This is a genomic window from Citricoccus sp. NR2 (assembly GCF_027594385.1).
Classification (GTDB): domain Bacteria; phylum Actinomycetota; class Actinomycetes; order Actinomycetales; family Micrococcaceae; genus CmP2.
In genome coordinates this window covers 227707-684132 of sequence record NZ_CP115154.1, presented here as the reverse complement: position 1 = coordinate 684132, position 456426 = coordinate 227707, and the positions used below count along the sequence as shown (strand labels likewise).

Genomic DNA, 456426 nt, shown 5'->3' with positions numbered 1-456426 from the left:
TCCGGGCGCTTCGGCACCGCCGTGATGAACCCGGTCCGCGCCCACGGCGCCATCCCGCTCGCCCTGCACCCGGCCATGACTTTTACCGGGCTCAGCCTCGACCTCGCCCGGCTGCAGGACTGCGCTTTCGGGGTCACCGCCGACCCGGTGGTGCTACCCATCGCCCAGGCGCTCGTCGTCGAAATGGGCGGGGAACCCGTGCCGATCGCCGAGGCCGACCGACCCACCTACCATGCGGCCCTGGCGCACGCCTCGAACCACCTGGTCACCCTCACCGCCCAGTCCCGCCAGTTGCTCGAGCACATCGGCGTCACCGCCCCCGACCGCATGCTGTCGAACCTGATGCACGCCGCCCTGGAGAATTCGCTTATCGACGGCGACGCCGCCCTCACCGGCCCCGTGGCCCGCGGCGACGTCGGCACCGTCACCCGCCACCTGGCGGTGCTCGCCACCCTCGTCGCCGACGACCCGGACGCTGCCGACCTGCTGGACACCTACCGCGCGCTCAGCCTCGCCACCGCAGAACGCGCCCACGCCCGCGGCGCCCTGCCCGCGCCCGCCTACCGGAGCCTGCGCGAACTGCTGAGCTGACCGCCCGTTAACCCATCCGCTGACCCATCCGCTCCGAACCAGGAGTATGGGACAGCACCAGCAACGCAGATTCACCGTCGGATTCGGGCCCCGCACCCGCGGAGTGCTCCTCGGTATGGCCGCCGTGCTCCTGCTCTTCGGCGCCGCCGACGCTCTCACCCGGGTGCTGGGCGGCACGACATCGCCGCTGACCGCGGTGGGCCTGCTCCTGATCCGCTTGTTGCCCTCCGACCTGGTCAAGCTCGCGATCGACCTCTTCGGCGAGGCAGACAAGATCGTGCTGATTCTTTCGGTGGGCGCGGGCGGGCTGGTGTTGGGCGGGGTGCTTGGTGGGCTGCTGCATCGACGACGGCGCACCGCCGTGACCGTCTTCGCCCTCATCGGGGCCGGGCTGGTGGCACTCGTCGCACTGCGCCCGGAATCCGGCCCCCGCGACCTCATCGCCGCGGTACTCGGCGTGTTCCTCGGCGCCGTTGTGCTCGCGCTCGGGATCCCCCGAAAGCCCCGGAAGTCCCGCGACGCCGGCCTCGAACCCGCTGAGCCCGCACCCGCAGATCCCACAGAACCACCCGAGCCCGGACTCCGGCGCCGCACCGTACTGATCCTCGCCGGCGCCTCCGCCCTGATCGGCACCGCCGGCCTCGCCGTTGGCCAGACCGTGGCCACCGTCGGCCGGGGCGCGGTGGATGCCGCCCGCCGCTTCGTGCTCCCCACCCCGGTGGTCACCGCAGCTGCCGTGCCCGCCGCCGCCGAGGTCGGCGTCGATGGCGTCGCGCCCTTCACCACCGCCCAGGCCGATCTGTACCGCATCGACACCGCCCTGGTCCCGCCCGCCGTCGACTCCGAGACCTGGGAACTGCGCGTGGACGGACTGGTCGAAGAGCCCTTCACGCTGAGCTTCGCCGAACTGCTCGAGGAGCCGCTGGAGGAACACCGCATCACCCTGACCTGCGTGTCCAACCCGGTGGGCGGGGACCTGCTGGGCACCGGCGTCTGGACCGGGCTACCGGTGCGCACCCTGCTGGCCCGCGCCCGCCCCCACCCGGAGGCCGACATGGTGCTCTCGCACTCCGTCGACGGGTTCACCGCGTCCACCCCGCTCGAGGCGATGACCGATGACCGTGCCTCCCTGGTCGCCATCGGCATGAACGGTGAGCCACTGACCGCCGAGCACGGCTACCCGGTGCGCCTCATCGTCCCCGGGCTCTACGGTTTCGTCTCCGCCACCAAATGGGTCACCCGCATCGAGGTCACCCGCTTTGACCGGGCCGAGGCGTACTGGACCCGCCGCGGCTGGGACGCCCGGGCGCCGATCCTGGTGTCCTCGCGGATCGATGTGCCGGGCGGACTCGACGTCGTCGACGCCGGAGACATCATCGTCGCCGGCTCCGCCTGGTCCCAGGGCGTGGGCATCGCCTCCGTGCAGGTGCGTCTCGACGACGGCGACTGGACCGATGCCGAACTGGGCGCCGAGGTCAACGTGGACACGTGGCGGCAGTGGCGCCTCGCCGTGCCCGTGGAAGCGGGTCGACACGCGCTCACGGTCCGCGCCATCGGACGCGACGGCACCGTCCAGACCGCCGAGCGTCGGGATCCTATTCCCAACTCCGCCACCGGTCACCATCGCGTCGAATTCCGGGCCGAGTAAAAAATCCGAAAAAGTGTCATCCAGCTCACCCCCGGCTCCGAACCATCAGTACACAGCGGGATATCGCAGAGCGCGAAACGGCCCTCACCACACGGTGCATTGCCGACCCGCCGAACAAGGAGAACGATCATGAACGCACGTTTCGGAATGAAAGCCTCCGCAGCACTCGGCATCGCCACGATCGGCCTGCTCGGCCTGAGCGCCTGCAGCGACTCCCCGGAGGAGACGGAGTCGCCGGAGACCACCATGGAAGCCACCATGGACCCGTCGGCCGAGGAAACCGAGGGCTCGATGGAGGAATCCGAGGAGTCCGCCGACGCCGGCGCCAACCTCGTGGGCTCCGGCTGTTCGGCCTACGCGGAGCAGGTGCCCGATGGTGACGGCTCCGTGGAGGGCATGGCCCAGGATCCGGTGGCCGTGGCCGCCTCGAACAACCCGATGCTAACCACCCTGACCGCCGCCGTTTCCGGTGAGCTCAACCCCGACGTCGACCTGGTTGACACCCTCAACGGCGACGAGTTCACGGTGATCGCCCCGATCGATGACGCCTTCGAGGCCATCCCCGAAGCGGACCTCAACGCCGTGGTCGAGGACGCCGACATGCTCACCGAAGTGCTGACCTACCACGTGATCCCCGGTCAGCTAAGCCCGGACGAGATCGTCGGCGAGCACGAGACCGTCCAGGGCGAGACCGTCACCATCACCGGCGAGGGCGAGGAGATGATGTTCGACGACGCCGGCCTGGTGTGCGGCGGCGTGACCACCGCCAACGCCACCGTCTACATGGTCGACGGCGTGCTCATGCCCGGAATGTGACCGGGCCCGAGCTCGAAGCGGGGACGCCCCGACCGTCACCATCACGGTCGGGGCGTCCCCGTTTTAGACTGTCTGGCATGATCCTGACTCGTACCGTGGCCGAGGCCCGCGCCGCCATCACCGCCGCCACCGCTGACCTCACCCACTTGGCACCCCGCGTCGGCCTGGTGCCCACCATGGGCGCACTGCATGCCGGCCACGGCGCCCTGCTGGCCCAGGCGCGCGAGGAGAACGACGTCGTCGTCGTGTCCGTGTTCGTCAACCCGTTGCAGTTCGAGGATCCGGACGATTTCGCCCACTATCCGCGCACCCTCAACGAAGACGTGGCGCTCATCGCCGAGCACGTGCCCGACCGCCCGGTCATCGTGTTCGCTCCCGACACCGCCGAAATGTACCCCGGCTACCGCGCGTTCGGCGACGTCCCGCAGATCACCGTCTCCTCCGGCTCCATGGGCACCGTATTCGAGGGCGCCTCCCGGCCCGGCCACTTCGATGGCGTCTGCACCGTGGTCACCAAACTCTGGAACACCTTGATGCCGCCGGCCCCGGCCACGCTCCGTAGCTATTTCGGCCGCAAGGACGCCCAGCAGCTGGCCATCCTCACCCGCACGGCCGCCGACCTGAACATCCCGGTCGAGATCCGCCCCGTCGACCTCGTTCGCGCCCCCTCCGGCCTCGCCCTGTCTTCGCGCAACCGCCGCCTCGACGACCACGGCATGGACAAGGCGCTGATCCTCTCCGCCGCGCTGTCCACCCTGCGCGAGCAGGCGGTGTCCGGGGAGCCGATCGATGTGCACACGGCGCGCAAAATGATTGACGACGACGCCACCGTCACGCTGGACTATCTGGAGGTGGTGGACCCGGCCACGCTCGTGCCGCTGTCGGCCGCCGAACTTCGCGCACCCCTGAGTCGCGACGCGCTCGCCCTGGTGGCCGCCGTCGTGCCGCCGGTCCGCCTCATCGACAACATGGTCCTCCCCGCCGGTTGACCCCGCTGCCCCGCCGCGCACTTCTCCGGGCATCACCCCTTGCGTCGACCCCCGGGGTTGCCCCTAGCGTGTGAACCATGAGCACAAATCAAACCGCACAAGGCGACACCAAAATCACCGTAACCCGCATCATCGACGCTCCGGCGAAGGACATCTTCGAGGTCCTGACTCTGCCGGACAACCACGCGAAAATCGACGGTTCCGGCACCGTTGTCTCCGAAGATCACACCGATCGTATCCAGAAGGTCGGAGACGTGTTCCGGATGAACATGAACGGCGACCACATGGGTGGCGACTACCAGACCGACAATCACGTGGTGGCCTACGACGAGAACAAATTGGTGGGCTGGAAGACCGCTCCCGCCGGCACCCAGCCTCCGGGTTGGCAGTGGGTCTACACGCTGGAGCCGCTCGACCAGAACTCCACTCGCGTCAGCCTCACCTACGACTGGAGTGACGTCACCGACCCGGACCTGTTGGCTAAGAATCTGTTCCCGCTCTTCGACGAGGAGCAACTGGAAGGCTCGCTCGCTCGCCTCGCCGCGTTGCTGGGCTAAGGCGCCCCCACCCACGACGCAGATTCATCGCTGTTCAGACAGAATGGCCGGAAAAACGCCGGTTCTTGTCTGAAAGCGATGAATCTGTGGTTTTAGGTCCGGGACCCGAGCCCGTTGCCACACCAACACCCTCCTGCCGGCGGGCCGGAACTTCGGGTAGGTTGGAGAGCACACCTTACGCAACGGGCCCGCCCTCTGTGCGACCGCGCCCACCCCGACGCCCCAGGAGTCCGTGTGTCCGCATCCACTCAGCCCTCGCCCCGCGACGACCTCTACCGTCACATCAACGGGGAGTGGCTCGATTCACACGAGATCCCGGCCGACCAGGGCGCCTACGGTGCGTTCATGGAGTTGCGCGACGCCGCTGAAGAAGCGGTCCACTCCATTGCCGCCGACGCCGCGGGCGCCCTCAGCGAGGGAACCGTCAGCGGCCAGTTCGCCGAGAATGGTTCCGCGTTCACGGCAGGGCACGACGACGACGGCGCCACCGCCCGCATCGGCGCCCTCTACACCGCGTTCATGGACACCGAGCGCATCGAGCGCCAGGGCCTGGAACCCATCATCGCCGAGCTCTCCCAGATCGAGGGCGTATCCAGCGTGGAGGAGCTACTCGAACTCTCCGGCACCCTGCAGCGCTCCGGCGTCTCCGGGCTCATCGCCACCGGTGCGCTCAACGACGCTGGCAACCCCGAGCGCATGCTGCTCCACCTGCTCCAGGACGGCCTCGGCCTGCCCGACGAGTCCTACTACCGCGAAGAATCCTTCGCCGAGATCCTCGCCGACTACCGCCAGCACGTGGCCAATCTGTTTGGTCTGGCCGGCATCGGCGGCGACCCCCAGCAGACCCGCCGCGACGCGGACGACGTCGTCGACTTGGAAACCCAGATCGCCGGCGTGCACTGGGACGTGGTGACCTGCCGCGACGCCGTCAAACGGTACAACCTGCTCACCCGGGACGAGCTGGTGGAGCTGTTCCCCCTGGTCGCCTCGTGGTTGTCGGGAATTATTGGCGACGCCGAGAACCGTTCCGCCGAGGTGGTCGTCTGGCAACCCGACTTCCTCTCCGGCATCCAGCGCCTGCTCACCGAGGCCCCGCTGGCCACCTGGAAGCGGTGGCTGCAGCTGCAGCTGCTCCGCTCCGCAGCCCCGTACCTCACCGAGGCGTTCGTCACCGAGAACTTCGAGTTCTACGGGCGGAAAATCGCCGGCACCGAGGAAGTGCGTCCGCGCTGGAAGCGTGCGGTCAGCTTCGTCAACGGTGCGGTGGGCGAAGACGTCGGCCGGCTCTACGTGGCTCGTCACTTCCCGGAGGAACACAAGGCATCCATGGACGAGCTGGTCTCCACGCTGCTCGAGGCGTATCGACGGTCCATCTCCGCGCTGGAGTGGATGGGGGAGGAGACCCGGCAGCGCGCCCTGGAGAAGCTCTCCCTGTTCAACCCGATGGTCGGCTACCCGGTGAAGTGGATCGACTACTCCAGCCTCGAGGTGGACCCGAAAGACCTGATGGGTTCGGTGTTTGCCGCCTCCGAGTTCGCCTTCGAGCGCGACCTGTCCAAGATCGAAACCGGGCCCGACCCGGAAGAATGGCACATGTCCCCGCAGACGGTGAACGCCTACTACTCACCGCTGGAGAACGCCATCGTGTTCCCCGCTGCGATCCTGCAGCCCCCGTTCTTTGACCCGGACGCCTCGCCTGCCCAGAACTTTGGCGGCATCGGTGCGGTCATCGGTCACGAGATCGGCCACGGTTTTGACGACCAGGGCTCCCAGTACGCCGGCGACGGTTCCCTGCGCGACTGGTGGACCGCCGAAGACCGCGAAGCCTTTTCTACCCGGACCGCCAAGCTGGTCGAACAGTACTCTGCGCTGGCTCCCGACGTCGCGCCCGAGCACCCGGTCAACGGCGAGCTCACCCTGGGTGAAAACATTGGCGACCTGGGCGGCCTCGGCATCGCCCACCAGGCACTGGCCATCTACCTGGAGGAACACCAGCAGCAGGATTCCGACGTCGACCGCGAGTTCTTCGCCTCCTGGGCCACCGTCTGGCGCCAGCTCACCCGGCGAGAAACCATGATCACCCGCATCGCCTCCGACCCACACTCACCCAACGAGTTCCGCTGCAACCAAGTGGTCAAGAACCTCGATGCGTTCCACGAGGCGTTCGGCACCGAACCGGGCGACGCCATGTGGCTCGACGCCGAGGACCGCGTCACCATCTGGTAGGCCCCGACGCGCGGGGGCGGCCGACGGTAAGAATCGGTAGACTGGTGCGCTGTGAGCACCCAGACTTCTGAACCGAACTCCCGCGACCAGCGACTCGTCCGCCAGGCCAAGCGCGCCGAACTGATCGACGGCGGCGAAGCCTACCCCGCGCAGGTGGCTCGCACCCACTCTCTGCAGCAGGTCCGCGACGCCTACCCGGACCTCGAACCGGGTGCGGAAACTGGTGACACCGTCTCCGTCACCGGGCGCGTGGTGTTCCAGCGCAACACCGGCAAACTCTGCTTCGCCACCCTGCAAGAGGGTGGTCACGATGGAGCAGGGGTGCGCCTGCAGATCATGCTCTCTCTGGCGAACGTGGGCGAGGAATCCCTGGCCTCCTTCAAGCACCTGGTTGATCTGGGCGATCACATCGCCGTCACCGGTGAGGTCATCTCCTCGCGCCGCGGCGAGCTGTCCATCATGGCCCACTCCTGGCAGATGGCTTCCAAAGCGCTGCGCCCGCTGCCCGTGCTGCACGCCGACCTCAACGAGGAGACCCGGGTTCGCCAGCGCTACGCCGATCTGATCGTGCGCCCCGAGGCCCGGCAGATGGTGCACACCCGGGCTGCGATCATCCGCTCCATCCGCGCCACCCTGGACTCGCACGACTACGTCGAGGTCGAGACCCCGATGCTGCAGCTCATCCACGGCGGCGCTCAGGCCCGGCCCTTCGAAACCCACCTGAACGCCTTCGACCAGCCGATGACCCTGCGTATCGCCACCGAGCTGTATCTGAAGCGCTGTGTGGTGGGCGGGATCGACCGGGTCTTCGAGATCGGCCGCGTCTTCCGCAATGAGGGCGTGGACTCCACCCACTCCCCGGAGTTCACCACCCTGGAGTCCTATGAGGCGTGGGCGGACATGTACGTGATGGCGGAGCGCATGCAGGAGATGATCCTCAACGCCGCCGACGCTATCGGCGCCCCGCACCAGATCGAGACCGAGGCTGGCACCATCGATCTGGACGGCGAATGGGCCTGGGTGGAGGTCTACCCCGGTCTCTCCGAGGCCGTGGGGCGGCAGATCACCCCGGATACCGACGTCGAGACCTTGCGCGCGGTCGCCGCCGAGCACGGCGTCTCCGTGGACGAGAACTGGGGTGCCGAGAAGCTGGTGATCGAGCTGTTCGGCGAGATCGTCGAGCCCACCCTGCTGAACCCCACCTTCGTCTACAACTATCCGCCCGCTGCTCAGCCGCTGGCCCGTCCGCACCGCGACCGTCCCGGCGTCATCGAGGCCTGGGATCTCATCATCGGCGGCATGGAACGCGGCACCGCATTCACCGAGCTGATCGACCCTGTCATCCAGCGCGAGCGGCTCACCGAGCAGTCCCGCCACGCTGCGGCCGGCGACGACGAAGCCATGCAGCTGGACGAAGATTTCCTGCGAGCTCTGGAATACGGCGCCCCGCCGATGGGCGGCATCGGCCTGGGTATCGACCGGCTGGTCATGCTCTTCACCGGGGCCGGAATTCGTGAAACTATTCTTTTCCCGCTGCTGAAGCCGGAAGCCTGAAAGGAGACTCCATGGATCTTTTCTGGGAGTACTTTTCCGTGTTAGCCCCCTCCATCGGGGTGGGGCTGATCTTCTGGTTCGCCATGCGGTCACTGTTTCGTGGTGACGCCGGAGAGCGTTCCGCCCGCGCCCGCGCCGAAGAGCAGGAAGCGCAGCTGTGGGCGGCGTCTCGCCGTCGCGAAGATATTGAAGACAGCTGAATACGCGACGAAATTCAGGCTCAACAGAATAGTCTTTGGCTATGATGGTCGTCATGCGATTAGAATGGGTTTAAAGCCCGTTTCTATTCCCTGGAGGGAAAACCATGGCACGTAGAACCGAGATTATCCTCGTTGATGATCTGGATGGATCGACCGCCGACGAGACGATTGCCTTCTCCTTTGACGGTCGGCATTACCAGATCGATTTGTCCTCGGACAATGCTCGTGAGCTGCGTGCTCTGCTGAAGCCCTACATCAAGAAGGCCGAATCCGTGCCGGCCCCGGCGCCCGCCAATGAGGCTGCGAAGATCCGCGAGTGGGCCGTCAAGAATGGTTACACCGTCTCGCGCCGGGGTCGCCTGCATCGCGACATCGAAGAAGCGTATCGCAACGCCCACAAGAAGTAGGCGTTCTCCCGCTGGCGAACAGTCCTCGATAGCACGCGATTTCTCGTTACGATCGAAGTCGACGTTCATCAAGGAGTGTGCCCATGTTTGAGAGATTCACCGACCGTGCCCGGCGGGTGGTCGTGCTCGCCCAAGAAGAGGCGCGCATGCTCAATCACAGCTACATCGGGACCGAGCACATCCTGCTCGGCCTGATTCACGAAGGCGACGGCGTGGCCGCCAAGGCGCTGGAGTCCCTGGGGATCTCCCTGGGAACCGTGCGCGAGCAGGTCCAGGAGATTATCGGCCAGGGGCAGCAGACCCCCTCCGGTCACATCCCCTTCACCCCGCGCGCCAAGAAAGTGCTGGAGCTGTCCCTGCGCGAGGCGTTGCAGCTCGGCCACAACTACATTGGCACCGAGCACATCCTGCTTGGCCTCATCCGTGAGGGCGAGGGCGTGGCCGCACAGGTGCTAGTCAAGCTCGACGCCGACCTGAACCGCGTGCGGCAGACCGTCATCCAGCTGCTCTCCGGCTACCAGGGCGGATCCGGCTCCGGCAAGGAAACCGCCGGCGCCGGGGTGGCCTCCGGTGGCCAGACCGAGGGTGCGCCCTCGGGTTCGGTCGTGCTGGACCAGTTCGGTCGCAACCTGACCGCCGCTGCCCGCGAATCCAAGCTCGACCCGGTGATCGGGCGCGAGCACGAGATGGAGCGCGTGATGCAGGTGCTCTCGCGGCGCACCAAGAACAACCCGGTGCTCATCGGTGAGCCCGGCGTCGGTAAAACCGCCGTCGTCGAGGGTCTCGCCCAGTCCATCGTGCGCGGGGACGTGCCGGAAACGCTGAAGGACAAGCAGCTCTATACCTTGGACCTTGGTTCCCTGGTGGCCGGTTCCCGCTACCGCGGTGACTTCGAGGAACGCCTGAAGAAGGTGCTCAAGGAGATCCGCACCCGCGGTGACATCATCCTGTTCATCGACGAGATCCACACCCTGGTGGGGGCCGGTGCCGCTGAGGGTGCGATCGATGCCGCCTCGATCTTGAAGCCCATGCTGGCCCGGGGAGAGCTGCAGACCATCGGCGCGACCACGCTGGATGAGTACCGCAAGCACATCGAGAAGGACGCCGCCCTGGAGCGCCGCTTCCAGCCGATCCAGGTGAACGAGCCCTCCGTGGAAGACACCACCGAGATCCTGCGCGGACTGCGCGACCGCTACGAAGCGCATCACCGGGTGTCCATCACCGATGAGGCGCTCAAGGCCGCCGCCACGCTGGCCGATCGTTACGTCTCCGACCGGTTCCTGCCGGATAAGGCGGTGGACCTCATCGACGAGGCCGGCGCCCGGCTGCGCATCCAGCGAATGTCCACGCCGCCGGAAATCAAGGAGTACGAGTCCAAGATCGCCGAGGTGCGCTCCCAGAAGGAAGCCGCCATCGACAATCAGGACTTCGAAGGTGCCGCCACGCTGCGCGACCAGGAGCAGAAGCTCACCGAGGAGCGTAACGAGCGCGAGGCATCCTGGCGCAAGGAGGCCACCGAGGGCATTGCCGAGGTGACCGAGGACCTGATCGCCGAGGTGCTCTCCAAGTCCACCGGCATCCCGGTGTTCAAGCTCACCGAGGAGGAGACCGACCGCCTGCGCAACATGGAGGCCGAGCTCCACCGCCGCGTGATCGGCCAGGACGAGGCCATCAAGTCGCTGTCGCGGGCCATCCGCCGGACCCGCGCCGGGCTGAAGGATCCGAACCGTCCCTCGGGCTCGTTCATCTTCGCCGGCCCCACCGGTGTGGGCAAGACCGAGCTGGCCAAGGCGCTGGCCGAGTTCCTGTTCGGCGATGAAGACTCGCTGATCACCCTCGATATGTCCGAGTTCCAGGAGAAGCACACCGTCTCCCGGCTCTTCGGTGCCCCTCCCGGCTACGTCGGCTACGAAGAGGGCGGCCAGCTGACCGAGAAGGTCCGTCGCAAGCCGTTCTCCGTCGTGCTCTTCGACGAGGTCGAGAAGGCGCACGCCGACCTGTTCAACTCGCTGCTGCAGATCCTGGAAGACGGGCGCCTGACCGACTCGCAGGGCCGCGTGGTGGACTTCAAGAACACCGTGATCATCATGACGACGAACCTCGGCACCTCCGAGATCTCCAAGTCCGTGATGACCGGCTTCCAGTCCGCTTCCGACACCGAGACCGGCTACGACCGGATGAAGGGCAAGGTCCAGCAGGAACTGCGCCAGCACTTCCGGCCCGAGTTCCTCAACCGTGTGGACGACGTCATCGTCTTCCCGCAGCTGTCGAAGGACGAGATCATCTCGATCGTCGACCTGTTCATCGACCGGTTGCAGGTGCGCCTGACCGAGCAAGACCTGAAGATCGACCTCGACCAGGCTGCCAAGAACCTGCTGGCCGACCGCGGCTACGACCCGGCCATGGGCGCCCGCCCGCTGCGCCGGACCGTGCAGCAGCTGGTGGAGGATCAGCTCTCGGAGAAGATCCTGTTCGGAGAGATTCCGGCCGGTTCCCACATCGCCGTCTCCACGGAGGGCGAGGGTGCGGACGCGAAGCTGACGTTCACCGTGACGCAGTCGCGCGACCTACTCGAAGCCGCCCCGGAACGCGAAGCGATCGAAGCCGCCACCGACAGTGAGACCGCTGCCGACTCCAACGCCAGCTGAACGGAATCTGACGGTTTTCTTCGAACCCGCGGCGACCGACGATCAGCGGTGGACAGCCTCGCCCCGTCCCGTTTTACGATGACGGAGGAAGCTGTAACCGACCGAAAGGAGGCCGCTATGGGCCTGGGAGATAAGCTGAACGATCTGAAGAACGAGCACGGCGACAAGATCAACGACGCTGTCGACAACGCGCAGGAGCAGCACTCCGATAAGCTGGGCGGCAACGCCGACAAGGTCAACAACGCCGTGGACGGCGCTCAGGAGAAGTTCCTGGGCGGCGACAACGACAACAAGTGATCACCCTCCGAGCCTGACTCGGAGCTGACACACCGAAGCCCGCCGGGGGAGACTCCGGCGGGCTTCTCGTTAACGACAAGAAAGAAGCCACCGTGCCCGTTCAGTTGCGCCCCGCACGCACCCAAGATGTTGCCGACATACGCGACGTCGTCGCCCCCCTGGCGCAAGAGCGCGTACTGCTCCAGAAGGAAGCGGTGGCCTACTACGAGTCGATCCAGGAATTTCTGATCGCCGAAGACACCGACACCGGGGAAACCGCCGGGTTCGGTGCCCTGCACGTGATGTGGGAAGACATCGCCGAGGTGCGCACCCTGGCCACAGCGGACTCGCACCGCGGGCGCGGGGTGGGCTCGCTGCTGCTCGAGGAACTGCTGGACCGGGCCGAGCGCCTCGGAGTGACCCGGGTGTTCTGCCTGACGTTCGAAACCGCATTCTTCACCCGTCACGGGTTCTCGGTGATGGCCAACCAAGATGCCGTCGACCCCGAGGTGTACTCCGAACTGCTGCGCTCCTCTGATGAGGGTGTGGCCGAATTCCTCGACCTGGCCCGGGTGAAACCCAATACGCTGGGCAACACTCGGATGATCATTGACCTGGCCGCCCGGCGTGCGGCGAAAGGTCAAGAGTCCGCCGCGTCTCAACTCTAGGGTGCGTCTCGGGGCGACCGCTAGCGTGAGAGACACCCACTAACCGTGATACCGAGAGGACTGCACATGAGCACCGGAGACCGTTTCTCCAACTCTGCCGAAGAAGCCAAAGGCAAGGCCAAGCAGGCCTTCGGCGAAGCCACCGACAACGACAGCCTGAAGAACGAGGGCAAGGCCGACGAGGCCAAGGGCAGCCTGAAGAACACGTTCGAGGACCTCAAAGACAACGTTCAGGACAAGGCGAACGAGGCACTGGGCAAGGTCAACGACGCCTTCAAGAAGGACTAGTTTCTACGGGATTCTCTCCCTTGCACGCTGCCCCGGACGTTGGCCGGGGCAGCGTGGTCGTTAACTGTGCGGCAGCGAGAGCTCGTCGCCGGTGCGCTCGGCGAGCCCGTCAGCCACCAGTGAGCTGACGCAGCGGTCGAACTGCGCGTCGTCTGGACTCAACGATTCCTCGACGCGCTGACGGATCGCCGTGAGTGCGGTGCCGCCGTCGTGGGAGCGCAGCAGCGCCATGATCGCCCCGCGCAGCTGACGGTCGGTGCCCGCCCACGACTGGCCCTTCGGCTGATAGTGCGCTTCCGGAGACCCCGCAGCGAGCCAGGCGCAGGCGGCAGACACCGGGCAGAGGCGACACTGCGGAGACCGCGCGGTGCAGACGAGGGCGCCGAGCTCCATGGTGGCCGCATTCCACTGGCACGCCTGCTCCGGATCGGCCGGCATCAGCTCGGTAGCCAGAGACATTTCGGCGCGAGTGAGCGATTTTTCCGGCAGCGCCCGACCAGAAAACGCGCGGGCATGCACCCGCCGAATATTCGTATCGACGACGACCTCGGGCTGCTCGAACGCAAAGCAAGCGATAGCAGCGGAGGTGTACTCACCCACCCCCGGCAGCGCCTTCAGCTCGGCGGCAGTGTTCGGCACCTCGCCGTCGTGTTCGGCCACGATGGTCTGGGCGGCGGCATGCAGGCGCAGGGCCCGGCGCGGATAGCCCAACCGGCCCCAGGCGCGCAGAATCTCCGAGGACGGTTCCGCGGCGAGGTCAGCCGGGGTGGGCCAGCGCCGCATCCACTCGGTCCACACCGGCAACACCCGGGCCACCGGAGTCTGCTGCAGCATGAACTCGGAGACCATCACGCCCCAGGGCGTGCACTCATCGCGGCGCCACGGCAGGTCTCGGGCGTGCGCGTCGAACCAGCCGATGATGCGGGTGTGGGCATCCGCCACGGCGGTGGGGGTGGGGGTCTGCGGCATGGACTCCACTGTAGTTAAGCTAGAGGCATGAGCACACACAGACCGCTTCCGCCCGAGGTGTACCGCCGCCGTCGACTGGTGGTGGGTGTGGCCGCGCTGGTGCTGCTCGCTCTCGTGGTGGCCCTGGTGTTCTGGGTGGTGGCGCTGGTGCGTGGAGCCGGTAACGCCAGCGAGGAACCGGAGCCCACCGCCTCACCAAGTGCCAGCGCCGAGAGCGCCGCACCCTCGGAGACAGGTGACGCTGGTAGCGCCTCCGCCGCGCCCTCGGACTCCGGCAGCGCGGAGGCGGAGGACCTGGAGGGCACCTGCATCGAAGACCAGCTCACGGTGGTGGCCTCAGCCGACGCTCAAGAGTACGGTCCCGACGAAAACCCCATCTTCGAGCTGAGTATCACCAACGACGGCGACGAGGCGTGCGATACGAACGTCGGCACCAACCAGCAGGTGTTCACGGTGACCTCCGGCTCGGACCGGATTTTCGCCACCACCGACTGCCAGGTGGACGGCAGCGACCAGATGATGACCCTGGAACCGGGGCAGACCGAGACCTCCCGCTTTGAATGGGACAAGGTCCGCACCCAGCCCGGCTGCGAACGCTCCGAGAACGAGCTGGGCGCGGGAACCTATCGGATCACGGTGGCTATGGGGGCGATCAGCTCCGAGCCGGTCTCCTTCTCCCTGACGGATTAACCCCCAGGTCGGCCGGGATCTGTATAATCCCAGGAGATCTGATCGAGGGGAGCGCCGATGGCAGGCAGACCCGGCGGTGCCCGGTTCCGTGATGCCGCGCGCGCTGTGGGCCGTGGAACCCAACGCTTCGCCGGAGGGCTCGGCCGACTAATCCGCCGTCGCGCTGGCGTTGCCGCCACCCTCGTGGTGGCCCTGATCGTGGGCACCCTGGCCGTGTTGCACCCCGGTGTACCCGAAACCCGTATGGACCTCAACGAGGGCGGGGTCTGGGTGACCAACACCGAGCAGGGGCTCGTGGGGCACCTGAACTATCCGGCCCAGATGCTCGATTCGGCCCTGAGCGTCTCCTCCTCCAACTTTGACATTCAGCAGCACGAGCGCGACATCCTCTACACCGACTCCGCCTCCGGGGCGATGGCCACCGTGGATGTGGCGATGGCCGCGCTGACCTCCGCCACCACCGCCGACACCGATCTGCAGATCGTCCAGGGCGGGGACCAGGCGCTGATGGTCGACGCCGAGGCGGGCCGGGTGTGGGCCTCCGACGTCGCCACCGCCACCCGCACCTCGCTGACCGAAGACACCGCGCTGGAGCCCACGCTGCCCGACGCCCAGGCTGTGGTGAGCACCGAGGGGCTGGGCTATGCCGTCTCCCCGCGCACGAAAGAAGTCGCCGCCATTCAGCGCGAGGGCACCGGCTACACCGTCGACGTTCAGGAGGTGGGTGAGCTCTCCTCTCAGATCAGCCTCACCACGGTGGGGGACAACCTGGTGATCGCCGATCACGGACGCGGCATGCTGATCCTGCCGAACGGCGACGAGGTGCTGCTGCCCGCCGACGACGTGGTGCTACAGCAGCCCGGTCCCGAGGCGGACTCGGTGGTGCTGGCCGACGCCTGGCGGTTGTACCAAGTGGACCTGCGCTCGGGAGACATTCAGGAACGCGGCGGCGAGGGGCAGTCCTCCGGCACCCCTGCCGCGCCCGCGGTGCTGGGCGGCTGCGCCTATGGGGCCTGGTCCGGGTCCGGGGCGTTCTCCCGCTGGTGCGTGGACGAGGACCGTTCCACCGAGACCACCGTGGACACCCTGGCCGACGCCGAGACCCCGGTGTTCCGGGTCAACCGCGACGTCATCGTGCTCAACGACACCGGCAACGGTTCCGTGTGGCTGCCCGACGAGGACATGGTGCTGGTGGCCGAATGGGACGAGATCGAATCCGAGCTCGACGTCGAGACGGAAGAGGAGGACTCCCCCCAGCTGTCCCAGGAGATCGCGGAACCCGACCGGGAGGGCGACAACCAGCCGCCGATCGCCGAACCTGACCAGTTCGGGGTACGTCCGGGGCAGTCCACGCAGCTGCCGGTGCTGATGAACGACTCCGACCCGGACGGGGACCTGCTTACCGCCTCCGTGATTGACGGGCCGGCCGCGATCAGCCCGGTGCGCGGCGGGGCGGCCCTGCAGTACGACGTCCCCGACGGTGCCTCCGGTTCCTCCAGTTTCACCTATCAGGCCGCGGACGGGCGCGGCGGCACAGACACCGCCGAGGTACAGATCGACGTACATGGCTGGGATGTCAACGGTGCCCCGGAGCAACGCCGGGTGCCCACCGTGGTGGTGGAAACCGGGGCCAGCACCGAGTACAACGTGTTCCCCGACTGGGTAGACCCCGATGGGGACCTGTTCTTTCTGGAGGACGTGCAAGCGCCCGAGGGGGTGCAGGTGCAGTTCCGGCAGGAGGGCACCCTGCAGATCAACGACCTCGGCTCTGACCCCGGCGTCAAGCGGATCACCGTGGTGGTCTCCGACGGCGAGAAATCCGCCGAAGGTGTGGTCAACCTGGATGTGCGTCCGGTGGGCAACATCGCCCCGGTGGCCAACGGCGACCACGTGGTGGCCCGGCAGGGCGAATCCGTGACGATTTCCCCGCTGGACAACGACACCGACGCCAATGGTGATCCGCTGCGCCTGGCCGCCGTCGAGCCCGCCCCGCCGGGCACCGACGTCACCACGAACCTGGACACCGGCACCGTCGAGTTCACCGCATCCTCCACCGGCCCCTATTACCTGGGGTACACGGTCTCGGACGGCCCCGACACCGCCACCGGGGTGATCCGGGTGGACGTGATCGGCCGCAATGAGGACTCCGAACCGGTGGCCCAAGACGATCTGGCGCTGCTGCCCGAGGGCGGGCAGACCCTGGCCGCGGTGCTGAACAACGACTCCGACCCTGGTGGCGGGGTGCTGGTGGTGCAGAGCGTCCAGGTGCCCGACGGCTCACCGTTGCAGGTCACCCTGGAAGACCACCACCTGTTGCGGATCCGGGCACCCCAAGGACTGAGCGAGCCCACCCGGCTCAGTTACACGGTGTCGAACGGAAGCAATGAAGCGACCGCTGATGTGCTGGTGGTGCCGGTGCCCCAGGAGGATGCCTCGGCGCCCCCGCAGCCCGAAGAGGACCGACTGAAGGTGCGCGCCGGCGACGTCGGCTCCGTGGCCGTGCTGGAGAATGACCGCTCCGTGAACGGGTTGCCCCTGCAGGTCGATGAGCACCTCGAACACGACATCCCGGAGTCAGCCGGGTTCGCCTTCGTCTCAGGGGAGACGGTGCGCTTCCGGGCGGGGCAGGAGCCCGGGCTCTACCGTCTCACCTACACGGTGCGCGATGAGGCCAGAAACTTTGCCTCCTCCACGGTGACCATTGAGGTGACCGAGCCCGACGACGGCACCAACACGGCGCCGAGCCCGCAGGACGTGGTGGCCTGGTCGGTGGCCGGGCAGCAGACTCGCATCCCGGTGGCCCTGGACGGTTCCGATCCCGACGGCGACTCCGTGACCCTGGTGGGCATTCAGGAGCCGCCGTCCATGGGGCTGGTGGAGATCGGCAACCAGTCGCTGAACTACACCCCGGCGGCCAGCGCCTCCGGCACCGACACCTTCACCTTCATTGTGGAAGACCGGCTGGGCAAGCAATCCTTGGGCCGTGCCCGGGTGGGAGTGGCCCAGCCCTCGGAATCCAACCAGGCGCCCAACACCGTCAACGACACCGTGATGATCCGCCCTGGCCGCACCGTCTCCGTGGACGTGCTCGCCAACGACTCCGACCCCGACGGAGACGCCCTGGCCCTGGTGGAGGACGGGCTGACCGTCTCCGAGCGCCACGCCGAGCGGGTGAGCTTGCGCAACGACCTCGTCGTCGTCTCTGCCCCCGAACAGAACGATTCGATCACCGCCGGGTACCGGGTCACCGACAACCGCGGCGGCACCTCCCAGGGCACGCTCACCGTGAACGTGGATGAGGACGCCCCGTTGCGAGCCCCGCGCGCTCAGGACGACATGGTCACCCAGGAAGACATTGCCGAGGTGGAAGCGGTCTCGGTGCCCGTGGTGGACAACGACGTCGACCCCGACGGCGACCGCGATGACCTCGAGGTGTTCACCGTGGACGACGGCGGCGTCGATGACGCTGATGATGTCACCGTGGAGGGCCAGCAGCTGATCATCCCGGTGACCGAGCAACGCCGGCTGGTGGTGTACGGGGTGCGCGATCAGGACGGGCTCGAGGGCTACGCGGTGGTCACCGTGCCCGGCTCCGAGGTGGAGCGGCCGCAGCTGGTGCCCGGCGGGGTGCAGATCCGCGCCGGCGAACAACGCACCCTGGAGCTGGCCGACCACGTCTCCGTGCGCGACGGCCGCACCGCACGGCTGATCGACTCCCACAACATCCGCACTTCCCCGGGGCTGAGCGTGGCCGAAGCCGACGACGGCGACACCGAGCTGGTGGTCACCGCCGACGAAGACTTCCAGGGGGCCTCCGGCATCACCTTCGACGTCATCGACGGCGAGGCCAGTACCGGCGAGGGCTCTGCTGATCGGGGCAGCCTGCGCGCCCGGCTCTCCCTGCCGGTTCAGGTGCTGGACGAGCAGAACTCGCCCCCGGAGTTCCGGGCCTCGCCCGTCACCGTGGCCGCTGCCGAAGACCCCGTGCAGGTCAACGTGTGCCAGATGGTCACCGACCCCGATGGCACCGACCCGGAGACTTTCGACTACCGGCTCGGCACCGTGCCCGACAACATCACCGCCTCCCTGTCCGGCTGCGTGATGTCGGTGGGACTGGACTCCCCGCAGGCCAACGGCCCGGCCGGGTCGATCGAGGTCAGCGTCGACGACGGCCACGGAGCGGTCGACGGCGCCATCCCGGTACACGTAGCCTCCTCGAACCGTCCGCTCATCCAGGTCTCCGATGCGCTGATCCCGCGCGGCATGCCGGGTGAGACCGAGACGATCGACGTCTCCGACTACACCATCAACCCGTTCCCCGGAGAAGAGCTGCGCGTGGTGGGATCCCCGCAGGTCACCGCCGGTTCCGGCACCGTGGACGTGCAGGGCGGGAGCATCTCGGTGACGCCGTCGCCGTCGTTCTTGGGCACCATGACCGTGACCTACGTGCTCGAAGACGCCACCGCCGATCCGGACCGGCAGGTCATCGGCACCATCCGCCTCACCGTGCGCGACAAGCCCGAACCGCCCACCTCCGTGTCCGCCGAGGCGATCGGCCCGGGCACCGCGCTCGTGCGCTTCGAAGCCGGGGCGAACAACGGGGCACCGATCACCGGGTTCCAGGTGCGCACTCGCGATGGGGCGGTCACCGAATGCGCCCAAACCGAATGCACCGTGGACGGGCTGACCAACGGGGAGCGGCACAGCTTCCAGGTCACCGCCGAGAACGAGATGGGCGCCTCCGAACCCTCCGGCTGGTCCTCCGAGATCCTCGTGGACGTGCAACCCGAGCAGCCCCCGGCACCGCGCCTGGAACCGGATGATCGCGCGGTGGACGTGACCCTGAGCCCCGGGGTATCTCAAGGGTCCCCCATCACCCACTACGAGGTGACCCTGCAGCCCGGCGGTGCCAAGCAGACCGTGCAAGCCGGCTCCGAGGCGATGACCACCCGGTTCACCGGGCTCACCAACGGGCAGAGCTACCAGGCCACCGTGCAGGCGTTCAACAATGCGGAGCGGCCGTCCGTGTCCTCCGAAACCAGCGCCGAGGCCATCCCCTTCGGTCGCCCCTCACCCGTACGCTCGGTCTCGTTGTCGCAGGGCAGCGCGGCACGGGATTCGGCCACCGTGAACGTGGGCTGGGAGTACGCCGATGGCAATGGCCGGCCGGTGCAGGGCGCCCAGATCCGGCTCTCCGACGGGCAGACCCGCACCGTCGAGCACCCGCAGAAATCCGTGGAGTTCACCGTGGAGCTCGGCACGCCCGTCTCCGCCGAGGTGATGCAGACCACCGAGTATGGGCCCTCCCAAACCCGCACCTCGAACACGGTGAGACCGCTGGGATCCCCGGCCGCGCCGTCGTCGCCCACCGTGGAGACCACCGACGTCGATGAGGTCACCGTCACCGGGGTCGAGTCCCGGGGCGGGGGTGGTTTCCGCTCGTCCGAGATCCGGCTGCAGGTGCGCAACGCCTCCGGCAACTGGGTGAAGTACTCCCCGGGCATGACCCTGAAGGGCTTCACCGTGGGCGAGCGGGCCACCGTGCGGGCGCGCGCCGTCGGCGTGGCCGAGGGCACCCAAGCGGTGTCCGAGACCTCCCAAGGCACGTCCGCCGAGCGCGTGTATTCCACCCCGGGCACCCTGGCCGTGAACTCCTCCGCGCGCTCCAATGATCAGATTGTGCTGCGCGCTGATCGATCCGGATCCGAGCGTGGCCGGACCATCACCCGGATCGAGTCCGATGTGCGCCACGGCGTGGTCGAACAAGACGGCGGGGCGGACAGTCAGAAATTCATCGCCCGGGCCCGGCCGGGTGAGCGCATCGACGTTCGGCTGCGCGCCTGCGATGCGGACGACAACTGCTCGAACTGGACCACCTACGAGGAGCAGGTGCCCCCGGAACTGCTGCTGGGGCTGGACACCTGCCGCCGCAGCGATGACGGCTACGACGACGACCATTGCCGCCGGATCACCATCAGCTACCAGAACGTCGAGCGCGCAGGCGACCGGGTGACCTGCACCTACCGTCCCGACTGGATGCCCTGGGAGCTTCCTGACGAAGACAACGGTGACGGCGACAGCGGAGATGATGCTGAACCGGAGGACGGCCCCACCGGTGACCCGGAATCGCAGTCCACGCGCCTGCGGCTGGACCGCGACGGCGTCGGCGAGGACACCCCGGGCTGGCTCACCGATGAGACCGACCGCGACCGGTTCCGTAACTGGGCCCTGAACGGTTCCTCCCCGAGGATTTACTGTGACTAGACAGCACCAACAGAACGGAACGAACAGATGGCACTGAGCGAAGCAGAAGCACGGGAGTTCGCCGCACTCTACGCGGGCCTGGTGGACAATGTTTCCACCGCGCTGCTCGGCAAGACCTCGGTGATCCGGTTGTCGCTGACCTGCCTATTCGCCGGCGGGCACCTGCTGCTGGAGGATGCACCCGGCACCGGCAAAACAGCGCTGGCCCGCGCCATCGCCGCCACCGTGGCCGCCCCGGGATCCCGCATTCAGTTCACCCCCGACATGCTGCCCTCCGACATTACCGGGGTGACCATCTTCGACCAGGAGACCCGGGGCTGGGACTTCCACCACGGGCCCATCTTCGCCTCCATTGTGCTGGCCGACGAGATCAACCGGGCCTCACCGAAAACCCAGTCGGCACTGTTGGAAGTGATGGAGGAATCGCAGGTCACCGTGGACGGGCGCACCTACGCCACCCCGCAACCCTTCATGGTGGTCGCCACCCAGAACCCGGTGGAGCAGGCCGGCACGTACCGGTTGCCCGAGGCCCAGCTGGACCGGTTCCTGATGAAAACCTCGGTGGGCTTCCCCGACCGTGAGCACGTGGTCGAGGCGCTGCAGGGGGCGGCCGCCCCGGACCGCTCCAAGAACCTGGCCCCGGTGACCGACGGCCCCACGGTGCTGGAATGGTCGCAGCGCGTGGCCGAAACCTACGCCGACCGCGCCGTCGTCGACTATGTGGCCGCGCTCGCCGAAGCCACCCGCGACTCCGCCCACACCCAGCTCGGGGTGTCCATGCGCGGGGCGATCGGGATGATGCGCTGCGCCCGGGTGTGGGCTGCCGCTCAGGGGCGCGCCTATGTGCTGCCCGACGACGTCAAAGCGCTGGCCAAGCCGGTGTGGGGGCACCGCATCACCCTCGAACCCGATGCTGCGTTCAGTGGGGTCACCACCTCCCAGGTCATCAGCGAGGCGCTCGATACGGTGGTGCCCCCGAGCCGAGGCGAGGAATGACCGGCCGCTCCGCCCGGTTCCTCCCCACCGCCGCCGGGGCGCTCAGCCTGGCCGGCCTCGTCGTCGGGCTCCTGCTCGCGCTGCTCTGGCACTGGGAGGGCGGCGCGTTGATGGCGCTGATTCTGGCTGGGTGCTGGCTGTGCGGGATCGTCATGGTGTTCCGCACGGTGTCCTACCGCGTGGAGATCGCACCCGACGCCGCCCGCGTGGTGGTGGGGCGCGACTGCGACGCCGTGGTGACCGTGCACGCCGGCCGGCAAGCGAACCCGCCCACGGTGCTACAGATCCCGGTGGGGGAGTCCACCGCCGCGGTGCCCGTGCCGCGCCTGCGCCCCGGGCAGATCTGGCGGCACTCTATCGCTCTGCCCACCCACCGCCGCCAGGTGCTGACCCTGGGCCCGGCCACCGCTGTGCGCGCCGACCCGCTGCAGCTGATGACCCGCACCACCGTGGTGTCGGACGCCGTGCAGATCTACGTGCACCCCACCACCGTGCTGCCCGGCTACGACGCCACCGGGTTGCTGCGCGATATCGAGGGGGTGCAGGCGCCCCGGCTCTCGCCCTCGGATGTCTCCTTCCACGCCCTGCGCGACTACGTTCCCGGCGATGACCGCCGCTACATCCACTGGCCCACCACCGCGCGCACCGGGCGGATGATGGTGCGCCAATTCGAGGAGACCCGCCGCTTCCAGCACGCCGTGCTGCTCGACACCCGCTGGGAGTCTTATCGTGGGTCCTCGTCGCGGCGCGGGGCGCGGGAAGCCGCTGAATTGGCGGTGTCCATGGCGATCTCGGTGGGGCTCGACGCCGTGCACCAAGACCGCGAGGTGGGCGTGTGGTTGACCCGCGGGGCCCCGCTGCCGGTGGCCAGTGCCCGGACCCTGCTCGACGCCGCCGCCGAGGTGGAATTCGTGGAGGACGACGACGGTGCCCGCACCCGATCGGCGAGCACCCCGCCCGAGAGCCTGGCCGAGAGCGTGCACCGGATCCTGCGCGAACAGCCCCAGGTCTCCGCCGTCACCGTGTTCACCGGGGCCGGGGTGGACACCGAGCAGCTGCGCCGTGCCGCCCAGCGCATGCCGGTCACCGCCACCGGACTGCTCGTGCAGACCCTGGCGCCCGCCGAGGCCGACCGGCTGAGCCGGTTCCAGCTCGAGCACGCCCACGGGGTGCGCACCGGGCAGCTGCGCGACCTGCTGCGCATCGCCGAGGTCGTGCGATGACGCCGCGGTTCGGGCTGCGGGAAGCGGTGGGCACCCTGGTGCTGCTGGTGCTGATGGTGCCCGGCATCGTTGCCCACGAGCCCGTGTTCAGCGACGGCTCCGGGCTGCGCGCCGCCGGCTGGGGCGTCGGACTGGGCCTGGCGGTGGCCGTGGCCGCCCGCACCTTCGCCTGGCGCTGGTGGTCCACCCTGGCCGTCACCGTGCTCGTCTACCTCGGCTTCGGCGCGGTCGCCGCCCTGCCCGACACCGCGGTGGCCGGGGTGCTGCCCTCCGTGGAAACCGTGCAGCTGCTGGTGCTGCAGGTGGTGCACTCCTGGAAGGACCTACTCACCCTGGTACCCCCGGCCGGTGCCTTCCTCGGGCCGGCCGTGCTGCCCTACGTCACGGGCCTGGCCACCGGGGTGCTCGGCGGACTCGCCGTGGTCTCCGGGCGCTGGCTGCTGGCCAGCCTGGCCCCCGTCGCGCTCTACCTGGTGGGTGCGGCCTGGTCGGTGCCGCTCACCGGCGCCGAACCCTGGTGGGCGCTCGCCGGCACCGTGGCCATGCTCATCTGGTGGGCGCTCAGCTCTGCCTGGGACCGCGCGGAGTCCGACCCCCACCCGCAGCACCGCGCCCGCGGCGAAGCCGAACAGCGAATCCGGCGTCGAGCCCGCACCCGCACGCTTACCTCGGCCGCGCTCGTGCTCACCCTCAGCGCGCTGCTCGCCGTGCCCCTGGCCTCGGTGCTGGTGAACTCCGGGGAGCGCACCGTGCTGCGCAGCTACCTGGCCCCACCGCTGAGCGTCCAGGAACGGGCCACCCCGCTGCAACAGTACCGTCACCTCAACGCCCAGCTCGCCGACGAGCCGCTGCTACGCGTCACCGGCCTGCCCGAGGACGCCCGGGTACGCATCGCCACCATGGACCACTACGACGGCGTTCAGTGGGGCATCGCCGAACCCGCCGACGGCGAAGGGTTCTTCCAGGTGGGCGAAACCCTGCCTGAGGCCCCCTCCGATGTGCCCGCCGGGGCCCGCCAACCCGTCGACGTCGAGGTGGAACAGCTGCGTCGCGTGGACGGCTGGCTACCCAGTGTGGGCCACCCCGAGCAGATCACGCTCGACGACGAAGCCACCGCCGCCGCCCTGTTCTACGACCCCACCCTGCAGTCGCTGCTCACCACCGCCGCGACCGATACCGAGCCGCACTATCACCTGCAGGGCTGGACCGAACCGCAGTGGAGTGAAGGTCAGCTCTCCGGGCGCTCCTTGGGCTCGGCCCAGCCGCCTGAACCGGAGCAGGTGCCCTCCTCGCTGCCCGCCCTGGCCGCGGAGATCACCTCCGCCGTCTCCACACCGTTGGAGCAGGCCCGTGCCCTGGAACAGTACTTCCATTCCACCGGCTACTATGCCAACTCCACCGAGAACCCGTCCCGCCCTGGTCACGCCGCCGAACGGATTGCTCGACTCATCGACGCCGAGCAGATGATCGGCGATGATGAACAGTACGCCACCGCCATGGCCCTGGCCGCCCGCTCCCTGGGGATGCCGGCCCGCGTGGTGATGGGCGCCTACCCGGACCCCGACGCCGAGAGCACTGCGGACACCATCACCCTGCACGGTCGTGACCTGTACGTGTGGGTGGAGATCCCGTTCGACGGCGCCGGCTGGGTGGCTTTCGACCCGACTCCGCCCCGGGACCAGACTCCGCAGACCGAGATCCCCGAGCCTCGGCAGGTGCCCCGCCCCCAGGTGCTGCAACCCCCGGAACCGCCCCAGGAGCCCCCGGAACTGCCGGCCGATCTGCGCGACGAGGAGAACCCGGACCCGCTGCCACCCGAGCAACCGCTGCCCTGGGGGCTGATCGCCGGGATCTCCGGGTTCCTGCTGTTGTTGTTGCTGCCGCTGCTTGGCGTGCCCCTGTACAAGGTGTGGCGTCGGCGTCGTCGTCGGCACGCTACCGGCCGGCTCGGGGTGCGCCACGCCTGGACCGAGGTCACCGACTATGCTGTCGACGTCGGGATCGCCGTGCCGCGCCAGGCCACCGTGCTCGAATCGGCGGGAGTCATTGACGACGCCGCCACCGGCACCGAGGGTGCGGTCACCGAACTGGCCCGCACCGTGGGCCGGGCCGAGTTCTCCGGCACCGATGCCGACACTGATTCAGGGACAGACGCAGAGGACCCCAGTCGCCAGGCATGGGAACTGGCCGAGCGCAGCCACCGTGGCCTGCAACCGGCCGGGTGGCTGGCCCGGCACCGCAGCCGGATGTCCTGGCGCTCGCTGGTGCGACGCCGGAAGGAGAGACGATGAGCCGCACGAGTCGGACCAGCCCGCCCGCAGGCGCCCAGCCGGGGCCGCAGATTCCCGGGTACACCTGGACTCAGCCGCTGGGTCGGGGCGGCAGCGCTGAAGTGCACCGGTATCGGCAGCACCATCCGGAGCGCGACGTCGCGGTGAAAACCCTGCGCCCCGACGCCGGGGGCGGGGCCGAAGCGATGTTGCGCCGCGAAGCCAACGTGCTCGCCCAGGTGTCGAGTCACCCGGGAGTGGTGTCCCTGTTCGCCTCCGGTGAGACCGCTCAGGGGCTACCCTGGCTGGCCCTGGAATACTGCGCCGGGCCGCTGTGGCACCGCGACCAGCCCCCGCTGGCGCTGTCCGAGGCGCTGCGCACCGGGGTGATCCTCGCCGGGGCGCTGGCCACCGTGCACGCGGTCGGCATCGTTCACCGCGATGTGAAGCCCGCCAATGTGCTGCGCACCGCTTTCGGTCAGCCCGTGCTCTCCGATTTCGGGATCTCCGGGATGGCCGGGATGCCCGTGCGCTACGGCGACGGCGGGTTCTCCGTTCCCTGGGCCGCCCCCGAAGTCCACCGCGCGGCCCACGATACCCGCGCCGAGCAGCGGCTCTCCGCCGCCCAGGATGTGTACTCCGCCGGCGCCACCCTGTGGACCTGGCTCGTCGGGCGCTCGCCGTTTGAGCGCCCCGGGGCCGACAACTCTTCTGAGGCGCTGACCGAGCGGATTCTGCGCGACCCGGTGCCCTCCACCGGGCGCCGCGAGGTGCCGCGCAGCCTCGAAACCCTGCTGGCCCAGGCCATCTCCGCTGACCCGCTGCAGCGCCCCTCCGCGGCGGATCTCGGCCGCCGACTGCAGCAGATCCAGCGTGAGCTCGACCTGCCGGTCACCACCCTGGACCTGCACGCTGACCCCGCTGACTCACCCACCGCGTCCCAGGCGCCGCTGGCCGAGCCCGACGAGGACCGCACCCTCACGCCGGCCGACCTGGCGCGGATAGCCCCACCAGTAGTACCCGATGACGACGACGATCGCACCGTGGTCCCCTCGGCCGCGCCGGACGATTCGTTCGGGTTCTCTCAGCACGACTCGCTGCAACACTCCGGACCTCCCCGCGCCCACGCAGCACCGGAGTCCTCGGCTGCCTCCACCGGGACCACGGGGGCGCCGCCCCGCTCGCGGGCCGGCTGGTGGGGCATTGGTCTCGTCATCGTGGCCGCCCTGGTACTGGGCGGCGCGCTGGTCACCACCATGCTGCGCGGCGGCGGCTGGACCCAGGCCCCCGAAGTCGAAGAACCGGAACCCTCCGCGCAGGGACCCATGGTGGAGTCCGTGCCCGGGGTGAGTCAGCTGGTGCTGGAGGCCTCCGACGGCTCCATCGTGGCCACCTGGACCGCGCCGGAGCAGCTGCCCGACATCACGGGCGCGACCTACGGCTACCAGGTGCAGCGCAGCGGTCTGGAGACCATTGATCAGACGACGTCGCAGACTACCGTGCGGTTCCCGGCGGCCGAGGGGTCCAACTGCATTGAGGTGTGGGTCCGTGGTGCCGACGGTCGCACCTCGCCGTCGGTCTCGGAGTGCATCACACCGTAGTCGCGGCCCGCCGACCGGCCGCCCGCATCGTGAGCAGGGTCAGCAGCACGGCCGTGATGATCCCCGTGATCATCAGTGAGATGTTACCCCGCGCGACCGGGGCTTCGCGCACCTGCAGGCAGGCGTGGGCGATTTCTTCGGTGGCGGTATCCTGGGCTCCTTGCCGAGTGAGGCGTTCTTCTAGGTCAGAATCGAAAATCAGGTCCGACATTTCTGGAGAATAGGCGCCAGGGTGTGACGAGGAGAATTGACTGAGCTCGCCCATTTTTCGGGTCGAGGTGCTCAAAGGCTGGCATTCGACGGAGACCTCTTGGGCCGATCCGCTGAGGGTGACGGTGAGGTTCGGGCCCTTGGCTCAGTGGACCAGGGCGGTCACCGACCCTGCGATCAGCGTGACCAACAGTAGCCCGGTCACAACGCGTGCGCCGGTGCGATTCCCCGTGCTGGGCTTGGAGAGCTTGTCTGCGGCGGGGGTCCTCAGGATGAGCGCGAAGAGCAGGAGCAGAGTACCGATCACAGTCACGGAGAGGGCGAGATTGAGTTGAGACTGCACGCTGCCGATGGCGGTGACGCAGCCGAGGCTGATCTGGTCGCGGACGCTGCCGGTGAGGTGCACAGCATCGAGGACCAGAACGCGATCGGGGGAGCGGAGGAGCGTATCACAGGCTCGGATGGTGTCGTATCCGAAGGAACGTGAGTGCGTCGTCTGGGGTCCGATCGGCCAGATCACCACCGCCATCACGGCCCAGAAGATCACCAATGTCCCCCAGATGACGGCGGGGGGTTCGTCGCGCGGTCCGGTCCTGTCCGCTCATGCACGCACCTGGGGCCGCCTGGTGAGAACCAGCCCGGCGCCGAGCGCGGCCCCGAGGGTCACCATGATGCCGGTCTGACGGTCCTGCAGGACTCCGGCGCATCCCTCACTGATGGCGGCGCGGGCGTTCTGCTCGATCAGCACGGTTTCCTCGCTGCCCGGTGTCGAGCCGATGGTGGCGACATAGTGGTCGACGGCATCATCGAGCTCGGCGCTGCCGATCCGGTAGTCGTCCACGGACCCGCCCGTGCCTAGGGGCGCACCCAGTGCCGGGCAGGTGATCTCATGATCGTCCGCCTGATTCATCGACGTCAGCGTCGGAGTCGACCACCACAGATATCCGATGAGAATCACACAGGCGACGATGACGGCACTCATGGCCCACGGCAGGATCGACGCCCGGGAACGGACGGCAGACGACTCGGCGCTGTTGACTGGCCGCTCGGCTGAGGGCGCGGTCTCGGGGTGTGGCATGGGGCGGTTCTCTCCGTTGAAGATCAGGGAACGGTGTCGACGTTGTGGTGTGGACTATTCCACGGCGAACGGGTGAGGACGGACACCGGGACCGTAGCCGGCCTCTTCTGCCTCTTTGTAGTCGTAGGAGCTTCCGTCGTCAACCCGGCTGGCGGCCGCCTCGAGATCGGCTCGGCTATCGTCATCAGATTCGATGAGCCAGCGGATGGCTTGCTCCAACTGGATCGCGCCGTTGTCCACGTCCCAGGAAGCATCTTTGAGCAATAGATTCAGCGTCGTGGAGATGACGTAGTAGCGCTCGGCCGCTCCAGAAGGACCATTGCCGATGGTGGCAGGTCGGGTCACATGCGCGTAGATGTTGATGCCCAGAGCTTCGGTTGCCAGGTGGTCGAGATTTTCGCACAGGGTGGTGAGATGCCCGCCCCAGATGGTCCTCATGTTCTCGGTGTCAATGTCGAGCTCCTGGTACCCCGTGATGTCGACGGAATCGATGTTGATAGTCTCCACGCTGGGGTTGATGCTCTCCTCGCCGGTCATGTCACCGCTGGCGGTATTGGGAGCAACAGGATTGTTGATGACGTCGAGCAGCTTGTCGACCTCCTCGATCGCCGATTGTTCCTCGGACGAGATGCTGCTGGAAAGGCTGCCGAGCGCGGTGCTGAACGCGGCGAGGACGCTGTCATAATCGTCGCCGTTGATCGTCTCTTCCTCTTCAGGCGGAGGGCTGGTGATCGTGGCGAGTGCGCCGGCCGCCGTCGAAACGGTGGCCAGGGCGATGGCTGACGTGCCACCCGTGAAGGGTGCCGCCGCTGCAGCGGCCCAACCCAGGACCTGCAGCGCCATCGAGAAATCGCCACCAGACGAACTTGCCGCCGCGCGGAAGGCCTGACTCGCCGTCTCGATGGTCCGGATCAGCCCACGTCGCGCATGCTTCCACAGTTCCTGTTGGGCGACGGTGAGATTGACCTGAGCCATGGCGAGGACCGCGTAGCGACCGAGTGCGGCTTTTTGGAAGTTCATGAAACTCTGGAAACCATCGACCGTCTCGCCCTTCATCTCGGCGAGCAGCTCATTGACTTCCGTGAAGCAATCCGGCAGCTCTCCGACGGAGAGCCCGGACGAACCACCGTCGAAATCGAAGGAGGGCAGCATTCCGGACGCATTCGCGATGCCCTGCTCGATCGTCTCGTCGAGATCCGCCGGATTGGGCAGCTCTTTCCAGCTGGTGAGGGCCTGATCTATGCTCTGTCGCACCTGGTCGAAGTATCCGGCGAAGTCGGTCTCCAGTGCCGTCTCGGCGTCGGCTGGCGTGCTGCCGTAGGTGAACCCGACAGACGTCTGTCCGCCATAGTCGCCCGTCGACCCCGGACGAGACACGTTAACGGAAGCTATATTCCTGTCGCCTTCGGTGAATGACCTTTGGTAGTGGTCATCATGGATGACCCAGAGGCCCGGCTGTGAGCGCATGTAGGCGTCGATGGCTGCCTGTTTGAGGTTGCCGACTGACTCCCCGTAGTTGAAAAAGAACGTCGGATCATCCATGCATTTCTCCGCTCGAGCGTCTCGATGTAGGTGACTGTTGTCACCCTAGCAAAGCGGTTCGCGGCGCCGGGTCACCAGGGATCCGCCGATCACCGCAGCGGTGAGCACGATGCTGAGTTGTGCCAGCTGCTGTTCGCGCGCGTGCAGGCAGGTGTAGGTGATGTCTTGGGCCAGCGCGCCGCTGGCCTGAGGTCGGGTGGTGTCGTCGGGGAGCTCCATCCGCTCCAGCAGGGCGTCGAGGTCTCCCCAAAGAGATCCCGGCGTCGTGGGGGAGAAGAGACTGTGGGCTCCGGCGAGACTGGTCGAGGTGTTCAGCGCGAGGCACCCCACGGCAACGCCCGCTGAAGGGTCGTTCCTATGGCGTACTTCCTGAACGGTAACCGTCGCGGGTCATGCGTCTGAGAGGTCGACGAGGGTCTCCGATTCGGCCAGCTGGACCATCTGATGCCCGAGCTCGCGGGTGATGAACTGGGCGCGTCCTGCGGGTCCGCGCTGGGAGCGGATCTTGCCCACCAGGGGGCCTTCTTCCGGATCTCCCGGCAGCAGCAGCGCCGGGGTGCCGATGTCGATCATCCCGCGCAGCAGCGGATCGTACTGGGCGCGGGAGGCGCCGCCGGTGCGGCGTGTCACGATGACGTGCATGCCGATGTCGCGGGCCTGGGCCAGCAGCGGCACCAGCGGCTCGAGGGGGTTGCCCCGCGAGGTGGCCACCAGGTCGTAGTCGTCGATGATGATGAACAGGTCGGGCCCCTCCCACCAGGAGCGGTCGCGCAGCTGCTGCGGGGTGACATCGGGGCCGGGCAGGCGCCCGGCGAGGATCCCGTGGATCTCCTTCATCGCCCCGGTGACGACGTCGTGGGTGGTGTAGTACCCGGCCTGGTAGCGCGGGGGGATCTCCTGGAGCAGCGAGCGTCGGTAGTCGACCACCAGGAACTGCGCCTTCTTGGCGTCGTGGGTGCGGGCGACCTCCTGGATCACCGTGCGCAGCAGGGTCGACTTGCCGGTGCCGGAGTCGCCGAAGGCGTAGAGGTGGCTGATCTTGCTGAAGTTCAGCGCGACCGGGGAGAGCCGTGCCTCGTTGATGCCCAGCAGCGCGTTTGGCGCTTCGGGGGCGAGCTCGCGCACCTCGTCCAGGGTGATCCGCTGCGGCAGCAACCGCAGTTTCGGTCCGGCCGGGCCCGACCAGGCCTGCTCGATCGCGGTGAAGGCGTGCTTGATCCCGTCGGGCAGCGACGTCGCGTCGGAGGCTCCGTCCACCCGGGGCAGGGCGACCAGGGACTGGTGCTTGGACGCCGCCAGCCCGTGCCCGGGCCGGCCCTCCGGCACGCTGGCCGCTTTCTTGCGGTCGATCTCGGACTCGCGGGGCTCGCCCAGGCGCAGCTCGAACAGGGTGCCGAATGTGGACTGCATGGCGATGCGGAACTCGCCCAGGCGGGTGGCGGCGGCCAGCAGGTGCACCCCGAGGGCCAGCCCGCGGCCCATCAGGTCCTGGATGGTCCGGTCCAGATCGGGCACGTCGGACTTCAGGGTGCCCCAGCCGTCGACCACCAGGTAGACATCACCATAGCCGTCGTCGTAGCGGCCTGCGGCCCGGCCGCGACGGTACGTGGCGATGGAGTCGATGTCGTGCTCGCGGAAGTAAGCTTCGCGGTCCTCCATGATCCCGGCGATCTCCTGGATCATCCGGGTGATGATGTCGAGGCGGTCGCGGGAGCCCACCCCGGCCACATGCGGGGCGTGGCGGAACGGGGCGAATGTGCCGCCGCCGAAATCGAGGATGTAGAACTGTGCCTCCGCGGGGGTGTTCACCAGCGACAGCGACATCACCAGGGTGCGCAGGGCGGTGGACTTGCCGGACTGGGCGCTGCCGATGATGGCGACGTTGCCGGCCCCGCCGGTGAGATCCATGCTGAGCACCTCGCGGCGCTGCTCGCGGGGGATGTCCTTCATACCCATCGGCACGGTCAGCCCGCCCTTGCCCTTCCAGGAGGGCGAGTGCAGCCCGTCGGCCTCGGTGACGGTCAGGTCCCCGAACAGCTCGTCCAGGGTGGCCGGCACCTCCAGCGGGTCCAGCCACACCTGGTGGGCGCGAGGCTGCAACGGTTCTAGCTTCCGCACCGCAATATCCAGGGTGGACATGTCGGCCCACTGGTCGTCGCCGTCCTTCACCACGGGCTCGGTGTTCGAGGCGTCCTCGGACTCGGTTTCCTCGCTGTCGCGCTGGTCCTCCAGGGAGAGCACGGGGGACGCGGTGAAGGGTAGCAGTCGGGAGGCCGAGCGCACGGGGCCGCCGGTGGCGGACATCGCTTCGGCGCGGCGGGCCGGCGGCGGGGCGGCCACGTAGGAGGCGCGGAACTGGGTCATCTCGTCGCCGGAGGTCTTCAGGAAGCCGACGCCGGGCACCGCCGGCAGCGAGTAGGCGTCCGTCTTGCCGAGCACGGCGCGGGAGTCGGCCTGGGAGAAGGTGCGCAGCCCGATCCGGTAGGACAGGTGCGAGTCCAGCCCGCGTAGTCGGGACTCCTCGAGCTTCTGGGTGGCCAGCAGCAGGTGGATCTCCAGGGAGCGGCCCAGGCGGCCGATGGCGACGAAGGTGTCGATGAACTCGGGTTTGGCCGTGAGCAGCTCGGAGAACTCGTCGAGGATGATGAACAGCGCTGGCAGCGCCGGATGCTGGTGCTGCCCGGCCAGGCGAGCTTTCTCGTAGTCGCCGACGTTGGCGTAGTTCCCGGCGGCGCGCAGCAGCTCCTGACGGCGCACCATCTCACCGTGCAGCGCCTCTTCCATGCGGTCGACCAGATAGAGCTCGGACTCGAGGTTGGTGATCGTGGCCGAGACGTGGGGCAACTCGGACATGCCCGCGAAGGTGGCGCCGCCCTTGAAATCGACCAGCACCAAATTCAGCTGTTCGGGGGAGTGGGTGAGCACCATGCCCAGCACCATGGTGCGCAGCACCTCGGACTTGCCCGAGCCGGTGGCGCCGATGAGCAGCCCGTGCGGGCCCATGCCCTGCTGCGCGTTCTCCTTGATGTCCAGGTGCACCGGCACCCCCTCGGGGGTGACGGCGAAGGGGATGTTCAGCCGGGCCCCGCCCTGCCGGCGCACGATCTGCATGTCCGGGTCGTAGTCGCGGATGTCGCCCAGGCCCAGCAGCTCCATCAGGTCTTCCTGGCGGGTCGGGTCCGAGCTGGCGCCGGAGGCGTTCGGGGTGACCGCGGAGCGCCGGGTGCCCTCCTCGTAGGGGGTGAGACGGCGGGCGGTGGCCAGTGCCAGCTCGGCCGACATGGAATCGGCCACGATCCCGGTGTTCTCCCCGACCAGGGTCACCAGCGTGGTGTTCATCCGGCCATCGGAGCGGGGCTGCAGAGCGATCCGCAATGACTCGTAGTCCTCCAGGCGGCTCCATTCCTCCACCACGGAGAGCACACAGACCCCCTCCTTGGCCAGGCGCTCGCGGTCGGAGGCGCGCAGCTCAACACCGTCGAGAATCAGCAGCAGCTGCGGCATCGCGGTCTCGGAGGTGCGCTGCCGGAAGCGGGCCCGCGAGGAGACGTCGAAGGGCAGCAGATCCAGGACCTCGGCCACGGATCCGCCCATCAAGCGCATGGTGCCCACGGCGTCCGATTCAGCCGAGCGGGCGTGCGGCAACCATTTCACCCAGTCCCAATCGGCCAGGCCTTCGGCGTCGGCGACCACGGCCACGCGCAGCAGCTTCGGTGAGATGAAGGTGGACAGCGACAGGGCCATGGAGCGGGCCAGGGCGCGGGTGTGCTCGGGGGCGCCGGCGACCTCAATGCGGGCGTAGTCGGCGATGCTGATCCCGGCCGGCAGGTCGTGGACGGTGTCGAAGGTGGAGACGAAGCGGCTCACCGCCGACAAGCACACCGGGTCCGCGTTGGACAGCGGTGCCAGTTCCGGTTCGCGCAGCTCCAAACACAGGGGCTCGTCGGCGGTGCCCACCCGGGTCATGTAGGTCAGCGCGGAGGGATCCGTGCGCTCCCAGAGGCGCTCGTTCTGCTGGATGATCGCGCTCAGGCTCGGCGGATCGGGCATGTTCCAGGTGGTGAACCGGCGTTGATCGCGGGCCGCATGGCGCACGTCGTCGCGCAGCTCATCCAGGTACACCAGGTATTCACGACGCTGGGTGGTGACCTTCTGCCGGTGCTGGGAGATCTGGCGGTAGGAGGTGAACCCGACCATGGCGACCATGGCGATGATCATGGCCCCGGCCATCAGCATCATGCGTGGGTTGGCGTTGTTGGAGAACGCCATGAACACCAGCACACCCATCGAGCCGATCATCGGCACGGCCATGGCGATGGTGCCGCCCAGGCCCTCTGATTCGACGACGTCCGGCGGGGACTGGATGTCCAGGGTGCCCTGGGGCAGGCGCGGTGCCTCGACGTGGCCAGATCGGGGTGTGGGCACAATGACTCCGGAATCGACGGGAACGCTCAGTTCGGTGGCGTCCCGGAACACCGACAGCGGCGGATCCGGGAGCGCCTGCCCTACACTATATCGAGGGCGCGCCCTTGCCTCGAGAGTCGAGGATCCACATCAGCGCAGCCGTCGCAGAGACGACCAGGGGAGCCGGTGAGCACAGAGCAGACGACCGCCACGATCGTGGACGGGACGCAGCGACTGGACGTCTCCGTGCCCGTGGGCACCACCGTCTCCGGAGTGCTCGCCCAATTGGAACGGCCTCTGTGGAACATCGAGCTGGTGGATGAGCTGGGCCGCACGGTTCCGGCCACCGAGAGCTTCGGCACCCAGATTCCGCCCGGCACCGTATTGCATCTGCGCGACACCACAGCCACGACGGCACAGCGAGACGACGCCCGCAACAGCGAACGCACCGGCACCGGGGCGATGCCGGGCTGGGCTGCCGCCGTGGCGGTGGTGGTGTTGGCCGGACTCACCACCGTGCTCTCCACCGTATTAAGCGAGCACCGCAGCATCGCCGTCATGGTGGCGCTCTTCCTGGTGTTGACGCTGGTGTCCGCCCAGCTGGTGCGACGTGAGCGGGTGACCCGGTCGATCTGGTGGGCCATTGCCGTGCCCCTGCCTGTCGCCATCGGTGTGACCGGACTGATCAGTCTTCCGACCCTGGCCACCGGGTGGGCGTTCGCGCTCGCGGTCTGCTGGGCTGCGGCCGTCGCGGCGTTCGGGGTGCGCGCGTGGAAGCGCCACGAATACACCGACGCCGCTACCCGGGTGTGGCTGTTTCCGGCCATCGGGCTCTCGGTGATTTCCCTGGCCCAGATGCCCGACGGAATCGCCGGGCCGGTGCTGCTCGCCGTCGGTGTGATGGGTCTGGCCTTCGCCCCGATGCTGTCGCTGAAGGTCCCCGAGAACCAGCTGCTGCACCTCAATACCGTGATGCTGACGACTGACTCGGTGCACGCCCCCGATGCGCCGGAGCCAGCGCGAGTCACCATGCCCCGTGCCTGGCGCACGGTACGACTGGGCAATGGCCTGCGGATCACCGCCGTGCTGCTCGCCTGTGTCGCGATGCTGGTCGGCAGCGCCCTGACCGCCGGACGCATCCGCCTGGACTCGGTAGAGGGGTGGTCCAGCCTCGTTGCTTTCGTGTTGGGGCTGGTGGTGTTCGTGTTGAACCCGCGCACCGCACGGGACCAGTTCACCCGCTGGGCGCCCCGTCTCACGGCGATGGCGGTGCTGCTGGCCGGTGCCCTGCTCAGCTCGGAGGCTGCCGCCGTGTGGTGGTGGCTGTCGGTGGCCGCGATCGGCGTGGCAGCGATCGGCACCGGAGTCGCGCTGGCACGCAATGTTTATGCCCCGGCGATGACCCGCCTGGGCGATATCATCGGGCAGATCAGCCTGGCGCTGGCGGTACCCGCTGCGGCGGTGGCAGCCGGTGCTTTCACCTTGACCCGGACCATGGGCTAGAGCAGAGGAGTGACCTTGATGAGCTCGCAGACGACGACTCTGGCCGACAACCGTCCCGCGCCTCGGGCCGGTTCTGCACGTGGCCGAACGGTCGGGCTGATGGTAGACGCGGTGGCCCTACTGGTGGTCGTGGTGGTGGCCTGGATGCTCTACCCCTCGGTGCCGCTGGTCGTGCTGCTCGCGGTGCAGTATCTCGTGCTGGCGTGGATGTGCTGGCGCATCGGTGGCCGCACGCCCGGGATGTACGTGATCGCCCAGCTGTTCTGGCGCCGCCCCGGTGGGCCCACGGCCGACTCGGCGGACGACACCTCGACCCCGACGCAGAACGACCGTACCGAGCGGGTGGCTGAGGCCGGTTTCGCCGCGGCCGCGCCGTCGCGGTTCCGCCAGGATCACGCCGAGGCGCCCGCGCCACGTCCTGCACCGACCGCCCCAGCGCCTGTACCCGAGGTGCTGCCGTCGCCGGTCGTCGCCGATGCGCCGTCACCGCGGCAGCCCATCCCCTTCGCCGCGGAGGAGCCGCAGGAGCAGACGGTCGTTCCGGCACTGGCCGTCCCGGCGGAGGAGACGGTGATCCCCGAGCCTCGCGCGCAGCGGGTGCTGGAGCTGTCGGACGGTGAGCGCATTGACCTCGGCGGCCCGCCCGTGGTGCTGGGCAGGAAGCCGTTCCAGCCCGACGGTATTGCTCCGGCGCGGTTGGTCACGGTGCCCGACGACACCCGGATGGTCTCGCGAGCGCACTGCGTGATCGAGGCGTCCTCAGAACCCACCGCGGGTCCGAGGATCACTGATCTGGGGTCGGCCAACGGCACCACCGTGGAGCGGGCCGGTGAGCGTCATGTCCTGGGCGCAGGGGAGCCCTTGGAACTGCAGGCGGGCGACGCGCTGCTGCTGGGCCAGCACCGTCTGGTGGTGCGCTGACCGAACGTCAGCGGCGCCGCTGACGCAGCAGCACCACGGTGACGATGACGATCAGCAGCACGATGACAGCACCGCCGCCGACCAATGCGGCCAGGATCCCGCCGGGGAGTCCATCACGGTCCTGATCCACGTCGTCGGAACTGTTCTCGTCCGAGGTGCTCTCTCCCCCAAGAAGGTCCTGGGCAGAGACCCCCACCATGTCTTCGACTTCCTTGGGAATCCAGACAATGGAGTCAGGGTCTACGCCGATATTCATGGTGAAATCTTGAGCGTTCATCATTTGTTGGTCGGTCGGTGCACCGATGAGGACGTCTTCCATGGCCAGCCACGGATCCTCGTCCTCCATATAGGTGGTCTTACCGTCGACGAACGGGTTGTCCCGGGGGTAATCACTGGGGTCCGTCGCGACGACGGCGCGCGGGTCAATCAGACCGAAGCCGAGTACGTCGCCCTTGAAATCCAGCTCGCCGTTGCCGTCGCGCACATTGCGTGCCAAGGACTGCAGGAGTTGCTCGGGGGTGGCATCGGGCCAGGCCTGGCGTGCCAAAGCGTAGGTGCCTGCTGCGATAGGCCCGGCGTAGCTGGTTCCCGCGCTGGTCCGTAATTCCCCGGTGCGAACGTCGCGTACGGGAATGTCTTCTCCGGGAGCCAGCAGCGACAGTCCGTCACCCGGATTGGAGAAGTCAGACGCGGCGCCCGAAGAGTCGGCCGACCCGATCGCGGCGGAACCGGCGTAGTTGGCCGTATCCGAAACTTGATCCGCGCCGCCTCTAGCGGAGTTTCCTGATCCTTGGAAGTAGGGGAGGCCCTTGAGCTGCATGTACGCCAATTGAATGTTGTTTGGGCTCACGGTTCCGCCCACCACACTCATCGACACGACGTCGACATCGCCGCTGTCGGTCGCCTGGATGGCACGAGCCTGGCCCGAGTACTCTTCTTGCGGGCACTCTTCGCTCCAGCCGTTGATGGGCACTGAGATGTCAACTTCGCCTGCAGGGAGCTCATAGGCGATGATGCGAGCGTCCGGAACGACGCCTTGAACGATCCCGTCGGTCCCGTCTCCTTGGCCGACGAGAGAGGCCAGTACTGACGTGCCGTGCTGGGGGTCAAGGTTCTCAGGAGCGGCTCCCTCGGTGCAGGCCTCGGGGACGGGGACGAACTCGATATCGGCGCCTTGGAATTCCGGGGCGTCCCGATCAAAGGTGTACTCCATGATGGCGATGGTCACGCCTTCACCGGTGTACCCCTGATCGTGCAGCTCGGAGAAACCGTAGTCGTCCATGTACCAGCCGACCCCGGAGGAGTCGGCTGATGCAGGCACGGCGCTCCCGAGGGCGAACAGTGCCGTGGCGGTCGCCGCTACGGCGACGCGCCATCCACCGCGTGGCCTGGCACGCGTATTGTGCTGAGTCACCAGCGGTCGTCCTCATCCTGAACGCGGATCACGGTGTTCTCGGGGCGACCAGCTTTGAGCACTTCTTGGTCGACGCCGGACTCATCATGGTCGAAGAAGACGATCCCGGACTTGCCGTATTCAGTGCGCTCGCGAGCAGATTTTTTCTTCTCAGCGCGAGTGGCATTGGCCAGCGGGGCCCCGACCATGCCGCGGCCGCTTCCGGCGCGCCCGGAGGTCGCGGATTTTCCGCCGTTTTTGTTCGGAGCGTTGGTGCCGTTCTTGGTCTGGGAGCCCGAGGCCGGCGCCGCCGATCCGGGCATGCCAGCCATGCCGGGACGACCGCCGAAGCCGGTGGCTCCAGGAGTGCGTCCAGCCGCGGCACGTCCGGTACCGTTACCGTTTTTCGCGCCGTTCTTGGTTTGTGCGGAATTCGCCGGTGCTGCTGTGGCCCCGGGCATGCCCGCCATACCGGGACGCGCGGCCACGCCACCAGCCCCAGGTCGTGCACCGGTGGTACCGGTACCACGTGCTGCACCGCCGGTAGCAGAGCGGCCGTTGGCCGGTGCTGCTGTGGCCCCGGGCATGCCCGCCATGCCAGGGCGTCCGCCGATACCGCGAGCACCGAGCTGAGACAATCCCGGCCGTGTAGCGAGTGCCCCGCCGATGCCGCCAGCTATAGCGGCACCGGAGAGCAGCCCCAGGCCTCCCATGCCAGCCCGCTGCTGCTCTTGCAGCCAGGAATGTACGGCAGGGTCGCGCGGCGGGACGGCGTCGTTGGGATTCACCGGGAGCTGGTAGCCGCCACGGGTGATCCCGTCTTGGGAGACTCCGGGGCGGTCCACCGTCAACGGCCAGTCCTTCGTGGGAGGCAAATCGTTGTTGTCCGAGGGGACCTCATAGTCCGGATCGTCGAGCTCCGGGAAATCGGGTTCAACCGGCGGTTCGAAGGTCGGCGGGTCCGGTGTGACCGGAGGATCGAAGGTCGGAGGTTCCGGCGGTTCGAAGCTGGGTGGGTCCGGGGTGACCGGGGGATCGACCACCGGCGGGTCGTAGGTTGGCGGTTCGGGATTGGTCGGGTCATTCACCCCGGGAGGCGGGGGATTGACTCCCGGAGGTGTGCCGGTCCCCGGAGGTGAAGTGGTACCTGTAGTTGTGGGGTTTGGCTCGAACTCGTGGTGGTAATCCGGCAAGTCTTCTAGTTCGGGGATGTCGAAGCTGCCACTGCGCTCAGCGGAGGCATCCACCGAGCTCTGCAGTGCACGCAAAGCTTCGAGGGCCTGTTGTTCGCGTTCCTGCTCGCGGCGTGCCAGCAGGGCTTCGCCGAATTTCGGGCCGGGCATCAGAACTCCACCGACGATCACCTCCCCTGCCGTGGTGTAGAAGCGCTCCCAGGGAGTGAGCTCCACCGCTGGAAGGCCAGCATGGGCTTGTTGTGCGGTGACCACGGCGTTGCGAGCGTCATCATTGGCGCCGCTTGATTGCTCGACAGCGGTGGAGAGGCTGTCGATGTAGCGTGTGTATTCGCCGATTTTGGCCCGGATCGCCGGGTCCAGCTGCCCACCGAAGAGATCCATCTCGCGGATCTCTGCGAGTTGCTCGCGCGCCTGCTCCAGCTCTGAGGCCACATTGCGTGACAGAGTGCTGTCCATGTCGAACAGGTTCACTTGCGACTGCGCGATCATGGCCAGTCGGTCAGCGAATCGACCCATCGGGAGTGCCTTCCTGGTGTGTGTAGAAAGTGTGTGATGCGAAAATCGCCCGGACTGTTGGGGCTCGAATCAGTCGCCGTCGGTTCCGGCGGTTCCAGAGGTCGGGACCCCTACGAAGGGGGAAACTGGTCCAGGTATCCCTGGGATCGCCTTGAAGATCGGGGAGCTGAACATCTCTCCTAGGATTCTGTTGACTTCTCTGGCTTGCCAGCCTTCGTGCTGAAACAGTTGCTGCAGGCTGGCCTGCCCGTCTTCATCGACCGCCTGGAAGTCTCGGTGGGCTGCCGTGAGCCGCTCCCGGAACGTGGCGATGTGTTCGGTCAGCGACGTCGTCCGGTCAATTAAGATGTCGTAGGTTCGCGTGTAGGCGTTCATGCCCCGATTGGTTTCGGGCATCGATGTCCATTTTGAGACGTTCTGGTTTCCGCGCACGTCGGACAGGCGAGTGGAGCACCGGGAGAAGGTCTCGCCGCACTCATCGACTGAGGTCTCGGTCTGCGCGATCAGCTCTGGATCGACTTCGGTGGGGTTCGGCACAGCAGCGCGTACTTTCTGCTCTGGAGCCGACGAGAACGTCGGCAAACGTCGTGGGGTGTGACGGACGTCGAGTGGGTGACGGATCGTGAACCCGCCACCCACTCGCGCTGATGATTCGTCAGGGAATCAACGTTGGTGTGGGTCAGCCGCCCAGTCGCTTGCGACCCCGGATGTCGGAGCCACTGAGCTCCGTCACGGACTCGGCCAGCGTCTGGCGAAGGCGGTGCAGAATGCTGTTCATGTTGTTCATGCCGTCAGTCCACTCGGCTTTGGACTGCTGGTACATGCCCGACGCCTCACCGGTCCACTGATCCACCAGGGGAAGCAGATCCTGGTCCATGTTCTCCAGGTTGGTGTTGATGTCGCGGTAGCCGTTGGCAAGGTTCGTCAGGGCGGTCTCGATGACCGCGTAGTCGACGCGAATGGTGTTCACTGGGATCTCCTCGTGTGCTGGGTTCTCGACGGGCCAGGCCGTCGATCAGGCGCCGTAGCTGACGTAGCCGGCGGTGGGCTCGACGCTGCCGACGCGAGCGGAGCCGCTATCGTCGGTGTCGTCGTAATCGGCCACCGTGGAGCGCAGGTCGGTGCTGAACTGGTTCAGGACGCTGACGACTCGGCTGGACTCGGCCTTCCACTCCTGCATCAAGGTGCGGAACCGCAGCGCGGTGCGACCCTCGAACTGGGCGGTGGAGATTGCTTCGACGTCGCCCTGGATGCGACGCAGGATGGTCTCGAGGCTTTCCTCGTGCTCATCGACGTGCTGTGCACCTTGGAGGATTGCACCTTCTTCTGACGTTAAAGCCATGGTCACCTTCTCTGGTTGGGGACCCCTCTTCGGGCAGGGTCGTTTACGGAGACGAGTCACAGACTACGCCGGACATCTCCGGCTTTCCAGGGGCGAATTGCGCCAAGTGAGCAATGGTTACTCACTGGTAATGCCTGTCGATGCGCATGCTGGCGGGGGAGGGGTGTGTTCAATGGGGTGAAAAAGTAGGGAAAGAACAGCGAATATTTTCACCGAAAATTTACCCTGGATCGAATCCTGCGCCATCGATTGATGCTATTTAAGATTTGAATTGAAGCTGGGGCTGGCGGGAGATCGGGACACAGGAGCCATCTTCGTAGAACGTCCCTTAGAATCGGGATGCTACGTCAGTAGACGATATCCAGCAGCGCGAAGGTGGAGAATCCATGCCCTCAGCACCGTCGAGTTCGACTCGGGCGACCGTGCCGGTCACGTTCCGCTATGACTCGGTGACCTACGACGTATCGCTGCCGCAGAGTACTAGCCTGGCCGAGGCGCTGCCGATGATCGCTGACGAGATGGGTATTCTTACCCCGCAGCGCGCTTCACGCGGCTTCAGCGTGCGCAACGACCTTGGTGAAGAACTGCAGTTGGAAGCCCGTATCGGTGAAATCGGGATTCGGGCCGGCGAGATTCTCACCATCCAAACGCGCGGTGATAGTACTCAGGAACAGATCTACGACGATCTCGTCGAGGCGCTGGGTGACGCAGTGGATGCCCAGGAAGACGCATGGACACCGCGAGATTCGATGCGGCTGTGCGTGATCGTCTCTTCATCGTTGCTCATGGTTGTGGCAATCATCCTGTGGTTTTCTCCCGGGTTGATGTCCATGTTGGTGGGTTTGGGTACAGCGATCGCCGGGATCCTGGCGACCACCGTCATCGTGCGCCATCAGGACCCGTTCGGTGCGGTGCTGGTGCATTGGGCCTCGACTTCACTAGCGGCCGCGGGGGCTTCAGCACTCTTTGAATCGTTGGGGTTGAAGCTGCTGGTGACGGGTGTGGCGCTCATGGTCGTGGGCGGGCTGGGTGCGATCACGCTGCGCGATGCGCGGGGGAGCCACCAACTCGGGCCCGTCTCCGGGCTGATTTTCGCCGGCATCATGACCGTCTGGGCCGGGACCTCCATGGAGTTCCTGTTGCAGCCGCTCGAATTCACGGTGGGCACTACCGCCACTATCACCGCGCTGGTGCTGATTATGACCCCGTGGCTGGCGTTGGCCTTCACCCCGATCCGCAGCTACATTCCGCGCACCGAGGCTGAGCGCCAGCGAGATCGTCAGGTGTACGAGCATTCCATCGTGGCTCGCTATGAGCGCTTCGGCCGCAGCTTCGCCATCAGTGTGAAGATCGGCGGCACGGCGGTGCTGGGGCTGACCGTTCCCTTCATCTTCCAGGGCGGGATCGCTGAAATCGTGCTGCTTGCCGCCCTGGGGTCATCGCTGCTGCTCAATACGCGTCGCGTCTACGCCCGCTACGAGGTGATGATCGGGGTGGCCGCCGGCGCTCTGGTGCTCTTCGAAGCCGCGGTGAGTGTGGCGCTGCGCCAGCCCGAACTACTCGATGCGGTGCTCTGGCTGCTCATTGGAGTGGCCGCCGTCGTGTTGGTGCTGGGCACGCTCAACCGCAGCTATTCAGCGTCGGCGTCACGCATTGCTGACACGATCTCGGTGATCGCGTTGCTGGTCATCGTTCCCGCCGCCGCGCTGACCACCGGGCTGGTGTGATCGCCGGTGGCTAGTAATAAAGACATTCTCGACGCCCAGCGCTTCAACAAGCGCCGGCTGATCTCCGCGTTCACCTCCGGGATCCCCTCGGGACGCGAAGTGGAGCTCAAATCGCCGTGGGGTCCGCTGATTCTGGGCCTCGTGCTCACCGGGCTGATCATGCTCGGCGGCTGGCTGTTCGGCCGTTTCGCTCCCAGCCTCCCACAAAACTGGGAATCCGGGACGTACGTGGTCGACAGTGACTCCGGCGCCCGGTACTACAGCGTGGACGGGGTGCTGCATCCGATGCTCAACACCGCCAGTGCACGTCTCTTGCAGGGCTCGGCGGTCTCCTCAACGGTGGTGGGCTCTGACGCGCTGGACGGAATCGAACGCGGTACGCCCATCGGGATTCCCGGAGCACCCGACTCGATGCCGGGTGAGGGCCAGCTCAGCGCTGCTGGCTGGATGACCTGCCCCGTGGGTGAGGACCTCTCTGTGAACACCGCCTCCAATCTGCCGAGTTCGGAGGGCGAAGGAGCGCTGGTGAGCTACCAGGACCAGCTCTACCTCATCGCCGAGGGGACCCGTCATGCGATTCCGGATGACCAAGAAGGCACGGTACGGATTGCCTTCAATTGGGAGTCCACCGAGCCGATTCCTGTCAGCGCAGCCTGGCTCGACCTGTTCGATCAGGGCAGTGAGCTGGCCCCGCTGACCGTCGATCACGTGGGAGATGAGCTGCACGGCCTGCCCGAGGCCATGGCTGGCGCTACCGTAGGCACGGTACTCGAGGTTCCTGACGCCGACGGTTCTCGGCATTATGTGTTGACCAGCGAGGACACCGTGCAGCCGCTGAACCCAGTGCAGTTGCAGATGTACCTCACCGGCGGCGCCGTGGAGGCTTCCTCTACCGTGCGAGTCTCGGTGGCCGATATTGCGCGATTCGACGTGGGCGAAACCGGCCCCGGGCCCGAGGACTGGCCCACGGCGGTACCAACATTGCCCGAGGCATCCGAGACCGCGTGCGCGGTGCTGTCGACAAGTGGCGACGGCGACGAGGGGTCGACTACCCCACACACCGAGGTCGTGGCTGCCCCGGCACCGGCTGAGGCGGGCATCGAGGTGCCCGGCGGCACTGGCGCCCTGGTCCGCGCTACGTCCGGAGGCGAGGTGGGCAGCCTGCACTTGATCACCGACACCGGTCAGGCCTTCGGCCTCGAGGGTGACCCGGGCGAGACGATCTCCGCGCTGGGATATACGGAAGAGGATCTGAACACCGTACCGGCGGCGTGGGTGCGTCTTTTCGATACCGGTCCGTCGCTGTCGCTCGAGGCAGCTTGGGCGACCGTGCCAGAGGCGGAGGCCACTGAGTGAGGCTGCGCGCAGTCTGCGGCGCCGGTCTGCTGACGGGCGCCCTGCTCTGGGGGCTTCCGGTCGCGGACGCCCCAACTGCCCACGCTGATACCACCGGCACCGCTTCCGGCGATGAATGCATGGTGGGCGCAGAACGCTGGGTGGCAGACCGCCCCCTGGCTTACGCCCAGCTCGGGATCGACCGTGCCCACCAGATCAGCACCGGTGAGGGGGTGCTCGTCGCCGTCGTCGACTCGGGCGTGGACTCCGGCAACGCCCATCTCGGCGATGCCACGCGGGCTGGTGAGAACATCACCGGGTCGGGGTCTGCCACGGATGACACTGATGGCCACGGCACGGCGATCGCCGGTCAGATCGCCGCCCGCGCGGTGGAGGGGTCCGGGGTGCTGGGGATCGCTCCCGACGCCGAGATTCTGCCGGTGAAGGTCTACGACACCACCGAGCCCCGCGGTAATGATGACGACGCCGTGGCGCCGAATCTGCCGATGATCGCAGAAGGTATCGACTGGGCCGCCGATCGGGGAGCGCAGGTGATTGTCGTGGCACTGTCGAGCACGGAGAATAATCCTGCAGTGGAAGCCGCCGTGCAGCGCGCCACGCAGCAGGGTTCGCTGGTGGTGGCCAGCTCCGGCAACCGCGCCACCGCTGCCGAGAACGAACAGGGTGATGGGCTGCGCTACCCGGCCGGCTACCAGCAGGCGCTGGGGGTAGCCGCCGCCACCGATGATGGTGCGTCATCTGATCAGGCGATTCATGGCACACAGGTCGACCTGGTGTCGCCCGCACAGAACGTGGCTACCACGTATTTTGGCGACGGCGATTGCGTGATGTCTCAGGACGCTCCCTCCACCTCATTCGCCACCGGCTATGTTGCTGGTGTAGCCGCGCTGGTGGCGGCTGCGCATCCCGATGAAGGTCCCGAGATGTGGAAGTGGCGACTGGAAGCGACGGGGCTGCGGGCAAACCCGTCGCAGCGCACCGATCAGCTGGGCTGGGGAATCGTTTCTGCGTACGACGCGCTCACCGTGACGCCGTCGACCGAACTGCTGGGTCCGGCGCTGCCCGGCCAGGCGCCGGCCGAGTCCGGTGCACAGGTGGGCCGGGTTCCGCCGAGCCCGGAAGAAGATCCACTGGCAGTCCGGGCGCAGTTCGGTCTCTGGGCGACCGGGCTGGGCGTGTTCGGGGTGTCCGTGCTGTGGTTGGTGCGCCGCCGCATCGACGCAGGATCCTAGTGGCGCCTACGACGCGCTGGTATTGTCCCGACGTCGTGTCAACAACACGAGGGCGGCGAGAAAACCTCCGGTGACCAGGATGATCTGGGTTTGCCGGGTGTCACGATCGGCGGCGCAGAGATCGCGGAAGCGTTGTTCGGCTGCGGTCCAGAGTGCCTGTTCGGCGTTGCCTTCGTGCTGGATCGTATCGCCGGATGCCGTGCTGAGCGGTGCACACTCGACGGTCGATTCGGCGTCCTGAGCCAATGAAGCGGCATGTTCGCCGGGCGAGGTAAAGTACAGTCCGCCGAGGCTGATGAGGGCGACCAGGATCAATCCCAGGATTCCCCACGAGACGAGGGGGGCGGTGTTCTGAGTCTCCTTGGACGACATCGTCTTATCCGTTCTATTCACCACGATCAGTTCGCTTCTTCTCTTTCACGGCGCTCTCGTTGCTCATCTTCGGCATCCGTCCAATCCCACACATCAGCATCGGGAGAGTAGGGGTTCCCCGCGTCGTTCTGGCTGATGACATTCTCCAGTTGCTGTGAATTAGCGCCATCCGTCTGCTCGATCTCCGCGATGGCCAATTCCATTTGGCGTGCCCCGAGGTCGATGTCCCAGGCAGCATCGCGTAGGAGGCGGTATTGGGCGTTGTTGACATCGGCGAAGGCTCCGCTGGGCCCGCTGGGTCCATTACCTATGTTTGCGTCACGAGATACAGCGCTGTAGGTAGACAGTCCAAGATACTCGTCCGCAGTCTGATTGAGATACAACGAAAGCTCGGGAAGTCTGTTGCTCCACAGATCGGACAACCGCTCTGGATTGACATAGACACCCTGACCGGAAATATCGAGATGGTCCGGGTCGACGGAAGGCAAGGTGGGGTTCACATCGTCTTCTGGCTCCTCGGTGTTGGAACCGACGTCAGAGCCATTCGGGTTGACGAGCAGCGCGAGCTTGGTGTTGAGGTGGCTCTGGATGTTGTCCTCCTCGTCAGCGATCTCCTCGTTCAGTGTGGAGAGTGACCCTTCGAAACTGCCCATGGCACCCTCATAGGTGCCCGGTCCGGGCTGATTCGCTGGAGATGCGCTGGGATGGCTCGTGATGATGTCGGTTGCGACGCCTGCGAGGCCCGCGACTTTGGCGAGCCCGCCGGTCGCCAGCGTTGAAACGGCCGCAGCGATCCATCCGACCACCGTGAAAGAAACTGCCCACTGAGAAGGAGCTTCATACTCGGCGATGGCATTGCACACTCGGATGGCTTCTTCGAGTGTGGCGACGAATCCCTCACGGCTGCTTTCCCAGAGGCCCTGCTGGGCGATGACTGCTTCGACTTGTCCCATGGACACGTCGCAGTACACGCCGAAACTACGCCACATCGGTCGGAGGAAGCTATAGCGAAACGCATCGATGGTTTCACCGCTCATCTGGCCGAGAATTTGCTCAGTGTCGGTCTCGAAATCATCGATGTATCCCGCGGATGCACTGGTGCCATTGGAATAGTTGGAGACATTCGTTGCGAGTTTGCTGACAATGGTGGTGCAATCGCCCAGTACGGACCCGAGGTCACTGGGATCGGGCAGATCCAACCAGGGAGCCACGGCTTGATCGATTCGTTGCCGGATGGCATCGAATGAGGCGCGGTAAGAATCAGACTTCGATCCAGACTGAATCCAATCTGAGATGAAGAAGTTGCTACTCCATTCACCACCGCCCGAACCATCCGTTCCGGGCCTGGTCACGAAGGTTTGATGACCATCGTTCACATCACTCGCGTACTGGTCACCTTCAATGTGCCACTCAGGGACGAGGTCTGATGATGCGGCCTGGATAGAGCGATCGCGCATCCAGGCATCAATAGCCGCCCGCTTTAGTTCGCCGACCAGCGCAGTTCTCTGGGCGTATGTTCCCATAATGAGTGACTTTCTCCGTTGAAGTGCATCTGAATCTGCTGTTGACGAATTCTACGGCACGAGCTCTGGATCAAGGGTGCGCCGCGTCATTCGATGATCGACAAGGGCGGATAGCCGCGCGCGTCGTCGTGGTGCGAGGGCCCGGCGATCTCTTCGACCACGCGGGCTTCACGGCGCTGGGCCTGGCGTGGATCGCGGAACAGGGTGCGCACCGCGTCCTTCACGTTTGTTTTCTGCACCAGGGTGAACCCGTCGGGAGCGGTGAGCCCCTCCGTCGTCGCCGGCACCACCGCCCGGTCGAATCCGAGTCGTGCAGCCTCGGTGATGCGGCGCTGGATGCCGGGCACCGGGCGCAGCTCCCCGGCCAGGCCGATCTCCCCGAAGGCGATGGCGCCGGAAGGGATCGGGGTTTCGGTTTTCGAGGAGGCGATCGCGGCGGCCACGGAGAGATCCGCAGCGGGTTCGGCCATCTTCATCCCGCCCACGGTGGAGACGTAGACGTCGTCACGGGTGAGATTCAGCCCCATCCGGCGGACCAGCACCGCGATGAGCATGTTGACCCGCGGGGTCTCCAGCCCGGAGACGGTGCGGCGCGGGGTGCCGCCCTCGCTCTGAGACACCAGGGCCTGGACCTCGGCCAGCAGTGGGCGCCGACCCTCCAAGGTGACGGTGATGGCGGTGCCCTCCACCGGGTCTGCGCCCGAGGTGAGGAAGAGTCCGGAAGGGTCCTCTACCGAATGGATGCCGGCATCGGAGAGGTCGAAGCAGCCCACCTCGTCGGTGGAGCCGTAGCGGTTCTTCACCGCGCGGACCATGCGCAGCCGGGAGTGGCGGTCGCCGTCGAACTGGCACACCACATCCACCAGGTGCTCGAGCAGGCGCGGCCCGGCGATGGAGCCGTCCTTGGTGACGTGGCCGATGAGCAGGGTGGTGATGCCCCGGGTTTTCGCGGCCTTGATCAGCGCGGCCGAGACTTCCCGGATCTGGTTCACCCCGCCGGCGGTGCCCTCCACCTCGGTGGATTGTAGGGTCTGCACGGAGTCCACGACGACGACGTCGGGGTCGATCACCTCGATCTGGCCCAGCGCCCGGCCCAGATCGGTTTCCGCGGTGAGGAACAGGGTGTCGGCCACCGCGCCGATGCGGTCGGCGCGCAGCCGGACCTGGGCGGCGGATTCCTCGCCGGTGATGTACAGGACCTTCCGGCGTGTGCCGTCCTCCCCGGTTTGCGAGGCCACCTGGCCGGCGACATCGAGCACCAGGGTGGATTTGCCGATGCCCGGTTCGCCCGCCATGAGGATCACCGCGCCGGGGATGAGCCCGCCGCCCAGCACCCGGTCGAGTTCGGACACCCCGGTGGGGTGGAAGCGGGCAGCCGAGGCGTCGACGTCAGAAATCGGTACGGCGCGCTGCGCTTCCGTCACGGCGGTGGCGGTGGTGCGCCCGGCCGTGGGGTCGGTGCCGATCTCGGTGACGGTGCCCCATTCCCCGCATTCCCCGCAGCGGCCCACCCATTTGATGGTGGTCCAGCCGCATTCGGTGCAGCGGTAGTTCGGGGTGCGTCGCGAAGAGCTCGAAGAAGCCATGGGTCTCAGCGTAGTCGCCCGGACGGACACGTTAGGCCTGTCATCCACATCAGGACAGGTGCGGAAGGTAACTGACGGCCTCGTCGTGGGTGATGCCGGTGGCCTCAAGGAAGTCCACCATCATCGGGCGCAACAACATCACCAGTGCTTCGGAATGCAGCGTGTTCGCTCCCAGCTGCGCCGGGTCGAGCTGCGCGGTGGCGGAGCCCAAGGCGTCACGGGCCACCGAGAGGGAACGGTGGCGGCCGGGAACCCCGGGCTCGGAGAGCGACCGACCGAGGATAGCGACCGCATCCGCCGCCTCGTCGAACCAATCGGCGAGCCGCTCCATACCGTCCTCGTCGAGCATCGCCTGGTCCACCACCGTGATGACCCTGCGGGCCACGATGCGCAGAGAACGCACGGCCAGATCGGTCATTTCCACGGTGTCTTGTGTTTCGTCGAGAATCTGACGGGAGGCCCGCTTGGTGGGGGAGTAGGTGGCCAGCTCGACGGCGGACTTGAGGTCCTTGCGCAGGTCATCGAGGATGCTCTGCGTACCACGACACGAGACCAACCCCATCCACGCGTGCCGGGATTCGTGCGTACGCAGTGCCATCGAGCAGTCGCGCAGTACCTCGGTGATGGTGGAATAGAGTCTGCGCAACCCCTCGGCGGGTTCGCGCTGCAGGTTCTTCGGGAATAGCAACGTGATGACCAAGGCGATCACCCCGCCCACAGTGGCGTCGATACTGCGATCGAAGGGGCCATTGGCGGGCAGCGGGAGCAACACCACCAGCACCGACTGCAGGGACATCTGGGTGGTGAAGATGACCCCGGAATCCAGGAATTGCGCCACAATAGTGGACACGAAGACCACGAGCAGCGCGGTGGCCCAGTTCGCCCCGAGCAGGGTGAGCATGAGATCGCCGATCAGAATGCCCAAGGTGCAGCCGACGGCGATCTCCACCACCTTGCGCACCCGCGGATCACGACCGAAGCCCAGGGCGATCAGGGCTGCCGTGGCGGCGAAAATGGGCTGGTGATGGCCCAGCACCTGCTCAGCAAACACATAGGCGCCCACCGCCGCGATGGCGGAGGTGGCGGCTGGAACCAGCGCGGACCGGGCGCGGGAGGCGCCTGAACGCACCCGGCGGCGGCCGAAGCGAGTCAGCTGTGCCCAGCGAGAACGGGCACGATCGTCGTGCTCATGTGGGTCGCCGGAGGCGCCGAGTGGGCCGGAGGTGGTCATGGTTCTAGCCTAGGACGAAAACCGCTTGTGAGCCGCGAGTGATAGAGATAACAGCGAAAACGCCGGATGATGCGAAGTGTTCACCTTCTGTTTACCTCGAACTGCCCATCAGGTTACGTCGGCTCCTTAACGTGAAACCTGGTTCGCGCGACAGGACGTGTCCGGAACCGACAACTACCGGGTTTGAATCCGTGAACTCGTCACCTATCTCGAAAGAGGCACTGAAGTGAAGCTTCGTCGCTTTGGCCGCTCCGCAGCGGTCCTGTCCATCGCAGCCCTCGCCCTGACCGCCTGCGGCGGCAACGGCGACGAGGAGACCACCGACACCGCCAGCAACGGCGCCGAGGAGAACGGCGGCGCCGCCGCTGCCTCGGGCAACCTCATCGGCGGTGGCGCCTCCTCGCAGGAAGCCGCCATGACCGCCTGGACCCAGGGCGCCAACGAGGCCAACCCCGAGCTAACCGTCTCCTACGACCCGGTGGGCTCCGGCTCCGGCCGTGAGGGCTTCATCAACGGCGCCTACTCCTTCGCTGGCTCCGACGCCGCCATGGACGCCGATGAGCAGTCCCAGGCCGAGGCCATCTGCGGCCCCGACGGCGTGTTCCACGTTCCTTCCTACATCTCCCCGGTTGCCGTGGCTTACAACCTGCCCGACTTCGAGGGCGAGAACGTGAACATGGACGCCGACACCATCGCCGCTGTGTTCGCCGGTGAGATCACCGAGTGGAACGACCCGCAGATCCAAGATCAGAACGACGCCGAGCTGCCCGACACCGCCATCACCGTGGTGCACCGCTCGGATGACTCGGGAACCACCGAGAACTTCACCGCTTACCTGAACGAGGCTGCTTCCGAGTCCTGGACTTACGGCGAGGTTGAGGCATGGCCGTCCGACATCACCGCTGAGTCCGCACAGCAGACCTCCGGTGTGGTGGGCCTGGCTTCCTCCACCGAGGGGGCTATCACCTACGCCGACGCCTCGCAGATCGGCGACCTGGGCACCGTGGCCGTGGGTGTGGGCGAGGCCTACGTTCCGTACTCCGCTGACGCCGCTGCTGAGGCCGTGGCTTCCGCTGAGGAAGACGCCGAGGCCGAGGGGGCTGTGGTGCTGGACCGCGCGACCGACGCTGCCGGCGTCTACCCGATCGTGCTGGTTTCGTACCACATCTTCTGCCACTCCTACCAGGACCAGGCCACCACTGACCAGGTCCGCGAGTTCGGCAACTACATCGTCTCTGAAGAGGGACAGACCGCTGCTGAGGAGTCGGCCGGAAACGCCCCGATCTCCGACGGCATCCGCGACGCAGCGATCGAGCGCCTGGACGCCATCTCCGTCCAGGGCTGATCTGATACGACGCCAGACAGAGCACCGTAGGCAGTCGTCGATCGAGGGGCGACTCTCGATCGACGACTGCCGCGTGCTGTCTGCGGGTATCGTGGTTGTAGCCATCCCACCCCTGACCATGATCGAACTCCGAGGGGAGTCACTGTGAGTTCCACCGCCACCGACGCGGCTCCGTCCACCGGTTTGAAAGCCGGACGCTCGGCCGCAGCCGGCGATAAGGTCTTCTCCGGCCTGGCGCTGGCAGCCGGCGCCGTCATCCTGCTGGTGCTGGCCTTCGTCGCCATCTTCTTGGTGGTTGAATCGCTGCCGGCCCTGGCGCCGAGCGTCTTCTCCACGCAGGATTCGATCAACTCCGCCGACACTATCTGGCAGTATGTGCTGCCGCTGATGGGTGGCACCATCATCGCGGCCATCATCGCGCTGCTGCTGGCCACTCCGGTCGCCGTCGGTATCGCGCTGTACATCTCCCACTACGCCCCGCGGAAGATCGCCACCCCGGTGGGCTACGTGATCGACCTGCTCGCCGCCATCCCCTCCGTCGTCTACGGTGCCTGGGGCATGACGGTGCTGGCCTCGCTGATGGTTCCCATCTACGGCTGGCTGGACCAGTACCTCGGTTTCATCCCGTTCTTCGCCGGTGACCCCTCGGTGACCACCACCGGACGGACCATCATGACCTCCGGCGTGGTGCTGGCCGTGATGATTCTGCCGATCATCACCTCGCTCTGTCGCGAAATCTTCATCCAGACGCCGAAGCTGCACGAAGAAGCCGCACTGGCCCTGGGCGCTACCCGCTGGGAAATGGTCAAGATGACCGTCTTCCCCTTCGCCCGCGCCGGTATCGTCTCATCCGTCATGTTGGCCCTGGGCCGCGCCCTCGGTGAGACGATGGCCGTGACCATGGTGCTCTCCCCGGGCATCTTCACCTGGTCGCTGGTCACCTCCGGCCGTCACGCCACCATCCCGTCCGAGATTGCGCTGAACTTCCCAGAGGCCTTCGGGATGCGCCAGTCTGAGCTGATCGCTGCCGGCCTGATGCTGTTCATCATCACTTTGGCCGTGAACATGACCGCTCGCTGGATCGTCAGCCGCCACAAAGAATTCTCAGGAGCGAACTGATGAGTGCTATCGCAGAGACCCCTCAGCGGAAGAAAGCGAAGAACTCGCTCAAAGCCGGCATGATGCCCGGCTGGGTGTGGATGGCTGTCGCCGCGGCGTCGCTCATCCTCGGTGCCGGTCTGACCGCCATCCTTGGTGGTGCCGCAGACTTCAACGTGGCCGGATGGCTCGTGCTCTCCGCCATCATCTACCTGGTGGGCATGTACGTGACCACCCGGATCCTCGAGACCAAGCGTCGCGCTACCGACCAGCTGTGGCGCAATCTGGTGTGGACCGCATTCATCATCGCCCTGATCCCGCTGATCTCGGTGATCTGGACGGTGCTCGCCAACGGTCTGCCCACGCTGATCAACACCCCCGGGATCTTCACCACCGACATGTCGGGCGTGACCGGTGCCGCGGATATCGCCACACAGAATGAGGGTGCCCCGCTGGCCGGCGGCATTCTGCACGGCCTGGTCGGCACCTTGATGATCACCTTGATGGCGACCCTGATCTCGGTGCCCATCGGTCTGATGGCCTCGATCTACTTGGTGGAATACGGTAACGACAACCTGTTCTCCCGCTCCATCCGGTTCTTCGTGGACGTGATGACTGGTATCCCCTCGATCGTGGCCGGTCTGTTCGCCTTCGCGGGCATGACGCTGTTCATGACCACGTTCATCGGCTCCGCGCCGGCCCAGCTGCAGGCCGTGAAGACCGGCTTCACCGCGGCGGTCGCGTTGTCGGTGCTGATGATCCCCGTCGTCGTGCGCTCCACCGAAGAAATGCTGCGCGTGGTGCCCAACGAGCTGCGTGAAGCCTCCTACGCCCTGGGCGTGCGCAAGTGGCGGACCATTATGAAGGTGGTCATCCCCACCGCGATCTCCGGTATCGCCTCCGGTGTCACCTTGGCCATCGCCCGCGTGACCGGTGAGACCGCACCGATCCTGGTGACCGCAGGCTTCGCCGTCTCGGTGAACTGGAACGTCTTCAGCGGCTGGATGACCGCACTGCCCGTGTACATCTACCGCCAGCTCATCAACCCGACCGCCCCGGCGGCTGGTGTACCCTCGGCACAGCGCGCCTGGGCTGCGGCACTGGTGCTCATCGTGATCGTGATGGTGCTCAACCTGATCGCCCGCGTGATCGCCCAAGCATTTGCCCCCAAGAAGACCGGCCGCTAAAGCCACCGTCAAGAATAGGACTGACCATGTCGAAGCGTATTGACGCCATTGACCTCAACGTCTACTACGGCAGCTTCCTGGCCGTGGAGGGCGTCAACATCAACATCGAGCCCCGCTCCGTGACGGCTTTCATCGGCCCCTCGGGTTGCGGCAAGACCACCTTCCTGCGCACCATCAACCGCATGCACGAAGTGCTGCCCGGTGCCCGCGCCGAAGGCCAGCTGCTGCTTGACGGTGAGGACATCTACGAGTCCGGTGTGGACCCGGTGACGGTGCGCACCATGATCGGGATGGTGTTCCAGCGCCCGAACCCGTTTCCCACCATGTCGATCCGCGACAACATCCTGGCCGGCTACCGGCTCAACGGCACTCGGATGTCCAAGTCGAAGGCCGACGAGATCGTGGAGCGCTCCCTGAAGGGCGCCAACCTCTGGAAAGAGGTCAAGGACCGACTCGACAAGCCCGGCTCCGGGCTATCCGGTGGTCAGCAGCAGCGTCTGTGCATCGCCCGCACCATCGCGGTGGAGCCCGACGTGATCCTGATGGATGAGCCCTGCTCTGCCCTGGACCCGATCTCTACCCTGGCGATCGAGGATCTGATCAACGAGCTGAAGGACGACTACACCGTCGTCATCGTCACGCACAACATGCAACAGGCTGCACGCGTGGCCGACAAGACCGCGTTCTTCAACATTGCGGGCACCGGCAAGCCCGGCAAGCTCATCGAGTACGACGAGACCAACGTCATCTTCAACAACCCGGCCAACAAGCAGACCGAAGACTACGTCTCCGGCCGCTTCGGCTGATCCGGCTCGGTCCGCAGAACGACGCCCCGACCAGGCCGGTCGGGGCGTCGTTGGGTTCTGAGGGTGCCGGGTCGGGACGCCTCACGGCGCGTGGCCGCTCTAGGCGGCAAATTGTTTGGAGCCCGGGGGTACCGCGACCCGACACCTGCTTCCAGTGTGACGCGTTCACGCCGGGTTTGTCCAGTGCGACGACGGCGCTGCCGGACATCTTCCGGGGGCCGGTCAGGAGCCGGCGCGCAGCCCGGGAACCAGGGGTGTCATTGCGGCGGTCAGCACCAGGCCCACTCCCGCACAGACCACGAGCGTGAGAACGAAGTAAACGCCGAGGCGCGCCACCTGCGGCCAGTTCACGGAATGGTGCGATTGGTTCTGCCCGGCACCGATGATGGCCGCGGCGGCCGCATGTGAAGAGGAGATGGGCAGGTGAAATACGAGGGATCCCACGAACATCAGTAGGGCCGAGGAGAACGAGGCGATGGCCGAGCGCAATGGATCCAGCAACACGAGTCGATCCGTGAGTGTATGCGCGATGCGCCAACCACCCAAAAGGGTGCCCCCGCCGAGCATCGCCGCGGTCAGCGCGGTGATCCACCATTCCGATCCCAGCTCGATTCCGGCCGCGGAAACCGCGATGGCCAGCACCAGGTACATGCGTTGGCCGAATTGGAGCCCGTGGCCAAAAGCGTTGCCGGCTGCCGTCACGGACAGCGCCATCCGCGCCGGGGTGTTGACCACGCCGGGGGACGCGTCTCGCGTCCACCACAGTGCAGGGAATACCAGCAACCAAGCCATGCTGAGTGCGATGAGTGGCGAGAGCACCAACGCAATCAGCAGGAACAGGGTGGCCGTGGTGATCTCCTGGGCGGCGATCTCAACGACGTCGGTGCTCAACAGCGCTACCCCGCCGCCGATCACTCCCGCAGCCAGCGCATGGGAGGACGAGGTGGGCACGCCGCGCCACCAGGTGAGCGCGTCCCAACTGAAGGCGGTGATCAGCGCGGCCAGCAACACCATCAGCCCAGCGGGGCCGTGGGGAACAATGGCCAGAAATTCGCGGCCCACATGAGCCATCATCAGGGATCCGACCACCACGCCGAGCACGTTGAGCAGTGCGGCCAGAAGCAGCGCGGTGCGGGGAGTCAGCGCGCGAGCACGCACGGGTAGGGCGATGGCGTTGGGGGCATCGTGGCCGCCAGCGATCATGGTGAAGGCACTGGAGGCCATCAGGACCGCAATAAAGAGAATGAGAGTTCCCGGCTCCACCGCCTATGACTCCCGCACCAGCACCCCACCGAGGTGAACGATCATCTGCCGCCAGGCGTTCAGCGTCTTCTCGAGGGAATGGGCGATCTCGCGGCGGCCGCGATAAGCGCGCGGCATGGATTCTTCGACGTCTTGCAACACCCAGGCCGTGACCAGCCGCTCGCAGCGTCGAGATAGGCGGGTCATCTCCAGCCAGGTCTCCTCCAGATCATTGAACTCTTGAAGCTGCGAGCAGGCGCGCTGGGTCAGCCGCGCTTGCTGGCCGAGCACTTCGAGCAGATCCATGGCGTCGCCAGTGAGCTTGACCTGCTGGGTGCTGCGGATCACGAACCCGGTGGTGGCCACGTGCCCGACCACCAGGGACATCCAGCTGGAGAGGGTGTAGAGGTCTTCTCGTGGCAGCGGAGTGATAAAAGCTGATCGCAGCGAGGTCATCAACGCCATATGCGTGGTGGAGGCAGTGGTTTCCAAGGTGCCGAGCCGGGTTTCGATCTGTTCGGCTGATGTTTGGTCAGCACCCATGAGCTGACCGAGGTGATCAACGGACTCGCTGATGAGGTCAGCAAGCGTCCCGAGATGGTCCAAACCGGTGGTCTCGGGAGTCAACAAGCGCGAAAACGAGAAGTTCATCGAGTGCAGGATACCGCCGCAAAGTAAACAGCCGGACCGTGCGAATTTTTCGTACCGGTGAGGTGCCGGTTTAGTCGAGGGTGCCGTTGCGCCAGGCGCTCGCGGATGCTTCCAATTCTTCGGCGGTTCCCAGCAGACGGCGGGCGCGATTCAACAGATCTCGTGATCGGTCAGGACTGGATTGTTCCAGCGACTCTGCATGATGGGCCTGGCCCAACGAGGTGACACGACAATATGCTCCGGCTCGTTCCAGGGCGGTGGCGAAATCGCCGTCGTAGACGCCGGTGAGAATCTGCTCGGTCAACTGCTCCAGCTCGAGCGCCCCCGGGGGTTCGACGACGCCAGCAATAGCGCGGGCCACCTGGGCGTCGAATCCGGCACGATACCAGCGCGCCCAGAGTTCACCGTTGCGCTGCGTGGCCGTGCGCAGAGCGTACAGTCGCCAGAGTGCTCCGCCCAGTGAGACGGCAGGAGCATCGGACCAGAGCTGAGCGATGGTGTCGAGTCCGATTTCCTCCACCAAATCCACTAAGGTGCCGACGTGGTCGGGTGTCTCGGTGGTCGGGGTGTCTTGTCCAGGGCGTTGTTGTGCGGCATGGCGCCGATCTCGCTCGTTATGTGCGGTACTCACCAAGGCGTGCGCCAGGCGCGCGGCAGCCGCCGAGACTATCTCGGGGTCCGGTCCTGAAGGGATGGGTTCGAAGCTCTGCGGCGGGTACAGCCGGGGGCGGTGGAAGCGGGTGTGACTCAAGCACGGTCCTTTCGATGGGCACCACAGACCCTACCTGCAACGCCGACACCGTGCATTTCGTTCCCGAGCAACGTGACAGTGCGCTACCATGGTGGTCGGCCGTTTTTGGCCACCGGGCCTTTAGCTCAGTTGGTAGAGCATCGGACTTTTAATCCGCTGGTCGCGGGTTCGAGTCCCGCAGGGCCCACCCTGTGCACAAGGCTCGAACCCTTGCCAATGGAATCGTTGGCTGGGGTTCGGGCCTTGTCGCCGTTCTGGGTCCAGTTGAGGGCGTTGGCGTTGACCTCGGGGTCGAGGAGCCTCTCGAAGGGCCGGTTGTTCTCGACGCGGAGTTCGTTGTCTTCGTCGATGTAGACCTTGGTGAAGAAGGCTTGGTTGCACAGGCGCCGGTTGGCGTCGTCGCACCGTTGGTAGATGTCGGCGTAGTTGGCCAGGAGTCCGAGGGCGTCGTCGAGGTGGGCGCGGGCGTCGGCGTAGTCGCCGTGGTGGGCGTCGATACGCCGGTTGAGGCGATCGAGTTCGCCGAGGATGCGGTCTTGTTCTCGTTTGAGGACGGGCAGCGGGATGGCGTCGGCGTAGTGGGCTTGCATGAGCCAGTCTTGTTCGTGTTCGAGCCGGTCTCGGTGAGTGGTGAGGCGTTCGAGTTCGTCGGTCTCGGCGGCCATGAGTCGGTCGAACTCGGGGTGGAGCATCCCGGAGAGGGCGTCGCGCTGGGCGGGGCTGATCTGTACGCGGGTGTAGTAGTCCTCGATCAGCTTCTCGACGTCTTCGATCAGGATCGCTCCGCGGGTGCAGTCGGTGCGTTTGGAGTGCCGGCCGGAGCACACGAAGTAGCAGTAGACGTTGCCGTGTCGGTTCTTGGCGTTGGAGACGATCAGCCGGGACCCGCATTGTCCGCAGTGGATGGTGCCTTTGAGGTAGTGGTCGTGGACCTGGGTGGCTTCGGCGGCGGTCTTGTGAGCGGTGAGCACGGACTGGACCTGGTACCAGACCTCGGGTGGGACGAGGGCGGGGTGGGTGCCCTTGTAGCGGGTGCCGCGGTAGACGACATCGCCCTTGTAGTAGGGGTTGGTCAGCAGGCGATGTACCGAGGAGACCGCCAGCGGCTTCGATGGCCGCTTCGGGGTGGGCAGGCTGACCAGTCCGCGGGAGGTGAGTTCGTCGTGGAGCTGGCTGACGGTCCAGTTCCCCGAGGTGTAGGCCTTGAACGCCCACTCGATCAGGGGCGCTCGCTCGGGGTCGAGTTCGACGGTGCGGACCTCGCGGCTTTGGTCGTCGCGGGTGCGGACGTTGAGGTAGCCGATTGGGGCCTTGCCGAGGGTGCCACCGCTGATGGCCTTCTGGGTCATGCCCTTGGTGACCTCGGTGGCGAGGTTGCGGGAGTAGAACTCGGCGATGGTGGACATGATGCCGTGTAGCAGCATCCCCGAGGGGGTCTCGTCGATGTTCTCCGTCGCGGAGACGAGCATGACTCCGGCCTGTTGGAGGGCGAGGTGGATGGTCACGTCGTCGGCGCGGTTGCGGGCGAGGCGGTCGACCTTGTGGACGATGCAGTAGGCGACCTTGTTGGTCTTGACGTATTGGACCATCCGCATCAGGTCGGGCCGGTCGGCGGACTTGGCCGAGGCTCCGGCGTCGACGAACTCCTCCACGATCGCCGCGCCGAGCTGGTCTGCTTTGCGGCGCACCGCGTCGCGTTGGGCAGGGATGGAGAAGCCTTCGTCGGTACCACCCTTGGATGCCTGTTCACGGGTGGAGACCCGCAGGTAGGAGATCGCGACCGCGGTGCTGATGGGCGGGTCGATCAGGCTGCCGGCTGGATCGGTAGCAGTCGTTGTGGTGGTCATCGGGTCCTTGCCTCTCACGCGATTCGACCCTCGCGCTCCCAGACGCCTGGGAGGAGTGTTGATCGTGAGAGCAGCCATCGGTGTGGCTGTAGGACAAGACCCGGCCGGGTCACGGTGCGTGTTGCCCACCCGTGCGGGTGAGGTTTGGGACCACAACACCCCGCGTACGCGAGGCTTGCTGGTGTCATTCTACCAACGGGCCTGCGACACTCGCCGCTGAGCGGAGGGCTGCGGCTGGGTCGCGGTAGGTCTCAGGTGGTTCGGCGGCGCGGCGGTCGGCGCGGCTGCGGCCGGTCTCCTGCAAGGTCAACCGGATCAGCACCTCGGCGAGCTTGTGCAGATCGGCCGGGTCCCGGTGCACGGCCCGGACGGAGAAGGAGCGGTCTTCGTAGCGGCGCCGGTCGGTCTTCTTCACGTAGCCGCCCATCACTCCCGCACCTCCCCGGTGACCGGGTCAACATCGAGGTCGTCGTCGAGGCTTGCGTAGAACTCGTCCTCGGCCTCCTGACGTCTGCGGACCTGGGCGTGGACGAATTCCACGAACTCGGCGTCGCGGTCGGCGATCACCACATCCTCCACCGGCGGTCCGGGTTCTTCGCCGGGCCAGGTGGTCTGCCGGGTGGGCCGGTCACGATCGATCCGGGTGCCCGAGGCGGCCACCCAGTCCCGGAGGCGGGCGCGGGCGTCAGCGAAGTCGCGGTGCCAGCCGATCGCCGCGGAAGCGTTCTGCTCGGGGTCGTAGGCACCCAGCCAGTGCAGGTGCAGCGCGGAGAGTTCCCAGACCAGTTCGGGGTGGTGGTGCCAGAACGGCGGCAGCACGCTGGCGGGGAGCCCGTAGGTGCGGCGCAGCCAGTCCACCCACCGGTTCAGCGCGAGCCATTCGGTTTCCAGGTCATGCGCGGACAGCAGGTTCCAGTTCACCGGGTGCGGCGTCTCGGGCACATCGGCGTCGCTGACGCGCGGCGGACCGTCGAACACATCCGGCTCATCCAGCTCCGGCACCTCACCGTTGGTCGGGTCGGTGCCGGGTGGATCGGTCTCAGGCGTGTGATCGGTCATGATGCTCGGCTCCCGGCGTTCACAGGCTGATGGCCGTGGACTGCGGTGCCTGGGCGGGCCGGGACGGTGGCTCGAACGCGGCCGCGTCCCGCTCCGCTGCTGCGCGGCGTGGGGTGCGGTCGACCTCATAACGGGTGCGGGCGGTGTCGTGACCGATCTTCTTGGCCACGAACTCCTCGCTCTCGACCGCCTGGCCGTCGCGTTCGTAGTTGACCTCGCGGGTGTAGCCCTCGGCGATGAAGTTGTCACCCTTGGTGAACCGGTCATGCGCGTGCTCGGCCGACCGGCCGAACATCACCAGATGGTGATAGGTCGTCTCGGTCTGGGCGAACGACCCATCGTCCTCACGGCGGAAGTGCTCCTTGCCGACCCGGGCATAGAATCGAGGATCACCCTTCGAGGTCTGGCTGAGCTGGGGGTCCGAGGCGATGAACCCCGAGAACGATTCCTGGGTGCGGATAGCCATCTGACTCTCCTCCTGACACTCACGCGACCCCGCCGATCGGAGCCGCTGATGTCAGGCAGGTGCACAGGCCACCCCACGCCCCGGCTACGAGCCGGGTTCGCGCAGCAGCGCCTCGACCTCCGCCCGGTCCGTCTTCAACGCGGTCGCGTCAGATCGAGAGGGCCAAGGGCGCAGGTCGGTGACGATCGGGGGTGCTGAGCGCAGCAGGGTCACCCCGGTGCCGAACGGCAGCGCTCTGATCCGGTCTGGCGGCAGGATCGGCACCCGGCGCACCGACCGCTGATTGGAGCGGGTGCCGTGATCGCCCAGGGTCACCGAGTCGGTGTACTCGTCACGCTCGCCGATGAGGGTGGAGAGGTCTTGGAGGTCGCGGGAGTTGGAGGCGCCACCGAGGATGACCTTGACGATGGAGGCGTCCCAGATGGCTCCTGCGGCGTTGTCGGACCACTTCTCCCGCGCCTGCGCCAGGGACTGCAACACCGGCAGGGTCGTGATGCCGGTGCCGCCGCCCTCGGCCATCAGGGTCGGCAGCGAGGGTAGGGGTGCGAGGTTGCCGATTTCATCGAGTGCGAGCAGCAGGGGTGGGTCGAGGCGGGCGCCCGGTGAGCGGGCGGCGATCCGGCGTGCGGTCTCGATCAGGTCTTCGACGAACGCCGCCACCAGCGCTGCGGAGGCACCGGCTCCGGCCCCGGTGGCGAGCAGGTAGAGCGTGCCGCGCTGTCGGATGAAGGCTTCGGGGTCGAAGTCCTCACCAGCCCGCGGGGAGACCGCATCGAGCACGCGAGGGTCGGCAAGCGCTCCGAGGGCGAGGGCGACGCCTTGCCAGATGGAGTCGCGGGTCTTGGGGTCAGAGTCGATCATCGCCCCGAGGGAGTCGGCCCACCCGGTGGCGGCCTGGGTGGTGTTGGTGAGGATGGCGACGGCCTCGGCCGCGGCGGTGGGGTCGAGGGTCCAGCGGAACAGCTCAGCCGGCGGGCGTCCGTCGAGGGCGGCGGCGTGCAGGAGGGCTTGGAGGGCGGTGCGGGTTTTGCCTTCCCAGAACCCGCCGGACTCCACCCCGCCAGCGGAGAGCCCGGTGGCAGCGGCCAGTCCGGTGGCGCGGATCATCGCGGTCAGGGGGTCGTGGCAGCCGCGGATGGGTGACCAGCGCATCCCGGCGGGGATGCCTTCTGCGAGGTGCTGGGGGTCGAACACCGCCACCGGCCTGCCGTCGCGTTGGCGAGCTTTGAGGGTGGCGGTGAGGTTGTCCGGCCGCGTGGATGTGGTGACGACGGCGCCGGGGGCGTCGAGGATGGCGTTGATGACCACGTGGAGGCCTTTGCCGGAGCGGGGCGGGCCGATGAGCAGGATCGAGTCCTCCACGCTCGCCCACACCTGCCGCCCACGTGAGCGGCCCAGTAGATATCCGACCTCGGTTGGAGCCGGGTCCTTCAGCGAGGGGCGCAGCGTCGAAGCGCGCTTCAAAAGCGCCTTGGCCGAGGCGGTCTGGGTCACCTCGTGAGCGGTGGCGGTACCGACCAGGCGTCGCGGATCGGTCTCGACTTTCCTGGAATGGCGCCGGAGCCGCACCCATATCCATGCCCCGGCAGCGGTGAGGGTCGCAAGCATGAGCCCAGTGACGATCCAGTAGGCGACCGCGTTCAGCCCGTCGGCATCGAGCGCAGTGGCCGGGTCGGTGGGGTTGAACAGCACACCGAGCCCGGAAGCTGGTCCGGCGGTGGGTTGGGGCGTGCCGGTCAGGAACGCCGCCACCGATCCTGCGGCACGCAGGACGAGCGCGAAGCCGAACGCACCGATCAGGGCAGCGATGGCGGCGTTGGTCAGCTCATCGCCCATGCTCCCGGTCTGCCGCTGCCCGTTCATCATGACAGCCGCCGGACGTGCAAGGTTCCGGAGACCCGGCCCAGGAGCACGACCTCACCGGTGCCGTTGTCGAGCAGATCAGCGAGGCGAGTGGTGTCGATCAGGACCCGAGCGCGGCCGGTGCCGGTGGCATCGGTGTGAGCGACGATCAGCGCGACCGCGACATCCTCACCGGGCACGAACCCCTCGTAGGCAATCTCCACCTGCCCAGGCCGCCCGGTGTGGTTACGGCGGGTTCTCGGCGGCCCGGGGGCTGGCGGTTCTGACTGTTTGGGCGCGTGGGCCTGAATGAGGTCGGTGAACACGGAGCCGTCGGTTTCGCGGACCTCGATCCGTACTGTGACGGTGCGGTGATTCGTGATGGCGTCGAGCAGGCGCCCGAGAGTGCTGCGTGTCCATTGAGGAGCGTCTGGCGGTGGCGGGAACGGGGCCCCATCGACGGTGACGTCCAGGCTGCCGTCCCCGGTCACCGTGATGATCACGTGCGGCACGACGACTGGCGCCTCATCGGCGATGCGTTCTGGCATGCGGCGGCGACCCTTCATCAGGCGTGCCGTATCCGTGAAGTCTCGGTCGTCTCAAACGGCTCCATGTCGCTGAGGTGCACACGGTCACCCAGGTCGCGACCTGGGGTTGCCGCAAGACGGCATACCGGACCACTTCAGTAGTGTTAGTATCTGCGTATGGATGCGGATACTAAGCCATGTGGGATGGACCCCTCGTCGGAGTTCGTGGACCTGGCGGCCGAGGTGCTGGGCATCCTGTCTGATCCGACCAGGATCAGGATCGTGCTCGCTTTGCGGCAGACCGATGAGCTGCCGGTGAACGCGCTGGCCGAGATCGTCGGCAAGAAGCCCTCCGGGGTCTCTCAGCACCTTGCCCGGTTGCGAATGGCGCGGATGGTCACCACCCGGCAGGAAGGCACCCGTGTGCTGTACCGCCTCGCCGATGAGCACGCCCTTGCCGTGGTCACCGAAGCGATCAAGCAGGCCGAACACGCTGTCGCGGGCGGACAGATACCCCCGCACCACCACGGGCCGAGCTCGTGACGACGCTGTTCTTCGCGGGCGAGTCGTGAGGCACCGATGATCGGCGTCCTTCGGCACCCGACCTACGCCAAGCTGTTCAGTGCGCAGGTCATCGCCCTGCTCGGCACCGGACTGCTCACCGTCGCGCTCGGCCTGCTCGCCTTCGATATTGCCGGCGGTGACGCCGGGATCGTGTTGGGGGTGGCGATGAGCATCAAGATGATCGCCTACGTCGCCGTCGCCCCGCTCACCACCGCTGTCTTGGCACGCCTTCCTCGCAAGCCGGTGCTCGTCGGCGCCGATCTGATCAGGGCCGGTGTCGCGATGTCTCTGCCGTTCGTGACCGAGGCGTGGCACATCTACGTTCTGATTTTTCTGCTGCAGTCCGCCTCTGCGACATTCACGCCCACGTTCCAGGCGGTCATCCCCTCGGTGCTGCCCGATGAGGGTGAGTACACCCGGGCGTTGTCGCTGTCGCGTCTGGCCTATGACCTGGAGTCGTTGCTCAGCCCGATGCTCGCCGCCGCGCTGCTGACCGTGGTCGGCTACCACCAGCTCTTCGTCGGAACCGTGGCCGGGTTCTGCGTCTCGGCAGTCCTGGTGATCGCCTGCCGGTTCCCGCACATCGAGACCCCGCCGCCGGCGAGATTCCTCGACAGGCTCACCCGCGGGGCACGCGCGTTCTGGGCCAGCACCGAGCTGCGCGGACTGATGGGCCTGAACCTCGTCGTGGCCACCACTACGGCCATGGTGATCGTCAACACCGTCGTCCTGGTCCAGGGAGACCTCGGTCGGCCCCAGCCCGACGTCGCCCTCATGCTCGGCGCCTATGGCGCCGGTTCCATGCTCGTCGCGCTCGTCGTGCCCAAGCTCCTCGACGCCGTGGCCGACCGGGGCGTGATGCTCGCCGGCGGCATCGCCCTGCCCATCCTGCTGCTGGCCGCGGCCGCAGTCATGGCCTGGATGGACGACACCGGGCAATGGGCTGCCCTGCTGATCGTGTGGTTCCTGCTCGGAACGGCGACCTCCACGGTGCTGACCCCCTCGGCCAGACTCCTGCGCCGCAACAGCTCCGAGCACGACCGGCCGGCGGTGTTCGCCGCCCAGTTCTCCCTCTCCCACGCCTGCTTCCTCATCACCTACCCCCTGGCCGGGATCCTCGGCGCAGCGATCGGGCTTCCTCCCATCGCGCTCGTACTCGTCAGTCTTGGCATCCTCGGCGCGCTCTTCACCGCTCTCACCTGGCGCACGAGCGCGGACTCCTCAAGGCCGCCGAGCAGCGAGGTTCATGACTGAGACTCACCAAGACCGCACGACGAGGGATGACGTTCCCGGAACATCCACCCCGAGTTAGCCTGGACAGGCCATGGACCTTGAAGTTCCCGCGAAAACCGTCAATATCCATGCGAACTTCTAGACGTTCCCGAGGTAGCGGGCGTCGGTCCGGAAGAGTTCGAGCTCAGCCGGATGTAACTGGTGCTGCGTGACGAAGCTCCTGGACTTGATCTTCCACAGCCCCTGACCGACCCCCTGGGTCGGGAGGAGTTTCTGTTCGGTGCCGGTGAGTCCCAGCGCGGTGGCGGTGGGGCCGAGCTGGTCTGATTCTTGCCGGTAGACGATCCGTGTCTCCGCGTTCGCCAGGAGGGAGTTGGCGAGGGAGCGCATGGCTGATCCGGCGTCGCCGACGTTGTCGAGGTCGGACAGCTTGTGGAAGATCAGCATGTTCGCGATCCCGTAATGCCGGGCCAGCCGCCAATGCGCATCCATGCGCTTCAACAGGGCGGGGTGGGACATCAGTCGCCAGGCCTCGTCGTAGATGACCCACCGCTGACCGCCGTTCGGATCGAGCAGCGCGGACTCCATCCACGCCGACGAGCAGGTCATCAGCACCGAGATGAGCGTGGAGTTCTCAGTGACCCGGGAGAGGTCGAGGCTGATCATCGGCAGTGACGGGTCGAAGGCGACGGTCGAAGGTCCGTCGAAGAGGCCTTGGAGGTCACCGGCGACCAGGCGGCGCAGGGCGTGGCCGACGAGTCGGCCATCTTCAGCCAGACGCCCCCTGTCATCGTCGTGGGTGGGGGTGAGGATGTGGTCGACGACGGTGGGCAGGATTGGCACGTCGTTCTCCCGCACGGTGGCGGTCAACGCGAGGTCGATGGCGGTGTGCTCCAACGGCGTGAGCCCGCGTGCGAGGACGGTCTCGGCGAGGGCGCCGATGAGGTCACGGCGACGGGAGGCCACGGTCGACCTCCACTGCTCATCGGTGAGCCCGCCGGGGCGGTGGCCCTCATCGAGGGGGTTGAGGCGAGTATTCAGTCCGTGGCCAAGGGCGATCGCGCGCCCACCGACGGCTTCGGCGACCGCGGTGTGTTCGCCTTTGGGGTCGCCGGGGACGTAGACGCGGCGCCCGAACGGCAACGACCGCGTATAGAGGCTCTTGGCGAGTGAGGATTTGCCGGAGCCGACGATCCCGGCTAAGACGATGTTCGGTGCGGTGATGATGCCGCGGGCGTAGAGCACCCAGGGGTCGTAGACGAAGCTGACGCCGGAGTAGAGGTCCTGGCCGACGAACACCCCATCGGAGCCCAGGCCGCCTTCGGCGACGAACGGATACGCACCCGCCAACGTCGCGCTGGTGTCCTGATGGCGTGGGAACCGGAACCGGCCCGGCGACCTGAGCGCGGCGGGGTCGGGTTCACCGGCGGCGGGTAGGTATCGGGTGGCGCGGCGTTCGGCCCGCTTGGCCTCGGCCTTCGCGCGGGCGGCGGCCTTCTCGGCGGCGTGCTGTTCGGCTTGGAGCCTTGCGGCGGCCTCTTGGCGCTGCTGGCGCAGCCGGCGGCGTTCCTTGGCGGGGGCGACGAGGACCGAGGTGTGTAGCCGCTCCCGCTCGCCTCCCTCGCCGCTCACAGTGACAGTCCTCGCCCGGACTGGCCGGCGGTGCCAGCGGGGTGGGCGTACCAGTCGTGGTCCGCGCCGAGGGCAGAGCGCCGGGCAGCCGACGCTTCCCGAGCCGGTGCGGGGTCCCGGTGTGGCTGCTCGTTGACGACCGCCGCGTGCCCCTGACCCACATCGTGCAGTGCGGGGTCTGGTGGGGTGTCGAACTCGCGGTACAGGCCCACATGTCCAAGGCCGTGGTTGTAGGTCAGCGCATACCGGCCGTCCTGGACGGTCTGGTCGGTGCTGCCGGTAGGCGGCTGGTCGTCGTAGACGTACCCGTTCTCCAAGGCCGCCTGAGTGGTCTCCTCGCCATAGTCGTACCCGCTCAGGTGCGCGATGGCCGCTTCGGCGCCGTTGCGGTCGATCAGATCGAGCACCGCATCGGCCTCCTCGCCCTGGAGGAAAGCCACGTTCAGCCTCCGCCGCCCCACCGCCTGTTCGGGCTCGGAGGGGCTGTGCTCGCTCAGCTCGGCCAGGGCGTCAGTGTTGGGGCGGGCGGCCTCGCCCACCCACGCCGGAAACAGGCCCTCGTGCTCCGGGCTGCTCCCGGGCTGGTCGAGGCCATGCTGGCGGGCCTGACCAGCGGCGCTCAGGAAGGTCACGAGGTCGCGGAGGGCGTGGTGGGGGTCGACGGGTTGGCCGGCGCCGGTGAACAGGTCCCGGCCCTCCAGCTCTTGGCCGGTGGTGGTGTCGGTGATCCGGTAGGCGTAGCGCTGATGCTCACCCACCGGAGCATCGGCCCACACCGTCAACGTGAGCGAACCGGCCTGCACGGTCGTGGTCGCAGGGTTGCCGCCGAGGCGTGCCGCGAGCCGTTCACGCGCGGCGTCTCGGCCCACGGCCGGTTCGGGGTGCCAGGCGATCCTTCCGGAGTGGGAGAACGCCGCGTCGAGCCGATCGTACGCCTGATCGAGCAGCGTGCCGGCCTGGTGCAGCTCATCGGCTGCGGCCAGCGCGGACGCCGCGCCGGCCGCGGCGTTGCCGTTGTCATCGAACGCCCGATCGCGCGCGTTCAGGTGGGTATCGGCGAGCTGGTCGAGGACTTGGCGCAGCGATCGAACTCCCGCCACGAGGTCACCGAACACGGTGTAGGTGTCGGCCGGGTCATCGAAGACGCGGGAGGCGTGGGCCAGGCCGCTCAGCGCCTCGGAGGCTTCGGCCGCATCGGCGAGCGGGTCGTGGAAGGTGGGCATCACAGGCTCCAGACGGTGGGCGAACAGCTAGGGGCGAGCCCGTGGTTCGGGCTCGCCCCTCAGGTGCACAGTGGCGCCCAACCCCGTCTGGTCGGCTCAGACGCGGCGGCACAGTGGGAGTGCGGCGGCGGTAAAAGCCGCGGCCTGCTGGCCCACCAACAATCTGGTTTCGCAGGAGGCTTGGATGGCGGCCTGCTCGATCGCTGCCACCCCCGTTTCCAGCTCCTCCACTGTCGGGGCGGAGACGCTGATGAGGCCGGTGTAGCGCAGGATGCCGTGGCCGGTGGTGAGGTCGGCCTCCTGCTGGAGCACGTCCTGGTACTCCGCGGTCTGGGCGGCGTCCTCGATCTGCCCGATCTTCGCCCGCTGGGCGGCATCGGAGATGTGTTCGACCTTCTTCTTACGGATGTCCCGTGCGGCTTGGTCGGAGCGCATCGGCGTGCAGATCAGCGAGAACGACCGCTGAATCCCTGTCGAGAGGAGTACCGGGGACAGGAAGCCGGGATAGACCAGCGAGCGTGGCCATTCGGAGACCCAGAGCACGGCGTGGTGGGCAGAGTCGGTGCGCAGACGGGTCCAGGACTCGTTGACCGCGACCGGCCCGGCGGTGGCGAGGGATTGTCCGAGTTCGCCGTGGCGTTCCAGGGTGGCGGCGATCGCCGGGTCGTACGCGCTGCGGAGGATGACGGCGATCTCGCCCGGTGACAGCCACCCCGTGGTGCTGAGGTCGGCCGACCGCAATGCGGCGACGAGGGTGGACATCTCTTGCCGCAGGACTGCGGCGGCGCCTCGGATGCCGCCGCCAGCGGTTCTGATCTGCCGTGCGGCGTTCTTCATGTCCAGAGACAGGCTCACGGTGGTGGCGTGGCGTTCGCCAGCGGGTCCTGCGCGCTCGATTAACTCGGCATAGGTGGTCGCCGCCCAGGTGTCGTCGGCGGTGCCGTGAGCGGCCCACCATTCGGCCAGCCCCGTGCCGGAGTCCGGCAACGTCCGTTCCAGCACCTGCAAGGTGGCGATGCGTCCGGAGCGGCAGACGGTGGCCAGGACACGACCCCAAGAGGTGACCCGCCGTTCCTGCTCGCTGGGGTCGAGGAGCACGAACGCCGGATGGGTCACCACGCAGACCACGGTGAGGGTCTGGGCGTGGGGGTCGTGGATCATCCCCGCGCCGGTGTCGGGGTCGGTGTATTCGCGCAGCCGCGCCTGGTCGCCGGGCAGGGCGAGAGTGCCCACAGGGCGGGGCGTGACGACGCGGCGGCGATACAGCAGCTGTCCGCCGGTCGAACGCCAGAGCCACCAGAACGCGACCGGCAGCCACTCGACCGCGGGCCGCCCGGCGATGGGTATCCACGTCAGCGCCGCGGTGATCACCCAGATGGGTGCGGTGTAGGCGAGCAGGATGCCGCCCCCGGCGTAGAGCGCCCCCACGATGAACAGGATGCCGGTGGCGAGGGTGATGAGCTGCGACAACGACAGCCCTAGCAACACTCCGCGACGGGTGAGGCGGGAGAACTTCACCGGCACCAGCTCCGCCGAGACGACAGCACTCTCGTTCTGCTTCGTGGGCACGAGGGTTCACTCCTTCCCGGTTGGCTTGGGGGCTGGTGGCGGGGGCTGTTTCGGCGGACGAGACTCCGGCCCCGATGGCCGGGGGGTGTTTTCGGTGCTGGCGTTGACGGCGGTGGTGTCTGCGCGGACGGTGGTGGTGTGCTGCTGGTCTGCCCGGCCGCATCTGCCGCGGACTCGCCCTGCCCGCCGAGGGCCGCGCCGGCTTTGGGGCCTGCGGTCGCGGAGTCTTTCGCGACCTTCGCTGCGACCACGGCCGCAGCTGCGGGACCAGCCGCCGCAGCACCAGCCCCCGCACCGGCGCCTGCTCCACCGCTTGCCCCGGCGCCGCTGCTCGCGGCCGCCTTCCCGCCACCACCGCCGTTGTCCCCGCCGCCGTTGTTGTCGTCGAGAACCTTCTTCGGCTCATTGCCTCCCGGCGGCTTCGAGGGGGTCGGGACGGGTCGGTTGAGGGCGTTCTTGGCGTCCTGCTCCGACCCGATGGCGTGGTACATGTCGAAGCCGACGAAGTTCAGGAACTTGTAGGTGAGATAGGGGGCGAAAGCGGCCATCGCCATCAGCACGATTCCGGCGATCGGGTCCGCGACCGAGGCCAGGTCGCCGTCGATGGGTGCGCTGACTTGGGTGATGGCGACGAGGAACATCACGACCAGGACGAGTTTGGAGACGATGAGGGCGATGACGAACATCGCCCACTTGCTGATCCACCCCTTGGCGGCATCCCAGGAGGCGCCGGAGAACGCGAGCGGGGCGAGGACGATCGCGACCAGCAGTAGGGCCTTCCTCACGAGGAGTGAGAGCCAGACGATGGCGGCGGCGCTGATGGCGAGTCCGGCGAGGAAGATGGTGATGATCGCCCCGGCGCCGGGGGCGGCGATGTTGATCCCGACCAGCCCGGCTGCGAGGAGGGTGATCTTGTCGCCCATGCTCTCGGTGGTCTCGCCGGCGGCTTGGATGATCCCGATGCTGAGCTGGTCGACGATCTCCAACAGCAGCGCGGTCAGTGTGATGACCACAAAGCTGCCGAGCACCGACTTCGCGAGGCCGAGGGCGGCACGGGACAGGGCGGTGCGGTCGCGTCTGATGAGTCCGGTGATGAGTTGGAGGCAGAAGAAGATCAGCATCACGAAGATCGCGATGCCGAACAGGATGTTGTAGACCGCCACGTACTCCGACGATGTGACGTCTACCAGGGTGGTGGTGTCGAACACCGACCAGACGGCCTCGAACAACCAGCCGGCGGCGGCGCCCATCGCGCCGGCGAGCCAGTCGAACGGCGCTGAGACCAGCGAGGCGGCGGCTTCGCCGGCGGTGTCGCAGACGGTCGAGACGAGGGGGATATCGCACACACCCACCGCAGATCACTCCCTAACGCAGAGTCGAAGGTTGGTGGGTGGACTCAGACCTGCTGGCCGACGTCCCAGAAGAAGTTGATGAGCGTCACGGACGCCCCGCAGATCACGGCGGCGCCGCAGCTCACGAGGACGCCGATCTTCCCCCTGCCAGCCAGGTGCGGGTTGCTGCTGTTGGCACCGAAGCCCCACACGATCGCGGAGATGACCAGCGCCAAGACGCTGAGGATGAGGCCGATCGTCATCACGGCGCCGACGATGGTGCGGAGCTGGGTGATGCCGGGTAGGCCGGAATCATTCGGGTTGATGTCGATGTTGGCCGGCAGCACCATCGGCAAGGCGGTGGCGGTGGTTTCGGTCAGCAGGCTCAGGACGGTCATGATGGGGTGCTCCTTTGGGGCGTCGGCGAGATAGGGGTTCTCGTCGATCAGGTGCACCGTCCGTCCCAAGCCATGAGGGCATCGAGAGGTCTGCCGGGGGCGTGGTTCAGAGTTGCTGGCCGAGGTCGATCAGCCAGTTCAGCCAAGCCACGCCGCCGCCGGCCAGGACTGCGGCCCCCAGTGCGGTCCACGCACCGATCCTTGCTTTGGTGGCGGCGGCGTGGTGGCTGTTCGCGGTCGACAGTGCCCACACGATCGCGCAGATGATCAGCATCAGCACCGCGATGATGAGCACGAACGTCAGCAGCGTGCCGACCACCTCACGCAGATCACCGATGCCTTCCAGGCCCTCGAAGTCGGGGAACACATCCATGCCGATCAGCTCCCGGCCCGCACGGTGACGTGCAGGTGATCGAAGTGTCCACCGGTCACGTCGTCGGGGTCGTGCATGCCGCCGCCGGTGTAAGGGCGCCAGCCCTCGTCGTCGCGGGCGGCCGACCAGATGAGGCCGTCCCAGATCAGGTACTCCACGCCCAGGGCTTCGGCGTGGTCCTGCATCCAGTTCGTGACCTCCCAGCCGAGTTCGCGCTGCTCCGGGGTCGGGTGCTCGCCGATGGCGTTGCCGAACGTCCCGTCACAGGCACGCCCGAGGGGGTGTTCGGAAACGGTGCCGGGCCGAGGCGAGTAGCAGGCCCACGAGGTGTCGGGGAACGCGGCGATGATCTGGGTATAGAGGTGCAGCATTCGTGCGGTGATCTGCCCATCCGAGGTCGGGTCATCCACCATGCGGTCGGGGTCGCCGTCGATAGGGTCCGGATCACCGCCGGGTGTCTCGGTGTCGCAGTCGCCGCCCGGTGCGCCGGTCTCGGGTTCGGGGAGGTCGGCGGCGTCGTGGGTATTCAGCCAGGCCGCGGGGTCGGTGTGCTCACCGTTCGTGCCGCCGAGGCGGACCTCGAAATGCAGATGCGGCCCCGTGGAGTTGCCGGAGCTGCCGGTGTCGCCGATGTGTTGCCCGGCCGCCACGGTCTCGCCTGTTTGGACGTGGATACCGTGCTCCCACATGTGCGCATACGCCGTCGCGACCGTGGCGCCGTCGATCTGATGCTCGATGACGATGAGGCCGCCGTAGCCACCGGAGAACTCCGCGACCGTCACGGTCCCGTCCGCGGCTGCGAGGAGGGGTGTGCCGTCGGGTGCGGCGAAGTCGGTGCCGGTGTGGAAGGAGTCCTCACCGGTGATGGGGTGGATGCGTGGCCCGTACTCGCTGGTGAGCACCGAGGTGCCTTCGGGCATCGGGAACACCACCCGCGACGACCCCGCCGCCGACGGTTGTGCAGCCGGGACCACGGCATCGCCGGTGGCCGCGCCCGTGTCGGCCGTTGTGGTGGTCAGCGTCGTGAGGATGGTGTCGGCGACGGGCTCATAGTTGCGGTACCGGTCCGGATACGCGCTGACTTCGACGGCTTGGGCGGCCTCGCCCTTGTCCATCTCCTCCCACCCGGGGATGTCCAAGAGTCCCCGCGGGCTTGGATGGTTGGGTCCGGTGGGTCCGCCGAAGAACGCCTCGGCTTGGTAGACGGGGTCCATCAGCTCGACGACCGTGCCCCAGCCAGACTGGGGGCGCATCTGAAACAGGCCCAGGCTGTCGTGGTCGGAGCCGTCCCCGTCGTTGAGGTAGTCCGCGGACTCGGGGTAGGCGCTGGTGTTGGAGAGCATCCGCAGAGTGCTCTCGGTCAGCGCCGCCATCAACGCGATCTGAAGGCCGTCGCGGGTGACCCCGTCGATCTGGCTGCCGGTCTCGATGATCGTGGCCGCATGGGTGAGCTGGGCCCGGTTCAGCGTGAACGTCTCGCCGTTCGCCGTGGTGACCTCCAACTCGTCAGGAACGTCGCCGACGGTGACGTTCGAGCCGCCGGGGGACAGTGCAGGAGCCGGTGGCGCTCAGGGCGGGGTTCATCACCACCCCGATCCCGATGAGCACCAGCGAGGGTGCGAGGAAGACCACGGCCAGGGCGGCGATGGCGAGCTTTCTCAACACAACATGTCACCGCCCTACTGGAGGGGTTTGTCGAGCTGGGACAGCCGCAGCAGGTGACAGGTCTCGTAGGTCGGGCCGCAGACCACGAACACCGTGAACGCCACCGCGTGCTCGGAGGTCGCCTGCTCGTCGTTCCACAGCCCGGTGCGGTGGCGGGTGCCCTCGATCGTGACCGCGACCGTGCCCTCGGCGAGCTGGCCGGGCTGGGCCTGCTCGACCGCGGTCTCCCACGCGTCTGGGACGAACGTGTTCTGGATGGTGAGGTGCTGGGTGGTGGCGTACTGACGCAGCTCCAGCCAGGCATCCCGGGACGGGAGGTAGGCGGCGATGTCGGAGGCCAGGCCCGCCTGCTCTTGACCGGTGGGGTCGCCGATATCGAGGACCACGCTGGTGTAGTCCAGGGGCATGAACCCGCTGGCGGTGTCCCACTCGAACAGTACGGTGGCGACGTTGCGGGCCCGGCAGGGTCGTGGTCGTGGCTCGGTGGGCCGACGAGGAGGCCGTAGACGCCCACACCGGCCAGCACGAGGACGACGACCGCCGCGGAGAAGACGGTGATGAGCCTGCGGCGGGTGCGGGGATCGGAGAGGTCGGGAGTCTTCATGCCCCCCAGGTGCACGCCCGCACCCAAGCGCTGTAGGGGAAGACTGCGGTCAGAGGGCGCGTAGATGGGCGCGGGCAGGCACCGGTTCGTCGTCGGCGGTGTCGCGGTAGCGCAGGCCGCCGAGCTCCTCGGCGAACCGGCTGGTGCCCTCGGCGGTAGCCAGGAACGACTCGATCTGTTCATCGGTCAGCTCGGCTGCGAGGTGCGCGGCGTCGTAGTGGATCCACCATTGGTCCAGCTCGCCCCAGGTCAGAACGAACGCCCGCACCGGGTACTGCGCGGGCTCGCCCTCGTCGTCGGTGACTGGCCGGGGCCGGGGCGTGCGGGTCTTCTTGGTGCCCTTGGCGCGGGCGAGGGCGTCGGCGGCGAGCTGATGCAGGTCGGTCTCACGTTCGGCCTGCGCGCTCTGGGCGGCGGCGCGGATCGCCTCGAAGATCGGATGCACCGGGGCGCCGGCGTCGATGTGCTCCAGCTCAGCGCTCACCTGTGCCCGGAGTTCAGCGGGTTGGGCGGGGTCTTCGGCGATCTTCTGGAGGTAGCCGATCTTCTCCAGCGTCGTGTGCGAGGCGCCGCCGAGGATCATCGCTGCTGCCTGTTGACGTGCCTCGCCCAAGGCTCCTGACGGTCCCGCAAAATTTGCGGGACCGTCAGCGCCGGGTTGGTTCTGGGAACTGAACTGGGTTGCTGCCTTCCTGCGCTCGGCGTCCTCGGCCATCAACACCCGAAGCTCGCGGTAGAGGGCGGCGGCCTCGGTCTGAGTCAGAGGCTTGTGGAGCACGTTGTCGTCCTGCTCGGCCAGCAGGTGCCCGAGGCGGTCGGAGATACCGGAACGGACCCAGACGTTGACCTTGCGCCAACCGAGCTTCTTGATCGCCGCCAACCGTCTGGCCCCGCACACCAGCACCCCGTCGGGGGTGATGGTGATCGGCTGCAACAGCCCGTCCCGCTCGATCGAGGCAGCGAGCTCGTCGATGTCGCCGAACGCGGTCCGGTGCCGACGCCCGACCCGGATCGAGTCGACGGTGCGCTCCAGCTCGATGTACCCCGACGGCGCGCTCACGACCGATCACCACTCGGGGCGTCGTGGTGGCCCGGGGCGGCCAGGGAGATGGTCAGGATGAGGTCGTCATCGCGCAGCAGCACCGGCAGGGTCTCACCGATCAGCAGCCGCAGCAGCAGACCCCGCCCCGCGGTCGTGGCGGCATACGCGGGATGCGGGTGGCCCAACAAGGCGCGCAGCAGCGCGGTCCACGAGGAACGCGGGATGTCCAGCAGGGCGCGGGCGTGCTTGTCCCGCCGCAACGCCTCGTACGCAGCCTGGCGGGTGCCGGTCTTGGTCAGCGCCCCGCAGACATGCTCCACCCCAGCCCTGGCGGTGGCCGGGTCCCAGCCCAACAGCGTGAACAGCGCGATGGCGTCCTCGGCCGCCGACCCCGCGGACATGCACGCCCGATCCGACCCGCGCCCACCACCATCAGAGCCCGACCCGGCAGCGTCCGTCTCCACTCCCGTGTCGTCTTCGTGGTTGTGGGGGTCGGTGATGTGGAAGGCCGGGTGATAGTCGGTCAGCGGGTTCTCGCGGTCGGAGAACCGCTCCGGGTCATGGAACGCCGAGACGTGCGGGCGCCTCGCTTGGTGCACCGAGCAGAGCAGCCCTTGGGCGCGTTCCTCGAAGATGCAGGTGATCCGCACCGCGTGCGTGATCACCGCCCACGGGTCGCGTGCCTCGCGGGCGGCGCGGGTGATCATCACCTTGAACGCCGCCGACGCGGCCTCCCACGGGTCCAGGCCGTGCTTGCGGGCGAGGGGTTCGTACTTGGTCGCGGTGTGGGCCATCAGCTCCGCGGCCACCGGATCATGGCTCCACGAGCCTGACCCCGCGGCGTGGAGCCGGTGCAGCAGGGCGCGCAGCCCTTCGCTGGTGGTGAAGTCCTCACCGCCCTGGCCATCGGGAGTCTGTCGGTCGTGCAGGTTGGTGGTCGTCGTCATGGTCTGGCACCTCCTGGCCGGTAGGTGCACACGCATCCCCACACCACCGGCAGCGACGGCGACAGCGACGTGATGGCGGGGGTGCGCATGTCAGGTCACCCCAGCCCGATCCCCGAACGAGACACCCACGACTGGTGCCGGCTGCCACGGCCGAACTCCGAGACATCCGGCAGCCGCCGCGCCCGCTCACTGATCGCCTGCGCGGCCTTGCCGAGACCGCGGCCGCTGGCCTGCGTGATGTGGCCGGTGAGCTGGCGGGTGCGGCGGGCGAGTTCGACCTCGAAGTCGATACCCCGCCCCGCGACTGTCGCGGACTGGCGGGCGAGCAGATCGGTGGGCCGCACCCACTCCACACCCCGCGCCCGCCGCGCGTCATCCGCGATCGTGGTCTTGTCGGGACGGTTGCGGTGGGCGGTCTTTGCGGCCTGCACCGCTTCCGGCGTCCCCGCCTTCTCCGGGCCCTCTTGGACAGCGTGGTCCGTGATCGGCTCGGGTGCGCTCTGCCGGCGCTCGTGCTGATGGCGGGCACGAATGGTGGTGTTCATGGTGTCTTTGCCTCCTGGACGGTCTGCTTGTCGGGAAGGTGCGCGGGCGTGGACCAGCGGCCGACCGTGGACGGGTGCACGCCAAGTTCGCGGGCGATGCGCTTGTTCGACCACCCCTGCTCACGCAGCGTCGCGGCGCGCTCACGCCGATCCAGGCGCATGCCATCGGCTCGCGAGCGTGAGGCGGCCCTCCGCGGTGGCTCATCCGACGCGCTGTCCCCCTCAGTGGCGGGCTCCGCCGACGCCGGCGGCGCGGGGAGCAGACTCGGTTCCGGCGCGTCGACAGGCACGGACGGCTGCATCTGATACTCCACCGGCGCGACCCGGTCACGGGCGACTACGCCCGTGTCGGAGTCAGCGGTGGTCGGGAGTGGACGGGTGAGGATGACGGTCAGGTGGGTGATCGCCAGCAGGACCACCGGTGGCACCGCCGCCACACTCGCGGCGAGCACGCCGGGTACATCGGCATCGGCGGCGACCACGGCGTGGATCGCGTTGGCGGTCACCGAGACCGCCCGCCGCCGATCAGCAATGCCCACGGATACCAGGCCGACTTGTGGCCGGCGAGGGCGACGACGGCGACCGTTGCCACAACGATGATGCCGTCGACGATCAGCGGCCACGCCCACGCCTGCCCGGCCCCGATCCCGCTTCGGGCGGCGAGGTCTGCCAGCGCGGTGAAGGACAGCCAGAAGGCGCCGGCGGCGATGAACACCGTCCCCGACACCGCCGTCACCACCGCCCACCGGCGCCCTGCCGTCCTGCTCACGACCGTGCTGCTCGTGATCGGTGTGGTCATCACAGACCCCGCACTGTCGACGACCCCGCCGACGGGCGGGTGTTGGTGTCGCGGTCAAACCAGCCGTCCGCGGCCACCGGCGGCTCACGCCGCCCCAGCGACGAGGTTCCGCGCCGGGCAGGCGCGGGGCGGACGGTCCGGTAAGCGGAGCGGACCGTGGTGGCGACTTCGCGGTTTCCGAGTCCGGCGTGCCCGGCGGCCGCGGTGAGCACATCGAGCGCATCCGATGCCGGGAGCCCGTTCTCTGCGAGCCGGCACGCCGCCCAGAACAGGCCACGGTTGCGCTCGCCCTCGCCACGGGCCGCGACCCACGTCGCCAGGCGCGACACATCGACACCCCGACCCAGACCCGCGGGCGTGGATTGCGGTGTGGGGCGGGGGTCGAGGAAGTCCCGCAGCCGCTGAGCGTCCAGTGTGGTGGCGGGTCCGGTGTTGACCTGCTCGACCTGGTAGGCGACCGTGGTGCCCTGGATGGAGCGGGCCGAGGGCGGGACGATGATGTAGCCGCCATCGCCGCGGAAGTCGATCCCCGCACGCGCCGCCTGCCAGGACCGCTGCTCTGTGCAGGGTGTCGCCGGGTAGTAGGCGTGCATCCCGCCGGTGGGTGTGCGCACCAGCAGCTCCCACCCCTCCGCCAGCCCGGCGCGGATGGCGCGGTCGAAACTGGTCCGGCCGTCGACCGGGCCGTGCACGTCGACCGGGCCGTGCACGTCGACGTCCACCACGACCGCGCCCGAGGCGGCGCCGGTCGGGACGCCGATGTTCGCGCCGGGCGACTGCCGCCACCACTCCTCGACCTGATCCAGGTCCGTGGTGGCGTCATGGAAGCCGTGTCCGGTGGCCGGCCGCTTCCCAAACGCCACACAGGGGAAGACCGGCACCCCCGCGGACGCGAGCTCCCGCGCGGCCGCCGACAACGGCCATGCCGCGTTCATTCGCAGCAGGATCGAGGAGACGGCGCCGTGCTTGGTCATCACAGCCCCCGGCCCTGAACCGTCGACACCGGCACGGGCCGTGCGACCGGCTCAAGCGTTGGAGCGGACCGCCGCGGTGAAGCCGGCACCGGAGCCGTCTGTGCGGATACCTCGCGCTGGGCCGTCTCCCGGTTCAAACCCGGTGGGGTGCCATCGGCGACCTGGGGCGTGTCGAGCTGGTCCAGGATCGTCAGTGCTGTCTTGCGGACCCGCTCCCCGGTGGCCTTGACCACTTCCACCGGCTCTTTCCCGTCGACGCGGGCGGCCCAGGTGGAGACGTACGGGATCGTGTAACCGCTCGTGTCCATCCCGTGAGCGGCACCGACCATCAGCGCCACGGACTCGGCTTCGACTTCTCCGATGCCGCGATGCTGACGGGCCTCCTCGGCGTCGGGACCGTGCAGGAGCACGTGGCCGAGTTCGTGCGCGAGGGTCTTGACCTGCGCGGCCGGGTCCATGTTCTCCCGCACCGCCACGGTGTTCGCGGTGTAGTCGGTCATCCCGTTGGCGCCGTGGATCATCCCCTCGTGCGGCACGCGCAGCACCGAGAACCCGGCCGCCTCGATCTGCGCGGCCAGCCCGTCCCACAACCCTGTCGGGGCCTGGCCTTCCAGCAGCTTCGGTGCCGGTGGTTCGGGGATCGGATCACCCTGCGTCTGGGAGGCGTCCCACACGTAGGCGGGGCGGACGCCGACCATCCGCGTGCGCACGACCTCACCGGCACGGGGCTTCTCGCCCTTGCTCAGGCGCCGCCAGGACTCCGCATCAGCCGGGGTGGCGGTGGCGAAGCGTCCGGTGACCGGGGCGAGTATCTGATACCCCGGTTGGCCCTTCTGCACCTGCCTACCGAGGCCCTGCCACTGCCGATACCCGGCCACATACGACGGGAACGGGTCGGGCACCAGGCCGGCCTCGAAGGCGCCCTGGTGCTGTTCCCAGATGAGCAGTGTGTTGGAGAACGATCTGGTCCTGAACCGTGCCGCGAACGCGAGCGCGCGCGCCCAGTCCTCACCGGAGACGAGCTGTTCGACCGCGCCGGCCAGGCGCTTGTGCAGCTCATCGAGCTTCGCCTCCCGTGCGGCTTTGGCTTGCTCCCATGTCGTGGCCATCGTGGTGTCCTCCCGCTACCCTGAGCACCGGACCGAACTGGGCCTCGGTGACCATCAGGTGCGCCGGGATCACCAGCAATGACGAGACGGACAACGGACGATGTGACCGTCAGGCACGGCGGTGAACCCAACGAGTCCCCACCGGACTACCAGCCCACGGCCCGAGGCAGGTTCCGGAGCGGTCGATGATGCGGATGTACGTATCGCGAATGCGGCCATCTGTATCGTCAGCCGATTAGGCCGCAGCCCGTTCTCGGACCAGTTCGCGGTAGCGAGCCGGGGTGACTCCGACCGCTTGGCGGAACAGTCGGGCGGCGTGGCCGCGGCTATGCCAACCGACATTGCGCATCGCGGTCTCGACCGGCAGTTCAGTCTCCCGCAACAATCGGGCGAGGTGTTCGGCACGCACGGTCATCAGGTACGCCATCGGCGACTTTCCGTAGGCATCGACGAACACGCGCCCCAGCTGAGATGGAGACAGGTGCACCGCCTCCGCAAGCGCACCGAGCGTCCACCGTTCCGCCGGCGGCCCCGCGCAGAAGCTCAACCACTGCGCGCGCCTCAGCCCGCAGCGGCATGAGCCGACGCAGATGTGGCGGACCAGGGTGGGTGGCCCTGCGTTGGGTCAGTGACCGTCGCACCGGTGTGGTCTTCACGTAGGGCGCGATCACATCCAGGACCGCGAACAGCAGCGCTTGCATCCGGTAGAACCGTTCCGGTGACGGGCCGTCGAGGCTGAGCGCCACCAGCTCGTCGAGCCACGGCATTAACATCCCCGCGCGGTCCTCGCCAAGGCGGAGCACCTGCGCCGGTTCGGAGTACAGCTCCTCGGCAAAGTCCTGCGCATCGAGCCGATCAGCCAACAGGGCCGCGTGTTGCCAGAAGACCTGATCGACAACGTAATCCCGGTCGAGGTAGAGCGTGGTAACCGTGATCGAGCCTTCAGGCTCACTCCCGCATAGTGTGTTCGCGCCGAGTGCCACGACGTCACCGACTGCAACGGTTCTCTCGCCGAACTCGCTGAGCAGGATTGCCGATCCGTGGCGGACGAAGACCAACTTCACACAGTCGTAGGCCAGCGGTGGGATCGGTGCGTAGATGCTCTGACCACGAGCAAGGATTGGCCCACGCATCGTCTTCGTGTCGCGCCGCACTCGCTTCCGCGACGGTCAGCGGCGCGCGACCGCGCAGCGTCCTTCCTCGCATTGTGCTCTCCAGTGTTCCGCGTGGCTCGTGCGAAGGTCGCTCATCGATCATCCGTCTCGCGAGCGAACCGGACGGTGACGAGCCAGCGCATCGCCTGGCAGCACCGATGGGCCGACAACTCGATGTCACGAACGGCGAGAGAGGGTGTGAGGGTGCGTAGGAGGTCGAGCATCGCGAGCCCTAGGACTTCACGAGGCGCGCGATGGCGTCAGAGGCTTCCTTGATCTTGGCCTCGGCGCGTCCGTCGCCGTCGCGGATCGCTGCGGTGACGCAGTGCTTGAGATGGTCGTCGAGGAGCCCCAGGGCTACGTTCTCCAAGGCCGCGGTGACCGCGCTGATCTGGGTGAGTATGTCGATGCAGTAGGCGTCCTCGTCGACCATGCGGTGGATGCCGCGGGCCTGTCCCTCGATGCGCTTGAGGCGAGCGAGGTAGCGGTCCTTGTCGCTGATGTAGCCGTGCCCGGTCGGGGACGGTGGCGTCGGGGTGGTGGTCGTCATCGTGGTGCTCCTTTCCATGTCTACTTGGGGCGATGCTCGGTCACCTTTGACCGGCTGGTCATGGCGCCGGTGTGCGGTCGAGGATCTTGGCGGTGCTGGCGGCCGGGGTGAGATCGAGACGTCGCAACAGCTGGGCGTTGAGGGCGACGACGACGGTGGACGCGGACATGAGGATCGCGCCGATGCTCATCGGCAGCACGAACCCGATGGGCGCCAGGACGCCTGCGGCCAGCGGCACGGAGATGAGGTTGTAGCCGGCGGCCCACCACAGGTTCTGCTTCATCTTGCGGTAGCTCGCTCGGGAGAGATCGATGACGGAGAGCACAGAGCGGGGGTCGGAGGAGGCGAGGATGACGCCCGCCGAGCCGATCGCGACATCAGTGCCGGCGCCGATCGCGATGCCGACATCGGCCTGGGCGAGGGCGGGGGCATCGTTGACGCCGTCGCCGACCATCGCGACCTTCCTGCCCTCATCCTGCAGCTCTTTGACCTTGGCGGCCTTGTCCTCGGGTCGGACTCCGGCGAAGACCCGGTCGATGCCGAGCTCGGCAGCGACGGTGTCGGCGACGGCCTGGGCGTCGCCGGTGATCATCACGACCTGCGCCCCGGCAGCGTGGAGGGCATCGACGGCGTCCTTGGACTCGGGCCGGATCTCATCAGCCAATCGCAGGGCGCCGATGACCTCACCGTCGGCGAGGACGTGCAGGATGATTGCCCCCTCCGCCCGCCAGGTGTCGGCGACGGGCAATTCATCGAGTCCGTGCTGTTCGAGTAGGTAGGGGCCCCCGACCTCGATCACCGTGGCCTTGACGGTCGCCTTGACTCCGACGGCCGGCGAGGAGGAGAAGTCACGAGCTTGAGGGACGTCGAGGTCGCGTTCCTTCGCGGTGCCGGTGATGGCGTGTGCCAGGGGGTGTTCGCTGTCGGCCTCTGCGGCGGCGGCCAATGCCAGGATCTCGTCACCCTCGCGGCCGCTGGCGGGCTCGATGGCGGTGACGGTGGGCTCGCCCTTGGTGAGGGTGCCGGTCTTGTCGAAGAGAACCGCGTCGACGGTGCGCATGGACTCCAGGGCGAGGCGGTCCTTGACGAGAACGCCGCCGCGGGCGGCTCGTTCGGTGGCGATGGAGACCACCAGCGGGATCGCCAAGCCCAGGGCGTGGGGGCAGGCGATCACCAACACGGTGATGGTGCGCACCACCGCGTCGTCGGGCAGGCCGACCAGCGCCCACACGACGGCGGTGATCGCGGCCGCGCCGAGGGCGAACCAGAACAGCCAGGCCGCGGCAGTGTCGGCGATCCGCTGCGCGCGGGACGAGGACTCCTGAGCGTCGGTAACGAGCTTCTGGATGCCGGCCAGGGCAGTGTCGTCACCGGTGGCGGTGACCTCGACCCGGAGGCTGGAGTCGGTCGCGACAGTCCCGGCGACGACGTTCTGGCCCACCTGCCGGCGGACGGTCTTGGACTCCCCGGTGACCATCGACTCATCCATCGACGCTGAACCGTCGACGATGCTCCCGTCTGCGGGGACCGCGGAGCCGGGGCGGACGATGACCACGTCACCGACGGCCAGGTCGGCGGGGGCGACCTTCACCACCTGGTCGCCGGCGATCTTCTCGGCCTCGTCGGGCAGGAGCGCGGCCAGGGAGTCCAGGGCCGAGGTGGTCTGGGCCAGGGAGCGCATCTCGATCCAGTGGCCGAGCAGCATGATGACCACCAGCAGAGCGAGTTCCCACCAGAAGTTCAGCTCATGATCCAGGATGTGCAGGGTCGCGCCCCAGGAGGCGATGAACGCGACCGTGATCGCCAGTCCGATCAGCAGCATCATGCCGGGCTTGCGGGAGCGGACCTCGCTCAGTGCACCGGTGAGGAACGGCCAGCCGCCCCAGGCGTAGACGATGGTGCCGAGGACGGGCGAGACCCACCACACCCACTCGGCATCGGGGAGGTGGTAGCCGACCAGGTGGGCGAACATCTCGTTGAACCCGACCACCGGGACTGCGAGGACGAGCATGATCCAGAACAAGCGCCGGAACTGCCCCACGTGATCACCGTGACCTGCGTGGCCTGCGTGATCGTGACCAGAATGAGCGTCGTGGTCCTCGTGCTCGTTGTGTCGGGCCTCGTCATGGTGGTGGCCATGGTGGCCGGCGTGCTCATCGGTCTCGGCTGCGCCGTGGTGGGCGTGTTTGTCGTTCATTCTCGGTCCATTCCTCCTCGTTCGGCCCGGTACTCCTCGCTGGTCAGGAGTCTGGTTGTGTCTCGTGTGCCACCGGCGGTTACTGGTGCGTCATCTCCAGGCCCCGTGGTACGGGGTCCCGCGCCTCCCGTATTGAAGAGGCGCGAGACCGTAGCCGTTGTGGTCGCGTCAGGCGGCGTTCGCATACCGGTCTGGGTCGGCGTCGAACAGCGGGCCGCAGGAAGCGCAGCACAGCCAGTACCGCTGACCGTTGTGCTCGCGGTAGAGGCCGGCCGCCTCAGCTTCGGCCTTCACGACCGGGGTTCCGGCCATGACCGGGCACTCGGCCATATCCGATGCCGGGGTCTCGGCTACGGTTTCGGCGCTGGGGGTGTGGCCGCAGCAGTTGCCACCGGAGGAGGCGTCGGTCAGGTTCAGGTTCTCGTGTGCAGTCATCGTGGATGGTGTCCTTTCTGATGGGTGGATGACGGTCGGTCAGACCTGTGCCGGCTCGTGTGCCGGTGCAGGAGTGCTGCCCGTAGGGGCTGTCTGGTCGTTAGCCTTGGCTTTGAACCTGCGTAGGCGCAGGCTGTTGGCCACCACGGAGACGCTGGAGAATGCCATGGCCGCTCCCGCGAGCATTGGGTTGAGCAGCCCGAAGGCTGCAATTGGGATGGCGGTGGTGTTGTAGCCGAAGGCCCAGAACAGGTTCTGCTTGATCGTGCGGAGCGTCTTTCGCGCCAACCGGATGGCGTCCGCGGCTGCCCGCAGGTCGCCGCGCACGAGGGTGATGTCGGCGGCTTCGATCGCCACGTCGGTGCCGGTGCCCATCGCGAGTCCGAGGTCGGCCTGGGCCAGGGCGGGGGCGTCGTTGACACCATCGCCGACCATGGCCACCACCTTGCCCTCATTCTGGAGGCGGGCGACGACATCGACCTTGTCCTTCGGTAGCACTTCGGCAATGACCTCGGTGATGCCGACTTCGGCGGCGACCTGCTCTGCCACGGTCTGGTTATCACCGGTCAGCAGCACCGGGGTCAACCCGAGTTCCTTGAACTGATCGATCGCCTCGGCGGAGGTGGGCTTGATCTGGTCGGAGACCACCAGCACGCCGCGGGCCTGCCCGTCCCAGCCGACCGCGATTGCCGTTTTGCCTTCGGACTCGGCAGCCTGCTTGGCGGTACGCAGTTCCTCATCGAGGTACATGGACCAGTCGTTGAGCAAGGCTTCGCGTCCGGCGACCACTGCGTGGCCGGCGACGACTCCCTGGACACCTTTGCCTTCGATGTTCTCGAAAGATTCCGGTGTGGGTAGCTCGCCGACCTCGCTGGTCGCACCTGTCGCGATGGCTTGGGCGATGGGGTGCTCGGAGTAGTCCTCGAGCCCGCCGGCGATGCGCAGCAGTTCGTCACGGTCGACACCGTCGGCGGTGATCGCGTCGGTCAGAGTCATCTTGCCGGTCGTGACGGTACCGGTCTTATCCAGCACGATGGTGTCAACCTTGCGGGTGGATTCCAGTACCTCGGGGCCCTTGATGAGTACTCCCATCTGCGCGCCTCGGCCGGTGCCGACCAGCAGTGCTGTCGGTGTGGCGAGCCCGAGGGCACAGGGGCAGGCGATGATCAGCACGGCGACCGTAGCGGTGAACGCCGCGCTGGCCGGGAACCCGGCACCGAGCCACGCGCCGAGTGCTGCGACAGCCACGGCGATCGCCACCGGCACGAACACCGATGACACACGGTCGGCCAGGCGTTGAATCTCGGCCTTGCCCGACTGGGCATCTTCGACGAGCTTGGCCATCTGCGCCAACTGGGTATCGGAGCCGATACGGGTCGCACGGACCACCAGCCGACCGCCGGAATTGACCGTGGCTCCGGTGACGTTGTCGCCTACGGTGACCTCGACCGGCACGGATTCTCCGGTTAGCATCGAGGCGTCGATCGCGGAGTTTCCGGAGGTGATGGTGCCATCGGTGGCGATCTTCTCGCCCGGGCGAACCACGAACTCGTCACCGACCGATAGCTCGTCGATAGAGACGCGTTCTTCCTTCCCATCGCGGAGGATCGAGACTTCTTTGGCCCCGAGCTCCAGCAGCGCACGTAGCGCCGCTCCCGCCTGGCGTTTGGAGCGCTTCTCGAAGTAGCGGCCGAGCAGGATGAACGTGATCACCCCGGCACCGACCTCCAAATAGATGTGCCCGAGCCCGTCGGAGCGGGAGATCGTCAGCTCGAAGGGATGCACCACTCCGGGTTGTCCAGCAGTGCCGAGGAACAGTGCGATGATCGACCAGATCAACGCCGAGGTCGTGCCCACCGAGATCAGGGTGTCCATCGTGGCCGCACCATGTTTCAGATTCGCCCACGCCGCCTTATGGAAAGGCCACCCGGCCCACACGACCACCGGCGCGGCAAGCACGAGGGACGCGAAGCCCCAGTAGTCGAACTGCAAGGCCGGAATCATCGCCATCGCGATGACTGGAACCGACAGGATCGCCGATCCGATGAGGCGCTGCTTGAGCACCCGGATCTCTGCATCCTCGCTCGACTCACCCTCATCGGCCGAACCGCTGGCAGTGTCCATACCCGTCACGGGGAGCTCAGCGGTGTAGCCGGTCTTCTCCACCTCGGCGATCAACAGTTCCGGGTCGTAGCCTTCAGGAGCGGTAACGCGGGCTTTCTCAGTCGCGTAGTTCACGCTGGCCTCGACCCCATCGAGCTTGTTGAGTTTCTTCTCGATCCGGTTCGCGCACGAGGCACACGTCATGCCGCCGATCTTCAGCTCTACACCGGCCAGATTCACCTCGGTACTAGCGCGCTCAGTGGTCATGGCCGTCTCCCTCTCCCTCATGCCCGTCACCGCTGTCCGTCTCGGAACTGCTCGTGCCGGTCGTAGTGTCGATGACCAGCGGCGCGGTATGCACCTGCCCATCGACCTGGAAGTCCAGGAACAGCAGGTAACGGCCCTCCGTCGGGGCTGTGGCCTCGAATACGATCTCCGGCCCCGACATGTCGCCGGCCTCAGGTGCGTCCCCGTGAGGGTGGACGTGCAGGTAGGCCAGATCCCCGTCGCGGAGGGCGACGAGGTGTCCGAACGCGCCCAGGTACGGCTCCAGTGCGGTGACCGGCTCACCGTTACGGGTAACGGTGAGCGTCAGCTCCGATGCGGAGCCGGCGACAAGGTCACCTTCGACGCTGACGTCGAAGCCGTCCACCGTGGTCGTCGCGGCCGGTTCAACCGGTACAGGAACGAGATCCCCGGCCACCTGGACGGAGGTCGAGAGCGTGATGCCCTCGCCGGTGTCGGCCGGGACGAAGTCCGCGAATACCCTGTACGAGCCCGCGGCTCCCCACTGCCAGGGAATCGTCCACGTGCCGCCGTCGTCCATCTCGGGGTGGACGTGCCGGAAGTGCTGCCCGTCAGCCCGGACGGCGATCAGGTGCAGCTCCTTCTCGTGCTCCAGGTCGAAGTCAGTGACCGGGTTGCCATCTGGGCCGGTGACAGTCAGCGCCAGCTCGCCCTCAGTCCCGGTGGCGGTCGGTGCGGTCACCGCGGTGAGCTGGTAGCCGTCCTGCGCGATGCCCAGGCCCAGCGACGATGCGCCGGCATTGTGTCCTTCATGCTCGTCGCCGTTCATGGCGTCTCCTTCCTCGTGATGCGTGGTGTCTGCGGTGTCTTGTGTCCATGCCTGCACGGTCTCCTCAGGGACGACCGCGTTCGCCGTGAATCCAGCCACGGCGAACACGGCCACGAGGACCAGCCCGTACAGACCCAGTCGCGCTGGAGCCTTCATCTCAGCTCCTGACGGCGACGTAGCCGGCCTCATCGACCGCCGCGATGACCGCGGAGTCGTCGAGAGGCTGCTCGCTGGTCACGGCCAGGCGCCCGGTCTGGGCACTGACCTCGATGCCGGTCACCCCGGCGATTTCGGAGACCTCGGACCGGATGGCGGTCTCGCAGTGTCCGCAGCTCATCCCGGTCACCTGGTACTCGGTGGTGGTTGCGCTCATCTCAGAACTCCTTCATCTGTGTACGAGTTATTCGAGACTATACCCATAGGGGGTATAGGTCAATGAGTGGATGCTTCCTCCGGACTGTCCTGCGACTGCCCGGTGGGGCGGATGTGACGCAGTCGCGTAGCGGCGATGATCGCCGCCACACCCGCGATGACCGCCGAGACGATGGCCGCAGTGTTGAGTCCGCCCGTGAATGCGGCTTGCGCGGCAGCGATGACCTGCTCGCCGAGCGCTCCCGGCAGTTCCGCAGCCGAGGCGAGCGCCCCGTCGATGCTGTCCGAGGCGGCGGCTGCCGCCTCGGGTGGCAGCCCCTCGGGGAGTCTGGACTCGATGTTGCCGCGGTAAGCGGCGATTCCGACACTGCCGATCACTGCGACACCGAGGGAGATCCCCAGGTCGTTAGCTGTGGTCGCGAGTCCTGAAGCGCCGCCGGTCTTCTCCGGCGGGACGGAGCTGACGACGAGATCGGTGGTCAGAGCCATCGATGGGGCCACGCCGGGGTAGGTGATGACGAAGCTCGCGATCACCAGCGCCAGTCCCGTGCCGGCATCCAGTTGAGTGAACAAGATGTAGCCGACCACCTGAGTGAGTAGGCCGATCGCGATCACGTTGCCGGGCCGGAACTTCCTCGCGAACACCGGCGAGAGCGTCGAGACGACGATCAGCACCGCCGCGGCCGGCAAGATCGACAGGCCCGCCTGCAACGGCGAGAGCTCCTGCACGTGCTGGAGGTACTGCGTGAACAGCGAGTACACGCCACCGAGCGCTGCAGCCGAGAGCAGGAACACCGCCAGCGCTCCTGAGACAGTGCGGTTGGCGAACAGGCGCACGTCCAGCAGCGGCCGCTCGGCACGCAGCTGGCGAAGCACGAACCACAGTCCGATCAGCAGGCCTGCGACGAGCAATCCGATCGAGGGTCCCGCCGGCTCCTGCGCGGCGAACCGCTTGATGCCATAGATGATCGCCAACAGGCCACCAACCAGCAGCAGAGCACTGAACAAGTCGATCCTCGCCGAAGGATCGCGGTGCTCTGGCACCAGCAGCGGGGCGGCGATAGCGACCAGTGCCATGATGGGCACGGCCACCAGGAAGGTTGCCTGCCAGCCAAAGCCCTCCAGTAGGACACCCGAGAGCAATGGGCCGAGGGCGACGCCCGCGGAGATTCCGCCGGCCCACACCCCGATAGCGACGCCGCGCTGCTTCGCGTCGGCGAAGAGCACGAAGATCAGCCCGATCGTCGCCGGCACCATCATTGCCGCGGCCAGCCCGAGGATGGCCCGCCAGGCGATCATCAGTTCCGGGATCGTCGTCAGCGCCGCGGCGATCGAGACGGCGGCGAACAGGATCGCGCCGATCACCATGAGCAGGCGCTTGCCGATCCGATCGCCGAGCACGCCCATCGCGACGAGGAACCCGGCCATCACGAAGCCGTAGATGTCGAGGATCCACAGCAGCTGGGTGCTCGACGGGTTTAGGTCCGCGGCCAGGTTCGGGGCGGCGAGGAACAGGATCGTGAGCATCATGAACAGCAGCGTCGAGGGGATCACCAGCACGGCGAGCCCCCACCACTGCTTGGCGCCGGCACGCGGCGCGGCGGTGTCGCTCATTGCGCACCCCCGGGGATGTGTGTCGTGGACATGGTCGTCATCTCCTCTCTGCCGGTCCCGCCTCGCCCTCCGAGCCGGAACTCGATCATCGGTGTACGAGTTGTAACGGCTACACTATCTCATACATTCCAGTACGACTTGTGAGGTGGAGCATGCCGACGAAGAAGGCTCAGGCGTCCGGCGGTGGTCGGCGCCGCCCGGCGACAACGAACCGGGCGGCCAACCAGCGCGCCGACGCCCAACGCAACCGGGCGAAGATCCTGGCCGCGACGGTGACGGCGATCCGGAAGAACCCGGACGCCTCAGTCGCTGAAATCGCAGCCGAGGCCGGGGTGGGTCGCGTCACCTTGTACGGACACTTCCAGACCCGCGCCGAGCTCATCGAGGCCGCCCTAGTGGACAGCCTGGAACGTGCGGAGGACGTGCTCAGTCAGATTCCGCTTGATGGCGACCCGAGTGCAGCTTTCCAGCGACTGGTTGCCTCCAGCTGGATGTTCGTCGATCAATCCCGCGCCCTGCTGGCCACAGCGCAGAAAGAGCTCTCCGCCGCCCGCATTCGCGAGCTGCACGAGAAGGCCGAGGCGCGCATGCGCGGGCTGCTGCTGCGTGGCCAGCGCGAGGGCGCCTTTCGCGCCGACCTGCCGGTGTCCTGGCTGCTGACCACCACGCACGTCGTTCTCAACGGTGCGGCCGAGGAGGTGCGCACCGGCCGAATCGGCCCCGACGACGCGCCGTGGTTCATCGAGGCGATCCTGCTGCCTGCCTTCACCGCCACCACCACCGAGGAGGGAGGTCGATGAGTTCGCCCAGCATCGCGGTCATCGGGGCTGGCGCTGCGGGAACCGCGGCCGCGAGAACCTTGCAGGCCGCAGGCGTCGAGGTCGATCTCTACGCGCGAAGCGGCGAGACGCCGTACAACCGGACGTTGGTCAATAAGGGCATCGCGATCGGGCTGCTCGAACCGGCCCAGGCAGCATTGCCCGACACCGGGGCCACGACCCGATTGGAGACGGTGCGCGGGCTCGACCCCAGGTCTCGGCAGCTGCGCCTCGACTCCGGTGACACCGGCGCTTACGACGCGCTCGTCATCGCCACCGGCAGCCGACCCCGTGCCCTCGACGAGGAGGTGATCGGGCGCGATCAGGCCATCAGTGCCGGCAGATTGACCACTCTGCATTCGGCAGCCGACGCGGTCCGCGTCCGTGATCTGCTCGCGACCACTCAGCCGGCTCGGGTGCTCATGATCGGCGGCGGGCTCGTCGCTTCCGAGACGGCCTCGCTGCTCATCGACGCCAGCCACGATGTCGCCCTGATCACCCGCGCCGCGATCCCGGGAGCGAGCGCCATCGGCGAACATGTCGCCCGTCGGCTGCGTGACCTGCACCGCCCACAGCACGCGGCGTACCTGGAACGGACCGTGCGCTCGATCCGCACTCACACGGACCGGATCAGCATCACCCTGAACGACGGAAGCAAGGTGGAAGGCGACCTTGCGGTCGTCGCGCACGGCACCGTGCCCGCGGCCCCCTCGCCCTGGACCGGGCCCGACGGCATCCCCGTCGACTCTCGCCTCCGCTCACTGCACGCGCCGCGGCAGCGGATCTACGCGGCCGGCGGGGTCGCTGTGCATCATTATCCCGGCCACGGCTCCTACCGGATCGATCACTGGGACGACTCGGTCGCCCAGGGCATCCATGCCGCGAAGGCGCTGTTGCATGACCTCGGCATGGCGGGCGACCCGGGCCAGTACCTGCCGAGTTCGCTGTTCTCCGCAAGTATCCACGGTCATACCCTCACCGGAGCCGGCCACCCAGCATTGGGCACCCGTAGCCGCATCATCTGCGAGGAACCACTTATCACGGCCCACTACCTCGGAGATGCGCTGGTCGCGCTGACCGGGGTCGACTCCGCCGGCCCCCTGCGCGACCTCATGCCTCGTCTGCACCACCCTGATCCCGCCGCTGATCCGGTGACGCGACAGGGCGCATGAGGCTCGGTCGCGTCACCCGGCGTTCAGACGGTGCGCACGCAGGCGCACTGGCCGGCCGCTAGGGTGCCTTCGGCGGCTTCCGTTTCGTCGCGTACTGCCTGGTCGCTGAGGGTCGTCTCTGCGGCGGCGCGATCGACTCGGGCGGTTTCGCCGGCCTTCTGCTCACGCGGCCACAACAGCTGCGCCGCAATCGCCCCCGCGATAGCCAGGGTAGCAAGGACGGACCAAGCGAGCGTGAATCCGGAAGCGGTACCGATCCATCCCGCGATCGGGTAGGTGACGAGCCAGGCCAGGTGCGAGAGGGAGAACTGTGCCGCGAACCCCGCGGGGAGTTCCTGCTTCGCCACCGAGCCGCGGATGACGCGCCCGGTCGGGGTGACGATCAGTGCCATACCGCCGCCGATGATGACCCAGATCGGTGCAGTGACCATCCAGGATGCGACTTGGGTGGCGGCCATCGCGACGGCGGCGAGCACTCCGGCCAAAAGCACCAGGGCGCCGGTCATCATCACAATCCGCTCGGCGATCCGGTCGAGCACGCGTGGCAGGAACAGCGCGACCAGCAGCGTGCCGCCGCCCGAGGCGGCCAGCATCCATGCGACGTCGGCCTGCGAGCCGCCCAAGTGATCACGGACGTAATTGACCGTGTTGACGACGACGATCGATCCCGCCGCCGCGACGACCATGTTCAAGGCCACCACGCCGCGGAGGCGGGGCGTGGCGAAGAAGACCCTCATGCCCGACGTGACCCGCGCCCACGCACCGGCCTGCCCGTTCGGGGCCGCGTTGGGAATGCGGGTGGAGAGCACCAGCACTGCGGAAAGCACGAAGCCGACGGAGGTGCCGACGAACAACCAGTTGAACGTCATGAACGTCAACGCGACCGCTGCCAGAACCGGGCTGAGCAGGCTCTCCATCGTGTACGCGACCTGCGACGCGGACAGCGCTCGGGTGTAGTCGGACTCCTCGGTGACGATGTCGGGGATCACAGCCTGGAACGTCGGCGTGAAAGCCGCCGACGCCGCTTGCAGGACGCCGATGAGCACGTAGATGTGCCAGACCTCCGTGACGAACGGGAGCACCAGCACCACCGCGGCGCGCACCACATCGAGCAGGGTCAGGAACATCCGCCTCGGAAGCCGGTCGGCATACGCCGCTGCCAGCGGAGCGATCAGGACGTACATGACCATCTTGATCGTCAGAGCGGTGGCAAGCACCGACCCCGCGCTCGGGCCGGCCAGGTCGTAGGCGAGGAGGCCCAGCGCCACTGTCGCCAGCCCAGTGCCGAACAGCGCGATGATCTGCGCACCGAACAGGTGGCGGAAGTCGCGAATCGCGAACAGGCGCATCAGTCTTCTCCTTAGCCTTCTCAAGAACAGGTAGCCACTTTAACCATATACCCCCCTGGGGTATTCCCGACGGTGCTCCACGAGGAACGGAGTGCGCCCACGGTGCACGCCGTACGGGGCGATCCGGCGCCCGCGCTCAGGTAGCCGTCGGCAGGATCCGTAAACTGGGGTGCATGGCGTCCGCCGCAGCAACGCGTACTCGGAGAGGTCGTCCCGGCCTGCTGCGATTTGTGCTGCTCGGCGGGCTGCTGGTGGCCGCGGTCATCGCGGGGCTGCTCGCAATGCACACTCTGAACCTGCACGGCACGCCCGCCGCCCACGCGCCCGCCGCCGCAGTCTCCGTCGCCGAGGTGCACCAGGGTGTGGCGGATCACAGCACAGCCGGCTCGCACGGTTCCAGCGGCACAGCTCACGACCCGGGCGGGTCCTGCACCGACTGCGGGAGCGATGGGCATCTGAGCATGGCGATGGCGTGCGTGCTCGCACTGCTGCTCGTCCTGATCGTCCTCGTGCCGCCGCGGATGCTCCCTGGATGGATGCACCTGCGGCATCGACCCGTCTTGGCCGCCCGCTACATCGACAGGATCTTGCCGCGGGCGCCCTCGTTGCACGTTCTCTGCATCAGTCGCACGTGATAGGTCGGTGAACCCGGCGCGCCAGCGCCGACGGTTCCCTGCACTCACGCGGCACCCCTGAGGGTGCTGCACCTACTGACACGACTGTTGATACTGGAGAACACTGATGAAGTTTCGTACCGCGGCGACCGCCGCACTGGCACTGACGGCTGCGCTGAGCCTGACTGGCTGCTCGACCGGAAGCGACGATGAATCAATGCCGGGCATGGATCACGGCTCGTCCGAGCAGGCGCCCGACGCCACCACTGCGGAGGTCAACGATGCGGACGTGATGTTCGCATCGATGATGATCGTCCACCACGAGCAGGCCATCGAGATGAGCGACATCGTCCTCGCCAAGGATGGCGTCGACCCGCAGGTGGTCGAGCTAGCCGAGGCGATCAAGGCCGCACAGGGGCCCGAGATCGAACAGCTCCAAGGCTGGCTGGAGGACTGGGGCGCGGATCCCGACGATCACCAGATGGGTGGGATGGATCACGGCGACGGGATGATGAGCGAGGACGACCTGGCCGCGCTCGAAGCCGCCGACGGCGCCGAGGCGTCGCGACTGTTCCTGGAACAGATGATCATCCACCACGAGGGAGCGGTCGATATGGCCCAGACGCAGGTCGACGACGGCAGCACCCCCGATGCCGTAGACCTCGCGCAGACCATCATCGACGCGCAGACCATCGAGATCCAGCAGATGCGCGACCTTCTGGCCGCCTACTAACCGATCATCCGGGTGGGTGCCGGACAGCTCCGGCACCCACCCGCCACACTCTCGAAGGAACGCTCCATGAACCATCCCGCTATGCCCAGACGACAGAAATTCATCGCTCTCGCCGTGACGACCGCCATCTCCGCGCTCATGCTCTCCGGATGCTCGGCCTCGCCCGAGCCCGTGCCACCGGCCGCAAGCAGTCCGACCGTAGACAGCAACCTCCTGGAGGCCCATGAACTCGTAGGCCTCGACGCTCCGCAAATCATCGAGCGCCTCGACACGATGCCCGTCACCGAGCGTTCGACCGACCTCATCGCCTCCGTGCAATCCGATGCGCTGATACTCACCGATGGTGAGCAACACGAAACACGGCTGCTGATGCCCGACGACGAGGCTTACATCTCGATCGCCCCCTACCGGGAGCAGACCCACGACTGCCACTTCCACAGCCTGACGACCTGTCTCGGGGAACTCCCCAACACGGAGGTTCAGCTGACGCTCACTGGCGAGGACGGCAAGGTGCTCCTCGACGAAACACGGCAGACCTACGACAACGGCTTCGTCGGCATCTGGGTGCCCCGCGGCATCGAGGCGACGCTCACGATCGAACACGAAGGCCAGTCCGGCACCGCGACGGTCTCCACGACCGACGAGGACGACCCGAGCTGCATCACCACCCTGCAACTGACTTGAACGCAGGACGGGAGGGCAGCCGGAGCGTACCGAGCGGCATCGGCCCCTCCCGCTCTGTGACATGGCTCCATCTCCTAACGAGATGGATCTATGTAGCCAAGTGCATCAATGGCCAGGAGCGCTTGAAGTGGCAGGACCCCGTTGCCCAGCGCTGTGTTCTGCTGGTTCGCCGTGAGACCGTGAGCGGACTCGGTAACCCAGCCTTCTGGTAGACCCATCAGCCACTGGACGAACTCCGGCGCGGGGCGTGGGCCGCGCTCCTCGTTCAGGATCGCGGGAGCGGGGGCGGCTCGTCCTGTGATGTGTTCCCATCGGGCGATGGCGTCGGCGTATCGCCCCCAGCGACGAAGATGTTCTCCACGAGCGCGAACAGGGTCTCCGATTCGCTCCACCTGCCGGTCGAGCCAGCTGGCCCGTTCAGGGCGAGATCGATGACCCGGTGACTCAGTGCGATCGTGCCGCGTCGAACTCGGACCTGGTCCAGGGTCTCGCCACCGCGTGAGGAGTCCGAGGCCAGTGGTGTCCGAAACAGTGCCCTGGCGGTGAGCGGCGATGAAGATGCGGTGGCGCGGGTGTGGAGCGCCGACGAGGGAGGCCGGTAGGCCGATCCATTGCGCGTCGTACCGGAGGTCGGCCAGATCGACGAGTACGGCTCCGAGTGCCCGAAGAGGTCGAGCTGGCTCGTCTCCCAGCACCCCGCTTCCGGGTTCCAGGTCGTGAAGGGTTGCGGCGACGGGGGTTGCACGGTCGGGGTTGCGGTCATTGCCTGCTCCTTGCGTTTGGTGGCGGGTTGCGGGTGCGGACAGGAGGCCCCGGACGTTCTCAATCGCCACGAGGCGGGGTTGCAGCGCCTCGTTCGCGGTTGCCATGTACGACCAGAGTCCGGAGCGGTGCCTGGTGCGAGGCCGGCTCCCTTGCCGACGGTCGAGACGTCCTGGCAGGGAAACCACCACACAGCACGTCAACCGGTTGAACGTCGCTCCAGCTGACGGCGGTGATGTCGCCGCGGTTCGGGGTATCGGCCAGTGGTGGGAGAAGACGCGTGCGACGGGCTCGTTGAGCTCGGAGAACCAGACCGTGCGGCCGCCGGTGGCGTGTTCGACGGCGAGGTCGAGGCCTCCGTATCCAGAGAAGAGCGAACCGATCTTGATCGGGCGGTCGTCGGTCGAGGGGATGTCGTACATGAGGGCTCCGGCAGGTCGGCGAACCCGATCCCCGGACTCCTCGCGGCGTCCTTCATCGGGTCGATCACCTGCCAGGTGCACGACCACAGCACCCACCACGATCCGACACTCCGCAGCACCAACAGCGGCTCTCTAAGCCCGAATCCACCGATGTGTCTGCGGCTCAGCTCGTCTCTCGTGCGAGGCAGCATTGCTGAGTTCGGGGCACACCAGGACCTCAGGCCCCTCGTGTCCTGCCTGTTCCACTGGTGAGAGTTCGTTGCGCCCGGTGGGGCTGGGTGGTCATGAAAGTCTGATGCGCGGCGGTGACGTGGAATGCGTCAGTAGCACCGACCACTCGCTTGACCAGGGCCAACGCTCGGGCAGATGCAGGCGCAGCTTCCGTGCTGACCGGGCGATGCGTGCAGGCACACCAATAAGGGTGCGCCGGATCGTTGCGGTGACCGCGAGACGTAGTTTCCCGGCCGGGTCAGCGATCACGGCAGCAGCCCGGGTGAGATTGTGCGCGATGACCGCAAGCACCAGCCAGGCCGCGTTCGCCGCGTACTTCCCTGAAGGCAAATGTGCGAGCGCGCTTGCTTTCAAGTCCGCGTTGACTTGCTCGATGATCGCGTGCTGCCGATGCGTCTGGTCAACGGCGACGGTATCGAGCTCGTCAGGGTCGACAGTGGTGAAGAATGCGTGGAACCGCCACGTATCAAACAGTGCCGGCTGTTCCCGTAACGCTTTGGGCCCGAGCTCGGGGATGCGCCTCACGATCAGCCGTCCGGTGACCTGCTGACCCTTTTTCGAGATGAACGCGGTGTACGGAATCTCGGCGATCTCAGCGCGGGAGATCAAGCGACCGGTCTCTGCATCACGAGTAGCTCCGGGGTAGACGATCGGTGTCCATGCGTCATCAGCGATCGAGGCGATTGCCTGCCTGATCGAGGGGTTCATGCGCACGGTGACCGACACGTCAGCCCCAGCCTTCTTGGCGGCCGACACGACGGCGTGGGAGTAGTAGGCGGCATCGGCGCGCACCAACACGCGGTGCGCACCTGGTATGCGGCGAAGTTGCGCGAGCGCGTCCGCCACGATTCGTTTCGCGCCCCGAGCGGAACTCGTTGATCCTTTCCGGAGTCGCTGCGTGAGAATCACCGGCGCGCTCTTCCTCGTGGAAGCGGTCGCGAGGACCGCGTTCAGCCCACGCACCCCGGAATACCCAAACGATGCGCCCTGCTTCAGATGCCCTTCGACCTCGATGATCGTGTCGTCGATATCCACAAAGGTGTACTCATCGCCCACGGGCAGCAAGTTGGGGCTCTCGCTAGCGAGGCCCGTGAGGAACCGGGAAGCGACCGCGTCGAGCTGGCGTACATGCCCGAACTCGAACGAGCGGAGGAACGAGCCCAGCGTAGAGGGCGCGTACACGCGATCAAAGAGGCGACGTATGCCACCGTGTCGAAGGAGACGCATGTCCTCGATCGAGTCTGCTCCCGCAACCATGCCCGCGACCAAGGAGGAGACCTTCGCTCCCGCGTTCGCGCCTTTGTCGGTTGGGACGGTGAGATGTTTCCCAGCGAGATGCGTGAGGCCTGCCCGTTCGGCGAGGCGCATCACGGGCACCAAGCCCGCACTCGACACGAGGTTCGCGTCGTCGAATGCTGCTGACAGCGCCGCGGGGGTGTGGTTGAATTGCATCTGAGAGATGCCTCCTGGTTGGGGTGGAATAGCAGTTGTGGTAACCACTATTCTCCCAGGTCAGAGAGGCATTTCCCTTATCTCAACGGCTCGTTTCCGGCACGACCATCGGTGAATCCGGGTTTAGTTCTCCTTACCCAAGGAGGTCACTGACGAGTGCGTCGATGAGAGCCTTGATCTCGTCACGGATGGGCCGCACGGCGTCGAGGCCCTGATCTGCGGGGTCAGCGAGTTTCCAGTCCTCGTAGCGTTTACCGGGGAAGAATGGGCAGGCATCACCGCAGCCCATCGTGATCACCACATCCGAGGCTTGTACGGCTTCGGTGGTCAGGATCTTCGGCCGTTCCCCGGTGATGTCGATGCCGACTTCGCGCATGGCGTCGACCGCGACGGGGTTAATGTGCTCAGCAGGGACCGAGCCTGCTGAGCGGACGTCAATGCGGTCGCCTGCGAGGTCTCTGAGGAATCCTGCGGCGATCTGCGAGCGGCCCGCACGCCACCGCCACAGCGTCCCGCTTGAACTCAACCAAACCTTCAGCAGACCCCTCCTCTGTCGCCGAGCAGAGAGCACGAAAAGGCCCGAACCCGCGAGATTTCACGGATTTGGGCCTCTGACTAGACTTTTCGGCCGGAGTGCCGGAGAACTCAGGTTTCGCCTCGCTCGCCTGCGGCGGGCTCGCTCAACCTTGATACGCCCGGGACTCAACGCCACTGCGCGGCATTGAGTCCCGTCGTATCAAAAGTCCCAATATTAGTCACCACCCGCGTGATTCCGCGGATTATCGGTAGTTATGGAGTTGTCGTGCCCCCAGCGTGCCACTGTGAAATGGGCTTCGTGTCCACGTCGCAATTGCGGTCGCTGGCACACTTTCAAGGGTAGTCGCGCGTCGTCCCCCGGGCAACGAAAACTCACTCAGGCGACGCGGGAACTCTGAAAGCCATCGTCGTGTCCGACTTCTCGATGGCAAGGTCAAAATCTGCTTCAGTCATTGTTGCCAGCAGGCCTGTGGGGGCTCGCATCGACCCATCAGAAGCAGTTGGCAGATCGGTATTTGGTGTCTGCCACCAGTCCAGGAGTGCCTCTGCCGTCTCCGTAGAATCTCGTTTGGCAAGCCTGGGTGTCTCGCACTGAGGTAGAAAAAGAACAAGCTCGCGTCTCATCTAGAGAAGCGAGCCTGCCGTGTTACTTCAACAATACGTGGTGCATCCGGCAACATCAAGTAACGGAAACTACGCGGCAGCGGTGGGTTTTGGCCAGGCCGCAACGCCGCTGCAGCTGGTCAGCCGACATCGACGATGGCCATCATGCCAGCATCTTCATGATCAAGGATGTGGCAGTGGTATACGGTGCGCCCCGGGTGACGAGCGAAGTCGATGAGCACCCGCACTCGACCTTGGGCAGGAACATTGACGACGTCACGCCAAACCTGTTCGCTGACCGGTTGCCCGTCCGTCTCGATCACCTGCATCGGCCATACGTGTAAATGGAAGGGGTGATCCATGGGTGTGGGGTTCGTGATGAGCCACTCTTCCACGGCTCCCGCAGCAACGCGTTGGTCAACTCGGTCGATGTCGAAAGTACGACCGTCGAATCCGAGATCCATCATGCTCCCGCCACCGCGCATCATCGACCCCATTCCCATGGTGAAGGCAATCTCCCGCCGCCGCGCAACAGGCTGCTCGCGTAGATCCCGAAGAACCGGCGAGCGAACTGGCACCGTATCTGGCGTAGAAGTCTCTTGCCCGGAGACAGTGAGCGTGGCAATGGCCTCAGCTCCGGAGAGGTTTCGACCTCCCATCATTCCCATTCCCATTCCACCACGGTCGTAGCCCAGTGTCTGAAACTCACCACTACCGGCGCTCATGCTCACGAGAAGGTCGGCGCGATTACCGGGAGCCAGGAGCACGTCCCGCACTTCCCGGGGAGCCTGTTCTTGACCCCCGTCGATCCCCAGCAATTCCAGGCGCTGCCCAGGCAAGGCCAAACGTAGGTAACGGGAAGTGCACGCATTGATCACTCGCCAGCGTTCCCGCTCCCCAGGTCGTGCCGACATGTGTGGGCGGTGCTGCCCGTTGACCAATAGGAGGTCACCTTCACGGCCCATCATCACGTCCATGCCCGAGGCGGTCGCGATCTGTCCTCCAGCGGTGAGTGAAATGTCGGAGACGACGAGCACCCGCTCTCGACTGACCGGCATTTTTTCATCCTCGACAATAAGTGCACCGTACAAGCCACCGAATAGCTGGTCAGCGACTGAGCCATGCCGATGAGGGTGATACCAGCACACACCAGACGGGTGATCCTCTGGCAAGGTAAACCGGTAACCAAAACTCTGCCCAGGGTCTATAGAGAGGAAGGGGTTGTCACTATTCCCCGAGGGAGAAACCTGTAGCCCGTGGGTATGCAGGTTGGTTGGGGTGTCCAGTTCGTTACGCAACTGCACCTCGATGGTGTCTCCCGGTCGCACCCACCAGGTTCTCCCCGGCAATGTGCCCCCGTAGGTCAGGGCCTGTACCTGTCGTCCGGCGATGGTCACCTCTCGACGAGCGGCGACAAGATCCACCTGCAGCAAGCCACCGCTGCTGCGTAACACCTCTGGCTCAACCAGCAGATCACCATCAGCCACGCGCCCACCCCAGGGAAGACCAGTCCGAGAGAGACCGATCCCTCCAATAGCGACACCGAGCCCTCCCACAGCCCCGAGCTGGAGCGCCTGTCGACGGGTGATCGGTTTCATGCGTCAGGTGCTCCGTCGAGTCGTTGACGTCGCTCGTCGTACTCACTGGTGTCAATTTCTCCACGGGCATAGCGCTCATCAAGCAACTCGCGAGCCCCATTGGTCCCGATGCGATGAGGTGTCTGTCGAGGCCCACGTGCCGCGAAGGCTCGAACAAGAACCACGATCAGTATGACAATTCCCACCACGAGCAGGACGAGGAAGACCCAGCTCCAGCCCATACCCCACCAGCCCATGTGGTCCCCATTCGGCCCCATTTCCCTCACCTCCGGTGTGCTGTCTCCAAGACGGCGCGGCAACTGTTGAGATGATCTCGGCGAAACAGTAATTGTTCCAACAGTCATCGAGTCATTGGACTCAATTCTAGTCGAGACCCGGTTCACCGACCATGTGTAACTGCTGCGGGTGAATCAAGTACTGTGAAACTGACCGTGCGTCAGCCTCTGTTCGAGTTCTCGTATCGACACAGTGGCGCCCCCACGTCGAACGAATTCTCAGGTGGTACCCCAGGGAAGTATCGCCTCGACATGATTGAATAGCACGTAGGAGTCGAGTTGCGAAGTACCTGTCGGAGAGGTGATGGAATGCCAGTTCTACGTGACCTCCCCTCGGCTCTGTTCGATCTGAAGCCTCGCCGGTTCATCGTCGCCACCTTCGCGATCGGCGCTTTGCTTCTGTGCGCTTTCCTCATGCACTCTTTCGGGCTTGGTCAGAACCATGAGAGCTTGCCGACCGCGGCATCCACGGTGCACGTCGAGGCTGACGCTGGAAGCCATTCAACACTGGTCGCCGCCAGTCACGGCACCCAAGCGTCAATAGCCCAATCTGACGGCGCCTCGGGTCTTAGCGGCGCGTGCGGTGCGGGCTGCGGCGGATCTGACGCGATACAGATTGCCTGCATACTCGCGTTTCTGAGCACCGTTGTATTCTTCATTTTCTTCCTCCCCCGCCTTTTGTCAACGAATCAAAGGCTTCGTGAGCGTGCGATAGACATGGTCGTGAGCGTGCGGGCTGGTCCTCGCCCGATGACGCCGTCGCCACAGGAACTTTCCATTAGCCGGACTTGATCGGCCTTCTGAGGTTGCGCCACGTGCGCGCCGCCTCAATTCGCTGACCCCAAAATTCTCCGACCCTTTGGAAAGACTCATGAAACTCCGAACACTTTTCGTTATCCCTGGCATCCTCGCAGCTGGTCTGGTCCTGGCCGGGTGCTCGACTGGCCCTGTCGAGTCAACATCGCCGCAGTCCACAACTGCACCATCCGTGACTGAAGACTCCAACTCCGCTGACGTGATGTTCGCGCAGATGATGGTGCCTCACCACGTACAGGCCGTGGAGATGTCCGACGTGATCCTCGCGAAGGATGGGATCGACCCTCGCGTCATCACCCTCGCCGAAGAGATCAAGGCGGCTCAACAGCCTGAAATCGACGCACTCAATGGCATGCTCAAATCGTGGGGCATGCCCCAGGCCTCGACGGACGGCATGGCCATGGATCACGGCGGCAGCATGGACGGCATGATGACCGAAGAAGACATGGCCGCACTCGACGCTGCGACAGGGACAGAAGCAAGCCGACTGTTCCTTGAGCAGATGATCGTTCACCACGAGGGCGCGGTCGAGATGGCGCAAATCGAGGTTGACTCGGGGACGAACCCGGATGCGGTGGCGATGGCACAGGCCATTATCGACGCTCAGAATATCGAGATCGAGACAATGCGCGAGATCCTCCAGAGCCTTTAGCTCACCGTTCGGTGTGGGCGATGTTGCTTTCAGCAATGCCCGCACCGAACCCATACCCCTACTTTGACTTCCGCTGTGCTCCTCGTGGTGAACCCGCGAGGAGCACAGCGGACCGCCACTGAAAGACTATGAAATGAAACGACCAACCGTCCTCGCCACAGCTGCCGCCGCAATCCTTGCCCTCGTGCTGGTCGGCTGTTCTGCGCCTGACACGAACCAGGACTCGGCTGGGGCAGATCTGCTCGCCGAGTACGGCCTCGCCGACATGTCGGCGCCGGAGATCATCAACAGCCTCGACCGAATGAACGTGAGTGATCGCCCATCAGACTTGATCGCATCCGTCCGCCCCGATGCACTCGTTCTCACAGACAATGTCCAAGAAGTGGTCCTGGACATGCCGGATGACGTCACGTATTTGTCGATAGCGCCATACATTGAGCAGACCCATGAGTGCTTCTTCCACAGCCTCACGACCTGCCGCGGCGAGCTGTCGGGGCAGGACATCGAAGTACGCATCGTTGACGACGCAACCGGCGATGTGATCGTCACAGAGTCCACGGCGACGTTCGATAACGGGTTCGCTGGATTCTGGGTTCCTCGTGACCTACAGGGAACGATCGAAGTGACATACAACGGCCGATCTGGCACCACCCCGTTTTCCACCGCTGACGAGAAAGCAACCTGCATCACAACGCTCCAGCTCATGTGAAACGACGTGCCGCCGAATCCTTAGTGACGACGCCCATCTCGCCCCCATCGGGCCGACGTCTCCATCGCGACGTAGCCAGCAATAGACGGGATCTTAAATGAACCAACAGCCAAACCACGACCATCACGGCCACCACCCGTCTGATGGCCACGACCACGGTTGGCCGGACACGCGATCAAAGAGGCGACGTATGCCACCGTGTCGAAGGAGACGCATGTCCTCGATCGAGTCTGCTCCCGCAACCATGCCCGCGACCAAGGAGGAGACCTTCGCTCCCGCGTTCGCGCCTTTGTCGGTTGGGACGGTGAGATGTTTCCCAGCGAGATGCGTGAGGCCTGCCCGTTCGGCGAGGCGCATCACGGGCACCAAGCCCGCACTCGACACGAGGTTCGCGTCGTCGAATGCTGCTGACAGCGCCGCGGGGGTGTGGTTGAATTGCATCTGAGAGATGCCTCCTGGTTGGGGTGGAATAGCAGTTGTGGTAACCACTATTCTCCCAGGTCAGAGAGGCATTTCCCTTATCTCAACGGCTCGTTTCCGGCACGACCATCGGTGAATCCGGGCTAAGCCGGCTCCGAACCACGAACCCCGACCCGCCGAGCCTGTCTCCGCGCGTCTTCCTCAGCCACCCCTCCAGAGCTGTCACGCGTCTTGCAGGTCGAGGTTGAGCGGGCTCTATCGTATCGGATGCAACAGGCGGCGGCTGCTCACCTGACTGTCGCGAAAGGAGGCAGCGGTGACGGTTTCGATGCGGGTCATGTCGGCCGGGGACGGCTACAAGTACCTGCTGCGCACGGTCGCCGCCGCGGACGGCGATCGATCACTGTCCACGCCTCTGACCCGCTACTACGCGGAGGCAGGAACACCTCCTGGTCAATGGCTCGGGTCGGGCGTTACCTCACTCGGCAAGGGCAAGGGCAAGGTCGCGGTGGGTGATCGGGTGTCGGAGGCTCAGCTCCAGCTCTTGATGGGGATGGGTCGTGACCCGATCACGGGCGACCCACTCGGTCTGGCGTTCCCCGCCTACAAGTCCGTCTCGGAACGGATCGAGGCGAGGATCGCCGATCTGTGCTCCTCCATGTCACCGGGTGCGAAGGGGGAGGCGGTCGCCCAGATCGAGGCCGAGGATACCAAGCGTGGGACGCGGCGGGCGGTGGCGGGGTTCGACTTCACTTTCAGCGTTCCGAAGTCCGCTTCCGCGCTCTGGGCGGTCGCCGATGCCGGAACCCAGGCGTTGATCGGCGAGGCGCATCATGCCGCGGTTGCGGAGGTGGTTGCGTTCATGGAGCGCGAGGTTGCAGCCACCCGTACCGGCGCAACCGCCGGCGACGGGGCCGTTGCGCAGGTCGATGTGACCGGGTTGGTGGCGACGGCGTTTGATCACTTCGATTCACGCGCTGGCGACCCCCACCTGCACACCCACGTCGTCATCTCCAACAAGGTCCAGACCGCGTTCGACGGCAAGTGGCGGAGCTTGGATGGGCGTCCGATGCACGCCGCCGTGGTCTCGCTGTCGGAGCTGCATGAGGCGGTGTTCGCCGACCACATGACCCGTACCTTCGGCGTCGAATGGGAGGCCCGTGACATGGGCCGTGACCGCAACCCGGCATGGGCGATCAGCACCGTGCCGGAGGACTTGGTGCAGGAGTTCTCGACCCGTGCCCGGCACATCGACACCGAGAAGGACCGGTTGATCGCCGAGTACGTCGCCAAACACGGACGTCAGCCCTCCACCGCCACGATCATCAAGCTCCGTGCCCAAGCGACCCTCAGCACCCGGCCGGACAAAGAGGTCCATTCGCTGGCCGACCTCACCAACCAGTGGCGCACCCGAGCCACTGGCGTGCTCGGTCAGGACGCCACCGCCTGGGCGCGCACCGTCACCGATAACGACAAGCCGCTGCTGCTGCGAGCCGACGACGTACCGCTAGACGCGATTGCTGATCTCGCGCAGACGGTGGTCGAGGTGGTGGGTGAGAAGCGGTCCACCTGGCGCAGGTGGAACCTGATGGCCGAGGCATCACGGCAGACGATGGGCTGGCGATTCGCCACCACGCGGGACCGGGAAGCGGTCGTGGGGATGATCGCTGACGCCGCCGAAAGCGCGTCGCTGCGCCTCACCCCGCCCGACCTCGCCACCTCACCAGTCGCATTCCGGCGGGTGGACGGCACGACCGTGTTCCGGCCCAAGCACTCCACCGTGTTCTCCTCCGAAGAACTCCTCGCTGCTGAGGACCGGCTGCTGGACCGCTCCCGCACCATGACCGCACCCACCGTCCCGGTCGCGACGATGGAGAAGATCACGAGCCGTCCCGACGTCGAAGGGCGGATGCTCGGTCCGGACCAGGCCGACGCGCTGATGAAGATCGCGGTCTCCGGCCGGCTGCTCGATGTGCTCGTGGGACCGGCCGGCGCAGGGAAGACCACGGCGATGTCCGCGCTTCGCCGCGCGTGGGAGAAGGAACACGGCGAGGGGTCCGTGGTCGGGCTGGCACCGTCCGCGGTGGCCGCCCAGGTACTCGCCGACGACCTCGGCATCGCAACGGAGAACACGGCGAAATGGTGGCAGAACCACCTCATCCACGGAACCGACTTCGAGGCCGGTCAGCTCGTCATCATCGACGAAGCCTCCCTGGCCGGCACCCTCTCGTTGGATCGCATCACGCACCTGGCCGAACAAGCGGGTGCGAAGGTGCTGTTGGTCGGCGATTACGCCCAGCTCCAGTCCGTGGACGCAGGCGGCGCGTTCGGGCTCCTTGTCGGTGACCGGGACGATGCGCCCGAGCTGGTCGACGTGCACCGGTTCACCAACGAGTGGGAGAAGACCGCCTCCCTCGCCCTGCGCCACGGCCGCACGCAGGTGATCGACACCTACCTCGACCACGACCGCATCCGCGACGGTGAGGCCGAGGCGATGACCGACGCGGCCTACACCGCCTGGCGCGCCGACCTCACCGCCGGGTTGGTGTCGGTGCTGGTCGCTGAGACCCGCGACCACGTGAGTGCCCTCAACCAGCGTGCTCGTGCCGATCTGATTCTCGACGGCACGTTGAAGCCCGGCCGGGAGGTCGAGCTGAACGACGGCACCACCGCTGGGGTCGGGGACACGATCATCACCCGCCGCAACGACCGTCGCCTACGTAACGGGAAGACGTGGGTGCGCAACGGTGACACCTGGACCATCACCGGCGTCCGCGACGACGGGTCGGTCACGATCCGCAAGACCGGCCGCCGGTTCGGCGGCTCCCTCGTCCTCCCCGCCGCCTACGTGTCCGATCATGTCGATCTGGGTTAGCCGAGGTGCCCCAAACACACTCACCTGTGTTCGTGCGCGTGTGCGCGCTTCCAGCCTACTCCGCCGTCGCTCGACGGCGCGGTCTATCTCGTCAGCCCTGTTGCTGTCGATATCCTTGAGACATGCACGAGGGGTCAGCGTTTACCAGCCAGCAGTTGCTCAGTGGGCTGCTGCCCGAGGTGAATTCCGCCCGGAGCGTACTCGCGTCCGCCGATCGCCTCCTGCGGCAAGACGGAGCCCTCGAACGTGACCTCGATGCTGTCCTAGCGACTTACTCGATCGGTGTCGAACGACTCATGAAGCTCGCGCTTGGCACCGCAGCCGTCTCCAGAGGAGAAGGCTGGCCAACGAAAATGGGCTTCACCCGTGAGGGCTGGGGCCATGCCTTGGATGAGATGGACGAGCGGTTACGCTCCGAACTCCGCGAGGCAGTCGAGTCTGGCGACTGGGAGCGGAAACAGATGCTGCGCAGCTGGATTTGCACCCTAGACAACGACCCCGTCTGGGCGGCGGTGGTGCGCACCCTGAGAAACTACGCAGACGCGGGCCGCTACCACCATCTCGACCAGGTGGCTGGCAAAGAGGTTAGCTCGCGATCATCGAGCGAGATGTGGGACGAGGCAGAGCGGGCGGCCATCGCCAGCTCATCTTCTCTCGCCGCCCATCACCAGCGAACGACGGAGGGCGCGGGCTTCGCGCCATTCGAACGCGAACTGCGCGCGGAAGTTGCCGACTCCATCAAACGCTGGGTTTCCATCGTCTGTTTGTGTGGCTTCCACGGCGTACTCGGTGAAGATTGGCGAGTTATCGGGGCTTCTGCGCTCCCCGATGATGCGTTGCCTGTCCGAGCGCTGCCGAACTGCGAGGCTCAGGCGTGACGATCCGCACGAGAGACTTCAGATGACGACTCTGCTGCCAGGTGAGTTTGAGGATGAAGAGCCCGACATCATCGAAGGGCAACTGTTCCGGGTCCTAACCAATGTCGATGGCTCAGTCTTGCTTGAGTTGCGGAACGGCAACACGGCCCGCGCCAACGGCTCGGGCCTGGCTGGTTTGCAGCCCGGAGACGTCTTCCTGCTTGCGGACGGTCGGGTCGAGCAACTCCCCGCTGAGTCATGGCCGGCTGGTGATCGCACTGGAACGGTCGTGTGGGCTGGGAACACCGATATCGTCGTGAAGTCAGCTGGCTCTACCTATAGCTTCCGGCAGCGAGCCGACGATCCCTTCAAGAAGGGGCAAACAGTTCGGCTCGGACCAGATGGCCAACCGATCGCCGTGATTGCAGACGAACCCATTGACGACCTCAGCATCCTCCGCGACGATGACTTCGACCCGGAGTCCCTCGTTGTCCGAAAAGAAGATAACACCACGTCCCTCGAGGATTTCGGCGGCAACACGACGCTCGTCCGCCGCACTCTCGACCTCGCGACCGTGGCGCTTTCGCCCGACGATCCATTGCGGACGATGGGAGTAAACCCGATCAAAGGCATGCTCTTCAGCGGCCCCTCTGGCACGGGAAAAACATTCCTTGCTCGGGCTCTCGCTGCCAAGCTCGATGCTTCTTTCTACAACGTCGGCGGGCCTATGATTGTCGACAAATTCGTCGGCCAGACTGAGCGTCGGCTCCGCGAAATCTTCGAGCATGCGCAAGTCAACGGTCCCGCGATTCTTTTCTTCGACGAGATCGATAGCTTGTGGGCTGACCCCGTTTTCTAGGTCCATTCGTTATGTGAGTCCTGACCCCCGCGCTCGCGGGGAGAATGGATCACACGATGAGCAAACAAAGAAGGCGTCACACCCCGGAGCAGATCGTCCGGAAACTCGGGCAAGCCGACCGGCTCCTGGGCGAGGGCAATACGATCGCCGATGCCTGCCGCGAGCTCGGGGTTACCGAGCAGACCTATTATCGGTGGCGAAACCAGTACGGCGGCATGAAAGCCGACGACGCGAAACGGCTCAAGGAGCTCGAGAAGCAGAACGCGACCCTGAAGCGGTTGCTTGCCGAAGCAGAGCTCGAGAAGGCTGCTTTGAAGGAGTTGGCTGAGGGAAACTTCTAGGCCCGGGTAGGCGTCGCGCCGCTATCACGCACCTGATTCGCACCTTGCAGATCAGTGAGCGCATGGCGTGCCGCCTGGCCGGGCTTTCCCGCTCCGCATGGCGGCGGCCGCTCCGAGGCGACACCCCGGCAGACCCTGACCAGGCGCTGCGCGACTGGCTCCGGAAGTTTGCGAAGAACCACCCACGTTGGGGGTACCGACGTGCGTACCATGACGCGCGTGCTGAGGGCTGGAATGTGAACCACAAGAAGGTACAACGCTTGTGGCGTGAAGAAGGGCTCCGGGTGCCGCAGAAACGTCGGCGGAAGCGGGTGGGGTCATCAACTGCTGACGCCCCCAAGGCGGCTGCGCCGGGCGTGGTGTGGGCGGTTGATTTCCAATTTGATGTCGATGAGCGCGGCAAAGCGATCAAGATCTGCTCCATCGTGGATGAGCACACCCGCGTGTGTTTGGGTGGTCTTGTGGAGCGGTCGATCACCGCAGAGCGATTCATCGAGCATCTCGAGGAACTCGTCGCTGAGCATGGGGCACCGATGATGCTGCGAAGTGACAACGGGCCGGAGTTCATCTCGGATGCCGTTGCAGACTGGGCTGGCACGAGAACCGGGTTGTCGTACATCCCGCCCGGTCAGCCCTGGCGAAACGGATACGTTGAGTCGTTCAACTCGAGGCTCCGCGACGAGTGTCTGAACATCAACAGCTTCTACTCGCTGCTCCATGCACGGGTCGTGATCAGCGACTGGAAGCACGAGTACAACCACGAGCGCCGACATTCCTCGCTGGGGTACCTGGCCCCGGTCGAGTACGCTCGATCCTGCACCCACACGTTCGAAGAAACCGACTCGCATACTGAGCGGACCTAACTACGGGGGCGGCCCACTTGTACACGCAACGGGGCGAGCACAACCACGAGGCAACCAACCGGCTCGTTGGACAGTTCCTATCGCTCCTTGACGGCTTCGTGGCGTACGACCGAGTGCTCATCATTGCGACGACAAACCTTCCCGGAGCGCTTGATGACGCGCTCCTGCGCCCTGGACGACTGGGGCACAAGCTCGTCTTCTCCTTGCCGTCCGAGGATGACAGAGTTCAGATTCTCACGGCATCGAGTCGCAAGGTGACATTCCGAGAGGCGCCAGACCTGTCAGCGCTGGCCCAACTCACGGACGGCTGGACAGCGGCCGACCTCGCTGCGATCTGGACCGAGGCCGGTCTTGCCGCGACCCTCGACCATAGGAAATCCATCGCTTGGGAAGACATCCTCATCGGTGTTGAGGCGGTTGACCGCGACCGAAGAACCCAAGTGAAGGCAGAGTGATGGCTATCTGGAACCGCAAGCGCAATGAAATCCGTGACCGCCACCGCGAGTTCATCTATCTGGACGAAGTGAGTGTTGTCAGCCTTCTCGCCGGCCTTCAAGGCGAGATTAAGGACGCCGTCACCGATACCCTCTCGCGTACAGAAGACCACAGTTTAGGAGGGACCCTCGGCGCGGCGAAGACCGGTGCCAGCGTGGAGTCACGCCTTGGCACATCGCGGAGCTCGACCAACGAAGTTGTCCGACGTGCGGTCATCCAAAGCACGTTCCGGGACCTCTGGCGACGCGACGTCGGGGTTCTCCTTCACGACATCTCGGGGATCAAGCGTAGGCTTCGCAAGCCGATCCACTCGTACCGCGATCTTGAAAATGCACTTCCACGCTTAAAGAAGGCGAAACTGGCCGTCCCCCTGGGCAACATCCACCGCGGCGACATCGTGGAGATGGACGTTAAGGTAGAAGCCGATCAGTTCTTCAAGATGATCACGGTGGGTACCACATTCCTCGATCTCATGAACGGTCGAGAGGACCTGTTTGGCGTCTCGGCTGCGGACGTTCGTGAGGTCGCACCAATGATCGAGGTACTTAAGGAGCTTCTCGTTGGACTCGTTCCCATGCGGGGGGTAGCCACGAGCCACAGCGTCATCGAGGTGGCCGGTGAGCAGGTCGCAATCGCAACAGAGCTTCTCGGCAACGAAGTGCAGGGAGGCGCAAGACCTCTCGAACTGGTCGGCTTCGCTGAAGCCAACTCCTTCTGGCGCGACCTCCGTCGGACACTGTTCTCAGCTTCCACCTTCACCGTCTACGCCCGGGCCGAAGGACCTACGCTCACTTCACCATGGTCCCCGATCAAAATCGCGGACCTCCTCGAATCCCTGTCACCTGATCTCCGTGATGAGGTAGTGCTCCCACTACAACAGCTTGACCTCGGCAACACCCAGCTGATCGAGACTCCCGAGGCAGGGGCCACCGCTCAGTTTCAACTAAACAACTTCGCCGCTGCGCTCCAAGCGGCCTCGGGCGCAAGCCCTGATGCCGCTTCGGTCAATAGGGCCGTCGAAACTGCCATTCCGGCACTCGCTTCTGCAACGACCATTGAGGAGCGGCGTCGCGCCTTTGAACCTGTCGCCCAGGCTGTAGCAGGCGAGAACGTCAACCGAGACCTACTGCTGACAATCAGAAATGACTGGATCAATCGACTCCCCACGTCCGCGCCGAACACCTCTACGGCTCCTCTTCAACAGCCCGAACCTTACGCGCCACCAGTTCAGCTCGAAGTCGGGTTCGTCGCACTGTACTGGTGAGCAACCAACCAGGCGGACACGCCATCTTCATCTTCCACGCGCGCTGTAATCCCTTACGCTCAGCGCGTGTCCACTTAGGACTTGACTGACGAGTGGGGCGAGATCAGATATGGATACCTGACATCTGATGACCGTCGACACAGATTGCCTTGCGCGCCAGCAGGTGAGTGCCCCGAGAACCGCTACAGGCCGCGTGTTGGCCCGTCCCGGCGTGCCCCGCTGCGGTGACGGTCGTGCTCGATAGGGTCACTGATCTGCCGCTGTCGCTCCAGCACCTGCTGTCGCTGGTTCTCCCGCTCGGCGCGTTTCGTCTCAATCTGTCGGGCGGCGGCGTTCACGGGCAGCATGCGCAGTTCGTTGGCCTCAGCCCGGGCCAGGGCGGCTCTCGCGCGGGCGTCTTGAACGTTGCGTTGCGGGCTGATCGTGCTCATCCCGGATTTTAGTTTGGAGTGCAACACCCGGTGAGTTAGGTCAATGATAGCTCGTCAAAGATCTCTGCCGGGGTTGCCCAGTCGAGGATTTTCCGGGGCCGATTATTGATCTCCCACACGTATTCGTCGAGTTCTTCTTGGGTGAGATCTGTGAAGCTGGTGCCTTTCGGAAGATACCGGCGGATACGCCGGTTGAAGTGCTCGTTGCTGCCCCGCTGGAACGCGCTGTACGGGTCACAGAAATAGGTGGGTACCCCGATGGTGTCCGCGAGCTGGTGGTGGTGGGCGAACTCGCTGCCGTTATCGACCGTGATCGATTTGACCGCGTGCGCGGGTAGCCCCTGGTAATAGTCGAGTTGCGCATGCAGGGTGGGTGCGGCTGCGACCTGGGGGATCTTGATCGCGACGTAGTAGCGGCTGGTTCGCTCAACGCTGGTGTGGAGTGCTCCAGTACCCCGGGCCCCGAGGACGCTATCGGATTCCCAATGTCCGAACTCTTCCCGGGACTCGATCTCGACAGGCCGGTCATGGATCGAGACCCGGTGCTTGATGCGTTCGGTCTGCACGTTACGCCCCTTGATCCTGCGGCGTTTCTTCTGCCCTCGTTCCAGGTACTGCCAGAGCTCGCGATGTGCCTGGTTGGGCGAGTAGATCCACGCGTATAGGGTCTCAGGTGAGGCCCGCATGCGGGGATCGTCAGGGAACTGGGCCCCGAGGCGTCCCGCGATCTCTTCCGGTGTCCAGCCACGACGCAGGTGGCTGATCACCCAGTGAACGAGTGGGTCGTGTTCCATGCGATAGGGCTGGTGAGAACGCGCAGCCCTGGCCTGGGATTGGAGGTGCGCTTGCCCAGCGAGGTAGAGACGCTGGTGCGGGGTACGAGTATCGAGTTTGTTGCGGAGGTAGGGGCGGAGGTTCGCGTGATCGTGTTCGGGCTGCCAGGAGCCCCGGCTCAATTCCCGCGTGATGGTCGAGCGATGCACACCGATCCTGCGGGCGATCTCGGCGCGGGAGACGCCCCGCTCGGAGAGAATCTCAATCTGGATTCGGTCATCGAGGGAGAGGTGGCGATAGTGTGTGGACAAGGAAGCGCAATACCTTTCGGTGGTGATCTGAACACTCACACTCTAGGTGTTGCGCTTCCGTTCAGAACCCGCGAGCCCGAGGGAATGTCGGTGCGGCGGCGTACAATAGTTACATGGGTGTAGTTCCCGCAAGTTCGACCGTTCCCGGAGGCGAGATGCCGACCGGACAGGCCGACGCGCCCGGACGGCAGGACCATCCATCCACGACGATCGAGCCAAGCACCCCATCCGTCGATCGCTTCCAGATCCTCGCCCTCGATGGCGGGGGAGCCAAGGCACTGTTCACCGCCCACGTGCTCGCGCGCCTTGAACAGGACCTCGACGTCAGCATCAAGGACTCCTTCGACATGATCGCAGGCACATCGGCGGGCGGGATCGTCGCACTCGCGCTGGGTGCCGGTCTCACCCCGAGCGAGATCGTCGAGCACTACGAAGAACTGGTCGAGGCAGTCTTCCCGGCCACACGCCGGCGACTCTGGCGGCGGCCACGTCAACTCACTGCACCCATCTACGACGGCGATGCGCTGCGCACCGCCTTGACGAAGGTGCTCGGCGACCGGCTGCTCGGAGACAGCGCGAAACGGCTGGTCATCCCCGCGTGGGACGTTCAACGAGGCGCCGTGCACATCTTCAAGACGCCGCACCACCCGCGACTGCGTCGCGACGGCCGCATTCCGATGGTCGACGTCGCGATGGCGACGAGTGCTGCACCGACCTTCTTCAGGGCTGCGCGTGTCGACGGGCAACGAATAATTGACGGCGGCGTCTGGGCCAACAACCCTTCCGTCGTTGCGATCAGCGAGGCGGTGAGCATGCTAGACGTCCCGTTGGAAGCCATTCGGTTACTCAACGTCGGCGCTGTTGATCAGCGGACCACTCACCCTGAACGACTCGACATCGGTGGCTGGCTCAATTGGGCCAAGCCCGCCGTCGACCTCGTGATCACCGCGACGAGCCGGGGTGTGCAAGGCACCGCCATGCACCTGGTTGGCAAGGGCGACTTCGTCCGCTTCGACGCTTCGGTGCCCGGCAAGGTCTTCACGCTCGACCGAGCCAGCACCGGAACGCTCGCGGGTCTGGCCGCTGGCGAAAGTCGAGCACTGAGCCCACTCTTCACCGAGCGCTTCGCGGACCACGTCGCGGGGCGCTACACGCCTATCTCTTCGCCGGGTAGCGACCCCACGGTCGAATCCGGTACTTCGACGACGCCTGGAGGCACAGCATGAAGCACACCGACTACTTCAAGAACTTTCTGGAAAACACTGTCAACTTGCCCGAGTCCAAGGTCGACCTGCTCAGCGCGAGGGTTGACGCGATCTACAACTGCCTGAAGAACGATCCCGACCTGAAGCCTCGGATCAAGAAGAAGGTGCCTCAGGGCTCCTGGCCTCAGCGCACAATTATCAAGCCGGTCAATGGTAAGGCCTTTGACGGCGACTTCATGATCCAGATGGTCGAGGAACCCGACTGGGCATACGACCTGAAAAAGTACGGCGACGCCATCTACAACGTGCTGCACGCTACCTCGCCCTACAAGAACATGCCGCACGGTCGTAAGTGCCGTTGCGTCTACGTCAATTACGCCGAGAATGCGATGCATGTCGATGTTGTCCCCTTCGTGCGGCGGGACGACGGCACGCAGTGGATCATCAACCGCGACGACAACAAGTGGGAACGCACCGACACTGACGGCTTCACCGACTGGATGAAGAAGAAGGACGGGATCGCGAACAAGCGCTTGCGAGAGGTCATCCGGATCATGAAGTTTCTGCGCGACCACAAGAACTCCTGGACTGGTACCAAGTCGATCCTGTTGACGACGCTGCTGGGCGAGCGGGTCGAAGAGTGGCGCAAGGTGCTCGACAGCGGCTATTACAGCGATCTCCCGACAGCTCTACTGCACATCGTCTCCGACCTGGACGACTACCTACAAGCCAACCCGTACAAGCCGGTCATCATGGACCCATCTGGTTCGGGCACTTCGTTCGACCACCGCTGGAGCCAGGAGACATACTCCCACTTCCGCAAGAGGATCAACGTGCATGCCGCTGAAATCAAGGATGCCTATGACGAGACTGACTTCGACGAGAGTGTGAAGAAGTGGCAGGCGTTGTTCGGTGATGGCTTCAAGGCGCCAGCAAGTTCGGAGTCTTCCGGTTCCTCCGGAGCAGGCAAGTTCAGCGTTGTGTCTAGCGCCTCTGCTGCCGCCTCAGTGTCAACCGTCAAGCATTCGGGTCGCGCTGGGTGAGCACGAGACGCACCAGCGAGTGGCAGGCTAGGGTTCTCACGGACCTGGCCGCCTTCGCTGCCGCGTTTCCGGGGGAAGTCGAATTGATCGGCAAGCCGCGGCACAGCGATGGCGAGATGCGCCTTCGGCTAAGGGTCCTTGCCCGGGGACTTGAGTATGTGGACGGCGGGCTCCGGCTACACGACCACGAAGAGTTCCACGTCATCGTAGGACCGTCCGACCTCTCACCTCCGAGAGCCGAGGTCGATCACCTCCGGTTCCTCGACCATGCTCATGTGCTTCAAGGCACCCGGCTGTGTCTGTACCTCGACTCCTCCCGGGAATGGGACCCGATTGGAGGATTCGGGGGTTTCATCGACAGACTCATCGAGTGGCTTGGCGACGCTGCCGCTGGACGTTTTGATCCTCAAACCGCCCTCTACCACGCGGTAGGTGGTGTGTTGCACGAGACACCTGGCGCGCCGAGCGTAGTCGTGCGCGACTCACTCTCCTCGGGTCGGCTCGTCCGCCACGGCTGGTTCATCGAGCGGTCGCCTCTGCGCTACGACCTGGTGCTCGACCGTGACTATGCGCAGAGCGAGCCTGTACGTGACTCGGCTCAGCACGTACCGATCCTCCGCCTCGATGCCGCGTTGCCTCTGGGAGCCGGGACCACCTTGCTCTCTCTGCTCAGTCTTGTCGAAGACCCGTACGCAGGACACATTGCGCCTGGTGATGCCTTTACTATCGAGCGCTACCTGACCGGGCATGCCGTCCCACTGCTGACTGCCCTTGCTGCAAGCGCAATTCGCAAACCCGCTGGCACGCCTCAACGGCTCATCATCGCAGTCCCTCACCCTGCTGGTGGCCCACCGCACCTACTGGCTGCCAGCGTGCCGGGGGCGGGCGCCGACCGAATCCGGGCGCTGGCCCGCGCCAGCACGAAGAGGAATTCCGTGATCACCATCGATCCCGCCAGAATTGACCCCGACGTAGAGATGGACTGGTTACCAATCTCCGACCAGCGTCCCGAGGTAACGACGCGACGCGACTCGACGCGACCGGTCTCCTCGTTCGCAGGCAAGACCGTGCATGTCTGGGGCTGCGGCGGTCTGGGCTCATGGGTTGCGGAGTTTGTCGTCCGAGCCGGGGCCACGAAGGTTGTGCTGTGTGATCCAGGCCGTATCGCAGGCGGGCTCTTGGTTCGTCAGAACTTCATCGAGACCGATGTGGGCGAGTCAAAGGTGCAAGCTCTCGCCACGCGCTTGCGCGCAATCAGCGACGCTGTCGAGGTGGCGCCTCGTGAAGCGCATGTCCCCGAAGCCTCGGACCTAGACGATGCTGACGTCATAATCGACGCGACCATCAGCGTCGCGGTTGGCCGCATCCTCGACGCTGTGGCCGCCGCCGCCACGCGCCCGGTTCTGGCGCAGATGGCATGCGACGTCCGAACCGGGACGCTTGGGATTCTCAACGTCTCAATGCCACCGGAGACCGCAGGCTGTTGGACGATCGACCAGCGCGCCGGGAACGCGGTGAGGACTGACGGTGCACTAGAGCCGTTTTACGAGCTGTGGGGAGCAGAGGCCGACACTGACGAGATCATCCCTACACGAGGATGTTCTACGCCGACTTTTCACGGTTCGGCTGCCGACTTGAGTGGTCTTGCAGCGAGTCTGACCAGCCTGCTCGGCTTGCACCTTGGTTCGAGCGAACCTCTGTCCGGAACACACTTAATCTCGCTGCCGCATGGCGAGGCCGGGCCACTGCGGGCATTCGTAGCTGCGGGCGGCGATGGTTCGTCGGCCGCAGTACCGAAAGCATCAGATGACGGATCTAAAGGGTCGAACAAGGACGAGATCGCAGGAGAGACAGATGGCCCCCTCTGACGCACGGGACACTGCCGTCAAGCGCGGGCACATCAAGGAGTCAGTGCGCAACGCGTTGTGGGCGCGTACTGCTGGCCGTTGCACGATCTGTAACCGTCGCCTGCTTGGGGATCAGCGAACATATATGCATTCTGTTCTATTGGCGGAACTGGCGCACAATATCGGAGCCACCGGCGGAGACGGATCGCCTCGGAGTAAAGATACGGAGAATGTCGATGACACTGAGGCCGAGGAGAACTTGTTGCTTTTGTGCCATGACTGCCACAAGATCATTGACAACCCCGACCACATCGACTTCTTTCCACCCGAGAAACTGCGCCAAATCAAGGAGTCCTTCGAGAGGCGCGTCGAGATGGTCACAGAGAACGGCGGCCTCACCCGTACCGCTGCGCTCCGAGTTGGTTGCTTGATTCGCGGTTCACTCGCGATGGCCTCCCAACGGGAGATCGCCGAAACCCTCCTGGCAGTCAACTATCTCGGTCTCGTCGAGACACAGCGCAGTGGCGACTTCACCTGCCGGATCAACGGGTCTGCTGGTGGCCTCGGCTTCTGGGATGCTGCCCAGCAATCGATCAACGACACAATCGCCCAGGTCCGCCAAGCGGTCGACAGTGGCGACGTTGAGCACATCTCGGTCTTCGCCATCGCACCGGTGCCTCTTCTCATCTATCTGGGATGGCATCTCGACGACAAGACGCCGACTCGGCTCTTCCAAAAGCACCGCGATCAGTTCATCGGTTGGTCCTGGAGCGACCAAGGCGATCCGGTCGAGTTCGACATCGTTGCCTCCGAACAGGACGCCTCTGCCGAGGACGTCGCGCTTGTTTGCGCGCTGACGAGCGAGGTAGATCGCGCGGCTTTTCCGCCCACCGTCGATGGCACACCGATCATTGAAGTAAGGCCGGCCGGAGTCTCGCCTGGGCCGAATCTGCTTTCGCATGAGCAGTCCCTAGCGAACTTTGCCGAACAGTGGCGAGCCGCACTAGCGATGGCTGAAGCAAGTTTCCCTAGCGCGAAGCGATGGCACCTCATCGCCTCGGCGCCGGTCACCGCCTCGATAGAGGCCGGGCGTGCCCTCGTACGGGACATTCATCCGCCCGTCATGCTCTACGAGCGCACCGATGCTGCCTACGAAGCGGTGCTCATCGCCAACAAGTAGGAGCTTGAGGTCTTCCTGCCCTGCGCGCCGCCGCGGGGTTCCGCATGTCCGGGCTCGGGCGTAAGGTGGAGGCTGAGGCAGGTTCTCCTCGATTGCGGGTCCTTCGGGACGGCCCAGCTTGGGCGCTCATACACGTACTGCCTCCTCGACGGAGAGACACGTGTGACGAGAGGCCCGCCATGATCAGCCTGATCTGGACGCTCAGCGCCCACACCCGCTACTGCCTGCGCCGCTACATGCCGACCAACCGGCTGCTCGACGCGATCCGACGCCGACCCAACCTGAGATGGGGCATCCCTGCGATGCTCCTCGCCGTTCCCTACCTGCTGATCGCGAGCATCTGCACCAACGCCCTCGCTGACGGCGCCCCAGGCTGGCTGCATCTGGTCGTGCTGTGGGCTGTATGGAACGCGATGAAGTTCACCATCATGGGACCAGTAAGCCTCATCCTGCTGGTGCGTGCGCGCATCGCCGAGGCTGTCGCGCGACCCGGCGTGCGGCGAGACCGCGATGCGGGCGAGTCGCTGAACCACGCCGCCGCCGAGCCGTTGCTTCACAGGTGAGTGGTGGTCCGTCCACTACAGTGTTGTGGGTGTCCGAACTGTTGCCCAACTTGGAGCCGCTGGCCGCGCTGCTTGGGCATGCCACGCCCGCGAAGGCAGACGCTCACGCGCTCCTCGATGCGGTCGCGACGGCCGCGTCGGTAGATGAGTTGGATGAGGCTATCGGCACGATTGTCGAGAGCTGGCGAACCCCATGAGCAAAACCAGCATCGTCTCGATCGACGTACGCGGTTTCAGAGCTTTCGGCACGGTGCCTGCCCACTTCGAACTGGACGCGCCTCTGACGGTGGCTCACGGCGGCAACAGCCAAGGTAAGACCAGCCTGGCGGAGGCTGTGGAGTTCCTGCTGTCGGGTCGGAGTAGTCGCCGGGAGCTTCTTGGCGGTGCGAAGGCTGAGTACAACGACAGCCTCCGAAATGCCCATCTCCCTGACGGCGACGATGAGGTCTTCGTAGAAGCTGTAGTGCGTACCGCTTACGGTTCGCTCCACCGTGTTCGGCGGAACCTGACCGGGGACTTTGGCCGAGGGTCGGAGTGCGAGAGTCGGCTCCTCGTCGACGGGAACGAGGTCAGCGACCTGTCGGGCGTCGGGCTCGTACTGGCCGACCCACCGGTACGCGCTCCCGTCCTGTTGCAGCACATCCTTCGCCACGCCCTTTCGACGGAACCCAAGCAACGAGTCGCCTACTTCAAGTCGCTTCTGTCCCTCAGCGATCTCGACCTGCTGCGTGCACGAGTCGCCGAAGCACGCAAGCAACTGGAGCAAGAGCCCGATGGGCCATGGCTCCAGAGGGTGGCGACGCTACCTACGGACCTCTCTGACGCACGGAATCGTCTCCAAGCCGTCGTCAGAACCGCCTCTTCCGATGAGGAGGCAGTCACGGACGCGTTGTCCGGAGAGCTACGCGAGGTGGCCGGAGCCGCTACAGGAGAGCACTACTCGACTCTCGCCGACGCCAAGACCGGACTTGAGACCCGCGCCAAGGCCAACGCGGAGGCGCTCTTTCCGACCGCCCGATTTGTCGCAACGCCGATTCCCTCGGTCGAACTCGAGGTGCCGGACACGACCGCCTACAGGGAGGCGCTTGTCTCCATCGAGGGAGAGGTAGCCCGCCTGCTACCCGTCTTCGCGGCAGTTCTGCGAGTGGATGAGTTTGCGGAGCTGACTGCCTCGGTGGACTGTCCGGTGTGCGCAACGCCGGAGGCGCTGACACCTGCGCGCCTCGACGCGCTGAGAGCCGAGCTGGCCCGCGCTTCGAATCTTGATCAGACCGCCGCCACGACACTCGCATCCATTGGCCGAGCAGGTGAGACGCTCACTGCCCTCGCAGAGTTTGTGCGTGCAGGAATGCCGACTGCTGGCAGCCTGTCGGAGACCGAGCTCACCGGACTGGCCGCGAAGCTTCAGGACTGGGACCTTCCACCCACCCTCGTCCGAGACGCTCATGCCGCTGCGACAGCTCTGACCGACTCGACGAAGGCGCTCGTCGCTGCGGGCCGCGAAGTCCGCGAAGCGCTCGCCGCTCTGCGACTCGCGGTCGAGCGACGAGAGTTTCCGCCTGACCCTGAAGCTGCCTTCGGCAGCCTGCGTACAGCTCTCGATGCCGTACGCAGGAAGCGCGAGTTGCACGCGGAGGCCGTATCCGAACTTGAGACTGCCATCGCGCCGGTCATCGAGGAACGTGCCGGGATCGCTGATCATCGGCAGTTGCTGACCCTGCTCGACGGAGTAGCGGGGCTAGCAGGCGATGTGATCAGATCGTCCGAGCGACAACGCGCATTGACCCGGCTGAAGGCGGCAGAGAAGGGCCTTCAGGATGCTTCGGTTGAGCTGCTCGACGCGCGCTTCGCTGAGATGAGCGACACCATCAAGTCTTGGTGGCTGACGATCCGCCCTGACGAGCTGGTCGACTTCATGGGTGTGCGAACACGTGCTGGCGGCACTCGCTTCGTCAACTTGATAGCCGCGCTTTACACCGAGGCGGGAACATCGCCAGTGGTGCGCGACGCCCTCGGCGTTTACAGCGACTCACAGTTGAACGCACTCGGCCTGTCGATCTTCCTGGCACGCACCGAACTCCTTGACTCATCGGTGGTGGTCCTCGATGACCCCATCCCTGGAAGCGACCCTGACCACCGACTGACGTTTGTTCAGAACACCATCACCAAGCTCCTCGATGCTGGCGTGCAAGTCGTCTTGACCACTTACGACAGCAGACTGGCTGACTGGACCATGAGCAATCACGACCATCGTGGACTGATTGCGTATGAACTCAATCTTGTCGATCCCCGGGCCGGTACTGTGCCGACACAGACCTCCGACATGTTTAGCCGACTGATGTTGGATGCTGAGGACAACCTCAACGCACCAACTGCCCGCGGCCGCAGGGCCGCGTGCGGAAGCTTTCGTTCGGCAGCAGAGCGGCTTGCGAAGCAGGTCATCGCCACCGGGCGTACTGAAGCGGGTCCACCCTGTTCGGTTGCGGACGTCGATGCCGAGGCGTCAATGTTGGGGCAGCTCGTCCCGCTCGTCCGCGGTTTCGCTCTCGATAACGGGGAGAAGGGACAGTGGAACACCTTCGCAACGGTCCTGAACCCCGGGAACCATGACGACGACGTGCCGTCCACGACAGAACTGAAGGTCGTCCGAGGCAACCTGCGCAAGATCGCGAAGACACACCGTGAGCACTGGCCAAACGGCCTGGTCTCGTGATCCTGACCAGCGACTACCGGCTGAATGGGGGAGACGGATCGATTCCTGGCCATCGCCCCTCCGCTACCCAACCCGCTACGCAGTGGCCTGAGACCTGCGCCCGCTCGGCCGGAGAGCGACTCCTGCGGCAACGAGCGCGCGTCCGACCGTCTGCTGGCTAACCCCGAACCGCAACCCCACCTCCATGAGCGTCAAGCCGTCGGAGTACAACTCAACAGCTTCTGCTAGGTGGCGCTTATCGAGACCGCGCCTGCGGACCGGGACCGAGCGGCGGACAAGATGCGCGGCAGCCGTACGGCGATGGATGCCGAACCGCTCACCCAGGTCCACCAGCGTCGCGCCCGCCTCATACAAGGCGACAAGCTCATCCACCTGAACCGGACTCAGAAAGGTTTGAGCCATCCCAACTGCCCGCACCATCCGACCCCGCGAGTCCACTACGGACGGCTCCGCCGGCCTGCGGTCCCGCCGGTAGACCCCTCGCGACCTGCGGGAAGCCATCGTTTTCAAGGCCGGGCAGGGGTTCTCGAACTCTCTACGGAGGTCCACCGTAGTACCGATGCCTCAGCTCTCAGTCTCCTGCCAGGACGTTGAGAGTTGAGGCATCGGTGTTCCACGGGTCTTGGTGGACTCCGAGACGGGCGGACTATATCGAGGCGGGCAAGCTGCTCGATCCTGACGAGCGTGAGATTGCCGCGGGCGCTGATGCTGCTGCGGCGCCAACATCCGGCGGCACGCCTCCGTACCATCTCATCTTTTGCGTGAAAGACGGTGAGCTTGTGGTCATCGCCTACGCGCATGAACGTCGCCGCGCTGGCTGCTGGCGTGATCGTCTGGAACACGTTCGACCTGGCAGACGATACACCGAGGTGTAGGGACGCTCCTTGTCACTCAATGTTCACTTGCTGACTGTATGACTGAGTGAAATCTGGCTGATCAGGATGGTGCCGATGAACGAATCAACAGGGCCCGAAGGTCGCGGCGGTCAACATGCGGGCTCGGTCGCAGAAGTGTTCTGGGTGTTCCTGCGGCTTGGGCTGACCTCCTTCGGTGGGCCGGTCGCGCATCTGGGGTACTTTCGTGAGGCATTCGTACAACGGCGCAAGTGGCTCAGTGATGCGGTCTACGCCGATCTGGTGGCGCTGTGCCAATTCCTGCCCGGGCCGGCATCGAGCCAGGTGGGAATGGCCATCGGTCTCCAACGCGCCGGGATGGGCGGGCTGTTCGCGGCCTGGTTCGCGTTCACGATGCCCTCGGCCATCGTGCTGGTGGCTTTCGCCTTCGGGGTGGCCTCTTTCGGCGACGCTGCGAGGACAGGATGGCTGGATGGGCTGAAAGCGGCCGCCGTCGCCGTGGTCGCCCAGGCCGTGCTCGGCATGGCCAAATCTCTGACTCCCGATGCGAAAAGGGCAAGTATCGCCGCCGCGGCGATGATTGCGATCCTGCTCGGAGGCCACCCCCTAGCCCAGATTGGCGCGATCGTCATGGGGGGTCTTCTCGGATTGACCTGGTTGCGAGCCGAGACGACCGAGGGCGGGCGTCGCGAGCATCTCGAGATCGGGGTCTCCCGCACGATCGGCGCCCTCTGCTTGGGGCTGTTCGCGTTGTTGCTGGTGGCGTTGCCGGTCCTCGCCGCGCTGACAGCCCATCCTGGTCTCGAGTTGGCCGATCTGTTTTACCGGGCCGGTGCTCTGGTCTTTGGCGGTGGCCACGTGGTGCTTCCGCTGTTGGAAGCCGAGACAGTGCACACCGGTCTGGTCGACGGCGGGACCTTCCTCGCCGGCTACGGAGCCGCCCAGGCCGTGCCGGGCCCGTTGTTTACCTTCGCTGCCTTCCTCGGTGCTTCAAGCTCCGCCGAGGTCACCGGATGGGCTGGGGCCGCCATCGCCCTGGTCGCGGTATTCTTGCCCGCCACTCTGCTCGTCGTGGGTGCGTTGCCGTTCTGGGAGCGGCTGCGCCATTCGCGGATCGCGCGGCGGGCACTGCTGGGGATCAACGCCTCGGTGGTCGGTGTCCTGGCCGCGGCCCTCTATGATCCGGTCTTCACCCAGGGCATTACCTCACCGGCGACCCTTGCACTGGCCGTCGCGGTGTTCATCGCCCAGGTCCACTGGAAGCTGCCTGCCTGGGCTGCGGTCATCGGTGCCGGGATCATCGGATTCGTCCTCTTGTAAGGGCGGACGGCATGGTCGGCCGCACCTCGTCGGCTTCTGCCGCACAGAAAGTGATTTTCCTGTGGATACTCACGTTTCTCGTCGTGGCGTCGTCTACCGTGTGATGAGGATGAATGAGCCGTTTGAAAGAGCCGTCGAGCAGCACGGAGCCACCGTGCTGCGGGTCTGCCGCGCGATGCTCGGGCCCACCGCCGATGCCGACGACGCCTGGCAGGAGACCTTCCTGGGCGCACTGCGGGCCTGGCCGGATCTCGACAGCACCGCCAACGTCGAGGCCTGGCTGGTGCGCATCGCCCAGCGCAAGTGCATTGACGCGCACCGCGCTCGAGGCCGGAGTCCGATCCCGGTTGAGGAGCTGTCCCAGCCTCGACGCTCTCACCAAGCTCAGCACGCCACTGAATTTCCTCACTACGACGACGAACTCTGGGGCGCCGTCGCCGCCCTGCCGCTGCGCCAACGGGAAGCTCTGGCGTACCACTACCTCGGCGGGCTGAAGCACACCGAAACCGCGGAACTCACCGGCAGCACCCCCGCCGCGGTCCGCCGCGCCGCCGCCGACGGACTGGCCCGATTACGGGCGGACTACGTCCCGCAGCACGACACGACCCAGGAGGACCCGAAGTGACCGACGAAACAGCAACATTGTTCCCGGTCAGCGACGCTGACCTGACCAGCCTGCGGAACCGCTTGACGACCACGGCGGAGCAGTCTGGCGACCTCGACGTCAGCTACGACCTCACCACCACCCCCATCGGCACCCTGCTCGTCGCCGCCACCGCGCACGGCGTGGTCCGGGTCGCTTTTGAATCTGAGGATTTCGACACCGTGCTGGATAGTTTGGCCGCTCGTATCGGCCCGAACATCCTGCGCGCCCCGGAACCCCTAGCCACCGCCACCACCCAGCTACGCGAATATTTCGCCGGACAGCGCCGCACCTTCGACGTGCCCCTGGACTACCGGCTCTCCAGCGGATTCCGCCAGTCCGTGCAACAGCACCTGCTCGAGATCGGCTACGGTCACACCGCCACCTACAAAGCCGTGGCCGAGCTGGTCGGCCGCCCCACCGCAGTGCGCGCCGTCGGCACCGCCTGTGCCACCAACCCGCTCCCCATCCTGCTGCCCTGCCATCGGGTGCTGCGCAGCGACGGCGGCCTCGGCGGCTACCTCGGTGGCCTCGACGCCAAAACCGCTCTGCTCGACCTGGAATCCGCCGCATGAATTCCCTCTTCGACGACGCCGACATCCCGCCACCGGTTCCCGAGCTCCCTGAGGGCGCCCACTACCTGCCGGGCTGGCTCACCGCCGAACAGCAACGCTGGTTGGTGCACCGATTCTTCGAGTGGGCCCAGGGCCCGGTGCCCCCGCGCGGAGCAATCGTTCGCGGCCACGAGATGAGCGTGAAAACCGTCTGTCTCGGCTGGCACTGGCGCCCCTACCAATACACGCGCGACGCCGTCGACGTGAACGGCAACCGGGTGCTGGACTTCCCCGACTGGCTGATCCGCCTCGGCCAAAAAGCGCTCGCCGACGCCACCGGGGACGCCGCCGCGGCCGCGCAGTACCAACCAGATGCCGCCCTGGCGAACTACTACGACGAACACGCCCACATGGGGATGCACCAAGACCGTGACGAAAAGTCGCGAGCCCCCGTGGTCTCCCTGTCCCTCGGCGACACGTGCCGCTTCCGCTTCGGCAACACCGAGAACCGCAACAAGCCGTATCAAGACCTCGAGCTGCGCTCCGGCGACCTCTTCGTCTTCGGCGGTCCCTCCCGGCTGGCCTATCACGGCGTCACCCAGGTGTACCCGGGTACCGCCCCCGCACACTGCGGCCTCGACACCGGCCGGATCAACATCACCCTGCGCGAGACCGGACTGACCCCAGAAGGAGCCTGACACCATGGCAGAGACCGGCATCATCATCGGCGACGACGGACTGGCCCGCCCCGCCTGGGCAACATCTTCTGAGCTGATGCAGACCTACTATGACACCGAATGGGGCATGCCCGTCCGTGACGAGCACGGCGTCTTCGAACGCATCAGCCTCGAAGCATTCCAATCGGGACTGTCCTGGGCCACCATCCTGCGCAAGCGTGAAAATTTCCGCGCCGCCTTCGCCGGGTTCGACCCGGATGCGGTGGCGAAATTTGGTGACGACGACGTCGGACGGCTCCTTGAAGACGCCGGCATCGTGAGGAACCGGGCGAAAATCTTGGCCACCATCAACAACGCCCAGGCCACCCTCGCCCTGCGCGAGGACGGCGGGCTCGCCGACTTCGTCTGGTCCTTCCAACCCGAGACCACCCCGCCGCCGCGCACCATCGAAGACATCCCCACCCAGTCGGCGGAATCCGTGGCGCTGTCCAAAGCCCTGCGGAAGAAGGGGTTCCGCTTTGTCGGTCCCACCACCATGTTCGCGCTGATGGAAGCCATCGGCATCGTGGACACCCACCTGCTGGGCTCCCATCGCCGCGGCGCCTCCGGAGTGTGGAAGTGAGGCAATGGCGGCCCGGAGCGAAAGCGAGCGCCCCGCACATAACTTAGACCCGGCCGGCCACCTGCTCCGGTGTCGAGGGCTTCGCGTCCGAATTAGCGGCACGGGCAGGCCCCAGCCGCGCGATCTTCGCGGGCCACCATATCCGGTCGCCCATCGCAATGGTCAGTGCGGGGACCAGGAACGACCGGACAATGAGCGCGTCGATGAGCACACCCAGCGCGACGATGATGGCCAGCTGGAGAAGGAACTGAATCGGAATAACGACCAGCGCCGCGAACGTGGCAGCCAGCACGACACCGGCCGAGGTGATGACCCCACCTGTGACCGAGAGCCCGCGCAGAGTCCCTTCCCGAGTTCCATGGACCAGGGATTCCTCGCGAATACGCGTCATCAGGAAGATGTTGTAGTCGATCCCCAGCGCCACCAGGAAGACGAAGGCGTACAGCGGCACCGAGGGATCCGAGTTGGGTTGGCCGATGAGCTGGAAGATCAGGGCGCTCAGGCCCAGTGCGGTGCCGAAGCTCAGCACTGTCGTGGCAAGCAATACCAGTGGTGCAACCAGCGAGCGCAACAGCAGGGCCAGCATGATGGTGATCGCGATGAGCACGATGGGGATGATCAGGGTACGGTCCTCGATCGAGGTTTGGTTTGTGTCGAGATCGACTGCAGTAGACCCGCCGACGAGGGCATCCAGATCGCCCAACGACTCCCTCAATTCCTGCACTACGCGCTCTGCCTCCGCGGAGTCGGCCGGAGCGTCCAAGGTGACGGAGAAAAGCAGGGATGAATCGACGACCGAGGGTTCGATCCCGGCGAACGGTCCTTGAGCCATCTCCGGTGGCACTTTACCCTCGGAATCCACCGGAAGTGTTCCCGAGGGTGAATCTTGGGCGATCAGTTCGATGGAGTCAACGCCCTCCGTCTCTGTGATGATCCGAGCCACGTCGGCGCGCCCAGACTCCGGTGCCAGAACGTACGTGGGTGTGCCCGAGCCGCCGGGAAAGTGGCGGTCGATGGCCTCTTGGCCATCTCGGGCTTGGCTCTCTCCGAGCACGAACTCGTTTTGGGGCACGCCATTTGCCTGTAACGTCAGCAACCCGGCACATCCGACCACCAGGAAGGTGAGGACGACGGCTGCCACCCTCCGGGGCGCTGCCGCGACGAGGCGCCCGACCTTCGCCCACAGGCCGCGTGCTTCCGGTCCGGTGAGTGCGGGATGGGGGCTATCGGCACGGGGGATGCGAGGCCAGAATGCGGCGCGTCCCACCATGGCCAGCATGGCGGGCAAAAAGGTCAGCGACGTCAGCATGGCACAGACGATGCCTACGGATGCGACTGGACCGAGTGCGGCGTTGGAGGCCAGGTCTGACAGGAGAAGGCAGAGGAGGCCGACGATCACGGTTCCCCCTGACGCGCTGATCGGCTCCACGACGCCGCGGGCCGCCGCAAAGGCTGCTCGCGCCGCCGACTCGTTGTCGCGGAGCTCTTCACGGAATCGCGCGATGTAGAGAAGTGAGTAGTCGGTGGCCGCACCGATGACCAGAATGAAGAGAATCCCCTGGACTTGTCCGTTGATCGATACCAGGTCTGCACGCGCTAGCAGAACATTAACGAAGACCGCGGCGGCCAGCGCGGTCATCGAACTCAGCAGGACGAGCACGGGCAACAACGGAGAGCGGTAGACCGCGACAAGGATCACGAAGACGACTGCCAGTGCGACGATGAGCAGGAGGCCGTCGATGCCGGCGAAGGCTGACTGCAGGTCTGCAGTGAAGCCCGCGGGGCCGCTCACCCAGGAACTCAGATCAGCTGGGAGAACCTCGGCTGCTTGAACTTCCAGCGCGGTGACTGCCTCACCGACCTCGACGTCCTCCGGGAGCAAGACGATCAGCTGCGCTGCACGGCCATCATCGGAGACCACGAGAGGTGATCTCTCGGCCCCAGGGATGGCCGTCTGTGCCTCGTCCCCCAGTTTTTCGACGGCGTCGCGATCTGAGGATTGCAGACCATTCTCGCGTTCCACGATGATGATCGCCGGAATCGAGTCGCTGTCCGTGAAGCGTTCGATCTGATTCTGGACTTGCGTCGACTCGGCGCTGGCTGGAAGGGCGGACGAACGGTCGTCATCGGCGACGTCACTGATGGAGCCGAAGCTGGCCCCGCCAACGCCGAAGACTGCGAACCATGTGAGGACGAGGGCCAGCGGGATGATGAGTCTGGTCAGGAGCGGCGGCCGCGAGGACGAGGAAGAAGTGGTCACCGGGAAAGTATCTCACCGAGTGAGCAACTTTCCTAGTTAACTGTTTCGCGTGTTCTTCTTCGCCCATTCCGCCTCCCGCGGAGCGAGGCCGCGGGCCATCTCATCGAGAAATCGACGCACCGCGATCCGTTCGGGGCTGGTGAGCGAAGCCGCAGCACGGACTCTTCCGAACTGCTGACGACCGATGGTTTCCATGGCAATCTCGCGGGTGCTGTTCGTCACGGTAAAGGTCACTGCGCGGCGGTCATCCGGGTGCGGCTTCCTTTGCAGATGGCCGGCCGACTCCAGGCGGTCGAGCAACTTCGTGGTCGCGCCTGATGACAGGCCCAAGTGTGCCCGCAGTGTGGCTGCGGTGGCGATTTCACCCTGATGGTCAGCGGCGATCAGGTAGTGGATGGCCTTCATGTCCGTGGCGTTCAGCCGCATGTAGCGTTGGCTAGCGGCTGAGAGCTCGGCTTCGGCCTCGCGCAGAGCCACGAGTGAGGCCATGATGTCATCGATCTCGGCGCGGTCCGTCTGGCTGAGTGACGTGTGATCAATGTATCGGCCATCGGGATCATTGGAGAGAAGATCGTGGACACGCCAGCCCGGCTCGCTGTCTGGGCGATCGTGGGTAGGCATGTAGTGATTGTAGCCTTGAGCCCGCAGGGGACCCGTGAGTCAGTGCGTCATGGAGCTCGTCGAACGAGGTGAGGGTCTTCCTGCCTGCGTGAGATCGCCTGCGCCCGGGGCCTTGACCTCTTTCCGCATCTATCGCCGACCGAAGAGCCGGAGGAGGAGGCCTTTCTTTGCGGAGTGGCTATCCCTCTGTTCGTGCCCGGGGCACCACTGCCCGGAGGGAACGGATCGCTTGACCTCGGTGATGTGTTGTCCGCACCCGGCCCACGTGGTTCTTCCGCATTCTTTGCACTTCGCTGCTCTGCACATGGTTGATTCTTCCCTTCTTCGTGATTCTCTGGATCAGTGGGCTGGTGTTCAGTTCGGTTCTAGTTGATGCTCCGTCTAGGTAGACGGCAGCCGATCGATGTGAAGCGGCAGACCGTGAACGAGGCGAGGGCGACCACGGCAACGACGCCCACCCCGATGGCCCCGGCTAGAGGTAGCTCAGAAGCCAGAATCAGGCCCCCGGTGACCAGCACGAAAATTCCGAAGACTTTCTGTAGCGTCTGCGCGGGGACGCGTCCGGAGAGCTTGGACCCGATGAGCGCCCCGGCCACGGCGATCACGGTCACTGAGAGCACCAGTGGCCAATCCAGGCTCACCGAGGTGAGATACCCCGCCAGGCCGGCGAAAGACTTCATCGCGATGACCAGCAGTGACGTCCCCACCGCCACCGGCATGCTCAGCCCGCCCAGCAAGACCAGCGCGGGCACGATGAGAAAGCCTCCTCCGGCGCCGACGATGCCTGTGACGAATCCGACGAACGCGCCGTCGATGATGGTGCGAACGACCGGGATCGTGCGCGTCGCGTCCTGCTGCCTTACCGGCTCCGTCGCCCGGTTGTCGTCATCATGGGCGTCGCTGGTGCGACTTTTCTTGAGGATCATCGCGGTGGCGGTAGCGATCATCATCAGGGCGAATGCCACGAGTAGCACGGTCCCAGGAAGACGCCCACCGATCAGCCCGCCGCCGAAGGCGCCCACCATTCCGGCGGCTCCGAAGATGATTCCGGTGCGCCAGCGCACCCGCTGATGACGTGCGTGGATGGTCAGACTGGACAGTGAGGTGATGCCGACAACGAACAGGGAGGCCGCAATGGCTTCACGTGCTGGCATGCCAGCGACATAGGTCAGCAGCGGCACGGTGAGAATCGAGCCTCCACCCCCCAGTGTCCCGAGGCTCAGGCCTACGAGGCCCGCGAGAACCAGGGTGACAATCAGCGTGAGTGTCATAGTCGACTCGAAGCGATGGGGATGGACTCGATCATCTCTTTCGTGCTGGCGCTGGCCTTGACCTTGTTCCATGGCATCGATGAGAGGACGCGACCCATCAGGCAGGAATTGGTCAGTGCGGCGATGATCAGCCCGGCACTGACGCCGAAGGCGACCACCTGGGACCACGGCCAGATTAACGCCAGGAGCAAGCTGATCAGGATGAGGGAGCCGGCTGTGAAACGCACTTGCCGTTCGATGCCCCACCGCTGAGCCCCACGCACCACGGTGCCTCCAGCCGTTTCGAAGGCAGGGACCCCGCCGGTCAGTACTGTGGCGGTGTTCAGGCCAGCCGCGGCGAGGCGCTGCTGCGCCTGAGTGGCGCGGTGGCCCGACTGGCAGACCAGCACAGCTCGCGGCCCGACACGGTCGGCCAGCTCGGTGCTGTGCTCGGCGAGGGAATCCAGCGGGACGTTGTAGGAGCCATGGATGTGCACTGACTCGAACTCTGCGGGTGAACGGACGTCGATCATCGTCACGTCTGGGTGCTGGTTGCGCCATTCGACGAGCTCCTTTGCGGAGATGGTCGACACGGAGGGGAGTTGGGTGGGACGCTGACTGTTGTTCATGGATTCTGCTTTCACTTGGTCGGGGTGGAGTTCTGGGCAATCCAGGCGTTGTAGCTGCCTTCGAGTTCGATGATGTCGTGACCGGCTCGCCGCAGAGCGCTGGCCGCCACGGTGTTGCGCATGCCGGATTGGCAGTACGTCACGATGGGGCCGGACGCTGGCAAATGGTCCTGATGCCACAGGACGCGTGCGGCGCTGAGTTGCTTCGCACCGGGGATATGGCCCGCCGCGAATTCACCGCGTTGGCGCACATCCAGGAGGGCGGCCCTGTCGACGTCCTCGAGGTTCTCAACAGCGATTGTTGGCGGCACGAATTCAGGTAATCCGTCGATCGTGGTGACGTAGCCGCTGGTCTGATCGATGCCGACGCGCAGTAGGCTGTCTGCGATGGACTGGGCGGTTTCTTGATTCGGGGCCAACAGGACGAGCGGCCGATCATCAGTCTCGGGGTTGTATGCCCACGCTGCATAGGTGACTGTTTTGGATCCGTGCGGGATGTTGAGGGAACCGGCCACGGTGCCCTGGTGTACCTCAGCGGGTGAGCGGGTGTCGACGAAGGTGATCGCGTCGCGCTGCAGCTGGGCGCGGACCTGTTCGATGGGGAGTTCGGGCAGTGCCTCGCGTTTGCCGAGGAGGGCGGGGCCTTCGCGGTTCTCCTTCTTCATCCGTCGGAAGTAGGCGTGAGCATCGGGTTGGCCGTCGAGGAGCTCGTCAATGAAGCCTTTCTCATCGTTGTCCGCCAGGTACGTGCCCCACCATGCGTGCCTGCGCTCGTATCCGACGGTGGTGGAGGGCAGCGCCCCCAGAGCCTTGCCGCAGGCGCTGCCCGAACCGTGGCCCGGGTAGACCTGGAGGTGGTCGGGCAGGGGCAGGAACACCTCCTGGAGGCTTTTGAAAAGCTGACGGGCACCTTCGAATCGGGTGTCGACGCCGCCCGCGGCTTCATCGAGCAGATCGGGACGGCCCAGGTCACCTGCGAACACGAAGTCTCCGGAGATCATGTAGCCAGGTTCGTCGGCAAAGGCGCCGTCGGTGATGAGGAAAATCAGATGCTCGGGGGTGTGTCCGGGAGTGTGGCGCGCCTGGACGGTGATGTTGCCGAGCGTGATGCTGCTGCCGTCATAGAGGCGATGCGCGTCGAACCCGTACTGCCAGTCTGCGCCGCCCTCGCCGGAGACGTAGATCTCGGCGCCCGTAGCTGCGGCCAATTCGCGAGTGCCGGAGAGATAGTCCGCGTGGATGTGGGTTTCGGTGACGGCGACGATCCGCATGCCCTGTTGCTCGGCAAGGTCGAGGTAGTCGGTGATGTCGCGGCGTGCGTCGACGACGATTGCTTCGCCCCGTGCCTGGCAACCGATGAAGTAGCTGGCTTGAGCGAGGTCCTCGTCATAAATCCGTTCAAGTAGCACGGCTGATCCTTCCTGATGTCCTAGCCCGAAGATACCCCCGGGGGTATTGATAGCGTGACATACCCAGGGGGGTATTTGCAAGTGCGGTTCGAATGGGGTCGGGGCAGGATGATTCCAGGTGCAACGGACAACCCCCTCCTTCCGCTCAGGCGCTCGAGGTGCCCGTGCAGGAGGAGGGGGTGTGTTGAGTATGGGTCAGGCCAGGGTAAGGAAGAGTTTTTCTAGCTCTTCTGCGGTGATGTTGTCCTCTCGGTTTGTGCCCTCGGGGTCGGCGATGCAATCTTTCATAGCTGTTGCAATGATCGCGAATCCGGCACGGTCCAAGGCCGAGGACACGGCCGAGAGCTGGGTGACGACGTCGCGGCAGTTCCCGCCACTCTCCGCTGAGCTGATCACGCCATCCAGCTGACCGCGCGCTCGCTTCAGCCGATTGATGATCTTTCGTTGAGCTTCTGCGTTGCCGACGGCCATATGCGCTCCTGATGTGCTGTTGTCGAGGTTTATTCGGTGTTCATGGTGCCAACAAATTATACCCCTTGGGGTATTCCGGGCAGGTGAGGATTCTCCTGCGCGAGCCGTTTAACCGCAGCGGCGCCCGATCGTGAAGACCGAGCGCCGCTACGGTAGAGCGGTATCGGGTGGCCGCTACGACTTCTGGCGTCGCGAGGCCAAGGCTGCCAGCAACCGCTCCTCGGCACCGGGGCCAGCCTTGATGCCGGACGGGAGCTTGAGCACGAACAGCATGCCCAGGATCCACCAGCCGGCCAAAATCAGCCACGACTCCGGTGCCATGAAGGCCGGCAGACCCGGCAGGTAGAGGACCAGCATGCCCGCGGTCGACACCACAGCCAGCACACCCACGATGCGTCCGGTCCACTCGTTGCCTGGGCGGCCGACGCGCATCGGACGATCCAGGCCTGGTTCACGGCGGCGCAGCACCAGGAACACGATGGCCACCATCATGTAGGTCAGCACGATGCTCGGGCCGCCGGCCTCCACCGCCCAGTCCAGCATGGCCAGTCCGAAGAACGGGGCCACGGTGGTCAGCACGCCCACGAAGAGCAGCGCGTTGACCGGGGTCGCGTTCTTCGGGTGCATCACGCCGAACCAGGCGGGGATCATGCCGGATTTCGCCATCGCCCACAGCAGGCGAGAGGCGCCGATCATGAACGCGTTCCACGTGGTCACCACACCGGCCAGACCGCCGGCGATGACGAGCTTGCCCCAGAAGGCGTGGCCGAGCATGTAGGCCAGGGCGTCGCCGGTGGCGAGGTCGAAGTTGATGATCTCGCTGGTCGGTGCCGCCAGGGAGGTGGTGGTCACGATCAACATGTAGAAGATCGTCGCCATCACCACGGAGAGCACAATCAGCTTGCCCAGTGCTCGCGGGGAGACGTTGGCTTCCTCCGCCGACTGGGGGATGACGTCGAAGCCGATGAACAGGAAGGGCACCACCACGAGCACCGCAACGATGCCCACCGAGCCGCCGGTGAAGAAGGGCTCCACGTTCTCGACCTTGCCTCCGAACACGGTGGCCACGGCCATCACCAGGGCGACGATGATCAGGAACATCACCACCGAGTTCTGGAACAGCGACGAGTTCTTTATGCCCCGGATATTCAGCCAGGTCAAGAGGACGGAGGTCACCGCGCCGATGAGCGCCCACGTGAGGAACACCGGTTCACCGGCCACCTCGTACATGGGGATCTGCTGCAGCTGCGGGAACAGGTAGGTCGCCGCGCGCGGCACCGCCACCGACTGGAACATCGAGACGGTGATGTACCCGCCGATGATGCCCCAAGAGCCAATCAGAGCCATGCGCGGCCCCATGCCACGCATCAGATAGTTGTGCTCGCCGCCGGCGAAGGGCAGGGCGGAGGCCAGCTCGCCATAGACCAACCCGACCAATGCCATGATCGCCCCGCCGATCAGGAACGCGATGATCGCGCCGCCGGCGCCGGCGTCTTCGATCCAGCCGCCGGTGAGCACGATCCAGCCGAAGCCGATCATGGAACCGAAGCCGAGGAAGAAGATTCCGGCCTTGCTGACGCTGCGCTTGAATTCACCGGCGTGGTGAGTCTGCTGCTCCATCGTCGTTGTCATGTACAGGTCCTCTCGGAGGGGCCCAGGGGTGGGCCGATCAAGATGTCAAATGGTAGTCGCTGCAAGGGCGTCGGTGATGACGGTGAGCCCTTCGCGCAGCAGCTCGTTGGAAATGGTGAGGGGAGGCAGCAAACGGATCACGTTGCCATCGGTACCGCAGGTCAGGGTGATGACGCCTTGGTCGCGAGCGGCCTGAGCCACCGCGCCGGTCAGCGCGGCGTCCGGAGCGCCGGTCGTGGGGTTGATGAGTTCAAAGGCGACCATCGCGCCGCGGCCGCGGACCTCGGCGATGCGCGCGTCATTGCGCTGCACGGAGGTCAGGTGCTCCACGATCACGTGCTCAATCTCGCGGGCGCGGCCGAGCAGGCCGTCCTCCATGATGGTCTCGATGGCGCCCAGGGCGGCAGCACAGGCCACCGGGTTGCCGCCGTAGGTCCCGCCCAGGCCGCCGGGCAGGGCCGCGTCCATGATCTCGGCGCGGCCGGTCACGGCGGAGAGCGGCATGCCGCCGGCGATGCCCTTGGCAGTGGTGATCAGATCGGGCTGGATGTCCTCGAACTCGGAGGCGAACCACTGCCCGGTGCGGGCGAAACCGGTCTGGATCTCGTCGGCGATGAACAGTACGTCATTCTCGCGGCACCAACGGGTGATCTCCGCGAGGAAGCCGGGGGCGGGCACGATGAAACCGCCCTCGCCCTGGATGGGCTCCATGATCACGGCGGCCAGGTTGTTGGCGCCGATCTGTCGGTCCAGCTGGTGAATGGCGCGGGCTGCTGCCTCGGCGCCGCTGAGGCCATCGCGCAGCGGGTAGGAACCGGCCACTCGGTAAATCTCGGGGGAGAACGGGCCAAACCCGTTCTTGTAGGGCTTGTTCTTCGCGGTCAGTGCCATGGTCAGGCTGGTGCGACCGTGGTAGGCGTGATCAAAGGCTGCGATAGCCTGCTTGCCGGTGTAGGCGCGTGCCACCTTCACGGCGTTCTCCACGGCTTCGGCGCCGGAGTTGAACAGGGCGGTGCGCTGCGGTCCGGGGACCGGGGTCAGGTCGGCCAGTTTTTCGGCCACGGCCACGTAGCCTTCGTAGGGGGTGACCATGAAGCAGGTGTGGGTGAACTGCTCGACCTGTTGCTGCACGCCGGCGACGACGCGCGGAGCGGAAGCGCCTACCGAGGTCACCGCGATGCCGGACCCCAAGTCAATCAGGCGATTTCCGTCGACATCCTCAACGATCCCGCCCTCGGCGCGCACCGCGAAGGTCGGCATGGTGGAGGCCACCCCGGCCGGGACCACCTGGCGCTGGCGCTCCAGCAGTTCCTGGGCGCGCGGGCCCGGCAGCGTGGTCAACAGGGAGCGGCTCTGGGGGAGAGCGGACGAGGGGGCGGCAACGGGCACGGTGGTACTCCTGGGTTCGAAAAGTGATCTCTCTTACCCCTGATCCTGACTAATGCCCTTGGGTACTGTCCAATGCCGATATGTGTGGCAGCGTATGCTCTACGGTTATGGATTCACGTTTGCTTCGCTCGTTCGTGGCGGTGGTCGATGAGGGCACCGTCTCCTCAGCCGCCACCGAGCTAGGAATCACCCAGCCGGCCCTGTCTCGACAGATTCGTCAGTTGGAGCGCACGTCGGGGCTGGAACTGTTCCGCCGGTCCGGTTCGAGGCTGATTCTGACCTCGGAGGGCACGGAATTTCTCAAGGCCGCCCGTGAGGTGCTGCAGAAGCTGGAGCATGCCCGCAGGGTGGCCCAGCAGTTGGTGGAGGGGCGGCTCAGCACTATCTCCATCGCCGCCCCGGAAACCACCCTGATCGACGTCGTCGCCCCGTTCGTGGCCACCTTCGATGACGACGACCCGGTGCCCTCCATCAGCGAGGTGGTCAGCGCTCCGGACCTGGACCGGCTCCTGCCGATCGTGGACCTGATCGTCAGCGCCCGCCGCCCCCGCACTGGCGTGCGCTCGGTGCCGATCGCCGCCCTGCCGGTGTGGGCCTATGTCCCGCCAGGGCACCGCTGGTCCGGGCGCAGCACGGTGGGGCTCGAGGATCTGGTGTCCGAAACCTTGCTGGTGCCCTCCACCTCGTTCCGGGCACGGAATCTGCTCGACAGTGCCCTGGAAGTGGCCGGGCTGGTGCCGCGCCGGGTAGTGGAAACCCAGCACGGTCGGGTGGCCCAGGCGCTTGCCGCCGCTGGACGCGGGGTGGCGGTGCTCTCGGATGACCCCTGGTTCGATCTGGTGCCGCTGCAGGTGCGCGCCAACGATCAAGACCTGCGGGTGGAATTGTTTGCCACCTGGCGCCACGACCATCACGCGGATGCCACCTTGCGCCAGCTCGCTGCCCGGCTCAAGGAGTTCTGTCGCGCCCACTTCGGAGAGACGCTGACCACCCCGCGGAACTGACGTCTCGGCCCAGGTCCCGGGCGGCCTCGTCTTCGCGGCCGGGTAGCAGAGAGGGAATCCGACTCATCTCTCCACCTCCTGTGTGAGATCGCGCGGCACCCGGTCGAGCAGCTCGGCGAAGTCCAGGGTGTGCAGCCCGGGCACGGGCTCTGGCCCCAGGTGCGCCTCGGCCAGTTCATCGGCCAGCAGCGCCTCGACCACCGACTCCACCGTGATCCCTTCAGCCGCATCGTCGGCCGCGCCAGCGGTGGCCGGATTCAACTCCAGTTCCAGAGCGTCGTACACGTCGGTGAGCACCGCGCGGATCGGGGCAGAATCTTCTATCACCAGCGACGACGAAAACAGCCAGGCCCCCTTCGTGACGCGTTGGGCGGTGCCGATGATCTTGATTCTGCCGTTGGACCCGGACCGTCGCGCATGCACCGAAAACTCGCCGGGGCAGTACTCACCCGGAATTTCGCCCACCCTCGCGTCGGCTCCCAGACGGCGTAACAGCGCAGCGAATCGGTCCGCATAGTGCTCGAAGCGCTCGCGGAACCCGGAGAACGAATCGTCTCCGTCAGCCACCGGGAAGCAATGATCCACCACCAAGCTGCCGCGGTGATAGGCCGCCGCCCGGCCGCCGGCCCGCCGCACCGCCGGCACAAACCCGTGCTCACGCGCCCGGCCCTGCGCCGCAGCAAAACCGGGCATCCGGGTGTCTTGCTGTCCGAAAGACACGGTGGGCTCCGGGCGGTACACCCGGATCAGCGGCGCTTCTAACACCCCCGACTGCACCGCGCGCAACAGCCGGTAGGAGTAGTCCAGATCGGCTTCCGCGCCCAGGGATTCGCCCTGATTCACCCAATTCCGCATACCTGCATCGTAGTTCTCCCGCGAACCCTCGACTCTGTCCGCGCCCGGCTGAGACACTGAAGCCATGACACAGCAGCAGCTCACCGGGTGGCGCGTGGTGCGCGGCCGCCTCGAAACCGCCATCAAAGCGCCGAGCTTCACCGAAGCAGTCGCTTTCGTGCAACGCGTGGCCGAGATCGCCGAAGAACAGAACCACCACCCCGACGTCGACCTGCGCTACAACCGGGTGCGAGTGCGGGTCTTCAGCCACGACGTCGGAGCCCTCACCGCCCGCGACACCCGATTCGCCGCCGCCGTGGACGCGGTGGTCGAAGAGGCCGGTCTGATCCGCGAACTTGAGCGCATCGGCGGCACCGTGATCACCATCGACGCTGTCGAGATCTCCGCGGTCAAGCCGTTCTGGAAAGCCATCACCGGCTACCGCGAGACCCAGGACGACTACCTCGACGACCCCTCCGGCATCCTGCCCTCACTGTGGTTCCAGCCCTCCGTGGAACCGCGCGAGCAGCGCTCCACCACCCACGTGGACGTCTACGTCGCGCACGACCAAGCCGAAGCGCGCGTTCAAGCAGCTCTCGACGCCGGCGGCCGGCTGGTCACCGACGCATACGCACCCGGCTTCTGGGTGCTGGCCGACGCCGAAGGCAACGAGGCGTGTGTCTGTACGACAGACCTCCCGGAGGCGCCGGTGGGAGACTTCCTGCTGCGCTAGTCCTCAGCCCACCAGCTCTGGCAGCCGGTGTGCTGCCGACGAGTTCGACCGATCGAGGTGGGCGGCCACGAATTCGGCCAGCTCCACGAGGCGGTTCGAATAGCCCCACTCATTGTCGTACCAGGCCACGACCTTCACCTGGTCACCGAGAATCTTCGTCAGCCCAGAATCGAAGACGCACGACGCCGGGTCCGTGACAATATCCGAGGACACCAGTGGACTGTCCGAGTAGGTGAGGATGCCCGCCCAATTCGCCTCGGCGGCGGCCTCCCGGTAGGCCGCGTTGATGTCCTCGGCGGTCACTTCACGATCCAGCGTCACGGTCAAATCGACAGCCGATCCGGTGACCACGGGGACGCGCATCGCGAAGCCATCCAGCTTGCCGTCCAACTCGGGTAGCACCCGGCCGATGGCTTTGGCGGCACCGGTGGAGGTGGGAACCACGTTCATCGCGGCGGCGCGGGCCCGGCGGAAATCCCGGTGCGGACCGTCCTGCAGATTCTGATCCGCCGTGTAGGCGTGAACGGTGGTCATCAGCCCGCCCTGGATGCCGAACGCGTCGTTGAGCACCTTGGCCAGCGGGGCCAGGCAATTGGTCGTGCATGATGCGTTGGAGATGATGTGGTGCCGGGCATCGTCGTAGTCGCCCTCGTTGATACCCATGACCACCGTGAGGTCGTCTCCCGTGGCCGGTGCCGAGATCAGCACCTTGCGAGCGCCGGCGTCGAGGTGTTTCTGAGCGCCGGCAGCATTCGTGAACAGGCCCGTGGATTCCAGGACGATGTCGACGCCGAGGTCCCGCCACGGTAGGTTCTCCGGATCGCGTTCGGCGAAGACGGCGATGCTCCGATCGTCCACCATCAGATGGCCGTCCTGGTACCGAACATCTTCGGCTAGCCGACCGGTCGTGGAATCGTGCTTCAGCAAATGCGCCAGCATCTCGGGGCTGGAGAGATCATTGATCGCCACCACCTCCAGGTCTGCGTCCTTCTGCAGGAGAACGCGGAGAAAGTTGCGGCCGATGCGGCCAAATCCGTTGATGGCAATGCGCGCGGTCATGGTGACTCCTATTGATTTAGGATCTAAATTTAAACGGTACTAGTATTATTGCCCTGCCATCGTTCACCGTCAAGAGGCACCCGATGAACTCTGAAACCACCGCACCTCACTCCCTGCGTCACGCGAACCTGACCACCGTGTTGGACGTGATGCGTGGCCGCGGGGTTTTGACAGGCACGGACCTCGTTCAGCGCACCGGTCTCACCCGCGCCACCGTCATCGCCGTCTGTGATGATTTGATCCGACGGGGATGGGTGCGCGAGCTCGAACCCGAACGAGATCCGGGCGTTCGGCGAGGTCGCCCGGCGCGGAGATTCACCGTTGATCAACACGCGGGCTGTGTGGTTGGGCTGGACCTCGGTGTCGCCACGGTCACGGCAGAAGTCGCCGACCTCAACGGCGGGGAACTGGCACGAGTGGCCCAGCGTGTTCCCGGCCGCGCCCTGGACACGACACCTGCGCAGCGCATCGAGACGATCAAGAGCACCGTCGATCAAGCCCTGCAGGAAGCGGGGGTGCAGAGTACCGCGGTGCTCGCGGTGGGGATCGGCGTGGCGACCGCGGTGGACCGGCAGGGAGATATCGCCGCCGGCTACGAGCTGGCGCCCCTGTTTGATCTCGGACTGCGGACCGAGCTCTGGGGTGACCGAGGGTGGCACGTACTGCTCGAAAATGACGCCAATCTTGCGGCGATGGCGGAACGCTGGCGGGGAGTTGCTCAGGGGATCGATGATCTGGCCGTGATGTTGGCCGGTGAGCGTCTGGGCGCCGGTGTGCTCACCTCGGGGCGGCTGCTGCATGGTCGACATGGCGGGGCTGGTGAAGTGGGGATGTTGCCCCTGGATTCGGGCGTGATCAGCGACGACGGCATCGCGCGCCTCGCCCGACAGTGGGGAAGTGCGGCCCTCGCCGAGGGGGAGCCGACGCTGATCCGCGATCTGGTGGGTCCAGACACCCACCGCGCTTCTGCTCGATTCGTCTTCGAGGCCGCCGCCCAGCACGACGAGGTGGCACTGCGGATTCTGGACCGGATTGCGCGCCGCATGGCCCGGGTGATGGCCGCGCTCGGTGCTGTCGTCGATCCCGAGCTGGTCGTGATTGCCGGCGCGGTGTCGACGTCGGCGGCCGCCCTGGTTCCGGTGATCAACGAAGAACTCGCGTCACTGTCCCCCAACCCGCCGCGGGTGGAGGTTTCGGGGTTGGGGGCTGGGGCGGTCGTCACCGGTGCCGTTCGGCTGGCCCTCGACTTCGTGGAAGAGAACATGTTGTCGCTGACGCCCGCTGCCGCGACGTCGGGGGCCTAGCTCACCGCGGCCTCGTCGAGGCGCGTCGGGGGAGCCGGTGGGGCCATGTCTGCCGCGATAAACGTCAGCGCTCGTCGGAACGCCCGGACCGCGGGTAGTTGGCTGCGCCCGGAACGCACCGCGGTGTAGAGGCGACGTTGCGGACGCCCGGGCAGCCCCATCATCCGGGTGCGGTCCACGTAGTTGGAGGCGATCAGCGCGGAAACAATGCTCACCGCGTGCCCCGACGTCGCGAGATGGGCTTGGAGAAAAGGGTCCGTCGTTTCGTATTGCACGGTGGGCTCGAAGCCGGCGTCGCGGCAGATGTTTCGTACCCAGGCACCGGTCGCCATGTTCGCCGGGTCCACCGCCCAGGAGGCCTTGGCCAGATCGGCGAGCTGTGCCGGGGTGCTCCACGGACCCTTCGGGGGCACCAGCAGCACCAGGTCGTCAAAGTAGAGGTCGGCCTGGTCGATGTTCGAGTACACCGGTTCCGGAATGCCGGGGTATTCCTCGCCCACAATCAGGTCGAACTCCCCGTTGCGCAGCCCCTCGTACGCGGTGGTGACTTCCCGCTGGATGAGCTGGATCCGCAGTTCCGGGAACTGATGCGAGAGCATGGTGAGCGCCGGTGGAGCCAGCACCGCCATCGCCGTCTGGAACGAGGCCACCCGCAGGGTGCCCGCCACCCGATCCTGGGAGGCTTCGAGTTCGGTTTCGGCTTGTTCCAGGGTGCTCAGCACCGTCTCGGTGTGGGCCGCAAGGACCAGTGCCCGGTCGGTGAGCCGCACCGTGCGCCCGACGCGTTCCAGGAGCTGTGCGCCGGTCTCTTTCTCCAACAGGGAGAGCTGCTGCGAGACCGCCGACGGCGTGTAGTTCAGCGCCTGGGCGACGGCGGCCAGAGTGCCGCGCTGATGCAGCTCGTAAAGAATCCGCAGTCGGTGCACGTTTAACATGAGCTCAGCTTAACTACATGAGTGAAAACATGTCACTAGACTTAAGTTTCTCGGCTGGTGACGATGGAACCATGACTTCGCAGCGCATCAGTTCCGGCGTGGCCCTCGTGGTGGGCTCCTGCATCTCCCTTCAGATGGGTGCGGCCGTCGCCGTGCAGCTTTTCCCCACCCTGGGCTCCTGGGGCGTGACTACCCTGCGGCTCGGTGTGGCCGGGCTGGTCGTGATCATCCTGTCCTTGGCCACCCGGGCCAAGCCGTGGACCTGGAGCGGGCGCACCTGGCTGGCGGTGGCAGTGCTCGGCGCCTCCCTGGCCGGAATGAACGGGTTCTTCTTTGCGGCGATCGAACGGATTCCGCTCTCGGTGGCGGTGGCCGTGGAGTTCACCGGACCTTTGGTTTTGGCCGCGGTGCTCTCGCGCCGGGCTCGCGACCTGGTGTGGGTGGGCTGTGCGGCACTCGGCATGGTGCTGCTCGGCGTGGAATCGTGGCTGGCGGCCGACTCGCTGGATGTGACCGGGGTGATCTTCGCGGCTGTGGCCGGCGTGTTCTGGGCGCTGTACATTCTGGCAAACGCGAAGGTGGGCTCCACGGTGCCCGGCGTCGGTGGGCTGGGGGTGGCCATGCTGATCGGCGGACTGATGCTGTTGCCGGTGGGTGCACCTGGGGCCATGCAGTTGGGCGCGCACCCGGAGCTGGTGTGGTTCGTGCTCACCGTCGTGCTGTTCTCCTCGGTGGTGCCCTACTCCCTGGAACTCTCGGCGCTGCGACGGCTGCCCGCACCGGTGTTTTCCGTGTTGCTCTCGCTGGAACCGGCGGTGGCCGCGGTGGCCGGCTGGATTCTGCTGGACCAAACCTTCGGCTGGCTGCGCGTGGTGGTGTTGCTGCTCGTGATCGCCGCCAGCGTGGGGACCACCCGTACAGCGGCCACCGTGAAGAACGAGATCATCACCGACCCCGCGCCGCAGCCGGGGCAAAGCAGCTCCGTAGAGAGTGGTGCACGCCGCGACGTCAGCCTCGCCAGCCGGTAATCAGCCGGGTCACCTCCTGAGGGTGGGTCACATGCACCCAGTGGCCGGCCTCGGGCACGCTGCGCACGACGGCGCTGGGGTGGAGCACGGTGACCGCAGCGGCATCCACGGGGCGGGTGGCCTGAAGATAGAGCACCGGAATGCCGGCGGCTGCCAGCTGGTCCCAGAGTGCCGCGGTGTCCTCGGCGAGCACATCCGGCCAAAAGCGGGTGCGCGCCTCGGTGTCGGCAGCGGCCCGCATTCGCTCCATGATCTGGTGGCGCACCTCATCGGGGGCTGCGCCAATGGATGCTGACATCGAGTCCAGAAATTCCTGGCTGCTCGGGGTGCGCGGCCCGGAACCGGTGTGGAAGCGCCGCTGTTTCGCCCGCACCAGATCCGGTTCCGCCGGCATGTTCGAGTCCAACAGCACCAGCTTCACCTCGGTTGCGGTGGAGCCGGTGCGGAGTGCGTCGCCACCGGCCAGAGTCAGCGCGGCGTGGGCCGCCACGATGCCCCCGGCGCTGTGCCCGATCAGCAGTTCCGGTGCCGAATCGCCGTCGGCGTCGTCGATGTCTATCACCAGCAGCCGGGCAGCTTCCGCCACGCTCTCGACCTCCGGCAGCGCCCAGCGGTGCGCAGCCTCTGGCCATGCTGCGGCCAGTGCGTCGAACTCCGCGATGGTGCCCGCGGTGCCGGAAATCATCCAGGTGCGCGCCGAGATGACGCTTTGTTCAGCCATGGGTTCAGCCCATCACATCCAAGGTCACGATTGCATCACGTTTCGGTTTCATTTTGAAGGAAGTCCAGGTCAGGAATCGCCCTCCATCGGCATGCGTGCGCGGCTACTCCCCAGTTACCTGAAGGTGCAATCGTTTCCACGGCGCTTTTCAAGACTCGAGGAACCTCTTACGCTGGAGTTCATGACCCGGGATGAAGTGCGCGTTCGTCGCGCCGCGAGCCTTGCTGTGGCCGGCGCTGCTAGCGTCGGCCTCCTTGGTGTACTCGCTGTCCCCGCAGCAGCTGTTACGGGCCCCGTGCATGTGCTTGACGGGGGCCCCGTGCACGTGCTTGACGGCGAGAGCCGCGCGGCCGCTATCAATGATGTGTGCGCCCCGGAAGCCAGCACCGGCGCAGGTAGTGTGAGCGCCCCGGCCCCCGGATCCCTGCGGGTGGCCACCTTCCACTCCGGTCTCAGCCGGGATACCGCCGGGGATCTGATTCGCGATCTCTCCGCCCCCGGTGACGCTCAGGGCTCCGCCATTGCCGAGACCGTGCAACGCGCCGCCCCCGAGGTCCTCGTGCTCTCCGGGTTCGACGTCGACGACCATAACGAAGCGGCCACGCTCTTCGCCACCAACTATCTGGCGGTCGGCCAGCAGGGCCAGCAGGGTATCGACTACCCCTACATCTATTCCGGTCCCGTGAACGCTGGCATTGAATCTGGCGCCGATCTGGACGACGACGGCGTCATCGGCGGCCCCGGTGACGCTCTGGGTTACGGCGATTTCCCGGGCCAATCCGGCATGGTGATCTTCTCCACCGAGCCGATCGACACCGACAACATCCGCACTTTCCAGGATCTGCGCTGGGAGCAGGTCACCGAATCTCACCTGCCCGCCGACAAGTTCACCAGCCTCGAACAGTCCATCCTGCCGCTGTCGTCGGTGGGTCACTGGGATGTGCCGATCACCGTGGGCGACCGCACCGTGCACGTGCTCGCCTCGGCGCCGGCAGACGCCTCGCGCGGGACGGTCGATCAGGCCCGCAACGCGGATGAAATTGGCTTCTGGTCCGACTACGTCACCGAGGACCAGGACGACTACATCGTCGACGACGCCGGTGCCGCCGGTGGCCTGTCCACCGATGACCACTTCGTGGTGGCCGGCACCCTCGGCGCCGACCCGGATGGCTGCACCGCGGCCGACCCGGCCGGGATCAACGAGCTGCTCGACACCGAGCGGATCACCGACCTGGCCCCCGAGGTCGAACCCGGTACCGGCTCCACCCGCACCACCGAATCCGACGACCGCATGGCCCGCGCCGATTACGTCCTGCCCTCAGACACCCTGGACGTCCGCGGCTCCGGCGTCTTCTGGCCCGGCGTCGGCGAAGACGGCTCCCACCTCACCGGTTCACCCCAGGGTTCCGACGGGTTGATTGCGAAAATGACCCAGCGCTCCGCCCCCACCGATCACCGCCTGGTGTGGGCCGATATCGTCCCGGCCCCGTAACGCACCTATGACGCAGCTGTTGTTCTCCGCTGACCCCGATCAGCGTGATGACACCCACCTCGTTCTCGTCCTGCATGGCTACGGCTCCAACGAACGCCGCATCGCCGACCAGTGCTTCTCCATGTTGCCTGAGGGCACCACCGGACTCGCCATCCGTGGCGGCTTCCCGATGGGTGACGACGAATGGGGCTGGTTCCTGCTCGACTACTTCCTCGCCAACGACTTCGCCGAAGTGATCGCCGCCGCCCACCGCGTCTTCGATGTGTTGGACTCCGAGGAGGTCACCGCCCACCGCTACCGCAGCGTCTCCTTGCTGGGCCACTCCCAGGGCATGGCCATGGCCACCACCTTGGCCCGGGTGCGCCCCGAAGCGTTCCGTTGCGTGGTTGGACTCTCCGGATTCGTGCTCTCGAACCCCCTGCTGGCCAGCCTCGACGGCACCGAAGACATCCGCCACCCCTACTTCTGGGGTCGCGACGTCGACGACCTGGTGATCAACCCCGACGCCATCACCTTCACCACAGGTTGGCTGGACCAATGGACCCGGCTCACCGCCCGCACCTACCCCGGAATGGGGCACACCATCGGTGAAGAGATGGGGCGGGACGTGAATATTTTCCTGCGCCACCATCTGCTTACACTGGAATCATGAAGTCACTAGACCCTCGACGCCTGGCCGGATCGACCGCAATGAAAGCGGGACTGGACCAGGCGGTGAAACGCGCGGTCGACGACGACGGTAATCCCACCCCGACCTTCCAGAAGGCGGTCCTCTCGGCGCTGTCCGTGCAACGCGGCACCGTGTTAGCCAACCTGCAGCGCATGCGCCGTCGCCACCCCGAGGACAGCCCCGCGGAGATCGCCGACCGGCTCACCAAGCAGTACCTGAACCTGGTTTCCGGGGTGGGCGCGGCCGCCGGTGGCACCGCCGTCGTGCCCGGTGTGGGCACCGTAGCCGCCGTCGGGCTCTCCCTGGGTGCGGCCGTCGGATTCCTGGAAGTCACCGCCCTCTACGCCCAGTCCATCGCCGAACTGCACGGGATTCCCACCCGCAACGACGAACGTGGCCAGGCACTGGTGATGATGGTGATGCTCGGCAAGGACGGGCGTAAGATTCTCAAAGACGCCACCTCCGGCTCTGGCACACTCGGTGGTTCCTCCTGGCTGGTCACCGGCATGTCGGGGATGTCCGAGCGACTCTTCAATCGGATCTCCCAGATGTTCATGAAGCGCCTGGTGGTAAAGCAAGGCGCCCACCTGATGGGGCGGCTCGTGCCCTTCGGTATTGGTGCGGCCATCGGCGGCTTCGGCAACCGGGCCCTGGGACGCTCTGTGGTGACCTCTGCGCAGAACCTCTTCGGAGCGCTGCCCCAGGAGTTCCCGGATTGGCCTGAGGCACAGAAAAAGCTCAGTCGCGCCGAAAAGCGCGCCCTGGACGCCGCGGCGGAAGAACAGCCCGCCGCCCCGGAGTCTACAGAAGCTACGCAGGAGTAGGTCAACTGCCGTTCATGTCGACGTCGTCGTGAGGCCATCGGGCCTGGCTAGGGTGTCGACTTGTGAGAGTCTTCGCCCATCGAGGGGCCAGCGCCGCCTACGCCGAGCACACCCGTGCGGCGTTCTCGCACGCGCTCTCCGTGGGAGTCGACGGCGTCGAAACGGACGTGCACCTCTCCGCCGACGGTCACCTGGTGTGCTGGCACGATGCCACCCTGGATCGCACCTCCTCCGGCCGCGGTCCCGTGCGGGCCCACCGCCTTTCCGAACTACGCGCCCTTGACGTGCACACCTGGAAGAATCCGAGTCTGCCCGCCGGCTACGGCCGGCCCCAAGAACAGCTCGTCACCCTGGATGAACTTACTGCCATGATGATCGACTCTGGCCGCACCGTCGAGCTCGCCGTCGAAATGAAGCACGCCAGCTCGATGAGCGGCGCCCTGGAAGACGCTGTGCTGGAATGGCTACGCCGCTGGGGGTGGGACGCTCGCACCTGCCTGCTGGCACCGGAGGGGAAGCGCTCCCGGGTGAGTGTGTCCGTGATGAGCTTCTCCCGCGACTCGCTGCGCCGGGTGGCCTCGCTGGTGCCCGCCTCGATGCTGTGCCCGCTGTTCGAGGCGGACGACCGCGACGCCGTCCAGATCGGCACCTCCACCCGCGGGGGAGCGGCGGGGCTGCTCGGCCCCTCCGTGCAGTGGCTGTTCCACCACGGTTCCGTGCTGCGCTCCTGGACCCAGGCCGGGCGCATCGTGCGGATGTGGACGGTGCTCACCGACGACGAGCTGAACCAAGCTCGCACCCTGGGTGTTCAGCAGGTCACCGTCAACGATCCAGAGTGGGCGCTGCAGCGGCTGAGCTGATCACCTCCCGCGACGCCGCCACGCACCGTGCCAGGTGGGCCTCCAAGCCCTCGGCCTCAATGAACCGCGCATCCGGAACCTCCACGCTTACCGGCGCCTCCGGGAAGAGTCGCAGCACCTCCGCCAACGGGAACTCGCCACTTCCGGGAACCAACCGATGTGCCCGCGCCTCGAATTGCCGCGGCGAACCGCCCACCGACTGGCCCAGAGCCAGGGTCGCACCCTCATCGATCAGGCTGGGTTCTGCCCACAGTCCGTCGCAGAGCTGTACCACACTGATGAACTCCGCCGGAATCTCGGCCAGCTGCGCCAGCGTCGTCCCCGAACGGAACACATGCAGGGTGTCCAGCATGATCCCCGCACCGGTCTCGCGGGCGATCCGGTGCGCCGTGCCGAAAGACGCGAGCGGTTGGTACGAAATCGGCTCCATGCTGGGCCGGATTCCGTACTCCCGCGCCGTTGTCACCAGGTCTCCGAGCTTGTCCCGGAAGCGATTCAGGTCGGGGTCGACGCCGACCACGTTCAGCACGCTCGCCCCCAGTTGGGCGCCGGTCTCCAACACCGGTATCCAGTCCTCGGGGCCGATTGGCTCAGCTAGGCCGAAGACCTCCAGGTCGAGCGCCCGCACGCCGGTCCGCGCGATCGCGTCCTGAGTCGCTCGAACCATGGGCGAGCCGGGGTGCATCGGGTACCGGGTCTCGGTCGGTGTTGCCGGATGAACGCGCGTCCCCACAGCGTCGAGACCGTGGCGCGCTGCGGCATCCACGAGATCGGGCGGGCTCAGCGCCAGGGCGGTGAGATGAGCGGTGGCAAGCAGGCGGGTCATGCGGCCTCTATCTCGGTTAGACGCTCCAAGCACATCGAGTATCCGCGCCAGCCCAAACCGCACACGTAGATATCAGCTTTCTCGCGGAAAATATCGAGAGCATCCATGCCGTAGTGCTTGAAATGCTGGGTGATATGCACGATGGCGAAGGGAATCCCCAGGTCGTCCACCGCGTCCAGCAATGACCGCCCGTAGGGGGTTAACCCTGCCGGGTTCAGAATGAGTGCGTCCAGCTCATCGGCATGCTCGTGCAACCAGTCGACCAGGAACCCCTCGTGGTTCGACTGAAAATGATCGACGGTTACTCCGAGCCGCGTCGCGGTGGTCTCTAGGTCGTCGATGATCTCTGCCAAGGTATGCGTGCCGTACTGCGCCTTGCGTCGACCCAGACGGTTGATGTTGGGTCCGTTAAGGACTCCGATGTGCATGCGGTGCTCCTCGTTTTCTCTCGTCGTTGGCTGGGGCATTACTCGGCTGAATCGCGGATAGACTGGTAGAACTCGAGGTCCTCACCGGTGTAGTGATTCTCGAAGTAGTCCTGGGCTTTGTCGATGAAGGCCTGTCGGTCGACTTCGTCCTCTTCAATGACGGTGAGCTGGCCGGAATCGCGCCACTCCTGCAGCACTTCCTCGGTCTCTTCTTCTACGCACTGACGATTCTCGTCGCGGATCTCGTGAACCGTGGTGAAAACCGCCTCTCGCTGTTCATCTGAGAGTTGCTCGAGGGTCTGATTGGACAAGGTGACCCAGTGAATCGAGACTTGGTGGTTGTTCAGGGAAACGTAGTCCTGGACTTCATCGTAGGAACCGGTAGCGGTTCCTACGACTGGGTTTTCTTGGCCGTCGGCGATCCCTTGTTGCAGGGCGACATAGACCTCTTCATAGGCGACCGCCACGGACTGGGCTCCCATGGCCTCGGCGTTGGCCAGGTACTGCGGGGTGTCCGGGAAGCGAATCAGCTGACCCTGCAGATCATCGGGGGTGCGGATCGGCTCGTTGGACGAGAAGGTGCGGGAACCGTAGTACCAGCCGTCGATGATGGTCATGTCCGTGGCGTCGGAGAAGTCTTGGCGGAATTCCTCGGAGTGCTCATCGATCCAGTTGAAGGCGTGGTCGACGTCGTCGAAAACGTACGCGGCGCCAAGAATGCCGAGTTTCGGGTACACCGTGGTCATGCCGGCTTCTTGCAGATCCAGATCGATATCGCCGGATTGGATCTGGGAGACACGTTCAGCATCCGGTCCGAGCTGGCTTGAGGGGAACAGATCCACTGTGATTCCGAGGTCCTGCTCTTCAATGCGTTCCTTGAAGAGCTCCATGCCGCAGTAGTAGTTGGGCTGGTCCGGCGATTGTGACGATGCGAACTGCAAGGTGATGTCGCCACCGGCTTCACCGCCGCCGGAATCCCCGCAGGCAGTCAATCCCATGCCGAGGGCGGCGGTTGCCGTGAGAGCGAGCGTGGTGCGAGTCGTGCGAGTGGTGCGTTCAGACATGATGTCCTCCAGGATGTGTTCGGGTGAAAGGGAATGATGGGAGTGAAAAGGCATGAAGTAGTGCTCGAATGCTGCGTCGTATCGACATCGCCGCAGCGGCTCAGAATCCGAGAAGATTCGGCAGGAACATCACGAGTCCGGGGAAACACGTGATGAGAATCAGCACGGCGAGCATAGGAATCAGGAAGGGCACCACGCCTTTGAAGACCTCTTCGACCGGCCGGCCGGTGATGGAGCTCAGGATGTACAGCACCGAGCCGACGGGTGGTGTCAGGAGCCCGATCATGAGGTTGACGATCATGATCACGCCGAAATGCACTGGGTCGATTCCGTAGCTCACCGCCAGCGGCAGCAGCACGGGCACCGTCACCAAGATCACGGCCGTGGCATCGATGAGCATGCCGAGCACGATCAGCAGCACGTTGATCAGGATCAGGAACATGATCGGGTTGGAGGTGAAATCGGTCATCCACTCGGCCAGCGTGCCGGCCACGCGCTCGCGGGCCAGGATCTGGCCGAGCATTCCCGCCGCGCCGATGATGATCATGATGCCGCCGGCGAGGAACACCGTTTCTCGGACGGCCTCCCAGAGCACCTTCAGTGTCAGGGTCCGGTACACCGCACCGAGTAACAGCATGTAGACGGCGGCGATACCGGCTGCCTCGGTCGGAGTGAAGTACCCGCCCATGATGCCGCCGAGGATGATAATCGGCGCCCCCAACGGTCCGATGACCTTCAGCGTCGCGCGGCCGAAACGGGCAGGATCGAAGGGCTGGCCCTCGAACCCCGGGTGACGCATCACCCAGATCGCGATGTAGATGCACAGCCCCAAGGCCATGAGCAGTGCGGGGATCACCGAGGCCGCGAACAAGGCGCCCGTGGAGATCGTTGCCGTCGCCGCGAAAATCACGGCGGGAATGCTGGGAGGCATCACCGGGCTGATCAAAGTGGATGACGCCGTGAGGCCGGTGGCGAAGCGGAAAGGATAGCCGTGGCGGACCATGGCAGGGACCTGCACTTTGCCCAGACCTGCGGCATCGGCCAGTGCCGAGCCAGACATCCACGCGAAACCGACTGAGGTTCCGACATTCACATAGGCCAGATTTCCCGGGACCCTGGATAGACCCGCCAAGCAGAATTCGAAGAGTCGCTCGGCAATACCGACACGGTTGGCGATTACGCCGACGAAAATGAACAGGGGCACGGCGAGGAGCGGGAAAGAATTGACGGAGTCAAAGACCGCTTTCAGTGCGAGCCCGGTGGATGCATCTTTGACGAGGAAGTAGACGAGCGAAGGGCCCATGATGGCGAAGGCCACGGGAACCCGAGCGAACAGCAGGGCAAGAATCGCCAGAGCGAGCAGCAACAGTGTCATGAGATCTCCTCTTCCAGGACGAGCCGATCTGGTTCTGGCTCACGAGCGCGCACCATTTTCACCACGGCCATCAAGGTGCCGGAGACAAAGCCGACCAGTGGCAGCAGGAAGAGGTACCCAAACGGGATCTGCAGCACTGCAGTGGAACGGCGGAAACCGTCGCTGAACAGGGCCCATGCCTCCCACGTCAGCCACAGACAGATGATCGCTAGAAGTCCGGAGGAGATAAACCGGACGGTGGCGGCCCAGCGGGGTCCAACGATGTTGTCGATAACGGCGACGGTGATCTGGCCGTTCTTCGCAATCAGGTATCCCACCATGATGAAGGTGATGCCCATGAGGGAGTAGCGGGCAATTTCGCCGGCGCCTGGCCAATTCATAGCGGGAAAGTATCGGCCCAGTACCTGCCAGATGACTCCGATGAATAAGACGAGGAACAGCAATGCGGCCAGAGTGATCTCGACGGTGGATGCGATGCGCATGAATCGTGGCTCCGGTCGTGGGTCGGGGGATGCTTCGGCATCTGGTGCTTCCAAGGTCACGAACGGGCCTCCTCTCTACAGAAGGAAAGAAATGAGGTTGATGTGGAACTCGATTCCGGAACTGTGTTCCAGTGACGTGTAGACTAGCACAACAATGTCCCAAAGTGAGAGGTACATCACCATGGAGATCAGGAGAAACGATGACCGCTGAACCGACACGACCGCTGCGACTGGCTCTATTCGGGGCCGGAATGATCGGGCGCGAGCATCTGAAATACGCACGCGCCGAGAGTCGCGTCGACATGGTGGCACTAGCCGACCCCACGGACGCCGCCGAGCAGCTGGCGCGCGAGAACGGCCTGGCCTGGTACGCCGACTACCACGATCTGCTAGAGTGGGAAGAGATCGATGCGGTGATCATCGCTCTGCCCAACGTGCTGCACGCGCCGGCCGCGATCGCCGTGATGGAGCACGGTCACGCCGTGCTGCTGGAAAAGCCGATTGCCGATACCGTCGAGGCTGCGCGCGAGATTGTGGCGGCTCAGCAGCGCACCGGGGTGCCGCTGCTGGTGGGTCATCAGCGTCGTCACGCTCCCGACATCGTGGCGGCAAAGAAACTGATCGACGACGGGGGACTGGGTGACATTGTTTCGGTCGGGTTGCTCTCTACCTGGCGGAAGAACGACGCCTACTACGAGGCCACCTGGCGGGTTCAGCCCGGCGCTGGGCCGATCCTCATCAACCTCATCCATGACCTGGACGCGCTGCGTTACCTGGTGGGCGACGTGACCGAGGTAGTGGCGCTGGGCAGCAGTGCGCAGCGAGGTCACCCGGTGGCCGATACGGCCGGTGCGGTGCTGCGATTCGAACAGGGGGCGCTGGGTTCGGTGTCCCTCTCGGATGCCGCCGTATCGCCCTGGAACTGGGACCTGACCTCCGGTTATGGCGCTTATTTCCCGACACCCCCGGACGAGGACGCCTACTTCCTGTCCGGCACCAAGGCGGCCCTGGCGCTACCCTCGCTGACTCTATACCGCTATGACCAGGTGGACGAGAACGGCAACCCTGCCGAAGGCCACTGGCAGGTGCCGCTGACCCGTGAGGTGGTGGAGCGCGACGATCATAACGCCTACGTGCGCCAGCTGGACCACTTCATCGCGGTCGCCCGCGGGGAAGTCCAGCCTGTCGTCTCCGCAGATGATGCCTACCGTTCGCTGGTCACCACCGTTGCGGTGGATACCGCCCAGTCCGAAAAGCGTGTGATTGAGGTGCGCCCGTGACCGCGGTGCCGTCGCAGGGTCTGGATGTGTCTTCTTGTTGGCCGGGTCGTTATCGCGGCCGGGTGGTGCTCGTGACCGGAGCCGCAGGAGGACTCGGCAGCGCTGCTGTGGAACGATTGCGTGCGGAAAACGCCGTCGTCGTCGCCACCGATCGGGTGGGTGCGGACCAGGAACTCGACGTCACCTCCGAGGAGCAGTGGGAGCAGGTCTGTGCGCAGGTCTTGGCCGAGCACGGCCGGATCGACGGGCTGTTGCTGGCTCATGGTGCGCAGGGCCCCGAAGTTCCGGTGGAAGAGGTCGACCCGGCGGACTGGCGGCGTACTCTCAGTATCAACCTGGATTCGTGCTTCCTCGGATTGCGCGCTGTGCTGCCGAGTATGAAGCGCGCTGGCTACGGGCGAGTTGTGGCGCTCTCGTCGATTTCGGGGCGCGAGGGGAATGCCTCCATGACCGCGTATTCCACTTCGAAGGCCGGCGTGATCGCCCTGGTGAAAGCCGCCGCGAAGGAATCGGCGGCACAGGGGGTGTGTATTAACGCGGTGGCTCCCTCAATGTTCCAGACGCCACTGTTGCAGCATCTCTCTGCCGAACGGAACGCCGAGCTTCTCTCGCGGGTGCCGGCTGGGCGGATCGGTCAACCCGCCGAGTTTGCCGCACTCGCTGCGTGGTTGCTCTCCGAGGAATGCAGTTACACCACCGGTCAGGTGCTGGATCTATCCGGCGGCCGGTACTCAGGCTCGTAAATTTTCGCGAGCCGGAGCTGCCGCCCTCTCCATCACAAGGTGGTGTTGAGGGCGGCCGAAATTTCTTGGGCGGCGCGTTGCACATCGGCCACGTGGGTGAGGGCGGTCTCGCGGTCGAAGCGTAAGGATGGCCCCACCAAGTTGACGACGCCGAGGGCGCTGCCGCGGGCATCTACTATCGGCGCCGCAAGGGCTGCGATACCGAGCTCGTAGGAATTGGAGATATAGGCGAAGCCGTCTGAGCGAACCTGGGCAAGACGCTCGATGAACTCGTCTTCCGACTGCGGAGCGCCGGGGCCGCGCGCGCCGGTCGGCGCCTTGGGCTGGGCGCGCAGACGAGAACGGGCGTCGTCGTCGTTGAGCGTGGAGAGTAGCGCCAGGCCGCTGGCCGTGCTGAGGAGATCGACCGTTTGGCCGGAATCCGGATCGTAGCGTAGGGCGTGTTTGGAGCCCTGTGCCTTGGTGATCCAGATGAGCTCATCCTCGTCCAGGACGCTCATCCTGGCCAGCTCGCCGGCCTGCTCAGCCAACCGAGTGAGGACGGGCTGTGCCAGATCGACCAGTGGCACCTGAGAGAGGTGGCGCTGGGTGATCGAGACCAGTTTCATGGACAGCCGGTAGCGTTCCGTCACGTGATCCTGATGTACGTAGCCCAGGCCGATCAGGTCTGCCAAAATACGGTGGGCCGCGGATTTCGGCAGGTCCAGCTCGGTGGCCAACACCATGAGCGGCACCCCATCGGCTTCGCCAGCAAGGCGCTCGATCACAGCCATCGATCGGGAGAGGGCAAGGTTCACGGTGTGCTCCTAGGGTTGGTGGCTACCGGGAAAACACCTTCCTGGAACCTTGTTCCAGGAAGGTGTTCCTATCGTACCGGAGTTCAGCGGATAAAGCCTCAGAGCCCAGTTTGGTTGACCCCATAGACTGCCTGCTCCTGGGTGTACCCCTCGAAAACGAGCTGGTCGATCAGCCCCTGGCGCGAGAATCCCGTGACATCCAGGTAATTTTCGGCAGCTTTCGCGGCCTGCTCGTTCCAGTCCACGGTGACTTGGTCGACGGCCCACGTGGCATCCGCGGTGGAGAAATTCTCGAACTCCAGCTGATCGATCAGCCCGCTGCGGGAAAAAGGCATAAAGTCCAGGTAGCTCTCGGCGGAACGCAGGGCATTTTGCTGGCTCACGGTACCGGCGTTGGCTTCCGCCTCTGCGGCTGCTTCAGCCTCGGCCTGACATGATGCCATCCTTCGTGCGAGTCTCGGGAAGCGAGAGGTGGAGAGTGAGTGATCGCTTCGGCGATCACTCACAACCTAGCCGCGAGGACGGACATTGAAGATGGTAAGGGCGCGGGTTCGTCGGTGTGACTCCCACTCGGACTGACCAGCATGTGTCTTGATCGTGATGTGTCCACCGGCCCCGCCGCCTCGAAAGGACTCTGAGAGTGGGACTGACATCGCGGTGTCTGGCGAGGAGGATGGGATCATAAGGCCTCCGGTGTGGCCCAGCACTAGGACTGAACCGCTGTTTCCCGCTCGTGATCTGCCCACCGGATACAGGGGCCTTACATGGAGGTGATCCAGCCGGACGGACATGACCTCATAGGAGCCTGGTGGTCCCGGCCTCGTCAATGTCTTGTCTGCCCGTCCGGCCGGAGCCTTCCCAAGGTTGAACACAACGAGAAAGGCAGTTCCATCATGGCAAGTTCCGCACTGGATGTATACGCCGGGGTTGATACCCATGCCGAGACACACCACGTAGCCGTGATCGACGGGTTGGGACGCCGACTCGGTGACACCGAGTTCCCCACCACGGTTCTCGGTTACCAGCAGCTCTTGGCTTTCGTGGGTGAGTTCGGGACGGTCCAACGTATCGGTGTGGAGGGAACTGCCTCGTATGGGGCCGGGCTCACCGCCTATCTGCGGGCCGAGCGGATCGTGGTGCGAGAAGTCATCCGCCCCAGCCGGGCAGCCCGCCGCAACGGCAAGTCCGACCCCATCGATGCTTATGCGGCGGCCCGGAGCGTCGCAGCTAACGACGACCTGCCGATCCCGAAGCTGCTGGATGGCGAGGTCGAGCAGATCAGGGTCACACTCCGAGCCCGCAGCAGTGCCATTAAGGCCCGCAACGTGGCCATGGTCCAGATCAAGGACTTCCTCACCACCGCACCAGCCCGGGTACGAGAGGCTTACCGGTACTTGTCTGATGAGGAACTCATCGAGGTACTGGCCGCTAGTCGTCCGCAATCAGATCAGACGCTGAAGCGGGTGTTGCGTCGATTGGCGCGGCGCTATGAATACCTCGGTGAGGAAATTGATCAGGCGGTCGAGGAGCTGGAGGTGCTGACGGTTCGGGTGGCTCCGGAGCTCACTCAGGCTCGAGCGATCGGTACGATCACCGCGGCCCAGTTACTTGTCACTGCCGGGGCTAATCCGGAACGGGTCAAGTCCAAGGCTGCTTTCGCAGCATTGTGTGGTGTGAGTCCGATCTCGGCTTCTTCCGGTAAGACACAGCGTCACCGCCTCAACCGAGGCGGGGATCGGCAAGCGAATTGGGCGTTGCACCGGATCGTGATGGTCAGGATGGGCAACGATGAACGTACTCGTCGCTATGTTGAACGCCGCACCGCTGAGGGAAAGGGAACCAGGGAGATCATGCGATGTCTGAAGAGATATGTGGCTAACGAGGTCTACACATTGATTCTTGACCCTGATCAAGTCCCGCCCTCAGACGACCTTCGCCCACTGCGGCATCAGCAACATTTGACCCTGACACAGGTCGCTGATCACTTCGATACTTCGCCGGGGAAGATCTCCCGGATCGAACGCGGCCAAAGCCGAGATGATCACTTCACAAAGCAGTACCGAAAGTACCTCCTACAAACGCTTTGACACCATATAGGAGCATCACGATAAGCGGGGCTACCCCAGGAGCAGGTGGGCCAGCGTGTAGATGGTCACCCCGGCCAGGGCGCCGACGATGGAGCCATTGATGCGGATGAACTGCAGGTCGCGACCGGCGAAGAGCTCGATGGTGCGAGCGGCCTGTTTGCCGTCCCAGCGGTGGATGGTCTCGCCGATGATGTCGACCAGCACGGGGCCGTAGTTGTTGGCCGCCCAGTGTGCTGCCTGTTGCACCATGGTGTCGACGCGCTCGGCCAGTTGGGCGTCGGTCTGCAGGCGCACGCCCAGATCGCGGATCGCGCTGACCAGGGCGTGGTGCAGGTCCGAGGTTGGGCTGGCCAACTGCTCCAACAGTCCAGCCTTCGCCGTCGCCCAGGCCTGCGAGGCCAGCTCGGCCAGGCGCGGATCGTTAAAGAGAGAGACCTTCAGCTCCTCCACCTTGGCGCGCAGGTCGGCGTCGTCGGTCAGATCCGCGGCGAAACCGTGCAACCAGGTGTCTACGGAGCGGCGTAGCTCATGGTGCTCATCACGCTTCACCGCGCGCAGGTAATTCAGTGCCTCGGTGTGGATACGCTCGCCGAGTTTGCGGTCCACGACGTCGGGAATCCACTGCGGGGACCGGGAACGCACCGCGGAAATGAACAGATCCTGATTGGCCCGCACCCAGTCGGTGGCGCGGTCCAGGGCCAGCTCGAAAGCGGGGCGGTGGTGGCCGGCGTCGATCACATTTTGCAGCAATGCAGACAGGGTGGGCGACCATTCGGGGGCCACCACGTGATCGCGGACCAGGGTGGAGATCACATCCTGGACGACGTCGTCGTCGGTCGCACGCAGCACCCCGGAGGCGGCCTGTGCGGCCTCGGCGCCCACCCGCGTCGAGTTCTCCTCGGTAGACAACCAGCCGCCCACCTTCTCGGCGAGGCGCAGGCTGGAGAGGCGCTCATCCATCACCTCGGATTCCAGGAAATTCTGCTGGAAGAACGATCCTAAAGACTCGCCGAGCTGGTCTTTCTTCCGCGGAATGATGGCGGTGTGCGGGATGGGCAGGCCCATCGGGTGGCGGAACAGAGCGGTGACGGCGAACCAGTCGGCCAGGGCGCCCACCATGCCGCCCTCCGCGCCCGCGCGCACGTACCCCAGCCACGGGTAACGGTCCTCGTAGATGAAGGCGATCACGAAAATCACGGCGAGGACGACGAGGACCGAGGTGGCGACGAGTTTCATCCGCTTCAGGGCGGCGGCGCGCTGCTCATCGGTGACGGCGGCGCCGGAGGCAAGGGCAGGCGCGGGAGAACCCGTGGCGGGCGACGCGGGGGTGAGGGTCATGCGTCCAGGATAGTGGCCGGGCGGGTGTGGGCGCGGGTACGCCCCGGGTCCGGGCGGAGGCTCGGTGATGCAGACATTCCGCCCTATGTTGTGATGCAGGGCACTTTTACCTCACTTTTACCTCACTTTTACCGGCGCAGAGCGAGCTCCACGGTGGCGGCGGCAATGGCTTGCTCCTCATCGGTGGGCGCGACGACGACGGGGATCCGGGACTCTGGCGTGGAAATGGTACGCACCGCATCCGAGCGCTGCGTATTCGCCTCCGCACTGTACTCCACGCCCAGGGCGCCGAGACGATCCAGCACCCGGGCGCGGAACGGTGCGGCGTTCTCCCCAATGCCGGCGGTAAACACGATCGCCTGCGCGCCGTCGACCGCCACATGGTAACCACCGATGTACTTCGCCAGCCGATAAGACGCCACCTGCAACCCGGCCTCGGCCTCCCGGTCGCCGGACTCCGCTGCCTCCAGCACCTGCCGCATATCCGTGTGCCCGGTCATGCCCAGCAGCCCGGATTCCTGGTTCAGCACCCGATCGATCTCCTCCACCGTGTAGCCGTGCGCGCTGCACAGGTGCGCGACGATCGAGGGGTCCAGGTCACCCGATCGGGTGCCCATCACCAGCCCGGCCAGCGGCGTGTATCCCATGGAGGTGTCCACGGAGCGCCCGTCGCGGATCGCCGTCGCCGAGGCACCGTTGCCCAGGTGCAGGATGATCCCGCGGAACTCCTCGCGGGGAATGTTCAGGTGCTCGGCGGTCAGCCCGGTCACCAGGTCGTGGCTGGTGCCGTGGAACCCGTAGCGGCGGATCCCGTAGTCGGTGTACCACGTGGTGGGCACGGCGTACTGCCAGGCCTGCCTCGGCATGGTCTGGTGGAACGAGGTATCGAACACCACCACCTGCGGCAGGTCCGGCCACTGGGCGCTCAGGGCGCGCAGCCCCTGCGCCGCCGGAGGGTTGTGCAGTGGGGCCAACGGGGCCAGCCGGTCGATAGCGCGAATCACTTCGGGCGTCACCAGGGCCGGGGCCGAGAAGCGTTCGCCGCCGTGCACCACCCGGTGGCCCGCGGCGTCGATGCTGCGTCCGTCCAGCACGTCCTCCAGTTCGGCGGCGACGTGCTCGAGGGCCTGGGCGTGGTCGGTGATAGCGGATCCGGGCTGGCCGATGCGTTCGATGAGTCCCTTCCCCACCACCGGTTCTGCCGTATCGACGCCGTCGTCGGTGAGCTCACGCAGCTGGTATTTCAACGACGACGAACCGGAATTGATGACGAGAATCAGCATGGCGCTCCTTGAGGGGGTCGGGCGGACCGGCCGGGCCGGGTGGGTGTCTGGCACCAGTGTAGGGCGGGAAGCGCTGCGCTACACTGGGCCGCGGACACGGGGTGCGCGAAGGGCGCTGAGATCACACCCGTGGAACCTGATCTAGCTCGAACTAGCGAAGGGATGTCCGCATGACTTCCGTTTCTGACCCCGTTTCTGCCCCGGTTTCTGACCCGGGGCTATCGCACCCGGCCCTGCGCGCGGGGGTGGTGGGTAATGGGATCGACAATATCCACGTCTTTCTCCCCGTGACGGCGCTGGCCCCGGCCATGCTGGTGCTCGCCGGCCCCGGGGCCGCAGCCTCCACCGGCGCGCTGATTATGGTGGCCATGCTGCTGGGCCGGCCCCTCGGCGGGATCATTTTCGGTCGGATTTCCGACCGGCTCGGCCGCACCCGCACCACCCGGATCGCCATCGCCGGTACCGCAGCCTGCGCGCTCGCCATCGCGGTGATGCCCACCCACGAGCTACTCGGCCCGGGCACGGTGGCGCTGATTCTGGCGCTGCGGTTTATCGGCGGCATTTTTGTGGCGGGTGAATATTCTGCCGCGATTCCGCTGGCCATGGAGTGGTCGTCGGGGCGGCGTCGCGGACTAATGAGCGGCCTGATTCTGTCGATGGCGCCCTGGGCGCAGGCCACGATTGCGTTTTCGGTGGCGGGGCTGCTCGCGGTGCTCGGCCCGGACCAGTACGCAGCGTGGGGGTGGCGGCTGCTGTTCGGCATCGGTGCCGGACTGTCCATCGGGATGCTGATTTACTACCGCCGTCATGTGGTGGATGCCCCGGTGTTCCACCGCCACGCTCATCAGGTGCGCGCTACGGAGACGGGGAACCAGGGCACGGCGCCGAACACCGGGAGAACCGGGATGCGGGCGCTGCTAATGGGCCGGTGGGCGGGTGCTTTTTGGCAGGTGTTCGTGATGATGACCGGGCTCTGGCTGCTCACCGACACCACGGTGCTGTTGCTCACGGAGCGATTGTCTACCGATTCGGGGCTGAACCCGACGGCGGTGCCCGTGGTGATGGGGCTGGCCTCGGTGGCGCAGGCGATCGTGATGGCGGTGGCCGGGCACCTCTCCACCGGGGTGGGTCGGCGCACCCTGTTCCTGTGCTGGGGCGCGGTGGCAGCCGTGGTCGGGCCGGGACTGTGGTGGCTCACCGTGCACGCTGCATCGTGGGAAATGGCGGCGGCCGGGGCGGCCGTGCTGCAGGTAGTCACCGTGTCGGCGTATGGGCCGGTGGCTGCGTATCTGTCCGAGCGGTTCCCCACTGCGGTGCGCTCCACCGGGTACGGTGCCGGCTACAGTCTCTCGTTGGTGCTGCCGGCGCTGTACCCGTTTTACCTGCCGTGGCTGGAGCCGCTGCTGGGCCGCCACGGATCGGTGATGGCGCTGTTGAGTCTGGGCGGGGTGTTGCTGATGATCGGTGCCGCACTCGGGCCGCGGCTGGGACCGGGCGAGCTGGACGATGATCTCGATGCCGTCGCCTATCGCAGTGCTGGACTGGCTGGACCGGCTGCTCAGCCTTCGCCGCGGATGGCGTCCAGGGGTGAGCCCAGCATCAGCAACACCACGTAGACCACCACCACCGCGGCCAGGGCCACCACACCGCTGAGCACCGGGTGGGTGAGCACGACTCGCATCAATCGGTCATGCCACGTGCGGTCGCGCGGATCCTCGGTGGCGGTGCGCCGCCACGCGCCGTCGAGCAGTCCGCGTCGGGTCAGCCACCGTTCCATGGGCACTGTGGCGTAGGGGACGACGGCGCTGCCGATCGCCAGCACGGATACCTTCGGGCTCCAGCGCAGGTTTTTGGAAACCAGTACCGCGGTGGTCGCATAGGAGAGGAACACGAAACCGTGAATGCCGCCGCCGAGGGTGACCGCGAGGTCCCATCCCAGGCTCGCGCGCAGAATCAGCCCCGCGATCAGCAAGGTCCAGGAGCCCGCCTCGGCGATGGCTAGGGTGCGGAACAGGGTGTGCGGCGTGCGAAACACGGGACTCCTCATCGGTGCGGCGACGGTATAGCGGCGGTGCTGTGACGTCCCGGCAAGTCTACGGTTCCGGGGTTTGCGCGCTCGCATCGATCCCGCCCCTGTTCGCGCAGAGCCAGAACCCGGCTGTACTGGCCCCGACTCATCCGGACTCATCCGGTTTTGCTTCGGCTCCGAACCCCTGATGACAGTACCGGTGGTGCACTGCACTAGGGTGAGAGGATGAGCGACCCCGTGAACGAGCGACTCCGGGAGCTGTTGGCGCAGTGCGCCGACGGCAACCAGGACGCGTTCCGGGCGCTCTACGATCATCTGGCCCCGGTGGTGTTCGGTGTGGCGCTGCGGGTGCTGCGCGATCGCAGCCTGGCGGAGGAAACTGCGCAGGAGGTGCTGCTCGCGGTGTGGCGTACCGCCGACCGGTTCGATCCGGCGCGCGGCTCCGTGCTGGGCTGGGCGTCGACGATGAGCCACCGGCGTTCCGTCGACGTCGTGCGTTCCGTGCAGGCGCAGCGGCGTAGGGATCACGCCGAGGGGGTCCGCAGTGCGGTGCCGGTGGTCGCGGAGGTGGAGGAGATGGTGGTGATGGGCGACGACGCCGCCGCGGTGCGCCGCTGTCTCGAGGGGCTGAGCGCGCCCGAACGCGAGGCCGTGCAGCTGGCCTACTACCAGGGGCACAGCTACCGCGAGGTGGCTCAGGAATCCGGCACGCCGGAGGGCACCGTGAAGTCCCGCATCCGCACCGCACTGAAACGCTTGGCAACCTGTTTGGGGGTGAAACGATGATCGGCCGCGATGACCAGCACGACCAGCACGACCAGCATGACCAGTACGACGAGCGCGACGAGCGCGAGCGTGCTGCCGCATTGCTGGGCGCCTGGGCGGTGGACGCCGTCGACCCCGAGGAGCGCGCCCTGGTGGAACGGGTGCTTGCCCGGGACTCGGAGTTGCGGGCCGAGGCGGACGAGCTTCAGCGGGTCACCGATCGGCTCGCCGGATCCTTGGCCGTGGAGCCGCCCGCATCCCTGCGCGAGTCGGTCCTCGGCGCGATATCCTCCGCAGAACAGTCCCACGTCGAGCCCGCAGATCAGTCCGCACCTCAGTCCCGCCGCTGGGGCTGGGCGCTGGCCGCCGCGGCCGCGGTCTGCCTGGCCATCGGCGGCTGGTGGGGGATCACCGCGCTCAATCAGGATTCCATCACCGAACAGGATCAGTACACCGCCCTCGAGCAGGTGCTCCAGGACCCGGACGCCCAGCACTTCACCGCCGAGCTCCCCGAGCAGGGCACCCTCGAGATTGCGCTCGGCTCGGACGGCGCCGGGGTGCTCACCGGGCAGGCCGTGCCCAGCCCCGGAGAGGCCCGCGCTTATCAGTTGTGGACCATCGACGGCGACGACGCCCCGGCCTCGCACGGTCTGGTGGAGATTCACGACGGGCGCGTGCTCATGCCGCTGGACGGCGTGCCGGCCGGTGCGGTCGTGGCGCTGACGGTGGAGCCCGCAGGCGGTTCGGAGCAGCCCACCACCGATCCGATCCTCGCCGTCGAGACGCAGTCCAGCTAAGCCCCAACAACACCCTGATCAGCCCAGCCCCGGCGAGCCCTGACCACCCCTGGCCGAAACCGCCCCGGTGAGTAGACTGGTGACATGGGACACATTGTGGTGGGAATTGACGGATCCGAGAACAGTCTGCACGCCTTCGACCATGCCCTGACCCTGGCCCGGGGCCGCAACGCCGCCCTGCAAGCGGTCGCCGCCTATACGGAGCCCGGCTATGGGTACACCCCCGCGGCCGCCTCTGCCTCCCGGGCCGGAGACGCCCGTACCCTGGCCCGGGCCGCCCTCGATGAGACGGTCGCCTCGGCCGGGCTCAGCGAGGACGAAGAACGCCGGGTCACCACCACCGTGGTGGAGGGCGATGCTGCCAAGGCTCTGATCGAAGCCTCCGCCACCGCCGATCTCACCGTGGTGGGTCAGCGCGGTCGCGGCCGGATTTCGGGCCGGTTCATGGGAAGCGTGTCCTCCTCGGTGGCCGCCCACGGGCAGTGCCCCACCCTGGTGATCCCGGGACACACTGGACCCCACGACGACGCAGAGCCCAGTTCGGCGGCAGACCTGCTCAGCGAAGATCTGAAAGCCGCACTCGATGCAGCCGCGGCCGAGCGCGGAGACGGACTGGCCCGCGGCGCCCACGCCTCCGCGGATGCCGGCGACGACGTCGAGAAGATGATGGACTTCTCCGGCAGCGTGGCCGTCGGGATTGACTTGCAGGCCGAACCGATCACCCTGGCCCTGGTGGCCGCGGAGTACGCCGCGCAGCTGGGTCACACCCTCACGCTGGTGGCCGCACACCGGTTCTCCGCCACCGCCTGGGGTCCGGTCTCGCCGATCTACGGGGCGCAGGTGCCGCAGATGCGCCGCGATTTCGCGGATCGGCTGGAACTCATTGCGGGCAAAGTCGCCGAGAAAACCTCGGTTCCGGTGCGTTGGCGGTTTTTCGACGCCGCCCCCGCCACCGCCCTGGGGGCGGCTTCGGCCACCGCACCGCTCGTCGTGGTGGGCACCCGTGGCCGCGGCGGATTCGCCGGACTGCTGCTGGGTTCCGTGAGTCAGTCGCTGCTCAACCGCACCGATGCGCCGGTGCTGGTGGTCCCGCACACCCGAGAAGGCTGAACCTGCCCAGCCCAGCCCAGCTAGTTCACCCTTGTTCAGCCCTGTGCCTGAAGGGCGGTGATCGCGACCGTGTTCACGATGTCGTCCACCGTGCAGCCGCGGGAGAGGTCGTTGACGGGCTTGTTCAACCCCTGCAACACCGGGCCCACCGCCACCGCACCCGATGACTGCTGCACCGCCTTATAGGTGTTGTTGCCGGTGTTGAGGTCCGGGAAGATAAACACCGTGGCCTGCCCGGCCACCTCGGACCCCGGCATCTTCGACGCTGCCACCGAAGCAGACACGGCGGCGTCGTACTGCAGCGGCCCGTCCACCTTCAGCTCCGGGTGCTGGGTGCGCACCAGCTCGGTGGCCTCGCGCACCTTGTCCACCGCCTCGCCCGATCCGGAGGCGCCCGTTGAGTACGACAGCATCGCCACCCGCGGGTCGACGCCGAACTGGGCGGCCGTCAGTGACGACGCATACGCAATATCCGCCAGTTGTTCCGCATTCGGATCCGGGTTCACCGCGCAGTCGCCGTACACCAGCGCCCGGTCCGGCAACAGCATGAAGAAGACGGAGGAGACGATCGATACCCCGGGGCGGGTCTTGACGAACTCCAGCGCCGGGCGGATCGTGTTCGCCGTCGTGTGGGCCGCCCCCGACACCATGCCGTCGGCGTCGCCCAGCTGCACCATCATGGTGCCGAAATACGCACCCTCGACCATCACCTCGCGTGCCCGATCCAGATCCACCCCGCGGTGCGCGCGCAACCGGGCATACTCTTCCGCGTAGCGCTCGCGGTTCAGGGCATCGGCCGGATCCACCAGCTCGAGCCCGGTCAGGTCCACACCCTCCTGAGCGGCGACCTCCCGCACCCGCGCCAGGTCACCGAGCACCACTAGGTCACACACGTCACGACGGCGCAGAATCTCCGCCGCGCGCAGAATCCGGGGGTCCTCGCCCTCGGGCAGCACGATGCGCTTCCGATCAGCCCCGGCTCGGGAAATCAACTGGTGCAGGAACCGCAGCGGGGTCACCCGGGTGGGTCGGCTCAGCTCGATCCGGCTGAGCAGCTCATCGGCGTTCACCCGCTGATGCCAGGCCCCCAGGGCGGCGGCGGTTTTGCGGGGCTGCGCGGAGGAGAGCTCCGAGCGCACCGACGCCACCTGCTGGGCGGTGCCAAACGTGTCTGCAAAGGAGATGAACACCGGGAATGGGGCGTGGGCGTACAGCCGCTGAATATGTAGGTTCGGCTCGATCCCGTTGGTGAGAATCATGCCCGCCGGCACCGGGAACTCCGGTGTCAGCGACGACGCTATCGTGGCCAGCACCGCATCGGAGCGGTCACCGGACACGATCACCAGCGCCCCCTCCCGCAGGATCTGCAGGAAGTTTCCGCCCTCCATCGACACGGCTTTCACTTCGGAGACATCGCGGTCCAGGTGCTCGGAACCGGCCACCTGCTGCAGTTTCAGTGCGTCCGCAATTTCCGCCACCGAGGGCAGGCTCAGCTCGGCCAGCTCGGGGAGCACGTAGACGGTGCGGCGGTGCTTGCCCGGGCGGATCGCCTGCGAGATCTCCTCGATCCTGGCCGGATCGGCGCGATTGACGATCACGGAGAGCAGGTCCACCCCGGCGTCGTCGAGGGTGTGCCGGGTCAGGTCTACCGCGTCGGCAGTCTCGGCCGGGTCGAGTCCGACCGCGGGCACCACCGCCACCACCGCGGCGTTCAGATTCCGTGCCAGCTCCGCGTTCAGCTCCACTTCGGCCGCGGATTCGGCAGTCACCAGGTCGGTTCCCTCCACCACGACGACGTCGCAGTCGGCGCTGATCTGCTCGTAGAGGGCGACGCTGCGTTCCTGGATCTCCTCGTGCCGGCCCGCCGTCATCAGGGACCGGGCTTCGGCGGCGGTCATCCCACCGCGTGCCAGCTCCGCGCTGAGCCGAAACTGCTCGCGCATCAGCAGCACCATCGGGTCACTGTCGACGTCGTCGCCGGGCACCACAGGCCGGAAGTAACCGATCGATCCGGAGCGTTTGTACAGCGAGTCCGCCAATCCGAGGCTGACCAGCGACTTTCCGGCCCCGGCGGTGGTGGTGGCAACAAAGATTCCCTGACCCATGCGTTCCACTATAGGTGTCACCCGGGGCTCGACAGTGTTACCGGGGACATCCGATCAGGCACACTGGGGGAATGATCGTTGCATTCTCTGTTTCTGTGTCCGGCCAGGGCTCCGCGGGCCCCGATGCTGCCTCCGGTTCTGCCGACGGCACCGCTGAGGGGTCGGTGAGCCACGCGGTGGCCGCGGCCGTCGAGGTGGTGCGCGGCTCCGGGCTGGACCACCGCACGTCCTCGATGTTCACCGAGATCGAGGGGGAGTGGGACGAGGTGATGGCGGTGGTGAAGAACGCTGTCGACGCCGTCGCCCCCTATGGCGCCCGGATTTCCCTGGTGCTGAAGGCCGACATTCGCCCTGGTCGCACCGGTGAGATCGAGCACAAGATTGCCCGGGTGGAACAAGCCCTGGCCGAGCGGCAGTGACGTTCCGGTCTGTGAGGTTCGGACGTCGACGCCGCGGTGAGCCGCGCACCCCGGGGGAGTCCCGGTATTACGTGCGTGCGGCCGACCCCGCGGATCTACCTGCCGTGCTGGCGATGAAGCTGGCCAGTTGGCGCGAGGCGTACGGTGAGCTGCGCGACGCCGAATTTTTCGACCGCGCCGAGGCCACCCTCGAACAGCAGGTCGAGCATTGGGCCGGGCTGCAGCACCGCGGCACCGGAATATGGCTGGCCGAAGACCTCACCGATCGCGTGGTCGGAATGGCCTCGCTCGATCCGGGCGAGACTGGCGAGCTGGGCGAACCAGGCGCGCCAGGACCAGCCCAGCTGACCACCCTGTACGTGTTGGCGGAGGCTCAGGGCACCGGGGTGGCCGACGCTCTGCTGCGCGCCGCCCTGAACCACGCGGCGCCGAGCCTCACTCCCGACCCAGCCATACCCGACCCACCCCTACCCGACGTCGTGCTCACCGTGCTGGAAAACAACCCGCGCGCCATCGCGTTCTATACCCGGCACGGATTCGAACAGGTCGGTGAACCCATCGAGATGACCGGGCCCTGGGCTGGATTGCGCGAAATCCGCATGGTGCGCCGCGGGGACCGCTCATGGTGAAGCATTCCCCGGTCAACATCGTCCCCGGGCTGTACCCGATCGACGCCGGCACCGCCGAGATCAGCGAGGACCCCTTCACCCCGGGGTGCTGGTTGCTCACCCTCAACGGCGCGGAATCCTCGCAGCTGAACCCCGATCAGCCCACCGTGCTCGGATTCGAGTACATGCGGTGGATCGCCGCCGTCATCGGGCACCGCTTCACCACGGACACCGCCCTGAAGGTCCTGCACCTGGGGGCGGCCGGCTGCACCCTGGCCCGCTGGGTCACCGCCCTGTACCCGAAAGCCCACCAAGTCGCCGTCGAGTATGACGCCGGTCTGGCCGCCCTGGCCCGCGACCGTTTCGGCCTCCCTCGCGCCCCGGCCCTGAAAATCCGCGTGGCCGAGGCCGGTGAGGTGCTCGCCGCCGGCTATCCCGACACGCGCGACGTCATCATCCGCGACGTGTTTGCCGACGACGACGACGGTCGCCCCACCACCCCCGCTCATCTCACCGGGATCCAACCCGCAGAGCACGCGGCCCGGCAGCTCGGCGCCCACGGGGTGTACCTGGTGAACTACGGTGGCGGGCCCGGCATGGCAGACGCCCTGGTGGAGCAGGCCGCGCTGGCGGAGGTGTTTGCCCACGTCCTGGCGATCGCCGACCCCGCCATGTTCAAGGGGCGCCGCCGCGGCAACGTCATCTTCGCCTGCAGCCAGGCGCCGCTCACCTCCACCGCCTTGGGCGGGGAACCGGCGCTCACCCGGGCACTACTCTCGGACCCGGTTCCGGCCCAACTTCGCCACGTCTCCCCGCCGAGCCCGGGGCGCACTAGACTGTGACCACCAGGACGGGGCAGCCCCACCGCCACAGGGCGGGCCACCTCGTTCCCACCGTACAGGGAGGTTGAGATGACCGGCATGTTCCATGATCCCGCCCGTCGCGTCGAGAACGAGGCGGAACGCACCCGCCGCCACGCTCAAACCCACGGCGTCGTCGTCGGGGTGGACGGGTCCAAGCGCTCGCTGGCCGCCGCCGTCTGGGCGCTGCGCGAAGCGACGCGGCGCGATCTGCCGCTGACGCTCGTCTCGGCCTACACCCTGCCGATCTTCCCGTCGGTGGCGCTCGACGCCGGCTACGGTTCCATGGAGGATTCCGCCCTGGCTGAAGGTGCCCAGCAGATTCTGGCGGCCACCGTGGAGCAGCTCGGTCCCACCGACGTCGAAATCCGCACCCGTGTCGAACTCGGCGACCCCGCTACCGTGCTCACCGACTACTCATCCCAAGCGCACTTGCTGGTGGCCGGGTCCCGTGGGCGCGGCGGTTTCATGGGGTTGCTGGTGGGTTCGGTGTCGCGCAGCCTGCCGTCGAATGCCTCCTGCCCGGTGGTGCTCGTGCCCCTGGGCGCCGAAGAGTCTCGCGCCGGGGACAACGCCCCCGTGGTGGTGGGTTCCGACGGCGGTGAGCGCGGCCGACTGGCCATCCTGCGCGCCGCTGAGGAGGCCCGGTGCCGCGGGGCCGACCTGCGGCTGGTGTGTGCCATGGCGCCCGTGTCGTCGGCCGTCGAGTGGCTCCCGTCCACCGTGGACGAGCGCGCGCTGGTGGATGAACTGCAGGAGAAGATGGACGCCGGGGTGGCCTGGCTAAAGGCTCAGGTGCCGGACCTGAACGTCACCGGCGAGGTGATCGACGGCGTGCCGGTGGACGTGATGGTGGCCGAATCCGAGCACGCCCGCCTCACCGTGGTGGGCACTCGGGGCCGCGGCGGTTTCGCTGGCGCCCTGCTGGGTTCGACGTCGCAGGGCATCATCGCCCACGCCAAGGGCCCGGTGATGGTGGTGCCGTTCACGAAGGACAAGCGCCTGGAATCCCGGCCGGAGTTCGGCCCGATGTTCGACGGCTAAGTAGGGCGGTTGTCCCGTTCTACTCGAGTGTTGACTTCCCCGTTCTTTGCGCGCGCTGGCCTACTCCCGTTGGGGTCGCCAGTAAGTGTTGCGCCTCGGTACTTGGCCGGGGTCGATGTAGGGTGGCGCGGTGAACCAGGGCACGTCATCGATGATGTGGATGTCCCAGTCGCCTCGGTCGGCTAACCGGTGATCGTGGTGGCATAGCAGTACCCCGTTGGCGGTGGAGGTGGGGCCGTGGTTGCGGGCCGGGTCGATGTGGTGGGCCTCGCACCAGGGTGCCGGTGTGGTGCATCCGGGGGCGGCGCAGCCGCCGTCGCGGGCGACGAGTGCTTTGCGTAGGTGTTTATCGAAGAATCGTTCACTGGTGCCGACATCTAACACTTGTCCTGCACCGCCTAGGACGACGGGCAGGATCTCGGCTTCGCAGAGTAGGTGGCGGATGGCGGCGGGGCTGATCGGGCCGGTGTAAGAGCCCTGGCTGAGCTGGAAACTGGGTAGGGTCCCATCAGCAAGCCAGGCCGGGTCGAAGTTCTTCGGCGCGAAACCGCCCTGGTGCATCATCCTCAGGAGCAGGGTCAGGTCGATGGTGACCAGCATTTGAGGCCGGGTGCCGCCCTGGTCTGGGAGTTTGTTGTGTGGGACTTTCAATCCTGCGGTGAGGACTCCGATGAGGGCGTCGTGGGCTCTCTGCGCCGGGGTGCGCTCATCCAGGTTCTCGACCGGGTGCCCTGCAGCATCCACCGCATGCGTCGATCCCGTAATGTTGTCGGCTGTTGCTTCAGCACCGGTGCCTGAGCTGGTGTCGGCTGTTGAGCTGGTTTCTGCGCTGTGGGAGCCGGGGGTGGCCCGGGGGTTGTTCATCGCGTGGACCAGGGCGCGTAAGAGTTCGTCGCCTGCTTGGTCGGTGGCGCATTGCCAGATGCTGAGTTTGCCGCGGGTCCCGATCCGACGCAGTCCCCGCTTTTTCTCCGCGTATTTGTCATCGGGTGCTTGCCCGTCGGGGTTGACCCGGGTGCTGGTGCGTTCTTTCCACCCGGCCGCATACGTGGCGAAGGCGTTGTCATCAAATTCCCGGGCCTCGTCGATGAGGGTTTTCTCGCCGTCGTTGATGAGTTTGGCGACCGCTTCTGGGTCAGTACTCACACTGCGGGCTTCTTCCGCGACCGCCTGGAGAGCCTCGATGATGGCTTGAGTGGCTCGTGGGGTGATTTCTCCGTCAACAACAGCGTCGTGTACTTCGGGTAACGGGGGTTCGGTCGTGGTGCCAGCAGCGTCGGTAAGGCTGGTGAGTGTGGTGTCGGGGTGGACAGCGGTCGCGGTCTGAACACGACGTCGAGCCACACCGAATCCGACCATGGTGTGAAATCGCAGGTAGTCTGCGGCGTTTTTGTAGGCGAGACGCCCGGTAGGGAGTCCGAGGAGTTCGAGGCGTTGTTCGTGCAGGGGGAAGATCCGACCAACGACCCCGGCTAACGCGGTTTCCACGTTCTCACACAGCCGACCGAGGGTAGCGGCTTGCTCGATGATGGCGGGCAGGGACGCGGCCGGGTCCGCGCAGGTGATGGCGTCTTCGGCGTTCCTGCCACCGGTGGTGTAGTGGCCTTGTTCATTGGCCAGGAACGAGGTGCCCCAGTCGTGGTGGTCGTCTGTTTTCTCCCGCTGGAACGGGCTGAACTCGTCATGGGCGTGGGCAGAAGAGACGCGCCGGCTCAGGGTGGTGAGGCCCTGTTCAAGCAGGGCAGTCAGATCGGCGGTGGAAAGGTCGTCCAGGGATTCAAGGAGTTCAGGCAAGGCAGAAAGGGAAGGCGATGCGGTGCTGGTCATGGCCCGGCTCCCCCTTCCTGCGGTCTGAGCCCCTCAGGCTTCTGAGACGTGTGTTCTAGTTCCAAGTCTAGTTACGGTATCGATTAAAGGGAAGTGGTGATCGAGGTTGGGGATAAGTTGGGGTGCCCGAAAAATGGGGCCGCGGGATGGTGCGGGAGATGGCTCCTCCACAAGGGTGCGGCTCGCGACCCCGACGTGCTGCAGCGAAGGTAGAGCGCAGGTGGAGACAAAAATAGCGCCGGACCTCTGAGCGAGATCCGGCGTCTGGAGAAGAGGGGCGATGGGGAACGGGAAACGAGAAAACGGTCATGGGGGACATCGGGGGAGAGGGGCGAGAGAAGTTAAAGAAACAGAGGCGGTATCCCTTCGTTAGGGTGCCGCCTCTGTTCGGTATAGCCCCTCGGGAATCCGGAGAACTTCCCCGGACCCCGGATTCCCGAGGGTAGATGATGGCGCGGTCAGTAGCGACCTGCGTAGGGATGGACGTTCACCATGCCGCCGTAGTTCAGCGCGGTCACGGAAACGCCCATCTGGGGGTTACGTGCGTGCGCGATCTGGCCGTTCCCGATGTACAGAGCGACGTGATACATGGAGGAGCCGCCGTTGGAGCTCCAGAACACCAGGTCGCCAGGCTGCAGCTGGCTCAGCGGCACATACTGCTTGGCGGCCTGGAACTGGGTGGTCGAGGTGCGCGGCAGGGACTTGCCGGCGGCCTGGAAGGCTCCCAGGGTGAACCCGGAGCAGTCATAGCCGGACGGGCCGTTGCCGCCCCAGGTGTAGTAAGTGCCCGGCTGGTTGGCCTTGTTGACGGCCCAGTTGATGGCGGTGCCTGCCCATCCGGAGTTCGACGCCGTCTGGACCTGCTGGGTCTTCGTCGGGGTCGGCGTAGGGGTTGCAGTGCGCGTCGGCGTCGGGGTGGCGGTCCGAGTTGGCGTCGGAGTTGCAGTGCGCGTCGGCGTCGGGGTGGCGGTCCGAGTTGGCGTCGGAGTTGCAGTGCGCGTTGGCGTGGGGGTGGCGGTGCGCGTTGCGGTCGGCGTCGGAGTGGGGGTCGCCGTACGGGTGGCGGTCTGCGACGGTGTCGGGGTGGCGGTGCGCGTGGCTGACGGCGACGCCGAAGCGCTGGCTGACGGGGTCGGGGTGGCCGTGGCGCTCGGAGTGGCAGAAGCGCTCGGGGAAGCCGAAGCCGAAGCGCTAGCAGATGCGGACGGCGATGCCGATGAGCTGGGGGAGGCCGTGGCGGTCTCGGAGGCCGTTGCGCTCGGCGTCTCGGAAGGCGTAGGAGTCGGGGTCGGTGTGGGGGTCGGCTCCTGGGCCTCTGCGGCTTCGGTGCTTGACGGTGAGGGGCTGACGGCTTCTTCGGCGGCGCGAGCATCAGAGTCGGCAATGGCCGCCTGCAGTGCCTGCTCCAGGTCCGATGCCTCGATGGCGGAAACGCGCTCTTCGGCCTCGGCGTCGGAAATATCGTGCAGCTCTGCATACAGGCCAACCAGCTGTGCTCGGTCGGCCTCTGCCTCCAAGCGGGCCTGCTCGGCGGCCTCGGCCTGACGGCGCAGTTCCGCCTGACGCTCGGCCTCGATGCGGGCCGCTTCTGCTTCGGCAGCCTCAGCGCGCTCGGCTTCGGCGGCCAATGCTTCCGCTTCGGCTGCCTGACGGGCGGTGTCCTCCGCGGTCTGGGCCTGGGTGTTGGCGATCTGATCGGCAGTCGCGGCGCGGGAGAGCGTGTCCTCGTCGCCGAACATCACGTCGGTGACGGTGGTCCCGCCGTTGCGGTACATATCGGCGGCGGTGTTGCCGGCGGCCTCATCGGCGCTCGCTGCGGATTCGGATGCAGCGGTTGCGTGATCGCGTGCGGATTCGGCGGTGTTGCGTGCCTGGGCCACGGCTTCGGCAGCCACGCGGGCGTCCTCATTGGCCTGCTGGGCGTTGGCCTCGATCTCCTGCGCACGGCGGGTGGTCTGCTGGATGGCGGCGTAGAGTTCGCCCGCCATCTCGTCGCGGGAGGCGTCATCCGCTTTGGCCTCGGCGACCTTGTTCTTCGCCGGGATCGTTGCGCGCTCGGTCACCGTCTTGTCTTCGGCCTGCTGGCTGGAGTTCACGGACTGGAGCAGGTTCGGCATGGCGGCAGCGGTGACAGCGCCCACGGTCACGATGGCGACGGCGGCGGTAACACCTGCAACGCGGCGAGTTTTCACAGCGGTTGTTCCTCTCACTGCGGAGCTCGAGGGTGAGTGATGTGCTGGCCGGATCACCAGCGGTGGTGGGCCGTCACATGATCGTCACGTTTAGGTGAAGAGAAGATCACGCTCAGGCTGTGTTGAGCTCCACAAGACACGAGAATAGATGCACAATTGTCACAAAAGCAACACAAGTCAGCCCCGTATCATAAAAAACAACGATGTAATTTTGTTACACCCGTTGCAAACGTGGCGTGTCGCGTCCGATGAGAGGTGTGAGTTTGCGTGGGCTGGCCCGGGGCTAGCCCCACCCGAGGCGATGTAACTCGTCGTCGTCGATGCCGAAGAAATGAGCCACCTCGTGCACCACGGTCACCGTGATCTGCTCAACGAGTTCCTCGCGCGTCGAGCACATCCGTTCCAGCGGATTCCGGAATATCGTGATTTGATCGGGCATGGCCCAGGGCTCATTGCCCCGTTCGGTGAGTGGGATCCCTTCGTAGAGACCGAGCAGTTCCGTGTCGGGGGCCTCCCATGGTTCTGGTTCATATTCGTCGGCCACGAACACCACGACATTGTCGATATGACGCTGCAATCGCCGCGGCAGACGGGTCAGAGCGTCCTGAACGGCGGCGTCGAATTCTTCCTCGGAAAGCCAGTGGCCATCGGCGGTTTGCACATTGGCGAGTCTTCCCTCTACAATTTTCTAGGTCAACCTCGCACTGTTGAACCGTGAATCCTCACGGAAGGTGGCGCGTGGAAGATAGGCCCCCATCGTCTAGCGGCCTAGGACACCGCCCTTTCACGGCGGCGGCACGGGTTCGAATCCCGTTGGGGGTACTGCATTTGCGGCACTAGCCTTGGGCTGGAAATGCGACGGTCATCCTCGGAAACGAGTGTGGTCAAGAGAGGGAAAAAACTCTGGTAGAGTTAGTTCCCGCAACAAGGCCCTGTAGCGCAGTTGGTTAGCGCGCCGCCCTGTCACGGCGGAGGTCGCGGGTTCAAGTCCCGTCAGGGTCGCGGATGCGAGAGCCTGTCCAGATGGACGGGCTCTTTGTCCACGAGATGCTTCCGAGCATCTTGGCTCTGTAGCTCAGTTGGTAGAGCGTTCGACTGAAAATCGAAAGGTCACCGGATCGACGCCGGTCGGAGCCACTGAACCCCCGCGTAGCTTCTACATCGCGGGGGTTCTTCATTTTAGTGCCCGGGTCTTTCGGAGCTCGGCGTTACCTCGGTGTTGCCGACAGCTGGATCGGCTGTTGCAACTCCGTCACCCAGTCGGTCTGGTCCTCCGGGTACGAGCGGATGTAGAGCTCTCGACAGGCAGTAGATGGCGCGTAGCCGCGTTCTACGATCGCTGTGTGCAGCGCCTGCCAGCTGTTTCCGATGCGGTCCATTGGCCCGAGATGCACGCCGCAGAGCGCGGCGTCGGCCGAGGGGATGTCGATGATCTCGAATCCGTCTCTCGGTTCACCGCCGTAGACGTAGCCGACGATGACCCGCATGCCGGCCTCGACGGGCTCATAGACCGCGAGGGGCGAATCCAAGGCGCCGGCAACATCACCGATGAGGTCGGCCAGCGCATCAAAGGCCGGTCCGACGAACCCGGCGATGTCGGGTTGGTCGGGGACGATCGTGGTGCGTGCCGCAAGACGCAGGGCCGGAAGTGGCTTCTCGACGTATTCGATGTTTGACATGGTGTTCTCCGTTTCGATGAGGTGCAACCGTCGTGCGACGTCGATGAGCCGAGCCTCCGCGATGCGGTGCTCGCGCTCGACCTGCGTCTGTCGGGCCAGCAGCAGCTCCGCCAGGAAATCGGTGGAGACTCCCTCGCTGAGCATTGCTGCGATGTCGTCCATGCTGAAGTCGAGGCGGCGCAGCGCAACGATCCGATGCAGCTGGCGAAGCTGCGACGGGTCATACGAGCGGTAGCCGGTGAACTCGTCCACGTGCGCGGGTACGAGCAGCCCGGCGGCATCCCAGTGCCGCAACTGGCGATGGGTCACTTGACCGATCTGCGCGAAGGCTCCGATGGACAGCATGTCTCTGTTCAATCACCTTCCACCGTGTCAGGGTCAAATCTCCCACAGCTTATCGAGTTGCCGTGGGCATGACCGTGGAAGAGGTCAGTTCGTCAGGCGGCGCCAGAGATTGGTGTCGGCCAGATCCAGCAGCTCGCCCCCCTGGCCGGCGATCACCGTGCGCAGCGCCCACAGGGTGAAACCCTTGGCCTGGGCCGCGGTGATGCTCGGCGGAATCGACAGCTCCTGGCGGGTGGTGCGCACGTTCACCAGGCGGGGACCGTCGGCCGCGAGTGCCTCGCGTAGCGTGGCTTCCAGTTCGGCGCCGGTCTCCACCTGATGACCCGGGATGCCCACCGCTTCGGCCACCGCGGCGAAATCGGGGTTGGCCAGTTCGGTGCCGAAATTCACCTGGCCGGCGGCTTTCATCTCGAGCTCGACGAACCCCAGCGAGGAATTGTCGTAGACGACGATGGTGACCGGCAGGTTGTTCTGCTTGATCGTGATGAGATCGCCCATCAGCATGGCCAGGCCGCCGTCACCGGCCAGCGCGATCACCTGGCGTGAGCGGTCCACGGCCTGGGCGCCGAGGGCGTGCGGCAGGGCATTGGCCATGGAGCCGTGGATGAATGAACCGAGCAGGCGGCGGTCTCCGCCCAGGTTCAGGTACCGCGACGCCCAGATCACCGGGGTGCCGACATCCGCGGTGAAGACGGCGTCGTCGTCGGCGAGCTCATCGATCAGGCGGGTGAGGTACTGCGGGTGCACCGGGCCGCGGTCGTCTGCCGCCGCCAGCCGGTCCAGTCCCTTGCGCGCCTTCTCGTAGTGCTTGCGGCTGTCGCGCAGGTGCTTGCCGGAGCGCTTCTCGCATAGCAGCGGGGTGAGGGCGGCGGCGGTGAGGCGGACATCGCCGACCAGTCCCAGGTCTAAGGGGGTGCGCCGTCCCAGATGTTCGCCGCGCAAATCCACCTGGATGATGCGGGCGTCGTCCGGGTAGAACTGACGGTAGGGCAAGTCGGTGCCCAGCATCAACAGGGCGTCGCAGCGTTCCATGGCCCGGTAGCCGGAGCTGAAGCCCAACAGGCCGGTCATGCCGACGTCGTAGGGGTTGTCGTGCTCGATGTACTCCTTGCCGCGCAGGGCGTGCACGATGGGGGCCTGCAACCGCTCCGCCAAGGCGAGCACCTCCTCGCGGGCACCAGCCACCCCGGCGCCGGCCAAGATGGTGACCCGTTCGGCGTCGTCGAGCAGTCGGGCGGCCTCGTCGAGCTCCTCGACGGAGGGGACCACCTGCGGGTTGCTGCGGCGGATCGGCGCGGTGGAACGGCGTGAGGGCGCCTCCTCGAAGAACACGTCGCCGGGAACCACCACCACAGCCACACCACGGCGCTCGACGGCGGCACGCATCGCGTTCTCCAGGACCCAGGGTAGCTGGGCGGCCGAGCTGATCATTTCGGTGTAGACGCTGCACTCCTGGAACAGCTCCTGCGGATGGGTTTCCTGGAAGTATCCGGAGCCGATCTCTTCGCTGGGAATGTGCGAGGCGATGGCCAGCACTGGGACCCGGGACCGGTGGGCGTCATAGAGCCCGTTGATGAAGTGCAGGTTGCCGGGGCCACAGCTACCGGCCACCACCGCCAGTTCCCCGGTGAGTCCGGCCTCGCCGGCGGCGGCAAAGGCCGCAGATTCCTCATGGCGGACATGCATCCACTCCACCGAGTCGTTCTCACGCAGCGCTTCGGTGAACGCGTTCAGCGAGTCTCCGGCCAGGCCCCACACCCGGCTGACGCCGGCACGTTCGAGTTCGGTGACGAAGAGTTCGGCGATATTCATGGTGCCAGGCTAGGACCCGACGTCGCACGGCCTCAACGGTTGAGGTGCGTGAGAAGTCCCTCGGCCACGGTGTTGATGGTGTCGCCGGCGGCGGCCTTCACGTCGTCGGGCGACCACGGGAACGCGTAGGAGCGGTCGGCGATCGTGTGCATGGACAGGTCGTTCCAGGAGTCGCCGAAGGTGATGAGCTCGACGTCGTGGCGCGCGAGGCCCAGGTGCTCGATGAGCCACTGGAGCCCAGTTCCTTTCGACGCTCCGGCCGGGAGCACATCGATGAAGGTCTGATTGACGAAGGCCGCCACGTCGAAGGTGTCCTGCACCCAGGCGTGGATGCGCAGCTTCAGCTCCTCGTCCTCGGGCACCCAGATCGGTACCCCGACGAACTGCTCGCCGGCGACCTCCTCCACGGTGACCTCGCGATAATCGCGCAGGATCGAGGTGCCCATCGTGCTCGGCAGGGTGGAGACGAAGCGGGCGTCAGCGGATTCCAGGGTGGTGCCGTAGACGGCGAGTCCCGGGGTGTCGCTCAGTTCGTCGACGATGCTGCGCACCACCTCGACGTCGAGGGTGGAGGAGCGCAGCACGGCGTCGGCGCGGTCGGTGATCACCGCTCCGGTGAACAGCACCGAATAGTCGAAGACGACGTCGAATCCCTGCAGCGCGAACTGCGCGGCGGACAACGATTTTCCGGTGGCGGCCACGGCCAGGTTCCCGGCGTCCTGCCAGGCCCGGATGGCGGCCACCGTATCGGCGGGGATGTCGTCGTCGAAAAGGATGGTCCCGTCGAAGTCGAAGGCGGCGAGTCTCATGGTGCGAGCCTATCCGGTTCGCGGTGCCAGGGACCGAACTCACACTGCACGTTCGGTGGGTCCTTCTCGTCGACAAGTCACCTTTCAGCGCTTCTGCCTGAGAACGTCTGTGTACAATCGCGACTGATATGGGGCCGACTTGTCGAGGGCCGGTTCCGCGCGCGGTGTTTGTCTTGCATTCGGAGGCCTTTTTCGTTGGGTCTAGATACTACTTTCGATCACGGACGGCCTTCCCAACCTATTCCGCAAGTAGTTCTGTAGAGGGTGTCAATAGGGCGGATCCATCTGAACGTAATCACCACATCGCCATGTGAGGCATGGAGCGTCCTATCCCGAGGGTCGACTGATGTTGCTAAGTCTATTGAGTCTATTGAGAGTTGCGGCACGCTCTTTGAGCGCTCGAAAGCAACCCCGGAAAATCGTGAACGGGAGAGTAGAGGATCAGGCTTTAATGGGAGCTGGACGCTACAGACTGAACTGGATATCTATGTAACTAACAGAATGAGAATATCATTCAGATGTTGCGTCTCGCGGGGCGGGGTGGCGCTATCGCCAGCTTGTACGGTTTGATATTGCGTGAGCTCTACCCTCTCACCTGTTGCTGTGATGCAGGTTGTTCGAGAGCTGGGCTCCATTCGGAATCTACATTCTGAGCCCAACTGCCGGGCGAGGTTTTCCAATCAGGTCTGGAGTCATTTCGCGCTACCGAACCTGTTGGCAGTGCCGGCGATGGTGTGCTGCGCTACATCTTTGACATCGATGCCTTATTCGGGTGGGGCGATCGCGCATGTGAATCGTAAAGGCCTGCATCCCCGTGCATCAGCCGGATTCTGAGATACGCACGACTCGACTCGCCGGATTGCATTCGGGTTCCAATACGGTGTTGCCTCCGATTGAGGGCGGTGGGTTCGGAGCGGTTGCTGATGAAGGTGCGATTGAGGATTGCTTCATCATGGGGTGCTGTTGATTTTCTGGTCGACCGATGTTGTCGCGTGCGCTGAGCGCGTTGAGAATGAATCAGGTGGTGCAGGAGGGTGTCCGAGGCTACCTCGGGACGACTTGGCACATTATGAAACATAGCAGGTACGATAAACGCGAATATGTTATATGATGGGCGAGTAGGTCAATCCAAGGAGTACAGAGATGTCCGAAATTGAGAACCTCAGCGTTACCGCGAGCGACGGCGCAACACTCGGCTATTTTAGGAGAGGCCAAGGCCCCGGGCTCGTCATCACTCACGGCAGCATTGCGACGAAGGAACAGTGGCTGCTTGCCTCGGAATCTCTTGCCGAGCACTTCACCGTGTATGTCTATGACCGCCGGGGGCGTGGGGACACAGGTGATAGTGAGCATTACTCGATTAATCGAGAAGTCGCCGATATCGGAACGATGCTCGCTGTCGCTGGGTCAGGATCGCATCTACTTGGCCACTCCTACGGCGCTTTGTGCTCCTTGGAGTACTCGCTTCAGCACGGGCTCGATGGTGGCACGCACATCGCATACGAGCCTCCACTTGCCGTGCAAGGTACGGTCGCAGGCGAGCGGCTCGCCGGCTATGTCGAACTGGTAGAAAAAGGCGATCTCGACGGTGCTCTTGCGTACGCATTAGTGAACTTTGTACGCGTACCGTCAGAAGCGATTCCATCGATCCGCGAAACACCAATCTGGGACAGCTCTGTTCCGCTCACCCCAACGTGGGTGCGAGAGTTACGCGAAATCGACGCCCTTGGCATGGACATTTCCCGCTACGCTCCAATCACGGACCCGACGCACTTGATCGCTGGAACCGCCACCTCTTCGTTCTTGGCCCAGTCGGTGCACGACCTCGCCGACACTATTGCAAGGGCCACCTCGACCGATATCGAGGGCGCCGACCACTTCGCTCATCTAGCGAACCCGTCCGGTTTTTCGCGCGTCGTCATTGACGCCATTACCGCGCACGCCGAGTCCTAAGCCTATCCGGACGGCGTAGCGCCTATAACTAGCACGGCACGTTGACCAATTCTTTGTTCTTGAACCGTCCCGGGTTCTCTGCCGCTTCTATGCGGGGAGAATCTCTCGGGTGAGGGACTCGTAGTAGGCAGCCTCGTATTCGGCGGGGCTGCTCATTCCGAGGCTACCGTGGAGCCTGCGGTGGTTATACCAATCGACCCAGCCTGCGGTGGCGTACTCGACATCGGCGATCGTTTTGAACGGTCCGTCATGGAAGATCGTAGTGCGGACGCACTCGGCCTTGTAGAGCCCGTTAATCGTCTCCATCAGGGCATTGTCATACGCGTCGCCGACGGACCCGATCGATGGGGCGATGCCGTCGAGAGCGAGTTTCTCTGTCCACGCCACGGACGTGTATTGGCCTTGAGACCCAGCATCGCTATGCGCTCGGAGCTGATCGGGTTCGATGGGCCGGCCCTGGCGACCGCGTTCCCACAGCGCCATCCGCAGCGGGATCATGACCAGGTCGACGTGCTTGCTGGTCTGCGCATGCCAGGCCACGATGCGCTGGGAGTAGACGTCGAGGATGAACGCGACATATACCCAGCCCGTCCATGATCGGACATAGGTGAAGTCCATTACCCACGTGTGATCCGGCCTGGGCGCGGTGAAGTCACGGTTCAGCAGGTCCCCGGCACGGATCCCGTCCTTCGCCGGGATCGTCGTTCGGATGCCCTTGGCTCGGGTTGCCCCGGATAGTCCGAGCAGACGCATGACCCGGTCGACCGCGCCGCGCGAGGCGTCAGGGAGTGTGGTCCGGCGGATCAGCGCGGTCATCTTCTTGCGACCATAGAGTCCTTCCGGAGTCATCTTCCGCCGCACGACACCAGCGCCATTGACCACGGTCGTCCGGGCGGCGTCGCGAACGGCGTCAACGACGAGGGCATCGGTGACAGTGCGGGCGGCGATGCGGGGCCTGGTCCAGGTCCGGTAGGTTCTTGCAGCGATCTTCACGCCCTGCCCTTGCAGGACGCGGATGATCGACTCGACTGCATGGCCCTCGGCGCGCATCTGATCGATGAACGCGCGCATCATCGGTTGCGGGGGTCGAGTTCCCCCGCGAAGAAAGTCGTCGCGGCTTTCAGGATCGCGACGTCTTCGCGCAGTCGCTTGCTCTCGGCCTTGAGCCGCTTGATCTCAGCTGCTTCCTGGCTGGTCTGACCAACACGGTCACCGGCGTCGATCTCGGCCTGGATTACCCAGCGGCGCAGGGACTCAGCCCCGACGACTTCCTGGCGGGCAACGGCCACGACGGCCTGCTGGTTCGAGGGGTATTCAGCGCGGTGTTCAAGGACGAGCCTGACGGCTCGTTCACGCACCTGCGGATCGATCTTCTTCGGCATGACGCCATCCTTTCAACTCAAAAGGAAGCGGCACTAAACCCGGGACAGTTCATCTGGAACAATGTTTGGAGTCGTGCAAGGCCTTGTTGTTCGGGCTGACGCGCCAACATTTCGGGGCTGTTGCTTGGGAAGTCACGTCCGTCGGCCGGTTGGCAGCCGAAAGGAGAGCGTGCAATTTTCGTCCCCATACTTCTTGGTATGAGGCGCCGAAGAAGCATGTATAAACTGCGCCCAGCCCACGAACAGTTCGACTGGTGGGCAAGGCGGCATCGACGAAACAGCTCTACGCAATGTGGAAGCAAATCGATGCCTCTAGTAATGGGAAGGAGTATAAAACGTACCGGATCGTGTGCTCGCGGTCGGCGGCGCACGTCGAAGCATGCGAGGCCCGGCATTGAAGCTTGGGGACGCGACGGCAGAAGCACCATCCTGTAACGTCGCGAACCTTGCTTTAGGCGGCGCAAAAATGTCCTCTAGTGTGATGCGCTCACTTGTTTTCGCTCCTATCTCCCGGGCCGTGTTCGTCGTAGGTTACGACTAGATCCTGATTTCGATTACGATCCACCTGACCAACATGACCTAACGCGACTTTCTCTTGAAGTTGATTCAAGTTGAACAGCGCTGTGTGATCTGGCGGACCGAAAACTTTAGCTCCGATTCTCGGGGCAACTCCGAATCTTCTTGAACTCGATGTTCCCGATAACGGGAATAGAGGGTCAACCAAACTGAACCGGGATACTGCCGGAAAACCTCGTTCTTGGGTTTCAGGATGCAGTGGAAAAGACGCGAAGTACTGGCGAATCCCCTGAGACGCACCAGCAGATAAAGGGGGGTGCCCCTATATTTATTCGTAGGCCCCACACGGGGTCTGGTCGCTGGTCCTGGTATGGCTGATTTGCCCTGTCATCAATGATCCGGGGGGTGTTGCCGCCAGGAATCCAGGACACGCGTTGACTGCTGATAGGGGCTCGGCCCAATACTGTTGAGGTCTCTCGTAACGTGGGTGCCAGCATCGGGTGTCATGACAGCCAACGGCCATGGAACTGATGGTCGAGGAGGACTGTCATGAATACCGATTACGACATCTGGATCGGACTCGACGTCGGCAAAACCAGTCATCACGGTTGCGGGCTCAATCTAGTAGGCGAGCGGGTCTTCGACCACGAACTCTCGCAAGATGAAACAACACTTCGGGACGTGATCACAACCCTGCAGGAGGATTACGGCCGGGTGTTGGTGATTGTTGATCAGCCGAACACGATTGGGGCGCTTCCCGTCGCGGTCGCTAGGGATTGTGGTGCCGATATCGCTTATCTGCCGGGGTTGGCGATGCGCAAGGCTGCTGATCTGTATCCGGGTCAGGCGAAGACGGATGCCCGGGATGCGTTCATCATCGCCGACACTGCGCGCACGATGCCACACACCTTGAGGTCTGTGGATCGGGAGTCGGATGTGCTGGCTAATCTCAAAGTGTTGGCCGGCACGGATGAGGACCTGGCCCATGACATCACGAGAGCGATCAACCGGCTACGGTCCCTGTTGCTCCAGATCCACCCAGCACTGGAACGCGTCTTCAAAGGAACCGTGCTGATCAGGAGCATCGTGTTGGATCTGCTGATCCGGTATCGGGGTCCAGCAGGGCTGCGCGCGGCGGGGAAGTCGGGAGTGAAGCGGTGGGCGCGCAACCATACCCGCAAAGATCCCTCCGTCTTGATCGATGCGATCTTCGACGCTCTGGCCGAGCAGACGGTGACCGTGCCCGGCAGTCAAGCGTCGGAGTCGGTGGTGCCGAGGCACGCTGCACGGATCAAGGCGTTGAAGGCTGAACGGGCTGAGATCGAGGCAGAAGCTGCTGAGTTGGCTGATTCGCTCCCTCTTCTTCAGGTCTTAACGTCCATGCCGGGAGTCGGCGTTAAGACCGCGTCCCAGATCCTCCTGGCGGCCGGTGATTTCTCTGCGTTCAAGACTGCCGGGCATCTGGCTGCGTATGCCGGAATTGCTCCGGTGACGCGGCGGTCGGGGACATCGATTCGGGGTGAGTTCCCGTCGCGGGCGGGCAACAAACGGTTGAAGAATGCGTTGTTCCACTCGGCGTGGGTGGCATCGGCCATGATCCTTTATCGAAGGCATATTACGACCGGAAACGGGCTGAGGGTAAGCGCCACAATGCTGCGGTGATGTGTTTGGCTCGTCGTCGACTCAACGTCCTGTACGCGATGGTCAAGACCGGGGCCTTCTACGAGGCGAAGACCCCGGCTGCTGCTTGACAATGAATGTAACGGGTGATTGCAAACGCCTACGGGTATGTGCCCGAAGGAAATTCGGGCACATACCTGCGTGACGGGGTACTTAACAATGGTTAGATGGAGCACCACCGTCGTGGCGCCACATCTAAAAAGCACCAACTGGCTAGAGCCACCGAGGCGCTGGGACGTCTTGGCCAAGAACTAGCCGAGAGGCGTCCCTTCCAGATGCCCACGCAACTACCGCGGCGAGATCGCCCCGGATCGTAACTCTGGAATCGTTCTCGACCCCAGCACCGATTGGGTCCAAGCCGGGCCGGTCTGTGACTTCGATGGTGAACCCCGGGTCTGTTTTCCGTGCGCGCCACGCGGTCGTGATGTCCTCCAAAAGTCGTTGCAGGACTTCGGCGGGGATGTCGGAGAACCGCGCGCCATTAACCAAATCGATGGCGTGTAGCCAGACCTCGCGGGTTCGCATCCACACCGTCTCGGATAGCGGCACTTCCCGACCTTGAGCTGTGCGAACCACAGCTGCCCAAGCCTCCGGAGGGGTATCGCGCCATTCGACGTTCAGTGACACCGCAGCGTGATGATCAAGGTGTCGGAGTGCTCGGGCTGGCATGGTCGCGCCGAGTTTGATCTCGCGGGCACGGTCTTCCGGTGACGCGTACATCGGGGTCTTCACCCCGGTGTTGGCCCAGGAAACCAAGCGTTGGATTGCTCTGGCGTTGTATCCAACGTGCGCGATGAGGTGTCGACGCGTCCACCCCTGTAGCCGTGTAGGCTCGTCGAGATGGTCGTCATGGATTTCTTGCACCTTTCGATGCCAGAACGACGTACCCCTCCTAACAGTGAGGAGCTGTTGTTTCAGAACCGGATCGGTTGCTAAATCGTAGCGAGCCACCATGTCAAGGGGCCACAATCTTTGAGCGCATAGGTCCGATGCCGTCGATCTCTACTTCTACGACGTCGCCTGGCTTCAGGAAAACCTGCGGATCGCGGGCCCGACCGACTCCGCCAGGCGTTCCTGTAAGGATTAGATCGCCGGGGTTCAACGGAAGCATAGTGGAGATATACGCCACGAGATGTTCGGGCGTGAACACGAGATCACCGGTGGAATGCTCTTGCATCACCTCGCCATTGACCCGTGTTCGCAAGGTGGAGTTCTTGTAATCGAATTCGTCGTGAGTGACCACGACCGGACCGATCGGGGTTGAGCGGGCCCAGATCTTGCCCTGCAACCATTCGATGGTTCGGAACTGCCAGCCGCGCATGGAAATGTCGTTGGCGGAGGAATAACCTGCGATTGCGTCGCGAGCTTCTTCCTCGGTGACGCGATCGGCACGTTTGCCAATGACAACGACCAATTCTCCCTCCCAGTCAAGCTCGGGGTCCTCAGCGACGGCTGTGATCGGCTCAAATGGGCCGGTCAGTGTCTCCGCGAACTTGGCGAAAAGGGTCGGATGCGTCGGCAGCTCGCGCCCCATTTCCTTGATGTGGGAGGCGTAATTCAGTCCAACGCAGATGATTTTTCCAGGTGCCGGAATTGGTGAGTCGAGTTGGGCATCTTCCTCCGGGATGGAACTCCCCGAAGCGTTCTGCGCTGTTCGTAGCCAGTTCTTTGCGAGCAGGAGCTGACCGACATCGGAGTAACCATCGACCAAAGTCCACTTGCCTTGGTCGTACCGGGCGGCCGCCGTACCCTGAGGTGTTCGAATGGTCGCGAGTTTCATGAGTTGTCTCCTTCGACGTAGGTTCGCTGGAAGTGTAGTTTCTCGATGATCGGGTGGTCACCGAACTGGAAAAGATCAAAGGACGTCTCTGCTTGCATGTGGAACGGTGCCCATGAAGGCACGACGAAGATATCGCCGGTCTCGACCTTGTGCTGGGTGTCACCGATCGTGACGATACCGCGACCTTCGAATACTTGATAGACGCTTGATCCGACCTCCCGAATGGTCCGCGTCTCGGTTCCATCTCGGAGCCGATGGAACTGTGCCCGGATCGTGGGCATGACGTCTCCTCCAGTGGTGGGATTGATGAATCGAACTGCGGCGTGCCCTGGAGCCACAGTCGCAGGGAATCCCTCGTCCTCAATGCGGAGCTGCTCGGTCAACGCTCGATCAGTGTGTTCCCACCGGTAGGCACCTATAGGTGAGGACACAGTATTGTTCAGGCCGGACAACGGACGTAGCCCAGGATTGCTCCAGAGTCGCTCGCTGCGTGAGATATCTGGGGTGGACTCGTCGGTTACCCTATCGATGCCGAACTCGAAGAACGAAGTGTCGGTGTAGTGCACGAAGGGAATATCGAGTCCATCGATCCAAGCCATAGGCTGGTCAGTTTCGTTGTGGTGACCGTGGAAGTTCCACCCAGGAGTGAGTAGGAAGTCGCCGCGGGACATGCGTACCGGGTCGCCATTGACCACTGTCCAAACACCCTCGCCTTCGACTACGAACCTGAACGCGTTCTGCGAGTGCCGATGTTCGGGAGCAACTTCGTGTCCGCCGAGATATTGGATTGCGCACCAAAGCGTTGGTGTTGTGTAGGGACGTCCGCCGAGTCCCGGGTTGGCCAGTGAAATCGCACGACGTTCTCCACCGCGCCCCACGGGCACTAAATCTCCCGCTCGCTGGGCCAGGGGCAGGAGCTCATTCCAACGCCAGAGATGCGGTTTCGCCTGTGGGCGTGGCTCTGGAGGCATCAGGTCACCGATCTCAGTCCACAGTGGGATCATATGGCCGGCCTCGAAATCGGCGTAGAGTTGCTCGAGCTGTACTTGTTCCTCCGGCGTTGGCGGCGGCACATTCATCCCGTCGACACCGCGTGGCAGGTCATGGTCGGCATGGTGATCATCGTGGTTACTCATGGGTCCTCCTTCTGTGCCGCTGCAGTGAGCAGCAGGTGGTTAGGTTATGACTGGGTTTCCTGCTCGGATCTAATGCGCGTGGCGATGTCTTCTCGCAGCGCTTTCTTGTCGATCTTGCCCACCTTGGTTGTGGGGATTGAATCGACAATCTCGATTCGTTCGGGGATCTTAAAAGCTGCAACGCCCGTACGATGAAGGTGCTCGCGTACCTGGTCCAAGGTCAGTGTGTGCCCGTGCGCCGTCTGTGCATACAGGCAGACCTTTTCTCCAAGCACCTGGTCCGGCATCGCGACGGCGGCGACCATGGTGAGTCCAGGGATCTGATAGATCAGTGACTCGATCTCTTCGGCGGAGATCTTTTCGCCGCCACGGTTGATCATGTCTTTGTCCCGCCCCTGAACAATGAGGTTCCCATCAAGGCGACGCTCAACAACGTCGCCTGAGGCGTACCAGCCGTCAGTGAAAGCTCGAGCGTTCGCCTCAGGTGCACTGTAGTAGCCGCGCGGAGTGTAGGGTCCTCGCGTAAGGATGCTCCCTGGAGTTCCATTGGGTAGGTCAGCGCCCAGAGGGTCTACGATCCGGACCTCGTCGGCTTCAGAGACAGGCCGACCTTGTGTTTTGTTGATGACCTCGTCGTTGTCATTCAGACGAGTCATATTGATCAGTCCCTCGGCCATACCGAAGACTTGCTGCAGTCGGCACCCGAGGACTGGCTCAACGCGCTGGGCTAGCTCGTCAGGCATTCGTGAGCCGCCAACCTGCAAAGTGCGTAGGGTGGCAAGTTCGTCGGTGCCGTGCTCTAACTGGAACTCGATCCATGTCTGGGCCACCGCGGGCACGACCGCGGCGTCGGTGACACCCTCGGCCTTGATCATGGGGAAGGCCTTCTTTGGATTTGCGCTTGGCAAGATCACCGTGCGCGCGCCCAGGAAAAGTGTGCCTAGCACCCCAGGGCACGCCAACGGGAAATTATGGCTTACGGGCATGGAGACTAGGGTTACAGTATTTCCCGAAATCTCTGCGATTTCGGAGCAGGCCTTGACGTTGTATGCGTAGTCGTTGTGGGTGCGTACGATCAGTTTCGGAACACCGGTGGTACCTCCAGACAGCAGGAATAGTGCCGGGTCTTCCCCTGCTGGCGCCATACTGTCGAGGCGGGTGCGGGCCCTCACCGGCTCTGAACCGGGAGCCAACAGGGCCTCAAGACTTAGATTCCCGTTCCGTGGGGAACCAGAAACATATACGTACTCTATGGAGGGCACCTCGTCGCGAAGTTCGTCCGCGAGGTCTTGATAGTCGAAACCTTTCAGGGTGTCGGCTACAAAGAGACCTCGCGCTTCGGCTAGGTTACTCAGGAAGGCGAGCTCGAATCGACGATGTGCTGGCAGCGCCATGATGGGGATGATTCCTGCGCGTAGGCAAGCCAGAGTTACGACTACGAACTGCCACCCATTGGGCAGAGCGAAGAGGACGCGGTCATCTCGCTGGAACCCGTTCTCGAGAAGTCGTTCAGCGGCCGCGTCGGCGCGATTGACTAATTCTGCATACGTAAGGCGCGTTCCGTCTGCACCATCTACGAGTGCAATTCGGTCCGGTACACGGTCGGCAGTTGCGTTCACATGTGCACCGATCGGCAGGTCCTCCCAGTATCCCTGTCGGCGGTAGTAACCAGCCAAGTCCTCTGGCCAGGCCGTGATGCCGTCCTTGCTGTGGTTGGTCATCCTTTTCGCTCCTCCTCATTCTGGGTTGGCGCCGCAACAATCACGGCGTCCAAAGCGACCAGACCGGCATTAGTCATGCGTAGCGGGTTAATCTCAAATTCGCTAAGGTCCGAATTGTCTTCAAGGGTTTGACCCAAGATCGAGAGGATCTGGGCCAGGGCATCGGCATCCACTGCCGGGCCACCACGCCAGCCGCGAAGGATAGGTCCGGTGGCGAGGTCATCGATCATTGCGTCCACAGCCCCTTCACGTAGCGGGTGAATGCCGACGGCAACGTCTCCCATCACTTCGACGGCGGTGCCGCCGATGCCGAGGAGTACGACGACGCCGAAGACCGGGTCGCGTCGTGCGCCTACAACGAGGTCAATTCCATCGCTGGCCATCTCCTCGATGAGATATTCCTTGGCTCCGGCTTTGTCGAGGGCGAGAAGTGCTGCTTCGAGCTGGGACTCGGTAGATACTCCGAGATGAACGCCGCCGATATCTGTTTTGTGCAAGATTTCAGCGTCTACAAGTTTTACAGCCGTTGGCCCAGCAAGCTGCCCCAACGCAGCCTGCGCTTCCGCATGCGTGCTGGCACGGAACCGTGCGGGTACGTTGACCCCCGCTTCTTGTAATAGATCTTTGGACGTAGCTTCGTCCCATGGGCCGTCGCCGACCGCGATTGACTTGGAGCTTTGCTCAGACTGGAGCAGGTTGTGCTGGGCGACGGCATCGCGGACCAGCGCTTCCAGGCTCTGGGCGAGAGCTGTTGGGCCGCTTACGACCGGAATCCCCGCCGCTGCGGCGTCGCGGACGACGCGACGCACGTCATCACTTGGCCCGTCCACCGAGAGGACGGTGGCTACGTGGTCGGCCTTGGCATTTTTCACGGCCTGTACGAAGTCCGCAACGGGTTCGAGTAGTCCGTAGATCCCCACCGCGTCTATGGACGCGTCATTCGCGACCGTGTTGATCACGTCAGAGAAGGTCCCTGCCGGGCGACCAGTGTCGACTGGATTTCCTTGAAAAGTCAGTGGCGGTAGCAGGGTAGTGAGGCTGGCTACCGTCGAATCTGCCAATGGTGGGATGTTCACCCGAGCTCCAGAGAGATGGTCAGCAGCGATTAGGCCGGGTCCGGCTTGCCCCGTGATCAACCCCACTCCCGGAACTGGTTGCGCCCCAATACGCGTGCGTGACAGCGCTGCTGCTGCGGCCACCAGTTCCGATTCGTCGCGCACGAGCACGGCCCCGCTCTGTAGGAGCGCAGCGCAAGTGCTTTTCCAAGAAGTAGCCAGAGCACCTGTGTGAGATTGGGCGAACTCTGCAACGTCGTTTTCACCGACCACGAGTGCGATAACAGGCTTGCGTACCGAAGCGCGGCGCACAGCGGCCATTAGACGCCGTCCATCGGGAACTGTTTCGATGTGTAACGCGATAGCTTCCGTGGCAGGATCGTCAGCCAGGTAATCGATCACCTCTGCAGCGGTGACATCGATTCCTGCACCAATGCCAACACCGAGGGAAACGCCGACCCCAGCCTGGTCGAGCCGGAACGATAGCGAATGATTGACCCCGCCGCTGGAGGATACAACGCCAATCACTCCCGATTTCAGATGTGCGGCCCCAGGGACGAAGCTGGCGATCAACTTCCGTCTCGGGATGAAGAAACCTGACGTGTTCGGGCCGAGAACCCGAATGCCCGTGTCTTCGATGACGTCGATGATTTGCTGTTGGTATGCAATGCCAGGTCCTCCAGCCTCAGCAAAGCCGCCGGCACAGACCAGAGCGGCGCCGACACCGGCTTGGGCAGTTGAGCGGAGCACCTCAGCAGTTACGGCAGCAGGGACACACAAGATGGCGAGATCGATCGTCTTGTCCAAGCCATCTACACCTTGGGCTGCTTGGTCGATAGAAGCGTACATCTCCGGATTACGTGGATTAACAAGAGCAACAGGATGCTCGTATTCAGAGGTAGCCGCGGCCATGACCGCGCCCAGCTTGTCAGGTTCGGCGGACGCACCGATAACGGCAATCCCCCGCGGCTCGAAGAGGCGGTTCAGTCCCGTATCAGTGGCGGTGAGTGCGGGCGACGTCGTCATTTAGCCACCTCATTTGCTACGGCATCAGCACGTCCAGAAAGAACAGCAGTGGTCGCAGCTTCCTCATCTGTCGGCTCGGCGATGATAGTGGTGAGGTTCCGGCTAAGTCGTGCTTCCTCACTGATCAAACGGCGAGTCAGCGGCGTACCGCCACGCACCAAGACAGTGCCACTGGTAGGTAATGTCGCCATGATGGAACCGAGCTGCTCCTCATGGTCAGGAGCCTCGAGGATGGTCAGGTCAAGTGCATCCAGCGGGAGACGCTCATCATCATTCGTCATCGTCCCCTCATGTAGCGACAGCAAACGTCCTGTGAAGTTGACACCGGCCAGGGTCACAGGTGTAAGCAATGGCGCGTGACCGTGCTCATCGTGCCACTCCTTTTCAACGGCGGCGACCAATTCTGGGTCCCGTTGACGGACTTTCTCGATCGAAATGGAGCGAGACACAAAGTGGAAGGTGAACTGTAAAGGCGCCAACGAGTTGTAGTAGCGACCGAAATGCTCCCACCAACTCAGTGATGGGCGGGCGGCGTTTTGTACTTTAGCGACCTCGGGCATACGAATCTTCTCGTACTCTTCAAGGGCGGCTGGCAGATCTTTGGGATGGTCCGCCACACTTCGGGCCAAAACGATCGCGTCCTCCATCGCCATCTTGGTACCGGAACCGACGGAAAAATGTGCCGTGTGCAGTGCGTCGCCAAGGAAGACAACGTTGTCGTGGAACCACCGACCGGAGGTGCGGGTGCGGAAGTTTCCCCAACGCGAGTTATTAGTGACGACCTCATGGCCTTGAAGATCCTCAGCGAAAAGTTCCTCGATGTACTTCTTCGATTTCATATCCGAGATACCGGGAGGCTGACTAACGTCGAACTCGTCAAGCTGGGCGTTCCTCCACGTTTGCTCATCAGCCTCCACGATGAAGGTGGAGAGCTCGTCGCTGATGGGATAGGCATGCGCCGCGAAGTTTCCATGCTCACTCTGCCTATGCAGGAAGGTCAGGCCATCGAACATGTAGGTTGTGCCGAACCAGATGAACTTTGCGCTGGCCTGCGCTTCTTTATGCTGCAGTTCCTTCGCACCAACCAAACGGCGTGTGTTCGAATTAGCGCCGTCTGCGGCGACGATGAGGTCAAATTCCTTCAGGTCTTCCAGCGAGGAGACAACGGAGCCGAAACGCATTTCGACGCCGGCCTCACTCGCGGTTTCTTGCAGCGCAGAGAGCAGAGTCTTACGGTGAATGGCCGACATGCCGTTTCCAGTAAAGGAATGACGCTCGCCTTTGAGCCACACCTGCAGAGTGTCCCAGTGTGTGCCATCGCTCGTCAGCGCGTTGTCAAGAACCGGGTCTGCATCGGTGATCTTGCGAAGCGTGGCGTCCGAGAATACGACACCAAATCCGAATGCATCCCCGGCTTGGTTCCTCTCGAACAGGACGACGTCCGCTTCCGGTAGGTGGCGTTTCATCAAGGTGGAGAAGAAAAGGCCGCCAGGCCCTCCACCGATGCAGGCAATCCGAATGGTCATAGCGGAGACCTCCTGAATCGTAGTGTCTATGTGACTGATCTAACGATTGGAGTATAACAACTAAACGAGTAACACGCATCAGTTGTTTCATCTTGGGTTGTTCTGACTGCCTGGCTCCACGTCGGGTCGGGTGAGGGCTGATGAGATGTAAGCGGTGGCTTGCCCCGCGAGGGCGTGGTGGACCTGGAGGAATACCTCATGAGCGCGGGACGCGGGCCAGCCTGCGGTGGTGAGTGCGTCCGGCAGCCCTGGGTCAATGAACGGGAAGTGACGGTAGCTCCACACGAGCTTCACGCGCAGTTTCAGCGCTTCGGCTGGTGTGATTGCTTCCTGCATGGTCGTCTCCAAGCAGGGCTCCCAGTCGGCGATGAACTCGTGGTATTTCGTCGCCAGGTCGGCCAGATCCCAGCATTGCTGGGCGAGTTCTCGGTCGCGTTCCCAGCTTCCCGTCGTCATGGTGACAACGTGAATCCTGACCCCTGGTTCTCGTTGTAGTGAGGTGATCATCTTTTCGCGCACGTCGTGCGGAGCGACCCAGGTGGTGGGGTTCAATTGGCCGAACCCCTCCCAGGCGAGTTTGCGTTTCAATGCCTCGCGTTGCTGTCGTTGTGCTTCGGGGATCTGGTACAGCACCATGGTCCATTGGCCGGACCAGGGGCGGGTTCTCGTGGTGAAAATACGATCTCGACCCTCGTCTAGCACTTCGAGCATCCTGGCCGACGCCTGGTAGCTGACGTTTCTGCCGTGACGCTCGGTCGTTACCCAGCCTTCTTTGCGCATGCGGGAAAGAGTGACGCGAGTTGTAGGAGGCTCAACGTCGAATAGGGACATGAGTTGGGTGAGCTGGGTCAGGCGGATGTCCCCGTCCATGTAGCGAATGTAGTCGCCGAATAGGTCCATGATGAGGTCTTTGGGGCGCATCTTCTGAGCTCCTGATTTTGAGGTGATGTGCTGATTGTCGCGAGGCTTGTGCTTTGTGTCACACTGTGCTTCTCTTTAACGTGTCACTAATACAGGCGTATCGGTGTGTAATTGTTACATATGGTGCGAGGTGGGAAGAGGTTAATGATGACAACACAACGTGATGATACTTGCCGGGCTACGAGTCTTCATGAAGCTAATGCTCCTAGAAAGCATCGAAAATCAGCTGCAGCAGTGATCTTTCTTTGTTTCGTGGCGATAGTCTTCGATGGTTATGACCTGGTCGTCTACGGTGCGATCGTTCCAGCACTCCTCGAATATCAGGAATGGGGCTTGACCCCAGTGCAAACCGGAGCATACGGAAGTTATGCGCTGGCGGGGATGTTCTTTGGTGCAATCATTGTCGGTTACCTCACGGACGTCGTAGGACGCCGCCGAGTCATGATCTGGAGCGTGTCCGTATTCTCCGTGCTCATGGTCGCCACGGCGTTAGCACCATCACCGGAGCTGTTCGGACTGTTCCGCTTTCTCGCCGGTCTGGGCCTTGGCGGCGTCATTCCAACTGCGATCGCCATTACCGTGGAATTTTCGAAACCCCACCGGCGCAACTTCAACAACGCTTTGATGTTCTCTGGCTACGCCGTCGGTGGCGTTTTGTCGGCGCTGTGTGCGATCGCCCTGCTCGATGTCATCGGCTTCCGCGGATTGCTGGCGATCGGCGGCCTGCCGTTGGTCACTGTGGTGCCCTTGTTGTTTTTCCTTTTGCCCGAATCTCCGGCGTATCTTCGCGCGCAGGGGCGGACGGCTGAAGCTGCGCGTATTGCGGAGGACTATGGGATCGAAGTTCCCTCGACGGTTCAGAGCGCAAAGCCCGTATCTGAAGCTGAGGCTTCCCAGCCTGCTCATGCGGGTGCAGAGCCGCGCGGGGGGCAGCAGATTCTTAACGTTCTGCGTCACCCTTGGCTGATGGCAACGGTTCTCTTCTGCGTCGCGGGTATTGCCGGACAAACGCTGGTTTATGGACTGAATACATGGATGCCCACGTTGCTGGTGGCGGCCGGATACACTCTCACCTCTTCTTTGAGCTTTCTGCTTGCCGTCAACGTCGGCGCGGTCGTGGGGGCGATTATTTCGTCTCGCCTGGCAGATACCTTCGGTCCACGTCCAGTCACGGTGGTTTCGTTCTTGTCATCCGGCGCAGCGCTTGTGTTGATGGGTACAGGGGCGTTCCCTCTTAGCGTGATGTACGTGCTTGTCGCGATCGTGGGCTTCGGTTCCATCGGTGCGCAGATCCTCGTGAACGGATTCGTGGCGACGTATTACGCGGATGACACTCGCGCAACAGCCCTTGGTGTAACGCTTGGTGTGGGGCGGATCGGTGCGGTGCTAGCGATCTCAGGGGGTGGAGTATTGGTAGCGGCAGAACTGACATCTTTCACCAACTTTGCAGTTTGGAGTATGGCAGCGCTGCTGGGCATCCTCGCAATTCTTCTAGTCCCGCGCCGTGTAAAGAGGTGAGCGCTGGGTAGGTTGTTCACTCCCAGTACGCATGTTGTGTTTCTCCTTGGATCCACGTGACCTGTGATTCCACCTCTAAAGTCGCAGAGAGGCGTCCGGGCGTTTAGTCCGAGTGCGTTTCCTTGTCGTCGTCGAAAAGGATGGTCCCGTCGAAGTCGAAGGCGGCGAGTCTCATGGTGCGAGCCTATCCGGTTCGCGGTGCCAGGGACCGAACTCACACTAGTGGTCCCGGCATCGCTGGCTTACTGTGGTGCCATGACTTCCGGAACGGGCGGCGCGCGACGCCGTCGTCGTCGCCCCAGAGACCGGGCCCTGTACATCGAGACCACGATCCGGGCGCCGATGGAGACGCTGTGGGAGCTCACCCAGGATCTGGTGCAGCATGCCCGGTGGGATGCCCGCTTCAGCGCTATTGTGCCCACCGAGCTGCGGGAGAACGGGGCGCAGGAGTTCCGGTACTCGCTGGCGTTCGGGCCGATCAGGATCACCGGAACCGGGGTGTCGCTGGGGGAGCGGCGCTCCGCGCGTGGCGAGCGCACCTCGGCGTTGGTCTTTGAGCCCGACGATCGACTCTCGCCGCTGGGCGCGGGGCGGGGGTACTGGCGGTACATCCCGACCGACGACGGGGTGCGGTTTCTGACCGGCTACGACTATGTTCCGGCTGGGGTCGGCTCGGACCGATCCTGGACCCGCTGATCACCCGCCGGGTGGTGTGGTGGCTGACGGCGTGGAGCTTCGACCGGCTGAGGCTCTGGGCGGAGGAGGGCATCGAACCGGAGCGCTTCTCGCCCTGGCGGGCGCTGCTGCCTCGGTCTCCCGGATCCGGGCCGGTGCCACGGGCCCGCCGCTGCCGTGATCGTCCACCGGCCGCCGCGCACACGATCATGGCTTCCGCGCCGGAGTCGCTGGAACGGATCAGCCGATGAGCCGCGGCCAGGGGATCTTCCGGCGTGCGCTCGGTGAGGATTTCGCCCGGCTGCACCCGCAGCTGCAGAAACGGTTCGGTGTGGGGGTGGCCAGCGGGTACAGTTGCATCGGCCGCGGCACCATGCACCGGATCCGGCGCGGGCCGTGGTGGACCGTGCCATTTCTGACGCTGGGCAGCTTCCGCAACATCATGTTCCCCGAATCCGGGGAGAACGTGCCCTTCCGCATCGACAATCACGCCTACCTGGACGGTTTCGACCGCGAGACGGTCACTTTCGTGCGCACCATGGACCTGCCCTCGGGGCGCAGCCGGCGTTTCGACGCGACCATGATCTACAGTGCGGCCCGAGGGGGCATTGTTGATTACCTGGGCAGCCACCAGCACCTCGCCGTCGACCTGGACCTGGCGGTGACCGACGATGGCGCCCTGAAGCTGAAGTCCAGCGAGCAGCGGTTCTACGAGGGCCCAGTCGGCTTCCGCTTTCCCCTGGCGTTCAGCGGTGTCGCCGAGCTGACCGAACGCTACGACGACGAGCGCGGGGTGTTCACCATCGACCTGGAGGTGCGCAACCGGTTGCTCGGCTTCCTCTTCGGGTATCGCGGAGAGTTCACCTGCGACTATCCCGAGGCAGCGACGACGCCGAGTGCCGTGAAGCCCCGTCGCGAGGAGCGCCGCGAATGACAACGCGGGATTCGGTCTTCCTCCGGGTGCTCGGTGATCAGGCGCGCGGCCTGCATCCGCAGCTGCGAGACTACGTGGCCGGTCCGCCGCCCGGCTTTCGCACCGGCGAGGGGCGCGGAGTCTTCGAGATCGCCGGCAGCCCGTATCGCCGGCTGGCGGGTCTGCTGCGGCTGGTCGCCGGTGCGGACGCGGTGCTCAGCGCCGATGAGCGAGACGTGCCCTTCACGATCATCAACCGGCCAGTGGCCGACGCGGGCACGATGGCGCTGGAGGCCGTGCGGACGTTCTTCTTCCGGCGCGGTCGCCAGCGCTTCGCTGACGTCCTCGAGGTGGGGCGCATCCCCGGAACCCTGGTCAACACCCCCGGAGGGACGGGGCGAATCGAGGTTCTGTTGACGTGCTCGGTGACGTCGGAGGGGCACCTGCGGCTTCGCTCCACGGCAACCCGGCTGCGGGTCGGCGGCAGAACCCTACGGTTGCCGCGGCTGTTCGGCGTCGACGTCGAATCGATCGACGGGTGGGACGAGACGCATCAGCGACAGACGATCTCCGTTCACGCGCGCAACCCCCTGCTGGGAACCGTGCTGCGCTATCGCGGGTGGTTCACCGCCGCGTATCGAGTGTGAGAAGTGGGTCGCTCAGCGCAATAGGGGCAACCCGGGACCGTGGAACTCCTGGTTTTTGCTGGCCCTGAACAGCCCGATGACGGTGATCACGAAGTGGGCGACACTGACGATCAGCCACAGCGTGATCGGGATGCCGACGGGGAAGAACCCGGTGACGCCCCGGCCCTCGATGAGGATCAGGATCAGCGCGTGGGCGCCGATCAGCAGGATGGTGAGCAACAGGTAGGTGACCGCCCAGTTCGCGGCGTGGCGGCCGTTCGCTGCGGCCAGGGGGCCTTTGTGGCGGGCGGAGCGGCCGGCGATGAGCATGGCGATGCTCGCCACCAGCGCGGAGAGCACCGGGATCGGGATCATCACGAGCAGGCCCAGGCCCCAGGGCAGCGCTCCGGTGGCCGGACGGTACATCATGCCGGGGTGACCCTGGTGCGGGTGCTGGGGATACTGCGGTGCTTGTGGTGGGATGTGCGGCGGAGTCGGATACATCCCGATGCCGCCGGAGGCACCCTGGTGCGGATACGGTGGTGGCGCCTGCGGGGGTTGCTGGCCGTGCTGTCCGTGGTTGCCGGGAGGGTAACTCATGGACGAAGCATAGTTACTGAGCACCGAAGATGTCATGCAACGGCAGGATCTGCTGCTCGTGTAACGCGAATTTTCCGGTGAATCCATACTCGACGGCGATCTCCGCTTGGCGGCGGATATCTGCGGGATCGGTGCCGACCGTGCCGCCGTCGATGGGCCCGGGCACACCAGCGGCCGCCGAGGCGATCGCGATCCGGGTGCGCGGGTAGGCCAGGGCGGAAGGTGAAGCAAGGCGGGTATCACGGCGGAAATCCCCGGTGCCGAACCCGAGCCGGACTACCCCGGATGCCGCCATCTCGTCCACGCACTGCAGGCCCCGGCCGGATTCGATGAGCGCGACCACGGGAATCCCGGGAAACGCCTCGACCGTGTCGCGTGCTTCGGTGGCACTCTCCGTTTTCGCCAGGATGATGCCCTGCAATCCGGGGGCTCCCTGCAGGGCGGCAACGGCGGGCTCCCAGAACGCGGTGGAGCGGGCGTCGATGCGCACCCAGACGGATCCGCCGTCGGACTCATCCTTGTGGGGCGCACTCAGCCAGGTGCGCAGTCGCTGCCGGGCGGCGGGCTTCTCGCTTTCGGGAACGTGATCCTCGAGGTCGACCACCACGACGTCGGCAGCGGTGGCGCGCACCGGGGTAGTGAGGTCGACCTGGGTACGACCGGAGAGCATCAGCCAGCTGCGGGCCGTCTCCACGGAGGCGAAGGAGCGGTCCCCGTGCGAGGTCTCCTCGGGCTGCGGGGGTGAGTATGAGGAATCAGACATGGATCTCCCGGGACAAAATAGGGCATCAGCGATACGCTAAATAGGTAAGTAAGACCTCAGTATAAGGTTCGTTGAAGTCACTCGTTGGAGGATGAATGACCGCGTCCGATCGTCAGCTGCATCTGGCCCTGTTCGCACTGCCCCACGGGCAACTGGCCTCCTCCTGGCGGCTGCCGGAGGTCCCGGCGCACAGCACCAATGATTTTGCCGAGTACCGGGAAGCGGCACGGCTGATTGAGGAAGCGCGGTTCGATGCGTTCTTCATCGCGGACAAACTGACCATTGGCTCCGACGGCTCCTGGCAGTACGGCCCTCCGGTCGATGCCTTCGAGCCGTTCACCCTGGGCGGGGCGCTCGCCGCCGTGACCGACCAGTTGGGTGTGATCGCCACCGCCTCCACCACCTACCAGCACCCGTACTCCATCGCACGCCAGGTGCTCGCGCTCGACCACCTCTCCCAGGGGCGGTCAGGGTGGAATATCGTCACCAGCTATTCGCCCGACACCACCCGCCAGTTCGGGGCGAAAATCCCGCACGATGAGCGTTACGACATCGCCGAGGAAGCGGTCGACGTCGTGCGTCAGTTGTGGCGCAGTTGGGACGAGGACGCGGTGACCTGGGACCGCGAGGCTGGCACCTACACCCGGCCCGGGGCGGTGCGTCCGATCGACCACCACGGTCACTACTTCGCGGTGGCCGGGCCGGGGGAGTACCGACGCTCGGTGCAGGGCGAACCGGTGCGCGTCCAAGCGGGGTCCTCCGGGCGCGGCATGGCGTTTGCCGCGCAGCACGCAGAGATGATCTTCACCGCGCAGACCACCCTGGAGTCCGGGGTCTCCTTCGCCGACGACATTCGGCGGCAGGTGCGTGCGGCCGGGCGGCAGGAGTCCGAGGTGGTGATCATGCCGGGCTTCGCCTTTGTGGTCGGCTCCACCGACGAGGAAGCGCAGCGGGTCCAGGAGCAGTTGCTCGATACGGTGCAGCCCGAGCACATTCTGGGCAGCATCCGAGACGTCACCCAGATCGATCTGCGCGAGTATCCGATCGATGGTCCCGTGCCCACGCTGCCCGACCCGGACACGGTGCAGGGCCACCAGTCCCGGCTGGCGGTGTACAAGCGGATCGCCGAGACCGAGAACCTGAGCCTGCGCGATTTTGCCCGTCGGGTCGCGGCCCAGCGCGGGCACCACCAGGTGGTGGGTTCGGCCGAGCGGATCGCCGACCAGATGCAGGCCTGGTTTGAACATCGCGCCGCCGATGGCTTCAACCTGATGCCGCACACCATCCGCGGGCAGTTGCGCGCCTTCACCGAGCACGTGGTGCCGATCCTGCAGCAGCGCGGGCTGTTCCGGCGCGAGTACACCGGCACCACGCTCAGGGAGCACCTCGGCCTGCCTTACCGCGGCTGAGTCGAGGTCATGCTGCACCTTCTGTACGGGACCGAGACCGGCACCACCGAAGAACTCGCTGAGGAGACCGGACCCCTGGCAGAAGAACGCGGCCTCGACGTCGTCGTGATGGACCTCGATGACCTGACCATGGAGGATTTCGTCGACGTGCGCGATGCGCTGTTTCTGGTGTCCACGGCCGGTGATGGCGATATGCCGTACACCGCCGAGCAGTTCTGGCTGGACATTTCGCGGGCGAAGACGCCGCCACTGCCGCAGCTACGCTACGGGGTGCTGGCCCTGGGGGACACCAGCTACTCCTTCTTCTGCGCGGCCGGGAAGAAGATCGACGCGCAGCTCGAGGCGCTGGGGGCTACCCGGGTGCTGGAGCGCCAAGACTGCGACGTCGACTATGAGACTCAGGCCCGCGCCTGGCTATCGACGGCGCTGGACTATTTCGTGGAGCATCCGCGTACGGACTGACGAGGCACCACGGAGGGGCACTTGCGGTTGACGTGACGTCAACCGGTAGAACTGAACCATGAGACGTTCACTTCCGCAGACATCACCCGAATCGGACCGGTTGTGGTCCACCCACGAGGTGGTCGAGGCCACTGGGCTGATTTCGCGGACCCTGCGCCACTATGACCGGATCGGGCTGCTGGTGCCCAGCCACGTCGGTGCGGGCGGGCTGCGGTACTACGACCAAACAGAACTGTTGAGGCTCCAACGGATTCTGCTGCTGCGCGAGACGGGGATGCCGTTGGCGGAGATCGCCGACGTCGTCAATGAGACAGCAGCTGCGGCAGCTTCCGTGCAGGAAGAACGGCGGACTCAGATCGCGGCGCTGCGTGCGCAGCGGGAGCGGCTTCAGCAAGAACGCGAACGTCTCGAAACGCAGATGACCACGGTCGAGACGACCATCAAAGCACTTCAGAAGGGGATAGCGATGACACCAAAGACCATGTTCGACGGATTCAACCACGAACAGTACGACGCTGAGGTGCGCCAGCGTTGGGGCGACGATGCCGCGGATCGTTCGAACGCGTGGTGGAACGGGCTCGGCGAGGACGGACAGCGGGATTTTCGCCGGCAACTCGAGGAACTCAACACCGGATGGGATGAGGTGGTTGCGGCCGGTGAGAGTCCGGTGAGCGACGTCGCTCAAGGGCAGGCTCGCCGACATGTGGAATGGCTGGGCCGGGCGATGACGCAGCCGCTGACCCGCGAGCGGGTGCAGGGGATCGTGCAGATGTATGTGGACGACGAGCGGTTCGCGCAGAACTACAACCGGGTGTCAGCGTCTGGTCCCCAGCTGGTGCGTGACGCGGTGCATCATTACGCTCAGCTACACCTACCCGAGGCCGATTGACAGGGCCGTTCTCAGCGGACGGACATCGAGCGGATTCTGGCGCCCAGGCACCCTAAACTGAAGGCATGCCTCGCCGGGTGGATGATTTCCGTGGACTCACGCAGCACAGTCGCGTGCGCCTGTTGCATGCCGTACAGCGGAATCCCGGACGTCAGCTCAAGGAGCTCGCCGAGGAGGCCGGGCTGCGGCTGAGCACCACCCGCGACCACCTCACCGTGTTGGAAGAGGAAGGTCTCATCGTGGCCGAGCCCCTGTCCACGGGCAGCCGCGGCCGACCACCTATGGGCTTCTCTCCGGTGCGCGCCGTCGAGGAGAGCGCCCCGGCCCGGCGTCGGGTGATCGAGGCACGCCGTCGCGGTGAGCAGCTACGTCGGCTGAACCCGGAGTTGCATCCCAGTGGGCATTCCGGTCCGGCCCTGGAGGAGAGCGCGCTGCACCAGCTCGATACCCTCTACGAACACCTCGACGATGCCGGACTGGAACCCGAGATGGACGAAGCCGAGCTGACCGTGGGGTTGATTCCCTGTTTATACGAGGACATGATCGACGCCGAGCGGCCGGCGGTGTGCGCGATGCACGCCACGTTAGTGCGGGACCAGTTGGAACAGGCCGGTGGTCCGGTGCGGCTGCGTCGGTTGCGTCCCTTTGTGGGGCCGCGCCGTTGCGAGCTGATTCTCGGGCTGATCAACGAGGCTGAATCTGCGGACCTGGGTTCCGACGGTTTCGACAGCTTCGACGGCTCCGACAGCTCCGAGGGGATCGACAGCGACCGCAGCGACGCCGAGCTGGAGAGCTACGCTCTGGCCGCTCGACGCGCCGCCGTCGCGTCCTCGGGGTAGTCGCCCGGATCAGTCGTCCGGGTTCTGCGCCCAGAGGTCTGGACCGAACACCTCATAGTGGATCCGTTCGGAGGGCACGCCCTGTTGCATCAGCGTGCGCCGGGCGATCTGCATGAACGGCAGCGGCCCGCACATGAACACCTGCGCCTCGGCCGGCAGCTCCACATCGGAGAGATCCATGAACCCGGGGCGGGCCGGGTGCAGGGTCGGGGCCCGCTCCGCGTCCTGTTCGTACCAGTTCTGCGCGCGGGCGTCCGACATGGCCAGCACCTGGCGACGCAGCCCATCGTAGAGCGCGTGTGACGTGTGGGACTTGTCGGCGTGGAACAGCCGCACTGTGCGGTCCGGCTGCCGGCGGGAAAGATCCTCCATGATGGCGGCCACCGGGGTGATGCCGATGCCCGCGGAGACCAGCACCAGGGGAGTGTCGGACTCATCCAACACGACGTCGCCTGCCGGCAACGACACGTCCAACACCGTGCCCGGCGTCGCGTTCTCGTGGAGCCACCCGGAGACCTGGCCATCCGGGGTGCCCTTGACACCGCGCACCCGCTTGATGGTGACCCGCAGCGAATCCCCGCGCGGCCCCGAGGAGATGGTGTACTGCCGGGGCTGCCGCGTGCCATCGGGCAGATCCACCGCAATCGCCACGTACTGTCCCGTGCGATGGGAGGGGATCTCCCCGGCCAGCGGTGCCAGCAACAGGGAGAACACCTCGTCGGATTCCTCGAACCGCTCCACCACCCGGTACTTCGTCCACGGGGACTCCGGATCCACGCCGCCCTGGGCATAGAGCTTCGCCTCCTCGGCAATGAGCGCGGTAGCAAACAACCAGTACACCTCGTCCCAGGCGGCGGCGATCTCCGGGGTCACCGCATCGCCCAACACCTGCGGGATCGCACCCATCAAGTAGTGCCCCACGATCAGGTACCAGCTGGCTTTGATGCCCAGCGAGACGTGCTTGTGGGCGATGCGCTGCATCACCGGGGTGAAATCGGGTGCCTGCGGGTCGACGAGCTGGGTGGCGAAGGCGACCACCGAGGCGGCCAGCGCTTTCGGCTGCTCGCCCACCGCCTGGTTCGCGCGGTTGAACACGTTGAGCAGCTCAGGGTGGGCGGCAAACATGTCCTGGTAGAACTGCGTGGTGATCTGATCGGAATGCTCGGCGACGACGGCGGCCGTGGCGGCCACGGTGGCTGCGGCATCGGGGGAGAGTTTCAGCATGGGACTGCCTTTCACTGTCGGGGGGAGGAACACCCCTTGATCGTCGTCCAGTCCCCGGATGCCGTGCGGCGGTTTTCACCGGTTTTATTCGAAGGTCTGGTGTCCGGTCGACGGAGCGCCTGCCGTTCAACCCTGATTTACCCGCCGTCTGCCTGGCGGAGACCTCGGGGCTACACATGCTCCGTAGGGTTCCATCCGTGCCTGAATCGACCGTTGCCCCCGTGCGCCCTGCCGCCCCGCAGGACACGCTCCCCTCGGGTGATCGGCAGCGGCAGGAACGCGAACACCGCAGCGCACGCCGTCGGCGTAGTCGGAAAAACTGGACGCTGTTCCTGCTCTTCGCCGGACCGAACATCGCGCTGATTCTGCTGTTTATCTACTACCCGCTGATCGCCAATATCCGGTACTCGCTGCTGAACTGGCGGCTGGGGTCCGACACCGCGACCTTCATCGGGTTCGACAACTACGTGCGGTTCTTCACCTCGGATACCGGGGTAGAGGTGTGGCGCATCACCGGGATCTTCACCGTCGCGACCGTCGTTGGCTCCATGGTGCTCGGGCTGGCGCTGGCGCTGGTGCTGAACCAGAAACTGCCCGGCCGCACCGCGGTGCGCACCGCTGTCTTCTCACCCTATGTGCTCTCCGGCGTCGGCGTGGGACTGGTGTGGAGCTTCATTTTCGACCCTAACCTGGGCGTGCTGGGGCATGTATTCCGCTACTTCGGGCGCAACTCCCCGCAGTGGTTCCTCGACGCCGATTTGGCCCTGGTGATGGTGATCGTCGTCTACATCTGGAAGAACATGGGCTACTGCGCGGTGATTTTCCTGGCCGGGTTGCAAGCGATCCCACAGGAGTTGATCGAGGCCTCCAACATTGACCGGGCCGGCCCGATCCGCCGCTTCGTCAAAGTGGTGCTGCCGCTGCTCAGCCCCACCATGTTCTTCATCCTCATCACCTCGATCCTGTCCTCCATGCAGGCATTCGATGTGCTGCGGATCATGACTCCCGACGGCCACGGCACCAACACCATCCTGTTCGAGGTGTACCTGCAGTCGTTCGGCGCTTACCAGCGCGCCGGCTACTCCGCCGCCATCTCCGTCGTCCTGTTCTTGGTGCTGTTCATCATTACCGCGGTGCAGATCCGGTTCGTGGAGAAGAAGGTGCACTACGCATGAAAAACGCCTTGCGCCCCCGCAATCTGTGGTCTGCCCTGGCCGGCGGTTACCTCCCCATGCTGCTGGCCCTGCTCATCGTGGTGCTGCCGCTGCTGTGGATGGTCATCTCGTCGTTCAAACCGGTCAGCGAGATCGTCACCACTGCCCCCACCTTCTGGCCCCAGGACCCGACCGCCGACAACTACGCCGAGGTGGCCCGCCGGGTTCCGTTGGGCACCTTGTTCCTGAACAGCCTGATCACCACCGGGGCCGGCTCGCTCATCAAGGTGCTGCTGGCCATCACCACCGCCTACGCCCTGGTGTTCATCAACGTGCGGTTCAAGAACCTGATTTTCTTGGGCATCCTGGTGGCCCTGATGGTGCCCCCGGAAGTGGCGATGCTGCCGAACTACCTGACCATTTCCGGGCTCGGCGGGCGCAACACCCTGTGGGGCATCGTGCTACCCGGGCTCGGCACCGCGTTCGGCACGTTCCTGCTGCGACAGCAATTCAAAACCGTGCCCTATGCCCTGGTGGAGGCGGCAGAACTCGACGGCGCCGGCCACTGGAAGCGACTCTGGCGGGTGATCGTGCCCGTCTCCGGACCCACCATCGCCACCGTCGCCCTGGTCACCATCGTCAACGAGTGGAACAACTTCCTCTGGCCGCTGATCATCACCGACTCCACCTCCACAATGACCCTGCCGGTGGGCCTGAACCTGCTCAACTCCGTGGAAGGCCAGACCGGCACCTACGGGATTCTGATGGCCGGCGCGGTGCTCGTGATCGAGCCCGTGCTCATCGTCTTCGCCGCCCTGCAACGCTACATCGTCGCCGGCCTCACCCAGGGCGCCGTCAAATAACCGACCTCACCGACCCAACTGTCCCTGACTGCACTGTTCTACACCGATTCATCCCGAACACAGGAGAAGCATGATGAACACTCACCCCGAGAAGAAGACCATCTGGCGGACCCGCCGTGGCCTCGCGCTGGCCGTCACCCTCACCGCTGGACTGGCCCTGACAGCATGCGGCCCCTCCACCTCCAGCTCTGACGACGCGGGCGCCTCCGACGCCGAAGCCGCCGCCGAGTACGAGGACGTCGAACCCGCCGACTCCATCACCTTCTGGTCCAACCACCCGGGTGGCTCCATCGACATCGAGAAGGAACTGATCTCCGCCTTCGAGGAAGAGACTGGCATCACCGTCGAGCACGTCACCGCGGGCGCGAACTACGAGGAGGTCTCCGAGCGTTTCCAGACCGCCCAGGCCTCCGGTGAGGTCGGCGACGTCGTCGTGCTCTCCGACGCCACCTGGTTCACCAACTACCTCAACGACTCGCTGGCGCCGGTGGACCCGCTGTTCGAGGCGATTGACGCCGATACCTCCACCTACCAGGAGGCCCTCTACGGCGACTACCTCTACGAAGAGGCTCACTACGGCGCTCCCTACGCCCGCTCCACCCCGATCTTCTACTACAACAAGGATCATTACGAGGAGGCCGGACTCGACGACGCCGCCCCCGAGACCTGGGAAGACATGATCTCGGCCTCAGAGCAGCTGGCCGACGCCGACACCGGCGCGACGGCTTTCACCTTCCCACCGCAGGCCGAGTACCCGGCCTGGACCATGTCGAACCTGGTGTGGAGCCACGGTGGGGGCTGGTCCGAGGAGTGGGACTTCTCCGCTGTTTCCTCGGATGAGACCGTGGAAGCGCTGCAGATCGCCCAGGACATGGTGAACGACGACCTCGCGATGGTGTCCTCCGGCGACCCCGCCACCGACTTCTCGGCAGGCGCGGCCAGCCAGGTCGTGGCCTCCACCGGGTCGCTCTCCGGCATCCTCGATACTGCTGATTTCGAGGTCGGCGTCGGCTTCCTGCCCCTGGGCCCCTCCGGTGACAACGCCGTGGTGCCTACCGGTGGCGCCGGGCTGAGCGTCGCCGCCAAGTCCTCCCCGGAGAAGCAGCTGGCCGCCGCCATGTTCATCGACTTCGTGACCAATACCGAGAACACCGCCACCTTCTCCGAGGGCACCGGGTACCTGCCGGTCCGCACCGACGTCGACATGTCCGAGGTGTACGCTGAGACCCCGCAGTTCGAAGCGGCCGTGAACCAGCTGGAGAACGCCCGCCCGCAGGACTACGCCCGGGTGTTCCTGCCCGGCGGTGACCTGAACCTGTCGCAGACCCTGCAGCGCATCTTGACCTCCGACGTCGAGGTGGCCGACGAAATGTCGACCCTGGAATCCACCTTGCAGGACCTCTACGACAACGATCTGGAGCCGCAGCTCAGCGAGTGACCCTGACCGGTCCTCACCTAAGAAGCACTCTTCACTTCTCAACACCAGCACCAGGAAGCACGGAACACCATGGATGTCACGTTAAACGCAGTGGGTCTGCAGTACCCGGGCGCGGATCGTCTCGCCGTGAGCGACGTCAATCTGCACATCGCCGACGGCGAGTTCCTGGTGCTGGTGGGCCCCTCCGGCTGCGGGAAGTCAACCACGCTGCGCATGCTCGCCGGATTGGAGCTGCCCACCGAGGGCACCATCCATTTCGGCAACGACGACGTGACCACCACGCCTGCCGCCGAGCGTGACATCGCCATGGTGTTTCAGAACTATGCGCTCTACCCGCACATGTCCGTGGAGGGGAACATGGAGTTCGCGCTGAAGAACTCCGGTGTCGAGAAGCAGGAGCGCCGTCGCCGCATCAATGAGGCGGCGCGCCTGCTCGACATCACCCCCTACCTGGACCGCAAACCCCGCGCCCTCTCCGGTGGCCAGCGCCAGCGCGTGGCCATGGGCCGAGCCATCGTGCGCGACCCGGAAGTGTTCTTGATGGACGAGCCGCTGTCCAACCTGGACGCCAAACTGCGCGTGCAGACCCGCACCCAGATTTCCGAACTGCAGCGCCGGCTCGGCGTCACCACCGTCTACGTCACCCACGACCAGACCGAAGCGATGACCATGGGCGACCGGGTGGTGGTGATGACCGCCGGGCGCATCGAGCAGGTCGGCACCCCGAAGGAGCTCTACGACCGGCCCGCCACCCTGTTCGTGGCCGGATTCATCGGCTCACCCACCATGAACCTGCTGCCCGGCACCGTCGTCGCCTCGCCCGAAGGAGGGATCGCGGTGCGCGTGGGCAAAAACCTGCTGCCCGTGCCGAACGGCGTCACCTTCGACCACGACGACGTCGTGGTCGGCATCCGCCCCGAAGACCTGGAGCTGCGCGGCACCGGGACCGATAGCGACACCGACGACCACGTGACCATCAACGTTTCCCTCGTGGAATCCGTGGGGTCCGATGTGTACGTCTACGGCAGCCCCGACGGTGATGAATCCACCCGGATTGTCGCCCGCATCGGCAAAGAACACCAGCCCGAAGCCGGGGAACGCCTCACCCTGGCGGCCGCTGCCGACCGCGTCTTGTTCTTCGATGCGACAACAGAACGCCTCGTCAGCGCCGGAGCCTGAGTAGAATTACTCTCAACGGTCACTTAATGGTTGAAGGACCGTTCCTGGCGGAGGGGGGTGACGATGGTGTGGGTCGGCCGCGAAGCAGAACGACGTAGACTGCGTGAACTCCTGAATACCGCCACGTTGCCCCCGGGCGCGGTGCGCTTTGTTCAGCTCGACGGCGCCCTGGGCATCGGCAAAAGTTCTCTGCTCGCCCACGTGCTCCCCGAGATCATCGCCCGCACCTTCGTGGTGCGCGGCAACCGACTCTTCGCCGACTCTCCGCTGGCTGCAGTGCGCGCCCTGTTAGAGGAACTGCTCGGCCAGCCGCTGGAAGAATTGCTAGCACGGGCCACCCCGGCCGCGCTCGCCCGCCACGGCGCCGAGGCCCTGGGTGAGCAACCCACCGTGATCGCCGTCGACGACGCCCCCTGGCTCGACGAGGCCTCCCAAGAACTGCTGGACGAGCTACTGCTGGCCCCCATTGCCAGCCCGCTGATCCTGCTGCTGGTGCACCGCATCGAGGCCGAACCCCACCGGCTCATCTCCGCCGCCCGCCGCCGCGGCGCCTTCCACGACCACATGACCCTGACCGGAATCCCGGACCGGCAGATCGACCAGTTGGTCTCCGACCTGCGCCCCCAGCAACGCCGTGCCGTGGTCGACGTCGCCCAGGGCAACCCGCTCTTCGCCCGCACCGCTCTGGCCGGATTCCGTCGCCACCCCTCCGCCCGCCGGGTGGACGAGGTGCTCCGCCTGGAAGAAGGCAGCCACGCCGCAGTGCTCAGCGCGGCTATCGTTGACGACGTCGCCTCCCTCACCACCCCCGGGCGCGCCGTGATCGAGGCGATGGCCGTGCTGGGCCGGGACGATGACGCGCACACCGTAGGCGAACTGGCCGGGGTGGACGAGCCCACCTACCGCACCGCTGTGCAGGAGCTCACCGGAGTGGGACTGCTCAGCACCGGCGTCCGTGAGGCGTTGCACCCGGTGGTGCGCTTCAGCGTGTACCAGGGCATCGAACCCGCCCGCCGCGTCACCGCCCACCGCCGCGCCGCCGAACTGGCCCAAGATGAACTGCTCACCCGCGCTGAACACCTAGCCCACGCCGCGGCGTATCTGGGCGAGCAGGAAACCTCCGTACTCATCGACGCCGCCCGGCTCGCTGTGGTGTCCGAACCGCACACGGTGTTGCGTTGGCTCAGTCAAGTCCCGGCCGAAAACCGCAGCCTCGCCTCTGAAACCCTGTTGGCTCGGGCCGAAATGCTCAGCGGCGAGCACGAGCGCGCGACCATCCGTCTGCAAGCACTGCTGGCCGTGCACGAAACCGCCGAGGCCCGCATTCTGCTGGCCAACGTGTTGCGCATCCGCGGGGAACTCCACGAGGCCCGCAGCGTGCTGGCGCGAGCGGTGAATGACGACGATGCCGTCACCCCGGCCCTGCTGCGTGAGCTGATCGACGTCATCGGGCTCATGGACGGCAGCCCTCCCTCCGACCTCGTGGCCCGGCTCGAAGCCACCCCGGGGGAGGAGAACCGGATCACCGGCATCGTCTACCGGGTCATGGACCAGCTCGCCGCCGGCGACGTCCGCCAAGCGCGCGCCGATTTCGCCGAAGCGCTGACCTGGCTGATGGCTGCCGACACAGACCAGCTGCGACCGCTGCTGCGCGCCCTGGTCTGCGCGGTGTGGAACGCGTTCATGCTCGAGGAATACGCGGTAGGGGAGGAACTGGCCACGCGCGGGCTGAGCGTGGCACGACGCTTCGGTCAGGCCGATGTGCTGGCGAACCTCGGCGTCGGAAAGGCCTTCTCCCAGGCGCAGCTCGCCCGGATTCCCGACGTCGATGCCACCGCGCTGCAAGCCATTCAAGACGCCGAGCACTTCGCCTCCGACGAGATCGAGGCCATGGCCCGCGCCGCACTGCTGACGTCCGCCCAAGCACAGGCGACCATCCGGCCGGAGCTGCTGCGGCAGCGCTACGACGAGCTGCGGCGCTCGGCCATTCCGCGCTTTGGCTGGTGGCGCCGCGCCGTACTCACCGCACTCACCCGGGTGTCCGCGCTGCTGGGTGAACCGGATCTGCGCAGCGAATTGCTGGGAGAGCCGCGCGACGCGATGGCCCCGCTGCGCTATGCCGACGCCGCCCTGGCTGCCGCCGTGCAGGGCAATGTGGAGTTGGCCGTCCAATTACTGGACGAGGGTGAAGCATTGGCTGAACAGCATGGCTCCCGGGGCCAGATCGGGATGATCCAGATCGCCCGCGCCGAAATGCTCACCCGGCAGAAACAGTTCGTGCGCGCCCGCGAACTCCTGCACCAGGCGCGCGCCGTCTTCGAAGAACGCGGCATGGCCCTGCAACTCGGCCGGGTGCACGGCAGTTTGGCTCGACTCGACGCCGCCGAATCACAAGAACATGACCCGCTGAACGTGCTCACCCGGCGCGAACGCGAGATTGTCGAAGAGATCGGTGCGGGGCTCACCAGCCGCGAGATCGCCGACCACTTCACCCTCAGCCCGCGCACCGTGGAGAACCACACCGCCAACATCATGCGGAAGCTGCAGGTCTCCTCCCGGATGGGCATCGTGGCCCTACTGCGTCGACGCTGATTAAATTTTAGGTAGGAATACCTATTCCGTCCGTCCCGTGAGGGGGAGAAAATTTCAGTGTGACCCCAACTAGTTCTGTCGGCGACTGAGCGCCACCCCTTGCAGAACTCAACAGCGTCTCGGTCGGCCTTCCCTTCGGTCGTACCGGGGCGCTGTTCCCCTCTCTGCACTCGATAGCGCATCAGAGACGAAAGATGGGCAACTCTAGCTGAAAGTTGGTGGCAGAGCACACGCGCTCGTCATGACCGTGATGAGCTGAGGGTGAGTATCGCTATGACGACAACACCGGCGAGGACGACTGCGCGCCGACGGTCGGAGGTGCTGGTCGGGCTCGGGGCGAGCACTCTGTCCTTGTCGGCAGGCGAACCCTCGGGGATGACCCTGCGTGACGCGGAGCGCGCACCGCGGTGGCTCACAGAATTCGCCGACCTCTACGGTGGTCCCGGGCACGCGGCAACGCCTGCTCGTTCTTACTCACCGTGAACCTGGGAGAACTTCTTGCCACCTCATCGTCACCGCACCGATCGCAACCACACTCGGATCAGACCACTCGTAGCGGTCGCTGCACTGGCTACTTTGTCTCTGAGCGGCTGTGGGCTGGCGAATGTTATCGGCTCCGACGACACCATCAGCATCGTGGTGACCGAAAACGCGCCGTTCCAGGAGCCGACGAAAATCGCCGAAAAGCTCTTGGCGGAAGAGGGGTGGGAGCTCGACGCCACCTACGTCACCGACATCATTCAGCCCAATCACGCGGTGAGCAACGGCGAATACGACGTCAATTTCTTCCAGAACATTAGTTACCTGCACCAGTTCAATGAGGACAACAACCTCGACATCGAACCGATCCTGTTCATGTTCGAGCAGCCCTCCGGGGTGTATTCGAGCCGCTACGACTCTCTCGATGAGCTTCCCGAGGGCGCGCAGATCGCGCTGCCGGTGGATACCGCAAATAATGGTCGCGGCATTCGACTACTGGCCCGGGGTGGGCTCATCGAGGTCGACGAGTCCGTTCCGGTGGCGACGCTCAGCGTCGAAGACATCACCAGCAACCCGCGGAATCTCGAGTTTGTGGAAGTTGACCAGCAATCAGTGGGCAGCATCTATCCCGACGTGGATGCGGTGTTCGGGTTCGCACGCTTGCTTGCTGAGATCGATGTGATGCCCGACGAGGTGCTGATCATGGAGTCACAGGAGGAGGCGTTGCCTTTCGCCCTCACCCTGGCCGCCCAGCCCGACTTCGTCGAAAACGAACCGGAGAAGTTTGAGGCGCTGCAGCGGGCGTATCACTCGGACGAGGTACGTGACTGGTACGAGGACTACCTCGACGGACTGCTGACTCCTGCGTTTGATCGTGACCTCGATGCTGCCTGGGCGCAGGTAAACACTCAGAAATAGACGCTCCAACCCTGGCTTCTGGCCGGGCGTGGTGATAAATGTCGAAGTGTCACTCACCACTCGAATGAAGGACATGCCATGACTCACCCTCCACAGCCTCCCTACGAACCCGGCAACAACGGCGGTTCCGGCGAAGGCTCAGAACACAATCCCTACTCCCAGCAGCCGCAGGCATCCGGTTTCGGCAGCCAGGGCTTCACCCCGACCTCCGCCGAAGCCAAGGGCTTCTTCGGAGCGCTCTTCGACTTCAGCTTCCAGAGCTACGTCACGGTGAAGTTCGCCAAGCTGATCTACATCCTGTTGCTGTTGTTCATCGCCCTGTGGTTGGTCTTCGGCTGGCTCATCGCCTCCATCACCTTGATGGGCCAGGAGCCGGTGGTCGGTATTGCCTTGCTGTTGCTTGGCTGGATTCCGGGCGCGGTGATGCTGGTGCTGGCTCGCGTGGGCCTCGAGTTCTACATCGCGATGATCCGTACCGCACAGAACACCGCGGGCACTCGCCAGGAGATTGAGGCGCTACGTCGGGAACTGACGCGACGCTGATTCAGGGCTGACCGAGAATATCTCCGCTCAGAACCGCCAGGAGACCATCGGCGCCGGCTTCGATGGTTTCGAGGGTGGCGTAGAACCCAGAATCAGGCCCGTACCAGGGGTCCGGGACGTCGGTGGCCGAAATGGGCACCGTACTCCCGGGCGCCAGGGCACCGCCGGGGCGCAGGCACCCGGAAGGCGCGACGCTCAGCCCGGTGCCGTCGAACTCTCGCCACAAGTGGATCCGCTCCAGCGGGATGTCCCACCCCTGGGCTAGCTTACCCAGGGCGCGGGCATGCGCGGCCGTCATCGCCAGAATCAGCCCCGAGCGTTCCATCTCGTCGCGGGTAACCTGGTGTGCGCTGTGATTAACCGGCACCGAGTAACCCTGCTCACCGAGCACCTGAGCGGCCGGCGGATAGATCGGGTTGCCGTGCTCCTCATCGGAGACCCCGGCACTCCACACCCGATCCACGGGAAGGTTGGCCAGCATGTCGTCGTCGTCTCGGGCGTCCGCGTGGAGCAGACGCTGATCTAGCACTACTTCGGCCATCGGCGAGCGGCAAATATTGCCGGTGCACACGATGAGAATGCGGGACTGCTCGTGCAGTTGGTCACGGAGTCGGTCGCTGGCGCCCATGGATCAGGCCTCCGGTGCTGACTGCTTCATGAACCAGGCGGCCGAGTCGGGGGCCAGCTGCTGGTTAACCAGGGCGTCGTCGTCGGAGAACACCGCCGCGGTGTACTCCTCCGGGATCGCGGTGGGGGACGCGCCCATGTTGGCCAGCACCAGTACGGTCTGGGTGGGGATCGGCTCCCCGGAGCCCAGGTGCTTGCCGCCGCCGGTGGTCACGGTGAAGGAAACGATGCCCTGGGCCGGATCATGGAAGCGGGACCACTCGAAGGCGCCGGTGCCCAGATCCAGCTCGCCGCGGATGGTGAGCAGCTCGCGGTAGAGCTCGAAGGTGGAGCCGGCGACATCGACCTGCTGGTCCGCGGCCAGCGCCCGGTACTCCTCCGGCTGGGGTAGCCATGGGTCGGCGGGGGTGGCGCTCGCCTCGGCGGCGCCGACGGCGAATCCGTAGCCGGGGGCCTCGGCGCGCCACGGCATCGGCACCCGGCAACCGTCGCGGCCAGTCTCGGGAGCCTCGGTGTTGCGGGTGCGGTGGAAGGTGGGGTCCTCGCGGTGTTCATCGGCCAGGGTGGTGTGGTCGGGCAGACCCAGCTCATCGCCCTGGTACAGGTAGGCGGAGCCGGGCAGGCCCAGCTCCACCATGGCGGCGGCGCGGGCACGACGACGGCCCAGCACGTGGTCGGGCTGCTCGTCCTCGGCGGCGATGCCTTCGGGATAGGAGGTTGGATCGGCGAGCCCGAAGCGGGAGACGTGACGCACCGTGTCGTGGTTGGAGAGCACCCAGGTGTTCGTGGCGCCAACGACAGCCGCCTCGTCGAGCGATTCCTGGATGGCGTCGGTGACTCGCTGCGCGTCGAAGCCCGACACCAGGAACGCGAAGTTGAACGCCTGGTGCATCTCGCCTGCGCGCACGTAGCGGAACAGGCGGAACACCGGTGCCACCCACGCCTCGGCCACCAGGCAGGGCTCGTGGTCATATTCGGCCAGCACCCGGTTCCACTCCCGGTAGATCTCGTGCACGCCATCTTGATCGAAGTAGGGGGTGGGCGGCACGAAGTTCTCGCGGTCGATGAACTCGGGCAGGTCACCGGCATCCTTGACCATGTTGGCGAAGCCGGCGTAGGGGGGCAGGCCCTCGGCCTTGATCATGCCGTGGGCCACGTCGACGCGGAAACCATCGACGCCGCGGTCCAGCCAGAAGCGCAGAATGGACTCAAACTCGGCGTGGACTTCCGGGTTTTCCCAGTTCAGATCAGGCTGCGAGGTGTCGAAGAGGTGCAGGTACCACTCGCCGGGTGTGCCGTCGGGGTTTTCGGTGCGAGTCCAGGCGGGGCCGCCGAAAATGGAGGACCAGTCGTTCGGGGGCAGTTCGCCGTTGTCGCCCGTGCCGGGGCGGAAAACGTAGCGGTTGCGGGCGGGCGATCCTGGCTCGGCGGCCAGAGCCTCCACGAACCATTCATGGTCCCAGGAGGTGTGGTTGGGCACCAGGTCCACAATGATGCGCAGCCCCGCATCATGGGCGGTGCTGATCAGCTCATCGGCGTCGGCGAGGGTGCCGAAGCGCGGATCAACGTTGCGGTAGTCGGCCACGTCGTAGCCGGCGTCGTGCTGCGGGGACACGTAGAACGGGGAGAGCCACAGGGCGTCGACGCCGAGGCGCTGCAGGTAGGGCACCTGGGCGATCACACCGGGCAGATCCCCCATGCCGTCGCTGTTGCCATCGGCGAAGGAGCGCGGGTAGACCTGGTAGATCACCGCGTCCACCCACCACGGGTTCGAGGGACGGTTGCGGGCCTCCGAGGGAGGGGTGCTCAGCGGCGCCGGCTGCCCCGTATGCGCGGCGGTTGGAGGGACGGACGACGGCGCATGATGCGGTGCAGGAGTCATGGGGTCCAGCCTAGTAGTTCCACCCCGTCGACGTCAGATCGGGCTCACGTCAGCTGGCGCGGCCGCGCTGGCGCACCGTGATCCACCGGCGCACCAGGCGCTGGTTGGCAATCATCGCGGTGGGAGCATCACCTTGTTCGAGGGCTTCGAGAGCGGTGGCGACGTCAAACACCGAGTCATCGGGCCAGACGAATCGGGCGAGACCGCCGTAGTCGAGCTCCAGATAGGCATCCGGGTGGAAACTTTCCAGCCAGGTCACCAACCCAGTGAGATCCTCCAGTACCTCCCAGTAGGGTGCGTGCAGGGACACCGTGGCAGCGGCGCGGCGGGCACGCTCTTGGGCCAGGGTGAGGCGGGTGATGCGCCGGGCGGTGAACGCCCCGGTGTGCGGGTGGGTGCCGGTCACCACCTGGTCGGGAAACTCGGTGCTCAGCTGGGTTTCGGTGCGGGAACGCGCGTCGTCGCCAAAGAGCGTGAACCAGGCCAACGGAATACCCCAGACGGCAGCGCGAGTGTGCACCGGGCGCTCATGGTGGTCCTGGGGCAACCGCACCGGGCCGTCCCCGGTAACCAGCCGCGCCACGTTCTTCTCGCGGGTGCGTTCCGGCACCATCATCCAGTACAGATGGTCGTTCTGTAAGTCCCGCTCCAGCCGGGTGGCGGCCATTTCCGAGCGCAGTGCCAGTTCTTCGGGGCAGAAGAATTCGGAGTGCCCGGCCACCGCGCCGTCGTGCGGACCACCCACCTGGGTGGGGCTGTTATCCGGGCGGTCTTTGGCCGGCACCCTGAACCGCAGCACCCGCACCAGCTCGGGTAGCTCTGGCCGCGGGAATGGGTTGAGCTCGCGGGCGTAGTTGCGGGCCTCGGCGCGCTGGGCCGACGCCGCTTCCACGGCGTCGCGATCGCGCGGGGTCGCCCGGGCGATGTGGGTGGCCATCCGGTCGTCGAACCGGCTCAGTGGCTCGTAGACCCGCAGCTCTGCCTGAAACTCCATCCGCGCCGTCCTGACCTCAGCCCAGTTCCACCACAACGGGGGCGTGGTCGGAGGCGCCCTTGCCCTTGCGTTCCTCGCGGTCGATCCACGCGTCGGTCACCGATTCCGCCAGGGCGGGGGAGGCCAGCACGAAGTCGATACGCATGCCCTCCTTCTTGGGGAACCGCAGCTTCTGGTAGTCCCAGTAGGTGTAGACGCCGGGCCCGGGGTGGCGGGGGCGCACCACGTCCACGAACCCGGCCGACTCGAAAGCGTGGAACGCGGCACGTTCGGGTTCCGAGACGTGCGTGAGGCCCTCCTCGAGGAAGTACTGCATGTCCCAGACGTCCTCGTCCTGCGGGGCGATATTCCAGTCCCCGGTCAGTGCCAGCCGTGCCGAGGGGTCCGCTTCGACTTCGGCGACGGCGTGGGCGCGTAGCCGCTCCAACCACTCCAGCTTGTAGGGCATGTGCTCATCATCCAGCGCCCGGCCGTTGGGCACGTACAGTGACCAGATCCGCAGCGGCTTCTCGCCTGAGCTGGAGTTCTTCGTGCCGACGACGGCGGAGATGGCGCGCGCCTCCTGCACCGGGTCCACGCCGTTTTTGCCGAACGCCGGCTGTTCCGGGAAGGTGCGCTGCACGTCGTCGAGACCCACCCGGGATGCGATGGCCACCCCGTTCCACTGGGAGAAACCGAAGTGCGCCACATCGTAACCGGCGCGCTCGAACAGCTCCCAGGGGAAGTTGTCGTCCTTGCACTTGGTCTCCTGGATGGCCAGCACGTCAGCGTCGCTGCGCTCGATCCAGTCTTCAACACGGTCTGCGCGGGCGCGCAGGGAGTTCACGTTCCAGGTGGCGATCTTCATGGTTCCCACCCTATCGAAACTGCACCGCGCGGAAACCGCTCAGCGCCACCAGGTGTCGAGGATCGTGGTCGGGGTGGTGCGCTTGTGCCGGGTGCGCAGATAGATCGTCTCCAGCCTCTCGGCCGATGCCGCGTCGATGTCCCGACCCTCGAGGTAGTCGTCGATGTCGTCATAGCGCAGCCCTAATTCATCCTCATCGGCGCGGCCCGGGTTCTCGGTCAGCAGATCCGCAGTCGGAACCTTGGACCACAGCGACTCTTCAGCGCCCAGGTGCCGGGCCACCCCCCGTACCTGGCGCTTGTTCAGCCCGAACAGCGGCAGCACGTCCGCTCCGCCGTCGCCGAATTTGGTGAAGAAGCCGGTGACCGATTCGGCGGCGTGATCGGTGCCGACCACCAGGGCTCCGCGCTCGCCGGCCACCGCGTACTGGGCGATCATCCGCATCCGCGCCTTGACGTTGCCGCGGTGGTAGTCGCTCAGCGGGGCGCCGAGCGCAGCATCAACGTCCTCAGCCAGGGCGTCTACGGCGGGGCCGATCTGCAGAGCGGCTTCCTCATCTGCGCGGATGAAGCGCAGCGAGCGCTGGGCGTCGTCCTCATCGTGCTGAGTGCGGTAGGGCAACCGCAGCGCAGTGAACGTAACTGAGGAATCCGGATCGCTGGCGCGAATTTGCTCGACGGCGAGCTGGCAGAGCCGGCCGGCCGTGGTGGAGTCGACACCGCCGGAGATTCCCAGCACCAACCCCTGGGCCCCGGTGGTACGGAGATAGTCAGCGAGGAACTGCACCCGGCGCTCCACCTCGGCGGCGGGGTCGATCTCGGGGGCCACGCCCATCTCACGGATGATCTGCTTCTGGAGTTCACGCATGAGCACCAGACTAGGCCACCGGTGTTTCATCCAGATGTCATGTACATAAGTACTTGCGATGGACTCCATAAAAACCTTTCGGTTTTCTAATGACTGTGAGGCATGTCACGCTGATGCCAACGGAGTTCATCCTCTGCCCACTGCACCTCAGGAGTTCATCATGCGGAAGAAACGCACCATCGTCGTCGGCTTGACCACGGTTGCTCTCGTGGCCAGCCTCAGCGCTTGCGGCCCCAACGGGGGCGCGGACCAGGCTGGCGGAGACTATCCCACCAAGAACATTGAATTGGTGGTCGGCTTCGCCGCCGGTGGACATAACGACTCGGTCGCACGAAAGTTTGCCGAGGGCCTCGGCGATGAACTCGGTCAGCGGGTGCTGGTCGTCAATCGTGAGGGTGGCGGCGGAGCAATTGCCACGACCGAGGCCAAGAACGCATCACCTGATGGGTACACCCTGCTCTTCGCTCCGACCGGCGCATTCACGTCGACGATGTTGCAACAGAGCGTTTCATACGAAATCGAGGATTTCCGCTCGATTACCCCGGTGGCTGAAAACACCTTCGTCGTCGCTGTTCCCGCCGATTCGCCCTATGAGACTTTCGAGGACCTCCTCGACGCCGAAGGCCGACTGACCTTCTCTGCCTTCGGCGAAGGACATAACACCCACCTGATCGCAGCAACGATTGCGGATAAGTACAACTTGGATGCGGAGTTGGTTGCCTTCAACGGGAGCCCGCCAGCACTGCAGGCCATTGTCAATGGCGACGTGGATTTTGGCATCCAGGACGTGACTTCGGCGCTGCCGCGGATGGAGTCGGGCGAAATGCGGGCCTTGGCGGTCACGACCGACTATGTTCCGGCCAAGGTTGAGGAAATCAGCCCCGGCATCCCCTCGATTGATGAATATGATCTCGAAGAGGCGCTGTTCGCGGGATCGCAGGCATTGGCCATTCAGCAGGACGCTCCCGATGAGGTCGTGGAGGCACTGCGTGAAGCATCTGAGACCGTTACCGGCTCGGACGAATTCGTTCAGTTCATTGAGGACTCGGGTGGCACCGTTCCCGACGTCGATGGCGAAGAATGGTTCACGGACTATATGCCCTACGAGCTGGAGCGGTTCCGCTCACTATACGAACAGCTGGAAATTCCCATCGCAGAGTGAGGCTTCCTGCCAACAACGGCGACACATCACCAGCGCCGATTCGAGAGAGAAGTGACATGGAGTCCGTGGCGATAGAACAGCAGGCTGAGGATCACGAGGCCACCCCGGTCGAGCCGGCGGAGCAAGACAAGAGCATCACCGATTGGTTCTCACCCGTGTTGGTTGCAGTGGTGGGCATGGGGCTCTTGTTCCCCTCGATTCAGCTCGGTGTGGGCACCTTGAACCATCCGGGTGTTGGCCTGTGGCCCACGATCAACGCAGTGCTGCTGATCTTGATGGCGCCGTTGATGATGCTGGGTCGTCAACGTGTTGAGTTGCCCACCTGGCGCGGGGTGACCAACGTGATCGGCATCGCTGTGCCACTCCTCATCTTCGTCCCGCTCTACGACTGGATGGGACTGATCGGTGCTGGGGCAGTGGCCATGTTCGTCATCGCTAAATGGGTGGGCAAGATGAGCTGGATTGGCTCGTTGATCATCACCATCCTGGTCCCCTCGACGGTGTACCTCGTTTTCGCGGTGGCATTGGGAGTCAATCTTCGTGCGTTCTAAGTGCGCACTCATCCGACCCTGCGGGGCAAGAAAGGGACGTCGACATGAATGACATCCTGAGCGGACTGAGCCAAGGCTTCTCCGTTGCTTTCGAACCGATGAACCTCTTGTTCGTCCTGATCGGTGTGTCCGTCGGCACCCTGATCGGCCTCATCCCGGGGCTGGGTCCGGTGGCGACCATTGCATTGCTGCTGCCGTTGACGTTCAACTTGGAGCCGGCCGGAGCCATCATGATGCTCGCGGGTATTTACTACGGCTCCATGTACGGAGGACGAATCCCGGCGATCCTGCTCAGGCTCCCGGGCGATGCCTCCGCCGTTGTCACCACCTTCGATGGGTATCCGCTGACTCAACAAGGTAAGGCAGGATCCGCGCTGGGCATCACGGCCATCGGGTCCTTCCTTGGTGGGACCGTTGCGATCCTCGGATTGTCATTCCTCGCACCCTCCCTGGCATCGGTCGCCGGACAAATCTCGTCTCCCGACATGTTCGTCTTGGCTGCACTCGGGTTGTTGATGATCGCCTTCATCGGGTCGGGTTCCAAGCCCAAGGCACTGGCGTCGGCAGCCATGGGCATCTTGGTGGCTGTCGTTGGTCTCGACCCGAACACGGCTACCGAGCGGCTGACGTTCGGCAGTTTCGAACTCACCGCAGGGATCCATATCGTTGCGGTCGCCGTTGGTCTTTTCGGCATCGGCGAGATCATGTTCAACGCCCAGCAGGGATTCTACGGTGGGATGGGCAAGACCAGACTGGACCGCATCTTCCCCTCCAAAGCCGACTGGATCCGCAGCCGCATGGCGATTGCGCGAGCCTCGGTCATCGGCTTCTTCATCGGGATCATCCCCGGAGGCGGTGGAACCATCTCCTCGGTCATCGCCTACGGTGCAGAACGCCGTTTTTCCAAGCATCCGGAGCAATTCGGCAAGGGAGCCATCGACGGACTGGCTGCAACCGAGACCGCGGACAACGCCTCATCCAACTCTGCGTTCTTGCCGTTGTTGACGCTGGGAGTTCCTCCGAACCCGGTGCTGGCGCTGATCTTCGGGGCGCTGTTGCTGCAGAACATCACTCCAGGGCCGGCCCTGGTGCAAGATCATCCCGACGTGTTCTGGGGCGTGATCGCCTCCATGTACGTCGGCAACGTGATCTTGCTGGTGCTCAACCTTCCGCTGATCGGCATGTTCGTGAAACTGCTGAAGATTCCTGGCCGCGTCATGGCGCCGATCATCCTCATGGTGGCGATCGCCGGTGTCTACTCCGTGCGGAATTCGATGTTTGATGTGCTCACCTGCATCCTCTTCGGCATCGTTGGGTACGTCTTGCGCACCTTCAACTTTGATCTGGGCCCCTTCGTTCTTGGGTTCATCTTGGGACCCATCTTGGAAGACCACTTCCGGCGCAGCATGGTCATGTCGGATGGCTCGTTCATGATCTTCTTCGAACGCCCGGTGCCGCTGACCATCATGATCCTGGTCGTCGTGGTGACGGCCTGGTTCGTGATTGACGGCAGGAGGAAGAAACGGAATCTCCTGGCTCAAGTCACCGGGACGGAGGTCACGGAAGTGACGTTGACGAGCGACTGGACGTCAGGCGAGGCTTCGTCGCAGGACGAGACTGCACCTGAGCAAGTTGACGACGTGCAGGGCGGACGCGGCCGATCCTCCTCGTGAGGCAAACTCACATTGTCTCGTCGAGTGGTGCCGATGCTTTGTCTTGGATGAACTCGATCGCACTCGAGACTTTGGAGTTGAACTCAACTCCTGGCTGAGTGACGCCGAGAATCTCATTCTTCGGCATCGGGTCGGCAATGGGAATGTACTTCAGCGTTCCTCCGTCATAACTGACGGTGGATTGTGGAACCAGGTTGAAGTACGACCATCCCAGACCATGAGAAACCATGGAGCGCACGGTCTCATAGTTCTGAGACGGCCACCTCATGAGCGGTTGCAGGCCAAGGGACCGAATGGAATCCGTGATGCGCTCGATAGAAGGCGGAACGTTGACCGGGATCAGGGGCTCTTCGATGATCTCTTCGAGACGGATCGACTCTCGGTGCGCGAGACGATGAGTGGACGGGATAACGACATGCTGGCGCACGGTCTCGAGCGTGACGTGGGGTAGGTCTGGGTGCAGGCTGAGTAGATAGACAATTCCGAGATCCGCTTGCCCTTTGCGCACCATGTCCTGAATGGTGTCTTGGTCCTTTTCCGTCACGTCAATGAAGACGTCGGGATAATGCGTCTGGAAATGTTTGACCAGTGGCGGAATAACGTGTGGAGAAATGGTCGAAGTGACCGCTAATCGCAGCGTTCCCCGCATGGACTGACGATCATCATGCACCGCATCCGCGGCTTCCTGAATGGCGCGCATGGCAATGCGAGCGCGTGGAATCAGAGCTTCGCCGGCAGCGGTCGGCGTGGCGCGACGTGACGGTGATCGGGTCATCAGGGATGCGTTGAGCGACTTCTCCAACTGTTGAATGGCCATCGATACTGCGGCCTGACTGACATGCAGATGACGTGCCGAGGCACTGATGGAGCCGTAGTCAACGACGGCGAGAAAATACTCCAGCTGCCGGACGGTGATTTCAGCCATGATTCCTCCTCGGGATGCATCAAGTCTACTGATGGTCAACATGAGTTTATTTCGATTTTCTCTATGTGACCTAGGTGACAAACTGACTTCAAGTCAGACGCACACTGTCAGAAGGGGATGCTTCCATGGGCACAACAACCAGCCACCACGTCGTCACTCTGGGCACCGCAGGCGGGCCTCGTTTTTGGCGCAATTCATCGCGGAAAGGCATTGCGACGGCCGTGGTTGTTGATGATGGGTTCTACTTGGTCGATTGCGGCCATGGTGTCGGCAGGCAACTGGAGCGTGCGGGGCTATCGATGAAGGATCTGCGTGGTGTCTTCATCACGCATCTGCACTCAGACCACACGGTCGATCTGAACACGATTGGTCTGTTCGGTCTATACGACATGGACAATGCCCGTGGCGAAGGGATTCCGATCATTGGCCCGGGCGATCGCGGAGCGCTGCCGCCGGTGTCTCCTCGCGCTACTCAGGAACCGCAGCCGATCGCGCCCCACGATCCCACGCCTGGCACGCGCACCATGTTCCGCAAGCTCATGGAAGCCTACGCAACCGACCTCAACGACCGGATTCTCGATGCCCTCCGGCCCTCGCCGCTCGACCTTTTCGACGCCCAGGATATTGCGATTCCTGATTCCGCGGGCTTTCACCCGAACGACCAGCCAACACCCCGGATGAGTCCTTTCGAGGTTTTCCGCGATGACCACGTGATCGTGACCGCCACCCTGGTGGAACATCCTCCGGTGGCGCCGGCTTTCGCATTCCGTTTTGAGACGGCCCAAGGGTCCGTTGCCATCTCCGGGGACACCACTTACACCCCGAACATGGTGGAGATGGCCCAAGACGCGGGACTCATCCTGCACGAAGCCATCGATTTTGGCTTCATCGAGAGTCTGTACGCCGGCAAGGACGATGACGTATCGAGGGCATCTCTGGATCACCACTACAAGTCGCACACGTCGGTCGAAGATGCGGTGCGCTTGGCTCGCGAAGCGGGAGCTGCCCGTCTCGCTCTGCACCATCTGGTGCCCGGGTTTGAGACGTCAGAGGAATGGCGAAAAATTGCGCATCATTTCGAGGGCGAGTTCCTCATTCCGAATGATCTGGACGTGATTCCGTTCGGTGGATAGGTCTTTAGCCCAGGTCGCAGCTGCTGTCGAGTGTTTCTCCGGCCTCGGCGAGAGCGTCGAAGTCGATCTTGCTCAAGGCGGCATTGCGAATCTCGTCACCGGACTGGTCCTCGTCGGCCCCGTCAAACTCCTCATGCAGGAGCTCATAAGTATCGATCACTGCGCCCAATGCGGAGATCAGTTCCTCGTCGCCGGCGTCGTCGCGGATCTGCTGGATCTGGCCGGCCAGCTCATCGAGCGCAGTGGACAACCCCTCCAGGTCATCATCAGCTCATCTCGCAGGTGGAGTCAAGGTGCTCACCGGCCTCGCCGAGAGCATCCATGTCGATGCCTTCCAGCGCGCCCCAGAGAATTTCTTCGCTGGCTTGGTCGTCATCGGCGTCCTCGAACGCCGTGTAGATGGTTTCGTAAGATTCTATCAACGTGTCCAGCGAGGCAACCAGCTCCTCGTCGCCGGCGTCGTCGCGAATCTCCTTCATTCCGTCGGTCATCTCGCGCAGGGAGTTGGCCATGTCCTCATTGTTTTCCTGGTCTTCGGGAACCAGGTCTTCCATCTCGTCGATGTAGACGTCGAGGCGCTCGCAGGTCTCCTCGGTGGTGTCAGAGGATCCGCAGCCGGTGAGTGCCAGCAGGGCCACACTGGCCGCGCCGACGATGGAGACGCGGGAGATACGGGCCGGGGCAGAGGTCATGATGGTCACTGCACGATCCTTTTCGTTTCGGTGTGATGGGTGAGTTAGGTGAGTTGGACTGGTCTGGAAATGAACGGACTTAGAGGGTGAACTCGCATTTTTCGACGAGAACATCGGCAGCTTCAGAAATGTCCGGCTCATCCGCAGCATCGCGCAGCTGCTGGAAGCCGTCGGCCTGGCTCAGTTCACCGGAGGCCATAGCGAGCAACACGTCGAACAGTGGCTCCACCGTTTCCATGGCTCCGGCCAATTCGTCATCGCCGGCATCGGCGCGAATACGCTGCCAGTCGTCGACGACGGCTTGCACATGCTGGGTGGTCTGTTCGGTGTCGGGGTCGTCGAAGGAGATCTCCTCCTGCTCCGCGGCCAGGGCATCGAGCCGCTGACAGCTGGCTTCGAGATTTTCCCCATTCGAGCAAGAGACCAGAAGAGCTGCGCCGATGGCGATACCGGCAAGACTGGCGCACGCGCGAGTCAGCTTCATGGATGAGATCCTCCGGGGGGTGACAAAACACCTTACACAGTACAAGTTTCCCGGCACTCTGGGTACCCCAAAGTCACGGGTTACTCCAGGGGGTGAAGAGAAACTCGAAGCGGAGGATGCGCGCCAAATCTATTCGCGGGAAGAAACGTGGCCAGCGTGGTGCAGTGGCACCGCGGCCAGTGTCTGCTGTAGATCATCCACGAGATCCTCGACTGCTTCGATCCCGACCGATAACCGCACCAGGTCACGATCCGGTGCTTGCGCGGTGCCCGCGGTGGACCCGTGGGTCATGGTGGCCGGGTGACTGATCAGCGACTCCACCCCGCCCAGAGACACCGAGAGTCCGAATAGTGCGGTGGATTCGGCGACGGTGCGGGCTGCCTGTTCGCCCCCGCGTACGCGGAAGGTGATCATGCCGCCGTAGCCCCGCATCTGCTGCGCGGCGATGCTGTGACCAGGGTGCTGTTCCAACCCCGGATAGTAGACCTCGGCTACCTGCGGCTGTTCCGTGAGCCAGCCGGCGACCACTGCGGCGTTGTCGCTGTGCTGGCGCATCCGTACGGCGAGGGTTTTCAGCCCACGGGAGGTGAGGAAGCAGTCCTGGGGTCCGGCCACCGCGCCGCCGGCAAACTGCTGGAATCGGATCAGCTCGGTGAGCGGCTGGTCCTCCCAGAAGGCGGTGGAAGTGATGACGGCCCCACCCAGCACATCCGAATGCCCGCCGATGTACTTGGTGGTGGAATGCACCACGGCGTCGGCACCGAGATCGAGCGGAGTCTGCAGGGCGGGCGAGGCGAAGGTGTTGTCGACGACCACCAGGGCGCCGTGGGCGTGCGAAATTTCTGACCAAGCCCTGATGTCGATAATGCTCAGCAGCGGGTTGGTGGGGGTCTCGAGCCACACGATGCGTGCCCGGTGGGAGTTCAGAGCCTGCTCGAGAGCGGCGGTGTCGTGCGGTGAGACGAACACCGTGTTCACACCCCAGCGCGCGTAGATCTGGGTGAGTAACCGGTGGGTGCCGCCGTAGCTTTCGGCGGCCGCGATGACCGTGTCCCCGGGGCGCAGTGTGGCGCGCAGCAACGCGTCCTCAGCGGCGATGCCGGAGGCGAAGGCGAAGCCGGCGTCGCCGTGTTCGAGCGCGGCGAGCTGTTGCTCGAGTGCGGTGCGGGTGGGGTTGGCGCCGCGTGAATACTCGTAGCCGGCCTTCAGCGTTTCCACCCCGTGCTGGGTGAAGGTGGAGGTCTGATAGATGGGCGGAATGACCGCGCCGGTGAGTGGGTCCGGTTCTTGGCCGGCATGGATAGCGGCGGTGGCGAAATGTGGGAACGGCTTTGGACACATGGGGTTACCTCGCGGTGGTTGCGGTCGGAATGGCGGGGGCCTCGGCAAGGGCGGCGGCGAAGCCGCGTTCCAAATCGGCCCAGAGATCATCCGGGTCTTCGCGGCCCACGGCCAGGCGCACGGTGGTGGGCGTGATCTCTCCGTGCTCCAGTAATTCGGGACAGAGGCGACAGTGGGTCATGGAGATCGGGTGGGAGACCATGGTGCGGGCATCGCCAATATTGGCGGCCAGGATGATCAGCTCGAGCGCGTCGATGAACCGCTCCACGGTGGCCTCATCGCCCTCGAGTTCGAAGGAGAGCACCGCTCCGGTGCCGCGCGGGTAATCACGGCGAGCCACGGCGGCATCACGAGAACCCGGCACGCTGGGGTGACGGACCCGAGACACCAGCGGGTGCTGGTTCAGCCGCCGGGCGATGTCTTCGGCGGTGACGCAGTGGCGCTGCATGCGCACGTCCAGGGTCTGGATGCCGTCCAGCACCTGCTGGGCGTTCCAGGGCGCCAGCGTTGGTCCGAGATCGTGCAGGTACTTGGCGCGCGCCAAGTGCAGCACCGCGCCGTCGGCCCCGAACCGATCGGTGAGGGACTCGTAGCCGAAGCGGGCGGTGGGCTCGGTGAACTGCGGCCAGCGCTCGGGGCGGCGCAGCGGCGAGAAATTGCCGGTGTTGATGACGACTCCGGCGAGCGCGGAGCCATTTCCGGTGAGGTACTTGGTGGCTGAGTGCACCACAAAGTCCGCACCCATGGCGCCCGGGCGCACCAGGTAGGGGGTGGCCAGGGTGGAATCGACGACGAGCGGAACGTCGTGCTCGCGGCCGATCCGGGCCAGGGCGGGCAGATCCGCGAGGTCGGCGTGCGGATTGCCGATGGCCTCCACCAACAGCGCCCGGGTATCGGCGGTGATGGCGTGCTCCCAGGCCGTCGGGGAGTGCGGGTCCACCCAGGTGACGGTGAGACCGGCATCAGCCAGCGTGTCATTGAGCAGGTCGGCGGTGCCTCCATAGATGCGCTCGGAAGCGACGATGTGCCCACCGTGGCCGGCTAGCGTCAGCAACAAGACCGTCAGCGCAGCCTGCCCAGAAGCGGTGGCCACCGCGCCGGTGCCGCCCTCAAGTTCTGCCAAGCGCCGTTCGAGCAAGGCCACGGTCGGGCTGCCAGTGCGGGCGTAGGTGAACGCCGGGACCCGCTGGGCGAAAGCCTCTCGGGCATCGGCGAGCCGCGAGAAGGAGTACGCCGCCGAGAGGTGCACCGGGGGTGCGACCGGGGCGGCGTGGAACACTGCGGCCGGGTTGCCGCCGTGAATCTGTGTGGTGGCGGTGGAGTCAGACTGCGGACACATGGTGGGCCTCCGAAGGGGTAGTCGGGGTAGTCGAGGTCGTTCCCAAAGGCTTGAGTGGGCGCGACGGGAAGAGCCGACGCAGTTCGGGTGCGACGTCGTTCTGGAACAGCTCGAGCATGGTGCGGTGCTGTCCGGGTGTGAGCCCCTCGCCGTCGGCGGACAGGTGCATCACGTCGTGGCCAAAGGCCTCGTGGTAGCGGTGTACCTTCTCGATCACCTGGCTTGGAGAACCCACCAGTGCCGAGCTGTTCTCGAGGAAATCGGTGTAGTCGCGCCAGGGGGAGGGCAGCCCGGCGGCGCGGGCAGCTGCCGAACGGGCGTCGAACACCGGACGGAACAGGTTCAGTGCCGCTTGGCTGGTGGGCTGCACCAGGAACCCGGCGGTGCCGGCGCCCACCAGGGCATCGGCGGGGTTGCGTCCGGCCTCGGCCCAGGACCGGCGGTAGTAGTCGATGAGTTCGCGGTAGGGCTCGATCCCATAGGTGACGTTCGCAGAGAACAGTGGCTCGCCGTACTCCACGGCCAGATCCACGGAGGCGCGGCTGGTAGCGGAACCGTGCCAGACACGCAGCTGCGGCTGGTAGGGCAACGGCCACACTTCGGCGTCGTGGAGGGGAGGGCGGAAGCGCCCGGACCAGGTCACGTTCTGCTGGCCGGTCGGTTCATTGGCGCGTTGCCACAGGGTGCGGAACAGCTCGTAGGATTCACGGTTGCGCTCCCACTGGTCTTCCTCGGTGATGCTGAACAGCTCGCGCTGGGCGGTGCCGTTGCCCTTGCCGATCATCAGCTCCAACCGTCCGGACGAAAGCTGATCCAAGGTGGCGTAGTCCTCGTAGGCGCGCACCGGATCGAGCAGGCTCAGCGTCGTGACCCCGGTGAACAGCCGGATCCGGGAGGTCCGCGCCGCCAGATGACTGAGCACCACCGGCGGAGCGGAGGAGATGAAGGGGCGCTCGTGGCGCTCGCCGACGGCGAACCCGTCGTAGCCGAGCTCCTCGGCGGCCACCCCGGTCTCGATCACCCGGCGCAGCCGATCGTGCGTGGGCTCGACGGTGCCGGTGACCGGGTCGGGCAGGTGGGTGATGAGGGTGAGCAGCAGGATTCTCATGGGGTGACTCCTTCTGTCACGGCGCCGGCGGCAGTGCCGGCGATGGAACCCAGCAGCTCTCGGGTGTAGTCATGCTCCGGGGCGGTGAAGATGCGCCGGGTGGGTGCCAACTCCACGATCTGCCCGGAGCGCATCACCGCCACCCGGTGGGCGAGCTGACGTACGACGGCGAGATCGTGGGTGATGAACAGGTAGGTCAGCCCCTCATCGCGCTGTAGCTCGGAGAGCAGTTCGAGCACCTGGGCTTGAACGGAGACGTCGAGGGCGGAGACCGGTTCGTCGCACACCACCAGGTCTGGGTTCAGCGCCAGGGCGCGGGCAATCGCCACTCGCTGGCGCTGGCCGCCGGAGAGCTCGGCCGGGGAGCGCTGCGCATAGTCAGCAGGCAGGGCCACGCGCTCCAGGAGCCGGGCAGCGGTGGCCCGGCGCTCGGCGCGAGTGCCCACCCGGAACGCATCCAACGGTTCGGTGATGAGCTGTTCGAGGGTGAAGCGCGGATCCAGGGAGGCGTAGGGGTTCTGATAGATCAGCTGGGCCCGACGCCGCAGCTGCCGCCACTGTTCCCGCCCCAGGGAGCCGACGTCGACACCGTCGAACTCGACGCGCCCGGAGCTGGGACTCTCCAGACCGAGCACCAGCTTCGCCGTCGTCGACTTTCCGGAGCCCGATTCTCCCACCAGGGCGAGGGTTTCGCCGCGGAGGATCTCGAAGCTCACCCGGTCCACGGCGGTCAGCTCGGTGTTCTTGCCGGTGGTGCCGGGCATCCGGAAGGTCCGGGTCAGGTCGGTGGCGCGCAGCAGCACCGGGGACTCCGGACTCACCGGCTCGCGGTAGTCCTCGTTCCAGGTCAGCCCAGGGGCGGCGGCCACCAGGCGGCGAGTGTAGGCGTCGGTGGGGTTCTCCAGCACCTCGGCGGGGGTGCCGGTCTCGACCACGCGTCCTTGGTTCATCACCACGATCCGGTCGGCGCGCTCGGCGGCCACCCCGAGATCGTGGGTGACCAGCAGCACCGAGATGCCCTGGGCTCGGGTGAGCTCCTCGAGGTGATCGAGAATGCGTTTCTGCACGGTGGCGTCGAGGGCGGAGGTGGGTTCGTCGGCGATGATCAGGTCGGGGTCGCCGGCCAGGGCGATGGCAATCAACACCCGTTGGCGCATGCCCCCGGAGAGTTCGTGCGGGTACTGGCGCAGCCGCAGTGGTGGGCGGTCGATGCCGGCCTGCTCCAGCAGTTCGGCCGCACGGGCGCGAGCCGAGGCGCGCGGGAGCCGACGGTGGGCGGTGACGGCCTCGGCAACCTGGTCGCCGATGGTGCGGACGGGGTTGAGCGACACCGTGGGGTCCTGCGGCACCAGGCCGATCCGGGTTCCGCGCAGGGCACGGAACCGACGCTCGGAGAGCCCGTGCAGGTCGAGATCGCCGAAGGAGATCGCTCCGGAGACGATCCGTCCGTTGGCGGGCAGTAGCCCGATGAGCGCGTGCGCCAGCGTGGATTTCCCGGAACCGGACTCGCCCACCACCGCGGTGATCTCGCCCCGCTGGATCTGCAAGTCGACCCCACGCAGGGCGGGGACCGGGCCGCGGGGTGTGTCGTAGTCGGCGTGCAACTGGCGGACGACGACCAGCCGTTCGGTCGCGGTAGATCCTGCGGCAGGGCCAGAAGCGCGGGTGGTTGCTAGAGCAGTCATGATCAGGTCCTCTCAGGTCTTCTCAGGTCCGTACCGTGGACGGAAGGGCGCGGGCGATGCTGTTGATGGCGAGCACGGTGGCGGCGATGACGAGCCCGGGCAGCAGGGTCAGCCAGCTCGCCGCGGCCAGGTAGTTCCGCCCCTCCGACACCAGCGAGCCCCATTCCGGGGCCGGGCGCGGTGCGCCGTAGCCGAGGAAGCTTAGGGCGGAGACGGAGAGGATGGCGGTGCCGAATTCGAGCACGGCCAGAGCGATGATCGGCCCCGTCGAGTTCGGCAGCACGTGCCGGACCAGGGTGACGTACCAGCGTGAGCCCAACGAGCGGGCGGCGTCGACGTACACGGACTGGCAGACCCGCAGACTCTGGGACCGGGCGATGCGGGCGAACGTCGCGACCGAGCCCAGCGCCACCGCGATGGCCACGTTCGTGGACCCGAACCCCAGCGCGGAGACCAGGGCCAGGGAGAGCAACAGCGAGGGGATGGCCAGCAGCACGTCCACCACTCGCATAATGGTCTGATCCACCCAGCCACCGAGGAATCCGGCGGTCACCCCGAACAGTCCGCCTGAGACCAACGCGATGACGACGGCGATCAGCGCGGTGCGCAGCGACAGTGCGGTGCCGTGCACCACCCGGGTGTAGAGGTCGCGGCCCAGGTGATCGGTGCCGAACCAGTGCGCAGCGCTCGGCGCCTGCAGCGCGCTGGCGGTGTCGCCGGTGTACGGGTCGCCGGGTGCGAGGACTCCGGGGGCGAAGGCTGCCAACACGACCAGGCCGAGGAACAGCACGCTCAGCACCAGCCCGGGCCTGCGCAGCAACCCAGAGAGCCGGCTGCCGCGGCCGAGTCCGGCGCGGCCGCGCGGACCGGACGAGCCGGGTTCAGTCACCGGTGCAGCCGGCACCGAGGCCGCCGGCGCCAGCGCGGTCGGCGGCGTGCTCGGGGGTGTCACGGTGGAAGTCATGATGTCCTCGTTTTCGTCAGTTCGTCTCGTTCGGTCAGGCAGCGCTCAGGCGTACGAGTGGCCGACGCGCACCCGCGGGTCGACCAGGGGCAGCAGCAGGTCCACCGCCAGGTTCGCGGCGATGAACACGACGGCGCCGAGCACCACCACCCCCTGGATGACCGGTAGATCCTGCAGCGTCACCGCCTGCACGGTGAGCTGACCCACCCCGGGGCGGGCGAACACGGTCTCCACGATCACGGACCCGGCCAAGAGGTTCCCCGCGATCAGTCCGACCATCGTCAGCGCCGGCAGCAGAGCGTTGCGCAGCACGTGCCCGGTGTGCACCGCGCCCCGGGTGATGCCCTTGGCCCGGGCGGTCACCACGTACGGTTCTCCGGAAGCCTCCAGTAGGGAGCGGGCCAGCACCTGGGCGATCATCGCTCCGATCGGCAGCGCCAGGGTGAGTGCGGGCAGCACCAGGGCGTCGATTCCGTCGTCGCCCATCGCGGGGAAGAGCCCGAGCTGGAAGCTGAACAGCTGGATCAGCAACAGCCCCACCCAGAAGGTGGGCAGCGACACCGAGACCGGGGGCAGGCTCAGCAGCAGATCGCGCAGCCGGGCGGAGCGGGTGTAGCTGGCGGCGACAGCCAGCCCGCCGCCCAGCAGCAGTGCCAGTACCAGGGCGGCCGAGGCCAGCTGGGCGGTGGGGGCTAGCACCTGTCCGATCGCCGTCGTCACGTCTTGACCGGTCTGCACCGAGACGCCGAAGTCTCCGCGCAGCGCCGCCAGCAGGTGGGTGGCGTACTGCACCGGTAACGGGTCGTTGAACCCGTACTGCTCGCGCAGCGCCTCCAGCCGCTCTGCCGAGGCGGTGCCGCCGTCCATGCCGCCCGCGGCCATGGCGGAGACCGGGTCGCCCGGGATCAGGTACAGGATCACGAAGGTCACCGTGTACGCCGCCCAGGCCACGGCCAGCGCCAGCAGCACGCGGATGCCGATGTAGCGGGTCATGATCAGTCCTCGATCCAGGTGTTGCTCAGGTGGATCCGGGAACCGGAATCGAAGTGGACGCCGTGGACGTTTTCCCCGGCGGCCAGCACGGTGGTGAGGTCGTAGACCGGCACCAGCCGGTAGTTCTCCACGATGGTGCGTTGGGCGTCGGCGACGATCTCGTTGCGCGCCTCCTCGTCGCCCTCAGACGCTTGGGCGTCGAGCAGCTCGTCGAGCTCGGAAGCCTCGAGGCGCGACTGGTTCTTCAGATCCGTGTGGTACTCGGAGCGCAGGATGTCGGGGTCGGCGCGAGTGATGTTGCTGAGATTCGCGTCGTAGTCGCCCTCGTTGAGCTTGTTCTGCCAGTCGGCGACCTGGCCCTCCTGAAGGGTGACCTCGATGCCGTGGCCGGCCAGCTGCTGCTGGATCAGCTCAACGGTGGCGGAATTGGAAGCGGCCACGTTGAACCAGAGGATCTCGAAGCTCAGTCGCTTCCCGTCGCGCTTCCAGTACCCCTCGGAGTCCTGCTCGAATCCGGCCTCGGCGAGCAGGGATTCCACCGTTTCGTCGTCGCCCTCGAGCGCCTCGCTGACGTCGGTGTAGCCGGGTGTGGTGGAGGAAAGCACGCTGGTGGCGGTCGGGGTGCCCTCAACCTGGGTGACGTCGACGATTTCCTCACGGTCGATGCCGCGGGTGATGGCTTCGCGCACCAGCGGGTCGGAGAGGAACTCGTGGTCGTGGTTGAGCCGCAGTCCCATGGCGATGCCGGGGTTGGTGCGGTCCAGCAGTTGGGCGCCCACACCGGTCAGTTGGGCGGCGTCCTGCGGGGCGATGTTGCCGATCAGGTCGACCTGGCCCGACTGCAGCGATCCTGCGCGCACCCCGGATTCGGGGACGATGCTGAACTCGATGCCGTCCACATAGGGTGCCCCGGTGTTCTCCCATACCGAGGAGCCCCAGTCGTAGTCCTCGCGGGCGGTGAACGTGCTGCCCTCATTCGGAGAGTAGTTCTCCAACACGAACGGCCCGGAACCGATCACCCCGGTGCAGCGCTCGTCATCGCTGGCCGCCGCGGAATCAGGGTGCAGGATGCCCAAGGTGTGGGTGGAGGTGGCCTGCAGGAACTGGGCGGAGGGTTCGTCGAAGGTCACGGTGAAGGTGCGCTCGTCGATGATCTCCGTGCCGCTGTACCCTTCCAGATACGACGTAATCAGTGAGGCCCTAGCCCCCAGCTCGACGCCGCGGTCAAGATTCGCGGCCACCGCCTCGGCATCCACCGGGTCGCCGTTGGAGAAGGTGGCCCCCTCCTGCAGGGTGAAGGTGAACTCGGTGGCATCCTCGTTGATCTCCCAGCCCTCGGCCAGCCAGGGCACGATCTCCCCGGTCTCCGGATCCTGGTCGGTCAGCGAATCCACCAGCTGGCGGGACGAGTAGATGGAGTCGTTGTTGCCCACCTGCTGCGGGTCGATACAGCCCGCGTCGGAGCCGACCGCGACCCGCAGGGTGCCGCCGTGGACGGGCTCCCCGGCCTCGGCCGCGTCGGTGTTGGCTGATCCGGCGCCGGCGGAACCGCTGCAGCCTGCGAGGACGAGCGCGGCGCCGGTCAGCAGTGCGAGCGGGGCGACGCGGGAGCGCCGGAGGGAGCGGGGTGGAATGGGGGTGTTCATGCGGTGCTCTCTTTCAGCGTGATGGGGGTGGGCAGACCCAGCAGGTCGCGCAGGGTGGCGCGCTCCGGATAGTCGGTGCGCAGGGCGCCGCGCTCCTGGAGCAGCGGCACCACCCGGTCTACGAAGGGGTCCAGCCCGGAGGGGGTGAGATGGGGGACGAGGATGAATCCGTCGGAGACTCCGGTGGCCACCGCGTCGATGATCTGGTGGGCCACGGTTTGCGGGGAGCCGATAAAGTTCTGACGGGCCTGGGAGGCGATCGCCGTCTCGCGCAGGCTGTAGCCGTGCTCCTCGGCCAGCCGGCGTAGCTTCGCGACGGCTTCATGTGGATCGTCCACGTGGCGGGCCCGGCCCTGGATGATGGTCGTTTCCCCGGTCTCGGGCTCAATCTCGGGCAGGGGGCCGTCGGGGTCGTACCCGGAGAGGTCTCGGTTCCACACCTGTTCCAGCAGCCGCAGCGCGGTCTGGCCGCTGACCTGCTGGTGGCGGATGTGGTCGGCCAGCTCCACCGCTTCGGCATCGGTGTCGGCGACGACGAAGGTGGCGCCCGGCAGCACCTTCACGTGCTCCGGGGTGCGCCCGGCCGCGGCCACCCTCGACTTCAGGTCAGCGTAGAAAGCGCGCCCGGCCTCAGGGGTCCCGTGCCGGGTGAACACGGCGTCGGCGTTGCGGGCGGCGAAGTCGCGTCCCGCGGCGGAATCGCCAGCCTGGAAGATCACCGGATGGCCCTGCGGCGGGCGCGGGAACGTCACCTGACCAGAAATCTCGAACTGGGTGGAGGACACCTGGAACGGTGCGGGCTCGGTGCCCGCCGTCTCATCCGCCGGTGCCTCCCACGAGTCCCACTGGGCGCGGGCGGCGTCGAGGAACTCTTCGGCCCGCACATAGCGCTGATCGCGGGGCAGGTAGCCGCCGCGGCGGAAGTTCTCGCCGGTGAAGGCATCCGAGCTGGTCACCACGTTCCAGGCGGCCCGTCCGGCGGAGAGATGGTCCAGGGTGGCGAACTGGCGGGCGACCTCCGTCGGCTCGTTGAAGGTCGCGTTGATCGTCCCGGCCAACCCGAGATGCTGGGTCACCGCGGCCAGTCCGGCCAGCACCGGCAGGGTGTCGGGACGTCCTACGACGTCGAGGTCGTGGATGTGTCCGCCCTGTTCGCGCAGCCGCAGCCCCTCGGCGAGGAACAGGAAGTCGAACTTCCCGCGCTCGGCGGCCTGGGCGAAGCGGGCGAAGGAATCGAAGTGGATGTGGCTCCCCGAGGCCGGGTCGCTCCACACGGTGGTGTGATTGACGCCGGGGAAGTGCGCGCCGAGGATCACCTGGGGAACGTCGGTCATGAGAGGACTCCTGTCGTGGTGGGGGCGGAAGTGGTGTCGACGGCGGACTGCGCGTACCGGTTCACGGCTGGGCCCAGCCCGAAGACGTCGCGTAGCGTGGCGGGCTCATCCTCGGTGAAGAGCCCGAGTTGGCGCAGGGCCGGAACCAGGTCATCGCGTACCGCCGTCAGATCGGTGTCGTGGACGGCCGGCAGCAGCCGGGCCCCGGCGAATCCGAGATCCCGCAACTCCTGCAGCCGCTCCGCGGTGCGCTCCACCGAGGTCAGCACCTCGCCGAAGCCCCAGTCTTCAACGGTGCCCGCCGTGGAACTGGTCGTGCTGCTACCCAGCCGCACCGGCACATCCGCGTACACCACCAGCGGTGTGCGCGGGGAGCCGCCGGCCGTCTCAGTGCGGCGCACCCACTGAATGATCGCCTCGGCCTCCCGCAGATCCCTCGGGGCCGCGAACAGCACGTCCGCGCCGTCCAGTGCCGCGCCGATGTGCTCCGGGGTGTGCCCGGCATAGGCCACCACCGGCTGACCCTGCGGCGGACGCGGGGTGATCGAGGGTCCCTTCACCGAGAACCGGGGCGACTCGTAGTCGATGTAGTGCAGTTTTTCCCGGTCGATGAACCGGCCCGTGGAGGCATCGCGGATCTCGGCGTCGTCCTCCCAGCTGTCCCAGAGCCGGCGCACCACATCCACCGCCTCCTGGGCCTCGGCGTAGAGGGTCGACGGCGCCAGATCGGTGCGGTCCCGGCCGAACAGCTGGGCTTCCTCGGCGGTGGGCGAGACCTCCACCAACCAGCCGGCCCGACCGGTGCCGATGTAGTCCAGGGTGGCGAGCGCCTTCGACACGTGAAACGGCTCGGTGTGGGTGGTGGTCACGGTCGGGATGATGCCGATGCGCTCGGTGCCCGCGGCCAGCCAGGAGCCCAGCAGCGCAGCGTCGAGGCGGGGCGCACCCTCGAACCGGAACGCGTCGTGCAGGGTGGCGAACGCCAACCCGGCCTCCTCCGCGGTGCGCAGCTGCCGCAACCAGCCCGACGGGTCGACCGTGGAGGCCGGTGCCGTGTCGGACCAGCCGGTGTCTTTGAGGGCCGCACCTAAGCGGAAGCTCGCCGAGGTGGACGGTTGCGTCGTGGTCATGGGAACTCTCCTACAGGCTCGCCGTGGTGGGGGTCAGTGCGGTCGTCGACCAGGACTCCGCCAGCAGCTCGAAGCTGCGGATGCGGGCATCCGGGTCATGGGTGATGGTGCTGATCAGCAGCTCGTCGGCTCCGGTGGCATCGCGCAGCACCCCCAGCCGCTGGGCCACCTGCTCCGGGTCGCCGACGAATCGGGTGGCCTCCCGGTCCGCCACCAGCGCTGCGTCGGCACCGGTGAGCGGTGCGGCCAGCTCGTCGTCGGGCGCCGGGTACGGGATCGCGCCGGAGCCGGTGCGGATCGAATGCACCCAGGCTCCGTAGCCGCGGGCCAGCCGCTCGGCTTCTGCCTCGGTCTCCGCCGCCAGCACCTCCGCCGAGACCAGCACGTGCGGCGCCGACAGCACCCCCGGCCGGAAGCGCGTCCGGTAGTGCTCAATCGCCTCGAGCACCTGCGTGGGTGCCACATGATAATTCGCTGCGAAGGGCAGGCCGCGCTCGGCGGCGATCTGCGCCGATTCCCCGGGCGAGCTGCCCAGAATCCACAGCTGAGGGGCCTCCACCGAGGCATGCACCGCATTCAGCTCCACGCCATCGACCTGGGCGCGGTGAGCGAAAAAGCCCTGCAACTGGTCCACGAACTCGGAGTAGGTCGGCAGCGTCTCGGGCGCCGGGTTCAGCAACGCACGCTGAGCAGCAAACCGAGGAGAGGCGAACAGCCCGCTCAGATCCGGAGCCGCCGGCAGCCGCAGCCCCTCCTCGGTCCAGCGATCCTCGCGCGCCGCCGGCGCAGACTCACCGGCTCCCGGCGCGGAGCGCAGTCCCGCTCGGCCTAGTCCCAGATCGATCCTTCCGGGCGCGGCGGCTTCCAACACCGCGAACTCCTCGGCGATCGACAGCGCGCTGCGATGCCCGGCCAGCACCGCGCCCGAGCCCAAGCGCAGCGTCGAGGTGACCGTCGATGCCAGCGCGATGAACAGTGCGGGGGAGGTCCCGACGATGCCCGGATTCAGGTGATGCTCGCCGTACCAGAGCCGGTGGTATCCGGCGCGCTCGGCACGTCGCGCCAGCTGAAGACTGTGCTGCACCGCATCGGCCGCGGTGGCACCGGCGGGAACCGGGGTCAGATCGAAAACGCTCAACGGGGTGGTCATGCACCCCACTGTGAAGGACTTCTCCGCTGGGATCATCTCGCCGATTCACGGATGGCAACACGCGCCGCTTCGTGGCATTCGCGGCCCCGATCCGGCGTGCTGAGGCTGCCCTCACCTGAGCGTCAGTCCGGCATGATTCCGTCGAACCGTGGTGATTTTCCACGACGACGCCGCCGTGAGCCCGCTCATAAGTCCCTCGATGACGACCGTTCGTGACGGCGTGGCGGCCTCATCGGTGCCGAAGCCGCTCAGATGACGTCACCGCGGGGTCACCCCGACTGCGGCGCGCACGACCGGGACGGTTCCGCCCAGAGGTCCGTGACGCTGGTGACCTCCCGCTGGGCGGCGATGGTCAGCGCGATCTGGGCGCAGGTCACCGCATCAGCTTCCGCCTCGTGATGGTGGAATGAGGGCAGCCCCAGGGCCCGTGCCACGGTGTCGAGTCGATGATTCGCGGCGGGGACGTGGCGCCGGGCCAGGACGACCGTGTCATACCAGTCGGCGTCGCGTGCGGGGACGCCCATCGCCTCGCTGGCCTTGCGGTACACCGTGCGGTCGAAGGCGACGTTGTGCGCGACCAGCGGCAGCGCGCGGGTCACCCGGTGGAGGTGATCCAGCGAGTCGTACCAGGAGAACCCTTCGCGGCGGACGGTCTCGGCGGTGATGCCGTGCAGGGCCGAGAAACTCGGTTCGAAGGAGTCGGGCCCGGTGGGAGGGACCACGTACCAGCTGTCGGTGGCCACGATCTGGCCGCGGAGGACCCGTGCCACACCCACCTGGCAGACCGAAGACGGGTCAGGATTGGCTGTTTCAAAGTCGACGGCGACGAAATCCAGACCGGCTGAGGGAGAGAGGAAGGAGGAAGCCATGGCGAATCCGTTCGAGAGAACATCGGGACGCCGTGAGTGTAGGCCGAGGGGTAGGACGAGATAAGCCGTCGCCGTAGCTGACGTCATATCCCGGCGTTCCTCGGGCGTCGAAGGTTGCATAGGATGAAGGCATGAGCGAGCAATGGTCGAGTGCGCAGGTCATGGATGCGCTGTCGGTGTTCATGAAGGAACGAGATTGGGAACAGTTCCATCGGGCCGACAACCTCGCAAAATCCGTGGCGGTGGAAGCCGGTGAACTGTTGGAGTGCTTCCAATGGCACGAGGAGGGCGACCGCGCCTCGGTGGCAAGTGAGCTGGCCGACGTCCTGACGTACGCCTACCTGCTGTCGGCGAAAATCGGGCGCTCGCCGGAAGAGCTGATCCTGGAGAAGCTGGAGATGACCCGCGCGAAGTATCCGGTCGACAAGGCATGGGGGCGGAGTACCAAGTATGACCAGCTTTGAGATTCTTGGGCAGGAACTTGAGCATCTTGCTGGCGCCGCTTTGGCCGCCCGCGTTCCGGGCGAACCGTCACGGTCAAAACTGGAGAACTGGCCCGTCGTCTATACCTTGAACAATGACGGCGAGATCTATGTGGGCGAAACGCGCAACGCGATCGGGCGTCTGCGACAGCATCACCACCATGAAGAGAAGCGCCGACTGTCTCAGGTGCATGTCATCATCGACGACGACTTCAACAAGTCGGCTGCCCTGGACCTGGAATCGTTTCTGATTCGGCTGTTCGCGGGGGACGGGAAGTTCAGCGTGCTCAATCGCAACGAGGGAATCGTCGACTCCGACTATTTCAACCGGATGCATTACCTTGAGCGGTTCGACGAAATATTCGAGGAGCTGCGCCGACGCGATTTCTTCACGCGCAGCGTCCAGGAGATCAGGAATCTTGACCTCTACAAGCTCTCTCCCTTCAAAGCGCCGACTCATGATCAGGCGATCATTGGGTCGGAGATCATTGAGCGACTTTTGGACGATCTGAAGTCCGGACGCGAGAGTACCGCCGTCATCCAGGGCAAAGCTGGAACAGGCAAGACTGTGCTGGCGATCTATCTGATCAAGCTGCTGCGCGACATCGAGCACTTTGATTCAGACGAAGTGAGAAGCAGTGACACCATCTTCTCCGAGTTCTTCACCGACGCGAATCGACAGCTTCTGACGTCATTCAAGGTGGGTCTGGTGATTCCGCAGCAATCACTTCGAGAGTCAGTTTCCAAGGTCTTCCGGAACACCCCCGACCTCGACCAAACCATGGTGCTGTCTCCCTTCTCCGTCGGCAAGGCCGAAGAACCTTTCGACCTGCTGATCGTGGACGAAGCGCATCGACTGAACCAAAGAGCCAACCAGCCCTCAGCGGCACAGAACAAGAACTTCGAAGCCATCAATATCTCCCTGTTCGGCGAAGACCGACCAGAGCTCACGCAACTGGACTGGATCGAGCGTCAATCGCGCCACAGGATTCTCCTGATGGATGAGGCGCAAGCGGTACGCCCTGCTGATATTCGTCCTGAGATCGTGCGTGGGCTGGTTGATCGTGCCTCGGCAGCCGATCGGTACTACGAGCTCCAGACTCAGATGCGCGTGCGTGCCGGGGCCGACTATCTGGGCTTCGTGCGGGATCTCGTGCGAGGAAAACTGACGGAGAACAACGGGCAAGACTTCGGAGAATACGAGCTCGGCGTCGTTCCAGATTTGAAGACCATGGTCGAGCTCATTCGCCTCCGCGACGAGGAACTCGGGCTGGCCCGCCTCGTTGCCGGGTACGCGTGGCGGTGGAAGTCCAAAGCCGACAAATCGGCATTCGACATTGAAGAAGACGGCGTACAACTTCGGTGGAATTCCACGGCAACCGACTGGATCAACAGCGAATCATCGCTCGAAGAAGTCGGATCGATACATACGGTTCAAGGGTACGACCTGAACTATGCAGGCGTGATCATCGGTCGCGACCTTCGAATGAATCCAGAAACGCAGACTGTGTATTTCGATCGCAAGGAATACTTCGATGTGAAGGGACGGGAAAACAACAGGACTCTCGGCATCGTCTATTCAGACGACGACATCCTGTCCTATGTTCAAAACATCTACGCCGTGCTGATGAGCCGAGGAATCCGGGGAACGTTCCTGTATGTGTGTGATGAGCACCTGCGTGAGTACTTCTTGCGGCACCTACCAAGAGTGGATATGACGACGGGAAGTGGACAGCTTCGCCAGGATGCAACGGGCGCCGGGTACGACTTCCAGCATCGAGTCGGCGGTGTTGCTGACGTCGACTTGGCTGGAATCGGCGAAGAAGCGCAACCACACATCGAGGAACGTCGCGAACCGGCGCCTCATGTGGGGGAATGACTCCATCGTGGCCTGAACGAGAAGGGTGCCGACGTCATTGATGACGTCGGCACACTCGTCAAGAACTTGGGTCGTGACTCCTACGCGGCCGGACGAAAATAGTGGTCGATGGTCCGAGCCCACGGGTTGCTGGGCAGCTCCGGGTAGAGCAGCGCGGCCGCCACACAGTACTTGCTGACCTGGTGCGGCCGTATGCCGGCCGCCTTGAGCAGCTGGTCCCAGCGGCCTCCGCCGCCTTCGGACTTCGTCTCCACCAGCACATCCTGTGGCCCGACGTGACTGTCGTCGCCATACACCGCGCGAATATCCAAGTCGCAGGTCAGCCGTTGTCCGTCGTGGCACAGGGTGATCCGGTCGTAGATGGTCTCCAGCACCGGCTGCAGCTGCTCGGACAGTGGGGTCCGCCCCGGAGCCCCCGCCACGATCGAGTCGATGAACTCCGTGCCGGCTTCGGTGAGGTTCCAGGGGTCTTCGATGGGGTGGTCAATCCGCTGTTTGACGGTCTGCCCTCGGTAGCCCTTGGATTTCACCTCAAGATGGCAAGTGCCGGTGTCCACATAGGTGCGGGTGCGCACCTTGAACCGGTGACGGCGCCGCTGTACGTGGTCGCGGAAGAAACGAAACTCGGGGGAGTCGAAGTAGACGGTGCGGTACATGAACCGCCGCTTCTCCTCGATGGTCAACACCCGAAAATCGTCGCTGGTGGCGTCGATGAGGTCGGAGAACAGCCCGCGAGGCAGGAAGTACTTCCGGTCCACGCGGGTCATCAACCGTGCCTCGGTGTTGATCTCATCCAGCGTGATGGGTGCCAGTTGATCCAGCTGTGCATCAATCTCGTCGATGAGTGGACTCGTGGACGTCATCGTGTCTGGTGTCGCATTCATCGGACAGCCCCCTGGTGTGCGGTGGCGTGCACTGTGTGGTTGCGGCCCGTGTCCACGGCACGGGAGGCTCCGATGGACTCTCGCGATGCACGGGCGGGCTGGTTCTCACACGTGGCACCGGCACCGGGCTTCACCTTGTAGCGGACGTCCACCAGCATGGTGTCGCGCACCTGGTCGATGTCGAGCACTTCAGTGCGTACATGCTGAGCGTGGAATAGATCCTTCAGGTAGCTGACCAGCTCGTCATGATCGATGATGGCACGGTCAACGGTGAGCGTGAGCCGATGCGTCGTGGGTGCTACCAGCGGGGAGTCCAGCACGGCCATCGCGGTCAGGACCAGTGCGGAGAGCACCGGGGTGATCCACATGGGCTCAGGGTGCAGGCCGGCCAGCAGGCCAAGGGCCAATGAGGTGAAGTAGTAGGCGATCTCCTGCTGGGTGATCTGATCCGACCGGAGGCGGATGATGGAGAGGATGCCGAACAAGCCCATACCGAGTCCGATGCCGACTTCCACGGAGCCCAGCGCCACCGTGACGGCGAGGACGCCGATATTCAGCGCCACGTAGGACAACAACAGATCCTTCCGGCGATGTCGGCGGAAGTACAGGACGTACGCCAGGATGGTGATGGCGATGAGGTCGGTGGCGATGGCGATGATGAGTGACATGATCTCTCTCCTTTTGGATCTCGATGACGCCACTCTGGAATAAAACTGTGAGTAAACGATGAGTGAACTATGAGACAACTCTCATCTTTCACTCGTCACGCGTGATCACCACGTTCCCCACGGCGTGGCCAGACTCCACGACAGCCACGGCTTCAGCGGCGTGTGCGAGATCGAAGGAGGCTGAGATGACGGGGCTAAAAGAACCTCGATTGATCAGTTCTGCGATCTCCGCAAAAATGGCCGTGGTGCGCCGCCGCTGAACAGCGGATCCGCCCAGGTCAGACGCCAGTTGGTGATCCGCTGCCGATCGGATCGCCCCCGGAGCTCTGAGCAACGTGGAGGCGTCGCGCAGCGTCTCGCCGCCGACCGCGTCGATGATGGCATCGACTCCTTCGGGTGCCAGCTCTCGCACCCGCTCTATCCACCCGTCGCCTTTTTCGATGTGGGTGGCTCGTAACTTTTCGACCAATTCTTTCTTTTCGTTCGAGGCCACACCGATCGTACGCACGTCTCGTAGTGCGGCGAGCCCGCAGGCGGCGGTGCCCACGCCACCGCCGGCACCGAGCACCAGCAGGGTCGATCCGGCCGGTAGCTCAAGCTCATCGAGGGCGTCGTAAGCGGTGCCGATAGAGACCGGGATGGAGGCGGCTTGCGCGTCACTGACCCCGTCCGGGATGTGTGTGGTGCTGGAGGAATAGAGTAACACCCGCTCCGCGAAGGTACCCGTGCCAGCGGCTGCGGCTCCAAACACTCGGTCGCCCGGCGCCACATGAGACACGTTGTCGCCCACCGCTAAGCCTTGATCCACCGATGAGCATGCTTGGTACTGGTACGTAATTAAGAACGAAATGCCCGTCTGACCGGGAAGAATGGCACTTGTTCAGGGTTCCGTTCCACCGCGATGAGAGGGCATCTCGCAGATGCAAGTTTCCCACACCCGTTCCGCACTGTCAGCTTCCTTCGACGAGCCGAACCTCATCGGCTCCGCCGGACTGGTCCCGATGATGGAGCTGGCCGCCGAGGCCGGCCTGCACCAGCTGGCCAAGGGGCGATTGACGGTGCCGACCGACAAGGGCGCCAACGCCGGGGCCAAGATCGCGGCCCTGGTGGCCGGCATGTGCGCCGGAGCCGACTCGATCGACGACATGGCCATCCTGCGCCACGGGGCGATGAAACGAATCTTCAACGCCTGCTACGCGCCCTCGACCCTGGGTTCGTTCCTGCGTGCGTTCACCTTCGGGCACGTCCGCCAGCTCGACGCGGTCGCCTCCGGACTGTTGGCCAACCTCTCCGTCAGGGCATCGGTGCTGGGAAGCCCCGGCGCCGGACAGTTCGTCTATGTGGATGTGGACGACACGATCATCGAGGTCCACGGCTATCAGAAGCAGGGCTCCGGGTACGGATACTCGGGCGTGCGTGGACTCAACGCCTTGCTGGCCACGGCGAGCACCGAGACTGCGGCCCCGGTGATCTTGGGTCAGCGTCTGCGTCGCGGAGCGGTGGGCTCCCCACGCGGGGCCTGCCGGTTGATCGCCGACGCGCTGGCCACGCTCAAGCGACTGCCTCCGGACTCTGGCGCCCGGATGTTGGTCCGTGCCGACTCGGCTTTCTACGGGCACGCCACCGTGGCCACCGCGTTGAAAGCCGGTGCCGACGTCTCGGTCACCGTGCGGATGAATCTGGCGGTCAAGGCCGCCATCGCCACCATCGCCGACGATGCCTGGACCGGCATCGAATACCCCGAGGCGATCTACGACGAGACCACCGGCACCTGGGCCTCCAAAGCCGAGGTCGCCGAGGTGTCCTTCACCGCGTTCACCTCGAGAAAGAAAGCCGAACGGATCCCCGGACGGCTGGTGGTGCGCCGCATCCCAGAACTGAACCTCAGGCAGGACGACGGGCAGCCGACGTTGTTCGACACGCACCGGTTCCACGCCTTCTTCACCACCGTGGATCCGGAAGTGTTGGACACGGTGGCCGCGGACCGGACCCACCGGCAACACGCGATCATCGAGCAAGTCAACGCCGACCTGAAAGACAGCGCCCTGGCCCACCTGCCCTCCGGCCACTTCGGGGCCAACAGCGCCTGGCTGGTCTGCGCGGTGATGGCCTACAACCTCACCCGCACCGCCGGGATCCTCGCCGCCGGCACCTTCACCAAAGCCCGCACCGGCACCATCCGGGCCAGACTCGTGAACATCCCGGCCCGAATCGCCTCCAGCGCCCGCAAAATTCGAATCAGACTGCCCGAGGCCTGGCCCTGGCAACAGGGACTCGAACGGCTCTTCACCGCCATCCACCCGCCACCACAATCGGCATAGCCAACCGACCGAACGCTGCGCCCCGGCACGACCGAAGGACCAACAGTGGAACACCACCGGCAGCGAGGCCGGTTACTTCCTCACGCCCAAAATCGATTCACCCGGTGCTTCCGGAATCACACTCCGGCCTGAACCCGCGTCGGTGGATCGAGGCTAAGACGACTCCGGCGGCTTCTCGGCCCATCGCCATCGGGAACTCCACTGGGACCGAGCCTTGGCGCTCACCGTTGCGGACTTTAATATCGGCGGGGTTCACTCCCGAGGCCGTCATGTCGATGAGTACCTGGTCTGCATCCGGGTGAGGTGAAGAGACGGTGAAGAATTGTGTGACCCTGTCCGACCCGTATTCCGCAAAACCGAAGGCCTGGCTAGGCTCAGGGGTATCACTATCTCGATGTTTCGTCATGATGGTGATGATCCCTTTCAACGTCGCTCATGGCCCCATCGTATCGACGCAGGTGCAGCGGCGCGATGACAACCTTTTCTCAGGAGGTAGCGCAATGGCATTCGACGGCAAAGTAGGACTCGTGACTGGCGGCGGATCGGGCATCGGCGAGGCTGTGTCCAAGGATCTCGCCGCGCGCGGCGTGAAGGTCGTGGTCGCTGACCTGAACCTCGAAGGCGCTGAGCGTGTGGCGGCCGAGATCAAGGAAGCCGGTGGCGAAGCCGCTGCCGTGCAAGCCAATACGGCTCTGCCCGAGGACAACGAAATGGCCGTGCAGTTTACGGTCGCGACCTTCGGGCAGCTGAACTACGCGGTGAACAACGCCGGCATCGGTGGTGCCCAGGCACCCGCGGGCGAGGTGGACATTGACGACTGGAACAACGTCATCAACATCAACCTCAACGGGGTGCTCTACGGCATGCGCTACCAGATCCCGGCCATGCTGGAGGCAGGCGCGACGGAAAGCTCGATCGTGAATATGGCTTCCATCCACGGCACCGTGGCGGCACTGGGCAACGGTGCCTACACTGCCGCTAAGCACGGTGTGGTGGGCCTGACAAAGAACGCGGCCGCCGAGTATGGGCCGCAGGGTCTACGCGTGAACTCCGTGGGCCCGGCCTACATTGACACCCCGCTGCTGCAGGGGCTGCCGGAGGAGTTCCGTTCCGCGTTGATCGCGAAGCACCCGTTGGGTCGCCTGGGCCGCGCTGAAGAGGTGGCTACGCTGGTGCGCTTCCTGCTGTCGGAGGAAGCCTCCTTCATCACCGGCAGCTACCACCTGGTGGACGGTGGTTACACCGCCGTGTAATTGACCTGATACCGGGCGCAGACGAAACTGCGGTTCTGCACGGTATCCACCAAGTCCAGCTGTAACTGGCGTGGGAGCAGTGGCGCGCCTGTCCCGAGGGTGACGGGCGCGTACTGCACCCACACCTCGTCCAAGAGCTGGGCATCGGCGAACTGGCCGGCCAGGTCACCGCCACCCATCACCCAGATGTCTTTGTCGCCGGCCGATGCCTCGATCTGCGGGAACACCTCGCTGATCTCGCCCTGTACGACGCGCACGTCCTTGCCCTCAGGGGTCGGGAGGTCCCGGTGGCTGAAGATCCATGTTGGTTCCTCGTAGACCCATTCGTCCTGCTGCTGCCGCACCCACTCATAGGTGGAGGCACCCAAAACCAGCGCTCCGATGTTCTTGATGAAGCCTGGGTACCCCATGGGTCCGTCGGGGTCGAACTCCTGCCGGAACAGCCAGTCCAGAGAATGATCCTTGCTAGCGATGAAGCCGTCGAGGCTGGTCGCGGTGTAATAGTGCGTGGTCATCGGGCCAGGCTACTCACAGTGGCGCTCGATTAGTAGCGCTCGATGGCGTATTGGGCGGCCATGCGCACCGGGGCATTCGGTGCACCGTAACCGTTGTAGCCGGTGCGACGCTCCACCACTTCGAAGAACACGGTGCCGATGGTGCGAGTGTAGAAGTGTAGGAACTCGCCCTCATCGTCGCGATCGTAGAGCAGGTGGTTCTCACGCAGGGTGTCCATGAACTCCTCGTCGAGCCGGAACCGGGCCTGCAGATCCTCGTAGTAGTTGTCCGGGACCGGCAGGAATCGCAGGCCGGCTGCGGCAGCATTGCGGGCCAGCGACACGATGTCATCGGTAGCGAAGGCCAGGTGCTGCGGGTAGGCGGAGCGGCGCATCTGATCGTGGCTGCCGGTGGGTACCCGCTCGGTTCCTTGGTTGTGGGTTGGGGCAACATCGAGCACCTGGGGCACCATGTTCAGCGGCATGCGGATGGTGCCGTCCTCCGTACGCATCACCTGAGAGCGCACCAGCCCCTGCGGTGAGGGCACCTCGGCCGGGGGCTGGGTGCCCAGGCCGAGGGCTGCGGTGTAGAACAGGATCGCCTCGTCGAAGTGCTGCCACGGCTGGGCCAGGTTCACGTGGTCGAGACCGGTGACCAGCTCGTGTTCGCCGACCGGCTGCTCCGGATCGCCGAACTCGGTGAGCCAGCCGGGGGCCGAGCCGTTCTGCTCGGGGGCGAAGAACACCTCGGTGCCGTCGGGGGCGAGGACGCCGCGCAGCACCATCTCGTCGGCGCGGTTGGCGCGGTGGGCTGGCGGGATCTGCAGGTGGCGGGCTCGGTCGGCCGAGGTCTTCGGGTCGGGCAGCTGGAAGCCCAGGCCGGCGATCACCGAGCCGGACACGCCCAGCGGCAGCTCGTTGAGCACAATCCGGGCGTCGCCGGAGGCGAACAGCCGCACGTCCTTGGTGCGGTGCATGCCGCGGTCGGTGAAGCCCAGCTGCGTGAGCAGGGTGGCGATCTCCTCGGTTTCTTCGGCCTTGATCTCCGCGTAGTCCCAGCCGGTGGGGGCGGCTACCGGCTCCAGAGCCTCGAGCCCCATGGTGTTCGCCTCAGACTGCGGGTCGATGCCGGCAGCAGGCAGGGCGGCACAAGTGGCGTCGGCCAGCCACACCAGGGAGCGCAGCGCATCGCGGGTGGTGCGCACGACGTCGGTCTGGCGGAAGACGTCGTTGAAGATCTCCAGAGACACCGGGCCCGTGTAGCCGGCGCGGGTCAGCTCCACCATGAAGTTCACCAGGTCAAAGGAACCCTCGCCGGGGAAGTTGCGGTAGTGGCGCGACCAGGAGAGCAGATCCATCATCATCTCGGGGGCATCCGCCAACTGGAGGAAGAAGATCTTCTCGGCCGGGATGGTGGAGAACGCCGAGGGGTCCGAGCGCCGGGAGAGGATGTGGAACGAATCCAGACACACGCCCAGGTTCGGGCGGTCGGCCTGCTCAACCAGCGACCAGGCGTGCTCGTAGGTGTTCACATAGCGCCCCCACGCCAGCGCTTCATACGCCAGCCGGATGCCGTACTTCGCGCCCAGGTCTGCGGCGCGGCCGAGCTGGTCGATAGCGACGTCGTCGTTCCAGTCCGTGGCCGTACCGACGTTGGAACAGATCAGGATCAGGTCCATGTCGAGGCGCTGCATCAGCCGGAATTTCTCTTCCAAGCGGTACAGGTTCTCGGCGAAGACCTCTTCGCTCACACCCTCGAGATCACGGAACGGCTGGTAGAGGTCCAGCGTGATGCCGAGCTCCCGAGCCAGGTCCACCACCTGCTCGGGGGAGAGTGGCGAGGTCATCAGGTCCTGCTCGAAGATCTCGACGCCATCGAAGCCAACCTCCGCGGCGGCCCGCATCTTCTCTTCCAGAGATCCGGAAATGCAGACGGTTGCAATGGACGTGCGCATCGTGCTCCTTATTCGGCGTGTGGCCTGGTGGCTGCTTCTGCCATCGTACTGGGCAAACCGGAGGCGTGGACTAACCCTGCTGTCCGGCGGAGAGCTGCTGGAAGTGCTCGTTCATCCGAGCCTGGTCTGGGACGATGCCGGTGATCAGTTTGAACGCGTCTACTGCCTGACCCACGGCCATGCCGCCGCCGTCGGCGACCTGAAGGCCACGGGCGCGTGCGGCCTCGATGAGCTCGGTGTTGCGGGGCAGGTAGATGACGTCCGAAACCCATGAGTTCTCGGGCAGCCAGGTCGGATCCACGGGCAGGCCCGGGTGGATGTTCATGCCCACCGGGGTGCACTGGGCGAAGCCGGTGGCGTCTTTCAGGGCGGTCTCCAAATTTCCGTGCTCGACGGCGACGACCTGCTGCTGCGGGAACAGCTGTTGCAGGGCTTCGGCGCGCTCGCGGGCACGATCGGCGTCGAGGTCGATCAGCGTGAGCTTTTCGGCCCCGGCGCGCAGGAGCGCATAGGCGACGGCGGCTCCGGCGCCGCCGGTGCCCAGCTGCACCACGTTGCCGTAGTCGGGGTTGTCGAGGTTGTGCTCCAGCCCGGTGGTGTATCCGGAGAAGTCGGTGTTGTAGCCGATGGTCTTGCCATCGCGGATCAGCACCGTGTTCACCGCACCCAGGGCGCGGGCGTCGTCGTCGATCTCATCGAGGTGCTCCATGATGAGCTGCTTGACCGGGTGAGTGATGTTGAAGGCGTTGAATCCCAGCTCGACGCCGGTCTTCAGCAGGCGGGAGGCGTGCTCCGGCCCCAGCTCGAGGGCGGTCAGATCCACCGGGCGGTACAGGTAGAGCAGTCCGTGCTCGCGTCCTTCTTTCTCATGCATGGGCGGGGACAGCGAGGCGGTGATGCCGTCGCCGATGAGGCCGACCAGGTAGGACTCGGACACAGTGCTCATAAGGTTGCCTTTCTCAAAGGTGCAGACAGGACAGCACAACGGCTTGCAACCGGTTGCGGTGATCTGGCCAATAGTCTAACCCGATGAGGCCGGGTCCCGCCCGCGCTCGTGTAAGCCCGTAGATCAGGACGCAGAATCGAGGGGAGTTTAGGATGGTTCTATGACTACTGAGAACTCCGCCGTGCACGACCATGCCGCCGACCGTGAACGCTTGCGCCAGCTGATCAGTGAGCTGGCCGTGGTGCGTGGCAAGGTCACGCTTTCTTCCGGCAAAGAGGCCGACTACTACATCGATCTGCGCCGCATCACCCTGCACCACGAAGCTGCGCCGCTGGTGGGTCGGGTCATGCTAAACCTCCTCGACGAGGCCGGCATTGAGTTCGAAGCCGCCGGGGGGCTCACCATGGGCGCCGACCCGGTGGGCACCTCGATGCTGCACGCCGCGGGTGCGGCCGGGCGCGAGCTCGACGCGTTCGTGGTGCGCAAGCAACAGAAGTCCTACGGCATGGGTCGCCAGGTTGAAGGCCCGGGTGTGGACGGACGCAAAGTCGTCGTGCTGGAAGACACCTCCACGACGGGCGGTTCCGCACTGACTGCGGTAGAAGGGGTGCGCGCTGCTGGCGGCGACATCCAAGCCGTGGCGGTGATTGTGGACCGTGACACCGGTGCTGCCGAGCGCATCGCCGATGAAGCCGGGGTGCCCTACCTGTTCGCCTACTCCAAGTCCGACCTCGGTCTGGACTGAAGGGATAGGCTCGAGCCATGACTGAGAAGAACGCCACCAGCCTGTTGCCCGCTGCCGACACTGTCGACACCGCTCCGGTGGTGATCGCCGGACTGATCGGCGGATTCGCCGCCGCTCGTGTGACCAAGGTGCGCGCTCTGGGCGGTGTGGTCCTCGGTGCTGCCGGTGTGTACGCCGGGCGCACCTGGGCCGCCAAACGCGGGGCCGGGACCACCGCCGCACTGTCGGCGGTGTATCTGCTCGGCTTCGGCCTCTCGCACCCGCTGGCCAAGAAGATCGGCGCGTGGCCTGCCGTGCTGACCGTGACCGGGGTGGCTTCCGGTGCCGCATGGGCACTGTCTGACCGTCCGCATGCCTGAGGAGGCTGAGCCCCGCGAAGTCGGGGTGGGGCCGTGGGAAGGACCGTGGCCCGAAGGGGACCACTGGGATCCTGAGCTGTTGCGCGAGGGAGACCGGCGCAACGTCCTTGATCACTACCGGTACTGGTCACTCGACGCGATCGTGGCCGATCTGGACACGCGACGCCATGGTTTGCACGTGGCGATCGAGAACTGGCAGCACGACATGAACATCGGCACCGTCGTGCGTGCGGCGAATGCTTTCAACGCCGCGGGGGTGCACATCATCGGTCGCCGCCGCTGGAACCGGCGCGGGGCCATGGTCACCGACCGGTATATGCACGTGCACCACCACGCGACTGTGGCGGACTTCCTGCGCTGGGCCAAGGCCGAGAACCTACCCGTGCTGGGCGTGGACCTGTTCCCGGACTCGGTGCCGATCGAAACCTATTCCTTCCCAGAGCGGTGCGTGCTGGTTTTCGGCCAGGAGGGTCCGGGGCTTTCAGAGGAGATTCACCAGGGTGCGGTGGCTACATTGTCGATTGCCCAGTTCGGCTCCACTCGATCGATTAATGCCGGGGTCGCTGCCGGCATTGCGATGCATTCCTGGGTTCGACAGCACGCCGAGATCCCCGGAGGTCCCTAGCCCCTCAGTTGAAGATCGCCATATACAGATTGAGCGTGCTGGCGTAGGTCACCCACAGCAGATAGGGGAGGAGTAGCACCGCGGCGAGGGTGCGTACGTTCCAGAAACTGCGGATCGTCATCACCAGACCGACCAGCAGGGCGACGATGATCGCGAACGAGAGCCACAGGGCGGCGGCACCCAGAAGGGGATAGCCGCCGAAGAAAGTGGGGCTCCATACCGCGTTGAGTGCCAGCTGAATGATGAACCAGGCCAGCGCGGTGCGGCGTCCCGACGACGCCGGGCGAAGCCAGACGAGCCAGGTTGCGAAACCCATGGTCAGGTACAGCGCCGTCCAGACGGGACCGAACACCGCGTTCGGCGGCGTCCAGGGGGCCTGATTGGCCGAGGCGTACCAGCCGTCGACCTGGTCTGCGGTGAGCAGGCTGCCGACGAAGCCCACCAGCAGCGGAACCAGCAGGAATACGATCAACATCGTGACCGTCAGTGCTGGATGCCGGTGCTGGGAGCTGTGCGATGTGGCGTCAGTATTGCCGGCAACGGTCTCCATAACTTCATCGCATCACGGACCGCGGCCTTGAGCCACCTTTCAGCGTCGGATCATCAGAACTGCCAGCAGTGATTCGACGAGGATTTCCCAGCGAACTGACGGTTCAAGAAGGTCAGCATCGGAACGAACGACCCCGCATATCCACCAAGATGAGTCGGCATGAGCGAATGATGGAAAGTGACCTCAGTTCCCGCAGAGCACCAGCGTCCCGCTAGTTCTCGTCCTGTGCGGTAGGGGATTACGTCGTCGGTCAGGGAATGGTTGATCAGCGTCGGCACCGCCGGAGCCGCGTCGATGCCCAGCTTCTGGGCGTTCAGAATCTCGTCGAAGGGTGCGCGCTGGGCGACCTCGGTGAAGGACGCACCATCCTGTGTCAGTGTCGTCGAATCCACGGGGGTGCTGGAGAAGAGTGCGTGCAGGGTGCACTTGGACGCGATCTCATCGAAAAGCTGCTCGCCGTCTTCGTTCAGGATGCTGCTGCGATCAATGCCGTATCGATCGCTGAATCCCTCCAGTGCGAACACGAGGAAGGGGTAGTAGATAGAGTTGTCGATCTTCGCCGCGACCTGGTGAAGATCAGCCGGGGGTGCTCCAACCACGGCAGCCGTCAAAGGCAGCTCCGGAGCGTAGTCGTCGGCCAGCTCCGAGGCGGCACCCGCGCCGCCACCGCCCTGGGAGTATCCGACCACGGCAACGGGAGACTCGGCGTCGATGGTGTCAATGCCCGCCTGCGTGGCGGCGCGCGCCGCGTCGAGCACAGCGTGTCCCTGGTCGAGACGGTTCATGTACGTGTGAACGCCTGCGGTGCCGAGACCGATGTAGTCGGTGACGACCACGTTGTAGCCGGCCAGCAGCAAGGCGTTGACCGCGGCGGACTCGTAGTTGGTCCCTGATTCGCCCTGAACGCTGGGGGCACACTGATTGGCTGCGCCCTGGGTGCCGACGGCGTACGTGACGAGCGGGCGCGGGCCCTCTCCCTGCCAGCTGCTCTTGGATTCGAGCACGGTGCCGGTGACGCCGACCAGCTCGCCGTGGGAGGTGGTGGACGAGTACATGATGCGTGTGGCGGACGAACCCAGCCGGACGGCGCGAGTCGGGCCCAGGAAGAAGTCGGCGTCTTCCTGGCGAATCAGCTCGCCGGGTGAGGCGGGCAGGGTCTCCGGCTGCGCATAGAACGCGGACGGCAGGGCGTCAGGGCCATCGGTGTCGAGCATCTGAGGTGCTGGCTGGGCCGGTGCTGCGGCGTCCGGCTGAGGAGCCGTGGCATCCTGGGGCGCCTCTGTGTCGGAGACAACCTCATCCGCTTGTGCGGTGGGCAGCGCGGTGGCGATCAGCGCGAAGGCTGCCGCCGTTCCGGCCAGTGTGCGCCAGCGGGCGCGTCTGTTCGTGCGGGCAGAGTGCTGGATGTGTGGGGGCATCAGGGAACCTCTTCTCCGGCGTAGATGTGACGCAGCTCACGACACAATGTCCCCGACGCTACCGACAAGTCACGTTCGCGTCTACCTGCGTCGTTCGGTATCGGGTATCTGGATCTGGCGTCGCGGACACCGGAGCGGTCTACATTGAGGGCTCCTCTGGATAGACTGACAAGGAATCGTCGACGATCTGATCAAGGAGACCTCCATGCCTATCGCTTCCCCGGACAAGTACGCAGAGATGATCGATTCCGCCAAGAACGGCGGTTATGCGTATCCGGCGGTGAATGTCACCAGCTCCCAGACCCTCAACGCGGCGATCCGTGGTTTCGCCGAGGCCGGTTCGGACGGCATCATCCAGGCCTCCACCGGTGGCGCGCAGTACTTCTCCGGTTCGTCTGTGAAGGACATGGTCATCGGCTCACTGGCCATGGTGGCCTTCGCCCGCGAAGTGGCCAAGAGTTACGACGTCAACATTGCCCTGCACACCGACCACTGCCCCAAGGATAAGCTCGACGGCTTCGTCATGCCGTTGCTTGAGGCCTCCGCGGCCGAGGTCAAGGCTGGCCGCGACCCGTTCTTCAACTCGCACATGTGGGATGGTTCGGCCGAGACGCTGGAAGAGAACCTGCGCATCGGCCAGGATCTGCTGGCCCGCACCCGTGACAACCACCAGATTCTCGAAGTCGAGATCGGCGTGGTCGGCGGCGAAGAAGACGGAGTGGCCAACGAAATCAACGACAAGCTCTACACCTCGGTGGCGGACGGCATGGCCACGGTGGAGGCCCTCGGTTCCGGCGAAAACGGCCGCTACCTGACCGCGCTGACCTTCGGCAACGTGCACGGCGTCTACAAGCCCGGCAACGTGAAGCTGCGCCCGGAGATCCTCGACGAGATCCAGCGCGAGGTCGGTGCCAAGCTGGGCAAGGATCGCCCCTTCGACCTGGTCTTCCACGGCGGCTCCGGCTCCACCGAGCAGGAAATCGCCGACGCCGTCTCCTACGGTGTGATCAAGATGAACATCGACACCGATACCCAGTACGCCTTCACCCGTCCGGTGGTGGCGCACATGTTTACCCACTACGACGGTGTGCTGAAGGTCGACGGCGAAGTCGGCAACAAGAAACTCTACGATCCGCGCACCTGGGGTGCCAAGGCCGAAGAGTCTATGGCTGCACGCATCGTCGAGGCGTGCCAGAACCTGGGCTCGGCCGGCAAGAGCATCAAGTAAGTAGGTGGATCGACGATGGGCATGATTCCTTGGTTTGCCTGGATCGCCATTGTGGCGATCATCGTCTGGGGTATCACGATGGTGGTCGGAACGCTGACCGGCCGTGATCTACCGGGAAGCGGTTCCTCCGAAGAGCTGGAGAAGCTGAAGAAGCGCGTCAAGAAACTGGAATCCCAGGTCGGTTCCGGAGCGATCGAGGCTGGTGCTGGTGGGGACGATAACGTCCGTGCCGAGCTGGAGGCCCGGCTCGAACGTCTCGAGATCCGTGCGCAGAAGCGCGACGACCAGGCGCAGAAGCATGACGACTGGCTGCGCCGTGCCGAGGAGCTCTCTGCCGAGACCAAGAAACAGGATCCTGACGTCCGCTGAACATTGCGCTGAAATAATAGATTCTCGAGGTCGGGGGCTCGTCACGGGCTCTCGACCTCGCTGTTTATCTTGGATTTTGCGCCAACGAGGGTATCCGCTGGTGTGGTACGGATTATCAGCGGAAAAATAATTGTGTGACGCACGCCATAATTCGGTGTATGCTGATCATCAATCCGCCACATCGCTGCTGGAGAGATCCCTGCTGTTGAGCAGGGGCGCCGAAGGAGCAATTGCCCGAAAAACTCTCAGGCACCCGGACAGTAGCGACCGTGCGGACTCTGGAGAGCAGGCGCGTTGAACGCGTCTCACCGACGGGGCAAGCGGCCCATCCTCAGCCGCCAATCTCTCAGGTTAGCAACAGAGGGGCTCGCAACGTTCTTGTTCATATTCTCCGAACACGGAAGAGCCTCCCATGACCCTTGCCACGAACGCCGATTCGACGAATGTGCTGGCGCTGGCCAATACGCCCTTGCTGTGGGTGCTGGCCTTCGGCGTCTTCGCCGTGATCATCGTCCAGACCCTGATCTACGTGCGCGCCGCACGCAAAGTCGCCCCCGAGGTCGGGATGTCCTCGGCCGATCTGCGCACCTCCTTCCGCACCGGCGCGATCACCTCGATCGGCCCCTCCCTGGCAGTAGCGCTGGTCGCGGTCGCCCTGCTGGCCATCTTCGGCACCCCGGCCACCCTGATGCGCATCGGCCTCATCGGCTCCGTCTCCTTTGAGACCGGTGCCGCCGCCATTGCGGCCGGCACCATGGGCGCGGAGCTCGGCGGGCCGACCTACACCCAGGAAGTGTTCGCCGTCGCGTTCACTGCCATGAGCCTCGGCGGGGCCATGTGGATTCTGAGCACCCTGATCCTCACCCCGATCCTCAAGCGCGGCGACAGCAAGATGCGCCAGGTCAGCCCGCTGGTGATGACCATTATCCCGGGAGCGGCGCTGCTGGGCGCCTTCTTCAGCCTCGGATTCGCGGAGCTGCCCAAGTCGGGCACGCACGTGATCGCCTTCATCACCTCTGCTCTGGTGGTGGGTATCTGCCTGTTCCTCTCTGCCCGCCTGCATCGGCGCTGGATCCGCGAATGGTCCCTCGGCTTCGCCATCATCGCCGGTTTGGCCATGGCCTACACCAGCACCCAGCTCCAGTGGTTCCCCGCGGCCTGAGCCCGCCGGCTCCCTGAACTTCTCAAGGATGATTCCCCATGACACTCTCCGCTGAACAGTCCAGCCCCGCGCTGGCCACCTTCGATCGCACCACCGCCCGCTGGGGCCGGATCACGATGATCATCGGGCTGATGGTCTCGCTGTCGGCTCCGCTGTACCTGGTGTTCTTCGCCGGACTCGATCTCAACACCACCCGCATTCTCACCGCGTTCCTCGCGGTGGCCGCGGTGTTCGGTGTGCTGTGGATCGTGGAGCCGCTGACCTACTTTCCGATCCTGGGCCAGTCCGCCATGTACCAGGTGTTCATGATCGGCAACATCTCCAACAAGCTGCTGCCCGCAGCGATGATGGCGCAGACCACCGTGGGCGCGAAAGCCGGCACTCGGCGAGGTGAGCTCGCCGCGCTGATGGCGATCAGCGGCGCCGTCGTCGTGCACTTGCTCTCGCTGTTGATTTTCGTGGGCATTCTGGGCACCTGGGTGGTCAGCATCATCCCGACCGACGTCATCGGCGTCATCCAGTCGTTCATCGTGCCGTCGGTGCTCGGCGGGGTGCTGATCCAGGCGATCGTTTCGCAGAAGGCGCCACGCACCACCGTGATCGCCTTTGCGCTGGCCACCGTGATGACCTTTGTGATTATCCCGATGTTCCCAGCGATGGCGTTCTATGGGACCTTTATCGTGGTCTTTGCCACCGCCGCGCTGGCCTGGTTCCTGCGGAACCGTTCCGCGGGGGCAGACACGGCCGCCGCTGAGAACGACAATGATGCTGACACCGATTCCCGCCATGCCGACCAGGAGGTTACCGAACGATGAGCCGTCTTCCCGACATTGATTCCGCACTGATTGGCCAGATGCATGAGCTCTACCGTGAGCTCCATGCCGCACCCGAACTCTCCATGCAGGAGCACAACACGGCGGCGCGTATCGAGGGGATCCTCGACGAGCTCGACATCGAGCATTTCCGCTCCGGCGGCACCGGGGTGGTGGGAATCCTGCGCAACGGGGGAGGCCCGGTGATTGGTTTCCGTGCCGACACCGATGGGTTGCCGATCGCCGAGGAGACCGGCGTCGAGTACGCCTCGACGGCGCGGGGTACGCTCGATGACGGCACCGAGGTGCCGGTGATGCACGGCTGCGGCCACGACACCCACATCGCCACCGCGGTGACCGCAGTGCGGGTGCTCGCCGCTCAACGCGACGCCTGGTCGGGCACCCTGGTGATCATCTTCCAGCCCGGCGAAGAAACCGCAGCCGGCGCCAAGGCCATGGTGGAGGACGGGCTCTGGGACAAGGCCCCTCGGCCTGAAGTGATGTACGGCCAGCACGTGATGCCCGGTCTGGCAGGAACCATCACCTACTCCGTGGGGGACGCCATGTCGCAGGCGGACTCCTGGAAGGTGACCCTGCGCGGCAAAGGCTCCCACGGCTCGCAACCCCAGGACTCCATTGACCCTATCGTCCTCGGGGCGCACATCATCACGCGGTTGCAGGGGGTAGTGTCCCGCGAGGTGGACCCGCGGGCGTCCGCCGTCGTCACCGTGGGGACGTTCCACGCGGGACTGAAGGAGAACATCATCCCAGCCACCGCCGAGTTCTCGCTGAACGTGCGCACCCTCGACCCCGAGGTGCGCGACACGGTGCTGGGGGCGATTCGGCGGATCATCGTGGGAGAAGCCGCGGTGTCGGGAGCGCCGGAACCGATCATCGAAGAGATCTCGGCCTTCCCGCGCAACTACAACGACCCGGAGGAGACCGAACAGGTGATGGCCGCACTGCGGTCCGAGCTGGGTGAGGATGCCGTCACCGAGGTGGCACCGCTGATGGGGTCCGAGGACTTTGGTGCTCTGGCCCAGGCCATCGAGGTGCCCAGCGTGTTCTGGATGTTCGGCGGGCACAGTCAGGACACCCTGAACGCCCCCGACGTGCCGGTGAACCACTCGCCGTTCTTCGCCCCGGAGATCGAGCCCACGCTGACCACCGGAACCCGCGCCGCGCTCGCGGCCATCCTGTCCAAACTGGGGAAGTGATGACAGAACCTCTCGTCGTCATCGTGGTCTATGTGCCCCACCATGACTCCGACGCCGTGCGCCGTGTGCTCGATGAGGCCGGCGCAGGGCGCATCGGTGACTACCGCGGATGCTCCTGGTCCACCTCGGGCACCGGCCGGTTCACGCCCCTGGCCGGTGCCCAGCCGACCATCGGTGCCGTGGGGGAGCCAGAGCAAGTGGCGGAAGACCGAATCGAAGTGGTTGCACCGCGCAGCCGCGCCCGCCAGATCGTCGAGGCTATGTTGGCCGGACACCCCTATGAGGAGCCGGCGTACCACGTGATCCCGGTGCTCACCCTCGACCAGCTCTGAGAAACATGGCAAGGGTTTTGACACGTCTGGTCGACCTGAGAAAATTTCCGCGGATCTTTTACATGTCCGTCTCGCGAGGGCGTCCGGGTTTATCCTGGCCGGAGGTTCGGAATCAGTAGTGGTTCCGGCCGATGCCGAATGCAGAGAGGACCCCATGTCACTGAGCACGATCGAGTCACGCGCGCTGCGTGGTCTCGCGCTGACCGCCGTCGCCGTTTTCGCCCTCGCGGGCTGCAGCTCGGGGATCGAGGAGGACCCCTCGGCGGTGATGGAACCAACGGCCGAGGGGACGGCGTCGGCGGGAAGTTCCTCCGCGTCCAACGGGCCTGCTGCTGATGCGGACCCGCATGCCGTCATTGAGCTGATGGGGGAGTCTCTGCAACAGCCCGCCGTGCAAGCCTGCCTGGACGAGATGTGGGGTGAGGACCTGTTGACCTTCTCCGCCCAGCACCTGAACACGACGAGCACCAGCGACATGGGGCCGGTGCAACTGCGGCCCGCCGAGCCGGAGATTTCCGGGGCCCAGGGATTCGGCTGCTCGTTCACCACCGGGGTGAATCCGGCCGAGATTCGCTCGGGCAGCACCCAGGTGTACACCGCCGACGATCCGGCCACGCCCCTCGCGGAATGCGAGGCACCCGTGGCGGCCGGCGAGGCTGTGCGCGAGGGGGAAGAGGGCATCAGCGAGTACGTGAACTCCGGTGCCCTGGGTGAAGGAAAATCGCTGGTCACCCACACCTACATCACCTGCTCCGAAGATGCGACCTCCATGGTGGTGCAGACCTTCGGCTACGAAGCCAGCGACGCCGACGCCGAACCTCCCTATGACGCGCAAGAGCTCGACGGTCTGATCACCGCGCTCGCCGAAGACACGTCGGCCGATGGGGAACGTCGGGACGCCTGGCGCGACATCACCCTGTCCGAAGAGGGCCAGTAAGGTCTGCGCCGATAGACTGGCTGGTAGATCCGCACCCTGAAAACCCGTGAATACCAAGGAGCCTTGATGTCGATCATCGGCAAGAATCTGATGGAGCCTGAACCGCCCCTGCTGCCCGAAGAGCCCGAGGTGCTGGCGCGACGATGAGAAAGTGGGGCAGTTCGCTGTCTCCGCCCACCGGGGAGAGCGGCGACGACTTCGTGGAAGTCAACACCTTCGCCTGGTTCGCGGTTGCCAGCTCTGTGGTCTATCAGACCCTGAGTTTCCGTCCAAAAGGCGGTGGGGTAGACGATGCGCCGGTCGACCTGGACCGGGTAGCCGAGCTGACGCCAAGCCTGGCTAAAACCCATGCTTGGAGGTTGGAACGCAGAGGTCGAGGTCGGTTATCGTTACGCTTCCCGGAAAATCAGACTGCCTATTCCGCTGTGTAGCTCCGCAGGTAGGCGATTTCTTTTTCGTCGAGCCTTCGTGGTCTCTGAGTCTCGCGATCGAGCGTCACGAGAACGGTTCGAGCGATGAATGCTACTTTTCCATCTTGCTCGCCACGGTAGCGCAGGGTGAACGATGTGTTGCCGATCTTCTCCGTGCAGATATAGATGGTGAGGTCATCCACTCCGGAGACGGGTCTTTTGTATTGGACCTCTAGCGAGACGACGACTTTCGGTACGTTGAAGGAAGTGAGCCCTTTGGTAGCAGCTTCCTTGTTGAGCCAGAAGATCCGTGATTCTTCGATGGCGGTGACGATCTTCGCGTTGTTGACGTGCCCATTGATGTCTTGGTCGGACCATCGAAGTGGGACGTTAGCTTTGAATTCCTGAGCTGTCACTATTACCGGTTTCGTCTCGTTTAGGGGAATGACGTGTCTATTGGATGGTCTGATTGCTGAACAGACCCTGCTGGTCAAGGTGTTCCAACACGGATCTCATCGAAATCTTCTCGTGCTCATACATTGCGGCATAGGCCTCTGCTGGGTTCCTATCGCGAATTGCAGAGAGTATCCGTTCGTGCTGCTCGAGCAACATTGGGGTTAGTCCATGAATCGTGGCATAGAAGCGTTTCGGAACGTACTTCAAGATACTCAGTAGGATCCAGGCTAGCTTGGAAGAATTGGCTGCCCGATTGATCACACGGTGAAACTCGTCGTTCGTGCGCTCGACTTCGGCGGGATCAGATTGTTCGGCCGCTTCTTTCATTCGATCATGTACCGACTCGAGCTCGGTGATATCTTCCGTGGACATTGCGCTCGCAGCTCGTTCGGAAAGACGACCGGCGACCTGCGCCAGCAACGTGTAGAGGTCCTCGAAGTCCGTGTAATTCAGTGGCGTTACCAGAAAACCGCGCCGTTCTGCGTGGCGAACGAAACCTTCCACACTGAGGGCCATGAAGGCCTCGCGCACCGGGGTTACGCTCACGCCGAGATCTTTGGCAACCTCGTCGAGACGCAAGAATTCCCCAGGTGAGAAGTTCCCCGCCAAGATTTCAGCGCGGATATGTTCTGCAATGTGGTTACTGAGTTGCTTTTTCTGAAAGGAAGCGGTGTTTCCACTGAGTAAGGCCATGGCGCCTGTCACTTTCTGTCAACGGAGAACTAGCCTGCAATATTAAATATACAGAGTACCTCACGCGCCCCGTTCGGGGTTCGGTCGACCCCCCGTTGGAACAGGAGCTCATCTGATGAACTCTCCTGTCGATCTTGTCTAAATATATCATATATGCCAGCATGGTGTGAGCTGGCATACGCTGGCGATCCTTCTTCGATGATCAGACTGGATGGGTTAGACATGAATCTTCTTGACGGTAAAGCGGCTGTTGTAACTGGAGCTGCACAGGGAATTGGTCGAGCGATGGCGCAAGTTTTCGCGGAGAACCGCGCCTCGGTCGTTATTTCAGACATCAACGCGGATGCAGCCGAAGCTGCTGCCACCGAGCTTCGTGCTGAAGGTCATGAAGCTATTGCCATCGCCGCTGACGTAACGAAGGAAGCTGACATCGAGAACCTCGTGAAGAGTGTTCAAAGTAAGTATGGATCTTTGGATGTCATGGTCAACAACGCGGGGATCACCCGCGACGCGACCATGCGCAAAATGACTGCGGATGCGTTCGACCAAGTTATTCAAGTGCACTTGCGCGGTTGCTGGCTTGGCACGCGCGCAGCTGCATCGATCATGCGAGAGCAAGGTAGCGGGTCGATCGTGAACCTGTCGTCGATCTCAGGCAAAGTCGGAAACATTGGGCAAACGAACTATGCCGCCGCAAAGGCAGGAATCGTAGGTCTGACAAAGTCGGCGGCCAAGGAAGTCGGATTCAGAGGTGTCCGTGTCAACGCGATCCAGCCGGGGCTGATTAAGACGGCGATGACGGCGGCAATGCCGGCAGATATTTTCGCTGAGCGAGAGAAGGACATCCCGTTGGGCCGCGCGGGTGATCCTCGTGACGTCGCCAATGCCGCTCTATTCTTGGCCTCAGATCTGGCTGCATATGTGACTGGAATTGTTGTGGAGGTTTCTGGTGGCCGCAACATTTGATTTGGACGGCTGGGCTGAGAAGGCTGAAGCAAAAGCCTCGGAACTCCGAGATGTGCAGACGCACCTGTGGCCCCCGCATATACCTCGAGAAGTTCCTGGAGAACTCAACGGCCGGACTTTCATCGAGATTTTTCAGGCGAACGTGGAATCCGCGCCGGACCGAACGGCGATTAACTTCTATGGGACCGAGATTACCTATCGCCAGCTGGATGATTGGAGTGATTCCTTCGCAGGATGGCTCATTTCAATAGGGGCGACAGCGGGTGACAGGATTGGGGTCTTTCTGCCCAACTGCCCGCAGTTCATTGTGCTGATGCTTGGCACCCTCAAAGCGGGAATGGTCCATGTTCCGATCAATCCCATGTTCAAGCGTGGCGAGCTCGAATTCGAATCGAATGACGCTGGTCTCTCGGTCCTCATTTGCGCGGATTATCTTTATGAACTTGTTGAGGCCGCAGAACTCAACACAGTCCGGGCCCGCCGGTTTATTGACGTGTCCTCATTGGTACCAGAAACACCAACAGTTCGGGTTCCAACGTTCTTGAGCCGCGACTTCACAGGGAAAGACGACGACGCCTGGCAAGAATTAACTCAGGGGGAGCCGATATCCTCCGGCGCAACGGACCCGGAGGCAATTGCCGCTCTTAACTACACAGGCGGAACGACAGGTGTTCCGAAGGGCTGCATGCATACCCAAGCCAACATGGTAGTGGCCGCGCATAATTGTGCACTTGCGTGGGGCATAAGCGGAGCAGAGTCGGTATCTGACGAAGTCGTAGTCGCCTTCACTCCGATTTTCTGGATCTCGGGTGAGAACAACGGCATTCTGGCTCCCTTGTATGCGGGGGCAACGATAGTCCTAATGGCCCGGTGGGACGCGCCAGCTGTGCTCGAAGCAATCGAGACGTTCAAGGTAACGGCAATGAGCGGTGTTGTTGAGAGTTACCTCGAGCTACTTTCTTTGGCCGGCAGTCCGCAACGGCAACTCGGGAGTCTTCGCCATCTCAGAGCAATGTCGTTCACCAGAAAACTCTCCATCGACATTCGTCGCCAGTGGGAAGACGCTACAGGTGGGGGAAGCATACTACGGGAGTCAAGCTTCGGGATGACCGAATCCCATACTTCCAATACTTTTACGACAGGATTGGAGGACAACGACTTCGATCTGCTCAACGAGCCAGTCTTCGTCGGACTTCCCATGCCGGGAACCGATTTTCTGATCGTTGATTCTAAGGATCGGGACCTCGTCGACCAAGGTGAGGTCGGTGAAATTGTCTTGCGTTCACCGTCAAATTTCCTCGGGTACTGGCAGAAATCTAAAGAGACAGAACAGACGCTCGTAGACGGATGGATCTTTACCGGCGACATCGGAAAATTATCCGCTAACGGTACTTTGCACTATCTGGGACGGCAAAAGGAAATGCTCAAAGTCAACGGTATGAGCGTTTTCCCCTCAGAGGTGGAAGTCCTTATGGGGAGGCATCCAGAGGTGAAAGCCGTCGCGGTGGTCGGAGCACAAGACGAATCCACCGGTCAGTCGGTGCACGCTTTCGTGGAAATGAAACCAGAATCAACTGTCGATGCCGAAGCTCTGGAAACTTGGGCTAAAGAGCATATGGCTGTTTATAAGGTTCCGTCCGTCCATTTGATGTCGGAAATGCCCAGAACAGCGACAGGAAAAATACTCAAGAAAGACTTGCCTGACGTGTCGACGACCGGTGGGCTATAAGGAGCATGCAAATGACGACGCAAACGAAGTTAGGTTGGGACGACCTGGTCGCAGGACAAGCTCTGGGTTCTTACCAATTAGCGCAGAGCCAAGCTGATGTTGAAGAGTTCCAAGACGTTGTGGACCCTCGCGGTGACATTTACGACGAATCTGGCTGGGCAAATTTGGCATACGACACTCTGCACGCGGTGAAGCAGTTTGTTGATCTGCCACAAGGAACGGTTCACAGTAAAGAAGCAGTAGCCTTTCATCACCCTATCGATCCAAGCACTGAGTGTTTAGTTGACGTGGCCGTCGCAGACCGTTTCACTAGACGCGGTCGACCTGGGTTCGTAATCGAGAACCGCATCACCTCGGGTGAGGAGCATTGTATGACGGTGTACAAGACCTTTGTGCTACCTGGTACCTCTGAAGAATCGGACACGCAGGGTAATCGCGCATTCGATTTCGGCCTCTTCGATATGGATCTTGGCGAGCCGGACATGCCTGGGATTGCTCTGGAATCCTACGAAATACCCATCAACCAGAATTTGATCGACAGATTTGGGAAGGTCACAGCAACCGACGGACCAATCCATAGCGATCCAGCGGTGGCTACACCGATTTATGGTGGCACTTTGCTCCAAGCGATGTACATTTTCGAGATTGCAACGCAAGCCATGAGCCGCTTGTCTTCCGTTTCCCGCTGGTCGGTATCGGGCAAGATTGCAGCAAAGATCGTGGGCAGCACCATCAGCGGTGAATCGGTGACGGTTGCAGCGCGTGTTCACGAAGTGGTGATCAACGAAGCGGCACGGGCTATGTGCTCAATTACGGCGACGACAAACAACGGAAAGACTGTGTTTCTGGCTCGCGCTGATGCGCCATTGGAAGCTATCCGACTGATAAAGGACGTACGGCCATGACACCCTCACAGACTTCAGCGGCTGAAGTTAACATCGAGAATATTCGTAGCATCCAAGGGATTGAGTATGGGCCGAGTGAGCCGGTCCAGATGTCTCAGAGTAGGATCGATCTCTTCGCGGAAGCAACAGGCGACCTCCAATGGATTCACATCGACCCGGTGCGAGCCGCGGACAGCGTGTTCGGTTCAACGATTGCGCACGGATTCCTGGTCCTGTCGCTCATCGCCACATTCAATCAGCAACTGGTCACTATCAGCGGCGCGGCGAGCCGACTGAACTATGGATTGAACAAGGTTAGATTTCCCTCAACCGCTCCGGTGAACTCGATTTTGCGCGGATACACCACACTGAGTAGTGCCGAATCAGTTCGAGCAGGTACACAGCTGGTGTTTGAACTGAAGGTCGTTGCCGAAGGCGTTGAAAAGCCGGTGTGCGTCGCCGAATTCATCTCACTTGTACCCGGCATACATCTCAGTGACGAAGCATAAGGCGGCAAGAAATGACTCGAATTCTCGACAATGATGCAGTGATCGTGGCAACGGCTCGGTCGCCGATCGGACGTGCGCGTAAAGGTTCACTTAAGTTGATGCGTGGTGACGATCTCGCTGCTCAAATGGTTCGAGCAGCCCTGGATCGAGTGCCTCAACTGGATGTCACTGACATTGATGACATGATGATGGGATGTGGGCAGGCAGGTGGTGAAGCAGGGTACAACATCGGGAGAATCGTCGCCGTCCTGCTCGGATTGGACCACCTCTCAGCAACCACAGTCCAGCGCTATTGTGCATCTTCATTGCAGACCACGCGCATGGCTTTCCACGCCATCAGAGCAGGAGAAGGGGATGCGTTCATCTCTGCTGGCGTGGAAACAGTCTCCCGGTTCGATAAAGGAACACCGGACGCCTGGCCGGACACGAAGAATCCAAAGTTTGGTGATGCTATTGAACGCACCAAACACCAAGCAGAAGAAAATTCACCCTGGTCCGATCCGCGTCTGAGAGAAAAATTCCCGGATCCGTATATTTCCATGGGGAATACAGCTGAGAACGTAGCTCAGCTTCTTCAGATTTCTCGTCGGGAGCAGGACGAGTGGGCGGTCCTAAGTCAAAACCGTGCTGAAGCAGCGGTCAAGAGTGGATTTTTCGAGCGGGAGATCACGCCTGTCACTCTCCCCGACGGTCAGACGGTCACTGCTGATGACGGACCGCGATTCGGTACAACTTACGAAGCCGTGAGCCAACTGCAACCTGTCTTTCGCCCGAACGGGACAGTGACAGCAGCGAACGCCTGTCCATTGAACGATGGGGCCGCTGCGCTGATCATTGTGAGCGGAAAGAAGGCTCGTGATCTTAGTCTGACGCCACTCGCTAGAGTTGTCTCAACAGGGATCTCAGCGCTGTCCCCGGAAATCATGGGGTTAGGCCCAGTTGAAGCGTCGCAGCAAGCACTTGAGCGCGCCTCGCTCTCTATGGGAGATATCGACTTAGTGGAGTTGAACGAGGCTTTCGCATCGCAAGTCATTGGTTGTGCGAGACAACTTGATATTCCAGCAGAAAAGTTGAATGCACATGGAGGCGCGATCGCGGTCGGACATCCTTATGGAATGACTGGGGCAAGGATCACGACAACCCTGCTGAACGGTCTTCGCCACACGGACGGACAATTTGGTCTTGAAACCATGTGCACCGCTGGTGGGCAAGGGATGGCAATGGTTTTGGAACGCCTCAACTGAGCGTCGAGAGCCCGGAAGATCTTGCTGCCGCGCTGCCGATAAAACCAGTCAGAATCATATATAAAATGTTGTGACACTTTAGGTTGGGGGGCGTGGTAACAAAGAAGGGCTCGCGCGCCCGATCGGAGTGCTGTCTAATATCGCCGTGAAATGCCTCGTTGTATGCGCCAAGTCGGCCTGTACGCAAGGCATCTTGTGGGTTCTGGCCTTGGGCCTGATTGAGCTCGCCCCACTTTGTGCACTCCCACGGCGCCCCTAGAACGCTTGCTGATTTTGAGAAGTTTTGTCAGGGTCTTCCATGTTTGCAAATTTCATATATCATGTATTCATAGCGTCGTGACTTACGTCACAGGCACGACTTGGATCCTAAGAGAAGGAAATCACATGAGTTTCAGAAGAAAAGCCCCTACATCGTTTGCCATCATTGCAGCTACGGGACTTGTCCTGACCGGCTGTTCATCAGACGGTGGTGGGAGAGAAGACTTCCCCAGCGACACCATCGAGTTGATTGTGCCCTTCTCAGCTGGCGGCGCAAGCGACGTGCAGGCCCGTGCTTTTGCACAGGCGTATGAAGAGGCAAATGATGCCACGGTATTGGTTGTGAATCGGCCTGGTGGTGGCAGTTCAATCGGTGCAATGGAAGCCTCCAACGCTCGCCCGGACGGGTACACATTGTTCCACTCAACGGCTTCGACCTTTATCTCCTTACCCTTGATGGAGGAGGTCGGTTATCAGGCTGACGACTTCCGCTCGATCATCAGTTATGGGGACTTGCCGACGATTGTGGTTGCAGCGGCGGATACCGGCTGGGAATCGCTCGACGACGTTCCGACAGACGAGGAGATGTCGATCGCCACCACCTCGCCAGGCAACGTGTTGCACCTGACCGTCTCGAACTTTGTTGACGAAGCAGGAGGAACAAGCCGCTATCTGCCTTTCGACTCTTCTAACGAAACGATTCAGGCCGTTGTGAACGGTAATGCTGACTTGGCTGGAGCAGATCCAGGTTTGGTTCTTCCTCGCGTTGACTCGGGTGAGCTCGTTCCGCTGGCGGTGGCTTCGACGGAGCGTCTTGAAGTGTTGCCGGATGTGCCTACATTCGAGGAAGCTGGCTTTGAGCGATCGCATGATCGCTACTCACGTAGCGCCATCTCAGTGCCGTCGGAGACGCCGGACGAAGTCATTGACATTTTGAAGGAAGGTGCCGCCGAAGCGTTCGCGACGGATACTTGGCAAAGCTACGTCGAATCTAGCCATATCCAGTCTCCGGGTTACGAAGCAGAGGCGTTTCTCGATGAGTTCGTGCCGGACGAGACAGCTTGGACCTTAGAGTCCTTTGAAGCCGCCGGCGTTAGCGCTAAGTAAGGGTGAACCGCACAGCGCGGATTCAAGGAAAAGGAAGGAGTGCGAAGTTGGAACAAGAAGTAGAACTTAATGGACGTCCGGTACTTCGAAATACCTACGCCCATCTCATCGCTACCGCCGTGATTGCTGCACTCTTTGTTGTCACATTACTGGTTGGGTTTGATCTGGGCGTTGGCAACTTCAGTGCACCAGGCTCTGGACTATGGCCGGTCCTCGCTTCTTCTGGGGGGCTGTTAGTCTCGATCATTCTCTTGGTGATGACGGTTCTAGGGCTGAATAAAGTGGCTCCCTCGAGCTTGCTGTTCTCCGATGTTTCGTGGTTTCGGGTAGGCATATTTGTATGCAGTATGCTTGCCTTCCTTGCCCTCTATCCGATGGTTGGATTTGTTTTCGCGGCCATTCCTGTCGCTTTTCTACTCCTTAAGCACGCCGGGCAGGCGCCGTGGATCTCATCCATCGTGACGGCAGTCATCGCGCCGCTAGCGCTTTACTACATATTTTCGGAAATCCTCAATGTGCGGATTTGAGAACTTGAAGCTGCGTACGTCAGCGATTCATATTTTCGGGAGCATTCATGGAAATTATTGAGGGACTAATGCAGGGGTTCAGCGTCGCCTTGTCGCCAATTAACCTCCTCTATGTTGCGCTGGGCGTGACGATGGGTACGGTCTTCGGCCTACTCCCGGGGATTGGTCCGACTGCCGCCGTGGCACTGCTCTTGCCCATGACGTTTACGATGGAGCCAGCCTCCGGCATCATCATGCTTGCTGGTATCTACTACGGAAGCATGTACGGTGGCCGCATTCCTGCGATTCTGATGCGGCTGCCGGGGGATTCATCCTCGGTGTTGACGACATTGGATGGTTATCCGTTGACGCAACAGGGTCGGGCTGGCGCAGCGCTCGGCATTACGGCAATTGGTTCATTCCTGGGTGGCACGGTTGCGATTATTGGCCTATCGATTCTGGCGCCCACCTTAGCGCAGTTCGCTAGTTCATTCGCTCCGCCTGAATTGTTCTTGTTGATGCTCTTCGGGCTCTTCATGATTGTCTTGATTGGTTCAGGCAAGACCGTCAAGAGCATTTTGATGGCCTTGCTGGGAATTGTGATCGCTACCGTTGGAATGGATCCGATCTCGGGTACTTCTAGGCTGACTTTCGGCTCTTATGATCTGGCGGCGGGCATTGGGATCGTCCCGCTAGCCATTGGACTCTTCGGTATCGGCGAGGTGCTGAACAACATGGCAGTAGGGTCTGATGGTCGTTCCAAGATCGGTAAAATGAAGGGGTTCATGCCGTCGTGGGCTGACTGGGTGACAAGCCGTATGGCGATTCTCCGAGCCTCGGTGCTCGGGTTCTTCATTGGAATCCTCCCCGGCGGAGGTGGAACGGTTTCTTCGGTTATGGCATACGGGCTGGAGAAGAAGTTCTCTAAGAGCCCGGAGAAGTTCGGTAAAGGTGCCATTGATGGTCTTGCCGCAACGGAGACTGCCGACAACGCTTCGTCGAACTCGGCATTCGTTCCTTTGCTGACCCTGGGGGTTCCGCCGAACCCGGTCTTGGCTCTGATGTTTGGCGCGCTACTGCTGCAGAACATCACTCCTGGTCCGCAGCTCGTCAATGAGCATCCCGATGTTTTCTACGGCGTTATCGCGTCGATGTATATTGGCAACATCATCCTTCTCATGCTCAACTTGCCTCTGATTCGGGTGTTCGTATCGATCTTGCGTGTGCCGCAGTCATTGCTTGGACCACTCGTGATTCTGATTGCCATTTGCGGCGTCTACGCCGTTTCGAACTCTATGTTCGATGTGTTGCTGATGCTGATCGCAGGGATCGGTGGTTTCATTCTTCGTCGGTTCGAATTCGACCTGGCGCCACTCATCCTCGGATTCATCCTTGGCCCGATGCTGGAAGTTGAATGGCGTCGCGCAATGATCATGTCAGAGGGGTCCTTTGGGATCTTCCTAGACCGTCCTGCATCGTTGGTCATATTGATGTTGCTCTTGGCCACTGTGTCGCTCACTTCGATCAGCGCGATGCGCAAACGTCGCAGCCTGGTGAGTCGGGTTGCTGCGGAATCCATGGACACACTGGTCGAGCACAAGTAGGTGCGTTTCAGTCAGCGCGGCACTGCAACTATCCGTCGGCGCGGGGGCAGATTCTCCCGGGCTGACAGATAGACTGGCTGGTAGATCCGCACCCTGAAAACCCGTGAATACCAAGGAGCCTTGATGTCGATCATCGGCAAGAACCTGATGGAGCCCGAACCGACCCTGCTGCCCGAAGAGCCCGAGGTGCTGGCACAGATTGAGGCCGGCGACCTGCCCGAGGACATCGTGCCGAAGCATCCGACGTCGTCGCTGGCCTGGGCCATGCTCGCCGAGGACGCCTGGGACGAGGGGCGCACCTTGGACTCCTACGCTTATGCTCGGGTGGGCTACCACCGCGGACTCGATGCCCTGCGCGGAGCGGGATGGCGCGGTGCCGGTCCGGTGCCGTTCTCACACGCGCCGAATCAGGGCTTCCTGCGCGCCCTCTACGCACTGGGCCGTGCCGCCGCCGCGATCGGCGAATCCGAAGAGGTCCAGCGCATCACCACCTTCCTCAACGACTCTGACCCGAGCGCACGTGCTGCCATCGAGGCGCGTCACTGACTTACTTGTGAGTGACTCAGCTCACCGTTATTGATATTGTCAACGAATGGTGACGCGGGATGAGGGAGCGACGGAGTCCGGTGCCCGCCTGTTCGGCCGCAGCTATCTGCTGGCCAACGGCGTGCAGCTGGGTATCTCCATCGTCTTCATCTCCCTGATGACCTACATGGCGCTCTACGCGGTGCGCCTGTTCGCCGTCTCCGAGACCGCCGCCGGCTTCGCGGCCAGCTCCTTCATTCTGGGTGCGGCGGTGGTGCGGATGGCGCTGGGCAAGTTCATCGACGTCATCGGACGACGCCGCACGCTGTTCATCGCCCTGACCGTGTTCTTGCTGTGCAGCCTGCTCTACCCGGTGGCGCTGAGCTATCCGGCGCTGCTGGGGGTGCGGCTGTTGCACGGTGCGGCTTTCGGGACGGCGTCGACCGCCATTACTGCCGTCGCTATCTCGTTGATTCCGCCGCCACGGCGCAGCGAGGGGCTCGGCTATTTCGGCTTGTCCGCCACCATTGCCACGGCGGTGGGTCCTCTGGTCGCGGTGCCGATGAGTCTGTACCTGGACCCGGTCTGGATGTTCGCTTTTGTGGGCGGTTGCTCGCTACTCACCCTGACCTGCCTGGCGCTGATGCGGGTGCCCGAGCGGAGCATCACCGCCCAGGAGCGGGCCGGGATGTGGCGAATCCGGGCCGGTGACCTGATCGACCCGCAGGCACTGCCCATTGCCCTGGTGGTGTTGCTGTGCTCGGGCGGCTATTCGATGATCATGACGTACCTCACGCCGTTTTTGGTGCTCGAGGACCGGGCGCTGGCTGCCACCGTGTTCTTCATGATTTTCGCCGTCGTGATGATGCTGGTGCGCCTGGTGGCGGGCCGGCTACAGGACACCCGCGGGGATAATGCGGTGATCCCGGCGACGATTCTGGCGTTCGCCGCCGCCCTGGTACTGCTGGCCGTCTCCCAGCAGTGGTGGGCCGTGGTGGTGTCTGCCGTACTGGCCGGCGTTGGCTTCGGTGGACTGTTGCCGTGCCTGCAGGTAGTGGGCGTGAACCGGGTATCCGGGGACCGGGTGGCCATTGCCACCTCCACGCACTATCTGATGCTCGACGGCGGCATTGCCATCGGCCCGGTGGTGCTGGGTCCGCTGATCGCGTTGACCGGATACCCGGGGCTGTTTCTCGCGGGCGCGGTGCTGGCCGTGGTCGGCGTCGTCGTCTATTGGTGGGTGCACGGACGGGGCACGGCTACGCCCCGGCACGGGGCCGGGGCGCAACACTAGCGGGAAGGGGATCAGGTGAGGCGGTCCCCATCGGCGGTCTTTCCAATGGAAACCCAGATTCCAGGGGCGGCCGTGGAGGGGCTGTTCAGTTAGACCGAGACGCGCCCAGGAACCGTTCAGCGGTCGGTGCGGTAGCGGCTGAGCTTGTCCTCATCGATGGGCGCTCCGACGCCGGGAAGGTCGCGCACGGCAATGCGTCCGTCGATAATCTGCAATGGATCGGCCAGCAGGTCATCGGCCATATCCAGGAAGTTCGACAGCTCCGCGGCCCGTGCTGCGGTGGCGCGGTGTGCGGCGCCGAAAGCGATGGTGGCCATCGATCCCACCTGGGTGTCGATTTGGTTGCCCATAGTGACGTCCACGCCCAAGCCGGTGCACAGCCCCAGAATCTCGGTGGCCTCGGTGAATCCGGAGCGGGCGGTCTTGATGCAGATGGCGTTGCAGCCACCGGAGAGCAGTTCGCGCGAGGCATCCCCGGCGGTGGGTACCGACTCGTCGCCGACCACCGGAATGGGGGAGTGCTCGACGAGACGGCGCCGGCTCATCGCCTCCTTGGCATCGCAGGGCTCTTCCAACAGGGTGAGCCCCAGGCCGTCGGTCTGGCGCAGCACCTCCATGGCTTCGTTGGCGCTCCAGCCGCGGTTGGCGTCGAGGTAGATCTCGACGTTGTCGCCCAGACCTTCGCGCAACACCCGGCACGCCTCGATGTCCAGGTGCAGCGGGCGGCGGCCGACCTTGAGCTTGAAGGTGGTGATCCCATACTCTTCGCCGAAGCGATGGGCTTCCTCCAACAGTTCCTCGGCTGGCTTGAACCCGAGCATATGGGAGACGCGCAACGAATCGGTCCACCCGCCGAGCATCTTATGCACCGGCACCCCGCACGCCTTGCCCGCCAGGTCCCACAGTGCAATGTCGACGGCCCCCTTGGCTACCTGATTGTGGATGGTGCGGTGCATGATGGCGTGCACCTTCTCCCGATCCAGCGGGTCCAAGCCGATCATCTCGGGGGCGAAGAGGTCTTGGACTACGTTCGCGATCGAGGTTTGGGTTTCGCCGTAGGTGTAGGGGCGTGGTGGGGCGTCGGCCTCGCCGATGAGACCCTCATCGGTATGGATGCGCACCAGCACGTGGTCGGCGGTGGCCACCGAACCTGAAGCGAATGTCAGCGGGTGCGTGTAGGGGATCGCGTAGGGGATGGCCTCGACGGCGGTGATCTTCATGGGGCCTCCGGGGGTGTTTCGGGTGCGGATGGGGGACGATTGTGGGCATGCAGGTTCTCCGAGGCCGTGCGGGCCAAGCGGAGGAAGGAGTGCAGCAGTGGGGTGGCGGCGCCGGGCTTCCATGCCGTGCCGAGTCCGAGGGTGATCTCTTCGCTCAGCGGGCGCAGGGCAATGGAGGAATGCAGCGGTAACGAGGCGCTGCCGGGTACGAACGCGACGCCGAGCCCGGCCGAGACTAGGGCGATCAACGTGGAGGTTTCGGTGGCTTCCTGAACAATGCGGAGGCGGAACCCGGCCTGGCGGCTTAGCTCGGCCACCACCGAGGACACGGAGGAGCCTCGCGGATAACTGACGACGTCGTCGTGGGCGAGATCCACCATGCTGAGCGGTTCCGTGGAGCCGGCGAGGCGATGATTCAGCGGCAGCACCGCCACCAGGGGCGACTGCTCGAACTCGTCCAGGCTCAGCTCGGCCGACTGAACCGGCGGCCGGAGCACGGCGGCGTCCAGCCGGTTGTCGAGCAGGGCTTGCTCCATCTGCGGGGTGAGCATTTCCCCGGAGATCTGGAGACGCACCAGCGGCATCTGCTCGCGGGCCAGCCGCACAATTTCCGGCATCAGTCGGTATGTGGCAGTGCCCGAGAAGCCGATGCGCAGCACCCCGGCGGCGCCGCGGCCGATCTCGCCCACATCCGATGCCGCGGCCTCGACGTCGGCGAGAATTTGGCGGGCGCGATCGACAAATAGGATGCCGGCCGAGGTGAGCTCTACTTTGCGGGTGGTGCGCTCGAACAGGGTGGTGCCCAGCTCCGTTTCCAGCTGCTTGATTTGGCTCGACAGCGGTGGCTGGGCCATGTGCAGTCGCTCGGCGGCGCGGCCGAAATGCTTCTCTTCCGCCACGGCCAGGAAGTAGCGCAGGTGCCTCAGCTCCATGGTGCTACCTCCTCTGCTGTGGTGGAACGGTGTGGATGAATGCTCGACGTTGACGCGTGTAGCGCAGACAGCAACAGCGTATGAGCGGGAGGGCGGCGGTGTGAAAGACCTGTTCTGCAGTGATTCATATCTACAGCATCTCAAACGCGTCAATACCTGTACTTCTAGATCTTGATGAGCGGGTCTAGAGTGAGTCGGGTCACCGATGGTGACGTCACACACCCTCAAGGAGAATTCATCGTGCAGACGAGCACTCACGAGTCGTCAACGGCTCCGGCTACGGACACACCGGAACAGGCTGATGCGCTGGATCGCGCCAGTAAACGCAACTGGTGGCTGGTCGCGTTCGGCCCGGTGGCAGGGCTGGTGCTGGCACTGGTCCTGCCGAGCTCGCTCGCTTTCGAAGGGCGTGCCGTGGCCGGCTGTGCCCTGTGGATGGCGATCTGGTGGATGACCGAGGCCGCGCCCATCCCGGTGACCTCGCTGCTGCCGCTGGTGTTGTTCCCGCTGTTCGGCATGGCCACGACGGGCGAAGTCGCCGCACCTTACGCCGACACTGTGGTCTTCCTGGTGATGGGTGGCGTGATCCTCGGGCTGGCCACCGAGAAATCCAACCTGCACCTGCGCGTGGCGCTGCTGACCATCCGTCTGGTGGGCACCAAACCCTCGCAGATTGTGCTGGGGTTGATGATCGCTTCCGCGTTCATCTCCGCCTGGGTGTCCAATACCGCCACCGCCGTCATCATGGTCCCCATCGCTGTGTCCATCCTCAGCCTGGTGCGGACGATCGACCCGGATGCCGCAGGACGCAAGTTCGCCGCCTCGCTGCTGCTTGGTGTCGCCTATGGTGTGACCATCGGCTCCACGGCCACCTTGATCGGCCAGCCGCCCATGGCCCTGATGAAGGGGTACCTGATGGAGTCTCACGGCTTCGATATGGCCTTCGGGACCTGGATGCTGATTGGTGTGCCCTGGGCCGTGGTGATGGTGATCATCGCCTGGATCGTGCTCACCAAGATCGTCTACCGTCCCGAAATCAATACCCTGCCCGGCGGGTCTGAGTTGATCCGCGACGAACTGGCCAAGCTCGGCTCGATGACGACGCCCGAGCGCCGGGTGGCCTGGATTTTCGCCGGTGCCATCTTCTTCTGGATCTTCGTGCCCTTCATCGCCGAGATCCCGTGGGTCGCCGATAACGTGAGCTTCCTGGGCGCTATCAACGATGCCCAAGTGGCCATGGCCGCAGCCATCGCGTGCTTCATGGTGCCCGCCCAGCGTCGTCGTGACGACCGCACCGGCGCCCCGCTGCTGCGCTGGTCTGCGGCCAAGGAGATCCCTTGGGGGCTGCTGTTGCTCTTCGGCGGCGGTCTCTCACTGTCTGCCATGTTCACGACTACCGGGTTCAGCGAGTGGGTCGGCGAGCAGGTCAGCGGTCTGACTGCTATGCCGTCGTGGGTGATTATCGTCGCCGTCATGGTTGTTGGCCTGATCCTCACCGAGCTCACGTCCAATACGGCTACTGCCGCCGCGTTCTTGCCGATTTTCGGTGCCGTGGCCATCGGTGTGGGTATCGATCCACTGTTCATGACCATCGCCGTGACGCTGGCCGTCTGCTCCGCCTACATGCTTCCGGTGGCAACTCCGTCAAACGCAGTGGCCTTCGGATCTGGTGAGATTACTATCAAGCAGATGGTCCGCGCTGGTCTCTGGTTGAACCTGATCTCCCTGGCTTTGATCATGGTAGTCATGTACACCTTGGTCCCCATGGTGTTCGGCGTTTCGCTCTGACCGGCCGACCACGGCATCAGACCTCCGGCCTGGAATCGAGATGATTCCAGGCCGGAGGTCTTTTGTGTCACGGGCGATGCAGTGGGGACTCAGCTCAGATAGTTCGCGCCGTCCAGGTAGGCCTTGCGCCAGCGCGTGACGTTCACCGTGGCGAAGAGGTGGTGTTGGTAGAACGGATCCTTGGCGATGAAGGCTTCCGCCTCCGCTCGGGTCTCCAAGTCAACGAGGTAGACGCCGCCGGAGGTTTTCTGCTCTTCGTCGTCAAGCTTGGCGCCGCACGCGAGCAGTAGTTCGGCCTGGGCGGCCAGGAAGTCCAGGTGCGCTTGGTAGGCCTCCTGGCGCACGTGCGCCCGCGATGGGTCGTCGAAGGTCTCAATGAAGTACGGCATCAGTGTCCTCTCGATATCGGGGGTGGTGCTGAGACTGACAGGAGCACAGGCGTCAGAGCAGGAATCCCCAGACCAGCACGGAGACGGCGAAAATCGCACCGGTCAGCAGCAGCACCAGCACGAGGTACCCCATAACGTCACGGAGCTTGAGCCCGGAAATCGCGAGCACCGGCAGAACCCAGAATGGCTGGACCATGTTGGTCCACTGGTCGCCGAATGCCACGGCCATGGCGGTGGCTCCTTCGGAGGCGCCGAGCGCCTGTGCGGCCTCAATCATGACGGGACCCTGCACCGCCCACTGTCCGCCGCCCGAGGGTGCCAAGAGGTTGATGAGCCCGGCCGAGAGGAAGGAGAAGAATGGCAGTGAGGAGTCGGTGGAGAACGAGCCGAACCAGTTTGCGAAGGACACCACCAGTCCGGAACCGACGAGGATCCCCATGATGCCGGCATAGAACGGGTACTGGATGATGATTCCGGAGACGATTTTCACGCCGTCGGAGACCGCTTCGAGGAACTTGGAGGGGCGCGCGAACAACATCAACCCCAGGAACAGGAAGAGGAAGTTCACGGTGTTCAGGTTGACGTCGCCGCCGTGCACGAAGAAGTGGCGGACGATGAAGAGCATGGCCAGCAGGCCGATGACGATCCCGACCCAGGGGGTGGTGTTCATGGTCGCGGCGAAGGTGCGCTTGGTCAGGGCGACGTCCTGAGGTGCCGCGGCGGCGGGTGCTTTCACCGTGGAACGGTCGAGTTCCTTGACCTTGGCTGGATCCTTCGGGTGGAGCATCGCGTTGAAGAACGGCAGGGTGAGGAAGATGACCGCGGTGGTGATGAGCACGATCGGGGAGAACACGGTCTCCGACATCGGGATGGTGCCCATCTGCTCTTCCAGGAAATGGCCCTCAGTGGCGATCGTCAGCGGAATGGTGCCTGAGAGGCCGGTCCCGTAGATGATGAAGCCGGCGTAGCCGGCGGCGATGGCCAGAGGATAGTGAAGGCCTTTGACGTTCATAGTCAGTTTCTGGGCCACGATGCCCCATCACGAGGCCGAAGCCCCAGTTCAGCCACGAGGTGATCAGAGCGACGACCGTTGCCGTGATGACGGCCAGGCGAGGCGAATGCACCATTGCAGTGAGCCGGTTGAGGAGTCGGTCGACGACGGGCGTCTTCGCCAGGATGTAGCCGGTGAGCAGCACCACGGTCATCTGCGTGAAGAAGGCCAGCAGATCCCAGAAACCATTGCCCCAATAATCGATGGCGTCCATGGGGCTGGTTCCTTGGAACCCGACGGCCATCGCCAGGGTGAGCACCGTGAGCAAGACGGCGATCACCAGCGGATCCGGCAGGTACTTGTCCATCAGCTGGGTGAAGAACCCAGCCGTCCGCTCGAGGACTCCGGACTTCTTCGGTTGCTGTTCCCGCACGGGGGTGATGGTGCTCATGAGTTCTCCTTCGAGGTGTGGTGTGCCGCGAACTGCAGTCGTGTCAGCAGCTGTTGGTCGCGCCAGGCGACTCGGTCCTCCCAGTCCTGTAGGTCGAGCAGCTCGCGTCGCTGTGCCTCGACCCGCCCCACCAACTCCGGATCCCAAGACGAGGTGTCGCCACGTTCACGGCCCATCCGCTCATAGAAAGGACCCATTTTCTGGGCATGGGCGGCAATGCCGCCGCGCGTATTCAAATCGACTGTCTCGAAGGGGCCCATGAAGGCCCAGCGTCGGCCGAGTCCGTCTCGCACGACAGTGTCGATGTCCTCGACGGAGGCGACGCCGTCACGCACCAATGCGTAAGCTTCCCGCAGGATCGCTCCCTGCAGTCGGTTGAAGACGAAGCCTTCCACTTCCTGTCGGACCCGCACGGGGGACATGCCCGCCTGGCGGTAGATCTTTTCGGCGCGCTGGACGATCTCCGGGCGGGTCTGCGGGTTCGGCACCAGCTCGATCACCGGGATGGCGTAGGGAGGGTTTCCTGGGTGCGCCACCAGCGTGCGTTCTTCTACGCCGGTCTGTTCGGCGGAGGTGGACGAGGGAATGAACGACGTCGACGACGCGATGATGCACTCGGCCCTGGTGAGCTCCGCCAGGGAGGAGAACAGCGTGCGCTTGATCTGAACGTCTTCCGGGACGCACTCCTGAACCAGATCAGCGTCGGCCACGGCGTCGCTGAGGGAGGCGTGAACGCGCACGCGGTCGGCAATGGCGTCGGCCGGTTCGGTGAGCAGATCGTAGGAGTGTAGGTCGGCCAGTCGGGTGCCGACCTCCAGGGGCACCGCCTGCTGGCGCTGCGCATCCGGCTCGTAGACCCGCACCGCGTTCCCGGCCCGGGCGAACAACACCGCGAAGGCCACTCCAATGGAGCCGCCGCCGATCACGGTGATCTGTGGTGACAGGGAGGCTTCAGTCATGATGCGCTCCCACGGTCATCCCGCCACAGACGTAGAGTGTCTGACCTGTCACGAATCCGGAGCGATCGTCGAGCAGATACGAGACCGCGTGACTGACGTCCTCCGGGGTACCCATCCGGCCCACGGGCACGGATGACAGGATCGCGTCGGTCTGAGGTGAGCCCTCCGGGTTGGCCTGCGTGAAGAGCTCGGTCGCAATGGGGCCGGGACCCACAGCGTTGACGGTGATGCCATGCCGTCCCTCTTCGAGTGCCCACGTGCGTGTCATGCCCTGCAACCCCGCTTTCGTGGCGGAGTAGGCGGTGCGCAGTTCCTTGCCCAGCGCGGCACGGGACGACATGGACACGATGCGCCCGAATCCGGCGTCGCGCATGCCCGGGAGCACCGCCTGGGCACACTGGAAGGCACTGCGCAGGTTCAGCGCGACGGCGGCGTCGAACTCTCCGAGGCTCTGGTCTTCCAGGCTGTTCGGAAATACGGCTCCGACATTGTTGACGAGGCGGGTGATCGGTCCGTCCTGCAGCGCACGCGCCAACGCCTGGCGCGTGGAGTCGGGGTTCGAGAGATCAGCGTGGATGGCGTCGTCACCGCTCTGATCGAGGATGATCGGCTGATATCCGTCTGCACGGCAGCGGCGTGCAATGGCGGCGCCGATGCCGTTGGCACCGCCGGTGATAAGCACCCGGGGTTGAGGTGTACGGGTCACCGTGAAGCTCCTTTGCTGGGTGGTGTGGAAAGATTTCTTGACGCGGGAATGGGAGTCATACCGTCGCGATGGGGTTGAGCGGTGATCCGGCCGCGCCCGGCAGGTTCAGCGGCGGTGCCGTGATGAGACAGGCGGTTCGTCCGACGGATCGAAGATGGTCGGCCAACTCCGTCAGATACCAGAGCTCCGCCAACGGGACGCCGAGCTTGAAGAGACAATGCTCGTGCAAAGGCAGCACGGCGAACGGTGGCTCGGCCTGGCGCGCCGGATACAGCTCGACGGCGTTGTTGTCGGCGGCGATCGCCGCGACCTCGCTGCGGGTGATCCAGTCCAGAAGTTTTACGTCGCGGCCATCTAGCACCGCTCCGAATTGATGCAGGCCCTCCGCGGTGGGCGAGCCGTTCATGCGGACGAGATTCTCGGCAAAACCGGTGTGGATCAACACGATGTCACCGGCCCGCACGTCCACGCCATCCGCCTCGATCACCTGCGACAGCTCAGACCAGCCGATGACGCGGTGGTCGGTGCCGAAGTGGGCGGCTAGGTCGATCATCACGGCGCGACCCTGGACAGGCTTCTCGGCCAGTGACTGAATGCCGAGGGGACCATAATCCGCGGTAGAGCGCAGCGGTTGACCGGAGGTGGTGTCCACACCGCAGTCCTGCGGAGAATCCTCGCCGATGACGTCGTTGTGGGCGCGGTAACCGTTGTAGTACACGGCTTCAGGCACGCCGTCGCCATCCGCGTCGAAGAGCGATCCGGCGTGAACGAGGGCGTCCCACTGAGTGGAGTACTGGGGGTGGAGGACGACGAGGTCGTCGTTGAGCACATCGGTGGCCCCCGGGGTGATCTGACCGATCTCGCAGTTGGAGTTCGGTTGCCCGGCCCGGAGATTCGGTCGATGCACCGGCGGGAGCCGATTCGCATTCAGCTCGTTGCCACCGGGCAAGGTCAAGGGCAGACCGAGCGAGAACGCACGATACTCCCGCACTTCGTCGAAACCCTCACAGATCTTCTGCTCTGTGAGTAGATTCATGCGTCCGAGGGTGTCGTCGTCGCCGAAGTCTCCCCAGGTCGAGGGCGTGGGGCGTTGCTTCCAGCGACGGTGAAGTGGCTCTCGCTCACTGGTGTTAAGTGTCACATTCGAGTTGGGCACAAGCACATCTAACGCTTAAATTGATCGCCTGTCCAAGATGTAAATGAGATGAACTCATATGATTGAGACATGAATATCGGGGCGAGAAGGGAACCGGGAGATGGACCTGCGTGGACTGACCGCGTTTGTGACGGTGGCAGAGGAGCTGCACTTCACGCGCGCCGCCGAACGTCTGGGTATCGGCCAGCCACAGATGAGCCAGCTTGTCCGCCGTTTTGAACGAGACTGTGGTGCAACGCTGATCGAGCGGACGACGCGCTCGGTGCATCTCACGCCGGAGGGCAAAGCCGTGCTGCCTCACGCGCAGCGCGCCGTGCAAGAGATGAGGCTGGTGCAGCGCAGCGCGATCTTGGGCGGCGGTTCCCTGGTGGGGGAGGTGAGGCTCGGTTATGCAGGAGCTTCATCGCGGCCGTGGCTGCCGTCAATCACCCGCGCCGTGCGCCGCGCAGCGCCCGGGGTCTCCCTGCAGTTTCGGTCTATGGTCTATGCCGCCTCCGGGCCGGGCCTGGTGGTTTCCGGCGATCTGGAGCTGGCTTTCTCGCGACGGCCGCTGCGTCATCCCGGACTGGAAGAGCAACTCTTTGAATACGAGCAGGTGATGGTCGGATTGCCCTCGGATCACCCTTTGGCAGAGGAGCCGGAGATCGACCTGGCGCAACTGCGTGATGAACCGTGGGTGATGTTCCCCGGGACGCGAGGCTCCACGGTGAGGGACATGGGATTCGAGCTGGCCCGTGACGCCGGTTTCACTCCGAGAGTCGTGCAGGAAGCGCCAGATTCCTACACCATCCTGGGGCTCGTAGCGGCGGGAGTGGGCGTGACCCTGACCCTGTCGTCCGTAGCCCATGTGAGTACCCCCGGACTGCTCTTGAAGCCGCTCAAGGGTACACCCATCTATATGGCGGCGACGGTGGTGTGGTCGGCTCAGGCTTCGCGAGCAACGCGCGCCGTCGTGGACGTCATCACCGAAGTACAACCGCCTCCGCCTCGACCATCGGGCATAGTCTTGGACGGTAGTTAGTTTCCCGTCAGCGATTCCGACGTGATGCAGACGGTTGACCCAGGCCATTGAACACGGCCAAGAAAGGACCCCCCCATGCTGTTTCTCGCCCGAATGGACGTGCGCTTCCCCGAATCCATGGACGCGCAGACCAAAGCCGATTTCCAAGCCCAGGAGAAAAGCTACTCCGCGGACCTGCAGCGCCGCGGCCTGATGAAAGGGATTTGGCGAGTGGTGGGGGAGTACGCGAACTATTCCATCTACGACGTCGACGGTCACGACGAGCTACACGCGATCTTCCAAGGGTTCCCGATGTTCCCCTATATGAAGGTGCAAGTGACTCCGCTCGCACAGCACCCCAATGCGACGGCGGATGAATTCTTCGCGCCACCATCCACATGACGACGGACACAAATCTGCAGATCTGAAGGGAACGGAATACTCTAGGACCACGAGGGTGTTCCTACGGCGGGAGACAATACCAAGGAAAGAACACCTGCTCCGAGCGCAATCCCGGAAGTAGTTGACTGAGTGGACCGTGAGACCGACCTGCGTGTGGAGCGCGTCTTGGCGGAGATATCCTCATCCGCCCGCGTGCTGTGTCTCAATGCGCCGGAAGGCAGTGACTTCGAGCCGGTGGTTGAGGCATGGCTGAATGCCAGCGCACCGCTGGAGCCGGTGGATGTTCAAGATCCTGCTATCGTCTCATTTCTGGCAGACACGGGCTCGACCGTGGAAGAATCGCTCGTGGATCAGTATCCCGGCGCTCTCGTGCTGCACACCCAACAGACCGGGATCACCGGCCACCACATGGAGCAGCTGCTCGACGCCCTGCCGAAGGCGCGCATCGCCTTCATCGTGACCATCGCCGCTGTGGCGGTGGAATCCTCCGAAAAGCTCTATTCGCGAGATGACACGGTGATCCTGTTCCCCGAGTCGCTATACTTCACTGCATCTGAGCTCACCGAGATGTTGGGTGGTGCCGATCTCGGCCAGCAGTGCTTCCACGCCACCCTCGGTTGGCCGGCCGCGGTGCGCATCTGGCGCCGTCGTGTGGAGGACCCAGGCTATTCAGCGTTCCCGTTGATGCGCGCCTGCGCTTTGGCCATGGCACGTTGGGTGCGCCCGCTACCACTGGCCGGTCGTGAGCTGATTTTCCAGCTGGCCTATATTCCTCGCTTCAATCGGACGGTCTGTGAGGAACTGAGCACGACGAGGCACATGTGCATCGAGTCGGCACAGGTGCTGGAGAATCTCGGTCTGGCTCGTCGCGTTGACGTGACGACGATGCATGATGATCAGCCCTCCGGCCGTTGGTGGGCCATGCCCCCGATGATGGCCGAGGCGCTGCGCAGTCGGATGCGAACGGTCGATCCTGAGCTGGGAATGAACTACCGACATGATGCCCTGATGGCCCTGGCCGCAGGAGGCGGATGGAACGAAGCCATCACTCGCGCCGTCGAATGGCACGCTGTAGACACCGGCACCGCACTGATCCGCGAGTACTGGGCGATTGCGGCCATCGACGATGAGGAACGGTTCTTGGGGAACCTCCGGACGTACTTCAGCAACGGGTCCGTCTCGGCCTCGCGCATGGATGTCGAGCATCTCGGCGCCTTTCTGGCCGGAGCCTTCTCGGGGAGCGACGAGTCGGTGTTCGAACGTTTCCGCTCCGCTTTCGCCAGCGCCGATGCCGAGGAACGGGACATCGCCGGACAGGGCATCTCGCCCCTGCTGTCGCGGCTGATCATGCTGCTGGTCACCAGAACAACGGGCACGGCCGAACGGGCACATGAGCACGCCGTCGAGCTGGCCGAGCTGTTGCAGAACGAAGCGGCGCCATCCGAAAACTCCTCGAAGCTGCGTCACGCGGAGCTGGCCCTGATCTGGCAGCAGCTCGGATACACGTTCCTGCTCACCTCAGACGGCCCGCGTGCGCTGAACTGTTACCGCCGCGCCATTCACATCAGCGCGGCTCAGGGATTCGGCGAACTGCGGCAGAAATGCCTGGCCCAACTGCGGCTGGTCCAGTCTTCGCTGGAAATGCTCTTCCCCGGCCAAACCATGGTGGCGGCGCTCACGGCGCTGATCTTGGAGGAGGCCGGCGGATACTTTACTCGGGCCGGTCACGACGCGGTGTTGCTGGCTCAGGGATTCGACGCGCTGTGGGACCTTGACGGCGAACGGCTGCACGCCGTGCTCGATGACTTCGCCCCCACCGCGCAATCCGGTGAGCTCTGGCCCTTCAGTGCTTTTCTCACGGTCGTTTATGAATCCATTTTCGGCGACAGGGTGCGCGCCCGCCGCCTGTTGCGGGATTATGCTCCTACCCGTGGAGACGACCAGGGCACCTGGGCGCAGCTCCTCGACTGCGCCGAAGTGGTGTACCTGCTGATGGAAGGCTCCCACGCAAAAGTCATCGACCTCACGCGCCACATCGACGCCCGCCGGGCAACGGTGATGCTCGCGGCGCGCACCGCCGCACAAATGGCGCTCGGCGACTTTGATTCCGTGCGCCGGATGCGCCTGCCCGGACCCGCGATGCGCGACGACGATGCTCTGCTGCCCGCCACCACCATCGACGTCCTGCGCGCCTATGCCGACCACATCGCCGACGGAACCGATGCGGCCGAATCGCTCGACGGGCGCCTGCCCAGCGATATGCCGCTGTTCGTCACGCTGTACTTGTGGGTGATGGGCGCGTACGAAGAAGACATCACCAGCATCTTCGATTTCGATGACGAACGCCGTGCCCGCCTGCGCGGAATCCGCCGTGGCACGGAGATCCCGCCCCAGGTGCGCCCGCAGCTCACAGAACGCGAACGCGAAATTATCCGGGCCCTGGCCCGGGGCATGGACCGTACGGAAATGGCACGGACCATGTTCCTGTCCGTGAACACCATCAAAACGCAGCTGTCTTCCGCCTACCGCAAGCTCGGGGCCTCCAGTCGGCAGGAAGCCCTGGAGGAGGCTGCACGTCGGGGTTACGTGTGAGCCAGCATGTGTCCGCCACCACTGGTAAAATCCTGTACCGAGAGACCTCGGGCGCTTTTGTCTCGAGGGCTTTCGCATGTCGAGGACCGTGTGATCGTCGAACCGGCGTCCCGCACGGCCCAAAGGGAGAGATAGTCAATGCCAGCAATAGCGATCGTCGGTGCCCAGTGGGGCGACGAAGGCAAGGGTAAAGCAACCGATCTGCTCGGTGGCCGTGTCGACTACGTCGTCAAACCCAACGGCGGCAACAACGCCGGTCATACCGTCGTCGTCGGCGGTGAAAAGTTCGAGCTGAAGCTGCTGCCCGCTGGCATCCTGTCCCCGAACGCCACCCCGGTGATCGGCAACGGTGTGGTGATCAACCTCGAGGCGCTCTTCGAAGAAATCGACGGCCTCGAAGCCCGAGGACATGACTGCTCCCACCTGAGGATCTCGGCCAACGCGCACCTGGTCGCTCCGTACCACCAGACCCTCGACAAGGTCACCGAGCGGTTCCTCGGCAAGCGCGCCATCGGCACCACCGGCCGCGGCATCGGCCCCACCTACCAGGACAAGGTGGCCCGACTGGGCATTCGCGTCCAGGATATCTACGACGAGTCCATCCTCCGGCAGAAGATCGACGGCGCGCTGCGCCAGAAGAACGAGCTGCTGGTGAAGCTCTACAACCGCCGCGCCATCACCGTGGACGAGATCGCCGAATACTTCCTCTCCTACGCCGAGCGGCTACGCCCCATGGTGGTCGACACCACCATCCTGCTCAATGACGCGCTCGACCGCGACGAGCTGGTGCTGATGGAGGGGGGTCAGGCCACCTACCTTGACGTCGACCACGGCACCTACCCATTTGTGACCTCCTCGAACCCGACCGCCGGCGGCGCCTCGGTGGGGGCGGGTATCGGCCCGACCCGCTTCACCCGCACCATCGGCATCGTCAAGGCGTACACCACCCGTGTGGGTGCCGGCCCGTTCCCCACGGAGCTCTTCGACGAGATCGGTGAGCAACTGCGCATCAATGGCGGCGAATTCGGCGTGAACACCGGCCGCCCGCGCCGCACCGGCTGGTACGACGCCGTGATGGCCCGCTACGCATCCCGCGTGAACGGCTTCACCGACTACTTCCTCACCAAGCTCGATGTGCTCACCGGGCTCAAAGAGATCCCGGTGTGTGTGGGCTACGACGTCGACGGCGTGCACCACGATGAGATGCCGATGACCCAGACCGGATTCCACCATGCCAAGCCCGTGTACCGGACCTTCCCGGGCTGGACCGAGGATATCTCCGGCGCCCGCACCCTGGAGGACCTGCCGCAGAACGCCCGCGACTATGTGCTGGCCCTGGAGGAGCTCTCCGGCACCCGGATCTCCGCTATCGGCGTGGGCCCGGGGCGTGACGAAGTGGTCCAGATCCGCGACCTCGTCGTCGACGAGGGCTGACCTTTCGCACGCACCCGGTCTGGTCCGGTTGTCTCAGCATCGTGATCGGAGCGCACATGGTGACAGTGGCCGAACAGGTCGGGACGTTCCTGGCTCGGTTGGGAGTCGGGCACGCTTTCGGTGTGGTGGGCAGCGGCAATTTCGCCGTCACCAACGCCCTGCGAGCTGCCGGTGTGCCCTTCACCGCCACCCGCCACGAAGGCGGAGCGGCGACCATGGCCGATGCCTACTCGCGAATGAGCGGTAAGGTCGGGGTGGTTTCGGTCCATCAAGGATGCGGGCTGACCAACGCCGGCACGGGCATCGGTGAGGCGGCGAAATCGCGCACCCCGATGATCGTGTTGGCCGCGGAGACGGCTGCGCACCAGATTCACTCGAATTTCGCGATGGACCAGCGCGACTACACCCGGTCCCTGACGGCCACTCCGGAGCGCATCCATTCGCCCGAGTCCGCCATTGCGGATACTCTGCGAGCGTTTCGCACCGCGGTACGGGAGCGCCGCACCGTGGTGCTCAACTTGCCACTGGATGTGCAAGCCACTGAAGCGGTCGGCGAAGTTCCCGAGCTCACCGTGGAACCCCGGGCAGAAGTCGTTCCCTCGGAAGTACAGCTCACCGCGCTCGCGGACGCTATTGCCCGCGCCGAGCGTCCCGTCTTCATCGCCGGACGCGGTGGGCGGACGGCAAAGAACGAGATTCTCGAGCTGGCCCGCCACGTGGGCGCGCTGGTGGCCACCGGAGCGGTGGCGAAAGGGCTGTTCAACGAGGATGACTTCGACCTGGGGATCTCCGGCGGCTTCTCGTCGCCTGTGACGGCCAGCCTGATTACCGGCGCGGATCTGATCGTCGCTTTCGGATCGGCGCTGAACATGTGGACCATGCGCCACGGGAACCTGATCGGAGCCGATACGACGGTCGCCCAAATCGATATCGAAGATTCAGCTCTGGGCGCGCACCGTCCCGTGCAGATCCCGGTGCTCGGCAGTTCCGCAGCCACCGCCGCGGCCCTGCTGAGCCGTCTGCGCGACCACGGTGGAATCCGCTACCGCACTGAGGCGGTCCGTGAAGAGATCAGCAACGGCGCCCGCTGGAAGGACGTGCAGACCGAGGACCTGGGGGAGGACGGCTCCGCCATCGACCCCCGCGAACTGAGCAAAGCCGTGAACAACATGCTTCCGGCCGAGCGGATCGTCAGCATCGATTCGGGCAACTTCATGGGCTACCCGAGCCAGTATTTCGACGTCCCCGACGAATTTGGGTTCTGCTTCACCCAAGCGTTCCAAGCCATCGGTCTCGGGCTTTACACCGCCATCGGCGCAGCCCTGGCCCAACCGCAACGGATGCCCGTGCTCGGTACCGGAGACGGTGGTTTCCTGATGTCGGTTCAGGAACTTGAGACCGCAGTTCGCCTGCGTCTTCCCCTGGTGACCGTGGTCTACAACGATGCTTCCTACTCAGCAGAAGTCCATCACTTCGGGCCGGACCAGGACATGGGCGCGGTGACGTTCCCCGACACCGACATCGCCGCCATTGCGCGCGGATTCGGAGCCGAAGCTATCACCGTTCGGTCCGTTGACGATCTGAAACCGCTCGAGCACTGGGTGGCTTCGAACCCTCAGGGTCCCTTCGTGATTGACGCGAAGATCGCTAGTGATGGCGGCTCCTGGTGGCTCAAGGAAGCCTTCAAAGGGCACTGACACGACCGACCGACACCGTCCTACTCCTTCACCTAGAGGAAGCGTCATGACCATACTGAATTCCTTGATGGCTGGCCTGTCCGATGGCTCCATCCGCGTCATCGATCTCACCAACAAGCTCTCGCCCTCCACCCCGACGTTGCGGCTCCCAGAGCCCTTCGAGAATCTCATCGACTTCAGCCTGGACGAGGTCAGCGCCTACAACGATCCCGGGCCCTTCTGGAAGCACCACAACATCCACACTGGTGAGCACATCGGCACCCACCTTGATGCACCGATCCATTGGATTTCGGGTCGCGAAGGACACGACGTCTCGTCCATCCCGGTCGAGCGTCTGATGGGACCCGCGGTCGTAATCGATGTGAGCGAGCAGGTGGACGAGAACCCCGACTTTCTGCTCGAAACTGACGATGTCACAGCCTGGGAAGCCGAATACGGACCCCTGCCGGAGAATGGATGGCTGCTGCTGCGCACCGGCTGGGACCGCTACTCTCAGGACCAAGAAGCCTTTTTGAATGCCGACGAGACCGGTTCTCACACTCCCGGAATTTCCGCCGAGGCAGCACTGTGGCTAGCCACGGAGACCAAGCTGTCCGGCGTCGGTGTCGAAACCGTGGGTATCGACGCCGGACGCGGTGCGGAGCTAGATCCGCCGTTCCCGGTGCACTATCACTTCTTGGGCAATGACAAGTACGGCATCACATCGCTGCAGAACCTCGATCAGCTACCGCCGACCGGTGCGATGCTCGTGGTGGCTCCGCTACCGATCACCGGTGGCACCGGTAGCCCCATCCGGGTGCTGGCCCTGGTAGAGAACGCCTAACCTCGACCAGCCAGCTCAGACGTGCTGGTGAGTCTTCGCCTTCCTGGGGATGATCGCGACGAACAGGGCAGCTATCGCCCCGACGATGGCGAACGCGATGAAGTTCCACTCAAAGGGCAGCTCGAGAGAGGCGATCCAGCCTCCCAACAGCGGGCCAACAATCGCGCCGATGCGTGCGAAGGACAGCGCCCATCCGGTGGCCGTAGCCCGAGCGTAGGGCGGGTAGTAGTCGGCCACCCAGCCCGTGAGCACGAGCGAGGTGGCAATGGTCCCGACGCCGGCGACAGCCACGAAAAGGTAGTTAATGACGATGCCGTTCGGGAACATCAGCATCAGGATGCCCAGTGCGCCGAGAAGGTAAAACGCCATCAGGATGACTTTCTTGCCCCATTTGTCGGCGGCGCCGCCGATGAAAACCCCACCAATGGCTGAAGCCAGCGAGAACACGGCGAGAAACGTGAGTGAGGAACCCAGCTCATAGCCGGCCGATTGCATGATGTTAGGCAGCCAGGTGTTCAGTCCGTACACCAGCAACAAGCCGCAGAAGAGAGCGATCCAGAAACCGACCGTTGCCAGGGCGAAGGGGCCGGAGAACATCACGGAGAAGGACTTCTTCCAGTTCGCTTTCTCGCCTGTCTCGGTGGCCACGCTCCAATCGGAAACCCGGAACGGGGCGATGCCCAGTCGCTTCGCCTGAGAGGCGGCTTCGGAATGCTTGCCTTTGGCGACCAGGGTTTCCAATGATTCCGGCAACTTCCACAGCAGCAGCGGAATGAACAGGACGGGGACGGACCCCAACCCCACCACCCAGCGCCAGCCCAGGTGCTCCACAGCGGCCAGTGCGATCAGCGCCGCCACCAGAATGCCAAGTGAGTACCCGGAATACATCAGACCGTAGTTCCGTGACCGCTTCTTCGGGTGCGAGTATTCGATGGTGAGCGCGGCGGCGACCGGAATCAGACCGCCCATGCCAAGCCCGCCCAGGAAGCGGAACAGCGCGAAAATTTCGGGTGTGGCGGCCAGCGCGGCTCCGAGCTGCGTGGTGGTGAAGATGGCTACCGCAATGATGAGCATCTTCTTACGGCCGAGACGGTCGGAGAGGCTGCCGATGATCATCGCGCCGATCATCATGCCGAAGAGGGCGGCTGAGCCTAGCGCGCCGGCCTGCAGGGGATCCAAACCCCACGGTTCGTATGCCATCAATGAGGGCATCACCGCACCCAAGACGCCGACGTCATAGCCTTCGGCCAAGATGGTGGCCCAGCACAGTGTCAGGACAAGGTTGGTGGTGCGGTCTGGTACTGGCCAGCTGGATTCGCTGGTGGCCGGGGGAGAGGTTGCCGCTGGTGTGGTCATGAGCAGACAGTATGTCGCAAAAGGTGAGCTGATCATTAACCGGAGACGAAGATGTCGCCACCACGAGCTGCTGGACCATTCGCCGCTGTACCGGGAGCAGGCTGAACCGAAGGGCCTTAGCGCTTCGAAGCGCGGTAGCCGGCTGCCGCGGCGGCGGACGTCGTCTTGAAGCACTCCTCCGGGGTGGTTCGTGAATAGAACGCGCCCGAGGGGACGTGGTACTTCCAATCGGTGCCATCGGTCGGGCGGTTGCCCTTGATCGGATGGTTCGCCGGGCAACTCTTGCCGGAAGCGGTGATCCGGCTGGAAATCGTCGCCTTCTTCTTGGCCGGCTTCGGGGCAGCCTTCCACGAGTGCCACAGCCCCCACAACGCGCTGGAGACGAGGTGAGGAGTAAGTCATGATCAGATCATCAGAGCAATCGGGTTCAACTGTTGAATCAGCACCTTTAAGGCACCCCCTGACGACGTGGACCGCAGTCGACAGGGGTGCCGTGCTGGACGTCGAGGTGGATAGAGTAGGACTGACATCGACGATCCGAGGAGCAGCATGCGCATCAGTGTTGGACAGTTCAGCCCCACCGGCGTCGTGGCCGAAAATTTGGCGACGATCCGATCCCTGGCCGAGCGCGCGGTGGACGACGACGCCGAGCTGCTGGTGCTGCCGGAAGAGTCGATGTTCACGGTGCGCCACGTGGATGGCCCGCTGGAGGAAGCCGTGGCCGGGGGCTGGTCGCTCTTCGTCTCAGGGCTCGGCGAGATTGCCGCCGAGCTCGATATCGCGCTGGTCGCCGGAGGTTATGAGCCCTCCGACTCCGAGCGGCCCTTTAACACGCTGGTCGCTTTGGGCGCCGACGGCCGAATTGCCGGCACCTACCGCAAGCTGCACCTCTACGACGCGTTCAAACACAAGGAATCCGACCGAATTACCCCCGGGGACGCCGGGGTGACTGTGGTCGAGCTGGGTGGGCTGCGTTTCGGGCTGATGACCTGTTACGACCTGCGCTTCCCCGAGATGGCCAGGGCGTTGGCGGTGCGTGGAGCTGACGCGCTGTTGGTGCCGGCCGCCTGGTTCAAAGGCGATCACAAGATCGACCACTGGAAGACCCTGCTCAAGGCGCGCGCCGTCGAGAACACCGTGTGGGTCGTGGCTGCCGGAACCTGCAGCAACAACACCATCGGGTACTCGGGCATCGTTGACCCGTTGGCACTGCCCGTGGCCACCCTTGATGAGGAGACCGAGGCCATCGCCACCGCCGAGGTGGACCGGGAGCGCCTCGACGAGGTGCGGGAATTCCTGCCATTGCTGGAGAACCGCCGCACCGACGTCGAGGACCTGCGCTCCTGATTACAGGGACACGATGAATAGCGTGGCCCCGAACACCACCCCGGAGGCGATCAGCACAATGGTGGTGTAGCCCAGGATGTCGCGCATCTTCAGTCCGGCGATCGCCAGCAACGGGATGGCCCAGAACGGCTGGATCATGTTCGTCCACTGGTCGCCGTAAGACACCGCCATCACGGTGATGGCCGGATCCACGCCCAGCTCGGCGCCCGCAGAGAGCATGATCGGCCCCTGTACGGCGAACTGGCCCCCACCGGAGGGCACGAAGAAGTTCACCAGCCCGGCGGAGAGGAATGCGAGCACACCGAACGTGGTCGGCGTCGAGATCTGCACGAACATATCCGAGAAGATCTGCACCAATCCGGAGCCGACCATCAGCCCCAGGATCCCCGCGTACAGCGGGAACTGCAACAGAATTTCGCCCACATTCGACGCCGCGTTCTTCGTCAGGTGGATCAGCTCGAAGGGGTTGCGCACCAGCAGCAGAATCAGCGCCAGGAACGACCAGTTCACGGTGTTCAGGGTGAGGGTACCGCCGCCAGCGAAATGCAGTGCCAGGTAGGCCACCAGCATCAGCCCCAGCAGCAGGGTCACGATGCGGCTAGCGTCCAGGCGGTCGGCCGGGGTGACCACTTCTTCCTGCCCGTCTTCAATGGCTTCGCGGGCATCCACGGAGAGCTGATTGATCTTGTCGCCCTTGCGTGGGGCCACCAGATACAGCGCTAGGCCCACCACCAGCACGGTCACCACGGCGGCGATGATGTTCCACAGCGAAAACACCGTCTCGGTGATCGGCAGTGGGGTTCCGCCCAGCGACTCCTGCAGGAACGAGCCCTCGGTCGCCGCCGTCAACGGGCCCGAAGCGGAGTAACCCATGTGCCAGACAACGAACCCGGCGAACCCGGCAGCCACCAGCATGGGGAAGTGCAGCTGCAGCCCGCGCTCGCGGCCCTGGTAGGCGACTTCACGTGCCAGCAATCCACCAACCACCAGGCCCAGTCCCCAGGTGATGAGGCTGGCGACGGCCGCCACGAAGAACACGAACACATAAGCGGTCAGCTCGGTGCGTGGAACGCTACCCAAAAACGCCAGTCCTCGGCGCACCGGTCCGGTGTTGGCCAGAATGTGGCCCAGCAACAAGATCAGCGCCATCTGGGTAATGAAATCCAGCAGTCCGGCCAGGCCGTCGCCCCAATACACCACCAGGTCTCCGGGTGCCGTATCGGTGAGGATCAGCGCCAGAATCGCGACGATGAAGGTCAGCAGAATGGAGAACACCAGCGCCGAGGGGATGAAGCGCTCGACGACGTGATTGATGGGGCGCATGGCCCGCGAGATGATGGTGCCTTCTTTACGGGTGGTCGTGGTGCTGGGGCCCGTCTCAGCGGTGGGCATGGGGGATCCTCCTGCGGTGCGGCGGACGGCGTGGTGTGCCGTCCGATGGTGTGTGTGATGCACCTCATGGAATCACAGTGATCGGGCATTGACCAGGTTATCGCCCCAGGGGCCGCGTGTATCGACTGAGTTAGTTGGTGTGATCGGCCAGCACCGCACGGGAGGCCCACAGTCCGGGCATCCCGTGGACGCCGGCACCCGGAGGAGTGGACGACGAAGCGAGGTAGAGTCGCGGCCCGCCCGGTATCTCGCCGAGCCGGTGCGGGTCTGCGGTGAATCCCGGGCGCAGGAGGGCCTGGAGCCCGGTCATGGAGCCACCTGCGATATCCCCGCCCACTAGGTTTGGGTTCCACGCCTCGAGCTGGGCCGGGCTCACCTCATGCTGGGCCACAACGCGGTCGCGGGTGCCGGGGGCGAAACGCTCGAGCTGGTCGAGAATCAGCTCGGCCACTTCACCCGGGCGTTGCTCGCGGTAACCGTGTGGCACGTGGGCGTAAGTCCAGACAACAGTCTGGCCGGCCCGGGCTCCGGACGGCATCCGCGTCGGATCGGCGCCCTGCTGTTGGCACACCATCACGAAGGGGCGGCGCGCCAACCGGCCGCGTGCGGCTTCGCGCTCTGCAGCCACCAGGTCCTCCGGGCTGCCCACCACATGCACGGTGCCAGCTCCGGCCACACGCTCATCCCGCCACGGCAACGGCCCGTTCAGCAGTAAGTCGAGTTTGTAGGCGGCGGTGCCGTAGCGCCAGCTGGAAAGACGACGGCGGGTGCCGCGGCTGAGCCCGCGATCGGGGAGGCCGCCTAATTCCATGACCTGCCCCGGGGTCAGATTCAGCACGACGGCGTCCGCCGGCGGTAGCTCGCGCAGATCCGATACCGGGGTATCCAGGTGCAGTCGGGCGCCGTGCGTCTCGAGTACTCGCACCAGCGCATCCACCACCGCGCCGGTGCCGCCGCGGGCCACCGGCCAGCCCGAGGTCATCCCCAGTGCGCCGAACAGGGCGCCGAACGCGCTGGTGAACGGATGCTGCAGAGGTGCGATCGCGTGCGCCGCGGACCCCATGAAGAGCGCCTTGGCTGCCGGGGTACGGAACATCGAAGCGGTCACCGTCGCCGGCGGCAGCGCCAGCGGGCCGAACCCGGCCAACCGCAGCGGATGTGCCGGCCAGCCCAGCGTCGGCGCCAGCAGATTCTCCACGTGATCGCCGATGTGCTCGGTCAGTCCGCGGTGTAGCCGCGTCCACGCATTCTTGTCCTCGCCCAGCCCCGACGCCGTCGCGTTGAGGTTCTGCCGCAGCAGTGCGGCGGGTGCATCTGGTAGCGGGTGTGCCATCGGGAACTCGGGGTGCACCCATTCCAGGCCGTGATTCGTCAGCTCCAGTTCACGGAAAGCGGGGCTCGCGACGCCGAAGGGATGCCCGGCCGCACCCTGGTCCACCACCACGCCGTCGCCAAAGATCGACGTCGTCGACGCCGCTGCGCCACCGGGGTGGGGGGCCCGCTCAAAGATCTGCACGTCCCATCCTGCGCGCGCCAACAGGGCGCCGGCGGTGAGTCCGTTCGGGCCGGATCCCACCACGTTGACGCGGCCGGGGGGGTGAGATGAAGTGTTCACGTCCACGACTCTATCCGCTGGACGTGAGGGGAGGGTGAGAGCGCACGGTGCGACTCAAGGGCGGAAGGCCATCTCTCGACGCCACGGCATCGCTCCAGGTCAGAGCCTTGTTTATGCACAGGTTATTAAGGAAACATGTATTTGCTAAATAGCGCTTAGGGCGCCCTAAGTAAAATTCACAGGGATCTTTCAGGTTAACCCCTGGCGCTTGGCTTCTCTAGTCCTTAGGCTGGAAGTACCTCATCAAGGTGCGAGTGATGACAGGGGCCCCGGCCTCGACAAGATGCGTTCCCCTCACGCAGTCGAGACCGGGGCCCATTCCTTTAAGTGGCGGCTTGTGCCAAGGCATCTTCTGCGCTGATCGTTGTCACTGCAAATTATTGACCGAATCAAGAGGCCTGAGTAACATGGCGACCGTTACCCGCTTGTGATGCGGCTCACAAGGCCCCCGGGCGTGGTGGCACTCGTTCGCTCCTGTAGAAGGAAGATTCGCCATGCCATTCTCTGCACGCCCTCGACGCCTTCGCTGGCTTCTCGCCGCGGGCCTGACGGGCATCATTTCCGCCGCAGCTTTGTCTCCCGTCGGCGCCGCCCCCACCGACAACGCTCCTACCACCGATCTGGATTGCGCCGCTCTGGTCGAGTTCGAATTCGAGAACACCGCCATCGACACGGTCGAAGAGGTCGCCGCCGGTGAACTCGCGCATCGTGGCGACCCCGTGGGGGCGCACTGCCTCGTCACCGGGCGGATGAATGAGCGCGTCAGCGACGTCGACGGTGAAACCTACGCCATCGGTTTCGAGATGCGCCTACCGCAAGACTGGAACGGCCGGTACTTCTACCAGGCCAACGGCGGACTCGACGGCGCGGTCACCACCGCGCTCGGCGCTGTGGGCGGCAGCGAAAGCGCCCTGCAGCTCGGCATGGCCGTGATCAGTTCCGATGCCGGACACGATGGCTCCCAAAACCCGACCTTCGGAATCGACCCGCAGGCACGTCTCGACTACGGGTATCAAGCCGTCGGCACCCTAACCCCGATGGCCAAGCAGCTCATCGAGGACGCCTACGGTGAGGCCCCGGCCTACTCCTACTTCGGCGGCGGGTCCAACGGCGGCCGGCACGCCATGGTAGCCGCCTCCCGCTACGCCGAGGACTACGACGGTTTCCTCGCCATCGCGCCCGGTTTCAATCTGCCCCAAGCGGCTACCGCCCAGATCTGGGGTGCGCAACAGTGGATCACCGTGGCCACCGACGAAGCCGACCTGGCCACCGCGCTCACCACGGAAGAGCGCGAACTGCTCGCCGGGGCCATCCTGGAACAGTGCGACGACCTCGACGGGCTCGCCGACGGCATGGTCCAGGCGCAATCAGACTGCCAGGACACCTTCTCGGTCAGCGAGCATGTGCCCACCTGTGAAGCCGATCGCGACGGCACCTGCCTGACCGACGAGCAGAAAGCGGTCGTCACCACGGTCTTCGCCGGTGCCACCACCTCCACCGGTGACCCGATCTACTCGTCCTTCCCGTATGACCCCGGCCTGGCCGACCCTGACTGGGGCTTCTGGAAGTTCCAGGCACCCATCGCTTTGGATTCTGCCGCTGTCGGGTATCTCTTCACGACGCCGCCCTACGCACCAGAGCTCTCCCAGCTGACGGAGTTCGTCGCGGGGCTGGATATCGACGCCGTGAACGACTCCCTCTACGCCAGCGACGGCATCTATCAGGAAAGCGCGATGGAGTACATGACGCCGCCCGATCTCACCTATCAGGATCTGGTGGAGCAGGGCGGCAAGATGATCGTCATGCACGGCGCTTCCGACGGAGTGTTCTCCATGCAGGACACCGCTGACTGGTACGAGGGGCTCACCGGCGACGCCGCCGAGGCGATCCGCTACTTCGAGGTCCCAGGAATGGCTCATGTCAGTGGCGGACCCTCCACCGATCAGCACAACTCGCTGGCCGCCCTGATCTCCTGGGTTGAGGAAGAAAACCGTCCGGAGCAGCTGGCGGCCTGGGTCAACCCCGGAAACGCCTCGCTGCCGGCCGACTGGTCCACCGAGCGCAGCCGCCCGTTGTGTGCCTACCCCGAGGTGGCCTACTATGTCGACGGCGACGTCGAATCCGCCGACAGCTTCAGCTGTGCGGCCCAGGCGCCGGTCGATCCCGAGCCGAGCCCAACCGCGACAGCTGAGCCTAGCCCGACTGATTCAGCCGAACCGACCGACCCGAGGGATTCGGCCTCGTCGGTTCCCACTGACGATCCGACGGAGACGCCGACACCGACCGAGGCCCCTTCGACGGCGCCGAGTGATCCAGGGGAGCCCTCCGCCACGGACCCCGACGCTGATGACGTGTCCGCTTCGGACCGCGGCGATCTGGCTGCCACCGGATCCAGCGGCGCACTGATGATGACGGCGCTCGCGGTCCTGCTGCTGGTGGTCGGTGCGGCGATCCTGATCCTGCGGAGGCGCCGCCACGGGCACCATGCCGGCTGAGGCGTCCAGGGGACTCGCCAGATTTTCTGACGTCCGTCCCAGCCCTACATCAGCCTGTGCACACCTTAGTGTTTTTAGACTGGAGTCGCCTCTTCCAAGGTGTGAGTGAGTACTGCGGGTCGTTGATGAGAAATCATCAACGGCCCGCAGTCATGTCTGGGCCCGTTGCTCCCCGCCGGGTGTGCACCCCGAGATCGAGTTTCGTGATCAATCGGAATGTATCGATGCTGCCGGGCTACTTAACCGCATGGTTGTCTGCTACTTCACTGATTCAGTCCACTCCTTCGACCCCGCCGAACACCTTGCCGATCTCTGGTTAGCCGAGGGAAGTGTCAGCGACTAGCTCGGAGTCTTTGCGGAGCAGCTCTGGCCCACCGTGGATCGGGTGGAGCCCCTATACTGGCTCATCCCAATCGGGGGTGTAGGAGTTGGGGTCTGAAGCCGCCGGTCTCGAGCAGGCTTCGGGCGATGTAGTTGGTCAGGTTGCGGAACCCGAGTGCGGAGCCGCGCAGGTGTTCGAGCCGTCCGTTGAGCGCCTCGGTCGGCCCGTTGCTGGTGCCGGGTCGTTCGAAGTAGGCGAGCACGTCAGCGGCTCGCTTCTTCAGGGTCCGGCCCAGGGTGGTGAGCTCGGTGAGCACCTTGGGGACGCCGGGGCTGAGGTCGGTGATCAGCTTCTCCATGAGCTCGCGGCCACGTTGCCGGTCCTCGTGGCGATAGGCGGCGATCATGCGCTGGTAGATACCCCAGGTCGCCTCGACCTCGTCGTGAGCGTCATCAACGAACAGCGCGCGTAGCCTGTCGCTCTGCTTGTCGGTGAGCAGGTCCGCGCCGGTGTGCAGCGTGCGCCGCGACTTGTAGAGCGGGTCGTCCCTGAACCCACGGTGCCCGTGGATCGCGAGTTGGACCCGGCGCCGGCACCTGTCGAGGGCGTCACCGGCCAGGCGCACGACGTGGAAGGGATCCATCACCGTGACCGCGTCCGGGATCTCCTCTGCAGCGGCGGTCTTGAATCCGGTGAAGCCGTCCATCGCGACCACCTCGACCGCGTCACGGAAGGCGTCGTCGCGGTCGGCGAGCCAGGTCTTGAACGCCGCCTTCGACCGGCCCTCGACCATGTCCAGCAGCATTGCTGGGCCGGCGCCATCGCGGACCGGGGTGAGGTCGATGATCACGGTGACGTACTTGTCGCCACGCCTGGTGTGGCGCCAGACGTGCTCATCGACGCCAATGACCTTCACGCCCTCAAACCGCGTGGGGTCGTTGATCAGCAGCCGCTTGCCTTCAGCCAGGACCGCGTTGTTGGCGGTGTCCCACGCGACCCCGAGTCCCTCGGCGACACGGGCGACGGTGAGGTGTGCGACCACGATCCCTTCCAGCGCCCACCGCAGCCCGGTGCGCGAGAGCTTCGCGCGTGGCTCCGCCGCGGCGCTGGTGTCTTGGCGCCACACGTGTCCGCAGTCGGCACAGCGGTGCCGGCGCACTACAACTTCCAGCACGGTCGGTCGCCAGCCCAGCGGCTCGTGGGCCAACCGCCGGATCACGGTGTCACGAGCAGTGCCTTCGCTGCCGCACCGTCGGCACCACTGATCTGGTTCCACCACGCGGCACGCGAGGACCGCACGATCCGGTTCAAGTCGTTGTCCGGTCACGCTCAGGCCGAGGCCGTCGAGTCGAGCGAAGGCGGTCAGGTCAGGGCGGCCGAAGCCGGCCGACGGGGTAGCGTCGGACACGTCGAGGTCTTTCGGATGGATGGCGTAGGAACCTCCATCGTCGGGAGACCTCGACGTCTACCTGCGGACCGACGCGCTCGGCCGACCTACACCCTCATCTGAGAAGACCCCTGAAACGTCTTCGACGACGACGGGACCGGCGAGGAGGAGGGCGCGGTGAGCTAAAGGAATGGAGCTTGCTCGGCTTCGACGCCGCCGCAAGCTCCGGTGAAACGGTCGGTACTGGTCGGTCGTCGTCGGTCACCACCGGATGGCGGCGTCCCCCACGCTCGGCGTTTGCGCAGGTCAGCGGCTCGTTCGCCCAGTGGGCGCATCAAGCGATAGACGCAAAGCCGACGTGATGAGGTCGTCGGTTTGATTCCGACAGGCGGCTCCGGCGAACAGCCCCTGACCTGCGGAAACGCAGGGCAGGGGCTGTTCGGTTCTGGTGGTCGCGCGATGCGCTGGCCTCACGCCTCTGCCCGACACCGACGTCGCTCTCCTCTGCGACGGACCCTTCGCCGGCTGAGCGCTCGCGGCCGGCATCCTGTCCGTGTGCCGATAGGCCTCGCACCGCTCGGCAACGCAGCATGGCGTTGCGTCGCGACCTGGCGACGGCTCGGCGGGGCGCGATCGTCTCGTGCGTTGGCGGACTACGGGAGCTTGGACGCGAGGACGTCGGCCGCCAGGATCTCGGGTGCTGCGCTGAGGAGGTGCTGGTTGGCCGTCAGGGCTGCGACGATGGCGCCGTTGGCGTGGGCGTCGCGAGCGGCCTCGTCGGGGAAAGCATCGAAGATCCAGAAGGTGTCGGCGTGGGTCCTGACCGCGAACCAGACAATCGTTCCTACTTCTTCGTTGGCGAGTGCGACAGCGCCGGCGAGCAGATCGGCGAGCGCGTCGTGCTGTCCATCGGCCGCGACGATCTTGGCGACGAAGGCATACGGAAGTGATGCGGGTGTTGACATGAGGGACTCTCCTAGGTGTCGGGGTTCTTCGTGGGACGAGTTCAGCGTATAACGAGCGAGGGCCGGTGGGGAGTGGCGTATACGGCAGTATTGCTATTGTTTACGTCATGCGTATAGGACTGATCGCGATCGACGGCTGCTTCGGTTCGGCTATCGCGTCGATCATCGACATCGTGCGGGTGGCCGACGGAGCCCGCGGCGATGTCGACCCGCGGATCGACCCGATCGAACTCGCCATCCTCGGACCGAAACGGCGAGTGACCACGACGTCATCGATGACCCTGTCGGTGGACCACCCGCTGTCGGAGTCCGGAGAGTTCGACGTGGTCGTCGTCCCTGCGCTTGGAACCCTTACGGCCGCCGCTACCAACGACGCCCTCCAGAGCCGAGATGCTCGTTCGGTCATCGCCTCGCTCGGGCGCCTCGACGAGGCGACCACCCGGATCGCCGCGGCGTGCACCGGCGTGTTCGCTGTCGCCGAGACCGGACGGATGCATCATCGGCGGGCGACGACCAGCTGGTTCCTGGGGCCGGAGTTCCTGAAGCGCTATCCGACCGTCGCCCTCGATCTCGACACCATGGTCGTGGCCGACGGGAACCTCGTCACCGCCGGCGCCGCGTTCGCCCACATCGACCTCGCGCTCTCACTCGTGCGATCGATCAGCCCCGACCTGGCCCAACATGTCGCCAAGCTTCTCATCATCGACGAGCGCCCGTCGCAGGCGGCCTTCGTCGCCTACGAACATCTCCGGCACGAGGACCCGATCGTCGTCGAGTTCGAACGCTTCGTGCGCGCCCGCCTGGACGAACCGTTCAACGTCGCCTTCGTCGCGCAGTCACTTGGCACCAGCCGGCGCACCCTCGAACGACGAGTCCGTGCGGCACTCAACCTCACTCCGCTCGGCTTCGTCCAACGGCTTCGCATCGAACGAGCTCGGCACCTCTCAGCAACCACGGACCTCACCTCCGCCGAGATCGCGTTACGAGTCGGCTACGCGAACGCCGAGACTCTGCGCTCCCTCCTGCGTAGGGAGCGACGCCGTTCCTGACCTATCGCCATGCCTGTAGCCGGTGTGCTAGTGCTCGACTGGAACCACCTCTCAGCACGTCGCGTCGACGCTCCTGCGTCGCCCCCTGGACGACCCACTCGACACGCCCGCAGCACAGGCCATGTGACGTGTCCCGGCTTCCCGGACGGTCGGGGTTGGGTGGCTGTGATGTCGCTGCGTTCTCGTCGAGAGCATCAGCAGACCCGATCAGAGTCGATTGGGATAAGACGCGAAGGCGGTCAGGTCAGGGCGGCCGAAGCCGGCCGGCGGGGTAGCGTCGGACACGTCGAGGTCTTTCGGATGGATGGCGTAGGAACCTCCATCGTCGGGAGACCTCGACGTCTACCTGCGGACCGACGCGCTCGGCTGACCTACACCCTCATCTGGGAAGAGCCCCTATACTTATCCGAACACATTCAGGGCGTGGCAGAAGTGGCCACCGGGCTGAGTGGCGAAATTTTGGAGCACGGTTATTGGGGCAGCGTCCGAGATCGGTTGCTGGCCGCCCAGCGGGACCCGCTGGTTGCGTCTGCAGGGGGAGCGCCATCTCGACGGCGAGATCGTCACTGTGCGCCAGGTGCACCATGCGTGTCTGATCCGCTCAGGTCAGGACTGGTCTGAAACCCGAGGCGCGGAGCGGACTATGTATGTGGAGGAAGTTGAGCCTGTGCTGCGTCGGGGTATGAAGTTTCTGCGGGATGACGGTGAGGGTATCGGTTGTCTTGCCAATCGTAACGTTCGTGTGCTGGACGACGAGGGGGTCGCCCCGTGACCAGGACTGCGGGATGAGCTGGTGGCGCTGCGTTATCTCGGGGAGCACGGCGGCGGGCACCTTAAGCTCACCCACGAGGTGTTCGTGATCGAGCGCGGGCAGGCGATCTTCCGCTACCGAAACTGCCACGTGCAGACCGGGCTGCTGGCGGGTTTTGCGGCGTGATTGTCTGCCCAGCAGACGCCCACCGTTCGTCGTTCCCACGCTTCTCTCAGGAATCTCACCATCGTTCTCCAGGTGGACCAATGGTGGTGCTCAGCATCGGTCTTTAGAGTGGTAACTACCTCTTCAAGGTGTGAGTGATGAACAGGCAGAGCCCCGACGGTCCATAGATCTCGGGGCTCTGCTCATGCGTGGACCCGGACGCAGGACCATACCGGACTGACGAATCGGCCATCGCCGGACATTGGCAGGCAGTGAACAGCCGAACCCAAGCCCCGTCCCAGGTTCGATTCTTAGAGTAGGTACTACCTCTTCAAGGTGTGAGTGATGAATAGACGGAGCCCCGGTGGTCGATCGACCACCGGGGCTCCGTTCTTGTCCGCACGTGGTTCGGTCAGCGGTCCAGCTGCTGGCGCTTTGAGGAGATGACGCCGGTGTTGAATCCGGCCAGGTTCAGGCCGCCGTGGAAGCGGGCGTGCTCGATCTTCACGCAGCGGTCCATCACGATGTCCATGTCGTAGCTCTCGGCCAGATGGGCGGCGTCCTCGTTCCAGATGCCCAGCTGCAGCCACACGGTCTTGGCACCGACGGCGTGGGATTCTTCCACGATGCCGGGGGTGTCTTCGGCTTTGCGGAACACCTCCACCAGGTCTGGCACGACCGGCAGATCCGCCAGTGAGGGGTACACCTGGTGGCCCAGGATCGTTCCGCCCTTCTCGGCCAGAATCGGATTGATGAAGTACACGTCGTAGGTGGTGGAACTCAGCAGGTAGGTAGCTACGAAGTACGAGGCGCGGGCCGGCTTGTCCGAGGCGCCCACGATGGCGATGGACTTCGTGCGGCGCAGGATGTCCAGTCGTTGCGGGGCGGACGGGCCGGTCCAGGTGCGGTCGGGAATCGCGGTGCTCATGCGGAGACCTCCTCGTCATCGTGGGTGGAAGCGTCGGCATTCACGGCAGCTGTGAGGGCCTGGTCGAGATCCCACAGGATGTCCTCGACGTCCTCGATGCCCACCGAGATGCGGATCATGTCCTCGGGGATGCCGGCCTGCTCGAGCTGTTCTGCGGCGAGCTGTTGATGGGTGGTGGATCCCGGGTGCAGCACCAGGGTCTTGGCGTCGCCGATGTTGGCCAGATGGCTGGCCAGCTGCAGGTTCGCGATGAACTCTTCGCCGGCAGCGCGGCCGCCCTTCACCCCGAAGCTGAACACGGAGCCCACGCCCAGCGGCAGCAGTTCTTTGCCGCGCTCGTGGAACGGGCTGGAGGGCAGCCCGGCGTAGTTGACGTAGGCCACGCGCTCGTCGGCCTCGAGCCATTCGGCCACCCGCTGGGCGTTGGCCAGGTGGGCGTCCATGCGCTGGGCGAGGGTCTCGATGCCGATCATCAGCTGGAACGCCGACTGCGGTGCCAGCGACGGGCCGAAGTCGCGCAGCTGCTCGGAGCGCAGCTTGGTGAGGAAGCCGTACTCGCCGAAGTTGCCCCACCAGGACACGCCACCGTAGGAGGCCACCGGTTCCGTCATGGCTGGGAACTTGCCGTTGTCCCACGGGAACAGGCCCGACTCGACGACGACGCCGCCCAGGGTGGTGCCGTGGCCGCCCAGGAACTTGGTGGCGGAATGGATGATGATGTCTGCGCCGTGCTCGAAGGGGCGGATCAGGTACGGCGGGGTCAGGGTGGAGTCCACGATCAGCGGCACTCCGGCGGCGTGCGCGACGTCAGCCAGCCCGCGCAGGTCCACGATGTCGCCCTTGGGGTTGGACACGATCTCGGTGTACACCGCCTTGGTGTTCTCCTGAATGGCTGCTTCGAAGTCAGCGGCTTCGGTGGAGTTTACGAAGGTGGTCTCGATGCCGAAGCGGCGCAGGGAGACATCCAGCTGCGTGACGGTACCGCCGTAGAGCTGGGAGGAGGCCACGATGTGGTCCCCGGCGCCGGCGAGGGCGGCGAAGGTGACGAATTCGGCGGCCATGCCGGAAGCGGTGGCGACCGCGCCGATCCCGCCTTCCAGAGACGCCATGCGCTCCTCGAAGGCTGCCACTGTCGGGTTGCCGATGCGGGAGTAGATGTTGCCGTACTTCTGCAGGGCGAACAGGTTGGCGGCGTCGTCGGCCGACTCAAAAACGTAGGAGGTGGTCTGGTGAACCGGGACGGCGCGCGAACCGTGGACGGCGTCGGGGACGGCCCCGGCGTGGAGTGCTCGCGTGCGGAAACCGAACTGGTGCTCTGCCATGTGGATCCTTCCGTGGGGTGATCTCCTCCCATTGTTCACGAATGAAGAGCTCACCGCATCTACGTAGGACCCTCGGCGTCATACCTGCTGCGGTTTTCAGGCGCCGCTCGGCATGCCGGCTCTGGACCGCCGGAAAAGAGACGACGATGGTTAGCAGGCTGGCTCGGATTCTGAAACCCCGTTGACATAAGTCTTAGACGATGGGGGGCTCTTCGCATTTGAGTGGGTAGATCAGGGTTGAGGCCGAAGGCGGGCGTGGCGGGCCCTGGATAAAAGTCGAGGCCTTCCGATGATGGAAGTTCCTACACTCATCATCCGAAAGACCTCGAGATGTCCCAGCAGAGGTTCTCTGCCCCTGACCTGAGCGCATTCAGCAGAGTCGACGAACTCAGCCTCGAAGCCACTGGCCAGTTTCTGGGCCCCGACACGGGTGTCTTGGAATGCCGCCGGGCTCACCGAGATCCGTGGTGTCACCACTGCGGAGGACAGGCCAGCTCACGAGGCACCAGTGCCCGGCGTCTGGCTTATGAGCCCTTCGGTCACCGACCCACCACTTTGTGAGTCCGGGTGGGCCGCTATCACTGCCCACATGGCGCGCATCAGTGGCGCGAAGACCTGGCAAGGGCGGCCCAAGATCCCCAAGTGCGGTTTCTGAAGAGCACCTTACTGAACGCACGAGCTACGTATGGCAAGATCCCGCATCGATGATGGAAGCAGACAGTGCGGGTCACGGGGGGCCCGCCCCAAAACCGGTGTCACCAATGATGTGACTTCGTACTTGACTCAATATAACGAATTGAGTGATGACGAGTCGATGGATCCGCAGGCGGTAATCGACATGTTCCACACCGAAGACGCCATGATGCGCGTCAACCATCGTGTCAAAACCGCGACGGAGACGGTTGAACAGATCCGACGCTTTCGCCGGACCAAACGCCGCTACGATGTCAGCGTTGAACAATCGGTGGTGCATGAGGGTGCGTTCGCAGTTCGTTATACGCTAAGTCCTATCAATCACCGTGGCGCCGGGCCCCGGTTGAATGTCAGCGACTTTGGCCGTTTGGCAGCTGACAGCAGGATTCGCCGAATGGTCGCGCACGTCCAAACAGAGAACGGGGCCTGGTCAACATGAAACTGAGTGATTGCGTCAGCGGAGACGATACCGAGGAGAAACATCGAGTGACGCGTGATCAGGCTCCGGTAGAGAACTCTCTTCGGCGAACACTCTCTACCCTTCGCCCGTTGTGGCGATTGATGATGCTGATGGGGGTGCTTCTGATCGTCGCTGATGTGACCGGTCTGTTCGACCCGCCCGGAGGTATTGTCTGGGTTCTCGCCGTGATCGGACTGGTGCTTGTCGGGTACTTGCTCTCTCGGACGGCTCCCGTGGGGAATACGAGCGCGCCAGCCGTGCTCCGGGCGCCGGTGCACGGTCGGTGGCTCGCAACGAACAGCCCTGGTCAGCAGGTGCCAAGTCATGGAACTGCGACTCGTGGACAGCGCTATGCCGTGGATCTCTCGCATCCAACGGTTGCCGAAGACATGACGACGAAGGTCAACCCGGCCGGCGTGCGCATGGCCTTGCGTGGCACGCGCCCAGAAGAATTTACATGCTTCGGTGAGCCTGTCTACGCCATGGCTGGCGGAACAGTGCTGCAGGCATCCGACGGGCAACGTGACAAAAGGGCTCGCAACACCTGGATCGGGTTGGTCTGGATGCTCATTGTCGAAGGCACGGTTCGTGAACTGATTGCGGGGTCTCGAGCTGTGCTCGGCAACCGTGTGGTGGTGCAACACGAGGACGGAACTTTCGCCGCCTATGCGCACCTCCGCCGCGACTCCGTCGCCGTGGTTCCTGGGCAGCGAGTAGAAGCCGGGGAGCTTCTAGCCGAAGTGGGCAACACCGGGAACACCACTGAGCCGCACCTGCATGTGCAACTGATGGATCGTGCCCGGGTAGACGCGGCTGCGGGGATTCCATTTGTATGGGGAGGCCTGGACGTGGGCGAGCTGGACCCGGCGTGGACGCCTTTGGCGAAAGACCCCACCGCAAACGCATTGACAGAGATGCCTCGTAACGGGCAGATTTTCCGAGTGGCGGGGACGCCGTGACCTACGTTGGTGCGTTGAAACAAGGGCGACGCCGAATCCCCTCATGAACATCATGTGTCTCCACCATGGTGGGCTTGGCCCGCCTCGCGATCTAGCTGTCGACGGAGCGGGCGCGCTTCTCATGGCGTGCTGAGCGGGCGCGGAAGAACAGCGCCAATAAACCGCCGGAGATGTTGTGCCACACGCTGAACACCGCGGCCGGCAGGGCCGCCACCGGGCTGAAGTGTGCGGCGGCCAGCGTGGCGGCGAGACCGGAGTTCTGCATGCCGACCTCCACCGCCGTCGTGCGTGCCACCCGCTCCGGGTAGCGGAACAGCCGGGCCGCGACGTAGCCGAGCATGTAGCCGAAAGCGTTGTGCAGCACCACGACGAGCAGCACCAGCAGCCCGGCTTCCACGATGCTGTCCGCCGAGCCGGAGACGACCGCCACCACCACGTAGGAGATGCCCAGCACGGACACCCACGGCAGTGCCGGGAGCACCCGGTCCACCCAGGAACGCAGCAACCAGCGCACCAGCAGCCCGGCGACGATCGGAATCAGCACCATCTGCACGATGGAGATCGCCATCGCCCCGGCGTCGACGGGTAGCAGTGTGCCTGCCAGCCACAGGGTCAGCAGCGGGGTGAAGATCGGGGCCAGCAGCGTGGACACCGAGGTCATCGTCACCGACAGTGCCACATCACCCTTGGCCAGGTAGGTGATCACGTTCGACGAGGTGCCGCCCGGGGCACAGCCCACCAGGATGACACCGATCGCGAGCTCGGCGGGCAGTTGGAACACGAACACTAACGCCACGGCGAGGGAAGGCATGATGACGTACTGGGCCACCACGCCCAGCAGGATCGGCAGCGGCCTCTTGGCGACCAGGGCGAAGTCCGGCACCGTCAGGGTGATCCCCATGGCGAACATGATGACGCCGAGTGCCACGTTCGTATAGGTGGCCAACGGGGCCATCTGGGTGGGGAAAAGGAACCCGATGAGGAACGCGGCGATAATGATCGCTGGGAACAGGGTGACGGCGATGCGTGCGGAACGGTCCTCGCCCTCTCTCGACGCCGCGGCTGCGGCGCTACCGTTCGGGATGGGTGGGGTCGTATTCGCCATTGTCGCTCCTTGAGAACCTGCAGGTGTGCTGAGTGCATCCTGTCAGATCGACTCAGAAACTCCGTCAGATTCTCGTAACGTGCTGTCCCAGTCCGCCGCCGTTCAGTGGTTCCAGAGCGTGGAGATCGGCAGTCCCCAGAGTCGATCCCCGAAAGGCACAGCGCGTTCTCCGGTGTGGAGCACGACGCCAGCGGTGAATCGCGATCCGAGGCGATCGCGGAGATAACGGAGCCCTTTGAAATGGTCGCTGCGGGGGCTCGTTGTTGCCTTCACCTCCAGGCCGACGACATCGCGTTTCCGATCTTCGAGGATGATGTCCACCTCGCGACTGTGGTCGTCGCGATAGTGGTAGATTCGCGTTCGCTTCGACGACCAGGCTCGCTGTTTCTCGAGTTCGCCCAGCACGAACCCTTCGACGAGGCCGCCCGTGAGCGGGTCTGAGACGGCGCGTTCGAGGCCATCGATGTCGACCTCGGCAAGGTGGGCTGCGAGCCCGGTGTCGGCCAGAGACACCTTGGGAATCGATACCGCGCGGTTGGCCACGTTGTTGGACCAACCCGGAACGACTCGGATCAGGAAGATGCTCCGCAGCGCCTGCAGATACGCCGGTAGCGAGCGGGCCGGTACATCGATTTCGCGCGCGACGCGGGAAGCGACGAACTCTCCGGAATTTCTGGCTGCGATGAGGGTGAGCAACGTGAGCAGCCGGTCGGGATATTGGAGATGCACGACGTCTGGGGAGTCTTTGGCCAGGAGGCGCTCGAGGTAACTGGAGAGCCAACGTTCCTTCGCCCGTTCGGAGCGTGCGTGTGCCTCCGGGTAGCCGGAGGAGATGGCCAAGGAGAGATAGTCCCGTCGTGAGTATCCAGGTTGATCGGCCGGCGCGGTCCCTTGAGGCAGGGACCAGATATAGGAAGCGAAATCCGCTGGGTGCTGAGCGAGTTCATCCTGACTGAACCCCTCCAGGGGGATCGTCTCGGCGCGGCCCGCCAGTGATTCCTGTGAGCCTTTCATCGTGAGCAGATCCGCCGAGCTGGTGACGATGAAGCGACCGGGTCGACGATCAAGATCGACGGCCGCTTTGATCGCGATGAGCAGGTCCGGGACGCGTTGAATCTCGTCTATGGCCAGAATGCCTTCGGGGAACTGTCGAGCGAATCCATCCGGATCTTCGGTGGCAGCCTGGCGATCGGTGACATCGTCTAGGTTCACGATGCGTGAGCGGCGGTCACGCAACAGCTCATGCATGAGGGTGCTCTTGCCGACTTGTCGTGCTCCGCTGATGACGGTGATGGGGGTGTCAGCCAGAGTTTCTTCGGCTAAAGCGGTGACGTTGCGGTGGATCAAGGGCGTTGTCATGTCTTAACTATACCGCCTCGTTGCCGATTTCACCGGGGTTCGTTGCCGATTTCCCCGGCTCTCGTCGTCAATTTCACCAGGGTTCGTTGCCGATTTCACCGGCTCCAGTCGCGGTGCGGGGACGTGCCGCCGATGCCCGGATTGAACATGTTGGTCGGATCCAGTTCCCGGAAGTGCGCTTCCAGATCGTCCGGCAGTTCGTAGAGCCGACCGTAGTTGTGCTCGGCCGGAATCGCAGCGCCGCGTTCTTCCAGTAGCGCCATCATCCTCTTCTTCAGTGCCACCGGGTCCACGCCCTTCTTTGCCACATGATCCTGATGCAACACATGGCAGAAGAAGTGCCCATAGTAGGAACTCACCGACAGCTGATCGGCGATCTCCTCGGGCAGTACCTCCAGCCAGTCGTCGTCATCACGGCGCAGAGCGACGTCGAAGGTGATCATCTCGGAGGATTCCTTGCGGTGCAGGTTGAAGTAGCGCGTCATGGCGCTGGCCGCACCGAAGCGCAGCAGCATCGCGCTCTGTGCCTCGTCGCTCGTGCAGGTGAAGTAGCCGCCGTGGTTCTCGGCGTCGTCGAAGAATTCGGTCAACAGGCGAGTCATGGCCTCCTCGTCCTGACCGCTGACCACCATCACCAGGTGATGCTCGAACCGGTCACGGTACTCGAGCATGCGCTTCGGCAGCTGCTGCGGCAGTAGGGCGAAGGTTTTCTGAGCGATGGTGTCGGCGACCGTCGGCCCGAAGAAGGGGACCTTCGCGAAGACACCGTTGGCCCAGCTTTTCAGCGCGAACAGCCGACGCACCTGCTGGCTGCCGGCGTACTTCAGGCCCATGAACGTGTCTTTGCCGTACTTCGCCGCCAGATCGAACGCCTCACGGCCCATGTACTCTCCGGAAATCGGCAGCTGATCCTCCGAGCTGAGGATCGTTCGCCGCAGTCGCTCGAGCTCGGCGGGGCTGTCGGTGCCGATGTAGTAGGTGGTGGTGCGCTCGTCCTGCGGGAAGGTGCGGGTGCGCACGGCGAAGGTCATGATTTTGCCCGCACTGCCGGATGCCTCATGGAGGAAGGTCGGGTCGGCGTTGAACCGTGCCGGGCTCGGCACGATCTGCCGCACATGCTCCGCGTAGTCGGTAGCCCGGGTGTCCTCCGGAGGGGCGGTCACATCGTCGGGGTTCCAGCGTCCCTGCTGTAGCGCGTCCAGAATCTGCTCCGGGTCCTCGCCAAGATCGATGCCTAAGTGGTTGGTGAGTTCGAGCTCGCCCTGCTCGTTTACCCGCGCGAAGACGGCGTGCTCCGTGAACGCCGGTCCTTTGCGCACCTGGCTGCCGCCGGAGTTGTTGGCGATGCCGCCGATCACCGAGGCGCCGATAGAGGTAGACCCGATCACCGAGTGCGGTTCGCGGCTTAGAGGTGCCAGTTTCTGCTCCAGCTCGAACAGGGTCGCCCCGGCCAGGCTGACCGCCTCGCGCGCGTCGTTAATGAGGTGGATCTGCGGGATGCGCAGGGTGGAGATGATCACGATCTCCCGGTCATAGTCTTGAGCGCCGGGGCCGGACCCGCCGGTCAGCCCGGTGTTCGCCGCCTGGGGGATCACAATCAAGTCATGGTCAACGCAGACCTGCAGTGCCCGCCAGATCTCGACCAGGTTGCCCGGACGCAGCACGGCGAGCACCTGCCCTGACCCGAAACGGTTTCCCTTCACATACGGGGCGGTGGCCCGCGTCGAGGTGAGCACGTGGGAGGTGCCCAGGATCCGGGTGAAGGCGTCCACGGCGGTGGTAGCCGGTTCGGGGTGGGTCTGGCGCATGGTGCTCCTTGGTCGCGGGGTGTCCGTCTCACCGATTGTGCCCCGTCGACTCCGCGATGTCGATGACGATTCCCGGTGTCTCTAGCATCGGGGCTGGTCAACCGCGTCGTGCAGGCACTAGGGTGGAGGATCGTAGACCCCGGGGTGCACCGATACTGGTGCTGAGAGTGCGGAGATGCCGCAGACCCGAATCCACCTGATCCAGTTCGTACTGGCGTAGGGAGTGGTCCGATAGCTCTGTGAAGAGTTCCGGTGGTCGGAAAGGCGGCCACCGTGACTGGCCAGACCCTCACCCCCGAGCAGATCGGGATCGGGATGCGCATCAGCATCCACCCCCACACCGACGCCTTCGTCGACGTGATCCTCGCTGCCCTCGAGGAAACCACGACGACGGCGCAGCAGCGGGGAATCCTCCAGAACCTGGTGATCGAGACCGGTGAGGTCTCCACCTATGTGGGAGTGCGCTCCGGAGAGGCCGGCCAGCAGCTCGCCGAGTACGCCACCACCCTGATCGCTGCCGCCTCCCGTGCCTCAAACCGGGCGCATCTCACCAGCCACCTGCTGCTCTCTCGGGGCTGCCCGGGGGAGGCCGCTTGTGAGCTGGTGCCCGGGGAGGTGCCGGCGGAGACGCACGTCGACCTGGAACTCACCGGACTACCCGCCGTCGCAGCCTGGTCGTTGTACCCGCTGGCCGACGACGGTCTGCCGCACATGGAGCCCATCATGGCTGCGATCGACGCGGCAAAATCCAGCGGCATCGACGTCGTGAGCGAACACTACGCCACCGTGCTGCGCGGGGACCTGGCCGAGGTGCTGGCGCTGGTGGTCAACGCCTGGGGGCGGGTGGGTGAGCAGGTGCCGCATGTGGTCAGCCACGTGAGCATCTCGCTGGACTCGCCCAGCGCCGCCGCTGAACCGGCTCAAGCTGAGGCAGGTGCGCGATGAGTCAGACACAGCAGCGGTACCTCTCGGCCGGTTCCGGCGTCGTCGTGAAGAACCCCTATGACAGTCCCTGGCGCTGGCAGCTCAAGGACCTGGTGATGCTGGTGGTGCTGGGCGTGGTCTTCGGCTTCATTTACTGGGCGCTGGTTCAGGCCTGGAACGGTTTGGCGGTCCTGATGGGCCCGGCCGGTGACCTGGCCCAGCACGTGCTGCAGGGCGGCTGGTTGTTGGTGGCGCCGCTAGCGGTGGCGATCACCCGGAAAGCCGGGTCGGGAGTGCTGGCGGAGATTCTGGCCGCAACCGTTGAGTTCGTTTTTCTTGGTTCCCCGGTCGGTCCGGTGCTGCTGGTGTCCGCACTGTTGCAGGGTCTGGGCTCCGAGCTGCCCTTCGCCCTGGGCCGCTACAGGCGCTTCGGGATCAGCCGCTACGCCGTGAGCGGGTTCTGCGGCGCGTTCTTCGTGTTCTGGTTCTCCACGTTGCGCTTCGGTTGGTGGGGCCAGGAAATTTTCGGGATCCGCCTGGGCATTCACAGCCTGTCCGGGATCATCCTGGGTGGGCTCCTCGCCTGGGTGCTAGTTCGCGCGGTGAAGGCCACCGGGGTGGTGGACAACTACGCGATCGGCCGGGCGCGATGACCTCGCTGGAACCGGTGAACTCGGTGGAGCCGATGGGCTCTCTGGTTGAGCTGCGCGGCTTCACAGCGGTGGACCCGCGCAGCGACCGGGTGCTGCTCGACGACATCGACTTCAAGGTGGCGCCGGGCGAACAGGTGCTGCTGCTGGGCGCATCGGGCGCGGGGAAATCGACCCTGTTGGACGCGATCCGTGGGGTGGTGCCGCACTCGGTTCCCCTGGAGCTCACCGGGGAGTGCCTGGTGAACGGGGAACCCGTGCTCGGCTCCACCGTGGCACAGCTGACGCGGACCATCGGCACGGTGCCCCAGGACCCGCACGCCAGCATCTGCCTACCTCTGGTGGAGGATGAGATCGCCCTGACCCTGGAGAACCACGGGGTGGATCCGGCCGAGATTCCGGGGCGGATCACCGAGCTGCTCGGCGACGTGAGGGCGGCTCATCTGCGCTCCCACCGCACCCGCATCCTCTCGGGCGGCTGGGTGCAGCGGATTGCCACGGTCGCCGCGCTCGCGGCCCGGCCGCGGCTGGTGCTGGCCGATGAGCCCACGTCGATGCTCGACGGCGCTGGCGTCTCCGCGGTGATGGAGCTGTTGACCCAGCTGACCGGTGACGACGGCGCCCTGATCCTGGTGGAGCACCGGCTCGATGAGCTCTCGGTCTCCGCCGGAGGTCCCGGACTGCCTGCGCGCACCGTGGTGCTGGAGGCCGGGCGGATCCTGGCCGATGGCCCCACCGACGCCGTCTTGTCCGAGCACGCCCAACGCTTGGAGAACAGCGGCGTCTGGGTGCCCGGGGTGAAGGCCGAAGCGTTCGCTGAGTTTGCTGAGCTCGCCGAGGACCCTACACCCGAGGCGTCCCCGGCGCTGCTGCGCGCCGCTGGGCTCACCGTTTCCCCGGACCCTGAGACTCCGCCGGTCCTCGACGGGCTCGACCTCACCGTGCGAGCGGGGGAGCGGATCGTGGTGCGCGGGGACAACGGCTCCGGCAAGACCACCCTGCTCACCGCGCTCGCCGGACTGGTGCGGCTGCGCGGTCGCTCTGGTCGATCGGGCAATGCCGGCGAGCTCACCGGGACGGCACCGGTGATGGTGTTCCAGAACCCGGAGCACCAGTTCCTGGCCCACACGGTGAATGATGAACTCGGCGAGGATCCGCTGGGCACGGAGTTGGCGGATCGATTCGGGCTCGGCCACGTGGGTGCGCTGAACCCGTTCCGGCTTTCCGGCGGGGAGCAGCGCCGACTCTCGGTGGCGCTCGGACTGCTCGCGGCTCGTCGTCGTGAAGACCCCACCGTGCTACTGGCGGACGAGCCGACCTTCGGGCTGGACCGGGCGAGCACCACCGCGGTGATGTCGGAGCTGGCCCGGTATGCGGCGGATGGCGGCGCCGTGGTCGTGGTGACACACGACGACGAACTCACCCGCGCCTGGGCGACCCGAGTGGTGCGGCTGCCCGGACGCGACCTGGCGGTTTGTGGCGCCGACGCCGACACAGTGGATGCAGGGGAGCGACGATGACGCAACGGGAGCGGACCCAGGAAAAGCGGCGGGAGCGGCAGCGGCTGCGCATCGTACACCCCTCGACCCTGGTGGAGCCGGGGGTGCTGACCCGGTGGAACCCGTCGGTGAAACTGGTGACCCTGTTCGTCGTCTCGCTGGCGCTGTTGCTGGTGTGGGATCCGTGGCGGCCGGCCGCGCTGTGGCTGGGACTGGTGGCAGTCGCGTTGACGCTGGGCAAGGTGCCGTGGCGCTGGCTCGCGTTGGCTCACATCCCGTTCATCGCGTTCGCGCTCGGACTGTTCCTGGTGAACGTGTTCACCCGGGACAACGGGGTGGCGATCGGGATCGCCCTGGCGGGACGCACCCTGGCCATTGGGGTCGCCTCGATCCTGTTCCTGTGCAGTACTGCACCGGTGGAGCTGATGCGCTCGCTGAACCAGAACCTGAAGTTGCCCGCCTCGATCACCTTCGCCGTGCTCGCCGGGTACCAGCTGTTGTTGGACCTGCCGCGGGAATGGCAGACCATCAGGGCCGCCCAACTGATGCGCGCCGGTGCTGCGCCTCAGCTGGGCGACGGACGTGCACCGAAACTGCGCGTGCGGGAGGCCGGGCGGCTGGCGTTCACGGTGCTGATCGTCGCGCTGCGACGCTCGGAAAGGATCGCCACCTCACTGGAATCGCGCGGATTCGGTTTGAAACCGCGTACCGTCTACCGTCCGGTGGTGCTGCGCACTCGTGACGTCGTCGCCGGACTGATGGTTAGCCTCGCGGCCGTCGCCTACTGCTGGCCCTGGTGAGAGTGCCCGTGCCCGTCGTGGAGCTGTGCGAGGTGCGCGCGCATGTTTTCGGAACTGATGCCTCTCGAGGGCTCCGAACGCATCTCATCATACGAAGCCACCACTTCGGCGCGGAGCCATTCCTCAACAGATTCTTCACGTGGCAACATGACTCGTCGTCCTTCTTGCACTGCTGTCGGTGACCTGGCTGGCCAGCTTAGACTTCTCACAGTATCAATTGGAGTCCGGGCGCTCGGCGACGGTGCCATACTCCTCTCGACTCCGCGCGACGAGGCGACGGGGCTCAGGCCGAATCGTCAGGGGCGGCCTGTTCGGGGAACCACACTGCCTGGCGCAGTCTCACGCGCTGTCCATCGGGAGTCAACGGGCACCCTTCGGTGCGTAGAAGTTCCAGGGCTGTCTCTCTCAGTCGTGTCGGCGGGGCGCCGGCGGCGTTGACGACACGCCACCATGGAACCCGAACGTCGGCGGAGTTCACGGTGGGACCGTGGGACAGGACACGTCCGACCTGACGCGGCCCGCCCCGGTGCAGGGTCTCGGCGACGATCTCGGCGATCAGCCCGTACGTCATCGCCCGGCCTTCCGGGATCTGGGTCACGAGGTCCAAGACCGCCGCTTCGTACTCGGCGGCCCGTGCTGCCGGGTCCTCTGTGTGCGTCGGCTCTGGCTGCGTCGGCGTCATCGCAACACCTCCTCTTTCACCGCGTTCATCGTTGGCTGCCGAGGTGTCTCAGAGCGACAGAGCGATCAGCAGTAACGGCGCCAGCACGACGACGGCGAAGACGACGATCGCCACTCTGCCCTTGCGCGAACCCACGTTCACGGTGGTGCCGATCCCGTAACCCTCGCGCTTCGGCACCATCATCGCCGGATTCTCAGGGTCGTTGTGGAGCCCCATCGGCAACCAGAGTGCGTCCTCGGCGGCCTCCTCCGGGGTGGGGCGCAAGCCCAGCCGTTCCGCGATGCGATCCGCCCAGCGTTGATGGGAACGATACACCGGCCCTCCGATAATGAAGATCGCTACGAGGATGACGAGAACCATCCACATCGACGGCGACCCCGGTCCGTCGCCCATGCGCCACGTCTCCATATTGAGCCAGCCCAGCAGGAGGGTAATTAGCGCGGTCACCCACCCTAAATACTCGATGGTGCTTCGATGTGCGGCCTCCAGGCGAGTTCGCCCCCAGGCAGTGAGATCAGGTGAACCGGGACTCATGGCCGGAACCATGGCACCGAGCGAAGCGATAAGGATGAACATTCCGGAGCCGATGATCACGGGGGTGAACACGGAGCCGAAGCTCTTCTCGGTCCAGCCGCGGACCTCACCGTCGGGGCCCCAGCCGGTGGGCAGCATCTCGGGAAGCTGGTCGTAGATGACCGCGCCCCAGGTGTAGGCGGCGCCGAGGATGAGGAGGGCGAGCAGATAGGGAACCCACAGTCGGGTGCGGCCCTGCTGTGCCGCCATCGCCACCCTATGGTGGTCGGAATTTGGCTCATAGTCATCCGGTCTCATTCCTCCTAGCTTAGGTCGCTGAGGTGACGACGTGGAGGCTGGCGCTGGAGATGGCCGTTCCCATAGAATGGGAAGCATGACTGAGTCAGTATCGTCCTCGTCGTCATCGAACCGCACGCTCGGTCGGGTCGTGCAGATCCTGGACGCTCTGGACGTTTCCTCCTGCAGTGCCTCCGAACTCGCACGGCGCACCGGTCTTTCGGTGTCGACTGTGCATCGGCTGGCGATGTCGATGACGGAGCACGGATTTCTGCGCCGCGATAGCGACGGACTCTTCCGGATGGGGCAGCGCTTTGTCCGCTCCGCACTGGAGGCAGCCGCGTTGCCGGTGCTGCGGGAATTGCAACGAAAGACCGGGGAGACCGCACAGCTGTGGGTGCGTCGCGGCGAGCACCGTCTGTGCCTGGCCACCGTTGATAGCGCCCATGAACTGCGTGCGGCCTTGCCCCTGGGGACCCGATTGGCCCTTCCCGCCGGGTCGGCCGGCCGCATTCTGGCCCGAGACCAGCGGGCCTGGGCCGAGGTCGCCGAGCGCGGTTGGGTCGGGGCAGAGAGCGACCGCACGCCAGGGTTGGGTTCGGTGAGCGCGCCCGTGATTGTCGGTGAACAGTTGATTGCCGCCGTCTGTCTCGCACTGCCGCTGGTGCGTGTCACCGTGTCGCCGGGCGAGGATTTCGGGGACGACGTGGTGGCCGCCGCGCGCGAGATCGCCGCGGCAGCCCACCACTGAGGCGCCGCGGTTTCCCACTTTCCCAGACCGTGGGAAGTTTCACGCGGAATCATTGTGACCTGAATCACGGGGCTGTACGGTTCCTGCAACCCAAAAGCAGGGCATCCCATCCAGTGGGAAGCTCGCGAGGAAAGGTGGCAGGCCATGGTGGCTCACGAGAATCATCCCCCGTTGGAGGGCGTCCGCGTCCTGGAACTCGGCAACTTCATCGCCGCGCCCTTCGCGGCCCGCGTTTTCGGCGACTTCGGCGCCGAAGTGATCAAGATTGAACGCCCGGGATCCGGCGATGAACTGCGCGACTGGCGCAAAACCCGGGGCGAGACCTCAATGCTGTTCCGCACCCTGGCTCGGAACAAGAAGTCGGTGGAACTGGATCTGCGCAGTGACGCCGGCCAGGCAGCCATCAAGCAGCTGGTGGCCAGCACCGACGTGGTGATCGAGAACTTCCGCCCGGGCACCCTGGAACGCTGGGGGCTGGCCCCGGAGACCCTGATGGAAATCAATCCCGATCTGGTGCTGGTGCGGATCTCCGGGTACGGGCAGACCGGCCCGTACCGTGATCGGGCCGGCTTCGGCTCCTCGGCTGAATCCTTTGCTGGGCTGCGCTACATCACCGGTGAGCCGGACCGTCCCGCGGGCCGTGCGGCGGCCTCTATGGGAGACACCGTGGCCGGGCTCTACGGGGTGATCGGCGCACTGATGCTGATGTTCCAGAAGGCGCAGAAGCGCGCGGCACGAAACCAGGCGACGGAGACGGACTGGTCAGCTGACTCGACTGACCCGCAGACCCTGGCCCAGCGCCAAGTGGTCGACGTCGCCCTCTACGAAGGGGTCTTCTCCCTGCTGGAATCCCTCGTACCCGACTACGACGCGTACGGCATGGTGCGCCAGCGCACCGGCGGCCGACTGCCCGGTGTGGTGCCCACCGGCTCCTACTCCACCGGTGACGGGCTGGAAGTGGTGATCGGCGGGAACTCGAACTCGGTGTTCCGCCGCCTAATGACCGCCATCGATCGTCCGGATCTGGCCGAGGATGACTCGCTGACCACCACCGAGGCGCGCGGCGCCCGGGAAGAGGAACTCAACGGAGCGATCACCGAGTGGACCTCGGCGCGGGATCTGAAGGAGGTGCTCGACGCCCTCAATGAGGCCGGGGTGCCGGCCGGGCCGGTCTATGACGCCCCCAGTCTGGCCGAGGACGAGCACTACCTGGCCCGCAACATGATCGAGGTGCACGACGTCGTCGTCGAGGATCAGCCGGAGCCGATCCGGTTCCCCGGCGTGGTGCCCAAGATACCCGGGCACCAGGGTGAGGTGCGCTGGGTGGGGCCCGACCTCGGCGAACACACCGCGGAGGTGTTGGAGGGTCTGGAAGGTTTCAGCACCGAGCAGCTGGCCGAGATGACCGGGCGCAGCGTCGTCGGCGCGGATCGCTGAGATCGGAAGCGTGATGACAATGCCGAATCAGCTGCCGAATCAGCCGACACATCAGACACAGAGCCAGGCACAGCACCAGGCCGATTCCGTGCAGATCACCGACGTGCTGCTGCGCGACGGGCTGCAGGATGAGAAGTCCGTGCTGACCCCGGAACAGCGCATCGACCTGGGTCAGCAGCTGGCCGCCGCCGGGGTGACCCGGATGGAGATCGGCTCCATGGTCAACCCGGCGCGGGTGCCGCAGATGGCCGGTAGCGAGGACGTGCTCGCCGGGCTCCAACGCACCACCGACGCCGAGCTGACCATGCTGGTGCTCAACGCCCGTGGCGTGCAGCGCGCAGTCGATGCGGGGGCGGAACACATCCAGATCGTGGCTTCGGCCTCGGAGGCGCACAGCCAGCGCAACGCCGGCCGGTCGGTGGAAACCGCGATCGCCGAACTGGGGGAGCAGCTGGCGGTGGCACCGGACACCCACTTCTTCGCCGGGATCTCCACCGCCTTCACCTGCCCCTTCGAGGGAGAGATTCCCGCCGAGCGCCTGGTGCGCATCGTCCGCCAGTTCGCGGCGATGGGCGTCACCGAGATCGGCCTGGCCGACACCCTGGGCACCACCGAACCGGAGAAGGTAATGGCCAGCCTGGATACGGTGCTCGCGGCGGAACCGGAGCTGACCTATCACCTGCATCTGCACAACGCGCACGGCCGCGCCCTGGACACCGTCGACGCCGCGCTGCGCGTGGGGGTGCGCCGTTTCGATGCGGCCGTCGGCGGCTACGGAGGCTGCCCCTTCGCCCCGGGTGCGGCCGGAAACCTCGCCACCGAGGAACTGGTCCGCCACCTGCATGCCGCCGGGGTGGACACCGGCATCGACCCGGCCGCGGTGGCCGAGGTCTCTCGCCGGGCAACCGCTCTGCTGGCCGCTGCGCCAGCGCTCGATCTTCAGGAGTCCCGATGAACACCCGTGCTGATCAGACCGACAAGACGCTCGCTCACGACGCGATGGCCATGGACCTGATGGCCGGAACCGGGCTGGAATCCCCCGTCGCTCGACCCACCGACCAGCGCCGCGGAGCACACTATCCGGGGTCCACCCGCACCCGGATCGCCTCACTGCCGGTGCCCGTGTACCTGGTGATGGCCGGGATCGTGCTCACTGCGGCCATTCTGGGCACCATCCCTCCGTCGATGGTCTCCGGGTTCGCCGTCACTATCCTGCTGGGCGGGGTGCTGATCTGGGTGGGCAACCTGATTCCCCGGGTGCGTGACTTCGGGCTGCCCACGATTCTGTGCACCTTCGTGCCCTCGATCTTGGTGTTCTTCGGGGTGATGCCGCAGAACATTATCGACGTCGTCACCGGGTTCGTCACCGAGCAGGGGTTCCTGGACTTCTTCGTGATCGCGATCATCACCGGATCGATCATGGGCATGCCGCGGGCACTGCTGATCAAGGCCGGACCGCGCTTCGCCATCCCGCTGGTGGGTTGCCTGCTGCTGACTTTCCTCATCGTGGGCACCCTGGCCACCCTCACCGGACGCGGATTTATCGAGGGCATCCTGATGTTCGCCGCCCCCGCCATGGGCGGCGGCATCGGAATCAGTGCCATCCCGATGTCGGAGATGTACTCGGCTCAGGTCGGCGGAACGCCCGCGGACTTTATGGGCGACCTGATGTCGGTGATCGTGCTGGCGAACATCGTCTGCATCCTCTGCGCCGGACTGCTGAACGGGCTGGGCAAGAACGGCAAGCAGTGGTTCGTCGGCTTCAACGGCAACGGCCAGCTGCTGCGGGTGCAGGGCAAGCGCGAGGATCTGAAGCTCCCGGCCAAGCGGAAGGTCTCCTCCTTCATCTCCCTGGGTAAGGGGCTGGCCATTGCGGCCACCCTGTTCGTTGCTGGCAACCTGCTCGGGGCGACGGTGGGACTGCTGCACGCCTACGCCTGGAGCATTATCCTGGTGGCCGCGGTGAAGCTGTTCAACGTGCTGCCGCAGGACGTGGAAGACTCCGCCACCGACTGGGGCGACCTGGTCAACGCCACCCTGGTGCCAGCCCTGCTGGTGGGGGTGAGCATCTCCTACATCAACATCAACGAGGTGCTCGATTCGCTCTCCAGCCCATCGTTCCTGTTCCTGACGGTCACCACGGTACTGATTGCGGGCATTACCTCGGGGGTGATCGGCTGGTTCCTGAAGTTCAACTTCATCGAGATCAGCATCGTGCCCGGGCTGATCATGGCGGATACCGGAGGTTCCGGTGACGTGTCGGTGCTCTCGGCCGCGGATCGCATGCACCTGATGCCGTTCGCGGCGCTGAGCACCCGGTTGGGCGGGGCGCTGAACCTGTTCCTGGCCACCCTGCTCACCCCGCTGCTGGTGCTGAGCTGACCTCCTGATCTACATCGGGTAGACGCGGAAAACGACCGCGTGCACCGGGGAGCTGGTGCGCGCGGTCGCGTCGTCGTCGCGAGTGAATTCCTCTAACATGGCGCGCGGTTCCGGATGATCCGGCAGCGCCTCAAGGTAGCCGCGGTGGGCTTCGAGTGAGCGGATGCTGCGTTCCAGGGGCTCCCCGGTGATCTCGAGCCGGTGGGTGGGGTGCTCGGCGCCGAACACCAGCAGTCGGCCGACGTGCCAGGCGGGCAGGTGCAGGTCCTCGGGCGGATGATCCAGCAGGTCGCGGAACACCCACGGATTGTCGGCGTCGCGCAGGGCATCGAGCACGCTGATCCCGGCGGCGCGGTGGTCGGCTTGGTTCAGCCCCCAGGCGACCTCTTCGGCCCAGCCCATCGTGACGACGACGGTGGGTCGCAGCTCGCGAATCGTGGCAGCGATGGCGCGACGCAGGGCGAGGGTGGGTTCGAGCATCCCGTCCGGAAAATCCAGGATGCGCAAATCCTCGACGCCGACTTCGGCACAGGCGCGGCGCTGTTCCTCGGCGCGCATCGGCCCGGTCCGCTCCGGGGCCAGGTCCCGAATGCCGGCCTCACCGGAGGTCAGCAGCAGATAGCTGACCGGGATGCCCTCGTCCGTCCAGCGGGCGACCGCCGCGGAGGTGCCGTATTCCATGTCGTCCGGATGGGCAACCACGCACAGGACCCGGTCCTCGGCGGTGAGCGCAAGATCCTCTAGTGGTTGCTGCGATGCGGTGCCAGCTGAGTCACTCATGGTGCGAGCCTAGCAACCGGTGCCCGTCAGGAAACCAGTTCGGGTTCGGTGGTTCCCTCGCTCGTGTTCCCGGTGCTGTGGGCGGCCAGGGCGACGAAGGCGCGGTCACGCTGCATCAGCGCGGTCATCGAGTCAGCGGTAGAGTTTATGAGTGTCATCAAGCGGTAATTTTTCAGGCACAGGAATGTCAAAATTCGGGTGTTCAGCGTACTCTTGAAAAATATGAACAAGCCAAGGAGGTTCGCGATGACGATGGTGCCGACTCCATCACGAGGCAGCTCGGTGCGTATCGAAGAATCCGCCGTCGTTGAAGCGCTGACCGGTTTTCTCCCCGTCGCGCTCATCGCCTCCAGCGCTGGCGTCAAGGATCCGGGGCAGGTGCGCAAGTGGCGCAGTGGGGCGCTCAAACCGACACCCGCATCTGCCGCCCGCCTGCGGTTCTTGCTCGATCAGGCTAACTACATTGCCCAGAAAGAGTCCCGCGGAATTGCATCCGCATGGCTCACCTCAGCCAACGAGCAGTTGGACTATGATCTGCCCTTGAAAGCGATCCGCGAAGAACGCTTCAAAGATGTGGCTGAAGCAGCCGCGGCGTTTGTGAACGGTTACGCAGGGTGAAGCACTGGATCTGCAGAGAAACGGGCCTCTCGATTATTGAGGGGTCCGTTTCCATTCACAGGGTCTCCAGCAATAGGACAGATTGTGGGCCACTACAAGGGACTGACCGGCATGCCCGCAGGCACCTCACAGCTTATGAATAACCCTGATCAGAACTAAGCTTCAATCTTCAGCGTCCGCAGCTTTCGGTACAGAGTTGTCCGACCGATACCGAGCAACTCGGCCGCGCGCGCCTTGTTCCCTCCTGCGTCTGCAAGCGCAGACTCGATTGCACTGCGCTCTGACCGTTCATAACGGCTCAGCGGTGACCGGGACGCACGTTGGATCTGCTTCGGAAGATGATCCAGTTCGATGATTCCTGCACCCGAAACAGCATCGGCGGTTCTGAGAGTCTCAATGAGCTCAGTGACATTTCCCGGCCAGTGCCATGCCATCAGCGCACGGAGCGCAGCAGAGCTGAATTTCATCCTCGAGTTTCCCCCACGTATTTCCTCATTCAGGGACTTGATGAATTGCGGAATCATCGGTGACAGCTCCTCCAGCGAGGGAACTTCGACGACCGGTACGACAGATTTCGCTTCCCCGAATCTGATTTCTTCGGCAGAGTCAATGAGCTCGAGCATGAAGAGGAACCGACTGTCATCGCCGTACCTGTTGGCTTTATCCCAGACATCGACGAGACGTGATCTGTCACTACTGCTGAGCATATGGGCGTCAGCAACAATAACGCTTTGCCCTTCTTCCAATGCCTTCTCGACCTCGATGACGAGAGCTGTTGCATTGCCTGCCTTCTTCGCGTCAGGACAGTCCTCTCCACGGTCTCGCTGGCGCCCGGGCAGGGTCTCAATGAGCTTCGGCGATCTACCGGTCTCACCGGCGATCCATGCGGCCGACTGGTAACGGCGCCCCGTCCCGGGCCGACCAACGACCCTGATGATTCCTCTGCTGCCTGCTTTCGCAGACAGCTCGCGGCGCAACGAAGCATACGGGTCGCTGTCTAGCTCGACTGGACCGCCGGCGATCTTTCCCAGCAGTGGTTCAGCGTCTCGGTTCTGCCGCATCTGAAGGTCATTTTCGTGACAGAGTTCGGGTGTAGAGTCGAACAATCGGTCATGCGAACGACGTTCGAACCGGTCCGCATCGGTCGGAGATATGAACTCGACTGCCCAGATCGAATCGTGGGCGTCGCCAGCGCGGCCCAGCACTCGCACGGTGCCAACCCCATGGACCTGCACGTCAAACGACTCACCTTCAGATCGATTTCGCTGGATGCTGTCCCACAGAATTGCATGCTCCTCAGCTCCGATGTGTGGAAAAGCGTCCTGACCCGCCATGACTATTTGTGAACTCATCACCGCAACATGATGTCCCGAACTCCGCCAGCGCCGGTACATCCGTGCCAGTTCAAGCGCATGGGAATCAGCGTGCGCTTCGATCTCATCGCTGATCTGTCTCGCTAGCTGCCTCGTCATCGACAGCATGAGCTGGTTGGCCGATCGTGACGGTGCAGCCAACGATATCGAGCCCACTATCCGGCCGGTAAGTGGATGCCGCAATGGAGCACCCGCGCAGGTGAGGTTGGACAGCGACTCATTGAAATGGGCAGAACCTTGTACATAGACAGCGTCTTGAGACTCCACAGGCGTGCCCAAACCGTTGGTCCCCAGGCTGTTCTCGGAGAAGTCAAAGCCTTCAGCTGCGTGCACTCGGTCGAGCAATCGCATCGACTGAGCCGATGTGCCACGACGCCCCAGGATTCGACCCTCCTGATCGCCTAGAAGGATCGTCATATTCGCATCGGCCAGGCTCAACTGCCATTGATCGAGAATCGGGCGGGCCATGCGCAGCAGGGTCGCCTCAGGATCGATTTCGGCTGCGAGTCTGGGCTCAGCATCCGGCCGTATCTTCTGGGAGGCGGATCGACGCCAGCTCCGCTCTATCTCGGGTGGCACGAGATCTGGCGGAAGGCGCACATCATGCAGGCCAACCCTAAGTAGATCTTCTCGCGCCTTCCTCACTTCATCGTTCGGGTTGACTTTCACTTCCGTCCTCGTATCCACATCTGAATTCAGGCTCCAGTCGGTGTCTGGAGACCTCGGCATCGATATTGATCTGCTTCACGTGTTCCAAGTCACACCATCATAGAGGCTCAGCTTCCTACTTGCCCCTTCTCCCGGCAGAACAATTATGTTTCACATTGGAACACCGACCCCTTCAGCGTGAAATTAGCGTGGAATGCACAACCTTCGATTCGGGACGGCCCGGTCATACGAGATATGCCTGCATCCGCACCACAGCCGACCGAAGACCCAAGGTCCGAACCGACAGGTCAACAGACGGTTGACCACCTCACACAAAGGAGTGCACACAATGGCCGCGACCAACGATTCACGAGACGTCCTCAAAGATCTCTACGCCGAGTGGGATTCGCTGATGGCGGAGAACCCGACGATGTCCATGAGGATGCTTCGATCCCTCTTCGATGAATGGCACCAGTCGACAACCGAGCCTGAAAACGTGACCTACAAGGAAGACACAGTCGGAGGTGTCAAGGGCATCTGGTGCCTTCCGGCAGACGCCGACCAGTCCCGCGTCCTTCTCTACACCCACGGCGGTGGTTTCGCAGTCGGATCCGCCTCAAGTCACCGCAAGCTGGCCGGCCACGTCGCCAAGGCACTCGGAGTCACCAGCTTCGTCTTGGACTATCGTCGAGCTCCGGAGCACCCACATCCCGCACAGGTCGAAGATGGAGTTGCAGCATTCGAGGGGCTTGTGGCCGCCCACATCAAGCCTGAGAACATCTCCACCATCGGCGACTCAGCAGGCGGCAATCTTGCCATTTCCATTCCGTTGGCGCTCAAGGAGAAGGGTGCACAGCTCCCCGGAAACGTCATCGCTTTCTCCCCATGGCTGGACATGGAGAACCTAGGAGAGACTCTGAGCACGAACAATGACACGGATGCTCTGATCACGCCTGAACTCCTCGAAGGAATGATCGCCGGTGTCCTCGGAGAGTCCACCGACCCGAAGACTCCCCTGGCCAACCCTCTCTACGCCGACCTCACAGGCTTCCCGCGCATCTACATCACGGCAGGAAGCATCGAATCTCTCGTCGATAACGCAACACGCTTCGCTGACCGTGCAGAACAAGCTGGTGTCGATGTGACGGTGTCGATCGCAGAAAACCAGCAGCACGTCTACCCGATCGCCGCCGGTCGCAATGACGTCGCCGACGAGGAGATCGCCCGCATCAGCACGTGGTACGCGTCAGCCTGATCGACTCTGTCTGATCTCCCTCCATCGTCACTCTCAAGCAGTCATCTGACTCGGAGATGCCCGTAGGCAACCGGCCGATGATGCTCCCACCTCAATGACTCGAAAGAAGGCCAGACCATGTCTGAATTGTCATCCGACTCCAACCGTCCCGCCCCCAGAGAAGTAGATGCTGTTGTTATCGGTGCAGGATTCGGCGGAATCTACGCCGTCCACCGCCTTGCCAACGAAATGAACATGTCTGTCGTCGGCATCGAGAAGGCAGACGGCCCCGGCGGAACCTGGTATTGGAACAGATACCCCGGCGCACTGTCGGATACCGAGAGCTTCGTCTATAGGTTCTCATTCGACTCGGAGCTGCTCCAGGAAGACACGTGGGCTGAGTCGTACCTGACCCAACCGGAGATCCTCGACTACATCAATCGAGTGATCGACAAGTACGATCTGCGCCGCCATTTCACCTTCGGTTCCGAAGCGACATCTGCGGTCTATGATGAGAACGACAGTCGCTGGACAGTGACCACAGACTCTGGAACCGTCTACCGCGCGAAATACATCGTCAATGCCGTCGGCCTCCTGTCAAAGATCAACACACCCGATATCCCTGGTCTCGATGATTTCAACGGCGACCTGCTTCACACCGGTGCTTGGCCGGAGGGGATCGATCTCTCGGGCAAGCGAGTCGGAGTCATCGGCTCAGGATCGACGGGAACCCAGGTTGTCACTGCGCTCGGCAAGGTGGCGGGCCACCTCACCCACTTCATTCGCACGCCCCAGTATTCGGTCCCTGTGGGTAAGCGTCCCGTGTCTGAAGCTGAGCTTGCGGAGACGAAACGCAATTTCGATGCGATCTGGGATCAGGTCTACAGCTCCGGTGTCGCCTTCGGCTTCGAGGAATCGACGATCCCAGCATCATCGGTGTCCAAAGAAGAACAGCAACGTGTGTTCCAATCGGCGTGGGAGCGCGGCAACGGATTCTACTTCATGTTCGGCACGTTCTCCGATCTGGCCGTCGACGAAGCATCCAATGAAGCTGCGGCCGCATTCATTCGTTCGAAGATCGCGGAGACGGTCACTGATCCGGAGAAAGCGCGCAAGCTGACTCCTCACGACCTCTATGCACGACGCCCGCTCTGCGATGATGGCTTCTACCAGACATTCAATCAGGACAATGTCGATGTCGTTGCGCTTCGTGAAACACCGATCAGCAAAGCCACCGCGAACGGAATCGTCACAGAGGACGGCACGCTGCACGAGTTGGACGTCATCATCCTCGCAACTGGCTTCGACGCTGTCGACGGCAACTATCGAAAGATGGATATTCGCGGGCGCGGCGGCAAACACATCAATGACCGCTGGCAGGGTCACCCGGACAGCTACCTCGGTGTTGCAACCGCAGAGTTCCCGAATTGGTTCATGGTTCTCGGGCCCAACGGGCCGTTTACGAATCTGGTGCCCAGCATCCAGACGCAGGTGGAGTGGATCACCGAGCTGATCGGGTATGCAGAGAAGCATGGGATCTCATCGGTCGAGCCGAAGGAGGAATCGGTCGATGAGTGGACGGAAACGTGCACGACGATCGCCAATGCGACTGTCTTCGCCAAAGCAGACTCCTGGATTTTCGGGGCGAACATTCCCGGGAAGAAGCCGTCCGTTCTCTTCTATCTCGGCGGTCTGGGCAATTATCGCGCCAAACTCGCCGAGGTTGCTTCTCATGGATACAGCGAGTTCGCTATCGAATACGACGACGTCGCGCGATCCGCCTGATGAAGTGCGGTGTCGTCGCATCGCCCTACAGCGCACCGAAGCAATAGCCGAGTCCCTGTTGCCGTCGTGGTCAGCCACGTTGGCAACGGGGATCCGACTACACCGACAGGCACCGAGGAACCTCACCACGATGCCTGGTTGACAGATCAGAGGAAAGCGATGAAAGCCTACGCTGTTGAGGAGATCTCGAGTCCGGTCTCCGAGATCGAAATCGAGACACCCGCCCCAGTGGGACACCAAGTACTGCTGAGAGTGACACACTCAGGCGTCTGCCATACAGACACACACGTACAGGCGGGAGGATACGACCTCGGATCCCGAGGTTTCATGTCCATGGCCGACCGTGGACTGACTCTTCCGGCGGTGATGGGACACGAAACGGTGGGCGAGGTCATCGCGGTTGGCGATGCCGCCGACGACAGTCTGAAAGGGAAATCCAGGCTGGTCTTCCCTTGGATCGGCTGTGGAGAATGTGGCCGATGTCTGGCAGATCGAGAGAACTATTGTGACAAGAGTCAGGCGCTCGGAATCTTCCGCCCCGGCGGATTTGCCGAGGAGATTCTCGTTCCGCACGAGAAGTACCTTGTCGACATCACCGGTCTTGATCCCGCATGGGCAGCGACCCTCGGCTGCTCCGGAGTCACCTCGTACTCGGCCGCACGAAAAGCTCGGGAGCATGTTTCTCCTGACGAGACCATCGCTGTTATCGGCGCTGGTGGGGTTGGCATGATGGCGATCGCAATGCTCAGTGCGCTTGGTCATCGGAAGATCGCAGCTGTCGATGTCAGCGGAGAGAACCTCCGCGCCGCGCAAACGCTCGGTGCCACTTCAGTTGTGAACACCTCTGATGGAGGAGGGCCGGCAAAACTCAAAGAAGAGGCCGGCGGCCCGGTGGGTGCGGTCATCGACTTCGTCAACACCGGCGAAACGGTGACGCTGGGATATGACTCCCTAGCCAAGGGCGGCGTCTGCGTCCTCGTCGGCCTGTTCGGCGGAGAGTTCGTCATGCCGACCGCCGTCACGGCGCTCAAAGCCATCACCATTCGGGGCAACTACGTGGGCAATCTCAGAGAACTGAATGAAGTCGTCGAATTGGCGAAGAGCAGTGATCTGCCGAAGATTCCGATCACCCCGAGGCTACTGAGTGCTGAAGGTGTCAACTCCGGTCTCGACGACATTCGAACAGGAAGAGTACGCGGGCGAATCGTTCTCAGCCCGAACTGATCGTGCGCTGCACGTCGACGAGTTCAACCACCGTGTGCCGAATTGGTCGTCAACTGTTTCAGGTCGCAACGCACGTGGCTCTCATCACACTTTGGGTGTGGTCTCAATCAAGAAAATGGCACTGACCAGGAAGGGTATCAAAGTGGCTGTGTACAGCACCATCAATCCATCGACAGGGCAAACGCTCGCCGTCTTCGATGAGATCTCGGATACTGCGCTACAAGAGGTCATCGCGTCGAGCGCAACGGCCTTCCGATCATGGCGCGCCGTGCCGACGGAAGAACGGCGGTCGATCCTCGCCAGCGTGGCGCAGAAATATCGAGACAATGCGAGTGAGTTAGCCGAGATCCTCACTCTCGAAATGGGCAAACCCATCATCCAGGCTCGCGGCGAGGTGGAGCTGTCTGCTCAGATCTATCAGTACTACGCCGACAATCTGGATGTGTTCCTCGCGGACGAGCAGCTGGAGATATCCGGACCAGGGACCGCGGTGGTACGTACCGAGCCCATCGGTCCGCTGATCGGAATCATGCCATGGAATTTTCCTTACTATCAGGTTGCACGCTTCGCCGCTCCCAACATTGCCTTGGGCAATACGATCATCGTCAAGCACGCCCGCAATTGTCCGCAGGCCGCGAAGAAGATCGAGGAGACGTTGACGTCGGCCGGCGTTCCCGCAGGCGTGTACATCAATGCATTCATCTCATCGGCACAGGTCGCCGAGACCATCGCCGATCCCCGAATTCAGGGCGTCTCTCTGACTGGATCCGAGCGGGCTGGAGCCGCAGTCGCCGAAGTCGCAGGCCGCAATCTCAAGAAGTGCGTGCTCGAGCTCGGTGGCTCGGACCCGCTCATCGTCTTTGACGACGCGGATCTTGATGCCGCCGCTCGGGCGGCTGCGGCGAATCGCCTCTTCAACGCCGGGCAAGCGTGCACCGCTACAAAACGGATCATCGTGCACACAGCCGTCTACGACTCGTTCATATCCAAGCTCACCGAGCATATGTCCACGTTCGAACCTTCCGACCCGACGAAGCCGGAAACGTCGATGGGACCGCTGTCTTCTAAACAGGCGGCCGCTGAGATCGACGAATTGGTCGGAGCGGCTGTATCTGCTGGTGCGCAAGTTGTATTGGAAGGCGGTGCCGTCGAGGGGAGCGGGGCCTACTACCGGCCCACGCTGCTCGCCGAGGTCGACCCGACGATGGATGTCTACAGTTCAGAACTCTTCGGGCCAGTCGGGGTCATCCACCGGTTTGAGACCGACGACCAGGCAGTCGACTTAGCAAATGACTCCCCCTACGGTCTCGCTGCCAGTGTTTACACCGAAGACTCAGACCGAGCGAATCGTGTTGCCGATGATCTGGAGACCGGAATGGTCTGGATTAATGGCACGTCAAAGAGCTCTCCGGATCTGCCGTTCGGCGGCATCAAGAGGTCCGGTTTCGGCCGAGAGCTCGCGCACTACGGCTTCAACGAATTCGCCAATAAGAAACTGGTCCGCAATCCGCGTGGCCAGTAAGAGAAGGGAGGCGAACCATGAGCAGAAGAGTCGAGGGCAAAGTCGCCATCGTCACCGGTGGTGCGCTGGGAATGGGGCGTACACACGCGCAACTGCTTGCAGAACATGGGGCAACCGTCATCGTCACCGATGTCAATGATACGGAGGGCCTGGAAACCGCTCACCTCATCGAAGAAGCTGGCGGCAAGGCATCTTTCGTCCACCACGATGTTTCCGATTCTGCAGGTTGGGACGCTGTCGTCAAACACGCCGTGGACTCCCACGGACGAGTGGACGTCCTGGTCAACAATGCCGGAATCTTGGCATTCAAATCACTCCAGGATACGACGGAAGCGGAATGGGAACAGATCATCAACGTCAATGCGAAGGGAACATTTCTCGGTTGCAAGGCTGTCCGGCCCGCCATGCAGAAGTCGTCGGCACCGTCGATCGTCAACATCTCGTCGATGTATGGCATCATCGGCGCCCCGAATGCAGCGGCCTATGAAGCGTCCAAAGGCGCTGTCCGTTCGCTGACAAAAGCAGCGGCAGTCGACTTCGCTGAGTCAGGAATCCGGGTGAATTCTGTCCACCCTGGCGTCATCGACACCGCCATGACCAGGGACATTCTCTCTGACCCCGAAGGAGCGAAAGCTCTTCTCGGAACAACCATTCTCGACCGTGCCGCGCAGCCAGAGGAAGTCTCAAACTGCGTCCTCTTCCTCGCCTCGGACGAATCATCGTTCATGAACGGTGCCGAAATGGTGGTTGACGGCGGGTACATCGCGCAATAGTTTCTCGCGCAACTGTACCGCGACCTCGATTGCGCCGGTTGGCGACTTCGACTTCGATTCGTTCAGCGACGGGTCCGGATGACAGTCGGCGACCGGCGCAGCAGAGTCCCTCATCCTGCCCAGACGCGATCGTCCAGATGGAGCATCCCGCGGTCGGACCCCCTTCACCGGCACCCGTGGAAAACTCATCACGTGTGACCCACACAAGACCACCGGAAAAATTCTGTCCGAATCCGAACTTTTCGGTAGATTGACGATCCCGGGCCGTAACTTCAACCATCTAATGCTGAGTCTCGTACATGAATATGCCGTTAACGATAGAACGACGGCATGTCAGCTGTAGCAGCCCCGTTGACTCCGACCGACATCGATCGAGAAGCCCGTGAAGCCATCAGCAAGTCATCGACGACCGCGCACCGGGAAGTCGTTCGAGCCAGACTCTTCCCCGCCCCCACCGACGGCGTGGGTATCCGAGCAGTCGCCCGCGACCACGGAGCGTCCGCGATGACTGCGCGCGACTGCGCAGTACCTGACAGATCGGTTCGATTCCCCACCGGTGCTTATTCACGTTGATGAAGGCGGCGATTAACTCTGTAGGCGATCGAACTCCGCCGTGCCGAAAAGCGCGGTCGCTGAACGGAAGACGTCGTTGGACTTCCGCAGCTCCCCACGCCAGGAGATCCGCATCAGTTCAGTGACTGTAGTCTTCGAGCACGTGGTCCCCAGCCGGGCCGCCTGATCATCGAAAGCTCTGCTGTGCCCTGCCCCATGAGCAGCCCAGGGAACGACGGCGACAAGCACTCCATGGTTCTTACAGCGGATTCTGGGCGCCGCGGCTTCGAGAAAGACCATGGTGGTGCCAAGATCCAGTGAACGCCATCGGCGCCGACCACCACCACCCACGGCATAGCCAGTAGACCGGCGGCGGCAGAGCGGGCACCTTCTCACTTCACCGGTGCCGGGGCGTACATGTGCTCTCAAGATCTGGTTGTCATAGTCGAAAGCGATGTTCTCCATCACGGTCTTCTCGACGCTGAGAAGCCGTGTCCAAAAGCTGATCCTAGGCGCGTCGTTCCTGTCTGGAGTTTTGACGTTTGGTCGCTAAAAATTCACCTAGGGAGCGACGTGCCGCCCCCATCGTGACGCTCAGACATCCACCCATGCGTCAGGAGAGCCCACATTCGGAACGTTGGGAGCTGACGACCACTGCTGGGCGCAATGGCTGGATGGAACCAACGCCGGAGCGGTTATCAAACATTCAGAGCCGATGAATCCGGCCGACCCGGATGTGATCGAAGCCGTTAAACACACCGGTTGTTTCGTGCCCTGAGGGCGAGAATTGCGCGAAAAAGAGGTAGTGCCTCAGCTCATCCGATGGGGCCATGTTCATCAGGAAACCAGTTCAGGTTCGGTGGTGTTCTCGCTCGCGTTCCCCGTGCTGTGTGCGGCCAGGGCAGCGAAGGCGCCGTCACGCTGCAGCAGCGTGGCGGGGGCACCCGACTCGATGATCCGACCGTGATCGAGCACCACCACGCGGTCCGCCGTCATTACCGTGTCCAGGCGGTGGGCGATCATTAGGGTGGTGCGATGCTCCGCGAGCCGGTCGAGGGCTGCCTGCACGTGGGCTTCCGTGGTGTTGTCCAGGGCGGAGGTGGCCTCATCGAGCACCAGGATCGGCGGGTTGCGCAGAATGGTGCGGGCAATCGCCAGGCGCTGTTGCTCGCCGCCGGAGAACCGGTAGCCGCGGGCACCGACCAGGGTGTCGAGCCCTTCGGGCAGGGCGCGGATCGTCTCGGTCAGCGCGGCATGCTCCAGTGCCTCCCACACCTGCGCGTCGGTGGCGCCGGGTCGGGCCAGCAGCAGGTTCTCCCGCACGGACGCGTGGATCAGGTAGGTCTCCTGCGAGACCACTCCCACCAGCTGGGCCAGGGTATCAGGGTCCAGGTCACTCACGGAGACGCCGTCGATGGTGACAGAACCGGACTGCGGTTCGTAGAGGCGGGGCAGCAAGGCGGCCAGGGTCGATTTACCCGACCCCGTGGCTCCGACGACGGCGATCGTTTGCCCGGCGGGCAGCGCCAGGTCGATGCCGTTCAGTACCGGTGCGGGGTGCTCGGCGGAGCCGTCCGTCTCTTCGGTGTCGTAGGCGAAGGTGACCCCGCGGAACGCGACGTCGCCGCGCAGGGTTTCGGCGTCGAGCTGCACGGGGTGTTCCGGGGGCGTGAGTTCGGGGATCAGGTCGAGGTACTCGAAGATCCGGGAGAAGAACGCCATGGCGGACACCCACTGCACACCGATATTCAACAGCCCCATGATCGGGCGGAACACTTGGGCCTGCAAGGCGGTGAACGCCACCACGGTGCCGATGGTCATGCCCGCCGAGGTGACCGGCAGCCCGGCGGCCACGTAAATCACCGCGGGAATGGCGGCGAACACGATGGACATGGTGGCCATCCGCCAGCGACCGGCCAGCTGGCTGCGCACCTCCAGGCCGATCAGCTTCTGCGAGGTCTCGGTGAAGCGGGCGGCGTCGCGGTCCGTGGTGCCCAGGGTCTTGGCCAGTCGCGCACCGGAGACGCTGAGTCTCTCCTCCACCTGGGTATGCAGTGAGGCGAGTGATTTCTGGCGCTCGTCGGTGATGGATCGGCGCAGCAGCGCCACCTGACGGGAGAGTAGTACCGCCGGTGGCAGCACCACCAGGGAAATCAGGGTGAGGGTGGGGGAGAGTGCGAACATGGCCACAAAAGTTGCGATCGCGGTGGTCAGGTTCGTGGCCACCCCGGTCGCCGTCGTCGTCACCACCGACTGCATGCCGGCGATGTCGTTCATCAGCCGGGACTGCACCTCGCCGGAGCGGGTGCGGGTGAAGAAGCTCAGCGACTGGGCCTGCAGGTGGGTGAAGAGTTTCGAGCGCAGCGTGTGCATGACGCGCTGGCCCATCTGCGTGGACATCCAGGTCTGGACGACGCCCACCACAGCGGTGATCGCGGCGACGGCGATCATCGCGCCGGCCAGCCACAGCAGCAGCGGGACATCTTGGTTGGGCAGGGCATCGTCGATCACACCGCGCAGCAGGAAGGGCTGGGCGATGGTGACCACCGAAGACACGGTGATCAACGCGACGACGACGGCGATGGTGCCCTTGTGTGGGGCGAAGAGTGCGGCGATGCGCTTCAGCGAGACGGGATGTGCCTTCAGCTGCTTGCGATCGTCGGGATTGATTTTGGCGGGGCCGCGGGTGGGGCCGCCTGCCGGGGGTTGATGGAGTGACATAGATACCCCTTTCTCGACGTACATTACTGAGGTTACCTCATTAAGAGGCAATGCCGCAAAATTCCGGATAGACTGGGGGCATGCCAGACACCGCCCAGACACCTGAGTTGACGGACCAGCTGCACGCGATCAATCACCGCCTGCGCCGCCGGTGGACCGCCGAGTTGGCCCCCTATGAGCTGAGTCCGCACCAGTACCGCGCGCTGGCGGCGCTGGTACGTTCCGGTCGCCATGCGGTGGACGTGATGGACGCAGACGCTGCGGGGGGCGCACCCGGGGTGGATCACCCAGAGGGGATGCGTCTGAATGAGGTGGCGGAGCGGTTGCGTATTGCACCGCGCTCGGCGACCGAGGTGGTGGACCTGTTGGAGGCCAAGGGGTTGGCGCGGCGCGGTCCCGATCCGCGCGATCGACGGGCCACCCGAGTCACTGCCACGGAAGCCGGGTATGAGCTCTACTCAGCGGTGCGGGGGCAGAGACAGCAACAGGCGGAAGAGTTCTTCGCGGTGCTCGATGAAGCCGAGCGCGCGGAGCTCTCACGCCTGCTGTCCGTGGTGTTGGACGCGAATCCGCGTCAGGAGCGGTGTCCCTCCGCCGGGGAGTCAACCTCGACGGCGGATTCTGCCCCGTCTTCCGCCGCGGTCAGGTCGTCCGCCTCGGCGGCCGGAGCCTGAGTCTGCACTCCATTGCGCAGGAAGAACACGCCCACGATGGTGACCAGCGAGATCAGTGCGCCGATCACCAGCGCGTTGTGCACTCCGGTCATCTGAGCGGTGACGGCGTCTTGGCCAGCGCCGGCGCCCACCATGGTGGCCACCGTCATGACCGTGATGAACAGGGCGGTGCCGGCACCGGCGGCCACCTGCTGCAGCGTCGACATCAGAGCCGAGCCGTGCGGGTAGAGACGCGGCGGCAGTGAGCCCAGCGCAGTGGTCATCAGCGGGGAGAACAGCAGGGCCAGCCCGGTGGTCAGCACCGAGTGTGCGCCCACGATCATCCACAGCTGCGTATTCTCGGTGAACAGGGTCATTAGCCACAGTCCGCCGGAGGCCAAGAGTGCGCCGGGGATCACGAGGGGGCGGGCGCCAATACGGTCGAAGGCGCGTCCCACGAACCAGCCGAGCACGCCCATGAGCAGCCCGCCCGGCAGCAGTGCCAGACCCGACTCCAGGGTGGAGTGGCCCAGCACCTGCTGCATATAGATCGGCAGCAGGATGATGGTGCCGAACAGCGACATCATCGAGATCAGCATCAGCAGCAGCGCCATGGTGAAGGTGCCCACCGAGAACACCCGCAGATCCAGCAGCGCGAAGTCCTTCAGCGAGAGCTGGCGCAGGGTGAACACCAGCAACGCCACGGCACCGATCACCACCGGGATCCAGGGGGCGACCACCGCGTGACCCGTGGCCGCCTCGCCAATGGAGGACAGCCCGTAGATCAGACCGGAGAAGCCCACTGCGGAAAGCACCACGGACAGCAGATCCAGCGGCACCTGCTTCGTGTCGGTGACGTTGCGGATCATCATTCCGCCCAACACCAGCGCCAGCACGGCGATGGGCAGCACGAGCAGGAACATCCAGCGCCAGGTCAGGGCATCCAGCACCACACCGCCGACCGTCGGGCCGATGGCCGGAGCGACGGCGATAACGATCGAGATGACACCCATGGTGCGACCCCGTCGACTCGCGGGCACCACATTGAGCACCGTGGTCATCAGCAACGGCATCATGATGGCGGTACCAATCGCCTGCACCACGCGCCCGGCCACCAGCATCTCGAAAGCGCCAGCGGCGGCCGCGATGGCGGTGCCGGCCGTGAAGGTCGACATCGCGATGATGAATACGGTGCGCAGGTTCATCCGGGTCAGTAGCCAACCCGTGATCGGGATGACGACGGCCATCGTCAGCATGAACGCCGTGGTCAACCACTGCGCGGTCGCAGCGGGCACGTCGAATTCATTCATCAGGTCGGGCAGCGCCACCGACATGATCGTCTCGTTGAGGATGACGACGAAGGCCGCAGCCACCAGCAGCGAGATCAGCCGGCTGACGCCCGCCGGCAGGGCGGACGCCTCGGCCTGAACCGAGCGGGATTCGGCGGAAGAAGACACAGTGCACCTCAAGAGACGAGAAGTATGGGAGGGGAACTGAAAAACCTTACGCCTATCACTCGCTATGTGCAAGTCGAGTCTGACAGGGAAGGGGTTACAGAATGGGAAGAATGACAGGTCGCTTTGATGCTGTTTGAATGATTACGTAGTGTTGAATTCTTGTGGCAACGATTCGTTGGCTGAAGCGCGAATGCGATATCGACCGAAAAGAAGAGAAGTATGAGCACATCTGAGTACGAATCCAAGGACCCTGTCGAGTCCCCACCGGGCGACAGCGAGTCAACAGAAAACCCCGGTGGGACAGAATCTTCCGGCGTCGAAGACACGAGCGCCGTCGCGACCGACACCCTGGTAGCAGAGCTGCCGGAACACCTGCATATCGAAGAAGACGACACCGACGAGCAGATCACCGAGAAGCTGCGCCGTCAGGGCGTGAAGCTGGGCAAGGGCAACATCACCCCGCGAGTGTTCTGGCCCGCCATGATCAGCGTGCTGGCGATCGCCCTGGCCGGAATGTTCCTGCCCGAAGCCACCGACAACGTCCTGCAGGGAATCCAGGGCTGGATCGTCGAGCACCTGGGCTGGTACTACGTGCTGGCCATCGCCTTCTTCATCGGGTTCTCGCTGTTCATCTGTTTCTCCAAATACGGCAAGATCCGCCTGGGACGAGACGACGACCGCCCGGAATTCAGCGTGCTGACCTGGTTCTGCATGCTCTTCGCTGCCGGCATGGGCATCGGCCTCGTCTTCTATGGTGTCGGCGAACCGCTGACCTACGCCACCATTGACCCGAAGCCGGGCTGGGAAGGCGACGAAGCGGATCTGGCCAAGCTGGCGATGGCTCAGACCTTCGTTCACTGGGGCCTGCACCCCTGGGCGATCTACGCCGTCATTGGTCTCGCGGTGGCCTACACGATCCACCGTCGTGGACGTCCAGTGTCTATCCGCTGGGTCTTCGAGCCGCTGCTCGGCGACAAGGTCAAGGGCTGGGCCGGCGACGTCATCGACGTATTGGCGATCTTCGGCACCATCTTCGGTGTGGCCACCTCACTGGGGCTGGGCGTGCAGCAGATCGGCTCCGGTTTGACCTCGATCGGCATCGTCGACGAAGCCGACAACCTGCTGCTGGTGATCCTCATCGTCGTCATCACCTTCGTCGCCACCGTTTCGGTGGTCTCGGGCGTGGGACGAGGCATGAAGTGGCTGTCCAACATCAACCTCTCGATGGCCGGCATTCTGCTGATCTCCGTGCTGATGCTGGGTCCGACGCTGTTCCTGTTCCAGAACCTCATCGAGTCGCTGGGCGCCTACCTGGCGAACTTCATGGACATGACCTTCGACGTCGCCGCCTACACCGGCGAGGAAGGCAACACCTGGGCCTCGTCGTGGACGCTGTTCTACTGGGGCTGGTGGATCTCGTGGGCCCCCTTCGTCGGTATCTTCATTGCCCGCATCTCCCGCGGGCGCACCGTGCGGGAATTCATCACCGGTGTGCTGCTGGTGCCCTCCATCGTCGGCTTCATCTGGTTCGCCGTGCTGGGTGGTACCGGTATTCATCGCCAGCTCTACGGGGACGGCGACCTGGTGCCCGAGGACCCGGCAGACTTCGCCGCAGACATGTCGCTCTTCGATGTTTTGGGTGGACTGCCACTGGGGACGATCTTCTCGTTCCTGGCGATCATCCTGGTGGCGATCTTCTTCATCACCTCCTCGGACTCCGGTTCCCTGGTGATCGACATGCTCGCCTCAGGTGGTCATCCGAACCCGCCGACCTGGTCGCGCATTCTCTTTGCCGCGTTGGAAGGCGCGCTGGCGATCGGCCTGATGCTGGCCGGTGGTCTGGAAGCATTGCAGGCGGCATCGCTGGCCACAGCGCTACCTTTCAGCGTCATCTTGTTGCTGATGTGTTGGGCAACATTGCGCAATCTGCGCGCGGATCAGGATCGCCGCGAGGAACAGGTGTTGCAGGACCGGTACAAGAAGCTGAGCCGTATGCTGAAGAAGGACTTCGGTGTGCACTTCGGTCCGCAGGTCGACGAGCGTATCGACTATCGACTGACCCGTAGCCGCGGCGCTTTCGACCGCAAGCCGGGGCAGCCCAAACCGGAGAAACCGAAACGCGACGAGCATCCGGTGCGCAGCGTCTGGCGCCGCGCCCAGGATGGTTGGAAGCCGAAGACCGACGGTCAGTCCGGTCAGACGGATCCCGGCAAGGACCAGAACCCCGAGGGGCGAGCCTGACGGAAGAATCCGGTCCCCACACGAAAGCGGGGCACCACAGTTCATCACTGTGGCGCCCCGCTTCTCTAGGTCAGGGCCGCGATCCTCTAGCGGGTGCGTCGGGCCAAGATGAGTGCGCCGAGTCCGAGACTCAGGGTCACCGTCAGTGTCGCCATCCGGGATTGGCGCGTGGGAACACACTGATCCTGTAGCGCAGTATTGGCCTCTTCTTGGATGCTTTCGATGCGCTCAGGGGTGTACGCGGGGTTCTCGTTGTTCTCGAGATCCAGGCTCGGCCAGGTCGTCTCGATCCAGGAATCTCTGGCCTCCAGATTCGACTCGTTCTGGGGGAAGTCGGGCGAAATATCGGAGGTTCGATCACTCTCCTGTCAGGGTCAGTTTTCGTCCGGCGGTTTCCGGTGCGAAGCAGAACATGAGGACCACCGCCACCAGCACCAGGCCTCCGGCCACAGCGAACGACGTCGTCAGTCCGAGCGCCGGAACCATCCAGGTGACGAACAGTAGCGGGCCCACACCCGCGGAAATGCGGGAGACCGCGGACGCCCAGCCGAACCCGGAGCCGCGCAGCTCGGTGGGGTAGAGCTCCGAGGCGTAGGCGTAGAGCACCGGGATGGCCACCTGCACTACGAACCCGTAGACCAGCACCAGCGGGAGCACGGCGGAGGGCACGTGCAGGAACGCGGCCAGCGCGGTGATCAGCGCGGAGGAGACGACGGCGGAGACACCCAACAGCCAGCGGCGCCCCGTCTTCTCCACCAGCCAGGCGGCCAGGATGACCCCGAGCAGGCCAATGGCAGCCATGCCGCCGGTGGTGAGGAACGCTTGAGTCCGTTCGAAGCCGGCGTCGATCATGAAGGTCGGCAGCCACTGTAGGCCCAGGTAGTAGACGAACATGATGGTGAGGAACAGGCACCAGATGGCCAGGGTGGTGCGCCAGGAATAGCGCCACAGCCGGATCAGCTGATCGGCTAGGGCGAGCACGGTCATCCTCGGCGCTTCGGGGACCGGGGGCAACACGTACTCACGCGGCTCGGCGCCGGTCTGGCGGACGAGCTGGTCGATGACTTTGCGGGCTTCGGCGTCGCGCCCCTGACGCAGGAGGAACAGGGGAGACTCGGGCACCCAGAGGCGGACGAAGAACACCAGCAGTGCGGGCAGAATCATGGCCAGCAGCGGCAGACGCCAGTCGCCCCAGGTGGCCACCAGCCAGGCCGAGACGAATCCGCACAGAGCGGCGCCGATGGGCCACCACCCGTCCATGGCGGTGAGCACGGTGCCGCGCTGTTTGCGCGGGGTGAACTCGCCGACCAGGGCATAGTCGACGGGGATGCACCCGCCGAGACCGAAGCCGGCGAGGAACCGGAAGATGGCAAACCAGACGATGTCGCCGGTGAACACCCCGGCCAGGGTGAAGATGGAGAATACCAACAGGGTGATGGCGAAGGCCGAGCGGCGGCCGATGCGGTCGGCCACGGTACCCCAGAAGAACGCGCCCACGGCCATGCCGATGAGGTTGGCGGTGCCGATCCAGGCTGCTTGCCCGGCGGTGAGTGCCCACTCCTCGCGCAGCAGCGGGATCAGCACGCCGTTGAGGGAGACGTCCCAAGCGTCGAACATGAAGCCGAGTCCGCCGATGAGGAAGATCCGTCCCTGGGCGCGCCACCGCCAGGGCAGGGACTGGACGATGTCCTCACCGGTGGGCAGGCTGGTGCGTGCGGCGGTGGGGGTGTTGATGGAAGACATGGGCCCGAGTGTAGGCCGGGTGCCGGGGGCTGGCGCACCCCGGACGCGAAGTAAAACCCGGCTGGGGCGGCTAAAGTGTTTTTGAGGGGTTTTCGAGGTGAACGCACGGGGAACGAGGTGGTTGAATGCACGGCACATCGTCGTTCTCCGACCGGACGCGCGACCGGCTGGAGCGTACCGCCGTCGCCGTGGCGCGCGCCGATGAGCGTATCGGGGACCGGGGGAGGGAGCTGGAGGGGCTCGTGGCCGCTGGTGAGGGCGGCTGGTCCACCTGGGTGGATGGGGTCTGGGTGCGACCGCAGAACGTGATGGTGGCGGAAGTGTTCTCCCGCAGCGCCGCCGGCATCAACGCAGAGGTGCTGACCTCGATCCGGGTGATGCAGGCAACCCGAGACGCGGCCGAGTCGCTGGGGGATCCGAGTCGTCGGATCGAGGTGTCCGATCTGGTGTCGCTGCACGACCGGATTGAACCGGGGGCGCCCGGGCTGCGCCACGAGCCCAGCTGGTTGGTGCGCTCCGGGCAGGTCGGCGACGGCGTGGCGGTGGCACCGGCCCCCGCCGACCGGCTGCCCGGACTGATGGATGAGGTGGCCCGTTACATGTCGGGCACTGAGGGCAGTGGGTTAGTGCGATGCGCGATCAGCTACGCCCAGTTGGACTCGCTGCACCCGTTTGAATCGGGCAACGGCCGCACCGCGAGAGTCGTGTTGCACGCGCTGCTGCGCCGCACCGGGGTGCTGCGCTGGACCCTGCTTCCGGTGAGCACCGGATTCGCCCGCCCTCTGGCGGATTTCGAGCGCGGCATGCACCGGTTCCGCCGCGGCCCGGAGGGCATGGAGGACTGGTTGGAGAGTTTCTGCGCGGCTCTGGAACACAGTGCGCGGGTGGCGCTCGAGCTCGACGCTGCGGTGGAGGAACTGCGGGGAACGCTTATCGAGCGCTTGCTGGCCTCGCGGGCGGAGGACGGGCGCTCGCCGGTGGCGCCGCGGGCCGATTCGGTGCTGCTGGAGATGCTGCGGCGTCTGCCGGCCGATCCGGTGGTGACGGTGGAATCGGTGCGCGAGCACCACGGGATCTCGACGACGGCGGCCCAGCGGGCCCTCGCGGAGCTAGAGCGGGCGCGGATTCTGACCCGGGCGCGGATTCCGGGGGGACGGCAGGTCTGCTGGATTGCCGAGGAGTACCTGGTGCTGGTCACGCTGCGCGGGGTCTATCACTGATCCAGGTTTGCCACGGGGTGGGAAGCTGCGCCGATTCGCTGGTGATCTGGATCTCATTCCCTCTACAGTCTTCCCACTGGAAAGAACATGCTTCCCATGCTCTGGGAATCATGCGGTGACTGACGAAGGAGCGACGATGCGTGACTATGCGATTGCGGCGATCCCCGGAGACGGGATCGGGCCCGAGGTGGTGGAGGCCGCGCGCGCGGTGCTCGAGGAGTGCCAGCGGCGCTACGGATTCACCCTGAACTACACCGACTACGATTTCTCCGCCGAGCTGTACCGGCGCACCGGGCGCAAGGTGACCGAGGCGGATATGGACGAGATCGGCGCCCACGACGCGGTGCTCTTCGGAGCCATGGGGCTGCCCGAGGTGCGCGGGCCGGAAGGGCTCGAGCTCGGCGCCCAGGTGGAGATGCGCGCCTACTTCCCTCTGTTCGCCAGCCTGCGCCCGGTGCGGCTCTTCGACGGCGTCGACGGCCCGTTGAAGACCGACCACGTGGACATGCTGGTGATCCGCGAGACCTCCGAGGGCATGTTCGCCGGGCTGGCCGACCACCACGAGCCCAGCGACGAGGAAGCCAGCGACCGGATGACCATCACCCGCGCCGGGGCTCGCCGGCTGATCGAGGTCGCCTTCGACCAGGCGCGCACCCGGCGTCGTCGCGGCACTCCCGGTCACGTCACCCTGCTGCACAAGTCCAACGCCCTGCGCAGCAATGTGCTGTTGGAGAAGGTGTTTGACGAGGTGGCGGCGGAGCATCCGGATCTGGGTAGCGCGAAACACTACATCGACGCCGGTGCCATGTATATGGTGCTCGATCCGGGCCGCTACGACGTCGTCGTCACCGAGAACATCTTCGGCGATATCGTCTCCGAGGTGGCCGCCGGGCTGGTGGGCGGGCTGGGCGTGGCGCCCTCGGCCGACGTCAGCCTGGACCGCGGGGTGTTCCAGCCCTCGCACGGCAGCGCGCCCGATATCGCGGGGCAGGGGGTGGCCAATCCGACCGCTATGATCCTCTCGGCGGCGATGATGCTGGATTGGCTGGGCGGACGGCACGACGACGAGCGCTGCCTGCGGGCCGCCGAGGGCATCCAGCGCGCGGTGGAGGCCACCCTGGCCGCCGGTGTGCGCGGCCCGGATCTGGGCGGCACCGCCGGCACCGCCGAGGTGGCCGAGGCGATCCGCGCGTCCCTGCCACAGGTGGAGGTGCGCGCGTGAGTGTCAAGGTCCTCTACCTCAACCCGCTGCAGGACTATGTGGACGGGATGCTGGCCGCCGCCCCAGACGGGTATGAGGTGACCGTGCTGCCGCTGGCCACCGACCCGGACGGGGTCGCCGAACTGTGCCGGGCTGCTGCTGATGCCGACGTCATCCTCTCCGGGGTCGAGGTGCCCGAGGAGGTGTTCCGGGCGGCGGAGCGGGTCCGGTTCATCCAGTATCTGAGCTCCGGCTACGGTCAGTTGCCCCTGTCGGTGCTCAACGAGCTGGGCGTGCCGGTGGCGCAGATGAAAACCCACTCGATCTCGGTGGCCGAGCACGCGGTGACCCTGATGCTGAGCCTGCTGCGGCGTATCCCGGCCAGCACGCAGCTATTGCGCGAGGGCGCCTGGCGCGAGGACCTGGACGAGACCTCCTACGCCGAGCTCTACGGCAAGACGGTGGGTATTGTCGGGTTCGGCAATATCGGTCGCTGGGTGGCGAAGATTGTGGCCCACGGTTTCGGGGCGAACGTGGTGTTCTATGACGGCGCCGAGATCCCGCTGACTGTGTCCGAGCTGATCCCCGCCGAGCGGGTCGGGCTGAATGAGCTGATGTCGATCTCCGACGTCGTGTGTGTGGCCCTGCCGCTGAACGAGGGCACCGAGAAGCTGGTGGGTGGGGCCGAGCTGGCGCGGATGAAGCCCGGCGGCCTGCTGGTGAACGTGGGCCGTGGCGAGACCGTGGATGAGCAGGCACTGATCCAGATGCTTCGGGCTGGAAGGATCGCCGGTGCCGGGCTGGACGTCTACGCCGCCGAGCCACTGGACCTGAACAGCGAGCTGCTGGAGCTGGACAGGGTGATCTGCACCCCGCACATGGCCGGGGTGGGCTGGGAGAACGTGCAGCGGCGCATCGACACGGTGTGGAGCAATGTCACCACCGCGCTCGACGGCGGCATTCCCTCCGGGGTGATCACCCAGACGCGGCGGGCGCCCGGAGTCGCCGCGGCGCGGTAAGGTCACCGCAGGGAGCTCAGCCCCTGGAACTTCTGCACCAGGGACTCCCGCGAGTGCTGATCCATGCGGTGCACTGCCTGTTCGGCGTCGCCGTCGAGAATCGCTTGCAGAATGCCGCCGTGGCCGATGATCTCGTCGGGCTGCTGGATGGCGGCGTCGAGCCAGGGCAGCATGTTGCGGATGCGGTACAGCTCCTCAAGTAGATCGCGGAGCACCTTCTCGGCGCGGGAGTTGCGGGCCATTTCAGCGATCTTGAGATGGAAAGCGACCGCCGTTTGAAACGCCATTTCGGGGTCGGCTTCCTCTTTCTGCCGGTCCAGCAGTTCGGCGAGCTGAGCTTTCTGTGCCGGGGTGCCGCGCTCGGCGGCCTGGCCGGCCAGGGGTGGCTCGATCATCTGCCGCAGCGCAAACAATTCGGTGACATCCTCCAGGCGCAGTGAGCGCACCAGGTAGCCGCGCCGGGGGATGATCGTCACCCAGCCTTCGTGGGCGAGCAGCCGCAGCGCGTCGCGCACCGGGGTCTTCGACACCCCGAACTCCTCGGCCAGATCCTGTTCCAGCACCACCGAATCGGGGGCGAGGTGGACCGTGAGGATCTGTTCCTTCAGTGCCAAATACACCCGGTCGGTGGCGCTGAGGTTGCGCTCGGCGCCACGGCGGGCGGGGGCCGCGCGGTCGATCCCTGAGGTGGTCATGACTGGTTCTCCCTGTGGTTGCCCGGCGCATCGGCGCGCCTGTGTCGATCCTAGGGGTCTTGTCTCGACGGTTCGAAAAATGTAATGTAGATCACATCATACCGGAGATATATCACCACTATGGTGAGGGGCGACATGACTCTGCATGCACAGCAACACGACGGCATCAGCGACGAGCTGCGTGAGGCGATCATTGGCCACGACGGCGACGACCTGCGGACCTCGGACCAGGGCACGACGTTCGTCCAGCTGCTCGACGAGCAGGGGCACAGACATACCGGCGGGGTGTTCGGGCGAATCGCTGACGCGCTCAGCCACGCCGAGTTGCGCGAGATGTACCGCGACCTGGTGTTGCTGCGCCGGTTCGACCAGGAAGCCACTGCCCTGCAGCGCCATGGCGAGCTGGCCTTGTGGGCGCCCTGCCTCGGCCAGGAGGCCGCGCAGGTGGGCCTCGGGCGGGGGCTGCGCTCCCAGGATTTCGCCTACACCTCCTACCGCGAGCACGGGGTGGCCCTGCAGCGCGGGCTCGCCCCGCGGGACCTGCTGCGGATCTTCCGCGGGGTCAGCCACGGCGGCTGGGACCCGCACGCACACAACCTCAGTGCCTACGAGATCATGATCGGCGCCCAGACGTTGCACGCCGCCGGCTACGCGATGGGCGTGAAATTGGAGGGGGCTGCGGGTACCGGGGACGTGGACTCCGACGTCGCCGTCGTCACGTGTTTTGGTGATGGTGCGACCTCGGAGGGGGATGTGGCCGAGGCGCTCACTTTTGCCGCCTCGTTCCAGGCGCCGGTGCTGTTCTTCTGCCAGAACAACCAGTGGGCGATCTCGGTGCCCAAGCAGGTTCAAACACCGTCGCCGATCTACCGCCGCGGCGAGGGATACGGCATTCCCGGCATCCGCGTGGACGGCAACGATCTGCTCGCCAGCTACGCGGTGTCCCGATTCGCGCTGGACCGGGTGCGTTCCGGGGCCGGACCGCTGTTCGTGGAGGCCTACACGTACCGGATGGGCGCGCACACCACCGCTGATGATCCGACCCGCTATCGCTCGGCCGAGGAGGTCGAGCGTTGGAAGCGGGCCGATCCGCTGGAGCGGGTGCGCCGCCACCTGCTGGAGATCGGCGCGGCGGACGAGGATTTCTTTACTGTGCTCGACGCCGAAGCCGAGCAGTGGGGCGCCGGGGTGCGCGAGGCCTGCCTGAGCCTGGAGACCCCCGGACTGGATGCCCTTTTCGACCACATCTACGCCGACTCGCACGCGCTGGTGGAGCAGGAGCGCGCCGAGTTCCGCGCCTATGAGAATAGCTTCGGTGAGACCGTGGAGGAGGGAGCATGACCACCGCCACCGCGGACACGACCGCTGAAGCGAGCGTGTCCGCCACGACCTTGACGCTGGCCGCCGGGATCAACCGGGGGCTGCGCCAGGCGATGGCCGACAACGAGAAGGTGCTCATTCTCGGTGAGGACGTGGCCGAGCTCGGCGGGGTGTTCCGCATTACCGACGGGCTGCACGAGGAGTTCGGCGGGCAGCGGGTGATGAACACGCCGCTGGCCGAATCCGGCATCATCGGCACCGCGGTGGGGTTGTGCGCCCGCGGATTCCGGCCGGTGGTGGAGATGCAGTTCGATGCGTTCTCTTATACCGCGTACGACCAGATCGTGAACCAGGTGGCCAAACAGCACTACCGCACGGGCGGGCACCTGCGGATCCCGATGGTGATCCGGATTCCGTTCGGCGGGGGCATCGGTTCGCCCGAGCACCACTCGGAATCACCCGAGGCGGCGTTCGCCCAGCACGCCGGGCTGCGAGTGATGGCCCCCTCGGACGCGCACAGCGCGTACTGGGGGATTCAGGAAGCGATCACCCGCGACGACCCGGTGATCTTCCTGGAGCCCAAGCGCCGGTACTGGATGAAGGGCGAGGTGGATCTGGACCCGGCCGCGGCTCCGACGGGGGACCGCGCAGTGATCGCCCGGCCCGGCACCGACGTCACGCTGGTCACCTATGGACCGCTGGTGCACACTGCGCTGGAGGCCGCTGAGACCGCAGCCGAAGAGGGCACCTCGGTGGAGGTGGTAGACCTTCGCAGCGTCTCGCCGCTGGATCTGGGTCCGGTGGTCGATTCCGTGCAGCGCACCGGCCGCGTCGTCGTCGCCCATGAGGCCCCCGTGTTCTTGGGGCTCGGCGGGGAGCTGGCCGCACGGATCCAGGAGCAGGCGTTCTACCACTTGCACGCGCCGGTGCTGCGCGTGGGTGCTCCGCACGGACCGTATCCGCCGGCCCGGTTGGAGCACCACTACATTCCGGACGCCGACCGGATGCTCGACGGCATCGACCGGGTTCTCGACTGCTGACAACGGCCCGAAGCTAACAACGACGGAAAGAAGCCCATCGCGCTATGACCACCACCGTATTCCGCCTCCCCGATGTGGGAGAGGGTCTCACCGAAGCCGACATTCTCGCCTGGACCGTGCATCCGGGTGATGAGATCGGCGTGAACGACATCATTGTGGAGATCGAGACCGCTAAATCGGTGGTGGAGCTGCCCAGCCCGACGGCGGGGCGGGTGCAGCAACTACTGGTGGAGGCCGGGCAGACGGTCACGGTCGGCACCCCCATCATCGAATTCCGCACGGATGGTGGGGCGGATGAACCCGCGCCGGAGTCAGCAGCGCAGACGGCATCTGATTCGGAGGCGCAGCCCGGACCCGAGTCCGAGTCTGAATCCAGTGGCGCGACTCTGGTCGGCTACGGCACCCGGGCCTCGACGTCGCGCCGGGCTCGCCGTCGTGCTCAGCGCGGGGCCGATGCTCCACCTGCACCCGCTCCGGTCACTGAGACGACAGCGGAGGCAGCGCCGGAATCTCCTGCGGCTACCGGTCTCGCCCTGGCGAAGCCGCCGGTGCGCAAACTCGCCAAGGACCACGGAGTGGACCTGATGCTGGTACCTCCGACCGGGCCGGTCGGCAACGTCACCCGCGAAGACGTGCTCGCCTACCTGGAGGCCAGCTCCGCACGTGACTCTGCCGGTCAGGGTGCAACTACAGCGGTCGGAGCATCGCCGCTGGGCGAGACCCGCCAGATCCCGGTGAAGGGCGTGCGCAAGGCCACCGCCCATGCCATGGTTGCCTCTGCTTTCACGGCGCCGCACGTCACCGAGTTCCTTGACGTCGACGTCACCGCCACGGTGGAGCTGATCCGGGTGTGGAAGTCCCAGGGCGTGTTCCCCGAGGGCGTGAAGGTCTCACCGCTGACCCTGCTCTCGCGCGCGGTGTGCTGGGCGGTCGGACGCACCCCGGAGATCAACGCCAGCTGGGGCGAGGAATTCATTACCGTGCACGGCCACGTGAACCTTGGCATCGCCGTGAACACCGACCGTGGGCTGCTTGTGCCGAACATCAAGAACGCCCACGCGCTGACCGTGACCGAACTGGCCCGAGAACTCACCGAGCTCTCCGAGACCGCGCGGGCGGGCAAGGCCACCCCTGAATGCCAGCGCGGCGGGACCATCACGATCACCAATGTGGGGGTGTTCGGGGTGGATGCGGGCACTCCGATTATCAATCCCGGCGAATCGGCGATCGTGGCGATGGGCCAGATCAAGCGCCGCCCCTGGGTGGTCGACGACGAGCTGGCCGTGCGCGATGTCGCGACCCTGTCGGTCTCGGCTGATCACCGGGTGGTGGACGGTGTCGCGATCTCCCAATTCCTCGCCGACCTGGGCGGCGCCCTCGAAGACCCGCGCGCCTTGTTACTGTGAGCGGTTCACTCACGTGTCATTTCGCTCCTTTTAAGCAGTTCAGGCACCACGGAGGTCACGTTGCCGACGATGCCGAGGTCGGCGATCTCGAAAATCGGGGCGTCCGGGTCCTTATTGATGGCGACGATAGTCTGGGCGGTCTGCATTCCGGCCCGGTGCTGCAGTGCACCCGAGATGCCCAGAGCCACGTACAGCTGCGGCGAGACAGTGGCACCCGTCTGGCCCACCTGTGCGGCGTGTTCCGTCCAGCCGGCATCAACCGCGGCACGGGACGCGCCCACCGCGGCGCCGAGGGCATCGGCCAGTTGCTCGACGAGGCTGAAGTCCCCGTTCAGCCCCCGGCCACCGGCCACCACGGCGGCGGCTTCGGTCAGGGCCGGGCGTCCCGTGGACTCTACCGGAGACCGCTCGATCACGGTGACCCGTGGGCCGGAGACCGGTACCTCCACCGGCTGTGGTTTCGGGGTGGTTCCGGCAGGCAGCCCGGTCTCGGGCACGGGGACGACGTTGGGTTTCACGGTGATGCACACGGTTGACTCAGCGGCGCATCGGGTGGTGTAGGCACCGGCCAGCACCGACTTCTGTACGCTGATCCCGGCCTCGGCGGCGTCCACTCCGACCGCGTGCGTGATCAGCCCGGCCTCCAGGCGCACAGCAACGCGGGCCAGCGCATCGGAGACCTCGCCCGCATCGGAGGCGAGCAACACAGTGGCCCCGGTCTGGCGCGCTGCGTGCTCGATCAGGTCGGCGAGCTGCTCAGCCGGCACCGCTGCGCCGTCGGCGTTGCTGTCAGTATCCGCGCAGAATACGGATCCCAGGTGTAGGCCATCCAGGGCGTTGCGGGTGGTCTCCGTGTCGGTCGCAGCGAGGACGTGCACCGATTCCGGGGATCCGGCCACGGTGTGGACCAGCGCGAGTAGTTGTTGATCGGTGGAGCGCAACGGGGCGCCGATCCGATCCAGGACGACGAGGACGGTGGGTGCAGAATTCGGTGACATCGCGGGTGCTCCTGCTCGGTGAGAGGTATCAGTCGGGTCAGATCAGTCGGCGGGCGGAGAGAAACTCGACCAGCTCGGTGACGGCGGCGCCGTCGCCCTCATCGGTGAGAATCCGCCCGGCTTCTCGCGGCGGACGAGGTGCGGCCTCAAGCACCTGCACGCGGTTGGTGAGTTCGGCCGCGTCGAGGCCGATGTCGGTGAGCGACCAGGTCTCGGAGGGTTTCTTCTTCGCCGCCATGATCGCCTTGAAACTGGGGTAGCGCGGGGTGTTCGCCTGGTCGGTCACGGTGACGACGGCGGGCAGGGGAGCACTGACCCGCTGGGTCTCGGTCTCGGTGTGGCGAACCGCGGTGAGGGTGGCGGAAGCAGGGTCCAGTGATACCTCGGTGGTGCGTGTGACGAGTGCCCAGCCCAAGCGCTCGGCCAACTGGGCGGGCACCGCTGCGGTCTCGCCGTCGGTGGAAGCCATGCCGGTGAGCACCAGCTGTTGCATCGATTCCTCGGTCGTGGACGTCAGGGTCTCGACGACGTGGCGCAGGGCCAGCGAGGTGGCAGCGACGTCGGCTCCGGTCAGGGCAGAATCGCTGAGGTGCACGGCGTCGTCGGCGCCCATCTGCAGGGCTTTCTTCACCGCCGCGGCGGCGCCGGCGGGCCCCATGGTGAGCGCGGTGATGCGCACGGTGGGCGCGGAGTCGGCGGCGTCAGGGGACGTGAGGGCTTCGCGCAGCTGCAGGGCGGTCTCCAGGGGGTATTCGTCCAGCTCGGAGAGAATGCCCTCACCGCGGTCCATGTGGTGGGAGTCGGTGAGGTGGCGGGCCTGCTGGGCGTCCGGGGCCCACTTCACCAACACGATCAGGTGCAGGGCGGTCATGAGGTCTCTCCTTCGGTACGTTCGGCGCGCTGGACGACGCGCTCGGCGTGGCGGATCAAAGGGGCGTCCACCATCGCGCCGCGGAACCGGAAGGACCCAGCGTGCTGGGGCACCTCGGCGAGCAGAGCAGTGGCGTGCTCGAGTTCGGCGTCGGTGGGGGTGTAGGCGGCGCGGATGGGGGCGACGTGGCTGGGGTGAATGCAGGCTTTGGCGGCGAAACCGCTGGCCGCGGCGTCCTCGGCTTCAGCGCTCAGCCCGTCCAGGTCGGTGAGATCGGCGTAGATGGAGTCGATGGCGGCTGTGCCGTGGGTGGCGGCGGCGAGCAGCACCAGGGACCGGGCGGTGCGGGCGACATCCCGGTAGGTGCCGGTGCTGTGGCGTGAGGAGCTGCCGCCGAGGGCCGCGACCAGATCCTCCGCCCCCCACATCAGGGCGGTGACCGAGGGATGGGCGGCAAGCTGGTCTGCGCGGGTGATCCCGGCAGGGGTCTCGCACAGGGCGATGACGCCGACGCGCGGGCCCAGCGCCTGGACGACCTTGTCGACGTCGTCGGCGGATTCAGCTTTGGCCAGCATCACGTGGCGCACCCCGGTGCCGGCGAGCACCTGCAGGTCGGCGTCGAGCTCAGCGCGCGTCGCATCCCCAGCCGGGTTGACTCGGACGATGGTGCGCTCGAGCAGCGCGGCGTCTTCGGGGAGGGTAGCCAGGTGGCGGACCAGGTGCCCGCGGGCGGCGGGCTTGTCGGCGGGGGCGACCGCGTCCTCCAGGTCCACAATGACCGCATCGGCGCGGTCGGCGGCCTTGGCATAGCGTTCGGGACGGTCGGCCGGGCAGAACAGGATGCTGGGGCCGAGGGTGAACGGTGCTGGAGTGGACGCGATAGTCATGAGGGGCTCCCGGAACGGTGGGCGGCTTCGGACTCCCAGATCAGCACGGAGCGGATGCACTCGGCCGCCAGCACGCCGTCCTGATTCTCCCCGGTGTGCCGGATACGCACGATCCCTTGGCCGGGCCGAGACGACGAGGCGCGGGTGCCGAGGATCTCGGAGGCCGAGTACAGGGTGTCGCCGTGGTAGAGCGGGTGCGGGAAGCGGACCTCCTCGAATCCGAGATTCGCCACGATGGTGCCCTGGGTCAGCTGCGCCACGGAGGCGCCGACGATGATGGCCAGGGTCATCATCGAGTTCACCAAGGGCTGGCCGAACGGTTGCGCTGCGGCCCAGTGCGCGTCCAGGTGCAACGACTGGGTGTTCATCGTCATGGTGGTGAACGAGACGTTGTCGGCTTCCGTCAGGGTGCGCCCGGGGGCGTGGCGGTAGAGGGCGCCGACCTGGAGCTCGTTGACGTAGAGCCCGCGCTGCTGGATGACCGGCTGTGCGGCGTCGTGATTCATGAGTCCAACCCCAGACTGCGGGCGATCAGCATCAGCTGCACCTCGGTGGTGCCCTCGCCGATCTCCAGGATCTTCGAGTCGCGGTAGTGGCGAGAGACGACGAATTCGTTCATGAAACCGTAGCCGCCGAACACCTGGGTGGCGTCGCGGGCGTTGTCCATGGCGGCTTCTCCTGCGACCAGCTTGGCGATGGCGGCTTCGGTTTTGAAGGGCAGCCCGGCGCGCATGCGGGCGGCGGCGTCGTAGTAAGCCAGCCGGGCGGTGTGGGCGCGGGCTTGCATGCGGGCGATCTTGAAGGACACCGCTTGGTAGGAGGCGATGGGGTTACCGAAGGTGTGGCGCTCGCGGGCATAGCGGACCGCCTCATCCACACATCCCTGCGCGGCCCCGGTGGCCAGGGCTGCGATGGCGATGCGACCCTCGTCGAGGATGCCCAGGAAATTCGCATAGCCGCGGCCGCGCACCCCGAGCAGGTTCTCCTCCGGGACACGCACGTCGTCGAAGGTCAGCGGGTGGGTGTCGGAGGCGTTCCAGCCCACCTTGTTGTAGGCGGGTTCGGCGGTGAATCCGGGGGTATCGGCCGGGACCAGGATGGTGGAGATCTCTTTTTTGACGCTGCCGTCGTCGCGCGTGGTCTCCCCGGTGACGGCGGTGACCGTGACCAGCGAGGTGATGTCGGTGCCTGAATTGGTGATGAACTCCTTGGTCCCGTTGATCACCCAGTGGCCGTCCTCGAGGCGGGCGGTGGTGCGGGTGCCCCCGGCATCGGAGCCGGCCTCGGATTCGGTGAGGCCGAACCCGGCGAGCTGCTCACCGGCGGCCAGGGCGGGCAACCAGCGCTGCTTCTGCTCCTCGGTGCCGTAGCGCAGCAGGGGCATCGCGCCGAGGGAGACGCCGGCTTCCAGGGTGATCGCCACGGACTGGTCGACCTTCGCCAGTTCCTCCAGTGCCAGACAGAGGGCGAAATAGTCCCCGCCCTGACCGCCGTACTCCTCCGGGACGGGCAGTCCGAACAGCCCCATCTCGCCCATTTGGGAGATCACCTCATAGGGGAAGCTGTGCTCGGCGTCATGCCGGGCCGAGACCGGGGCGACCACCTCCTGGGTGAATTCGCGCACCGCTTCTACGAGCGCCTGTTCTTCGTCGCTGAGCTGGTGGCTCATGATGCTGTCTCCTCGACATTCTCGGGATCTTCTGTGTGGTCTGGTTGGTCTGAGGCAGCGACGACGGCGAGGACCTGGCCGAGCTTGACCGTCTCGCCCACACGCACGTTCAGGGTGACGGTTCCGGGCAGCGGGGCGGTGAGCCGGTGCTCCATCTTCATCGCCTCGATGGTCACCAGCGCAGCCCCGGCCTCAACCTCGGCGCCGTGGTCAGCGTGAACCTCGATGACGGTGCCGGGCAGTGGCGCGGTGATTTCGGGGGCGGCTTCGGTGAGTTCGGCCTCGCGCTGACTCAGCCGGGCCAGAGTCTGGGCGTGCGGGTCGGCCACGGTGAGGGTGCCGGTGAAGCCCGGGGTGGACACCCACACGACGGCGCCCTCCGGGGCTCGGGAGGCGACGACTGTGCGCTGCCGGGCTGTGGTGACGGCTCCGGGAGCGATGTCACCGGGGCTGGTGGCCGGGTCAGAGAGGTGCGGCACCGCGATGGTGGTGAGCTCGCCCTCGGGTGCCCGATGGGTGACCAGGTAGTTGGTGGGCACAGATCCGGTGGCGCGCCAGCCGTCGGTGCGCCAGGCGGAGTTGTGGGATACGGCGTCGCCCGCCTGGTTCTCGGTGACTACCGCCTCCACCGCGAGGCGCGCGGTGTGCTCATCCGGGCGGGGGAACACCAGAGCCGGCAGCCGCCGCTCGATCAGGGTGGTGTCGAGTCGGCCGGCGCGGACATCGTCGTCGTCGAGCAACTGCTGCAGGTAGGAGATATTGGTCTCCACACCGAGCACCACGGTCTCCTCGAGGGCGCGCCGCAGCCGGGCCAGCGCCTGGCTGCGATCCTCCCCGGTGGCGATGATCTTGGCGAGCATCGGGTCGTAATCGGTGCCGATCACCGAGCCGACGCGCAGACCGGAATCCACGCGCACTCCGGCCCCGGAAGGTTCGTGCAGGGCGAGGATCTCCCCGGTGCTGGGTAGGAACCCCGCCTCGGGCACCTCCGCGTAGACCCGGGCCTCCACGGAATGCCCGCGCAACACGACGTCGTCCTGGGTGAGGCGCAGCGGCTGACCAGCGGCAATGCGCACCTGCTGTTCCACCAGGTCAACCCCGGTGACCTCCTCGGTGACCGGGTGCTCCACCTGCAGGCGGGTGTTCATCTCCATGAAGTAGAACGTGCCGGGGTCCTCATCGGAAATCAGGAACTCGACGGTACCGGCCCCGCGGTAGTCCACGGAGCGCGCGGTATTGCACGCTGCTTCACCGATGCGGCGGCGGGTGTCGGCGTCGAGCAGGGGCGACGGCGCCTCCTCGATCACCTTCTGGTGCCGGCGTTGCAGTGAACACTCGCGCTCACCGAGGTGGATCACCGCACCGTGGGCGTCGGCGAGCACCTGCACCTCAATGTGGCGCGGGGAGCGGATGAGCTGCTCGATCAGCAGGGAATCGTCCCCGAAGGCAGCGCGGGCCACCCGACGCGCGGTGAGCAGAGTGTCGGGCAGGTCCTCGGGGCGCTCGACCACGTGCATACCCTTGCCGCCACCACCGGCGGAGGGCTTGATGAGCAGCGGGTAGCGGATCTCGGTGCCGAAATTGCTGAGCGCCTCGATCAGTTCGGCGTCACTCAGCCCGGGCTCGGACACGCCGCGCACCACGGGAACACCGGCTTCAGCGACGTGGTTCTTGGAGCGGATCTTACTGCCCATCACCTCGAGCGCGTGTGCCTCCGGGCCGATGAACACCACCCCGGCCTCGGCGCAAGCGCGGGCGAACTCGGCGTTCTCGGAGAGGAACCCGTAGCCGGGGTGGATCGCCTGGGCACCAGTGACGCGGGCGGCGGAGAGCACCGCTTCGATGTTCAGGTAGGACTCGGCGGCCGGTGCCGGACCCAGCCGCACCGTTTCATCGGCGAGGCGCACATGGGCGGCGTCGGCGTCGGCGTCCGAGTACACGGCGACGGCGCGGATTCCCATCGCGTGCAGCGTGGCGATCACCCGGCAGGCGATCTCGCCGCGGTTGGCCACCAACACGGTGTCAAACATCGTGGTCGGGTGCGGGGTCGGAGTCTGAAGTGTCATGGGGGCTACATCCTGAACAGGCCGAAGCCGGGATCGGGCAGGGGTGCGTGGGCGCAGGCCTCGAGCGCCATCGCCACCACACGGCGGGTGTCGCACGGGTCGATGATTCCGTCGTCCCAGAGCCGTGCGGTGGAGTAATAAGGCTGACCCTGGTCCTCATAGTTCTGCCGGATGGGGTCTTTGAATCGGGCTTCGTCGTCGTCGCTCCAGGTCTCACCCGCAGCCTCGAGCTGGTCGCGCTTGACGGTGGCGAGCACCCCTGCCGCTTGTTCCCCGCCCATCACGGAAATCCGGGCGTTCGGCCACATAAACAAGAACCGGGGGGAATAGGCCCGCCCGCACATCGAATAGTTGCCGGCCCCGAACGAGCCGCCGATGATCACGGTGATTTTCGGGACCCGGGTGGTGGCGACGGCGGTGACCATTTTTGCCCCGTTTTTCGCGATGCCGCCGGATTCGTAATCCCGGCCCACCATGAACCCGGAGATGTTCTGCAGGAACAGCAACGGAATCTCGCGCTGGTCGCACAGCTCGATGAAGTGCGCGCCCTTCAGGGAGGACTCGGAGAACAGGATGCCATGATTGGCGACGATGCCCACCGGGTGCCCGTCGATGTGGGCGAACCCGGTGACCAAGGTGGTGCCGTAGTCGCGCTTGAACTCGTGGAAGGCGCCGTCGTCGACGATCCGGGCGATGACCTCGCGTACTTCGAAGGGCTGGTTCACATCGGTGGGGATGATGCCGTCGAGGTCCTCGACCGGCAGCCGCGGCGGGATCGGATCCTGACGCTGCCAGGCGCGGGGGCCGGGGGCAGGGAGGGTGGAGACGATGTCGCGAACGATCTGCAGGGCATGGTCGTCGTCCTCAGCCAGGTGGTCCGCCACCCCGGATTGGGCGGTATGTACGACGGCGCCGCCGAGCTCTTCGGCGGTGACCACTTCGCCGGTGGCCGCTTTCACCAGGGGCGGGCCGCCCAGGAAGATGGTCCCCTGGTTGCGCACGATCACTGTCTCGTCGCTCATGGCGGGCACGTACGCCCCGCCGGCGGTGCACGAGCCGAGGACGGCGGCGATCTGTGGGATGCCACGGGCCGAGAGCTGGGACTGGTGGTAGAAGATTCGGCCAAAGTGGTCGCGGTCCGGGAACACCTCGTCCTGCATGGGGAGGAACGCGCCGCCGGAATCCACCAGGTACAAACACGGCAACCGATTCTCGGCGGCCACTTCTTGGGCGCGCAGGTGCTTCTTGACGGTGAGCGGGAAGTAGGTACCGCCCTTCACGGTGGAGTCATTGCAGACGATCATCACCAGCCGGCCGTGCACCAGCCCGATCCCGGTGATCAGCCCGGCCGCCGGGGCGGCGCCGTCGTACATCTCCTCGGCGGCTAGCGGGGCCAGCTCCAGGAACGGGCTGCCCGGATCCAACAGCCGGTTCACACGCTCCCGGGGCAACAGCCGGCCGCGCTCCTGGTGACGCCGTCGTGCTCTCTCTGGTCCGCCGAGGGCGGCGCGTTCCAGCCGCTGCGTGAGTTCGGCGCGCAGTTGGCCGTTGTGCTCGCGGCGCTGGGCGAAGGTGTCGCTGTGCCGGTCGACGGTGCTGGGCAGCGTCTCCATGCGGCCTCCCGGGGAGTCTCGGTCTAAGGGTGGGGTATCCGGCGGTGCGCCGGTCGGGTACGATGAGGGAATTCAGTTAACGATGATTCACTGAAATCAAGGCTAGTGAGGGAGATCACATTTGTCCAGGCCGAGTGCACCCGCCACCCGTCGTCAGGCGGAGAAGAACCAGCGCCGCCAGGACCTGCTCGAGGCCGCCGGGGTGCTCTTCGGCGCGCGCGGATTCGACGCGGTGTCGCTCGACGACGTCGGCAGCGAGGTCGGTGTGACCGGCCAAGCTATTTATCGGCACTTCAAGGGCAAGCAGGATCTGCTCGGGCAGCTGCTGCTCGGGGTTAGCGAGCGGCTGCTCGCCGGGGCGCAGGACATCCGCGCCTCCGTGCCCGAGGTGGCGGCGCGGGCCCGGCTGCTGATCGAGTTTCAGGTCGAGTTCGCGCTCGGGAACCCCGAGGTGATCCGGGTGCAGGATCAGGACCTGGCTCGGCTGGCCGAGGCGGACCGGCGGTTGGTACGTCGCATGCAGCGCGAGTATCTGGATCATTGGTCGGCAGCGCTGGCTGCTCTCCATCCTGAAGATTCCCGCGATGAGCTGCACACCCGCGTGCACGGCGTCATCGGGCTGATCAATTCCACCAGTCACTCGCTGAAATCCCGGTATGGCCCCGGGGTGGATCCGCGACGTCGCGCCGACAGCCAGCGCGCCCTGATCAAGATGGCCCAGGCCGCGGTGTCCGCCCGGCTGTGACCCGGCCGCACCCGCGCCCGAACCCGCAGTGCACCCGAACCCGAACAGCGAAGGAGGCAGCATGTTTGCCGGATTCTACGAAGAACTGCACGAGGAGTTCCGCGAGCTCGCCCGGGAGTTTTCCGCCCGCGAGGTCGCCCCCCACTACGCCGACTGGGAGAAAGCGCACCGCATGGACCGATCCCTCTGGACCGCCGCCGGAGAGCAGGGGCTGCTGGGGTTGGCTGTGCCCGAGGAGTTCGGCGGCATGGGACTGAATGACTACCGGTTCCGCATGGTGCTCGACGAGGAGCTCTGCCGGGCCGGGCATGAATCGGTGGGCTTGGCCTTCCACCTGCATGACGACTGGGTGCTGCCCGCCCTGTTGCGCTACGGAAACGATGAACAGCAGGGCCGGTGGCTGCCGCGCATGGTGGACGGCTCGCTGGTGACCTCGGTGGCGTGGACCGAGCCCGGCTGCGGCTCCGACCTGCGCGGAGTACGCACGAAAGCCGTGCCCGACGGCGAGGACTGGGTGCTCGATGGGCAGAAAACGTTCATCGGCAACGGGATCACCGGCGATGCCGCCCTGGTGCTGGCCCGCACGGATGGCTCCAGTCCCACCGAGCGCGGCGGCGCACACTCATTCAGCCTGTTCTTCGTCGAAAAAACGGCAGGGTACGACGTCGGCTCCCCACTCGAAAAAATGGGTCTCACCGCCTCGGATACCGCAGAGCTGTTCTTCACCGGGGTGCGGGTTCCGGGCGCGAACCTTATCGGGGAGCTCGGGGCAGGGCTGCGCTACGTGCACGAGCTGCTACCGCAGGGCCGGCTTGCCGTCGCCACGTCTTCTGTGGTGCTGGCCGCCCAGACGCTGCGCGCCACCCGGGAGTACGTGAGTCAGCGGCAGGTGTCCGACCGGACGGTGGATGAGTTCCAGAACACCCGCTTCCGGCTGGCGGACATGCAGGTCTCTCTCGAGGTGACTCAGCACTATGTGGCTCAGGCGGTCACCCGGTTTAATGACGGCGAGCTGAGCCTGACGGACGCATCGAAGGCGAAAATGTGGGCGAGCGAGCGGGCGAAAGAGCTGATCGACCAGTGCCTGCAGCTGCACGGCGGGTACGGTTACATCCTCGAATACCCGGTGGCGAAGGCTTATCTGGCGGTGCGGTTGTTCACGATTTTCGGCGGTACTTCCGAAGTGCTGCGGGACACCATCGCCCGGGACCTTGTGAGCTAGGTCACGTTTTGCTAGGTTCGAGGCGGAATCGAGTTACAACTCAGTAACTGAACCGAGCGGCGGGAGTGCCCCCTGACCACACCCAGACCCACCTCACGATGTCCCACGATGTCGGACCTACCGAACCGGCCTTGATCGAGCAGACCATCGCCGAAAACCTCCGCGCCACCGTCCAGCGTTTCGGTGACCGGGATGCGCTCGTCGACGTCGCCGCCGGGCGTCGCTGGAGCTACACCGAGTTCCGCCGCGATGTCCGCCGCCTGGCCACCGGGCTACTGCGCGCCGGCGTGGAGATCGGGGAGAGAGTGGGCGTCTGGGCGCCGAACCGCTGGGAATGGACTCTCACCCAATACGCCACCGCCGAAATCGGCGCGATCATGGTCAACATCAATCCGGCATACCGGCAGCATGAGCTCGAATACGTGCTGCAACAGTCCGGGATCACCGTCGTCGTCGCCGCCGATGCCCAGCCCACGGCGGACTACCCCGGCATGCTGGCCCGCGCCGAGATGAACCTGGGCGCGCTGAAGCACACGATCATCATGGGGGAGGATTCCTGGCGCCAGGTCGCCGAAGTGGAGGCCGACGACGCCGGCCTCGACGCGACCGCCGCCCAACTGTCCCCGGACGACCCGATCAACATCCAGTACACCTCCGGCACCACCGGATTCCCCAAGGGCGCGACCCTCACGCACCGGAACATCCTGAACAACGGATTCCTCGTGGGCGAGATCTGCCGGTATACCGAGGAAGACCGGATCTGCATCCCGGTGCCGTTCTACCACTGCTTCGGCATGGTGATGGGCAACCTCGCGGCCACCTCCCACGGGGCGGCCATGATCATCCCCGGGCCTGTCTTCCACCCCGGTGCCGTGCTGGACGCCGTCGAGCAGCAGCGCTGCACCAGCCTGTACGGGGTCCCCACCATGTTCATCGCGGAGTTGGAGCTGGACGGCGAAAAAACCGTCGTCGACTATGACCTCTCCACCCTGCGCACCGGGATCATGGCCGGCTCGCCCTGCCCCGCCGAGGTGATGCGCCAGGTGATCGAGACCATGCACATGGCGGAAGTGACCATCTGCTACGGGATGACCGAAACCTCACCGGTGTCCATGCAAACCCGACCCGACGATGCCCTGGAGCTGCGGGTCGGCACGGTGGGCCGGGTGTCCCCGCACGCCGAGGTCAAGATCATCGACCCCGCCACCGGGGAGACCCAGCCGGTGGGCGAGACCGGGGAGCTGTGCACCCGCGGTTACCTGGTGATGGACGGTTACTGGGGCGAGCCGGAGAAGACCGCCGAGGCACTCGACGCCGAGGGGTGGATGCACACCGGTGATCTGGCCACCACGGATGCGGAAGGCTACGTGCGGGTGACCGGGCGCATCAAGGACATGGTGATCCGCGGCGGCGAGAACATCTACCCGCGCGAAATCGAGGAGTTTCTGTATACCCACCCCGACATCATTGATGCCCAGGCGATCGGTGTGCCCGATGAAAAATACGGTGAGGAGGTGATGGTGTGGGTGCGGCTGCGCGCAGGCGCCGAACCGCTGACCTCCCAGGCGCTGCACGCGTTCTGTGATGGCCAGCTGGCCCGGTACAAAATCCCGCGGTACGTGAAGATCGTGGACGAATTCCCGACGACGGTCACCGGCAAGGTGCGCAAGGTGCAGATGCGCGATGACGCCGCTGCCCTGCTGGCCAGCGGTGCGACCGGCGACGTCGACGACTACCGCCGGCCCCGGACATCGCCCCGAGAATCCTGAGGAGACCCCGATGAGCCCCTGCTATTTCGAGCGCATCGATGCGCACACCTTCCAGCCCACACCACACATCTCCGGTGCCTGGAACGTGACCGAGCAGCACATCGTCCCGGTGTTCGGCCTGCTCACCCACGCGCTGGAGACGGATCGAAACGGTCGGCGCGGCGCAGGCACGGGCGAGGAGCCGCTGCCGATCACCCGGATCTCCTTCGACATTCTCGGCACCCTGACAGTAGCCGACCCCATGGAGATCAGTTGCCGGGTGATCCTTCCCGGGCGCACCATCGAGCTGGTGGAGGCGCAGCTGTCCAGCCGGGGCCGCGTGCAGGTGATCGCCCGCGCCTGGTTCCTGGCCGGCTACGACACCGCCGCGCTGGCCGGCACCGCACTGGAGACGATCACACCCCTGGAGGAGGCCGACCCCTGGGACCCGTCCACCGTGTGGCCCGGGGACTTCATCGGCGGCATCGAGGTGCGCCGTCGTCATTTCGCGCTCGGGCGCGCGCACTATTGGGCGCGCACCCCGGTGGAGCTGGTGGCGGGCGAACCGGTGAGCGCCACCGGCCACGGGCTCACCCACAGTGTCCTCCACGACGTCGAGGGTCCGGTGGGTGCGGTGAGCCAGGCGCTCACCGTGCGGCCGCTGGGCTGAACGTCAGCGCAGCGGGCGGCCGGTGAACTCGGGTTTCCGCTTCTGCTGGAACGCGGCGAACCCCTCGGCATAGTCCTCGGTGCCGCACAGCTCGCCCTGCAGCCGGTTCTCGTGCTCCACCGACTCCCACAGTCCGATCCGCTGATCGCGCACCTGGGCCACCAGCTCGCGGGACGCGAGGAAAGCAGCGGTGGCGCCCCGGGCGACCTTTGCCACCGTGGCGCGGGTGAAGTCCAGCAGCTCGGCGTCATCCACCGCACGGGAGAACAATCCCGAACGCACCGCTTCCGCTCCCGACATCAGCTCGGCGGTGTAGATCAGATCCAGGGTGCGGTGCGCCCCGAGCCGCTCGGTGAACAGCGCGTGTCCGCCCGAATCCAGGGTGGCGCCGAGATTCGCGAACGGCGAGCCGATCTTCGCGCCCTCGCCCACGTAGACGACGTCGGTGGCGATCGCCAGCCCCAGTCCGACTCCCAGGCACGCCCCCTGCACGGCGGCGAAAGTGGGGGCCGGAAACTCCGCCATCTGGCGCAGCACGGGAGTCACCTTTTCGCTCAAGTACCCGTAGGCGTCGTCGGTGGCGGGGGTGACGTTCGAGATATCCCGGCCCGCGCAGAATCCGCGGCCCTCACCGCGCAGCAACAGGGCGCGCACCTGCCCGGCCTCTACCGCCCGGGCGGCGTCGGTGTAGGCCTGCGCGAGTTCCTGTAGCGCGGCCTCGTCCAGCGAATTCATCTTCTGCGGGGCGTTGAGCACGACCTCGGCGTATCCGGCGTCGTCGTGCAGTGTCAGCTCGATCATGATGATCTCCAGTCAGGCGTCGAAATCGACGACGAGGGTGTCCGAGGTGGGGCGGGTCTGGCAGGTCAGCACGTAGCCGTGGTCGACCTCGTCCTTTTCCAGCGCGTAGTTCTCCTCCATCTCGAAGTCTCCGGAGATCACCTTGGCGCGGCAGGTGCCGCACACCCCGCCCGCGCAGGCGAACGGGGTATCGGGGCGCACGCGCAGCGCGGCGTTCAGCACGGTCTCCCGGGCCGAGGCGGGTGATTCGATGCGGGAGGACTGACCGTCGAGGTTGAACTCGATCGTCACGTTCGCACCCTCGGGGTCGGCGACGACAGCCCGGCCCTGATGCCCGGCCGGGCGATCGGGCTTGCCGGTGGTGAACAGCTCAAACCGGATCTTCTCCGCAGGCACCCCGCGCGCGGCCAGGGTGTCGCGGCACATCTGCACCAGCTCGAAGGGACCGCACAAGAACCACTCGTCGGTGGAAGCCACCGGGATGATCTGATCCAGCAGTTCGTTGAGTTTCTCCTCGTCGATCCGCCCCGACATCAGCGGGGCAATGCGCTGCTCGCGCGAGAGCACATGGTGAATGGCCAACCGGGAGGGGTACTTGTCCTTCAGATCGCCCAGTTCCTCGGCGAACATCACATCCATGGCGGAGCGGTTGGCGTAGACCAAATCGAACGACGACGACGCAGAGGCCCCCAGCACCGCCTTCGCGATCGCCATGATCGGGGTGATTCCGGAGCCGGCCGCGAACGCCACCAGGTGGGTGTTCGGGTTCTTCGCGACTTCCGCCTCCGCCAGCTGTTCGGCGTCGTTCATCGAGGTGATCTGCATTTTCGAGGTGAACGCGCCCTGGGGATTCATCACCTCCAGGGTGTCTCCGGCGGCGAGCTCCTCGTTGGCCCAGGTAGAAAAGATCCCGCCCAGGTCCTTTTTAATAGCCACGCGGATTTCCCCGGGCACCGGATCCGTGCAGATCGAGTACGACCGGCGCACCTCCTGCCCGTCGAGGGTGGCCCGCAGCGCGACGTACTGGCCCGGCAGATAATCGTAGTCGTCCTGCAGTTCCTCCGGAATCGCAAAGGTGACCTCCACCGAATCGGCGGTCAGCTTGCGCACCTCGGACACCGTGAGCGAATTGAAGGAGGCGCGGCGTTTGGTGAGTGTCTCAGTCATGATGGTCCCCTCAGTGAACCTTGAAGTAGTCGAACGGCTCCAGGCAATCCCGGCAGCTGTAGAGCGCTTTGCAGGCGGTGGAGCCGAAACGGGTGAGCTCTCGGGTGTTGAGCGAATGACAGCGCGGGCACTTCACGCTCAGCCCCATGGGCACCGGTCCCTGGCGCACGGCCGAGGCGCCCGACGGTGGAGCGATCCCGTACTCTTCCAGTCGGCGTCGTCCCTCCTCGGTGATCCAGTCGGTGGTCCACGCCGGCTGCAGCACCAGCTCTACCCGGGCATTCTGATAACCGTCTGCACGCAGGGCATGACCCACATCCTCGGTAATCGTGCCCATAGCGGGGCAGCCGGAATAGGTGGGGGTGATGACGACGACGGCGGTCCCGTCGGCTTCCACTCGGGCGGCGCGCAGGATCCCGAGGTCGGCGATCGAGAGCACCGGAATTTCCGGATCCGGCACCCGGGCGGCAACGTCCCACACCCGGGCGGCGTTGACGTCGGCGGGTCGCAGCGTGGTGGCGGTGGTCATCGGTCGCTCTCCCCTCGGAATTCTTTACCAGGTGGCGCCGGGATGCTGGCGGGCCAGCACCTGCATTTCGGCCAGGATGTGGCCGCGGTGCTCGCTGAACTCCCCGGAACGGTCCCCGCCCCAGGCACCGGGCAGATCCGGGACCTCCAGCTCCGCCTCGGCCAGCAGCTCAGCAATGCGACGGTCGAAGTCCGCGCGCAGGCTGGACGGCAGCACCGCGATGCCCCGTTCGGCTAGGTCGCGGGTGAGGTCGTCGTCGTGAAACAGCTCATCCACGTAGGGCCACAGGTAGTACAGTCCCTTCTGCATGCGCTCGTGCGACTCTGGGGTGCCGATCCCGAGGCGCAGCACCCACTGGGCGGCGTGATCCTGGTGGTACTGCACCTCTTTGAGCGCCTTGTCTGCGATGGCCGACAGCGTGGCATCATTCGAGTCCACCAGACGCCGGAACAGCTCGTGCTGATAGTACGAGAAGATCAGCTGACGCGCGATGGTCTGCCCGAAATCGCCGTTCTCCTGCTCCACGAGGCGGCAGGAACGGAACTCCTCCTCGTCGCGGAAATATGCCAGGTCATCCTCGGTTTTGCCCCAGGCGGTGCCGGCATAGGTGAGCAAGAACCGGGCGTGGCCGAGCTGGTCGAGGGCGATGTTGGAGAGAGCGATGTCCTCCTCCAGTTCCGGGGCGCGGGCGATCCACCAGCCCAGGCGCTGAGCGAGCATCAGGGCGTCATCGCCGAGATACAGCGCGTAGGTGGCGACGTCGGGTTCCGCAGTGGCGCCGGAGGCGGCGATCTCCTCGGCGCTGATCGCCGAGCCAGCCGAAATCTTGGTGGCGGAGTCGTGGGATGCGAAGCTCATAGGTGCTTCACCCCTTCTGACTTGGTGTAATAGGTGGCGTGACGGTAGGCCTTGCCCTGCGCAGACTCGAAGTAGCCGCCCTTGGAATCCGGATCCGAGGAGGCGATGACCGCAGACGGAACCACCCACACGGAGGTGCCTTCGTTGCGGCGGGTGTAGAGATCGCGGGCGTTGCGCAGTGCCATGGTGGCGTCGGGGGCGTGCAGTGAGCCGGCATGCACATGGGAGAGTCCGCGCGAGGAACGCACGAATACCTCCCAGAGCGGCCATTCGGTGGTGGTGCCGGTGGTTCCCTCGGTGCTGGTGATGTCAGTGGTCATGATCAGGCTCCGATCAGCTGGCGGTCGGTGCGCTCTGTCTGCTCTGTCTGTTCGGCGGCGCGCTCGGCCATTTTCGCGGCATAGGCGACGGCCGCCTCTCGGACCCAGGCCCCCTCGGCATGAGCCTGACGACGGCGCTGCATGCGCTGCACGTTGCAGGGCCCAGCCCCGGAGAGCACCGTCTTGAACTCGTTCCAGTCCAGCGCGCCGTAATCGTAGTGGCCGCGCTCCTCGTTCCACTTCAGCTCAGGGTCGGGCAGGGTGAGTCCCAGGGCCTCGGCCTGCGGGACCATCATGTCGACGAAGCGCTGGCGTAGCTCGTCGTTGGAGAACCGCTTGATGTTCCACGCCATCGACTGCTGGGAGTGCGGGGAGTCGCCGTCCGGGGGGCCAAACATCTGCAGGGCAGGGCCGTAGAACCGGTTGACGGCGTCCTGGGCCATCTGCTTCTGCTCTGGGGTGCCGTGGGAGAGCTCATAAAGGATCTCCCAGCCCTGGCGCTGGTGGAACGATTCTTCCTTGCAGATCCGGACCATCGCGCGGCCGTACGGGCCGTAGGAGGCGCGGCACAGCGGCACCTGGTTGCAGATCGCGGCGCCGTCGACGAGCCACCCGATCGCACCCATATCCGCCCAGGTCCGGGCCGGGTAGTTGAAGATCGAGGAGTACTTGGCCCGGCCCTCCAGTAGCTGCTGGTTGAGCTCGTGGCGGGGGGTGCCCAGTGTTTCGGCGGCCGAGTAGAGGTAGAGCCCGTGACCGGCCTCGTCCTGCACCTTCGCCATCAGGATCGACTTGCGCTTCAGGCTCGGCGCCCGGGTGATCCAGTTGGCTTCGGGCTGCATGCCGATGATTTCGGAGTGGGCGTGCTGGGAGATCTGCCGGGTGAGGGTCTTGCGGTAGGCGGCGGGCATCCAGTCGCGGGGCTCGATGCGGGAGTCCTCGGCGATGATGCGATCGAAATGGTCCTGGCCGGCGCGCTCCTCCTCGGAGGCCGCGGGCTCGGCGAGACGGTCTGGTGCGGTCATGGTGCTCACCTCAATGATGACGACGGGCGATCGGATTTACCGACCGTTCGTTCAGGATATGCCGACGGGTGAGGTGCGTCAAGTTCGTCGTCGTTGTGAAAGTGACTTGACCCACAGGGTAAAGTACGATTACCTAATGATCGTTCGGTAATTCCATCCGTGACTCGCACCCGGAGGTGTCCTATGGCCGACGCGGCCCTGAACGCTGTGCACCCAGAACTGCCCGCTGGCATCGACCCCGATTCGGTGGTGCGGGGCTCCTTTGGCGCCCATGATCACCCCACCCTCGGTGTGGATGCCGCGGCCGAATGGCTGGGATACGAGGTGTCCGAGTACGCGGACGGCTACGCCCGGGCACACATGGTGCTTCGGGACGAGATGCTGAACGGATTCAAGATCGCCCACGGCGGAATGATCTTCGCCTTCGGTGACACCTGCTTCGCCTGGTCGTGCAACGACCCGCGGGGCGACGGCTCCACCATTACCGTCGCCTCCGGAGTGGACATCAACTTCATCTCCTCACCCGTGGCGGGCACCCGGCTCACCGCCGTCGGCGTCCGTCGTTCCAGCACGGGGCGCTCCGGGATCTACGACATCACGATCACCGACGACGAGGGGGGCCTCGTCGCCGAATTCCGGGGACGGTCCCGCACCATCCCGAACAAGCGCCGGGCCTGAAGTGATGCCTGCCCGCCGCGCACCTATCCACTCGCACTAAGGATTCTTGTCATGACGTCCGCACCCAGCCCCGCCGGCTGCTCCATTCCCCAACCTTTTGTTCCCGGGCCGCCCGCGGCTGACCGCTCGCAGCCGGACCCCGAGGAGCTGATGAGTCGCGATGAGATCGAGGCGCTGCAGTTTGAGCGACTGCGGTGGACCCTGCACTACGCCTACGAAAACGTGGACGCCTATCGCGAGTTGTTCGATGACCACGGTGTGCATCCCAGGGACTTCCAGCAGCTGGAGGACCTGCGGCTCTTCCCGTACACCGATAAGGAGTTTCTGCGGAAGGCGTACCCGTTCAAGTCGTTCGCCGTCGACATGGCGGACATTCGGCGCATCCATGCGTCGTCGGGTACCACCGGTCAGCCGACCGTCGTCGCGTATACCGAAAACGACCTGCAGGTGTGGGGCACTCTGGTGGCGCGCTGCTTCCGCAATTCCGGGATCAAGCCCGGCGACAAGGTGCATAACGCCTACGGGTATGGGCTGTTTACCGGTGGGTTGGGCGCGCATTATGGTGCGGAACGGCTCGGCTGTGCGGTGATTCCGATGTCGGGCGGGCAGACCGAGAAACAGGTGCAGATGATCCGCGACTTCGAGCCGCAGGCCATTCTCTGCACGCCGACCTACCTGTTGACGATTGCCGACGGTTTCAAAGCCATGGGGCTGGACCCGCGGAAGACCTCGTTGCGCACCGCGGTGTTGGGGGCCGAGCCGTGGACCGAGGAGATGCGGCGGGAAATCGAGCAGACTTTCAACATCGACGCCTGCGATATTTACGGTTTGTCCGAGGTGATGGGCCCCGGGGTGGCGGGGGAGAGCGTGGCCACGAAGGCGGGCTCGCATATTTGGGAAGACCATTTCCGCCCGGAGATCATCGATCCCTTCACCGACGAGGTGCTGGAAACCGGGCAACACGGTGAGCTGGTGTTTACCTCGCTGACCAAGGAGGCGCTGCCGATTATTCGGTACCGCACCCACGACCTGACTCGGTTGCTTCCCGGCAACGACCTGCCCGGACATCGGCGCATGGGGCGGATTACCGGGCGCTCCGACGACATGATCATCTTGCGTGGGGTGAATCTGTTCCCCTCCCAGATCGAAGAGCTGGCCCTGCAGGTTCCGACGCTGTCGCCGCACTTCATGCTGGAGATCACTCGGCCGAATCGGATGGACCAGATGACGGTGACGATCGAACGTCGCGACGACGCCAGTGTGGAGGACGCCACCGCGGGCGGGAAGAAGCTGCAGCAGGAGATCAAGACGAAGATCGGTTCCTCCTGCACCATTACCATCGCCGAACCGGGGACCCTGGCGCGGTCGTCCGGCAAGCTGCGCCGGGTCTATGACCTGCGCGACGGCGGGAAATGAGGCCGGGATATACGATAGGGCGATGACCACCACGACTGCTCCGCGGCGCGGCCGACCGGGCTACGACCGTTCGACCCTAGTCGCCGTCTGCGTGGCGACCTTCAACCGGCATGGCTACGATGCGACGTCGATGGGGATGCTCGCCGCCGAACTGGGTGTCTCAAAGTCCGCCATCTACCATCACGTTTCCTCGAAGGAGGAGATTCTGGAGATGGCGCTCGGTCAGGCCCTCGACGCGCTCGAGACGGTGCTGGCCGAGGCCGAGCAACTGGACGAATCGGGGGCGAAACGGTTGGAGAAGGCGCTGCGTTCGACGGTGCAGGTGCTGATCGAGCAGATGCCGCAGGTCACCCTGCTGCTGCGGTTGCGCGGAAATTCGCCGGTGGAGACTGCTGCGCTGCAGCGCCGTCGTGACATCACCTCTCGCTTCGGCCGGATCGTGGAATCTGGTCAGAAAGATGGTTCGCTGGTGACCTCGCAGCCACCGCGGCGCATCGCCCGGCTGGTGCTGGGCATGGTGAATTCGATTGTGGACTGGTACCGGCCCGGCGAATCGGCGGCCGAACCGGCTCAGCTTGAGGAATCGATCCTGCGCCTGGCCCTCGACGGCGTGTTGGCGGAACGCTAGAACGGCGGATCCGGATCCTGTTCGCGGGCCGGATTGCGCTGTCGCGTTGTGGAGCGGGGCGGTTGTGGGCGCGTGGCTGTGTCCAGGGCGCGATGCGATACCGGGTGCGGTACCCAGGAGGTATTGCGCCGGGACTCGACCGGCGGGGATGAGCCGGAGTTAGATGGTCCGAATCCCGGTGGTTTCTCGGCAAATTCGGGCCGCAGCTTCGCGGTGGGCGCGAACCACGGGATCCCGTCACGCATCTCGATGACCCACATGCCCAGGTGCACGCTGCGGTGATGATGGTTGCAGAGTAGGACTCCGTTGTCGACGGTGGTGGGCCCACCTTCGGACCATTCCTTCACGTGGTGGGCGTCGCACCAGCTCGCAGGGAACGTGCATCCGGGTGCGGCGCAGCCGCCGTCGCGGGCGGTGAGGGCTCGGCGCTGCTTGAGGCTGAAATGGCGCCGGGCGATGGCGACGTCGAGCACTTCACCTTGGGTTCCCAGTACCGCGGTAGTGATGTCAGCGGTGCAGACCATTCGCCGGAGCATGCCAGGGCCGGTGGGCCCGGTGTAGCCCGCGGAGATGAGCAGGTCGCGGGTGGAGCCGCCGTCGAGTAGCGCGGTGTTGAAAGTGTTGGGCAGCAGCCCGGAGCTGTGGGCGACTTTCAGTAGGGCGGTGAGTCCGGCGGTGACGATGATCTGCGGGCGTTGGCCACCCTGATCGGGCAGCCCGTTTTCGGTCACGCGCAGCCCTGCGGACAGCACAGCGAGCAGGCCGTCATGGGCGCGCTGAGTGGGCGTGCGTCCGTCACGAATACGGGCGGAATCCGCATCGTCGTCGTCGAAAACAACCAGAGTCGGATCGGCCTCTTCGGTGCGCTGGCGCGGATTGTTGGCCGCTCCGCGGATGCAGGAGAGCAGTTCATGGCCCTCGTCGTCAGTGCCGAGCGTCCAGAGCTTCAGCCCACCCTCCTCACCGGTGAAGTGTAAGCCACGGCGGGCGTGGATGTGCTCCTCGGAGGTGGCGGCGGCGTCAGGCGTAATGTCGGTGATGACGGCGGTGCGCCAGGCATAGAGGAAGCGCTGGAATTCGGTGTACGAGGTAGTGAGCGCCTTATCGGTCAGTTCAGCGTCGTGCTTCCGAAAGCGGGCTTCGAGCTCTTCTCGTGGGTAGCCGCATTCGCGGGCCCGCCGGTCGATGGCGTTGACCGCGTAGAGGAGCTGATGCAGGTGCGCTTGACTGATCCGCGAGGCATGGAATGCTGCGGTGAACTGGGGGAACAGCCTCGCCAACCTGCCCTGAGGGCTGTTCGGTTCTGGGGCGCCAGCGCCGTCATCGGGGTGAACTGTGGGGCGATGTGGCTGGAAATGCTGGGCCGTCTGCGCGCGACGTCGAGCCTCCCCGGGGGAGATATCGACGGTGTCTTGCAGCAGATGATCAGGACCGCGGTAGCCGTCGCGCCCCTCGGGAATGCCGAGCAGGCTGAACTTCTGCCCCGGAGTGCGGTAGGCATCGGCCATGGTGCCATCCAGGCGTGACTGCACCCCCTGAACGAGGGTGGTGAGGTGCTGTGCCGTCTTCATGAGCGCCGGCAGGGTGGCGCGCGGATCGCCCACGGCCAGGGGCTCTTGCACCTCGGGCAGCAGCTTCTCATTCAGTTCAAACTGGGTGAACTCGCGCTCGAGATCGGGGTTCGTGAGGCGTTCGGCGACGGCGACGAGCCCCTTCTGAATGGCCTCCAGTGCGGATCCGAGATTCAGGTCTCCCAGCGTGCGGGCGAACATGTCGCCGAAGCTGAGTTCGACGAGCGCAGTCAGCGGGTGCGGTGTGTTCTCGGGGTCGGTGCCCGGAGTAGAGGGCGCCGGCGAAGCCTGGTTGATCGTCGTCGTCACCGCGTACACCTCCCTGCGCCGTCGCCGCTCGAATGGTTCGATGATGAAACGCTACACCATCGAATCCAAATAGTACAGGCGTTTTATCCACAGATTTCATGAAGGTTCGGGCGTGTCGTCCACAGGGGGTGGTCAGCGGGGCAGGTAAGGGTCCAGATCGGCGTAATATAGAGGGTTATTGATCTACTGATGGAGTCGCGCGGTGTCAGTGAGCGGCGCGAGACTGCGGGTGCAGTAAGGAGGACGTGGTTGTGGTGGGACCCTGAAATGTGCGCGGATCTATCGAACGCTCGTTGCCGGTGGGGCGTTGAGCGAGTCGCCCGGTCTGCACTTGGCGCGCGACGCGGAAGGAGAGTTGGGACTGGATGGCGCGCACTGAGGTGCACGGTGCAGGTGCCCCAAATAGCTGAAGCGTGAAGTGTCGCCATGGGCTCAATCTGCCGCAGACGGCCATGTTTTGGCTACCAACGTGAGTACGTCATAGGTCGCCACGATCTCGTCGTTCTGGTTGTGTAGCACGGCATCCCACCGGACTTCGCCGTATTCATCGGTAACGCGCGGAGTGATTTGCTTGGCGGTCAGGGTGACGCGGACGGCGTCGTCGTAGGTCACGGGGGTGATGAACCGGAGGTTCTCCAGTCCGTAGTTGGCGAGCACCGGGCCGGGTGCCGGCTCCACGAACAATCCGGCAGCCCAGGAAACGAGGAGGTAGCCGTGGGCCACGCGGCGTGGGAAGAACGGGTTCGCAGTCGCCGCCTCCTCATCGGTGTGTGCGTAGAAAGTGTCGCCTGTTTTCTCGGCGAACTCGAGGATGTCCTCCAGCTTCACGGTGCGCAACTCGGAGGCGAACTGGTCGCCGATGCGCAGAGACTCCAGGGACTTGCGGAACGGGTGAACGCCGGTGCCAGACTCGACGTCGTCGCGGGTCACCGTGTTCGCGGAAGCACCCGCATGCCACACCCCGGTGATGGCGGTGAGCATATCGGGGGAGCCCTGTAGGGCCGTGCGCTGCATGTAGTGCTTGACGGCGCGGACGCCACCGAGCTCTTCGCCGCCGCCGGCGCGGCCCGGTCCGCCGTGCACCAGGTGCGGCATGGGGGAGCCGTGGCCCGTGGAGGTCTTGGCGGTCTGGCGGTTGAGCACGTGCACGCGGCCGTGATGGGCAGCGATGCCGGTGGCGATGGCGCGCACGGTGTCGGCGTCGTTGGAGCAGACGGTGGCGACCAGTGAGCCGGAGCCCAGCGCGGCCAGGCGGACGGCGTCGTCCGCAGTGCCGGTGTAGCCGATGACTGAGGTCACCGGTCCGAAGGCTTCCACGGAGTGCACTTCAGCGGTGTTGGCGTCGTCGAACGTCAGGATGGTGGGCGGGAAGAATGCTGCGTCGGTGTCGGATTCCACCGGGCCGGCTCCGCCCAGGCGGATCCGACCGCCTGCGACGACCAGGCGCTGGACAGCCGCGGCGACGTCGCGCTGCTGATCCACCGAGGCCAACGCGCCCATGGTGGTGCCCTCGGCGCGCGGATCCCCGACGACGATCTTCGATTCCAGTTGCTCGGTCAGCGCGGACACGACGGGCTCGATGAGGTTATGCGGCACAATCACCCGTCTAATGGCGGTGCATTTCTGCCCGGCCTTCGCCGTCATCTCCACGAACACGGACTTGATGAACGCAGTGAATTCGGGGGTGCCCTCGGCGGCGTCGGCGCCCAAAATAGTAGCGTTGAGCGAGTCGGTCTCCGCGGTGAAGCGCACCCCGCCCTCAATGACGTTGCGGTGGGTACGTAGCGACTGGGCGGTGGCGGCCGAGCCGGTGAACGCCACGTGGTCGCGATAGTCCAGGTGGTCCAGCAGGTCCCGCGCCGAGCCGGAAATCAGCTGCAGTGAGCCCTCGGGCAGAATCCCGGAATCGAGCATGAGCCGCACACAGGCTTCGGCCACGTAGCCGGTGGGGGTGGCGGGTTTGACGAGGGAGGGCATGCCGGCCAGGAAAGACGGCGCGAACTTCTCCAGCATGCCCCAGACGGGGAAGTTGAACGCGTTGATCTGCACGGCCACCCCGGGCATGCGGGTGTGTACGTGGGTGCCGATGAACGAACCGTCGGACGAGAGTGGTTCGGTGGCGCCATCGAGAATGACATTCGCGTTGGGCAGTTCGCGCCGACCCTTGGAGGAGAAGGTGAAGAGGGTGCCGATGCCGCCGTCGACGTCGATGTAGTGATCGCGCTGGGTGGAGCCGGTGCGGAAGGAGATCTCGTAGAGCTCCTGCTTGTGCTCGGTCAGGTACAGCGCGAGTTCCTTGAGTTTCAGTGCGCGCTCGTGCAGGGTGAGCTCGCCGAGGGTGCGTTGGCCCACGGAGCGGCCGTGCTCGATAGCCTCGGCCAGATCGATCCCGTCCGTGGAGACCCGGATGATCAGCTCGCCGGTGGAGGCGTCGCGGACCTCGGTGCTGCGCTGGGGATTCTCCGGCGTCCACCAGGAGCCAGCGAGGTACGAGGGCAGGATCGAGGTGGTGGTTGACGGCGTGGCGGTCATGGGTCCCCTCCGGACGATGCAACGTTTCTGAACGTTTCTGAACGATCGGTCGGTAATGTACTCACCATAACCCACGTCACACTGACCGCGCCAACGCTGTGAGCGATACCCGCGCACCGTTCACCCGGGGCGGCTAGAATGGACCCGCTGTCTACGAGAGGGATGCCTCATGCTGCGCACCATGTTCCACGCGAAGATCCACCGCGCCACGGTGACAGAAGCGAACCTGCACTACGTCGGGTCCGTCACGGTGGACCAGGATCTGCTCGACGCCGCAGGGATCCTGCCGGGCGAGCTCGTGTCGATTGTGGACATCACCAATGGCGCCCGCCTGGAGACCTACACCATCGCCGGTGATCGCGGTTCGGGCGTGGTCGGTATCAATGGTGCTGCCGCGCATCTGATCCACCCAGGTGACCTCGTCATCCTGATCGCCTACGCGCAGATGGAGGACGCCGAGGCCCGCAGTTTCGTGCCCTCGGTGGTGCACGTGGACGCCGAGAACCGCATCGTCGAGACCGGGGGAGACCCGGCGGAGGGCATTCTCGACGGCGTGCACCGGCCTCCGCATTCCCGCGCGCTGGCCGACGCCCAGGCAGACCTTGTGAGCGCGACGACGGCGGGTGTCCGTGGCTGATCTGCAGCCCGAAGCGCCCCGCGAAGCAGACCAGCACTCGCTGTGGACCATCACCCTCGGCGAGCTCGACGAGAAGATGGGCGTGGAAGTCGTCGAACAGTCCGCGCAGCGCGTCGTCGCCACCATGCCGGTGGAGGGCAACCGTCAGTCCCTCGGTCTGTTGCACGGCGGGGCCATGGTCGCCATCGCCGAGGCGGTCGGTTCCTGGGCTGCCGTCATCCACGCCTCCTCGATGGGCAAGGTCGCCGTCGGCGTCGATATCAACGCCACCCACCACCGGTCCGCGCGCGCCGGGCTGGTCACCGCTACCGCCACGGCTCTTCATTTGGGACGCAGCCTCACCACCCACGAAGTCATCGTGGAGCACGAAAACGGTGACCGGCTCTGCACCGCCCGTATCACGAACTTCGTGAAGGATCGCCCCGGCGCCCGCTGAACCTCACGTTCTGATCCGCGCTGACTGCGCTGACGACACAGGGCAGCGCCCCCGCACGGTAGGGATCCGTGCGGGGGCGCTGAGGTGATGCAGGCTCTGGCCTGCGTATCGGCTTCGCAGCCGGTCTAGTGTTCCACCGCTTTCTCGGCGCCAACGCCGGTGAGCGAGCGGATCTCCATTTCGGCTTGTTTCGCCGGATCCTCGTTGTCCTTGGAGGTGACCGAACCGAGCCAGCCCAAGAAGAAGGCCAGCGGGATCGACACCAGGCCGGGGTTGGTGAGCGGGTAGAGCGCCAGGTCGATCTCGGGGAAGAACGAGGTCGGAGCGCCCCACACCACGGGCGAGAAGAAGATCAGCGCCACTGAAGAGCCCAGTCCGCCGTACATCGACCACAGCGCGCCGCGGGTGGTGAACCGGCGCCAGAACAGCGAGTACAGGATGGTCGGCAGGTTCGCGGAGGCCGCCACCGCGAACGCCAGCGACACCAAGAACGCCACGTTCTGGCCCTGGGCGCCAATGCCGCCGGCGATCGCCAGCAAGCCAACGACGATCACCGTGATGCGTCCAACCCGGACCTCGCCCTTCGAATCGATCTGGCCCTTCTTGATGACCTGACCGTAAATGTCGTGAGCGAACGAGGCGGAGGCGGTGATGGTGAGTCCGGCCACCACCGCGAGGATGGTGGCGAACGCGACGGCCGCGATCAGTCCCAGCAACAAGGTGCCGCCGAGCTCGTAGGCCAGCAGCGGAGCCGCCGAGTTCTGACCGCCCGGTGCGTTGTTGATCTGCTCGGGGGTGAGCAGGGCCGCAGCGCCGAAGCCGAGCACTAGGGTGAACAGGTAGAAGGCGCCGATGAGCACGATCGCCCACACTACGGACTTGCGGGCCTCCTTGGCGGTGGGCACCGTGTAGAACCGCATCAGCACGTGCGGCAGGCCGGCGGTGCCGAAGACCAGGGCGATGCCCAGGGAGATGAAGTTCAACTTGGTCATGAAGTCCGCGCCGTACTGCAGACCCGGCTCGAGCAGGCCCGGTTCACCGGAGACCTCCACGGCCTGGCCGAGCACCTCGGAGAAGTTGAACCCGAACAGGGCCAGGATCCACACGGTCATCACGGCGGTGCCGGCGATGAGCAGGGTGGCCTTGATGATCTGGACGTAGGTCGTGCCTTTCATGCCGCCGATGAACACGTAGACGATCATCAGCATTCCGACGACGGTGATCACCAGGGACTGGCCGGCCCGGCTGTCGATGCCGAGCAGCAGGGAGACCAGCGCGCCGGCACCGGCCATCTGAGCGAGCAGGTAGAACACGCAGACCGCCAGTGTTGAAGCAGCGGCGGCGATGCGTACGGGGCGCTGCTTCAGTCGGAAGCTGAGCACGTCGGCCATGGTGAACTTGCCGGTGTTGCGCAGCATCTCGGCGACGGCGAGCAAGGCGACCAGCCATGCCACCAGGAAGCCGATGGAGTACAGGAAGCCGTCGTAACCGTAGATGGCGATGGCGCCCACGATGCCGAGGAACGAGGCGGCCGAGAGGTAGTCACCCGCGATGGCCACGCCGTTCTGGGTGCCGGAGAAGGACCGGCCGCCCGCGTAGAAGTCCGCTGCGGTTTTCGTGTTCTTCGAGGCGCGCAACACCAGCCACAGGGTGATGCACACGAACACCAGGAAGATGCCGATGTTCGCCCACGGGTTGCCCACATGGGTGCTGAGAGTTTCCTCCTGGGCCAGGAGCTGACCGGAAGCGAGAGTCGTCAGGGTGCTCATGCGCGTCCCTCCTTCGGTGCGGGTGCGGCGGGCTCGTCATCGGGAAGACCGACGCCGGCCGCCTCTAGTTCCTCGCGGATCTCGGTGGAGGGCGGGTCCATCTTGCGGTTGGCGAATGACACGTAGATGCCGGTGATGACGAAGGTGCTGACGAACTGCAGCAGCCCCATCACGATGCCGACATTGATGTTGCCGAGGACCTTGATGGCCATGAATTCTGGGGCGAATGCCGCTAACAGGATGTAGACCAGGTACCAGATCAGGAAGATGGCCATCATCGGGAAGACGAAGCTGCGGTGTGTTTTCCGTAGCTGCTGGAACTGAGGCCGGGCCTGCACCTCCTGATAGTCAACGTGCCCTGAGGTGGGGGCGTGAGCTGAACTCATCGACTGCTCCTTCGCGTGCGAGAGTATGAATGGGTGTGACGTGGACCACATTGCCGCACGGTTTGGGTGAATGAGAAGCGCGTTGGTCAGGTGGTGCGGTGAACGGTGGACGTCAGGCGCTGAACGGTCGGTGAGCTGGGCTCCTGGCTTACCATGGTGTTCATGATCCAGCTCACTCCTCTCGGCATTGCCCTGCTGATGCTGGGTGGGCTGATCCTCGTCATCGTGCTGTTGGTGTTCACACGACGCCGGTCCGCGCAGCATTTTCGGCGGGTGCACGGCGCCGATGACGCCGACGTCGCAGGAGCAGTCGGTGTGGCCGAGGCTGAGACGTCCGCCGAGGAACACTACCGGAAGCTTGCCGAGGACACGCACAACCACCTGGTGGAGGCGCAACTGCGCAGCCTGCGCGCCCAGATCTCCCCGCACTTCATCTACAACAGCCTGAACGTGATCGCCTCGCTGATCCCCACCGATCCGGTGCGAGCGCGGGAACTGGTGCTGGAGTTTGCCGATTTCACCCGATACTCGCTGCGCTCGGACACCGATTTCACCACCCTGGCCGAGGAGCTGGACGCCGTCGAGCGTTACGTGCTGCTGCAGAAGGCCCGCTTCGCCGACCGGATCCAGGTGTCGCTGTCGATCGCCCCGGAAGTGCTGGGCATGGAGGTGCCGTTTCTGGCGGTGCAGCCGCTGGTGGAGAATGCCATGCGGCACGGACTGAAGGACACCGATGAGGTCGGCTACGTGCATCTGAGCGTGCGCGATGAGGGCACCCACGCCGTCATTAGTGTGGAAGATGGCGGGGTGGGGGCGGATCCGGAGTACATGGCACAGGTGCTGCGCGGTGAGGCCGAGGGGTCGCACATCGGGCTGCGCAATGTGGACCTGCGGCTGCGCCAGGCCTACGGTGGCGACCACGGGCTGACCATTGATACCGCCCCGGACGCCGGCATGCGCGTCTGGCTGCGGATCCCGAAATTTAGGACGGTGACCGCCGGATGACCCCGCATCGACACGCGCCCAGCACCCTGGAGATCCTCGTCGTCGACGACGAAGCCCCCGCCGTCGCCGTCCTCGAGTGGATGCTGCGCGACGAGCCCTGCGCCGGCACCGTGCACACGGCAGCCTCCGCCACCGCGGCGTTGCGGGTGCTGGCCGACCACCCGGTCGACGTCGTGTTGCTCGACATTCACATGCCCGGCCCCTCCGGTCTGGACCTGGCCCGGCAGTTGCGCTCCGGTGAGTCTGACCCGCCGCAGATTATTTTCGTGACGGCGGATGCCCAGCCCGCCGTGGAGGCGTTCGAACTGGAGGCCCGGGACTACCTGCTCAAACCGGTGCGGGCCGAGCGCCTGCATGCCGCGCTGCTGAAAGTGGCGGCGGATCGGTATGGGGGTGCGAACGGCGCCGGGTCTGAGGTGGACGGCGCGGGCGAGGAAGACACCCGGGTGGCGGTGCTGCAGGGAGATTCCACACTGCTGATCCAGATCGCCGAGATCCGGTGGGCCCAGGCACAGGGGGACTACGCCCGGCTGCACACCGAGACCGGATCCTACCTGCTGCGGATCACCCTCAACGAGCTGGAACACCAGTGGGCGGAGCAAGGGTTCATGCGCATCCACCGCTCCCACGCGGTGAACCTGAACCATGTGCGCCGAATCCTGCACCGACAGGGGCGGATGTCGGTGCAGCTGCACGGCGCCGAGGCCGCGGAACTTCAGGTGTCGCGACGCTCGATGCCCCAGGTGCGGGAGCGGCTCGAGGAGCTCACGGTGCGGGCCCGGTCTCGCGGGGGAGGCGACGACGTCGGTGGCGCCGATGCCTGAACTGCCGCCCCGACTCGCCCCGGCCGACCCCGCCGAGCCCACCGACGTGTTCGCCCCGCTGCGCGGCCACCGGGTGCGGGTGCTGGGTCCTCGCCGGGCGCCGAGCCTGACCGAGGTGCTGCTCGACCCCACCCGCGGGCATCTGCGTGAGGACGCCGACGACGCCGCCCTGCGCGCCCTGATCCGCCACCAGCTGCGCCTGGCCGTGGGCATTGTAGGCGGGTTTTTCGCCGTCGTCGTGCTGACCGTGGTGCTCATCGGGACGGGCGCAGCCGACCGGTGGACCGTGGCGTCCGTGCCGCTGGAGTGGCTGATTCCGGCGGCGGTGCTGCCGGGACTGCTACTCGTGCTGGGGTGGATGTTCGTGCGGCGCACCGAGGCCCGCGAGGCGCGGTGGGCCCGTGAGACCGGCCCCGATTCCGACCCCGCTGCTGCCGGAACCGCGGGGGAGCGCCCATGACGATCTCCCTGGCCGTGATCGGCGTCGTGTGCGTGGTGACCTGGGTGATCTCCGTGTATGGGCTGCGGCTGTCCCGCACCACCAGCGACTTCTACGTGGCCTCGCGCCGGGTACCGCCGTGGCTGAATGCCTCCGCCATCGCCGGCGAGTACCTCTCGGCCGCCAGCTTCTTGGGTGTGGCCGGCCTGATCCTCGCCTACGGTACGCACGGGCTGTGGTTCCCCGTGGGCTACACCGCCGGATTCCTGGTGCTGTTGGTGTTCGTGGCCGCCCCGCTGCGCCGATCGGGTGCCTACACCATCCCCGATTTCGTCACCCTGCGCCTGCCCTCGGCCCCGCTGCGCCGGCTCACCGCCATGATCGTCGTGTTCACCGGGTGGTTCTACATTGTCCCGCAGCTGCACGGTTCCTCCCTGGCCCTGCGCGCCACCACTGATCTGCCCGGGTGGGTGGGCCCGGTGATCGTCGTCGCCGTCGTGCTCCCGATTGTGATGTCTGGGGGCATGCGCTCGGTGACCGTTGCCCAAGCGGTGCAGTACTGGCTGAAGCTCTCCGCGCTGCTGATCCCCACCGTGTTCATCCTGTTGCGGCTGGGGTTGCTGGACGCGCCCGCGCTGCCGGACGCTTCCGCGGTGTTCGTGTCCGGGCTGGTGGAGGGCCCCGGCGGTGACGGCACGGCGCACCTGTACCGCATTCTCTCCCTGGTGGCCGCGCTCATGCTGGGCACCCTCGGCCTCTCCCATGTGCTGGTGCGGTTCTACACCAACCCGGATGGCCCCTCGGCCCGGCGCACCACCCTATTGCTGCTGGCCCTGCTGGTCGGGTTCTACCTGTTGCCGGTGGTGCTCGGAGTGACCGCCCGCGCCGTGCTGCCCACCACCTCCGCCGACTCCAGCGACCAGGCCATTCTGCACTTGCCGGCCACGGTCTTCGACGGCGCCACCGGGGATATGCTCACCGCGCTCGTGGCCGGGGGCGCCTTCGCCGCGTTCCTGTCCACCGCCTCCGGGCTCGTCGTCTCGATCTCGGGGGTGGTCTCCCAGGAGTTCTTCGGCGGCACGGTGCGCGGGTTCCGGATCGGCGCGATGGTTGCGATCGTGCTCCCGCTCATTCTCACCGGTCTCACCAGTGATCTGGCCCTGGCCGGGTCCGTCGCCATGGTGTTCACCTTCACCGCGTGCTCCCTGGCCCCGGTGATGCTGCTGGGCATTTGGTGGCGCGGCTTGACGACGACGGGCGCGCTCGCAGGCATGCTCGCCGGTGCCAGCATGTGCCTGGTGGCCCTGGTGATCGGGATCGCCCTGGACTCGCAGACGCCGGGTGCGGGGGAGTCAGGGTTGGCGGTGCCGCTGCGCTACCCGGCCCTGTGGTGCATCCCGTTCGCGTTCGCCGTGACCGTGCTGGTCAGCCGTTTCGGCCCCACGGCCCCTCCGGCCTCCGCCGATGAGGTCCTCGCCCGCCTGCACACCCCGGAACGCGCCCGGTCCACGTAGCCGGGCCAGCAACCCAGTCCAGGCTGGATCACTCGTAGCGGTAGAACCCCTGGCCCGATTTCCGGCCGAGTTCGCCGCGGACCACCATGTCGCGCATCAGCTGCGGTGGGGCGAAACGCTCGCCCAGCTCACCGGCCAAGTACTCGGCGATGCCCAGCCGCACGTCCAGTCCCACGATGTCGGTGAGCGCCAGTGGCCCCACCGGGTGCTTATATCCGAGCACCATCGCGTTGTCGATGTCTTCCGGCGCAGCCACGCCTTCTTCCACCATGCGGATCGCCTCCAGGCCCAGAGCCACCCCCAGGCGTGAAGAGGCGAAACCCGGTGCATCATTGACGACGACCGGGGTCTTGCCTATCCCCGCCACCCACTGCACCGACAGTCCGCGCAGTTCTTCACCGGTGGCCTCGCCGTTGACGATCTCCACCAGCTTCGAGGCAGGAACCGGATTGAAGAAGTGCAGGCCGCAGAATCGCTCCGGGCGGCGCAGGCGAGCGGCGATCCTGTCGATGGACAGCGACGAGGTGTTCGACGCCAGCCACGCGGTGTCAGCCAGGTGCGATTCCACCTCGGTCAGCGAGGACACCTTGAGGTCAAAGTCCTCCGGCACCGCCTCGATCACTAGCTCACACGCCCCAAAGTCGGCGTGGTGCAGAGACACGGTGAGCCGGTTCAGCCACTCCTCGGCCGAGCCCGTGATGACCTGGCGCTCGAGGGACTTCGCCACATCGCGCTCAATGCGCTCTCGCGCTGCGGTTGCCGAAGCATCGTCGCGTTCCACGACGACGACGCTGGCGCCGGAGATCAGGAATGCATGGGCGATGCCGGCGCCCATACGCCCGCCGCCCAGCACCCCCACCTGGGCGGGAACAGTGCCAGATGTTTTGATGGTCATCGGGTCTCTCCTGAGTCGGTAGAACGAGCGGACTTCTTCGCGAGGAACGCGTCCATCCGCTCGAATTTGGCATCAGACTCGAACGCGATGGCCTGAGCTATTTCGTCCACGTGAGGGTGGGCCTCCCGCGGCAGGTGGAACACCCGCTTGGTCAACCGCACCGCCAGCGGATCCTGGGCGCCGATGCGGTCGGCGAGCCCGTGGGCGGCGTCGAGCAGCTCCTCCGGGGCGTGCAATTCCGAGACGAGGCGCAAGTCCAGGGCTTCCTCCGCCGTGAGAATGCGCCCGGCGAGCAACAGCTCCAGGGCCACTGGTTCCCCGACGAGCTCTTTGAGCCGCCACATGGCCCCGGCCGCAGCGGTGATGCCGAGCCCGGTCTCCGGCTGCCCGAGTTTCAGGTGCGGGGTGGCCAGGCGGAAGTCGGCGGCGTAGGCCAGCTCGGCCCCGCCGCCCAGGGCGTACCCGTCGATGGCCGCGATCACCGGCATCGGCAGTCGGTGCAGCCGGTCGAACAGTTGCGAGTTCACCCCGCGCAGCGCGTCGTCGCGTCGGCGTTCCCGCAGCTGGCCGATGTCGGCGCCCGAGGCGAAAATCCCCTGGCGCTTCCCGGTTTTCGGGTGTTCCATCTCGGTCCCGGTAATGATCAGCATGCGCGGCTCGCGCTCCAACCAGTCGGCCAGCGCGTGGAATTCGGACACCATGGTCTCGTCAATGGCGTTGCGCACCGCCGGGCGGTCCATGCGCACGACGACGCGGTCGGGGCGTGCGTCATCGAGCAGCACCCGCAGTGCGGTGAAGTCCTGGTTCAGCTCGGTCACGTTCATCACACCCGCTCCACGAGTAGGGCGGCGCCCTGACCGACGCCAATGCACATGGTGGCCAGTCCCTTGTCGGTTCCCTCGCGTTCCATGCGGCCCAGCAGGGTGATCACGATGCGCGCACCGGAGGAGCCCAGCGGGTGGCCCAGGGCGATGGCACCGCCGTCGTTGTTCACGATCTCTGGGTCCAGGCCCAGCCGGCGGATCGAGGCGATGGACTGGGTGGCGAAGGCCTCGTTGATCTCCACGGACCCCAGATCGTCCACGGACCAGCCGGCACGGGCCAACACCTTCTCGGTGGCGGGGACCGGGCCCAGCCCCATGATCTCGGGTGCCAGTCCGGCGGAGGCGCCGGTGACCACGCGCGCCCGCGGGGTGAGCCCGTATTTCTCGATGGCGCGTTCGGAGGCGACCAACACAGCCGAGGCGCCGTCGTTGAGCGAGGAGGCATTGCCCGCGGTCACGACCTCGCCGCCGCGCACCACTGGCCGCAGCTTAGCCAGCGACTCCAGGGTGGTGTCGGGGCGTGGGCCCTCATCGGTGTCGACGATCGTCACGTTGCCCTTGCGGTCGGTGATCTCCACCGGCACGATCTCGGCGGCGAAGCGTCCTGCTGCCACGGCCTCGGCCGCGCGACGCTGTGATTCGACGGCGAACGCGTCTGCTTCCTCGCGGGTGATCCCGTCCACCCGGGCGACTTCTTCGGCGGTCTCCGGCATCGAGAAGGTGGCTTTGCCGTCGCGGGAGAGCTCCCCGGAGGTGAACTTCGGGTTCACAAAACGCCACCCGATAGAGGTATCGAACACCTCGCCGGGCTTGGCGAAGGGGGTGCGCGGCTTCTCCATCACCCAAGGGGCCCGCGACATGGATTCCACGCCACCGGCGAGCACCAGGTCGGCCTCGCCCGCCTTGATCATCTGCGAGGCCATGGTGATGGCGGACATGCCCGAGGCGCAGAGGCGGTTCACGGTGATGCCTGGAACCGTGTCGTCGAACCCGGCGAGTAGCCAGGCCATGCGCGCCACATTGCGGTTCTCCTCTCCGGCGCCGTTGGCGTTGCCGAGGATCACCTCATCCACGTCAGCGGGGTTGATGCCGGCGTCGGTGACCACCTGTTTGATGGTCAGCGCCGCCAGGTCATCGGGGCGCACAGAGCTCAGGGCGCCGCCGTAGCGGCCGACTGGGGTGCGCTTGCCGCCGACCAGGAACGCTGCCGGTGCGGCGGAGGGAACGAATGCGGTCATGATCTTTAGACTCCTCAAGGAACGGGTGCGGTCATCAGCGACCGATGCTCAGGTAAAAACTGACCAATCGGTCACTAAGTCTCTGCTGACGAGGATACCGCGTCAGGCCCGCTCGAGGGAACGGGGCGGCACTGGTGCTCAACCTAAGGTGAGCCCGCGCGTGGCGTCCAGGGGTGCTGGGTATTGTGCCTAAACGGGTATGGATCGGCGCCTCCGCGCGCAAGAACGAGCCCGGCTCAGGCGTTGGGTCCGAACACCGACTCCCGCATGTACTCCGCCACGAAACTCTGCGACACCGGCACATCCAGCACGAACACGCCGGTCTCGTGGGTGTCGATCCACTCGCGCAGTCGCTGCAGGTCCGCCAGGCGGTGCATGCGCATCCCGTCGGCACCCAGGGCCCGGCCGAGTGCGGAGAAGTCGACGTCGTCGATCAGCATGGCTTCATCGTCCAGCCCCTTGACGGCGTACTGGTGCAACTCGGCACCATAAGCAGCATCGTTGACGGCGACGACGATCGCCCGGGTGCCTGCGGCCCGCGCGGTGCGGATCACGGTCTCCAGGTCGGCCAGGGCCATCAGCCCGCCGCCGTCGCCGGTGATCATCACGGTGGTGTGGTCGGGCCGAGCCATGGTGACCCCGCCGGCCGAGCCGAATCCCAGGCCGATGGACTGGAAGGCGGTGCCCACCGCGACGAGGCCGCGCGGATCCGGTACCGAAAGGTACATGGGCGCCCAGCCGAGGAAATGTCCGCCGTCCATCACCAGGGAGCGGCGCTGCGGCAGCACGTGCTCCAACTCGGCAAACACGACACGCGGATTGAGCCGCCCGTCCGGACCCAGCTCCGTGGTGTCCTCCACGGGTGCTAGCGCGCCGAATTCGGGGGTGGTCACGAACGCTACCTCATCGCGCCAGGTGTTCTCCGGGGTCGGAGTCGCAGCGACCAGGTCGAGCAGCGCTGGCGCCAACGCGGCCAGGTCCCCGTGCACCGTGTGTAGCGGATTCTCCAGGGCGGGGGCGGGCGCGTGCGGGTCGGACTCGAGCCGGATCACGGTAGCATCAGCGGCGAACAGGGTGCCGTAACGCAGTTGGAAAGTGTTCATCGAGGCGCCGGCCACCACGACGACGTCGGCCTGGCGTGCCACTTCGAGACGGTGGCGGCGGGTGAATCCCCCGGCGATGCCGAGGTTCCAGGGGGAGTCGACCACATTGCAGGCGGTGAAGGAGTTCATGTAGAGCGCGCCCAGGTGGTCGCCCACCTGTTCCAGAGTGTTACCGGTGTGGGAGAGCACCACGCCGCGGCCGGAGAGGATCAGCGGACGGCGTGCCGCACGCAGCAGCTCCGCAGCCTCGGAGAGTCCGGCGCGCTGTGATTCGGTGAGGGCGGGCGCCTCAATGGTTCGCCCAGCTTGCCCTGCCTGTTCCGGGGCAGCCGAGTCGATGGCGTCGCTGTCGGCGGGTTCGACCGGCGCGGTCGCCAGGTCATAGGGCAGTGCCAGTACCACCGGGGACTGCGTCTGTTCGGCGCGATCAAAGGCCCGGTGCGCTTGGGCGGTCACCTCGGTCTCGTTGACCGTGATGACCTCGACGTCGAGCCCCTCACACACCAGGGTCTGGTCGATGTCGAAGAACCGCGCCCCGCTACTGGGGCGGTCGCCCACCAGTAACACCAGCGGAATCCGGGCCAGTCGCGCCTCGGCCAGACCGGTGAGTGCGTTGGTGAAGCCGGCGCCGTAGGTGGTGGTGGCAGCAGCGATCTTCCCGCTGGCCCGGAAATACGCATCCGCCATGGTCACCGTCGCCACCTCGTGGCGTGCCGAGGTGTAGGGGAACCCGGAGTGGGTGAGCTCGGAGATCACGTGGGCGTTGCCGTTGCCCATCAGCCCGAAGAGGTGGTCGGTGCGCTCGCGAATCACTGCCGCAATCGCCATGGCCACGGTGGGCTGGGCGGCCGGTTCGTCGACGGAGTGCTGGGCGCGGGCGGAATCGATGGTGATCGTCATGATCACACTGTGCGTCAGGCTGGCCAGGTCGCACAATATCGATGCGATAATCTGAGCAGAACGTATTCTTCATCGCGAAAACTATGACAATATGCGCACCCGGGTGATGTTCGTCCTGGTGCGTCCGTCGCGAAAGGACCGGTGTCACCATGGTGGATGCCCTCGACGCCCGACTGCTGCTCGCGCTCAATGACGACCCGCACGCCACCGTAGTCGCTCTCGCACAGCGATTGCAGATTGCCCGCAACACCGTGCAGGCCCGGCTGAGGCGGCTCGAGGAGCAAGGTGCGATCACCTCGTTTGCCCGCCGGGTGAACCCGGAAGCGCTCGGCTACGGCCTCACCGCTTTTCTGGGGGTCTCGGTGCAGCAGGGGCGCGACGTCGTCGCCCGTGAAGGGCTCAGTGCGATTCCCGAGGTGGTGGAAATACATGCGGCCACCGGCGATGCCGATCTGCGCCTGCGTGTGGTCGCCAAGGACCCGGCTGATCTGTACCGGGTGACCAATGAGATCGTGGCGGTGCCCGGCGTGGTGCGCACGTCCACCTCGGTGGCGTTACAGGAGCTGCAGCCCTATCGCACCGCCCCGCTGCTGCAGCGCATCGCCGAGAGGCGCTGAGCAACGTAACGGCGCCGCCCTCGAACCAGGAGCTCGAGAAGCGGCGCCGTGCAGTGCGGGGTGATGGGCGGACGCTGAGCGATCAGCGGACCGCGTCCACCCGAGCCTCCGGGTGCAGGTCCGATTTCTCCACGGATTTCGGCACCAGCAACACTCCGATAAGCGAGATCGTGCAGACCCCGGCCAAGTAGAGGCCGATAGTCCAGGACATCCCGGTGTTGCCCAGCAGCAACTCCGCGATCATCGGGGCGAACGCGCCGCCGATAATCGAACCGAAGGCGTAGCCGATAGAAGCCCCCGAGTAGCGCACCTTGGCCGGGAACATCTCCGCATACAGGGCCGACTGAGGGCCATAGGAGGGCCCCAGGCCGATGGTCACGACCACGATGGCCAGGGTGAACAGCCATAGCACGCCGGAGTCAATCAGCCACCACATCGGGATCACCCACACGATCAAGATGCCGTAACCGATCGTGAAGGTGACTTTGCGTCCGATTTTGTCCGAAATCCAGCCGCCGAACATCGTGAATACCAGCCAGCCGAAACCGCCGATGAGCGACGCCACCAGGGTCTCCGGGCGGCTGAAGCCCAGCACATTGGCACCGTAGGCGGCGAAGAACGCGATCACCATGTAGCCCACCGCGTTGTTGCCGGCGAAAATCATCATCGCCAGCACCACGTTTTTGGTGTGCCCCTTGAACAGGTCGCCCAGCGGGGCGGAGGCTTCCTTCTTGAGGTTCTGCATCTCCTTGAACACCGGGGACTCGTCCACGGAGCGACGAATGAGATACCCGACGACGATCAGCACCACCGACGACAGGAACGGGATCCGCCAGCCCCAGGTCAGGAACGCTTCCTCCGACATCGAGGTGGTGAGAATGAACATGAAGCTGGTCGCCAGCAGCATACCCAACGGCACGCCGATCTGCGGGTACGCGCCAAACAGGCCGCGCTTGTCGCGGGGTGCGTGCTCCACCGACATCAGTGCCGCACCGCCCCACTCGCCGCCGGCAGAGAAGCCCTGCACAATGCGCAGCAGAATCAGCAGGATCGGTGCCCAGATGCCGATCTGAGCGTAGGTCGGCAACAGGCCGATCAGTGCGGTGGCCACGCCCATGCCCACGAGGGTGAGAACCAGAGCCACCTTGCGGCCGTGCTTGTCGCCGAGGTGCCCGGCGATGATCGCCCCGAGCGGGCGGAACAGGAAGCTGATGCCCAGCGAAGCCCACGAGACAATCTGCGCCAGCGCTGCATTGTCAGCGCCGAGCGGTGTGAAGAACAGCGGAGCCAGCACGAATGCTGCCGCCTGGGCGTAAATGAAGAAGTCGTACCACTCGATGGTGGTGCCGACGAGCGTGCCGGCGAGGACCTTCTTCTCTTCGCGTGTGCGGCGGTTCGTGCCGGCCTGTGGTGCCACGGATGTGGTCATGACGTCTCCCCAAAAGGTGTGCGAGTACTGGATGACTTACTGACCGAGCGGTCGGTTCGTTGATCCATGATACACAACGTGAGTCGGGTCACAATCCCTGTGTCCGGTGCCTCATGAGCGACGGCGTAGCGGCGGCCACGTCAGCAGCCGCTCCAGTGGGCCCACGCCCCAGCGCCTCCACCACAGGTGAGCCCCGAGGATCAGTCCGAGCGACATGGTCACGGTCACCGCGTACCCGCCGGCCAGGGTGTCAGGCCCGGGCCGCACGAGTACGGCGAGCAACACCAGATGCAGCACATACAGTGTCAGCGAGAGCCGCCCTGCCGACACCAGTGCCGCGCCCCAGCGGCGCAGCGGTTCCTCCAGCAGAAGGCACAAGCTCATGACGGCGACGGCGGAACCCGAGCCAGAAATCAGCCACAACGGCATCTGTGAATGATCAACGGCGCTCCACAGCCGGTCCAGCCCCGGGTCTTCGCCTGGTTGGCCGAACATCCCGATGAGCAGCCGGGACACCGCGAACCCGATCACGGCAGTAGCCGCACCGCCGGCTAGCAGCGTCCACTGCGTGCGTCGCCGTCTGAGATCGACCCGGCCCAGCGCCATGCCGAACACAAACGGCACCACCCACACCACCACCGGGTAGGCACCGGAGAAGAAGATCTTGTGCAGTAGCGGCCCCGGGGCATCCGTCAGCGCGGCCGGATTGAAATCGTAGGTCACCCCGGTCCACACCTGCAGTTGAATCCACAGCACGGGCCCGAGCGCCAGCATCACCACGGTGATCATCACCAGCAGCCATCCCGGCGCCCGCGCCAGCGGCAGCCCGATGAGAAACAGCACCCCATAGCACGCCAAGATCACGCTCACCTCGTGGTCCAGCAGCTGCAACCCCAGGCCTAGACCCAGCAACAGCACGGCACGCCAGAGGAGTGTCCGCCAGGGCAGTGGCGCCCTTTCGGTTCGTGCGGCGCGCGTCATCAGGGAGATCCCGATTCCGGCCAGGATCATGAACAACAGCGAGGCTCGTCCCCGCGGCAGCTCGTAGATCAGCCCGGCCACCCCGTCATTGAGGTCCGGCCCCACGTTCACCGCAAGCATGCCGATAATGGCCAGCGCGCGAGCCGCGTCCAGTCCCACCATACGGCGGCGCGTTGGCCGCCCGCCCACCGTACTGGCGCCTCCCGCGGCGGAGGCGGAGCGGGCGGGCTCGGTTGGATCTGGGTCAGGTGGGGTCATCGCAGGCTCGTCGAGGGTCGAGGTCTAGGTGCAGAGGGAAGTCTAGCCGCCGCACCTCGGAATGTTCTGCTCGGCGTGTTACCGTTTGTCGAGCCTGTCCGCGAATGCAGAAGGATCCTGCCCGATGAGCTTTGCCACCCGAACCGGGCCCGCCTGGCTGACGCTGGCTGGTCTGGCCCTGGTCGCCACCGCCTGTGCCTCCACCGAACCGGAGCCGAGACCTTCCGACACCACGGATCCCGCCGCATCCGGTACCGCGGCGCCTAGTCCCACGGACACCCCGACCACCGCCTCACCCGAGGCCGCCTCCGTGCTGAACCAGGAGGGTGTGGCCGCGGCCCATCCCGACGCCGTGGCGGCCGGGATCACCGTGCTGGAATCCGGCGGCAATGCCGTGGATGCCGCCATCGCCGCCGCCTTCGCCATCGGCGTGGTGGAACCCTACGCCTCCGGGATGGGCGGCGGTGGAGCAGCCCTCATTGCCGGCCCGGAGCATGACCCGGAAGCCTGGGACTACCGAGAGGTGGTGGCCGAAAACGGCGAGATACCAGCCTCCGGCACCGGCGTTCCCGGCATGGTGGCCGGCATGGCCGCGCTCCACGAAGAGCACGGCAGCCTCGAATGGTCGGACCTGATCACCCCGGCCCAGGAACTCGCTGCTGAGGGATCGACCGTCACCGAATTGCTCGCCCAGCGGCTACGCAGTGATTTTGGGCCCGCCTCCATCCAGGGGCTCGATGCGTTTCACGACGACGCCGGCCAGCCACTCGCCGAAGGCGACACCCTCATCCAACCCGAGCTCGCCCAGACTCTGAGCAGGCTCGCAGAACAGGGGGCCGAATCGTTCTACACCGGTGAGCTCTCGGAGCAACTCACCCACGTCGATGGGCTCGACGCCGCCACCCTGGATAACTATGAGCCGGAACGCACTACCCCGGTGAGTGGGACGGTGGGGGAGTACGAGGTACTCTCGGCCGCCCCACCGCTGCCCGGTGCCGCCGTCATTCAGCAGCTCCAGGTCAGCGAGGGCCTCGACGCCGCCAGTGCGCAGCCCGGCAGTGCCGACTACATTGACGCGCTCTCGCGTGCCTGGCTCGTCGCCGATGCCTCGGTGAGCGAGCACTTCGGCGACCCGGATTTCGTGGACGTCCCCGTCGACGAGTTGGTCGACGCCGAGGCCAATCAGTCCCTGGCGCAGAACGCGAGCCTCCGCACGTCCAGCACCTCGTCGGAAGAACGCGACCCTGTGGAACCGGGCAACACGACGCACCTCACCGTGGTCGATGACACCGGGATGATGGCGTCGATGACGAACACGCTAACCAGCTTCTGGGGCGGTTCCGCCTCCGAGAACGTCGGCGGGTTCTTCCTCAACGATCAGCTCAGCCGATTCAATGCCATCGATACCCCGAACAATCAGCCAGAGCCGGGTCGAAAATCCGTGAGTTGGTCGGCGCCGTCGATGCTGCTCGACGCCGAAAACCGCCCCGTACTGGGCATCGGCACCCCCGGCGGGCGCCAGATTCCGAACATTCTCACCGCTGTGTTGGTGCCGTGGGCGCTGCAGGGCGCTTCGCTCGAGGAAGCCGTCGCCGGTCCGCGGCACAGCCTGCAAAACGGTGTGCTCGCCCTGGAATCCGAACCCAGCTCCGAGGTCGCCGACCTCATCCGCAACAACGGCTGGGACACCCAGGTGACCACCCGTGCCGATGCCGTGTTCGGTTCCGTCCAGGCGCTAGAAATCGACTACGACGCAGGAGAGGTCATCGGCGCCCGCGACACCCGCCGCGACGCCGACGTCACCATCATCGAGGCTGACTGATCGGAACGAGAACCGAGGAACCCTGGGCTCAGAATCCGGCCGGAGCCAGTGAATCCGAGTAGGTACCGAGCTCTTCGAAGACCGCCTTGTTGTAGGTGAATCCGCGATTGGCCTCGGCGATGAACTCATCCTGCTGTGCGGGCGTGAGGCCCAGGGCATCGAGCTGATCCCGGTAGGCATCCTTATACAGCTTTGGCTTCTCGATCGACGCGAAGGTGTACATGTTCAGCTGGTCGTCGCTGACCTCATAGTGACGCTGGACCAGACGGGCGATCGCCAACCCGCCGGACAGGTCACCGAGGTAGCGCAGGTAGTGGTGTGCGGTCAGCCGTGCCGGATCGTTCGCCACCTCGCGCAGGCGCTGGGCGTACTCGGCGGTAGACGAGAGCTCCACTGGCTCTCGGTTCAAACCAGCGGCAGGCAGTAGTGCATCCAGATCGGCGCGAATCGCAGCCCGGCGGTCCAGTCGCGGATCCAGCAGGTCAGCCACCCCGGGGACCTCGGTAGTCGCCCGCAACTGGTCAGCAGCATCGTCGAGGGCGTTGTAAATGTAGAAGTATTGGCTGACCAGCAGGGCGTAGTCGCGCACCGAACGTTTTCCGCTCATCAGCTGGGTGATGAAGGAAACGGTCTCGGCAGACTGGTGGTCTTCGGCGGTCATCGTGCGCACGCGCACGGACAAGGACTCGGGGTGCTCGAGGCGGGAGTGTCGTGTCATGGGAACCTGCAACCTGCTTGGTGATGAACACCCGGCAATGAAGCCGTGGTGAGGACAGCCTCATTATGTCGAGAGGGAAGCCTTACTGCAATCTCCAATTTCCGAGTGATTTATTGTGGAGATGACCGGCGCCGTCACTGTGGCGCAGATTCTCCGACGAGACGAGGAGGTCTTTGTGACCGAATCAGCATCCCCAACCCCCGCTGTCACGCGGAAGCGGAAGCCGCAAGTGGTGATGGACGTTGTCGCGACCGAGCGCATGAATGAGCACTTCCAGCGCCTGACCTTCGGTGGTCCCGGATTCGAGACGTTCCAGAACATTGATGCCACCGACAAGTACATCAAGCTGCTGTTGCCGCCGGACCCCTCGCTGGGCTTGACGCCGCCCTTCGACTTGGACGCGTTGCGTGCCGAACTGCCCAAGGAGCAGCTGCCCGTGCGCCGCACCTACACTGTGCGTTCGGTGGATACCGAAGCTGGCACCCTGACCGTCGATTTTGTCCTGCACGGCGACGACGGCGTAGCCGGTCCGTGGGCAGCCCGCGTTCAGGTTGGGGAGCAGGTGCAGTTCGGTGGCCCCGGCGGAAAATACCATCCGGACCCCGATGCTGATTGGCATCTGCTGGCCGGCGATGAAGCCGCGCTTCCAGCCATCGCCGCGGCACTGGAAGCCATGAGCGACGACGCCGTGGGTGTGGCCCACATCGAGGTCGCCACCGCCGACGACGAATGGGACCTGATCGCTCCGGCCGGCGTAGAGATCATCTGGCATCACCGCGGTGGAGCATTCACTCCCGATACCTCACGGCTGGGACAGGCGGTGCGCAACACTCCCTGGCGCGATGGCGTCGTGCAGACCTTCATCCACGGCGAGCGGGAAGTGATGAAGGGGCTGCGCAGGTACCTCACCGATGAGCGCGGCGTCGAGCGTGCGCGGCTGTCCCTGTCCGCGTACTGGGCCTTTGGTCGCGCCGAAGATGCGTTCCAAGCGGAGAAGAGCACCCCGATTGGTCAGATCTACGACGAGAAGGGTCTGCAGTACTGAACCAGCCTGACTCCGGTGAATACTGAGTGGTAGCAGCAGAAACGTGAGAGATAATGGAGGAGATGTCGGCCTCTCGCTCCTTCGCGCTGTCCACTGTGCTGTTCTTCGTGATCACCGCGGTGAGCGTCGTCGTGCTCGGTCTCGTGGTGGTGGGCGGCTACCTGGCGGTGCGCCTGGTGGTCGAATCGTCGCAGCCGGAGGATTATGAGGTCAGCCGGGACCCCAACGCGGCTCCGAGGGATTTGGCCACCGAGCAGCCGTTGAGCTCCGATGGCGAGGACCTGCTGGCCGGTGTCAGCACTGCAGATGATCAGGTCGTGATTTCTGAGCTGGTCGACCCGGTTTGGGTGGCTGAGGTGTCCGATGCCACGGGCATTCCCTCTCGTGCGCTGGCTGCCTACGCCGGGGCCGATGCACACCTGCGGCAGACCCAGGATTGCTCGGTAGGCTGGAACACCTTGGCCGGAATTGGTTTCGTGGAATCCCGACATGGCACCCTCCAGGGCGGGACCATTGAGGCCGACGGGGTGGCGCGCCCGGAGATCATCGGCATCGCCCTGGACGGCACCACCACCGCCCTGATCTGGGACACTGACGACGGGGTGCTTGACGGCGACCCGGAGTACGATCGTGCCGTGGGGCCCATGCAGTTCATCCCGGAGACCTGGAACCGCTGGGGCGTGGACGGCTCCGGCGATGGCGTGGCCAGCCCGCACCAGATCGACGATGCTGCGCTGACGGCGGCCCGTTACCTGTGCCGGTCGCGCAGCGGACTGGAAGACTCCAGCTCCTGGATCGCGGCGATCCGTTCCTACAACGACTCGGTGGAGTACCAGAACCAGGTGGCCGAGGCGGCCTCGCGTTATGCGGCGGAGGCGTCGGCGGAAGGCTGAGCCTTCTTCTTGCCCTTCTTGTCTTTGTTGTCCTTGTCGCGCAGGAAGATCAACGGCAGCACCCACGAGCCGATCGCGGTGACCACCCAGACCACTACGGTGGCGGCGATACAGGTGCTCAACCCGGTGATCTGCAACCCGCCTGCGAACAAGGTGGCCACGAACAGCGCCACCCAAGTCGAGAGCAGCCCGATGAGGCTGATCAGTGCGGAGGCGTAGCGCTCGATCAGTTTCATGATGATCGGGGTGAAAATGGTCTGGGCTACGGCGAAGATGACGGTGGCTGTCAGAAACCCCAAGAAGGTCACCCGGAAGTCGTCGAACAGCAGGGTCGCGGCACCGAGACCGAGGGCGGCGCTACCGAGGTAGATGGTGGTGCGGATGAGAAGTCCTCGCAGGATGTCTTCATTTCAGCGTCGGAAGAGTGGTGCAACAACCGCATTACCACCCTCTCAGCGTATCCGGTACCCCGGTGCAGCACACGGCTCAGGGCGGCCGATGGGCGCCCTACTGCATATAGAGGCCGCCGTTGATGTGGATGACCTCACCGTTGATGAACGAGGACGCATCCGAGCAGAGAAACAACACGACGGAGGCCACTTCTTCCGCCGTGCCGAACCGTCCCAGTGGGGTTTGCGCTAACAGCGCCTCGCCCGAGCCATCAACAAGCCGGTCGGTCATGGAGGTGCGGATGATGCCCGGTGCCACTGAGTTCACACGAATGCCACGGTGCCCCACTTCAAGCGCCAGGCTACGTCCAAAAGCCGTGACCGCAGCCTTCGTCGCGGCGTAGTGTGCGTGGGTGCGGCTGCCCCTGGCCCCGGCTAACGAATCAAAATTGACGATGCTCGCGTGGTCGTTTAGATAGGGGAGTACCGCTTGGGTCACGGTAAACACGGCATCCAAATTCACGGAGATCGTGTGCCGCCACTGGTCCCAGGTCATCTCAGCGACGGGCTGATCGCGATAAATGCCGGCGGCTGGGATGAGCGCGTCCAGCCCGGGTCCCTGCTCGACGATGGTGATCACCTGTTGGAGCGTTGCCGACTCGACGAGATCTCCGGCTACCGTCTGGTGCCCGCGATCTGTGCCCAGCTGCTCTAGCAGCTCGTGCAACCTTTTTTCGTCGCGATCGACCAGCACCAGTTCGGCACCGGCAGCAGCCAAGAGTCGTGCACAGTCCCAACCAATACCGCCGGCGGCGCCGGTAATAAGGACGCGACGTCCAGAGAAGTCATACTGCACCATCATCAGCTGTCCCTCCTGTTCGGGATGCCCTGTTCGTGGCCGTACCAGGCCCCATCTACCGTGAGCCCGCCGTCGGCCATCAACGTATGCCCGGTGATGAATGACGCTGCCGAGGTACACAGGAACACAATCGGTTCGGCGATCTCCACCGGCTGGGCGAAACGCTTCAGCGGAGTCCGCGCCTCGATCAGATCTGCGCGCAATTGTCCCTGATCGACCAGCGCCTGGTTCAGCGGAGTGTCGACGTAGCCCGGTCCCACCGAGTTCACACGGATACCGTGTGGCGCCCACTCGACGGCCAGCGTTCGGGTCAGTCCTCCCATGCCTGCCTTGACGGTGGTGTAACTGAGTCGGTGCGGCATGCCGACCACCGACGCCACGGAGGAGAGATTGACGATGGCGCCGCCTGACTCCGCAAGCAACGGAAACGCGGAACGACTGATGCGCATCGTGCCCCCGAGATGGATATCGACCACGACATTCCAATCCTCATCGGTGGTGTGCTCGGCAGGAGTCGGACGGGCGATGCCAGCGCTGTTCACCAGCGCGTCGAGGCGCCCTTCAACGGTCTGGATGGAGTCGACGGCGGCGTCCACGCTTGCCTTATCGGTGACATCGCAGTGCACGCCACGGGCACGACCGGGTCCGTAGTCCCGATTCAATGCACCAATGGCCGCCTTCATTTGGTCGGCATTGAGATCCAACAACACGACTTGACCGCCGCGAGCGCACCACAGCTGGGCGGTGGCGAAGCCGATACCTGAAGCTCCGCCGGTCACGGCCATGATGGCCCCCGGCTGGGGCAGGACGGCGGGGTGGGATGTAGTGTTCATGGTCGTCTTCCTCTCGTGCTCAGGCCAGCAGGCCCAGCGGGTTTTCCAGGCGCTGCCGGAACGCAGCGAGAAGTTGGGCACCGACAGCGCCGTCGATGGCCCGATGGTCGGCAGATAAAGTTGCCGTCATCTGGGTGGCGATGTGCAGTTGGTCCGTGCGTACCACGGCGCGTTTCTCTGCGGCTCCCAGAGCGAGGATCCCGGCTTGCGGAGGGTTCAAAATGGCAGAGAACTCTTTGGTGCCGAACATGCCGAGATTGGACAGACTGAACGTGCCGCCTTCCAACTCCTGCTGGCGGATCTTTCCGCTGACGGCACGCTGCTTGTAGTCCGACAGTGTTTCCGTCAGCGCTGAGATCGACAGTGATTCCACCTGCCGGACGACGGGCGTCAGTAGCCCGCCGTCGGTGGCGATGGCGACAGCGATGTCGGCCTGTCTGAAATGGCGCACATGATCTCCGCCCCAGGCAACATTCGCCTCTGGCACGTCGCGAAGGGCTAACCCGAGCGCTTTCACACACAAGTCGTTGACCGAGACCTTCGAGCGGGAGCCACGTTCAATATCTGCTGCCAGCGAGGTATTGATTTTCGCGCGCAATTCGAGCAGAGCGTCCATGTCGACGTCGACACTGACGTAGAAGTGCGGCACCTGAGTTTTGGACTCGGTGAGGCGGCGGGCGATGGCCTTACGCATGGGGGTTAACTCGACCCTGTCGAAGCTGCTATCACCGGACTCCTCATGGACGACGTTGTTGACCTGGTTCACGTGCGCCGTGCTGACGGCGTTCTCAACGTCGCGGCGTAGGATTCGGCCGCCCGGTCCGGACCCGGTCACCGTACTGATATCGATGCCGCGCTCGCGGGCACGGCGCCGTGCCAGAGGAGAGATCAAAATCCGTGGCGCCTCGGCAACGCTACTTGCTGGCTCAGGAGCGGCTTCGGGAGCCGGTTGAGTGGGTGCATGAGCATCAGCATCAGCGTCCGTAGAGTCTGATTGCGGCTCGTTCGGTGCCGCCGCGTCGGAGAGGAATGCTTCCAGTTCCTCGTTGGTTTCTGACCCGTCGGAGAGCAGGAGAATGGGGGCACCGACGTGGACCGTCGAACCAGCCTCGACCAGTATCCGACTCACCGTTCCGGAAGCCTCTGCTTCGAGTTCGACGGTGGCCTTTTCTGTTTCGATATCGGCCACAGCCTGGCCTCGCGATACGGTGTCGCCGACGGCCACGAGCCAGCTCTGCACGACGGCGTCGGCTGCGTCCGCCACGATGGCGGGGAGGGTGATGATACTTGCCATGGAAGGTGTCCTCAGCTTTTCTGTGCTGTCTTCGGAAATCCGGTCGAAAGGAAGAAATGGATTAGCGCTTCGGTGACAGCCCAAGGTTTCGTGCGGCGCGATCGAACCCGTGATGAACGTCATCCAGATCGGCGTTGGCTGCTGCCTCGAGCACCTTCGAGATCGATGGGGCGGCTTCTCGTCCCGTTACACGTTCTACGGGCTGATCCAGGTGGTCGAAGAACCGGCGTTGAATCTCTTCGGCCACCCACGTGCCGTATGAGGTGCCCAACGGTCCCTGCTCGACGATCAGAACGTTGTTCGTCTTCTTGATCGACTCGCCCACGGTGGCCCAGTCGAAGGACGCGCGATCGAGCCATCGCAGATCGATCACCTCGGCATCCAGATCCTCACGCTCCTCCGACGCTTGCAGCGCTAACTCCACCATGTTGAGATAGGAAAGCACGGTCAGGTCTTTCCCTTCCCGACGGATAGCCGCTTGTCCCACCGGAAGTCGATAGTCGGGAGCTCGATCGGGCACCGTCGATTCCTGCCCATACAAATCGACGTGCTCCAGCACGAGGACTGGATCGTCGAGGTCCAAAGCTGAGTTCATCAGCCCGATATAGTCCGCAGCGTTTGATGGTGCCACAATGCGCCAGCCGGGACTGGTGGCGAAGATTCCCGCCGGATCCATGGAGTGCTGGGACCCGTAGCCCGCGCCCATCGCGACTTTGGATCGGAGGACGACCGGCATAGATGTCTGCCCGCCAAACATATGTCGGGCCTTGCCGATCTGGTTGAAAACTTGGTCGGCGGCGACGAACAGGAAATCTGAGTACATAAACTCAACGACGGGCTTGAACCGGGCGGTCAGCGCCAACCCGCCGGCCAGGCCGGCAAAGGCATTCTCGGAGATGGGAGTACCGAGCACTCGCTCGGGGAAAGCCTCTTTGAGACCGCGTGTCGCACCATTGGTGCCGCCCTTTAAACGGTGGATGTCTTCGCCCATCACCACGATGCCCGGATCATCCGACATCCGGTGATGCAAGACGTCGGCGATGGCATCCACGAACCGAACAGGGGTGACAGGGTCGTGAGCTAGATCATCGAGGATGGCCACCTCGTTGGAAAGATCTGGCTCGGAGCGGATCCCATGGTCCACCGTATTCGGATCCGGCCACAGCTCTGGCCGAATGCGCCGAGCCTGGGCCCGTTCGCTCGTGGGATCGTCTTCGGTGAGATTCTGGACGATCTCCTCGACGGTCTCATCGATGCGTTGGATGAGGTCGCGGGTGTCTCCATCAGACAAAAGGTCTCGGCGTTGCATCTCTGTGATGACGCGCTGGATCGGGTCTCGTTGCCGCCACTGCTTCTCTTCATCCTTGGTCCGGTAACCGAAAGCACTGCCAGGGAAGGGACCGTTCTGGTGGAAATATCGGTAGGTGTCCGCTTCGATCAGGGTCGCGCCGGCGCCGGAACGCATATGCTCGACGGCTTGCTGCTGGGCCATGTAGACCGCGAGGGGATCCATGCCATCGACGTACCACGATCGAATCCCGAATCCGGGGCCACGTAGCGCCAGCCGGGACTCGGCGGTGACTTCGTCCACATGGGTGGAAACCGCGTAGTGATTGTTCTCAACAAAGAAGCACAACGGTAGCTTCCAGGCAGCCGCCAGGTTGAAGGTCTCTAACGTGGACCCGATATTGGAGGCACCGTCGCCGAAGTAAGTGACGGTGACGCCGCCGGTATCTTGGCCTGCGTTATCCTGTCGTTGTTCGTGCCGCTGCGCCCACGCGTTTCCAGCGGCTAGCGGTACCCCGCCGCCGACGATGGCGTTGGTGCCTAGTGCGCCCGCCTCCATCCACTGCAAGTGCATGGAGCCGCCGCGACCACCGGAGAACCCGCCCGAGAGTCCGAGAACCTCCTGCAAGGTCCGTTGCAGGAACTCGACAATCTCATCGCCTTTGATGCCATCTACCGTGCGATATCCCTCAGGGCGAAGGTAATGCAGTCCTTTGGCGATGAACTGATGATGACCCCGGTGGGTGCCGTTGACGCCGTCGGCCGCACGCAAGGCCAGCACAGAGCCGACCGCAGCGCCTTCTTGGCCGATGCTGGAGTGTGCCGGCCCGTGCACTAATCCGGAACCAGCCAGTCTCAGCACAGCTTCTTCGAAGGACCGAATCGCCTGCATCTCCACCAGCATCGACTCCAGGAGGGCCGGATCGACGCTATCCCAATCCTCCGGTGTGGTTCGCAGTTGCGTCACGTCGGTCGAATAATCGAGGGGCACATTCTCAGGCATTGTTCTCCGAAGGGTCGTGGGTTCGATACATCCGTTGCATCGACACCAGGCGCTCGTGGTTTGAATCACACCGTAGCATCGCTATTGGATCCAATTCAAGGACTTGAGTGCCCTCATTGGTGAAAATTGCACCGTTTTGGATCCATTCGCGAAAGTGGGGTTTGATATCCTCAACGCATTCCGGACACGAAACACGTGTCTTGGAACCCAGAGGAGGAGTTGCGCTCATGCCTACCGGTCGTGGTATTCCCGGGCTGAGGGGGACTGATCACATTGGTTTCACTGTCCCCGATATGGAGCAAGCCCATCATTTCTTGGTGGACGTCATCGGGTGTGACTTTGTCTACTCCCTCGGTCCGTACCCGCAGGATGAAGAACTGATGGCGGTGCGGATTGGCGTGCATCCGCAGGCGCAGATTCTAGAGATTCGCTTCTATCGCTGTTTCAATGGGTCCAACTTCGAGGTTTTCCACTATGACGCTCCTGACCAGGAGTATGAGCGACCCAAGAACTCCGACATGGGAGGACATCACATCGCTCTGTATGTGGATGACCTTGACGACGCCGTGTCGTATCTGCGTGAACGCGACATTGATGTGATGGGGGAGCCGAGTGCCAGTTCCGGTGCGAGTCTGGGGCAGCGCTGGGTGTACTTCACTTCACCGTGGGGAATGCAATTCGAGCTAGTCTCTTTCCCGGAAGGAAAATCTTATGAACGTGACGCGGAGGTACTGCTGTGGCATCCCTAGACGCCATTGACGAGCCGGGGGATGCTTCGGCGTTGCCCAGTGCGCCCGCCACTGCGGAGTCTGTGACCGATCGGTTGCGTGCTGAAATTCTGGCGGGGGAATTTACCCCAGGGCAGCGCTTGGGTCAGGAGTTGTTGGCGTCGCGGTTTAATGCGTCCCGAATGCCTGTCAGAACAGCGTTGCGTCAGCTCGAGGCGGAAGGGCTGGTCACGACGGTCGCTCACAGTGGGGCGTGGGTGTCGAAGCTGGATCGTTTCGAATTCGAGCAGGTCTATAAGATGCGCGAGGCTTTGGAGCCGCTGGCTATAGCGGAATCGCTCTTGCATCTCACCGCGGAGCAACTTGACGAAATTGGCGCGATTGCTGAGCAATTACATGAGGCGACGCTGCCGCAGGTGAAGATCGAGGAGTTTCTGGAGCTGGACCGCAAGTTTCATCTGCTCACCTATGCCGGGGTGCAGTACGAGCCTTTGCGCTTGCAGGTTGAGCGGCTGTGGAACACCACGCAACATTACCGACGGGCGCTCTCTTATCGGCTGGACCAAAGTCGTGCGCAGATGACGGATCACGACCACGCTCTCATCCTTGACGCTGTGCGTCGACGTGACCAGGAAGCAGCGCGAGCACTGGTTCGACTGCACATCAATCGGACTCGGCAGACGATCTCGGAGTCGGTGGAAATCTTCTCCTAACCCTCGACGTCGTTGTAGACACGCTGGCGCGAGTCGGCGTTCCTAGTCGTGCGCAAAAACTTTTCCTTGGATCCAAGACGCCCAATCGGGGCTCCTGGCGATGATTCATAATCTGCCCTAGTCGTTTTGATCGGATCGCCTGAAACGCTCGCTGTAGAAGCGAATACGGCGCGCCTCGAACGTCACGGGCCGATTTCTCGGTGTTGACGTAGATCACATTCTCTGGTTGCATGTAACTCAATTGGATCCAATCGTGCAGTTGATGGAGCGTTTCCCCGGTGGTGCGCTTGAGACGAGCCTGAAAAGTCAGGAGTCGGATCCATTCCAACGACAGGGAAGTGAAGCGCACGTGAGTACAGATCTCTTCTCGCTTCAGGGAAAGCGAATTCTCGTGACCGGCGGTGGCCGTGGCCTCGGACGTGCTTTGGCTGAGGGCCTCCACAACGCAGGCGGGCAGATCGCCTTGGTCTCTCGGACTCCAGAGCAGGTTGACGCTGCAGCCCGCAGCATCGGGTCTCGGGCAGTGGGCCTGCCCGGCGATGTGGGAACGGAAGACCCTGCAAAGCTGTTAGACCGCGTTGAATCGGTCCTGGACGGTCCCGTCGACGTGGTTCTGCACGCCGCAGGAATTCAGCACCGGCAGCCAGCCGAAGAATTCGACCGCTCTGCTTGGGAGCAGGTGCTGCACGTTAATCTGACGGCACCGTTCCTGCTTTCACAGGAAATTGGACGGCGCCAGCTGGTGGATGGCCGCCACGGCAGTCACATTTTTATTGGCTCGGTCACGAGCAGGAATTTTGTTCCCAACGTCGCCGCGTATATGGCGACGAAATCTGGCATCGACGGAGTGACGCGCTCCCTCAGCGGTGAATGGTCCGGTTCCGGTGTTCGAGCCAACGCCATTGGCCCCGGCTACTTCCGCACCGAGATGACTGAGCCGCTCTTTCGAGATAAGGAGCGCTACCAGAAGATGCTCGACCGGATCCCGATGGGACGCTTCGGCAACCCAGAGGAACTCGTGGGGGCCGCTGTCTTTCTGGCGTCTGACGCTGCGAGCTATGTCACGGGCCAAATGCTGATGGTCGACGGCGGGTGGACGACCTATTGACCCAGCGAATCACTATCAGTAGGCCACGGGGCCTAGACCCTCACTGATCACCATTCACACATCGGAGTATCAATGTCCAACGCAACATCAGGGATCGGACGCCGCCGTTTTCTGCAGTGGGCCGGAGCCGGGCTGGTCACAGCTGCGGCGGTCCCCATGCTGTCTGGCTGCGCCGGGCCCGGAACAGACGAATCGACCCTTCGGCTGGGCGCCATGTTCCCCGTTACCGGGCCCAATGCGCTGCTCGGGGAGGAATCCTGGCGAGGAGTTCGTATCGCCGCAGACCTGCGTAATCGTCAGGGGGGTATTGCCGGTAAAGAAATCGAGCTGATCTTCGCCGACATACCCGACGTGGCTGCCGCGGCATCTGAAGCACGGCGGCTCGTGTTCAACCAGAACACCAAGCTGGGGCTGGGCGCATATGGTTCTTCGCTGGGACTAGCAGCATCTGAGGTCTTCGCACGCACCGGTAACGCGTATGTAGAGCTGGGCGCCGTCTCGGAAGCCATCACCGCGCGCGGATATGACAACGTCTTCCGCATGAATCCGACGGCCCGTGATATGACGATTCGCCACATGGATTTCATTGAGAATTACCTTGCCGACCAGTTGGGTAAACCGGTTTCGGAGCTCAACGTCGTCATGTTGCACGAAGATTCCTCGTACGGCCAGTCCATTATCGACTTGGCGGCGGAGGAAGCCCAAGCGATCGGTCTGACAAATTTCCGTGGCGAAGCTTATAGCGCCACCTCAACGGATCTTTCATCCACTGTGCTGCGCCTGCGGCAGATGAGCCCGGACATCGTCCTGGCGGTCTCCTACGCCGCGGACGCGGTGTTGCTGGCGCGCCAGATCCGGGACAACAACGTCAAGCTCGGCGCGTTCATTGGCACCGGCGGCGGACACTCTCTGCGCAGCTTCTACGACTCAGTGGGGTCACTGACGGACGGCGTATATGACGTCGACTTTGCTCAGATTCATATTAACCCGGACTACACCCCGGGCATTGAGGAATTCGTGGAAAGCTATCGCGAGCGTTTTGGCAGCGACCCGGCTTCTGGGCACTCGATGGCGAACTATAGCGGAGCCAATCTTGTCTTCGACATTCTCGAGAGCACCGGTGGAAACGATGACCCGGATACATTCCGCGCTGCAGCGCAGTCGATGTCATTGCCTCCCGCCTCGACCACGGCGGGGTGGGGTTACCAGCTCGACGAGAACAACCAAAACACTCGTGGGGAGATGTACGTCATGCAATGGAACGACGGAAATCTTGAAACCGTGTGGCCGCCGGAGGCCGCCGTTCGCGAACCCCAAATGATCACGCCGTTCGGCCTGTGACGGAAAGGAACCAGCGATGGAACAAGTGATTCAAATCGTGGTTGCGGGCCTGATGCTCGGTGGTGTGTATGCGCTCATCGCCGTCGGCCTGAATCTGATCTTCGGCGTGGTGAAGATCATCAACTTCGCCCATGGCGAGCTCGTGCTCGTGGGTATGTACCTGACATGGTGGCTCTGGCTTACTTTTGACCTGAACCCGTATCTATCCCTGGTCATCGTGGCACCGGTGACGTTCCTCTTGGGAGTTCTGATCCAGCAGTTCCTAGTGGGGCCAATGATCAATTCATCCCCGTTGATGAAAATCTTCTTGACGCTGGGTCTGTCCGTTTTCCTGCAGAACCTCGCGCTCTTTATGTTCGGAGGGCAGTTCCGCACGGTCAACGTGCCGTGGGCGGAACAGAACCTCACGATCCTGGGGATCAGCGTGACCTACGGACGCGTCACCGCATTCCTCGTCGCCCTGCTCCTGGTTTTCGGACTGTTCTACCTGATGAAGCGTACCCTCACAGGCAAAGTCCTCAACGCGATCGTCGAGGATCGTGAGACCGCTGGAACCATTGGCATCCCCGTTCGTCGGTACTACCTGCTGGCCATGGGACTCGGTGTTGGACTAGCCGGTGTAGCCGGAAGCCTCATCATCCCGTTCCAAGCTGCCTACCCACTCGCCGGTGCACACTTCACGCTGATGGCATTTGTCGTGGTCGTCCTCGGCGGCCTTGGAAACATGGGAGGCGCCCTGGTGGGCGGCCTGATTCTCGGCGTCGTCGAAACATTGACCGGAACCTATCTCGACCCGGGCTTGCAGCAGGTCGCAGTGTTCGTTGTCTTCATCATCGTGCTCATCGTGCGCCCTCAAGGCATCTTCGGTGGCGCAGCCCGTAACGCGGAGGTGGGCCTGAAATGAAAAAACTGTCACTCCCTTGGATCATCATCCCGGCAGCAATCGCGCTGCTGTTTCCCCTCGTCACCTCAGATCAGTATTTGCTCCACATCGGCGTACTCGTGCTGATGTACATCGGGATTACTGTCGCGTGGAACATCCTCGCGTTCGGCGGAATACTCTCGCTGGGACACGCGGCCTTTTTCGGATTGGGCGCCTATACGGTGGCGATCCTGTACGTGGACTTTGGCGTCAATCCGTGGATCGGGATCGTCGCCGGCGGCCTCGTGGCGGGGCTGGGATCTTTGTTCCTGGCGATCCCCATGGTGCGCTTGCGCGGGCCGTTCTTCACCCTGGCCACCCTGGCCTTTGTCGAGGTACTGCGCCTGTTGGCTATCTGGGCGGTTCCCGTGACTAACGGATCCGTAGGTATCACCACTCCCGCCGACGAGGGCTTCCTCTACATCGCTTTCCAAGACCGGGAACCGTACTACTACATCGTGATGGCGATGGCGGTGCTGGCCGTCTGGGCCTCCATTTGGATCTACCGCTCGAAACTTGGCTATCACCTGCGTGCCATCGCCTCCGATGAAGAGGCGGTTCAGGCGCTCGGGGTGAAGACCAACCGCATCAAGGTTCTGGCACTGGTCATCTCGGCATCAATGACAGGAGTTTTCGGGGCCTTCGCGGCCATCTACTTCTTCGTTATCGACCCAGCCACGCAGTTCAACGCCTCGCTGTATTCCATCCAGCCGGCGCTCAACGGAATTATTGGCGGCATGGGGACCATCGCTGGCCCGATTGTGGGCGCCATCGTGATGACGCCGTTGGGCGAGTGGCTGCGTGTCACGTTCTCGGGTGCCGCTCAGGGCGTGAACTTCATGATCTACGGCATCGTCTTGATCGTCATGGTGCGAATGCTTCCGGGTGGTCTCGTAGACGGATACCACGCGGTGATCCGTCGGCTGAAGGGCAAAAAACGGCCTGAGCCTGCAGCGGAGGCGGCAGCCAGCACCGACAAGAAGGAGAACGAACGATGAGCGCGAACCAACCAGTGCTACGCGTCGACAGCGTTACTAAGCGATTCGGCGGTGTCCAGGCTGTGGGCGGGGTATCCCTGGAACTGCAGCCGCAGGAGATCATCGGCATCATCGGGCCGAATGGAGCAGGCAAGACTTCGTTCTTCAATCTCGTCTCCGGTATGTTCATCCCAGACGAGGGAAGCGTGCACTTCAACGGTCAAGACATCACCCGAATGGGATCGGCCGACAGGGCCCGTGTGGGGATTGGTCGGACGTTTCAGGTGGTGCGCCCCTTCGGCGGGATGACCGTGGTGGAGAACGTGATGGTTCCCCTGCTGGTCAATGACGCCAAAGTGTCCAAAGCACATGACAAAGCGCGTGAGCTACTCGCTGACCTTGGGATCGAGCATCTGACCACGACACCGACTGAAGCGCTAACTCTGGCACAACGCAAGCGCGTTGAGGTGGCACGCGCACTAGCCACGGATCCGAAGCTGTTGCTGCTGGACGAAGTGCTCGCGGGATTGAACAGCAACGAGGTTACTCGGGTACTGCCTTTCGTTAAACGTGTTCGTGACCGCGGTGTGGCAATCCTGATGATCGAGCACATTGTGTCGGCGGTCATGGAGGTATCCGATCGGATGATGGTGCTGGACCGCGGGCAGACCATTGCCGAGGGCGACCCCGAAACCGTCATCAAAGACCCCCAGGTCGTTCAGGCCTACCTCGGAGAAGGCTAAAGGAGACGAATCATGTTGGACGTCAAGAACATCTCTGCCTTCTACGGAGATGCCCAGGCACTGGAAGACGTATCTCTGTCGCTGCAACCGCACCAGGTCACGGCACTGCTGGGCCCCAACGCAGCAGGCAAATCGACCACGCTACGCGTGATCTCTGGAACGGTTGCTGCCGCCAGCGGTTCGGTGAGCTTCGAATCGCAAGACATCACGAAAATGAGCCCGGCTGAACGAGTGAATCTTGGAATCGTGCACGTTCCCGAGGGACGCCGGCTCTTCGGGTCTATGACGGTGGAAGACAACCTGATCCTGGGTGGCTACTCCAAACGCAAGGATCGTAAGACGACCCAGCGATTGGAAAAAGTATACGATCTGTTCCCGCGGCTTTCGGAGCGGCGCAAGCAGGAAGCCGGCCTGATGTCGGGCGGTGAGCAGCAGATGTGTGCTGTGGGTCGTGGACTGATGGCGGACCCCCGAGTGCTGATGATTGATGAGATGTCGCTTGGGTTGGCGCCGGTGATCGTGACCCAGATGTTTCAGATCGTCCGCGACATTGCGGATACAGGGATGACCGTGCTTCTGGTGGAGCAACACGTTAAGCACGCGTTGGAGGTCGCCGACTTCGCCACGATCATTGACGGGGGCAAGACCCGGGTATCCGGTACCGCGGAGGAATTACGCAACTCGGATACGGTGCGCGAATCCTACTTCGGGTCGTGAGACGGTGATCCAACAGACATCCGAAGAGGCCGGATCGACGATGCACGCGTTGCGGGTGCATTCCCTTGATGGTTGGGACATCTCTCTCGACGAGGTTGCGGTCCCACTTCCCGAGCCAGGAGAACTGCTCGTCCGAAGTGAAGCCGTGGGGTTGTGCGGCTCAGACGTACATGCTTGCCGCGGTGACGCCGGATATGAATGGATGCGTCCTCCGGTCACGCTGGGACACGAGACCGTCGGAACAGTCATCGGGCAACATCCGGATCTGGAACAGGACTGGGTCGGGACACGGATAGCCATGATCGCAATCCAGGGGTGCCTGAACTGCGAAATCTGCGCGGCAGGACAAGCCAACTACTGCGCGGAACGCACCTGTCTCGGATTACATAGCGATGGCGGCCTCGCCGAGTTCTTCACCATCGCGGCACAGCGCGTGGTTGCTATCGATCCGGACCTGGATCTGGGGCTCGCTGGATTGCATGAGCCTGTGGCCATTGTGCTACATGCGCTTGAAGCATTGCCCGACTCTTTGGAAGGGGCTTCGGTTGGTGTCACGGGCCCCGGAACCATCGGTCTGATATCCGCGATGGAATGTCAGCGTCGCGGTGCCAACGTCACCATATATGGGCGCCCCGACGCCGACGAGATTCGTCTCACGTACGCCGAGAAACTGGGCCTGGCGGTGGGACGGAGCCAGGAAACGGCACCGGCGGACTATTGGGTGGAAGCCTCTGGGTCTGAAGATGGGCTCAACCGCGCAATACGCGCTTGCGCGAACCTAGCCCGCATCGCCGTTCCCGGCTTGTTTGGGCGGTTGCCGGAAGTGGAAATGAACCTTCTGGTGCGCGGTGGCATGTCCTTGCACGGCAGCTATGGCTATCGGACCGAGCACTTTCACCGAGCCGCCGAGTTCATCGACGAACACCAGGCCGATCTGGCCCGCATGGTGAGCAGCTATCCCCTGGAGCGGGCAGAGGAGGCCCTGCGAAACACGGCCGCTGGTCAGATCATCAAAGCCATCGTCACTCCTGGGCAGGCGCTCGGAGGACAGACGATCACCAAGAACAATCACGAGAAAGCCGGAGTGAAATGAGCAGCAAGAACTGGAATCCATCACCTACGGAAGAATCCGTTTTCCTCGCCCCTTCGGCTGTCATCGGAGGAGCCGGGGCAGCCCGTACAACAGGGGAGGCCCTGCGCGATCGCCTCGGCGTCACTGGCGGCACCGTGTTGCTGGCGGTCGACGATGCCGTTCGCTCAGCCGGGCTGACCGATCCGATCGAGGCGTCTCTGACAGAGGCCGGTTTCTCTGTGGTGACGCACGGCGGGTTTGGTGCGGAGCCAAATTCCGACGTGCTGGACCCGATCATCAACGAAGCACGTGACGCGGAAGCGGTAGCGGTCGTTGGCGTGGGCGGTGGATCTGTGCTGGACTCCTCGAAGATGATCGCGCTGATGCTGCGCAACGAAGGTAGCTGTGCCGACTGGATCGGAACAGTGAGCCCGGAGAACGGCGTGGCACCGATGATCTTGATCCCCACCACGTGCGGGACAGGGTCTGAGACCACCAGGATTGCGATGGTTACCATCGACGGTGTCAAGCGCGTTTCTGCTTGTGATTTGTTTATTCCGCACATCGCGATCGTCGACCCTGATATGGTCGCCTCGCTGCCGCCATCGGTCATCGCAGCCACGGGCATGGACGCACTCGCGCATGCTGTCGAGAGCCTGATGGGGACGAACGCCTCGATTCTCTCCTCGACGCATTCGCTGCGTGCGATTGAGCTGATCACCGACAACATCGAAGCGGCATACGCTGGTGACAAGCAAGCGCTGGCTTACGTCATGTGGGGCTCCCACCTGGCCGGGCAGGCACTCAACGCCGGTGTGGTGATCGGCCATTCCCTGGCTTACTGCCTGGCCAATGTCCGGCCCATGCCCCATGGCGTCAGTTGCGCCATCGCATTGCCGTACTGCATTGCTTACAACCAGAACCTGGCGCCTGAGCTGGCGCAGCGGTTGGCACGTAGCCTGACTCGCGGCGCCAGCGACAAGATCCGTGACGCGGCGGGGTACGTCCAGGACTTGGTGAAGCGTCTGGGTCTGCCGACCACCTTGGCCGAGGCAGAAGTGGATGCGCAGGCCATCCCGGAGATGGCCCAACTCTGCGTTGGTTCCTACCCGCGTCCTACCAACCCGGAGGCCTTCGACGAGAGCAAGATCGCGGCTCTTTTTGAATCTATGCAGAACGGCGATCTCGACGATGCCTTTGCCATCACGGCGCGCTGACATACCTCAAACCCCATAGCCGACGAACATCCAACAGCGTTAGGGAAGATACATGGAACAGAATCTGAAGAATCTCGTCAACGGAGAATTCGTAGAGGCCTCCACCTCGGAGCGTATTGATGTGTTCAACCCGGCACGGCCCGACCAAAAGGTCGGATCAGTGCCGTCTATGCCCAAGGAAGACTTGGAGCGGGTCTTCGCGGCAGCCGCCGTGGGCGCCAGGACCTGGAAGAACACCGGGTCGCTGGAGCGCGGCAAAGTACTGTTACGCGCGGCAGAGCTGATTCGAGAGCGCAAGAATGAACTCGTCTCCACCATCGTCACGGAAATGGGCAAGACCACAGCAGAGGCCACTGGCGAAGTAGGTAAGACTGCTGAGTTCTTTGAGTACTACGGCTCGATGGGTCGTGACGAATTCGGCCAGTTTCTGCCGGACGGACGTCCCGAAACATTCGCTGCGCGGCTAGTCGAACCACTCGGTGTGGTGCTGCTGATCACTCCGTGGAACGACCCATTGCTCACCCCGGCACGCAAGTTGGGTCCCGCCCTGATCTCTGGCAATGCCGTGGTCATCAAGCCAGCCACGGTGACGCCACTGATCACTCTGCGGCTGGCCGAGATTCTCCACGAGGCGGGTCTGCCTGCCGGCGTCCTGGGCACGGTCACAGGCCGCGGATCCAAGATTGGTGATGCGCTCTTTGAATTCGACCAGCTCAAGGCCGTTTCTTTCACTGGGTCCACTGCCGTGGGCAAAGACATTCAACACCGGCTCTCGCCCCGTGGCGTGCGTGTGCAGACTGAGATGGGTGGCAAAAACGCTGCCGTCATCATGGACGACGCCGATCTCGAGTTAGCGGTGCCGACCATTATCGCCGGTGCGTTTGCTCAGGCGGGTCAGCGTTGTACCGCGACCAGCCGACTGATCGTGCAGAAAGGGGTGGCTGGCCGCGTGCGCGAGCTGATCGCCGATGCCGTACGACGCCTGACCGTCGCCCCTGGTGAGACCGAAGGGGCCGACCTGGGCCCGGTCGTGGATGAAGCGTCGCAGGCCTCCATCCGTGAGCACATCAGCCGTGCTCGTTCGCAGGGTGCCGAGGTGGTGGCCGAAAACGAGCTGAGTGGCGCAGCTGCAGAAGCGGGCTTCTTCGTGGCTCCGACGTTTCTGCAGATCACCCCCGAGCAGGATCTGTGGGCTGAAGAGGTGTTTGGGCCGGTGCTGGGCATGGTCGAGGTCGACACCTTGGATGAGGCCATCGAGCTAGTTAACGATTCGGTGTATGGCCTGTCCAGTTCGATCTTCACACGTGATCTGGGTCAGGCTTTCGATTTCCTTTACGGGGTGGACACCGGTCAGGTCTCCATTAATCAGCCGACCACGGGCTGGGATATTCACCATCCATTTGGTGGGTTCAAGGATTCTGGCTCCGGGTACAAAGAACAGGGCCACGATGCTCTGACCTTCTACACCCGTGTGAAGGCAGCCGCAATCCGCACGAAGTAGGCTCGCACATCGCAGCGGCTTGATTATGATGCAGGGGCGGTCGACAGTTGTCGACCGCCCCTGCGCTGCGCTTTACATCTTCGAGAGTTTCGTCTGATTTAGTTCTCGTTGGCCGGTGCTGTGATGAGCGCTCCCAGGCGGCTGAGCTGGTCCTGGTGCTGTAGAGCAGATCCAACTGCCGCCACTCTGACACCTGCCTTTAGATAAGATGCTACGTTTGTGGCGTCCAGGCCCCCAGTCGCGACGAAATTGACCTGGGGAAAAGGTCCGCGCATGGCCGAGAACCAGTCTGGGCCCAAAGTATGGGCAGGAAACGCCTTCATCCAGGTGAGCCCATGCCTCAGTGCACCTTGGATTTCACTTGCGGTGGCGACTCCGGGAAGATGCGGTAGCTCAGCGCGGATGCTCGCCCGGATGACCTCATCGTCCAAACCGGGAGCCACGGTATACACCGCGCCGATCTCTTGAGCCTGGAAAACCTTTTCTGAGGAATCGACGGTGCCGGCGCCGACGTACTTTCCCCGGGAATTTCCGGCTTCCACCACAGCTGCCAGTGCTTCGAGACCCTGCTGATTCTGAATGGGGACTTCGACGTGCTCGATACCGAGGTCCCATGCGCGGTGGGAGAGTTCGAGGCTTTCTTCGACCGAAAAGTTGCGCAGGATAGCCATAATCGGGCACCCCAAGAGGTGCTGATCGAACCAGGTGCTTTGTGCCATTGTCATGTTCCTTTGTCGGCGTGCAGTAGTGGGATCGGTGATGTACTTAGTCGAGAGGATTGAAATCTGACAGCGAGGACAGCGCACGTGCAGCCAATTGGTGACCGTGTTCCAGTCTTGATGCGACGGTGTCTCCCGCAACGAGACGCGAGAGGTAGCCTGCTGCGAACGCATCGCCGGCACCGACTGGCTCCACAACTGACACTGGAACGGCGGGCGCGAACGTCCTGACACCGTCAGTGAATTCTGTGGCTCCGACGTCGCCATCTTTGACGATCAATGACCCTGAGAGGTTCAGATAGTTGGCAATGTCGTCAGACGTCGCCGTTCCCCACAGCGTTTCGGCTTCGTCACGACCGACGAAGACCACATCTGCCCGACGGCTCAAGTCTGCTAATACCGGCGATGCCGTTTCGACATCCCAGACCCCAGGGCGATAGTTTACGTCGAATGAGACCAGGGCGCCGTGATTACGTGCCGTTCTGATCGCGTAATCCACCATCGACGCGCAACTGTCGGACAGTCCCGGCGTAATACCTGACAGGTGAACCACTCTGACGCCGTTAAAGCTGGCTCGGTCGATGTCGGCAGCGTCCATTCGTGAGGCCGCTGAGCCACGACGATAGTAGTGCACCGTGGTGCCCTGGGGGGTGGGGTCTTTGAAGTACACGGCGGTGGGAGCATTCTGGTCGGTAGAGACCGCGCTTGTATCGACTCCGAAGCGTTGTAGTTCAGAAGTCATGCGTCGGCCGAATGGATCATCGCCAACCCTGCTGACCCATCCGGTGGAGTGCCCGAGACTCGCGAGATAGAGGGCAGTGTTCGACTCTGCCCCACCGATGTGCATGCGAAACGTGGAGGCCTCTTCCAGAGGGAGTGATGGTTCTGGGTAGACCAGGGTCATGGTCTCACCGATACAGAGAAATTCTGGGGATTGCACTGGCATGAGGTAACTATGTCAATCCGCGAGGTGAGTCACAACACGATCAGCGGGATTTTGCCGAAGTCGTTCATGGGTATTTCGAATGACCTGTATCCGGTATGCCGAACGTGATTCTCTTGATCTTTCCTCGTGGGAAGAAAAAGATGAGTCTGACAACGATCTGTCGGTTGTCTCGAGCGTCAAGTACATCCCACGATAAGGCGCTCCGACGTCCTACACGCCGACCGGTCGACACACACGCCACAGAATCGAGGATCATGAGCACCGTAACTGCGCCTGCACACGAGCGCCCCCTGGTCTCCCACGTTGTTGCCGATGTCATCGCTGAGCGTTCGGAGGTGACCTTCGGCATCATGGGGAATGGAAACGCTTTTCTCGTGGGCCGACTCGTCGACCTCGGGCATCGTTATGTCAAAGCACGCCATGAGGCCGGTGCCATGTCCATGTCACAGGGTTTTTATCTTTCTACGGGCCGTGTTTCCACCACCACGACCACCTATGGTCCCGGGTACACCAACACCCTGACCGTGCTTGCCGAAGCGGCGCTGGCGAAGACTCCGATGGTGCTGGTGGTGGGCGCGGGGCCGAGAACTCCTCGGGCTTTCGACATCGACCAGACCGCGGTCGCCACTGCGATGGGCGTGACCACCCTGACCGTGGACGAATCGAACGCAGCTCGGTTGACCCACGAAGCGTACGACCTGGCTGCGCGGGATCTGAAACCCGTCATCGTCTCGATTCCCTACGACATCGCTGAAATTCCGGCAGCCTCACAGCAGCCTCGCGGGGAGATCGAACCCAAGGTCACGGTGCGTCCGGACGCCGGCGACGTCGAGCGCGCCGCAGAACTGCTCCGGGGGGCACAGCGCCCGCTGATCATCACCGGCCGCGGCGCCCTCCTTGCTGACTCGCGTGATGAGGTGAAATCTGTCGGAGACAAGCTCAATGCCCTGTTCGCCTCCTCGGTGATGGCGCGCAATTACGTTGGCTCGGACTGGGACTTGGGCATCGCCGGCGGTTTCGCCACGATCGGGGCTGTGGAGCTGATGCGCCAGGCCGACGTCGTATTGGTGCTAGGCGCCAGCATGAACCTGTTCCAAATGCGCTATGGCACGTTGTTGCCAGGAGCGCGAGAGATCATTCAGGTGAACCTGGAGGAACAGCCAACCCACCCAGATGTGACTTTCCACGTACGTTCAGACATCGCCGAGTTTGCTCGGTCGTTGGACTCGCACCTGGTGGATCATCACGCCAATTCAGACTGGCGATCCGAACACCCTGAAGTAGCCGATCAATCGATTCATCGGCCGCTGGAGCTCAAGAAAACGGATTCGGTAGGCCGCATCAATCCGCGGGCGCTGGCATGGCGGCTCAATGAATTGCTCCCGTCGGAGCGGACCATCGTGCAGGATGGCGGCCACTTCCTTGGCTGGCTGGCCATGTACGCCGACTCCCCGGACCCTCATGGACTACAGCATCCCGGGCTCACCTTCCACGGAATTGGTTTCGGATTCCCCACTGCAGTGGGGGCCGCACTGGCTCGACCAGACCGGCTCACAGTCCTGACCTGCGGTGACGGCGGCGGAATGATGACGCTGCCCGACTTGGAGACCCTGGTCCGGGAGGTACCAAAGTCAATCGTCGTTGTCTTCAACGATTCTGCGTACGGCATGGAGATTCATCAATATCACCAGCGTGGCATCGACGAAGAGCCGATGGTCTTTTCCAACGTGGACTTTGCAGGAATCGCGACGGCAGTGGGTGCACGTGGAGTGCGTGTCACTGAGCTGGAACAATTGGACGTGATCACCGAATTCGTTACCTCGGATGCGTCAGGGACACTTCTTCTCGACGTGCAGATTTCGCCGGAAATCATCGCCGAGTACGTCGTCGAGAAGGTCGAATACGAGGAGCGGCTTAAGGCGTCACACTGAGTCTGGGCGATGGCCTCGTCCTGCCAGTGGGTGAGCCCCCTGCGGGATAGGAGCACTGCGGATGTGCTCGATGACGACTCGCGCAGCGGCTGAGTTGTAGCGTTTCGGGTCCCACCACAAGCTGACTACGCGGCCATGCTCGATGGCCCCCACCTGTCGCTGGACGAGTCCTTCGGTGTTGGACACCCGGGCAGCCATCTCATTGACTAGCCCGAGCCCCAGGCCCCCTCGTGCCATTTGGACGAGGGTTTGTGGCTGTTGTGTGTGATAAGCGAGGCTCAGCGAGATACCCCAGGTGTCAGCTGCCCTGGTGATCTCGGGCTCGATCTGTCCGCCAGGCAATCCGACGCACACCACTGGATACTCAGCTAGGTCGATCGGGTCAAGCGGATCCGTTGTTCCGGCCAGGGGGTGACCCGCCGGAATCAGCGCGACCAGTGGTTCTTGCCACAGCGGATGGTAGGACAGAGAAGTGTCCGGTTGCGGAGGCCAGGCTCCACGTATCGCAATGTCGATTGTTCCGGCTTGAAGTTTGTCGGACAACGCCGTGGTTGTGCCTTCTACTGGTTCAATCCGGACATTGGGGTACGCCTCAGCCAACTGCGCGATGATAGGCACCAGGAACCCTGCGCTGGCACTGGGATGCGAGCCAACCACCACAACACCACGGACTTGCTGCGACATCTCTGCAATCGCTTCGGCGCCGCGGTCCAATGTTTCAATCGTTTTTCGGGCGAAGGGAAGGTACAGTTCGCCAGCGTCCGTGAGTTGCACTGGGCGGTGGCGTCGATCGAAAAGGACGGCACCCACGCTCCGCTCAAGTGCAGCCACGTGCGATGAAACTCGCGATTGAGAACGGTGGATCTTGTCGGCAGCGGCAGAAAAACTTTGTTCATCGACAACGGCAAGAAAAGATTCCAGCCACTCGGGCTGTTCGTCTCGTGGCATGGTTCCTCTTCTTCAGAATCAGTATCTGGATTCGGCGATGTCGATATCCGGTTTATGGCGTTGACTGCGAATTCTGCGTTCAACAGGATGAGGACATCAGTTAGTTCAAAGTTACCTGGCTCACAGGCGTGACTCACATCATGAAGCGGAAGGACCTTCATCATGACTACTGCAACGAGTTCCATTTTGTTCCGTCGTCGCGGCATTGCTGCCGGGGCAGTACTGTCCATTGCAGCGCTGGTGCTGGCGGGTTGTTCAAATGGCGGCGACGAGGAGGCTGGCGGAGACGCCGTAGCGAACGGCGACACCTGCGACATCTCAGCCGAATATCCCAGTGGTCCGATTGAACTTGTGGTGCCGTTCGCCGCCGGCGGTGGCACAGATTCTGTGGCGCGGCTCATCGCTGAGGAACTGGGCAGCGCAATGGACGCCCAGATTAACGTCGTCAACCGCACCGGCGGTGGCGGTGTGGTCGGTCACCAGGCCATCGCAACCGCCAACCCCAATGGGCAGACCATCGGGCTGGTCACTGCTGAATTGGCTATGCTCCACCATCTAGGTGTGATGTCCAGGGACGTTGTTGAGTCGGTCGAAGGGTACGCCGCCAATCGCAGAGTGGTGTCGGTGGTGGTTGTAGAAGTGGAGCCAGCCGGGCAGCGCCAGGCGTCGTTCGGCCTCTGAACCGTAAAACCTGGCATAGGCCCAGCCGTCCCCGAGCGTGCGGTGGAATCGCTCGATCTTCCCGTTCGTCTGCGGCCGGTAGGGGCGTGTCCGCTTGTGTCGGATGCCGAGCCGAGCGCAGAAGTCCCTCCATGCGTGGGATCTGTATGCCGACCCGTTGTCGGATAGGACTCGCTCGACGGTCACGCCTCGTTCGGCGAACCAGGCCACGGCGCGTTCGAGAACTCCCACCGCTGTGCTCGCCTGCTCATCCGACCAGATTTCTGCGTATGCGACGCGGGAGTGGTCATCGATGACTGTGTGAACGAACGCCGTCCCGGTGCGCGGCTTGTGATCTTTTCCTCGTGGTAATCCCGGAGTCGCGAGCTTGTTCCGTGCGCCTTGCTGCCGACCTACGTAACGATGTCCACCGCCGTCGGGGATGTTGCCGAACTTCGTGACATCGACATGAATCAACGATCCCGGATGAGGATGCTCATATCGCCGCAATGGCTCGCCAGTGACACGATCGATATGCGAGAGGCGGTTCACGCGGCAACGGACGAGGACCGCGTGAACAGTCGACGTCGAGAGACCAAGTCGCGCAGCGATCTGGGCTGGCCCCAGTCGAAGCCGCCAGCGCAGGTTGATGATCTTCTTCTTGACATGCTCGGGCGTCCTGCCTGGGATCCGGTGCGGCTTGCTGGAGCGATCCTGCATCCCAAACTCACCCTCTTCCCGGTAGCGGCCTGCCCATTTCCGGGCAGTGATCGGGGAGACCATGAACATCTTTGCGGCGATCGTGGCCGGATAGCCGTCTTCGACAATCAGCCGAGCTAACCGGAGACGGGCACGAGGAGTGAGAAGAGCGTTCGGATGGGTCATCAATTGGCCTCCGCCGCGGTCTTCGTAAGCGCGCGTCTGGTGAGAAGCATGATGACGAGAGCGATCGCTGTCAGCACCGAAGCGACCCAAACCGGCGCGAGCAGCCCCAGCCCGGTCGCGAGCCCGAGCGCACCAAGCACGGGCCCCGCTGCAGCTCCGATATTCAATGCTGCGGTTGCGTACGAACCGCCCATCGTTGGCGCACCCGATGCTGCATACAGCACACGCGTGATCAGAGTACTGCCGACGCCGAACGACAGGAATCCCTGAACGAGGACGAGGACGATAAGCGCAACGGGATGAGATGCGACCACTGCCAACACGATCCAGCCTGTCAGCAATAGCGGTCCGCCGACTGCGAGCACGAGGCCAGGTCGTTGATCTGATAGTCGTCCTGCGATCGTGACGCCAAGGAACGATCCGATGCCGAACATCACCAGCGCGACGGACACCCACGCTTCGGCCAAGCCCGCGGTCTCGGTCACGATGGGTGCCAGGAAGGTGAATGCCGCAAAGGTCCCTCCGTTGATCAGCGCTCCGAGTGCCATGGCCAGGATGAGCCGCGGCGTCGCCAACTGGCTGAGCTCGACACGGAGCCTTGGTGAGGTCGCGCTAGTCTCGCTCCGACCAACATTGTTCGTGACGCCACGAATGACTCCAACGGCCGCGGGAATACAGAGGATGGCGATCGCCCAGAACGTCGTTCGCCAGCCCAGCGCTGTGCCGAGCAGTGCCCCGGCGGGGACGCCCACGACGGTTGCGATCGTCGTGCCGGAGAGCAGGATCGACAGTGCACGCCCCTTCTGGTTCGCTGGCACGAGGGTAGTGGCCGTGCTCAGTGCTACGGCGAGGAATCCTGCGTTTGCGAGAGCGCTGAGCACCCGGGTGATGAGCAGGAGAGAGAACACTGGTGTCATCGCTCCGATGACGTGGCTTCCCGCGAACACGAGAAGGCAAACGATCAATGTGAGCCGCGGTGGCCAACGGCGAGCGAATGCCGCCATCACTGGCGCGCCGACGACCATACCGACTGCGAATGCGGAGGTCAGCAGGCCCGCAGTGCCGACCGAGACGTCAAGTTCGGTCGCGATCGCGGGGAGCAATCCCGCGAGCATGAATTCTGAAGTGCCCATGACGAAGACCGCCAGGGCAAGCATGTAAAGGGCAAAAGGCATCGAGTACTCCGAGGTGTGAGATCAAGAAATGGTTCTTCTTGTCACCACGGCCAGCGCCCCGGGTACGCCAGACATACGCCCACACAGATCGTGGGCGTCGTAACTAGTGGTTCAAGGGGCTGGCGGTGTGACCGACAACCCCTGACCTGTCTGATTCGGGACTCGACATGCCCCAAACTCTAACATGCCTTCAATGGCAAGCGGTCTGGACAGATACTTCTTGAATCGGCACGGTGTCATTACGGGCGGGGGCCAGAACAACGTCCCTGGACATCACATCTAGGGCTGACAGACGTTAGCCCCGAGTCCGTGACGACGATCTCGCAGATGAACGCAGACCCTGCTGGTTTGACTGTCGCGGCAGACTCAGAGTTTGAGTCCGTCTCAGACGTCATCGACCACGCACGCGAGAATCCAGGCGACCTGGTTGCCTCAGGAACCGCGCAGGCAGGGATCTGGCACGTCTCGCTGGCAGGCATGCTGCTTGCTGAGGATGTTGATGCCGATGCTATTCGTTGGGTCCCTTCCGAAGGAGCGGCTCCGGCGCTGCAAGAGGTTGTCGCCGGTGGCGTGGATATCTCAACCGCGTCACTGGCCGAGAACCGTACGATGATCGAAGCAGGCCGGGCTAAGGCTCTGGGTGTGATGGACGAAGAGCGAGCGCCGGGCTTCGATGAGGTTGAAACGCTGCAGGAGCAGGGAATTGACTTCACGATGGGTACGTGGCGAGGCATCGCGGGACCGGCTGATATGGATGAGGACATTGTGGCGGAGCTGGAGTGCCATCTGGGTCAGATCGCAGAGTCCGAGGCTTACACCACGTTCATGGAAGACGCTGGCCTGGGAGTGATCTATAGGAATGCTGAAGAATTCGCGACCTTCGCTGAAGAAGATGACGTCACCAAAGGCGACATTATCCGCGAGGCAGGACTGGCTGAATGACGTCAACCACCCTGACCACAACGAGGCCAGTGGGCAAGAATCCAGATCTGTACTTGAGCCTCAGCGCGGTAGGCGTTGGTGCGATCGTGCTGATTTACGCGTTGAGCCTTCCCACACTGGGCGACGGGCGTCCGGGGCCAGGCCTCTTCCCGGGGATCGTCGCCTCTGGGCTGATGTTGTTCGGACTCGCGCTCCTGTTGCGTACGGTCGTGACCAGTCGCCGCGTTGACAGTGCTGAGGCAACTGTGAGCGACGTTCAGGACGAGTCGCCAGACGTACCCATAACAGGATCTGGTAGCGCGGATGCGGCTCCACCTGGAATGGAAATCGACCAGGAGACCGTGTCCACTCGTCGGGCTTGGGTCAACGGTGTTGTCATGCTGGCGAGCATCGTCGGGTACATCATGTTAGCGGAGCCCCTTGGATTCATCATCACGATGTTCCTTGTCAGCCTTGTCATCATGCTGCTGCTGAAAGCGAAGCCGGTGTCCGCGATCGTCACCTCGATCGTGCTCTCATTCGGCATGTGGCTGATATTCGAACGCGGCCTCCAAGTTCAGCTACCCAACGGATTGCTGTGGTGAATCATGGTTAACAACTTCTCAGACGCACTGGGCATGGTGGCTGACCCCTTCGTGATCCTGGTGGTGGTCCTATCGGGGCTGCTGGGTATCGTGATCGGCTCCCTTCCAGGGCTGACAGCCACGTTGGGCGCAGCGTTGCTGATTCCCTTCACCTTCTTCTTGGACCCGATTCCTGCGATCGCTTCGATCATCACGATGTCGGCCATGGCCATTTTTGCTGGTGACATCCCGGGGGCACTTCTGCGTATGCCGGGAACACCGTCCTCGGCGGCGTATGTCTCCGATTTGTATGAAATGACCCGGCAGGGCAAAGCCAGGACCGGTTTGACCATTTCTCTGCTGGCCTCAGTTATTGGTGGCCTCGGCGGCTCCATCGTGTTGATTCTCCTGGCGCCGGTGGTGGGCGAGTTCGCCCTCGGATTCACCTCCTACGAGTATTTCTGGGTGGCGGTGCTGGGCCTGACCGCAGCGGTGATCGTCTCTCAGGGGTCTCAGATTAAGGGCACGATCGCCCTGATGACCGGGCTCTTGATCTCTACGGTGGGGCTGGACGTGGCGTTGGGATATCCGCGGTTCACCTTCGACCAGCCGGCGTTATACCAGGGCATTCACTTCATTCCCGCGATGATCGGACTCTTTGGTATCTCTGAGGTGCTGCGGAACGTCACCGAGAAGAAGATATCTCAACCTATCGGCATTTCGATGTCGAAGAAGTCCAGCGAAAAGGGATCCTTCGGAGCGGCCTCGCGAATTCTCTGGAAGCGCAAGGGCTCCTTGGTACAAGGCAACGTGACCGGATCCATCGTGGGCGCCGTGCCCGGTGCAGGCGCGGATATCGCTTCCTGGATCTCGTACGCCGTCGGGAAGAATACCTCGAAGAAGGACACCTCGGAGAAGGGATATAGCACGGGGCCGCTGGTGGCTGCCGGTGGTGCCAACAATGCGGCACTGGGGTCCTCCTACATTCCCACCCTGGCTTTCGGCATTCCCGGCGACACCATCACGGCCATCCTCATTGGTGTCCTTCTGGTGAAAGGTATCGAACCCGGCCCGAATCTTTTCCTGACTCAGACGGATACCTTGTACGCGCTGTATGTCATCTTCATTCTGGCTAACCTGTTGCTGATTCCCCTGGGATTGATGGCGATTCGCACATCGGGGCTGATTCTCAAGCTTCCGCGTCCGGTGCTGATGGCCACCGTCGTGGCACTGTCAGTGACGGGTGCATATGCCATCAATATGTCATACCTGGAGATCGGCGTCGTGGTGGGTCTCGCTGTGGTGGGCTTCTTCTTCGAACGTTATGGCGTTCCGCTGGCCCCCGTTGTACTTGGAATCGTCCTGGGACCGAACCTAGAAGCGAACTTCATGCAGTCAGTCATCAAGACCAACTGGGATCTGTCGCAGTTCTTCACCCGGCCAGTGTCTGCGATATTGATCGGACTGACGGCTCTGGTGTTGCTGTTCCCGCTGATTTCGAAGGGAATTCGGGCGCTGCTGCCCAAGAAGGTGAAAGTGGACGAGGTCCTGCCGACCTCGACGTCAGTTGGTAGCTGATTCTTCATTGCACATACGAGACGGTCGCTGATGACAGGCGTGATTGGTCGGACCGGATACGACGAATTAGAGGAAATCATGGATTTAGGACTAAAAGGTCGGACAGCGCTGGTGTGCGCGTCTACCAAGGGGCTGGGATGGGCCAGTGCACAAGCGTTGGCCGCTGAAGGCGTTCGGGTGGCCGTCAACGGTCGTGACCACGCTCGAGCGGAAGCGAAAGCGGCCGAACTGGGGGAATCAGCTATTGGTATCGGCGGTGATTTGACGACTGCTGACGGTGCCGTGGATCTTGCGCGGCAGGCCCTTAAGGAACTGGACCACATCGATATTCTGGTTCTCAATGGCCCTGGGCCGCACGCGGGCCCTGCTGTAGGGCAGGGAACTCACGATGTACGTGAGGCGTTGGAATCGCTGGTCGTGGCGCCGGAGGCACTGATGCAGGAGCTCCTACCTGGAATGCAAGAGCGACGGTGGGGACGAATCGTGCTGATTAGCTCGTCCAGCGTTGTCGCGCCCTTGGATAACTTGGCTTTGTCGAACATGGGGCGGCCGGCGTTGGTGTCGGTGATGAAGACATTGGCCACTGAAGTTGCCTCTGACGGTGTGACGTTGAACGCGGTGCTCCCAGGCAGGATTGCGACAGATCGCGTACGTCAGGTTGACGAATCAACGGCACAGCGTCGGGGCGTACCGGCCGAGAAGGTGTTGGCTGAGTCGGTAGCAAAGATCCCAGCAGGACGTCTCGGGCGCCCCGAAGAGATCGCCGCTGCCGTGGCCTACTTGTCGAGTGAGCAGTCAGCGTTCGTCACGGGGACAACGCTCAGAGTCGACGGAGGAATGGTTCCGGTGCTGTAAGGACTCATCAACGTTGCAGCTGAGGCACGTGAGTTCGGGACGATCCTCAGCTGGATCAGCGCTGGCGCAGTACCTCGGCGATCTGGGCCACGCAGGGCTCGTTCTGCAGGCTGGTGGTGTCGCCCAGCGTGTCGTCCTGGTAGAGCTGGGTGAGCAGCCGGCGCATGATCTTTCCGGAGCGGGTCTTGGGGACATCGGGGACGAACACCACATCGCGGGGCTTGGCCACCGGTCCGATCACCTTGGCCACCAGGTTCCGCAGCTCGGCTGCTGCCTCTTCGGCGCCGGATGCGCCGTCGGTACCGAATCCGTCTCGGGCCACCACGAAGGCCACCGCAGCGTGGCCGGTTTTCGGGTCGGTCACGGGGCAGACCCCGGCCTCGGTGACCAGCGGGTGGGTGACCAGGGCGGACTCAATTTCGATGGTGGAGAGGCGGTGCCCGGAAATGTTGATGACGTCGTCGATACGGCCCAGGATCCAGATGTCGCCGTCGTCGTCGATTTTTGCGCCGTCGCCAGCCAGGAACCAGCCCTGCTCCACGTAATCCTTCCAATAGGAGTGGAAGAACCGCGATGGGTTATTCCAGACGGTGCGCGCCATGGAAGGGACGGGGCGGGTGACCACGATCTTGCCCTGCACGTTCGCCGGGGTGGGCTGGGCGTCATCGTCGACGACGGCGGTGGCCATGCCGGGCAGCGGGCGGGAGCCGGAGCCGGGCTTGAACCGGGTGTCGGTTTGGCGTGGGGAAATCACGGTGGCCCCGGTTTCGGACTGCCACCAGGTGTCGACCATGGGCACGCCCACCGACGGGTCTGCGGGATCGTCGATGCGGCGGGAATCGCGGCCGATCTGAGACCGAGCCCAGCCCCAGGCCTCGGGGTTGACCGCTTCGCCCACGGTGCCGATGAGCCGGATGGAGCTGAGGTCGTATTCGGCGGGGATACCGTGGGCGTGCCAGCCCTTCAGAGAGCGCAGCAGGGTGGGGGCGGTGTAGTAGCTGGTGACCCCGTAGCGTTCGATGACCTCGAAATGTCGGCCCGGGTGCGGGGCGTTGGGCACACCTTCGTAAATCACCTGGGTGGCGCCGTTGGAGAGCGGCCCGTAGAGCTCGTAGGTGTGGGCCGTGACCCAAGCCAAATCGGCGGTGCACCAGTGAACGTCACGATCGCGCTGGGTGACGTCGGGGTTGGAGAAGAGGTAGTCGAATGTCCAGGAGGCGGCGGTGAGGTAGCCGGCGGAGGTGTGCACCAGGCCCTTGGGTTGGCCGGTGGTGCCGGAGGTGTACATGATGAACAGCGGATTCTCGGCGTCGAAGAACTCGGGGGTATGTTCCTCGGAGGCGGTGGTGACCACATCGTGCCACCACACGTCCCGGCCGTCCACCCAGTTAATGCTGTCGGCGTGGCCGGTGCGGTCGATGACGAGCACGTGCTCAATGTTGTTCTCGCCGGAGACGGCTTCGTCGGCGTTGGCTTTCACCGGCACGGCCTGGCCCCGGCGGAATTGGCCGTCGGTGGTGACGAGCAACTTGGCTCCGGTGTCTTCCACCCGGAAGCGCAGCGCCTCCGCCGAGAAGCCGCCGAAGACCAGGGAGTGCACCGCGCCGATACGGGCGCAGGCCAGGGTGATGACCACGGTCTCCACCAGTACGGGCAGGTAGATGACCACGCGGTCGCCGCGGCCGATCCCTAAGGACTCCAGCGCGTTGGCGGCTTGGTTCACTTCCTTCTGCAACTGCGCGTAGGTGACGGCGCGGCGGTCGCCAGGCTCGCCCTCGAAGTACAGGGCGACGGTGTCGCCGCGGCCCGCCTCGACGTGGCGGTCCACACAGTTCACTGCGACGTTGAGCTTCCCGCCGGTGAACCACTCCATCACCGGGCCGCGCTCTTTGGCAGGGTTCGGGGCTGTCCAGGAGTGGATGGTGTCGAAGGGGGTCTCCCAGTCCAGGCGCTGGGCGGCTGCCTCCCAGAAGGCGATGCGCCGGGCCTCGTCCACCGGCTGGCCGTCACCGCGTCCGCCATGCAGCTTCTCGGCCGGGCGTCCCGGATGGACGTCGGCATCGGCGGCATCCACGATCTCCGCGGGCAGGGGGCCTGGTTGGCGCTGCGGACGATGCTGGTACTGCGTCTCGAAGAGTTCGGCGGCCAAGCCTGCGGGCCAGGTGACGGTGGCGTGATCGGTGGGTGCTGAAGACACGGGAGAAAACCTCTTTCCATCGTTTCTGGCGGTAGCACCCTCGCCCGCGAATGGTCACGGCAGGGTTGCTGCGGCGTCGTCGATCCAGATCTCTCGGCCGCTCGGGATGGTCAGATTCCAGTCTACAAACCGAGGCTGTGCCTCAGCTCCACAGTGACGAAATGGGTAGCACGTGAAGCCGGTCACGCAGGCTGATCGTGCGGGTTCCACCGTGAAGCCGAGCGTCACTTGCTGCGTCACAAGACATGGCCGTCGAAATTCGGTGAATCCCGTCTGACTTAGATCGATGTCTTTTTATCTGCAGATTCTCCACCTTAGGACTGCTGATCTGCCAGCATGGGCGCCACGCAGAAATCGCTGGACTTCGCAGGGTCCGCTTCGACTCAGGCATCACGGGACCCTTACGTCCCGCCACCGTTCGTCGGCCCCGTGCCCGGCCTATAGCGGGCGCTTTGGCAGAAGCAGAACACCCACACAGACCGGGCCCGTGCCTCAGCCCCGAGACAACGCCGGTTGGTCTTCTGGAAGTGGCTGGGCTTCCGATGCCGACTGTTCTTGCGATGCCGACTGAACGTCGGATACTGGCAGCGCTTCTGCCGCGGACTTCGCCTGGGCCGCTGGGCGCGAGGTCTGAGTCAGGGCCACTGCGTGCCGGGCGAGTCGAGGGCGGCGGTGGGCTAGGTACATGCTCGACCCCACAAAGATCAGGCCGCCAACGAGGTTCCCGACCACGGTGGGAATCTCGTTCCAGACGATGTAGTCGACCACCGTGAAGTCACCTCCCAGCAGTAGCGCGGTCGGGAAGAGGAACATGTTGACGATCGAATGCTCGAATCCCATATAGAAGAAGAGCATCACCGGCAACCACATCCCGATGACTTTGCCAGAGACGCTGTCGGACATCATGGACGCCACCACTCCGGTGGACACCATCCAGTTACACATCACCGCGTTGACGAACAGGGCCAGCATGCCGGCGGCGCCGTATTCGGCGTAGCCCACGGTCCGGTTGTGTCCGATCTCCATGAGCGCTGTCCCGACCTCGTTGGGAGCGGTGGAAAAACCCATGGTGAGACTGATCGTGATCAGCACCGCGACGGTGGCTGCTCCACCGAAGTTCCCCAAGAAGACCAACCCCCAGTTGCGGAACATCGATCTCACGGTGACACCGCGGCGCTTATCCAGCAGGGCCAGCGGCACGAGGGTGAAGACTCCCGTGAGCAGGTCGAAGCCCATGAGATACAACAGCACGAATCCCACAGGAAAAAGAAGGGCACCGAGCAGTGGGCTGCCGGTCTGCGCGGTCACGGTGATGGCGAAAGCTGCGGCCAGGGCCAGAATGGCGCCACCCATGTAGGCTCGGACCAAGGTGTCCCTGGTGGACATAAACGTCTTCTGCGCACCTGCTTCGACCATCCGGCCGACCAAGTCTGAGGGTTTGATATAGGACATTTGAACCTTCCAAGGTCAACGGTCTCTTCTGTGGTCTTTGCGACCAACTTCAGTCTCTCCCACGCCCATTACCTGCCGATGTGGGGACGATTTCTGCGGTGCAAACGTCTCCTCACCGGCCTCGCCGACCACTGTGAGGTCGGCTCAGTTCACCGAGCCAGCCGATACCCGCGCTTGACTACCGTCTCCACGAGGGGAATCCCGTCGAACGCCTTGCGCAGGCGCCAGACCCAGGTCTCTAAGGCATGTCCTGAATCGCAGTTGTGCAGCTTGGCCAGAAGCTCCTGACGCGAACTCACGGCGGGGCCTGCCTCCATCAACACGCGCAGCAATGACAATGGTCCCGCTGCCAGACGAACTTCATGCGCAGTTTCGCCAAGGCCCAGCCGCACCTTGTCTCCGCGGATTTCCAGGGGTCCGTGCCGAGTGTCCACTCGGTGCACACCATGGAGGTCTAAGTGTTCGCACACAGTGCGGATCATTGCGCCCAACCGCCACCGTTGCGGGACCACTGGCTGGACCCCGGCGGCTATCAGCGGAGCGGCAGTCACCGGTCCGACCGCCACCGCAGTTACCTCAGTGCTCAGCGCATGGATGAGTGCCTGGTGTTTTCCGTAGTGGTAGGCCACGGCCAGAAACGCCTCGACCGCAGGTGCTGAGGTGAAGGTGACCAGGTCGAGCCGCTGGTTGATCGCCGCGTCAATGAGTCCCAACAGATCGGAGTCTTCATCCGGGGCGGTCCAGGTATAGGGCATCACGGTGATCACCCGGGCTCCAGCGTCCTGGATCCGAGACTCGTCCTTGTCTGAGGGCATCCCATGCAGCTGCAGGACCACCGTCCGCCCGGTGAGGTTGTGGCGCAACAGCATATCGACGACGGTGGAGGTGCGTTCATCCTCCGCGGACCCGTCATCGTCGAAGCCTGCGGCGCGGACGGCTCCACGTGCCTTGGCTCCACGGACCAGGATGCTGGCGGCATCCAAGACCGTGCGCAGCTGGGGTCCCAGTCCGTCGGCATCAGCGGCCTCAGTCCAGCGGCGCATGCCGTAGGCGGTGCAGATGATCACATAATCAGGCTTGGCGTCAATGACCGATTGCGTTTCCTGTCGCAGGGAGCTGGATTCGGTCAGTGGAGCGATGCGCAAAGCCGGGGCATGGATGACGTCTGCGCCCCGCCGTTCGAAAGCGGAAATCAACTCTTCACTGCGTCGGTCTGAGGTGACGCCTATGCGGAATCCGCTCAAGGTCTGGGCCAGGGCACCTGGACGCCGACGGTCGGTGTAGGACTCTTCTGAGGAGCTCACAGGAGGGCACCGGCCAGATCTCTGATGCGTTGGTCGGCTGCTTCATCATGGTCGGCCGCCAAGCGCACGACCTCCCCAATCACCAGGACCGCCGGGGAGCGCACGGCGGCAGCGGCAGTCGTGCTCAGCAGGGAATCCACGGTGTCGATGAACACCCGCTGGCGGTCGCTGTATCCATTCTCGATCACCGCGGCTGGCGTCCCCCGCATCCCGTGACGCTGCAGTCCCATGAGGGTATGGCCCATGGTCGAAACCCCCATGAGCACTACGATAGTGCCGCCCAATGCACTTAAGCCGGAAAACTCTTCTTCGGACAGCGGATCATGAGCAGAGATCACGGTCACAGAACGGGCAACGCCGCGAGCCGTCACGGGGATGCCTGCGACGGCCGGTACCGCGAGCGCACTGGAAATGCCCGGTATCACCCGTACCGGGATACCGGCTTCGCGGCAGGCCTGTGATTCCTCGCTTCCACGCCCGAAGACATAAGGGTCACCGCCTTTGAGGCGGACGACAGTTTTCCCCGCGGCCGCGGAGGCGATCATCATCGCCTGAATCTTCTCCTGCGGTATCCGGTGATGCCCAGGGCGTTTGCCGACATCATAGAGCTCGGCTTGGGGCGCCCAATCGCGCAGGCCATCCGAAGGCGCCAGCCGGTCGTAGTAGACCACGTCAGCTTCAGCCAGGGCACGGTGGGCGCGCAGGGTCATCAGATCGGCCGGTCCGGGACCACCACCAAGGAGAATCACTTCGCCCGGGCCCGAATCATGTGCCGAGTCTCCGGCGGCCTGTCCGTTCTTTACGTGCTCGCTCATCGTGTACCTGCCTTAGTGCGGTTGAGGCTGCTGTCCCTGTCCGACTGGCGGAGGGGAATGCGCGGCCCGTTGACCAGCACCGGTCCGTTGGTGCCCTGTTGAGAGGCGAGGATTTCGGCGTCGTTGGCCGGTCTGCGTTGTCCTCGTTCCACGACATAGGCGAGCTCAGTGTCTGGGGTTTCGGGGGCGTTGACGAAGCTGCGGAATCGGCGCAGCCGCTGTGGATCGCGCAGGGTGGCGGCCCATTCGTCCTCGTAATGATCCACGTGCTCGGCGATGACGCGTTCCAAATCTGCGGCGATCCCCAGAGAATCGTTGACAATAACGTCGTAGAGGTGGTCAATGCCCTGTGGCATATCCTCGATCCACCGCGCTGTGCGCTGCAGCCGGTCGGCGGTGCGCACGTAGTAGGCGATGTAGCGGTCGATGTACCGCAGCAAGGTTTCGTCGTCGAGGTCTTTAGCCAACAGCTGGGCGTGTGCGGGGGTGGCTCCGCCGTTGCCACCCACATACATATTCCACCCGTGCTCGGTGGCGATAACTCCCACGTCTTTGCCCCGAGCCTCGGCGCATTCCCTGGCACAACCGGAGACGCCGAACTTCAGCTTATGCGGGGAGCGCAGTCCCCGGTATCGCAACTCAAGCTGGATGGCCATCGCCACTGAATCCTGCACACCGTAACGGCACCAGGTCGAGCCGACACACGACTTCACATTGCGCAGGGCCTTTCCATAGGCCTGCCCGGATTCAAATCCGGCATCCACTAATCTGCGCCAGATGGCTGGCAACTGCTCCAGCCGAGCGCCGAACATATCCACACGTTGTGCGCCGGTGATCTTGGTGTACAGGTCGAAGTCCTCCGCCACCTCGGCGATAACCTTTAGCTTCGCCGGTGTGATCTCCCCGGCAGGCACCCGGGGGACCACAGAGTAGGTGCCATCTTTCTGCATGTTCGCCAGGGCCCGGTCATTGGTGTCCTGCAAGACTCCGCGTCCACCGTCGAGGACATAATCGTCATGGACTGCAGCCAGGATCGAGGCGATCGCCGGTTTGCACACATCGCAACCAAAGTTCACCGAAGAGTCTGCCGGGCTTCCCAGCTGGTCCACAATGGCGGTAAAGGAGCGCAGACCAGCGTCGTGGACCGCCTCATACAGCTCCGATCGCGACTGCGTGAAGTGCTCGCACAGGGCAGTGGAGACCTCCATGCCGCAGGCGAGCATCTGTTTTTCCATGACCTTCTTGGCCAAGGGGATACAGGAGCCGCATTGGGTTCCGACCCGGGTGCAGGCCTTCAGGCATCCCATATCGGCACAGGGGGAATTCGTGCCGTCTCCGGCCACCGCAGAGCGGATCTGGGAGGCGGATACATCTTTGCAAGAACAGATCTGGGCATCATCGGGCAGGTCCATCTCGATGTCTTGGCCCCCGGCGGCCGAAAGGAAGGCGCCGGGCTCGGCCGGCAGTTCCCGGTCGAGCAAGGGCCGCAATGCCGTATACGGTGTGGCATCCCCGACGAATACCCCGCCCAGCAGTGTCTTGGCGTCATCGGTGACCACCAGTTTCTGGTACACCCCCGCCACCGCATCGGCGAAGACCACTTCCAAGGCGCCTGGTGTCTGGGCGAAGCAGTCGCCGAAGCTCGCAACATCCATGCCGGCAAGTTTGAGCTTGGCGGCCGTGTCGAATCCCTCGAAGACCGCTTCTCCCCCGCAGATCCGGTCAGCGACCACTTCGGCCATCGCATTGGCCGGGGCCACCAAACCCATGCAGGTGCCTTGGAAGGAGGCGACCTCACCGATGGCCCAGACCCCGACAGCGCTGGTGGCGCATTGCTGGTCGATCACCACACCTCCGGAATCGGCGCACCGCAGACCGGCAGCGACGGCAAGTTCGTCCCGGGCTGAAATACCGATGGCGGCCACGACCAGGTCCGCTGCGACGTCCTCGCTCTCACTGAACTGCAGGGAGTAACGGCATCCGGGAATCGCAGCGCCGTCTGGGAAGGCGGGTTCTGCCACGGCTAGGGACGCTGGACGTTCACCCATGTGGAGGTGAAATCCCTGGTCTTCTAAGAGTCGGTTCAGTGTTCGGCCGCCGTACTCATCAAGCTGGGCGTTCATCAGCCAGGGTTTGGAATGGACCACGGTGACCTCGGCTCCCAGGTCCTTCAGCCCGCCGGCAGCCTCCAGGCCCAGCAACCCGCCGCCGATGACGGTGCACTGCGGGGCACGCCCCAGCCGCTCGGCGAGTTCGGCGACCTGACTGCGCAACCAGTTAACGTCGTCGATCGTGCGGTAGAGAGCAATATGTTCGGCGTTGTCAATCGGAGGTCGCGGGGCTGAGGAGCCGGTGGCGAGCACCAGCTCGTCGTAGGTCAGGGTTTCGGAATCGGCGATGGTGACTCTACGGTCGGCAGTGTTCACCGCGGTGACTGTCGCTCCGGTGCGCAGCCGCACTCGAGGGTCCTCCCACAGCTCGGGTTCACCCAGGTGCAGCGGGTCCTCGGAGGTGAAGCGTTTGGACAGGCCCACCCGGTCATAGGGGACGTAGGTCTCTTCGGTCACGACGGTGATCCGCAGATCCGCGGGATTGCGGGCCACCAGCGACTCGGTCAGACGGTGGGCGGCCGGGCCTCCCCCGACGATTACGATGTCTCTTACGTCGTCCGAATGGGATTCTGGAGTGGTTATGGAAGTCACCTTTATCAAGGTAGGTGCAGGCCATTTCCCCGGGGTGACTGGTTTGTTACAGCACGATGACCTGATTTTCATCGTTGCCGCATCCGTCTGTGAACAACCGGCCATCTGGCTGTAACCGCGGTGAACTTTGGTTGAAACTGCGGCCGCGTAGGGTGGCGGATATGAGCATAGAGACGCAGGTGCTGGAACGCGAGTCAACCACCACAATCCGTATTGATCAGAGTAAACGCGAGCCGAGTCGTCGCTCCGTGCCTGCCAGCCGCCAGCGGCAGTGGCAGCGGGTGTGCCGATTGGATGATCTGGAGCCGTTGTGGGCAGAAGCGGCCCTGGTCGGCGGGCGTCAGGTCGCGTTGGTCAGAATGCCCGACGACACCGTTTACGCACTGGATCAGTGGGATCCTCATGCCCGGGCCAATGTGATGGCCCGAGGCATTATTGGCTCCCGCGACGGACGGCCCACATTGGCCTCCCCGCTGCATAAGCAGGCCTATGACTTGGGCACTGGTATGTGCCTGAACTCGGAGGCGGCGTCGGTGCAGGTGTACCCGGCGCAAGTGCGCGATGGAATGGTGCTGGTTGAACTCTAAGACGATGACGGCTCAACCCGATGGCTCCGGTCGCGCGTTGGTGGCGATCTCCCACGGCACGTCAGACCCTCTTGGCCAGCAGGTGGTGCGTTCTTTGGGGGATGCAATCGCCGAGGCGGCTGCTGACGACGGACTCACCTGCTCCACCATGCTGGGTCATGTGGATGTCCAAGAGCCTGCAGTCGAGCATTGCCTGCACTCTTTGGAAGCCAAACAGGCTGCGGTGATTGTCCCGCTGTTGCTTTCGGCCGGTTACCATCTGCGCGTTGATCTGCAAAAGGACGTTGAAGCGGCCAGGGTCCAGGGACGCCCTGTCGCGCTGGCCGAGGCTTTGGGCCCGGACGACCGACTCGTCTCGCTGCTGGTGAGACGTCTGGAAACTGCCGGTGCTGATCTGGACCAGGATGTGATCATTCTCGGGGTGGCGGGCTCCTCTGACCGGGGCGCCCAGTCTGATTGCCAGGAGATGGCTGAGCGCCTCTCCCGGTGGATCGGTGCTGAAGTTATCACGGGATTCCTCGCCCACGCGGAGCCGCGACTGCCCGACGCGGTGTCCAGCGCTCGTGCGGACCATCCGGGCAGGAGAGTGGCTGTGGCCAGCTATCTTGTGGCTCCGGGCTATTTCCAGTCCAGGATGGAGGCCTGTGGCGCCGATATCGTCAGTGCCCCGCTGCTGCCTGGACCTCAGACTGCCCCACCTCAGGAACTGGTGGATATTGTCCTGGATCGCTTCCGGCAGGCCATATCGAAAATCGCCTGACTGATCATGTCAGCCGCAGAGCACGTGGATTGCTCTGCGGCTGATGGAATGGGTGTTTCGGTGCGCGAGCGCGGCTCAGGTGTCGGCGTTGGTCACCGTGAAGAACGGCTCCGGGGCATCGACGGCCTGGTTGCGGTTCTCGAAACCGAGGGAAGCGTTGAGTGCGTTCTCGGCGTCGTGCTCGACGACCTTCTCTGCGAACTGCCACTGCACGGTGACCTCGGAGCCGGCCGCGGAGCGCACCAGGTTGATGGCGGGGCAGGTGTGCTCGACGTCGCGAGCGAACTGGGTGAGTGTGTCCTCGTCGCGTTCGGAGGTGGCAACCACGACGTTGAGCTGCAGGGTGTGGAAATGGGGCTGGACGTCGGCCTTGCCCTCCAGGCCACGCAGGTCCTGGGCAGCGTAGACGTAGGTGTGGACGCCGTCGAGCGGCAGGTCTCGGGCACCGGCCTGGGCCTCGATGACCACGGAGACACAGCCGTTAAGGGCTCCGATGATGTACTCCATGGGGTTCGGGCCCTCATTCTTGCCGCCCATCTCGGTGGGTTCGTCCACCAGGAACGAGTAGCCGCCGGCGGTGACGGTGGTCTGGGCGTTGCCGTGCCAGACACCGGAGGTGCGGTGGGAGACGGAGGATTCGCGGGAGGGTGTCTCTGTGAATGTCGTCATGGGTGTCAGCCTAGGGTGATGCCAGGATTGCGTCGAGGGGGTCGCAACCTTCCCGCAACATCAGGACATAGTACTGCCCCGGCGGCTCGGTACGAATACCGGAGTGGCCGGGGCAGCGACGGTCAGCGTGATGACCAGAGTGGTGATCTGGTGGGTGATCAGCGCTCCGGGTCCAACACGAAGTCGTAGGTGGTCTGGTTCCCCTGGCTTTCGGCTGGCTGGATGTCGAGCATCAGCTCGGGCTTCACCGCCGAGGCGATGTCGTCGTCATTGTGCTCGTCGCCGGGGAAGTAGAGCTGTGCGGTGAGCAGCTCGTGGCCGGGGGCGGAGACCTTCAGATGCAGGTGGGCGGGACGCCAGGCGTGCCATCCGGCCGCGGCGATCAGCTGACCGCACGCGCCATCAGTGGGGATCTGGTACGGCGCGGGCTGGATGGTGTCGATGGCGTAGTGGCCCTGCTCATCAACGCTGAAGGTGCCGCGCAGGTTCCACTCGGGCAGGTTTGGTGCGAACTGAGAGTAGAAGCCCTCGGCGTCGGCCTGCCACAGTTCTACTTTCGCGTCGGGCAGGACGGAGCCGTCGGTGGAGCGAACCTGGCCCTGGAAGAGCAACGGCGTGCCGGGCTCGTCATCACGGGTGGGCATGGTCCGGTTGTCCGCGGGCTGCGGCGCTTCCGGCACGTAGTAGGGGCCTTCGATGGAACCTTTGTTGCCCTCGCGGTGTGCGGTGGCCACGTCTTCGACCGAGTGCTCGAGCCAGACGTCGAGGAACAGCGGCCATTCGCCGTCTTCGCCGACCTTGATTAGCCACGCCTTCAGGGCGTTGAACTCGTCGTAGCTGACCTTTTTGTCCAGGATGATCTGGTTGGCGGCACCCACCAGGGCGCTGGCCAGTTCATTGACGCGCTCCTGGGAGGCCTCGACTTTCGAGAGTTTGCCGGAGCGGCGGAAGGTATCAGTGGCAGAAGCGCCCGAGGCGGCGGCACTGGCTTCGGTGGTGTCCTGAGTCATCGTGATCTCCTCATGTCTCCGTGCGAGACCTATACAACGGGTGCGATGGTGAGGTCCCCGCGACGCGGTTCACGCGGGCATCCCATACCCTTCGGTCTGTGATCTGCGTCATAGGGGGCATATCTCCAGGTTAGGGCGCGGTGAGGAGAAACAGAAATACCTTCTGCGCTCGGTCTCAGAGCCTGGGTATATCAATCAGGGTGTTCTGAGATTTCGGAGAGGTGTTTAGGCCCAGCGGCGCACAGCCCAGCGCTCGAGCACCCCGAGCAGGGCATCGGTGATCTTGCCGATGACCGCGAGCAGAATGATGGCCAGGATGAGTCGGTCGGTGCGCCCGTTGTTCTGGGAATCGGTGAGCAGGAAGCCCAGGCCCATGGATGAGGCGATGAGTTCCGCGGCCACCAAGAAGAGCCAGGCCTGGGCCAGTGCCAGCCGCAGTCCGGAGAAGATGGCGGGAACGACGGCGGGCAGCTGCACGGTGAGCAACAGGCGGGTGCCGTGGTAACCGAAGGCCCGACCCGCTTCGACCAGGTGCGGGTCGACATGGCGCAGCGCGGAGTACAGGGTGGTGAACACCGGGAAGAACGCCCCGATGGCGATGAGGGTGACCTTCGAGTTCTCGCCGATCTGCAGCCACAGGATCAGCAGCGGCACCCAGGCCAGCGAGGGAACGGCGCGCAGCGCGCCCAACAACGGGGAGAGCAGCGCATCTGCCCAGCGAGACAGGCCCAGAGCGGAACCGAAGACCAGCCCGAGTAGCGCCCCGATGCTGAAGCCCAGCAGCACACGCTGCACCGAGATGCCGATGTGCTGCCAGAGTTCGCCGCGCTCGATCAGGCTGATCCCGGCGCTGAAGACCGCTCCGGGGGAGGGCAGCTGCACAGCGGAGAACACCCCGGCGGCGGTGACTGCCCACCAGAGAGCCAGCAGGACCAGGGGCACCACGGCACCCACGAGGACCGACACACCGCGCCGGTTCAGCAATGAGCTGCGTTTCCTCGGGGTCTCCGCGGTGGATGCTGGCTCCGCTACCGGCTGATCGGTGGGTGCCGGGTTCTGCTGGATCGTGGCGCTCATCGGGCTCACTCCTCGGTATCGTCGGCGTCGGTTGGATCAGCGGCCGCCTCGGCGAAGCGGGGCTCGAAGAGCTCCTCGAGGGCGGTGTCGATGGTGGCCTGGTCGTCGACGTCGCCGGTGGAGACGAAGATCGGGGCAATACGCTCCAGCACCGCCATCTGATCGTTGCCGGGCACGGGGCTGATGTCGAATCCGGAGCGCTCGCCGATCACGGTCTGAGCCAGCTCGAGGTCGATGTCGGCTTCCTCGGCGAGGATCTCCGCGGTCTCGTCGGGGTTTTCCAGGGCCCAGGCGCGGGCGCGCTCGTAGGTGTCCACCACCAGCTGGGCCAGTTCCGGGGATTCCTCGAGGAAGTCTTCGGTGGCGTTGAGGAAGCTGTAGGTGTTCAGATCCACGTTCCGGTAGAACAGGTTCGCCCCGTCGGCTTCGGCTGAGGCCATGATCGGGTCGAGGCCAGCCCAAGCATCGACCGAGCCGTTCTGCAGGGCGGTGCGGCCATCGGCGTGCTGCAGGTTCTGCACTTCCACGCTGTTCAGATCCACCCCGGCCTCATCGAGGGCCTGCACCAGGAAGAAGTAGGGGTCGGTACCGCGGGTGGCGGCTACGGAGGCGCCCTCCAGGTCGGCGACCTCGGTGATGTCGGAGTCTTCGGCGGCCACGAGAGCGGTCCACTCCACGTTGCCCACCACGTCGATGGTCTTGATCGGGGTGCCGGTGGAGCGGGAAAGCAGCGCGGCCGAACCGGCCGTGGAACCGACGTCGATAGCGTTGGCGCGCAGATTCTCGTTCGCCTTGTTTGAGCCCGCGGAGAAGACCCACTCGACGTCGACGCCGTCGGCCTCCAACTCCTCTTCCAGCCAGCCCTGTTCTTTGATGATCAGTGAGAGCGGGTTGTAGGTGGCGTAGTCGATGCTCAGCGTGTCCGCGCTCGAGCCGTTCTCGTCTCCGGTGTTCTCACCGGAGCCGCCTTCGCCTGCGCAGGCGGTGAGGGTGAGTGCGGCCGCTGCCAGGGCGGCGATGGAGGTGAACAGGGTGCCAGTGGACTGTGTCATGCGTAGATCTCCGAGGTGATAGTGCCGGTATCGGTGGTGGGTGCGTGAGCGGAATGATGGGTGTCGACGCCGAGGCCGTCGAAGAGTTCGGCGCGCAGAGCGGCCAGCTCGGCCGAGGCGCGGTCGCGGGGTCGGGTGCCGGGCGCCTCGAAGATTCGCTGCACGGTCGCACCCTCCGCGTCGGAGCCGGGAGCACGACCCAGCAGCAGGATCCGGTCTGAGAGCTGCAGTGCCTCGTCGACGTCGTGGGTCACGAGCAGGATGGTGGTGCCGGTGCGGGCATGGACATCCAGCAGCAGGTCCTGCATCTTGAGCCGGGTCAGCGCATCGAGGGCGCCGAAGGGCTCGTCCAGCAGCAGCACTCCGGGGCGGCGGGCCAGTGCCCGGGCCAGGGAGGTGCGCTGGGCCATGCCGCCGGAGACCTCGCGGGGCCGGTGGTCGGCCACATGGCTGAGCCCCACCAGGCTGAGCAGTTCGTCCACCCTGGCGCGACCGTCTGAGGCTGAGGTGCCACGGGGGAGCCCGAGTGCGACGTTGGCATGGATGGTACGCCAAGGCAGCAGTCGCGGCTCCTGGAAACCGACGGCGGTGCGCTCATCGTGGGCGCGGACCGGGGAACCGTCGATGAGTACCTGACCTGAGTTCTCAGTGTCGAGGCCACCGACGGCGCGCAGCAGGGTGGACTTCCCGCAGCCGGAGGCGCCGATGATCGAGAGCACCTCACCGGGGCGGACGGCGAGATCGACGTCGCGCAGCACGGTGCGGTGAGAATCGCCGACCGGGAAGGCGCGTCCTACCTGGCGGAATTCGACCGAGAGTTGGGTCGAGGAGTTGACGGATGACGCCGAAGACATTGAGATCACACTCCATCGTTCCTGGCGGTAGCACCCTTGCCCGGTGGTCGATGATGCGAGAACGCATTCGACTGCGGAGGGTTGCTGCGGCGTCAACGAGCCAGATCTCTCGGCCGCTCTGGATGGTTACCCGTTCATCCTAGACGGCTGAAGGGGGTGCGGGTCAAAAACGCGTTAACAATGCCCGGGGCGGATCCGTGAAGATCCACCCCGGGCACTGAGTTGTGCAGGCTTAGCTGCGCTTCATATAGGCATTGACGTCGTTGCTGTTGAACAGGTCCGGCACGGTCCAGCCATCGAGGTCATATTCGGCCATGCACTGCTCGACCATGCCGTTCATGACGTTGGTGGTGCCGTTGTTCATCGCGTTCATCAACATCTCGACACGCACGTTCTCGTGGTTGCCGGAATAGTTGCGCTCGTAGAGTTCGTGTCGACCGCCAAACTCGGAGCCGATCGCATCCCAGAGCAGCTTCATGAGTTTCACCCGGTCGACCGCCTCGATGCCGTCGGAACCGCGCACGTACTTGTCGAGGTAGGGGCGGATCTGAGCATTCTTGAAGTCCAGTGCGCCGGAGGGAAGATAGATCAGTCCGGAGGCGACGTCCTGCTCGATGATTTCCTTGATGCGTGGGTACCCCTGCGCCATGAACATGCGATAGGCCATGCCATAGTCCATCTTCGGCAGCACCGACCCATTGGGACCCGCATCGGGATTGAGCATCATCGCGTCGGCCAGTGCCCAGAACATATTGCGCCACCCGATGACTTCGCCGGCGCGGGCCTGCACGCCGCGGAAATCCTTGGTGCCGGCGATCTCCAGGGCCTTCAATAGTAGTCCGGCGATGAAGTCGAGCTTGACGGCCAGACGGATACAGCCCTGGAACGTGAACCGCTGAATGAACCCGGTCTGCGGCATGAACCCGTTGATCTGATCCGGGTCGCCGTAGGCGAAGATGTTCTCCCAAGGCACGAGTACCTTGTCGAAGATGAACACGGCGTCGTTCTCATCCATCCGTGACGACAGCGGGTAGTCGAACGGCGTACCCGTGACCGCAGCGTTTTGCGCGTAGGAAGTGCGGGAGATGAGCTTGATGCCTGGTGCGTCCATCGGCACGGTGCAGATGATCGCGAACTCCTTCTTCTTGATCGGCAGGCCGTAGTGGGAAATGAAGTTGAAGTTGGTGATGGCCGAGCCGGTGGCCACCACCTTGGCACCGGAAACGATCACCCCGTTGTCGGTCTCCTTCTCGACCCGCATGAACACGTCTTCAACTTGGTCTGGCGGCAAGTGCCGATCCACGGGTGGGTTGATGATCGCGTGGTTCCAGTACAGGACCTTCTCCTGGGATTCTCGGTACCAGCGCTGAGCGTTCTCCTGGTAGGGGGAGTAGAACTCGGGCATCGCGCCCAAGGTGCCAAGGAAAGCCGCTTTGTAGTCGGGGGAGCGTCCGAACCAGCCGTAGCTCATCCGCGCCCACTCCTCGATGGCGGTGCGTGACTCCTTCAGGTCCTCGACCGAGCGGGGCACCTTGAAGAAGGGGTGCGTCAGGCCGCCGTTGCCCGTGTCGGTGGGAACGAGCAGCTTGTCGGAGTTCTCAGGTTGGTGGAAGCCGTCGTACATGCGGGCCACCATGCGCACTGAATTGCGGAAGGCAGGGTGCGTAGTCACATCCTCTACGCGCTCGCCGTGGATGTAGATCTCGCGGCCGTCGCGCAGTGATTCGATGTATTCATCACCGGTCATCGGCAATTGCGGGTTGGCCGGAGTAGTACGGGTGGACATGTCGGTTTTGGTGATCGTCATGGTGGCGATTCCTCCTTGATCGATGTGGAAATTTCTCGGAGCTCTGAGGGTGTGCGTGTCGGCTCAGAGGGCGTCGAAGGAAGTCGATCCTTCGAACCACCCCATCGCCAGACTGTCTCCGGAGGCGTCCCAGGGCGCTCCTTGGGGGAAGCGTCCCGTCTCGCGGAACTTCCCTGAGACGAAGAGCAGCGGTTCGACGTCGTTGACTTCTAGGGCGATGACCTCGCCAATCACGATGAGGTGATCGCCGCCGTCGTAGATGCGCCAGGGCTTGCACTCCAGCGTCGCGGCGTTGCCCTCGAGCACGGGGATGCCGTCCTCGCAGCGCCACGCGGGGGAGCCCTTCATGGGTTTGCCGGCGAAGTTCAGGCAGACATCCAGCTGGTTGACGGACATGATGTTGATGGCGAAAGGCGAATCCTCCAGGTACTGGCCCGCCTTGTTGCCGCGGATCAGCGTGACCTGCGCCAGGGGCGGATCCAGCGAGACGGCGGTGAAGGCGTTCACGGTGGCTCCGTGCGGCGTACCCTCCGGGGTCTGGCAGGTCACCACGGTGACGCCGGTGCCGAACTTGCCGAAGGCCTTACGGAGATCTCGCGAGGTGAAGGTGTTTTCGAGCGGCTCCTCGGTGGGAGCCGGGGCGGTGTTCGTCGCATTCATGATGATTCGGTGCTTTCCTCAGGGGACTCACGGTGCGGACGCTGTAGCGTGTGATGTGCGTCACTTCCTATGCTGGCGGTGAGGGGTTCCCCGGTTCGACTCTCTGTCCCGTACGGGCAAGTCGATGGCCGAATCCGTCAAGAAGTCAGGGTTAGGGCTGTGCGGCGGCGCGTGCCTCGCGCGGGCTGAGCCCGGTGTGCTCCCGGAAGGTGCGCGAGAAATGCGAGGCGGAAGGGAATCCGCTGCGCAGGCCCACCTCGCTGATGCTCAGCTGGGGCTGCTTTTCCATGAGTTTCCGGGAATGGTGGATGCGCTGACGAGTGACCGTTTCGCTGAACGTTGTTCCCTGGTCGGCGAAGATCCTGCTGAGCTGGCGCTCGCTGACACCCACTGCCCGGGCAGTCTGGGCGCGATTGAGGTTCGGGTCGGCGAGGTGATGGTCGATGACGCGCAGTGCCCGCTTGTGAGCAGAGCGATAATCCGGACCGGCGCCGTGCAGGGTGCGTTCCATGAGCTCGACAGTGAGGTCCTCGGCGGTTTGAGAGTCCAGATCGGGGCGCTTGAAGGCTCCCAGGATGAGTCGAGCCATCTCCAGCGCGCTCTGGCATTCAGGGCTTCCCTGTGCCGCGCTTGCGGAAAAGTTCACGGTGAGCGGCTGGCGCAAATCTGTGCCTCGGGAGATCTGAGTGAAGGTGCTCTTGGGCAGGGTGAGGACGAGTTCGTGAACCCCGACGCTGAATCCGCGCAGAAACGGGGAGTCGGCATCGCAGATCAGGGCCTGACCTCGGTGCAAGACATGCGTGCCCTGGTCGCTATGGAAGAACGATTCGCCGTCGAGGCACATGAAGAGCGCGACGTCCTCGGTAGGGTGTGCGGTGATCGTCGCCTGGGAGCGCTCGACGACTTGCGGCGAGCCGCGGACGTGGGCGAAGCGCAGGGTGGGAAGGTGCAGATTCCGCTCCTCAGCGCTCAGGGGACTGTCGTCCAGGGTGCGAATATCGAGGCCGATCAGGGCATTCGTGTTGTGCGCCTCCCAGAACTCGATGCGCTCGCGGTGCGGGATCCGCTCGGTGGTGAAGGATACGAAAGCGGGCGCGGTCGGGTGGGGCGTCGTTGCTGCGTCGTCGGTCATCACGTGCCCCTTCTGGGTCAGGAAGTCTCGCGGGTGCGGTGAGTGAAACCCTGCCCGCGATGTGATGTAAATCACGGTTTCTTCCTCGAGTTTAGGTACTGCGCGCAGATCACAGAAGGATGAAATTCGTCTCTATCGGGACGCACCGAGTATCAATACGGCGCCAAATTCGGGTCATATGGGGTCACACAAGGGTGCTTTCGGCCCTGAGGCGCGCGGTCCGGGTTGCTCCTCGGCGGGGCAGTCATGGTTAGATGTGTCTCGAAACCCATCCAGAGCGACCGAGAGATCTGGCTCCATGACGTCGCAGCAACCACCCGCCCTGGGAAAACCGAGCGCGGGACGGTGCTACCGCCAGAACCGATGGAAAGGAGCATCCTCGTGTCTGTCATTCCTGCCGATTCCGCCCCCGCCGCTTCCGTCTCCTCGACGCCGCGACTGGCGGAGCTGACCCCGCCCCAGGTGCCCGCCGGATCGAATTACCCCAGCCTTGCCGCCCACTTCGCGCCGAACTTCGAGCGCATCGCCGCCGGGGCTCGGCAGCGGGATCTGCACCGGCAGTTGCCCTTTGCGGAGATCGCCGACCTGAACCGCGCCGGCTTCGGCCTGTTGCGGGTGCCTCGCGAGCACGGCGGGGCAGGGGTGAGCGTGCGCACCTTCATCCGGCTACTCATCGACTTGGCCGCGGCGGACTCGAACGTGGCGCATCAGTACCGCTCCCACGCCGGATTCGTGGAGTCGCTGCGGTTTCTCGACGACGCCCGTTCTCAGCACTGGTACGCCCAGCTGCGCGCCGGGGCCACCGTCGGTAACGCCTCCACCGAGAAGGGCGGCAACGCGTTGGGCACCCTGAACACGGTGCTCACTGAACACGGGTCGGGACCGGAGACGACCTGGGTGCTCAACGGCGAGAAGTTCTACGCCACCGGGTCACTCTTCGCCACCCACACCCGCGTCTCGGCCAGCCTCACCGGAGCCGGTGGCGACGTGACTGGGGAGCGCTCCTTCGCGGTGGTGCCTACGGATGCGCCCGGCGTCGAGCTCGACGACGACTGGAACGGGTTCGGGCAGAAGCTCACCGCCACCGGAACGGCCCGATTCCATAACGTCGAGCTGGATCCCCTCTCCGTGCTGCCGCGCCGGATCGGCACCCCGGAGGCGGTGTTCGAGGCCTCGTTCTTCCAGCTGGTGCTGCTTGCCGTGCTGGCCGGGATCGCCCGGGCAGTGCGCGAGGACACCGCAACCGGGGTGCGGGAGCGCAAGCGCACGTTCAACACGGGGCTGGGGCTGCCCTACCGTGAGGACCCGCTGATCCAGGAGGCCACCGGAAACATCGCGGCCACCGCCTTCGCCGTCGAAGCTACCGTGCTGCACGCCGCCGACACCTTCGATGAGGCGCTGGCGGTGGCGGAAGCCACCGGCGCCGACCGGCACGACTTCACCGGGACGGTTCCACAGGAGTTCTACACCGCGGAGCTGGCCATCCAGCAGGCCCAGATCACCGTGCCGGAACAGACCATCCGGGTCGCCTCCGAACTCTTCCTCACCGGCGGGGCGTCCAACACCGCCGTCGAGAAGGGGCTGGACCGGCATTGGCGCAACGCCCAGACCGTGGCCACGCACAACCCCATCGTCTTCCGCTCACGGCAGGTCGGCGACTGGTTCATCAACGGCACCCTGCCGCAAGGGCTGTCCGCTATCGGCGATGCCCCGGCCTCAGCGGCAGCATCCGCACCGACTCAAGGATGACGTCACATAACGTCATCTTCGACGGTTCGTGATCGCTGCAGAGCGTTTGTGAACCGTGTGACGAGATGCATGACGCTCGTCATGGTTCGTCATGACACGGGGTTCGTCCCCGTGTTTGAATGGACCGGTAACCATCCAGAGCGACCGAGAGACCTGGCTCGTCGACGTCGCAGCAACCCGCCCCACGAGGCGAAGGTGCTAATGCCAGCAACGATGGAGGATTCTCATGATCTCCCTGCGCCACGTCACCACCACGTTCAAAGGCGGTGACATTACTGCGGTCGACGACGTCAGTCTCGACGTACGCCGTGGCTCGATTCACGGCATCATCGGCTTCTCGGGGGCCGGCAAATCCACACTGCTGCGCAACATCAACCTCCTGGAGCGCCCCACCTCCGGTGAGGTCTGGGTCGACGGCGAAGAGCTCACCGGGCTCAGCGCGGAACAGCTGCGCCAGCGCCGCCACCAGATCGGCATGATCTTCCAGGGCTTCAACCTGGTGAACAATCACACCGCCGTCGCCAACGTGGAACTGTCGCTGACCTTCGCGGGCGTGACGAACCGGCGCGAGCGTCGTCGTCGGGCCCTGGAGGCACTGGAGCTGGTGGACCTGGCCGACCGGGCCAAGGCCTACCCTGCTCAGCTCTCCGGTGGGCAGAAGCAGCGTGTGGCCATCGCCCGCGCCCTGGCCACCAAGCCGAATGTGTTGCTCTGCGATGAGCCCACCTCCGCACTGGACCCATTCACCACCGCCACGGTGCTTCAGTACCTGGCCGACATCAACGCCCAGCTGGGCATCACCATCGTGGTCGTCACCCACGAGATGGAGGTCATCAAGGCCCTGGCCGACGACGTAACCGTCATGGAATCCGGCGCCATCGTCGAGCAGTTCACCACCGAGCAGCTGCGTTCCGACAGCTTCCGGCCGCACACCGCGATCGGTTCCTACCTGATCTCCGAGGGCATCTCGGTGGAGAAAGGACGCGTAGGCACCCTGGAGGTGTCCGCCGCCCCGGCCGACCGACACAACGACGACAACGACGCCGCTGGCACCACGGCAGACTCCGCGGTAGTGCTGGAGAAGGTGGGGAACTGACATGGAACGCATCATCGAACTGCTTCCCGAATTCACCGCAGCGCTGTTGCAGACCTTCGCCATGATTGGGGTCGCCATCCCGATTGCGGTGCTGCTCGGCACCCCGCTGGGCATCTGGCTCGTGAACCACGCCCCCGGCGGAATTTCACCCTCGCCGCAGCTGCACCGGGTGGTTTCCGCCATCGTCAACGCGGTGCGCTCCTTCCCGTTCCTGATTCTGCTCATCGCGATCATCCCGTTCACCCGGTTCGTGGTGGGCACCACCGTGGGCACCGCGGCGGCTATCGTCCCGTTGACGGTCAACGCCATTCCGTACTTCGCCCGCCTGGTGGAGCAGAACATCAACCAGCTGGGCACCGGGCCCATTGAGGCCGCCCGCGCCATGGGCGCCACCCGCGGCCAGATCATCCGCTCCGTGATGCTCGTGGACGCCCGACCGGCCCTGATCGGTTCGATCACCATCACCACCGTCTCCTTCATTTCCTACTCGGCGATGGTGGGGCTCGTCGGTGGCGGCGGTATCGGCGACTTTGCCATCCGGTACGGCTACTACCGATACGAAACCGAGGTGATGTTGGTGGCGATCGCGATCATGTTGCTGCTGGTCACCGCCGTCCAGGTCATCGGCAACCGGTTGGTGCGCGTCACCGACAAGCGCCTGGCCTGATTCGCCCGGTCTTCGCGACCGTTCCCTCACTTCTGATCCCGCACGGGTACCCTGCCCCGTGCCGTCCCCCGCGCGCGGAAGGCTCCTTCTGTGCCGCCTTGGAAAGGACCCTCGACTGTGTCGACCCCCCACACCACCGCCTCCGCCTCGCGTGGTTCACGACGGCTGGCCGCCCTCGGTCTCAGTCTCGTCGCCGGACTCGCTCTGACGTCCTGCGGACTGGCCAACGCCGGATCCTCCGTTGACGAGGACCAGACCATCTCGATGATTCTCACGGAATCGGCGCCCTATCAGGACCCCACGGAGATCGTGAAAGAGAAGCTCGAGGAACAGGGCTGGACTCTGGAAACCACCTACGTCACTGACATCATCCTGCCCAACCAGGCCGTCAGCAACGGCGAGTATGACGTCAACTACTTCCAGCACCTGGCCTATCTCAACCAGTTCAATCAGGACAATGGCACCGCAGTCGAGCCGATTTTCTCGGTCTTTTACGCGCGGGCCGGCGTTTTCTCTCTGACGGTGGATACCCTCGACGACCTTCCCGAGGGCGGTCAGATCGCGGTCCCCGTCGACACCTCCAACAACGGTCGCGCCTTGGCACTGTTGGCCGATGCCGGCGTGATCGAGGTCGACGAATCCAAGGAGCCCACTGAGCTCTCCCAGCGGGATATCACCTCGAATCCGAAGAACCTGGAGTTCATCGAGGTGGACCAGCAGTCTCTGGCGCAGACCCTGCCCGACGTGGACGCGGCTTTCGTGTTCGTGCGTCTAGTGGCCGAGGCCGGCTACGACACTGAGGACACCGCGCTGGTGCTGGAATCCGACCCGGACGTGGAGCTGCCCTTCACCAACGGCATCGCCGCCCAGCCGGAGTTCCGCGACACCGAGGGCGCCCGCGTGCTGCAGGAGGCTTACCAATCCGAGGAGATCGCGGAATGGTTCGCCGACTATCAGGGCGGCGTCCTGGATTACACCGACCAGATCGTCGTCGAGAATTCCGCTGACATCTGGGCCGAATACACCTCCGAATGATCCCGAACAATCCGAGAAAGAGACCATCATGACCATCGCACCCCGCCGCTTCGCCTCCGTCGCCCTTTCCGGCGCCGCCCTGCTTGCCCTGACCTCCTGCGGGCTGGTCAATGCTGGCTCCTCCGCCGACGACGACCAGACCATCTCGATGATCGTCACCGAATCCGCGCCGTACCAGGACCCCACGGAGATCGTGAAGGAACAGCTCGAAGAGCAGGGCTGGACCCTGGAGACTACCTACGTCACCGACATCGTGCTGCCTAATGAAGCCGTGAACAACGGTGAATACGACGTCAACTTCTTCCAGCATCAGGCCTACCTGCGCCAGTTCAACCAGGACAACGGCACCGACGTGGAGTCGCTGTTCTCGGTCTACTACACCCACTCCGGGATCTTCTCGCTGACCTACGACAGCCTCGACGAGCTTCCCGACGGCGCGCAGGTGGCCATCCCCGTCGATACCTCCAACAACGGCCGCGCCCTGAAACTGCTGGCCGATGGCGGAGTGATCGAAGTGGATGAATCCAAAGAAGTCACCGAACTCTCCCAGCGTGACATCACCGCCAATCCGAAGAACATCGAGTTCATCGAGATTGACCAGCAGTCCCTGGGCCAGTCCCTGCCTGACGTCGACGCCGGATTCGGCTTCATCCGCTCCATCGCTGACGCCGGCTACGACATCGAGGACACCGTGCTGCTCCTCGAGGAAGACCCGGAGGTGAAGGTGCCGTTCACCGTGGTCGTCGCCTCCCAGCCCGAGTTCCGCGATACCGAAGCGGCGAGGGTGCTCCAGGAGGCCTACCAGTCCGAAGAAGTGCAGCAGTGGTACGACGAGTACCTCGGCGGTGGCGTGGTCACCTACGAAGGCTCGATCACCGTGGAGAACTCGGCCGACACCTGGGCCGAATTCGCCGCTGCCACCGACTGATCACCCTGCGCACACCACACCGATACGTGAGAGACCCGAAGGAGAACATCAGCCGATGAGCATCCGGACCGCGTCCCCCGCCGACCACGATTACCGGCGCTTGCGCGAGCAGTATCGTGACATTTTTGACGACATTGCCCGCGGCGAGCTGGCCCGGGAATCCGGCCGCCACCTGCCCTTCTCACCCATGGAGACCCTGCGGACGCGCGGCTTCGGCGCGCTCACCGTGGACTCCGACGACGGCGGAGCCGGGGCCGGCCATGAAACCGCACTGCGCCTGCTGATCGATCTCGCCGAGCTCGACGCCAACACCGCCCACCTGGCCCGCAGCCAGCTGATCTTCGTCGAGCACGTGCGCATGCAGGCCTCCGCCGAGCTGCGTCGCAAGTGGTTCCGCCACATCATCGACGGCGAATGGTGCGGGTCCGCCCTCTCCGAGAAGACCAGCGCCGGGCTCGGCGACACCTCCACCAAAGTGTGGGAAGACGACGCCGGATCCCTGCTCATCACCGGGGAGAAGTACTACACCACCGGCACCATCTTCTCCACCTGGACCCTCGTCAACGCCATCGTCGACAAGCCGCTGGCCTCACGCCGCGTGCGCCGGCAGCGTCGTCGCGGCGACACCGGGGTCACCTCCGCTTCGGCCGCCCGTGCCCTCGCCCTCGTGCGAGTACGCCAGCCGCGGGTGCAGGTGAAAGACGACTGGGACGGCTTCGGCCAACGCCTCACCGGCACCGGCACCCTCGAAATGAAGGGTGCCGGGGTGGAAGACCTCCTCGATCCGCCGCCACCCAACGGGCTGGTCCCGATCCATCACGAAATCACCCTGCTCGCGCTGATGGCCGGAATCGGCCGCGCCGCATTGAAGGAAGGAATCGAACTCACCCGCAACCGATCCCGGGTGTTCAACACCGGCGGCGGGGTCCGAGCTCGGGAGGACGACCAGCTGCTTGGCATCATCGGTGAGCTCTCCGCCCAGCAGCACACGGTCGAAGAGCTGGTGCGCGCTGTCGGCCGCGACCTCGACCTGGCCGCTGATGCCGAGGCCGCCGGCGAGGAGGCTGCGACCCAGCGCGCGGAACTACTGCGCGAGGCTGGCCTCGCCGCCCAGCGGGCTCACGTGGTCATCCCGCGTCTGGTGCTCGACATCTGCACCCGCATCTTCGATACCCTGGGTGCCTCCGCCACCTCCAACGAACTGCAGCTCGACCGGCACTGGCGCAACGCCCGCACCCTGGCCTCCCACGACCCGGCCGCGTTCATGGCCCGGATGATCGGCGACTGGGAGGTCAACCGAGTGGAACCGGTGCCGTTCCTCGGCGTCGGCGAAACCGACGATGAAGAGACCGACTAGTCCGGTAGCCCCCTCGTCAGATCGACACACGAAGCAACACAGTGCATTCCGCCCCCACCCATGTGTGATGGAATCGGACAGTACCCATCCAGAGCGGCCGAGAGATCTGGCTCTACGACGCCGCAGCAACCACCGGACCGTCCGGCAGGTGCTCATGCCAGAACCGATGGAAGGAGATACCTCATGCCCGACGCAACCTCGAATCAGCGCAAGATCCTCTTCAACGCCTTCGACATGAACTGCGTTGCCCACCAGTCACCCGGCCTATGGCGCCACCCGGACGACCACGCCCGCGACTACAACAAGCTGTCCTACTGGACCAACCTCGCCCAGATTCTGGAGCGCGGGCTCTTCGACGGGCTGTTCATCGCCGATGTGCTCGGCCCTTACGACGTCTACGGTTCCAGCTCGGAGGCCGCGCTGACCTCTGGTGCGCAGACCCCGGTGAACGACCCGTTTCTGCTGGTCTCCGCCATGGCGGCGGTCACCCAGAACCTCGGCTTCGGCGTCACCGCAGGCACCGCCTACGAGCACCCGTACCCCTTCGCTCGCCGCCTGGCCACCCTCGATCACCTCACCGAAGGCCGTGTGGGCTGGAACGTCGTCACCGGATACCTGCCCTCGGCGGCGAAGAACATCGGTCAGGACGACCAGATGGAGCACGACGAGCGCTACAACCACGCCGATGAGTACCTCGACGTCGTCTACAAGCTGCTCGAATCCTCCTGGGAGGACGACGCGGTGCTCTACGATAAGGAATCCGGCGTCTTCGTCGACCACACCAAGGTGCACAACATCGAGCACGAGGGCACGTACTTCAAGACCCCTGGCATCGCCGTGACCGAGCCCTCGCCGCAGCGCACCCCGGTGATCTACCAGGCCGGCGCCTCCACCCGCGGCCGTGCCTTTGCCGGCAAGCACGCCGAGGCCGTGTTCATCAACTCGCCCACGGACGAGCTGATCTCCGGCACCGTGAAGAAGATCCGCCAGGCTGCTATTGATGCCGGCCGCGATGGCGGCGACGTGAAGATCTTCTCCATGCAGACCATTGTCACCGGTGCGACCGATGAGGACGCCTGGGCCAAGTACCGCGAGCTGACCCAGTACGTGGATCCGCTGGGTGGCCTGGTGCTGATGAGCGGCTGGATGGGCGCCGACTTCTCCAAATTCGAGCTGGACGAGCCGATCGGCGAGATCGAATCCAACGCCATCCAGTCGGCCGTGGAGACCTTCAAGAAAGCGTCCGGCGATGAAGGCAACGAATGGACCGTCCGTCAGCTGGCCGAATGGTGCGGCGTGGGCGGATTCGGCCCCGTCATCATCGGTTCCGGCGAGACGGTCGCCAAGGAGCTGGTCCGGATTCAGGACGAGACCGACGTCGACGGCTTCAACCTGGCGTACCACATCACCCCGGGGACCTTCGAGGACATCGTCGAGTACGTGGTGCCGGAGCTGCAGAAGCTCGGCCGCTACAAGACCGAATACACCGAGGGCACGCTGCGCAACAAGTTGCATGGCGAGGGAGACCACTTCAAGGACAACCACTACGCCTCGAAGTTCATCCTCCGCAACCGTGTAAACGCCTGATCACGCCCCAAATACGGCTAGACCAAGGGCGGGGCCGCAGAACCGAATGGTTCTGCGGCCCCGCCATTGAATGAACGGTGTGCCGGATCAGCTGCCGGCGGTGTGCTTACCCGGTGCCTCCGGGTTGCCGCCGCCTTCTGCTTCCAGGGATTCGGCCGGATCGGAAACGGTGTCCGGGTCAGCGGCCGTTGCAGCGTCATCGGAGGAGTAGCCGGTGGACTTGTCCACGAATCCGGCGGCCTTCTCGGCGGCATCCCCGAACTGGGGAGCCTTCTCCTTGACGGCGTCGGTGGCCTTCTCCGCCACATCGTGGACCTGACGCTGGGTCTTCGGGTCTGTCCAGAAATCTTGAGCCTGGCGGGCGATCTCTTCGGCCTTGCGGCGGCCTTCACGGGAGCCGGCGAAGTAGCCGATGGCGGCACCCGCACCGAGGGTGAGCAGTCGACGGACGCTGAAAAGCTTCATGGTCTACCTCTATCTTTCGCACAGACGACGAGATGGGTTGTTCCATCCCGCTACTCTGCCCCATTTTTGCGAGTCGCCGCGGTACAGGTCAATGACCGGTGCGCTGAGAATACGGTGAGAATCCCCTCAGATTCTCCACACCTGGGCCAGAAGTTCGTCGCTGCGCCGTTGGGCTGCGGGGTCCGCCATGCCACCGGTCACCAGCACCTCGTCCGCACCGGCGAAGTCGATGAGCCGCTCAAGCTGTTCACGGACCTGGTCGGGTGTGCCCGTGATGACCTGATCCAGGTGTTCGTGAAGACGATGACGCTCGCGGTCACTCAAGGAGGCGAGGTCTAGCTCGTCGACCGGTTGCAACGGCTCGAAAGAACCGACGGTGCGCGAACGAGTCAGTGCCCAGGCCTCCGGCAGTGCCAGCTGGGCCGCGTCTTCGGCGTTGTCGGCGACGGCTGCCGAGACGGCCACCACCACCCACGGTGCCTGGCGCCGGTGCTCCGAGGGGACGAAATCTCGTCGGTAAGTGGCAATGCCCTCATGGTGTTCCCCGGGGTCGGCGTCCCGTGCAGCTGCCATGAGACCAGGGCCGCCCACCACCACCCCGGTACCCAGTTGCGCGGCGAGCGGGATGGACCGTGATGACGCCAGAACAAACAGTGGGGTCTGTGACCGATCTGCCGGCTGGGCGGTGACTTCGGCGCCGTCGTCGTGACGATCATCGAGGTAGGCGATCAGTTCGCGTGCCTGGTCGCCGGCGTCAAAGCGGGCCGAATCGTCCTGTCGTAGCGCCCGACGCACGGGCGCGGTGAATCCGACCGAGGAACCGAGCCCGGCGTCGATACGGCCGGGGGCGAGGGCTTGCAGGGTAGCGATCTGTTCAGCCATCACGAGTGGCTGGTGGTCCGGCAACATGATGCCGCCGGAGCCGATACGAATGCGTTCCGTGCGCGCGGCGAGTGCCGCCATCAGCACGGTGGGCGCTGAACCGGCGATTCCCGGCACTGCGTGATGCTCTGCCACCCAGAAACGGTGAAAGCCCAGCGCCTCCGCAGCCTGGGCGCGGGTGATAACGTCAGCGAGGATCTGGCTGGGTTCGACGGCGACGCCGCCCCGACGTCGGGTGTTGGCGCGATCCAGCAGAGACAGGGGCACCCGGGCCGTGGCGGGGATGCGATCAAAGGTGGTCACCTTCAGCACAACGCCCGGAGCGCGGGGAAGCATTCCCTCGCCCCGCCGGATAGGCTGAAGGTATGTCCTTCATCGAGAAACCGTCCCGCTTGGTTGGCTTGGGGTCCGCCCTGCTCGTCGTCGGCATCCTGGGATTGTTCCTCACCCCGGATTGGCCGGTCGGGCAATGGATTTTTGGCGGGCTCGCCGCCGTGGGCGCCTGGTGCTGCATCATGGGCCTCGTGGTTCAGGGCGGACGGAAACGCCCGCGTCGACTGAATCGACGCGGGCGTCACGACCGCACAAACCGGTTCCGGTGAGTCAGCGCGGCGAGCAAGGTCACCCGGTCGAGGGAACCAAGACCGGCTGACCTCCGCTGGCCACACTCAGTTCGATGGTGTCGATTCTGAAAGCATGGTCGTCACCGACGACAGCGGCGCGTGCCTGACGGATCGTGGTCATTGTACTTCTCCCTCGGCAGCGTTCGATGCTTGGCCTTCCGGATCCGGAGCCAGCGCGATGATGACGGACTTGGTGCGGGTATAGGATTCCATCTGCTCTGGTCCATTCTCACGTCCCCACCCAGAGTCTTTGACACCACCGAAGGGCATGGCCGGGTCGAGCATGGACCAGCTATTCACCCACACGATGCCGGCCTCCAGGGCGTCGGCGACGCGGTGAGCGCGTGAGATATCGGTGGTCTGCACCCCTGCTGCCAGACCGTAGCGGGTGGAGTTCGCCAGCTCGATCGCCTCGGCTTCGGTGTCGAAGGCCTGCACGGTGAGTACCGGTCCGAAAATCTCCTCCTGGACGGCTTCCGCAGAGTTATCCACTCCGGTCAGCACGGTGGGCTGGAAGTACAGGCCACCGTCCAGATCCAGCGCTTGGCCGCCGGTCACCAGCGTTGCCCCCGCGTCGACCGCCTGCTTCACCGCAGACGCGATCTTCTCCCGCTGCCGCGACGTGGCCACCGGGCCGATGACCGTCTCCGGCTGTGACGGATCACCCAGCGGAACATGAGGCAGCGCCGCGGCTAGTGCTTCCAGCATCGGCTCGAGCAGATCCCGCTGAACCAGAAGGCGAGGTCCTCCCATGCAGAACTGGCCGGTGTTGAACACGAACGCGGAGATCGTGGTCTGAATGGCTTGCTCCACGTCGGCATCGGCGAACACGATATTGGCTGCGTTGCCGCCCAACTCGGCCGTCAGCGGACGGAGGTGGCGTCCGGCGAGCTCGGCCAGGTGCGCTCCGGTGGTGCTGGAACCCGTGAAGGCGACTTTGGCGACGTCCGGATGGGTTACCAGATGTTCCCCGATCTCTCGCCCATAGCCGGTGACCAGGTTGTAGACCCCGTCAGGAACCCCAGCCTCGGTCAGAATGCGAGCCACGAACAGTGCCGAGAGCGGGGTATCTTCCGCGGGTTTGTGCACGATCGTGTTGCCGGCGGCCAGGGCGAAGGCGATCTTGGTGGTGGACAGAATCAGCGGAAAATTGAACGGCGTAATGGCGGCGACGACGCCCAGTGGTTCCCGCTGGGTGTACGCATGCGCCGGCAACGGGGTGCGCCGGACGGCGCCGTCAAGCTGCTGCGCCAGTGCTGCGGCATATTCGTATGTTTCCGCCGCGGTATTGACGTCAACGGCGGTGGCAAAGCTGATCGGCTTGCCGACGTCCATGCTCTCGACTTGCGCGAGCTGATCAGCCTGCTGGCGTAGCGCTGCGGCAGCACGCAACAGCACCGCAGCACGCTCTCGGCCGGAAATCCGAGACCAAGAACCGGCACGGAATGCGCGCTGAGCTGCGCTGACGGCGGTGTCGACGTCGGCAATCGTGCCGGCAGGTGTGGACGCGATCACCGACTGGTTCGCCGGGTTGATCACGTCGATCCGCTGATCGCCGCTGCTGGGTGTTTCGCGGCCGTCGATCCAATGCTGGGCGTGCTGCAGATGAGACGGCAGTGTCATTGCGACCATGGTGAAGCTCCTCAATGAGTGGGTGGATGGGTTAAAGAAGTTGGTGGCCGGCGTCGCGGTAGCGCGCTCCCCAGATCCCGGATTTGCCCGGAGCCATGATGGAGTTTGGATCCAGCGCGTCCTTGATGCGCTCGCTGAATCGCAATAGGACGTTGTCGTTGAAATCGAAGGTCTTCATCACCTGGTCCATCAGCGCGAGGTGGGTTCGGTACTGGCCATAGCCTTCGGCAGTGGCCTCGTCCACCAACGTGCGCGTCAGAACGTTGTCATTCTCCATAGTTGACGACTTTACGTGATGGTGACGAGTGTCACAATATGTTGGATGGTCTCAGGAGTTCCTCCATCCGCGCGACGAAGGGGCGCAGCTGCTCAATCAGACTGTGAGCATCCGTGGGTTGAGCCATGCGCTGGTAGGGGACGGTCACGGAGGCAGCCGCAACGACGTTCGCAGACCAGTCATGTACGGGGAGCGCGACCGCGGCCACTCCAGATTGAGCTTCGCCGACCTGCAGGGCGAATGTGCGGCGTCGAACACGGGCAAGCTCCGCCTCCAGTTCTTCAAGATTCTGGACGTGGGAGTGGGGCGCTCCGCTCCAATCGTGATTCGAGAATCGTCGCCGGAGTTCAGCCTCGGGCAGCGCAGCGAGGATGGCGCGGCCCCCTGCAGTGGCGTGGGCTGGTGTCGTGCGGCGGATGGGGCGGGAGATCCGAACCAGATGCGAGCCTTCCACAGACAGGATGAACCGAATGTCGGTTCCTTCCAGGACCATCAGGTGACAGGTTTCCAGCAGTTTCCGTGCCGCTTTTCGTAGCGTGGGTTCCAACGTTGCGGTCAGATCTGTGCCGCGATCGACGTTGATGGCGAGTTGGCGCAGCGCAGAGCCCACGCCGTACGCGGTCCCGCGCCCGGACTGGGAGAGGAAGCCTTGGGCGACGCAGGTCGTCAGTATTCGGTGCGCCATCGATGGACTGATGTCGAGTTCGTGGGCCAGCTGGGTCAACGTGATGTGACCTCGCGTGGCCACCAGCTTCACGGTGTGGAGCGTTCGTTCGGCTGTTTGAAGCATGGAATCCCCATTTCCTGATTGTGGAAATTGGACCACTGGGATGACGGATAATCAAGGGGGTCGTGCTCACTTCTCCCGGTGTGGTGGACAGAAGTCTTCCTAATTCAGGAATCTGCACCCGGACGTACTTCCTCGATTCGCCGTCTCCCTAGACTTCGGTTCAGCCGGACATCTCGTTCGGACATGACCGTGATCAAGGGAGACACCATGACGGATCCAGCGCCCTCAACGCCCGAGAAATTGCATGCTGGAGGTGACCGAGGCTATCTGCGTATTGCGACCGAAGAGGCCTACGCATTGCCCGAGATGTACGAGCTGTACCGTCAGCAGTTGAGTGACGGCACGAACCCGGACCTCGGCTTCAACAGCCTGGTCGGATACTTCCTCGGCAGCGAGCATCCGCAGCCGCGCGATGTGGTCGCTCGACTCCAGGATGCTGGCGAACGACGGATTCGCGATATGGACGAGTCCGGAATCGACCATCAAGTGCTAGCGCTGACCGCACCGGGAACTCAGGTGTTGGATGCCATCGAAGGCAGTCGAATCGCCTCCCTGACGAACGATCGACTCGCTGAGGCATGCCAAGACCACCCTGACCGGTTTTCAGCTCTGGCCGCCGTGAGCTTCGAGTCTGAGGACGCTGGCGCCGGTGAGTTGGAGCGCGCCGTCACCGAATTGGGGCTGAAAGGCCTGATCGCCAACTCGCACATTCGTGGACGATATTTGGACCACCCGGACTTCTTCCCGGTGCTGGAGCGGTGCGTCGAGTTGGATGTCCCGTTGTATCTGCATCCGAGCACCCCTCCCAATGCGATGATCGAGCCGTTTCATCAGGCCGGCCTGGACGGAGCCGTTTTCGGATTCGGGGTTGAGACTGGATTCCACCTTCTCCGGATGATCACCTCGGGACTTTTTGACCGCCTGCCGCAACTTCGCGTGGTGGTTGGTCACCTCGGAGAAGCGCTGCCGTTCTGGGCCCCCAGGATCGATCATATGCACGCGAAACAAGTCGCTTCGGGACGGTACGACGCTATTCGGCCACTGGAGAAGAAACCCTCGGAGTATCTGAGGTCGAATATCTGGATCACCACCAGCGGCATGCCTTGGACAGAGCAGATCATGTTCGTCCGCAGCGTGGTCGGTGCAGATCGCGTCATGTATGCCATGGACTACCCCTACCAGTTCGACGTCGCGGAAGTCGTCGAGCAGGACAATCTACCGCTGTCTGACGCGGAGAAGAAGGCGTTCTTCGAAGACATCGCACGAGACGTGTTCAGGCTCGAGGTTTGAGCCATGAGACCGCATCAGCAGAGACAGGAGAGCGTGATGAGAAAATCGGCCAACCGAGTGGAGAAGGATGTCCGTCACCGATGTCTCCTGCTGGGATCCGTAGCAGGGTGTGCGATAGTCATCCTGACGGGATGCGGCGAAGGGTCTCCGTCCGGGGATGATGGCCCGACTGCGAATGGCAGTGGCGCCGAGGAACTGACCACCATCTCGGTGGGCACGCTCCCCATCGCCTCGTCAGCCGAGCTGCGGTTCGGAGTGAGCGAGGGAATCTTCGCCGAGCATGGACTCGACGTCGAGTTGGTGGAAGGACAAGGCGGGGCAGAGCTGTTGCCTGCCGTGCAGAATCAATCGCTGGCCATCGCGGTTGGCAACCCCATGTCAGTGCTCACGGCGGCGGAGCGGGGACTCGATGTAAAGGTGATCTCCGGATATTCTTGGTCGTCGGCGTCCGGGGAGGACATCAACGCCGTGGTGACGCGTGCGGATTCGGGAATCGAAGAGTTCACCGATCTGGAGAACCGGGTGGTCACCGTCAACGCCCTGCATACTCTCGGTGATCTTTCGATTTTGGAGTCCGTGGATCAGCAAGGCGGAGATCCGTCGAGCGTGCGCTTCAACGAGATGGCTTTCCCTGACATGCTGCCGCAGCTGGAAGAGGGGAACGTCGACGCGGTGTGGATACCGGATCCGTTCTTGGGAATGGCACTAGAGGACCCTGAGAATGTCGTGGTGGGTCATCCGAACCAGGTGGCCATGGAGAGCATGCCGCTGACGATCGCTTTCACCTCGTCGGCCTTCGCGGAAGAAAATCCGGAGGTGATCCAGGCATTTACAGACGCGTTGACGGAATCCACGGAGGCCGCTTGGGAAGACGAGGACGCGCTGCGTTCTTCGATCGCCTCGTCATTGAACATGGACGAGGCTGTGGCCCAGCGCATTCGCCTCGAGCCTGCACACACGGACCTGCCGACGGAGACACTTCAGCAGGTCTATGACTTGATGTTGAAGTACGACATGGCGACGGACCCTCTCGACGTCGAGTCGCTCTATGTGAGCGACGAGTAGAGACACCGCACGCACATGGCGTGGCGGCCGCGAATCCAGAGATTCGCGGCCGCCCCGCGGAGTGCAGCTTCGGTGGTTACAGCGTGGCCACACCCTGGTCGCGGGCGACCTTGGCCACAGCTTCTGCCACGCGGGTGGACACCTCAGGGTCGAACACCGAGGGGATGATGAAGCTCGGGTTGCGCTCTTCATCGGATACGCAGGAAGCGATCGCCTCGGCGGCCACCACCAGCATCTCGTCCACGATGTCGCTGGCGCCGGCATCCAGCAGTCCACGGAAGAATCCGGGGAAGGCCAGCACGTTGTTGATCTGGTTCGGGAAGTCCGAGCGACCGGTGGCCACCACAGCAGCATGCTTGGCAGCGGCCTCGGGGGAGACCTCCGGGTCCGGATTGGACATAGCGAACACGATGGCGCCGTCGTTCATCTTCTCAATGTCGGAGGCATCCAGCAGGTTCGGTGCGGAGACACCGATGAAGACGTCGGCGCCCACCACGGCTTCCTTCAGCGAACCGGAGAAGCCCTCCTCGTTGGTGTTCTGTGCCAGCCAGTTGCGGTGAGCATCGGCGTGCTCGGAGCCGCGCTCGATCACACCGGAGCGACCCGCGGCGACAATGTGCCTCGCGCCGGAGGCCTGCAGCAGCTTGATGATGGCGGTGCCTGCCGCACCCACGCCGGACACCACAATGCGGATGTCTTCGATCTTCTTGTCCACGACCTTCAGCGCGTTCACCAGGGCGGCCTGGGTGACGATGGCGGTGCCGTGCTGATCATCGTGGAAGACCGGAATGTCGAGCTCTTCGCGCAGGCGCGCTTCAATCTCGAAGCAGCGCGGAGCGGAGATGTCCTCCAGGTTGATGCCACCGTAGGCGGGCGCAATAGCCTTGCAGATCGCGATGATCTCTTCGGTGTCCTTGGTGTCCAGGGCCACCGGCCAGGCGTCGACGCCGGCGAACTGCTTGAACAGCACAGCCTTGCCTTCCATCACCGGCATGGCGGCCTCGGGACCAATGTCGCCCAGGCCCAGCACCGCGGTTCCGTCGGTGACGACGGCGACGGTGTTCTTCTTGATGGTCAGGTTGCGGGCGTCGGCCTTGTTCTTCGCGATGGCCTGGCAGACGCGGGCCACGCCGGGGGTGTAGGCGCGGGAAAGATCGTCGCGGTTGCGCAGCGGCACGCGTGCGGTGGTCTCGAGCTTGCCGCCCAGGTGCATGAGGAAGGTCCGGTCGGAGATGTTGCCGACGGTGACGCCGTCCAGCGCGTCGACGGCGGCCCGGATCTCATCACCGTGCGCGCGGTCGCGGGTGTTGCAGGAGACATCAATGGTCAGTCCTGCGTGGGATGATTCCACGACGTCGACCGCGGTGATCTGGGCGCCGGTGGCGGCGATGGCGTTGGTGACGTCCGAAGTGGCGGTGAAGGTGGCGGGGGTCGACACCCGTGCGGTGATCGAATAGCCGGGGCTGGGAGCAGCCATGGATTCTCCTTTGTTGTGGGACAGGTCTGGGAAAGAATCTACCTGGCCGCCGCGGATATTACCTGTGCCTGACGGTCCTAAACGGTTGGTCGGTATTAGCGGCTGCGTTCGGGAATCCCGGTGTTTTCGTCACCCAGCGGCGTAGGCTCGGCGTTTTCATCGGTCTCGTCGTCGACGTCGATGGTCTCTTCGGGCGCGGAATGGTACGGGTTGTAGGGGCTTCCTTCCTGAATGGTCTCCATCGACTCCTGCATACTCGTAGCACCGTCGCCGTCGATCTCGCCGAATTCTGCCAAAGTCGATTCAAGGTGGGTTGCTCCGGTGTCCATTTCCCAGGCGAGATCGCGCAGGAGCCCTGATTGAACGCCCGTCACATCGTTGTAGGGAGGTTCGATGCTGGCGGAAGCAAGACCGATGTTGGAATTGCGCAGAAGCTCACCTCCAATGAAGCACAGGTTTGCGTTGCTGCCGATATCTGTCATGACCCCGGAAAGGTCGCGCAGATTCGAGATGATCGACGCCACGCGATCTTCGTCGATCGAAAAGTTGACGTCGCCTTCCGATTCGGGGGAGACGATTGTCGGGGCATCCATGTTGTAGTCGCCCTGACGTTCATAGAACACCTGGTGGGATTCGGTGAGCATGTTGTAGAGGGCTACTTCTTCGGCATGAATGGTCGCATTGAGACCATTCACGAGGTTTTGGAACTCGGTCATCGCGGCCGAATAACTATCGGGGGCAGCCTCGATGAGATCCGTATCGACCGTGGTGCTCTCGAGGATCTCGACGCCGAGGCTCGCCAGCTTCAAAGCAGGGTTGATCTTGTCCCCCGCGAAAATCTGGGCGCCTTTGAGGGCGGTGCCAACGACTTTCAGCGCGGTTTGCCACCCTCGTGCTGCAGCGGCATCGGCTAGCAAATTGAACTCAGAAATCATGTGGTTCAGAATCTCGTGGAGATCCAGCCGTGCTTGCTTCCAGATCTCCTGCACGCCAGTCAACGCCGCTCCACGAATGACTGCCATGGCGTGGTATCGCTGCACCGTGTTGTCGATGGACACCAGGAACTCACGGAAACCTCGTTCCGTTTCGCCGTTCATGCCGTCCTTGGCGTCTGTATCGATCAGTTCAAGGAGGGGACCCACTCGACCGGATGACGTGCTTGCCGCGTCTTCTCCCTCACCGAGATTGAGTGCCGCTTCGACGTCGAGGCAGGTCGCCACGGTATCGTCGAGAGCCTCGGGATTCGGCAGAATATGCCAATCCCGAGTCAAAAGAGTGACTCCTTGCGAGATCTCGCTGAAGGGTGTGACGTATCGGTCGCTCTCAGTAGTGAAGGGTATCCCACCGCGGGGGCTAACTGTCGTGTCCGTTGCTTGTCCACCGCCGTAGCCTTCCGCATCGGGAGCGGTGACCGTCGAGGTTTGACCTCCGACCATATAGAGAGGTCGGAGGGTATAGCTGGCATCTCCCGAGCGCTTGTAGCCTTCCTCTGCCATGTAAGCGTCAATGGCCGCAACTCGCAGTTGGGACACAAGATCTTGGATATTGGTCTGCTTGCTTACTCCACCCATGGAAGTGCCTTTCGTTCAGGGCGATCTGGTGTCCTGGAACGGACTTTCGCTAGGAGCGCCGAGTGGCGCCGATAATCAGTGACGTGCTGCCGAGAACCGCGAGCAGAAGTGCCGCTCCGCTGTGTTGCTGACGGCCGGTCAGACAGGTCATTTGTAGATCGGTGGAGATCCCGTCGAACCGCTCGCTAGGGGCATTGCCTTGGACGCTGTCGTCGCCAAAGGCTGCGGAAGCGCAAGAGACAGTGAGAGTCCAGTCGTTATCTGTCACTTCGTCACCAGGCGGCGGAGTGAAGAACAAGACAGCAGCAGCGAGCAACAGGATTACGCCGAGCCCGACACCGGCCAAGGCGCCGCGACGTCTTGTGCTGGTCGGCACCATCGAGTTTGCTGTTGTCGCGCCAGATGCTGGGGCCTGATTCACAGTGGTCGCTCCGAAAGTCCGTTAGCAGTGTCCAGGAACGAGACGCGGGTCTTTTAGCTTGTGGCTCCGACCGCGTAAGGTCCCTGGATAGTGTTACCAGATTTTCATTACTGCAGACGAGACCTTCTCGTCGCCAGTTCCTGGCCGACTTGATGTCGAGTGAGGCGAAATCAGGCGGATAATGGGGAAGAATCGGTCGTGCGACGTCAACCGCATCAGCAAGTGGAGGGACGAAACCGTGGGCCAGGGATCGAAGGCCAAGAAAGACAAAAAGACCAGGAAAGTCAAGAAGAAGTCCTCGAAGAAGCTGAAAAAGGCGACGTTCGGAGACGTTAAGCCGGTTCGGGTAGACCGTCCACGTCCGATGCGGAAGATTGGTCTTAAATCCGGCATTGCCGCGATGACGGTGCAGGAAACCGAACCACTGTCACCCACGGTGCGACGTATTGTGCTGGCCCCGGTCGACCCGGAACGTCGCCCGGAATCCCAGCAACTGGTGGGAGAGTACGTGCGTGTGGTGGTGCCACCGAGCGGGGCCACCCAGATTCCTGAACCCCAGTGGCGCGAAACGAAGCACGGGGCATGGCCGGTGTGGGCGAAGCCGGCTCCGCCGTCGCGGAAGTACACGATTCGTCAGTTCTGGCCAGAATCGGGTGCAATCGAAATCAACGTGACCCTTCACGACAAGGGCCCCGGAACCGATTGGGCCCGTTCGGTGCTCCCGGGCGAGACCACCTATGTGCTCGGGCCGAAATCCGGGTACCGCGTTTCCTATGACTACGACTTCTACCTGATGGTGTGCGACGAGACCGGCTTGCCCGGTGTCTCTCGGTGGCTTGAGCAATTGCCCAGTACGGCTCAGGGACATGTTTTCGTCCAGGCGCCCAGCCCGGGGTCGTTCCAGCAGCTGTCTGCGCCACCTGGAATGACCGTGACGTGGCTCAATCGGGAGGACAACCTCAGTGCAGCGGTCATGAAACTGCCGCGTCCTGAGGGGGAGGCCTTCGCCTGGATCGCCGCTGAATCGACAGCAATCCGACCACTGAGGCGCTGGATGCGTGAGACGTGGGAACTGGAGAAAGCCGACGGGTACTCGTCGGGCTACTGGAAGGACAAAACGAAGCGGTAGTTCGCGTTCACAGATGTCTCAGACCGGGAAGGACGCTTCAACGACCCATCTTTCATGGACTGGGCCGATGCTCGCTTCACCGCCCAGGAGCTCTACGCGCTCGCGGATGCCGAGGAGCCCCTGGCCCGAAGACAGCTCAAGGCTTCGGCGCCGAGTCCGGATGTGCTGGGGGAGTGCGGAGGTGAAGCTCAGGCTCACCTTTTCCTTGTCACGCTCCAAGTAGACCTGGATCGTCGATGAGGGGCGTGCGTACTTCATGGCGTTAGTGGAGCACTCCTGCAGGATGCGCAGAATCGCGTCCACGGTCGATGCACTCAGTGGTGACTTCTGGGACAGATTCGAGGTCAGCTCGACCGTGAAATCGAACTCTTCGAGGCGAGTCACCACGTGTTGGAGTCCAGATTCGATGCTCTGGAAGTCCAAACGGCTGCCGTCGCCAGGGCCGGCTGGGGACTCATTCGTGCGCAAGACATCCAGCAGTTTGCGTAGCTCGATCAGGGCTTCCCGGCTCAGTCCCTTGATTTCGGTGAGTGCCTCTTGCAGGTCTTCTAGCCGATCGCTGTGGGCGCGGCTGCCTGCTACCAGCGTCATGCTGGTGAGCTGATTCGCAACGATGTCGTGCAGATCGCGCGCCAGTGATTCGCGTTCACGCGCTCGGATGTGCAGTTTCTGTTCCTCGAGCTCCTGGTTCCTTTTCTCTGCGAGAACCATGGCACGACGAAATCGACCGATAGCGTAACCGATGCACACTACCGGAACTCCGATGACTGCGGCAGCGTGAACGAGGGATAGATCATCATGCACCAAGAGAGACACGACGAAGGGCCAAGCCGTGAACAACACCGTCGTGGTGACCTGCAACAGAGCGGTGCCACAGATGAAGATCATGGCTAAGGTCACGGCGAAGGCGAGTAAAAGCGCAACTCCGGATTCGACGAGCCACGCCAAGGTCACGCTGCTGGCAAGGAAGATGATCATGCCCGTCCACGGCCGGCGGGTGACTACAGATGCAGCCGCATAAGTAATCAGCGTCGTAAGAATCACAAACGCGTCCACAGGGTCTTCCAGTGAACGGTCCCTCAATACATCCGTCGTCATGACGGCGGCGAAGACGGCCAGGACGATGGTGATCCAGGGAGACAGGGAACCCGCGCTGGTGTCACGGTTCCACTCAGCGAAGTCGTTGCGGCTTCGAAAAGGTTTGAGGATCACACGATCAACTCTAGTCGTGTGACTCCTCAGTTGTGTCGGCGAATTTTATTCACTTCTGGTGGTCAGATTTAGCAGCCCCTGTAGATGGGGCGAAGCAACTGACAGACGGTCCGATGGATCCACATGGGAGCCACCACGTTGACTGCCGCCGGAGCGACGTTGGCTGTGACATTGTTTGCCTCCGCAGTGGCTGGCAGAGCGGTCAGGCTCGAAGCAGCCAGGGTAACGGCGGCAATGGAGGAAGCGAGAGTTGAGGTGAGTGACATGGTGGTGCCTTTTCTCTGGTGTTGGTGGGCCTTTAGAAGCGGCCAGCGAGGTGCTGGCGGCCTTTGCCCAGGCGAGGTGAAGCGATGCCCCATTCCACGGCGCGCACCAGGAGCTGAACTCGGTCGCGGACGTGAAGTTTTTGGCAGGCATTGCGTAACTGCAGCTTGACGGAGCCTTCTGAGAGGAAGAGCTCGTCGGCGATCTCGCGGTTGCTCATCCCCATGGCGAGAAGTTCGACCACCGCTTGCTCGCGATCGTTGAGTTGAGGAACGCCTCCGGGAGGTGGATTCGCCGCCCCTCCGCGCTGATTAATAACGTGCTGGGAGAGCAATTTGACCACGGCGGGAGACACCACCATGGTGTTGGTGAGCACTTGGCGGATAGCATCGACGATCTCGTCGGGTGCGGCGTCCTTGACGAGGTAGCCGGAAGCTCCGGCCTGCAATGCCGCGATGACCCAATCGGTGGAGGAGAACGTCGTGAGCGCAAGGGTTTTGATGGCCGGGTAGGCCTGAAGATCTTCGATCAGTTCGACCCCATTGCGTTCGGGCATGTCCAGATCAGTCAGGACGACATCCGGTTCCGTTGCCTGCACCTGCTCCAACGCTTCGACACCATGAGACGCCCGGCCCACGACTTCCATTTGTGGTGCTCGTTCAATCAGTTCCGCGAGTGCGCGCAACATCAGCGGCTGGTCGTCGGCAACAACGACTCGGATGGGTGCAACGTTGGGCTGGGGCATCGGGTTCTCCGCGGTCAGGATAGTCACTTAACCGCGATGATCTGCCAGGAGCGGCAGAACGGCCTTGAGAAGCAAGAACGCAGCGAGGCCCATGCCGAAGAACCACACGATGGCGGTCATCAGGGGTCCGCTGAAAGCGCCGGCGATATGGAGGCAGTAGAGCAGCACCACCGTCATGGCGCTCAGGATGATCAAGGCGGTGCGCTGCTGTTTCGCATCGACGTGCTTGCTCATGAAATGGCCCTTCTTCATGGATCGAGAGTGTGTGTTCTTCGACAGTAAGTTGAAGCTCAGTGGCGTCGCAATGGAAAGTGGCCAGGTCTAGACTTTCGTCTAAATTTTTATCGAGAGGATGCCCTGCTCCACGTGGCTAGAGAGGACCACCAGACGTCATCGCCACCATCAGTACGCCAGCGGCGAGGGTGACGGACACTCCCGTGATCACCAGCACCGTGGCGGCACAGCGTTGCAAGAGCACATGCAGGGGGAGCCGGGCCCGGCGCTGGTGTACAGGCGCCGTCGTCTGCAGCACGTTGAATGAGGCATCGAGGTCCGCATCGGGCCCTATCCAGCGCACGTGAATCACGGATCGGGAGCGCTGCCCGGTGGCCAAGGACGAGGTGGAGTTTCCCGGCTGTGGTGCGTGCGGGTGCCGGTCGCAGGCAGGCCAGAAGCAGGAAGAGGATGGAGCGGGGGAATGCAGGATGGCGATCCTCTCGAGGAGGCAGGCTGCAACAAGCAACCTGCGACGTGTCAGGGGCGGATCGGCTCCGGGTGCGCTCCAGCCGACAGGGTAGAACCTACGGAAGGAACCCTCCGACTTCAAGAGGTGCGGGGAGATGGTGACGTAGCTCATCGCCACGGCGGGCGTCTCCGGTGTGGAGACGCCCGCCGTGACTGGTGTGGTGATGAGATGGGGTTGGATCAGCCCTGGTCAGCCAGGCCGAAGCGCTGTGGCAGGGTGTTGGCCCAGCGCTCGCGGAGTTCGGCGATCGGCAGGGTGAACTGGTCCTGAATCTCCAGTGCGTCGGACTCGACGTCGACGACGCCCAGGCGCAGCACCGGGAAGTTCCGCGCAGTGGTCATGTCCTTGAATCGGACCTCCTCGCTGCGCGGCACCGAGACCAGGGCGCGGGCCTGAGACTCAGAGAACAGGGCGGTGAAGGCGTCAACGCCGTCGCGCTCGGCGAGCTCGGCCAGGTTGACCCGGGCACCGACACCGAAGCGCAGCACCATCTC

Annotated in this window: 413 protein-coding genes, 4 tRNA genes, 12 pseudogenes and 8 riboswitches (2 of these 437 cut by a window edge); of the genes and pseudogenes, 210 read left to right on the top strand and 219 right to left on the bottom strand. The window is 64.6% G+C overall.

Annotation, left to right across the window (positions count from 1 at the left end; translation table 11 throughout):
* From O1A05_RS03190 to O1A05_RS03130, 13 genes are all read left to right on the top strand, one after another.
* A protein-coding gene (locus O1A05_RS03190) for a Rossmann-like and DUF2520 domain-containing protein (protein ID WP_270106635.1) crosses the window boundary here: on the top strand, window positions 1-591 show its 3' portion. It extends 357 nt beyond the left edge of the window; only the last 591 of its 948 coding nucleotides appear in the window; its start codon lies off the left edge, out of view; the stop codon is at window positions 589-591.
* Window positions 592-637: 46 nt separating this feature from the next.
* Entirely contained in the window at window positions 638-2239 is a 1602-nt protein-coding gene (locus O1A05_RS03185; protein WP_270106634.1) for a molybdopterin-dependent oxidoreductase, read from the top strand.
* 129 nt (window positions 2240-2368) lie between these two features.
* The gene (locus tag O1A05_RS03180; protein WP_270106633.1) at window positions 2369-3055 is read left to right on the top strand and encodes a fasciclin domain-containing protein; all 687 of its coding nucleotides are present in this window, start codon (window positions 2369-2371) and stop codon (window positions 3053-3055) included.
* A gap of 77 nt (window positions 3056-3132) precedes the next feature.
* Window positions 3133-4044: a pantoate--beta-alanine ligase gene (gene panC, locus O1A05_RS03175; protein ID WP_270106632.1), complete on the top strand. Its 912-nt coding sequence runs from the start codon at window positions 3133-3135 to the stop codon at window positions 4042-4044.
* A gap of 77 nt (window positions 4045-4121) precedes the next feature.
* Window positions 4122-4601: an SRPBCC family protein gene (locus O1A05_RS03170; RefSeq protein ID WP_270106631.1), complete on the top strand. Its 480-nt coding sequence runs from the start codon at window positions 4122-4124 to the stop codon at window positions 4599-4601.
* A gap of 234 nt (window positions 4602-4835) precedes the next feature.
* A complete protein-coding gene (locus O1A05_RS03165; RefSeq protein ID WP_270106630.1) occupies window positions 4836-6827 on the top strand; it encodes a M13 family metallopeptidase in 1992 nt (663 codons plus the stop codon).
* Between the two features lie 51 nt (window positions 6828-6878).
* Window positions 6879-8381, top strand: coding sequence for a lysine--tRNA ligase (gene lysS / locus O1A05_RS03160; protein WP_270106629.1), 1503 nt, complete (start codon window positions 6879-6881; stop codon window positions 8379-8381).
* Window positions 8382-8392: 11 nt separating this feature from the next.
* Complete coding sequence (locus tag O1A05_RS03155) at window positions 8393-8581, top strand: hypothetical protein (protein WP_270106628.1); 189 nt, start codon at window positions 8393-8395, stop codon at window positions 8579-8581.
* Window positions 8582-8685: 104 nt separating this feature from the next.
* A complete protein-coding gene (locus O1A05_RS03150) occupies window positions 8686-8988 on the top strand; it encodes a histone-like nucleoid-structuring protein Lsr2 (RefSeq protein WP_270106627.1) in 303 nt (100 codons plus the stop codon).
* Window positions 8989-9071: 83 nt separating this feature from the next.
* Window positions 9072-11636 (top strand): ATP-dependent Clp protease ATP-binding subunit, encoded by a 2565-nt coding sequence (locus O1A05_RS03145; protein ID WP_270106626.1) that lies wholly within the window; start codon window positions 9072-9074, stop codon window positions 11634-11636.
* 117 nt (window positions 11637-11753) lie between these two features.
* Entirely contained in the window at window positions 11754-11933 is a 180-nt protein-coding gene (locus O1A05_RS03140; RefSeq protein WP_270106625.1) for an Rv0909 family putative TA system antitoxin, read from the top strand.
* Between the two features lie 92 nt (window positions 11934-12025).
* On the top strand, window positions 12026-12580 hold the full coding sequence (locus O1A05_RS03135; RefSeq protein WP_270106624.1) for an amino-acid N-acetyltransferase: 555 nt from the start codon (window positions 12026-12028) through the stop codon (window positions 12578-12580).
* 66 nt (window positions 12581-12646) lie between these two features.
* Window positions 12647-12868 (top strand): CsbD family protein, encoded by a 222-nt coding sequence (locus tag O1A05_RS03130; protein WP_270106623.1) that lies wholly within the window; start codon window positions 12647-12649, stop codon window positions 12866-12868.
* Between the two features lie 60 nt (window positions 12869-12928).
* On the opposite strand, the gene O1A05_RS03125 is transcribed toward O1A05_RS03130, so the two are convergent.
* Window positions 12929-13837 carry an A/G-specific adenine glycosylase gene (locus O1A05_RS03125; RefSeq protein ID WP_270106622.1) on the bottom strand — a complete coding sequence of 303 codons (909 nt, stop codon included), beginning with the start codon at window positions 13835-13837 and terminating at the stop codon, window positions 12929-12931.
* A gap of 27 nt (window positions 13838-13864) precedes the next feature.
* Here O1A05_RS03125 and O1A05_RS03120 point away from each other — a divergent pair, with 27 nt between their 5' ends.
* The 6 genes from O1A05_RS03120 to O1A05_RS03095 are packed head-to-tail and all read left to right on the top strand — an operon-like array spanning window position 13865 to window position 26881.
* A complete protein-coding gene (locus tag O1A05_RS03120; protein WP_270106621.1) occupies window positions 13865-14527 on the top strand; it encodes a hypothetical protein in 663 nt (220 codons plus the stop codon).
* 57 nt (window positions 14528-14584) lie between these two features.
* Entirely contained in the window at window positions 14585-20791 is a 6207-nt protein-coding gene (locus tag O1A05_RS03115; RefSeq protein WP_270106620.1) for an Ig-like domain-containing protein, read from the top strand.
* Between the two features lie 27 nt (window positions 20792-20818).
* Window positions 20819-21787 (top strand): AAA family ATPase, encoded by a 969-nt coding sequence (locus O1A05_RS03110; RefSeq protein ID WP_270106619.1) that lies wholly within the window; start codon window positions 20819-20821, stop codon window positions 21785-21787.
* On the top strand, window positions 21784-23010 hold the full coding sequence (locus O1A05_RS03105) for a DUF58 domain-containing protein (protein ID WP_270106618.1): 1227 nt from the start codon (window positions 21784-21786) through the stop codon (window positions 23008-23010). Before O1A05_RS03110 ends, O1A05_RS03105 begins: the two co-directional genes overlap by 4 nt.
* Window positions 23007-25301, top strand: coding sequence for a transglutaminase family protein (locus O1A05_RS03100; protein WP_270106617.1), 2295 nt, complete (start codon window positions 23007-23009; stop codon window positions 25299-25301). The genes O1A05_RS03105 and O1A05_RS03100 overlap by 4 nt, the downstream gene beginning before the upstream one ends.
* Window positions 25298-26881: a serine/threonine-protein kinase gene (locus O1A05_RS03095; RefSeq protein WP_270106616.1), complete on the top strand. Its 1584-nt coding sequence runs from the start codon at window positions 25298-25300 to the stop codon at window positions 26879-26881. The genes O1A05_RS03100 and O1A05_RS03095 overlap by 4 nt, the downstream gene beginning before the upstream one ends.
* Here O1A05_RS03095 and O1A05_RS03090 read toward each other — a convergent pair.
* The 6 genes from O1A05_RS03090 to eccCa form a co-directional block, all read right to left on the bottom strand.
* Window positions 26871-27092 carry a hypothetical protein gene (locus tag O1A05_RS03090; RefSeq protein ID WP_270106615.1) on the bottom strand — a complete coding sequence of 74 codons (222 nt, stop codon included), beginning with the start codon at window positions 27090-27092 and terminating at the stop codon, window positions 26871-26873. The two genes, O1A05_RS03095 and O1A05_RS03090, sit on opposite strands and share 11 nt — an antisense overlap.
* 144 nt (window positions 27093-27236) lie before the next feature.
* The gene (locus tag O1A05_RS03085) at window positions 27237-27638 is read right to left on the bottom strand and encodes a hypothetical protein (RefSeq protein ID WP_270106614.1); all 402 of its coding nucleotides are present in this window, start codon (window positions 27636-27638) and stop codon (window positions 27237-27239) included.
* Window positions 27639-27692: 54 nt separating this feature from the next.
* On the bottom strand, window positions 27693-28169 hold the full coding sequence (locus O1A05_RS03080; RefSeq protein ID WP_270106613.1) for a hypothetical protein: 477 nt from the start codon (window positions 28167-28169) through the stop codon (window positions 27693-27695).
* Between the two features lie 54 nt (window positions 28170-28223).
* On the bottom strand, window positions 28224-29711 hold the full coding sequence (locus tag O1A05_RS03075; protein WP_270106612.1) for a hypothetical protein: 1488 nt from the start codon (window positions 29709-29711) through the stop codon (window positions 28224-28226).
* Between the two features lie 45 nt (window positions 29712-29756).
* A complete protein-coding gene (locus tag O1A05_RS03070) occupies window positions 29757-29930 on the bottom strand; it encodes a hypothetical protein (RefSeq protein ID WP_270106611.1) in 174 nt (57 codons plus the stop codon).
* 171 nt (window positions 29931-30101) lie between these two features.
* Window positions 30102-34187: a type VII secretion protein EccCa gene (eccCa, locus tag O1A05_RS03065; RefSeq protein WP_270106610.1), complete on the bottom strand. Its 4086-nt coding sequence runs from the start codon at window positions 34185-34187 to the stop codon at window positions 30102-30104.
* A gap of 114 nt (window positions 34188-34301) precedes the next feature.
* Here eccCa and O1A05_RS03060 point away from each other — a divergent pair, with 114 nt between their 5' ends.
* Both O1A05_RS03060 and O1A05_RS03055 read left to right on the top strand, forming a co-directional pair.
* Complete coding sequence (locus O1A05_RS03060; protein ID WP_270106609.1) at window positions 34302-35618, top strand: hypothetical protein; 1317 nt, start codon at window positions 34302-34304, stop codon at window positions 35616-35618.
* An 18-nt stretch (window positions 35619-35636) separates the two neighbouring features.
* Complete coding sequence (locus O1A05_RS03055) at window positions 35637-36539, top strand: FHA domain-containing protein (protein ID WP_270106608.1); 903 nt, start codon at window positions 35637-35639, stop codon at window positions 36537-36539.
* 7 nt (window positions 36540-36546) lie between these two features.
* Here the strand turns inward: O1A05_RS03055 and O1A05_RS03050 are convergent, their stop codons facing one another.
* The 5 genes from O1A05_RS03050 to O1A05_RS03030 form a co-directional block, all read right to left on the bottom strand.
* Window positions 36547-37953, bottom strand: coding sequence for a S8 family serine peptidase (locus O1A05_RS03050; RefSeq protein ID WP_270106607.1), 1407 nt, complete (start codon window positions 37951-37953; stop codon window positions 36547-36549).
* Complete coding sequence (locus O1A05_RS03045) at window positions 37950-39644, bottom strand: hypothetical protein (protein WP_270106606.1); 1695 nt, start codon at window positions 39642-39644, stop codon at window positions 37950-37952. Before O1A05_RS03045 ends, O1A05_RS03050 begins: the two co-directional genes overlap by 4 nt.
* Window positions 39645-39713: 69 nt before the next feature.
* Window positions 39714-40019, bottom strand: coding sequence for a hypothetical protein (locus tag O1A05_RS03040; protein ID WP_270106605.1), 306 nt, complete (start codon window positions 40017-40019; stop codon window positions 39714-39716).
* A 304-nt stretch (window positions 40020-40323) separates the two neighbouring features.
* Window positions 40324-40614, bottom strand: coding sequence for a WXG100 family type VII secretion target (locus O1A05_RS03035; protein ID WP_270106604.1), 291 nt, complete (start codon window positions 40612-40614; stop codon window positions 40324-40326).
* 45 nt (window positions 40615-40659) lie between these two features.
* Window positions 40660-40986 (bottom strand): WXG100 family type VII secretion target, encoded by a 327-nt coding sequence (locus O1A05_RS03030; protein ID WP_270106603.1) that lies wholly within the window; start codon window positions 40984-40986, stop codon window positions 40660-40662.
* A 386-nt stretch (window positions 40987-41372) separates the two neighbouring features.
* Between O1A05_RS03030 and O1A05_RS03025 the strand changes: the two genes are divergently transcribed.
* The 3 genes from O1A05_RS03025 to O1A05_RS03015 are packed head-to-tail and all read left to right on the top strand — an operon-like array spanning window position 41373 to window position 45301.
* Complete coding sequence (locus O1A05_RS03025) at window positions 41373-42713, top strand: hypothetical protein (RefSeq protein WP_270106602.1); 1341 nt, start codon at window positions 41373-41375, stop codon at window positions 42711-42713.
* A 6-nt stretch (window positions 42714-42719) separates the two neighbouring features.
* Window positions 42720-44069 carry a type VII secretion protein EccB gene (eccB, locus tag O1A05_RS03020; RefSeq protein WP_270106601.1) on the top strand — a complete coding sequence of 450 codons (1350 nt, stop codon included), beginning with the start codon at window positions 42720-42722 and terminating at the stop codon, window positions 44067-44069.
* The gene (locus O1A05_RS03015; RefSeq protein WP_270106600.1) at window positions 44066-45301 is read left to right on the top strand and encodes a S8 family serine peptidase; all 1236 of its coding nucleotides are present in this window, start codon (window positions 44066-44068) and stop codon (window positions 45299-45301) included. The genes eccB and O1A05_RS03015 overlap by 4 nt, the downstream gene beginning before the upstream one ends.
* Before the next feature lie 6 nt (window positions 45302-45307).
* Here O1A05_RS03015 and O1A05_RS03010 read toward each other — a convergent pair whose 3' ends face one another.
* From O1A05_RS03010 to O1A05_RS02995, 4 genes are all read right to left on the bottom strand, one after another.
* Window positions 45308-45697, bottom strand: coding sequence for a hypothetical protein (locus O1A05_RS03010; RefSeq protein WP_270106599.1), 390 nt, complete (start codon window positions 45695-45697; stop codon window positions 45308-45310).
* Window positions 45698-45699: 2 nt separating this feature from the next.
* The gene (locus O1A05_RS03005; RefSeq protein ID WP_270106598.1) at window positions 45700-47196 is read right to left on the bottom strand and encodes a hypothetical protein; all 1497 of its coding nucleotides are present in this window, start codon (window positions 47194-47196) and stop codon (window positions 45700-45702) included.
* Between the two features lie 86 nt (window positions 47197-47282).
* Entirely contained in the window at window positions 47283-48782 is a 1500-nt protein-coding gene (radA, locus tag O1A05_RS03000) for a DNA repair protein RadA (RefSeq protein ID WP_270106597.1), read from the bottom strand.
* 49 nt (window positions 48783-48831) lie between these two features.
* On the bottom strand, window positions 48832-50013 hold the full coding sequence (locus O1A05_RS02995; RefSeq protein ID WP_270106596.1) for an FUSC family protein: 1182 nt from the start codon (window positions 50011-50013) through the stop codon (window positions 48832-48834).
* A gap of 226 nt (window positions 50014-50239) precedes the next feature.
* On the opposite strand from O1A05_RS02995, the gene O1A05_RS02990 reads away from it, so the two are divergent.
* The 4 genes from O1A05_RS02990 (at window position 50240) to pstB (ending at window position 54449) form a co-directional block, all read left to right on the top strand.
* Window positions 50240-51358 carry a phosphate ABC transporter substrate-binding protein PstS gene (locus O1A05_RS02990; protein WP_270106595.1) on the top strand — a complete coding sequence of 373 codons (1119 nt, stop codon included), beginning with the start codon at window positions 50240-50242 and terminating at the stop codon, window positions 51356-51358.
* A 144-nt stretch (window positions 51359-51502) separates the two neighbouring features.
* Complete coding sequence (gene pstC / locus O1A05_RS02985) at window positions 51503-52477, top strand: phosphate ABC transporter permease subunit PstC (protein ID WP_442867658.1); 975 nt, start codon at window positions 51503-51505, stop codon at window positions 52475-52477.
* Window positions 52477-53643, top strand: coding sequence for a phosphate ABC transporter permease PstA (gene pstA / locus O1A05_RS02980; RefSeq protein WP_270106594.1), 1167 nt, complete (start codon window positions 52477-52479; stop codon window positions 53641-53643). The genes pstC and pstA overlap by 1 nt, the downstream gene beginning before the upstream one ends.
* A 26-nt stretch (window positions 53644-53669) precedes the next feature.
* Window positions 53670-54449: a phosphate ABC transporter ATP-binding protein PstB gene (gene pstB / locus O1A05_RS02975; RefSeq protein ID WP_270106593.1), complete on the top strand. Its 780-nt coding sequence runs from the start codon at window positions 53670-53672 to the stop codon at window positions 54447-54449.
* Window positions 54450-54671: 222 nt separating this feature from the next.
* Here the strand turns inward: pstB and O1A05_RS02970 are convergent, their stop codons facing one another.
* The 3 genes from O1A05_RS02970 to O1A05_RS02960 all read right to left on the bottom strand — a co-directional run bounded on the left by O1A05_RS02970 (window position 54672) and on the right by O1A05_RS02960 (window position 57093).
* Entirely contained in the window at window positions 54672-55712 is a 1041-nt protein-coding gene (locus O1A05_RS02970; protein ID WP_270106592.1) for an inorganic phosphate transporter, read from the bottom strand.
* A gap of 3 nt (window positions 55713-55715) precedes the next feature.
* Window positions 55716-56342, bottom strand: a complete 627-nt coding sequence (locus O1A05_RS02965) for a DUF47 domain-containing protein (protein WP_270106591.1) — start codon at window positions 56340-56342, stop codon at window positions 55716-55718.
* Window positions 56343-56412: 70 nt separating this feature from the next.
* Window positions 56413-57093: a hypothetical protein gene (locus O1A05_RS02960; protein WP_270106590.1), complete on the bottom strand. Its 681-nt coding sequence runs from the start codon at window positions 57091-57093 to the stop codon at window positions 56413-56415.
* Between the two features lie 114 nt (window positions 57094-57207).
* Here O1A05_RS02960 and O1A05_RS02955 point away from each other — a divergent pair.
* Window positions 57208-57280 (top strand) — tRNA-Lys (locus tag O1A05_RS02955).
* 613 nt (window positions 57281-57893) lie between these two features.
* Here the strand turns inward: O1A05_RS02955 and O1A05_RS02950 are convergent.
* The 6 genes and pseudogenes from O1A05_RS02950 to O1A05_RS02925 form a co-directional block, all read right to left on the bottom strand.
* Window positions 57894-58940: pseudogene (locus O1A05_RS02950) on the bottom strand (recombinase family protein); the annotation flags it as partial.
* 184 nt (window positions 58941-59124) lie between these two features.
* The gene (locus O1A05_RS02945; RefSeq protein ID WP_087624718.1) at window positions 59125-59367 is read right to left on the bottom strand and encodes a hypothetical protein; all 243 of its coding nucleotides are present in this window, start codon (window positions 59365-59367) and stop codon (window positions 59125-59127) included.
* The gene (locus O1A05_RS02940) at window positions 59367-59999 is read right to left on the bottom strand and encodes a hypothetical protein (RefSeq protein WP_087624719.1); all 633 of its coding nucleotides are present in this window, start codon (window positions 59997-59999) and stop codon (window positions 59367-59369) included. The genes O1A05_RS02945 and O1A05_RS02940 overlap by 1 nt, the downstream gene beginning before the upstream one ends.
* A gap of 19 nt (window positions 60000-60018) precedes the next feature.
* Window positions 60019-60465, bottom strand: coding sequence for a single-stranded DNA-binding protein (locus tag O1A05_RS02935; RefSeq protein ID WP_270106589.1), 447 nt, complete (start codon window positions 60463-60465; stop codon window positions 60019-60021).
* Window positions 60466-60549: 84 nt separating this feature from the next.
* Window positions 60550-62331, bottom strand: coding sequence for a TraM recognition domain-containing protein (locus tag O1A05_RS02930; RefSeq protein ID WP_442867657.1), 1782 nt, complete (start codon window positions 62329-62331; stop codon window positions 60550-60552).
* Window positions 62328-62855 carry a hypothetical protein gene (locus tag O1A05_RS02925; RefSeq protein ID WP_270106588.1) on the bottom strand — a complete coding sequence of 176 codons (528 nt, stop codon included), beginning with the start codon at window positions 62853-62855 and terminating at the stop codon, window positions 62328-62330. The genes O1A05_RS02930 and O1A05_RS02925 overlap by 4 nt, the downstream gene beginning before the upstream one ends.
* A 183-nt stretch (window positions 62856-63038) precedes the next feature.
* Between O1A05_RS02925 and O1A05_RS02920 the strand changes: the two genes are divergently transcribed.
* Complete coding sequence (locus O1A05_RS02920) at window positions 63039-63377, top strand: ArsR/SmtB family transcription factor (RefSeq protein ID WP_005053526.1); 339 nt, start codon at window positions 63039-63041, stop codon at window positions 63375-63377.
* 36 nt (window positions 63378-63413) lie between these two features.
* Window positions 63414-64652, top strand: a complete 1239-nt coding sequence (locus tag O1A05_RS02915; protein ID WP_270106587.1) for an MFS transporter — start codon at window positions 63414-63416, stop codon at window positions 64650-64652.
* Window positions 64653-64769: 117 nt separating this feature from the next.
* Here O1A05_RS02915 and O1A05_RS02910 read toward each other — a convergent pair whose 3' ends face one another.
* From O1A05_RS02910 to O1A05_RS02875, 8 genes and pseudogenes are all read right to left on the bottom strand, one after another.
* Complete coding sequence (locus O1A05_RS02910) at window positions 64770-66263, bottom strand: ATP-binding protein (protein WP_270106586.1); 1494 nt, start codon at window positions 66261-66263, stop codon at window positions 64770-64772.
* An 854-nt stretch (window positions 66264-67117) separates the two neighbouring features.
* Window positions 67118-67486: pseudogene (locus tag O1A05_RS02905) on the bottom strand (hypothetical protein); the annotation flags it as partial.
* Between the two features lie 96 nt (window positions 67487-67582).
* Window positions 67583-69055, bottom strand: a complete 1473-nt coding sequence (locus tag O1A05_RS02900; RefSeq protein ID WP_270106585.1) for an SCO6880 family protein — start codon at window positions 69053-69055, stop codon at window positions 67583-67585.
* Complete coding sequence (locus O1A05_RS02895; RefSeq protein ID WP_442867656.1) at window positions 69001-70401, bottom strand: conjugal transfer protein TrbL; 1401 nt, start codon at window positions 70399-70401, stop codon at window positions 69001-69003. Before O1A05_RS02895 ends, O1A05_RS02900 begins: the two co-directional genes overlap by 55 nt.
* 50 nt (window positions 70402-70451) lie before the next feature.
* The gene (locus tag O1A05_RS02890; RefSeq protein WP_442867677.1) at window positions 70452-70736 is read right to left on the bottom strand and encodes a DUF6112 family protein; all 285 of its coding nucleotides are present in this window, start codon (window positions 70734-70736) and stop codon (window positions 70452-70454) included.
* A gap of 154 nt (window positions 70737-70890) precedes the next feature.
* On the bottom strand, window positions 70891-71157 hold the full coding sequence (locus O1A05_RS02885) for a DUF6112 family protein (protein ID WP_270106583.1): 267 nt from the start codon (window positions 71155-71157) through the stop codon (window positions 70891-70893).
* Between the two features lie 5 nt (window positions 71158-71162).
* A pseudogene (locus tag O1A05_RS02880) lies at window positions 71163-72822 on the bottom strand (M23 family metallopeptidase).
* A gap of 14 nt (window positions 72823-72836) precedes the next feature.
* Window positions 72837-73336, bottom strand: a pseudogene (locus O1A05_RS02875) (hypothetical protein).
* Between O1A05_RS02875 and O1A05_RS02870 the strand changes: the two are divergent.
* A complete protein-coding gene (locus tag O1A05_RS02870) occupies window positions 73298-73462 on the top strand; it encodes a hypothetical protein (protein WP_270107626.1) in 165 nt (54 codons plus the stop codon). The pseudogene O1A05_RS02875 and the gene O1A05_RS02870 sit on opposite strands and share 39 nt — an antisense overlap.
* Before the next feature lie 13 nt (window positions 73463-73475).
* Here O1A05_RS02870 and O1A05_RS02865 read toward each other — a convergent pair whose 3' ends face one another.
* The 14 genes and pseudogenes from O1A05_RS02865 to O1A05_RS02800 all read right to left on the bottom strand — a co-directional run bounded on the left by O1A05_RS02865 (window position 73476) and on the right by O1A05_RS02800 (window position 88342).
* Window positions 73476-74486 carry a ParB N-terminal domain-containing protein gene (locus O1A05_RS02865; RefSeq protein ID WP_270106582.1) on the bottom strand — a complete coding sequence of 337 codons (1011 nt, stop codon included), beginning with the start codon at window positions 74484-74486 and terminating at the stop codon, window positions 73476-73478.
* Window positions 74483-75415, bottom strand: coding sequence for a hypothetical protein (locus tag O1A05_RS02860; protein WP_270106581.1), 933 nt, complete (start codon window positions 75413-75415; stop codon window positions 74483-74485). The genes O1A05_RS02865 and O1A05_RS02860 overlap by 4 nt, the downstream gene beginning before the upstream one ends.
* A gap of 95 nt (window positions 75416-75510) precedes the next feature.
* Window positions 75511-75960: a hypothetical protein gene (locus O1A05_RS02855; RefSeq protein WP_270106580.1), complete on the bottom strand. Its 450-nt coding sequence runs from the start codon at window positions 75958-75960 to the stop codon at window positions 75511-75513.
* A pseudogene (locus O1A05_RS02850) lies at window positions 75957-76759 on the bottom strand (DUF2637 domain-containing protein). Before O1A05_RS02850 ends, O1A05_RS02855 begins: the two are co-directional and overlap by 4 nt.
* Window positions 76759-77733 carry a bifunctional DNA primase/polymerase gene (locus tag O1A05_RS02845; protein ID WP_270106579.1) on the bottom strand — a complete coding sequence of 325 codons (975 nt, stop codon included), beginning with the start codon at window positions 77731-77733 and terminating at the stop codon, window positions 76759-76761. Before O1A05_RS02845 ends, O1A05_RS02850 begins: the two are co-directional and overlap by 1 nt.
* A complete protein-coding gene (locus O1A05_RS02840) occupies window positions 77733-78842 on the bottom strand; it encodes an ArdC-like ssDNA-binding domain-containing protein (RefSeq protein WP_270106578.1) in 1110 nt (369 codons plus the stop codon). The genes O1A05_RS02845 and O1A05_RS02840 overlap by 1 nt, the downstream gene beginning before the upstream one ends.
* A gap of 235 nt (window positions 78843-79077) precedes the next feature.
* Window positions 79078-79975 (bottom strand): annotated as a pseudogene (locus O1A05_RS02835) (helix-turn-helix transcriptional regulator).
* Between the two features lie 253 nt (window positions 79976-80228).
* A complete protein-coding gene (locus O1A05_RS02830) occupies window positions 80229-80546 on the bottom strand; it encodes a metal-sensitive transcriptional regulator (protein WP_270106577.1) in 318 nt (105 codons plus the stop codon).
* Between the two features lie 58 nt (window positions 80547-80604).
* Window positions 80605-82743 carry a heavy metal translocating P-type ATPase gene (locus O1A05_RS02825; RefSeq protein WP_270106576.1) on the bottom strand — a complete coding sequence of 713 codons (2139 nt, stop codon included), beginning with the start codon at window positions 82741-82743 and terminating at the stop codon, window positions 80605-80607.
* 168 nt (window positions 82744-82911) lie between these two features.
* Window positions 82912-83178 (bottom strand): hypothetical protein, encoded by a 267-nt coding sequence (locus tag O1A05_RS02820; protein ID WP_270106575.1) that lies wholly within the window; start codon window positions 83176-83178, stop codon window positions 82912-82914.
* Window positions 83179-83217: 39 nt separating this feature from the next.
* Entirely contained in the window at window positions 83218-85548 is a 2331-nt protein-coding gene (locus O1A05_RS02815) for a heavy metal translocating P-type ATPase (RefSeq protein WP_270106574.1), read from the bottom strand.
* On the bottom strand, window positions 85538-86512 hold the full coding sequence (locus O1A05_RS02810) for a heavy-metal-associated domain-containing protein (RefSeq protein ID WP_270106573.1): 975 nt from the start codon (window positions 86510-86512) through the stop codon (window positions 85538-85540). Before O1A05_RS02810 ends, O1A05_RS02815 begins: the two co-directional genes overlap by 11 nt.
* A 1-nt stretch (window position 86513) precedes the next feature.
* The gene (locus tag O1A05_RS02805) at window positions 86514-86729 is read right to left on the bottom strand and encodes a heavy-metal-associated domain-containing protein (protein WP_270106572.1); all 216 of its coding nucleotides are present in this window, start codon (window positions 86727-86729) and stop codon (window positions 86514-86516) included.
* A 59-nt stretch (window positions 86730-86788) separates the two neighbouring features.
* Window positions 86789-88342, bottom strand: a complete 1554-nt coding sequence (locus O1A05_RS02800; protein WP_067162163.1) for an MFS transporter — start codon at window positions 88340-88342, stop codon at window positions 86789-86791.
* Between the two features lie 152 nt (window positions 88343-88494).
* On the opposite strand from O1A05_RS02800, the gene O1A05_RS02795 reads away from it, so the two are divergent.
* Both O1A05_RS02795 and O1A05_RS02790 read left to right on the top strand, forming a co-directional pair.
* A complete protein-coding gene (locus O1A05_RS02795) occupies window positions 88495-89142 on the top strand; it encodes a TetR/AcrR family transcriptional regulator (protein WP_270106571.1) in 648 nt (215 codons plus the stop codon).
* Complete coding sequence (locus tag O1A05_RS02790; protein WP_270106570.1) at window positions 89139-90332, top strand: FAD-dependent oxidoreductase; 1194 nt, start codon at window positions 89139-89141, stop codon at window positions 90330-90332. Before O1A05_RS02795 ends, O1A05_RS02790 begins: the two co-directional genes overlap by 4 nt.
* A gap of 23 nt (window positions 90333-90355) precedes the next feature.
* Here O1A05_RS02790 and O1A05_RS02785 read toward each other — a convergent pair whose 3' ends face one another.
* Window positions 90356-91681, bottom strand: coding sequence for an MFS transporter (locus tag O1A05_RS02785; RefSeq protein ID WP_270106569.1), 1326 nt, complete (start codon window positions 91679-91681; stop codon window positions 90356-90358).
* A 173-nt stretch (window positions 91682-91854) separates the two neighbouring features.
* On the opposite strand from O1A05_RS02785, the gene O1A05_RS02780 reads away from it, so the two are divergent.
* The 3 genes from O1A05_RS02780 (at window position 91855) to O1A05_RS02770 (ending at window position 93712) form a co-directional block, all read left to right on the top strand.
* On the top strand, window positions 91855-92316 hold the full coding sequence (locus tag O1A05_RS02780; RefSeq protein WP_270106568.1) for a DUF6153 family protein: 462 nt from the start codon (window positions 91855-91857) through the stop codon (window positions 92314-92316).
* 106 nt (window positions 92317-92422) lie between these two features.
* The gene (locus tag O1A05_RS02775; protein WP_270106567.1) at window positions 92423-93028 is read left to right on the top strand and encodes a DUF305 domain-containing protein; all 606 of its coding nucleotides are present in this window, start codon (window positions 92423-92425) and stop codon (window positions 93026-93028) included.
* Between the two features lie 66 nt (window positions 93029-93094).
* Entirely contained in the window at window positions 93095-93712 is a 618-nt protein-coding gene (locus tag O1A05_RS02770; RefSeq protein ID WP_270106566.1) for a CueP family metal-binding protein, read from the top strand.
* Window positions 93713-93977: 265 nt separating this feature from the next.
* Here the strand turns inward: O1A05_RS02770 and O1A05_RS02765 are convergent, their stop codons facing one another.
* From O1A05_RS02765 to O1A05_RS02745, 6 genes and pseudogenes are all read right to left on the bottom strand, one after another.
* Entirely contained in the window at window positions 93978-94475 is a 498-nt protein-coding gene (locus O1A05_RS02765) for a hypothetical protein (RefSeq protein WP_270106565.1), read from the bottom strand.
* A gap of 91 nt (window positions 94476-94566) precedes the next feature.
* Window positions 94567-94896: pseudogene (locus O1A05_RS15680) on the bottom strand (DNA cytosine methyltransferase); the annotation flags it as partial.
* A 282-nt stretch (window positions 94897-95178) separates the two neighbouring features.
* Window positions 95179-96579 carry an IS1380 family transposase gene (locus tag O1A05_RS02760; protein WP_270106564.1) on the bottom strand — a complete coding sequence of 467 codons (1401 nt, stop codon included), beginning with the start codon at window positions 96577-96579 and terminating at the stop codon, window positions 95179-95181.
* Between the two features lie 133 nt (window positions 96580-96712).
* Entirely contained in the window at window positions 96713-97105 is a 393-nt protein-coding gene (locus tag O1A05_RS02755) for an arsenate reductase ArsC (RefSeq protein ID WP_270106563.1), read from the bottom strand.
* A gap of 754 nt (window positions 97106-97859) precedes the next feature.
* Window positions 97860-99317, bottom strand: a complete 1458-nt coding sequence (locus O1A05_RS02750) for a multicopper oxidase family protein (RefSeq protein ID WP_270106562.1) — start codon at window positions 99315-99317, stop codon at window positions 97860-97862.
* Window positions 99314-99661 carry an SHOCT domain-containing protein gene (locus O1A05_RS02745; protein ID WP_333482002.1) on the bottom strand — a complete coding sequence of 116 codons (348 nt, stop codon included), beginning with the start codon at window positions 99659-99661 and terminating at the stop codon, window positions 99314-99316. Before O1A05_RS02745 ends, O1A05_RS02750 begins: the two co-directional genes overlap by 4 nt.
* Before the next feature lie 994 nt (window positions 99662-100655).
* Between O1A05_RS02745 and O1A05_RS02740 the strand changes: the two genes are divergently transcribed.
* Complete coding sequence (locus O1A05_RS02740) at window positions 100656-101060, top strand: DUF305 domain-containing protein (RefSeq protein ID WP_333482001.1); 405 nt, start codon at window positions 100656-100658, stop codon at window positions 101058-101060.
* Window positions 101061-101193: 133 nt separating this feature from the next.
* Window positions 101194-101769: a CueP family metal-binding protein gene (locus tag O1A05_RS02735; RefSeq protein ID WP_270106560.1), complete on the top strand. Its 576-nt coding sequence runs from the start codon at window positions 101194-101196 to the stop codon at window positions 101767-101769.
* Between the two features lie 168 nt (window positions 101770-101937).
* Here O1A05_RS02735 and O1A05_RS02730 read toward each other — a convergent pair.
* Window positions 101938-102210, bottom strand: a pseudogene (locus tag O1A05_RS02730) (IS1380 family transposase); the annotation flags it as partial.
* A 307-nt stretch (window positions 102211-102517) separates the two neighbouring features.
* On the opposite strand from O1A05_RS02730, the gene mobF reads away from it, so the two are divergent.
* The 6 genes from mobF (at window position 102518) to O1A05_RS02700 (ending at window position 109743) form a co-directional block, all read left to right on the top strand.
* The gene (mobF, locus tag O1A05_RS02725) at window positions 102518-105064 is read left to right on the top strand and encodes a MobF family relaxase (protein WP_270107485.1); all 2547 of its coding nucleotides are present in this window, start codon (window positions 102518-102520) and stop codon (window positions 105062-105064) included.
* A 122-nt stretch (window positions 105065-105186) separates the two neighbouring features.
* On the top strand, window positions 105187-105942 hold the full coding sequence (locus tag O1A05_RS02720) for a hypothetical protein (RefSeq protein ID WP_270106559.1): 756 nt from the start codon (window positions 105187-105189) through the stop codon (window positions 105940-105942).
* 22 nt (window positions 105943-105964) lie between these two features.
* Window positions 105965-106780 carry an AAA family ATPase gene (locus O1A05_RS02715; RefSeq protein WP_270106558.1) on the top strand — a complete coding sequence of 272 codons (816 nt, stop codon included), beginning with the start codon at window positions 105965-105967 and terminating at the stop codon, window positions 106778-106780.
* Window positions 106781-106836: 56 nt separating this feature from the next.
* Window positions 106837-107984, top strand: a protein-coding gene (locus O1A05_RS02710) for an IS3 family transposase (protein WP_270107484.1) whose coding sequence is annotated in 2 segments (ribosomal slippage) — window positions 106837-107107 and window positions 107107-107984 — 1149 coding nt in all. Because the reading frame shifts where the segments join, the coding sequence is not laid out codon by codon here.
* Window positions 107985-108001: 17 nt separating this feature from the next.
* Entirely contained in the window at window positions 108002-108439 is a 438-nt protein-coding gene (locus tag O1A05_RS02705) for an AAA family ATPase (RefSeq protein ID WP_270106557.1), read from the top strand.
* The gene (locus O1A05_RS02700; protein ID WP_270106556.1) at window positions 108439-109743 is read left to right on the top strand and encodes a DUF6414 family protein; all 1305 of its coding nucleotides are present in this window, start codon (window positions 108439-108441) and stop codon (window positions 109741-109743) included. The genes O1A05_RS02705 and O1A05_RS02700 overlap by 1 nt, the downstream gene beginning before the upstream one ends.
* A 182-nt stretch (window positions 109744-109925) precedes the next feature.
* Here O1A05_RS02700 and O1A05_RS02695 read toward each other — a convergent pair whose 3' ends face one another.
* Together O1A05_RS02695 and O1A05_RS02690 are read right to left on the bottom strand one after the other, a co-directional pair.
* Window positions 109926-110174, bottom strand: a complete 249-nt coding sequence (locus tag O1A05_RS02695; RefSeq protein ID WP_270106555.1) for a hypothetical protein — start codon at window positions 110172-110174, stop codon at window positions 109926-109928.
* A gap of 35 nt (window positions 110175-110209) precedes the next feature.
* Window positions 110210-111259 carry an IS30 family transposase gene (locus O1A05_RS02690; RefSeq protein ID WP_270106554.1) on the bottom strand — a complete coding sequence of 350 codons (1050 nt, stop codon included), beginning with the start codon at window positions 111257-111259 and terminating at the stop codon, window positions 110210-110212.
* Window positions 111260-111414: 155 nt separating this feature from the next.
* On the opposite strand from O1A05_RS02690, the gene O1A05_RS02685 reads away from it, so the two are divergent.
* From O1A05_RS02685 to O1A05_RS02655, 7 genes are all read left to right on the top strand, one after another.
* Window positions 111415-112485, top strand: a complete 1071-nt coding sequence (locus tag O1A05_RS02685; RefSeq protein WP_270106553.1) for a CBASS cGAMP-activated phospholipase — start codon at window positions 111415-111417, stop codon at window positions 112483-112485.
* Window positions 112482-113507, top strand: coding sequence for an SMODS domain-containing nucleotidyltransferase (locus tag O1A05_RS02680; RefSeq protein WP_270106552.1), 1026 nt, complete (start codon window positions 112482-112484; stop codon window positions 113505-113507). The genes O1A05_RS02685 and O1A05_RS02680 overlap by 4 nt, the downstream gene beginning before the upstream one ends.
* Window positions 113504-115375, top strand: a complete 1872-nt coding sequence (locus O1A05_RS02675; protein ID WP_270106551.1) for a ThiF family adenylyltransferase — start codon at window positions 113504-113506, stop codon at window positions 115373-115375. The genes O1A05_RS02680 and O1A05_RS02675 overlap by 4 nt, the downstream gene beginning before the upstream one ends.
* Before the next feature lie 43 nt (window positions 115376-115418).
* Window positions 115419-116534: an SAVED domain-containing protein gene (locus tag O1A05_RS02670; RefSeq protein WP_270106550.1), complete on the top strand. Its 1116-nt coding sequence runs from the start codon at window positions 115419-115421 to the stop codon at window positions 116532-116534.
* A 179-nt stretch (window positions 116535-116713) separates the two neighbouring features.
* Window positions 116714-117097, top strand: coding sequence for a sulfate permease (locus O1A05_RS02665; protein ID WP_270106549.1), 384 nt, complete (start codon window positions 116714-116716; stop codon window positions 117095-117097).
* A gap of 29 nt (window positions 117098-117126) precedes the next feature.
* Window positions 117127-117294 carry a hypothetical protein gene (locus tag O1A05_RS02660; protein WP_196323070.1) on the top strand — a complete coding sequence of 56 codons (168 nt, stop codon included), beginning with the start codon at window positions 117127-117129 and terminating at the stop codon, window positions 117292-117294.
* A complete protein-coding gene (locus O1A05_RS02655) occupies window positions 117291-119810 on the top strand; it encodes an AAA family ATPase (protein WP_270106548.1) in 2520 nt (839 codons plus the stop codon). The genes O1A05_RS02660 and O1A05_RS02655 overlap by 4 nt, the downstream gene beginning before the upstream one ends.
* Before the next feature lie 75 nt (window positions 119811-119885).
* On the opposite strand, the gene O1A05_RS02650 is transcribed toward O1A05_RS02655, so the two are convergent.
* Complete coding sequence (locus O1A05_RS02650; RefSeq protein ID WP_270106547.1) at window positions 119886-120212, bottom strand: hypothetical protein; 327 nt, start codon at window positions 120210-120212, stop codon at window positions 119886-119888.
* A gap of 548 nt (window positions 120213-120760) precedes the next feature.
* Between O1A05_RS02650 and chrA the strand changes: the two genes are divergently transcribed.
* From chrA to O1A05_RS02625, 5 genes are all read left to right on the top strand, one after another.
* Window positions 120761-121984 carry a chromate efflux transporter gene (chrA, locus tag O1A05_RS02645; protein WP_270106546.1) on the top strand — a complete coding sequence of 408 codons (1224 nt, stop codon included), beginning with the start codon at window positions 120761-120763 and terminating at the stop codon, window positions 121982-121984.
* 109 nt (window positions 121985-122093) lie between these two features.
* Window positions 122094-122609 (top strand): RNA polymerase sigma factor, encoded by a 516-nt coding sequence (locus O1A05_RS02640; RefSeq protein ID WP_270106545.1) that lies wholly within the window; start codon window positions 122094-122096, stop codon window positions 122607-122609.
* Window positions 122606-123202 carry a methylated-DNA--[protein]-cysteine S-methyltransferase gene (locus O1A05_RS02635; protein ID WP_270106544.1) on the top strand — a complete coding sequence of 199 codons (597 nt, stop codon included), beginning with the start codon at window positions 122606-122608 and terminating at the stop codon, window positions 123200-123202. The genes O1A05_RS02640 and O1A05_RS02635 overlap by 4 nt, the downstream gene beginning before the upstream one ends.
* Window positions 123199-123879 (top strand): alpha-ketoglutarate-dependent dioxygenase AlkB family protein, encoded by a 681-nt coding sequence (locus tag O1A05_RS02630; RefSeq protein WP_270106543.1) that lies wholly within the window; start codon window positions 123199-123201, stop codon window positions 123877-123879. The genes O1A05_RS02635 and O1A05_RS02630 overlap by 4 nt, the downstream gene beginning before the upstream one ends.
* Before the next feature lie 4 nt (window positions 123880-123883).
* Window positions 123884-124480 carry a DNA-3-methyladenine glycosylase I gene (locus O1A05_RS02625; RefSeq protein ID WP_270106542.1) on the top strand — a complete coding sequence of 199 codons (597 nt, stop codon included), beginning with the start codon at window positions 123884-123886 and terminating at the stop codon, window positions 124478-124480.
* Window positions 124481-124523: 43 nt separating this feature from the next.
* Here the strand turns inward: O1A05_RS02625 and O1A05_RS02620 are convergent, their stop codons facing one another.
* The 8 genes from O1A05_RS02620 to gabT form a co-directional block, all read right to left on the bottom strand.
* Complete coding sequence (locus tag O1A05_RS02620) at window positions 124524-126740, bottom strand: MMPL family transporter (RefSeq protein WP_270106541.1); 2217 nt, start codon at window positions 126738-126740, stop codon at window positions 124524-124526.
* A gap of 36 nt (window positions 126741-126776) precedes the next feature.
* Window positions 126777-127361 carry a MarR family winged helix-turn-helix transcriptional regulator gene (locus tag O1A05_RS02615; protein WP_270106540.1) on the bottom strand — a complete coding sequence of 195 codons (585 nt, stop codon included), beginning with the start codon at window positions 127359-127361 and terminating at the stop codon, window positions 126777-126779.
* A 365-nt stretch (window positions 127362-127726) separates the two neighbouring features.
* Window positions 127727-128632, bottom strand: coding sequence for a sulfite exporter TauE/SafE family protein (locus tag O1A05_RS02610; RefSeq protein WP_270106539.1), 906 nt, complete (start codon window positions 128630-128632; stop codon window positions 127727-127729).
* A complete protein-coding gene (locus O1A05_RS02605) occupies window positions 128629-129240 on the bottom strand; it encodes a rhodanese-like domain-containing protein (protein WP_270106538.1) in 612 nt (203 codons plus the stop codon). Before O1A05_RS02605 ends, O1A05_RS02610 begins: the two co-directional genes overlap by 4 nt.
* An 11-nt stretch (window positions 129241-129251) precedes the next feature.
* On the bottom strand, window positions 129252-130649 hold the full coding sequence (locus O1A05_RS02600; RefSeq protein ID WP_270106537.1) for an MBL fold metallo-hydrolase: 1398 nt from the start codon (window positions 130647-130649) through the stop codon (window positions 129252-129254).
* 195 nt (window positions 130650-130844) lie between these two features.
* Window positions 130845-131120, bottom strand: a complete 276-nt coding sequence (locus O1A05_RS02595; protein WP_270106536.1) for a metal-sensitive transcriptional regulator — start codon at window positions 131118-131120, stop codon at window positions 130845-130847.
* 174 nt (window positions 131121-131294) lie between these two features.
* Window positions 131295-132752 (bottom strand): APC family permease, encoded by a 1458-nt coding sequence (locus tag O1A05_RS02590; RefSeq protein WP_270106535.1) that lies wholly within the window; start codon window positions 132750-132752, stop codon window positions 131295-131297.
* Window positions 132753-132797: 45 nt separating this feature from the next.
* Window positions 132798-134141: a 4-aminobutyrate--2-oxoglutarate transaminase gene (gabT, locus tag O1A05_RS02585; RefSeq protein ID WP_270106534.1), complete on the bottom strand. Its 1344-nt coding sequence runs from the start codon at window positions 134139-134141 to the stop codon at window positions 132798-132800.
* 119 nt (window positions 134142-134260) lie between these two features.
* Here gabT and O1A05_RS02580 point away from each other — a divergent pair, with 119 nt between their 5' ends.
* Entirely contained in the window at window positions 134261-135145 is an 885-nt protein-coding gene (locus O1A05_RS02580; RefSeq protein ID WP_270106533.1) for a LysR family transcriptional regulator, read from the top strand.
* Between the two features lie 63 nt (window positions 135146-135208).
* On the opposite strand, the gene O1A05_RS02575 is transcribed toward O1A05_RS02580, so the two are convergent.
* Window positions 135209-136000: a lipoate--protein ligase family protein gene (locus O1A05_RS02575; RefSeq protein ID WP_270106532.1), complete on the bottom strand. Its 792-nt coding sequence runs from the start codon at window positions 135998-136000 to the stop codon at window positions 135209-135211.
* Window positions 136001-136064: 64 nt separating this feature from the next.
* Here O1A05_RS02575 and O1A05_RS02570 point away from each other — a divergent pair, with 64 nt between their 5' ends.
* Window positions 136065-136712, top strand: a complete 648-nt coding sequence (locus tag O1A05_RS02570; protein WP_270106531.1) for a 4a-hydroxytetrahydrobiopterin dehydratase — start codon at window positions 136065-136067, stop codon at window positions 136710-136712.
* A gap of 3 nt (window positions 136713-136715) precedes the next feature.
* On the opposite strand, the gene gap is transcribed toward O1A05_RS02570, so the two are convergent.
* Complete coding sequence (gene gap / locus O1A05_RS02565) at window positions 136716-137771, bottom strand: type I glyceraldehyde-3-phosphate dehydrogenase (RefSeq protein ID WP_270106530.1); 1056 nt, start codon at window positions 137769-137771, stop codon at window positions 136716-136718.
* A gap of 83 nt (window positions 137772-137854) precedes the next feature.
* Here gap and O1A05_RS02560 point away from each other — a divergent pair, with 83 nt between their 5' ends.
* Window positions 137855-139075 (top strand): ROK family protein, encoded by a 1221-nt coding sequence (locus O1A05_RS02560; RefSeq protein WP_270106529.1) that lies wholly within the window; start codon window positions 137855-137857, stop codon window positions 139073-139075.
* On the opposite strand, the gene O1A05_RS02555 is transcribed toward O1A05_RS02560, so the two are convergent.
* A complete protein-coding gene (locus O1A05_RS02555) occupies window positions 139072-140010 on the bottom strand; it encodes a LysR family transcriptional regulator (RefSeq protein WP_270106528.1) in 939 nt (312 codons plus the stop codon). The two genes, O1A05_RS02560 and O1A05_RS02555, sit on opposite strands and share 4 nt — an antisense overlap.
* A gap of 71 nt (window positions 140011-140081) precedes the next feature.
* Here O1A05_RS02555 and O1A05_RS02550 point away from each other — a divergent pair, with 71 nt between their 5' ends.
* A complete protein-coding gene (locus tag O1A05_RS02550; RefSeq protein WP_270106527.1) occupies window positions 140082-141038 on the top strand; it encodes an EamA family transporter in 957 nt (318 codons plus the stop codon).
* Here the strand turns inward: O1A05_RS02550 and O1A05_RS02545 are convergent.
* The gene (locus tag O1A05_RS02545; RefSeq protein WP_270106526.1) at window positions 141019-141759 is read right to left on the bottom strand and encodes an alpha/beta fold hydrolase; all 741 of its coding nucleotides are present in this window, start codon (window positions 141757-141759) and stop codon (window positions 141019-141021) included. The two genes, O1A05_RS02550 and O1A05_RS02545, sit on opposite strands and share 20 nt — an antisense overlap.
* Before the next feature lie 181 nt (window positions 141760-141940).
* Between O1A05_RS02545 and O1A05_RS02540 the strand changes: the two genes are divergently transcribed.
* From O1A05_RS02540 to O1A05_RS02525, 4 genes are all read left to right on the top strand, one after another.
* Window positions 141941-143251, top strand: coding sequence for an endonuclease/exonuclease/phosphatase family protein (locus tag O1A05_RS02540; RefSeq protein ID WP_270106525.1), 1311 nt, complete (start codon window positions 141941-141943; stop codon window positions 143249-143251).
* Window positions 143252-143258: 7 nt separating this feature from the next.
* Window positions 143259-143903 carry an alpha/beta hydrolase gene (locus O1A05_RS02535; RefSeq protein ID WP_270106524.1) on the top strand — a complete coding sequence of 215 codons (645 nt, stop codon included), beginning with the start codon at window positions 143259-143261 and terminating at the stop codon, window positions 143901-143903.
* On the top strand, window positions 143900-144745 hold the full coding sequence (locus O1A05_RS02530) for a hypothetical protein (RefSeq protein ID WP_270106523.1): 846 nt from the start codon (window positions 143900-143902) through the stop codon (window positions 144743-144745). The genes O1A05_RS02535 and O1A05_RS02530 overlap by 4 nt, the downstream gene beginning before the upstream one ends.
* A gap of 62 nt (window positions 144746-144807) precedes the next feature.
* Complete coding sequence (locus O1A05_RS02525; RefSeq protein ID WP_270106522.1) at window positions 144808-145605, top strand: glycerophosphodiester phosphodiesterase; 798 nt, start codon at window positions 144808-144810, stop codon at window positions 145603-145605.
* Here O1A05_RS02525 and O1A05_RS02520 read toward each other — a convergent pair.
* From O1A05_RS02520 to O1A05_RS02500, 5 genes are all read right to left on the bottom strand, one after another.
* On the bottom strand, window positions 145568-146431 hold the full coding sequence (locus O1A05_RS02520) for a sugar phosphate isomerase/epimerase family protein (protein WP_270106521.1): 864 nt from the start codon (window positions 146429-146431) through the stop codon (window positions 145568-145570). The genes O1A05_RS02525 and O1A05_RS02520 overlap by 38 nt on opposite strands.
* Entirely contained in the window at window positions 146428-146859 is a 432-nt protein-coding gene (locus tag O1A05_RS02515) for a type II 3-dehydroquinate dehydratase (RefSeq protein WP_270106520.1), read from the bottom strand. The genes O1A05_RS02520 and O1A05_RS02515 overlap by 4 nt, the downstream gene beginning before the upstream one ends.
* A gap of 38 nt (window positions 146860-146897) precedes the next feature.
* Window positions 146898-147923, bottom strand: a complete 1026-nt coding sequence (gene dctP, locus O1A05_RS02510; protein ID WP_270106519.1) for a TRAP transporter substrate-binding protein DctP — start codon at window positions 147921-147923, stop codon at window positions 146898-146900.
* A gap of 100 nt (window positions 147924-148023) precedes the next feature.
* Window positions 148024-149298, bottom strand: a complete 1275-nt coding sequence (locus O1A05_RS02505) for a TRAP transporter large permease (RefSeq protein WP_270106518.1) — start codon at window positions 149296-149298, stop codon at window positions 148024-148026.
* Complete coding sequence (locus O1A05_RS02500; protein WP_270106517.1) at window positions 149295-149840, bottom strand: TRAP transporter small permease; 546 nt, start codon at window positions 149838-149840, stop codon at window positions 149295-149297. Before O1A05_RS02500 ends, O1A05_RS02505 begins: the two co-directional genes overlap by 4 nt.
* A gap of 140 nt (window positions 149841-149980) precedes the next feature.
* Between O1A05_RS02500 and O1A05_RS02495 the strand changes: the two genes are divergently transcribed.
* Window positions 149981-151060 carry a Gfo/Idh/MocA family oxidoreductase gene (locus O1A05_RS02495; RefSeq protein WP_270106516.1) on the top strand — a complete coding sequence of 360 codons (1080 nt, stop codon included), beginning with the start codon at window positions 149981-149983 and terminating at the stop codon, window positions 151058-151060.
* Window positions 151057-151803 (top strand): SDR family NAD(P)-dependent oxidoreductase, encoded by a 747-nt coding sequence (locus O1A05_RS02490; RefSeq protein ID WP_270106515.1) that lies wholly within the window; start codon window positions 151057-151059, stop codon window positions 151801-151803. Before O1A05_RS02495 ends, O1A05_RS02490 begins: the two co-directional genes overlap by 4 nt.
* Before the next feature lie 32 nt (window positions 151804-151835).
* Here O1A05_RS02490 and O1A05_RS02485 read toward each other — a convergent pair whose 3' ends face one another.
* Window positions 151836-152600: an IclR family transcriptional regulator gene (locus O1A05_RS02485; RefSeq protein ID WP_270106514.1), complete on the bottom strand. Its 765-nt coding sequence runs from the start codon at window positions 152598-152600 to the stop codon at window positions 151836-151838.
* 98 nt (window positions 152601-152698) lie between these two features.
* Entirely contained in the window at window positions 152699-153043 is a 345-nt protein-coding gene (locus O1A05_RS02480; protein WP_333482000.1) for an Ltp family lipoprotein, read from the bottom strand.
* A 447-nt stretch (window positions 153044-153490) separates the two neighbouring features.
* On the opposite strand from O1A05_RS02480, the pseudogene O1A05_RS02475 reads away from it, so the two are divergent.
* Window positions 153491-154498 (top strand): annotated as a pseudogene (locus tag O1A05_RS02475) (IS110 family transposase); the annotation flags it as partial.
* Between the two features lie 219 nt (window positions 154499-154717).
* Here O1A05_RS02475 and O1A05_RS02470 read toward each other — a convergent pair.
* Window positions 154718-156025, bottom strand: a complete 1308-nt coding sequence (locus O1A05_RS02470) for a DUF445 domain-containing protein (RefSeq protein WP_270106513.1) — start codon at window positions 156023-156025, stop codon at window positions 154718-154720.
* Window positions 156026-156153: 128 nt separating this feature from the next.
* Window positions 156154-157308, bottom strand: coding sequence for an acetate/propionate family kinase (locus O1A05_RS02465; RefSeq protein WP_270106512.1), 1155 nt, complete (start codon window positions 157306-157308; stop codon window positions 156154-156156).
* Between the two features lie 87 nt (window positions 157309-157395).
* Window positions 157396-157488, top strand: a riboswitch (TPP riboswitch).
* On the opposite strand from O1A05_RS02465, the gene O1A05_RS02460 reads away from it, so the two are divergent.
* Window positions 157479-158924, top strand: a complete 1446-nt coding sequence (locus tag O1A05_RS02460; protein ID WP_270106511.1) for an MFS transporter — start codon at window positions 157479-157481, stop codon at window positions 158922-158924. Its footprint overlaps the riboswitch before it by 10 nt.
* On the opposite strand, the gene O1A05_RS02455 is transcribed toward O1A05_RS02460, so the two are convergent.
* A complete protein-coding gene (locus tag O1A05_RS02455; RefSeq protein ID WP_270106510.1) occupies window positions 158867-159343 on the bottom strand; it encodes a DUF3817 domain-containing protein in 477 nt (158 codons plus the stop codon). The genes O1A05_RS02460 and O1A05_RS02455 overlap by 58 nt on opposite strands.
* A gap of 219 nt (window positions 159344-159562) precedes the next feature.
* Between O1A05_RS02455 and O1A05_RS02450 the strand changes: the two genes are divergently transcribed.
* The 3 genes from O1A05_RS02450 to O1A05_RS02440 all read left to right on the top strand — a co-directional run bounded on the left by O1A05_RS02450 (window position 159563) and on the right by O1A05_RS02440 (window position 162009).
* A complete protein-coding gene (locus O1A05_RS02450) occupies window positions 159563-160123 on the top strand; it encodes a sigma-70 family RNA polymerase sigma factor (protein WP_270106509.1) in 561 nt (186 codons plus the stop codon).
* Window positions 160120-160899 (top strand): anti-sigma factor, encoded by a 780-nt coding sequence (locus O1A05_RS02445; protein WP_270106508.1) that lies wholly within the window; start codon window positions 160120-160122, stop codon window positions 160897-160899. Before O1A05_RS02450 ends, O1A05_RS02445 begins: the two co-directional genes overlap by 4 nt.
* Before the next feature lie 84 nt (window positions 160900-160983).
* Window positions 160984-162009, top strand: a complete 1026-nt coding sequence (locus O1A05_RS02440) for a universal stress protein (RefSeq protein ID WP_270106507.1) — start codon at window positions 160984-160986, stop codon at window positions 162007-162009.
* Window positions 162010-162044: 35 nt separating this feature from the next.
* On the opposite strand, the gene pta is transcribed toward O1A05_RS02440, so the two are convergent.
* A complete protein-coding gene (gene pta / locus O1A05_RS02435; RefSeq protein WP_270106506.1) occupies window positions 162045-164114 on the bottom strand; it encodes a phosphate acetyltransferase in 2070 nt (689 codons plus the stop codon).
* Window positions 164115-164185: 71 nt separating this feature from the next.
* Between pta and O1A05_RS02430 the strand changes: the two genes are divergently transcribed.
* The 4 genes from O1A05_RS02430 (at window position 164186) to O1A05_RS02415 (ending at window position 167045) form a co-directional block, all read left to right on the top strand.
* The gene (locus tag O1A05_RS02430; protein WP_270106505.1) at window positions 164186-164533 is read left to right on the top strand and encodes a thiamine-binding protein; all 348 of its coding nucleotides are present in this window, start codon (window positions 164186-164188) and stop codon (window positions 164531-164533) included.
* Between the two features lie 11 nt (window positions 164534-164544).
* Entirely contained in the window at window positions 164545-165162 is a 618-nt protein-coding gene (locus tag O1A05_RS02425) for a GNAT family N-acetyltransferase (RefSeq protein ID WP_270106504.1), read from the top strand.
* Window positions 165156-165983: a spermidine synthase gene (locus O1A05_RS02420; protein ID WP_270106503.1), complete on the top strand. Its 828-nt coding sequence runs from the start codon at window positions 165156-165158 to the stop codon at window positions 165981-165983. The genes O1A05_RS02425 and O1A05_RS02420 overlap by 7 nt, the downstream gene beginning before the upstream one ends.
* Window positions 165984-166052: 69 nt before the next feature.
* The gene (locus tag O1A05_RS02415; RefSeq protein WP_333481999.1) at window positions 166053-167045 is read left to right on the top strand and encodes a universal stress protein; all 993 of its coding nucleotides are present in this window, start codon (window positions 166053-166055) and stop codon (window positions 167043-167045) included.
* Window positions 167046-167105: 60 nt separating this feature from the next.
* Here O1A05_RS02415 and O1A05_RS02410 read toward each other — a convergent pair whose 3' ends face one another.
* From O1A05_RS02410 to O1A05_RS02400, 3 genes are all read right to left on the bottom strand, one after another.
* Window positions 167106-168872, bottom strand: coding sequence for an HNH endonuclease signature motif containing protein (locus tag O1A05_RS02410; protein WP_270106502.1), 1767 nt, complete (start codon window positions 168870-168872; stop codon window positions 167106-167108).
* A 458-nt stretch (window positions 168873-169330) separates the two neighbouring features.
* Window positions 169331-171064 (bottom strand): C40 family peptidase, encoded by a 1734-nt coding sequence (locus tag O1A05_RS02405; protein WP_270106501.1) that lies wholly within the window; start codon window positions 171062-171064, stop codon window positions 169331-169333.
* Window positions 171065-171347: 283 nt separating this feature from the next.
* Window positions 171348-171725, bottom strand: coding sequence for a metallopeptidase family protein (locus tag O1A05_RS02400; RefSeq protein WP_270106500.1), 378 nt, complete (start codon window positions 171723-171725; stop codon window positions 171348-171350).
* An 88-nt stretch (window positions 171726-171813) separates the two neighbouring features.
* Here O1A05_RS02400 and O1A05_RS02395 point away from each other — a divergent pair.
* The 3 genes from O1A05_RS02395 to O1A05_RS02385 all read left to right on the top strand — a co-directional run bounded on the left by O1A05_RS02395 (window position 171814) and on the right by O1A05_RS02385 (window position 172201).
* Window positions 171814-171886 (top strand) — tRNA-Glu (locus O1A05_RS02395).
* A 106-nt stretch (window positions 171887-171992) separates the two neighbouring features.
* Window positions 171993-172066: transfer RNA gene (locus O1A05_RS02390), tRNA-Asp, on the top strand.
* A 62-nt stretch (window positions 172067-172128) separates the two neighbouring features.
* Window positions 172129-172201 (top strand) — tRNA-Phe (locus O1A05_RS02385).
* 71 nt (window positions 172202-172272) lie between these two features.
* Here the strand turns inward: O1A05_RS02385 and O1A05_RS02380 are convergent.
* From O1A05_RS02380 to O1A05_RS02370, 3 genes are all read right to left on the bottom strand, one after another.
* The gene (locus tag O1A05_RS02380) at window positions 172273-173088 is read right to left on the bottom strand and encodes a MerR family transcriptional regulator (protein ID WP_270106499.1); all 816 of its coding nucleotides are present in this window, start codon (window positions 173086-173088) and stop codon (window positions 172273-172275) included.
* Between the two features lie 84 nt (window positions 173089-173172).
* A complete protein-coding gene (gene poxB, locus O1A05_RS02375; protein WP_270106498.1) occupies window positions 173173-174900 on the bottom strand; it encodes a ubiquinone-dependent pyruvate dehydrogenase in 1728 nt (575 codons plus the stop codon).
* 32 nt (window positions 174901-174932) lie between these two features.
* Window positions 174933-175709, bottom strand: coding sequence for an HAD family hydrolase (locus tag O1A05_RS02370; protein ID WP_270106497.1), 777 nt, complete (start codon window positions 175707-175709; stop codon window positions 174933-174935).
* 1143 nt (window positions 175710-176852) lie between these two features.
* On the opposite strand from O1A05_RS02370, the gene O1A05_RS02365 reads away from it, so the two are divergent.
* Window positions 176853-177662, top strand: a complete 810-nt coding sequence (locus O1A05_RS02365) for an alpha/beta fold hydrolase (RefSeq protein WP_270106496.1) — start codon at window positions 176853-176855, stop codon at window positions 177660-177662.
* An 87-nt stretch (window positions 177663-177749) separates the two neighbouring features.
* Here the strand turns inward: O1A05_RS02365 and O1A05_RS02360 are convergent.
* Window positions 177750-179044 (bottom strand): IS3 family transposase gene (locus O1A05_RS02360; RefSeq protein ID WP_270106495.1). Its coding sequence is split into 2 segments (ribosomal slippage): window positions 177750-178771 and window positions 178771-179044, totalling 1296 coding nucleotides; the frame shifts between segments, so codons are not numbered across the junction.
* Between the two features lie 1065 nt (window positions 179045-180109).
* Between O1A05_RS02360 and O1A05_RS02355 the strand changes: the two are divergent.
* Window positions 180110-181311: pseudogene (locus O1A05_RS02355) on the top strand (IS110 family transposase).
* Between the two features lie 142 nt (window positions 181312-181453).
* Here the strand turns inward: O1A05_RS02355 and O1A05_RS02350 are convergent.
* From O1A05_RS02350 to O1A05_RS02320, 7 genes are all read right to left on the bottom strand, one after another.
* The gene (locus O1A05_RS02350) at window positions 181454-182194 is read right to left on the bottom strand and encodes a maleylpyruvate isomerase family mycothiol-dependent enzyme (RefSeq protein ID WP_270106494.1); all 741 of its coding nucleotides are present in this window, start codon (window positions 182192-182194) and stop codon (window positions 181454-181456) included.
* Window position 182195: 1 nt separating this feature from the next.
* The gene (locus O1A05_RS02345; protein ID WP_270106493.1) at window positions 182196-183020 is read right to left on the bottom strand and encodes a fumarylacetoacetate hydrolase family protein; all 825 of its coding nucleotides are present in this window, start codon (window positions 183018-183020) and stop codon (window positions 182196-182198) included.
* A complete protein-coding gene (locus O1A05_RS02340; RefSeq protein WP_270107482.1) occupies window positions 183017-184099 on the bottom strand; it encodes a cupin domain-containing protein in 1083 nt (360 codons plus the stop codon). The genes O1A05_RS02345 and O1A05_RS02340 overlap by 4 nt, the downstream gene beginning before the upstream one ends.
* 101 nt (window positions 184100-184200) lie before the next feature.
* The gene (locus O1A05_RS02335; RefSeq protein ID WP_270106492.1) at window positions 184201-185877 is read right to left on the bottom strand and encodes a (2,3-dihydroxybenzoyl)adenylate synthase; all 1677 of its coding nucleotides are present in this window, start codon (window positions 185875-185877) and stop codon (window positions 184201-184203) included.
* Window positions 185874-187958 carry an acetate--CoA ligase family protein gene (locus O1A05_RS02330; RefSeq protein ID WP_270106491.1) on the bottom strand — a complete coding sequence of 695 codons (2085 nt, stop codon included), beginning with the start codon at window positions 187956-187958 and terminating at the stop codon, window positions 185874-185876. The genes O1A05_RS02335 and O1A05_RS02330 overlap by 4 nt, the downstream gene beginning before the upstream one ends.
* Window positions 187955-189484: an FAD-dependent monooxygenase gene (locus O1A05_RS02325; RefSeq protein ID WP_270106490.1), complete on the bottom strand. Its 1530-nt coding sequence runs from the start codon at window positions 189482-189484 to the stop codon at window positions 187955-187957. Before O1A05_RS02325 ends, O1A05_RS02330 begins: the two co-directional genes overlap by 4 nt.
* A gap of 87 nt (window positions 189485-189571) precedes the next feature.
* The gene (locus O1A05_RS02320) at window positions 189572-190405 is read right to left on the bottom strand and encodes a PaaX family transcriptional regulator (protein WP_270106489.1); all 834 of its coding nucleotides are present in this window, start codon (window positions 190403-190405) and stop codon (window positions 189572-189574) included.
* Window positions 190406-190549: 144 nt separating this feature from the next.
* On the opposite strand from O1A05_RS02320, the gene O1A05_RS02315 reads away from it, so the two are divergent.
* The 5 genes from O1A05_RS02315 (at window position 190550) to O1A05_RS02295 (ending at window position 194158) form a co-directional block, all read left to right on the top strand.
* Window positions 190550-191923: an MFS transporter gene (locus O1A05_RS02315; RefSeq protein ID WP_270106488.1), complete on the top strand. Its 1374-nt coding sequence runs from the start codon at window positions 190550-190552 to the stop codon at window positions 191921-191923.
* 255 nt (window positions 191924-192178) lie between these two features.
* A complete protein-coding gene (locus O1A05_RS02310) occupies window positions 192179-192619 on the top strand; it encodes a hypothetical protein (protein ID WP_270106487.1) in 441 nt (146 codons plus the stop codon).
* An 11-nt stretch (window positions 192620-192630) separates the two neighbouring features.
* Window positions 192631-192849 (top strand): hypothetical protein, encoded by a 219-nt coding sequence (locus O1A05_RS02305; protein WP_270106486.1) that lies wholly within the window; start codon window positions 192631-192633, stop codon window positions 192847-192849.
* Window positions 192846-193532, top strand: coding sequence for a DUF4166 domain-containing protein (locus O1A05_RS02300; protein ID WP_270106485.1), 687 nt, complete (start codon window positions 192846-192848; stop codon window positions 193530-193532). Before O1A05_RS02305 ends, O1A05_RS02300 begins: the two co-directional genes overlap by 4 nt.
* Window positions 193529-194158, top strand: coding sequence for a DUF4166 domain-containing protein (locus tag O1A05_RS02295; RefSeq protein WP_270106484.1), 630 nt, complete (start codon window positions 193529-193531; stop codon window positions 194156-194158). The genes O1A05_RS02300 and O1A05_RS02295 overlap by 4 nt, the downstream gene beginning before the upstream one ends.
* Before the next feature lie 12 nt (window positions 194159-194170).
* Here the strand turns inward: O1A05_RS02295 and O1A05_RS02290 are convergent, their stop codons facing one another.
* Both O1A05_RS02290 and O1A05_RS02285 read right to left on the bottom strand, forming a co-directional pair.
* On the bottom strand, window positions 194171-194737 hold the full coding sequence (locus O1A05_RS02290) for a DUF4870 domain-containing protein (RefSeq protein WP_270106483.1): 567 nt from the start codon (window positions 194735-194737) through the stop codon (window positions 194171-194173).
* A 13-nt stretch (window positions 194738-194750) separates the two neighbouring features.
* On the bottom strand, window positions 194751-195500 hold the full coding sequence (locus O1A05_RS02285; protein WP_270106482.1) for an HpcH/HpaI aldolase/citrate lyase family protein: 750 nt from the start codon (window positions 195498-195500) through the stop codon (window positions 194751-194753).
* 95 nt (window positions 195501-195595) lie between these two features.
* On the opposite strand from O1A05_RS02285, the gene O1A05_RS02280 reads away from it, so the two are divergent.
* The 4 genes from O1A05_RS02280 to O1A05_RS02265 all read left to right on the top strand — a co-directional run bounded on the left by O1A05_RS02280 (window position 195596) and on the right by O1A05_RS02265 (window position 199099).
* Complete coding sequence (locus O1A05_RS02280) at window positions 195596-196909, top strand: LLM class flavin-dependent oxidoreductase (protein ID WP_270106481.1); 1314 nt, start codon at window positions 195596-195598, stop codon at window positions 196907-196909.
* 9 nt (window positions 196910-196918) lie between these two features.
* Entirely contained in the window at window positions 196919-197371 is a 453-nt protein-coding gene (locus O1A05_RS02275; protein WP_270106480.1) for a flavodoxin domain-containing protein, read from the top strand.
* Window positions 197372-197429: 58 nt separating this feature from the next.
* On the top strand, window positions 197430-198260 hold the full coding sequence (locus tag O1A05_RS02270; RefSeq protein ID WP_270106479.1) for a MerR family transcriptional regulator: 831 nt from the start codon (window positions 197430-197432) through the stop codon (window positions 198258-198260).
* Window positions 198261-198325: 65 nt separating this feature from the next.
* Entirely contained in the window at window positions 198326-199099 is a 774-nt protein-coding gene (locus O1A05_RS02265; protein ID WP_270106478.1) for a winged helix-turn-helix transcriptional regulator, read from the top strand.
* Window positions 199100-199108: 9 nt separating this feature from the next.
* On the opposite strand, the gene O1A05_RS02260 is transcribed toward O1A05_RS02265, so the two are convergent.
* Window positions 199109-200323 carry a globin domain-containing protein gene (locus O1A05_RS02260; protein WP_333481998.1) on the bottom strand — a complete coding sequence of 405 codons (1215 nt, stop codon included), beginning with the start codon at window positions 200321-200323 and terminating at the stop codon, window positions 199109-199111.
* A 176-nt stretch (window positions 200324-200499) separates the two neighbouring features.
* Here O1A05_RS02260 and O1A05_RS02255 point away from each other — a divergent pair, with 176 nt between their 5' ends.
* The 7 genes from O1A05_RS02255 (at window position 200500) to O1A05_RS02225 (ending at window position 209490) form a co-directional block, all read left to right on the top strand.
* Window positions 200500-201498, top strand: coding sequence for a carbohydrate ABC transporter permease (locus O1A05_RS02255; RefSeq protein ID WP_442867655.1), 999 nt, complete (start codon window positions 200500-200502; stop codon window positions 201496-201498).
* Complete coding sequence (locus O1A05_RS02250) at window positions 201495-202340, top strand: carbohydrate ABC transporter permease (protein ID WP_270106477.1); 846 nt, start codon at window positions 201495-201497, stop codon at window positions 202338-202340. The genes O1A05_RS02255 and O1A05_RS02250 overlap by 4 nt, the downstream gene beginning before the upstream one ends.
* Window positions 202341-202410: 70 nt before the next feature.
* A complete protein-coding gene (locus O1A05_RS02245) occupies window positions 202411-203778 on the top strand; it encodes an ABC transporter substrate-binding protein (protein WP_270106476.1) in 1368 nt (455 codons plus the stop codon).
* A 69-nt stretch (window positions 203779-203847) separates the two neighbouring features.
* Window positions 203848-204957 carry an ABC transporter ATP-binding protein gene (locus O1A05_RS02240; RefSeq protein ID WP_270106475.1) on the top strand — a complete coding sequence of 370 codons (1110 nt, stop codon included), beginning with the start codon at window positions 203848-203850 and terminating at the stop codon, window positions 204955-204957.
* 63 nt (window positions 204958-205020) lie between these two features.
* A complete protein-coding gene (locus tag O1A05_RS02235) occupies window positions 205021-207549 on the top strand; it encodes a LuxR family transcriptional regulator (RefSeq protein WP_270107479.1) in 2529 nt (842 codons plus the stop codon).
* A 576-nt stretch (window positions 207550-208125) separates the two neighbouring features.
* The gene (locus tag O1A05_RS02230) at window positions 208126-208947 is read left to right on the top strand and encodes a MetQ/NlpA family ABC transporter substrate-binding protein (RefSeq protein ID WP_270106474.1); all 822 of its coding nucleotides are present in this window, start codon (window positions 208126-208128) and stop codon (window positions 208945-208947) included.
* Window positions 208948-209025: 78 nt separating this feature from the next.
* Window positions 209026-209490 (top strand): DUF4282 domain-containing protein, encoded by a 465-nt coding sequence (locus tag O1A05_RS02225; RefSeq protein WP_270106473.1) that lies wholly within the window; start codon window positions 209026-209028, stop codon window positions 209488-209490.
* A 1-nt stretch (window position 209491) separates the two neighbouring features.
* Here the strand turns inward: O1A05_RS02225 and O1A05_RS02220 are convergent, their stop codons facing one another.
* The 5 genes from O1A05_RS02220 to nadE are packed head-to-tail and all read right to left on the bottom strand — an operon-like array spanning window position 209492 to window position 214707.
* A complete protein-coding gene (locus O1A05_RS02220) occupies window positions 209492-210118 on the bottom strand; it encodes a low molecular weight protein-tyrosine-phosphatase (RefSeq protein ID WP_270106472.1) in 627 nt (208 codons plus the stop codon).
* Between the two features lie 3 nt (window positions 210119-210121).
* The gene (locus O1A05_RS02215) at window positions 210122-211999 is read right to left on the bottom strand and encodes a glycoside hydrolase family 13 protein (protein WP_270106471.1); all 1878 of its coding nucleotides are present in this window, start codon (window positions 211997-211999) and stop codon (window positions 210122-210124) included.
* A 49-nt stretch (window positions 212000-212048) separates the two neighbouring features.
* The gene (locus tag O1A05_RS02210; RefSeq protein ID WP_270106470.1) at window positions 212049-212993 is read right to left on the bottom strand and encodes a hypothetical protein; all 945 of its coding nucleotides are present in this window, start codon (window positions 212991-212993) and stop codon (window positions 212049-212051) included.
* A gap of 16 nt (window positions 212994-213009) precedes the next feature.
* A complete protein-coding gene (locus O1A05_RS02205; RefSeq protein WP_270106469.1) occupies window positions 213010-213840 on the bottom strand; it encodes an exodeoxyribonuclease III in 831 nt (276 codons plus the stop codon).
* A gap of 39 nt (window positions 213841-213879) precedes the next feature.
* The gene (gene nadE, locus O1A05_RS02200; RefSeq protein ID WP_270106468.1) at window positions 213880-214707 is read right to left on the bottom strand and encodes an ammonia-dependent NAD(+) synthetase; all 828 of its coding nucleotides are present in this window, start codon (window positions 214705-214707) and stop codon (window positions 213880-213882) included.
* A gap of 160 nt (window positions 214708-214867) precedes the next feature.
* Here nadE and O1A05_RS02195 point away from each other — a divergent pair, with 160 nt between their 5' ends.
* The 3 genes from O1A05_RS02195 (at window position 214868) to O1A05_RS02185 (ending at window position 218093) form a co-directional block, all read left to right on the top strand.
* The gene (locus O1A05_RS02195) at window positions 214868-215869 is read left to right on the top strand and encodes a tripartite tricarboxylate transporter substrate binding protein (RefSeq protein ID WP_270106467.1); all 1002 of its coding nucleotides are present in this window, start codon (window positions 214868-214870) and stop codon (window positions 215867-215869) included.
* Between the two features lie 65 nt (window positions 215870-215934).
* Entirely contained in the window at window positions 215935-216420 is a 486-nt protein-coding gene (locus tag O1A05_RS02190; protein WP_270106466.1) for a tripartite tricarboxylate transporter TctB family protein, read from the top strand.
* Window positions 216421-216464: 44 nt separating this feature from the next.
* Complete coding sequence (locus O1A05_RS02185; protein WP_270106465.1) at window positions 216465-218093, top strand: tripartite tricarboxylate transporter permease; 1629 nt, start codon at window positions 216465-216467, stop codon at window positions 218091-218093.
* A 7-nt stretch (window positions 218094-218100) separates the two neighbouring features.
* Here O1A05_RS02185 and O1A05_RS02180 read toward each other — a convergent pair whose 3' ends face one another.
* On the bottom strand, window positions 218101-219018 hold the full coding sequence (locus O1A05_RS02180) for a LysR family transcriptional regulator (protein ID WP_270106464.1): 918 nt from the start codon (window positions 219016-219018) through the stop codon (window positions 218101-218103).
* 125 nt (window positions 219019-219143) lie between these two features.
* Between O1A05_RS02180 and O1A05_RS02175 the strand changes: the two genes are divergently transcribed.
* Window positions 219144-220151, top strand: coding sequence for an MBL fold metallo-hydrolase (locus O1A05_RS02175; RefSeq protein WP_270106463.1), 1008 nt, complete (start codon window positions 219144-219146; stop codon window positions 220149-220151).
* A 4-nt stretch (window positions 220152-220155) separates the two neighbouring features.
* Here O1A05_RS02175 and O1A05_RS02170 read toward each other — a convergent pair whose 3' ends face one another.
* The 14 genes from O1A05_RS02170 to O1A05_RS02105 form a co-directional block, all read right to left on the bottom strand.
* Complete coding sequence (locus O1A05_RS02170) at window positions 220156-220401, bottom strand: hypothetical protein (protein ID WP_270106462.1); 246 nt, start codon at window positions 220399-220401, stop codon at window positions 220156-220158.
* A gap of 16 nt (window positions 220402-220417) precedes the next feature.
* Window positions 220418-220852, bottom strand: a complete 435-nt coding sequence (locus O1A05_RS02165) for a hypothetical protein (RefSeq protein ID WP_270106461.1) — start codon at window positions 220850-220852, stop codon at window positions 220418-220420.
* Between the two features lie 70 nt (window positions 220853-220922).
* Window positions 220923-221327 (bottom strand): hypothetical protein, encoded by a 405-nt coding sequence (locus O1A05_RS02160; protein WP_270106460.1) that lies wholly within the window; start codon window positions 221325-221327, stop codon window positions 220923-220925.
* A 129-nt stretch (window positions 221328-221456) separates the two neighbouring features.
* Window positions 221457-222668, bottom strand: coding sequence for a cystathionine gamma-synthase (locus O1A05_RS02155; protein WP_270106459.1), 1212 nt, complete (start codon window positions 222666-222668; stop codon window positions 221457-221459).
* A gap of 4 nt (window positions 222669-222672) precedes the next feature.
* The gene (locus O1A05_RS02150) at window positions 222673-224007 is read right to left on the bottom strand and encodes an O-acetylhomoserine aminocarboxypropyltransferase/cysteine synthase family protein (protein WP_270106458.1); all 1335 of its coding nucleotides are present in this window, start codon (window positions 224005-224007) and stop codon (window positions 222673-222675) included.
* Window positions 223991-225115, bottom strand: a complete 1125-nt coding sequence (locus tag O1A05_RS02145) for an LLM class flavin-dependent oxidoreductase (protein ID WP_270106457.1) — start codon at window positions 225113-225115, stop codon at window positions 223991-223993. The genes O1A05_RS02150 and O1A05_RS02145 overlap by 17 nt, the downstream gene beginning before the upstream one ends.
* A complete protein-coding gene (locus O1A05_RS02140; RefSeq protein ID WP_270106456.1) occupies window positions 225112-226800 on the bottom strand; it encodes a dipeptide ABC transporter ATP-binding protein in 1689 nt (562 codons plus the stop codon). The genes O1A05_RS02145 and O1A05_RS02140 overlap by 4 nt, the downstream gene beginning before the upstream one ends.
* A 22-nt stretch (window positions 226801-226822) precedes the next feature.
* Window positions 226823-227764: an ABC transporter permease gene (locus O1A05_RS02135; RefSeq protein ID WP_270106455.1), complete on the bottom strand. Its 942-nt coding sequence runs from the start codon at window positions 227762-227764 to the stop codon at window positions 226823-226825.
* A 45-nt stretch (window positions 227765-227809) separates the two neighbouring features.
* Window positions 227810-228757, bottom strand: coding sequence for an ABC transporter permease (locus O1A05_RS02130; RefSeq protein ID WP_270106454.1), 948 nt, complete (start codon window positions 228755-228757; stop codon window positions 227810-227812).
* A 2-nt stretch (window positions 228758-228759) separates the two neighbouring features.
* Complete coding sequence (locus O1A05_RS02125) at window positions 228760-230403, bottom strand: ABC transporter substrate-binding protein (protein WP_270106453.1); 1644 nt, start codon at window positions 230401-230403, stop codon at window positions 228760-228762.
* A complete protein-coding gene (locus O1A05_RS02120) occupies window positions 230400-231737 on the bottom strand; it encodes an NtaA/DmoA family FMN-dependent monooxygenase (RefSeq protein WP_270106452.1) in 1338 nt (445 codons plus the stop codon). Before O1A05_RS02120 ends, O1A05_RS02125 begins: the two co-directional genes overlap by 4 nt.
* Window positions 231734-232867 (bottom strand): LLM class flavin-dependent oxidoreductase, encoded by a 1134-nt coding sequence (locus O1A05_RS02115; RefSeq protein WP_270106451.1) that lies wholly within the window; start codon window positions 232865-232867, stop codon window positions 231734-231736. Before O1A05_RS02115 ends, O1A05_RS02120 begins: the two co-directional genes overlap by 4 nt.
* 10 nt (window positions 232868-232877) lie before the next feature.
* A complete protein-coding gene (locus O1A05_RS02110; RefSeq protein ID WP_270106450.1) occupies window positions 232878-234017 on the bottom strand; it encodes an LLM class flavin-dependent oxidoreductase in 1140 nt (379 codons plus the stop codon).
* Window positions 234018-234286: 269 nt separating this feature from the next.
* The gene (locus O1A05_RS02105; RefSeq protein WP_270106449.1) at window positions 234287-234886 is read right to left on the bottom strand and encodes an exonuclease domain-containing protein; all 600 of its coding nucleotides are present in this window, start codon (window positions 234884-234886) and stop codon (window positions 234287-234289) included.
* Window positions 234887-235017: 131 nt separating this feature from the next.
* Between O1A05_RS02105 and O1A05_RS02100 the strand changes: the two genes are divergently transcribed.
* Together O1A05_RS02100 and O1A05_RS02095 are read left to right on the top strand one after the other, a co-directional pair.
* Window positions 235018-235350: a nucleotide pyrophosphohydrolase gene (locus O1A05_RS02100; protein ID WP_270106448.1), complete on the top strand. Its 333-nt coding sequence runs from the start codon at window positions 235018-235020 to the stop codon at window positions 235348-235350.
* Window positions 235337-237247, top strand: coding sequence for a DUF2075 domain-containing protein (locus O1A05_RS02095; RefSeq protein ID WP_270106447.1), 1911 nt, complete (start codon window positions 235337-235339; stop codon window positions 237245-237247). The genes O1A05_RS02100 and O1A05_RS02095 overlap by 14 nt, the downstream gene beginning before the upstream one ends.
* 80 nt (window positions 237248-237327) lie before the next feature.
* On the opposite strand, the gene O1A05_RS02090 is transcribed toward O1A05_RS02095, so the two are convergent.
* From O1A05_RS02090 to O1A05_RS02080, 3 genes are all read right to left on the bottom strand, one after another.
* Complete coding sequence (locus O1A05_RS02090) at window positions 237328-238110, bottom strand: polyphosphate polymerase domain-containing protein (RefSeq protein ID WP_270106446.1); 783 nt, start codon at window positions 238108-238110, stop codon at window positions 237328-237330.
* Window positions 238111-238127: 17 nt separating this feature from the next.
* Window positions 238128-238799, bottom strand: a complete 672-nt coding sequence (locus O1A05_RS02085) for a DUF4956 domain-containing protein (protein ID WP_270106445.1) — start codon at window positions 238797-238799, stop codon at window positions 238128-238130.
* 88 nt (window positions 238800-238887) lie between these two features.
* Entirely contained in the window at window positions 238888-239607 is a 720-nt protein-coding gene (locus O1A05_RS02080; RefSeq protein ID WP_270106444.1) for a zinc-binding dehydrogenase, read from the bottom strand.
* A 112-nt stretch (window positions 239608-239719) separates the two neighbouring features.
* Between O1A05_RS02080 and O1A05_RS02075 the strand changes: the two genes are divergently transcribed.
* Window positions 239720-241120 carry an IS1380 family transposase gene (locus O1A05_RS02075; RefSeq protein ID WP_270105289.1) on the top strand — a complete coding sequence of 467 codons (1401 nt, stop codon included), beginning with the start codon at window positions 239720-239722 and terminating at the stop codon, window positions 241118-241120.
* 97 nt (window positions 241121-241217) lie between these two features.
* Here O1A05_RS02075 and O1A05_RS02070 read toward each other — a convergent pair whose 3' ends face one another.
* Complete coding sequence (locus tag O1A05_RS02070) at window positions 241218-241391, bottom strand: alcohol dehydrogenase catalytic domain-containing protein (protein WP_270107478.1); 174 nt, start codon at window positions 241389-241391, stop codon at window positions 241218-241220.
* Window positions 241392-241620: 229 nt separating this feature from the next.
* Here O1A05_RS02070 and O1A05_RS02065 point away from each other — a divergent pair, with 229 nt between their 5' ends.
* Entirely contained in the window at window positions 241621-242373 is a 753-nt protein-coding gene (locus O1A05_RS02065) for an SDR family NAD(P)-dependent oxidoreductase (RefSeq protein ID WP_270106443.1), read from the top strand.
* Here the strand turns inward: O1A05_RS02065 and O1A05_RS02060 are convergent.
* The 3 genes from O1A05_RS02060 to O1A05_RS02050 all read right to left on the bottom strand — a co-directional run bounded on the left by O1A05_RS02060 (window position 242358) and on the right by O1A05_RS02050 (window position 245768).
* Window positions 242358-242888, bottom strand: a complete 531-nt coding sequence (locus O1A05_RS02060; protein WP_270106442.1) for a dihydrofolate reductase family protein — start codon at window positions 242886-242888, stop codon at window positions 242358-242360. The genes O1A05_RS02065 and O1A05_RS02060 overlap by 16 nt on opposite strands.
* A gap of 29 nt (window positions 242889-242917) precedes the next feature.
* Window positions 242918-244822 carry a bifunctional sugar phosphate isomerase/epimerase/4-hydroxyphenylpyruvate dioxygenase family protein gene (locus tag O1A05_RS02055; RefSeq protein WP_270106441.1) on the bottom strand — a complete coding sequence of 635 codons (1905 nt, stop codon included), beginning with the start codon at window positions 244820-244822 and terminating at the stop codon, window positions 242918-242920.
* A gap of 70 nt (window positions 244823-244892) precedes the next feature.
* Window positions 244893-245768 (bottom strand): shikimate dehydrogenase, encoded by an 876-nt coding sequence (locus O1A05_RS02050; RefSeq protein WP_270106440.1) that lies wholly within the window; start codon window positions 245766-245768, stop codon window positions 244893-244895.
* A 160-nt stretch (window positions 245769-245928) separates the two neighbouring features.
* On the opposite strand from O1A05_RS02050, the gene pyrE reads away from it, so the two are divergent.
* Genes pyrE through O1A05_RS02035 form a run of 3 tightly spaced genes read left to right on the top strand, consistent with a single transcriptional unit; the run spans window position 245929 to window position 247497 of the window.
* The gene (gene pyrE, locus O1A05_RS02045) at window positions 245929-246513 is read left to right on the top strand and encodes an orotate phosphoribosyltransferase (RefSeq protein ID WP_270106439.1); all 585 of its coding nucleotides are present in this window, start codon (window positions 245929-245931) and stop codon (window positions 246511-246513) included.
* A 17-nt stretch (window positions 246514-246530) separates the two neighbouring features.
* Entirely contained in the window at window positions 246531-246872 is a 342-nt protein-coding gene (locus O1A05_RS02040; RefSeq protein ID WP_270106438.1) for a hypothetical protein, read from the top strand.
* Window positions 246865-247497, top strand: coding sequence for a TrmH family RNA methyltransferase (locus tag O1A05_RS02035; RefSeq protein WP_270106437.1), 633 nt, complete (start codon window positions 246865-246867; stop codon window positions 247495-247497). The genes O1A05_RS02040 and O1A05_RS02035 overlap by 8 nt, the downstream gene beginning before the upstream one ends.
* Before the next feature lie 4 nt (window positions 247498-247501).
* Here O1A05_RS02035 and O1A05_RS02030 read toward each other — a convergent pair whose 3' ends face one another.
* Complete coding sequence (locus tag O1A05_RS02030) at window positions 247502-248047, bottom strand: TspO/MBR family protein (RefSeq protein ID WP_270106436.1); 546 nt, start codon at window positions 248045-248047, stop codon at window positions 247502-247504.
* 53 nt (window positions 248048-248100) lie between these two features.
* Window positions 248101-249465: an alpha/beta fold hydrolase gene (locus O1A05_RS02025; protein WP_270106435.1), complete on the bottom strand. Its 1365-nt coding sequence runs from the start codon at window positions 249463-249465 to the stop codon at window positions 248101-248103.
* Between the two features lie 205 nt (window positions 249466-249670).
* Here O1A05_RS02025 and fbaA point away from each other — a divergent pair, with 205 nt between their 5' ends.
* The 7 genes from fbaA to O1A05_RS01990 all read left to right on the top strand — a co-directional run bounded on the left by fbaA (window position 249671) and on the right by O1A05_RS01990 (window position 255522).
* The gene (gene fbaA, locus O1A05_RS02020) at window positions 249671-250693 is read left to right on the top strand and encodes a class II fructose-bisphosphate aldolase (protein WP_270106434.1); all 1023 of its coding nucleotides are present in this window, start codon (window positions 249671-249673) and stop codon (window positions 250691-250693) included.
* 15 nt (window positions 250694-250708) lie between these two features.
* The gene (locus O1A05_RS02015) at window positions 250709-251062 is read left to right on the top strand and encodes a hypothetical protein (protein ID WP_270106433.1); all 354 of its coding nucleotides are present in this window, start codon (window positions 250709-250711) and stop codon (window positions 251060-251062) included.
* A gap of 177 nt (window positions 251063-251239) precedes the next feature.
* Window positions 251240-251333: riboswitch (glycine riboswitch) on the top strand.
* A gap of 141 nt (window positions 251334-251474) precedes the next feature.
* The gene (locus tag O1A05_RS02010) at window positions 251475-252224 is read left to right on the top strand and encodes a DUF5058 family protein (protein ID WP_270106432.1); all 750 of its coding nucleotides are present in this window, start codon (window positions 251475-251477) and stop codon (window positions 252222-252224) included.
* A gap of 38 nt (window positions 252225-252262) precedes the next feature.
* The gene (locus O1A05_RS02005) at window positions 252263-253039 is read left to right on the top strand and encodes a hypothetical protein (protein ID WP_270106431.1); all 777 of its coding nucleotides are present in this window, start codon (window positions 252263-252265) and stop codon (window positions 253037-253039) included.
* Complete coding sequence (locus O1A05_RS02000) at window positions 253036-254253, top strand: amidohydrolase (protein ID WP_270106430.1); 1218 nt, start codon at window positions 253036-253038, stop codon at window positions 254251-254253. The genes O1A05_RS02005 and O1A05_RS02000 overlap by 4 nt, the downstream gene beginning before the upstream one ends.
* Complete coding sequence (locus O1A05_RS01995; protein WP_270107477.1) at window positions 254253-254585, top strand: hypothetical protein; 333 nt, start codon at window positions 254253-254255, stop codon at window positions 254583-254585. The genes O1A05_RS02000 and O1A05_RS01995 overlap by 1 nt, the downstream gene beginning before the upstream one ends.
* 154 nt (window positions 254586-254739) lie before the next feature.
* The gene (locus tag O1A05_RS01990) at window positions 254740-255522 is read left to right on the top strand and encodes a hypothetical protein (RefSeq protein ID WP_270106429.1); all 783 of its coding nucleotides are present in this window, start codon (window positions 254740-254742) and stop codon (window positions 255520-255522) included.
* A 415-nt stretch (window positions 255523-255937) separates the two neighbouring features.
* Here the strand turns inward: O1A05_RS01990 and O1A05_RS01985 are convergent, their stop codons facing one another.
* Both O1A05_RS01985 and O1A05_RS01980 read right to left on the bottom strand, forming a co-directional pair.
* Window positions 255938-256348, bottom strand: coding sequence for an acyl-CoA thioesterase (locus tag O1A05_RS01985; RefSeq protein WP_270106428.1), 411 nt, complete (start codon window positions 256346-256348; stop codon window positions 255938-255940).
* A 37-nt stretch (window positions 256349-256385) separates the two neighbouring features.
* Window positions 256386-257081, bottom strand: a complete 696-nt coding sequence (locus O1A05_RS01980; protein ID WP_270106427.1) for a GntR family transcriptional regulator — start codon at window positions 257079-257081, stop codon at window positions 256386-256388.
* A gap of 198 nt (window positions 257082-257279) precedes the next feature.
* On the opposite strand from O1A05_RS01980, the gene fabG reads away from it, so the two are divergent.
* The 10 genes from fabG (at window position 257280) to O1A05_RS01930 (ending at window position 267707) form a co-directional block, all read left to right on the top strand.
* Window positions 257280-258047: a 3-oxoacyl-ACP reductase FabG gene (gene fabG, locus O1A05_RS01975; RefSeq protein WP_270106426.1), complete on the top strand. Its 768-nt coding sequence runs from the start codon at window positions 257280-257282 to the stop codon at window positions 258045-258047.
* Window positions 258031-259776, top strand: coding sequence for an AMP-binding protein (locus tag O1A05_RS01970; protein ID WP_270106425.1), 1746 nt, complete (start codon window positions 258031-258033; stop codon window positions 259774-259776). Before fabG ends, O1A05_RS01970 begins: the two co-directional genes overlap by 17 nt.
* A gap of 11 nt (window positions 259777-259787) precedes the next feature.
* Window positions 259788-260681, top strand: coding sequence for a hypothetical protein (locus O1A05_RS01965; RefSeq protein WP_270106424.1), 894 nt, complete (start codon window positions 259788-259790; stop codon window positions 260679-260681).
* Window positions 260678-261169: a MaoC family dehydratase gene (locus O1A05_RS01960; protein WP_270106423.1), complete on the top strand. Its 492-nt coding sequence runs from the start codon at window positions 260678-260680 to the stop codon at window positions 261167-261169. The genes O1A05_RS01965 and O1A05_RS01960 overlap by 4 nt, the downstream gene beginning before the upstream one ends.
* An 11-nt stretch (window positions 261170-261180) precedes the next feature.
* Window positions 261181-262413, top strand: a complete 1233-nt coding sequence (locus tag O1A05_RS01955) for an acetyl-CoA C-acetyltransferase (protein ID WP_270106422.1) — start codon at window positions 261181-261183, stop codon at window positions 262411-262413.
* A 384-nt stretch (window positions 262414-262797) separates the two neighbouring features.
* Entirely contained in the window at window positions 262798-263778 is a 981-nt protein-coding gene (locus O1A05_RS01950) for a tripartite tricarboxylate transporter substrate binding protein (RefSeq protein ID WP_270106421.1), read from the top strand.
* A gap of 47 nt (window positions 263779-263825) precedes the next feature.
* The gene (locus tag O1A05_RS01945) at window positions 263826-264305 is read left to right on the top strand and encodes a tripartite tricarboxylate transporter TctB family protein (protein ID WP_270106420.1); all 480 of its coding nucleotides are present in this window, start codon (window positions 263826-263828) and stop codon (window positions 264303-264305) included.
* A gap of 47 nt (window positions 264306-264352) precedes the next feature.
* A complete protein-coding gene (locus O1A05_RS01940) occupies window positions 264353-265888 on the top strand; it encodes a tripartite tricarboxylate transporter permease (protein ID WP_270106419.1) in 1536 nt (511 codons plus the stop codon).
* Between the two features lie 123 nt (window positions 265889-266011).
* Window positions 266012-266434, top strand: a complete 423-nt coding sequence (locus O1A05_RS01935) for a DUF3151 domain-containing protein (protein WP_270106418.1) — start codon at window positions 266012-266014, stop codon at window positions 266432-266434.
* Between the two features lie 46 nt (window positions 266435-266480).
* Window positions 266481-267707 carry an MFS transporter gene (locus O1A05_RS01930; protein WP_270106417.1) on the top strand — a complete coding sequence of 409 codons (1227 nt, stop codon included), beginning with the start codon at window positions 266481-266483 and terminating at the stop codon, window positions 267705-267707.
* A gap of 116 nt (window positions 267708-267823) precedes the next feature.
* Here the strand turns inward: O1A05_RS01930 and O1A05_RS01925 are convergent, their stop codons facing one another.
* The gene (locus O1A05_RS01925; protein WP_270106416.1) at window positions 267824-268927 is read right to left on the bottom strand and encodes a mandelate racemase/muconate lactonizing enzyme family protein; all 1104 of its coding nucleotides are present in this window, start codon (window positions 268925-268927) and stop codon (window positions 267824-267826) included.
* On the bottom strand, window positions 268924-269859 hold the full coding sequence (locus O1A05_RS01920; protein WP_270106415.1) for a LysR substrate-binding domain-containing protein: 936 nt from the start codon (window positions 269857-269859) through the stop codon (window positions 268924-268926). The genes O1A05_RS01925 and O1A05_RS01920 overlap by 4 nt, the downstream gene beginning before the upstream one ends.
* Window positions 269860-270099: 240 nt before the next feature.
* Here O1A05_RS01920 and O1A05_RS01915 point away from each other — a divergent pair, with 240 nt between their 5' ends.
* Complete coding sequence (locus tag O1A05_RS01915) at window positions 270100-271647, top strand: SLC13 family permease (protein WP_270106414.1); 1548 nt, start codon at window positions 270100-270102, stop codon at window positions 271645-271647.
* A gap of 89 nt (window positions 271648-271736) precedes the next feature.
* Here the strand turns inward: O1A05_RS01915 and O1A05_RS01910 are convergent, their stop codons facing one another.
* The 6 genes from O1A05_RS01910 to O1A05_RS01885 are packed head-to-tail and all read right to left on the bottom strand — an operon-like array spanning window position 271737 to window position 276179.
* A complete protein-coding gene (locus O1A05_RS01910; RefSeq protein ID WP_270106413.1) occupies window positions 271737-272036 on the bottom strand; it encodes a YciI family protein in 300 nt (99 codons plus the stop codon).
* 52 nt (window positions 272037-272088) lie between these two features.
* Window positions 272089-273048, bottom strand: coding sequence for a TIGR00366 family protein (locus O1A05_RS01905; protein WP_270106412.1), 960 nt, complete (start codon window positions 273046-273048; stop codon window positions 272089-272091).
* Window positions 272939-273478, bottom strand: coding sequence for a TIGR00366 family protein (locus O1A05_RS01900; RefSeq protein ID WP_270106411.1), 540 nt, complete (start codon window positions 273476-273478; stop codon window positions 272939-272941). The genes O1A05_RS01905 and O1A05_RS01900 overlap by 110 nt, the downstream gene beginning before the upstream one ends.
* The gene (locus O1A05_RS01895) at window positions 273475-274437 is read right to left on the bottom strand and encodes a 3-hydroxyacyl-CoA dehydrogenase (protein ID WP_270106410.1); all 963 of its coding nucleotides are present in this window, start codon (window positions 274435-274437) and stop codon (window positions 273475-273477) included. The genes O1A05_RS01900 and O1A05_RS01895 overlap by 4 nt, the downstream gene beginning before the upstream one ends.
* Complete coding sequence (locus tag O1A05_RS01890; protein WP_270106409.1) at window positions 274430-275143, bottom strand: SDR family NAD(P)-dependent oxidoreductase; 714 nt, start codon at window positions 275141-275143, stop codon at window positions 274430-274432. Before O1A05_RS01890 ends, O1A05_RS01895 begins: the two co-directional genes overlap by 8 nt.
* 55 nt (window positions 275144-275198) lie before the next feature.
* Complete coding sequence (locus O1A05_RS01885) at window positions 275199-276179, bottom strand: cyclase family protein (RefSeq protein ID WP_270106408.1); 981 nt, start codon at window positions 276177-276179, stop codon at window positions 275199-275201.
* A gap of 220 nt (window positions 276180-276399) precedes the next feature.
* Here O1A05_RS01885 and O1A05_RS01880 point away from each other — a divergent pair, with 220 nt between their 5' ends.
* The 6 genes from O1A05_RS01880 to O1A05_RS01855 all read left to right on the top strand — a co-directional run bounded on the left by O1A05_RS01880 (window position 276400) and on the right by O1A05_RS01855 (window position 284247).
* Window positions 276400-277320, top strand: coding sequence for a LysR family transcriptional regulator (locus O1A05_RS01880; protein ID WP_270106407.1), 921 nt, complete (start codon window positions 276400-276402; stop codon window positions 277318-277320).
* A 75-nt stretch (window positions 277321-277395) separates the two neighbouring features.
* The gene (gene catC / locus O1A05_RS01875; protein ID WP_270106406.1) at window positions 277396-277701 is read left to right on the top strand and encodes a muconolactone Delta-isomerase; all 306 of its coding nucleotides are present in this window, start codon (window positions 277396-277398) and stop codon (window positions 277699-277701) included.
* Between the two features lie 129 nt (window positions 277702-277830).
* Window positions 277831-280293, top strand: coding sequence for a helix-turn-helix transcriptional regulator (locus O1A05_RS01870; RefSeq protein ID WP_270106405.1), 2463 nt, complete (start codon window positions 277831-277833; stop codon window positions 280291-280293).
* A 138-nt stretch (window positions 280294-280431) separates the two neighbouring features.
* Window positions 280432-281727 (top strand): adenylosuccinate synthase, encoded by a 1296-nt coding sequence (locus O1A05_RS01865; RefSeq protein WP_270106404.1) that lies wholly within the window; start codon window positions 280432-280434, stop codon window positions 281725-281727.
* Window positions 281728-281783: 56 nt separating this feature from the next.
* The gene (locus tag O1A05_RS01860) at window positions 281784-283424 is read left to right on the top strand and encodes a thiamine pyrophosphate-binding protein (protein ID WP_270106403.1); all 1641 of its coding nucleotides are present in this window, start codon (window positions 281784-281786) and stop codon (window positions 283422-283424) included.
* 46 nt (window positions 283425-283470) lie between these two features.
* Window positions 283471-284247, top strand: coding sequence for a cyclase family protein (locus O1A05_RS01855; protein ID WP_270106402.1), 777 nt, complete (start codon window positions 283471-283473; stop codon window positions 284245-284247).
* Between the two features lie 15 nt (window positions 284248-284262).
* Here the strand turns inward: O1A05_RS01855 and O1A05_RS01850 are convergent, their stop codons facing one another.
* A complete protein-coding gene (locus tag O1A05_RS01850; RefSeq protein WP_270106401.1) occupies window positions 284263-285603 on the bottom strand; it encodes an MFS transporter in 1341 nt (446 codons plus the stop codon).
* Between the two features lie 116 nt (window positions 285604-285719).
* Window positions 285720-285974 carry a sunset domain-containing protein gene (locus tag O1A05_RS01845; RefSeq protein WP_270106400.1) on the bottom strand — a complete coding sequence of 85 codons (255 nt, stop codon included), beginning with the start codon at window positions 285972-285974 and terminating at the stop codon, window positions 285720-285722.
* 178 nt (window positions 285975-286152) lie between these two features.
* Between O1A05_RS01845 and O1A05_RS01840 the strand changes: the two genes are divergently transcribed.
* Entirely contained in the window at window positions 286153-286950 is a 798-nt protein-coding gene (locus tag O1A05_RS01840) for a carbon-nitrogen hydrolase family protein (protein WP_270106399.1), read from the top strand.
* On the opposite strand, the gene O1A05_RS01835 is transcribed toward O1A05_RS01840, so the two are convergent.
* Together O1A05_RS01835 and O1A05_RS01830 are read right to left on the bottom strand one after the other, a co-directional pair.
* Window positions 286951-288342: a short-chain fatty acid transporter gene (locus tag O1A05_RS01835; RefSeq protein ID WP_442867653.1), complete on the bottom strand. Its 1392-nt coding sequence runs from the start codon at window positions 288340-288342 to the stop codon at window positions 286951-286953.
* A gap of 130 nt (window positions 288343-288472) precedes the next feature.
* On the bottom strand, window positions 288473-289957 hold the full coding sequence (locus O1A05_RS01830; protein WP_270106398.1) for a phytoene desaturase family protein: 1485 nt from the start codon (window positions 289955-289957) through the stop codon (window positions 288473-288475).
* A gap of 494 nt (window positions 289958-290451) precedes the next feature.
* On the opposite strand from O1A05_RS01830, the gene O1A05_RS01825 reads away from it, so the two are divergent.
* A complete protein-coding gene (locus O1A05_RS01825) occupies window positions 290452-292452 on the top strand; it encodes a tannase/feruloyl esterase family alpha/beta hydrolase (protein ID WP_270106397.1) in 2001 nt (666 codons plus the stop codon).
* Window positions 292453-292856: 404 nt separating this feature from the next.
* Here O1A05_RS01825 and O1A05_RS01820 read toward each other — a convergent pair whose 3' ends face one another.
* Together O1A05_RS01820 and O1A05_RS01815 are read right to left on the bottom strand one after the other, a co-directional pair.
* Window positions 292857-294182, bottom strand: a complete 1326-nt coding sequence (locus O1A05_RS01820) for an ISL3-like element ISPfr2 family transposase (protein WP_270106396.1) — start codon at window positions 294180-294182, stop codon at window positions 292857-292859.
* A gap of 632 nt (window positions 294183-294814) precedes the next feature.
* Window positions 294815-295126: a putative quinol monooxygenase gene (locus O1A05_RS01815; RefSeq protein ID WP_270106395.1), complete on the bottom strand. Its 312-nt coding sequence runs from the start codon at window positions 295124-295126 to the stop codon at window positions 294815-294817.
* Window positions 295127-295233: 107 nt separating this feature from the next.
* Here O1A05_RS01815 and O1A05_RS01810 point away from each other — a divergent pair, with 107 nt between their 5' ends.
* From O1A05_RS01810 to O1A05_RS15665, 4 genes are read left to right on the top strand one after another with little or no spacing between them, the layout of a single operon-like run.
* On the top strand, window positions 295234-296175 hold the full coding sequence (locus O1A05_RS01810) for a GlxA family transcriptional regulator (protein WP_264701732.1): 942 nt from the start codon (window positions 295234-295236) through the stop codon (window positions 296173-296175).
* Window positions 296176-296184: 9 nt separating this feature from the next.
* A complete protein-coding gene (locus O1A05_RS15675) occupies window positions 296185-296796 on the top strand; it encodes a phenylacetaldoxime dehydratase family protein (protein WP_442867652.1) in 612 nt (203 codons plus the stop codon).
* Window positions 296744-296947, top strand: coding sequence for a phenylacetaldoxime dehydratase family protein (locus O1A05_RS15670; protein WP_442867651.1), 204 nt, complete (start codon window positions 296744-296746; stop codon window positions 296945-296947). The genes O1A05_RS15675 and O1A05_RS15670 overlap by 53 nt, the downstream gene beginning before the upstream one ends.
* Window positions 296948-296968: 21 nt before the next feature.
* Window positions 296969-297112, top strand: coding sequence for a hypothetical protein (locus O1A05_RS15665; protein WP_442867650.1), 144 nt, complete (start codon window positions 296969-296971; stop codon window positions 297110-297112).
* A gap of 391 nt (window positions 297113-297503) precedes the next feature.
* Here the strand turns inward: O1A05_RS15665 and O1A05_RS01800 are convergent, their stop codons facing one another.
* Together O1A05_RS01800 and O1A05_RS01795 are read right to left on the bottom strand one after the other, a co-directional pair.
* Window positions 297504-298019 carry a CoA-binding protein gene (locus O1A05_RS01800; protein WP_270106394.1) on the bottom strand — a complete coding sequence of 172 codons (516 nt, stop codon included), beginning with the start codon at window positions 298017-298019 and terminating at the stop codon, window positions 297504-297506.
* Window positions 298016-299341 carry an O-acetylhomoserine aminocarboxypropyltransferase/cysteine synthase family protein gene (locus tag O1A05_RS01795; RefSeq protein ID WP_270106393.1) on the bottom strand — a complete coding sequence of 442 codons (1326 nt, stop codon included), beginning with the start codon at window positions 299339-299341 and terminating at the stop codon, window positions 298016-298018. Before O1A05_RS01795 ends, O1A05_RS01800 begins: the two co-directional genes overlap by 4 nt.
* A gap of 778 nt (window positions 299342-300119) precedes the next feature.
* Between O1A05_RS01795 and O1A05_RS01790 the strand changes: the two genes are divergently transcribed.
* Both O1A05_RS01790 and O1A05_RS01785 read left to right on the top strand, forming a co-directional pair.
* Window positions 300120-300473, top strand: coding sequence for a hypothetical protein (locus O1A05_RS01790; protein ID WP_270106392.1), 354 nt, complete (start codon window positions 300120-300122; stop codon window positions 300471-300473).
* Between the two features lie 137 nt (window positions 300474-300610).
* Window positions 300611-301453 carry a M23 family metallopeptidase gene (locus tag O1A05_RS01785; protein WP_270106391.1) on the top strand — a complete coding sequence of 281 codons (843 nt, stop codon included), beginning with the start codon at window positions 300611-300613 and terminating at the stop codon, window positions 301451-301453.
* Between the two features lie 91 nt (window positions 301454-301544).
* On the opposite strand, the gene O1A05_RS01780 is transcribed toward O1A05_RS01785, so the two are convergent.
* The 3 genes from O1A05_RS01780 to dld form a co-directional block, all read right to left on the bottom strand.
* The gene (locus O1A05_RS01780) at window positions 301545-302558 is read right to left on the bottom strand and encodes a bile acid:sodium symporter family protein (protein WP_270106390.1); all 1014 of its coding nucleotides are present in this window, start codon (window positions 302556-302558) and stop codon (window positions 301545-301547) included.
* A gap of 102 nt (window positions 302559-302660) precedes the next feature.
* Window positions 302661-303917 (bottom strand): ATP-binding protein, encoded by a 1257-nt coding sequence (locus tag O1A05_RS01775; protein WP_270106389.1) that lies wholly within the window; start codon window positions 303915-303917, stop codon window positions 302661-302663.
* A gap of 95 nt (window positions 303918-304012) precedes the next feature.
* Window positions 304013-305725, bottom strand: a complete 1713-nt coding sequence (gene dld / locus O1A05_RS01770) for a D-lactate dehydrogenase (protein ID WP_270106388.1) — start codon at window positions 305723-305725, stop codon at window positions 304013-304015.
* Between the two features lie 130 nt (window positions 305726-305855).
* Window positions 305856-305966: riboswitch (TPP riboswitch) on the top strand.
* Window positions 305967-305998: 32 nt separating this feature from the next.
* On the opposite strand from dld, the gene O1A05_RS01765 reads away from it, so the two are divergent.
* Genes O1A05_RS01765 through O1A05_RS01750 form a run of 4 tightly spaced genes read left to right on the top strand, consistent with a single transcriptional unit; the run spans window position 305999 to window position 309598 of the window.
* Window positions 305999-306670, top strand: a complete 672-nt coding sequence (locus O1A05_RS01765) for a YkoF family thiamine/hydroxymethylpyrimidine-binding protein (RefSeq protein WP_270106387.1) — start codon at window positions 305999-306001, stop codon at window positions 306668-306670.
* The gene (locus tag O1A05_RS01760; RefSeq protein WP_270106386.1) at window positions 306667-307302 is read left to right on the top strand and encodes an ECF transporter S component; all 636 of its coding nucleotides are present in this window, start codon (window positions 306667-306669) and stop codon (window positions 307300-307302) included. Before O1A05_RS01765 ends, O1A05_RS01760 begins: the two co-directional genes overlap by 4 nt.
* The gene (locus tag O1A05_RS01755) at window positions 307299-308819 is read left to right on the top strand and encodes an ABC transporter ATP-binding protein (protein ID WP_270106385.1); all 1521 of its coding nucleotides are present in this window, start codon (window positions 307299-307301) and stop codon (window positions 308817-308819) included. The genes O1A05_RS01760 and O1A05_RS01755 overlap by 4 nt, the downstream gene beginning before the upstream one ends.
* Window positions 308816-309598 (top strand): energy-coupling factor transporter transmembrane component T family protein, encoded by a 783-nt coding sequence (locus O1A05_RS01750; protein ID WP_270106384.1) that lies wholly within the window; start codon window positions 308816-308818, stop codon window positions 309596-309598. Before O1A05_RS01755 ends, O1A05_RS01750 begins: the two co-directional genes overlap by 4 nt.
* 283 nt (window positions 309599-309881) lie before the next feature.
* Here the strand turns inward: O1A05_RS01750 and O1A05_RS01745 are convergent, their stop codons facing one another.
* Together O1A05_RS01745 and O1A05_RS01740 are read right to left on the bottom strand one after the other, a co-directional pair.
* Window positions 309882-310280, bottom strand: a complete 399-nt coding sequence (locus O1A05_RS01745) for an MGMT family protein (RefSeq protein WP_270106383.1) — start codon at window positions 310278-310280, stop codon at window positions 309882-309884.
* 48 nt (window positions 310281-310328) lie between these two features.
* The gene (locus tag O1A05_RS01740; RefSeq protein ID WP_270106382.1) at window positions 310329-311063 is read right to left on the bottom strand and encodes a DUF1648 domain-containing protein; all 735 of its coding nucleotides are present in this window, start codon (window positions 311061-311063) and stop codon (window positions 310329-310331) included.
* 124 nt (window positions 311064-311187) lie between these two features.
* Here O1A05_RS01740 and O1A05_RS01735 point away from each other — a divergent pair, with 124 nt between their 5' ends.
* The 4 genes from O1A05_RS01735 (at window position 311188) to O1A05_RS01720 (ending at window position 315660) form a co-directional block, all read left to right on the top strand.
* Entirely contained in the window at window positions 311188-311841 is a 654-nt protein-coding gene (locus O1A05_RS01735) for an IclR family transcriptional regulator (RefSeq protein ID WP_270106381.1), read from the top strand.
* 144 nt (window positions 311842-311985) lie between these two features.
* Window positions 311986-313278: a CaiB/BaiF CoA transferase family protein gene (locus O1A05_RS01730; protein ID WP_270106380.1), complete on the top strand. Its 1293-nt coding sequence runs from the start codon at window positions 311986-311988 to the stop codon at window positions 313276-313278.
* A gap of 19 nt (window positions 313279-313297) precedes the next feature.
* Entirely contained in the window at window positions 313298-314233 is a 936-nt protein-coding gene (locus tag O1A05_RS01725) for a hydroxymethylglutaryl-CoA lyase (RefSeq protein WP_270106379.1), read from the top strand.
* Complete coding sequence (locus tag O1A05_RS01720) at window positions 314230-315660, top strand: 2-hydroxycarboxylate transporter family protein (protein WP_270106378.1); 1431 nt, start codon at window positions 314230-314232, stop codon at window positions 315658-315660. Before O1A05_RS01725 ends, O1A05_RS01720 begins: the two co-directional genes overlap by 4 nt.
* 9 nt (window positions 315661-315669) lie before the next feature.
* On the opposite strand, the gene O1A05_RS01715 is transcribed toward O1A05_RS01720, so the two are convergent.
* Window positions 315670-316440: a PIG-L deacetylase family protein gene (locus tag O1A05_RS01715; RefSeq protein ID WP_270106377.1), complete on the bottom strand. Its 771-nt coding sequence runs from the start codon at window positions 316438-316440 to the stop codon at window positions 315670-315672.
* A gap of 246 nt (window positions 316441-316686) precedes the next feature.
* On the opposite strand from O1A05_RS01715, the gene O1A05_RS01710 reads away from it, so the two are divergent.
* Window positions 316687-317058 carry a hypothetical protein gene (locus tag O1A05_RS01710; protein WP_270106376.1) on the top strand — a complete coding sequence of 124 codons (372 nt, stop codon included), beginning with the start codon at window positions 316687-316689 and terminating at the stop codon, window positions 317056-317058.
* Between the two features lie 155 nt (window positions 317059-317213).
* Here the strand turns inward: O1A05_RS01710 and O1A05_RS01705 are convergent, their stop codons facing one another.
* Window positions 317214-319100, bottom strand: a complete 1887-nt coding sequence (locus O1A05_RS01705; protein WP_270106375.1) for a helix-turn-helix domain-containing protein — start codon at window positions 319098-319100, stop codon at window positions 317214-317216.
* A 328-nt stretch (window positions 319101-319428) separates the two neighbouring features.
* Between O1A05_RS01705 and O1A05_RS01700 the strand changes: the two genes are divergently transcribed.
* The 5 genes from O1A05_RS01700 (at window position 319429) to O1A05_RS01680 (ending at window position 325617) form a co-directional block, all read left to right on the top strand.
* On the top strand, window positions 319429-320334 hold the full coding sequence (locus O1A05_RS01700; protein ID WP_270106374.1) for an alpha/beta hydrolase: 906 nt from the start codon (window positions 319429-319431) through the stop codon (window positions 320332-320334).
* A 117-nt stretch (window positions 320335-320451) separates the two neighbouring features.
* The gene (locus tag O1A05_RS01695; protein ID WP_270106373.1) at window positions 320452-322098 is read left to right on the top strand and encodes a flavin-containing monooxygenase; all 1647 of its coding nucleotides are present in this window, start codon (window positions 320452-320454) and stop codon (window positions 322096-322098) included.
* 159 nt (window positions 322099-322257) lie between these two features.
* Window positions 322258-323322: an alcohol dehydrogenase gene (locus O1A05_RS01690; RefSeq protein WP_270106372.1), complete on the top strand. Its 1065-nt coding sequence runs from the start codon at window positions 322258-322260 to the stop codon at window positions 323320-323322.
* Window positions 323243-324844, top strand: a complete 1602-nt coding sequence (locus O1A05_RS01685) for an NAD-dependent succinate-semialdehyde dehydrogenase (protein ID WP_333481997.1) — start codon at window positions 323243-323245, stop codon at window positions 324842-324844. The genes O1A05_RS01690 and O1A05_RS01685 overlap by 80 nt, the downstream gene beginning before the upstream one ends.
* A 71-nt stretch (window positions 324845-324915) precedes the next feature.
* The gene (locus O1A05_RS01680; RefSeq protein WP_270106371.1) at window positions 324916-325617 is read left to right on the top strand and encodes an SDR family NAD(P)-dependent oxidoreductase; all 702 of its coding nucleotides are present in this window, start codon (window positions 324916-324918) and stop codon (window positions 325615-325617) included.
* Window positions 325618-326286: 669 nt separating this feature from the next.
* On the opposite strand, the pseudogene O1A05_RS01675 reads toward O1A05_RS01680, so the two are convergent.
* Together O1A05_RS01675 and O1A05_RS01670 are read right to left on the bottom strand one after the other, a co-directional pair.
* A pseudogene (locus O1A05_RS01675) lies at window positions 326287-326634 on the bottom strand (transposase family protein); the annotation flags it as partial.
* Between the two features lie 372 nt (window positions 326635-327006).
* A complete protein-coding gene (locus O1A05_RS01670; protein WP_270106370.1) occupies window positions 327007-328890 on the bottom strand; it encodes an ABC transporter ATP-binding protein in 1884 nt (627 codons plus the stop codon).
* Window positions 328891-328970: 80 nt separating this feature from the next.
* Between O1A05_RS01670 and O1A05_RS01665 the strand changes: the two genes are divergently transcribed.
* Window positions 328971-329564 (top strand): MarR family winged helix-turn-helix transcriptional regulator, encoded by a 594-nt coding sequence (locus O1A05_RS01665; RefSeq protein ID WP_270106369.1) that lies wholly within the window; start codon window positions 328971-328973, stop codon window positions 329562-329564.
* Here the strand turns inward: O1A05_RS01665 and O1A05_RS01660 are convergent.
* Window positions 329465-331000, bottom strand: coding sequence for an MDR family MFS transporter (locus O1A05_RS01660; RefSeq protein WP_270106368.1), 1536 nt, complete (start codon window positions 330998-331000; stop codon window positions 329465-329467). The genes O1A05_RS01665 and O1A05_RS01660 overlap by 100 nt on opposite strands.
* Before the next feature lie 219 nt (window positions 331001-331219).
* Between O1A05_RS01660 and O1A05_RS01655 the strand changes: the two genes are divergently transcribed.
* Complete coding sequence (locus O1A05_RS01655; RefSeq protein WP_270106367.1) at window positions 331220-333241, top strand: BCCT family transporter; 2022 nt, start codon at window positions 331220-331222, stop codon at window positions 333239-333241.
* A gap of 357 nt (window positions 333242-333598) precedes the next feature.
* Here the strand turns inward: O1A05_RS01655 and O1A05_RS01650 are convergent, their stop codons facing one another.
* Window positions 333599-334984 carry an MFS transporter gene (locus O1A05_RS01650; protein ID WP_270106366.1) on the bottom strand — a complete coding sequence of 462 codons (1386 nt, stop codon included), beginning with the start codon at window positions 334982-334984 and terminating at the stop codon, window positions 333599-333601.
* A gap of 125 nt (window positions 334985-335109) precedes the next feature.
* Here O1A05_RS01650 and O1A05_RS01645 point away from each other — a divergent pair, with 125 nt between their 5' ends.
* The 3 genes from O1A05_RS01645 to O1A05_RS01635 all read left to right on the top strand — a co-directional run bounded on the left by O1A05_RS01645 (window position 335110) and on the right by O1A05_RS01635 (window position 338424).
* Entirely contained in the window at window positions 335110-336204 is a 1095-nt protein-coding gene (locus tag O1A05_RS01645; protein ID WP_270106365.1) for a Fic family protein, read from the top strand.
* A 136-nt stretch (window positions 336205-336340) separates the two neighbouring features.
* On the top strand, window positions 336341-337426 hold the full coding sequence (locus tag O1A05_RS01640) for an isocitrate/isopropylmalate dehydrogenase family protein (RefSeq protein WP_270106364.1): 1086 nt from the start codon (window positions 336341-336343) through the stop codon (window positions 337424-337426).
* A complete protein-coding gene (locus O1A05_RS01635) occupies window positions 337423-338424 on the top strand; it encodes an NAD(P)-dependent oxidoreductase (protein ID WP_270106363.1) in 1002 nt (333 codons plus the stop codon). The genes O1A05_RS01640 and O1A05_RS01635 overlap by 4 nt, the downstream gene beginning before the upstream one ends.
* Window positions 338425-338426: 2 nt before the next feature.
* Here O1A05_RS01635 and O1A05_RS01630 read toward each other — a convergent pair whose 3' ends face one another.
* On the bottom strand, window positions 338427-339119 hold the full coding sequence (locus tag O1A05_RS01630) for a GntR family transcriptional regulator (RefSeq protein ID WP_270106362.1): 693 nt from the start codon (window positions 339117-339119) through the stop codon (window positions 338427-338429).
* A 135-nt stretch (window positions 339120-339254) separates the two neighbouring features.
* Here O1A05_RS01630 and O1A05_RS01625 point away from each other — a divergent pair, with 135 nt between their 5' ends.
* Genes O1A05_RS01625 through O1A05_RS01615 form a run of 3 tightly spaced genes read left to right on the top strand, consistent with a single transcriptional unit; the run spans window position 339255 to window position 342885 of the window.
* Window positions 339255-340460, top strand: a complete 1206-nt coding sequence (locus tag O1A05_RS01625) for a thiamine pyrophosphate-dependent dehydrogenase E1 component subunit alpha (RefSeq protein WP_270106361.1) — start codon at window positions 339255-339257, stop codon at window positions 340458-340460.
* The gene (locus tag O1A05_RS01620; RefSeq protein ID WP_270106360.1) at window positions 340457-341479 is read left to right on the top strand and encodes an alpha-ketoacid dehydrogenase subunit beta; all 1023 of its coding nucleotides are present in this window, start codon (window positions 340457-340459) and stop codon (window positions 341477-341479) included. The genes O1A05_RS01625 and O1A05_RS01620 overlap by 4 nt, the downstream gene beginning before the upstream one ends.
* Before the next feature lie 44 nt (window positions 341480-341523).
* The gene (locus tag O1A05_RS01615) at window positions 341524-342885 is read left to right on the top strand and encodes a dihydrolipoamide acetyltransferase family protein (RefSeq protein WP_270106359.1); all 1362 of its coding nucleotides are present in this window, start codon (window positions 341524-341526) and stop codon (window positions 342883-342885) included.
* A 5-nt stretch (window positions 342886-342890) separates the two neighbouring features.
* Here the strand turns inward: O1A05_RS01615 and O1A05_RS01610 are convergent, their stop codons facing one another.
* Genes O1A05_RS01610 through O1A05_RS01580 form a run of 7 tightly spaced genes read right to left on the bottom strand, consistent with a single transcriptional unit; the run spans window position 342891 to window position 350989 of the window.
* The gene (locus O1A05_RS01610) at window positions 342891-343883 is read right to left on the bottom strand and encodes an electron transfer flavoprotein subunit alpha/FixB family protein (protein ID WP_270106358.1); all 993 of its coding nucleotides are present in this window, start codon (window positions 343881-343883) and stop codon (window positions 342891-342893) included.
* A gap of 37 nt (window positions 343884-343920) precedes the next feature.
* On the bottom strand, window positions 343921-344745 hold the full coding sequence (locus O1A05_RS01605) for an electron transfer flavoprotein subunit beta/FixA family protein (RefSeq protein ID WP_270107474.1): 825 nt from the start codon (window positions 344743-344745) through the stop codon (window positions 343921-343923).
* A 5-nt stretch (window positions 344746-344750) separates the two neighbouring features.
* Complete coding sequence (locus O1A05_RS01600; RefSeq protein WP_270106357.1) at window positions 344751-345641, bottom strand: HpcH/HpaI aldolase/citrate lyase family protein; 891 nt, start codon at window positions 345639-345641, stop codon at window positions 344751-344753.
* Window positions 345638-346147, bottom strand: a complete 510-nt coding sequence (locus O1A05_RS01595) for a MaoC family dehydratase (protein ID WP_270106356.1) — start codon at window positions 346145-346147, stop codon at window positions 345638-345640. Before O1A05_RS01595 ends, O1A05_RS01600 begins: the two co-directional genes overlap by 4 nt.
* Window positions 346144-347310 carry an acyl-CoA dehydrogenase family protein gene (locus tag O1A05_RS01590; RefSeq protein ID WP_270106355.1) on the bottom strand — a complete coding sequence of 389 codons (1167 nt, stop codon included), beginning with the start codon at window positions 347308-347310 and terminating at the stop codon, window positions 346144-346146. Before O1A05_RS01590 ends, O1A05_RS01595 begins: the two co-directional genes overlap by 4 nt.
* Window positions 347307-349376 carry an acetyl/propionyl/methylcrotonyl-CoA carboxylase subunit alpha gene (locus O1A05_RS01585; protein WP_270106354.1) on the bottom strand — a complete coding sequence of 690 codons (2070 nt, stop codon included), beginning with the start codon at window positions 349374-349376 and terminating at the stop codon, window positions 347307-347309. The genes O1A05_RS01590 and O1A05_RS01585 overlap by 4 nt, the downstream gene beginning before the upstream one ends.
* 5 nt (window positions 349377-349381) lie before the next feature.
* Window positions 349382-350989: a carboxyl transferase domain-containing protein gene (locus O1A05_RS01580; RefSeq protein ID WP_270106353.1), complete on the bottom strand. Its 1608-nt coding sequence runs from the start codon at window positions 350987-350989 to the stop codon at window positions 349382-349384.
* A 121-nt stretch (window positions 350990-351110) separates the two neighbouring features.
* On the opposite strand from O1A05_RS01580, the gene O1A05_RS01575 reads away from it, so the two are divergent.
* The 4 genes from O1A05_RS01575 to O1A05_RS01560 all read left to right on the top strand — a co-directional run bounded on the left by O1A05_RS01575 (window position 351111) and on the right by O1A05_RS01560 (window position 355374).
* Window positions 351111-351734, top strand: a complete 624-nt coding sequence (locus O1A05_RS01575) for a TetR/AcrR family transcriptional regulator (RefSeq protein ID WP_270106352.1) — start codon at window positions 351111-351113, stop codon at window positions 351732-351734.
* 61 nt (window positions 351735-351795) lie between these two features.
* Entirely contained in the window at window positions 351796-352956 is a 1161-nt protein-coding gene (locus tag O1A05_RS01570; protein ID WP_270106351.1) for an acyl-CoA dehydrogenase family protein, read from the top strand.
* Between the two features lie 98 nt (window positions 352957-353054).
* Window positions 353055-354725: an AMP-binding protein gene (locus O1A05_RS01565; RefSeq protein WP_270106350.1), complete on the top strand. Its 1671-nt coding sequence runs from the start codon at window positions 353055-353057 to the stop codon at window positions 354723-354725.
* A 10-nt stretch (window positions 354726-354735) separates the two neighbouring features.
* On the top strand, window positions 354736-355374 hold the full coding sequence (locus O1A05_RS01560) for an acyl-CoA thioesterase domain-containing protein (RefSeq protein ID WP_270106349.1): 639 nt from the start codon (window positions 354736-354738) through the stop codon (window positions 355372-355374).
* A gap of 3 nt (window positions 355375-355377) precedes the next feature.
* Here the strand turns inward: O1A05_RS01560 and O1A05_RS01555 are convergent, their stop codons facing one another.
* The 6 genes from O1A05_RS01555 to paaA are packed head-to-tail and all read right to left on the bottom strand — an operon-like array spanning window position 355378 to window position 360074.
* Complete coding sequence (locus O1A05_RS01555) at window positions 355378-356175, bottom strand: enoyl-CoA hydratase/isomerase family protein (RefSeq protein WP_270106348.1); 798 nt, start codon at window positions 356173-356175, stop codon at window positions 355378-355380.
* Window positions 356176-356187: 12 nt separating this feature from the next.
* Window positions 356188-357342, bottom strand: coding sequence for a 1,2-phenylacetyl-CoA epoxidase subunit PaaE (paaE, locus tag O1A05_RS01550; protein WP_270106347.1), 1155 nt, complete (start codon window positions 357340-357342; stop codon window positions 356188-356190).
* 10 nt (window positions 357343-357352) lie between these two features.
* Complete coding sequence (paaD, locus tag O1A05_RS01545; RefSeq protein ID WP_270106346.1) at window positions 357353-357871, bottom strand: 1,2-phenylacetyl-CoA epoxidase subunit PaaD; 519 nt, start codon at window positions 357869-357871, stop codon at window positions 357353-357355.
* Window positions 357872-357895: 24 nt separating this feature from the next.
* On the bottom strand, window positions 357896-358729 hold the full coding sequence (gene paaC / locus O1A05_RS01540; RefSeq protein ID WP_270106345.1) for a 1,2-phenylacetyl-CoA epoxidase subunit PaaC: 834 nt from the start codon (window positions 358727-358729) through the stop codon (window positions 357896-357898).
* Entirely contained in the window at window positions 358726-359049 is a 324-nt protein-coding gene (gene paaB / locus O1A05_RS01535) for a 1,2-phenylacetyl-CoA epoxidase subunit PaaB (RefSeq protein ID WP_270106344.1), read from the bottom strand. Before paaB ends, paaC begins: the two co-directional genes overlap by 4 nt.
* A 2-nt stretch (window positions 359050-359051) precedes the next feature.
* On the bottom strand, window positions 359052-360074 hold the full coding sequence (gene paaA / locus O1A05_RS01530; protein ID WP_270106343.1) for a 1,2-phenylacetyl-CoA epoxidase subunit PaaA: 1023 nt from the start codon (window positions 360072-360074) through the stop codon (window positions 359052-359054).
* A gap of 246 nt (window positions 360075-360320) precedes the next feature.
* Between paaA and O1A05_RS01525 the strand changes: the two genes are divergently transcribed.
* From O1A05_RS01525 to O1A05_RS01515, 3 genes are read left to right on the top strand one after another with little or no spacing between them, the layout of a single operon-like run.
* Window positions 360321-360752, top strand: coding sequence for a hotdog fold thioesterase (locus tag O1A05_RS01525; protein WP_442867676.1), 432 nt, complete (start codon window positions 360321-360323; stop codon window positions 360750-360752).
* 51 nt (window positions 360753-360803) lie between these two features.
* Complete coding sequence (locus tag O1A05_RS01520) at window positions 360804-362168, top strand: phenylacetate--CoA ligase family protein (protein ID WP_270106341.1); 1365 nt, start codon at window positions 360804-360806, stop codon at window positions 362166-362168.
* 22 nt (window positions 362169-362190) lie between these two features.
* Window positions 362191-362796 (top strand): TetR/AcrR family transcriptional regulator, encoded by a 606-nt coding sequence (locus O1A05_RS01515; RefSeq protein WP_270106340.1) that lies wholly within the window; start codon window positions 362191-362193, stop codon window positions 362794-362796.
* Here O1A05_RS01515 and O1A05_RS01510 read toward each other — a convergent pair.
* On the bottom strand, window positions 362793-364676 hold the full coding sequence (locus O1A05_RS01510) for an HNH endonuclease signature motif containing protein (protein ID WP_270106339.1): 1884 nt from the start codon (window positions 364674-364676) through the stop codon (window positions 362793-362795). The two genes, O1A05_RS01515 and O1A05_RS01510, sit on opposite strands and share 4 nt — an antisense overlap.
* Before the next feature lie 432 nt (window positions 364677-365108).
* Entirely contained in the window at window positions 365109-367208 is a 2100-nt protein-coding gene (gene paaZ / locus O1A05_RS01505) for a phenylacetic acid degradation bifunctional protein PaaZ (RefSeq protein WP_270106338.1), read from the bottom strand.
* A gap of 169 nt (window positions 367209-367377) precedes the next feature.
* Here paaZ and panD point away from each other — a divergent pair, with 169 nt between their 5' ends.
* Window positions 367378-367845 carry an aspartate 1-decarboxylase gene (panD, locus tag O1A05_RS01500; RefSeq protein WP_270106337.1) on the top strand — a complete coding sequence of 156 codons (468 nt, stop codon included), beginning with the start codon at window positions 367378-367380 and terminating at the stop codon, window positions 367843-367845.
* Between the two features lie 76 nt (window positions 367846-367921).
* On the top strand, window positions 367922-368281 hold the full coding sequence (locus tag O1A05_RS01495) for a PaaI family thioesterase (RefSeq protein ID WP_270107473.1): 360 nt from the start codon (window positions 367922-367924) through the stop codon (window positions 368279-368281).
* 125 nt (window positions 368282-368406) lie between these two features.
* On the opposite strand, the gene O1A05_RS01490 is transcribed toward O1A05_RS01495, so the two are convergent.
* Window positions 368407-370050: a solute symporter family protein gene (locus tag O1A05_RS01490; protein WP_270106336.1), complete on the bottom strand. Its 1644-nt coding sequence runs from the start codon at window positions 370048-370050 to the stop codon at window positions 368407-368409.
* Window positions 370047-370436, bottom strand: a complete 390-nt coding sequence (locus tag O1A05_RS01485) for a DUF485 domain-containing protein (protein WP_270106335.1) — start codon at window positions 370434-370436, stop codon at window positions 370047-370049. Before O1A05_RS01485 ends, O1A05_RS01490 begins: the two co-directional genes overlap by 4 nt.
* Before the next feature lie 162 nt (window positions 370437-370598).
* On the opposite strand from O1A05_RS01485, the gene O1A05_RS01480 reads away from it, so the two are divergent.
* From O1A05_RS01480 to O1A05_RS01465, 4 genes are read left to right on the top strand one after another with little or no spacing between them, the layout of a single operon-like run.
* On the top strand, window positions 370599-371441 hold the full coding sequence (locus O1A05_RS01480) for a sensor histidine kinase (RefSeq protein WP_333481996.1): 843 nt from the start codon (window positions 370599-370601) through the stop codon (window positions 371439-371441).
* Window positions 371438-372265 (top strand): LytR/AlgR family response regulator transcription factor, encoded by an 828-nt coding sequence (locus tag O1A05_RS01475; protein WP_270106334.1) that lies wholly within the window; start codon window positions 371438-371440, stop codon window positions 372263-372265. Before O1A05_RS01480 ends, O1A05_RS01475 begins: the two co-directional genes overlap by 4 nt.
* Window positions 372258-372725, top strand: coding sequence for a hypothetical protein (locus O1A05_RS01470; protein ID WP_270106333.1), 468 nt, complete (start codon window positions 372258-372260; stop codon window positions 372723-372725). Before O1A05_RS01475 ends, O1A05_RS01470 begins: the two co-directional genes overlap by 8 nt.
* On the top strand, window positions 372722-374218 hold the full coding sequence (locus O1A05_RS01465) for a sodium/solute symporter (RefSeq protein WP_270106332.1): 1497 nt from the start codon (window positions 372722-372724) through the stop codon (window positions 374216-374218). Before O1A05_RS01470 ends, O1A05_RS01465 begins: the two co-directional genes overlap by 4 nt.
* A gap of 28 nt (window positions 374219-374246) precedes the next feature.
* On the opposite strand, the gene O1A05_RS01460 is transcribed toward O1A05_RS01465, so the two are convergent.
* From O1A05_RS01460 to O1A05_RS01445, 4 genes are all read right to left on the bottom strand, one after another.
* The gene (locus O1A05_RS01460) at window positions 374247-375113 is read right to left on the bottom strand and encodes a 3-hydroxyacyl-CoA dehydrogenase family protein (protein ID WP_270106331.1); all 867 of its coding nucleotides are present in this window, start codon (window positions 375111-375113) and stop codon (window positions 374247-374249) included.
* Window positions 375110-375937, bottom strand: a complete 828-nt coding sequence (locus tag O1A05_RS01455; protein ID WP_270106330.1) for an enoyl-CoA hydratase/isomerase family protein — start codon at window positions 375935-375937, stop codon at window positions 375110-375112. Before O1A05_RS01455 ends, O1A05_RS01460 begins: the two co-directional genes overlap by 4 nt.
* Entirely contained in the window at window positions 375937-377175 is a 1239-nt protein-coding gene (locus tag O1A05_RS01450) for a thiolase family protein (RefSeq protein ID WP_270106329.1), read from the bottom strand. The genes O1A05_RS01455 and O1A05_RS01450 overlap by 1 nt, the downstream gene beginning before the upstream one ends.
* Window positions 377176-377411: 236 nt before the next feature.
* The gene (locus tag O1A05_RS01445; RefSeq protein ID WP_270106328.1) at window positions 377412-379178 is read right to left on the bottom strand and encodes a thiamine pyrophosphate-binding protein; all 1767 of its coding nucleotides are present in this window, start codon (window positions 379176-379178) and stop codon (window positions 377412-377414) included.
* Window positions 379179-379327: 149 nt separating this feature from the next.
* On the opposite strand from O1A05_RS01445, the gene O1A05_RS01440 reads away from it, so the two are divergent.
* Complete coding sequence (locus O1A05_RS01440) at window positions 379328-379795, top strand: Lrp/AsnC family transcriptional regulator (RefSeq protein ID WP_270106327.1); 468 nt, start codon at window positions 379328-379330, stop codon at window positions 379793-379795.
* An 82-nt stretch (window positions 379796-379877) separates the two neighbouring features.
* Here the strand turns inward: O1A05_RS01440 and O1A05_RS01435 are convergent, their stop codons facing one another.
* Both O1A05_RS01435 and O1A05_RS01430 read right to left on the bottom strand, forming a co-directional pair.
* Window positions 379878-381224, bottom strand: coding sequence for an MFS transporter (locus O1A05_RS01435; RefSeq protein ID WP_270106326.1), 1347 nt, complete (start codon window positions 381222-381224; stop codon window positions 379878-379880).
* A 111-nt stretch (window positions 381225-381335) separates the two neighbouring features.
* Window positions 381336-382463, bottom strand: coding sequence for an acyltransferase family protein (locus O1A05_RS01430; RefSeq protein ID WP_270106325.1), 1128 nt, complete (start codon window positions 382461-382463; stop codon window positions 381336-381338).
* 124 nt (window positions 382464-382587) lie between these two features.
* Between O1A05_RS01430 and O1A05_RS01425 the strand changes: the two genes are divergently transcribed.
* Window positions 382588-384285 carry a gamma-glutamyltransferase gene (locus O1A05_RS01425; protein WP_270106324.1) on the top strand — a complete coding sequence of 566 codons (1698 nt, stop codon included), beginning with the start codon at window positions 382588-382590 and terminating at the stop codon, window positions 384283-384285.
* A gap of 28 nt (window positions 384286-384313) precedes the next feature.
* On the opposite strand, the gene O1A05_RS01420 is transcribed toward O1A05_RS01425, so the two are convergent.
* Window positions 384314-385003 carry a biliverdin-producing heme oxygenase gene (locus O1A05_RS01420; protein WP_270106323.1) on the bottom strand — a complete coding sequence of 230 codons (690 nt, stop codon included), beginning with the start codon at window positions 385001-385003 and terminating at the stop codon, window positions 384314-384316.
* A 175-nt stretch (window positions 385004-385178) separates the two neighbouring features.
* On the opposite strand from O1A05_RS01420, the gene O1A05_RS01415 reads away from it, so the two are divergent.
* On the top strand, window positions 385179-386048 hold the full coding sequence (locus tag O1A05_RS01415; protein WP_333481995.1) for a siderophore-interacting protein: 870 nt from the start codon (window positions 385179-385181) through the stop codon (window positions 386046-386048).
* 62 nt (window positions 386049-386110) lie between these two features.
* Window positions 386111-386941 carry a lytic transglycosylase domain-containing protein gene (locus O1A05_RS01410; protein ID WP_270106322.1) on the top strand — a complete coding sequence of 277 codons (831 nt, stop codon included), beginning with the start codon at window positions 386111-386113 and terminating at the stop codon, window positions 386939-386941.
* Here the strand turns inward: O1A05_RS01410 and O1A05_RS01405 are convergent.
* The 5 genes from O1A05_RS01405 to O1A05_RS01385 form a co-directional block, all read right to left on the bottom strand.
* Entirely contained in the window at window positions 386911-387240 is a 330-nt protein-coding gene (locus O1A05_RS01405) for a hypothetical protein (protein ID WP_270106321.1), read from the bottom strand. The genes O1A05_RS01410 and O1A05_RS01405 overlap by 31 nt on opposite strands.
* 208 nt (window positions 387241-387448) lie before the next feature.
* Window positions 387449-388192, bottom strand: a complete 744-nt coding sequence (locus O1A05_RS01400) for an SDR family NAD(P)-dependent oxidoreductase (protein ID WP_270106320.1) — start codon at window positions 388190-388192, stop codon at window positions 387449-387451.
* Complete coding sequence (locus tag O1A05_RS01395; protein ID WP_270106319.1) at window positions 388192-389022, bottom strand: SDR family NAD(P)-dependent oxidoreductase; 831 nt, start codon at window positions 389020-389022, stop codon at window positions 388192-388194. The genes O1A05_RS01400 and O1A05_RS01395 overlap by 1 nt, the downstream gene beginning before the upstream one ends.
* A 19-nt stretch (window positions 389023-389041) precedes the next feature.
* Window positions 389042-390316, bottom strand: a complete 1275-nt coding sequence (locus O1A05_RS01390) for a dihydrolipoamide acetyltransferase family protein (RefSeq protein WP_270106318.1) — start codon at window positions 390314-390316, stop codon at window positions 389042-389044.
* Between the two features lie 61 nt (window positions 390317-390377).
* Window positions 390378-392606 (bottom strand): dehydrogenase E1 component subunit alpha/beta, encoded by a 2229-nt coding sequence (locus O1A05_RS01385; RefSeq protein ID WP_270106317.1) that lies wholly within the window; start codon window positions 392604-392606, stop codon window positions 390378-390380.
* A 227-nt stretch (window positions 392607-392833) separates the two neighbouring features.
* Here O1A05_RS01385 and O1A05_RS01380 point away from each other — a divergent pair, with 227 nt between their 5' ends.
* The 11 genes from O1A05_RS01380 (at window position 392834) to O1A05_RS01330 (ending at window position 403645) form a co-directional block, all read left to right on the top strand.
* The gene (locus O1A05_RS01380; protein ID WP_270106316.1) at window positions 392834-393355 is read left to right on the top strand and encodes a VOC family protein; all 522 of its coding nucleotides are present in this window, start codon (window positions 392834-392836) and stop codon (window positions 393353-393355) included.
* Window positions 393356-393417: 62 nt separating this feature from the next.
* Window positions 393418-394047 (top strand): GntR family transcriptional regulator, encoded by a 630-nt coding sequence (locus O1A05_RS01375; protein ID WP_270106315.1) that lies wholly within the window; start codon window positions 393418-393420, stop codon window positions 394045-394047.
* Between the two features lie 349 nt (window positions 394048-394396).
* Complete coding sequence (locus O1A05_RS01370; protein ID WP_270106314.1) at window positions 394397-395155, top strand: SDR family oxidoreductase; 759 nt, start codon at window positions 394397-394399, stop codon at window positions 395153-395155.
* Between the two features lie 72 nt (window positions 395156-395227).
* Complete coding sequence (locus tag O1A05_RS01365; RefSeq protein ID WP_270106313.1) at window positions 395228-396496, top strand: ABC transporter substrate-binding protein; 1269 nt, start codon at window positions 395228-395230, stop codon at window positions 396494-396496.
* Window positions 396497-396512: 16 nt separating this feature from the next.
* The gene (locus O1A05_RS01360; protein ID WP_270106312.1) at window positions 396513-397400 is read left to right on the top strand and encodes a branched-chain amino acid ABC transporter permease; all 888 of its coding nucleotides are present in this window, start codon (window positions 396513-396515) and stop codon (window positions 397398-397400) included.
* Complete coding sequence (locus O1A05_RS01355) at window positions 397397-398416, top strand: branched-chain amino acid ABC transporter permease (protein WP_270106311.1); 1020 nt, start codon at window positions 397397-397399, stop codon at window positions 398414-398416. Before O1A05_RS01360 ends, O1A05_RS01355 begins: the two co-directional genes overlap by 4 nt.
* On the top strand, window positions 398413-399138 hold the full coding sequence (locus tag O1A05_RS01350; RefSeq protein ID WP_270106310.1) for an ABC transporter ATP-binding protein: 726 nt from the start codon (window positions 398413-398415) through the stop codon (window positions 399136-399138). Before O1A05_RS01355 ends, O1A05_RS01350 begins: the two co-directional genes overlap by 4 nt.
* Window positions 399139-399150: 12 nt before the next feature.
* Window positions 399151-399855: an ABC transporter ATP-binding protein gene (locus O1A05_RS01345; RefSeq protein ID WP_270106309.1), complete on the top strand. Its 705-nt coding sequence runs from the start codon at window positions 399151-399153 to the stop codon at window positions 399853-399855.
* 4 nt (window positions 399856-399859) lie between these two features.
* Window positions 399860-400948, top strand: coding sequence for a zinc-dependent alcohol dehydrogenase (locus tag O1A05_RS01340; protein ID WP_270106308.1), 1089 nt, complete (start codon window positions 399860-399862; stop codon window positions 400946-400948).
* Window positions 400945-402144, top strand: a complete 1200-nt coding sequence (locus O1A05_RS01335; protein WP_270106307.1) for an iron-containing alcohol dehydrogenase — start codon at window positions 400945-400947, stop codon at window positions 402142-402144. The genes O1A05_RS01340 and O1A05_RS01335 overlap by 4 nt, the downstream gene beginning before the upstream one ends.
* A 52-nt stretch (window positions 402145-402196) precedes the next feature.
* Window positions 402197-403645: an aldehyde dehydrogenase family protein gene (locus tag O1A05_RS01330; protein ID WP_270106306.1), complete on the top strand. Its 1449-nt coding sequence runs from the start codon at window positions 402197-402199 to the stop codon at window positions 403643-403645.
* 98 nt (window positions 403646-403743) lie between these two features.
* Here O1A05_RS01330 and O1A05_RS01325 read toward each other — a convergent pair whose 3' ends face one another.
* Entirely contained in the window at window positions 403744-404364 is a 621-nt protein-coding gene (locus O1A05_RS01325) for a bifunctional 4-hydroxy-2-oxoglutarate aldolase/2-dehydro-3-deoxy-phosphogluconate aldolase (protein ID WP_270106305.1), read from the bottom strand.
* A 46-nt stretch (window positions 404365-404410) separates the two neighbouring features.
* Window positions 404411-405268 (bottom strand): sugar kinase, encoded by an 858-nt coding sequence (locus tag O1A05_RS01320; RefSeq protein WP_270106304.1) that lies wholly within the window; start codon window positions 405266-405268, stop codon window positions 404411-404413.
* 296 nt (window positions 405269-405564) lie between these two features.
* On the opposite strand from O1A05_RS01320, the gene O1A05_RS01315 reads away from it, so the two are divergent.
* On the top strand, window positions 405565-407241 hold the full coding sequence (locus O1A05_RS01315; protein WP_270106303.1) for a thiamine pyrophosphate-binding protein: 1677 nt from the start codon (window positions 405565-405567) through the stop codon (window positions 407239-407241).
* Here O1A05_RS01315 and O1A05_RS01310 read toward each other — a convergent pair.
* A complete protein-coding gene (locus O1A05_RS01310; RefSeq protein ID WP_270106302.1) occupies window positions 407233-408189 on the bottom strand; it encodes a LysR family transcriptional regulator in 957 nt (318 codons plus the stop codon). The two genes, O1A05_RS01315 and O1A05_RS01310, sit on opposite strands and share 9 nt — an antisense overlap.
* Window positions 408190-408351: 162 nt before the next feature.
* Here O1A05_RS01310 and O1A05_RS15635 point away from each other — a divergent pair.
* Window positions 408352-408690, top strand: a pseudogene (locus O1A05_RS15635) (hypothetical protein); the annotation flags it as partial.
* 54 nt (window positions 408691-408744) lie between these two features.
* Here the strand turns inward: O1A05_RS15635 and O1A05_RS01300 are convergent.
* The 3 genes from O1A05_RS01300 to O1A05_RS15660 are packed head-to-tail and all read right to left on the bottom strand — an operon-like array spanning window position 408745 to window position 410984.
* Window positions 408745-409734, bottom strand: coding sequence for an IS481-like element IS5564 family transposase (locus tag O1A05_RS01300; protein ID WP_011113072.1), 990 nt, complete (start codon window positions 409732-409734; stop codon window positions 408745-408747).
* Window positions 409734-410909, bottom strand: coding sequence for a chloramphenicol efflux MFS transporter Cmx (cmx, locus tag O1A05_RS01295; protein ID WP_005297378.1), 1176 nt, complete (start codon window positions 410907-410909; stop codon window positions 409734-409736). The genes O1A05_RS01300 and cmx overlap by 1 nt, the downstream gene beginning before the upstream one ends.
* A 21-nt stretch (window positions 410910-410930) precedes the next feature.
* Entirely contained in the window at window positions 410931-410984 is a 54-nt protein-coding gene (locus O1A05_RS15660; protein WP_011113070.1) for a chloramphenicol resistance leader peptide, read from the bottom strand.
* Between the two features lie 252 nt (window positions 410985-411236).
* Between O1A05_RS15660 and O1A05_RS01290 the strand changes: the two genes are divergently transcribed.
* The 4 genes from O1A05_RS01290 to O1A05_RS01275 all read left to right on the top strand — a co-directional run bounded on the left by O1A05_RS01290 (window position 411237) and on the right by O1A05_RS01275 (window position 414847).
* A complete protein-coding gene (locus O1A05_RS01290) occupies window positions 411237-411851 on the top strand; it encodes a tripartite tricarboxylate transporter substrate binding protein (protein ID WP_270106301.1) in 615 nt (204 codons plus the stop codon).
* Window positions 411852-411937: 86 nt separating this feature from the next.
* The gene (locus tag O1A05_RS01285; protein WP_270106300.1) at window positions 411938-412435 is read left to right on the top strand and encodes a tripartite tricarboxylate transporter TctB family protein; all 498 of its coding nucleotides are present in this window, start codon (window positions 411938-411940) and stop codon (window positions 412433-412435) included.
* A 3-nt stretch (window positions 412436-412438) separates the two neighbouring features.
* Window positions 412439-413992 (top strand): tripartite tricarboxylate transporter permease, encoded by a 1554-nt coding sequence (locus O1A05_RS01280; RefSeq protein ID WP_270106299.1) that lies wholly within the window; start codon window positions 412439-412441, stop codon window positions 413990-413992.
* A 30-nt stretch (window positions 413993-414022) separates the two neighbouring features.
* The gene (locus tag O1A05_RS01275) at window positions 414023-414847 is read left to right on the top strand and encodes an SDR family oxidoreductase (RefSeq protein WP_333481994.1); all 825 of its coding nucleotides are present in this window, start codon (window positions 414023-414025) and stop codon (window positions 414845-414847) included.
* Window positions 414848-414902: 55 nt separating this feature from the next.
* Here O1A05_RS01275 and acs read toward each other — a convergent pair whose 3' ends face one another.
* The 5 genes from acs to nirB form a co-directional block, all read right to left on the bottom strand.
* A complete protein-coding gene (gene acs, locus O1A05_RS01270) occupies window positions 414903-416873 on the bottom strand; it encodes an acetate--CoA ligase (RefSeq protein ID WP_270107470.1) in 1971 nt (656 codons plus the stop codon).
* 184 nt (window positions 416874-417057) lie between these two features.
* Window positions 417058-417157, bottom strand: a riboswitch (SAM riboswitch).
* 379 nt (window positions 417158-417536) lie between these two features.
* Window positions 417537-418496: a formate/nitrite transporter family protein gene (locus tag O1A05_RS01265; protein ID WP_270106298.1), complete on the bottom strand. Its 960-nt coding sequence runs from the start codon at window positions 418494-418496 to the stop codon at window positions 417537-417539.
* Window positions 418497-418645: 149 nt separating this feature from the next.
* Window positions 418646-419800 carry a uroporphyrinogen-III synthase gene (locus tag O1A05_RS01260; protein ID WP_270106297.1) on the bottom strand — a complete coding sequence of 385 codons (1155 nt, stop codon included), beginning with the start codon at window positions 419798-419800 and terminating at the stop codon, window positions 418646-418648.
* Window positions 419797-420615, bottom strand: coding sequence for a uroporphyrinogen-III C-methyltransferase (gene cobA / locus O1A05_RS01255; protein WP_270106296.1), 819 nt, complete (start codon window positions 420613-420615; stop codon window positions 419797-419799). Before cobA ends, O1A05_RS01260 begins: the two co-directional genes overlap by 4 nt.
* Window positions 420612-423308 (bottom strand): nitrite reductase large subunit NirB, encoded by a 2697-nt coding sequence (gene nirB / locus O1A05_RS01250; RefSeq protein WP_270107469.1) that lies wholly within the window; start codon window positions 423306-423308, stop codon window positions 420612-420614. The genes cobA and nirB overlap by 4 nt, the downstream gene beginning before the upstream one ends.
* On the opposite strand from nirB, the gene O1A05_RS01245 reads away from it, so the two are divergent.
* Genes O1A05_RS01245 through O1A05_RS01235 form a run of 3 tightly spaced genes read left to right on the top strand, consistent with a single transcriptional unit; the run spans window position 423307 to window position 424664 of the window.
* Window positions 423307-423432 (top strand): hypothetical protein, encoded by a 126-nt coding sequence (locus tag O1A05_RS01245; protein WP_270106295.1) that lies wholly within the window; start codon window positions 423307-423309, stop codon window positions 423430-423432. The genes nirB and O1A05_RS01245 overlap by 2 nt on opposite strands.
* Before the next feature lie 46 nt (window positions 423433-423478).
* The gene (gene nirD / locus O1A05_RS01240; RefSeq protein ID WP_270106294.1) at window positions 423479-423904 is read left to right on the top strand and encodes a nitrite reductase small subunit NirD; all 426 of its coding nucleotides are present in this window, start codon (window positions 423479-423481) and stop codon (window positions 423902-423904) included.
* Window positions 423905-423908: 4 nt separating this feature from the next.
* The gene (locus tag O1A05_RS01235; RefSeq protein ID WP_270106293.1) at window positions 423909-424664 is read left to right on the top strand and encodes a sirohydrochlorin chelatase; all 756 of its coding nucleotides are present in this window, start codon (window positions 423909-423911) and stop codon (window positions 424662-424664) included.
* A 75-nt stretch (window positions 424665-424739) separates the two neighbouring features.
* On the opposite strand, the gene O1A05_RS01230 is transcribed toward O1A05_RS01235, so the two are convergent.
* The 8 genes from O1A05_RS01230 to O1A05_RS01195 all read right to left on the bottom strand — a co-directional run bounded on the left by O1A05_RS01230 (window position 424740) and on the right by O1A05_RS01195 (window position 432925).
* A complete protein-coding gene (locus O1A05_RS01230; protein WP_270106292.1) occupies window positions 424740-425333 on the bottom strand; it encodes an OsmC family protein in 594 nt (197 codons plus the stop codon).
* Window positions 425334-425491: 158 nt separating this feature from the next.
* The gene (catA, locus tag O1A05_RS01225) at window positions 425492-426343 is read right to left on the bottom strand and encodes a catechol 1,2-dioxygenase (protein WP_270106291.1); all 852 of its coding nucleotides are present in this window, start codon (window positions 426341-426343) and stop codon (window positions 425492-425494) included.
* Between the two features lie 225 nt (window positions 426344-426568).
* Window positions 426569-427420: an ABC transporter permease gene (locus O1A05_RS01220; protein WP_270106290.1), complete on the bottom strand. Its 852-nt coding sequence runs from the start codon at window positions 427418-427420 to the stop codon at window positions 426569-426571.
* A 5-nt stretch (window positions 427421-427425) separates the two neighbouring features.
* Window positions 427426-428472: an aliphatic sulfonate ABC transporter substrate-binding protein gene (locus O1A05_RS01215; RefSeq protein ID WP_270106289.1), complete on the bottom strand. Its 1047-nt coding sequence runs from the start codon at window positions 428470-428472 to the stop codon at window positions 427426-427428.
* Window positions 428469-429326 (bottom strand): ABC transporter ATP-binding protein, encoded by an 858-nt coding sequence (locus O1A05_RS01210; RefSeq protein ID WP_270106288.1) that lies wholly within the window; start codon window positions 429324-429326, stop codon window positions 428469-428471. Before O1A05_RS01210 ends, O1A05_RS01215 begins: the two co-directional genes overlap by 4 nt.
* 9 nt (window positions 429327-429335) lie before the next feature.
* Window positions 429336-429455: riboswitch (SAM riboswitch) on the bottom strand.
* Between the two features lie 103 nt (window positions 429456-429558).
* On the bottom strand, window positions 429559-431133 hold the full coding sequence (locus O1A05_RS01205) for a 4-hydroxyphenylacetate 3-hydroxylase family protein (protein WP_270106287.1): 1575 nt from the start codon (window positions 431131-431133) through the stop codon (window positions 429559-429561).
* Between the two features lie 63 nt (window positions 431134-431196).
* Window positions 431197-431793 carry a flavin reductase family protein gene (locus O1A05_RS01200; protein ID WP_270106286.1) on the bottom strand — a complete coding sequence of 199 codons (597 nt, stop codon included), beginning with the start codon at window positions 431791-431793 and terminating at the stop codon, window positions 431197-431199.
* A 151-nt stretch (window positions 431794-431944) separates the two neighbouring features.
* Window positions 431945-432925, bottom strand: coding sequence for a helix-turn-helix transcriptional regulator (locus O1A05_RS01195; protein ID WP_270106285.1), 981 nt, complete (start codon window positions 432923-432925; stop codon window positions 431945-431947).
* A gap of 265 nt (window positions 432926-433190) precedes the next feature.
* A riboswitch (SAM riboswitch) is annotated at window positions 433191-433295 on the top strand.
* An 11-nt stretch (window positions 433296-433306) separates the two neighbouring features.
* Here O1A05_RS01195 and O1A05_RS01190 point away from each other — a divergent pair.
* From O1A05_RS01190 to O1A05_RS01160, 7 genes are all read left to right on the top strand, one after another.
* Entirely contained in the window at window positions 433307-434674 is a 1368-nt protein-coding gene (locus O1A05_RS01190; RefSeq protein WP_333481993.1) for an acyl-CoA dehydrogenase family protein, read from the top strand.
* Window positions 434675-434802: 128 nt separating this feature from the next.
* Window positions 434803-434894, top strand: a riboswitch (SAM riboswitch).
* Between the two features lie 6 nt (window positions 434895-434900).
* On the top strand, window positions 434901-435770 hold the full coding sequence (locus tag O1A05_RS01185) for a methionine ABC transporter ATP-binding protein (protein WP_270106284.1): 870 nt from the start codon (window positions 434901-434903) through the stop codon (window positions 435768-435770).
* A 1-nt stretch (window position 435771) separates the two neighbouring features.
* On the top strand, window positions 435772-436437 hold the full coding sequence (locus O1A05_RS01180) for a methionine ABC transporter permease (protein ID WP_270106283.1): 666 nt from the start codon (window positions 435772-435774) through the stop codon (window positions 436435-436437).
* Between the two features lie 117 nt (window positions 436438-436554).
* The gene (locus tag O1A05_RS01175) at window positions 436555-437472 is read left to right on the top strand and encodes a MetQ/NlpA family ABC transporter substrate-binding protein (protein ID WP_270106282.1); all 918 of its coding nucleotides are present in this window, start codon (window positions 436555-436557) and stop codon (window positions 437470-437472) included.
* 28 nt (window positions 437473-437500) lie between these two features.
* A complete protein-coding gene (locus tag O1A05_RS01170) occupies window positions 437501-438400 on the top strand; it encodes a MetQ/NlpA family ABC transporter substrate-binding protein (protein ID WP_270106281.1) in 900 nt (299 codons plus the stop codon).
* 55 nt (window positions 438401-438455) lie between these two features.
* The gene (locus tag O1A05_RS01165) at window positions 438456-439757 is read left to right on the top strand and encodes an acyl-CoA dehydrogenase family protein (protein ID WP_270106280.1); all 1302 of its coding nucleotides are present in this window, start codon (window positions 438456-438458) and stop codon (window positions 439755-439757) included.
* An 81-nt stretch (window positions 439758-439838) separates the two neighbouring features.
* Window positions 439839-439930: riboswitch (SAM riboswitch) on the top strand.
* Between the two features lie 10 nt (window positions 439931-439940).
* The gene (locus O1A05_RS01160; RefSeq protein WP_270106279.1) at window positions 439941-441344 is read left to right on the top strand and encodes an LLM class flavin-dependent oxidoreductase; all 1404 of its coding nucleotides are present in this window, start codon (window positions 439941-439943) and stop codon (window positions 441342-441344) included.
* Window positions 441345-441431: 87 nt separating this feature from the next.
* Here O1A05_RS01160 and O1A05_RS01155 read toward each other — a convergent pair whose 3' ends face one another.
* Both O1A05_RS01155 and O1A05_RS01150 read right to left on the bottom strand, forming a co-directional pair.
* Window positions 441432-441809, bottom strand: coding sequence for a hypothetical protein (locus O1A05_RS01155; protein ID WP_270106278.1), 378 nt, complete (start codon window positions 441807-441809; stop codon window positions 441432-441434).
* Window positions 441810-441935: 126 nt separating this feature from the next.
* Window positions 441936-442994, bottom strand: coding sequence for an MsnO8 family LLM class oxidoreductase (locus tag O1A05_RS01150; RefSeq protein WP_270106277.1), 1059 nt, complete (start codon window positions 442992-442994; stop codon window positions 441936-441938).
* 62 nt (window positions 442995-443056) lie between these two features.
* Here O1A05_RS01150 and O1A05_RS01145 point away from each other — a divergent pair, with 62 nt between their 5' ends.
* The gene (locus O1A05_RS01145; protein ID WP_270106276.1) at window positions 443057-443293 is read left to right on the top strand and encodes a hypothetical protein; all 237 of its coding nucleotides are present in this window, start codon (window positions 443057-443059) and stop codon (window positions 443291-443293) included.
* 19 nt (window positions 443294-443312) lie between these two features.
* Here O1A05_RS01145 and O1A05_RS01140 read toward each other — a convergent pair whose 3' ends face one another.
* From O1A05_RS01140 to O1A05_RS01125, 4 genes are read right to left on the bottom strand one after another with little or no spacing between them, the layout of a single operon-like run.
* Window positions 443313-443435, bottom strand: coding sequence for a hypothetical protein (locus O1A05_RS01140; RefSeq protein WP_270106275.1), 123 nt, complete (start codon window positions 443433-443435; stop codon window positions 443313-443315).
* Complete coding sequence (locus tag O1A05_RS01135) at window positions 443432-444946, bottom strand: aldehyde dehydrogenase family protein (RefSeq protein WP_270106274.1); 1515 nt, start codon at window positions 444944-444946, stop codon at window positions 443432-443434. Before O1A05_RS01135 ends, O1A05_RS01140 begins: the two co-directional genes overlap by 4 nt.
* 31 nt (window positions 444947-444977) lie before the next feature.
* Window positions 444978-445223 (bottom strand): FAD-linked oxidase C-terminal domain-containing protein, encoded by a 246-nt coding sequence (locus tag O1A05_RS01130; RefSeq protein WP_270106273.1) that lies wholly within the window; start codon window positions 445221-445223, stop codon window positions 444978-444980.
* Window positions 445224-445254: 31 nt separating this feature from the next.
* On the bottom strand, window positions 445255-446013 hold the full coding sequence (locus tag O1A05_RS01125) for an IclR family transcriptional regulator (protein WP_270106272.1): 759 nt from the start codon (window positions 446011-446013) through the stop codon (window positions 445255-445257).
* A gap of 207 nt (window positions 446014-446220) precedes the next feature.
* Here O1A05_RS01125 and O1A05_RS01120 point away from each other — a divergent pair, with 207 nt between their 5' ends.
* Window positions 446221-447303: an amidohydrolase family protein gene (locus tag O1A05_RS01120; RefSeq protein WP_270106271.1), complete on the top strand. Its 1083-nt coding sequence runs from the start codon at window positions 446221-446223 to the stop codon at window positions 447301-447303.
* 210 nt (window positions 447304-447513) lie between these two features.
* Window positions 447514-448368: an ABC transporter substrate-binding protein gene (locus O1A05_RS01115; RefSeq protein WP_270106270.1), complete on the top strand. Its 855-nt coding sequence runs from the start codon at window positions 447514-447516 to the stop codon at window positions 448366-448368.
* Window positions 448369-448444: 76 nt separating this feature from the next.
* Here O1A05_RS01115 and O1A05_RS01110 read toward each other — a convergent pair whose 3' ends face one another.
* The 3 genes from O1A05_RS01110 to O1A05_RS01100 form a co-directional block, all read right to left on the bottom strand.
* A complete protein-coding gene (locus O1A05_RS01110; protein ID WP_270106269.1) occupies window positions 448445-449845 on the bottom strand; it encodes an NAD-dependent malic enzyme in 1401 nt (466 codons plus the stop codon).
* Window positions 449846-449940: 95 nt separating this feature from the next.
* Complete coding sequence (locus tag O1A05_RS01105; protein ID WP_270106268.1) at window positions 449941-451341, bottom strand: hypothetical protein; 1401 nt, start codon at window positions 451339-451341, stop codon at window positions 449941-449943.
* Window positions 451342-451465: 124 nt separating this feature from the next.
* Complete coding sequence (locus O1A05_RS01100; protein WP_270106267.1) at window positions 451466-451795, bottom strand: hypothetical protein; 330 nt, start codon at window positions 451793-451795, stop codon at window positions 451466-451468.
* A 280-nt stretch (window positions 451796-452075) separates the two neighbouring features.
* On the opposite strand from O1A05_RS01100, the gene O1A05_RS01095 reads away from it, so the two are divergent.
* Entirely contained in the window at window positions 452076-452966 is an 891-nt protein-coding gene (locus O1A05_RS01095; protein WP_270106266.1) for a siderophore-interacting protein, read from the top strand.
* A gap of 18 nt (window positions 452967-452984) precedes the next feature.
* Here the strand turns inward: O1A05_RS01095 and O1A05_RS01090 are convergent, their stop codons facing one another.
* The 5 genes from O1A05_RS01090 to purL all read right to left on the bottom strand — a co-directional run.
* Window positions 452985-454178, bottom strand: a complete 1194-nt coding sequence (locus O1A05_RS01090; protein WP_270106265.1) for a sensor histidine kinase — start codon at window positions 454176-454178, stop codon at window positions 452985-452987.
* A gap of 298 nt (window positions 454179-454476) precedes the next feature.
* On the bottom strand, window positions 454477-455214 hold the full coding sequence (locus O1A05_RS01085; RefSeq protein WP_270106264.1) for a response regulator: 738 nt from the start codon (window positions 455212-455214) through the stop codon (window positions 454477-454479).
* Complete coding sequence (locus O1A05_RS01080; RefSeq protein ID WP_270106263.1) at window positions 455215-455421, bottom strand: hypothetical protein; 207 nt, start codon at window positions 455419-455421, stop codon at window positions 455215-455217.
* A 136-nt stretch (window positions 455422-455557) separates the two neighbouring features.
* The gene (locus tag O1A05_RS01075) at window positions 455558-456049 is read right to left on the bottom strand and encodes a hypothetical protein (RefSeq protein WP_270106262.1); all 492 of its coding nucleotides are present in this window, start codon (window positions 456047-456049) and stop codon (window positions 455558-455560) included.
* 62 nt (window positions 456050-456111) lie between these two features.
* On the bottom strand, window positions 456112-456426 hold the 3' end of the coding sequence (purL, locus tag O1A05_RS01070; RefSeq protein WP_270106261.1) for a phosphoribosylformylglycinamidine synthase subunit PurL. 2004 nt of this gene lie beyond the right edge of the window; only the last 315 of its 2319 coding nucleotides appear in the window; its start codon lies beyond the right edge, outside the window — the gene reads right to left on this strand; it ends in the stop codon at window positions 456112-456114.

What these genes read in the sequence shown, in the direction of transcription:
- O1A05_RS03185 (WP_270106634.1), top strand. Translation starts at nt 638, where the DNA reads ATGGGACAGCACCAGCAACGCAGATTCACCGTCGGATTCGGGCCCCGC.
- O1A05_RS03180 (WP_270106633.1), top strand. Translation starts at nt 2,369, where the DNA reads ATGAACGCACGTTTCGGAATGAAAGCCTCCGCAGCACTCGGCATCGCC.
- panC (WP_270106632.1), top strand. Translation starts at nt 3,133, where the DNA reads ATGATCCTGACTCGTACCGTGGCCGAGGCCCGCGCCGCCATCACCGCC.
- O1A05_RS03170 (WP_270106631.1), top strand. Translation starts at nt 4,122, where the DNA reads ATGAGCACAAATCAAACCGCACAAGGCGACACCAAAATCACCGTAACC.
- O1A05_RS03155 (WP_270106628.1), top strand. Translation starts at nt 8,393, where the DNA reads ATGGATCTTTTCTGGGAGTACTTTTCCGTGTTAGCCCCCTCCATCGGG.
- O1A05_RS03150 (WP_270106627.1), top strand. Translation starts at nt 8,686, where the DNA reads ATGGCACGTAGAACCGAGATTATCCTCGTTGATGATCTGGATGGATCG.
- O1A05_RS03145 (WP_270106626.1), top strand. Translation starts at nt 9,072, where the DNA reads ATGTTTGAGAGATTCACCGACCGTGCCCGGCGGGTGGTCGTGCTCGCC.
- O1A05_RS03140 (WP_270106625.1), top strand. Translation starts at nt 11,754, where the DNA reads ATGGGCCTGGGAGATAAGCTGAACGATCTGAAGAACGAGCACGGCGAC.
- O1A05_RS03130 (WP_270106623.1), top strand. Translation starts at nt 12,647, where the DNA reads ATGAGCACCGGAGACCGTTTCTCCAACTCTGCCGAAGAAGCCAAAGGC.
- O1A05_RS03125 (WP_270106622.1), bottom strand. Translation starts at nt 13,837, where the DNA reads ATGCCGCAGACCCCCACCCCCACCGCCGTGGCGGATGCCCACACCCGC.
- O1A05_RS03120 (WP_270106621.1), top strand. Translation starts at nt 13,865, where the DNA reads ATGAGCACACACAGACCGCTTCCGCCCGAGGTGTACCGCCGCCGTCGA.
- O1A05_RS03115 (WP_270106620.1), top strand. Translation starts at nt 14,585, where the DNA reads ATGGCAGGCAGACCCGGCGGTGCCCGGTTCCGTGATGCCGCGCGCGCT.
- O1A05_RS03110 (WP_270106619.1), top strand. Translation starts at nt 20,819, where the DNA reads ATGGCACTGAGCGAAGCAGAAGCACGGGAGTTCGCCGCACTCTACGCG.
- O1A05_RS03105 (WP_270106618.1), top strand. Translation starts at nt 21,784, where the DNA reads ATGACCGGCCGCTCCGCCCGGTTCCTCCCCACCGCCGCCGGGGCGCTC.
- O1A05_RS03100 (WP_270106617.1), top strand. Translation starts at nt 23,007, where the DNA reads ATGACGCCGCGGTTCGGGCTGCGGGAAGCGGTGGGCACCCTGGTGCTG.
- O1A05_RS03095 (WP_270106616.1), top strand. Translation starts at nt 25,298, where the DNA reads ATGAGCCGCACGAGTCGGACCAGCCCGCCCGCAGGCGCCCAGCCGGGG.
- O1A05_RS03090 (WP_270106615.1), bottom strand. Translation starts at nt 27,092, where the DNA reads ATGTCGGACCTGATTTTCGATTCTGACCTAGAAGAACGCCTCACTCGG.
- O1A05_RS03080 (WP_270106613.1), bottom strand. Translation starts at nt 28,169, where the DNA reads ATGCCACACCCCGAGACCGCGCCCTCAGCCGAGCGGCCAGTCAACAGC.
- O1A05_RS03075 (WP_270106612.1), bottom strand. Translation starts at nt 29,711, where the DNA reads ATGGATGATCCGACGTTCTTTTTCAACTACGGGGAGTCAGTCGGCAAC.
- O1A05_RS03070 (WP_270106611.1), bottom strand. Translation starts at nt 29,930, where the DNA reads ATGGAGCTCCCCGACGACACCACCCGACCTCAGGCCAGCGGCGCGCTG.
- O1A05_RS03055 (WP_270106608.1), top strand. Translation starts at nt 35,637, where the DNA reads ATGAGCTCGCAGACGACGACTCTGGCCGACAACCGTCCCGCGCCTCGG.
- O1A05_RS03045 (WP_270106606.1), bottom strand. Translation starts at nt 39,644, where the DNA reads ATGGGTCGATTCGCTGACCGACTGGCCATGATCGCGCAGTCGCAAGTG.
- O1A05_RS03040 (WP_270106605.1), bottom strand. Translation starts at nt 40,019, where the DNA reads ATGAACGCCTACACGCGAACCTACGACATCTTAATTGACCGGACGACG.
- O1A05_RS03030 (WP_270106603.1), bottom strand. Translation starts at nt 40,986, where the DNA reads ATGGCTTTAACGTCAGAAGAAGGTGCAATCCTCCAAGGTGCACAGCAC.
- O1A05_RS03025 (WP_270106602.1), top strand. Translation starts at nt 41,373, where the DNA reads ATGCCCTCAGCACCGTCGAGTTCGACTCGGGCGACCGTGCCGGTCACG.
- O1A05_RS03005 (WP_270106598.1), bottom strand. Translation starts at nt 47,196, where the DNA reads ATGGGAACATACGCCCAGAGAACTGCGCTGGTCGGCGAACTAAAGCGG.
- radA (WP_270106597.1), bottom strand. Translation starts at nt 48,782, where the DNA reads ATGGCTTCTTCGAGCTCTTCGCGACGCACCCCGAACTACCGCTGCACC.
- O1A05_RS02995 (WP_270106596.1), bottom strand. Translation starts at nt 50,013, where the DNA reads ATGACCACCTCCGGCCCACTCGGCGCCTCCGGCGACCCACATGAGCAC.
- pstA (WP_270106594.1), top strand. Translation starts at nt 52,477, where the DNA reads ATGAGTGCTATCGCAGAGACCCCTCAGCGGAAGAAAGCGAAGAACTCG.
- pstB (WP_270106593.1), top strand. Translation starts at nt 53,670, where the DNA reads ATGTCGAAGCGTATTGACGCCATTGACCTCAACGTCTACTACGGCAGC.
- O1A05_RS02965 (WP_270106591.1), bottom strand. Translation starts at nt 56,342, where the DNA reads ATGAACTTCTCGTTTTCGCGCTTGTTGACTCCCGAGACCACCGGTTTG.
- O1A05_RS02945 (WP_087624718.1), bottom strand. Translation starts at nt 59,367, where the DNA reads ATGGGCGGCTACGTGAAGAAGACCGACCGGCGCCGCTACGAAGACCGC.
- O1A05_RS02940 (WP_087624719.1), bottom strand. Translation starts at nt 59,999, where the DNA reads ATGACCGATCACACGCCTGAGACCGATCCACCCGGCACCGACCCGACC.
- O1A05_RS02935 (WP_270106589.1), bottom strand. Translation starts at nt 60,465, where the DNA reads ATGGCTATCCGCACCCAGGAATCGTTCTCGGGGTTCATCGCCTCGGAC.
- O1A05_RS02930 (WP_442867657.1), bottom strand. Translation starts at nt 62,331, where the DNA reads ATGATGAACGGGCAGCGGCAGACCGGGAGCATGGGCGATGAGCTGACC.
- O1A05_RS02925 (WP_270106588.1), bottom strand. Translation starts at nt 62,855, where the DNA reads ATGCCAGAACGCATCGCCGATGAGGCGCCAGTCGTCGTGCCGCACGTG.
- O1A05_RS02920 (WP_005053526.1), top strand. Translation starts at nt 63,039, where the DNA reads ATGGACCCCTCGTCGGAGTTCGTGGACCTGGCGGCCGAGGTGCTGGGC.
- O1A05_RS02915 (WP_270106587.1), top strand. Translation starts at nt 63,414, where the DNA reads ATGATCGGCGTCCTTCGGCACCCGACCTACGCCAAGCTGTTCAGTGCG.
- O1A05_RS02890 (WP_442867677.1), bottom strand. Translation starts at nt 70,736, where the DNA reads ATGGTGCTGCCGGCCAACATCGACATCAACCCGAATGATTCCGGCCTA.
- O1A05_RS02885 (WP_270106583.1), bottom strand. Translation starts at nt 71,157, where the DNA reads ATGGATGTGTTCCCCGACTTCGAGGGCCTGGAAGGCATCGGTGATCTG.
- O1A05_RS02860 (WP_270106581.1), bottom strand. Translation starts at nt 75,415, where the DNA reads ATGACGACGACCACCAACCTGCACGACCGACAGACTCCCGATGGCCAG.
- O1A05_RS02855 (WP_270106580.1), bottom strand. Translation starts at nt 75,960, where the DNA reads ATGAACACCACCATTCGTGCCCGCCATCAGCACGAGCGCCGGCAGAGC.
- O1A05_RS02845 (WP_270106579.1), bottom strand. Translation starts at nt 77,733, where the DNA reads ATGACCAAGCACGGCGCCGTCTCCTCGATCCTGCTGCGAATGAACGCG.
- O1A05_RS02840 (WP_270106578.1), bottom strand. Translation starts at nt 78,842, where the DNA reads ATGGCCACGACATGGGAGCAAGCCAAAGCCGCACGGGAGGCGAAGCTC.
- O1A05_RS02830 (WP_270106577.1), bottom strand. Translation starts at nt 80,546, where the DNA reads ATGACGACCACCACCCCGACGCCACCGTCCCCGACCGGGCACGGCTAC.
- O1A05_RS02825 (WP_270106576.1), bottom strand. Translation starts at nt 82,743, where the DNA reads ATGAACGACAAACACGCCCACCACGGCGCAGCCGAGACCGATGAGCAC.
- O1A05_RS02820 (WP_270106575.1), bottom strand. Translation starts at nt 83,178, where the DNA reads ATGACTGCACACGAGAACCTGAACCTGACCGACGCCTCCTCCGGTGGC.
- O1A05_RS02815 (WP_270106574.1), bottom strand. Translation starts at nt 85,548, where the DNA reads ATGACCACTGAGCGCGCTAGTACCGAGGTGAATCTGGCCGGTGTAGAG.
- O1A05_RS02810 (WP_270106573.1), bottom strand. Translation starts at nt 86,512, where the DNA reads ATGAAGGCTCCAGCGCGACTGGGTCTGTACGGGCTGGTCCTCGTGGCC.
- O1A05_RS02805 (WP_270106572.1), bottom strand. Translation starts at nt 86,729, where the DNA reads ATGAGCGCAACCACCACCGAGTACCAGGTGACCGGGATGAGCTGCGGA.
- O1A05_RS02800 (WP_067162163.1), bottom strand. Translation starts at nt 88,342, where the DNA reads ATGAGCGACACCGCCGCGCCGCGTGCCGGCGCCAAGCAGTGGTGGGGG.
- O1A05_RS02795 (WP_270106571.1), top strand. Translation starts at nt 88,495, where the DNA reads ATGCCGACGAAGAAGGCTCAGGCGTCCGGCGGTGGTCGGCGCCGCCCG.
- O1A05_RS02790 (WP_270106570.1), top strand. Translation starts at nt 89,139, where the DNA reads ATGAGTTCGCCCAGCATCGCGGTCATCGGGGCTGGCGCTGCGGGAACC.
- O1A05_RS02785 (WP_270106569.1), bottom strand. Translation starts at nt 91,681, where the DNA reads ATGCGCCTGTTCGCGATTCGCGACTTCCGCCACCTGTTCGGTGCGCAG.
- O1A05_RS02780 (WP_270106568.1), top strand. Translation starts at nt 91,855, where the DNA reads ATGGCGTCCGCCGCAGCAACGCGTACTCGGAGAGGTCGTCCCGGCCTG.
- O1A05_RS02775 (WP_270106567.1), top strand. Translation starts at nt 92,423, where the DNA reads ATGAAGTTTCGTACCGCGGCGACCGCCGCACTGGCACTGACGGCTGCG.
- O1A05_RS02770 (WP_270106566.1), top strand. Translation starts at nt 93,095, where the DNA reads ATGAACCATCCCGCTATGCCCAGACGACAGAAATTCATCGCTCTCGCC.
- O1A05_RS02765 (WP_270106565.1), bottom strand. Translation starts at nt 94,475, where the DNA reads ATGACCGCAACCCCGACCGTGCAACCCCCGTCGCCGCAACCCTTCACG.
- O1A05_RS02760 (WP_270106564.1), bottom strand. Translation starts at nt 96,579, where the DNA reads ATGCAATTCAACCACACCCCCGCGGCGCTGTCAGCAGCATTCGACGAC.
- O1A05_RS02750 (WP_270106562.1), bottom strand. Translation starts at nt 99,317, where the DNA reads ATGAAACCGATCACCCGTCGACAGGCGCTCCAGCTCGGGGCTGTGGGA.
- O1A05_RS02745 (WP_333482002.1), bottom strand. Translation starts at nt 99,661, where the DNA reads ATGACTGTTGGAACAATTACTGTTTCGCCGAGATCATCTCAACAGTTG.
- O1A05_RS02740 (WP_333482001.1), top strand. Translation starts at nt 100,656, where the DNA reads ATGTCCGACGTGATCCTCGCGAAGGATGGGATCGACCCTCGCGTCATC.
- O1A05_RS02735 (WP_270106560.1), top strand. Translation starts at nt 101,194, where the DNA reads ATGAAACGACCAACCGTCCTCGCCACAGCTGCCGCCGCAATCCTTGCC.
- mobF (WP_270107485.1), top strand. Translation starts at nt 102,518, where the DNA reads ATGCGGGTCATGTCGGCCGGGGACGGCTACAAGTACCTGCTGCGCACG.
- O1A05_RS02720 (WP_270106559.1), top strand. Translation starts at nt 105,187, where the DNA reads ATGCACGAGGGGTCAGCGTTTACCAGCCAGCAGTTGCTCAGTGGGCTG.
- O1A05_RS02715 (WP_270106558.1), top strand. Translation starts at nt 105,965, where the DNA reads ATGACGACTCTGCTGCCAGGTGAGTTTGAGGATGAAGAGCCCGACATC.
- O1A05_RS02700 (WP_270106556.1), top strand. Translation starts at nt 108,439, where the DNA reads ATGGCTATCTGGAACCGCAAGCGCAATGAAATCCGTGACCGCCACCGC.
- O1A05_RS02695 (WP_270106555.1), bottom strand. Translation starts at nt 110,174, where the DNA reads ATGAGCACGATCAGCCCGCAACGCAACGTTCAAGACGCCCGCGCGAGA.
- O1A05_RS02685 (WP_270106553.1), top strand. Translation starts at nt 111,415, where the DNA reads ATGCCGACCGGACAGGCCGACGCGCCCGGACGGCAGGACCATCCATCC.
- O1A05_RS02680 (WP_270106552.1), top strand. Translation starts at nt 112,482, where the DNA reads ATGAAGCACACCGACTACTTCAAGAACTTTCTGGAAAACACTGTCAAC.
- O1A05_RS02665 (WP_270106549.1), top strand. Translation starts at nt 116,714, where the DNA reads ATGATCAGCCTGATCTGGACGCTCAGCGCCCACACCCGCTACTGCCTG.
- O1A05_RS02655 (WP_270106548.1), top strand. Translation starts at nt 117,291, where the DNA reads ATGAGCAAAACCAGCATCGTCTCGATCGACGTACGCGGTTTCAGAGCT.
- O1A05_RS02650 (WP_270106547.1), bottom strand. Translation starts at nt 120,212, where the DNA reads ATGGCTCAAACCTTTCTGAGTCCGGTTCAGGTGGATGAGCTTGTCGCC.
- chrA (WP_270106546.1), top strand. Translation starts at nt 120,761, where the DNA reads ATGAACGAATCAACAGGGCCCGAAGGTCGCGGCGGTCAACATGCGGGC.
- O1A05_RS02640 (WP_270106545.1), top strand. Translation starts at nt 122,094, where the DNA reads ATGAATGAGCCGTTTGAAAGAGCCGTCGAGCAGCACGGAGCCACCGTG.
- O1A05_RS02630 (WP_270106543.1), top strand. Translation starts at nt 123,199, where the DNA reads ATGAATTCCCTCTTCGACGACGCCGACATCCCGCCACCGGTTCCCGAG.
- O1A05_RS02625 (WP_270106542.1), top strand. Translation starts at nt 123,884, where the DNA reads ATGGCAGAGACCGGCATCATCATCGGCGACGACGGACTGGCCCGCCCC.
- O1A05_RS02615 (WP_270106540.1), bottom strand. Translation starts at nt 127,361, where the DNA reads ATGCCTACCCACGATCGCCCAGACAGCGAGCCGGGCTGGCGTGTCCAC.
- O1A05_RS02610 (WP_270106539.1), bottom strand. Translation starts at nt 128,632, where the DNA reads ATGACACTCACGCTGATTGTCACCCTGGTTCTCGCGGGCCTCGTAGGC.
- O1A05_RS02605 (WP_270106538.1), bottom strand. Translation starts at nt 129,240, where the DNA reads ATGAACAACAGTCAGCGTCCCACCCAACTCCCCTCCGTGTCGACCATC.
- O1A05_RS02595 (WP_270106536.1), bottom strand. Translation starts at nt 131,120, where the DNA reads ATGGCCGTCGGCAACGCAGAAGCTCAACGAAAGATCATCAATCGGCTG.
- O1A05_RS02590 (WP_270106535.1), bottom strand. Translation starts at nt 132,752, where the DNA reads ATGACAACGACGATGGAGCAGCAGACTCACCACGCCGGTGAATTCAAG.
- O1A05_RS02575 (WP_270106532.1), bottom strand. Translation starts at nt 136,000, where the DNA reads ATGCGGAATTGGGTGAATCAGGGCGAATCCCTGGGCGCGGAAGCCGAT.
- O1A05_RS02570 (WP_270106531.1), top strand. Translation starts at nt 136,065, where the DNA reads ATGACACAGCAGCAGCTCACCGGGTGGCGCGTGGTGCGCGGCCGCCTC.
- gap (WP_270106530.1), bottom strand. Translation starts at nt 137,771, where the DNA reads ATGACCGCGCGCATTGCCATCAACGGATTTGGCCGCATCGGCCGCAAC.
- O1A05_RS02560 (WP_270106529.1), top strand. Translation starts at nt 137,855, where the DNA reads ATGAACTCTGAAACCACCGCACCTCACTCCCTGCGTCACGCGAACCTG.
- O1A05_RS02555 (WP_270106528.1), bottom strand. Translation starts at nt 140,010, where the DNA reads ATGTTAAACGTGCACCGACTGCGGATTCTTTACGAGCTGCATCAGCGC.
- O1A05_RS02550 (WP_270106527.1), top strand. Translation starts at nt 140,082, where the DNA reads ATGACTTCGCAGCGCATCAGTTCCGGCGTGGCCCTCGTGGTGGGCTCC.
- O1A05_RS02545 (WP_270106526.1), bottom strand. Translation starts at nt 141,759, where the DNA reads ATGGCTGAACAAAGCGTCATCTCGGCGCGCACCTGGATGATTTCCGGC.
- O1A05_RS02540 (WP_270106525.1), top strand. Translation starts at nt 141,941, where the DNA reads ATGACCCGGGATGAAGTGCGCGTTCGTCGCGCCGCGAGCCTTGCTGTG.
- O1A05_RS02535 (WP_270106524.1), top strand. Translation starts at nt 143,259, where the DNA reads ATGACGCAGCTGTTGTTCTCCGCTGACCCCGATCAGCGTGATGACACC.
- O1A05_RS02530 (WP_270106523.1), top strand. Translation starts at nt 143,900, where the DNA reads ATGAAGTCACTAGACCCTCGACGCCTGGCCGGATCGACCGCAATGAAA.
- O1A05_RS02520 (WP_270106521.1), bottom strand. Translation starts at nt 146,431, where the DNA reads ATGACCCGCCTGCTTGCCACCGCTCATCTCACCGCCCTGGCGCTGAGC.
- O1A05_RS02515 (WP_270106520.1), bottom strand. Translation starts at nt 146,859, where the DNA reads ATGCACATCGGAGTCCTTAACGGACCCAACATCAACCGTCTGGGTCGA.
- dctP (WP_270106519.1), bottom strand. Translation starts at nt 147,923, where the DNA reads ATGTCTGAACGCACCACTCGCACGACTCGCACCACGCTCGCTCTCACG.
- O1A05_RS02505 (WP_270106518.1), bottom strand. Translation starts at nt 149,298, where the DNA reads ATGACACTGTTGCTGCTCGCTCTGGCGATTCTTGCCCTGCTGTTCGCT.
- O1A05_RS02495 (WP_270106516.1), top strand. Translation starts at nt 149,981, where the DNA reads ATGACCGCTGAACCGACACGACCGCTGCGACTGGCTCTATTCGGGGCC.
- O1A05_RS02480 (WP_333482000.1), bottom strand. Translation starts at nt 153,043, where the DNA reads ATGGCATCATGTCAGGCCGAGGCTGAAGCAGCCGCAGAGGCGGAAGCC.
- O1A05_RS02470 (WP_270106513.1), bottom strand. Translation starts at nt 156,025, where the DNA reads ATGACCCTCACCCCCGCGTCGCCCGCCACGGGTTCTCCCGCGCCTGCC.
- O1A05_RS02465 (WP_270106512.1), bottom strand. Translation starts at nt 157,308, where the DNA reads ATGCTGATTCTCGTCATCAATTCCGGTTCGTCGTCGTTGAAATACCAG.
- O1A05_RS02460 (WP_270106511.1), top strand. Translation starts at nt 157,479, where the DNA reads ATGACTTCCGTTTCTGACCCCGTTTCTGCCCCGGTTTCTGACCCGGGG.
- O1A05_RS02450 (WP_270106509.1), top strand. Translation starts at nt 159,563, where the DNA reads ATGAGCGACCCCGTGAACGAGCGACTCCGGGAGCTGTTGGCGCAGTGC.
- O1A05_RS02445 (WP_270106508.1), top strand. Translation starts at nt 160,120, where the DNA reads ATGATCGGCCGCGATGACCAGCACGACCAGCACGACCAGCATGACCAG.
- O1A05_RS02440 (WP_270106507.1), top strand. Translation starts at nt 160,984, where the DNA reads ATGGGACACATTGTGGTGGGAATTGACGGATCCGAGAACAGTCTGCAC.
- pta (WP_270106506.1), bottom strand. Translation starts at nt 164,114, where the DNA reads ATGGGTCAGGGAATCTTTGTTGCCACCACCACCGCCGGGGCCGGAAAG.
- O1A05_RS02430 (WP_270106505.1), top strand. Translation starts at nt 164,186, where the DNA reads ATGATCGTTGCATTCTCTGTTTCTGTGTCCGGCCAGGGCTCCGCGGGC.
- O1A05_RS02420 (WP_270106503.1), top strand. Translation starts at nt 165,156, where the DNA reads ATGGTGAAGCATTCCCCGGTCAACATCGTCCCCGGGCTGTACCCGATC.
- O1A05_RS02415 (WP_333481999.1), top strand. Translation starts at nt 166,053, where the DNA reads ATGACCGGCATGTTCCATGATCCCGCCCGTCGCGTCGAGAACGAGGCG.
- O1A05_RS02410 (WP_270106502.1), bottom strand. Translation starts at nt 168,872, where the DNA reads ATGACCAGCACCGCATCGCCTTCCCTTTCTGCCTTGCCTGAACTCCTT.
- O1A05_RS02380 (WP_270106499.1), bottom strand. Translation starts at nt 173,088, where the DNA reads ATGCTGTCCATCGGAGCCTTCGCGCAGATCGGTCAAGTGACCCATCGC.
- poxB (WP_270106498.1), bottom strand. Translation starts at nt 174,900, where the DNA reads ATGAATATCGCCGAACTCTTCGTCACCGAACTCGAACGTGCCGGCGTC.
- O1A05_RS02370 (WP_270106497.1), bottom strand. Translation starts at nt 175,709, where the DNA reads ATGAGACTCGCCGCCTTCGACTTCGACGGGACCATCCTTTTCGACGAC.
- O1A05_RS02365 (WP_270106496.1), top strand. Translation starts at nt 176,853, where the DNA reads ATGTCCGAAATTGAGAACCTCAGCGTTACCGCGAGCGACGGCGCAACA.
- O1A05_RS02350 (WP_270106494.1), bottom strand. Translation starts at nt 182,194, where the DNA reads ATGGTGGCTCGCTACGATTTAGCAACCGATCCGGTTCTGAAACAACAG.
- O1A05_RS02345 (WP_270106493.1), bottom strand. Translation starts at nt 183,020, where the DNA reads ATGAAACTCGCGACCATTCGAACACCTCAGGGTACGGCGGCCGCCCGG.
- O1A05_RS02340 (WP_270107482.1), bottom strand. Translation starts at nt 184,099, where the DNA reads ATGAATGTGCCGCCGCCAACGCCGGAGGAACAAGTACAGCTCGAGCAA.
- O1A05_RS02335 (WP_270106492.1), bottom strand. Translation starts at nt 185,877, where the DNA reads ATGACCAACCACAGCAAGGACGGCATCACGGCCTGGCCAGAGGACTTG.
- O1A05_RS02330 (WP_270106491.1), bottom strand. Translation starts at nt 187,958, where the DNA reads ATGACGACGTCGCCCGCACTCACCGCCACTGATACGGGACTGAACCGC.
- O1A05_RS02325 (WP_270106490.1), bottom strand. Translation starts at nt 189,484, where the DNA reads ATGACCATTCGGATTGCCTGCATCGGTGGAGGGCCTGGCGGCCTTTTC.
- O1A05_RS02320 (WP_270106489.1), bottom strand. Translation starts at nt 190,405, where the DNA reads ATGCGCCCCAAAGACCTCATCATGGACCTATTCGGCGACTACATTCGC.
- O1A05_RS02315 (WP_270106488.1), top strand. Translation starts at nt 190,550, where the DNA reads ATGATGACAACACAACGTGATGATACTTGCCGGGCTACGAGTCTTCAT.
- O1A05_RS02310 (WP_270106487.1), top strand. Translation starts at nt 192,179, where the DNA reads ATGACTTCCGGAACGGGCGGCGCGCGACGCCGTCGTCGTCGCCCCAGA.
- O1A05_RS02300 (WP_270106485.1), top strand. Translation starts at nt 192,846, where the DNA reads ATGAGCCGCGGCCAGGGGATCTTCCGGCGTGCGCTCGGTGAGGATTTC.
- O1A05_RS02295 (WP_270106484.1), top strand. Translation starts at nt 193,529, where the DNA reads ATGACAACGCGGGATTCGGTCTTCCTCCGGGTGCTCGGTGATCAGGCG.
- O1A05_RS02290 (WP_270106483.1), bottom strand. Translation starts at nt 194,737, where the DNA reads ATGAGTTACCCTCCCGGCAACCACGGACAGCACGGCCAGCAACCCCCG.
- O1A05_RS02285 (WP_270106482.1), bottom strand. Translation starts at nt 195,500, where the DNA reads ATGTCTGATTCCTCATACTCACCCCCGCAGCCCGAGGAGACCTCGCAC.
- O1A05_RS02280 (WP_270106481.1), top strand. Translation starts at nt 195,596, where the DNA reads ATGACCGCGTCCGATCGTCAGCTGCATCTGGCCCTGTTCGCACTGCCC.
- O1A05_RS02275 (WP_270106480.1), top strand. Translation starts at nt 196,919, where the DNA reads ATGCTGCACCTTCTGTACGGGACCGAGACCGGCACCACCGAAGAACTC.
- O1A05_RS02270 (WP_270106479.1), top strand. Translation starts at nt 197,430, where the DNA reads ATGAGACGTTCACTTCCGCAGACATCACCCGAATCGGACCGGTTGTGG.
- O1A05_RS02265 (WP_270106478.1), top strand. Translation starts at nt 198,326, where the DNA reads ATGCCTCGCCGGGTGGATGATTTCCGTGGACTCACGCAGCACAGTCGC.
- O1A05_RS02260 (WP_333481998.1), bottom strand. Translation starts at nt 200,323, where the DNA reads ATGCTGAAACTCTCCCCCGATGCCGCAGCCACCGTGGCCGCCACGGCC.
- O1A05_RS02255 (WP_442867655.1), top strand. Translation starts at nt 200,500, where the DNA reads ATGCTCCGTAGGGTTCCATCCGTGCCTGAATCGACCGTTGCCCCCGTG.
- O1A05_RS02250 (WP_270106477.1), top strand. Translation starts at nt 201,495, where the DNA reads ATGAAAAACGCCTTGCGCCCCCGCAATCTGTGGTCTGCCCTGGCCGGC.
- O1A05_RS02245 (WP_270106476.1), top strand. Translation starts at nt 202,411, where the DNA reads ATGATGAACACTCACCCCGAGAAGAAGACCATCTGGCGGACCCGCCGT.
- O1A05_RS02240 (WP_270106475.1), top strand. Translation starts at nt 203,848, where the DNA reads ATGGATGTCACGTTAAACGCAGTGGGTCTGCAGTACCCGGGCGCGGAT.
- O1A05_RS02235 (WP_270107479.1), top strand. Translation starts at nt 205,021, where the DNA reads ATGGTGTGGGTCGGCCGCGAAGCAGAACGACGTAGACTGCGTGAACTC.
- O1A05_RS02225 (WP_270106473.1), top strand. Translation starts at nt 209,026, where the DNA reads ATGACTCACCCTCCACAGCCTCCCTACGAACCCGGCAACAACGGCGGT.
- O1A05_RS02220 (WP_270106472.1), bottom strand. Translation starts at nt 210,118, where the DNA reads ATGGGCGCCAGCGACCGACTCCGTGACCAACTGCACGAGCAGTCCCGC.
- O1A05_RS02215 (WP_270106471.1), bottom strand. Translation starts at nt 211,999, where the DNA reads ATGACTCCTGCACCGCATCATGCGCCGTCGTCCGTCCCTCCAACCGCC.
- O1A05_RS02210 (WP_270106470.1), bottom strand. Translation starts at nt 212,993, where the DNA reads ATGGAGTTTCAGGCAGAGCTGCGGGTCTACGAGCCACTGAGCCGGTTC.
- O1A05_RS02205 (WP_270106469.1), bottom strand. Translation starts at nt 213,840, where the DNA reads ATGAAGATCGCCACCTGGAACGTGAACTCCCTGCGCGCCCGCGCAGAC.
- nadE (WP_270106468.1), bottom strand. Translation starts at nt 214,707, where the DNA reads ATGCGTGAACTCCAGAAGCAGATCATCCGTGAGATGGGCGTGGCCCCC.
- O1A05_RS02195 (WP_270106467.1), top strand. Translation starts at nt 214,868, where the DNA reads ATGCGGAAGAAACGCACCATCGTCGTCGGCTTGACCACGGTTGCTCTC.
- O1A05_RS02185 (WP_270106465.1), top strand. Translation starts at nt 216,465, where the DNA reads ATGAATGACATCCTGAGCGGACTGAGCCAAGGCTTCTCCGTTGCTTTC.
- O1A05_RS02180 (WP_270106464.1), bottom strand. Translation starts at nt 219,018, where the DNA reads ATGGCTGAAATCACCGTCCGGCAGCTGGAGTATTTTCTCGCCGTCGTT.
- O1A05_RS02175 (WP_270106463.1), top strand. Translation starts at nt 219,144, where the DNA reads ATGGGCACAACAACCAGCCACCACGTCGTCACTCTGGGCACCGCAGGC.
- O1A05_RS02160 (WP_270106460.1), bottom strand. Translation starts at nt 221,327, where the DNA reads ATGAAGCTGACTCGCGCGTGCGCCAGTCTTGCCGGTATCGCCATCGGC.
- O1A05_RS02155 (WP_270106459.1), bottom strand. Translation starts at nt 222,668, where the DNA reads ATGTGTCCAAAGCCGTTCCCACATTTCGCCACCGCCGCTATCCATGCC.
- O1A05_RS02150 (WP_270106458.1), bottom strand. Translation starts at nt 224,007, where the DNA reads ATGTGTCCGCAGTCTGACTCCACCGCCACCACACAGATTCACGGCGGC.
- O1A05_RS02145 (WP_270106457.1), bottom strand. Translation starts at nt 225,115, where the DNA reads ATGAGAATCCTGCTGCTCACCCTCATCACCCACCTGCCCGACCCGGTC.
- O1A05_RS02140 (WP_270106456.1), bottom strand. Translation starts at nt 226,800, where the DNA reads ATGACTGCTCTAGCAACCACCCGCGCTTCTGGCCCTGCCGCAGGATCT.
- O1A05_RS02135 (WP_270106455.1), bottom strand. Translation starts at nt 227,764, where the DNA reads ATGACTTCCACCGTGACACCCCCGAGCACGCCGCCGACCGCGCTGGCG.
- O1A05_RS02130 (WP_270106454.1), bottom strand. Translation starts at nt 228,757, where the DNA reads ATGACCCGCTACATCGGCATCCGCGTGCTGCTGGCGCTGGCCGTGGCC.
- O1A05_RS02125 (WP_270106453.1), bottom strand. Translation starts at nt 230,403, where the DNA reads ATGAACACCCCCATTCCACCCCGCTCCCTCCGGCGCTCCCGCGTCGCC.
- O1A05_RS02120 (WP_270106452.1), bottom strand. Translation starts at nt 231,737, where the DNA reads ATGACCGACGTTCCCCAGGTGATCCTCGGCGCGCACTTCCCCGGCGTC.
- O1A05_RS02115 (WP_270106451.1), bottom strand. Translation starts at nt 232,867, where the DNA reads ATGACCACGACGCAACCGTCCACCTCGGCGAGCTTCCGCTTAGGTGCG.
- O1A05_RS02110 (WP_270106450.1), bottom strand. Translation starts at nt 234,017, where the DNA reads ATGACCACCCCGTTGAGCGTTTTCGATCTGACCCCGGTTCCCGCCGGT.
- O1A05_RS02105 (WP_270106449.1), bottom strand. Translation starts at nt 234,886, where the DNA reads ATGGCTTCCTCCTTCCTCTCTCCCTCAGCCGGTCTGGATTTCGTCGCC.
- O1A05_RS02100 (WP_270106448.1), top strand. Translation starts at nt 235,018, where the DNA reads ATGAGCGAGCAATGGTCGAGTGCGCAGGTCATGGATGCGCTGTCGGTG.
- O1A05_RS02095 (WP_270106447.1), top strand. Translation starts at nt 235,337, where the DNA reads ATGACCAGCTTTGAGATTCTTGGGCAGGAACTTGAGCATCTTGCTGGC.
- O1A05_RS02090 (WP_270106446.1), bottom strand. Translation starts at nt 238,110, where the DNA reads ATGACGTCCACGAGTCCACTCATCGACGAGATTGATGCACAGCTGGAT.
- O1A05_RS02085 (WP_270106445.1), bottom strand. Translation starts at nt 238,799, where the DNA reads ATGTCACTCATCATCGCCATCGCCACCGACCTCATCGCCATCACCATC.
- O1A05_RS02075 (WP_270105289.1), top strand. Translation starts at nt 239,720, where the DNA reads ATGCAAGTTTCCCACACCCGTTCCGCACTGTCAGCTTCCTTCGACGAG.
- O1A05_RS02070 (WP_270107478.1), bottom strand. Translation starts at nt 241,391, where the DNA reads ATGACGGCCTCGGGAGTGAACCCCGCCGATATTAAAGTCCGCAACGGT.
- O1A05_RS02065 (WP_270106443.1), top strand. Translation starts at nt 241,621, where the DNA reads ATGGCATTCGACGGCAAAGTAGGACTCGTGACTGGCGGCGGATCGGGC.
- O1A05_RS02060 (WP_270106442.1), bottom strand. Translation starts at nt 242,888, where the DNA reads ATGACCACGCACTATTACACCGCGACCAGCCTCGACGGCTTCATCGCT.
- O1A05_RS02055 (WP_270106441.1), bottom strand. Translation starts at nt 244,822, where the DNA reads ATGCGCACGTCCATTGCAACCGTCTGCATTTCCGGATCTCTGGAAGAG.
- O1A05_RS02050 (WP_270106440.1), bottom strand. Translation starts at nt 245,768, where the DNA reads ATGAGCACTGTGTCCGAGTCCTACCTGGTCGGCCTCATCGGCGACGGC.
- pyrE (WP_270106439.1), top strand. Translation starts at nt 245,929, where the DNA reads ATGACTACTGAGAACTCCGCCGTGCACGACCATGCCGCCGACCGTGAA.
- O1A05_RS02040 (WP_270106438.1), top strand. Translation starts at nt 246,531, where the DNA reads ATGACTGAGAAGAACGCCACCAGCCTGTTGCCCGCTGCCGACACTGTC.
- O1A05_RS02035 (WP_270106437.1), top strand. Translation starts at nt 246,865, where the DNA reads ATGCCTGAGGAGGCTGAGCCCCGCGAAGTCGGGGTGGGGCCGTGGGAA.
- O1A05_RS02030 (WP_270106436.1), bottom strand. Translation starts at nt 248,047, where the DNA reads ATGGAGACCGTTGCCGGCAATACTGACGCCACATCGCACAGCTCCCAG.
- O1A05_RS02025 (WP_270106435.1), bottom strand. Translation starts at nt 249,465, where the DNA reads ATGCCCCCACACATCCAGCACTCTGCCCGCACGAACAGACGCGCCCGC.
- fbaA (WP_270106434.1), top strand. Translation starts at nt 249,671, where the DNA reads ATGCCTATCGCTTCCCCGGACAAGTACGCAGAGATGATCGATTCCGCC.
- O1A05_RS02015 (WP_270106433.1), top strand. Translation starts at nt 250,709, where the DNA reads ATGGGCATGATTCCTTGGTTTGCCTGGATCGCCATTGTGGCGATCATC.
- O1A05_RS02010 (WP_270106432.1), top strand. Translation starts at nt 251,475, where the DNA reads ATGACCCTTGCCACGAACGCCGATTCGACGAATGTGCTGGCGCTGGCC.
- O1A05_RS02005 (WP_270106431.1), top strand. Translation starts at nt 252,263, where the DNA reads ATGACACTCTCCGCTGAACAGTCCAGCCCCGCGCTGGCCACCTTCGAT.
- O1A05_RS02000 (WP_270106430.1), top strand. Translation starts at nt 253,036, where the DNA reads ATGAGCCGTCTTCCCGACATTGATTCCGCACTGATTGGCCAGATGCAT.
- O1A05_RS01995 (WP_270107477.1), top strand. Translation starts at nt 254,253, where the DNA reads ATGACAGAACCTCTCGTCGTCATCGTGGTCTATGTGCCCCACCATGAC.
- O1A05_RS01990 (WP_270106429.1), top strand. Translation starts at nt 254,740, where the DNA reads ATGTCACTGAGCACGATCGAGTCACGCGCGCTGCGTGGTCTCGCGCTG.
- O1A05_RS01980 (WP_270106427.1), bottom strand. Translation starts at nt 257,081, where the DNA reads ATGGCCTTACTCAGTGGAAACACCGCTTCCTTTCAGAAAAAGCAACTC.
- fabG (WP_270106426.1), top strand. Translation starts at nt 257,280, where the DNA reads ATGATCAGACTGGATGGGTTAGACATGAATCTTCTTGACGGTAAAGCG.
- O1A05_RS01965 (WP_270106424.1), top strand. Translation starts at nt 259,788, where the DNA reads ATGACGACGCAAACGAAGTTAGGTTGGGACGACCTGGTCGCAGGACAA.
- O1A05_RS01960 (WP_270106423.1), top strand. Translation starts at nt 260,678, where the DNA reads ATGACACCCTCACAGACTTCAGCGGCTGAAGTTAACATCGAGAATATT.
- O1A05_RS01955 (WP_270106422.1), top strand. Translation starts at nt 261,181, where the DNA reads ATGACTCGAATTCTCGACAATGATGCAGTGATCGTGGCAACGGCTCGG.
- O1A05_RS01950 (WP_270106421.1), top strand. Translation starts at nt 262,798, where the DNA reads ATGAGTTTCAGAAGAAAAGCCCCTACATCGTTTGCCATCATTGCAGCT.
- O1A05_RS01940 (WP_270106419.1), top strand. Translation starts at nt 264,353, where the DNA reads ATGGAAATTATTGAGGGACTAATGCAGGGGTTCAGCGTCGCCTTGTCG.
- O1A05_RS01935 (WP_270106418.1), top strand. Translation starts at nt 266,012, where the DNA reads ATGTCGATCATCGGCAAGAACCTGATGGAGCCCGAACCGACCCTGCTG.
- O1A05_RS01930 (WP_270106417.1), top strand. Translation starts at nt 266,481, where the DNA reads ATGGTGACGCGGGATGAGGGAGCGACGGAGTCCGGTGCCCGCCTGTTC.
- O1A05_RS01925 (WP_270106416.1), bottom strand. Translation starts at nt 268,927, where the DNA reads ATGAAGATCACCGCCGTCGAGGCCATCCCCTACGCGATCCCCTACACG.
- O1A05_RS01920 (WP_270106415.1), bottom strand. Translation starts at nt 269,859, where the DNA reads ATGGAGCTGAGGCACCTGCGCTACTTCCTGGCCGTGGCGGAAGAGAAG.
- O1A05_RS01910 (WP_270106413.1), bottom strand. Translation starts at nt 272,036, where the DNA reads ATGCCGTACTTCATTGAGACCTTCGACGACCCATCGCGGGCGCACGTG.
- O1A05_RS01905 (WP_270106412.1), bottom strand. Translation starts at nt 273,048, where the DNA reads ATGAACGTCAAAGGCCTTCACTATCCTCTGGCCATCGCCGCCGGCTAC.
- O1A05_RS01900 (WP_270106411.1), bottom strand. Translation starts at nt 273,478, where the DNA reads ATGAGCACCATCACCCCCGTGCGGGAACAGCAACCGAAGAAGTCCGGA.
- O1A05_RS01895 (WP_270106410.1), bottom strand. Translation starts at nt 274,437, where the DNA reads ATGACTGAAGCCTCCCTGTCACCACAGATCACCGTGATCGGCGGCGGC.
- O1A05_RS01885 (WP_270106408.1), bottom strand. Translation starts at nt 276,179, where the DNA reads ATGAATCTACTCACAGAGCAGAAGATCTGTGAGGGTTTCGACGAAGTG.
- O1A05_RS01880 (WP_270106407.1), top strand. Translation starts at nt 276,400, where the DNA reads ATGGACCTGCGTGGACTGACCGCGTTTGTGACGGTGGCAGAGGAGCTG.
- catC (WP_270106406.1), top strand. Translation starts at nt 277,396, where the DNA reads ATGCTGTTTCTCGCCCGAATGGACGTGCGCTTCCCCGAATCCATGGAC.
- O1A05_RS01865 (WP_270106404.1), top strand. Translation starts at nt 280,432, where the DNA reads ATGCCAGCAATAGCGATCGTCGGTGCCCAGTGGGGCGACGAAGGCAAG.
- O1A05_RS01860 (WP_270106403.1), top strand. Translation starts at nt 281,784, where the DNA reads ATGGTGACAGTGGCCGAACAGGTCGGGACGTTCCTGGCTCGGTTGGGA.
- O1A05_RS01855 (WP_270106402.1), top strand. Translation starts at nt 283,471, where the DNA reads ATGACCATACTGAATTCCTTGATGGCTGGCCTGTCCGATGGCTCCATC.
- O1A05_RS01850 (WP_270106401.1), bottom strand. Translation starts at nt 285,603, where the DNA reads ATGACCACACCAGCGGCAACCTCTCCCCCGGCCACCAGCGAATCCAGC.
- O1A05_RS01840 (WP_270106399.1), top strand. Translation starts at nt 286,153, where the DNA reads ATGCGCATCAGTGTTGGACAGTTCAGCCCCACCGGCGTCGTGGCCGAA.
- O1A05_RS01835 (WP_442867653.1), bottom strand. Translation starts at nt 288,342, where the DNA reads ATGCCCACCGCTGAGACGGGCCCCAGCACCACGACCACCCGTAAAGAA.
- O1A05_RS01825 (WP_270106397.1), top strand. Translation starts at nt 290,452, where the DNA reads ATGCCATTCTCTGCACGCCCTCGACGCCTTCGCTGGCTTCTCGCCGCG.
- O1A05_RS01815 (WP_270106395.1), bottom strand. Translation starts at nt 295,126, where the DNA reads ATGTCAACACCCGCATCACTTCCGTATGCCTTCGTCGCCAAGATCGTC.
- O1A05_RS01810 (WP_264701732.1), top strand. Translation starts at nt 295,234, where the DNA reads ATGCGTATAGGACTGATCGCGATCGACGGCTGCTTCGGTTCGGCTATC.
- O1A05_RS15675 (WP_442867652.1), top strand. Translation starts at nt 296,185, where the DNA reads ATGCCTGTAGCCGGTGTGCTAGTGCTCGACTGGAACCACCTCTCAGCA.
- O1A05_RS01800 (WP_270106394.1), bottom strand. Translation starts at nt 298,019, where the DNA reads ATGAGCACCGCGATTCCCGACCGCACCTGGACCGGCCCGTCCGCCCCG.
- O1A05_RS01795 (WP_270106393.1), bottom strand. Translation starts at nt 299,341, where the DNA reads ATGGCAGAGCACCAGTTCGGTTTCCGCACGCGAGCACTCCACGCCGGG.
- O1A05_RS01780 (WP_270106390.1), bottom strand. Translation starts at nt 302,558, where the DNA reads ATGGCGAATACGACCCCACCCATCCCGAACGGTAGCGCCGCAGCCGCG.
- O1A05_RS01775 (WP_270106389.1), bottom strand. Translation starts at nt 303,917, where the DNA reads ATGACAACGCCCTTGATCCACCGCAACGTCACCGCTTTAGCCGAAGAA.
- dld (WP_270106388.1), bottom strand. Translation starts at nt 305,725, where the DNA reads ATGCGCCAGACCCACCCCGAACCGGCTACCACCGCCGTGGACGCCTTC.
- O1A05_RS01760 (WP_270106386.1), top strand. Translation starts at nt 306,667, where the DNA reads ATGAGTCAGACACAGCAGCGGTACCTCTCGGCCGGTTCCGGCGTCGTC.
- O1A05_RS01755 (WP_270106385.1), top strand. Translation starts at nt 307,299, where the DNA reads ATGACCTCGCTGGAACCGGTGAACTCGGTGGAGCCGATGGGCTCTCTG.
- O1A05_RS01750 (WP_270106384.1), top strand. Translation starts at nt 308,816, where the DNA reads ATGACGCAACGGGAGCGGACCCAGGAAAAGCGGCGGGAGCGGCAGCGG.
- O1A05_RS01745 (WP_270106383.1), bottom strand. Translation starts at nt 310,280, where the DNA reads ATGACGCCGACGCAGCCAGAGCCGACGCACACAGAGGACCCGGCAGCA.
- O1A05_RS01740 (WP_270106382.1), bottom strand. Translation starts at nt 311,063, where the DNA reads ATGGCGGCACAGCAGGGCCGCACCCGACTGTGGGTTCCCTATCTGCTC.
- O1A05_RS01735 (WP_270106381.1), top strand. Translation starts at nt 311,188, where the DNA reads ATGACTGAGTCAGTATCGTCCTCGTCGTCATCGAACCGCACGCTCGGT.
- O1A05_RS01730 (WP_270106380.1), top strand. Translation starts at nt 311,986, where the DNA reads ATGGTGGCTCACGAGAATCATCCCCCGTTGGAGGGCGTCCGCGTCCTG.
- O1A05_RS01725 (WP_270106379.1), top strand. Translation starts at nt 313,298, where the DNA reads ATGCCGAATCAGCTGCCGAATCAGCCGACACATCAGACACAGAGCCAG.
- O1A05_RS01720 (WP_270106378.1), top strand. Translation starts at nt 314,230, where the DNA reads ATGAACACCCGTGCTGATCAGACCGACAAGACGCTCGCTCACGACGCG.
- O1A05_RS01715 (WP_270106377.1), bottom strand. Translation starts at nt 316,440, where the DNA reads ATGAGTGACTCAGCTGGCACCGCATCGCAGCAACCACTAGAGGATCTT.
- O1A05_RS01710 (WP_270106376.1), top strand. Translation starts at nt 316,687, where the DNA reads ATGACGATGGTGCCGACTCCATCACGAGGCAGCTCGGTGCGTATCGAA.
- O1A05_RS01700 (WP_270106374.1), top strand. Translation starts at nt 319,429, where the DNA reads ATGGCCGCGACCAACGATTCACGAGACGTCCTCAAAGATCTCTACGCC.
- O1A05_RS01695 (WP_270106373.1), top strand. Translation starts at nt 320,452, where the DNA reads ATGTCTGAATTGTCATCCGACTCCAACCGTCCCGCCCCCAGAGAAGTA.
- O1A05_RS01690 (WP_270106372.1), top strand. Translation starts at nt 322,258, where the DNA reads ATGAAAGCCTACGCTGTTGAGGAGATCTCGAGTCCGGTCTCCGAGATC.
- O1A05_RS01680 (WP_270106371.1), top strand. Translation starts at nt 324,916, where the DNA reads ATGGGGCGTACACACGCGCAACTGCTTGCAGAACATGGGGCAACCGTC.
- O1A05_RS01670 (WP_270106370.1), bottom strand. Translation starts at nt 328,890, where the DNA reads ATGTCACTCCATCAACCCCCGGCAGGCGGCCCCACCCGCGGCCCCGCC.
- O1A05_RS01665 (WP_270106369.1), top strand. Translation starts at nt 328,971, where the DNA reads ATGCCAGACACCGCCCAGACACCTGAGTTGACGGACCAGCTGCACGCG.
- O1A05_RS01655 (WP_270106367.1), top strand. Translation starts at nt 331,220, where the DNA reads ATGAGCACATCTGAGTACGAATCCAAGGACCCTGTCGAGTCCCCACCG.
- O1A05_RS01650 (WP_270106366.1), bottom strand. Translation starts at nt 334,984, where the DNA reads ATGTCTTCCATCAACACCCCCACCGCCGCACGCACCAGCCTGCCCACC.
- O1A05_RS01645 (WP_270106365.1), top strand. Translation starts at nt 335,110, where the DNA reads ATGCACGGCACATCGTCGTTCTCCGACCGGACGCGCGACCGGCTGGAG.
- O1A05_RS01640 (WP_270106364.1), top strand. Translation starts at nt 336,341, where the DNA reads ATGCGTGACTATGCGATTGCGGCGATCCCCGGAGACGGGATCGGGCCC.
- O1A05_RS01630 (WP_270106362.1), bottom strand. Translation starts at nt 339,119, where the DNA reads ATGACCACCTCAGGGATCGACCGCGCGGCCCCCGCCCGCCGTGGCGCC.
- O1A05_RS01625 (WP_270106361.1), top strand. Translation starts at nt 339,255, where the DNA reads ATGACTCTGCATGCACAGCAACACGACGGCATCAGCGACGAGCTGCGT.
- O1A05_RS01620 (WP_270106360.1), top strand. Translation starts at nt 340,457, where the DNA reads ATGACCACCGCCACCGCGGACACGACCGCTGAAGCGAGCGTGTCCGCC.
- O1A05_RS01615 (WP_270106359.1), top strand. Translation starts at nt 341,524, where the DNA reads ATGACCACCACCGTATTCCGCCTCCCCGATGTGGGAGAGGGTCTCACC.
- O1A05_RS01610 (WP_270106358.1), bottom strand. Translation starts at nt 343,883, where the DNA reads ATGTCACCGAATTCTGCACCCACCGTCCTCGTCGTCCTGGATCGGATC.
- O1A05_RS01600 (WP_270106357.1), bottom strand. Translation starts at nt 345,641, where the DNA reads ATGACTATCGCGTCCACTCCAGCACCGTTCACCCTCGGCCCCAGCATC.
- O1A05_RS01595 (WP_270106356.1), bottom strand. Translation starts at nt 346,147, where the DNA reads ATGAATCACGACGCCGCACAGCCGGTCATCCAGCAGCGCGGGCTCTAC.
- O1A05_RS01590 (WP_270106355.1), bottom strand. Translation starts at nt 347,310, where the DNA reads ATGAGCCACCAGCTCAGCGACGAAGAACAGGCGCTCGTAGAAGCGGTG.
- O1A05_RS01585 (WP_270106354.1), bottom strand. Translation starts at nt 349,376, where the DNA reads ATGACACTTCAGACTCCGACCCCGCACCCGACCACGATGTTTGACACC.
- O1A05_RS01580 (WP_270106353.1), bottom strand. Translation starts at nt 350,989, where the DNA reads ATGGAGACGCTGCCCAGCACCGTCGACCGGCACAGCGACACCTTCGCC.
- O1A05_RS01570 (WP_270106351.1), top strand. Translation starts at nt 351,796, where the DNA reads ATGTTTGCCGGATTCTACGAAGAACTGCACGAGGAGTTCCGCGAGCTC.
- O1A05_RS01565 (WP_270106350.1), top strand. Translation starts at nt 353,055, where the DNA reads ATGTCCCACGATGTCGGACCTACCGAACCGGCCTTGATCGAGCAGACC.
- O1A05_RS01560 (WP_270106349.1), top strand. Translation starts at nt 354,736, where the DNA reads ATGAGCCCCTGCTATTTCGAGCGCATCGATGCGCACACCTTCCAGCCC.
- O1A05_RS01555 (WP_270106348.1), bottom strand. Translation starts at nt 356,175, where the DNA reads ATGATCGAGCTGACACTGCACGACGACGCCGGATACGCCGAGGTCGTG.
- paaE (WP_270106347.1), bottom strand. Translation starts at nt 357,342, where the DNA reads ATGACTGAGACACTCACCAAACGCCGCGCCTCCTTCAATTCGCTCACG.
- paaD (WP_270106346.1), bottom strand. Translation starts at nt 357,871, where the DNA reads ATGACCACCGCCACCACGCTGCGACCCGCCGACGTCAACGCCGCCCGG.
- paaC (WP_270106345.1), bottom strand. Translation starts at nt 358,729, where the DNA reads ATGAGCTTCGCATCCCACGACTCCGCCACCAAGATTTCGGCTGGCTCG.
- paaB (WP_270106344.1), bottom strand. Translation starts at nt 359,049, where the DNA reads ATGACCACTGACATCACCAGCACCGAGGGAACCACCGGCACCACCACC.
- paaA (WP_270106343.1), bottom strand. Translation starts at nt 360,074, where the DNA reads ATGACCGCACCAGACCGTCTCGCCGAGCCCGCGGCCTCCGAGGAGGAG.
- O1A05_RS01520 (WP_270106341.1), top strand. Translation starts at nt 360,804, where the DNA reads ATGACGTCCGCACCCAGCCCCGCCGGCTGCTCCATTCCCCAACCTTTT.
- O1A05_RS01515 (WP_270106340.1), top strand. Translation starts at nt 362,191, where the DNA reads ATGACCACCACGACTGCTCCGCGGCGCGGCCGACCGGGCTACGACCGT.
- paaZ (WP_270106338.1), bottom strand. Translation starts at nt 367,208, where the DNA reads ATGACCGCCACGCCGTCAACCACCACCTCGATCCTGCCCTCGTACCTC.
- panD (WP_270106337.1), top strand. Translation starts at nt 367,378, where the DNA reads ATGCTGCGCACCATGTTCCACGCGAAGATCCACCGCGCCACGGTGACA.
- O1A05_RS01495 (WP_270107473.1), top strand. Translation starts at nt 367,922, where the DNA reads ATGGGCGTGGAAGTCGTCGAACAGTCCGCGCAGCGCGTCGTCGCCACC.
- O1A05_RS01490 (WP_270106336.1), bottom strand. Translation starts at nt 370,050, where the DNA reads ATGAGCACCCTGACGACTCTCGCTTCCGGTCAGCTCCTGGCCCAGGAG.
- O1A05_RS01485 (WP_270106335.1), bottom strand. Translation starts at nt 370,436, where the DNA reads ATGAGTTCAGCTCACGCCCCCACCTCAGGGCACGTTGACTATCAGGAG.
- O1A05_RS01480 (WP_333481996.1), top strand. Translation starts at nt 370,599, where the DNA reads ATGATCCAGCTCACTCCTCTCGGCATTGCCCTGCTGATGCTGGGTGGG.
- O1A05_RS01475 (WP_270106334.1), top strand. Translation starts at nt 371,438, where the DNA reads ATGACCCCGCATCGACACGCGCCCAGCACCCTGGAGATCCTCGTCGTC.
- O1A05_RS01470 (WP_270106333.1), top strand. Translation starts at nt 372,258, where the DNA reads ATGCCTGAACTGCCGCCCCGACTCGCCCCGGCCGACCCCGCCGAGCCC.
- O1A05_RS01465 (WP_270106332.1), top strand. Translation starts at nt 372,722, where the DNA reads ATGACGATCTCCCTGGCCGTGATCGGCGTCGTGTGCGTGGTGACCTGG.
- O1A05_RS01460 (WP_270106331.1), bottom strand. Translation starts at nt 375,113, where the DNA reads ATGACCATCAAAACATCTGGCACTGTTCCCGCCCAGGTGGGGGTGCTG.
- O1A05_RS01455 (WP_270106330.1), bottom strand. Translation starts at nt 375,937, where the DNA reads ATGAACGTGACCGAGCTGAACCAGGACTTCACCGCACTGCGGGTGCTG.
- O1A05_RS01450 (WP_270106329.1), bottom strand. Translation starts at nt 377,175, where the DNA reads ATGACCGCATTCGTTCCCTCCGCCGCACCGGCAGCGTTCCTGGTCGGC.
- O1A05_RS01445 (WP_270106328.1), bottom strand. Translation starts at nt 379,178, where the DNA reads ATGACGATCACCATCGATTCCGCCCGCGCCCAGCACTCCGTCGACGAA.
- O1A05_RS01440 (WP_270106327.1), top strand. Translation starts at nt 379,328, where the DNA reads ATGGTGGATGCCCTCGACGCCCGACTGCTGCTCGCGCTCAATGACGAC.
- O1A05_RS01435 (WP_270106326.1), bottom strand. Translation starts at nt 381,224, where the DNA reads ATGACCACATCCGTGGCACCACAGGCCGGCACGAACCGCCGCACACGC.
- O1A05_RS01430 (WP_270106325.1), bottom strand. Translation starts at nt 382,463, where the DNA reads ATGACCCCACCTGACCCAGATCCAACCGAGCCCGCCCGCTCCGCCTCC.
- O1A05_RS01425 (WP_270106324.1), top strand. Translation starts at nt 382,588, where the DNA reads ATGAGCTTTGCCACCCGAACCGGGCCCGCCTGGCTGACGCTGGCTGGT.
- O1A05_RS01420 (WP_270106323.1), bottom strand. Translation starts at nt 385,003, where the DNA reads ATGACACGACACTCCCGCCTCGAGCACCCCGAGTCCTTGTCCGTGCGC.
- O1A05_RS01410 (WP_270106322.1), top strand. Translation starts at nt 386,111, where the DNA reads ATGTCGGCCTCTCGCTCCTTCGCGCTGTCCACTGTGCTGTTCTTCGTG.
- O1A05_RS01400 (WP_270106320.1), bottom strand. Translation starts at nt 388,192, where the DNA reads ATGATGGTGCAGTATGACTTCTCTGGACGTCGCGTCCTTATTACCGGC.
- O1A05_RS01395 (WP_270106319.1), bottom strand. Translation starts at nt 389,022, where the DNA reads ATGAACACTACATCCCACCCCGCCGTCCTGCCCCAGCCGGGGGCCATC.
- O1A05_RS01390 (WP_270106318.1), bottom strand. Translation starts at nt 390,316, where the DNA reads ATGGCAAGTATCATCACCCTCCCCGCCATCGTGGCGGACGCAGCCGAC.
- O1A05_RS01385 (WP_270106317.1), bottom strand. Translation starts at nt 392,606, where the DNA reads ATGCCTGAGAATGTGCCCCTCGATTATTCGACCGACGTGACGCAACTG.
- O1A05_RS01380 (WP_270106316.1), top strand. Translation starts at nt 392,834, where the DNA reads ATGCCTACCGGTCGTGGTATTCCCGGGCTGAGGGGGACTGATCACATT.
- O1A05_RS01365 (WP_270106313.1), top strand. Translation starts at nt 395,228, where the DNA reads ATGTCCAACGCAACATCAGGGATCGGACGCCGCCGTTTTCTGCAGTGG.
- O1A05_RS01360 (WP_270106312.1), top strand. Translation starts at nt 396,513, where the DNA reads ATGGAACAAGTGATTCAAATCGTGGTTGCGGGCCTGATGCTCGGTGGT.
- O1A05_RS01355 (WP_270106311.1), top strand. Translation starts at nt 397,397, where the DNA reads ATGAAAAAACTGTCACTCCCTTGGATCATCATCCCGGCAGCAATCGCG.
- O1A05_RS01350 (WP_270106310.1), top strand. Translation starts at nt 398,413, where the DNA reads ATGAGCGCGAACCAACCAGTGCTACGCGTCGACAGCGTTACTAAGCGA.
- O1A05_RS01345 (WP_270106309.1), top strand. Translation starts at nt 399,151, where the DNA reads ATGTTGGACGTCAAGAACATCTCTGCCTTCTACGGAGATGCCCAGGCA.
- O1A05_RS01335 (WP_270106307.1), top strand. Translation starts at nt 400,945, where the DNA reads ATGAGCAGCAAGAACTGGAATCCATCACCTACGGAAGAATCCGTTTTC.
- O1A05_RS01330 (WP_270106306.1), top strand. Translation starts at nt 402,197, where the DNA reads ATGGAACAGAATCTGAAGAATCTCGTCAACGGAGAATTCGTAGAGGCC.
- O1A05_RS01325 (WP_270106305.1), bottom strand. Translation starts at nt 404,364, where the DNA reads ATGGCACAAAGCACCTGGTTCGATCAGCACCTCTTGGGGTGCCCGATT.
- O1A05_RS01320 (WP_270106304.1), bottom strand. Translation starts at nt 405,268, where the DNA reads ATGACCCTGGTCTACCCAGAACCATCACTCCCTCTGGAAGAGGCCTCC.
- O1A05_RS01315 (WP_270106303.1), top strand. Translation starts at nt 405,565, where the DNA reads ATGAGCACCGTAACTGCGCCTGCACACGAGCGCCCCCTGGTCTCCCAC.
- O1A05_RS01310 (WP_270106302.1), bottom strand. Translation starts at nt 408,189, where the DNA reads ATGCCACGAGACGAACAGCCCGAGTGGCTGGAATCTTTTCTTGCCGTT.
- O1A05_RS01300 (WP_011113072.1), bottom strand. Translation starts at nt 409,734, where the DNA reads ATGACCCATCCGAACGCTCTTCTCACTCCTCGTGCCCGTCTCCGGTTA.
- cmx (WP_005297378.1), bottom strand. Translation starts at nt 410,909, where the DNA reads ATGCCTTTTGCCCTTTACATGCTTGCCCTGGCGGTCTTCGTCATGGGC.
- O1A05_RS01290 (WP_270106301.1), top strand. Translation starts at nt 411,237, where the DNA reads ATGAACGCAGACCCTGCTGGTTTGACTGTCGCGGCAGACTCAGAGTTT.
- O1A05_RS01280 (WP_270106299.1), top strand. Translation starts at nt 412,439, where the DNA reads ATGGTTAACAACTTCTCAGACGCACTGGGCATGGTGGCTGACCCCTTC.
- O1A05_RS01275 (WP_333481994.1), top strand. Translation starts at nt 414,023, where the DNA reads ATGACAGGCGTGATTGGTCGGACCGGATACGACGAATTAGAGGAAATC.
- O1A05_RS01265 (WP_270106298.1), bottom strand. Translation starts at nt 418,496, where the DNA reads ATGTCCTATATCAAACCCTCAGACTTGGTCGGCCGGATGGTCGAAGCA.
- cobA (WP_270106296.1), bottom strand. Translation starts at nt 420,615, where the DNA reads ATGAGCGAGCACGTAAAGAACGGACAGGCCGCCGGAGACTCGGCACAT.
- O1A05_RS01245 (WP_270106295.1), top strand. Translation starts at nt 423,307, where the DNA reads ATGGAAGTCACCTTTATCAAGGTAGGTGCAGGCCATTTCCCCGGGGTG.
- nirD (WP_270106294.1), top strand. Translation starts at nt 423,479, where the DNA reads ATGAGCATAGAGACGCAGGTGCTGGAACGCGAGTCAACCACCACAATC.
- O1A05_RS01235 (WP_270106293.1), top strand. Translation starts at nt 423,909, where the DNA reads ATGACGGCTCAACCCGATGGCTCCGGTCGCGCGTTGGTGGCGATCTCC.
- O1A05_RS01230 (WP_270106292.1), bottom strand. Translation starts at nt 425,333, where the DNA reads ATGACGACATTCACAGAGACACCCTCCCGCGAATCCTCCGTCTCCCAC.
- catA (WP_270106291.1), bottom strand. Translation starts at nt 426,343, where the DNA reads ATGACTCAGGACACCACCGAAGCCAGTGCCGCCGCCTCGGGCGCTTCT.
- O1A05_RS01220 (WP_270106290.1), bottom strand. Translation starts at nt 427,420, where the DNA reads ATGAGCGCCACGATCCAGCAGAACCCGGCACCCACCGATCAGCCGGTA.
- O1A05_RS01215 (WP_270106289.1), bottom strand. Translation starts at nt 428,472, where the DNA reads ATGACACAGTCCACTGGCACCCTGTTCACCTCCATCGCCGCCCTGGCA.
- O1A05_RS01210 (WP_270106288.1), bottom strand. Translation starts at nt 429,326, where the DNA reads ATGTCTTCGGCGTCATCCGTCAACTCCTCGACCCAACTCTCGGTCGAA.
- O1A05_RS01205 (WP_270106287.1), bottom strand. Translation starts at nt 431,133, where the DNA reads ATGACGATCACCAAAACCGACATGTCCACCCGTACTACTCCGGCCAAC.
- O1A05_RS01200 (WP_270106286.1), bottom strand. Translation starts at nt 431,793, where the DNA reads ATGAATGCGACGAACACCGCCCCGGCTCCCACCGAGGAGCCGCTCGAA.
- O1A05_RS01195 (WP_270106285.1), bottom strand. Translation starts at nt 432,925, where the DNA reads ATGACCGACGACGCAGCAACGACGCCCCACCCGACCGCGCCCGCTTTC.
- O1A05_RS01185 (WP_270106284.1), top strand. Translation starts at nt 434,901, where the DNA reads ATGATCTCCCTGCGCCACGTCACCACCACGTTCAAAGGCGGTGACATT.
- O1A05_RS01180 (WP_270106283.1), top strand. Translation starts at nt 435,772, where the DNA reads ATGGAACGCATCATCGAACTGCTTCCCGAATTCACCGCAGCGCTGTTG.
- O1A05_RS01170 (WP_270106281.1), top strand. Translation starts at nt 437,501, where the DNA reads ATGACCATCGCACCCCGCCGCTTCGCCTCCGTCGCCCTTTCCGGCGCC.
- O1A05_RS01165 (WP_270106280.1), top strand. Translation starts at nt 438,456, where the DNA reads ATGAGCATCCGGACCGCGTCCCCCGCCGACCACGATTACCGGCGCTTG.
- O1A05_RS01160 (WP_270106279.1), top strand. Translation starts at nt 439,941, where the DNA reads ATGCCCGACGCAACCTCGAATCAGCGCAAGATCCTCTTCAACGCCTTC.
- O1A05_RS01155 (WP_270106278.1), bottom strand. Translation starts at nt 441,809, where the DNA reads ATGAAGCTTTTCAGCGTCCGTCGACTGCTCACCCTCGGTGCGGGTGCC.
- O1A05_RS01145 (WP_270106276.1), top strand. Translation starts at nt 443,057, where the DNA reads ATGTCCTTCATCGAGAAACCGTCCCGCTTGGTTGGCTTGGGGTCCGCC.
- O1A05_RS01140 (WP_270106275.1), bottom strand. Translation starts at nt 443,435, where the DNA reads ATGACCACGATCCGTCAGGCACGCGCCGCTGTCGTCGGTGACGACCAT.
- O1A05_RS01135 (WP_270106274.1), bottom strand. Translation starts at nt 444,946, where the DNA reads ATGGTCGCAATGACACTGCCGTCTCATCTGCAGCACGCCCAGCATTGG.
- O1A05_RS01130 (WP_270106273.1), bottom strand. Translation starts at nt 445,223, where the DNA reads ATGGAGAATGACAACGTTCTGACGCGCACGTTGGTGGACGAGGCCACT.
- O1A05_RS01125 (WP_270106272.1), bottom strand. Translation starts at nt 446,013, where the DNA reads ATGCTTCAAACAGCCGAACGAACGCTCCACACCGTGAAGCTGGTGGCC.
- O1A05_RS01120 (WP_270106271.1), top strand. Translation starts at nt 446,221, where the DNA reads ATGACGGATCCAGCGCCCTCAACGCCCGAGAAATTGCATGCTGGAGGT.
- O1A05_RS01110 (WP_270106269.1), bottom strand. Translation starts at nt 449,845, where the DNA reads ATGGCTGCTCCCAGCCCCGGCTATTCGATCACCGCACGGGTGTCGACC.
- O1A05_RS01105 (WP_270106268.1), bottom strand. Translation starts at nt 451,341, where the DNA reads ATGGCAGAGGAAGGCTACAAGCGCTCGGGAGATGCCAGCTATACCCTC.
- O1A05_RS01100 (WP_270106267.1), bottom strand. Translation starts at nt 451,795, where the DNA reads ATGGTGCCGACCAGCACAAGACGTCGCGGCGCCTTGGCCGGTGTCGGG.
- O1A05_RS01080 (WP_270106263.1), bottom strand. Translation starts at nt 455,421, where the DNA reads ATGAGCAAGCACGTCGATGCGAAACAGCAGCGCACCGCCTTGATCATC.